At 68.8% G+C, this 448,085-nt stretch carries 415 protein-coding genes, 8 tRNA genes and 9 pseudogenes (2 of these 432 cut by a window edge); 208 read left to right on the top strand and 224 right to left on the bottom strand.

The annotated features are described in order from the left end of the window. Window positions 1-2,095, top strand: the 3' portion of a protein-coding gene (locus tag ASF45_RS02630) for an ATP-binding protein (RefSeq protein ID WP_082550795.1). The gene continues 1,253 nt to the left of window position 1, outside the view; the window shows 2,095 of its 3,348 coding nt (coding positions 1,254-3,348); the start codon falls outside the window, past its left edge; it ends in the stop codon at window positions 2,093-2,095. Continuing rightward, a complete protein-coding gene (locus ASF45_RS02625) occupies window positions 2,076-3,059 on the top strand; it encodes a response regulator transcription factor (protein ID WP_056656411.1) in 984 nt (327 codons plus the stop codon). Before ASF45_RS02630 ends, ASF45_RS02625 begins: the two co-directional genes overlap by 20 nt. A 1-nt stretch (window position 3,060) precedes the next feature. Here ASF45_RS02625 and ASF45_RS02620 read toward each other — a convergent pair whose 3' ends face one another. The 7 genes from ASF45_RS02620 to ASF45_RS02590 form a co-directional block, all read right to left on the bottom strand. Beyond that, entirely contained in the window at window positions 3,061-4,068 is a 1,008-nt protein-coding gene (locus ASF45_RS02620) for a two-component system response regulator (protein ID WP_056656408.1), read from the bottom strand. Beyond that, window positions 4,065-7,784: a PAS domain S-box protein gene (locus tag ASF45_RS02615; RefSeq protein WP_056656406.1), complete on the bottom strand. Its 3,720-nt coding sequence runs from the start codon at window positions 7,782-7,784 to the stop codon at window positions 4,065-4,067. Before ASF45_RS02615 ends, ASF45_RS02620 begins: the two co-directional genes overlap by 4 nt. Window positions 7,785-7,915: 131 nt before the next feature. Beyond that, window positions 7,916-10,087 carry a bifunctional diguanylate cyclase/phosphodiesterase gene (locus ASF45_RS02610; protein WP_156472790.1) on the bottom strand — a complete coding sequence of 724 codons (2,172 nt, stop codon included), beginning with the start codon at window positions 10,085-10,087 and terminating at the stop codon, window positions 7,916-7,918. Between the two features lie 88 nt (window positions 10,088-10,175). After that, window positions 10,176-10,664 carry a DUF6152 family protein gene (locus ASF45_RS02605; RefSeq protein ID WP_056656400.1) on the bottom strand — a complete coding sequence of 163 codons (489 nt, stop codon included), beginning with the start codon at window positions 10,662-10,664 and terminating at the stop codon, window positions 10,176-10,178. Window positions 10,665-10,686: 22 nt separating this feature from the next. After that, a complete protein-coding gene (locus ASF45_RS02600; RefSeq protein ID WP_056656397.1) occupies window positions 10,687-11,112 on the bottom strand; it encodes a hypothetical protein in 426 nt (141 codons plus the stop codon). A 45-nt stretch (window positions 11,113-11,157) separates the two neighbouring features. Then, the gene (locus ASF45_RS02595; protein WP_235580786.1) at window positions 11,158-12,075 is read right to left on the bottom strand and encodes a response regulator transcription factor; all 918 of its coding nucleotides are present in this window, start codon (window positions 12,073-12,075) and stop codon (window positions 11,158-11,160) included. Then, the gene (locus ASF45_RS02590; protein ID WP_056656390.1) at window positions 12,057-15,440 is read right to left on the bottom strand and encodes an ATP-binding protein; all 3,384 of its coding nucleotides are present in this window, start codon (window positions 15,438-15,440) and stop codon (window positions 12,057-12,059) included. The genes ASF45_RS02595 and ASF45_RS02590 overlap by 19 nt, the downstream gene beginning before the upstream one ends. A 134-nt stretch (window positions 15,441-15,574) precedes the next feature. On the opposite strand from ASF45_RS02590, the gene ASF45_RS02585 reads away from it, so the two are divergent. The 5 genes from ASF45_RS02585 to ASF45_RS02565 all read left to right on the top strand — a co-directional run bounded on the left by ASF45_RS02585 (window position 15,575) and on the right by ASF45_RS02565 (window position 21,003). Next, a complete protein-coding gene (locus ASF45_RS02585; protein WP_235580785.1) occupies window positions 15,575-17,719 on the top strand; it encodes a molybdopterin-dependent oxidoreductase in 2,145 nt (714 codons plus the stop codon). A gap of 27 nt (window positions 17,720-17,746) precedes the next feature. Beyond that, entirely contained in the window at window positions 17,747-18,052 is a 306-nt protein-coding gene (locus tag ASF45_RS02580) for a ferredoxin family protein (RefSeq protein ID WP_056656384.1), read from the top strand. Between the two features lie 16 nt (window positions 18,053-18,068). Further along, a complete protein-coding gene (locus ASF45_RS02575) occupies window positions 18,069-19,403 on the top strand; it encodes a hypothetical protein (RefSeq protein ID WP_056656381.1) in 1,335 nt (444 codons plus the stop codon). Then, window positions 19,400-19,999 carry a nitroreductase family protein gene (locus ASF45_RS02570; RefSeq protein WP_056656378.1) on the top strand — a complete coding sequence of 200 codons (600 nt, stop codon included), beginning with the start codon at window positions 19,400-19,402 and terminating at the stop codon, window positions 19,997-19,999. Before ASF45_RS02575 ends, ASF45_RS02570 begins: the two co-directional genes overlap by 4 nt. Before the next feature lie 107 nt (window positions 20,000-20,106). Next, complete coding sequence (locus tag ASF45_RS02565) at window positions 20,107-21,003, top strand: transporter (protein WP_056656374.1); 897 nt, start codon at window positions 20,107-20,109, stop codon at window positions 21,001-21,003. On the opposite strand, the gene ASF45_RS02560 is transcribed toward ASF45_RS02565, so the two are convergent. Continuing rightward, entirely contained in the window at window positions 20,975-21,958 is a 984-nt protein-coding gene (locus ASF45_RS02560) for a helix-turn-helix domain-containing protein (RefSeq protein ID WP_056656371.1), read from the bottom strand. The genes ASF45_RS02565 and ASF45_RS02560 overlap by 29 nt on opposite strands. Window positions 21,959-22,055: 97 nt before the next feature. Continuing rightward, window positions 22,056-22,985: a helix-turn-helix domain-containing protein gene (locus tag ASF45_RS02555; protein ID WP_056656368.1), complete on the bottom strand. Its 930-nt coding sequence runs from the start codon at window positions 22,983-22,985 to the stop codon at window positions 22,056-22,058. Window positions 22,986-23,309: 324 nt separating this feature from the next. Here ASF45_RS02555 and ASF45_RS02550 point away from each other — a divergent pair, with 324 nt between their 5' ends. Genes ASF45_RS02550 through ASF45_RS02530 form a run of 5 tightly spaced genes read left to right on the top strand, consistent with a single transcriptional unit; the run spans window position 23,310 to window position 29,201 of the window. Next, window positions 23,310-24,824, top strand: a complete 1,515-nt coding sequence (locus ASF45_RS02550) for an amidase (protein ID WP_056656365.1) — start codon at window positions 23,310-23,312, stop codon at window positions 24,822-24,824. Between the two features lie 49 nt (window positions 24,825-24,873). Then, on the top strand, window positions 24,874-25,473 hold the full coding sequence (nthA, locus tag ASF45_RS02545) for a nitrile hydratase subunit alpha (protein WP_056656362.1): 600 nt from the start codon (window positions 24,874-24,876) through the stop codon (window positions 25,471-25,473). A 52-nt stretch (window positions 25,474-25,525) separates the two neighbouring features. Beyond that, on the top strand, window positions 25,526-26,221 hold the full coding sequence (nthB, locus tag ASF45_RS02540; RefSeq protein WP_056656359.1) for a nitrile hydratase subunit beta: 696 nt from the start codon (window positions 25,526-25,528) through the stop codon (window positions 26,219-26,221). Next, a complete protein-coding gene (locus ASF45_RS02535) occupies window positions 26,218-27,483 on the top strand; it encodes a GTP-binding protein (RefSeq protein ID WP_056656356.1) in 1,266 nt (421 codons plus the stop codon). The genes nthB and ASF45_RS02535 overlap by 4 nt, the downstream gene beginning before the upstream one ends. A 41-nt stretch (window positions 27,484-27,524) precedes the next feature. Continuing rightward, window positions 27,525-29,201: an AMP-binding protein gene (locus tag ASF45_RS02530; RefSeq protein WP_056656352.1), complete on the top strand. Its 1,677-nt coding sequence runs from the start codon at window positions 27,525-27,527 to the stop codon at window positions 29,199-29,201. Between the two features lie 36 nt (window positions 29,202-29,237). Here ASF45_RS02530 and ASF45_RS02525 read toward each other — a convergent pair whose 3' ends face one another. Next, a complete protein-coding gene (locus tag ASF45_RS02525; protein ID WP_056656350.1) occupies window positions 29,238-30,815 on the bottom strand; it encodes an EAL domain-containing protein in 1,578 nt (525 codons plus the stop codon). A 445-nt stretch (window positions 30,816-31,260) separates the two neighbouring features. Here ASF45_RS02525 and ASF45_RS02520 point away from each other — a divergent pair, with 445 nt between their 5' ends. Beyond that, entirely contained in the window at window positions 31,261-32,178 is a 918-nt protein-coding gene (locus tag ASF45_RS02520; protein ID WP_056656347.1) for an MBL fold metallo-hydrolase, read from the top strand. 276 nt (window positions 32,179-32,454) lie between these two features. Here the strand turns inward: ASF45_RS02520 and ASF45_RS02515 are convergent, their stop codons facing one another. After that, entirely contained in the window at window positions 32,455-32,910 is a 456-nt protein-coding gene (locus ASF45_RS02515; RefSeq protein ID WP_056656344.1) for a cupin domain-containing protein, read from the bottom strand. A 330-nt stretch (window positions 32,911-33,240) separates the two neighbouring features. Between ASF45_RS02515 and ASF45_RS02510 the strand changes: the two genes are divergently transcribed. Next, window positions 33,241-33,762: an Ohr family peroxiredoxin gene (locus ASF45_RS02510; RefSeq protein WP_056656341.1), complete on the top strand. Its 522-nt coding sequence runs from the start codon at window positions 33,241-33,243 to the stop codon at window positions 33,760-33,762. A 436-nt stretch (window positions 33,763-34,198) separates the two neighbouring features. Here the strand turns inward: ASF45_RS02510 and ASF45_RS02505 are convergent, their stop codons facing one another. Continuing rightward, entirely contained in the window at window positions 34,199-35,188 is a 990-nt protein-coding gene (locus ASF45_RS02505) for a LysR family transcriptional regulator (protein ID WP_056656338.1), read from the bottom strand. A gap of 518 nt (window positions 35,189-35,706) precedes the next feature. Here ASF45_RS02505 and ASF45_RS36225 point away from each other — a divergent pair. Then, a pseudogene (locus ASF45_RS36225) lies at window positions 35,707-35,970 on the top strand (NmrA family transcriptional regulator); the annotation flags it as partial. Between the two features lie 95 nt (window positions 35,971-36,065). Here the strand turns inward: ASF45_RS36225 and ASF45_RS02495 are convergent. The 4 genes from ASF45_RS02495 to ASF45_RS02480 all read right to left on the bottom strand — a co-directional run bounded on the left by ASF45_RS02495 (window position 36,066) and on the right by ASF45_RS02480 (window position 39,176). Continuing rightward, entirely contained in the window at window positions 36,066-36,671 is a 606-nt protein-coding gene (locus tag ASF45_RS02495; protein ID WP_056656332.1) for a glutathione S-transferase family protein, read from the bottom strand. Between the two features lie 77 nt (window positions 36,672-36,748). Continuing rightward, window positions 36,749-37,384, bottom strand: a complete 636-nt coding sequence (gene wrbA / locus ASF45_RS02490; RefSeq protein ID WP_056656328.1) for an NAD(P)H:quinone oxidoreductase — start codon at window positions 37,382-37,384, stop codon at window positions 36,749-36,751. A 43-nt stretch (window positions 37,385-37,427) separates the two neighbouring features. Next, window positions 37,428-38,375: a ring-cleaving dioxygenase gene (locus ASF45_RS02485; protein ID WP_056656325.1), complete on the bottom strand. Its 948-nt coding sequence runs from the start codon at window positions 38,373-38,375 to the stop codon at window positions 37,428-37,430. A gap of 114 nt (window positions 38,376-38,489) precedes the next feature. Further along, complete coding sequence (locus ASF45_RS02480) at window positions 38,490-39,176, bottom strand: nitroreductase (RefSeq protein ID WP_056656319.1); 687 nt, start codon at window positions 39,174-39,176, stop codon at window positions 38,490-38,492. 176 nt (window positions 39,177-39,352) lie between these two features. Between ASF45_RS02480 and ASF45_RS02475 the strand changes: the two genes are divergently transcribed. From ASF45_RS02475 to ASF45_RS02455, 5 genes are all read left to right on the top strand, one after another. After that, window positions 39,353-40,264: a LysR substrate-binding domain-containing protein gene (locus ASF45_RS02475; RefSeq protein ID WP_056656315.1), complete on the top strand. Its 912-nt coding sequence runs from the start codon at window positions 39,353-39,355 to the stop codon at window positions 40,262-40,264. A 134-nt stretch (window positions 40,265-40,398) separates the two neighbouring features. After that, window positions 40,399-41,514 (top strand): iron-containing alcohol dehydrogenase, encoded by a 1,116-nt coding sequence (locus tag ASF45_RS02470; RefSeq protein WP_056656312.1) that lies wholly within the window; start codon window positions 40,399-40,401, stop codon window positions 41,512-41,514. After that, a complete protein-coding gene (locus tag ASF45_RS02465) occupies window positions 41,511-42,854 on the top strand; it encodes an amidase (RefSeq protein WP_235580784.1) in 1,344 nt (447 codons plus the stop codon). Before ASF45_RS02470 ends, ASF45_RS02465 begins: the two co-directional genes overlap by 4 nt. Before the next feature lie 35 nt (window positions 42,855-42,889). Then, on the top strand, window positions 42,890-43,930 hold the full coding sequence (locus tag ASF45_RS02460; protein ID WP_056656305.1) for a glutathione S-transferase family protein: 1,041 nt from the start codon (window positions 42,890-42,892) through the stop codon (window positions 43,928-43,930). A gap of 35 nt (window positions 43,931-43,965) precedes the next feature. Then, window positions 43,966-44,883: a tryptophan 2,3-dioxygenase gene (locus tag ASF45_RS02455; protein ID WP_056656302.1), complete on the top strand. Its 918-nt coding sequence runs from the start codon at window positions 43,966-43,968 to the stop codon at window positions 44,881-44,883. 89 nt (window positions 44,884-44,972) lie between these two features. On the opposite strand, the gene ASF45_RS02450 is transcribed toward ASF45_RS02455, so the two are convergent. From ASF45_RS02450 to ASF45_RS02440, 3 genes are all read right to left on the bottom strand, one after another. Beyond that, complete coding sequence (locus tag ASF45_RS02450) at window positions 44,973-46,460, bottom strand: VWA domain-containing protein (RefSeq protein ID WP_156472788.1); 1,488 nt, start codon at window positions 46,458-46,460, stop codon at window positions 44,973-44,975. Further along, window positions 46,457-47,272 (bottom strand): AAA family ATPase, encoded by an 816-nt coding sequence (locus ASF45_RS02445; RefSeq protein ID WP_056656296.1) that lies wholly within the window; start codon window positions 47,270-47,272, stop codon window positions 46,457-46,459. Before ASF45_RS02445 ends, ASF45_RS02450 begins: the two co-directional genes overlap by 4 nt. Window positions 47,273-47,426: 154 nt before the next feature. After that, complete coding sequence (locus ASF45_RS02440) at window positions 47,427-48,464, bottom strand: aliphatic amidase (RefSeq protein WP_056656293.1); 1,038 nt, start codon at window positions 48,462-48,464, stop codon at window positions 47,427-47,429. Between the two features lie 174 nt (window positions 48,465-48,638). Here ASF45_RS02440 and urtA (ASF45_RS02435) point away from each other — a divergent pair, with 174 nt between their 5' ends. The 8 genes from urtA (ASF45_RS02435) (at window position 48,639) to ASF45_RS02400 (ending at window position 55,570) form a co-directional block, all read left to right on the top strand. Further along, window positions 48,639-49,892, top strand: a complete 1,254-nt coding sequence (gene urtA, locus ASF45_RS02435) for an urea ABC transporter substrate-binding protein (protein WP_056656290.1) — start codon at window positions 48,639-48,641, stop codon at window positions 49,890-49,892. Between the two features lie 65 nt (window positions 49,893-49,957). Continuing rightward, window positions 49,958-50,872: an urea ABC transporter permease subunit UrtB gene (urtB, locus tag ASF45_RS02430; RefSeq protein ID WP_056656286.1), complete on the top strand. Its 915-nt coding sequence runs from the start codon at window positions 49,958-49,960 to the stop codon at window positions 50,870-50,872. An 8-nt stretch (window positions 50,873-50,880) separates the two neighbouring features. Continuing rightward, window positions 50,881-52,071, top strand: a complete 1,191-nt coding sequence (gene urtC, locus ASF45_RS02425; RefSeq protein WP_056656284.1) for an urea ABC transporter permease subunit UrtC — start codon at window positions 50,881-50,883, stop codon at window positions 52,069-52,071. Between the two features lie 17 nt (window positions 52,072-52,088). Then, on the top strand, window positions 52,089-52,832 hold the full coding sequence (gene urtD / locus ASF45_RS02420) for an urea ABC transporter ATP-binding protein UrtD (RefSeq protein WP_056656280.1): 744 nt from the start codon (window positions 52,089-52,091) through the stop codon (window positions 52,830-52,832). A gap of 1 nt (window position 52,833) precedes the next feature. Further along, on the top strand, window positions 52,834-53,535 hold the full coding sequence (urtE, locus tag ASF45_RS02415; protein ID WP_056656278.1) for an urea ABC transporter ATP-binding subunit UrtE: 702 nt from the start codon (window positions 52,834-52,836) through the stop codon (window positions 53,533-53,535). A 24-nt stretch (window positions 53,536-53,559) separates the two neighbouring features. After that, window positions 53,560-54,789 (top strand): formamidase, encoded by a 1,230-nt coding sequence (gene fmdA / locus ASF45_RS02410; RefSeq protein ID WP_056656274.1) that lies wholly within the window; start codon window positions 53,560-53,562, stop codon window positions 54,787-54,789. Window positions 54,790-54,817: 28 nt separating this feature from the next. Further along, window positions 54,818-55,141 carry a hypothetical protein gene (locus ASF45_RS02405; protein WP_056656272.1) on the top strand — a complete coding sequence of 108 codons (324 nt, stop codon included), beginning with the start codon at window positions 54,818-54,820 and terminating at the stop codon, window positions 55,139-55,141. 84 nt (window positions 55,142-55,225) lie between these two features. Further along, window positions 55,226-55,570, top strand: a complete 345-nt coding sequence (locus tag ASF45_RS02400) for a zinc ribbon domain-containing protein (RefSeq protein WP_056656268.1) — start codon at window positions 55,226-55,228, stop codon at window positions 55,568-55,570. 119 nt (window positions 55,571-55,689) lie between these two features. Here the strand turns inward: ASF45_RS02400 and ASF45_RS02395 are convergent. Further along, window positions 55,690-56,439, bottom strand: a pseudogene (locus tag ASF45_RS02395) (LysR family transcriptional regulator); the annotation flags it as partial. Between the two features lie 74 nt (window positions 56,440-56,513). Between ASF45_RS02395 and ASF45_RS02390 the strand changes: the two are divergent. From ASF45_RS02390 to urtE (ASF45_RS02365), 6 genes are all read left to right on the top strand, one after another. Then, entirely contained in the window at window positions 56,514-57,473 is a 960-nt protein-coding gene (locus tag ASF45_RS02390; protein WP_056657436.1) for a DMT family transporter, read from the top strand. 136 nt (window positions 57,474-57,609) lie between these two features. After that, entirely contained in the window at window positions 57,610-58,866 is a 1,257-nt protein-coding gene (gene urtA / locus ASF45_RS02385) for an urea ABC transporter substrate-binding protein (protein WP_056656265.1), read from the top strand. 175 nt (window positions 58,867-59,041) lie between these two features. Then, complete coding sequence (gene urtB / locus ASF45_RS02380) at window positions 59,042-60,544, top strand: urea ABC transporter permease subunit UrtB (protein ID WP_056657433.1); 1,503 nt, start codon at window positions 59,042-59,044, stop codon at window positions 60,542-60,544. A 20-nt stretch (window positions 60,545-60,564) separates the two neighbouring features. Beyond that, entirely contained in the window at window positions 60,565-61,761 is a 1,197-nt protein-coding gene (urtC, locus tag ASF45_RS02375; protein WP_082550760.1) for an urea ABC transporter permease subunit UrtC, read from the top strand. Further along, window positions 61,758-62,630: an urea ABC transporter ATP-binding protein UrtD gene (gene urtD, locus ASF45_RS02370; protein WP_056656261.1), complete on the top strand. Its 873-nt coding sequence runs from the start codon at window positions 61,758-61,760 to the stop codon at window positions 62,628-62,630. The genes urtC (ASF45_RS02375) and urtD (ASF45_RS02370) overlap by 4 nt, the downstream gene beginning before the upstream one ends. A gap of 7 nt (window positions 62,631-62,637) precedes the next feature. Beyond that, the gene (urtE, locus tag ASF45_RS02365) at window positions 62,638-63,330 is read left to right on the top strand and encodes an urea ABC transporter ATP-binding subunit UrtE (RefSeq protein ID WP_056657428.1); all 693 of its coding nucleotides are present in this window, start codon (window positions 62,638-62,640) and stop codon (window positions 63,328-63,330) included. Between the two features lie 72 nt (window positions 63,331-63,402). Here the strand turns inward: urtE (ASF45_RS02365) and ASF45_RS02360 are convergent, their stop codons facing one another. The 5 genes from ASF45_RS02360 to ASF45_RS02340 form a co-directional block, all read right to left on the bottom strand. After that, window positions 63,403-63,915: an HU family DNA-binding protein gene (locus ASF45_RS02360; protein ID WP_082550759.1), complete on the bottom strand. Its 513-nt coding sequence runs from the start codon at window positions 63,913-63,915 to the stop codon at window positions 63,403-63,405. A gap of 165 nt (window positions 63,916-64,080) precedes the next feature. Then, window positions 64,081-64,260 (bottom strand): hypothetical protein, encoded by a 180-nt coding sequence (locus ASF45_RS36220; protein ID WP_056656256.1) that lies wholly within the window; start codon window positions 64,258-64,260, stop codon window positions 64,081-64,083. Window positions 64,261-64,706: 446 nt separating this feature from the next. Beyond that, complete coding sequence (locus ASF45_RS02350) at window positions 64,707-65,771, bottom strand: 2,3-butanediol dehydrogenase (protein WP_056657425.1); 1,065 nt, start codon at window positions 65,769-65,771, stop codon at window positions 64,707-64,709. Window positions 65,772-65,880: 109 nt separating this feature from the next. Beyond that, complete coding sequence (locus ASF45_RS02345; protein WP_056656253.1) at window positions 65,881-66,669, bottom strand: SDR family NAD(P)-dependent oxidoreductase; 789 nt, start codon at window positions 66,667-66,669, stop codon at window positions 65,881-65,883. Between the two features lie 336 nt (window positions 66,670-67,005). Continuing rightward, window positions 67,006-69,036, bottom strand: a complete 2,031-nt coding sequence (locus ASF45_RS02340) for a sigma-54-dependent Fis family transcriptional regulator (RefSeq protein WP_056656250.1) — start codon at window positions 69,034-69,036, stop codon at window positions 67,006-67,008. A 281-nt stretch (window positions 69,037-69,317) separates the two neighbouring features. Between ASF45_RS02340 and alaC the strand changes: the two genes are divergently transcribed. From alaC to ASF45_RS02295, 9 genes are all read left to right on the top strand, one after another. Then, window positions 69,318-70,523 (top strand): alanine transaminase, encoded by a 1,206-nt coding sequence (alaC, locus tag ASF45_RS02335; RefSeq protein ID WP_056656248.1) that lies wholly within the window; start codon window positions 69,318-69,320, stop codon window positions 70,521-70,523. 84 nt (window positions 70,524-70,607) lie between these two features. Further along, window positions 70,608-71,528, top strand: a complete 921-nt coding sequence (locus ASF45_RS02330) for a ZIP family metal transporter (protein ID WP_056656245.1) — start codon at window positions 70,608-70,610, stop codon at window positions 71,526-71,528. Between the two features lie 53 nt (window positions 71,529-71,581). Next, entirely contained in the window at window positions 71,582-72,160 is a 579-nt protein-coding gene (locus ASF45_RS34965) for a DUF2796 domain-containing protein (protein ID WP_056656242.1), read from the top strand. Next, window positions 72,157-72,870: an ATP-binding cassette domain-containing protein gene (locus ASF45_RS02320; RefSeq protein ID WP_056656239.1), complete on the top strand. Its 714-nt coding sequence runs from the start codon at window positions 72,157-72,159 to the stop codon at window positions 72,868-72,870. The genes ASF45_RS34965 and ASF45_RS02320 overlap by 4 nt, the downstream gene beginning before the upstream one ends. Further along, complete coding sequence (locus ASF45_RS02315; protein WP_056656237.1) at window positions 72,867-74,123, top strand: ABC transporter permease; 1,257 nt, start codon at window positions 72,867-72,869, stop codon at window positions 74,121-74,123. Before ASF45_RS02320 ends, ASF45_RS02315 begins: the two co-directional genes overlap by 4 nt. Before the next feature lies 1 nt (window position 74,124). Beyond that, window positions 74,125-74,679 carry a DUF3299 domain-containing protein gene (locus ASF45_RS02310; RefSeq protein ID WP_056656234.1) on the top strand — a complete coding sequence of 185 codons (555 nt, stop codon included), beginning with the start codon at window positions 74,125-74,127 and terminating at the stop codon, window positions 74,677-74,679. A 3-nt stretch (window positions 74,680-74,682) separates the two neighbouring features. Next, window positions 74,683-75,093, top strand: a complete 411-nt coding sequence (locus tag ASF45_RS02305; RefSeq protein ID WP_056656231.1) for a Fur family transcriptional regulator — start codon at window positions 74,683-74,685, stop codon at window positions 75,091-75,093. A 99-nt stretch (window positions 75,094-75,192) separates the two neighbouring features. Next, window positions 75,193-75,807 carry a porin family protein gene (locus ASF45_RS02300; protein ID WP_056656228.1) on the top strand — a complete coding sequence of 205 codons (615 nt, stop codon included), beginning with the start codon at window positions 75,193-75,195 and terminating at the stop codon, window positions 75,805-75,807. A gap of 11 nt (window positions 75,808-75,818) precedes the next feature. After that, window positions 75,819-76,196, top strand: coding sequence for a response regulator (locus ASF45_RS02295; RefSeq protein ID WP_056656225.1), 378 nt, complete (start codon window positions 75,819-75,821; stop codon window positions 76,194-76,196). A 147-nt stretch (window positions 76,197-76,343) separates the two neighbouring features. Here the strand turns inward: ASF45_RS02295 and ASF45_RS02290 are convergent, their stop codons facing one another. Next, the gene (locus ASF45_RS02290) at window positions 76,344-76,634 is read right to left on the bottom strand and encodes a hypothetical protein (RefSeq protein ID WP_056656223.1); all 291 of its coding nucleotides are present in this window, start codon (window positions 76,632-76,634) and stop codon (window positions 76,344-76,346) included. A gap of 296 nt (window positions 76,635-76,930) precedes the next feature. On the opposite strand from ASF45_RS02290, the gene ASF45_RS02285 reads away from it, so the two are divergent. Then, window positions 76,931-77,179, top strand: coding sequence for a hypothetical protein (locus ASF45_RS02285; protein ID WP_056656220.1), 249 nt, complete (start codon window positions 76,931-76,933; stop codon window positions 77,177-77,179). A 22-nt stretch (window positions 77,180-77,201) separates the two neighbouring features. Here the strand turns inward: ASF45_RS02285 and ASF45_RS02280 are convergent, their stop codons facing one another. Both ASF45_RS02280 and ASF45_RS02275 read right to left on the bottom strand, forming a co-directional pair. Further along, a complete protein-coding gene (locus ASF45_RS02280) occupies window positions 77,202-78,461 on the bottom strand; it encodes an EAL and HDOD domain-containing protein (RefSeq protein ID WP_056656217.1) in 1,260 nt (419 codons plus the stop codon). Between the two features lie 70 nt (window positions 78,462-78,531). After that, entirely contained in the window at window positions 78,532-79,758 is a 1,227-nt protein-coding gene (locus tag ASF45_RS02275) for an EAL and HDOD domain-containing protein (protein ID WP_082550757.1), read from the bottom strand. A gap of 93 nt (window positions 79,759-79,851) precedes the next feature. Here ASF45_RS02275 and ASF45_RS02270 point away from each other — a divergent pair, with 93 nt between their 5' ends. The 3 genes from ASF45_RS02270 to ASF45_RS02260 all read left to right on the top strand — a co-directional run bounded on the left by ASF45_RS02270 (window position 79,852) and on the right by ASF45_RS02260 (window position 82,306). Beyond that, window positions 79,852-80,670 (top strand): ferritin-like domain-containing protein, encoded by an 819-nt coding sequence (locus ASF45_RS02270; protein ID WP_056656212.1) that lies wholly within the window; start codon window positions 79,852-79,854, stop codon window positions 80,668-80,670. 27 nt (window positions 80,671-80,697) lie between these two features. Then, entirely contained in the window at window positions 80,698-81,222 is a 525-nt protein-coding gene (locus tag ASF45_RS02265) for a gamma carbonic anhydrase family protein (RefSeq protein ID WP_056656208.1), read from the top strand. Window positions 81,223-81,298: 76 nt separating this feature from the next. Beyond that, on the top strand, window positions 81,299-82,306 hold the full coding sequence (locus tag ASF45_RS02260) for an Hsp33 family molecular chaperone HslO (protein WP_056656205.1): 1,008 nt from the start codon (window positions 81,299-81,301) through the stop codon (window positions 82,304-82,306). Between the two features lie 30 nt (window positions 82,307-82,336). Here ASF45_RS02260 and ASF45_RS02255 read toward each other — a convergent pair whose 3' ends face one another. The 9 genes from ASF45_RS02255 to ASF45_RS02215 form a co-directional block, all read right to left on the bottom strand. Next, window positions 82,337-84,766: a TonB-dependent siderophore receptor gene (locus ASF45_RS02255; RefSeq protein WP_056656203.1), complete on the bottom strand. Its 2,430-nt coding sequence runs from the start codon at window positions 84,764-84,766 to the stop codon at window positions 82,337-82,339. An 89-nt stretch (window positions 84,767-84,855) separates the two neighbouring features. Then, window positions 84,856-85,731: a FecR family protein gene (locus tag ASF45_RS02250; RefSeq protein WP_082550755.1), complete on the bottom strand. Its 876-nt coding sequence runs from the start codon at window positions 85,729-85,731 to the stop codon at window positions 84,856-84,858. Continuing rightward, a complete protein-coding gene (locus ASF45_RS02245; RefSeq protein WP_200932094.1) occupies window positions 85,719-86,270 on the bottom strand; it encodes an RNA polymerase sigma factor in 552 nt (183 codons plus the stop codon). Before ASF45_RS02245 ends, ASF45_RS02250 begins: the two co-directional genes overlap by 13 nt. Window positions 86,271-86,351: 81 nt before the next feature. Further along, on the bottom strand, window positions 86,352-86,999 hold the full coding sequence (locus ASF45_RS02240; protein WP_056656194.1) for an AAA family ATPase: 648 nt from the start codon (window positions 86,997-86,999) through the stop codon (window positions 86,352-86,354). Between the two features lie 7 nt (window positions 87,000-87,006). Next, window positions 87,007-87,654: a nicotinamide riboside transporter PnuC gene (gene pnuC / locus ASF45_RS02235; RefSeq protein ID WP_056656187.1), complete on the bottom strand. Its 648-nt coding sequence runs from the start codon at window positions 87,652-87,654 to the stop codon at window positions 87,007-87,009. Beyond that, window positions 87,655-87,930 (bottom strand): septum formation initiator family protein, encoded by a 276-nt coding sequence (locus ASF45_RS02230; protein WP_056656185.1) that lies wholly within the window; start codon window positions 87,928-87,930, stop codon window positions 87,655-87,657. A gap of 34 nt (window positions 87,931-87,964) precedes the next feature. Next, window positions 87,965-89,248 carry a phosphopyruvate hydratase gene (gene eno, locus ASF45_RS02225; RefSeq protein WP_056656184.1) on the bottom strand — a complete coding sequence of 428 codons (1,284 nt, stop codon included), beginning with the start codon at window positions 89,246-89,248 and terminating at the stop codon, window positions 87,965-87,967. Window positions 89,249-89,292: 44 nt separating this feature from the next. Then, window positions 89,293-89,583 (bottom strand): DUF1330 domain-containing protein, encoded by a 291-nt coding sequence (locus ASF45_RS02220; protein ID WP_056656183.1) that lies wholly within the window; start codon window positions 89,581-89,583, stop codon window positions 89,293-89,295. A 25-nt stretch (window positions 89,584-89,608) separates the two neighbouring features. After that, the gene (locus ASF45_RS02215; protein WP_056656181.1) at window positions 89,609-91,297 is read right to left on the bottom strand and encodes a CTP synthase; all 1,689 of its coding nucleotides are present in this window, start codon (window positions 91,295-91,297) and stop codon (window positions 89,609-89,611) included. A 136-nt stretch (window positions 91,298-91,433) separates the two neighbouring features. Between ASF45_RS02215 and coaBC the strand changes: the two genes are divergently transcribed. Genes coaBC through dut form a run of 3 tightly spaced genes read left to right on the top strand, consistent with a single transcriptional unit; the run spans window position 91,434 to window position 93,453 of the window. Then, complete coding sequence (coaBC, locus tag ASF45_RS02210; RefSeq protein WP_056656179.1) at window positions 91,434-92,675, top strand: bifunctional phosphopantothenoylcysteine decarboxylase/phosphopantothenate--cysteine ligase CoaBC; 1,242 nt, start codon at window positions 91,434-91,436, stop codon at window positions 92,673-92,675. A gap of 2 nt (window positions 92,676-92,677) precedes the next feature. Further along, a complete protein-coding gene (locus ASF45_RS02205; protein ID WP_056656177.1) occupies window positions 92,678-93,010 on the top strand; it encodes a hypothetical protein in 333 nt (110 codons plus the stop codon). After that, window positions 93,007-93,453, top strand: coding sequence for a dUTP diphosphatase (dut, locus tag ASF45_RS02200; protein WP_056656175.1), 447 nt, complete (start codon window positions 93,007-93,009; stop codon window positions 93,451-93,453). Before ASF45_RS02205 ends, dut begins: the two co-directional genes overlap by 4 nt. 6 nt (window positions 93,454-93,459) lie before the next feature. Here the strand turns inward: dut and ASF45_RS02195 are convergent, their stop codons facing one another. Continuing rightward, window positions 93,460-93,984: a peptidylprolyl isomerase gene (locus ASF45_RS02195; protein ID WP_056656168.1), complete on the bottom strand. Its 525-nt coding sequence runs from the start codon at window positions 93,982-93,984 to the stop codon at window positions 93,460-93,462. Window positions 93,985-94,052: 68 nt separating this feature from the next. Between ASF45_RS02195 and ASF45_RS02190 the strand changes: the two genes are divergently transcribed. From ASF45_RS02190 to ASF45_RS02180, 3 genes are all read left to right on the top strand, one after another. After that, entirely contained in the window at window positions 94,053-95,180 is a 1,128-nt protein-coding gene (locus ASF45_RS02190) for a cupin domain-containing protein (protein WP_056656165.1), read from the top strand. Continuing rightward, window positions 95,173-95,673, top strand: coding sequence for a hypothetical protein (locus tag ASF45_RS02185; RefSeq protein WP_056656162.1), 501 nt, complete (start codon window positions 95,173-95,175; stop codon window positions 95,671-95,673). The genes ASF45_RS02190 and ASF45_RS02185 overlap by 8 nt, the downstream gene beginning before the upstream one ends. 164 nt (window positions 95,674-95,837) lie before the next feature. After that, complete coding sequence (locus ASF45_RS02180; RefSeq protein ID WP_056656159.1) at window positions 95,838-96,188, top strand: hypothetical protein; 351 nt, start codon at window positions 95,838-95,840, stop codon at window positions 96,186-96,188. A 60-nt stretch (window positions 96,189-96,248) separates the two neighbouring features. Here the strand turns inward: ASF45_RS02180 and ASF45_RS02175 are convergent, their stop codons facing one another. Genes ASF45_RS02175 through ASF45_RS02155 form a run of 6 tightly spaced genes read right to left on the bottom strand, consistent with a single transcriptional unit; the run spans window position 96,249 to window position 101,032 of the window. Continuing rightward, entirely contained in the window at window positions 96,249-97,025 is a 777-nt protein-coding gene (locus ASF45_RS02175; RefSeq protein WP_056656156.1) for an MBL fold metallo-hydrolase, read from the bottom strand. 15 nt (window positions 97,026-97,040) lie between these two features. After that, window positions 97,041-98,132: an outer membrane protein assembly factor BamC gene (gene bamC, locus ASF45_RS02170; RefSeq protein WP_156472786.1), complete on the bottom strand. Its 1,092-nt coding sequence runs from the start codon at window positions 98,130-98,132 to the stop codon at window positions 97,041-97,043. 38 nt (window positions 98,133-98,170) lie between these two features. Continuing rightward, on the bottom strand, window positions 98,171-99,055 hold the full coding sequence (gene dapA / locus ASF45_RS02165) for a 4-hydroxy-tetrahydrodipicolinate synthase (protein WP_082550754.1): 885 nt from the start codon (window positions 99,053-99,055) through the stop codon (window positions 98,171-98,173). Between the two features lie 59 nt (window positions 99,056-99,114). Next, window positions 99,115-99,633 carry a bifunctional 2-polyprenyl-6-hydroxyphenol methylase/3-demethylubiquinol 3-O-methyltransferase UbiG gene (locus ASF45_RS02160; RefSeq protein ID WP_235580783.1) on the bottom strand — a complete coding sequence of 173 codons (519 nt, stop codon included), beginning with the start codon at window positions 99,631-99,633 and terminating at the stop codon, window positions 99,115-99,117. A 44-nt stretch (window positions 99,634-99,677) separates the two neighbouring features. Next, window positions 99,678-99,806 carry a hypothetical protein gene (locus ASF45_RS36800; RefSeq protein ID WP_255357755.1) on the bottom strand — a complete coding sequence of 43 codons (129 nt, stop codon included), beginning with the start codon at window positions 99,804-99,806 and terminating at the stop codon, window positions 99,678-99,680. 2 nt (window positions 99,807-99,808) lie between these two features. Further along, window positions 99,809-101,032 (bottom strand): MFS transporter, encoded by a 1,224-nt coding sequence (locus ASF45_RS02155; RefSeq protein ID WP_056656147.1) that lies wholly within the window; start codon window positions 101,030-101,032, stop codon window positions 99,809-99,811. Between the two features lie 102 nt (window positions 101,033-101,134). On the opposite strand from ASF45_RS02155, the gene ASF45_RS02150 reads away from it, so the two are divergent. The 3 genes from ASF45_RS02150 to parC all read left to right on the top strand — a co-directional run bounded on the left by ASF45_RS02150 (window position 101,135) and on the right by parC (window position 106,383). Further along, the gene (locus ASF45_RS02150) at window positions 101,135-103,114 is read left to right on the top strand and encodes a DNA topoisomerase IV subunit B (RefSeq protein ID WP_056656144.1); all 1,980 of its coding nucleotides are present in this window, start codon (window positions 101,135-101,137) and stop codon (window positions 103,112-103,114) included. Further along, entirely contained in the window at window positions 103,114-103,914 is an 801-nt protein-coding gene (locus ASF45_RS02145; protein WP_082550753.1) for a lytic transglycosylase domain-containing protein, read from the top strand. Before ASF45_RS02150 ends, ASF45_RS02145 begins: the two co-directional genes overlap by 1 nt. Window positions 103,915-103,983: 69 nt before the next feature. Continuing rightward, window positions 103,984-106,383, top strand: a complete 2,400-nt coding sequence (gene parC, locus ASF45_RS02140; protein WP_082550752.1) for a DNA topoisomerase IV subunit A — start codon at window positions 103,984-103,986, stop codon at window positions 106,381-106,383. Window positions 106,384-106,395: 12 nt separating this feature from the next. On the opposite strand, the gene ASF45_RS02135 is transcribed toward parC, so the two are convergent. The 6 genes from ASF45_RS02135 to ASF45_RS02110 all read right to left on the bottom strand — a co-directional run bounded on the left by ASF45_RS02135 (window position 106,396) and on the right by ASF45_RS02110 (window position 116,704). Next, the gene (locus ASF45_RS02135; protein ID WP_056656141.1) at window positions 106,396-108,303 is read right to left on the bottom strand and encodes a PhoX family phosphatase; all 1,908 of its coding nucleotides are present in this window, start codon (window positions 108,301-108,303) and stop codon (window positions 106,396-106,398) included. A gap of 65 nt (window positions 108,304-108,368) precedes the next feature. Next, complete coding sequence (locus tag ASF45_RS02130; protein ID WP_056656138.1) at window positions 108,369-109,070, bottom strand: SDR family oxidoreductase; 702 nt, start codon at window positions 109,068-109,070, stop codon at window positions 108,369-108,371. Beyond that, the gene (locus ASF45_RS02125; protein ID WP_056656134.1) at window positions 109,067-109,522 is read right to left on the bottom strand and encodes a RidA family protein; all 456 of its coding nucleotides are present in this window, start codon (window positions 109,520-109,522) and stop codon (window positions 109,067-109,069) included. The genes ASF45_RS02130 and ASF45_RS02125 overlap by 4 nt, the downstream gene beginning before the upstream one ends. Next, window positions 109,519-110,484 (bottom strand): transglutaminase family protein, encoded by a 966-nt coding sequence (locus ASF45_RS02120; RefSeq protein ID WP_056656131.1) that lies wholly within the window; start codon window positions 110,482-110,484, stop codon window positions 109,519-109,521. Before ASF45_RS02120 ends, ASF45_RS02125 begins: the two co-directional genes overlap by 4 nt. Window positions 110,485-110,496: 12 nt before the next feature. After that, on the bottom strand, window positions 110,497-113,118 hold the full coding sequence (locus ASF45_RS02115; RefSeq protein ID WP_056656129.1) for a circularly permuted type 2 ATP-grasp protein: 2,622 nt from the start codon (window positions 113,116-113,118) through the stop codon (window positions 110,497-110,499). Between the two features lie 73 nt (window positions 113,119-113,191). Continuing rightward, the gene (locus ASF45_RS02110) at window positions 113,192-116,704 is read right to left on the bottom strand and encodes a DUF2126 domain-containing protein (RefSeq protein ID WP_056656127.1); all 3,513 of its coding nucleotides are present in this window, start codon (window positions 116,702-116,704) and stop codon (window positions 113,192-113,194) included. A 121-nt stretch (window positions 116,705-116,825) separates the two neighbouring features. Between ASF45_RS02110 and ASF45_RS02105 the strand changes: the two genes are divergently transcribed. From ASF45_RS02105 to ASF45_RS02095, 3 genes are all read left to right on the top strand, one after another. Next, window positions 116,826-119,216, top strand: a complete 2,391-nt coding sequence (locus ASF45_RS02105; protein ID WP_056656125.1) for a DNA internalization-related competence protein ComEC/Rec2 — start codon at window positions 116,826-116,828, stop codon at window positions 119,214-119,216. A gap of 81 nt (window positions 119,217-119,297) precedes the next feature. Next, window positions 119,298-120,815: a circularly permuted type 2 ATP-grasp protein gene (locus ASF45_RS02100; RefSeq protein WP_056656122.1), complete on the top strand. Its 1,518-nt coding sequence runs from the start codon at window positions 119,298-119,300 to the stop codon at window positions 120,813-120,815. A 4-nt stretch (window positions 120,816-120,819) separates the two neighbouring features. Beyond that, on the top strand, window positions 120,820-121,779 hold the full coding sequence (locus tag ASF45_RS02095; RefSeq protein WP_056656118.1) for an alpha-E domain-containing protein: 960 nt from the start codon (window positions 120,820-120,822) through the stop codon (window positions 121,777-121,779). 72 nt (window positions 121,780-121,851) lie between these two features. On the opposite strand, the gene ASF45_RS02090 is transcribed toward ASF45_RS02095, so the two are convergent. The 3 genes from ASF45_RS02090 to ASF45_RS02080 are packed head-to-tail and all read right to left on the bottom strand — an operon-like array spanning window position 121,852 to window position 122,696. Beyond that, complete coding sequence (locus tag ASF45_RS02090; RefSeq protein WP_056656116.1) at window positions 121,852-122,094, bottom strand: hypothetical protein; 243 nt, start codon at window positions 122,092-122,094, stop codon at window positions 121,852-121,854. Between the two features lie 38 nt (window positions 122,095-122,132). Further along, window positions 122,133-122,501: a hypothetical protein gene (locus tag ASF45_RS02085; protein WP_056656113.1), complete on the bottom strand. Its 369-nt coding sequence runs from the start codon at window positions 122,499-122,501 to the stop codon at window positions 122,133-122,135. Between the two features lie 12 nt (window positions 122,502-122,513). Beyond that, window positions 122,514-122,696, bottom strand: coding sequence for a hypothetical protein (locus tag ASF45_RS02080; RefSeq protein WP_056656111.1), 183 nt, complete (start codon window positions 122,694-122,696; stop codon window positions 122,514-122,516). Between the two features lie 161 nt (window positions 122,697-122,857). Between ASF45_RS02080 and ASF45_RS02075 the strand changes: the two genes are divergently transcribed. After that, window positions 122,858-123,157: an I78 family peptidase inhibitor gene (locus ASF45_RS02075; protein ID WP_235580782.1), complete on the top strand. Its 300-nt coding sequence runs from the start codon at window positions 122,858-122,860 to the stop codon at window positions 123,155-123,157. Between the two features lie 2 nt (window positions 123,158-123,159). Here the strand turns inward: ASF45_RS02075 and ASF45_RS36795 are convergent, their stop codons facing one another. Both ASF45_RS36795 and ASF45_RS02070 read right to left on the bottom strand, forming a co-directional pair. After that, window positions 123,160-123,282: a hypothetical protein gene (locus ASF45_RS36795; protein ID WP_255357754.1), complete on the bottom strand. Its 123-nt coding sequence runs from the start codon at window positions 123,280-123,282 to the stop codon at window positions 123,160-123,162. Window positions 123,283-123,296: 14 nt separating this feature from the next. After that, on the bottom strand, window positions 123,297-123,710 hold the full coding sequence (locus tag ASF45_RS02070; protein WP_056656105.1) for an RNA-binding S4 domain-containing protein: 414 nt from the start codon (window positions 123,708-123,710) through the stop codon (window positions 123,297-123,299). Window positions 123,711-123,811: 101 nt separating this feature from the next. Here ASF45_RS02070 and ASF45_RS02065 point away from each other — a divergent pair, with 101 nt between their 5' ends. Continuing rightward, the gene (locus tag ASF45_RS02065) at window positions 123,812-125,308 is read left to right on the top strand and encodes a sigma-54-dependent Fis family transcriptional regulator (protein ID WP_056656101.1); all 1,497 of its coding nucleotides are present in this window, start codon (window positions 123,812-123,814) and stop codon (window positions 125,306-125,308) included. 106 nt (window positions 125,309-125,414) lie between these two features. Beyond that, on the top strand, window positions 125,415-128,945 hold the full coding sequence (locus tag ASF45_RS02060; protein ID WP_056656098.1) for a Dyp-type peroxidase domain-containing protein: 3,531 nt from the start codon (window positions 125,415-125,417) through the stop codon (window positions 128,943-128,945). Between the two features lie 45 nt (window positions 128,946-128,990). Here ASF45_RS02060 and ASF45_RS02055 read toward each other — a convergent pair whose 3' ends face one another. The 6 genes from ASF45_RS02055 to ASF45_RS02030 all read right to left on the bottom strand — a co-directional run bounded on the left by ASF45_RS02055 (window position 128,991) and on the right by ASF45_RS02030 (window position 139,610). Continuing rightward, window positions 128,991-131,927 carry an AAA family ATPase gene (locus ASF45_RS02055; RefSeq protein ID WP_056656095.1) on the bottom strand — a complete coding sequence of 979 codons (2,937 nt, stop codon included), beginning with the start codon at window positions 131,925-131,927 and terminating at the stop codon, window positions 128,991-128,993. A 130-nt stretch (window positions 131,928-132,057) separates the two neighbouring features. Next, window positions 132,058-133,608 carry a cryptochrome/photolyase family protein gene (locus ASF45_RS02050; RefSeq protein ID WP_056656092.1) on the bottom strand — a complete coding sequence of 517 codons (1,551 nt, stop codon included), beginning with the start codon at window positions 133,606-133,608 and terminating at the stop codon, window positions 132,058-132,060. 2 nt (window positions 133,609-133,610) lie between these two features. Beyond that, window positions 133,611-134,831, bottom strand: a complete 1,221-nt coding sequence (locus ASF45_RS02045) for a DUF2399 domain-containing protein (protein WP_056656089.1) — start codon at window positions 134,829-134,831, stop codon at window positions 133,611-133,613. Then, entirely contained in the window at window positions 134,831-137,644 is a 2,814-nt protein-coding gene (locus ASF45_RS02040; RefSeq protein ID WP_056656087.1) for an ATP-binding protein, read from the bottom strand. The genes ASF45_RS02045 and ASF45_RS02040 overlap by 1 nt, the downstream gene beginning before the upstream one ends. Beyond that, entirely contained in the window at window positions 137,644-138,324 is a 681-nt protein-coding gene (locus ASF45_RS02035) for a hypothetical protein (RefSeq protein ID WP_056656084.1), read from the bottom strand. The genes ASF45_RS02040 and ASF45_RS02035 overlap by 1 nt, the downstream gene beginning before the upstream one ends. Then, window positions 138,321-139,610, bottom strand: coding sequence for a hypothetical protein (locus tag ASF45_RS02030; protein ID WP_056656082.1), 1,290 nt, complete (start codon window positions 139,608-139,610; stop codon window positions 138,321-138,323). The genes ASF45_RS02035 and ASF45_RS02030 overlap by 4 nt, the downstream gene beginning before the upstream one ends. Before the next feature lie 85 nt (window positions 139,611-139,695). On the opposite strand from ASF45_RS02030, the gene ASF45_RS02025 reads away from it, so the two are divergent. The 4 genes from ASF45_RS02025 (at window position 139,696) to ASF45_RS02010 (ending at window position 143,868) form a co-directional block, all read left to right on the top strand. After that, a complete protein-coding gene (locus ASF45_RS02025; protein ID WP_056656076.1) occupies window positions 139,696-140,370 on the top strand; it encodes a response regulator transcription factor in 675 nt (224 codons plus the stop codon). Beyond that, entirely contained in the window at window positions 140,360-141,739 is a 1,380-nt protein-coding gene (locus tag ASF45_RS02020) for a sensor histidine kinase (RefSeq protein WP_056656073.1), read from the top strand. Before ASF45_RS02025 ends, ASF45_RS02020 begins: the two co-directional genes overlap by 11 nt. A gap of 181 nt (window positions 141,740-141,920) precedes the next feature. Next, entirely contained in the window at window positions 141,921-142,343 is a 423-nt protein-coding gene (locus ASF45_RS02015; protein WP_056657405.1) for a tripartite tricarboxylate transporter TctB family protein, read from the top strand. A 10-nt stretch (window positions 142,344-142,353) separates the two neighbouring features. Further along, a complete protein-coding gene (locus ASF45_RS02010) occupies window positions 142,354-143,868 on the top strand; it encodes a tripartite tricarboxylate transporter permease (RefSeq protein WP_056656069.1) in 1,515 nt (504 codons plus the stop codon). Window positions 143,869-143,930: 62 nt separating this feature from the next. On the opposite strand, the gene ASF45_RS02005 is transcribed toward ASF45_RS02010, so the two are convergent. From ASF45_RS02005 to ASF45_RS01985, 5 genes are all read right to left on the bottom strand, one after another. After that, window positions 143,931-145,661, bottom strand: a complete 1,731-nt coding sequence (locus tag ASF45_RS02005; RefSeq protein ID WP_056656066.1) for a bifunctional protein-serine/threonine kinase/phosphatase — start codon at window positions 145,659-145,661, stop codon at window positions 143,931-143,933. Beyond that, window positions 145,651-146,463: a formate/nitrite transporter family protein gene (locus ASF45_RS02000; protein ID WP_056656063.1), complete on the bottom strand. Its 813-nt coding sequence runs from the start codon at window positions 146,461-146,463 to the stop codon at window positions 145,651-145,653. The genes ASF45_RS02005 and ASF45_RS02000 overlap by 11 nt, the downstream gene beginning before the upstream one ends. 33 nt (window positions 146,464-146,496) lie before the next feature. Then, window positions 146,497-146,835, bottom strand: coding sequence for a nitrite reductase small subunit NirD (gene nirD / locus ASF45_RS01995; protein WP_056656061.1), 339 nt, complete (start codon window positions 146,833-146,835; stop codon window positions 146,497-146,499). A 14-nt stretch (window positions 146,836-146,849) separates the two neighbouring features. Further along, window positions 146,850-149,366 carry a nitrite reductase large subunit NirB gene (nirB, locus tag ASF45_RS01990; RefSeq protein WP_056656055.1) on the bottom strand — a complete coding sequence of 839 codons (2,517 nt, stop codon included), beginning with the start codon at window positions 149,364-149,366 and terminating at the stop codon, window positions 146,850-146,852. A gap of 365 nt (window positions 149,367-149,731) precedes the next feature. Next, window positions 149,732-150,325 carry a YSC84-related protein gene (locus tag ASF45_RS01985; protein WP_056656054.1) on the bottom strand — a complete coding sequence of 198 codons (594 nt, stop codon included), beginning with the start codon at window positions 150,323-150,325 and terminating at the stop codon, window positions 149,732-149,734. 289 nt (window positions 150,326-150,614) lie between these two features. Here ASF45_RS01985 and ASF45_RS01980 point away from each other — a divergent pair, with 289 nt between their 5' ends. The 7 genes from ASF45_RS01980 to ASF45_RS01950 are packed head-to-tail and all read left to right on the top strand — an operon-like array spanning window position 150,615 to window position 158,358. Next, entirely contained in the window at window positions 150,615-151,811 is a 1,197-nt protein-coding gene (locus tag ASF45_RS01980) for a substrate-binding domain-containing protein (RefSeq protein ID WP_056656053.1), read from the top strand. A gap of 8 nt (window positions 151,812-151,819) precedes the next feature. Further along, a complete protein-coding gene (locus ASF45_RS01975; RefSeq protein ID WP_056656051.1) occupies window positions 151,820-152,578 on the top strand; it encodes an ABC transporter ATP-binding protein in 759 nt (252 codons plus the stop codon). Next, window positions 152,575-153,294 carry an ABC transporter ATP-binding protein gene (locus ASF45_RS01970; RefSeq protein ID WP_056656048.1) on the top strand — a complete coding sequence of 240 codons (720 nt, stop codon included), beginning with the start codon at window positions 152,575-152,577 and terminating at the stop codon, window positions 153,292-153,294. The genes ASF45_RS01975 and ASF45_RS01970 overlap by 4 nt, the downstream gene beginning before the upstream one ends. Next, on the top strand, window positions 153,291-154,268 hold the full coding sequence (locus tag ASF45_RS01965) for a branched-chain amino acid ABC transporter permease (protein ID WP_056656045.1): 978 nt from the start codon (window positions 153,291-153,293) through the stop codon (window positions 154,266-154,268). Before ASF45_RS01970 ends, ASF45_RS01965 begins: the two co-directional genes overlap by 4 nt. Continuing rightward, entirely contained in the window at window positions 154,265-155,335 is a 1,071-nt protein-coding gene (locus ASF45_RS01960; RefSeq protein ID WP_056656042.1) for a branched-chain amino acid ABC transporter permease, read from the top strand. Before ASF45_RS01965 ends, ASF45_RS01960 begins: the two co-directional genes overlap by 4 nt. Window positions 155,336-155,362: 27 nt before the next feature. After that, on the top strand, window positions 155,363-157,474 hold the full coding sequence (locus tag ASF45_RS01955) for a D-(-)-3-hydroxybutyrate oligomer hydrolase (protein ID WP_200932093.1): 2,112 nt from the start codon (window positions 155,363-155,365) through the stop codon (window positions 157,472-157,474). An 8-nt stretch (window positions 157,475-157,482) separates the two neighbouring features. Then, window positions 157,483-158,358, top strand: coding sequence for an alpha/beta fold hydrolase (locus tag ASF45_RS01950; protein WP_056656037.1), 876 nt, complete (start codon window positions 157,483-157,485; stop codon window positions 158,356-158,358). Between the two features lie 15 nt (window positions 158,359-158,373). On the opposite strand, the gene ASF45_RS01945 is transcribed toward ASF45_RS01950, so the two are convergent. Next, window positions 158,374-158,559, bottom strand: coding sequence for a hypothetical protein (locus tag ASF45_RS01945; RefSeq protein ID WP_056656035.1), 186 nt, complete (start codon window positions 158,557-158,559; stop codon window positions 158,374-158,376). A gap of 822 nt (window positions 158,560-159,381) precedes the next feature. Between ASF45_RS01945 and ASF45_RS36790 the strand changes: the two genes are divergently transcribed. After that, window positions 159,382-159,513 carry a hypothetical protein gene (locus ASF45_RS36790; RefSeq protein WP_255357753.1) on the top strand — a complete coding sequence of 44 codons (132 nt, stop codon included), beginning with the start codon at window positions 159,382-159,384 and terminating at the stop codon, window positions 159,511-159,513. 358 nt (window positions 159,514-159,871) lie between these two features. On the opposite strand, the gene ASF45_RS01935 is transcribed toward ASF45_RS36790, so the two are convergent. The 8 genes from ASF45_RS01935 to ASF45_RS01900 all read right to left on the bottom strand — a co-directional run bounded on the left by ASF45_RS01935 (window position 159,872) and on the right by ASF45_RS01900 (window position 169,535). After that, entirely contained in the window at window positions 159,872-160,663 is a 792-nt protein-coding gene (locus ASF45_RS01935) for a THxN family PEP-CTERM protein (protein ID WP_162243949.1), read from the bottom strand. Window positions 160,664-161,200: 537 nt separating this feature from the next. After that, window positions 161,201-161,276: transfer RNA gene (locus tag ASF45_RS01930), tRNA-Thr, on the bottom strand. 19 nt (window positions 161,277-161,295) lie between these two features. After that, on the bottom strand, window positions 161,296-162,303 hold the full coding sequence (locus ASF45_RS01925) for a class 1 fructose-bisphosphatase (protein WP_056656026.1): 1,008 nt from the start codon (window positions 162,301-162,303) through the stop codon (window positions 161,296-161,298). A 121-nt stretch (window positions 162,304-162,424) separates the two neighbouring features. Then, the gene (gene pepN / locus ASF45_RS01920; protein ID WP_156472784.1) at window positions 162,425-165,115 is read right to left on the bottom strand and encodes an aminopeptidase N; all 2,691 of its coding nucleotides are present in this window, start codon (window positions 165,113-165,115) and stop codon (window positions 162,425-162,427) included. Then, complete coding sequence (locus ASF45_RS01915; RefSeq protein WP_056656020.1) at window positions 165,099-165,773, bottom strand: HAD family phosphatase; 675 nt, start codon at window positions 165,771-165,773, stop codon at window positions 165,099-165,101. The genes pepN and ASF45_RS01915 overlap by 17 nt, the downstream gene beginning before the upstream one ends. 2 nt (window positions 165,774-165,775) lie before the next feature. Beyond that, a protein-coding gene (gene prfB / locus ASF45_RS01910; protein ID WP_156472782.1) for a peptide chain release factor 2 occupies window positions 165,776-166,880 on the bottom strand; the annotation gives its coding sequence in 2 pieces (ribosomal slippage) (window positions 165,776-166,798 and window positions 166,800-166,880; 1,104 coding nt in all). Window positions 166,881-166,985: 105 nt separating this feature from the next. Next, window positions 166,986-168,545, bottom strand: coding sequence for a methyl-accepting chemotaxis protein (locus ASF45_RS01905; protein WP_056656017.1), 1,560 nt, complete (start codon window positions 168,543-168,545; stop codon window positions 166,986-166,988). A gap of 75 nt (window positions 168,546-168,620) precedes the next feature. After that, on the bottom strand, window positions 168,621-169,535 hold the full coding sequence (locus ASF45_RS01900) for an alpha/beta fold hydrolase (RefSeq protein ID WP_056656014.1): 915 nt from the start codon (window positions 169,533-169,535) through the stop codon (window positions 168,621-168,623). Between the two features lie 105 nt (window positions 169,536-169,640). Between ASF45_RS01900 and ASF45_RS01895 the strand changes: the two genes are divergently transcribed. Genes ASF45_RS01895 through plsY form a run of 3 tightly spaced genes read left to right on the top strand, consistent with a single transcriptional unit; the run spans window position 169,641 to window position 171,869 of the window. After that, complete coding sequence (locus ASF45_RS01895; protein WP_056656011.1) at window positions 169,641-170,705, top strand: aldo/keto reductase; 1,065 nt, start codon at window positions 169,641-169,643, stop codon at window positions 170,703-170,705. A 2-nt stretch (window positions 170,706-170,707) separates the two neighbouring features. Then, window positions 170,708-171,196, top strand: coding sequence for a Cys-tRNA(Pro) deacylase (ybaK, locus tag ASF45_RS01890; RefSeq protein WP_056656002.1), 489 nt, complete (start codon window positions 170,708-170,710; stop codon window positions 171,194-171,196). 52 nt (window positions 171,197-171,248) lie between these two features. Beyond that, a complete protein-coding gene (gene plsY / locus ASF45_RS01885; protein WP_056655999.1) occupies window positions 171,249-171,869 on the top strand; it encodes a glycerol-3-phosphate 1-O-acyltransferase PlsY in 621 nt (206 codons plus the stop codon). Window positions 171,870-171,872: 3 nt separating this feature from the next. On the opposite strand, the gene ASF45_RS01880 is transcribed toward plsY, so the two are convergent. The 3 genes from ASF45_RS01880 to ASF45_RS01870 are packed head-to-tail and all read right to left on the bottom strand — an operon-like array spanning window position 171,873 to window position 173,991. Then, a complete protein-coding gene (locus ASF45_RS01880) occupies window positions 171,873-172,862 on the bottom strand; it encodes an HD-GYP domain-containing protein (RefSeq protein WP_056655996.1) in 990 nt (329 codons plus the stop codon). Continuing rightward, window positions 172,862-173,506 (bottom strand): TIGR02281 family clan AA aspartic protease, encoded by a 645-nt coding sequence (locus tag ASF45_RS01875; RefSeq protein WP_056655993.1) that lies wholly within the window; start codon window positions 173,504-173,506, stop codon window positions 172,862-172,864. Before ASF45_RS01875 ends, ASF45_RS01880 begins: the two co-directional genes overlap by 1 nt. Continuing rightward, on the bottom strand, window positions 173,506-173,991 hold the full coding sequence (locus tag ASF45_RS01870; protein WP_056655991.1) for a YajQ family cyclic di-GMP-binding protein: 486 nt from the start codon (window positions 173,989-173,991) through the stop codon (window positions 173,506-173,508). The genes ASF45_RS01875 and ASF45_RS01870 overlap by 1 nt, the downstream gene beginning before the upstream one ends. A 75-nt stretch (window positions 173,992-174,066) precedes the next feature. Here ASF45_RS01870 and murB point away from each other — a divergent pair, with 75 nt between their 5' ends. Then, window positions 174,067-175,119: a UDP-N-acetylmuramate dehydrogenase gene (gene murB, locus ASF45_RS01865; protein ID WP_056655988.1), complete on the top strand. Its 1,053-nt coding sequence runs from the start codon at window positions 174,067-174,069 to the stop codon at window positions 175,117-175,119. A 13-nt stretch (window positions 175,120-175,132) separates the two neighbouring features. Here the strand turns inward: murB and ASF45_RS01860 are convergent, their stop codons facing one another. Next, window positions 175,133-175,459 carry a pyrimidine/purine nucleoside phosphorylase gene (locus ASF45_RS01860; protein ID WP_056655985.1) on the bottom strand — a complete coding sequence of 109 codons (327 nt, stop codon included), beginning with the start codon at window positions 175,457-175,459 and terminating at the stop codon, window positions 175,133-175,135. Between the two features lie 27 nt (window positions 175,460-175,486). After that, window positions 175,487-175,834, bottom strand: coding sequence for an ArsC family reductase (locus tag ASF45_RS01855; protein WP_056655982.1), 348 nt, complete (start codon window positions 175,832-175,834; stop codon window positions 175,487-175,489). Between the two features lie 43 nt (window positions 175,835-175,877). On the opposite strand from ASF45_RS01855, the gene folC reads away from it, so the two are divergent. The 11 genes from folC to ASF45_RS01800 all read left to right on the top strand — a co-directional run bounded on the left by folC (window position 175,878) and on the right by ASF45_RS01800 (window position 182,253). Next, window positions 175,878-177,179 (top strand): bifunctional tetrahydrofolate synthase/dihydrofolate synthase, encoded by a 1,302-nt coding sequence (gene folC, locus ASF45_RS01850; protein ID WP_056655978.1) that lies wholly within the window; start codon window positions 175,878-175,880, stop codon window positions 177,177-177,179. A gap of 9 nt (window positions 177,180-177,188) precedes the next feature. Continuing rightward, window positions 177,189-177,995: an SPOR domain-containing protein gene (locus ASF45_RS01845; protein ID WP_056655975.1), complete on the top strand. Its 807-nt coding sequence runs from the start codon at window positions 177,189-177,191 to the stop codon at window positions 177,993-177,995. A 9-nt stretch (window positions 177,996-178,004) separates the two neighbouring features. Next, the gene (locus ASF45_RS01840; protein ID WP_056655973.1) at window positions 178,005-178,490 is read left to right on the top strand and encodes a CvpA family protein; all 486 of its coding nucleotides are present in this window, start codon (window positions 178,005-178,007) and stop codon (window positions 178,488-178,490) included. Between the two features lie 48 nt (window positions 178,491-178,538). Continuing rightward, a complete protein-coding gene (gene purF / locus ASF45_RS01835) occupies window positions 178,539-180,041 on the top strand; it encodes an amidophosphoribosyltransferase (protein ID WP_056655970.1) in 1,503 nt (500 codons plus the stop codon). Between the two features lie 5 nt (window positions 180,042-180,046). Then, window positions 180,047-181,471, top strand: a complete 1,425-nt coding sequence (gene gltX / locus ASF45_RS01830) for a glutamate--tRNA ligase (protein ID WP_056655966.1) — start codon at window positions 180,047-180,049, stop codon at window positions 181,469-181,471. Window positions 181,472-181,556: 85 nt separating this feature from the next. Beyond that, window positions 181,557-181,632 (top strand) — tRNA-Ala (locus ASF45_RS01825). 44 nt (window positions 181,633-181,676) lie between these two features. Continuing rightward, window positions 181,677-181,752 (top strand) — tRNA-Glu (locus ASF45_RS01820). Between the two features lie 47 nt (window positions 181,753-181,799). Beyond that, a tRNA-Asp gene (locus tag ASF45_RS01815) sits at window positions 181,800-181,876 on the top strand. A 77-nt stretch (window positions 181,877-181,953) separates the two neighbouring features. Further along, window positions 181,954-182,029: transfer RNA gene (locus ASF45_RS01810), tRNA-Ala, on the top strand. A gap of 25 nt (window positions 182,030-182,054) precedes the next feature. Beyond that, a tRNA-Glu gene (locus ASF45_RS01805) sits at window positions 182,055-182,130 on the top strand. Between the two features lie 46 nt (window positions 182,131-182,176). Beyond that, window positions 182,177-182,253: transfer RNA gene (locus ASF45_RS01800), tRNA-Asp, on the top strand. A 73-nt stretch (window positions 182,254-182,326) separates the two neighbouring features. Here ASF45_RS01800 and ASF45_RS01795 read toward each other — a convergent pair. Continuing rightward, complete coding sequence (locus tag ASF45_RS01795) at window positions 182,327-182,941, bottom strand: RnfABCDGE type electron transport complex subunit B (RefSeq protein WP_056655964.1); 615 nt, start codon at window positions 182,939-182,941, stop codon at window positions 182,327-182,329. A 2-nt stretch (window positions 182,942-182,943) separates the two neighbouring features. Next, window positions 182,944-184,293, bottom strand: coding sequence for a polyhydroxyalkanoate depolymerase (locus ASF45_RS01790; RefSeq protein WP_056657399.1), 1,350 nt, complete (start codon window positions 184,291-184,293; stop codon window positions 182,944-182,946). Window positions 184,294-184,491: 198 nt separating this feature from the next. Here ASF45_RS01790 and ASF45_RS01785 point away from each other — a divergent pair, with 198 nt between their 5' ends. Further along, the gene (locus tag ASF45_RS01785; RefSeq protein ID WP_056657396.1) at window positions 184,492-185,721 is read left to right on the top strand and encodes a nucleoside recognition domain-containing protein; all 1,230 of its coding nucleotides are present in this window, start codon (window positions 184,492-184,494) and stop codon (window positions 185,719-185,721) included. Window positions 185,722-185,780: 59 nt separating this feature from the next. Here the strand turns inward: ASF45_RS01785 and ASF45_RS01780 are convergent, their stop codons facing one another. Further along, window positions 185,781-186,977: an amino acid aminotransferase gene (locus ASF45_RS01780; protein WP_056655961.1), complete on the bottom strand. Its 1,197-nt coding sequence runs from the start codon at window positions 186,975-186,977 to the stop codon at window positions 185,781-185,783. Window positions 186,978-187,120: 143 nt separating this feature from the next. Between ASF45_RS01780 and uvrB the strand changes: the two genes are divergently transcribed. From uvrB to ASF45_RS01730, 10 genes are all read left to right on the top strand, one after another. Next, window positions 187,121-189,205 carry an excinuclease ABC subunit UvrB gene (gene uvrB, locus ASF45_RS01775; protein WP_056655958.1) on the top strand — a complete coding sequence of 695 codons (2,085 nt, stop codon included), beginning with the start codon at window positions 187,121-187,123 and terminating at the stop codon, window positions 189,203-189,205. Between the two features lie 225 nt (window positions 189,206-189,430). Beyond that, window positions 189,431-189,967 (top strand): Fe-S cluster assembly transcriptional regulator IscR, encoded by a 537-nt coding sequence (gene iscR, locus ASF45_RS01770; RefSeq protein ID WP_056655955.1) that lies wholly within the window; start codon window positions 189,431-189,433, stop codon window positions 189,965-189,967. 50 nt (window positions 189,968-190,017) lie between these two features. Then, on the top strand, window positions 190,018-191,238 hold the full coding sequence (locus ASF45_RS01765; protein WP_056655952.1) for an IscS subfamily cysteine desulfurase: 1,221 nt from the start codon (window positions 190,018-190,020) through the stop codon (window positions 191,236-191,238). A 27-nt stretch (window positions 191,239-191,265) separates the two neighbouring features. Beyond that, the gene (gene iscU, locus ASF45_RS01760; RefSeq protein WP_056655948.1) at window positions 191,266-191,652 is read left to right on the top strand and encodes a Fe-S cluster assembly scaffold IscU; all 387 of its coding nucleotides are present in this window, start codon (window positions 191,266-191,268) and stop codon (window positions 191,650-191,652) included. Window positions 191,653-191,654: 2 nt separating this feature from the next. Continuing rightward, a complete protein-coding gene (gene iscA / locus ASF45_RS01755; RefSeq protein ID WP_056655945.1) occupies window positions 191,655-191,978 on the top strand; it encodes an iron-sulfur cluster assembly protein IscA in 324 nt (107 codons plus the stop codon). 84 nt (window positions 191,979-192,062) lie between these two features. Beyond that, window positions 192,063-192,608: a Fe-S protein assembly co-chaperone HscB gene (gene hscB / locus ASF45_RS01750; protein WP_056657393.1), complete on the top strand. Its 546-nt coding sequence runs from the start codon at window positions 192,063-192,065 to the stop codon at window positions 192,606-192,608. A gap of 4 nt (window positions 192,609-192,612) precedes the next feature. Then, window positions 192,613-194,484, top strand: coding sequence for a Fe-S protein assembly chaperone HscA (gene hscA / locus ASF45_RS01745; RefSeq protein ID WP_056655943.1), 1,872 nt, complete (start codon window positions 192,613-192,615; stop codon window positions 194,482-194,484). Window positions 194,485-194,488: 4 nt separating this feature from the next. Next, window positions 194,489-194,827 carry an ISC system 2Fe-2S type ferredoxin gene (gene fdx, locus ASF45_RS01740; protein ID WP_056655940.1) on the top strand — a complete coding sequence of 113 codons (339 nt, stop codon included), beginning with the start codon at window positions 194,489-194,491 and terminating at the stop codon, window positions 194,825-194,827. After that, window positions 194,824-195,546: a DNA polymerase III subunit epsilon gene (gene dnaQ, locus ASF45_RS01735; protein WP_056655938.1), complete on the top strand. Its 723-nt coding sequence runs from the start codon at window positions 194,824-194,826 to the stop codon at window positions 195,544-195,546. Before fdx ends, dnaQ begins: the two co-directional genes overlap by 4 nt. 26 nt (window positions 195,547-195,572) lie before the next feature. Beyond that, window positions 195,573-195,647, top strand: a tRNA-Val gene (locus ASF45_RS01730). Window positions 195,648-195,980: 333 nt separating this feature from the next. On the opposite strand, the gene ASF45_RS01725 is transcribed toward ASF45_RS01730, so the two are convergent. Further along, the gene (locus ASF45_RS01725; protein ID WP_056655934.1) at window positions 195,981-196,904 is read right to left on the bottom strand and encodes an inositol monophosphatase family protein; all 924 of its coding nucleotides are present in this window, start codon (window positions 196,902-196,904) and stop codon (window positions 195,981-195,983) included. Between the two features lie 86 nt (window positions 196,905-196,990). Here ASF45_RS01725 and ASF45_RS01720 point away from each other — a divergent pair, with 86 nt between their 5' ends. Both ASF45_RS01720 and cysE read left to right on the top strand, forming a co-directional pair. After that, on the top strand, window positions 196,991-197,728 hold the full coding sequence (locus ASF45_RS01720; RefSeq protein WP_056655930.1) for an RNA methyltransferase: 738 nt from the start codon (window positions 196,991-196,993) through the stop codon (window positions 197,726-197,728). Between the two features lie 9 nt (window positions 197,729-197,737). After that, window positions 197,738-198,514, top strand: a complete 777-nt coding sequence (gene cysE, locus ASF45_RS01715) for a serine O-acetyltransferase (RefSeq protein ID WP_056655927.1) — start codon at window positions 197,738-197,740, stop codon at window positions 198,512-198,514. Window positions 198,515-198,523: 9 nt separating this feature from the next. On the opposite strand, the gene mog is transcribed toward cysE, so the two are convergent. After that, the gene (gene mog / locus ASF45_RS01710; RefSeq protein ID WP_056655924.1) at window positions 198,524-199,114 is read right to left on the bottom strand and encodes a molybdopterin adenylyltransferase; all 591 of its coding nucleotides are present in this window, start codon (window positions 199,112-199,114) and stop codon (window positions 198,524-198,526) included. Next, complete coding sequence (gene yjgA / locus ASF45_RS01705) at window positions 199,104-199,742, bottom strand: ribosome biogenesis factor YjgA (RefSeq protein ID WP_056655922.1); 639 nt, start codon at window positions 199,740-199,742, stop codon at window positions 199,104-199,106. Before yjgA ends, mog begins: the two co-directional genes overlap by 11 nt. Window positions 199,743-199,827: 85 nt before the next feature. Here yjgA and pmbA point away from each other — a divergent pair, with 85 nt between their 5' ends. Beyond that, window positions 199,828-201,198: a metalloprotease PmbA gene (pmbA, locus tag ASF45_RS01700; protein WP_056657391.1), complete on the top strand. Its 1,371-nt coding sequence runs from the start codon at window positions 199,828-199,830 to the stop codon at window positions 201,196-201,198. Here pmbA and ASF45_RS01695 read toward each other — a convergent pair. The 4 genes from ASF45_RS01695 to ASF45_RS01680 form a co-directional block, all read right to left on the bottom strand. Next, window positions 201,195-202,796 carry a DUF6600 domain-containing protein gene (locus ASF45_RS01695; protein ID WP_056655917.1) on the bottom strand — a complete coding sequence of 534 codons (1,602 nt, stop codon included), beginning with the start codon at window positions 202,794-202,796 and terminating at the stop codon, window positions 201,195-201,197. The two genes, pmbA and ASF45_RS01695, sit on opposite strands and share 4 nt — an antisense overlap. A gap of 86 nt (window positions 202,797-202,882) precedes the next feature. Continuing rightward, the gene (locus ASF45_RS01690; RefSeq protein ID WP_056655915.1) at window positions 202,883-203,341 is read right to left on the bottom strand and encodes a GatB/YqeY domain-containing protein; all 459 of its coding nucleotides are present in this window, start codon (window positions 203,339-203,341) and stop codon (window positions 202,883-202,885) included. An 83-nt stretch (window positions 203,342-203,424) separates the two neighbouring features. Beyond that, window positions 203,425-203,637: a 30S ribosomal protein S21 gene (rpsU, locus tag ASF45_RS01685; protein WP_007833691.1), complete on the bottom strand. Its 213-nt coding sequence runs from the start codon at window positions 203,635-203,637 to the stop codon at window positions 203,425-203,427. A 119-nt stretch (window positions 203,638-203,756) separates the two neighbouring features. Beyond that, window positions 203,757-204,962, bottom strand: coding sequence for an NAD(P)/FAD-dependent oxidoreductase (locus ASF45_RS01680; protein ID WP_056655912.1), 1,206 nt, complete (start codon window positions 204,960-204,962; stop codon window positions 203,757-203,759). Between the two features lie 339 nt (window positions 204,963-205,301). Between ASF45_RS01680 and ASF45_RS34960 the strand changes: the two genes are divergently transcribed. Genes ASF45_RS34960 through ASF45_RS01660 form a run of 4 tightly spaced genes read left to right on the top strand, consistent with a single transcriptional unit; the run spans window position 205,302 to window position 208,272 of the window. Continuing rightward, on the top strand, window positions 205,302-205,925 hold the full coding sequence (locus ASF45_RS34960; RefSeq protein WP_156472779.1) for a hypothetical protein: 624 nt from the start codon (window positions 205,302-205,304) through the stop codon (window positions 205,923-205,925). A 48-nt stretch (window positions 205,926-205,973) separates the two neighbouring features. Next, complete coding sequence (locus tag ASF45_RS34955) at window positions 205,974-206,255, top strand: hypothetical protein (protein WP_056655906.1); 282 nt, start codon at window positions 205,974-205,976, stop codon at window positions 206,253-206,255. After that, window positions 206,252-207,181, top strand: coding sequence for an HprK-related kinase A (locus ASF45_RS01665; protein ID WP_056655903.1), 930 nt, complete (start codon window positions 206,252-206,254; stop codon window positions 207,179-207,181). Before ASF45_RS34955 ends, ASF45_RS01665 begins: the two co-directional genes overlap by 4 nt. Then, window positions 207,178-208,272, top strand: a complete 1,095-nt coding sequence (locus ASF45_RS01660; protein WP_063887558.1) for a nucleotidyltransferase family protein — start codon at window positions 207,178-207,180, stop codon at window positions 208,270-208,272. Before ASF45_RS01665 ends, ASF45_RS01660 begins: the two co-directional genes overlap by 4 nt. Before the next feature lie 58 nt (window positions 208,273-208,330). Here the strand turns inward: ASF45_RS01660 and cobA are convergent, their stop codons facing one another. The 8 genes and pseudogenes from cobA to ASF45_RS01620 all read right to left on the bottom strand — a co-directional run bounded on the left by cobA (window position 208,331) and on the right by ASF45_RS01620 (window position 218,674). Next, window positions 208,331-209,143, bottom strand: coding sequence for a uroporphyrinogen-III C-methyltransferase (gene cobA / locus ASF45_RS01655; RefSeq protein WP_056655897.1), 813 nt, complete (start codon window positions 209,141-209,143; stop codon window positions 208,331-208,333). Further along, the gene (gene ybiB / locus ASF45_RS01650; protein WP_056655894.1) at window positions 209,140-210,048 is read right to left on the bottom strand and encodes a DNA-binding protein YbiB; all 909 of its coding nucleotides are present in this window, start codon (window positions 210,046-210,048) and stop codon (window positions 209,140-209,142) included. The genes cobA and ybiB overlap by 4 nt, the downstream gene beginning before the upstream one ends. A gap of 74 nt (window positions 210,049-210,122) precedes the next feature. Continuing rightward, window positions 210,123-212,900, bottom strand: coding sequence for a nitrate reductase (locus tag ASF45_RS01645; RefSeq protein ID WP_056655890.1), 2,778 nt, complete (start codon window positions 212,898-212,900; stop codon window positions 210,123-210,125). Between the two features lie 14 nt (window positions 212,901-212,914). Then, window positions 212,915-214,117 (bottom strand): annotated as a pseudogene (locus tag ASF45_RS01640) (NAD(P)/FAD-dependent oxidoreductase); the annotation flags it as partial. A gap of 26 nt (window positions 214,118-214,143) precedes the next feature. Then, window positions 214,144-214,947, bottom strand: a complete 804-nt coding sequence (locus ASF45_RS01635) for an ABC transporter ATP-binding protein (RefSeq protein WP_056655885.1) — start codon at window positions 214,945-214,947, stop codon at window positions 214,144-214,146. Further along, window positions 214,944-215,867: a nitrate ABC transporter permease gene (ntrB, locus tag ASF45_RS01630; protein WP_056655882.1), complete on the bottom strand. Its 924-nt coding sequence runs from the start codon at window positions 215,865-215,867 to the stop codon at window positions 214,944-214,946. The genes ASF45_RS01635 and ntrB overlap by 4 nt, the downstream gene beginning before the upstream one ends. 11 nt (window positions 215,868-215,878) lie before the next feature. Then, window positions 215,879-217,135 carry a CmpA/NrtA family ABC transporter substrate-binding protein gene (locus ASF45_RS01625; protein ID WP_056655879.1) on the bottom strand — a complete coding sequence of 419 codons (1,257 nt, stop codon included), beginning with the start codon at window positions 217,133-217,135 and terminating at the stop codon, window positions 215,879-215,881. Between the two features lie 321 nt (window positions 217,136-217,456). Next, window positions 217,457-218,674: a nitrate regulatory protein gene (locus ASF45_RS01620; protein ID WP_056655875.1), complete on the bottom strand. Its 1,218-nt coding sequence runs from the start codon at window positions 218,672-218,674 to the stop codon at window positions 217,457-217,459. A 66-nt stretch (window positions 218,675-218,740) separates the two neighbouring features. On the opposite strand from ASF45_RS01620, the gene tsaD reads away from it, so the two are divergent. After that, a complete protein-coding gene (gene tsaD / locus ASF45_RS01615) occupies window positions 218,741-219,769 on the top strand; it encodes a tRNA (adenosine(37)-N6)-threonylcarbamoyltransferase complex transferase subunit TsaD (protein ID WP_056655872.1) in 1,029 nt (342 codons plus the stop codon). A gap of 39 nt (window positions 219,770-219,808) precedes the next feature. On the opposite strand, the gene ASF45_RS01610 is transcribed toward tsaD, so the two are convergent. Then, the gene (locus ASF45_RS01610) at window positions 219,809-220,195 is read right to left on the bottom strand and encodes an Hsp20/alpha crystallin family protein (RefSeq protein ID WP_056655870.1); all 387 of its coding nucleotides are present in this window, start codon (window positions 220,193-220,195) and stop codon (window positions 219,809-219,811) included. A gap of 99 nt (window positions 220,196-220,294) precedes the next feature. Here ASF45_RS01610 and ASF45_RS01605 point away from each other — a divergent pair, with 99 nt between their 5' ends. Further along, window positions 220,295-221,569, top strand: a complete 1,275-nt coding sequence (locus ASF45_RS01605; protein ID WP_056655867.1) for a branched-chain amino acid ABC transporter substrate-binding protein — start codon at window positions 220,295-220,297, stop codon at window positions 221,567-221,569. Between the two features lie 3 nt (window positions 221,570-221,572). Here the strand turns inward: ASF45_RS01605 and ASF45_RS01600 are convergent, their stop codons facing one another. Continuing rightward, a complete protein-coding gene (locus ASF45_RS01600; protein WP_056655864.1) occupies window positions 221,573-221,803 on the bottom strand; it encodes a hypothetical protein in 231 nt (76 codons plus the stop codon). 84 nt (window positions 221,804-221,887) lie between these two features. Here ASF45_RS01600 and ASF45_RS01595 point away from each other — a divergent pair, with 84 nt between their 5' ends. Together ASF45_RS01595 and ASF45_RS01590 are read left to right on the top strand one after the other, a co-directional pair. Continuing rightward, a complete protein-coding gene (locus tag ASF45_RS01595) occupies window positions 221,888-223,051 on the top strand; it encodes a pyridoxal phosphate-dependent aminotransferase (RefSeq protein ID WP_056655861.1) in 1,164 nt (387 codons plus the stop codon). A gap of 208 nt (window positions 223,052-223,259) precedes the next feature. Next, entirely contained in the window at window positions 223,260-224,159 is a 900-nt protein-coding gene (locus tag ASF45_RS01590; RefSeq protein ID WP_056655858.1) for a LysR family transcriptional regulator, read from the top strand. Here the strand turns inward: ASF45_RS01590 and ASF45_RS01585 are convergent, their stop codons facing one another. The 5 genes from ASF45_RS01585 to ASF45_RS01565 form a co-directional block, all read right to left on the bottom strand. Next, entirely contained in the window at window positions 224,160-224,993 is an 834-nt protein-coding gene (locus ASF45_RS01585; protein WP_056655855.1) for a zinc-dependent peptidase, read from the bottom strand. Next, on the bottom strand, window positions 224,990-225,802 hold the full coding sequence (locus ASF45_RS01580) for a UDP-2,3-diacylglucosamine diphosphatase (RefSeq protein WP_056655851.1): 813 nt from the start codon (window positions 225,800-225,802) through the stop codon (window positions 224,990-224,992). Before ASF45_RS01580 ends, ASF45_RS01585 begins: the two co-directional genes overlap by 4 nt. Further along, entirely contained in the window at window positions 225,802-226,308 is a 507-nt protein-coding gene (locus ASF45_RS01575) for a peptidylprolyl isomerase (protein WP_056655848.1), read from the bottom strand. Before ASF45_RS01575 ends, ASF45_RS01580 begins: the two co-directional genes overlap by 1 nt. Before the next feature lies 1 nt (window position 226,309). After that, window positions 226,310-226,900 (bottom strand): peptidylprolyl isomerase, encoded by a 591-nt coding sequence (locus tag ASF45_RS01570; protein WP_056655846.1) that lies wholly within the window; start codon window positions 226,898-226,900, stop codon window positions 226,310-226,312. 69 nt (window positions 226,901-226,969) lie between these two features. Next, window positions 226,970-227,542: a tetratricopeptide repeat protein gene (locus tag ASF45_RS01565; RefSeq protein ID WP_056655843.1), complete on the bottom strand. Its 573-nt coding sequence runs from the start codon at window positions 227,540-227,542 to the stop codon at window positions 226,970-226,972. 183 nt (window positions 227,543-227,725) lie between these two features. Here ASF45_RS01565 and cysS point away from each other — a divergent pair, with 183 nt between their 5' ends. Genes cysS through ASF45_RS01540 form a run of 5 tightly spaced genes read left to right on the top strand, consistent with a single transcriptional unit; the run spans window position 227,726 to window position 232,058 of the window. After that, entirely contained in the window at window positions 227,726-229,129 is a 1,404-nt protein-coding gene (cysS, locus tag ASF45_RS01560) for a cysteine--tRNA ligase (protein ID WP_056655839.1), read from the top strand. A 45-nt stretch (window positions 229,130-229,174) separates the two neighbouring features. After that, window positions 229,175-229,840 carry a DNA-3-methyladenine glycosylase gene (locus tag ASF45_RS01555; protein ID WP_235580781.1) on the top strand — a complete coding sequence of 222 codons (666 nt, stop codon included), beginning with the start codon at window positions 229,175-229,177 and terminating at the stop codon, window positions 229,838-229,840. Between the two features lie 24 nt (window positions 229,841-229,864). Beyond that, on the top strand, window positions 229,865-230,839 hold the full coding sequence (locus ASF45_RS01550) for an acetyl-CoA carboxylase carboxyltransferase subunit alpha (RefSeq protein ID WP_056655835.1): 975 nt from the start codon (window positions 229,865-229,867) through the stop codon (window positions 230,837-230,839). A 7-nt stretch (window positions 230,840-230,846) separates the two neighbouring features. Then, entirely contained in the window at window positions 230,847-231,509 is a 663-nt protein-coding gene (locus tag ASF45_RS01545; RefSeq protein ID WP_056655831.1) for a histidine phosphatase family protein, read from the top strand. A gap of 9 nt (window positions 231,510-231,518) precedes the next feature. Next, window positions 231,519-232,058: a methylated-DNA--[protein]-cysteine S-methyltransferase gene (locus ASF45_RS01540; protein WP_056655829.1), complete on the top strand. Its 540-nt coding sequence runs from the start codon at window positions 231,519-231,521 to the stop codon at window positions 232,056-232,058. Here the strand turns inward: ASF45_RS01540 and ASF45_RS01535 are convergent, their stop codons facing one another. Genes ASF45_RS01535 through ASF45_RS01515 form a run of 5 tightly spaced genes read right to left on the bottom strand, consistent with a single transcriptional unit; the run spans window position 232,059 to window position 237,229 of the window. Next, window positions 232,059-232,847 (bottom strand): crotonase/enoyl-CoA hydratase family protein, encoded by a 789-nt coding sequence (locus tag ASF45_RS01535; RefSeq protein ID WP_056655825.1) that lies wholly within the window; start codon window positions 232,845-232,847, stop codon window positions 232,059-232,061. Between the two features lie 15 nt (window positions 232,848-232,862). Further along, a complete protein-coding gene (locus ASF45_RS01530; RefSeq protein WP_056655821.1) occupies window positions 232,863-233,861 on the bottom strand; it encodes an acyl-CoA dehydrogenase family protein in 999 nt (332 codons plus the stop codon). 16 nt (window positions 233,862-233,877) lie between these two features. Next, window positions 233,878-235,032: an acyl-CoA dehydrogenase family protein gene (locus ASF45_RS01525; protein ID WP_056655818.1), complete on the bottom strand. Its 1,155-nt coding sequence runs from the start codon at window positions 235,030-235,032 to the stop codon at window positions 233,878-233,880. Beyond that, the gene (locus ASF45_RS01520; RefSeq protein WP_056655815.1) at window positions 235,029-236,264 is read right to left on the bottom strand and encodes a CaiB/BaiF CoA-transferase family protein; all 1,236 of its coding nucleotides are present in this window, start codon (window positions 236,262-236,264) and stop codon (window positions 235,029-235,031) included. The genes ASF45_RS01525 and ASF45_RS01520 overlap by 4 nt, the downstream gene beginning before the upstream one ends. Then, complete coding sequence (locus tag ASF45_RS01515) at window positions 236,261-237,229, bottom strand: tripartite tricarboxylate transporter substrate binding protein (RefSeq protein ID WP_056655812.1); 969 nt, start codon at window positions 237,227-237,229, stop codon at window positions 236,261-236,263. The genes ASF45_RS01520 and ASF45_RS01515 overlap by 4 nt, the downstream gene beginning before the upstream one ends. A 190-nt stretch (window positions 237,230-237,419) precedes the next feature. Between ASF45_RS01515 and ASF45_RS01510 the strand changes: the two genes are divergently transcribed. Together ASF45_RS01510 and ASF45_RS01505 are read left to right on the top strand one after the other, a co-directional pair. After that, window positions 237,420-237,734, top strand: a complete 315-nt coding sequence (locus tag ASF45_RS01510) for a helix-turn-helix domain-containing protein (protein WP_235580780.1) — start codon at window positions 237,420-237,422, stop codon at window positions 237,732-237,734. 3 nt (window positions 237,735-237,737) lie between these two features. After that, on the top strand, window positions 237,738-239,093 hold the full coding sequence (locus tag ASF45_RS01505) for a pitrilysin family protein (protein WP_056655810.1): 1,356 nt from the start codon (window positions 237,738-237,740) through the stop codon (window positions 239,091-239,093). Window positions 239,094-239,186: 93 nt separating this feature from the next. Here ASF45_RS01505 and ASF45_RS01500 read toward each other — a convergent pair whose 3' ends face one another. After that, entirely contained in the window at window positions 239,187-239,804 is a 618-nt protein-coding gene (locus tag ASF45_RS01500) for a C40 family peptidase (protein WP_056655807.1), read from the bottom strand. A 246-nt stretch (window positions 239,805-240,050) separates the two neighbouring features. Here ASF45_RS01500 and ASF45_RS01495 point away from each other — a divergent pair, with 246 nt between their 5' ends. From ASF45_RS01495 to ASF45_RS01480, 4 genes are all read left to right on the top strand, one after another. After that, window positions 240,051-241,205, top strand: a complete 1,155-nt coding sequence (locus ASF45_RS01495) for a PQQ-dependent sugar dehydrogenase (RefSeq protein WP_056655804.1) — start codon at window positions 240,051-240,053, stop codon at window positions 241,203-241,205. A gap of 187 nt (window positions 241,206-241,392) precedes the next feature. Then, window positions 241,393-242,310 carry a PEP-CTERM sorting domain-containing protein gene (locus tag ASF45_RS01490; RefSeq protein WP_056655801.1) on the top strand — a complete coding sequence of 306 codons (918 nt, stop codon included), beginning with the start codon at window positions 241,393-241,395 and terminating at the stop codon, window positions 242,308-242,310. Window positions 242,311-242,429: 119 nt separating this feature from the next. Continuing rightward, window positions 242,430-243,026 (top strand): isochorismatase family protein, encoded by a 597-nt coding sequence (locus ASF45_RS01485; RefSeq protein WP_056655799.1) that lies wholly within the window; start codon window positions 242,430-242,432, stop codon window positions 243,024-243,026. A gap of 2 nt (window positions 243,027-243,028) precedes the next feature. Continuing rightward, on the top strand, window positions 243,029-243,628 hold the full coding sequence (locus ASF45_RS01480; protein WP_056655795.1) for a nucleotidyltransferase family protein: 600 nt from the start codon (window positions 243,029-243,031) through the stop codon (window positions 243,626-243,628). Here ASF45_RS01480 and ASF45_RS01475 read toward each other — a convergent pair. Genes ASF45_RS01475 through ASF45_RS01445 form a run of 8 tightly spaced genes read right to left on the bottom strand, consistent with a single transcriptional unit; the run spans window position 243,618 to window position 248,923 of the window. Continuing rightward, on the bottom strand, window positions 243,618-244,205 hold the full coding sequence (locus ASF45_RS01475) for a YceI family protein (protein ID WP_056655793.1): 588 nt from the start codon (window positions 244,203-244,205) through the stop codon (window positions 243,618-243,620). The genes ASF45_RS01480 and ASF45_RS01475 overlap by 11 nt on opposite strands. Before the next feature lie 44 nt (window positions 244,206-244,249). After that, the gene (locus ASF45_RS01470) at window positions 244,250-244,804 is read right to left on the bottom strand and encodes a YceI family protein (protein WP_056655790.1); all 555 of its coding nucleotides are present in this window, start codon (window positions 244,802-244,804) and stop codon (window positions 244,250-244,252) included. A gap of 28 nt (window positions 244,805-244,832) precedes the next feature. Then, a complete protein-coding gene (locus ASF45_RS01465) occupies window positions 244,833-245,351 on the bottom strand; it encodes a cytochrome b (RefSeq protein WP_235580779.1) in 519 nt (172 codons plus the stop codon). After that, the gene (locus tag ASF45_RS36215; protein ID WP_082550747.1) at window positions 245,288-245,851 is read right to left on the bottom strand and encodes a 2-oxoglutarate and iron-dependent oxygenase domain-containing protein; all 564 of its coding nucleotides are present in this window, start codon (window positions 245,849-245,851) and stop codon (window positions 245,288-245,290) included. The genes ASF45_RS01465 and ASF45_RS36215 overlap by 64 nt, the downstream gene beginning before the upstream one ends. A 3-nt stretch (window positions 245,852-245,854) precedes the next feature. Continuing rightward, on the bottom strand, window positions 245,855-246,619 hold the full coding sequence (locus tag ASF45_RS01460) for an amino acid ABC transporter ATP-binding protein (RefSeq protein ID WP_056655784.1): 765 nt from the start codon (window positions 246,617-246,619) through the stop codon (window positions 245,855-245,857). Continuing rightward, complete coding sequence (locus tag ASF45_RS01455; protein ID WP_056655781.1) at window positions 246,616-247,347, bottom strand: amino acid ABC transporter permease; 732 nt, start codon at window positions 247,345-247,347, stop codon at window positions 246,616-246,618. Before ASF45_RS01455 ends, ASF45_RS01460 begins: the two co-directional genes overlap by 4 nt. 9 nt (window positions 247,348-247,356) lie before the next feature. Continuing rightward, complete coding sequence (locus tag ASF45_RS01450; protein ID WP_056655778.1) at window positions 247,357-248,052, bottom strand: amino acid ABC transporter permease; 696 nt, start codon at window positions 248,050-248,052, stop codon at window positions 247,357-247,359. Window positions 248,053-248,095: 43 nt separating this feature from the next. Continuing rightward, window positions 248,096-248,923 (bottom strand): ABC transporter substrate-binding protein, encoded by an 828-nt coding sequence (locus tag ASF45_RS01445; RefSeq protein WP_056655775.1) that lies wholly within the window; start codon window positions 248,921-248,923, stop codon window positions 248,096-248,098. 325 nt (window positions 248,924-249,248) lie between these two features. Between ASF45_RS01445 and ASF45_RS01440 the strand changes: the two genes are divergently transcribed. Together ASF45_RS01440 and ASF45_RS01435 are read left to right on the top strand one after the other, a co-directional pair. Beyond that, window positions 249,249-249,785, top strand: a complete 537-nt coding sequence (locus ASF45_RS01440) for an outer membrane beta-barrel protein (protein WP_056655772.1) — start codon at window positions 249,249-249,251, stop codon at window positions 249,783-249,785. Window positions 249,786-249,803: 18 nt separating this feature from the next. Then, on the top strand, window positions 249,804-251,051 hold the full coding sequence (locus ASF45_RS01435; RefSeq protein ID WP_056655769.1) for an NRAMP family divalent metal transporter: 1,248 nt from the start codon (window positions 249,804-249,806) through the stop codon (window positions 251,049-251,051). A 3-nt stretch (window positions 251,052-251,054) separates the two neighbouring features. Here ASF45_RS01435 and ASF45_RS01430 read toward each other — a convergent pair whose 3' ends face one another. Next, the gene (locus tag ASF45_RS01430; protein WP_056655767.1) at window positions 251,055-252,599 is read right to left on the bottom strand and encodes an acetolactate synthase large subunit; all 1,545 of its coding nucleotides are present in this window, start codon (window positions 252,597-252,599) and stop codon (window positions 251,055-251,057) included. Between the two features lie 63 nt (window positions 252,600-252,662). On the opposite strand from ASF45_RS01430, the gene ASF45_RS01425 reads away from it, so the two are divergent. After that, window positions 252,663-253,553 carry a LysR family transcriptional regulator gene (locus tag ASF45_RS01425; RefSeq protein ID WP_056655764.1) on the top strand — a complete coding sequence of 297 codons (891 nt, stop codon included), beginning with the start codon at window positions 252,663-252,665 and terminating at the stop codon, window positions 253,551-253,553. On the opposite strand, the gene ASF45_RS01420 is transcribed toward ASF45_RS01425, so the two are convergent. The 11 genes from ASF45_RS01420 to ASF45_RS01370 all read right to left on the bottom strand — a co-directional run bounded on the left by ASF45_RS01420 (window position 253,522) and on the right by ASF45_RS01370 (window position 265,175). Next, a complete protein-coding gene (locus ASF45_RS01420; protein ID WP_056655760.1) occupies window positions 253,522-254,691 on the bottom strand; it encodes a glycerate kinase in 1,170 nt (389 codons plus the stop codon). The genes ASF45_RS01425 and ASF45_RS01420 overlap by 32 nt on opposite strands. Before the next feature lie 2 nt (window positions 254,692-254,693). Next, window positions 254,694-255,986: a phosphopyruvate hydratase gene (gene eno / locus ASF45_RS01415; protein ID WP_056655757.1), complete on the bottom strand. Its 1,293-nt coding sequence runs from the start codon at window positions 255,984-255,986 to the stop codon at window positions 254,694-254,696. An 11-nt stretch (window positions 255,987-255,997) separates the two neighbouring features. Next, window positions 255,998-257,413, bottom strand: coding sequence for a pyruvate kinase (gene pyk / locus ASF45_RS01410; RefSeq protein WP_056655755.1), 1,416 nt, complete (start codon window positions 257,411-257,413; stop codon window positions 255,998-256,000). Between the two features lie 100 nt (window positions 257,414-257,513). Next, window positions 257,514-258,524 (bottom strand): Gfo/Idh/MocA family protein, encoded by a 1,011-nt coding sequence (locus tag ASF45_RS01405; protein ID WP_056655752.1) that lies wholly within the window; start codon window positions 258,522-258,524, stop codon window positions 257,514-257,516. Next, window positions 258,524-259,288, bottom strand: coding sequence for an SDR family NAD(P)-dependent oxidoreductase (locus ASF45_RS01400; RefSeq protein ID WP_056657381.1), 765 nt, complete (start codon window positions 259,286-259,288; stop codon window positions 258,524-258,526). The genes ASF45_RS01405 and ASF45_RS01400 overlap by 1 nt, the downstream gene beginning before the upstream one ends. 16 nt (window positions 259,289-259,304) lie before the next feature. Next, on the bottom strand, window positions 259,305-260,594 hold the full coding sequence (locus ASF45_RS01395; protein WP_056655750.1) for a TRAP transporter large permease: 1,290 nt from the start codon (window positions 260,592-260,594) through the stop codon (window positions 259,305-259,307). Window positions 260,595-260,598: 4 nt separating this feature from the next. Beyond that, window positions 260,599-261,192, bottom strand: coding sequence for a TRAP transporter small permease (locus ASF45_RS01390; protein ID WP_082550746.1), 594 nt, complete (start codon window positions 261,190-261,192; stop codon window positions 260,599-260,601). Between the two features lie 57 nt (window positions 261,193-261,249). Next, a complete protein-coding gene (locus ASF45_RS01385) occupies window positions 261,250-262,218 on the bottom strand; it encodes a TRAP transporter substrate-binding protein (protein ID WP_056655746.1) in 969 nt (322 codons plus the stop codon). A 32-nt stretch (window positions 262,219-262,250) separates the two neighbouring features. After that, window positions 262,251-263,138: an SMP-30/gluconolactonase/LRE family protein gene (locus tag ASF45_RS01380; RefSeq protein WP_056655742.1), complete on the bottom strand. Its 888-nt coding sequence runs from the start codon at window positions 263,136-263,138 to the stop codon at window positions 262,251-262,253. Between the two features lies 1 nt (window position 263,139). Then, window positions 263,140-263,967 carry an NAD(P)-dependent oxidoreductase gene (locus ASF45_RS01375; RefSeq protein WP_056655739.1) on the bottom strand — a complete coding sequence of 276 codons (828 nt, stop codon included), beginning with the start codon at window positions 263,965-263,967 and terminating at the stop codon, window positions 263,140-263,142. A gap of 185 nt (window positions 263,968-264,152) precedes the next feature. Beyond that, window positions 264,153-265,175, bottom strand: coding sequence for a LacI family DNA-binding transcriptional regulator (locus ASF45_RS01370; protein WP_056655736.1), 1,023 nt, complete (start codon window positions 265,173-265,175; stop codon window positions 264,153-264,155). Between the two features lie 121 nt (window positions 265,176-265,296). On the opposite strand from ASF45_RS01370, the gene ASF45_RS01365 reads away from it, so the two are divergent. From ASF45_RS01365 to ASF45_RS01335, 9 genes and pseudogenes are all read left to right on the top strand, one after another. After that, a complete protein-coding gene (locus ASF45_RS01365) occupies window positions 265,297-266,097 on the top strand; it encodes a FadR/GntR family transcriptional regulator (protein WP_056655733.1) in 801 nt (266 codons plus the stop codon). Between the two features lie 88 nt (window positions 266,098-266,185). Continuing rightward, window positions 266,186-267,157: a tripartite tricarboxylate transporter substrate binding protein gene (locus ASF45_RS01360; protein ID WP_056655731.1), complete on the top strand. Its 972-nt coding sequence runs from the start codon at window positions 266,186-266,188 to the stop codon at window positions 267,155-267,157. 33 nt (window positions 267,158-267,190) lie between these two features. Beyond that, the gene (gene kdgD, locus ASF45_RS01355; protein ID WP_056655728.1) at window positions 267,191-268,102 is read left to right on the top strand and encodes a 5-dehydro-4-deoxyglucarate dehydratase; all 912 of its coding nucleotides are present in this window, start codon (window positions 267,191-267,193) and stop codon (window positions 268,100-268,102) included. A gap of 23 nt (window positions 268,103-268,125) precedes the next feature. Then, a pseudogene (gudD, locus tag ASF45_RS37025) lies at window positions 268,126-268,641 on the top strand (glucarate dehydratase); the annotation flags it as partial. A gap of 56 nt (window positions 268,642-268,697) precedes the next feature. Beyond that, window positions 268,698-269,432 (top strand): annotated as a pseudogene (locus ASF45_RS01350) (enolase C-terminal domain-like protein); the annotation flags it as partial. Between the two features lies 1 nt (window position 269,433). Beyond that, a pseudogene (locus ASF45_RS36205) lies at window positions 269,434-269,741 on the top strand (enolase C-terminal domain-like protein); the annotation flags it as partial. Window positions 269,742-269,972: 231 nt separating this feature from the next. Beyond that, on the top strand, window positions 269,973-272,279 hold the full coding sequence (locus ASF45_RS01345; protein ID WP_056655726.1) for an MBL fold metallo-hydrolase: 2,307 nt from the start codon (window positions 269,973-269,975) through the stop codon (window positions 272,277-272,279). Between the two features lie 5 nt (window positions 272,280-272,284). Beyond that, on the top strand, window positions 272,285-273,010 hold the full coding sequence (locus ASF45_RS01340) for a tetratricopeptide repeat protein (protein ID WP_162243947.1): 726 nt from the start codon (window positions 272,285-272,287) through the stop codon (window positions 273,008-273,010). Continuing rightward, a complete protein-coding gene (locus tag ASF45_RS01335) occupies window positions 273,007-273,558 on the top strand; it encodes a DUF3299 domain-containing protein (RefSeq protein ID WP_056655720.1) in 552 nt (183 codons plus the stop codon). The genes ASF45_RS01340 and ASF45_RS01335 overlap by 4 nt, the downstream gene beginning before the upstream one ends. A 43-nt stretch (window positions 273,559-273,601) precedes the next feature. Here the strand turns inward: ASF45_RS01335 and ASF45_RS01330 are convergent, their stop codons facing one another. Genes ASF45_RS01330 through ASF45_RS34935 form a run of 3 tightly spaced genes read right to left on the bottom strand, consistent with a single transcriptional unit; the run spans window position 273,602 to window position 274,201 of the window. Next, window positions 273,602-273,946: a hypothetical protein gene (locus ASF45_RS01330; protein ID WP_056655717.1), complete on the bottom strand. Its 345-nt coding sequence runs from the start codon at window positions 273,944-273,946 to the stop codon at window positions 273,602-273,604. After that, window positions 273,943-274,074 (bottom strand): hypothetical protein, encoded by a 132-nt coding sequence (locus ASF45_RS36785; protein ID WP_255357751.1) that lies wholly within the window; start codon window positions 274,072-274,074, stop codon window positions 273,943-273,945. Before ASF45_RS36785 ends, ASF45_RS01330 begins: the two co-directional genes overlap by 4 nt. Beyond that, window positions 274,064-274,201 (bottom strand): hypothetical protein, encoded by a 138-nt coding sequence (locus tag ASF45_RS34935; RefSeq protein ID WP_156472776.1) that lies wholly within the window; start codon window positions 274,199-274,201, stop codon window positions 274,064-274,066. Before ASF45_RS34935 ends, ASF45_RS36785 begins: the two co-directional genes overlap by 11 nt. Before the next feature lie 224 nt (window positions 274,202-274,425). Here ASF45_RS34935 and ASF45_RS01325 point away from each other — a divergent pair, with 224 nt between their 5' ends. The 8 genes from ASF45_RS01325 (at window position 274,426) to ASF45_RS01290 (ending at window position 283,979) form a co-directional block, all read left to right on the top strand. Beyond that, complete coding sequence (locus tag ASF45_RS01325; protein ID WP_056655714.1) at window positions 274,426-275,133, top strand: TorF family putative porin; 708 nt, start codon at window positions 274,426-274,428, stop codon at window positions 275,131-275,133. Window positions 275,134-275,177: 44 nt separating this feature from the next. Then, window positions 275,178-276,908, top strand: coding sequence for a potassium-transporting ATPase subunit KdpA (gene kdpA / locus ASF45_RS01320; protein ID WP_056655711.1), 1,731 nt, complete (start codon window positions 275,178-275,180; stop codon window positions 276,906-276,908). A 12-nt stretch (window positions 276,909-276,920) separates the two neighbouring features. Then, window positions 276,921-278,942, top strand: a complete 2,022-nt coding sequence (kdpB, locus tag ASF45_RS01315) for a potassium-transporting ATPase subunit KdpB (RefSeq protein WP_056655708.1) — start codon at window positions 276,921-276,923, stop codon at window positions 278,940-278,942. An 8-nt stretch (window positions 278,943-278,950) separates the two neighbouring features. Continuing rightward, a complete protein-coding gene (kdpC, locus tag ASF45_RS01310) occupies window positions 278,951-279,598 on the top strand; it encodes a potassium-transporting ATPase subunit KdpC (RefSeq protein WP_235580778.1) in 648 nt (215 codons plus the stop codon). Between the two features lie 3 nt (window positions 279,599-279,601). Beyond that, window positions 279,602-280,057 carry a PTS sugar transporter subunit IIA gene (locus tag ASF45_RS01305; protein WP_056655705.1) on the top strand — a complete coding sequence of 152 codons (456 nt, stop codon included), beginning with the start codon at window positions 279,602-279,604 and terminating at the stop codon, window positions 280,055-280,057. Window positions 280,058-280,099: 42 nt separating this feature from the next. Beyond that, window positions 280,100-282,799, top strand: coding sequence for a sensor histidine kinase KdpD (locus ASF45_RS01300; protein ID WP_056655702.1), 2,700 nt, complete (start codon window positions 280,100-280,102; stop codon window positions 282,797-282,799). A gap of 3 nt (window positions 282,800-282,802) precedes the next feature. Next, on the top strand, window positions 282,803-283,519 hold the full coding sequence (locus tag ASF45_RS01295) for a response regulator (protein ID WP_056655699.1): 717 nt from the start codon (window positions 282,803-282,805) through the stop codon (window positions 283,517-283,519). A gap of 115 nt (window positions 283,520-283,634) precedes the next feature. After that, complete coding sequence (locus ASF45_RS01290; RefSeq protein ID WP_056655696.1) at window positions 283,635-283,979, top strand: hypothetical protein; 345 nt, start codon at window positions 283,635-283,637, stop codon at window positions 283,977-283,979. 2 nt (window positions 283,980-283,981) lie between these two features. Here the strand turns inward: ASF45_RS01290 and ASF45_RS01285 are convergent, their stop codons facing one another. Next, window positions 283,982-284,953, bottom strand: a complete 972-nt coding sequence (locus ASF45_RS01285; RefSeq protein ID WP_056655693.1) for a tripartite tricarboxylate transporter substrate binding protein — start codon at window positions 284,951-284,953, stop codon at window positions 283,982-283,984. 29 nt (window positions 284,954-284,982) lie between these two features. Continuing rightward, window positions 284,983-286,305 (bottom strand): sulfatase, encoded by a 1,323-nt coding sequence (locus ASF45_RS01280; RefSeq protein WP_056655689.1) that lies wholly within the window; start codon window positions 286,303-286,305, stop codon window positions 284,983-284,985. An 89-nt stretch (window positions 286,306-286,394) separates the two neighbouring features. Here ASF45_RS01280 and ASF45_RS01275 point away from each other — a divergent pair, with 89 nt between their 5' ends. Continuing rightward, window positions 286,395-287,291 carry a LysR family transcriptional regulator gene (locus ASF45_RS01275; protein ID WP_056655686.1) on the top strand — a complete coding sequence of 299 codons (897 nt, stop codon included), beginning with the start codon at window positions 286,395-286,397 and terminating at the stop codon, window positions 287,289-287,291. Window positions 287,292-287,294: 3 nt separating this feature from the next. On the opposite strand, the gene gshB is transcribed toward ASF45_RS01275, so the two are convergent. Together gshB and ASF45_RS01265 are read right to left on the bottom strand one after the other, a co-directional pair. Further along, the gene (gene gshB, locus ASF45_RS01270; protein ID WP_056655683.1) at window positions 287,295-288,242 is read right to left on the bottom strand and encodes a glutathione synthase; all 948 of its coding nucleotides are present in this window, start codon (window positions 288,240-288,242) and stop codon (window positions 287,295-287,297) included. Beyond that, complete coding sequence (locus tag ASF45_RS01265; RefSeq protein ID WP_056655680.1) at window positions 288,239-289,423, bottom strand: benzoate/H(+) symporter BenE family transporter; 1,185 nt, start codon at window positions 289,421-289,423, stop codon at window positions 288,239-288,241. Before ASF45_RS01265 ends, gshB begins: the two co-directional genes overlap by 4 nt. Before the next feature lie 110 nt (window positions 289,424-289,533). On the opposite strand from ASF45_RS01265, the gene ASF45_RS01260 reads away from it, so the two are divergent. From ASF45_RS01260 to ASF45_RS01225, 8 genes are all read left to right on the top strand, one after another. Continuing rightward, window positions 289,534-290,013 carry a carboxymuconolactone decarboxylase family protein gene (locus tag ASF45_RS01260; RefSeq protein WP_056655677.1) on the top strand — a complete coding sequence of 160 codons (480 nt, stop codon included), beginning with the start codon at window positions 289,534-289,536 and terminating at the stop codon, window positions 290,011-290,013. A 29-nt stretch (window positions 290,014-290,042) separates the two neighbouring features. Further along, a complete protein-coding gene (locus ASF45_RS01255; RefSeq protein WP_056655674.1) occupies window positions 290,043-290,783 on the top strand; it encodes an SDR family oxidoreductase in 741 nt (246 codons plus the stop codon). 58 nt (window positions 290,784-290,841) lie between these two features. Then, on the top strand, window positions 290,842-291,969 hold the full coding sequence (locus tag ASF45_RS01250) for a zinc-binding dehydrogenase (RefSeq protein ID WP_056655672.1): 1,128 nt from the start codon (window positions 290,842-290,844) through the stop codon (window positions 291,967-291,969). Continuing rightward, on the top strand, window positions 291,970-292,611 hold the full coding sequence (locus ASF45_RS01245; RefSeq protein ID WP_056655669.1) for a VOC family protein: 642 nt from the start codon (window positions 291,970-291,972) through the stop codon (window positions 292,609-292,611). It begins immediately after the preceding gene. Window positions 292,612-292,642: 31 nt separating this feature from the next. Beyond that, window positions 292,643-292,900, top strand: a complete 258-nt coding sequence (locus ASF45_RS01240) for a DUF3297 family protein (protein ID WP_056655667.1) — start codon at window positions 292,643-292,645, stop codon at window positions 292,898-292,900. 168 nt (window positions 292,901-293,068) lie between these two features. Further along, on the top strand, window positions 293,069-293,392 hold the full coding sequence (locus ASF45_RS01235) for a DUF4148 domain-containing protein (RefSeq protein WP_056655664.1): 324 nt from the start codon (window positions 293,069-293,071) through the stop codon (window positions 293,390-293,392). A 305-nt stretch (window positions 293,393-293,697) separates the two neighbouring features. After that, window positions 293,698-294,012, top strand: coding sequence for a DUF4148 domain-containing protein (locus ASF45_RS01230; RefSeq protein ID WP_056655660.1), 315 nt, complete (start codon window positions 293,698-293,700; stop codon window positions 294,010-294,012). 181 nt (window positions 294,013-294,193) lie between these two features. After that, window positions 294,194-294,628, top strand: coding sequence for a DUF4148 domain-containing protein (locus ASF45_RS01225; RefSeq protein WP_056655657.1), 435 nt, complete (start codon window positions 294,194-294,196; stop codon window positions 294,626-294,628). 66 nt (window positions 294,629-294,694) lie between these two features. Here ASF45_RS01225 and ASF45_RS01220 read toward each other — a convergent pair whose 3' ends face one another. Together ASF45_RS01220 and gshA are read right to left on the bottom strand one after the other, a co-directional pair. Then, on the bottom strand, window positions 294,695-296,563 hold the full coding sequence (locus ASF45_RS01220) for a potassium transporter Kup (RefSeq protein ID WP_056655653.1): 1,869 nt from the start codon (window positions 296,561-296,563) through the stop codon (window positions 294,695-294,697). Between the two features lie 130 nt (window positions 296,564-296,693). After that, window positions 296,694-297,986: a glutamate--cysteine ligase gene (gene gshA / locus ASF45_RS01215; RefSeq protein ID WP_056655650.1), complete on the bottom strand. Its 1,293-nt coding sequence runs from the start codon at window positions 297,984-297,986 to the stop codon at window positions 296,694-296,696. Between the two features lie 119 nt (window positions 297,987-298,105). On the opposite strand from gshA, the gene ASF45_RS01210 reads away from it, so the two are divergent. The 3 genes from ASF45_RS01210 to ASF45_RS01200 all read left to right on the top strand — a co-directional run bounded on the left by ASF45_RS01210 (window position 298,106) and on the right by ASF45_RS01200 (window position 300,865). Next, the gene (locus tag ASF45_RS01210; protein WP_056655647.1) at window positions 298,106-298,693 is read left to right on the top strand and encodes a TetR/AcrR family transcriptional regulator; all 588 of its coding nucleotides are present in this window, start codon (window positions 298,106-298,108) and stop codon (window positions 298,691-298,693) included. A gap of 76 nt (window positions 298,694-298,769) precedes the next feature. Then, window positions 298,770-299,477 (top strand): SDR family oxidoreductase, encoded by a 708-nt coding sequence (locus ASF45_RS01205; protein WP_056655644.1) that lies wholly within the window; start codon window positions 298,770-298,772, stop codon window positions 299,475-299,477. Window positions 299,478-299,479: 2 nt separating this feature from the next. Continuing rightward, entirely contained in the window at window positions 299,480-300,865 is a 1,386-nt protein-coding gene (locus ASF45_RS01200) for an MATE family efflux transporter (RefSeq protein ID WP_056655641.1), read from the top strand. Window positions 300,866-300,868: 3 nt separating this feature from the next. On the opposite strand, the gene ASF45_RS01195 is transcribed toward ASF45_RS01200, so the two are convergent. The 5 genes from ASF45_RS01195 to ASF45_RS01175 are packed head-to-tail and all read right to left on the bottom strand — an operon-like array spanning window position 300,869 to window position 307,270. After that, window positions 300,869-302,335: a TrkH family potassium uptake protein gene (locus tag ASF45_RS01195; RefSeq protein ID WP_056655638.1), complete on the bottom strand. Its 1,467-nt coding sequence runs from the start codon at window positions 302,333-302,335 to the stop codon at window positions 300,869-300,871. Between the two features lie 9 nt (window positions 302,336-302,344). Further along, window positions 302,345-303,826: a Trk system potassium transporter TrkA gene (trkA, locus tag ASF45_RS01190; RefSeq protein ID WP_056655635.1), complete on the bottom strand. Its 1,482-nt coding sequence runs from the start codon at window positions 303,824-303,826 to the stop codon at window positions 302,345-302,347. A gap of 30 nt (window positions 303,827-303,856) precedes the next feature. Then, entirely contained in the window at window positions 303,857-305,137 is a 1,281-nt protein-coding gene (locus ASF45_RS01185) for a glutamate-5-semialdehyde dehydrogenase (RefSeq protein WP_056655633.1), read from the bottom strand. Next, window positions 305,134-306,612, bottom strand: coding sequence for a sensor histidine kinase (locus ASF45_RS01180; RefSeq protein ID WP_056655630.1), 1,479 nt, complete (start codon window positions 306,610-306,612; stop codon window positions 305,134-305,136). Before ASF45_RS01180 ends, ASF45_RS01185 begins: the two co-directional genes overlap by 4 nt. Continuing rightward, a complete protein-coding gene (locus ASF45_RS01175; protein ID WP_082550742.1) occupies window positions 306,596-307,270 on the bottom strand; it encodes a response regulator transcription factor in 675 nt (224 codons plus the stop codon). Before ASF45_RS01175 ends, ASF45_RS01180 begins: the two co-directional genes overlap by 17 nt. Window positions 307,271-307,426: 156 nt before the next feature. On the opposite strand from ASF45_RS01175, the gene phnD reads away from it, so the two are divergent. The 4 genes from phnD to phnE (ASF45_RS01155) are packed head-to-tail and all read left to right on the top strand — an operon-like array spanning window position 307,427 to window position 310,793. Continuing rightward, entirely contained in the window at window positions 307,427-308,419 is a 993-nt protein-coding gene (gene phnD / locus ASF45_RS01170) for a phosphate/phosphite/phosphonate ABC transporter substrate-binding protein (protein WP_056655624.1), read from the top strand. A gap of 19 nt (window positions 308,420-308,438) precedes the next feature. Continuing rightward, window positions 308,439-309,224, top strand: a complete 786-nt coding sequence (gene phnC, locus ASF45_RS01165; RefSeq protein WP_056655621.1) for a phosphonate ABC transporter ATP-binding protein — start codon at window positions 308,439-308,441, stop codon at window positions 309,222-309,224. Next, on the top strand, window positions 309,212-309,994 hold the full coding sequence (gene phnE / locus ASF45_RS01160) for a phosphonate ABC transporter, permease protein PhnE (RefSeq protein WP_056655618.1): 783 nt from the start codon (window positions 309,212-309,214) through the stop codon (window positions 309,992-309,994). The genes phnC and phnE (ASF45_RS01160) overlap by 13 nt, the downstream gene beginning before the upstream one ends. After that, window positions 309,987-310,793: a phosphonate ABC transporter, permease protein PhnE gene (gene phnE / locus ASF45_RS01155; RefSeq protein ID WP_056655615.1), complete on the top strand. Its 807-nt coding sequence runs from the start codon at window positions 309,987-309,989 to the stop codon at window positions 310,791-310,793. Before phnE (ASF45_RS01160) ends, phnE (ASF45_RS01155) begins: the two co-directional genes overlap by 8 nt. Before the next feature lie 10 nt (window positions 310,794-310,803). Here the strand turns inward: phnE (ASF45_RS01155) and holA are convergent, their stop codons facing one another. The 3 genes and pseudogenes from holA to rocD form a co-directional block, all read right to left on the bottom strand. Further along, window positions 310,804-311,865: a DNA polymerase III subunit delta gene (gene holA / locus ASF45_RS01150; RefSeq protein ID WP_056655612.1), complete on the bottom strand. Its 1,062-nt coding sequence runs from the start codon at window positions 311,863-311,865 to the stop codon at window positions 310,804-310,806. Window positions 311,866-311,961: 96 nt separating this feature from the next. Beyond that, the gene (locus ASF45_RS37020; RefSeq protein ID WP_235580795.1) at window positions 311,962-312,732 is read right to left on the bottom strand and encodes an arginine deiminase-related protein; all 771 of its coding nucleotides are present in this window, start codon (window positions 312,730-312,732) and stop codon (window positions 311,962-311,964) included. 105 nt (window positions 312,733-312,837) lie between these two features. Then, window positions 312,838-314,082 (bottom strand): annotated as a pseudogene (gene rocD, locus ASF45_RS37015) (ornithine--oxo-acid transaminase); the annotation flags it as partial. Between the two features lie 225 nt (window positions 314,083-314,307). Here rocD and ASF45_RS35780 point away from each other — a divergent pair. After that, window positions 314,308-314,700: a YXWGXW repeat-containing protein gene (locus ASF45_RS35780; protein WP_162243945.1), complete on the top strand. Its 393-nt coding sequence runs from the start codon at window positions 314,308-314,310 to the stop codon at window positions 314,698-314,700. A 3-nt stretch (window positions 314,701-314,703) separates the two neighbouring features. Here ASF45_RS35780 and ASF45_RS01135 read toward each other — a convergent pair whose 3' ends face one another. The 7 genes from ASF45_RS01135 to ASF45_RS01105 form a co-directional block, all read right to left on the bottom strand. Further along, window positions 314,704-315,168 carry an Lrp/AsnC family transcriptional regulator gene (locus tag ASF45_RS01135; RefSeq protein WP_056655607.1) on the bottom strand — a complete coding sequence of 155 codons (465 nt, stop codon included), beginning with the start codon at window positions 315,166-315,168 and terminating at the stop codon, window positions 314,704-314,706. A 15-nt stretch (window positions 315,169-315,183) separates the two neighbouring features. Then, a complete protein-coding gene (gene lptE / locus ASF45_RS01130) occupies window positions 315,184-315,696 on the bottom strand; it encodes an LPS assembly lipoprotein LptE (RefSeq protein WP_056655604.1) in 513 nt (170 codons plus the stop codon). Then, window positions 315,696-318,404: a leucine--tRNA ligase gene (gene leuS, locus ASF45_RS01125; protein WP_056655601.1), complete on the bottom strand. Its 2,709-nt coding sequence runs from the start codon at window positions 318,402-318,404 to the stop codon at window positions 315,696-315,698. Before leuS ends, lptE begins: the two co-directional genes overlap by 1 nt. Window positions 318,405-318,494: 90 nt before the next feature. Beyond that, complete coding sequence (locus ASF45_RS01120; protein WP_056655598.1) at window positions 318,495-318,917, bottom strand: biopolymer transporter ExbD; 423 nt, start codon at window positions 318,915-318,917, stop codon at window positions 318,495-318,497. Between the two features lie 5 nt (window positions 318,918-318,922). Next, window positions 318,923-319,564 (bottom strand): MotA/TolQ/ExbB proton channel family protein, encoded by a 642-nt coding sequence (locus ASF45_RS01115; RefSeq protein ID WP_056655595.1) that lies wholly within the window; start codon window positions 319,562-319,564, stop codon window positions 318,923-318,925. A 13-nt stretch (window positions 319,565-319,577) separates the two neighbouring features. Then, on the bottom strand, window positions 319,578-320,411 hold the full coding sequence (dapB, locus tag ASF45_RS01110; RefSeq protein ID WP_056655591.1) for a 4-hydroxy-tetrahydrodipicolinate reductase: 834 nt from the start codon (window positions 320,409-320,411) through the stop codon (window positions 319,578-319,580). A 46-nt stretch (window positions 320,412-320,457) separates the two neighbouring features. Further along, complete coding sequence (locus ASF45_RS01105; protein ID WP_056655587.1) at window positions 320,458-321,006, bottom strand: outer membrane protein assembly factor BamE; 549 nt, start codon at window positions 321,004-321,006, stop codon at window positions 320,458-320,460. A gap of 108 nt (window positions 321,007-321,114) precedes the next feature. On the opposite strand from ASF45_RS01105, the gene fur reads away from it, so the two are divergent. After that, window positions 321,115-321,543 carry a ferric iron uptake transcriptional regulator gene (fur, locus tag ASF45_RS01100; RefSeq protein WP_056655584.1) on the top strand — a complete coding sequence of 143 codons (429 nt, stop codon included), beginning with the start codon at window positions 321,115-321,117 and terminating at the stop codon, window positions 321,541-321,543. Between the two features lie 10 nt (window positions 321,544-321,553). Here the strand turns inward: fur and hprK are convergent, their stop codons facing one another. From hprK to hpf, 3 genes are all read right to left on the bottom strand, one after another. Beyond that, a complete protein-coding gene (hprK, locus tag ASF45_RS01095) occupies window positions 321,554-322,501 on the bottom strand; it encodes an HPr(Ser) kinase/phosphatase (RefSeq protein ID WP_056655581.1) in 948 nt (315 codons plus the stop codon). Window positions 322,502-322,529: 28 nt separating this feature from the next. Then, window positions 322,530-322,997, bottom strand: a complete 468-nt coding sequence (locus tag ASF45_RS01090) for a PTS sugar transporter subunit IIA (protein ID WP_056655577.1) — start codon at window positions 322,995-322,997, stop codon at window positions 322,530-322,532. Between the two features lie 118 nt (window positions 322,998-323,115). Next, a complete protein-coding gene (hpf, locus tag ASF45_RS01085) occupies window positions 323,116-323,445 on the bottom strand; it encodes a ribosome hibernation-promoting factor, HPF/YfiA family (RefSeq protein WP_056655574.1) in 330 nt (109 codons plus the stop codon). Between the two features lie 240 nt (window positions 323,446-323,685). On the opposite strand from hpf, the gene corA reads away from it, so the two are divergent. Beyond that, window positions 323,686-324,672 (top strand): magnesium/cobalt transporter CorA, encoded by a 987-nt coding sequence (gene corA, locus ASF45_RS01080; protein ID WP_056655571.1) that lies wholly within the window; start codon window positions 323,686-323,688, stop codon window positions 324,670-324,672. On the opposite strand, the gene ASF45_RS01075 is transcribed toward corA, so the two are convergent. From ASF45_RS01075 to ASF45_RS01060, 4 genes are read right to left on the bottom strand one after another with little or no spacing between them, the layout of a single operon-like run. Next, window positions 324,665-325,363 (bottom strand): 5'-methylthioadenosine/adenosylhomocysteine nucleosidase, encoded by a 699-nt coding sequence (locus tag ASF45_RS01075; RefSeq protein WP_056655568.1) that lies wholly within the window; start codon window positions 325,361-325,363, stop codon window positions 324,665-324,667. The genes corA and ASF45_RS01075 overlap by 8 nt on opposite strands. Beyond that, window positions 325,360-327,039 carry a long-chain-fatty-acid--CoA ligase gene (locus tag ASF45_RS01070; protein ID WP_056655565.1) on the bottom strand — a complete coding sequence of 560 codons (1,680 nt, stop codon included), beginning with the start codon at window positions 327,037-327,039 and terminating at the stop codon, window positions 325,360-325,362. The genes ASF45_RS01075 and ASF45_RS01070 overlap by 4 nt, the downstream gene beginning before the upstream one ends. A 21-nt stretch (window positions 327,040-327,060) precedes the next feature. Next, window positions 327,061-328,476 carry a Re/Si-specific NAD(P)(+) transhydrogenase subunit beta gene (gene pntB, locus ASF45_RS01065; RefSeq protein WP_056655562.1) on the bottom strand — a complete coding sequence of 472 codons (1,416 nt, stop codon included), beginning with the start codon at window positions 328,474-328,476 and terminating at the stop codon, window positions 327,061-327,063. Between the two features lie 26 nt (window positions 328,477-328,502). Then, window positions 328,503-330,113 carry a Re/Si-specific NAD(P)(+) transhydrogenase subunit alpha gene (locus tag ASF45_RS01060; RefSeq protein ID WP_056655559.1) on the bottom strand — a complete coding sequence of 537 codons (1,611 nt, stop codon included), beginning with the start codon at window positions 330,111-330,113 and terminating at the stop codon, window positions 328,503-328,505. A gap of 382 nt (window positions 330,114-330,495) precedes the next feature. On the opposite strand from ASF45_RS01060, the gene ASF45_RS01055 reads away from it, so the two are divergent. The 3 genes from ASF45_RS01055 to ASF45_RS34185 all read left to right on the top strand — a co-directional run bounded on the left by ASF45_RS01055 (window position 330,496) and on the right by ASF45_RS34185 (window position 333,604). Next, the gene (locus tag ASF45_RS01055; protein ID WP_056655556.1) at window positions 330,496-330,972 is read left to right on the top strand and encodes an NUDIX domain-containing protein; all 477 of its coding nucleotides are present in this window, start codon (window positions 330,496-330,498) and stop codon (window positions 330,970-330,972) included. A gap of 46 nt (window positions 330,973-331,018) precedes the next feature. Next, window positions 331,019-332,125 carry a tRNA 2-thiouridine(34) synthase MnmA gene (mnmA, locus tag ASF45_RS01050; RefSeq protein WP_056655553.1) on the top strand — a complete coding sequence of 369 codons (1,107 nt, stop codon included), beginning with the start codon at window positions 331,019-331,021 and terminating at the stop codon, window positions 332,123-332,125. A 270-nt stretch (window positions 332,126-332,395) separates the two neighbouring features. Then, entirely contained in the window at window positions 332,396-333,604 is a 1,209-nt protein-coding gene (locus tag ASF45_RS34185) for an RES family NAD+ phosphorylase (protein WP_156472769.1), read from the top strand. Between the two features lie 22 nt (window positions 333,605-333,626). Here the strand turns inward: ASF45_RS34185 and ASF45_RS01045 are convergent, their stop codons facing one another. Continuing rightward, entirely contained in the window at window positions 333,627-334,541 is a 915-nt protein-coding gene (locus ASF45_RS01045; RefSeq protein ID WP_056655550.1) for a bacteriophage abortive infection AbiH family protein, read from the bottom strand. A gap of 55 nt (window positions 334,542-334,596) precedes the next feature. Here ASF45_RS01045 and ASF45_RS01040 point away from each other — a divergent pair, with 55 nt between their 5' ends. Then, window positions 334,597-335,661 carry a DUF3800 domain-containing protein gene (locus ASF45_RS01040; protein WP_056655547.1) on the top strand — a complete coding sequence of 355 codons (1,065 nt, stop codon included), beginning with the start codon at window positions 334,597-334,599 and terminating at the stop codon, window positions 335,659-335,661. Between the two features lie 392 nt (window positions 335,662-336,053). Here ASF45_RS01040 and ASF45_RS01035 read toward each other — a convergent pair whose 3' ends face one another. Further along, window positions 336,054-336,407, bottom strand: coding sequence for a hypothetical protein (locus ASF45_RS01035; protein ID WP_056655544.1), 354 nt, complete (start codon window positions 336,405-336,407; stop codon window positions 336,054-336,056). A gap of 221 nt (window positions 336,408-336,628) precedes the next feature. On the opposite strand from ASF45_RS01035, the gene ASF45_RS34180 reads away from it, so the two are divergent. The 5 genes from ASF45_RS34180 to qatD all read left to right on the top strand — a co-directional run bounded on the left by ASF45_RS34180 (window position 336,629) and on the right by qatD (window position 341,919). After that, complete coding sequence (locus tag ASF45_RS34180; RefSeq protein ID WP_082550740.1) at window positions 336,629-336,874, top strand: helix-turn-helix domain-containing protein; 246 nt, start codon at window positions 336,629-336,631, stop codon at window positions 336,872-336,874. Window positions 336,875-336,965: 91 nt separating this feature from the next. Then, window positions 336,966-338,909 carry a Qat anti-phage system ATPase QatA gene (qatA, locus tag ASF45_RS01030; protein WP_056655541.1) on the top strand — a complete coding sequence of 648 codons (1,944 nt, stop codon included), beginning with the start codon at window positions 336,966-336,968 and terminating at the stop codon, window positions 338,907-338,909. A gap of 12 nt (window positions 338,910-338,921) precedes the next feature. After that, on the top strand, window positions 338,922-339,791 hold the full coding sequence (gene qatB, locus ASF45_RS36880; RefSeq protein ID WP_304440559.1) for a Qat anti-phage system associated protein QatB: 870 nt from the start codon (window positions 338,922-338,924) through the stop codon (window positions 339,789-339,791). Next, window positions 339,788-341,161, top strand: coding sequence for a Qat anti-phage system QueC-like protein QatC (gene qatC, locus ASF45_RS01020; RefSeq protein WP_056655535.1), 1,374 nt, complete (start codon window positions 339,788-339,790; stop codon window positions 341,159-341,161). Before qatB ends, qatC begins: the two co-directional genes overlap by 4 nt. Continuing rightward, window positions 341,158-341,919 carry a Qat anti-phage system TatD family nuclease QatD gene (gene qatD, locus ASF45_RS01015; RefSeq protein ID WP_056655532.1) on the top strand — a complete coding sequence of 254 codons (762 nt, stop codon included), beginning with the start codon at window positions 341,158-341,160 and terminating at the stop codon, window positions 341,917-341,919. Before qatC ends, qatD begins: the two co-directional genes overlap by 4 nt. Before the next feature lie 19 nt (window positions 341,920-341,938). Here the strand turns inward: qatD and ASF45_RS36185 are convergent, their stop codons facing one another. From ASF45_RS36185 to ssb, 9 genes are all read right to left on the bottom strand, one after another. Continuing rightward, a complete protein-coding gene (locus ASF45_RS36185) occupies window positions 341,939-343,216 on the bottom strand; it encodes an ATP-dependent helicase (RefSeq protein ID WP_255357749.1) in 1,278 nt (425 codons plus the stop codon). Then, window positions 343,198-344,988 (bottom strand): ATP-dependent endonuclease, encoded by a 1,791-nt coding sequence (locus tag ASF45_RS01005; protein WP_056655526.1) that lies wholly within the window; start codon window positions 344,986-344,988, stop codon window positions 343,198-343,200. Before ASF45_RS01005 ends, ASF45_RS36185 begins: the two co-directional genes overlap by 19 nt. A 44-nt stretch (window positions 344,989-345,032) precedes the next feature. Beyond that, a complete protein-coding gene (locus ASF45_RS34175) occupies window positions 345,033-347,315 on the bottom strand; it encodes an ATP-dependent RecD-like DNA helicase (RefSeq protein ID WP_056655523.1) in 2,283 nt (760 codons plus the stop codon). Continuing rightward, complete coding sequence (locus ASF45_RS00995; protein WP_056655521.1) at window positions 347,312-347,755, bottom strand: VPA1267 family protein; 444 nt, start codon at window positions 347,753-347,755, stop codon at window positions 347,312-347,314. The genes ASF45_RS34175 and ASF45_RS00995 overlap by 4 nt, the downstream gene beginning before the upstream one ends. A 4-nt stretch (window positions 347,756-347,759) precedes the next feature. Beyond that, window positions 347,760-348,230 (bottom strand): hypothetical protein, encoded by a 471-nt coding sequence (locus ASF45_RS34170; RefSeq protein WP_082550738.1) that lies wholly within the window; start codon window positions 348,228-348,230, stop codon window positions 347,760-347,762. Then, window positions 348,227-350,287 carry a hypothetical protein gene (locus ASF45_RS00990; protein ID WP_056655518.1) on the bottom strand — a complete coding sequence of 687 codons (2,061 nt, stop codon included), beginning with the start codon at window positions 350,285-350,287 and terminating at the stop codon, window positions 348,227-348,229. The genes ASF45_RS34170 and ASF45_RS00990 overlap by 4 nt, the downstream gene beginning before the upstream one ends. Then, a complete protein-coding gene (locus ASF45_RS34165) occupies window positions 350,280-351,839 on the bottom strand; it encodes a site-specific integrase (protein WP_200932091.1) in 1,560 nt (519 codons plus the stop codon). Before ASF45_RS34165 ends, ASF45_RS00990 begins: the two co-directional genes overlap by 8 nt. Continuing rightward, window positions 351,820-353,121 carry a site-specific integrase gene (locus tag ASF45_RS34160; RefSeq protein ID WP_082550736.1) on the bottom strand — a complete coding sequence of 434 codons (1,302 nt, stop codon included), beginning with the start codon at window positions 353,119-353,121 and terminating at the stop codon, window positions 351,820-351,822. Before ASF45_RS34160 ends, ASF45_RS34165 begins: the two co-directional genes overlap by 20 nt. A gap of 128 nt (window positions 353,122-353,249) precedes the next feature. Further along, complete coding sequence (gene ssb, locus ASF45_RS00985; protein ID WP_056655515.1) at window positions 353,250-353,756, bottom strand: single-stranded DNA-binding protein; 507 nt, start codon at window positions 353,754-353,756, stop codon at window positions 353,250-353,252. Window positions 353,757-353,887: 131 nt separating this feature from the next. Between ssb and uvrA the strand changes: the two genes are divergently transcribed. Beyond that, window positions 353,888-356,854: an excinuclease ABC subunit UvrA gene (uvrA, locus tag ASF45_RS00980; protein WP_369802092.1), complete on the top strand. Its 2,967-nt coding sequence runs from the start codon at window positions 353,888-353,890 to the stop codon at window positions 356,852-356,854. Between the two features lies 1 nt (window position 356,855). Here uvrA and ASF45_RS00975 read toward each other — a convergent pair whose 3' ends face one another. The 9 genes from ASF45_RS00975 to sucC all read right to left on the bottom strand — a co-directional run bounded on the left by ASF45_RS00975 (window position 356,856) and on the right by sucC (window position 363,954). Beyond that, complete coding sequence (locus tag ASF45_RS00975; protein ID WP_056655512.1) at window positions 356,856-357,191, bottom strand: YqjK family protein; 336 nt, start codon at window positions 357,189-357,191, stop codon at window positions 356,856-356,858. Then, the gene (locus tag ASF45_RS00970; RefSeq protein WP_056655510.1) at window positions 357,166-357,537 is read right to left on the bottom strand and encodes a phage holin family protein; all 372 of its coding nucleotides are present in this window, start codon (window positions 357,535-357,537) and stop codon (window positions 357,166-357,168) included. Before ASF45_RS00970 ends, ASF45_RS00975 begins: the two co-directional genes overlap by 26 nt. A gap of 81 nt (window positions 357,538-357,618) precedes the next feature. Continuing rightward, a complete protein-coding gene (locus tag ASF45_RS00965; RefSeq protein WP_056655507.1) occupies window positions 357,619-357,939 on the bottom strand; it encodes a YqjD family protein in 321 nt (106 codons plus the stop codon). Window positions 357,940-358,286: 347 nt separating this feature from the next. After that, window positions 358,287-359,081, bottom strand: coding sequence for a 3',5'-cyclic-nucleotide phosphodiesterase (locus ASF45_RS00960; protein WP_056655504.1), 795 nt, complete (start codon window positions 359,079-359,081; stop codon window positions 358,287-358,289). Between the two features lie 163 nt (window positions 359,082-359,244). Next, complete coding sequence (locus ASF45_RS00955) at window positions 359,245-359,919, bottom strand: FHA domain-containing protein (protein WP_056655502.1); 675 nt, start codon at window positions 359,917-359,919, stop codon at window positions 359,245-359,247. A 40-nt stretch (window positions 359,920-359,959) separates the two neighbouring features. Continuing rightward, the gene (locus tag ASF45_RS00950; RefSeq protein ID WP_056655498.1) at window positions 359,960-360,748 is read right to left on the bottom strand and encodes a Stp1/IreP family PP2C-type Ser/Thr phosphatase; all 789 of its coding nucleotides are present in this window, start codon (window positions 360,746-360,748) and stop codon (window positions 359,960-359,962) included. 310 nt (window positions 360,749-361,058) lie between these two features. After that, entirely contained in the window at window positions 361,059-361,745 is a 687-nt protein-coding gene (locus ASF45_RS00945) for a TerC family protein (RefSeq protein ID WP_056655495.1), read from the bottom strand. Between the two features lie 142 nt (window positions 361,746-361,887). After that, window positions 361,888-362,781 carry a succinate--CoA ligase subunit alpha gene (sucD, locus tag ASF45_RS00940; RefSeq protein ID WP_056655491.1) on the bottom strand — a complete coding sequence of 298 codons (894 nt, stop codon included), beginning with the start codon at window positions 362,779-362,781 and terminating at the stop codon, window positions 361,888-361,890. 9 nt (window positions 362,782-362,790) lie between these two features. After that, the gene (sucC, locus tag ASF45_RS00935; protein ID WP_056655486.1) at window positions 362,791-363,954 is read right to left on the bottom strand and encodes an ADP-forming succinate--CoA ligase subunit beta; all 1,164 of its coding nucleotides are present in this window, start codon (window positions 363,952-363,954) and stop codon (window positions 362,791-362,793) included. 187 nt (window positions 363,955-364,141) lie between these two features. Between sucC and argC the strand changes: the two genes are divergently transcribed. Further along, entirely contained in the window at window positions 364,142-365,065 is a 924-nt protein-coding gene (gene argC / locus ASF45_RS00930) for an N-acetyl-gamma-glutamyl-phosphate reductase (RefSeq protein WP_056657369.1), read from the top strand. Window positions 365,066-365,079: 14 nt separating this feature from the next. Then, window positions 365,080-365,526 (top strand): hypothetical protein, encoded by a 447-nt coding sequence (locus tag ASF45_RS00925; protein ID WP_056655483.1) that lies wholly within the window; start codon window positions 365,080-365,082, stop codon window positions 365,524-365,526. Here the strand turns inward: ASF45_RS00925 and ASF45_RS00920 are convergent. The 3 genes from ASF45_RS00920 to recA are packed head-to-tail and all read right to left on the bottom strand — an operon-like array spanning window position 365,492 to window position 368,217. Beyond that, window positions 365,492-366,706 (bottom strand): MFS transporter, encoded by a 1,215-nt coding sequence (locus ASF45_RS00920; protein WP_056655480.1) that lies wholly within the window; start codon window positions 366,704-366,706, stop codon window positions 365,492-365,494. The two genes, ASF45_RS00925 and ASF45_RS00920, sit on opposite strands and share 35 nt — an antisense overlap. Beyond that, window positions 366,707-367,165, bottom strand: a complete 459-nt coding sequence (recX, locus tag ASF45_RS00915; RefSeq protein WP_056655476.1) for a recombination regulator RecX — start codon at window positions 367,163-367,165, stop codon at window positions 366,707-366,709. After that, the gene (gene recA / locus ASF45_RS00910) at window positions 367,162-368,217 is read right to left on the bottom strand and encodes a recombinase RecA (RefSeq protein WP_056655473.1); all 1,056 of its coding nucleotides are present in this window, start codon (window positions 368,215-368,217) and stop codon (window positions 367,162-367,164) included. Before recA ends, recX begins: the two co-directional genes overlap by 4 nt. Before the next feature lie 141 nt (window positions 368,218-368,358). Here recA and ASF45_RS00905 point away from each other — a divergent pair, with 141 nt between their 5' ends. From ASF45_RS00905 to ASF45_RS00895, 3 genes are read left to right on the top strand one after another with little or no spacing between them, the layout of a single operon-like run. After that, window positions 368,359-368,835 carry a MarR family winged helix-turn-helix transcriptional regulator gene (locus tag ASF45_RS00905; RefSeq protein ID WP_056655469.1) on the top strand — a complete coding sequence of 159 codons (477 nt, stop codon included), beginning with the start codon at window positions 368,359-368,361 and terminating at the stop codon, window positions 368,833-368,835. Between the two features lie 29 nt (window positions 368,836-368,864). Further along, a complete protein-coding gene (locus tag ASF45_RS00900; protein WP_056655466.1) occupies window positions 368,865-369,539 on the top strand; it encodes a response regulator transcription factor in 675 nt (224 codons plus the stop codon). Then, a complete protein-coding gene (locus ASF45_RS00895; RefSeq protein WP_056655463.1) occupies window positions 369,536-370,981 on the top strand; it encodes a sensor histidine kinase in 1,446 nt (481 codons plus the stop codon). The genes ASF45_RS00900 and ASF45_RS00895 overlap by 4 nt, the downstream gene beginning before the upstream one ends. A gap of 4 nt (window positions 370,982-370,985) precedes the next feature. Here ASF45_RS00895 and ASF45_RS00890 read toward each other — a convergent pair whose 3' ends face one another. From ASF45_RS00890 to ASF45_RS00880, 3 genes and pseudogenes are all read right to left on the bottom strand, one after another. Further along, on the bottom strand, window positions 370,986-371,675 hold the full coding sequence (locus ASF45_RS00890) for an SPOR domain-containing protein (protein ID WP_369802091.1): 690 nt from the start codon (window positions 371,673-371,675) through the stop codon (window positions 370,986-370,988). A gap of 2 nt (window positions 371,676-371,677) precedes the next feature. Then, a complete protein-coding gene (locus tag ASF45_RS00885) occupies window positions 371,678-372,439 on the bottom strand; it encodes a biotin--[acetyl-CoA-carboxylase] ligase (protein ID WP_056655459.1) in 762 nt (253 codons plus the stop codon). Between the two features lie 77 nt (window positions 372,440-372,516). After that, window positions 372,517-372,987 (bottom strand): annotated as a pseudogene (locus tag ASF45_RS00880) (SET domain-containing protein); the annotation flags it as partial. Window positions 372,988-373,186: 199 nt separating this feature from the next. Between ASF45_RS00880 and ASF45_RS00875 the strand changes: the two are divergent. Continuing rightward, window positions 373,187-376,132 (top strand): DNA topoisomerase III, encoded by a 2,946-nt coding sequence (locus ASF45_RS00875; protein ID WP_056655454.1) that lies wholly within the window; start codon window positions 373,187-373,189, stop codon window positions 376,130-376,132. Window positions 376,133-376,201: 69 nt separating this feature from the next. Then, window positions 376,202-377,182 carry a tripartite tricarboxylate transporter substrate binding protein gene (locus ASF45_RS00870; RefSeq protein ID WP_082550733.1) on the top strand — a complete coding sequence of 327 codons (981 nt, stop codon included), beginning with the start codon at window positions 376,202-376,204 and terminating at the stop codon, window positions 377,180-377,182. 6 nt (window positions 377,183-377,188) lie between these two features. On the opposite strand, the gene ASF45_RS00865 is transcribed toward ASF45_RS00870, so the two are convergent. From ASF45_RS00865 to ASF45_RS00850, 4 genes are read right to left on the bottom strand one after another with little or no spacing between them, the layout of a single operon-like run. Beyond that, on the bottom strand, window positions 377,189-380,284 hold the full coding sequence (locus ASF45_RS00865; protein WP_156472765.1) for a response regulator: 3,096 nt from the start codon (window positions 380,282-380,284) through the stop codon (window positions 377,189-377,191). After that, on the bottom strand, window positions 380,281-381,357 hold the full coding sequence (locus tag ASF45_RS00860; protein WP_056655448.1) for an ATP-binding protein: 1,077 nt from the start codon (window positions 381,355-381,357) through the stop codon (window positions 380,281-380,283). Before ASF45_RS00860 ends, ASF45_RS00865 begins: the two co-directional genes overlap by 4 nt. A 2-nt stretch (window positions 381,358-381,359) precedes the next feature. Then, window positions 381,360-381,725, bottom strand: coding sequence for an STAS domain-containing protein (locus ASF45_RS00855; protein ID WP_056655445.1), 366 nt, complete (start codon window positions 381,723-381,725; stop codon window positions 381,360-381,362). Window positions 381,726-381,735: 10 nt separating this feature from the next. Beyond that, window positions 381,736-382,638, bottom strand: coding sequence for a protoglobin domain-containing protein (locus tag ASF45_RS00850; protein ID WP_200932090.1), 903 nt, complete (start codon window positions 382,636-382,638; stop codon window positions 381,736-381,738). A 135-nt stretch (window positions 382,639-382,773) separates the two neighbouring features. Between ASF45_RS00850 and ASF45_RS00845 the strand changes: the two genes are divergently transcribed. Further along, window positions 382,774-383,694 carry a LysR family transcriptional regulator gene (locus ASF45_RS00845; RefSeq protein WP_056655439.1) on the top strand — a complete coding sequence of 307 codons (921 nt, stop codon included), beginning with the start codon at window positions 382,774-382,776 and terminating at the stop codon, window positions 383,692-383,694. Between the two features lie 13 nt (window positions 383,695-383,707). Here the strand turns inward: ASF45_RS00845 and ASF45_RS00840 are convergent, their stop codons facing one another. The 9 genes from ASF45_RS00840 to ASF45_RS00800 form a co-directional block, all read right to left on the bottom strand. Then, the gene (locus tag ASF45_RS00840; protein ID WP_056655436.1) at window positions 383,708-385,066 is read right to left on the bottom strand and encodes an NADPH cytochrome P450 oxidoreductase family protein; all 1,359 of its coding nucleotides are present in this window, start codon (window positions 385,064-385,066) and stop codon (window positions 383,708-383,710) included. 73 nt (window positions 385,067-385,139) lie between these two features. Then, a complete protein-coding gene (locus ASF45_RS00835; RefSeq protein WP_056655433.1) occupies window positions 385,140-386,144 on the bottom strand; it encodes an FAD:protein FMN transferase in 1,005 nt (334 codons plus the stop codon). Beyond that, window positions 386,137-386,742 carry a PepSY-associated TM helix domain-containing protein gene (locus ASF45_RS00830; protein ID WP_056655430.1) on the bottom strand — a complete coding sequence of 202 codons (606 nt, stop codon included), beginning with the start codon at window positions 386,740-386,742 and terminating at the stop codon, window positions 386,137-386,139. Before ASF45_RS00830 ends, ASF45_RS00835 begins: the two co-directional genes overlap by 8 nt. After that, on the bottom strand, window positions 386,742-387,881 hold the full coding sequence (locus ASF45_RS00825) for a YncE family protein (protein WP_056655426.1): 1,140 nt from the start codon (window positions 387,879-387,881) through the stop codon (window positions 386,742-386,744). The genes ASF45_RS00830 and ASF45_RS00825 overlap by 1 nt, the downstream gene beginning before the upstream one ends. 23 nt (window positions 387,882-387,904) lie before the next feature. Beyond that, entirely contained in the window at window positions 387,905-388,438 is a 534-nt protein-coding gene (locus tag ASF45_RS00820; protein WP_056655423.1) for a DUF2271 domain-containing protein, read from the bottom strand. 10 nt (window positions 388,439-388,448) lie between these two features. Beyond that, entirely contained in the window at window positions 388,449-388,973 is a 525-nt protein-coding gene (locus tag ASF45_RS00815) for a hypothetical protein (RefSeq protein ID WP_056655420.1), read from the bottom strand. A gap of 24 nt (window positions 388,974-388,997) precedes the next feature. Then, window positions 388,998-391,637 (bottom strand): TonB-dependent receptor, encoded by a 2,640-nt coding sequence (locus ASF45_RS00810; RefSeq protein ID WP_056655417.1) that lies wholly within the window; start codon window positions 391,635-391,637, stop codon window positions 388,998-389,000. Window positions 391,638-391,750: 113 nt separating this feature from the next. Then, window positions 391,751-392,737, bottom strand: coding sequence for a FecR domain-containing protein (locus ASF45_RS00805; protein WP_235580776.1), 987 nt, complete (start codon window positions 392,735-392,737; stop codon window positions 391,751-391,753). A gap of 19 nt (window positions 392,738-392,756) precedes the next feature. Continuing rightward, window positions 392,757-393,281, bottom strand: a complete 525-nt coding sequence (locus ASF45_RS00800) for a sigma-70 family RNA polymerase sigma factor (RefSeq protein WP_056655415.1) — start codon at window positions 393,279-393,281, stop codon at window positions 392,757-392,759. A gap of 170 nt (window positions 393,282-393,451) precedes the next feature. Here ASF45_RS00800 and ASF45_RS00795 point away from each other — a divergent pair, with 170 nt between their 5' ends. Beyond that, window positions 393,452-393,904 (top strand): DUF2214 family protein, encoded by a 453-nt coding sequence (locus ASF45_RS00795; protein WP_056655412.1) that lies wholly within the window; start codon window positions 393,452-393,454, stop codon window positions 393,902-393,904. 46 nt (window positions 393,905-393,950) lie between these two features. Here ASF45_RS00795 and ASF45_RS00790 read toward each other — a convergent pair whose 3' ends face one another. Together ASF45_RS00790 and ASF45_RS00785 are read right to left on the bottom strand one after the other, a co-directional pair. Next, on the bottom strand, window positions 393,951-394,379 hold the full coding sequence (locus ASF45_RS00790; RefSeq protein WP_056655409.1) for a PsiF family protein: 429 nt from the start codon (window positions 394,377-394,379) through the stop codon (window positions 393,951-393,953). Between the two features lie 94 nt (window positions 394,380-394,473). Continuing rightward, the gene (locus ASF45_RS00785) at window positions 394,474-395,379 is read right to left on the bottom strand and encodes a LysR family transcriptional regulator (RefSeq protein WP_056655407.1); all 906 of its coding nucleotides are present in this window, start codon (window positions 395,377-395,379) and stop codon (window positions 394,474-394,476) included. A gap of 110 nt (window positions 395,380-395,489) precedes the next feature. On the opposite strand from ASF45_RS00785, the gene ASF45_RS00780 reads away from it, so the two are divergent. From ASF45_RS00780 to ASF45_RS00705, 16 genes are all read left to right on the top strand, one after another. After that, window positions 395,490-396,446 carry a tripartite tricarboxylate transporter substrate binding protein gene (locus tag ASF45_RS00780; RefSeq protein WP_056655404.1) on the top strand — a complete coding sequence of 319 codons (957 nt, stop codon included), beginning with the start codon at window positions 395,490-395,492 and terminating at the stop codon, window positions 396,444-396,446. Between the two features lie 5 nt (window positions 396,447-396,451). Then, window positions 396,452-397,480 (top strand): zinc-binding dehydrogenase, encoded by a 1,029-nt coding sequence (locus ASF45_RS00775; protein WP_056655401.1) that lies wholly within the window; start codon window positions 396,452-396,454, stop codon window positions 397,478-397,480. Continuing rightward, window positions 397,473-398,030, top strand: coding sequence for a DUF4286 family protein (locus ASF45_RS00770; RefSeq protein ID WP_156472763.1), 558 nt, complete (start codon window positions 397,473-397,475; stop codon window positions 398,028-398,030). Before ASF45_RS00775 ends, ASF45_RS00770 begins: the two co-directional genes overlap by 8 nt. 49 nt (window positions 398,031-398,079) lie before the next feature. After that, the gene (argS, locus tag ASF45_RS00765) at window positions 398,080-399,753 is read left to right on the top strand and encodes an arginine--tRNA ligase (RefSeq protein WP_056655393.1); all 1,674 of its coding nucleotides are present in this window, start codon (window positions 398,080-398,082) and stop codon (window positions 399,751-399,753) included. Between the two features lie 7 nt (window positions 399,754-399,760). After that, complete coding sequence (locus tag ASF45_RS00760; protein WP_056655389.1) at window positions 399,761-400,483, top strand: SPOR domain-containing protein; 723 nt, start codon at window positions 399,761-399,763, stop codon at window positions 400,481-400,483. A 65-nt stretch (window positions 400,484-400,548) separates the two neighbouring features. Next, on the top strand, window positions 400,549-401,196 hold the full coding sequence (locus ASF45_RS00755; protein ID WP_056655386.1) for a thiol:disulfide interchange protein DsbA/DsbL: 648 nt from the start codon (window positions 400,549-400,551) through the stop codon (window positions 401,194-401,196). A 103-nt stretch (window positions 401,197-401,299) separates the two neighbouring features. Then, the gene (gene lptA, locus ASF45_RS00750; RefSeq protein WP_056655383.1) at window positions 401,300-401,914 is read left to right on the top strand and encodes a lipopolysaccharide transport periplasmic protein LptA; all 615 of its coding nucleotides are present in this window, start codon (window positions 401,300-401,302) and stop codon (window positions 401,912-401,914) included. A gap of 1 nt (window position 401,915) precedes the next feature. Further along, the gene (gene lptB / locus ASF45_RS00745) at window positions 401,916-402,692 is read left to right on the top strand and encodes an LPS export ABC transporter ATP-binding protein (protein WP_056655380.1); all 777 of its coding nucleotides are present in this window, start codon (window positions 401,916-401,918) and stop codon (window positions 402,690-402,692) included. A gap of 14 nt (window positions 402,693-402,706) precedes the next feature. Next, a complete protein-coding gene (locus ASF45_RS00740; RefSeq protein ID WP_056655377.1) occupies window positions 402,707-404,290 on the top strand; it encodes an RNA polymerase factor sigma-54 in 1,584 nt (527 codons plus the stop codon). 3 nt (window positions 404,291-404,293) lie between these two features. Further along, window positions 404,294-405,544, top strand: a complete 1,251-nt coding sequence (locus ASF45_RS00735) for a class I SAM-dependent RNA methyltransferase (RefSeq protein ID WP_056655370.1) — start codon at window positions 404,294-404,296, stop codon at window positions 405,542-405,544. Continuing rightward, window positions 405,531-406,028: a putative toxin-antitoxin system toxin component, PIN family gene (locus ASF45_RS00730; RefSeq protein WP_056657359.1), complete on the top strand. Its 498-nt coding sequence runs from the start codon at window positions 405,531-405,533 to the stop codon at window positions 406,026-406,028. The genes ASF45_RS00735 and ASF45_RS00730 overlap by 14 nt, the downstream gene beginning before the upstream one ends. 105 nt (window positions 406,029-406,133) lie before the next feature. Then, a complete protein-coding gene (locus tag ASF45_RS00725) occupies window positions 406,134-406,991 on the top strand; it encodes a YecA family protein (RefSeq protein ID WP_056655366.1) in 858 nt (285 codons plus the stop codon). A gap of 69 nt (window positions 406,992-407,060) precedes the next feature. Then, window positions 407,061-408,452: a class I SAM-dependent methyltransferase gene (locus tag ASF45_RS00720; RefSeq protein ID WP_056655363.1), complete on the top strand. Its 1,392-nt coding sequence runs from the start codon at window positions 407,061-407,063 to the stop codon at window positions 408,450-408,452. Between the two features lie 6 nt (window positions 408,453-408,458). After that, the gene (locus ASF45_RS00715) at window positions 408,459-409,886 is read left to right on the top strand and encodes a sensor histidine kinase (protein ID WP_063887554.1); all 1,428 of its coding nucleotides are present in this window, start codon (window positions 408,459-408,461) and stop codon (window positions 409,884-409,886) included. 13 nt (window positions 409,887-409,899) lie between these two features. Next, window positions 409,900-411,066: a hybrid sensor histidine kinase/response regulator gene (locus ASF45_RS00710; protein WP_056657356.1), complete on the top strand. Its 1,167-nt coding sequence runs from the start codon at window positions 409,900-409,902 to the stop codon at window positions 411,064-411,066. Then, window positions 411,063-412,040, top strand: coding sequence for a response regulator (locus ASF45_RS00705; protein WP_056655360.1), 978 nt, complete (start codon window positions 411,063-411,065; stop codon window positions 412,038-412,040). Before ASF45_RS00710 ends, ASF45_RS00705 begins: the two co-directional genes overlap by 4 nt. Window positions 412,041-412,042: 2 nt before the next feature. Here ASF45_RS00705 and ASF45_RS00700 read toward each other — a convergent pair whose 3' ends face one another. Continuing rightward, window positions 412,043-412,612, bottom strand: coding sequence for a flavin reductase family protein (locus ASF45_RS00700; RefSeq protein ID WP_056655358.1), 570 nt, complete (start codon window positions 412,610-412,612; stop codon window positions 412,043-412,045). Next, window positions 412,609-413,397, bottom strand: coding sequence for a transporter substrate-binding domain-containing protein (locus ASF45_RS00695; RefSeq protein ID WP_369802090.1), 789 nt, complete (start codon window positions 413,395-413,397; stop codon window positions 412,609-412,611). The genes ASF45_RS00700 and ASF45_RS00695 overlap by 4 nt, the downstream gene beginning before the upstream one ends. A 94-nt stretch (window positions 413,398-413,491) precedes the next feature. On the opposite strand from ASF45_RS00695, the gene ASF45_RS00690 reads away from it, so the two are divergent. Beyond that, entirely contained in the window at window positions 413,492-413,866 is a 375-nt protein-coding gene (locus tag ASF45_RS00690) for a lysozyme inhibitor LprI family protein (protein ID WP_056655355.1), read from the top strand. On the opposite strand, the gene ASF45_RS00685 is transcribed toward ASF45_RS00690, so the two are convergent. Next, window positions 413,863-414,687: an oxaloacetate decarboxylase gene (locus tag ASF45_RS00685; RefSeq protein WP_056655352.1), complete on the bottom strand. Its 825-nt coding sequence runs from the start codon at window positions 414,685-414,687 to the stop codon at window positions 413,863-413,865. The two genes, ASF45_RS00690 and ASF45_RS00685, sit on opposite strands and share 4 nt — an antisense overlap. A gap of 114 nt (window positions 414,688-414,801) precedes the next feature. Between ASF45_RS00685 and ASF45_RS00680 the strand changes: the two genes are divergently transcribed. Beyond that, window positions 414,802-415,356, top strand: a complete 555-nt coding sequence (locus tag ASF45_RS00680; protein WP_056655348.1) for a histidine phosphatase family protein — start codon at window positions 414,802-414,804, stop codon at window positions 415,354-415,356. Window positions 415,357-415,364: 8 nt separating this feature from the next. Here the strand turns inward: ASF45_RS00680 and ASF45_RS00675 are convergent, their stop codons facing one another. Together ASF45_RS00675 and ASF45_RS00670 are read right to left on the bottom strand one after the other, a co-directional pair. Continuing rightward, complete coding sequence (locus ASF45_RS00675; protein WP_056655345.1) at window positions 415,365-416,174, bottom strand: crotonase/enoyl-CoA hydratase family protein; 810 nt, start codon at window positions 416,172-416,174, stop codon at window positions 415,365-415,367. Between the two features lie 176 nt (window positions 416,175-416,350). After that, window positions 416,351-417,205 carry a 3-hydroxybutyryl-CoA dehydrogenase gene (locus ASF45_RS00670; protein WP_056655342.1) on the bottom strand — a complete coding sequence of 285 codons (855 nt, stop codon included), beginning with the start codon at window positions 417,203-417,205 and terminating at the stop codon, window positions 416,351-416,353. A 91-nt stretch (window positions 417,206-417,296) separates the two neighbouring features. Between ASF45_RS00670 and ASF45_RS00665 the strand changes: the two genes are divergently transcribed. Further along, entirely contained in the window at window positions 417,297-418,295 is a 999-nt protein-coding gene (locus tag ASF45_RS00665; protein ID WP_056655339.1) for a GMC oxidoreductase, read from the top strand. Here ASF45_RS00665 and cueR read toward each other — a convergent pair. Both cueR and ASF45_RS00655 read right to left on the bottom strand, forming a co-directional pair. Beyond that, window positions 418,281-418,697: a Cu(I)-responsive transcriptional regulator gene (gene cueR, locus ASF45_RS00660; protein ID WP_056655336.1), complete on the bottom strand. Its 417-nt coding sequence runs from the start codon at window positions 418,695-418,697 to the stop codon at window positions 418,281-418,283. The two genes, ASF45_RS00665 and cueR, sit on opposite strands and share 15 nt — an antisense overlap. Beyond that, window positions 418,697-421,141, bottom strand: a complete 2,445-nt coding sequence (locus ASF45_RS00655) for a heavy metal translocating P-type ATPase (protein WP_056655332.1) — start codon at window positions 421,139-421,141, stop codon at window positions 418,697-418,699. Before ASF45_RS00655 ends, cueR begins: the two co-directional genes overlap by 1 nt. Before the next feature lie 148 nt (window positions 421,142-421,289). On the opposite strand from ASF45_RS00655, the gene ASF45_RS00650 reads away from it, so the two are divergent. Then, entirely contained in the window at window positions 421,290-421,496 is a 207-nt protein-coding gene (locus tag ASF45_RS00650) for a heavy-metal-associated domain-containing protein (protein WP_056657349.1), read from the top strand. Between the two features lie 6 nt (window positions 421,497-421,502). Here ASF45_RS00650 and ASF45_RS00645 read toward each other — a convergent pair whose 3' ends face one another. The 11 genes from ASF45_RS00645 to ASF45_RS00595 form a co-directional block, all read right to left on the bottom strand. Next, a complete protein-coding gene (locus ASF45_RS00645; protein WP_082550730.1) occupies window positions 421,503-422,192 on the bottom strand; it encodes an NADPH-dependent FMN reductase in 690 nt (229 codons plus the stop codon). Continuing rightward, complete coding sequence (locus tag ASF45_RS00640) at window positions 422,192-423,358, bottom strand: LLM class flavin-dependent oxidoreductase (RefSeq protein WP_056655329.1); 1,167 nt, start codon at window positions 423,356-423,358, stop codon at window positions 422,192-422,194. Before ASF45_RS00640 ends, ASF45_RS00645 begins: the two co-directional genes overlap by 1 nt. A 121-nt stretch (window positions 423,359-423,479) precedes the next feature. Beyond that, the gene (locus tag ASF45_RS00635; RefSeq protein WP_056655326.1) at window positions 423,480-426,086 is read right to left on the bottom strand and encodes a LuxR C-terminal-related transcriptional regulator; all 2,607 of its coding nucleotides are present in this window, start codon (window positions 426,084-426,086) and stop codon (window positions 423,480-423,482) included. Then, on the bottom strand, window positions 426,083-426,883 hold the full coding sequence (locus ASF45_RS00630; RefSeq protein WP_056655323.1) for an ABC transporter permease: 801 nt from the start codon (window positions 426,881-426,883) through the stop codon (window positions 426,083-426,085). Before ASF45_RS00630 ends, ASF45_RS00635 begins: the two co-directional genes overlap by 4 nt. Beyond that, on the bottom strand, window positions 426,880-427,830 hold the full coding sequence (locus ASF45_RS00625) for an ATP-binding cassette domain-containing protein (RefSeq protein WP_056655320.1): 951 nt from the start codon (window positions 427,828-427,830) through the stop codon (window positions 426,880-426,882). The genes ASF45_RS00630 and ASF45_RS00625 overlap by 4 nt, the downstream gene beginning before the upstream one ends. A gap of 75 nt (window positions 427,831-427,905) precedes the next feature. Beyond that, window positions 427,906-430,662: a glycoside hydrolase family 2 gene (locus ASF45_RS00620; protein ID WP_056655317.1), complete on the bottom strand. Its 2,757-nt coding sequence runs from the start codon at window positions 430,660-430,662 to the stop codon at window positions 427,906-427,908. A gap of 120 nt (window positions 430,663-430,782) precedes the next feature. After that, on the bottom strand, window positions 430,783-433,044 hold the full coding sequence (locus ASF45_RS00615) for a glycoside hydrolase family 3 N-terminal domain-containing protein (protein ID WP_063887553.1): 2,262 nt from the start codon (window positions 433,042-433,044) through the stop codon (window positions 430,783-430,785). A 45-nt stretch (window positions 433,045-433,089) separates the two neighbouring features. Further along, window positions 433,090-434,094, bottom strand: coding sequence for a LacI family DNA-binding transcriptional regulator (locus tag ASF45_RS00610; RefSeq protein ID WP_056655314.1), 1,005 nt, complete (start codon window positions 434,092-434,094; stop codon window positions 433,090-433,092). 168 nt (window positions 434,095-434,262) lie between these two features. Next, window positions 434,263-435,282 (bottom strand): LacI family DNA-binding transcriptional regulator, encoded by a 1,020-nt coding sequence (locus ASF45_RS00605; RefSeq protein ID WP_056655311.1) that lies wholly within the window; start codon window positions 435,280-435,282, stop codon window positions 434,263-434,265. 5 nt (window positions 435,283-435,287) lie between these two features. Then, window positions 435,288-436,073: a DUF72 domain-containing protein gene (locus ASF45_RS00600; protein ID WP_056655309.1), complete on the bottom strand. Its 786-nt coding sequence runs from the start codon at window positions 436,071-436,073 to the stop codon at window positions 435,288-435,290. Window positions 436,074-436,118: 45 nt separating this feature from the next. Further along, window positions 436,119-437,528, bottom strand: a complete 1,410-nt coding sequence (locus ASF45_RS00595) for an 8-oxoguanine deaminase (protein WP_056655306.1) — start codon at window positions 437,526-437,528, stop codon at window positions 436,119-436,121. 89 nt (window positions 437,529-437,617) lie between these two features. Between ASF45_RS00595 and ASF45_RS00590 the strand changes: the two genes are divergently transcribed. After that, entirely contained in the window at window positions 437,618-438,877 is a 1,260-nt protein-coding gene (locus tag ASF45_RS00590) for a M20 aminoacylase family protein (RefSeq protein WP_056655303.1), read from the top strand. Between the two features lie 179 nt (window positions 438,878-439,056). On the opposite strand, the gene ASF45_RS00585 is transcribed toward ASF45_RS00590, so the two are convergent. Further along, complete coding sequence (locus ASF45_RS00585) at window positions 439,057-439,659, bottom strand: porin family protein (RefSeq protein WP_056655299.1); 603 nt, start codon at window positions 439,657-439,659, stop codon at window positions 439,057-439,059. Window positions 439,660-439,846: 187 nt separating this feature from the next. Between ASF45_RS00585 and ASF45_RS00580 the strand changes: the two genes are divergently transcribed. From ASF45_RS00580 to purT, 4 genes are all read left to right on the top strand, one after another. Beyond that, complete coding sequence (locus tag ASF45_RS00580; RefSeq protein WP_056655297.1) at window positions 439,847-440,530, top strand: response regulator; 684 nt, start codon at window positions 439,847-439,849, stop codon at window positions 440,528-440,530. Then, the gene (locus tag ASF45_RS00575; RefSeq protein WP_056655293.1) at window positions 440,527-441,999 is read left to right on the top strand and encodes a HAMP domain-containing sensor histidine kinase; all 1,473 of its coding nucleotides are present in this window, start codon (window positions 440,527-440,529) and stop codon (window positions 441,997-441,999) included. Before ASF45_RS00580 ends, ASF45_RS00575 begins: the two co-directional genes overlap by 4 nt. An 83-nt stretch (window positions 442,000-442,082) precedes the next feature. Beyond that, window positions 442,083-443,045, top strand: coding sequence for a tripartite tricarboxylate transporter substrate binding protein (locus ASF45_RS00570; protein WP_056655290.1), 963 nt, complete (start codon window positions 442,083-442,085; stop codon window positions 443,043-443,045). A gap of 37 nt (window positions 443,046-443,082) precedes the next feature. Continuing rightward, on the top strand, window positions 443,083-444,309 hold the full coding sequence (gene purT / locus ASF45_RS00565; protein WP_056655287.1) for a formate-dependent phosphoribosylglycinamide formyltransferase: 1,227 nt from the start codon (window positions 443,083-443,085) through the stop codon (window positions 444,307-444,309). A 17-nt stretch (window positions 444,310-444,326) separates the two neighbouring features. Here the strand turns inward: purT and ASF45_RS00560 are convergent, their stop codons facing one another. Together ASF45_RS00560 and ASF45_RS00555 are read right to left on the bottom strand one after the other, a co-directional pair. Continuing rightward, window positions 444,327-445,430, bottom strand: a complete 1,104-nt coding sequence (locus ASF45_RS00560; protein ID WP_056655284.1) for a BMP family ABC transporter substrate-binding protein — start codon at window positions 445,428-445,430, stop codon at window positions 444,327-444,329. A 30-nt stretch (window positions 445,431-445,460) separates the two neighbouring features. After that, entirely contained in the window at window positions 445,461-446,489 is a 1,029-nt protein-coding gene (locus ASF45_RS00555; protein WP_056655280.1) for an aromatic ring-hydroxylating dioxygenase subunit alpha, read from the bottom strand. Window positions 446,490-446,568: 79 nt separating this feature from the next. On the opposite strand from ASF45_RS00555, the gene ASF45_RS00550 reads away from it, so the two are divergent. From ASF45_RS00550 to ASF45_RS00545, 3 genes and pseudogenes are all read left to right on the top strand, one after another. Beyond that, the gene (locus tag ASF45_RS00550) at window positions 446,569-447,543 is read left to right on the top strand and encodes a LysR family transcriptional regulator (RefSeq protein ID WP_056655277.1); all 975 of its coding nucleotides are present in this window, start codon (window positions 446,569-446,571) and stop codon (window positions 447,541-447,543) included. Continuing rightward, window positions 447,516-447,735, top strand: a pseudogene (locus ASF45_RS34925) (ATP-grasp domain-containing protein); the annotation flags it as partial. The gene ASF45_RS00550 and the pseudogene ASF45_RS34925, both read left to right, overlap by 28 nt. 63 nt (window positions 447,736-447,798) lie before the next feature. Then, on the top strand, window positions 447,799-448,085 hold the start of the coding sequence (locus ASF45_RS00545) for a mechanosensitive ion channel domain-containing protein (protein WP_082550728.1). It continues 883 nt past the right edge of the window; 287 of the gene's 1,170 nt are visible here — the first part of the coding sequence; its start codon is at window positions 447,799-447,801; the stop codon falls past the right edge of the window.

The following is a 448,085-nucleotide window of genomic DNA, read 5'->3' as shown; positions in this document are numbered from 1 at the left end:
GTCCATCAGTGCCTACATCGGACTGTTCGGGCCGCTGGCGCAGGCCTTTTCGGCGCTGATCGCGCTGGGCACGGCCTTCGTGGCCTCGCCGCTGCTGGCCTGGCTGACCAAGGGGCGCTACTACATCGCCCGGCAATCCACGCCACAGACAAACCGCTGCGTGATCTGCGAGCGCGAGTACGAAGGCCCGGACATGGCGCATTGCCCTGCCTACCAGGGGCCGATCTGCTCGCTGTGCTGCACGCTGGACGCGCGCTGCGGCGACCTCTGCAAGCCGCGCGCCTCGCTGTCCTGGCAATGGTCGTCCGCGCTGCGCTGGCTGCTGCCGCGGCGCATCTGGCCCTACCTGGAGACCGGGCTAGCGCACTACCTGCTGCTCATGCTGGTCCTGGTGCCGCTGCTGGCGGCCGTGTTCGGCCTGCTCTACAGCCAGGAGACCGCGGTCACCGAAGGCATGGCCGGCGCGCGGCTGGCCGAGGAGGCCCTGCGCTCGGGCTTCACCAAAGCCTACATGGCGCTGCTGCTGGCGGCCGGCATCGTGGCCTGGTGGCTGGTGCTGGCGCACAAGAGCCGGCAGGTGGCGCAGGAAGAGTCCAACCGCCAGACCCACCTGCTGGTGCGCGAGATCGCGCTGCACCGCCAGACCGATGCCGAGCTGCAGCGTGCACGTCAGGTCGCCGAGGAGGCGCGGCGCCAGGCCGACCAGGCCAACCAGGCCAAGAGCCGTTACATCAGCGCCATCAGCCACGAGCTGCGCACGCCGCTCAACAGCATCCTGGGCTATGCGCAGCTGATGGGCGAGGACGCGGCCGTGCCGCCGCACCGGCGCCATGCCGTGCAGGTCATCAAGCGCGGCGGCGAGCATCTGCTGCAGCTCGTCGACGGCACGCTGGACATCGCGCGCATCGAGTCGGGCAAGCTCACGCTCAACATCCGGCCCATGGCCTTCGCCGACACCGTGCACGAGGTCGCGTCCATGTTCGAGCTGCAGGCGGCGGGCAAGGGCCTGGCGTTCCACTTCGAGCCCGAGGGCCAGCTGCCCGAGCTGGTGCGCGCCGACGAGCAGCGGCTGCGCCAGATCCTCATCAACCTGCTGGGCAACGCCATCAAGTTCACGGCCGTGGGCCATGTGCGTTTTCGTGTGCGCTACCAGCGCGAGATGGCGACCCTGGAGATCGCCGACAGCGGCCCCGGCATCGCGGCCGATGCGCTGGCGCAGATCTTCGAACCCTTCGCACGCGCGCCTGCGCCGGGCCAGGGCGCGCCGGGCGGCGCCGGCCTGGGGCTCACGATCGCCAAGATGCTGACCGACCTCATGGGCGGCGAGCTCACGGCCACGAGCGAACCCGGCGTGGGCTCGCAGTTCCGGGTACGGCTGTTCCTGCCCGCGCAGCATGGCAGCGCCGGGCGGCAGGTGGCGCGGACCACCACGCCGCGCCATGGCTATGCCGGCCAGCGCCGCAGCATCCTTGTGGTCGACAACGAGGAGGTCGATCGCCAGTTGCTCGTGCACCTCCTGGAGCCGCTGGGCTTCCTGCTGCGCACGGCCGCCAGCGGCCATGACTGCCTGGATCTGCTGGTCGCGGGTTACCGGCCCGACGCCATCCTGATGGACCTGGCCATGCCGGGCATCGACGGCTGGGAAACCATCCGCCGCGTGCGCGCGTTGCTGCCGCGGCCGCCGCGCATCGCCATCGTCTCGGCCAACGCCTTCGACAAGGGCCTGGAGAACGATGTCGGGATCCGGCCCGAGGACTTTCTCGTCAAACCCGTGCGCCTGTCCGAACTGCTGGACTGGCTGGGTCGCCAGCTCGCGCTGGAGTGGCTGGAGAAGGCACCGGCTGCCGACGCCGCGGCAGCGCAGCCGGCCCCGGCCGCACCGCTGGCCTATCCCGACGCGGCCAGCCGCACAGCGCTGCAGCAGGCGGTCGACCTGGGCTTCCACCGCGGCATCATGAATGCGCTGGACGCCATCGAGCGCGGCCAGCCGGCCTGCGCCGGCTTCGTGCAGCAGATGCGCGCGCTGGCCCGACAATTCCAGTTCGAGGCCATGAGCCGATTGCTGCAACAAGCCGATGCCGCACCCACCCCTTGACCAGACCCTGGACCGTGCCAACAGCGATGTGGTGCTGATCGTCGACGACGTGCCCGACAACCTCGCCGTGCTGCACGACGCGCTCGACGAGTCGGGCTTCACTGTGCTGGTGGCGACGGGCGGCGAGATGGCCTTGCAGCGCGCGGCCCAGGCGCTGCCCGACGTGGTGTTGCTGGACGCCATGATGCCGGGCATGGACGGCTTCGAGGTCGCGCGCCGGCTCAAGGCCTCGCCGGCCACTGCCCACATCCCCATCATCTTCATGACCGGCCTGACCGAGACCGAGCACCTGGTCGCGGCACTGGAGTCCGGCGGCGTGGACTACGTGACCAAGCCGATCAAGCCCAAGGAGGTGCTCGCCCGCATGGGTGTCCACCTGGCCAGTGCGCGCGAGCGGCGCCAGGCGCGCAACGCGCTCGACGCCTTCGGCTACGCCAGCATCACCGTGCGCCTGAGCGACGGCCGGCTGATGTGGCAAACCGTGCTGGCGCGCGAGTTGCTGCAGCGCTACTGCGGCGGCCCGCACGTGGGCAGCGTGGCACCCGAGGCCGTACTGGACTGGCTGCGGCGCCATGCGGCCGATGCCGAACAGCGCCAGATCGAGCCGCCGCCGCTGCGCGTGGCGCAGGGCGCGCGCGCGCTGAGCTTCCGGCTGCACCGCCAGACCGGCGACGGCGAGGGCGGCGGCGACTGGCTCATCGTCATGCGCGAGGAGTCCGATGCCGCCGTGATCGAAGCGCTGGGCCTGTCGTTGGCGCTGACCGCGCGCGAGGCCGAGGTCCTGTACTGGCTGGTCAAGGGCAAGACCAACCGCGACATCGGCGAGATCCTGGGCGCGAGCCCCGCCACCATCAAGAAGCACCTGGAGCGTGTCTACGTCAAGCTCGGCGTGGAGACGCGCACGGCCGCGGCCACGGTGGCGCTGCAGCGCGTGCGGCAACTGCAGCCGCAGTTCCAGGGCTGATTCAGGCCGGTGTGGGCGCGTCCGAGAAGCGCTCGCGGATCCCCAGCACCTGCGGCAGGATGCCGACGAAGACCGGTACCAGCGCGGGGTCGAACTGCTTGCCAGCCTCGCGCTCGAGCAGCGCCACCGCGTCTTCCACGCTCCAGGCCGCTTTGTAGGGCCGCACGCTGGTCAGCGCGTCGAACACGTCGGCAATGGCGACGATGCGCGCCTCCAGCGGGATGGCTTCACCGGCCAGGCCACCCGGGTAGCCACTGCCATCCCATTTCTCGTGGTGGCTCAGTGCGATCTTCGCCGCGATGTGCAGCACGCCGCTGTCGTGCTGGCCGATGATGTCGGCGCCGATGGTGGCGTGCGAGCGCATCACGGCCCATTCGTCGGGCGTCAACTGGCCCGGCTTGCGCAGGATGTGGTCGGGAATGCCGATCTTGCCCACGTCGTGCATGGGCGCGGCGTGCAGCAGGTCCTCGGCATCGCGCGGATCGAAGCCCAGCGCCAGCGCCAGTGCCTGGGCGTAGTGGCTCATGCGCAGCACATGCTGGCCGGTCTCGTTGTCCTTGTACTCGGCGGCGCGGCCCAGGCGCTGCACGATCTCCAGCCGCGAGGCCTTGAGTTCGTCCATGCGCACCAGCGACAGATGGGTGCGCACGCGCGCGCGCACCACGGGCGGGCTCACGGGCTTGATGATGTAGTCGACCGCACCGGCGTCGAAGCCCTGCGCCTCGTCGCCGGCGTCCGACAGCGCGGTGACGAACACCACCGGGATGGACTGCGTGATCGCGTCGGCCTTGAGCGTGCGGCAGACCTCGTGGCCGCTCATGCCCGGCATCATCACGTCCAGCAGCAACAGGTCGGGCTTCTCCTCGCGCGCCAGCTTGAGCGCGGTGGCGCCGTCGCGCGCATACAGCAGCCGGTAGTCGGCCTGCAGGATGCCGCGCAGCACCTGCAGGTTGGTGGGTTCGTCGTCCACCAGCAGCACACGCGGGCGGCGGTCGGTTTCGGTTGTCATGGCAAGGTTCCCAGCTCGGTCTGCAGGCTGCTGCGCAGCCGGTCCACGCAGCGTACTGCCGCATCGAAGTCGAAGTTGTCGATGGCATCCATCAACTGGCGCATGTCCGCAGGCGAGAGCACGTCGGCCAGCTGGTTCAGTGCGTCTTCGTCGAGTTCGTTGCGCTTGAGGGCCCGCCGCAGCCCCTCCAGGTCGGACAGCACGCTGCGCTGCTCCAGCGGGGCCAGCGCGGTGGGCGGGCGCGGCGCCGGCTCGGACGCCGGTGACGGCAGGATCGCCACCACGGCCTGCAGCTGGGCCAACAGGGCCGGCACTCCGGCCTGCATGGCGGGCAGCTGCCCGGCGCGCGCCGCACGCTCCAGCACCTGCGCGGCCAGGCGCAGGGCCGGCAGCGCCAGGTTGCCGGCGGCGCCGCCGACGCGGTGGGCCAGCGCGGCCAGCGCGGCAGTGTCCTGGCGGTCCAGTGCGTCGGCCAGGTCCAGCGGGGTGGTGGCACACGATCGCACGAAGTTGGCGATCGCGTTCTGCAGCCGCTCGCGGGTTTTCCACAGGGCCAGGCCCTGGTTCCAGTCGACCACATCGGAGGCGCTTTCGCGCAGTTCCAGTGGCCGTGTGGCCGGCATCTGCGTCTGCAGACCCAGCACGCGCGCCATCTCGCCGAACAGCTGGCCAGTCACCACCGGCTTGGTGGCGAAGCCGTCCATGCCGGCCTGCTGTGCGGCAAGCCGGTCGGCCGCCTGCACGCTGGCTGTCAGTGCGATGACGGGCGTGGGCACCAGGCCCTGGTCGCGCTCGTGCGCGCGCCATGCGCGCGTGGCGCTCAGGCCATCGAGCTCGGGCATGTGCATGTCCATCAGCACCAGGTCGAACCTGTGCTCGGCCAGCAGCGCCAGCGCTTCGCGCCCGTTGCGCGCGCTGCGCACGCTGTGGCCATCGGCCTGCAGCAGCAGGTCCAGCAGTTCCACGTTCTGCGGCACGTCGTCGGCCACCAGCACCGACAGCGGCGGCAGCCGGCTGGTGCTGGCGGCGGCGTCCACCACCGGCTCCTGGCCGCCCGGCAACGGCAGCTGTACCTCGAAGCGGCTGCCCACACCAAGCTGGCTGCTGACCACGATGCGCCCACCCATGAGCTCGGTCAGCTGGCGTGCGATGGTGGTGCCCAGGCCCGTGCCGCCGAACTGGCGCGTGATGGTGGCATCGGCCTGCGCGAACGCGTCGAAGATGCGCTCCACGCGTTCTGGCGCGATGCCGATGCCGGTGTCGACGATGGCGATCACGGTGGTCTCGGCACGCTGCGCGATCTGGATGCGGACCTGGCCGCGGTGCGTGAACTTGATCGCGTTGCCGACCAGGTTGACCAGCACCTGCTGGATGCGCAGCGCATCGCCCCGGCGGTAGTCCGAGAGCAGGGCCGGGTAGTCCAGCGCCAGTGCCAGGCCCTTTTTCTCGGCCGACAGGCGCATGGAGTTCACCACCTGCTCGCAGAGCTGGCGCAGCGAGAAGTCGGCGACCTCCAGTTCGACTGCGCCCTTCTCGAGCTTGGCAGTGTCCAGGATGTCGTTGAGCAGGCCCAGCAGCGACTGGCCAGCCTGGCGCACGGTCTCCAGGTGGCGGCGCTGCGTGGGCGCCAGCGCGGTGCTGAGCAGCACGTCGGTGAAGCCGAGGATGGCGTTCATGGGCGTGCGGATCTCGTGGCTCATGTTGGCCAGGAAGCTGCTGCGCGCCTGGGCCGCCTGCTCGGCGGCGGCCTTGGCCCGGCGCAGTTCGCGCTCCATGGTCTTGCGCAGCGTGATGTCGGTCTTGAAGGCCATCATCTTGACGACGCGGCCGGCGCCGTCGAACACGGGGTTGTAGGTGGCCTGCACCCACAGTTCGCGGCCGTTCTTGCCCACCCGCTCGAATTCGCCAGCCAGCACGTCGCCGCGCTTGAGCGCCGCCAGCATGCGCAGCTGTTCTGGCGCGGCACGCTGGTGCTGGGGCAGCATGTCCTGGTAGGGCCGGCCGATCAGTTCGTCGGCGCGGTCGTAGCCCAGCATGGCCACATAGTTGTCGTTGCAGGCCAGGATGCGGCCATTGGGGTCGATCTCCAGCACGGCCATGGCGCGGTTGAGCACCGAGCCGGTGGTCTCGAAGGCCCTGGCCCGCTCGCGTTCGTCGGTCACGTCCAGCATCACGCCGTCGATCCACTGCAGCACGCCATCGGCATCGCGCACGGCGCCGGCCGACTCGGCGACCCAGCGCTCGGCGCCATCGGCGCGGCGCAGGCGGTACTCCACCGCATAGGGCTCGTCCTGCGCCAGTGCCTGGGCGATGGCGGTGCTGCGCGCCTGCCGGTCGGCCGGCGGAATCAGGGCTTCCAGGCTGCGCTTGTTGCCGGTGAACTCATCGGCGCGCCAGCCGGTCAGCGTCTCGATGCGCTCGGAGACGAACAGCATCTGCGCGTGCAGCCTGGCCTCGCTGCGGAACGCCACGCCGGGCATGTTGGCGATCAGCGTGCGGTACTGGGCTTCGCGGTTGCGCAGCGTGCTCTCGATGGCCTTGTGCTCGGAGATGTCGGTCACGATGCCCAGGTACATCGGCTCGCCCGTGTCTTCGGTGCGGCTGATCGCCAGCCGCAGTGCGACGGGATGGCCGTCGCGGTGCCGGCCGACGACCTCGCGGCTGGCGCCCAGCAGCGGGCCGAAACGGTCCTGCAGCTGCGCGGCATGGGCCGCCGAGCGCGGGTCTGCCGGCATGTTGTTCATGAGCAGGGCGATGTTGCGGCCCACGATCTCCTGCGCCGGCCAGCCGAAGATGCGCTCGGCGGAGGCGTTGAACGACAGGATGCGGCCGTGGCGGTCGGTCGAGACGATGCCGTCCACCGCCGTGTCCAGCACCGCGCGCAGCCGGCCGTCGCTGTCGCGCAGGCGCTGGTTGAGGTACTGCGAGCGCAGCAGCGCCTGCACCGTGACGGCCAACGCGCCGATGGTCACGGCCACGAAGGCGATGCCCAGCGCCAGCACGGTCTGGGCGTCCTGTGCGGGGTCGAACGCCGGATCGGTCGCGCCGATGAAGCGCGCGGCAGCCATGCCCAGGTAGTGCATGCCGGCGATGGCCAGGCCCATCACCACGCCGGCCAGCAGGTTCAGCGCGTGGCCGCCCAGACGCAGGCGGTGCGCCAGGCCGAAGCGGATCCACAGTGCGAGCACGGCCAGCACCACCGCCAGCACGATGGAGGCGGCAAAACCGAGCGGGTCGAACGCCAGCCGCGCATCCATGCGCATGGCCAGCATGCCGCCGTAGTGCATGGTGCCGATGCCGGCGCCCACCAGCAGGCCGCCCAGCAGCAGTTGCCCGGCGCGCACGCGCGGGCGTGCCAGCAGGTGCAGGGCGGCGGCGGCGGCCAGCAGGCTGGGCAGCATGGACAGCAGCGTGATGCCCGGGCTGTACTCGACGTCGGTGCACAGCTGGAAGGCCAGCATGCCGATGAAGTGCATGGCCCAGACGCCAGCGCCCAGCGCCAACGAACCGGCGCCCAGCGCGGACCAGCATGCCGCCGGGTGCGTGGTGCGGCGCACGCCTGCGGCCAGCTGCATCGCGGCCCACGAAGCGGCCACCGCCACCACCACCGACAGCGCCACCAGCCAAGGGTTGTAACCGCCCGCAATCTGCTGCGCCGGTGGCACCGGCTCCAGCAGGAACCAGCGGGACCAATCGAACGGGGGCTGCGGCTGCATCTGAACTTGTTACAAAATCTGACGAAATCGTGCGGCCCGTATGTTCGCCAATAGAGCGGATGCAGGCGTGCAAGCTTTCCACATGCACGCTGTTTTCCCGCGGCGTTGTGGCGCGGACGCCGCAATTTGGCTCAGTTCTGCAGGCGCAGCGCCGCCGCTTCGGCCGGTTCGGGCGGGCTGTAGAGGTAGCCCTGGGCGCCGTCGCAGCCGCAGGCCGCCAGGAATTCGGCCTGGGCCTGCGTTTCCACGCCTTCGGCCAGCACGCGCAGGCCCAGGCCACGCCCCAGCGCCACCGTGGCGTGCACGATGGCGGCATCCTGCTGGTCCTGCGGCAGCGCCGTGACGAAACTGCGGTCGATCTTGAGTTCGTCCAGCGGGAAGCGCTTGAGGTAGGCCATCGACGAGTAGCCGGTGCCGAAGTCGTCCAGCGAGAGCCGGATGCCCAGCGCGTGGATGTCGTGCAGCAGGCCGATGGTCTGGTCGCCTTCGCCCATGGCGACCGTCTCCGTGATCTCCAGCCGCAACAGCGCCGGCGGAATGGCGCTCTCGCGCAGCGCCAGCCGCACCACCTGCACGATCTCGCCGTGGGTCCACTGGCGTGCCGACACGTTGACGGCCACGGGCACCGGCCGCAGCCCGGCTGCGAGCCAGACGGCGATTTGCCGGGTCACCTGGCGCACGGCCCAGGCGCCCATGTCGACGATCAGGCCGGATTCCTCGGCCAGCTGGATGAACTCGGACGGCGGCACGGACTGCCCGGGCGCCGGCTGCCAGCGCATCAGGGCTTCCATGCCGATCATGCGGCCGCTGTCGAAGGCGAACTGCGGCTGGTAGTGCAGTTGCAGGCGCTCGTGCAGCAGGGCCTGGCGCAGGTCGACCTCGCGCGCCAGGCGGTCGTGCATGCGGGCGTTGATGTCGGCGGCCCAGATGTGGAAGCTGGCCTTGGGCTGGCCCTTGGCGCGGTACATGGCCATGTCGGCCTTGGACAGCAGGTCCTCGATTTGCGTGCCGTCGCGCGGCACCAGCACCACGCCCACACTGGCCGAACTGGGCAGTAGGCGGTGGCTGAACTCCGGGCCCAGCGCCACGTCGCGCGACAGCGCGTCGACGATCTTTGTGGCGCCCAGCGCGGCGCCCTCCGGCCCGCCCACGTCTTCGAGGATCAGCACGAACTCGTCGCCGCCCCAGCGCGCCACCGTGTCGGTGTTGCGGCACAGGGCCTGCAGCCGCTGGGCCAGCACGCGCAGCATGGCATCGCCGGTGCGGTGGCCCAGCGTGTCGTTGATGTGCTTGAAGCGGTCCAGGTCGACGAACAGGATGGCCGCCACGCTGTGCTGGCGCTTCACGCGCGAGAGCGTCAGCTGCAACTGCTCCTGCAGCAGCACACGGTTGGGCAGGCCGGTCAGCGCGTCGTGGGTCGCGGCATGCTCGCGCTCGCGGGCGGCTTCCAGTGCTCCGGTCATGTCGGTGAACACCAGCACGGCGCCGTCGATCCCCCCGTCCGTGGCGCGCAGCGGACTGGCTGTCGCGCGCAGGCTGCGCAGGCCCTCGGCCGAGCGCAGGCGCAGCAATTCGCGCACACGCACGCTGACACCCTGGGCGACACAGGCCGTGATGGCAGCATGCAGCGCTTCGTGGCTGTGCGCCTCCAATGGATAGGCGATGGCCAGCGGGCGCCCGTCCAGCACCCTCGGCGCGGCCTGCAGGACCGCGCTGGGATTGGCGAAGCGCACGGTGTGGTCGGCGCCATCGACGGTGAGCACTGCATCGTCGATGGCGCGCAGTGCGGCCTGGGCCTGGGCGCGCGTGCGCTGCTGCTGGCGCTGCTCCGCGCGTGCCCGCGCTGCTTCACGGAAGCCCAGCGCCACCGCCAGGCCGGCGACCGGCAACGCCGGGGGCAACCAGCGCTGCTGGGTCAGCAAGGCCGAGCTGGCGGCCAGCGGCAGGCACAGCAGTGCCAGGGCCAGCAGCAGGCGTGCCGGTGCCTTGCGTGGCCGCAGCGCCACCGCGCTCACCAGCAGCAGCGTGAACAGCGCGGCCAGTGGCGTCGGCACTTGTTCGACGGCCACGGGTGCAAGGGGGAGCGCTGCAGGCGCTGCGGCATCCGGCTGCAGCAGGTGGTAGGCCAGCAGATCCAGATGCTGCAGGCCTGCCGGCTGCCACCAGGCGAGCAACAGCGTGACGGCGGCACCGGCAAACCACCAGGTGGCGCGCGCAGCTGCCGCGGCGGCGAGGTTGCGCCGCCGAGGCCGCGCGCTCCCGCGACCGGTCGGGTCGACGGTGCGGGGGAGCGGGGCGGACATGGTGGCTGTGTCGGTGCTATAGAACAGCCCTGATTGTATGGATTGTTGTCAAGCAACAGTTTTGTATTCACATGGAATACTGTCCTGTTCATGCGGGGCTGGAGCGCAACCCGTAGGTCTTGTCGCCCACGAACAGGTATTCCACCCGCATGACGGCATCGCCCTGCTCGCCCTTGAACGTGAAGCCCACGGCTGCGACGCGGTCGCCTGTGCGGATCTCCGCGGCCTGCCAGGCGCGCATGCGCGTGAGCGGTGCCAGTTCCAGCTCCCAGCGCCGGTCCTTGCGCGTGGGCAGCACGGTGTTGGCCAGCAAGGCGGCACCGTCGATGCCAGCGCTCTGGGGGGGCAGCGTGCGCTGCTTCAAATCGGCCGGCAGGGCCAGTGCGGCCGGCGTCTCGACCACGAGTTCGGCGTGCGGGTTGCGCCAGCGGCTCTCGACGACCTGGCCTTCCAGGTAGATCGGCCGGTCCTGGTCGAAGCTGCTCCAGCCGTGGTGGGCGTAGGCGCGCTGCAGCGCCAGCGGGGTGGCCAGGCTGGCCAGCGCGAACAGCCGGCGGCGCGTGAGGTGCAGGGTCATGGCATCGCTCCTTGGTGGTGGTTCATTCGTAGGCAATCCAGCGGCCGCAGGCAATGGCCGCCAGCCACAGCAGGGTGGACGCCAGCATCTGCAGCCTGGCCAGCCGGTCAAGCCGCGCCAGCGCGCCGCGGCCGTGGAACCAGGCTGCGTTGCAGCCGGCCAGCGCCAGCAGCCCCATCTTGAGCAGGAAGCTGCGGTTGGCCAGCAGTTCGCCGGGGTGGCTGGCGAACATCAGCAGGCCGCTGCCGGCGGCCAGCGCGAAGCCGGCCAGCGCCAGCGTGAGCGACAGCCGCGCCAGCGCCGGCACCGGCAGCGCGGCGGCGCCGCCGAACACGCGCACCTCCAGCGCCACGAGGTTGCCCAGCAGCAGTGCGATGCCGACGATGTGCACCACTTCGAGGGCAGGGTAGGCCCAGGGGTGGGACTGCAGGGCGGCGAAGGCGTCCATGCGGCCATCTTCGCACCGGTGCGCGACGCGGCGCGAATGCCCGCGTCAGTTGTCAGGCAGAGCGCCTTCGCGCGTCATGAGCGCGGCGGCCGAGGCGCGTGTTTCCACCCCCAGCTTGGCGTAGGCATGTTCGAGGTGCTTGTTCACGGTGCGTGGCGACAGGCCCAGGATGTCGCCGATGTCCCGGTTGGTCTTGCCCTTGGCCAGCCAGGACAGCACCTCGACCTCGCGCGGCGTGAGTTCGGCCTCGCGCAGCCGTGATGCCGCCTGCGGCCGCACCTGCAGGAGCGCCATGGCCTCGGCCATGCCGCTGGCGCCGATCCATTGCAGCCGCAGCTCCTCGCCCCCCGTGGTGGCCAGCAAGGCCGAGCCGCCGCCGGCCGCGCGCAGCGGCGCGAGCTGCGGCGCCAGCCAGGCCTGCCATTGCTCGGCCGGCCGGGCCGAGAAGCGCTGCAGCCATTCGGCCGCACGTGGCGAGCGCCAGGCCAGCCGGTCCTGGTGGTCCAGCAGCAGCACGCCCAGGCCGCCGAGGTCGACCGCCTCGCGGGCCAGCCGCGAGACCCGTGCGTTGCGCACATGGGTGCCCAGGCGCGCCAGCACCTCGTCGATCTTGACGGGCTTGACCACGTAGTCCACGCCACCGGCTTCGAAGCCCGCAACGATGTGCGCCGTTTCCGACAACGCGGTCATGAAGATCACGGGCACGTGGGCGCGCTCGGGCAGGGCCTTGATGCGCCGGCAGGTCTCGAAGCCGTCCAGGCCCGGCATCAGCGCATCGAGCAGGATGGCGTCCGGGATCACCCACTCCAGGCCCTGCAGCGCGGCCTCGCCGCTGCGCGCCACCAGCACGCCGTAGCCGGCCGCCTCCAGGGCGTCCACGAGGAAGCCCAGCGTGTCCGGCGCATCGTCCACGACCTGCACGACCAGTTTTTGCGGTGCGGCCGTCATTCCCGTTGCAACCATCTCAGAAGACTCTCCAGATCGACCCGCTCGACCAGCTGGCGCAGGTAGTCGCACTCGCGCTGCGTGGCGGGATCGGCCATGCGGGCGATGCCGCGTTTCAACGAGCCCAGATCGCCGATGCGTGCGAGCCAGATCAGCTCGGCCGTGGCCTCGTTGGACAGGGTGTGGGCCAGCGCCTGCGCGGGCTCGGGCACCAGCCGCTCGGGTGGCACCTCGTGGACCCACTCGAGCTGCAGATGCCGCTCCAGCTGGCCCATCAGTTCGGACTCGGCCACCGGCTTGGTGACGAAGCCGTTGCAGCCGCTGCCGTCCAGCTGCCCCGGTGCGTGGAACACGTTGGCCGACACCATCACCACCGGCAGCGCCGCGTGGCCGGCCTGGCGCAGGGCGCGGCAGGTGGCCCAGCCGTCCATCTCGCCCATGTTCACGTCGAGCAGCACCATGTCGGGCGGATGCGAGGCCACGGCCTGCAGGCATTCGGGGCCGCTGGCGGCCTCCTGCGTGACGAAGCCCAGCGGGATCAGGATCGCGGCCAGCAGCTGGCGCTGCTCGGGCTGGTCGTCCACCAGCAGCAGACGGCGCCGCTCGCCGCGGTAGCCGATCACCCGGCGGTGGTTCTCCACCTGGTGCTGGTCGATGGCCGTCAGTTCGCGCATGTACAGCCTGAGCCTGAAGCAGCTGCCCTGGCCGATGCTGCTGGTGACCGACAGTTCGCCGCCCATGAGGTCGGTCAGCAGCCGCGTGATCGCCAGGCCCAGGCCCGTGCCGGGCTCGTGCGCGACGCGGCCCGAGCCGCTGCGCTCGAACGGCAGGAAGATGCGCTCCAGGTCGTGCGCGGCAATGCCCACGCCACTGTCCTCGACCTCGAAACGCGCCACCTCCATGCGGTGCGACACGCGCAGCACCACCTGGCCCGTGGCCGTGAACTTGATCGCGTTGCTGAGCAGGTTCAGCAGGATCTGGCGCAGCCGCCTGGCATCGGCCTGCACGTAGGCCGGCAAGGCCCGCGCCGACAGTTCGAGCCGGAACGCCAGGCCCTTGGCATGCGCCTGCGGCTCCACCATGCGCACCAGATCGTCCAGGAAGTCGCGCAGCGAGACCGCGGCCGGCTCGATGCGCATGCGGCCGGCCTCGATGCGGGCCAGGTCCAGCATGCCGTCGATCAGGCTGGACAGGTGCTGGCCGCTGCGCTGGATGGTGGCCACCGGCCCGCGCACGGCCTCGTTGTCGGCACTGCGCAGCAGCACCTGCGAATAGCCCAGGATGCTGTTGAGCGGCGTGCGGAACTCGTGGCTCATGCCGGTCACGAAGCGGGTCTTGGCCAGGTTGGCGGCCTCGGCCACCTCCTTGGCCTTCTGCAAGGCGGCGTCGGTGCGCTTGTGGGCGTCGATCTCGCGCAGCAGCAACTGGTTCTGGTGGTTGGATTCGTCCTGTGCCACCTCGCGGCTTTCCACACCCAGCACGATCCACCAGGCCCCCACGGCCAGCAGCAGCAGCGCCAGTGTGTAGACCTTCTGGAAGCCCGTGCGCATGCTGGCGCGCGCATGGGCGTCCAGGTTGGCGGCTACCACGTCCTGGTAGTACACCAGCCCCATCACGGTGGACAGCAGCAGCACCAGCGACACCAGCACCACCAGGTAGTGCGTGAGCCGGAAGTTCACGCGCTGCGCCACCGCGCCGGGCAGCAGCTTGCGCAGCAGGTCGTGGGTCTGCTCGGACGCGCTGGAGCGGCTCTTGCAGCGGTCGTGGCAGCGCGATTCCAGCGTGCAGCACAGCGAGCAGATCGCCGCGCCGTAGGCCGGGCAGAAGGACATGTCCTCGGACTCGAAGCGGTTCTCGCAGACCGAGCAGGCCACGCTTTCGCCAGGCTGCCACAAGGGCGTGCGCGGGCGCGCGATGTACCAGCGCCCGCGCGTGCCCCAGGCGATCAGCGGCGCGGCCAACAGGGCCGTGCCCAGCGCCAGCAAGGGCGAGAACGCGCGCGCCCCCGGCCCCAGCGCACCGGCGTAGCTGGCCACCCCCACGGCTCCGGCCAGCAGCATGGCGCCCACGCCCACCGGGTTGATGTCGTACAGGTGCCCGCGCTGGAATTCGATGCCCTGGGGCGACAGGCCCAGCGGTTTGTTGATGACCAGGTCGGCCACCAGCGCGCCGACCCAGGCGATGGCGATGTTGGCGTACAGGCCCAGCACCTCCTCCAGCGCGCGGAACACCCCGAGCGTGAGCAGCAGGATGGCGATCAGCACGTTGAACACCAGCCACACCACGCGGCCCGGATGGCTGTGCGTGAGCCGCGCGAAGAAATTCGACCAGGCCAGCGAGCCCGCATAGGCATTGGTGACGTTGATCTTGATCTGCGAGATGACCACGAACACCACCGTGATCGCTACCGCCCAGGCCGGGTCGGCGAACAGCAGGCCGAAGGCGGCGAGGTACATCTGCGTCGGGTCCAGCGCCTTGTCCAGCGGCAGCTGGATCTGCAGCACCAGGTAGGCCAGCAGCATGCCGCCCAGCATCTTGAGCATTCCGGGCACGATCCAGCCTGGCCCGGCGGCCAGCACGGCAGCCCACCAGCGCAGCCGGTTGGCCGCGGTCTTCTCGGGCAGGAAGCGCAGGAAGTCCACCTGCTCGCCGACCTGCACCACGAGCGCGAAGGCCATGGTGGCGGCCGCGCCGAACATCAGCCAGGAGAAGTCTCTCTCGCCGGAGGTGAAGCCCGACAGGCCGGGCAGCTGCGCGAACACGCCGGGGTTCTTGACCGCGATGGCGATGAAGGGCAGCACCAGCAGCGCCAGCCACAGCGGCTGCGTCCACGACTGCAGCCGGCTGATGAAGGTGATGCCGTAGGTCACCAGCGGAATCACCACCAGCGAAGACAGCAGGTAGCAGGCCGTGATCGACCAGCCGGTGAAGTACAGCTGCAGCGCCGAGGCCATGATGGCCGCCTCCAGCGCGAAGAAGATGAAGGTGAAGCTGGCGTAGATCAGCGAGGTGATGGTCGAGCCCAGGTAGCCGAAGCCCGCGCCGCGCGTGAGCAGGTCCATGTCGACCGCGTAGCGCGCCGCGTAGTAGCTGATCGGCAGCGCGGTGAGGAAGGTGATGGCGCCGACCAGCAGGATCGCCCACAGCGCGTTGGCAAAGCCGTAGTTCAGCGCCATGGCCGCGCCGATGGCCTCCAGCGCCAGGAACGAGACCGCGCCCAGCGCGGTGTTGGCCACGCGAAATTCCGACCAGTGGCGGCGCGCCCGCGGCGTGAAGCGCAGCGAGAAATCCTCCATGGTCTCGTTGGCGACCCAGGTGTTGTACTCCCGGCGGATGCGGAAGATCTTCTGGGCGGGGGCTGCGGCGGCGGAGGTGTCGTCCATGGAACCCCTGGCCCATGCAATAAACGTACCCTCGCCGGACCGGGGAGGGCCGGAAAACTTGCCGAAACTGGATAACCGCGGCCAGCGCCCTGGTGCTTCAATGGACTTCCCAACGATGACGACCGGAACACCACGTGAGCACTCAACCATCGGCCGGCGGTGAGACCACCGTCCTCGGCGCCTGTCCCCACGATTGCCCCGACACCTGCTCCATGCTGGTCAAGGTCAAGGACGGCAAGGTCACGGGCGTGCAGGGCAATCCCGACCATCCGTTCACCCAGGGGCGCCTGTGCGCCAAGACCAACCACTACCAGGAGCGCGTCTACCATCCCGAGCGCGTGCTCTACCCGATGCGCCGCAAGGGCCCCAAGGGTGCGGGCCAGTTCGAACGCATCGGCTGGGACGAGGCCTTGGAGACGGTCAGCGCGCGCCTGCGCGCCACCATCGCCCGCTCGGGCCCGCACGCGATCCTGCCGTACAGCTACCTGGGCACCCAGGGCCTGGTGAATGGCCTGACCGTCGGCGACCCGTTCTTCAACAAGCTGGGCGCCACGGTGTCCGAGCGCACGTTCTGCGATTCGGGCGCCTGCACCGGCTACATCATGACCGTGGGGCCCACGCCCGGCATGGACCCGGAGAGCTTCCAGCACTCCAGGCTGATCATCCTGTGGGCCTGCAACATGCTGAGCACCAACGCCCACATGTGGCCGTTCGTGGAGAAGGCGCAGCGCAACGGCGCCAAGCTGATCGTCATCGACCCGGTGCGCACCCGTGGCGCGCAGCAGGCCGACCAGCACATCCGCATCCGCCCGGGCACCGACGCCGCGCTGGCCCTGGCGATGATGCACGTCATCGTCAACGAGGGACTCACCGATGCCGACTACGTGGAGAAGTACACCACCGGCTTCGACGAACTGCAGGCGCACGTCCAGCAGTACACCCCGGAGTTCGCCGCCGAAGTGACGGGCGTGGACGCCGAGGTCATCCGCGTGCTGGCGCGCGAGTACGCCACGGTGCAGCCGTCCGCGATCCGCATCGGCGTGGGCATCGAGCGCTCGGCCGGCGGTGGGCAGCTGGTGCGCGCCGTCACGAGCCTGCCGGCCCTGGTCGGCGCCTGGCGCAAGCCGGGTGGCGGCATCCTGCAGCTGCCGCTGTGGGCATTCCCGATCAACTGGGACGGCCTGCACCGCGCGGACTTCATCCCCGAGGGCACGCCGGTCGTCAACCAGTGGCAACTGGGCCGCGCGCTCACGCACGATCTGGGACTGCAGACGCCGATCGAGACGCTGTTCGTCTACAACAGCAACCCGCTGGTGGTGGCGCCCGACCAGGCGCGGCTGGTCGAGGGGCTGTCGCGCGAGGACCTGTTCACGGTGGTGAGCGAGCATTTCGTGACCGACACCGCGCGCTACGCCGACATCCTGCTGCCCGCCACCACGCAGGTCGAGCAGGCCGACCTGATGTTCTCCTGGGGGCACTTCTACCTGACGCTGAACCAGCCGTCCGTCGCGCCCATCGGCGAGGCCGTGAGCAACGCCGAGCTGTTCCGGCGGCTGGCGCGCGCCATGGGGTTCGACGATCCGTTCTTCTACCGCGACGACGAACAGATCATGCGCGAGTCCATGGTGTGGGACCACCCCGCCCTGCAGGGCATCAGCATGGAGGGCCTGCGCGCCACCGGTTATGCACGGCTGAACCTGCCTGCGCCCGACAGCTATGCGCCGCATGCCGAAGGCGGCTTTCCCACGCCTTCGGGCAAGGTCGAGCTGAAGGCCTCGATGGCGGCCGGCGGCAACTTCGTGCTGCCGGTGTTCCGCCAGGGCTACGCCGGCCTGCAGGACGGTGGGCCGGTCGATGCGCTGCCCACGTTCCGGCCACGCCACGAGACCGGGGCGACGGACGCGGCATTGGCCGCCTCCTACCCGCTCTCGATGATGTCGCCCAAGGGCCACGCCTTCCTCAATTCCAACTACGGCAACATGCGTCGCCAGCTGGCCCACCAGGGGCCGCAGTACGTGATGATCCACCCCGCCGACGCCGCGGTGCGCGGCATCGCGCACGAGGATGTCGTCACGGTGCGCAACGGCCGCGGCAGCTTCAAGGCGCAGGCGCGCGTCACCGAGGATGCGATGGCGGGCGTGGTCGTCGCGCCGCTGGGCTTCTGGGTCGCGGGCAGCATCGCCGGCGCCACCCCGGCGGCGCTCAATCCCACGGCGTTCGCCGACCTGGGCCGCGCGCCGACCTTCTCCGACAACCTGGTCGAGGTCGTGCCGGGCTGACCTTTCCAGAGCAACACACCACCCACCATGACCCACGTCGTCACCGACAACTGCACGCAGTGCCGCTACACCGAATGCGTGACCGTCTGTCCCGTCGCCTGCTTCCGCGGCGACGGCACGCGGCTGTACATCGACCCCGACCTGTGCGTGGACTGCGGCGCCTGCGTGCCCCAATGCCCGGTGCATGCCATCGTCGACAGCTTCGACCTGGAGGACGACCAGCAGATCTGGATCGGCGTGAACGCCGAGCGCGCCAAGGCCTTGCCCACGGTGCGCGAGCGCGCCGTGCCGCTGCCGACCGCGGCCGAGCGGCGCGCCGCACTCGGCCACTGACCGTGCAGGCCGCAGCATGACGCCCGCCCCGGTCATCTCCATCGTCGGCGCCGGCCCGGCCGGCTTCTACGTCGCCGAGGCCCTGCTGCAGGCCCTGCCCGGTGGCCGGCTGCACCTGTTCGAGCGTGCCGCCGCGCCGCACGGGCTGGTGCGCTACGGCGTGGCGCCGGACCACCAGAAGCTCAAGCAGGTCGCCGCCGTGTTCGATGGCATCGCCGGCCACGCGCGGCTGCAGCTGCATGCCGGCGTCGAGATCGGCCGCGACCTCGCACTGGACGCGCTGCGCGCCGGCAGCCACGCCGTCGTGCTCACGCATGGCGCCGCCCTGGGCCGCCGCTTGGGCATCGCAGGCGAGTCGCTGCCGCAGGTCTTCAGCGCGGCTGCCTTCGTGGGCTGGTACAACGGCCACGCCGAGCATGCCGGCCTGGCGCCGGACCTCGCCGTGGACAGCGCGGCCATCGTCGGCCACGGCAACGTGGCGCTGGACGTGTGCCGGCTGCTGGTCCGCAGCTTCGACGACCTGGCCGTCTCCGACATCCCCCAGCCGATGCTGCAGGCGTTTCGCCAGCGCGGCATCCGCGAGGTGCACCTGCTGGGCCGCGGCGGCCCGGGCAGCATGAAGTTCACCTTCAAGGAGTTCCGCCAGCTGGCCGACCTGCCCAATGTGCGCATCCGGCTGCCGCAGGCCGACAGCTTCACCGAGGCCATGTGGGAGCAGGCCGACAGCCCGGACGCCCGGCGCGTGCTGCAGTGGCTGCGCGCCCAGCGCGACGTGCCGGTGGACGCGACGGACGGCAGGCTGACGGTGAACCTGTGGTTCCACGCCACGCCGACGGCCTTCGTCGGTGCCGGCACGCTGCGTGGCGTGCGGCTGCGTTCGGGCCTGGGCGCTGGTCAGGACGTCGAGATTGCCTGCGGAATCGCCGTCACCTGCGTCGGCTTCGCCAGCCGTGCGATCCCGGGCGCACCCGGCTGCACCGCGGCAGGCCACCTGCACCACCGCGCGGGCCAGGTGCTGGACGAGGCGGGGCAAGCGGTGCCCGGCCTGTTCGTGGCGGGTTGGGCCAAGCGCGGCCCGTCCGGCATCATCGGTACGAACCGGGCCTGCGGCGACGAGACCGCCGCGACGCTGCTCGCGACCCTGCCCGCGCTGCTGCAGGGCCCGCCGCCGCAGGCCACCGACTTCGGCGCGCTGCTGCAGTCGCGCGGCATCGCCACGTTCGGCCATGCCGGCTGGTGCCTGCTCGATGCGCACGAGCGCGCGCAGGGCGCTGCGCTGGGCAAGCCGCGCGAGAAGCTGCTGTCGCTCGACGACGCGCTGCGCACGCTGGCCACCCTGGCCCCTGCATGAGCATCGCCGGGCCGGGCGAGGGCGCACCGGCGCACCGGACCGCCTGCGTGGCCGCACCCGGGTGCGACGCCACCAGCGCCCTGCTGGCCCCCTGGCTCACGCGCCGCTCCACCGGCCCGCGCAAGCTGGTGGCGCCGGGCCCGGGGCCGGGCGAATGTGCGCTGCTGCTGCAGGCCGCGGCGAATGTCTCCGACCATGGCCGGCTGCGCCCCTGCCGCATCGTGCCGGCCGACACCGACCAGCGTGAGCGCTATGCCCAGGCCTTCCTGGCCTACGCCGCGGCGGCGCGCGGCCTGGCGTGTGCGGCGCTGCTCGATGCGCAGGTGCGCGACGAGGAGTGCGCCAAGGCCTTCGGCGCGCCGTGCCTGCTCAGCGTGGTGGCGCGCATCGCCACCGACGTGCCGCAGGTGCCACCGCACGAGCAATGGATGAGCGTGGGGGCCTCGCTGGGCGCGGTGCTGGGCGCCGCGACGGCCCTGGGCTATGCCGGCAAGGCCCTCAGCGGCCCGCGCGTGGCGCATCCGGCGGTGCGCGCGGTGGCCTGCGGCGCAGGCGAGGTGCTGGCGTGTTTCGTGTATCTCGGCAGCCGGCCATGAACTTGCTGAATCTGGATAACGCGGGCCCGTCCACGCCCAACAGAATTTCTTCCGCGCCTGCTGTCGGGCGTGGGAGAAACCAATTGACCAGCCAACCAAGCCGCTCCGTGCCCCTGTCCCGCCTCGGTGCCTGCGCGCTCGCCGCGGGCATCCTGCTCGGCCCCTGCACGGCCCGCGCCATCGACGTCGAAGCCGGCGACTACACCGCCTTGCCCGATGGCACCCGTGCCTTCATCGTCTATGGCCAGTACGCCCGGCGCGACGCGGCCTATGCCGCCGGTGAACGCCAGCCGGGCACGCCGCGGCTGGCCAGCACGGTGGGCATCGCGCGCTACCTGCAGGTGCTGCGCATCGACGACCGCTGGACGGTCGACCCGCAGCTGCTGCTGCCTTTCGGGCACCTGCGCGCCTCCGGCGACCTGGCGCCGCTGGGCAGCCGCTCGGGCGTGGGCGACCTCATCCTGGCCACGGCCTTCAAGTACAAGATCGACGCGGCATCCGGCGAGGTCTTCGGCTTCACGCCCTACCTGTACGTGCCCACCGGCAGCTACGACGCGGACCAGCCCCTGAACCTCGGCGAGCACCGCTGGAAGTTGGCGCTGCAGACGGCCTATACCCGCGCCATTGCGCCGCGTTGGCGCGTCGATGCGGTGGGCGACGTCACCTTCTTCGGCAAGAACGACGCCTGCCGTGCCGCCTGCGGTGCGGCGGCCGATGCGACCTTGCGGCAAAAACCCTTGTACGCCGGCCAGCTGTACCTGCGCTACGACCCCGCTGCAGGCGTCTCCACGGCGCTGGGGATCACGCACGCCCTGGGCGGCGAAAGCCGCGTCGACGGTGTCTCGCTGAACGACACCGTGGGCACCACCGCCGTCAAGCTCACGGCCAGCACCTTCGTGGCCCCGAACCTGCAGTTGATGGCCACCGTTGCACGCGACGTGCACGTGCGCAACGGCCTGCGCGAGCAGGCGCGCCTCAACCTGCGGGCCTTCTACCTGTTCTAGGCGCGCTGGCGGCCAGCGACTCCGACGGCCGCTCGCCGTACATCTGTGCATAGGCCTGGGCGAAGCGCGGCAGATGGCTGAAGCCCACGGCAGCCGCGACGTCCTGGACCAGCACGCCGGGCGCACCACTGGTCAGCTGCCGGCGCGCAGCCGCCAGCCGCAGCGTGCGCAGGTAGGCCATCGGGTTCTGGCCGTAGATGCTCTCGAAGGCGTACTGCAGGGAGCGGCGCGAGCAGCCCAGCTGCAGGCACAGGTCGGAGACCGACAGCGGCTCGTGCAGCCGCTCGAGCATGGCCGTGCGGGCGCGCCTGGCGATGCGCGGATAGCTGTCGGCGCGCAGCTTGTGCGCGGCGCCGCCGCCGCTCTCGATCACGCTGCCCAGGTAGTCGATGGTCAGTTCGCGCAGGCCGAGCAGCCGGGCCGGCCAGTCGGCGGCTGCGGTGTCGTCGTCGGCCTGCTGGAGTTCGGCGATCCGGCGCTGCAACGCCGTCTTCAATCCTCCGGCCCGCGACCAGCAGTCGTGGTCGGCGAAGACCTTGTGCCATTGCTCGGGCGTGCGTTCGGGTGCCAGCGAATGCAGGGCGGAGGGCGCCAGCGTGATGCCCACGCACACCGCGTGCGTGGGGGTGCGCAGCTCGAACTCACGCCCGGGCGTGAAGGCCACGACCGCGTCCTGGTCGATGTGGCGGCCGTTCCAGTACGCCCGTTCCGACAGTTCGCAGGCCATGGCGATGGTGAAGTGGCCCGGGTCGGACACGCCCGTCTGGAACACGCTCTGGTCCAGCGTTTCCTGGAAGACGGTGATGTCGTTGGCGCTGAACGCGAAGAGGCTGCCCGAGAACCGGCCCGGCGAGAGCTGCTCGTAGGACTGCTCCAGCAAGCCGAAGCTGGAGGCCTGCTCGTGCGGATCGCGCGCGTGCACCAGGAGGCGGGCGGTGTCGTGGAGGGAGGCCATCGGCTGTCGTGGGTCGGGTGTCTGCGCCGGTGCGGAGCTGGTGTGGGTCGGCATGGGTCAGCAGGAACCGTGCCAGTCGTCCGGCTCCCGCCTGTGCTCAGCGCCGCGGCAGCAGCGTGCTGGGCGCGGTGCCGAAGGCCTTGCGAAAGGCGTGGCTGAAGTGGGAGAAGTCGGTGAAGCCGCTGTCCAGCGCGGCCTGCGAGACGCTGCGCGCGCGTCCCTGCTCGATGGCCAGGCGGCTCGACAGCAGGCGCTCGTGCCAGATCGTGGCCATCGGCGTCTTCTGGTGGCGGGCGAAGGCGCGGACCAGCGTGCGTGGCGACACATGGATGGCCTGCGCCACGCCCTCCGGCGACAGGTCGGGATCGGCCAGGTGCGCGCGGATGTGGCGCATGGCGGCCGCGTACAGGTCGCGCTCTGCCGCGCGCCCGGGCGCGTCCTGCAGTTCCAGGCTCAGAACCAGCAGTTCCAGCAGCGTCTCGCCGAACCGCGCGGCCATGGCCGCGTCGGCCTGCACGCTGGGGTGCACGACGGCCTGCAGCAGCATCTCGCGCAGCGGCACCAGCCCGGGCCGCCGTTCGTCCAGCACCACGGCGGTCAGCCGCTCCACGCCGCGCACCCGCTGCGCGAGCAGGCGCCGGGGGATGCGCATCAGGTGCGCGGCCTGGCCGCCGAAGTCGAAGCGGAAGGGCTGGTCGGCGTCGTAGAGCACGATGTCGCGCGCACCCAGAGATGCCTGCCGGCCGCCTTGCTCCAGGGTGCCGGCACTGCGGTCCATGAAGCCGAGCCAGAGATCGTCGTCGGGCTCGCCGCGCACCTGCCCGGACGTGCGCTCCCAGTGGTGGACGGGCGCGCGCACCGTGCACAGGTCCATGGCCCCCAGGGGCCGGACCCACAGGCTGCCGTCGAAGTCGCTGGTGTCCAGCGGGTCGCTGTGCGCGGCGATGCAGTGGCGGCAGACGACCTCCTTCCAGTACTCGAAGCGCTGGCCCGGTGCGATCTCGGTGGTGGTGTATTCGATGGTCATCGCGGTTGGTCTGGATGGTGGCGGCTGCGGGGGCCGCCATGCGTGCAAGACACGTACCAGCGAGGCGGCGCGGCACCACCCGCAAGCATGCGGCGGCCACCTGCGGGAGGCGATCCGGATTCACCCGGAGTCCGCGGGGCCGGCGTTGCGCTGCCGCGCGCCTGCGGCAACGCATGTCCATGCCAGCCAAGAAGATGGCGGGCACAGCCAAGTCGGAACCGCACGCCCTTCCTACGATGGCGCCATGCCCTGCACGCCGTGCGTCGGCCCCCGTGGCCCGCAGGCGTCGCCGGTCCACCACCGCTTGTGCAAGGAACTTCCCGCATGGCCATCGCCCGTCCCAACGCCGAACAGCTCGCCGACATCGCCCGGCGGCTGCACATCCACCTGACGCCCGAGCGCGTCGACACCTACCTGGCGCTCATGCAACCCAGCCTGGACGCCTACGACCTGATCGACGGCATGCCGGACCACGTGCCGCCGGTCGACCATCCACGCGGACCGGGCCGCCGCCCGTCGGCGGCGGAGAACCCCGACAACGCCTGGTACGTCAGGACCGAGGTGAAGGGCGCGGCACAGGGGCGGCTCGCGGGCCGCACGGTGGCGCTCAAGGACAACATCGCGCTGGCCGGCGTGCCGATGATGAACGGCTCGGCCACGCTGGAGGGCTTCGTGCCCGCCTTCGACGCCACCCTCGTCACGCGCATGCTGGAGGAGGGCGCCACCATCGCGGGCAAGGCCACCTGCGAGCACTTCTGCCTGTCCGGCGGCAGCCACACCTCCGACCCCGCGCCGGTGCACAACCCGCGGCGCCACGGCTACAGCGCCGGCGGGTCGTCCTCGGGCAGCGCGGCGCTGGTCGCCGCCGGCGCGGTTGACATGGCCATCGGCGGCGACCAGGGGGGCTCGATCCGCATTCCCTCGGCCTTCTGCGGCACCTACGGCATGAAGCCCACGCACGGGCTGGTACCTTACACGGGCGTGATGCCCATCGAGTCGACGCTGGACCACGTCGGCCCCATCACCGCCAACGTGCGCGACAACGCGCTGCTGCTGCAGGTGCTGGCCGGTGCCGACGGGCTGGATCCACGGCAGGGCGGCGTGCGCGTGCACGACTACGCGGCGGGGCTCTCGGAAGGTGCCGGCGGCCTGCGGATCGGCGTGCTGGCCGAAGGCTTCGCGCTGGCCAACCTCGACCCGGCCGTGGCCGCGAAGGTGCGCGCCGCGCTGGAGCGGCTGCGCCGGCTGGGCGCCACCGTTGCCGACGTCTCCGTGCCCGAGCACGCGATCGGCCCCGCGCTGTGGCAGCCCCTGGGCTGCGAGGGGCTGACCGCGCAGATGATGCATGGCAACGGCATGGGCTTCAACTGGAAGGGCCTGTACGACGTGGGCCTGGTCGACCGCCATGCCCAGTGGCGCGAGCAGGCCGACCGGCTCTCGCCCACGCTGCAGATCTGCATGCTGGTGGGCCAGTACGGCATCGAGCGCTACCACGGCCGCTATTACGCCAAGGCGCGCAACCTCGCGCGGCTGCTGAGCTCGGCCTACGACCGAGCGCTGGGCGACTGGGACCTGCTGGCCATGCCCACGGTGCCCATCACGGCCACGCCGCTGCCACCAGCCGACGCGCCCGTGGCCGAGTACGTGGCCCGCGCCTTCGAGATGCTGGGCAACACCGCGCCGTTCAACATCACCGGCCACCCGGCCATGTCCATTCCCTGCGGCATGGTCGACGGACTGCCGGTGGGGCTGATGCTGGTCGGCCGGCCCTGGGCCGAGGCCACCGTCTACCAGGCCGCGGCCGCGTTCGAGGCCGGTGGCGACTGGAGGGCACTGTGAACCCGGCACGCCGCACGTTTTTCTTCCACCACGCGACAAGGAGCACACGATGAGCACGCACGCCGCCGCAACGGCCACCCCCACGCCGGGCCAGAGAGCCTGGGCGCTGTTCCAGGTCCTCAAGGACAAGGACCTGATTCCCGACGGCTACCTGGAGGGTCTGACCGACATGATGGCCCACCAGTTCGACCCGGCCAATGGCGCCCGCGTGGTGGCCAAGGCCTGGGTGGACCCGGCGTACCGCGCGCTGCTGCTGCGCGACGGCACCGCCGCCTGCGCGCAGTTCGGCTACACCGGCCCGCAGGGCGAGTACATCGTCGCGCTGGAGGACACGCCCACCCTCAAGAACGTCATCGTGTGCAGCCTGTGCTCGTGCACCAACTGGCCGGTGCTGGGCCTGCCGCCCGAGTGGTACAAGAGCTTCGAGTTCCGCGCCCGCCTGGTGCGCGAGGGCCGCACGGTGCTGCGCGAACTGGGCACCGCGCTGCCCGACGACGTGGCTGTGCGGGTGTGGGACACCAGCGCCGAGACCCGCTACCTGGTACTGCCGCTGCGCCCGGCCGGCACCGAAGGCATGGCCGAGGAGCAGCTGCGCGCGCTCGTCACCAAGGACGTGCTCATCGGCGTGGCCCTGCCGCGCGTGGCCTGAGCCGCCCGGCCCCGGTCCTTCCTTTCATCCAACCATTTACGGAGATCCAGCCATGGACGGCTTTCACGACCTCGGCGGTGTCCAAGGCTTCGGCAAGGTGGCGCACGCCATCGACACCGACAGCTACAAGCCCGTCTTCCACGAAGACTGGGAACACCTGGCCTACGGCCTGATGTTTCTGGGGGCGGCCCACCTGGGCAAGTTCAGCATCGACGAGGTGCGGCACGCGGTCGAGCGCATCGAGTTCCGCCAGCATGCGGGCACGCGCTACTACGAGCGCTACGTCATCGCCTCGGCCACGCTGCTGGTGGAGTGCGGCGTCATCACGCAGGAAGAACTCGACGCCGCGCTGGGTGCGCACTTCCAGCTGGCCAGCCCGGCCCGCTCCGGCGGCCGTCCGGCCATCACCGGCCGCGCGCCGTTCGAGGTGGGCGACCGCGTGGTGGTCCGCGACGAGCACGTCGCCGGGCACATCCGCGCGCCGGGCTATGTGCGCGGCCGGCAGGGCGTCGTCCTGCACCGCACCACCGAGAAGTGGCCCTTCCCCGACGCGATCGGCCATGGCGACACCAGCGCCGTCCACCAGCCCACGTACCACGTGCAGTTCGACGTGAAAGACCTGTGGGGCGACGCCGCCGACGACGGCTTCGTGGTCGTGGACCTGTTCGAGAGCTACCTGGACAAGGCGCCCGCCGGGCAGGCCGCAGGCGCGCCGGCCCGGCCCAGCCGGCAGCCCGTCGCGGCATGAGCGAGGCTGCGGCTGCGGCCAGCGCGGCTGCGCCAGGCGCGGGGTTCCGGCGCCTGCCGGTGACCGTGCTGTCCGGCTTCCTCGGCGCCGGCAAGACCACGCTGCTGCAGCACATCCTGCGCAACCGGCAGGGCCTGCGCGTGGCGGTCATCGTCAACGACATGAGCGAGGTCAACATCGACGCCGAGGACTTGCAGCGCGGCGTGGCGCTGCACCGCGGCCAGGACGAGCTGGTGGAGATGCACAACGGCTGCATCTGCTGCACGCTGCGGGCCGACCTGCTGGCGCAGGTCAGCCAGCTGGCGCGCCAGCAGCGCTTCGACCACCTGCTCATCGAGTCCACCGGCATCTCCGAGCCGCTGCCCGTGGCCGAGACCTTCGCCTTCCTCGATGCCGATGGCTTCAGCCTGAGCGAACTGGCGCGGCTGGACACGCTGGTCACCGTGGTGGACGGCAGCCGCTTCACCGAGCTGCTGGCCAGCGGCGAGCGCGTGGGTGGCGGCGCACCAGATGCCACAGCCGGCTCCACGCCCGTGCGCGACCTCTCGGCGCTGCTGACCGAGCAGGTGGAATTCGCCAACGTCATCCTGGTGAGCCGCGCCGACCGGATCGGCGACGAGGGCTTCGCCCAGGTGCGCGGCCTGCTGCGCGCCCTCAATCCGCAGGCCGACATCGAACCCATGGCCCACGGCCGGGTGGACCTGTCCAGGGTGCTAGCCACTGGCAAGTTCGACCTGCCGCGGCTGATGCAGGCACCCGGCTGGATGCGCCACCTGGGCCCGCAGGATGCGCGCGCTGCGGAGTCCGAGGAGTTCGGCATCGGCAGCTGGGTCTACCGTGCGCGCGCACCGTTGCACCCCGGCCGGCTGCTCGCCTGGCTGCGGCAGCCCTGGGGCCAGGGCCGTCTGCTGCGCAGCAAGGGCTACTTCTGGGTCGCCAGCCGCTGGCGCGAGACGGGCATGCTCGTGCAGGCCGGCGGGCCCTTCCGCTGGGACTGGGTCGGGCGCTGGTGGCGCTTCGTGCTCCCGCGTGACTGGCCGCAGGACACGCCGCGGCGCGACGCCATCCTCTCCCGTTGGGAGGAGCCGGCAGGCGACTGCCGCCAGGAGATCGTCTTCATCGGCCAGGACCTGGACCGCGCAGGTCTGCAGCGCGAACTCGACGCCTGCCTGCTGACGCCCGAGGAGATCGCGCAGGGCCCCGCGCGGTGGACGCAGCTGGACGGCGCCGCCGACTTCGACGCCGGGGCCGCCATGCACTGAGCCCGGCCCCGCCACGACCCAACCCCCACAAGGAGACCTGCATGCAAGACACTGCCGGCGGCGCCCACGCCGCCTTCCTCGAAGCCCGCGACTTCCTGCTCGCCCATCGCACCGACTACGAACGCGCCGTGCGCGACTTCGCATGGCCCCGCCTCACGCACTTCAACTGGGCGCTGGACCACTTCGACACCATGGCCGAGGGCAACGACGCGCCGGCCCTGTGGATCGTGGAGGAGGACGGCCGCGAGGAGCAGTGCAGCTTCGCCCAGATGAGCCGGCGCTCCTCCAGCGTGGCCAACTGGCTGCGCGGCCACGGCGTGCAGCGCGGCGACCGCATCCTGCTGATGCTGGGCAACGAGCGCTGCCTGTGGGAAGCCATGCTCGCGGCCATCAAGCTCGGCGCGGTGGTGATTCCCGCCACCACGCTGCTGTCGCGCGACGACCTGCTCGACCGCTTCGCGCGCGGGCAGGTCAAGCACGTGATCGCCAACGCGGACCATGTCCCGAAGTTCGCCGACGTGCCCGGCGGCTACACGCGCATCGTGGCGGGCGGCGATGCCCCGGGCTGGCTGCGGCTGGAGCACGGCTACGACGCGCCCGCGCCATTCGCGCCCGAGGCGCCCACCCACGTCGACGACCCGCTGCTGCTGTACTTCACCTCCGGCACCACCTCCAAGCCCAAGCTGGTGTTGCACAGCCACCAGAGCTATCCGGTGGGCCACCTCTCCACCATGTACTGGCTGGGCCTGCAGCCCGGCGACGTGCACCTGAACATCTCCTCGCCCGGCTGGGCCAAGCACGCCTGGAGCTGCTTCTTCGCGCCGTGGAATGCGCATGCCTGCGTGATGGTCTACAACTACGAACGCTTCCAGGCCCGCGGCCTGCTGGACGTGCTGCAGTCGCGCGGCGTGACCTCGCTGTGCGCCCCGCCCACGGTCTACCGGCTGCTGATGCAGGAGGACCTGGCCGCCTGGCGCGTGCAGCTGCGCGAGCTGATCGGTGCCGGCGAACCCATGAACCCCGAGGTGATCGCGCGTTTCCGCGAGGCCTGGGGCCTGCAGCTGCGCGACGGCTTCGGCCAGACCGAGACCACCGCGCAGATCGGCAACACGCCGGGCCAGCCGCTCAAGCCCGGCAGCATGGGCCGGCCGCTGCCGGGCTACCGCGTGCAGTTGCTCGATGCGGACGACCAGCCTGCCAGCGAAGGCGAGATCGGCCTGGACCTCGCTGCCGGCCCGCTGGGGCTGATGCTGGGCTATGCCGACGATGCCGGGCGCACCGCCGAGGTGACGCGAGCCGGTCACTACCACACGGGCGACATCGCCAGCCGCGACGCCGATGGCTACATCACCTACGTGGGCCGCACCGACGACGTGTTCAAGGCCTCGGACTACCGCATCAGCCCGTTCGAGCTGGAGTCGGTGCTGATCGAGCACCCGGCGGTGGCCGAGGGCGCGGTGATCCCCAGCTTCGACCCGGTGCGCCTGGCCGTCCCCAAGGCCGTCGTCACCCTCACGGCAGGGCACACGCCCTCGGAGGAACTGGCGCGCGACATCCTGGCCTTCTGCCGCGCGCGGCTGGGGCCCTACAAGCGCATCCGCAAGATCGAGTTCGCGCCGCTGCCCAAGACCATCTCCGGCAAGATCCGGCGCGCCGAGCTGAGACGGCTGGACGAGGCCGGCGCATCGGACGCGGGCCGGCTGGTGTTCGGCGAGTGAGCGACGGTTGCTGGCGTCGCGCCAGCGGCGCCCGCCTCAACCCCGCTGCCGGAGTTGGGCCTCCAGCGCCTGCACGCGCTGGCGCAGTTCATGTTCGACCGTGATGTCGGTGATCAGTCCATACCAGCGCGTGACCTCCCCCTGCGCGTCGAACTGCGGGCGCGCCCGGCTGCGCACCCACTTGTGCGTGCCATCGGGCCACAGGATGCCGAACACGGTCTCGAACGGCTGTTTGCTCGGCAAATGGGCCAGCCACTCGGCGCGCACGCGCAACTGGTCTGCCGGGTCCATGCGCTCGCGCCAGCGGGCGTGGCGTTCGGCGCTGGTGCTCATGGGTGACCATTCCCAGGTCTGGCCCATGTAGTCGATGCTGCCGTCGGGGCCGGCAGCCCAGGCCACGTTGGGGGCCAGCGCGATCACCTGGCGGTAGTGTTCGATGGTGTCCTGCAGCGTGCGCTCGGCAGCCACCCGCCCCGAGATGTCGATGGCGAACACCGAGACCCCCAGGATCTGCCCGGACACGCTGCGCACCTGCTGCAGCGCGATGAGGCTGGTGGTGCCGGCGTCGCGGCGGCGGTACTCGATGGGCGCGAGCGGTTCGCCCTTCAGCACGCGCTGCAGCACCTGGATGAAATCCGCCAGGCGCCGGCCGTCCAGCAACTGCTCGACCGCGCGCCCCGTCGCCTGCGCCACGTCCAGCCCCAGCATCTCGCCGATGCGCGCGTTGGCGCTGACCACGCGCAGCTGCGCGTCGAGGAAGCCCAGGCCCACGGGCGCGGCCTGGTACAGCGATTCGAGCTGGTGGAAGCGCTGGAACGGCGAGGTGTCCAGCGGACGGTCCCGTCTGGAGAAGCTGCCTTGCCGCGCCAGCACCTGCTGCGCCTGCGGTGCGGCCTGCGGCGCGCCCCACAGATAGCCCTGGCCGAGCTCGCAGCCCATGCGGGCCAGGATGGCGGCCTGCCGTTCGTTCTCGATGCCTTCGGCCACCACGTGCACGCCCAGGCTCTGGCCCAGGCCCAGCACGGCGGTCACGATCTTCAGGCTGTTGGGGTCGGTCTCCAGGGCGCGCACGAAGCTGGCATCGATCTTGATCTCGTCGAAGGGCAGGGCCTGCAGCCGCGTCAGGCTGGAATGGCCGGTGCCGAAATCGTCCAGTGCCAGCCGCATGCCGGCCTGCTTGAACAGCGCGATGGCGCGCTGCGCCGTGGTGTTGCTGTGGAACAGCGAGCTCTCGGTGATCTCGATGCACAAGCGCTCCAGCGCGAGGCCGCCGGCATGGGCGGCAGCGCTGACATGGCCGACGATGTCCAGGTCCAGGAACTGTGTCGGCGCCAGGTTGAACGCCAGCTGGAAGTCACCCGGCCAGGCGCTGACCTGCGCGCAGGCCTGGCGGATCAGGTGCAGGATCAACCCGTCCAGCAGCCCTGCCTGCTCGGCGACCGGGATGAAGCACGCCGGGGGCACCGGCCCCAGCGCGGGCGAGTTCCAGCGCGCCAGTACCTCGAAGCCCATGATCCGGCGCGTGCGCAGGTCGACCTGCGGCTGCAGGGCCGGCCAGACTTCGCCTGCGGCGACTGCGTTGTGCAGGTGCTCCAGCAACAGCTGCTCGTCCATGCCTGCCTCCTTGATCCTGCGTTTTGACCCAGCGCGGTGTGCTGGATGGCGACCCGGGGACGCGTTGCGGCTATGTCGCCCCGCCTGGTGCGGGGCGACATAGCCAGTGGTCCATTCTCAACTGTCCCGCGGTTGGCGCGATACCCATCGACGCCTGCCTCAGTGCTTTCTCTGGCCTCGGCGACGGGCCGGTTCACACCGGGGACACGGCGCATCGTGGATGTGGCGGCGCCGGGCGTCCGCCGATTGGTGCGTGGCAGGCACCACCGTGCGGCCTGCTGCGGGCCTACCGCCTCGCCATGCCGATTCCTACGATGGACCCACACGGCCACCCTGCCGTGCACCGTTGCCACCACACCAACCCGCGGTTGTGTGGTGTGCGTCGCCAGTCGTACGACTGGCCCGGCCCGGCCCCCTCGGGCCACCCTTTGACTGGAGATTCACGATGTTTTCCGTAGAAGCCCCCACCCGCCCCGCAGGCGCCACCCCCTCCGAACTCGTCCCCTCGCGTTATGCGCTGCAGGTCGGCGACATCGACGTGCTGGTGGTCAGCGACGGCGTGCTGCCGCTGCCCACCGCCACCATGGCCACCAACGTCGACCCGGCCGAACTGGCGAACTGGCTGCAGCGCAACTTCCTGCCGCCGGACATGTTCGACTGGCCGCTCAACGTCATGGTGGCGCGCAGCGGCCAGCAGACCATCCTGGTCGACGCCGGGCTCGGCTCGCAGTTCCCGGGCTTCCCGCGCGCGGGCCAGTTCCCCCGCCGCCTGGAAGACGCCGGCATCCCGCTGGAGACGGTCACCGACGTGGTCGTCACCCACATGCACATGGACCATGTGGGCGGGCTGCTGGCCGCCGGCGTGAAGGAGCGCCTGCGCCCGGACGTGCGCATCCACGTGGCCCGGGCCGAGGTCGACTTCTGGACGCAGCCCGACTTCACCCACACCGATATGCCCAAGCCCGTGCCCAACGTGCTGCGCTCCACCGCGAAGAGCTTTGCGGACACCTACCGCGACAACCTGTGCATCTTCGAGGAGCGGCACGAGGTGGCGCCGGGCGTGGTCGTGCGCCTCACCGGCGGCCACACCGAAGGGCACAGCGTGGTGGACCTGTCATCCAAAGGCGAATGGCTGACCTTCGCGGGCGACGCGATGTTCCCGGTCGGCTTCGAGAATCCCGGCTGGCACAACGGCTTCGAGCACGATCCGGTGGCGTCGGCCAGCGTGCGGCGCGGCCTGTTCGAACAGCTGGCGGACAACGGCGGTCTGCTGGTGGCCGCGCACCTGCCGTTCCCCTCGGTCGGCCGGGTGGCGCGGGAGGGTGATGCGTTCCGCTATGTGCCGGTGATCTGGGATTTCTGAGCCAGCGGTCGCGACGTTCCGCCAGCCCAGCGGGGGCGGAGCGTTCCGCGTACACACCACGGGCACCGGCACCGACCCCGAGCAGCGGTTCGCTGCCGGCTGGTGACCGGACCGAGGCGCCGGCACAGCGCAGCCCGCTCGAGCGCGTTGGCAAGCCGCAGGAGATCGGGGTCTTGATCGCCTGCCGCGCGGGCAAGGAAGCAGGCTACATGACGGGGGCCAGCCTGACGATCGACGGCCGCCTGACCCTGCAGGGACCGCTGGCCGGCAGCGCCATTACTGCGCCGGCAACACCGGCTCTACGCCCTGCTGCTTGAGCAGCATCACCACGAAGGTGGCCGGCTTCGTCTTGCTGGCATTGCGGCCCACGGTGTGCACGTCGTGAGGCCCTTCGTAGAAGGTCTGGCCAGGCTTCAGGCGCACCTCCTTGCCGCCGCGCACGCCCATCACGATCTCGCCCTCCAGCACGTAGATGAAGCCGTGCGCATCGTGGCGATGCACCGGGTCGGCGCCGCCGGGCGGGTAGGTCACCTTCAGCATCAGCACCTCCTTGCCCGGCACGTCGGGCAAGGGCTGGGTGGACAGCGGGGTGACGATGGGGTCGGGCGGCGCGGTCTGCGCACGCCCCGGCTGCGCGAGCAGCAGGGCGGGCAGGGCGATGGCCAGTGCAAGACGGCGGGTGTTCAGGCCGGCTGCCTGGCTGGCGGTGCGGGTTCGGAGGAGATGGCGCATGGGGACCCTTGTGTGGTGGGGGATGGATGCGGTCATCGTAGAAAAGGAATGTGCGGCGCGGTAGGTGGGCACGGGGCGACGGGGTGGTGACCGCCAGTCACCAATACGCCGCCACCGGGACCCGTGGCCGCTGGCCGGATCGCCACCTCGGCCCAGGCCCGTGCGTGCACCCTGCGTCCGCACCGCCCCACCCATTGCTCCTTCCACATCAACACCATCGTCCCCCGCCTGCACCTGGTCCGCGCGCGCAGCCCTGCCTACCATCCCGCCTGCACGCCCGCCGCGTCCCGCCTCCGGCCGCGCAGCCGGTGCCGACACTGGAGACCCTCGATGCCCCGGCTGCAACCGCCTCCGCTCAGCCTGCTGGACCGCCACACCGGCCCCGTCTTCGCGCCGCTGTACGCCACGCGCGTCACGGTCTGTGGGGGCGAAGCGGGGCATGGCCGTGCATCCGGCGTCGCGCGCTCCGACGACGGGGCGCTGGCGCTGGACCTGCGCCTGCCGCCCGCACTGGGCGGGCCCGGCGGCGGCACCAACCCCGAGCAGTTGTTCGCCGCGGCGTATGGCGCCTGCTTCCATGGCGCGCTGCACCTGCTGGCCACGAAGAACGGCATCGCGCTCGGCCGCAGTGCGGTGGAGGTGGCCGTGCGGCTCGGCCGCGACCCGGTGGACGGGCACCACGCGCTGCAGGCCGATGTCACGGTGCGCCTGCCCGGCATGGCGCGGCGCGTGGCCGAGGAACTGGTGTGCGCCACCGAGCGCGTGTGTCCCTACGCCAAGATGGCGCGCCAGGGGATCGAGGGCACCGTGCGCGTGGTGGTGGCGGACGAGCCTGGCAAGACGGTGGGCTGACCAAGCGCTGCAGTGCGGCAGGCCGAGGGTGGTTGGCGGTGCAGTGTGGACGGTTGGGAACAGGTATCGGAGCCGGCCATGCGCACGACGCTGAAATTCAACGGCCCGGCAGCAGCCGCATCTATCGCGCCGTCGGAAGGAGGGGCAGATCCAATCTCTCGGCAATCGAGCACGCAGCGCCGGCAGGGTCGAAAGCCGAGGGGTCCAAGGCGCCCTCGTGTGGGTGCGCGGGCAGGACTGGACCACGCCGATGGGCGATTACCGGTCGCGCATGACGGGGTGGATGCTGCCCTGAGCTGCACGCGTCGAACAGGAAGGGGTGCGGCTTGTGGCGAAGGGATGCTGGGTTTGGCCCCGTGGCGGCGGTAGGCCGGCGCACGGCGGCACGGTGTTGCCCGGTCTGCACCAGTGCGACATCGCGCTCAGGCCCCCGAGCTCAAGCCCGCACGCTCAGGTCGGCGAAGCACTGCAGGTCGGCCGCGCGGATGCGCGTGGTCATGAAGTCGATGAACACGCGCATGCGCGTGGGCAGGTGCTGGCGGCTCAGGTAGCAGATGTAGTGGCCGCGGTCGTCCGGGGCGTGCTGGGCGAGGCAGGGCACCAGCGCGCCGCTGCGTAGCGCCTCGCAGATCAGGTAGCCCGACATCTGCGCGATGCCCTGGCCGTCGAGCACGGCCTGCAGAACCAGGTCGGCATCGTTGTAGGTCAGGCGGGCGGGCGGCTGGAATTTGCGCAGCTGGCCGTCCACCTTGAATTCCCACTCGAACAGCCGGCCCGACGCGAAGCGGAAGTTGATGCACTGGTGGCGGGCCAGGTCGTCCAGCGTCTCGGGCAGGCCGTGCGCCTGCGCGTAGGCGGGCGAGGCGCAGACCAGCATCTGCATGGGAATGAGCTGTTTGGCGATGATCTGCGCGTCTTCCATGCGGCCGTTGCGGAAGGCGATGTCCACCCGGTCGGAGAGGAAGTCGGTGGCCTTGTCGTCCAGTACCAGGTCGAGCGAGACCTCGGGGTAGGCGGTGCGGAAGGCGTGCAGCAGCGGCGCCACCACGCGCCGGCCGAAGCCCACCGCCGCGCTGATGCGCAGGTGCCCACGCGGCGGACCTTCGCGCAGGTCGCGCATCTCCTCCATGGCCTGCACGATGCGGTCCACGCTGGTGTGGCAGTTGGCGTAGAAGAGCTCGCCCTCGCGCGTGAGCGTGGTGCTGCGCGTGGTGCGCACGAACAGCCGCACGTTGAGCTGGTCCTCCAGCCGCTGCACGCTGCGGCTCACGGCCGAGCGGCCGATGCCCAGCCGGTCGGCGGCGCGCGCGAAGCTGCCTTCGGTCGCCACGGCGATGAAGGCGACCACGCCGGCGTAGGTGGTGGCGAAGCTGGAGGCCAGTGCGTCGGGGCGCGGCGCGGGCTGGGCTCGCGGTGGGCTCGGCATGGGCGGGGCAGGTGGTGCGGGAGGGGCTGGTGGCGCGGGCATCCGGGCCGGCTCGGCGAAGGCGAAGACAGAGTTGTGCATGACGGGTTTCTCCCGGTGCGGCGGTCGCGGCGGCGCCCGCTGGAATGGAGCAGCAGCCACCGTGCGCGCCGCGTTGCGCGCGGCCGATGCCGGCGCCGCCGCCGGTGATGAGGACGATCCTGTCCTGGAGCTGTGGCATGTGACGATCCTGCGTGGGGAAGACAGGGGCAGCGGCCCGCCGCGGTCCACCGGGTGGGTCGCGCGTGGACCGCTCCTGACCCAAGACGCAGGTGCCGGCCCGTTTGTGACAGGCGCGCCAGCACCCTGAGGTGCGCAAGACGGCGCGCAGGCATCGGTGCATCCGCGACAGCACCGCGTGCCCTGTTGCAGGCCTACCGGGCGCGCGGGGGCGAAACCCGGAGTCCAACCGCTTTCGCGGCGCCGCCTGAACGCTTCAAGAAGTTCGCGGACACCGTCCCCGCCCCGGCCGTGCTGGCGTCGCCAACGCGCCCTCGTTCGAAGACCGGGCCGTGCTGTAGTTCTTCCAGACCGCGGGGCGCAAGCTGCTGGCCACGGAGACCCGGGCCGGCGTGCAGCACCACGTGGCGCTGTCGGTGGTCGGCGCCGACCGGCTGGTCGAGAGTGCTCGCTTGCGCGGCAAGATCGCGCAGGAGGCGCTGGTCCACGGCGCAGGCATTCCCTGCAGCATCGCGCACTCCACGCAGTTCTTCGAGTTCCTGGGCGCCATCGCCCAGTCGGGTGCCGCGCGAGGGCGCGCGCCTCGGCGCGCTCGGCTTCGAAGCCTGGTTCGCGTTGCCCAGGCCTCCGCGTTGAGCGTGGCGCTGCGGCGGGCGGGTCAGCCTGCGGGCAGCAACGGCACCCAGCCCGGCTGCGCCGCGACGCGCGCCGTCCAGCGTCGGATCGCCCCGAAGCGGGCCATGTCGTAGCCGCCCTGGTCGGCCAGCGAGACGTAGACGGAGACCGCCAGGTCGGCCAGCGTGTAGCGTTCGCCGACGAGCCAGTCGTGGTCCTCCACCCAGGCCTCGAGCGGCGCCAGGGCGGTGTAGCCGTCGCGGTGCAGCCTGGCGATCTCGTCGGCCTCGGCTGCTGCCTGGCCGTGCAGGTGGTACACCCTCGGCAGGGCCAGTGGCTTTTGCAGGTCGGCCTGCTCGAAGAACATCCAGCCCAGCACCTCGGCGCGCAGCCAGGGCTCGGTGGGCAGGAGGGGCGAGCCTTCCGCCAGGTAGGCCAGGATGGCGCCGGACTCGGCGATGCAGCGCCCATCCTCCAGTTCCAGCACCGGCACACGCGCGAAGCGGCTGATGCGCCGGAACGCAGGCGTCCTGGTCTCTCCTTGCGCGATGTCCAGCGTCACGCGCTCGTAGGGCAGCCCGAGCTGGCTCAGCAGGATGCGGATCTTCCAGGAGTTGCCGGACATCCGGCTGTCGTACAGGCGCAGCATGGGCGGGCGTGGCGGGTGGGTGCCGGCCCATGCTAGCAAGATCCTTGCGCGCCGCGCCGCGCAGGGATCTCTCGCGTTCAGGCTGCAGCGGGCTCCGTGGCCGGTTCCGCGCAGCGCAGCGCACGGGCGACGGTGGTGACCCGGCGTCCCTGGAACTGCGCCACCGCCAGGTGGTCGGCATCGGGCTTGAGCGAGTCCATGGCCGAGACGTGGGTGGCGCCGTATGGCGTGCCGGCCTTGAACATCGCCGGATCGGCGTAGCCCAGCGGCACGATGATGAGGCCCAGGTGCGCCATCGGCGTGTAGATCGAGAGCAGCGTCGACTCGTTGCCGCCGTGCCTGGACGAGGTGGAGCCGAACACCGAGCCGACCTTGCCGTTGAGCTTGCCCTGCATCCACAGGCCGCCCAGGCCGTCGATGAAGCTCTTGAGCTCCGACGAGATGGCGCCGAAGCGCGTCGGCGTGCCGAAGACGATGGCGTCGGCCCATTCGGCGTCGGCCTCCGTGGGCGCGGGGTGGCGTGTGTTCATGGCGGTGGCGTTCTCCTGCCAGCCGGGCATCTGGCGCATGAGCTCGGGGCCGACGAGCTCGCGCACGCGGCGCAGCCGCACCTCGGCGCCTGCGGCCGTGGCACCTTCGGCGACGGCCTGGGCCAGCAGCTCCGTGGAGCTGTTGCGGGAGTAGAAGACGATGAGGACCTTGGGTCGTGACATGGCGTGTGACTTCGTGTGTGAGGGGAATGAAAAGGGAAAGGGGTCAGACCACGATGGGTTCCAGGCGCGCGAGGAGCTCGTCCTTGCGGTCCTTCAGCCACGGCGGCAGCTGGAACTCCTGGCCGAAGTGGCCGGGCTCCTCGTCGATGGCGAAGCCGATGTCCGTGGTGGCGGCCTCGAAGATCACGCCGCCGGGCATCTTGAAGTACATCGAGCGGAAGTAGTTGCGGTTCACCGACTCCGAGGTGTCGATGTAGCCCATGCCCATGAACCGCTCCTTGAGCACCATCTGCTGCGCGACGTTGTCCACCGCGAAGGCCACGTGGTGGATCGTGCCCTCGCCGTAGATCGACGAGCCCTGCAGGCGGTCCGGCTCGTGCATGAACTCCACCACAGTGCCGGGCGCGCCGTCGCCGGTCTCGAAGCGGTGGTACGGGCCCGACGCGCCGGCGTAGCGGAACTCCAGCGCCTCCTGCATGAAGCGGATGGACTCGTCCACCTCGCGCAGCGACAGCGTGATGCTGTGCACGCCGCGGATGGCGAAGGCCTCGGGAATGTCCGTGGCCGTGCAGGCCGGCCGCGTGTCGCGGTCGGACGCCACCAGGTCGAACTCGATGCCGCAGGGGTGTTGGAAGCGCAGCCGCTGCTCGCCAAAGCGCTGCACCACTGCCTCGTGCGGCACGCCGTGGGCAGCGAAGCGCTGGCGCCAGAACTCCAGCGCGCCGGCCGGCACCGAGTAGTTGATCACGCGGATCTGGCCCGAGCCGCGCCGGCCGTGCACGCCCTTGTGCCTGAACGGGAAGGACGTGACCAGCGTGCCGGGCGCTCCCTCGGCGTTGCCGTAGTACAGGTGGTAGATCGGCGTGTCGCCGTCGAGCAGCACGGTCTTCTTGACCAGGCTCTGGCCCAGCAGCTTGACGTAGAAGTCCACGTCCTCCTGCGCGCCGCTGACGCAGGCCGTCAGGTGATGGAAACCCTTGATGAGGGACATGTGCCGTTCTCCTTGTGTGGTGGCAATGGGCGTGCGAGTCCGATCGCGCGCGCCGTGTGGCACGCGCGCCGGTCGCGGTGAAGGGGAAAGAGGTGGAAGAGAGGCCGGCGCCGTTCAGGCGTCGACGAAGGTGGCGAACTCGTCGAGGGCGAGCTTGCGCAGCTGCATGTTGTTCTCGGGCCTGCTGTTGTCGGCATAGCCCAGCGACATGCCGGCGACCACCATCTGGTCGTCCGGGATGCCCAGCGCGGGCCGCAGCACGGCCGACTGCAGCGACCAGATCTGCTGCGGGCAGGTGTCCAGCCCGCGGGCCCGCGCGGCCAGCATGACGTTCTGCAGGAAGCAGCCATAGCAGATGAAGCTGGCCCACTCCAGGCGCTTGCACATCGTGAAGATCAGTCCGACCGGCGCGTCGAAGAACAGGAACTGGCGCTCCACGTCGCGCATGCGGCCGGCCTTGTCGCTGCGGTGCACGCCCTGCGCGTCGCCGAGCTGTCCACGGAAGGCCGTGAAGCGCTCGGCATACGGCGCGTGCAGCGGGTCCGGGAAGAACGGGTACTCGTGGGCCAGCCTGTCGGGGCCCGCGCGGAACGCGTCGACCGCCGCCGTCGTGATGCGCTCGCGCGCCGCACCGCTCACCACGTAGGTGCGCCAGGGCTGCGTGTTGCTCGAACTCGGTGCGAAGCGGGCCACGGAGAGGATCTGCTGCACCGTGTCTTGCGGCACGGGCCGGTCGAGGAAGAAGGCGCGCTTGGTGCGGCGCTCGCGGATGAGCGCATCGGTGAAGGCGGTGGAATCCATGGTCGAAATCTCCGTGTCCGGGGTCGGTGGGTGGGGCAGGGAAATCATAGGAAGCGCATCCGCAAATGGAAGCCGGTGGCGCTTGTACGCTCGGTCCGAGAAACCCGAACGATGGCCCGGCGGCGCCTGCGGCCCGTACCATCCGGCGCCACGATGACTGGCGCAAAGGCGACGCGATGCTGGACCTGAAGGATGTCTTCTACTTCGTGCAGGTGGTGGAGCGCGGCGGCTTCACCGCTGCGGCGCAGGCCCTGCGCCTGCCCAAGTCCACCGTCAGCCACCGCATCCAGGAGCTGGAGAACCACCTGGGCGTGCGCCTGATCAACCGCACCTCGCGCCAGTTCTCGATGACCGAGATTGGCGTGGAGTTCCACCAGTACGCGGTGACGCTGCTGCAGAACGCCACCGTCGCCGAAGAGGCCGTGCGCCAGCGGCTGACCGAACCCAGCGGCGTGATCCGCCTGACCACCGCGGTGGAGATCGCGCAGTTCGCGCTGCGCGACCTGCTTCCCGCCTTCCTCAGCATGCACCCCAAGGTCAGCGTGGTGGAGATCGCCACCGACCGCTACGTGGACATCGTGGGCGAGGGCTTCGACATCGCGATCCGTGGCCACACCTCCACGCTGCAGAGCTCCAACCTGGTGCAGCGCACGATCGCCAGCGTGCCGTGGTGCCTGTATGCGGGCCGCGGCTACCTGGCGCAGCGGCGGCTGCCTGCCGCGCCGCAGGACCTGGCCGAGCACGCCACCATCTCCATGGTCTGGCCCGGGCCTTTGCAGTGGCAGCTCAAGGGACCGGGGCAGCAGCAGGTCGCGGTGCCCATCGCGCCGCGCTTCCAGAGCAACAGCCTGGTCACGCTCAAGGAAGCGGCCACCGCCAACCTGGGCATCGCCGCGCTGCCGGCCTACATCTGCAAGGACGAGCTCAAGGACGGCACGCTGCAGCAGATCCTGCCCGGCTGGATCGCGTCGGAGGCGTGGATCTCCGCGCTGATCCCGTACCGCACCGGGCTGCTGCCTGCGGTGCGCGCGCTGGTCGATTTCCTGGCGGCGGAGATCCCCAAGGTGACGGTGCTCGCGCCCGACTGAGGTCTCCCGACCCGTCGTCCAAACCCATGGACGCAGCGTCCGCCCGCGGCATGGCCCACGGCGTGCTTGCCACGACTATCTTCACGCCGCGGAGCGAGGCCATCGGGCGAACGCTCGCACCACGGAGTTGACCCATGCAGAAATTGAGTTGCCTGCCGCAGGACGCCGTCGTCTGGGGCCAGGGCGTGCTGTCTGCCGCCGCCGCGGCGTTGCCCACGTACGGACTGGCCCGGCCGATCACCTTCACCGTCGAGCCGCTGCGCCCGCTGTACGCAGCGCAGCTCGCGCCGCACATCCAGGACAGCGCCGGTGTGTTCACCGACTTTCCGCCGCATGTGCCGGACACGGCCGTGCGCGCCGCGCTGCAGGCTGCGCGCGCCGGTGGCGCGGCGGCTATCGTCGCGCTGGGTGGCGGCTCGGTGCTGGACGCGGCCAAGGCCGTCTCGCACCTGCACCAGCAGGAAACCGGGCGCCACCTGCCCATTGCCGCCTTCGCCACCATGCTGTCGGGCTCGGAGTATTCGCACTACTTCGGCATCACCGAGACCGGTGGCGCGCAGAAGCTCAAGCGCAGCTACGCCGTGCGCGAGACGGTGCCCCGCCTCGTGGTGACCGACCCGCTGCTGGTGCAGGGCACGCCACGCGCTCTGCTGCTGGCCTCGGCCATCAAGGGCATCGACCATGCGGTCGAAGGCATGCGCCAGGTAGGGCGCGACCACCCGCACGCCATCCTCGCGGCCAGCGGCGCGCAGCGCCTGCTCGGTGTGCTCGAGCGCTGGCCGCGCACGGGGGAGACGCAGCAGGCGCTGGACGCCGGCCTCGTGACGCTGGACGACCTGCTGCAGCTGCAGCTGGGCGCCTGGCAGTGCTACTTCTTCCCGGCCTCGGTGGTGTATGGGCTCAGCCACCGCATCGGCCACATCCTGGGGGGCACCTTCGGCCTGCCGCACAGCGCCACCTCGTGCATCACGCTGGCGCCCGTCATCCAGGCCTGCGCGGCACGCTACGGCGACCGGTTCGAAGGCTTCGCACCAGGCCGCGGCGCGGCCGCGGCCACGCAGTTGGCCGAGCGCATCGCCGGCACGGTGGCGCACCTGGGCCTGCCCACCCGCCTGCGCGACTTCGGCCTGGACGCGGTCCTCCTGCCCGAGATCGCCCGCCTGTTGCTGGCGAACTACCCCGCCGAGGTCGCCGACCTGGGCGACGGCGCCGAGACGAAGCTGCATGCGCTGCTGGAGGCCTTGTGGTGAGCACGCACTGCCTGCGCGCGGCGCGCGCGGCACTGGCCGCAGGCCGGCTCACGGCCACCGCGCTGGTGCGGCAGGCCCTGGACCGGGCCGAGGCGAGCAAGCAGTCGCTGAACGCCTTCGCCGCCATCGACTGGGACCGGGCATTGCGCGCCGCGGCCGACAGCGACCAACGCTATGCCCAGGGCCGCCCGCGTGCGCTGGAGGGCCTGCCCATCGGCGTGAAGGACCTGATCGACACGCGGGGCCTGGAGACACGCTACGGCTCGCGCGCGTACCTGGGCCATGTGCCGGCGTGCGATGCGGACGTGGTGCGCACGCTGGCCGAATGCGGCGCCATCGTGGTGGGCAAGACCACCACGCACGAGTTCGCCTGGGGCGTGAGCACCGCGCACCCGGAGTTCGGCGACACGCGCAACCCGCTGGACCGCACGCGCATGCCCGGCGGCTCCAGCGGTGGCATGGCCGCCGCCATCGGCGACGGTGCCGTGGCCGCCGGGCTGGGCACGGACACCGGTGGCTCGGTGCGCATCCCCGCAGCGCTGTGCGGCGTGGCGGGCTTCAAGCCCACGCTGGGCGCGTTGTCCACGCACGGCGTGTTCCCGCTGGCGCCGACGCTGGACCACCCCGGCCTGCTGGGGCGCTGCGTGGACGACATCGTGCTGCTGGCCGCGCCCTTCGGCATCGAGGTGCCCGACAGCGACGCCTGGGTCTCCGCGCGGCTGGGCATCGTGCCGGCCATCGCGCCCATCGCACCGAGCCACGCGGTGGACGCCAGCTTTCGCCGTGCCGTCGCCACGCTGGGCGCGACGTTCGCCTGCAGCGCCGTGGACGACACCACGCTGTTCGACGGCGTGTTCGGCGCGTTCGCACGCATCGTGCTGGCCGAAGGCGCGGTCGAGCACTGGCGCCGCCACACGCCCGAGCGCATCGCCGCCGGCTACATGCCCGAGACGGCCGAACGCCTGCAGGCCGCACGCGCCCTGGTGCTCGGCGACTACGCCGATGCGCAACAACTGCGGCTGCGCTTCACGGCGCGCCTGCAGGCACTGATGGCGCGGCACGACTACCTGCTGCTGCCCACCTGCCCCTGCCATGCGCCGGCGCTGCAGGCGGCCAGCGTGCAGGTGGGCGACTGGCGCGGCAGCGTGCGCGAGGCCTTGATGACCTACACGGCCCCCTTCAACGTGGCGGGCTTTCCGGCCATCTCCATCCCGCTGCCCGCGACCGACGGCGGCCTGCCGGCGGCGCTGCAGATCGTCGCGCGTCCGGGCGACGACGGCGCGCTGCTGCAGATCGCCCAGCAGATCGAGGGCCTGCTGGCCCCGGCGCTGCCGGGCTGACATCCCTTCCTTTTCCACCCACCACGAGGAACACCATGGACCACCCCAACCCCTGGGCGGCACGGGCCGCCGCTGCGCGCGCGGCGATCGCCGACCCCGCCCGCATCACCACCGTCGGCACGGCCGGTGCCGGGGGCGAGCCCCGCTTCGAGCTGTTCCACGCGGCCAGCTCGCTGTGCTCGCAGAAGGTGCGCACGGTGCTGGCGGAAAAGCGGCTGCCGTACCGCTCCAGCGAGATGGCGATCCTGGGCCACATGGGGCCGGACGACCTGGTCATGGCCGAGCACTACGACCCCGCCTACGTGCGCATGCGCCTGGCGGCCGGCCGCGCGCTGGGCCGGGCGTTCGTGAGCGGCTACAGCGGCCGGACCGCGGTCGAGACCGAGGGCTTCGACCCCTGCGTGGTGCCGCTGCTGATCGACCACCAGGCCGGGCGCGCCGTCGTCGACTCGCGCGCCATCTGCATCTACCTCGACGCGGTCTCGCCGCACCCGGTGCAGCTGCTGCCCGAGGCGCCGGCAGAGCGTGCGGCCGTGCTGCACCAAGTCGGCATCGTGGACCGGGTCCCGAACGGCGCGCTGCTGTACGGCTTTCATCCCGATGCCGACGACCGGCCCGCCGCGCTGAAGGAGGCGATGTCCACCGTCTACGAACTCAAGATCCTGGCGCTGAAGCGCCTCGTCGCCGCCCATGCCGGCGACGCCGAGCTCGTCGCGGCCTACCGCGCCAAGATCGCCAAGGAGCGCGGCGGCCTGCAGGTGCGGCGCGATGCGGCCTTCCAGCGCGCCGCGCGGCAGCACGTGCAGGCCGTGCTGGGCCAGCTCGAGCAGGACCTGGTCACCGAGCCGTTCTCGCAACTGGACCGCGGTGGCTTCACGCTGGCCGACGCGCTGTGGGGCGTGAACCTCGTGCGCATGCGCTATCTGGGCATGGCGCCGCTGTGGGCCGCTCTGCCGCGCGTGGGCGCCTATGCCGACGCATTGGTGCACCGCCCCTCGCTGTGCCGCGAGGCGGTGCAGGCCTCGTTGCAGTCCATGCCACCCTCCGACCACATGCAGTCCATCGCCGGCTGCTGATCCACCGCCACCCCCCTTTTGCACAGGAGAACACCATGAACGCCCCCCAAGCCCTGCCGGACCCGCTCGCAGCGACGCATGCGCGTGGCCAGACACCCTACAGCGCCTGGATCCAGACCGACGTGCTGCACCAACTGCAGCAGACCGTGAGCGAGCACCCGGGCGAGCGCTCGTGGATCGTCCACGTGCAGGTCTCCGAGCTGTACTGGATGCTGATCGTCCAGGAGCTGCAGGCCGCCCAGGCCTGCCTGCGCGCAGGCGACCTGGCGCAGGCCCAGGCCACGCTGGAGCGCGTGGTCGCCCACCATGCGCCGCTGGACGCCATCTGGCGCTCCATTGCCTGGATGACGCCCAACGACCTGCTGGCCATCCTGCCGCGCGCCGCCGCCACGCACGGCCAGGACACGGCGCTGCAGGGCTGGACGTACCGGCACATGGTCTACCTGCTGGGCATCAAGCAGGCCGAGCACCTGCAGCACTTCGCACCGCAGCCGCAGCGCCTGCAGCAGCTGCAGCAGGCGCTGGCGTCGCCCAGCCTGTACGACGACGTGCTGGCCTACCTGCACCGCGCGGGCCACGCGGTACCGGCCGACGTGCTCGCGCACGATCCTGCCCAGCCCTATGTGCCGAGCGCGCAGGTGGAACAGGCCTGGCGCGCCATCTACGCCGAACCCGGCCACCACGGCCCGCACGCGGCGCTGCAGCGTCTGGGCGAAACGCTGGCCGACATCGCCGAAGGCTTCATGCAGTGGAAGTTCCGCCACCTGATGGCCACGCGGCGCACCTTCGGCAGACGGCCCGCCTACTTCGGGACCGAAGGCGTGGCCTGGCTGGCGCCGACGATGCAAGAGATTCCATTCCCCGAGCTGTGGTCGGCACGGACCAGCATCGGCAACCCGGTGGCGGCGGCCGGGGCATCCCCCTGTCCGCATCTGGCGCGGCAGGCCGGCTGAAGACCAGCCTGCGCCGCGCGCCATCGCGCCGCGGGGGCCGGGAGACATGAACCGATGGGTCGCTCCGGGCCGCCAGGCATGCCCTGTGCTCAGCGCGCCAGGATGGCGCGACCCGCATCGGCCAGGCCGCGTGCCATCGTGGCCGGCGCATCGAGCAGGAACAAGCCGGTGGCGCCGAAGACCGGCTGCAGCTGCGCCACTGCCCTGGCATCGCAAGCAATGCACTGCGCGCGCATGCCAGCGGCGCGCAGCCCGTCCATCGCCTGCCGCGCGTCCTGCAGCAGATGCCCAGCGTCGAACACATCGATGTCCCAGGGCTGCCCGTCCGTGACCAGCACGACGGTGCGGCGCCCGCCGGGCTCCTCGTCCAGGATGGTCTGCGCATGGCGCAGCGCCGCGCCCAGCCGGGTGGAGTGGCGTACCGGCAGCGCGGCCAGCGCGGCCGCATCGCAGGGTGCCCCGAACGCCACTGCCCGCCAGTAGGCGACCTCAAAGCGGCCGTTGGACGCGAAGCCATGCACGGCCACGCGCGCGCCGTGCTCCGCCAGGCGGCGGGCCAGCCACAGCGCGGCCTGCTGCTGGGCGGCCTGCACGGTCAGCGGACCGGCGCCCCAGGGGGCCAGCGTGGACTGCGACAGGTCGAGCAGCACGAGCACGCTGGCGCGCACCGGCGGCACCGTGCGGCGGAACAGGCGCGCATCCCAGCTGCGGCCGCGCCGCCGGTCTGCCAGCGCAGCGACGGTGGCCTGCAGGTCCAGCGCCTCGCCCTCGGCCTCGGGTGGCAGGCTGCGGGGGCGGGGCGGTGGGGCCACGCCGTGGTGGGCCACCGAGCGTTCCTGCACGCGGCACCAGGCCGGGCGCCACAGCCCCAGCTTGTCGTGCCATTCGCCGTAGTGCCGCTCGCGCAGCACAGGAACGGCATGCGCACGGGTGTGGCCCGCGGCGGACGGCGCGGGCGCGCCGCCGTCGGCGGGCAGCGGCTCCGCATCGCTGGTGCGGCCGTGGTCCCACAGGTAGCTGTGGTCGTCGCGGTAGGCCGCGCCTGGCCGGTACTGGGTGTCGAAGGGCACGCGCATCTGGCCCAGCATGTTGGCCAGGCGCATCGCGAGGTCGGCGAAGGCCTGGGGCGCGGCGCCGGCCGGCAAGGCCCAGAAGCCTTGTTGCGCGCGCTGCACCCAGTGGTGGCCGTCGCGCGCGGCGGGGTCGGCCAGCGCCCGGTCCAGCCGGTCCATCAGCGCGGCGAAGCCGAGCCCCTGTGCAGACCTTGCGGGCAAGGCCGCGGCGAACCAGCGCCGCACGCCCGGGAAGTCGTGCGCCAGCAGCCGCTCGACGCGCGCGTCCTCGACGGCCGACAGCACGGCCAGCGCCATCGGCTTGCGGCCGCGCGCATCGCGCGCCGGCAGGGAATGGCGCAGGTGCGCGGCGGCGTGCGCGATGGCGGCAGCGCCAGTGGCAAGGCCCGGCGGCAGCAGCAGCGCCGGGCCGAGCACCGGCTGGGACAGTCCTGGCACTTCCCGGACGGCGCACCCGTGCCTGCACAAGCCCTGCAGCAGCAACTGCAGCGCGGAAGTGTTCACGGATACAGCGCGTCCGCCAGCGCGCGCAGCGCCTGCACGCGCTCGGGCTGGTCGGACCAGGCCTGCACCAGGGCCAGTTCGCAGGCCAGCCGCGCCGGCATGCCGCCGGCCATCAGCTGGCCGGCACGCACCAGCATGCGCATCGACAGGGCCGGTTCCGCGTCCTCATCCAGTGCACGCGCGCGCTCGGCCAGTCCGACCAGCCGCATCGCCCGCTCCGGCTCCAGGCCCGACTCGTGCGCCACGATGGCGACCTGGGCTGCCACAGGCGGCGGGTCGAAGGCCATGGCCACGAAGCGCTGCCGCGTGGCGGGCCGCAGCTCCCGCCCCGGCTGCGGGTTGTACGAGACCACCAGCTGGAAGCGCGGGTGCGCCTGCAGCAGCTCGCCGTTGCGCTCCAGCGGCAGCACGCGGCGCGTGTCGGCCAGCGGGTGCAACACCGTGAGCGCATCGGGCCGTGCCTCGATCAGCTCGTCCAGGTAGCACAGCGCGCCGTGGCGCGCGGCCAGCGTGAGCGGCCCGTCCTGCCAGCGCGTGCCGTCGGCGTCGATCAGCCAGCGGCCCAGCAGGTCGCCGGCCGCCATGTCCTCATGGCAGGCCACGGTGACCAGCGGCAGGCCCAGCGTCCAGGCCATGTGCTCGACGAAGCGTGTCTTGCCGCAGCCGGGCGGGCCCTTCAGCAGCAATGGCAGGCGCAGTGCGTGGGCGTCCTGGAACTGCGCGACCTCGTCGCCGACCGGGCGGTAGTAGGGCTCCTGCGCGACTCGCCATTCCGCCAGCGGATCGACTGGTGCCTGCAGAACGGCGCTCATTGAAGCACCCTTCGGCCTGCGGCCTGTCCCGCCAAGCGGGCCGAGCCCGGACACGAAAGGTCCGGTGGACCTTTCGTGCCTGGCGAGGGGCCGAGGCGCGAGCCTCGGCGCGGCCTGCAAGGCCGAGCTTGCCTGGGGCGGCCCTGCGCGGCGCTCATCGGTGCTCGGGCAGCTGGTTCGGGATGCCGTCGATCGGGCATTCCGGCGTGCCTGGCGTGCCGCGGGTGAAGGCCTCGACCTTCTTGCGCGTGCCCTCCGGATCCTTGATCCAGTCGGCATAGAAGCCGTACGGGCAGGCCGCCACGCCATGCATGTCCTCGCCCGAGTTGATCTTGCCCGTGTAGCCGCGGTGCAGCAGCTTGTAGAGGTGGTTCTGCGACTGGCCGTTCTTGCGCGCGTCGCGGATCAGGTGCATCGACAGCTCGGCGTAGTTGATGCCCATCTCCTCCTCGCCGCACTCGCCCAGCGTACGGCCGTCGAAGCCGATCAGCGCCGAGTGGCCGAAGTACGAGTACACGCCATCGAAGCCGGTGGCATTGGCCACCGCCACGTACACGTTGTTCATGAAGGCCATGGCCTTGGCCACCAGCACCTGCTGCTCCTTGGCCGGGTACATGTAGCCCTGGCAGCGCACGATGAGTTCGGCGCCCTTCATCGCGCAGTCGCGCCAGATCTCGGGGTAGTTGCCGTCGTCGCAGATGATCAGGCTGATCTTCAGACCCTTGGGGCCTTCGCTCAGGTAGGTGCAGTCGCCCGGGTACCAGCCCTCCACGGGCACCCAGGGCATGATCTTGCGGTACTTCTGCACGATCTCGCCCTGGTCGTTCATGAGGATCAGCGTGTTGTAGGGCGCCTTGTGCGGATGCTCCTCGTGGCGCTCGCCGGTCAGCGAGAACACGCCCCAGACCTTGGCCCTGCGGCAGGCGTCCGCGAAGATCGCCGTCTCCTCGCCGGGCACGGTGGCGGCCGTCTCGTACATCTCCTTGGCGTCGTACATGATCCCGTGCGTGGAGTACTCCGGGAAGACCACCAGGTCCATGCCCGGCAGCCCCTGCTTCATGCCCACCACCATCTCGGCGATCTGGCGCGCATTGGCCAGCACCTCGGCCTTGGTGTGCAGGCGCGGCATCTTGTAGTTGACGACGGCCACGCCGACGCTGTCCTTGCTGCTCGATATGTCGCCGTGGCGCATGCGTTGACTCCTGTCTGAAATCGGATCGGGCCACCAGTGTTCTCGCCTGTGGTGTGCCACGCACTACGTTGAATGACGTATTCGTCCTGCGCAGGGTCGCGGATACCTTCTGTTGCACCGCAGCACACCAACCCAACAGGGCTGCCGGATTCCCAACGTCACAGGAGCTTGTCCATGTCCGCTGATTCCCGTCCCGAGTCCGTTCTGCGCCGGCGCATGCTGCAGATGGCCGCCATGTCGCCGTTTGCCGGCCTGTCGGCCGCCGCGCTGGCCCAGCAGTTCCCCACCGCCAAGGTCAACACCACGGGCCTGGCCATCACCGACACCGAGGTGACGGTCGGCCAGCTGCACTCGGCCACCGGCACCATGGCCATTTCCGAAACCGGCTCGATCCAGGCCGAGCAGCTCGCCATCGACCAGATCAACGCCATGGGCGGCATCCTGGGTCGCAAGATCAAGGTCATCAAGGAAGACGGCGCCTCCGACTGGCCGACCTTCGCCGAGAAGAGCCGCAAGCTGCTCGTCAACGACAAGACCGCCTGCGTGTTCGGCTGCTGGACCAGCGCCTCGCGCAAGGCCGTGCTGCCGGTGTTCGAGAAGGAGAACGGCCTCTTGTACTACCCCACCTTCTACGAAGGCCTGGAGCAGAGCAAGAACGTGATCTACACCGGCCAGGAAGCCACGCAGCAGATCATCTGGGGCCTGGACTGGGGTGCCAAGGAGAAGAAGGCCAAGACCTTCTTCCTGGTCGGCTCGGACTACATCTGGCCGCGCACCTCGATGAAGATCGCGCGCAAGCACATCGAGACGGTCGGCAAGCTGGGCTCGGTCAAGGGCGAGGAGTACTACCCGCTGGGCCACACCAACTTCAACTCGCTGATCAACAAGATCAAGGTGGCCAAGCCCGACTGCATCTTCGCGGCCGTGGTCGGTGGCTCCAACGTGGCCTTCTACAAGCAGCTCAAGGCCGCCGGCATCACGGGCGACAAGCAGTTCCTGCTGACCCTGTCGGTCACCGAGGACGAGATGACCGGCGTGGGCGGCGACAACTTCGCCGGCTTCTACTCGTCGATGAAGTACTTCCAGTCGCTGGACAACGAGAACAACAAGAAGTTCGTCGAGGCCTTCAAGGCCAAGTACGGCAAGGACGCCGTGATCGGCGACGTGACGCAGGCCGGCTACCTGGGCCCCTGGCTCTGGAAGGCCGCCGTGGAGAAGGCCGGCAGCTTCGACGTGGCCAAGGTCACGGCCGCATCGCCCGGCATCGAACTCAAGACCGCGCCGGAGGGCTACGTCAAGCTCGACGCCAACCACCATCTGTGGAGCAAGGCGCGCATCGGCCAGGGCCAGAAGGACGGCACGTTCAAGGTGGTCGCCGAGTCATCGGCCCTGATCGCTCCGGACCCGTTCCCCAAGGGCTACCAGTAAGCCAACCCAGCCCTCTCCCGGCGGTCGGGGGAGGGCCTTGTCGAACCTTGGAGAGCGAGCGCGCCATGACCTTTTCCGACATGCTCAACATCGGCCTCATGCAGGGCTTCGCGGGCCTGTCCCTGTTCGCGGTGCTGCTGCTGATGGGGCTGGGCCTGGCCATCATCTTCGGCCAGATGGGCGTCATCAACATGGCGCATGGCGAGTTCATGGCCATCGGCGCCTACACCGTCTACATGGCCGCCACCTTCACCGAGCACAACGCGCCCGGCGCCATGGCGGCGTACTTTCCCATCGCCATCGTGCTGGCCTTCGTGGTCGCCTTCTTCTTCGGCTGGATCATGGAATGGGCATTGATCCGCCACCTGTACAGCCGGCCGCTGGACACGCTGCTGGCCACCTGGGGCGTGAGCCTGGCGCTGCAGCAGTGCTTCCGCACCTTCATCGGTCCCAAGGAAGTCAGCCCCACGCTGCCCGATTGGCTGATGGGCTCCTGGGCCCCCATGGAGGGCCTGGACATCCCGATCAACGGCCTGTTCGTGCTGGCGCTCACGCTGGTCGTGACGGCCGGCGTGCTGATCGCGCTCAACAAGAGCCGCTGGGGCCTGCGCGTGCGTGCCACGGTCAGCAACCGCACCATGGCCAACGCCACCGGCATCGACACCAAGAAGACCGACCGCCTGACCTTCGCCATCGGCTGCGGCATCGCCGGCGTGGCCGGCGCGGCCTTCACCACCATCGGCTCCACCGGGCCGACCTCGGGCTCGCTCTACATCGTCGACGCCTTCCTGGTCGTCACCTTCGGCGGCGCCGCCAGCCTGCTGGGCACCGTGGTGTCGGCCTTCGGCATCGCGCAGACGCAGTCGATCACCGAGTTCTTCATGAGCGGCTCGATGGCCAAGGTGCTGACGCTCTCCTTGATCGTGCTGATCCTGATGGTGCGGCCGCAGGGCCTGTTCGCTTCCAAAGTCCGTCGCTAGAGGCCCGTATGAAACAACTGATCCAACGCTACCAGCTGGCCAGCGTGCTGCTGCTGACCCTGTTGCTGGTCGTCGTGCTGCCGCTCACGCTCGACATCTTCCGCCTGAACCTGGTCGGCAAGTACCTCAGCTATGCCTTCGTCGCCGTGGGCCTGGTCATGGTCTGGGGCTATGGCGGCGTGCTGAGCCTGGGGCAGGGCGTGTTCTTCGGCCTCGGTGGCTACGCCATGGCCATGTTCCTCAAGCTCGAAGCCTCGGACCCCGAGACCACCAAGATCCAGTCCACGCCCGGCATCCCGGACTTCATGGACTGGAACCAGCTGACCGAGCTGCCGCTGATGTGGCTGCCGTTCAAGAGCCTGCCGCTGGCGCTGATCCTGGTGGTGGCCGTGCCGATGGCGCTGGCCTGGTTGATCAGCTTCGCGATGTTCAAGCGCCGCGTGGGCGGCGTGTACTTCGCCATCATCACGCAGGCCGTGGCGCTGATCCTCACGGTGCTCATCATCGGCCAGCAGGGCTACACGGGCGGCGTGAACGGCATGACCGACCTCAAGACCATGCTGGGCTGGGACATCCGCACCGACAGCGCCAAGACCATCCTGTACTTCGTCTGCGTGGCGCTGCTGATCGGCGCCATCCTGCTGTGCCGCTGGATCCAGACCAGCAAGCTCGGCACGCTGCTGCTGGCCATGCGCGACAAGGAAGACCGCGTGCGCTTCTCGGGCTACGACGTGTCCAACTTCAAGGTGTTCACGTTCTGCCTGGCGGCCGGCCTGTCGGGCATCGGCGGCGCGCTGTTCACACTGCAGGTGGGCTTCATGTCGCCCACGCTGGTCGGCATCGTGCCTTCCATCGAGATGGTGATCTTCGCGGCCGTGGGCGGGCGCATGAGCCTGGTCGGCGCGGTGTACGGCGCGCTGCTGGTCAACGCCGGCAAGACGCTGTTCTCCGAGAGCTTCCCGGACCTGTGGCTGTTCCTGATGGCGGCCCTGTTCATCGGCGTGACCATGGCCTTCCCGATGGGCCTGGCCGGGCTGTGGGAAGACAAGATCAAGCCCTGGTGGCAGGCGCGCGGCGCCGCCCGCAAGGCCTACGACGACAAGCTCGTGGCCGCCAAGACGGCGCCGCATGCCGCATCGGCGATCAACAGCACCGAGCCTGCCACGCCCGACGCGAGCCTGCACGGCCAGCGCGCCTGAGCCCCGAGGAACCCACCATGAGCAACACCGACTTCGCCCTGGCCGTGGAAGACCTCACGGTCGCGTTCGACGGCTTCAAGGCCATCGACACGCTGACGCTGTACGTGGACAAGAACGAGCTGCGCGTGATCATCGGCCCCAACGGCGCGGGCAAGACCACGCTCCTGGACCTGATCTGCGGCAAGACCAAGGCCAGCGCCGGCTCCATCAAGTTCAAGAACACCGAACTGACCGGCATGGCCGAGCACAAGCGTGTGCGCCTGGGCATCGGCCGCAAGTTCCAGACGCCATCGATCTACGAGAACCTCTCGGTGTTCCAGAACCTGGAGGTGTCCTACCCGTCCGGCCGCTCGGTGCTGGGTGCGCTGGCCTTCAAGTGCACCGACAAGATCAAGGCGGCGGTGCAGGCCGTGGCCGAGGACATCTTCCTGGCCGACAAGCTGCACACCGAGGCCGGTCTGCTGTCGCATGGCCAGAAGCAGTGGCTGGAGATCGGCATGCTGCTCATGCAGGAACCCGAGCTGCTGATGCTGGACGAGCCCATCGCCGGCATGAGTTCGCGCGAACGCGAGCTGACGGCCGAGCTGCTCCAGCGCATCAGCAACAACCGCGCCGTCATCGTGATCGAGCACGACATGGACTTCGTCGCGCAGATCGCGCACAAGGTCACCGTCATGCACCAGGGAAAGATCCTGGCCGAAGGGCCGATGGACAAGGTGCAGGCCGACCCGAAGGTCATCGACGTCTACCTGGGCCACTGACATGAGCGACATCCTTCTGAACGTCAACGACATCCACACCGCCTACGGCCAGAGCGAGGCGCTGCACGGCATCAGCTTTGCCGCCCACGCCAACGAGACCGTGGCCATCATGGGCCGCAACGGCATGGGCAAGACCACGCTGTTCAAGAGCCTCATGGGCATCCTGCCGCTCAAGAGCGGCAGCATCCAGGTGGCGGGGCAGGATGTGTCGAAGGACGAGAGCTTTCGCCGCGTGGCCAAGGGCATCGCCTACGTGCCGCAGGGCCGCATGATCTTCCCCACGCTGACGGTGGAAGAGAACATCCAGACCGGCCTGCAGGGCGGCCCCAGCCTGCGTGTGCCCGAGGAGATCTACGCGCTGTTCCCGGTGCTGTTCGAGATGAAGCGGCGCAAGGGCGGCAACCTGTCGGGCGGCCAGCAGCAGCAGCTGGCGATCGCGCGTGCGCTGGTCACCAACCCCAAGGTGCTGCTGCTCGACGAGCCCACCGAGGGCATCCAGCCTTCCATCATCAAGGACATCGCCAAGGCGCTGAACGAGATCCGGCGCATGAAGGGCATCGCCATCGTGGTGTCCGAGCAGGTCCTCTCGTTCGCGATGGACGTGGCCGACCGGCTGTTCGTGATCGAAGGCGGCCGCCTCGTGCACGAGACCGCGCGCGACAAGACCGACATCGCGCACATCAAGCGCTACCTCTCTGTCTGATTTTTCACAACCAGGAGCAACCAGATGCCCGAAACCCTGATCAAGGTCGACCTTTCGCAGCCCGCACCGAGCAACGAGCTCGTGCACAACCGCTGGCACCCCGACATCCCCATGGCCTGCTGGGTCAACCCGGGCGACGACTTCGTGCTGGAGACCTACGACTGGACGGGTGGCTTCATCAAGAACAACGACAGCGCCGACGACGTGCGCGACATCGACCTGACGACAGTGCACTACCTGAGCGGCCCGGTCGGCGTGAAGGGCGCCAAGCCCGGCGACCTGCTGGTCGTGGAGCTGCTGGACATCGGCGCCAAGCAGGACAGCCTGTGGGGCTTCAACGGCTTCTTCAGCAAGAAGAACGGCGGCGGTTTCCTGACCGAGCACTTCCCGCAGGCGCAGAAGTCGATCTGGGACTTCCACGGCATGTTCACGACCTCGCGCCATGTACCGGGCGTGAAGTACGCCGGCCTGATCCACCCGGGCCTGATCGGCTGCCTGCCCGACCCCAAGATGCTGGAGACCTGGAACACGCGCGAGCAGGCGCTGATCGACTCCGACCCCGCCACCAGCGGCCTGGCGAACCCGCCGTTCGCCGGCACGGCCCACATGGGCCAGCTCAAGGGCGATGCCGCTGCCAAGGCCGCGGCCACCGGCGCGCGCACCGTGCCCCCGCGCGAGCACGGCGGCAACTGCGACATCAAGGACCTGTCGCGCGGCTCCAAGATCTTCTTCCCGGTCTACGTGGACGGCGCCGGCCTGTCGGTTGGCGACCTGCACTTCAGCCAGGGCGACGGCGAGATCACCTTCTGCGGCGCCATCGAGATGGCGGGCTGGGTGCACATGAAGGTCACCATCATCAAGGACGGCATGGCCAAGTACGGGATCAAGAACCCGATCTTCAAGCCCAGCCCCATCGTGCCGACCTACAACGACTACGTGATCTTCGAAGGCATCAGCGTGGACGAGAGCGGCAAGCAGTACTACCTGGACGTGAACGTGGCCTACCGCCAGGCCTGTTTGAACGCCATCGAGTACCTGAAGAAATTCGGCTACTCGGGCGCCCAGGCCTATTCCATCCTGGGGACGGCCCCCGTGCAGGGCCACATCAGCGGCGTGGTGGACGTGCCCAACGCCTGCGCCACGCTGTGGTTGCCGACGCAGATCTTCGACTTCGACATCAACCCGAGCGCGGCCGGGCCGACGAAGTTCCTGGACGGCTCCGTGCAGATGCCGCTGTCGCCGGACCTGGTCTGAGCTTGCGGCGCCGCGGCATGATGTGCGCATGCCGCGGCCGCACCACCATGTCTACGTCGTCCAGCTCGCCGACCAGGTGTGGAACAGCGCGCGCTTTCGCAGTGCCAATCCCGACTACCTGCTCGGCAAGCCCTTCGTCTACGTGGGCATGACCGGGCTGGACCCGGACATCCGCTTCGACAAGCACAAGGCCGGCATCCAGGCCAACCGCTTCGTGATGCTCTACGGCGAGCGGCTGCTGCCGGCGCTGTACGCGCGCTACAACCCCATGCCCTACCAGGCCGCGCGCGAGATGGAGGTGGAGCTCGGCATCCGCCTGCGCGCGCTGGGCTTCGGCGTCTGGCAGGGCTGAGGCCTCTACGTCATTCGACGTAGTGCCCATGGCGGCTGCCATGCGCAGAATGGCTTGAACCTTCTTCCATACGGGACCTTGCAGATGCCCACCTACGATTACGACTGTCCCGGCTGCGGCGGCTTCGATGCCTTTCGCACGCTGGCCCAGCGCAACGAGCCCGCCGCCTGCCCGGATTGCGGCACGTCTTCGCCGCGCGTGTTCGTGAGCTCGCCACGCCTGGCGCTGATGGACGGCGGCACGCGCGCCGCCATCGGCATCAACGAACGCGCCCGGCACGAGCCCAAGAGTTCGCGCGACTACCAGCGCATGCGGCATCCGGCCGGCTGCGGCTGCTGCAGCACCAGCGGCAAGCGCTCGGCCACCGTCACCGCGCCCAGCGGCGCCAAGGCGTTTCCGTCCAAGCGGCCCTGGATGATCAGCCACTGAGCCGCGCGTTCAGCGCCCGGCTGGCCGCAGCGTCTGCACCAGCATGCGGTACAGGCTGTCGACGGCCTTGGAGCCCTGCGAGGCCTTGCTGCGGTACACGGCCACCTGCATGGGTTCCATGGGCCCCAGGCCGTGTTCCAGGCCCAGCACCTGCAGGTGTTCCGGCGCGCTGCACTGCGTGAGCGCGCCACAGCCAGGCCGCTCTCCACGGCAGCGATCTGGCCGGCCAGGCTGGAGCTGTGGTACACGACTTTGTAGGGCCTGCCCTGCAGCGCCAGCGCGTTGATGGCGCTGCGCCGGCCCAGGCTCTCGGCCTCGTACACGGCGATCGGCAGCGGGTTGCGCATCCAGACCTCGAACTGCGGCGAGCCGACCCAGACCATGGGCTCGTGGAACAGCAGCATGCCGCGCCGCGCATGGTCGCGCGAGACCAGGGCCAGGTCGAGCTCGCCGCTGGCCACGCGCGGGATCAGCGCGGTGGACTGCTCGCAGTCGAGCTGGATCTCCACGCCGCCATGGCGCGGCCCGAAGCGCTTGAGCACGGGCGTGAGGTATTGGCTCGCGTAGTCGTCGGGCACGCCCAGGCGCACCTGACCCGAGACGGTCTCACCCTGCAGCGCGGCCTGGGCCTCGGCCTGCAGGTCCAGCATGCGCCGCGCATAGCCCAGCAGCTGCTGGCCGTCGGGCGTGAGCTGCAGATGCCGCCGCCCGCGCGCGAGCAAGGGTCGGCCCACGGCGGCCTCGAGTTTCTTGAGCTGCATGCTGACGGCGGATTGCGAGCGGTGCACCTCCAGCGCGGCGCTGGACAGCGAACCCGCGTCCACGCAGGCGACGAAGGCCCTCAACCAGTCGATCTGCAGGTCGTGCATGGATTCGATTTCCGCATGGCAGAGCGGCGAATTATCCGCTTTCCAAAAAGATGGCCGGGCAGCACAGTGCGGGCATGCGTTCCTCCCATGCCTTCTCGCCGGCCCTGCAGCACGGCGCGCTCGACGGCCGTGCCACCGGCGTCATGACGCTTCTGTGTCTGCTCTGGAGCCTGCAGCAGATCTCGCTCAAGGCCGTGGCCGATGCGGCGAGCCCCATGCTCATGGTCGCGCTGCGCTCCGGCATCGCGCTGGTGCTGCTGGCCTTGCTGATGGCCCGCCGCGGCGAGGCGCCGCAGCGGGTGCGCCACGGCGCCGGCCTGCTCGTGGGCGCGCTGTTCGGCATCGAGTACCTGCTTGTGAGCACCGCGCTGGAACTGACCCAGGCCTCGCACGTGGTCGTGTTCCTCTACACCTCGCCGATCTTCGCGGCGCTGGGCCTGCAGTGGCGGCTGCCGGCCGAGCGGCTGGGCGCTTTGCAGTGGCTGGGCATCGCGCTGGCCTTCGGCGGCATCGCCGTGGCCTTCCTGGGCGGGCAGGGTGGGGCGGCCAGCGGCCACCCGCAGGCCTGGCTCGGCGACCTGCTGGCGCTGGCGGCCGGCGCCGCCTGGGGCGCAACCACGGTGGCGATCCGCTGTTCGTCCCTGGCCAGCGCGCCGGCCACCGAGACCCTGCTATACCAGCTGCTGGGTGCCTTCGTGCTGCTGCTGCCGGCGGCCTGGCTGCTCGGCGACTGGCGCTTCACGGCCACGCCGGCGGTGTGGGCCCACCTGGGCTTCCAGGGCGTGGTGGTCTCGTTCGCGAGCTTTTTGACCTGGTGCTGGCTGCTGCGGCGCTACCTGGCCTCGCAGCTCGGGGTGTTCTCCTTCCTCACGCCGCTGTTCGGTGTGCTGCTGGGCGTCTGGCTGCTCGGCGAGGCGCTGGCGCCGCGCTTCGTGGCCGGCGGCGGCCTGGTGCTGGCCGGCATCGCGCTGGTCGGCGGCCATGCGGCGCTGGCGCGCCGGCTGGCGGCCGTGCGCGGGCTCGCGCCACGCTGATCTGTCCCAAGCACCACATACGCCACCTGGCGTACAGACCCCTTTCGGGGTTCTCCCTAGGATCGCTCCCAAGGTCAGACAAGGCCCACAGGCTTGTCGGACCGGACCGAACCAACCACCAACGGGAGCACTCCGAATGCAACGCAGCTTCACCCTCCAGGCCGTCACCGCGGCCCTCGCGCTGGCCGGCTTCTCCGCCGCCCACGCCCAGGACACCATCAAGGTCGGCGTGCTGCACGCGCTGTCCGGCACCATGGCCATCTCGGAAACGGCGCTCAAGGACATGGCGCTGATGACCATCGAAGACATCAACGCCAAGGGCGGCGTGATGGGCAAGAAACTCGAGCCCGTGGTGATCGACACCGCCTCCAACTGGCCGCTGGCCGCCGAGAAGGCCAAGCAGCTGATCGGCCAGGACAAGGTCGCCGTGACCTTCGGCTGCTGGACCTCGGTCTGCCGCAAGTCGGTGCTGCCGGTCTATGAAGAGAACAACGCGCTGCTGTACTACCCCGTGCAGTACGAGGGCGAGGAACTGTCCAAGAACGTGTTCTACACGGGCGCCGCGCCGAACCAGCAGGCCATCCCCGCCGTGGAATACCTGATGGGCAAGGAAGGTGGCGCCGCCAAGCGCTGGGTGCTGCTGGGCACCGACTACGTGTACCCGCGCACCGCCAACAAGATCGTGCGCGCGTTCCTGAAGTCCAAGGGTGTGGCGGACGCCGACATCATGGAGACCTACACGCCGTTCGGCCACAGCGACTACCAGACCATCGTCGCCGACATCAAGAAGTTCAGCACCGGCGGCAAGACGGCCGTGGTCTCCACCATCAACGGCGACTCCAACATCCCGTTCTACAAGGAACTGGGCAACGCCGGCCTGAACGCCAAGACCGTGCCCGTGGTGGCCTTCAGCGTGGGCGAGGAAGAACTGCGCGGCCTCGATCCCAAGCCGCTGGCCGGCCACCTGGCCTCGTGGAACTACTTCATGAGCGTCAAGAACCCGACCAACACGGCCTGGATCAAGCAGTGGAGCGACTACGCCAAGGCCAAGAAGCTGCCCGGCCAGTCCACCAAGCCGCTGACCAACGACCCGATGGAAGCCACCTACGTCGGCATCCACATGTGGAAGCAGGCCGTGGAGAAGGCCAAGTCCACCGACTCCGACAAGGTCATCGCCGCCATGGCCGGCCAGACCTTCAATGCGCCCAGCGGCTTCACGCTGACCATGGACGCGAAGAACCACCACCTGCACAAGCCCGTGCTGATCGGCGAGATCCGCCCGGACGGTCAGTTCAACGTGGTCTGGCGCACCAAGGCCCCGGTCAAGGCCCAGCCCTGGAGCCCGTTCATCGAAGGCAACGACAAGAAGAAGGACGAGCCCGAGAAGAAGTGAGCGGCTCCACCTGGCGCCACACATGAGAAGGGGCCGCGCGCCCCTTCTTTCACATCCAGAACACCAACATCAGGGGGTTGCCTTGCGAACATGGATCCGCACGCTAGCCACGGCGCTGGCGCTGTTCGGCGCTGTCGCCTCGGCGCACGCGCTGACCAACGAGGCCGCACTGGCCATGGCCTCGGGCACGTCGTCCGAGCGCATCGAGGCCATCACGGCCGCCGTCATCGAGGCCGTGGAGAAAGGCGACGCGAAGACCGTGGCCTTCCTGCAGGCGCTGTCGGACGACACCGTGCGCTTCACGGCCGACAAGGTCTTCGTCATGCAGGGCGACAAGGGCCATGACCCGGTGACCGGCGCGGAAGTGGCAGTGCCAGCCGACGCCGAGGACGTGGTCAACAACAACCTGATGCGGGGCGAGCTCGACGTGGCGCTGGCCGCGCTGCAGCTGCGCAGCGAGGACACCAGCGTGCGCGCCGATGCGGCCCGCGCACTGGCCGGCGCGCCGTCCGAAGCGCGGCTGCCGCTGCTCGACAAGGCCCTGGCCATCGAGAAGGACGCCGGCATCCGCGAACAGCTGGAACTGGCGCGTGCCGGCGGCCTGCTGTCCAGCGAGGACCCGGCCAAGCGCCTCGCCGCCGCGGCCACGCTTTCGGAGAACAAGCGCCCGGCCACCAAGCTGCTGCTCAACGAGCGGCTGGCCGAAGAGCAGGATCCGGCCGTCAAGAAGGCCATCGTCGCCGCCATCGCCAGCATCGACGCCGGCCTGGTCTGGGGCGAACGCCTGGGCCAGGCCTTCACGGGCGTGAGCCTGGGCTCCATCCTGCTGCTGGTGGCGCTGGGCCTGGCCATCACCTACGGCCTGATGGGCGTGATCAACATGGCCCACGGCGAGCTCATGATGATCGGCGCCTACGCCACCTACGTGGTGCAGGGCCTGTTCCAGAAGTACCTGCCGGGCGCCTTCGACGCCTACCTGATCGCCGCGATCCCGGCCGCCTTCCTGGCCTCGGCGCTGGTCGGCGCGATCCTCGAGCGCGGCGTGATCCGCTTCCTGTACGGCCGGCCGCTGGAGACGCTGCTGGCCACCTGGGGCATCAGCCTGGTGCTGATGCAGCTCGTGCGCACGACCTTCGGCGCGCAGAACGTGGCCGTGGAAAGTCCGTCCTGGATGAGCGGCGGCGTGCAGCTGCTGCCCAACCTGGCGCTGCCCTGGAACCGCGTGCTCATCATCGTGTTCGCGCTGCTGGTGCTGGGCGCCGTGGCCTGGTTGATCGGCCGCACGCGGCTGGGCCTGTTCGTGCGGGGCGTGACGCAGAACCGTCCCATCGCCTCCTGCATGGGCGTGAACACCGCGCGCATCGACACCTATGCCTTCGCGCTGGGCTCAGGCATCGCGGGCCTGGCCGGCTGCGCGCTGAGCCAGGTCGGCAACGTGGGGCCGGACCTGGGCCAGAGCTACATCGTCGACTCCTTCATGGTCGTGGTGGTGGGCGGCGTGGGCCAACTGGCCGGCACGGTCTACGCCGCGCTGGGCCTGGGCATCCTGAACAAGCTGTTCGAGGGCTGGGCCGGCGCGGTGCTGGCCAAGATCGCCGTGCTGGTCCTCATCATCGTCTTCATCCAGAAGCGGCCGCAGGGCATCTTCGCGATGAAGGGCCGCAGCGCGGAGGCTTGAATCCCATGAGCAGTACACCCATGTCTTCGATCGAACGCGCGCTGGCGGCAGAGGCCGGCACCGAGGTGCCGCCGCCACCGCCGCCACCGCCTCCCATCGTGCGCCCGGCTGTCACGCTGCCGGGCCGCGCGCCGCTGCTGACCCGGCCCGGCTGGGCCGCCTTCTTCGCCGCGCTGCTGGCCGTCTGCGCGCTGGCGCCGGTGCTCAACCTCTGGGTGCCCGAGGGCAGCGCGCTGCACCTGTCGGACTACACCGTGGCCGTGCTCGGCCGCATCATGTGCTACGCCATCGCGGCGCTGGCGATGGACCTGATCTGGGGCTACACCGGCATCCTGTCACTGGGCCACGGCCTGTTCTTCGCGCTGGGTGGCTACATGATGGGCATGTACCTCATGCGCCAGATCGGCCTGGAAGGCAACTACAAGAGCGAGTTGCCCGACTTCATGGTCTTCCTGGACTGGAAGGAACTGCCCTGGCACTGGACCTTCAGCGGCTCCTTCGTGCTGCAGATGATCCTGGTGGTGGCGGTGCCGGGGCTGCTGGCCTTCGTGTTCGGCTACTTCGCGTTCCGCTCGCGCATCAAGGGCGTGTACTTCTCCATCATCACGCAGGCGCTGACCTTCGCGGCCATGCTGCTGTTCTTCCGCAACGAGACGGGCTTCGGTGGCAACAACGGCTTCACGGATTTCAAGCGCATCGTGGACATCCCGATCGCCACGCAGCAGATGCGCATGACGCTGTTCGTGGTCACGGGGCTGACCTTGCTGGGCTTCTTCCTGTTCGCGCGCTGGCTGGTGCAGAGCAAGTTCGGACGCGTGCTGCAAGCCATCCGCGACGCCGAGAGCCGCGTGATGTTCTCGGGCTACAACCCGCTGCGCTACAAGCTGACCATCTGGACACTGTCGGCCATGATGTGCGGCGTGGCCGGCGCGCTGTACGTGCCGCAGGTCGGCATCATCAACCCGACCGAGATGTCGCCGGCCAACTCCATCGAGATCGCGATCTGGGCCGCGGTGGGCGGCCGGGCCACGCTGATCGGCCCCATCGTCGGCGCCTTCCTCGTGAGCGGCGCCAAGAGCTGGTTCACCACGGTGTTCCCCGAGTACTGGCTGTACTTCCTGGGCGCCATGTTCATTCTCGTGACGCTGTACCTGCCGCACGGCGTGGTGGGTCTGGCGCGCAATCTGCTCGCACGCGGCAAGGAGGAGCGCGCATGACGCCGGATCTGATGGAAGAGGGCGCGCAGCGCCTGGAGCGCACCGCGGTGGCCGAGCTCGGCAAGACCGAGTCGGGTGGCCGCGAGGCCGGTTTCTCGCGCATCGCCACGCCGGGCGAGGTGGACGTCACGCACGGCCGCATCCTGTACCTGGAGGACGTGCACCGCTCGTTCGACGGCTTCAAGGCCATCAACGGCTTGAGCCTGGACATCGCACCCGGCGAGCTGCGCTGCATCATCGGCCCCAACGGGGCCGGCAAGACCACGATGATGGACATCATCACGGGCAAGACGCGGCCGGACAAGGGCACGGTGTTCTTCGGCAGCACCATCGACCTGCTGCGCCACACCGAGCCCGAGATCGCGCAGCTGGGCATCGGCCGCAAGTTCCAGAAGCCCACGGTGTTCGAGCAGCTCACGGTGTTCGAGAACCTGGAGCTGGCGCTCAAGACCGACAAGAACGTGCTGCCCTCGATGCTGCACCGGCTGGACTCGCGCCAGAGCGACCGGCTGGCCGAGATCCTGCACACCATCCATCTGGCCGACAGCGTGAACCGGCTCTCGGGCAACCTCTCCCACGGCCAGAAGCAGTGGCTGGAGATCGGCATGCTGCTGATGCAGGACCCCAAGCTGCTGCTGCTGGACGAGCCCGTGGCCGGCATGACCGATGAGGAAACGGCGCGCACGGCCGAGCTGTTCCTCACGCTCAAGGGCAAGCATTCGCTGATGGTGGTGGAGCACGACATGAGCTTCATCCGCACGATCTCGGAGATCGTCACGGTGCTGTGCGACGGCTCGGTGCTGGCGCAGGGCACGCTCGACGAGGTGCAGGCCGACGAGCGTGTGATCGAGGTTTACCTGGGACGATGAAATGAGCATCCTGAGCGTCAAAGGCGTCAACCAGTACTACGGCGGCTCGCACATCCTGCGCGATGTGAGCCTGGATGCGCAGCTGGGCAAGGTCACCGTGCTGCTGGGCCGCAACGGCGTGGGCAAGACCACGCTGCTCAAATCGCTGATGGGCCTGGTGCCGATCAAGACCGGCACCATGGAGTTCGACGGCAAGCCGATCCAGGGCCGCACGCCCTATGAGCGCGCACGCGCCGGCATGGGCTTCGTGCCCCAGGGCCGCGAGATCTTCGCGCGGCTCACGGTGGAGGAGAACCTGCGCATGGGCCTGGCCTACAAGAGCGGCAGCACGCCGATCCCGGCCGAGCTGTTCGAACTGTTCCCGGTGTTGAAGCAGATGATCCACCGCCGCGGCGGCGACCTCTCGGGCGGGCAGCAGCAGCAGCTGGCGATCGCGCGGGCGCTGGCGCCCAAGCCCAAACTGCTGATCCTGGACGAGCCGACCGAGGGCATCCAGCCCAGCATCATCAAGGACATCGGCCGCGTGATCCGCATGCTGGCCGACCGCGGCGACATGGCCATCCTGCTGGTCGAGCAGTACTACGACTTCGCCGAGGAACTCGCGGACGAGTACCTGGTCATGGAGCGCGGTGTGTTCATCGCGCGCGGGCCGGGCAGCGAGATGCAGGAGAAGGGGATTCGCCAGCTGGTGGCGATCTGAGTGCAGCCGGGGCGGCGCCGGCCCGGCTGCACAGAGTGGGTGCTGCCGTGGCTGGCGGCACCCGGACACGCTTTACAGCGCTGCGTCCTTCAGCTTCTTCAGCGAGCGCACCTTCACGCGCACGGTGGCGGGCTTGGCGGCGAACTCGCGCTCGACCTTGGTGAAGGGGTCGATGCCACGGCGCTTCTTCTTGGCGGGAATCGCGACGGACGTGACCTTGATCAGGCCGGGCAGCGTGAACTCTCCGAGGCCCTTCTTGTTCAGCGAGGCGACCATCGTGGCTTCCAGCGCGGTCAGCACGGCCTTGACCGTCTTCGGCTCGGCGCCGGACAACTCGGCCAGGTGCGCTTGCAGGCTGGTCTTGTTGAACGCGGTCTTGATGGGCTTCAGCGGGCCGGCTGCGGCCTTGGCGGGTGCGGCCGTCTTGGCCACCACGGGCTTCTTCGCAGGAGCGGCCGTCTTCGCGGGAGCGGCTGCCTTCTTGGCAGGAGCGGCTGCCTTGGCAGGAGCCGCCTTCTTGGCGGGCACAACCGCCTTGGCGGTGGCAGTCTTCTTCAGGGGAGCGGTTTTCTTAGCAGTTGCCATGTCGAGATACTTCTTTGGAATCGGAAATGCGCAATGTCGCGCCGGGCGATTTTAGGAAAGTTCCGGCGGCCCCTTTGAAACCAGCGTTGCCGAGGGGCTGCTGCCTTGCGCAACAACCCTGCGCAAGCGCATCGCGCGGCTACGGTGGCCACGCCGCGCGCTGGCTCACGCCGCGCGCGTGGCGGCCACGCTGCGCCTGGCCAGGCCGTAGAACTGGAAGTACACGGCGTAGATCAGCATCACGAAGTTCAGCAGGTCGACCCAGGTCAGCGGATCGCCACCGAAGCCGGGGACGATGTCCGCCTCGTGCAGCACCGCATGCGCGAACCAGCGCGTGTAGACCACGAACGCAACAGGTCCACGGCCAGTTGTCGAAGATGAGGAAGGTGGCAAGCCACGCCACGATGACCGAGTAGAACCAGCCGATGGTCACGGGCAGGGGCAGCAGCACCGCGTGCGGCTGCGGCGCGCCCGACACACCAGGGTAGACCAGCAGCAGGTAGCCCAGCGCGGTGAGGCAGCCCCCGCAAGCCAGCTGGGCCAGCCCGCTGTGGGTGGGCGCCAGGCCGTGGTCGGTCCACGGCCATCCGCCCATGCCGGTCGCGAGTACGCCGAAGCCGGGGCGGCATCGACGGCGGACATGGCGGATGGCGAAGATGGCATGGCATGGATCCTGGTGCGCACCCGGCCCACCGCGTGGCCGGCCAGGCGCAGGCCGGCCCGCGCCGGCAGATGCGGCGCGGGACAGGCTGGGACGAGGGGAGCGAGAGGGGAAGGGTCTGGCTGCCGGATCAGCCAGCGACCGGCTGGACGATGATCTTGACGTTGCCGTCCTTGTTGTTGACCAGTTCCTCGAAGCCGCGTGTGACGATGTCGGCCAGCGTGATGCGGCCGGTGATCAGGGGCTGGACGTCGATGCGGCCATCGGCGATGAAGCGGATCACGTCGGCGAACTCGCCGTTGTAGGCCAGCGAACCGATGACCTCCTTCTCGGTCGCCACCAGCTCGAAGAAATTGAAGTGGCTGGGCTCTTCGAAGATGCCCACCATGACGCAACGCCCCGCCTTGCGGATCACGTCGATCGCCAGCTTGGCGGTGTTCTTGTTGCCGATGCATTCGAACGACACGTCGGCGCCGTAGCCGCCGGTCAGTGCCTTGGTCTCGGCGATGGCATCGCATTCCTTGGGGTCGATGACGATGCTGGCGCCGACCTCCAGTGCCTTCGCCTTGCGCGCCGACGACATCTCCAGCGCGATGATGCGGCCGGCGCCGGCCGCCTTGGCGCACATGATGGTGCACAGGCCGATGGTGCCAGCGCCCACCACCACGACGGTCTTGCCGACGATGCTGCCGGCCTTCTTGACGGCATGCAGGCCGACCGCGAGCGGCTCGATCAGCGCACCGGCTTCGGTGGGGAAGTTCTCGGGCAGCTTGTAGAGCAGCTCGGCCGGAACGTTCACGTACTCGGCGAATGCGCCGTTGTTCATGAGGCCGGTGAACGCGAGGTTCTCGCAGATGTTGTACAGGCCGTGCGTGCAGTAGTAGCACTTGCCGCAATGCTGGCAGGCGTCGGCCGTCACGCGCTCGCCGACGGTGTAGTCGGTGACGCCGTCGCCGAGCTCGGCGATCTCGCCGCTGAACTCGTGTCCCAGCGTGCACTGCCCCTTGAGGCCGGTGAGCGGGTGGGGATGGTCGACGGGGATGAAGACCGGGCCGGCCAGGTACTCGTGCAGGTCCGATCCGCAGATGCCGCACCAGTGCACGCGGATCTTGACCCAGCCGGCGGGCGGTGCCTGCGGCACCGGCACCTCCTGGACACGGATGTCGTGGCGTCCGTGCCAGACGGCGGCTTGCATGCTGCGTTGGTGTTCGATGGTCGTGCTGTTCATGCTTGTCTCCAGTGGGATGGAAATGCCTGCACGCATGGCGGACGTTCGCCATGGCAGTGCAGAGGGGGGGGACGTGTCAGACCAGGACCATGCCGCCGTCGACCACCAGCGACTGGCCGGTCATGTAGTCCGAATCCGGCGAGGCGAGGAAGCACGAGACGCCGACCAGGTCGTCGGCCGTGGACGGCCTGCCGAGCAGGATGTCGGCGGAGAACTTGTCGAAGGCCTCGTTCTCGTGTGTCGTCATGCCTTCGCTGCGGAAGCCCTGGTCGATCAGCTTCCACATGTCGGTGGCGACCACGCCGGGGCAGATCGCGTTGACCTTGATCTGGTGTTCGCCGAAGGCGCGCGCGCCGGCCTGCGTCAGCGCCACCACGCTGAACTTGCTGGCGCAGTAGTGGGCCAGCGGCGCGTAGCCTTGCTTGCCGGCGATCGATGCGGTGTTGACGATCTTGCCGCCGCCGCCTTGCGCGATCATCTGCTTGGCCGCCTCCTGCATGCCGATCAGCACGCCGAGGGCGTTGATGTCCATCACGCGGTGCCAGTCGTCTTCGGTGATCGAGAGGAAGGCGCGCGTCTGCGCGATGCCGGCGTTGTTGAAGATGCCGTCGAGCCGACCGAACTTCGCCACCGTGGCTTCGACCATGGCCTTGACGCTGGCGCGCTGGCTCACGTCCACCGGCACGGCAATGGCCTCTCCGCCCTGCTCGCGGAGCGCGCGGGCCACGGCTTGGGCACTGTCGGCGTCGATGTCGGCGATGGTCAGGCGGGCGCCTTGCGCGGCCAGGCCCCGGGCGATCGATGCGCCGATGCCGCGGCCTGCGCCGGTGACGATGATGGATTGCTGTGCGAGTCGGCTGGACATGCTGGTCTCCTGTCTGTTGGTGTGGAAGGCCAGCCCTCTTTGCACGCCCCATGCCAGCCGATTTCGACCCGATGTCGATCCGATTGCGGCGATTTCCGTGCCGGATGCGGCGCCTGCGGCGACACCTGTCGCAGCGGCCTGCAACAGGCGTCGCGCGGCGGTGGCGACAGGTGGCGCGCGCAAGGCCCTGGGGCGGCTGTCGTGCAGAGAACTTCCGGGGCGAGCAGCACCATGCCAGGCGGCATGCCGGCCCCGAGGCCGGCGCCGACACGCAATCCGTGGGGCGGGTTCCAGCCACTCTGCGCGCAACACCTGCGCCGCGCCGAGGGCCCGGCGCTACTGCAGGTGCGGCTGCGTGATGCCGTAGCGCTTCATCTGCCGGTAAATGGTCGCGCGGCAGCGTTGCAGCGTGCGCGCCGTCGACGCGATGTTCCAGCGGTGCGCCTTCAGCGCGTCCAGCAGGCGCGCTGCGCCGATGTCCTGCGCAGCCTCCTCGGCCTCGGCGGCCGGCCACGCCTCGCGCGCTGTCGGTGCCGGGGCCGCGCTGGCCGCCTGCCGCCGGGCTGGCGCGCTGGACACCTCCGGTGGCAGGTCTGCGACCCCCACGGGCCGGTCTCCCGCCTGGGCCAGTGCAAAGCGCAGCGCATTGCGCAGCTCGCGGACGTTGCCGGGCCAGTCGTGCGCCAGCAGGCTGCGCAGCGCATCGGCATGCAGGGTCGGGTGGAGCCCCAGGGTCTGGGCCTCCTCGGCGAACAGCTTCTCGATGAGGAACTGCCGGTCTGCCCGTGCGCGCAGCGGCGGCAGTGCGAGGGTCGCCCCCGCGAGCCGGTAGTAGAGGTCTTCGCGGAAGCTGCCCGCCGCGATCGCCTCGCGCAGGTCGCGGTGCGTCGCCGCGATCACGTTCAGGCGCACGGCGATGGGCCGCTCTGCGCCGAGCGGCAAGACCTCGGACTCGGCGAGCACGCGCAGCAAGCGCGTCTGCAGTGCCAGCGGCATGTCGCCGATCTCGTCCAGGAACAGGGTGCCCCCATCGGATTGCGCGATCAATCCCTTCATGCCCTTGCTCTTGCCGCCGGTGAAGCTGCCCGGCGTGTAGCCGAACAGTTCGCTTTCGATCAGGCTCTCCGGAATCGATGCGCAGTTGACGGCCACGAAGGGCTGCGCGGCGCGCGCGCTGTAGGCGTGCAGAGCGCGCGCCAGGACCTCCTTGCCGGCCCCGGTCTCGCCGCGGATCAGCAGGTGCACGTGGCTGTCGACCAGCCGCTTCGATTGGTCGACCAGCCCGCGCATCACCGCGTCGTCGCCGAGCAGCCGGTCGAGTGCATCCTGCCGTGCGTGGCCTGCAGAGCAGCGCCGGTCGCGCGCCCGGGCCGGCGGCTCGCGGCAGTCGGCGTCTGTCGCCACGGGGCCGGGTGCGGCCGTGCCCCCGCCCCGTGGCGGGATCATGACGCCCTGGAACTGCTCGCGGCGGTGCGGCCCGCCGAGCGCCACCGGCTCCGGCGCGCCGCTGCGCGCCATGTTGCGCAGCGCGTCCATGCCGATGTCCAGCAGCTGCGTGAGCGGCTGCCCCACGAGATCGGCCGCACGCCCGCCGAAGCGTCGCCTGGCGCCGGTGTTGGCGCCGCACACGACACCGTCGTCGTCGAGCGCGAACATCACGTCACCCGACACCTCGACCAGCCCGGGCACGGTGCCCAGCCGCAGCACGGCGTGCCGGGCGAAGCAGCGCAGGAAATTGGCGTCCTCGATCATCTGCGCGTACATCGCCGTCAGGTGCTGGACCAGGTGCTGGCTCTCGCGCGCTTCGGGCGAGTGCAGGGCCGACACATCCAGCACGCCGAGCAGTTGCCCGTTGGGTGCGCGCAATGGCGCCGAGGTGCAGGTCAGCGCGATGTGCGTGGCATCGAAATGCTCGGCCTGGTGGCAGGTGATCGTGGCCTGCTCGACCAGGCAGGTGCCCACGCCGCAGGTGCCGGCGTGGGCCTCGTTCCAGTCGGCGCCGATGGTCAGGCCGGCCGCCTTGAGCTGCGGCTCGGAAGCCGGGTTGCCGATGTAGTCGACGGTGATGCCGTCGGCATCGGTCAGCAGCAGCATGTAGCCCAGGTCGGCGACGCGGCCGTACAAGTCCTGCATGCCGGCGCGCGCGACGCGCATGAAGCCGTCCATGCGCTGCTGGTGGTCGCGCACCAGGCCGGAGGGCAGGATGCGGGCAGGCGTCGGGCGCGTCGGGTCCAGTCCGTGCTGCTGCATGCAGCGTGTCCAGGACTTGTGGAAGATTGCCTGCGGTCCCGCGCCGGAGATGCCGGCTGCTGCGGACGAGCCGATCCGGACCACGTTGTCGATGTGACTTGACCTGACGCTGGGCATCGCTGCGGCTCCTGGTGTGGTGTTCGATGCGGTGGGGGCTGACGATTCCATGGCTTCGCCGCTGCGGCCAGGCTGCTCGCACGCTGGGCGGGGGATCGGCTGCGCATGATGGTGGGGCGCATCCGGTGGCTCAATTGCCGCTTTCCCTAGGCGACAGGTGTCGCATCGGGGGCGTTTGTCGCAGCTTGCGACTGCGTTAGCATCGCCACGGGCCGGCCTCCCATTCCATCTCGCCGGCCACGTCGCTCGGACGGTTCCGGGCGCTTACGTGAGAGTCTTCCATGTCCGCATCTTCTGCAGGCAAGCGCCGTTTCGCGCGCATCGACCGCCTGCCCCCCTACGTGTTCAACATCACGGCCGAGCGCAAGCTGGCCGCACGCCGCGCCGGCGTGGACGTGATCGACATGAGCATGGGCAACCCCGACGGGGCCACGCCGCCGCACATCGTGGCCAAGCTCGTCGAGGCCGCGCAGCGGCCCGACACGCACGGCTACTCGGCCAGCAAGGGCATCCCGCGGCTGCGCCGCGCGATCTGCCACTGGTACGAAGACCGCTACGGCGTCGCGTTCGACGCCGACACCGAGGCCATCGTGACCATCGGCTCCAAGGAAGGCCTGGCCCACCTGATGCTGGCCACGCTGGACCGCGGCGACACCGTGCTGGTGCCCGACCCAAGCTACCCCATCCACATCTACGGCGCCGTGATCGCGGGCGCCGACATCCGCTCGGTGCCGATGGCCCCAGGCGTGGACTTCTTCGGCGAACTCGAGAAGGCCATCCGCGGCAGCTACCCCAAGCCCAAGATGATCGTGCTGGGCTTCCCGTCCAACCCGACGGCGCAGTGCGTGGAGCTGGACTTCTTCGAGCGCGTGGTGGCGCTCGCGAAGAAGCACGACATCTTCGTCGTGCACGACCTGGCCTATGCCGACATCGTGTTCGACGGCTGGAAGGCACCGTCCATCATGCAGGTCAAGGGCGCGCGCGACATCGCGGTGGAGTTCTTCACGCTGTCCAAGAGCTACAACATGGCGGGCTGGCGCGTGGGCTTCATGGTCGGCAACGCCGACCTCGTGGCGGCGCTGGCCCGCATCAAGAGCTACCACGACTACGGCACCTTCACGCCGCTGCAGGTGGCGGCCATCGCCGCGCTGGAGGGCGACCAGCAGTGCGTGAAGGACATCGCGCTGCAGTACCAGCGCCGGCGCGACGTGCTCTACAAGGGCCTGACCGAGGCGGGCTGGGCGGTGGAGTGCCCCAAGGCCTCGATGTACATCTGGGCGCGCATTCCCGAGGCCTACCGCGCCATGGGCTCGCTGGAGTTCAGCAAGCAGCTGCTGGACAAGGCCAGGGTCAGCGTCTCGCCCGGCATCGGCTTCGGCGACCACGGCGACGAGCATGTGCGCTTCGCGCTGATCGAGAACGAAGCGCGCATCCGCCAGGCCGTGCGCGGCATCAAGACCATGTTCAAGGCCGACGGCCTGGTGTGAGCCGATAGTGAGCATGCGTTATCATTAGAGCCTCGCGAGGGCAGCCGCCCTCGCTTTGCTTTTTCTGAAGAATCGCGCATCGCCATGGATCTGCTCGGCATCCTGATCGCCACCCTGGTCGCCGGCGTCGGCAGTGTCTGGCTCGCGGCGCTGCTGCTGCGGCTGGCCGCACGCCAGCGCCGGCTCATCGCCGACCGCCGCTACCTGCTGAGCTTCGCGGCCGGCGCGCTGCTGGCCACGGCCTTCGTGCACCTGCTGCCCGAGGCCTTCGAGAGTGGCATGAATCCCGCGCTGCTGTTCGGCGTTCTGCTGGCCGGCCTGGTGGTGTTCTTCCTGCTCGACAAGGTGGAACTGTGGCACCACGGCCATGAGCATGCCGACCACGGCCACGCGCATGGCCACGATCACCACCATGGGCACCACCACCACGGCGGCAAGGGTGGCGGCTGGGCCGTGCTGGCCGGCGACAGCGTGCACTGCTTCGGCGATGGGATCGTGATCGCCTCGGCCTTCACGGTCAGCCCGGCCCTGGGCGCGGTGGCGGCGCTGGCCGTGCTCGCGCACGAGGTGCCGCACCACATCGGGGATCTCGTGGTGCTGGACGGCGGCACCGGCACGCCGCGCGTGGCCGTGCTCAAGCTCACGCTGGCCGGCATGGTCACGGCCCTGGGCGGCCTGGTCGGCTGGTGGCTGCTGGAGCGGCTGCAGGCCTGGTTGCCGTACTTCCTCGTGGTGGCCAGCAGCAGCTTCATCTACGTGGCGCTGGCCGATCTGATCCCGCAGCTGCAGACACGGCTGACCAAGCGCCAGACGGTGGCTCAGGTCAGCTGGCTGGTGGCCGGCATCGCGCTCGTGGCGGTGGTGGGCACCCTGGCCCACCACGGTCACGACCATGGGCATGGAGACCACGACGGCCACGGCCATGAGGATGTCACGCATTCGCGCGACCATGATGGCGAGCACGCGCACGACCACGCGCCTGCGGCGCCGTCGGCCTTCAAGTAGGGAACTTCCAGGCCGCCGCGGCGGTCCGCACGGTGACAACAGCACAACGCAGCATGCCCATCACTTCTTCTCCTCCGATCTGCCGCCTGCTCGCGGCCTGCGGCCTGGCGTTGGCGCTGGCCGCACCGGCGTTCGCGCAGCACGACCACAAGGCGCACGCCCATGGCCGCATCGAGCTTGACGTGGCGGTGGACGCCCAGCGCATCAGCCTGCGCATGGAGTCGCCACTGCACGACCTGCTGGGCTTCGAGCGCGCACCGCGTTCGGTGGCCGAGCGCGGCCGCGTGACGGCGCTGGCCGAACGGCTGCGCGCGGCCGACAAGCTGTTCATGGTCGACGCCGCGGGCGAATGCCAGCTCGCCGACGCCACCGTCGAAGCGCCGGTGCTGGGCCTGGGCGGCGCCGCGACGGCGGCTTCCGCCGCGGCACCCGATGCCGAAGCCCATGCCGACCTGGTGCTGACGGCCAACTTCGACTGCCGCAAGGCCACGGCCGCGCAACACGTCGACGTGCGCCTGTTCGATGCCTTCCCGGGCGTGCGCACCGTGGCCGCGCAGGTCGCCGGCCCCAAGGGCCAGGGCCTGACGCTGCTGCGCAAGGCCGCGGCCCGCTTGCCGCTCGCAGGCAGGTGAGCACACCCGTCCTGCAGGTCCTGGACCTGCGCTTCGCCTGGCCCGGCAGCCGCGAGGACTGTCTGGACATTGCCGCCTTCACCGTGGCGGCCGGCGACACCGTGTTCGTGCACGGCCCCAGCGGCTGCGGCAAGAGCAGCCTGCTGGCGCTGGCCGCCGGCGTGCTGCTGCCCCAGCACGGCCGCGTGGCGCTGGCCGGGCGCGACTGGCAGGGCCTGTCCCGCGCCGCGCGCGACCGCTGGCGCGTGGACCATGTGGGCATCGTGTTCCAGCAGTTCAACCTGCTGCCTTACCTGAGCGTGCTCGACAACGTGCTGCTGCCCTGCCGCTTTTCGGCACAGCGCCAGCGCGCGGCCGCGCAGCAGGGCGGCTCGGCCCGTGCGCAGGCCGGCCACTGGCTCGCGGCCATGGGCCTGGACGAGGCGCTGTGGTCGCGCCAGCCCGGCCAGCTGTCCGTGGGCCAGCAACAGCGCGTGGCGGCGGCGCGTGCGCTGGTCGGCATGCCGGCCCTGGTGATCGCCGACGAGCCGACCTCGGCCCTGGACGAAGACCGGCGCGACGCCTTCGTCGACCTGCTGCTGGCGGCCTGCGCAGACGCCGGCAGCGCGCTGCTGTTCGTGAGCCACGACCGGCGGCTCGCACCGCGCTTCAGCCGCCAGGTGGCCTTGCCTGAACTCAACCGCGCAGCAGCGGGGAGGGCGCTGGCATGAAGCCTTTCCTCGCCGTGCTGGCGCTGCGCAGCGCCTGGAACCGGCGCTTCACGCTGGCGCTGACGATCGCCTCGATCGCGCTGTCGACCTTCATGCTCCTGGGCGTGGAGCGCATCCGCAGCGACCTGCGCGACAGCTTCGCCTCGGCCGTGTCGGGCACCGACCTCATCGTCGGCCCGCGCACGGGCTCGGTGCAGCTGCTGCTGTATTCGGTGTTCCATGTGGGCGGCGCGCGCAACAACATCGGCTGGAACACGGTGCAGGCGCTCAAGGCGCAGCCGGCCGTGGCCTGGGTCGTGCCGCTGTCGCTGGGCGACGCGCACCGCGGTTTCCCGGTCATGGGCACAAGCACGGACATCTTCGAGCGCTTTCGCCATGGCGAAAGCCAGCCGCTGCGCCTGGCGCAGGGCCAGCCCTTCGCGCAGCTGTTCGACGCGGTGATCGGCGCCGAGGTGGCAGAGCGCCTGGGCTATGGCCTGGGCCAGCGCATCACGCTGGCACACGGCGGTGGCGAGCTGGAGCAGGACAGCCACGCCGACAAGCCCTTCGGCGTGGTCGGCGTGCTGGCGCGCACGGGCACGCCGATCGACCGCAGCGTGCTGATCAGCCTTCAGGCCATGGAGGCGCTGCACGCCGACTGGATCGGCGGCATGCGGCTGCCTGGCCGTGCGCCCGCGGCGCTGCCGGCCGACCTCACGCCCAAGTCCGTGACGGCAGCCTTGGTCGGCCTCAAGAGCCGGGCGCAGGTCTTCTCGGTGCAGCGCTGGGTCAACAACTACGGCGGCGAGCCTGTCATGGGCATCCTGCCCGGCGTGGCCATGGACGAGCTCTGGGACGTGATCGGCCCCGGCGAGCAGGCCCTTCTGGCGATGTCGGGCCTGGTCGCGCTGGTCAGCATGGCGGGCCTGGTGGCCGTGGTGCTGGCCGGACTCAACGAACGCCGGCGCGAGCTGGCCGTGCTGCGCGCCGTGGGCGCGGGCCCGGTGCAGGTCATGGGTTTGCTGGCGCTCGAGGGCCTGTGGGTCACGCTGGCCGGCCTGCTGCTGGGCCTGGTGACGCAGTGGGCGGTGATCGCGGCGACCGGCTCCTGGCTGCAGTCGCAGTTCGGCCTCAGCCTGCAGCTGGCCTTGCCGAGCGCAGCACAATGGAGCCTGTTGGCCGCCCTGCTCGCGGCCGGATTGCTGGCCAGCCTGGTGCCAGGCTGGCGCGCCTACCGTTTGTCCCTGGCCGATGGCCTGACCCCGAGGATTTGACATGTTCCAAGACCGTGACCGCATGCCGACGCGCCGGGCCGCCCTGGCGGCCTGCGCCGCTGCCGCCCTGGCGCCGCTGGCCGCCCGGGCCGCGCAATTCCGCGAGATCACCTGGACCGAGCTGGTGCCGGCCGGCTGGGACCCGGCGAAAGACCTGCAGGGCCTGAGCTCCGGTGCCGGCGGCCTGCAGGACACCGACCCGCGCGCCAAGGAGCTCATGGACAAGCTGCGCGAGATCTGGGACAACGCACCCACCGTGGCCGCCATGAATGGCATCGACGCCAAGCTACCGGGTTATCTGGTGCCGCTCGAGGAGGGCAAGCAAGGCATCCGCGAATTCCTGTTGGTGCCGTACTTCGGCGCCTGCATCCACACGCCGCCGCCGCCGTCCAACCAGATCCTGCTGGGCCGGGCCGAGAAGCCGTTCACGGGCCTGCGCACGATGGAGGCGGTCTGGGTGTACGGCCGGCTGGAGATCGAGCGCGCGCCGTCGTCCATGGGCGTGGCCGGCTACACCATGCGCGTGGCCAAGGTCGAGAAGTACCGGGAAAAATAAGGCGTGGAGCGCAGTACCCGCCAGCGCGACGCGATCCGCCAGGCCCTGGTGCAGGCTGGCCGCCCGCTGCTGCCCACCGAGATCCTGGCCGCGGCGCAGGCCGAGGTCCCGGCGCTGGGCATCGCCACCGTCTACCGCAACCTCAAGCAGCTGGCCGAGGCCGGCGAGGTGCAGAGCGTGGAGCTTCCCGGCGATGCGCCACGCTTCGAGCCGGGCGGGCACCATCACCACCACCACTTCAGCTGCACCGTCTGCCACCGCGTGTTCGACGTGCACGCCTGTCCGGGCGACATGCAGAAACTGGCGCCGCCCGGCTTCGCGGTTGAGCGCCACGAACTCACGCTCTATGGCCGCTGCGACGAGTGCGCTGCACCCAAGGCCGGCCGCCGCGGCGCGGCCGCACGGCGAAGCTGAGAAAAGCGCCCGCCGACGGGCTTTTGTCCCACAATGGTCCGGCAGGCCGGTGGCGACAATGCGCTCGTCGGGCGCGCTGGCCCGCCCACAGGAGGACGTATGGACAGCTTGCGAACGCGCACGTTCTTGGCCGTCGGTCTGCTGGCTTGCGCCTGCGCTTTCGCGCAGGGCAGCAGCAGCCCTTCGTCCCCTCCATCCGGCGCGAACTACGAATTGCGCCGCGGCAGCTGGCTGCCGGGCGGCTATGCGGGGCTGAACCTGGGCCGGCCGAGCTACCGTCTCGATTGCGGCCTGGGCGGCTGCGACCAGCCCAGCCTGTCGGGCAATGTCTATGTGGGCAGCATGTTCACTCCCCACTTCGGTGCCGAACTCGGCCTGCTGAGCATGGGCGACCTTGAGCGCGCGGGTGGCGACACCCGGGCCGAGGGCGTCAACTTCAGCCTGGTCGGCCGGGCCCAGGTGGGCGCCGGCTTCGGGGTGTTCGGCCGCGTCGGCACCACCTGGGGGCGCACGCGCGTCGACGCAGCGCCCGGCGCCGGCATTGCCACCGGCCGTGCGAGCGGCTGGGGGCCGGCCTACGGCCTCGGTGTGGACTGGGCCTTCAGCAGCCAATGGTCGGCGGTACTGGATTGGCAGCGCCACCGTTTCGATTTCGTTGGCGACGACAATGGCTGGGTCCGGTCCACCAGCATCGGGCTCAAGTACCGCTTCTAGACACTGCCTCCATGCCCCAGACCCGCATCCTGTACGTCGAAGACAACGAAGACCTGCGCGATTCCATTGCCATGCTGCTGGAAGAGGAGCCCGGCTACGCCGTGACGGTCTGTGCCAGCGGCGAGGAAGGCCTGGCGCTGCTGGCGCAGGACGATTGCGACATCCTGATCACCGATGTCGGCCTGCCCGGACTGTCCGGCGTGGAACTGGCGCAGCAGGTGCTGGCGCGCAAGCCGGCGCAGCACGTGCTGCTGTGCTCGGGTTACGACATGGGGGGCGAACTGGCGGCGCTGGGGCCGCATGTGCAGGCGCTGACCAAGCCGTTCGAAGTCGACGACCTGGAGCAACTGCTTTGCAAGATGGTGGCGTCGTTGCGCAGCCACGCCTGAGAGCTTGTGTAGAAATGGCTTGAACTCACGCAAGACCCTGCACGTCGCTTCCCCATCCAAGCTGCGCTGGCGGGGTCTTGCCCTGCGGGCACCCCGTCGTGAGTCCAATCCATTCCTTCACAAGCTCTGAGGCCGCACACGGGCGCTTCAGTCGCGTCGCTCTATCCAGCCGACCGCCTGGTCGCGCAGCTGCACGATGCGAGACCAGCTCATGCACATGCGCGCATAGGCGCGCAAGACGTCGGTGCTGACGGGGGCGTCCAAACCCTCGATGGCAGCCGGCTCCAGCCGGTTGCGCGCCACTGTCTCGAATTCATTGCTCGCCTGCAGCCATTGCTCGGCCAGGTCGCCGTAGCCGGTGTCGTGCAATGCCATGCATGCATCGTCGCGCCGGTGCTCCTCGATCAGTGCCAAGGCCTGGGCCTGGTGCAAATCCATGTCGTTCTCCCCTCTTGCTGCGCCCTGGCGCAGCTGTTGCATCTGGTTTCGATGGGGATCGTGCGTGGCCGCAGGCGTGCCGTTTGTAGGCGGCGAGCGCATCCGCATGTGCGCCTTGTCCGTGCCCGGCCTACATGCCTGAGCAAGTCGTGGGGCAACGGGCACGTGGCGGTCGCGCCGGGCCGATGCCGTGCCGATGTCGCGCACGCTTCGGTGGCAACCGCCTACAGGCCATGCTCTGACGTTGCCCGAGCATCGCTGGGCACGCATGTGCGTGCGTCCGGATGGAGGATCCGATGAAGAAGTTTCTGTTGGCAACCGTTGCGGCTCTGAGCCTGGCCACCGCTTCCGCCCAGGTCGGCAAGGCCGCCTCGGAGGCGACCGATGCCGCCAAGCACAAGATCGATCAGAAGCGGGCCGACAACGAGGCCGAGAAGAGCGGCCCGGTCGGCAAGGTGGTCAACAACGTGAAATCGGACTACCACAAGAAGCAGTCCCAGCGGTCCGCCGGCAAGGCCAAGAAGGCGCTCAAGGACGCTGGCTGAGCCGGCGCAGCGGGCCAGACCCTCAGGTGGGTTCGGCCCAGGCCAGCGCCTGCAGGTGCGCCATGTTCACCTGCCGGCTCGACAGGGCCAGTGCGTTGGCGACACGCGCGAACACCGCATCGTCGCCGCGCTCGCAGGCCTCGGTCAATTCGAGGAAGGGCGCGTACAGGCCGCGGCGGTGCAGCAGCGCGTCGACCACCGGCCCTGGCAGGGCCACCGACTCCAGTGCCTTGGCCATGGGTACGCCCAGCATGCTGTCCAGCAGCGAGAACACGCCGACCGTGAAGGCGTTGTCGCATTCCTCCGGCGAGAGCAGTTCGGCCGTCAGCAGTTCCATGAGGCGGCCGCGCACCACCGCGGTCTGGCCGATGGCGGGTGGCGGGCCGCCGCTGTGCGAGGTGCTCACCAGCAGCGCGGCCCAGCGGAACAGCTTGTGCATGCCGAGGATCATGAGCGCGTGGCGGAACGAGGTGATCTCGCAGTTCAGGCCGAAGCCCGAGGCATTGATGAAGCGCAGCAGGTTGAACGACAGCGTGGGATCGCGCTTGAGCAGCTCTTCCAGCTCGGTGGTGTCGGCCTGGCTGCGCACCAGGTTGATGAGCCGGATGATGGTCGCCTGCGACGGCCGGATCGTCAGGGCCTTGACCATGGTCGGCTTGGCGAACCAGTAGCCCTGGAACAGCTTGACGCCGTAGCTGGCCAGCAGCTTGTGCTGCTCGCCCGTTTCCACCTTCTCAGCCACCAGCTGGGCGCTGGTGTTGCTGCGTGCGAACTGCACGAAGGCTTCGACCTTGTCGCTGGACAGCACCATGAGGTCCAGCTTGACGTAGGCCGCCAGCGCGCGCCAGGGTGCGTAGCCGCGCGTCAACACGGTGTGGTTGAAGGCGAAGCGAAAGCCCTCCTTGTGCAGCTTCTGCATCACCTCGGCCATCTTGGCGATGAGGGCGGGGTCGTGCCCGGCGATCGGCGGCACCTCCAGCACCACCTTGTCCGGGTGGATCAACTCCAGGTGGCCGCCGGCCAGGCTTTCGTGCGTGCAGTTGATGAACACGAGCTTGTTGCCGACCAGGGTCTCGGTGTCGGCGAACGACAGCGCGTTGAACAGCAGGGCGGCGTCGCTGTCGGCCGTGTGCTGGCTGGGCGAGGTCGAACGGTCGAACAGCTCGTAGCCGAGCACCGTCCGGGTGTCGTCCACGATGGCCTGCCGCGCGATCACGACCTGGTTGTCGGCATCGCCGGGAGGCGGCTTCATGGGGGTCAGCGCGTCGGAGATGATGGACATGGTGCAGGCTCCGTGCGGGCAGGCGGTTCTGGACAGCGGGCAGGCGTCGGCCGGTGCGGGTGGGCGTGGCTCACTCGACGAGGGTGTCGGCCCAGGCCAGCGCGTCGAGGTGCGCCAGGCTGACCTGGCGCTCGGTGAGGTGCAGGGCCGCCGTGGCATGGCGGAATGCCTCGGCATCGCCGGTTTCGCAGGCCCGCGCCAATGCCAGCAGGTCGGCATACGGGCCATTGCCGTGCAGCAGCGCGTCGACGATCGGCGGCTGCAGCGTCAGCAGACCCACGGCCTGCTCCATGGGCATGCCCAGCATGGTGTCCAGCAGCGAGAACACGCCCACCACGAAGGAGGCGTCGCATTCCTCGGGCGACATGGATTCGGCCGCCAGCAGCTCCATGAGCCGGCCGCGCACCACCGCCGTGCTGCCCACCACCGGCGACGCACCGCCGGCGCCGGCCGTCGTCAGCAGCAGCGCGGCCCAGCGGAACAGCTTCTTCAGGCCCAGCAGCATGACGGCCTGGCGGAACGAGGTGATCTCGCGCGTGAGCCCGAAGCCCGAGGAGTTGATCAGGCGCATCAGGTTGAAGCCCAGCATCGCGTCCTTCTTGAGCACCTGCTCGATCTCGTCGGTGCTGGCCTGGTTGCGCACCAGGTTGATGAGCTGGATCACGTTGGCCTGGGAAGGTGGCAGCAGGCGCGTCTTGATCAGGTCGGGCTTGGCGAACCAGTAGCCCTGGAACAGCTCCACGCCGTAGCCGGCCAACTGCTCGTACTGGGCGGCGGTCTCGGTCTTCTCGGCGATCAGCCGCGCGCCGGTCCGAGTCTGCGCGGCCTGGATCAGCTTGGGCAACTGCATGGTGTCGATGGCCGCAAGGTCCAGCTTGATGAAGTCGGCCAGCGGTTGCCAGCTGGCATAGGCCGGATCGAGCACCTGCTGGCTGAAGGCCAGGCGGAAGCCGCGTTTGCGCAGCCCCATCAAGGCATGCGAATGCGCTTCGATCTCGGCTGGCTCGTCGCCCGCGATGCCTTCGATCTCCAGCACCAGCCGTTCGGGCTGGACCAGGTCCAGGTGGCCGCCAGCCAGGCTGTTGTGGGTGCTGTTCACGAAGATCGCGAACTGTCCGACCAGGGCTTCGCTGCCGGTGTGGGCCAGCGCGCTGAACACCAGTGCCACATCGTGCGCCGGCGCGTGTGCGTCCGTGGGGTGGGAGCGGTCGAACAGCTCGTAGCCGAACACCGCCCGGCGCTTGTCCACGATGGGCTGGCGGGCGATCAGCATGGACGCGGTGTCGGCAACGGTCATGGAGGGGGGCGGTTCAACCAGAATGGAGTCTTGCCGAATTCTAGGGCGCTACGTTTCATTCGTACGCCATCTCATTCCAATGGGCTTCCATACTTGACCCGATCTCCGAACATCGAAGCCGGCTTGCGCCCGGCCGCGCTGGCAGCACTGTGCGAAAGCACGCCCGCCCGCAAGGCCGCGCTGGCCCGTGCGCTGGACGCTGGCCTGCCGCTGGACGTGCAGCCGCGGTTGCAGGCGCAGGCCCCCGTGCCGGGCCGGCCGGCGCAGCCCGTGCTGGTGCCGCACCAGCAGCTCAAGCCGCGGCCGGTGCACACGCCCGCGGGCCGTGCCGTGCTGCTGCACGCGCTGGCGCACATCGAGTTCAACGCCATCAACCTGGCCTGCGACATCCTGTGGCGTTTTCCCGGCCTGCCCGAGCCCTTCTACCGCGACTGGGCCCGCGTGGCGCGGGAGGAGGCCTTGCACTTCCAGATGCTGGCGGCGCACCTGGCGGCGCTGGGCCATGCCTATGGCGACTTCCCGGCCCACAACGGCCTGTGGGACATGGCCGAGAAGACACAGGACGACCTGCTGGCCCGCCTGGCCCTGGTGCCGCGCACGCTGGAGGCGCGTGGCCTGGACGCCGCACCCCCGATCCGCGCCAAGCTGGTGGCCGCGGGCGACCTGCGGGCCGGCGAGATCCTGGACGTGATCCTGGCCGACGAGGTCGGCCACGTGGCCATCGGCAACCACTGGTACGGGTGGCTTTGCAAGGTGCGCGGGCTGGAGCCGGTGGCCACCTACGCCGAACTGGCCCGGCGCTACGGTGCACCGCGGCTCAGGGGGCCGTTCAACCTGGACGCCCGGCGCGCGGCCGGCTTCAGCGAGGCCGAACTCCTGGCCCTGCAGCAGCCGGACGCCTCCCTACAATGACCGCAGACACCACCACGAGGACGCAAGATGGCTTTGTACGCATTGGATGAACGCACGCCCCAGGTGGCCGACACGGCCTGGGTGGCCGAGAGCGCTCAGGTCATCGGTGGCGTGGCCCTGGGCCCAGACGCCAGCGTCTGGCCCGGCGTGGTGATCCGCGGCGACAGCGGGCCGATTTCCGTGGGCGAGGGCAGCAACATCCAGGACAACAGCGTGCTGCACGCCGACGAAGGCGTGCCGCTCACCATCGGCAAGCACGTCACCGTGGGCCACCAGGTCATGCTGCACGGCTGCACCGTCGGCGACGAGTCGCTGATCGGCATCGGCGCCATCGTGCTCAACCATGCCAAGATCGGTCGCAACTGCCTGGTCGGCGCGGGTGCGCTCGTGACCGAGGGCAAGGAGTTCCCGGACGGCTCGATGATCGTCGGCAGCCCCGCCAAGGTGGTGCGCCAGCTGACGCCCGAGCAGATCGAGGGCCTGCGCCGCAGCGCACGGCATTACATGGACAACGCCCTGCGCTTTCGCACGGGCCTGAGGAAGATCGGCTGATGAGCGCCGCGCTGGGCCGCCCCAAGCAAGCTCGCTGCCGCTTGGCGGGACAGGCCGCAGGCCGAGGGGTGCATCAATGAGCGAACTGCGCAAATTCCTGTTCGACGGCCTGCCCGTGCGGGGCGCCATCGTGCGGCTGACCGACGCCTGGCAGGAGGTGCTGCGCCGGCGCGCCTCCAACACCACGGCGGGTGCCTATCCCGCGCCCGTGCAGTCGCTGCTGGGCGAGATGACGGCCGCGGCCGTGCTGATGCAGGCCGGCATCCAGTTCGACGGCGCGCTCGTGCTGCAGGTCTTCGGCGACGGTCCGCTCAAGCTGGCGGTGGTCGAGGTGCAATCCGACCTGCGTGTGCGGGCCACCGCTTCGCTGACCGGCCCGGTGGAAAGTGGTGCCACGCTGGACGAACTCATCAACCAGACCGGCCAGGGCCGTTGCGCCATCACGCTCGATCCGGCGCGCAAGCAGCCGGGCCAGCAGCCCTACCAGGGCGTGGTGGCCTTGAGCGATGGCGAGGAGCAGAGCTTCGGCCGCATGGCCGAGGTGCTGCAGCACTACATGCGGCACAGCGAGCAGCTGGACACCGTGCTGGTGCTGGCGGCCGACGCCCAGATGGCGGCCGGCCTGCTGATTCAGCGTCTGCCGGTCAAGGGCGAGGCCAACCTGGCCGGCCAGGCCGGTCAGTCCAGCGAGGGCGAGGCCACCGAGCAGGCCGACACCCAGGGCCAGAACGAGGACTTCAACCGCATCGCGCACCTGGCGAGCACGCTCAAGCGCGAGGAGTTGCTGACCTTGGACATCGACACCGTGCTGCGCCGCCTGTTCTGGGAAGAGGGCGTGCTGACCTTCGCGCCGCTGACGGGTGAAGCCGGCCCGCGCTTCGCCTGCACCTGCAGCCGCGAGCGCGTGGCGCAGATGATCCGCGGCCTGGGCGTGGCCGAGGCCGAGTCCATCCTGTCCGAGCGCGAGAACATCGAGGTGGGCTGCGAGTTCTGCGGCCAGCAGTACCGCTTCGACGCCGTGGACGCGGCGCAGATCTTCGCGCCGCCGGGCTCGCTTCCGCCGGGCAGCCAGTCGGTCCAGTGAGCCGGGCCGGCGCCTGCCGGCCCGCAGGGCTCAGAACTGGTAGCGGGCCGTGAGCTTGGCCTTGCGCGGCTCGCCGTAGACGTCGGTGCCCCACTGCGTGGAGTAGGCGATGCCGCGGTAGTAGACCTTGTCGAACAGGTTGCTGATGTTGAGCTGGATGTCCAGCTTGGGCATGGGCCTGTAGCCGACGATGAGGTCGGCCACCGCGTAGGCGCCCTGGGTGTTGGTCCAGGCCAGGCCGGCCGTCGTGCCTTCGGTGTACAGCCGGCTTTGCCAGTAGACGCTGGCGCCGGCGCGCCACTGCTGCCAGGCGCCACCGAACTGGAACATCGTCGAGAGCTTGAGCATGTTCTGCGGGTTGGTGCCGGTGGTGAAGCGCTTGCCGATGTTGGCTGCGTTGGCATCGCGCACGTAGCGCGTGTCGGCATAGGTGTAGCCCGCGCCGATCTGCCATTGCGGTGTCAGCGCGCCCTGGATCTCCAGGTCCACGCCCCTGGTGCGCACCAGGCCCGAGGCCTCCGAGCAGGCGGTCTCGGGATAGCTCGGGCAGGCGCTCTGGTCGTCCAGCGTGCGGGCGCGGTTGGTCTGGTTGATCTCGAAGTAGGCCAGGCTCGCATTGAGCGCGCCGCCGAAGTACTCGCCCTTGAGGCCGATCTCGTAGTTCTCGCCGACCACGGGCTGGAGGATCTGGCCGTCGATGCCCTTGGCCGTCTGCGGGTTGAAGATGTCGGTGTAGCTGGCGTAGACCGTGTGCGCGCTGTCGATGTCGTAGGTCAGGCCGGCATAGCGCGTCACGTTGCGGTTGACCTTGTAGTCGCCGGGGCCGCTGCGGTTGTCGTAGTCGTACCAGTCCAGCCGGCCGCCGAGCAGCAGCTTCCAGCGTTCGGCCAGCTGCAGGTGGGCGGCGGCGTAGACGCTGTCCTGCGTGGTCACGGTGGTCGCGTCGGTGGTGAAGGTGCCGAGCGGTGCGGGCGTGGCGGAGGGGTCGTGCTGGAAGATGTCCACGCCGTCGATGCGGCCCGGCGACCAGGTCCGGTTGTGGGTCGTGGCCTGCAGCCGCTGGTGCGTGGCGCCGGCCACGGCCTGGTGGCGGCGGCCGAGCAGCGCGAACGGGCCGCTGGCCGAGACGTCGACGTTGCGGTTGACGTATTCGTAGGCGCCGCCCCAGATCGACTGGTAGAAGACGTTGCTGGTGTCGTTGGCCGCGTTGCGGTAGGTGGCCGTGCCCAGCAGGTCCAGGTCGCGCCAGCTCTGCAGCGTGGCCAGCCGCAGCTTCCAGTCGTGCTGCAGGCAGTGCTCCAGCGTCGCGAAGGCGGTGGTCACGCGGTTGTTGGCGTGTTCCCAGTCGTTGCCGGAGAAGGTCGAGCGCGGCAGGTTCAGGTGCTGGCCGGTGCCCGAGATGGGCAGGTCGTACCAGAAGTGGTTGCTGAAGTCGGTCTGGCGGTAGGCGCCGGCCGTGAGCAGGGTGCGCTCGCCGAGATCGGCCTCGGCCACGCCGTAGAGCAGGCCGTGTTCGTGGCGCTCGGTGTCGCGGAAGGTGTGGGCGTCCTGGCCCGAGGCGACGAAGCGCGCGCGCAGTGTGCCGGCTGCATTCACGGGCCCGCCCGCATCCAGCGTCAGGCCGTAGTCGTCCCAACTGCCGGCACTGACGGTGGCCGAGGCCTGGAATGCGCGTGTCGGCCGCTTGTGCACCATGTTGATGGCGGCAGACGGGTTGCCAGCGCCCTGGGCCAGGCCGGTGGCGCCGCGCACCACCTCGACGCGGTCGAACAGCGCCAGGTTGGCCTGCGAACTGGGCAGGAAGGAGCTCCAGGCGCTCGTGAAGCCCTCGTACATCACGTTGGCGTTGAAGCCGCGCGCGGTGAAGTTGGGCCGGCCGACGCCGTCGGAGCTGCTGACGAACAGGCCGGGCGTGTTGCTGACCACGTCCACGATGCTGGTCATGGCCTGGTCGTCCATGCGCTGGCGCGTGATGACGGTGGCCGACTGCGGCGTCTCGCGCAGCGTGAGGACCATCTTGGTGGCGGTGCTGGTCGCCGGCGCGGTGTAGCTGCCGCTGCCTTCGGTGGCGCCGCTGCTGTCGGCCTGGCCCACGACCTGGACCTCGGCCAGCGGCGTCGCGCTGCTGGCCGGTGGTGCGGGCTCGACCGTGAAGGTGGCCGCGTCGCGCGCGCGCACCACCAGGCCGCTGCCGGCCAGCAGGCGCTGCAGCGCCTCCTGGGCCGTGAACTCGCCGCGCAAGGCCGTGGCTTCGTGCCGCTGCGCGAGCGCGGAGGAAAACAGGATCTGCACGCCGGCCTGGCGTGCCAGCTGGCCCAGCGCGCGGTCCAGGGGGGCCGGGGCGATGTCGATGGCGACGCGTGTCTGGGCCTGCGCGGCGCAGGCCAGCAGCAGCGCCGCGGCGATGGCCGCAGGGCGCAGGCGGCGCGGGAGTGGACGGGGCCGGGGACGGAATGGCATGCAGAGACCTCCTGAATTCTTGGAAAGGAATGGCGTTCAGGAGGTCTGTCGTTCGGCAGGGCGGCCAACCCTACCTGCGGGGCCGGACTTCAGCGCGAAATCTGGACGCTGCCGTCGGGTTGCCGCTGGACCTTGGCGTTCAGGATCTCGGGCAGCAGGTCCAGCAGCCGGTCGGTCTGCGCGGTGTCGAACACGCCCGAGAGGGTCTGCCGGCCCAGGCGGCCGTCGTCGTAGAGGCGGATCGGTGCGCTGCGGTAGCGCTGCACCTCGGCCAGCGCATCGCGCAGCGGTGTCCGGTCGAACACCAGCCGGCCTTGGACCCAGGCACCTTCGGCGTCGCCGGGCGCGACGGGTTCGGGCTGCGCCGGCGTGGCACCGACGATGCGCAGCCGCTCGCCGGGATGCAGCAGCCATGGCTGTGCCGGCTGGCCGCTGCCCTGCACCTGCACCAGGCCGCGCAGCACGCTGACGCGCACCTCGCCCTGGCGGCGCTGCACGTCGAACACGGTGCCCAGCACGCGCACCCGCGCCGGGCCTGCATCCACCGTGAAGGCGCGCAGGCGGTCGTGCGCGACGTCGAAGCGCGCGCGGCCCTGCAGCAGCGCGGCCTCGCGGCTGCGCAGATGCCAGGCCACGCGCACGGCGCTGGCCGTGTCCAGCGTGATCTGGCTGCCGTCGGCCAAGGCGATGCTGCGGTGTTCGCCAATGGCGGTGGCATGGCGCTCCACACGCCAGGCCGGGTTCCACCAGAGCAGCAGCGCGGTGGACAGGGCCAGCACCAGGCCCGTGAGGCCGGCCGTGCGCAGCCGCTGCGCGGGGGCCGGGCGGCTGCGCGCGGGCGGCAGCGGGAACAGCACGCGCAGTGCATCGCGCTCGGCCAGCAGTGCGGTGTCGAAGGACTGGGCCGCAGCAGCGGCCGGCGCGGCCGGCGGCGGCGCGGGCGGGGCCGCGTTCAGATCGTCCATCCGAGTGCGTCCAGCTGCTGTGCCATGCTTGCGCGGCAACTGTCGGTGCCCAGGCGCAGGTGCTTCTCCACCGTCTTGACCGAGATGCCCAGGTGGCAGGCGATGTCCTGCTGCGCCACGCCATGGAGGCGGTGCATCACGAACACATCGCGGCAGCGCGGCGGCAGCGCCTGGATGCTGTCGGCCAGCAAGGCCAGGCGTTGGCGCTCCCAGAGCAGGGTGCCCGGCTCGGTGCTGGCGGGTGCGGCGATCTCGGGCAGCGTCTCCACACATTGCACCCACTGCGCATGCCGGTCTTCCTGGCGGCAGCGGTCGATCGCGCGGCGTGTGCAGACGGTGCGCAGGAAGGCCAGCGGAACCCGCGGCGGCTGGCTGGGCGGGCCGGCGATCAGCTCGGTGCAGACCTCGTGCACCACCTCGCGCGCCATGCTGCGGTCGCTCCAGCGCGCGACGGGGCCGCGCCAGACGTGGGCGACGAGTTCTTCATAGTGGCGCACGAGGGCGGCCACCAGGGTGGATTGGAAAAAGACGGAGGACACGCTGCCGCCAGGCATGGCCAAGTTACGAATAAGAATAATTCTCGCATGGTGTGGCCATGCGGCCTGGGCGGGCGGGCCGGCTCAGCGGCTGCTCAGGCGGCGGAACAGCCGGTGTTCGCAGGCGGCGTCGCTGTCGCAGGCGCAGGCCCAGCGCGCCGTGGCCGTTGGCTCCGGCAGCGGCGCCAGCCTGGCGGCCAGTGCGGGCAGCTGGTGCAAGGCGCGTTCCGCGCGGGCCAGCCGCGCCGGGCCACGGCCGTAGACCACCTGGTAGGGCAGGCCGGCGCGTTCCAGCGCGGCGCGCACCAGTGCGTCCACGGGCGCCTGCACCTGCGGGCCATCGCGCAGGATGCCGTCGGCCACCCAGGGCAGGTCCAGGCCCATGACCAGGGTCAGCGCGTAGCTGCGCTGGTGTTCGAGTGCGAAGGGGTAGAGCGCGCGGTCGCCGAACAGCAGGTCGCTGTAGACGGCGACCATGAGCGGCGTGGTGTCGGCGAGGAGCAGGTCCGGCGCTCGGGCGCCAGCGGCCGCGATCGCGTCGGCGTGTGCGCGTGCAATGCCGTCCTGCTCGTCCGGGCGTGGTGTGCGGCCGGCGTCCAGGCACCACTGGCGCAGCAGCTCGGGCACCAGTTCCACGGTGATGCCGCGCCCGGCGAGCGCCTTGGCCAGCGCCTGGGACAGCGCGGTCTTGCCGCTGCTCTCGGCGCCGAGCAGCGCGATGCGGGTGCTCACTGAATACTCAAGGAGTGCTCGGAACGACCGTCGGAAGCCGGCGCTTCCAGGCCTGCCAACCCAGCCAGCTCAGGCCGATGAAGAGCGCATAGAGCAGTGTGGTGAGCCACAGTCCCTTGTAGGCGAACAGGCCCACGCTGACGGTGTTGACGACCAGCCAGACCAGCCAGTTCTCGATGTACTTGCGGCCCAGCAGATACTGGCCGACCAGGCTCACGGCCGTCGGGAAGGCGTCCCACCAGGGCACGTCGCTGTCGGTGAAGCGCATGAGGAACAGCGCCACCAGGGGCCACAGCACGGCGCAGGCCGCCACCACGGCCCAGCAACCCAGCGCCGACAGGCGTGCCACGTGCAGCGCCGAGCCGTCGGCGCGGTGGCCGCGCAGCCAGTTGAACCAGCCCCACAGGGCCACGCTGGCGAAGAAGATCTGCAGCGCAGCGTCGCCGTAGAGCTTGCTGCGCGAAAAGAGTCCGAAATAGAGCAGCGAACTCGCGGCGGCCAATGGCCATCCCCAGTGCCGCTCACGGATGTTGAAGCCGACCATGGCCAGCGCCAGCAGCACGGCCAGGATCTCGAGCCAGCTGCTGGCCACGCCCCACAGCGTGAAGGCGGGCTGCAGCAGCCACAGCCAGGTGGCAAGCAGCGGCTCGGACATTCAGCGCGTGAGTTGGACGAACAACTCGTTGGGCTTGACCATGCCGAGTTCGCCACGGGCCTTCTCTTCCACCATCTCCAGCCCGTCCTTGAGGTCGGCGACCTCTGCCGTGAGCCGGTCGTTGACGGCCTGGGCTTTGGCGTTGGCGGCCTGCTGGTCGATCAGCCGCTCCTGCAGCTCGGCCACGTTGGAGATGCTGCCGCGGCCGAACCACAGCTGGGCGTGCACGACGGCCAGCAGCACCAGCAGCACGGCCGGAACGAAGCGCGAGCCCATGGGAACGGTCGACGGAGCAGGTGGGAGCTGACGCTCAACGCAGCACGTTGAACGCGCGGCGGCCCGGGTAGCGTGCGACGTCGCCGAGGTCTTCCTCGATGCGCAGCAGCTGGTTGTACTTGGCCATGCGGTCCGAGCGCGACAGCGAGCCGGTCTTGATCTGGCCGGCGTTGGTGCCCACCGCGATGTCGGCGATGGTGGAGTCTTCGGTCTCGCCCGAACGGTGGCTGATGACCGAGGTGTAGCCCGAGGTCTTGGCCAGCTCGATGGCGGCGAAGGTCTCGGTCAGCGTGCCGATCTGGTTGATCTTGATCAGGATGGAGTTGGCCACGCCACGCTCGATGCCCTGCTGCAGGATCTTGGTGTTGGTGACGAACAGGTCGTCGCCGACCAGCTGCACGCGCTTGCCCAGCACGTCGGTCTGGTGCTTCCAGCCATCCCAGTCGCCTTCGGCCATGCCGTCCTCGATGCTGATGATGGGGTACTTGTCGCACCAGCCCGAGAGCATGGCGGTCCACTCTTCGCTGGACAGCGACAGGCCTTCGCCTTCCAGCACGTACTTGCCGTCCTTGTAGAACTCGGAGGCAGCGCAGTCCAGACCCAGGGCGATCTGCTCGCCGGGCTTGTAGCCGGCCTGCTCGATGGCCTGCAGGATCATCTGGATGGCGGCCTCGTGGCTGGCCACGCTGGGGGCGAAGCCGCCTTCGTCGCCGACGGCCGTGCTGATGCCCTGGTCGTGCAGGATCTTCTTGAGCGCGTGGAAGGTCTCGGTGCCGTAGCGCAGGGCTTCGCGGAAGCTCGGTGCGCCGACCGGGATGATCATGAACTCCTGCAGGTCCAGCGAGTTGTTGGCGTGGGCGCCGCCGTTGATGACGTTCATCATCGGCACCGGCAGCGAGATGCCGCCCATGCCGCCGAAGTAGCGGTACAGCGGCAGGCCCGATTCTTCGGCGGCGGCGCGGGCCACGGCCATGGACACGGCCAGCATGGCGTTGGCGCCCAGGCGCGACTTGTTCTCGGTGCCGTCCAGGTCGATCAGGGTCTTGTCCAGGAAGGCCTGCTCGGAGGCGTCCAGGCCCAGCACGGCTTCGCTGATCTCGGTGTTGACATGCTCGACGGCCTTGAGCACGCCCTTGCCCAGGTAGCGGCTCTTGTCGCCGTCACGCAGCTCGATGGCCTCGCGCGAGCCGGTGGAAGCGCCCGAAGGCACGGCCGCACGGCCCATGGTGCCGGATTCCAGCAACACGTCGCACTCGACGGTGGGGTTGCCGCGGCTGTCCAGGATCTCGCGACCCACGATGTCTACGATGGCACTCATTGATGCTTCTTTCTAGGAGCTAAGGAATTGTGGGGGCAGGCGGCTCAAACGCCCTCGACCACGACCATGCGCATGATGGCCGCGCCCTGGCGCGCTGCACGGGCCTTGCCGTACTCGGGCGAATCGTTGAAGGCCTTGGCCGCCTCGACGTTGGGGAACTTCAGCATCACCAGGCGCGACGGGCTCCAGTCACCTTCAAGCACCTCGACTTTGCCGCCGCGCACGCAGACCTCGGCACCATGCGTCTGCATCGCCGCCGAGGACCACTTCTTGTAGTCCTCGTACTGCGCGGGGTTGGTGACGGTCACGTCGGCAAGGATGTAGGCGCTGGGCATGCGGTCGGGTCTCCGGTGGTGGCGATCAGGCCGTGGCGGCCGGTTCGGTCGGTTCTTGCGTCAGGGCCAGTTGCGCCTGCTGCTGGTCGAGCGCGGCCTTGACGAAGGCGTTGAACAGCGGGTGTCCGTTCCAGGGGGTGGACTTGAACTCGGGGTGGAACTGCACGCCCATGAACCAGGGGTGCTGGCTCTGCGGCAGCTCGACGATCTCTGTCAGTTGCTCGCGCTGCGTGAGTGCAGAGATCACGAGGCCGGCTGCGCGCAACTTGTCCAGGTACTTGACGTTGGCCTCGTAGCGGTGGCGGTGGCGCTCGGTCACCACGTCGCCATAGATCTGGTGTGCCAGCGTGCCCTTGGCCACGTCCGAGCTCTGCGCGCCCAGGCGCATGGTGCCGCCCAGGTCGGACTTCTCGTCGCGCGTCTTGATGCTGCCGTCGGCGTCCTTCCACTCGGTGATCAGGGCGATCACGGGGTGCGGCGCGGTCGGCTCGAACTCGGTGCTGTTGGCATGGGCCAGGCCGGCCACATGGCGCGCAAACTCGATGGTGGCGACCTGCATTCCCAGGCAGATGCCCAGGTAGGGCACGCGCTGCTCGCGCGCATAGCGGGCCGCGCAGATCTTGCCCTCGACGCCGCGCTTGCCGAAGCCGCCCGGCACCAGGATCGCGTCGTACTGCGCCAGCTGCGCGACATTGCCCGGCGTGATGGTCTCGGAATCGAGGTAGCTGATCTTCACGCGCGCATGGTTGCGCATGCCGGCGTGGCGCAGCGCCTCGTTGAGCGACTTGTAGCTGTCCGACAGGTCGACGTACTTGCCGACCATGGCGATGTTGACCTCGTGCTGCGGGTGCTCGGTCTCGTAGACCAGGTCGTCCCAGCGCTTGAGCTTGGCCGGCGGCGTGTTCAGGCGCAGCTTGTCGCAGATCAGGCCGTCCAGGCCCTGCTCGTGCAGCATGCGCGGCACCTTGTAGATGGTGTCCACGTCCCACATCGAGATCACGCCCCAGCGCGCCACGTTGGTGAAGAGGGAGATCTTCTCGGCTTCCTCGTCGGGGATGCGGCGGTCGGCGCGGCACAGCAGCGCGTCGGCCTGGATGCCGATCTCGCGCAGCTTCTGCACCGTGTGCTGCGTGGGCTTGGTCTTGAGCTCGCCGGCCGCGGCGATCCAGGGCAGGTAGGTCAGGTGCACGAAGGCGGCCTGGTTCGGGCCCATGCGCAGGCTCATCTGGCGCACCGCTTCGAGGAAGGGCAGCGATTCGATGTCGCCCACGGTGCCGCCGATCTCGACGATGGCCACGTCCACGGCATCCGGCGTGCCGACGCCGGCACCGCGCTTGATGTACTCCTGGATCTCGTTGGTCACGTGCGGGATCACCTGGACGGTCTTGCCCAGGTAGTCGCCACGGCGTTCCTTCTCCAGCACGGACTGGTAGATCCGGCCTGTGGTGAAGTTGTTGGTGCGCCGCATGCGCGTCTCGATGAAGCGTTCGTAGTGGCCCAGGTCCAGGTCGGTCTCGGCGCCGTCGTCGGTGACGAACACTTCGCCATGCTGGAACGGCGACATCGTGCCGGGATCGACGTTGATGTACGGATCGAGCTTGATGAGGGTGACCTTCAGGCCACGCGATTCCAGGATCGCAGCAAGGGAGGCTGAGGCGATTCCCTTGCCGAGGGAGGACACCACACCGCCGGTGACGAAGACGAATTTGGTCATGTCAGGGTCGGGAAAACGTTCCCGGGGAGGTGGTAAAGCGAGATTATAGGAGGGCGCCCGGCCCCATTGCGGTGCGTCCGCGGGTGGCCTTGCCTTGTCTGCTAAATTGCGCCCCCACGTTCAACGAGGGAACCCCATGGACAACTCTGCCCAGCCAGGGCCGGGCGCGGCCGGCGATCTGGCCGGCCGCCACATCGTGCTGGGCCTGACCGGCGGCATCGCCTGCTTCAAGTCGGCCGAGCTGTGCCGGCTGCTGGTCAAGCAGGGCGCGACGGTGCAGGTGGTCATGACCGAAGCGGCCGAACAGTTCATCACGCCCGTGACCATGCAGGCGCTGTCGAACCGCCCGGTCTATGGTTCGCAGTGGGATGCGCGCGAGCCCAACAACATGCCGCACATCAACCTCTCGCGCGAGGCCGATGCCATCGTGCTGGCGCCGTGCAGCGCCGACTTCATCGCGCGGCTGGTGCAGGGGCGTTCGGACGAACTGCTGAGTCTCTTGTGCCTGGCGCGTCCGATGCAGCGCGTGCCCTTGCTGGTGGCGCCGGCCATGAACCGCGAGATGTGGTTGCACCCCGCGACCCAGCGCAACATGGCGCAGCTGGCTCTTGATGGCGCTGTGCTGCTGGGTGTGGGCAACGGCCCGCAGGCCTGTGGCGAGACCGGCGACGGCCGCATGCTGGAGCCGGCCGAGATCGTCGAGGACCTGATCGCCCACCTGGCGCCCAAGCCGCTCGCGGGCCAGCATGTGCTGGTCACGGCCGGGCCGACCTTCGAGGCCATCGACCCGGTGCGCGGCATCACCAACCTGTCCAGCGGCAAGATGGGCTTTGCCATCGCGCGTGCCGCGCGCGAGGCCGGTGCGCGCGTCACGCTGGTGGCCGGGCCTGTGCACCTGGCCACGCCACGCGGCGTCGCGCGCGTGGACGTGCGCTCGGCGCAGGACCTGCTGCTGGCGGTGGAGCAGCATGTGGACGCGGCCTCGGTGTTTGTCGCCACCGCCGCCGTGGCCGACTGGCGGCCAGCCGTTGCGGCCGAGCAGAAGATCAAGAAGGACGGCTCGGGCCAGGTGCCGGTGCTGCGCTTCGTCGAGAACGTCGACGTGCTGGCGCGCGTGGCGCAGTCGCCGCGCGCCAGGAGTGGCCAGCTGTACTGCGTGGGCTTCGCCGCCGAGAGCGAGGCCCTGCTGCAGAACGCGCAGGCCAAGCGCGCGCGCAAGGGCGTGCCGCTGCTGGTGGGCAACATCGGCCCCGCGACCTTCGGCCGGGACCACAACGCCTTGCTGCTGGTCGACGAGGCCGGTGCGCGCGAACTGCCGCATGCGCCCAAGCTGGTCCTGGCGCGCCAGCTGGTGGCCGAGATCGCCACGCGCTTGTGACGATGCCCTCGCCCTACGACACGCCGCCCGATGGCGACTTCGCACGCTACATCGAGCAACTGACCCGGCCGCCGCCGCCGGTCGGCGCGCCTGCGACCAAGCGCCCACCGCGCACGCCTTTGCCCAAGGCCATCCCCGCGGCCGCCAAGGCCTTCGCGCCGCTGCGCCAGGTGGTGCAAGGCGCGCTGTTCCTGTACGTGGCCTGGCTCATGCTGTCCGCGGCCGTGCCACTGTTGGCGCCCTGGGGCGCTCTGGTGGCGCTGGCCTACCTCGTCTTCGCCTTCCTGCGCCTGCGCAAGCTGCCGTGGCGCAACCTGCTCCAGTCAAAACAATGAACATCGACGTCAAGATCCTCGACCCCCGCATGGCCGAACAGCTGCCGGCCTATGCCACGCCGGGCAGTGCCGGCCTGGATCTGCGCGCCTGCCTGGAGGTCCCGCTGCTGCTGGCGCCTGGCGCCTGGGAATTGGTGCCCACCGGCATCGCCATCCACCTGGCAGACCCTGGCTACGCCGCCATGATCCTGCCGCGCTCGGGCCTGGGCCACAAGCACGGCATCGTGTTGGGCAACCTCGTGGGACTCATCGACAGCGACTACCAGGGACAACTGATGGTCAGCGCCTGGAACCGCAGCAGCACGGCCTACACCGTGCAGCCCATGGAGCGCATTGCGCAGCTCGTGGTGGTGCCCGTGGTGCAGGCGCGGTTCAACATCGTGCAGGACTTCGAAGCCTCCGCCCGCGGCGCGGGCGGCTACGGCTCGACCGGGACCGCCTGAAGCCTCTCAGTGCAGGGTGTCGTTGCCGGCCACCGGCACCTGCACCTTGAAGAAGCCCGTGCCGGCCGTGCCGCGGCCGATCTCGTCCTCGGTCGCTTCGCGCACGGCGTCGACCGTCAGCGACAGGCGCAGCGCGATGCCGGCCAGCGGGTGGTTGCCGTCCAGCACCACGTGCTCGGGATAGATCTCGGTCACGGTGTACATGCGGTTGCGGGGGATGCCGGCCGACAGGCCCTCGGGCAGGTTCGTGCCCTCGAAGCTCATGCCTTCTTCGAGCGCATCGGGGAACCGCGCGCGCGGCTCCAGGAAGATCAGCTCTTCGTTGAAGTCGCCGAAAGCGTCCTCGGGCTCCAGGTGCAGGTGCAGCGTGTCGCCGGCCACGTGGCCTTGCAAAGCCTCTTCGACCTTGGCCAGCAGATCGTCGCCACCGACCAGGAATTCCACGGGGTCGCTCAGCACGTCCAGGTCTTCGCCCAGCGTGTCCTTGAGGGTCCAGGTCAGCGCCACGACGCATTGGGGGATGATTTCCATGGAAGAATTGTCGCAGCTTCGCCCCGCCGACTTCCGTGCGGGGCGATGGCGTTTTTGCACAGGACCCGATGGACACCACCCAACCCTTGCCGCTGCTGGGCGGCCTCACGCCAGAACGCTTCATGCACAAGCATTGGCAGAAGAAGCCCCTGCTGGTGCGCGGCGCCATGCCCGGCTTCACGGCCCCGCTCGAGCGCAATGCGCTGTTCGCGCTGGCCGAGCAGGAAGGCGTGGAGTCGCGCCTGGTGCAGCAGGGCGCCAAGGGCTGGACGCTCAAGCACGGCCCGTTCGCGCGGCGTGCGCTGCCGCCGCTGAGCCGGCGCCAATGGTCGTTGCTGGTGCAGGGCGTGGACCTGCACAGCGACGCCATCCATGCGCTGCTGCAGGCCTTCCGTTTCGTGCCCGACGCGCGGCTGGACGACCTCATGGTCAGCTACGCCACGGACGGCGGTGGCGTCGGCCCGCATTTCGACAGCTACGACGTGTTCCTGTTGCAGGCCCATGGCCAGCGCCGTTGGCGCATCGGCCGCCAGCGCGATTTCCAGCTGCAGGATGGCGTGCCGCTCAAGATCCTGGCCGCGTTCGAACCCGAGGAGGAGTACGTGCTGGAGCCGGGCGACATGCTCTACCTGCCGCCGCGCTACGCACACGACGGCGTGGCCGTCGGCGAGTGCATGACCTATTCCATCGGCTTTCGGGCGCCCAGCCGCGGCGGCATCGCGCGCGAACTGCTGCAGCGCCTGGCCGACACCGCCGAAGAGGGCCTGGGCGCGACGCTGTACCGCGACCCCAAGCAGCCGGCCACGGCGCAGCCGGCCGCCGTGCCGGCCGATGTGCGCGCCTTCGCTGCCGATGCCCTGCGCGCACTGCTCGACGATCCGGCGGCGCTGGATTGCGCGCTCGGCGAGATCTTGAGCGAGCCCAAGGCACAGGTCTGGTTCGGCGAAGGAGCGGACCTGCCCGACGGCTGTGGCGTCGCACTGGACCGGCGCAGCCGCATGCTCTACGACGCCGGCCATGTCTTCCTGAACGGCGAGAGCTGGCGTGCCGCTGGCCGCGATGCGCGCCTGATGCAGCGCCTGGCGGACCTGCGCCGCCTGTCGGCGCGCGAGGTCGCCAGTGCCAGCGATGGCGCACGCGAACTGCTGGCGCAGTGGTGCGAGGACGGCTGGCTGCAGCCACAGCCCCATGGCTGACGCAGCGGCGCCGGCGCTGCCGCACGGCCGCTTCGAGGGCCGCGCGCAGTTCCACCAATGGCTGTGCGCAGGCCTGCAGGCGGCCGCGCGCGACGGCTGGGCCGAACTGACGGTGGCCGATGCCGACTTTGCCGACTGGCCGCTCGGCGAGCGCGCCGTCATCGCCGAACTGCAGGCCTGGGCGCGGCCGGGCCGCCGCTTCGTGATGCTGGCGGCGGGCTACGAGGAGGTGCAGCGACGTCATGCCCGCTTCGTGCAGTGGCGCACGCAATGGGACCACCTGGTCAGCTGCCGCGCTTGCAAGGGCGTGGACCGGCAGGACTTCCCGAGCGCGCTGTGGAGCCCACACTGGAGCCTGCGCCGGCTCGACGCCGTGCATTGCGCCGGCTGGGCCGGCCCCGAGGCCGCGCGCCGCGTGCAGACGCAGGAACTGCTGGCCGAGTCTCTGCGGCGCAGCACGCCGGCTTTCGCGGCCTCCGTGCTGGGCTTGTAAGGCTCTAGGGTTTACACCTGATTTACAAAGGCCCTTGCCTATAATCAGGGGCTGAGCTGAAGGCGACCTTGTGCTTTCAACTCGGTTTGCTGCAGGCCCTCATTCTTCTGGCGGGACTGCATCTCTTCAGGACTGTTTTCCAGAGAACACAAAGGATTCATGCAATGAACAAGAAACTCGTTCTGGCCGCTCTGATGGCCGCTGCTGCCCTGGCCGCCTGCGGCAAGAAGGAAGAGCCGGCGCCCGCGCCCGCTCCGGCCGTCGAAGCACCGGCACCCGCACCCGCTGCCGCTCCGGCCGAAGCTGCTGCTTCCGCCGCTGCCGACGCAGCCAGCGCCGCCTCCGCGGCTGCCGACTCCGCCGCTTCGGCCGTGGGCTCTGCCACCGAAGCTGCGAAGGACGCCGCTGCCGCTGCCGTCGGCAACGCCACCGAAGCCGCCAAGGACGCTGCCGCTGCCGCTTCCGACGCCGCCAAGGCCGCTGCCGAAGCCGCCAAGGGCGCTGTCAAGCAATAAGCTGCCCCGCAGCCTGCAGGAAAGCCACCGCAAGGTGGCTTTTTTGTTGCTGGGTGGCGCTCAGACCTGGATCCAGTCCGTGCCCGTGACCGGATCGGCCACACCCAGCGCCAGGCCGCCGCAGCCTTCGGCGCCTGCCAGCGCAGCCAGCGCCAGATCGGGCCGGTTGTTCTGCCGGCTCAGGTGGGCCGCCACGATCTGCTGCAGGCCCTGTGCGGCCAGCGCCGTGGCGATGCCGGCGGCCAGCGGATTGGCCAGGTGGCCATGCGTGCCACCCACGCGCCGCTTGAGGAAATAGGGGTAGGACGAGGCCGCCAGCAACTCCGGGTCGTGGTTGCACTCCAGCAGCATGGCGCGGCAGCCGGCCAACTGCGCCAGCACGTGCTCCGTGGCATGTCCCAGGTCGGTCAGCACGCCCAGGCAGTTGGCGCCGTCGGACAGGCGCAGCTGCAAGGGCTCGCGCGCATCGTGCGGCACCGTGAAAGGCCGGAACTGTAGCGCTCCCAGGCCGACCGCATCGCCATCGCGCGCGATGTGCAGCAACTCGCCCAGGTCGGGCGCGCCGATGGCCTGGTGCGTGCCATGGCTCATCCACAGCGGGATGCGGTGGCGCAGCGCGATCTTGCAGGCGCTGCCGATGTGGTCGCTGTGCTCGTGCGTGACGAAGATCGCATCGATGTCGGCCATGTCCAGGCCGGCGAGGCCGAGCCGCGTGGCCAGCGTGCGCGGGCCCAGGCCGCAGTCGATCAGCAGGCGGTTGGGCCGGCCGCCGTCATGGGCTTCCACCACGGTGGCGTTGCCCGTGCTGCCACTGCCCAGGTTCCTGAAGCGCAGCATCTGTGCGCCGGCCCCTCAGCGCAGGTCGTCGGCGATGACCTTGACGATGTTCTGCGCATCGGCCTGCTTGGCCGGGCCGCCGTCGGCGCTCAGCACGGCCACGGTGCTGGTCTCGCCCTGGCTGCGCACCGTGATGCGGTACTTGAGCGGCGCCTCGGCCTTGGAGCCGCCACCGAACAGCTTGCCGAAGAAGCCGGGCTCGGCCTTGTTCGGGTCCGGCGCGACGTAGCGCACGAAGTAGGTGCCCTGGCTGCGGTCGCGGTCTTCCACGGTGAAGCCGGTGCGGTCCAGGGCCAGGCCGACACGGCGCCAGGCGCGGTCGAAGCCATCGTCCATCTGCACCACGGGCTGGTTGTTGACGCTGGCCACGCGCGTGGTCGAGCGCACCGTGGTCTCCGACACGGCGGCGGCCTTGACCTGCTCGTCGCGCGAGCCCAGCTTGACCAGCAGGCGGCGCAGGAACTCGGCCTCGAGCTCGGGGTCGACGGCGCGCGGCTGCCAGACGGTGCGGTCGCGCGCATTGGTATCGGGGTAGACCTCGATCATGCCGCGGTGGCTGATGAAGATTTCAGAGCCCTTGGCCGTGCGCTCGATGCGCGTGCGGAAGCGGTCGCGCTCGCCGGTGGAGTAGACCGAGTCCAGCACCTTGCCCAGCGTGCTGCGGATGAAGTCCTGCGGCAGCTTGGCGCGGTTCTCGGCCCAGTCGGTTTCCATGATGCCCAGGTTGCGCTGGTCGACCGTCAGCAGGAACCCGTTCTCCTGCCAGAAGTCGCGCACCTGCTCCCAGAGCTTCTCGTCAGGGGCGCGGTCCAGCACCAGCCAGCGCGTGTTGCCGTCGCGCTCGATGCGCACGTCGCCGATCTGGCTGGCTGCAATGGGCACGCCGGCCTGCTGCTGCGGCTGCATGGTCTGGTAGGCATTGGCGGACACGGTGCTGCCGGGCACGACATAGCGGCTGTCGCGGCTCAGCTGCGTGAGGTCCGGCGGCACCTCCAGCGTGGGCGCCTTGCCGGCGCTCTTGTAATCGATCTTGCTGCCTTCGAGCACCGAGCAGGCGCCAAGCGCCAGGGACAGCGCGAGCAGCGCCAGTCGAGCGGGAAATTTCACGGACGGGATTCCTGTAGAAAGACCGGGGCGCGGGCGGCTCAGAGCAGGCCGCTGGCGCGCAATGCCGCTTCGACGACGGCTTCGTTGTTCTGGGCCAGTGGGGTCATGGGCAACCGCATGGTGCCGCCGCACAGGCCCATGCGGGCCATGGCCCACTTGAGCGGGATGGGGTTGGCTTCGACGAACAGGTGCTTGTGCACGGGCAGCAGCTTGCGCTGGATCTCCATGGCGCCGCGCGCGTCGCCGGCGATGGCGGCCACGCAGAGTTCGTGCATGAGGCGCGGTGCGATGTTGGCTGTCACGCTCACGTTGCCCTGACCACCGCACAGCATCAGCGCCACGGCGGTCGGGTCGTCGCCCGAGTACACGGCGAAGCCCTTGGGCACGTCGCGGATCAGCCACTGCGCGCGCTCGATGTTGCCCGTGGCTTCCTTGATGCCCACGATGCCGGATACCTGGGCCAGGCGCAGCACGGTGTCGTGCGCCATGTCGGCCACGGTGCGGCCGGGCACGTTGTACAGCACGGTCGGCAGGTCGCCGACGGCTTCGGCGATGGCCTTGAAGTGTTGGTACTGGCCTTCCTGCGTGGGCTTGTTGTAGTAGGGCACGACCTGCAGCTGGCAGTCGGCGCCGACCTTCTTGGCGAAGCGGGCCAGCTCGATGGCCTCGGCCGTGGAGTTGGCACCGCAGCCGGCCATGATGGGCACCCGGCCCTTGGCCTGCTCGACCGAGACGCGGATGATCTCGCAGTGCTCCTCGACGTTCACGGTGGGCGATTCGCCCGTCGTGCCGACCACGCCGATGCAGTCCGTGCCTTCGGCGATGTGCCAGTCGATCAGCTTGCGCAGCGTCGGGTAGTCCACACTGCCGTCTTCCAGCATGGGAGTGACAAGGGCGACGATGCTGCCGGTAATGGGGGTCATGTCCGCAGTCTGAATCGGAAAAACGCGCATTCTACCCAGCCGGTCTGGCTGGGAAGGGGTCAGAGCCGGTGCCGTGCCGGGAGTTCCGCCGGCTGCTCGCGCACCGCTGCGATGCGTTGGACGAAGCGCGGATGGTCATGCAGGAAGCCGTCTTCGTAGGCCACCACGCGCAGGCCGGCGGCGGCCTGCAGCAGCTCACCCGGGCGTAGCAGGAACTCGGGCCGTGCTGGCCGGCGGACGCTCTCGTTGCCCAGCGCAAAGGTCTCGTAGACCAGCACGCCGCCGGGGCCGACTGCGGCCACCACCTCGGCCAGGCGCGGGCGCCAGAGGTAGTTGGTGACGACCACGGCCTCGAACTGGCGGTCCGCCAGCGGCCAGGGGCCGTCCTCGAGTTCGACCTGCAGCACCTCGGCCCCGGCAGCGGCCAGCGGCGCCAGGCTGGCCAGGGCCTCGGGCGAGCGGTCCACCGCCGTGACGGCGAATCCTTGCGCGTGCAGCCAATAGGCATGGCGGCCAGGGCCGCAGGCCAGGTCCAGCACCCGGCCGCCGGGCCGGATGAGGTGCGCCCAGCGTTGCACCCAGGCCGACGGCGGGTGGAGCGGGGCGGGTGGCGTGACGGCGCTCAAAAGCAGGCCCAGACCTGGTTGGCGAGCCCGACCATGAATTCGGGCTGCAGGTACATCATGAACACGCCGGCCAGAGCGGCCAGCGCGATGGACCAGGCCGCGGTCCGGGCAAGGAGATGCGCCATGCTCATGTCGCCTTCAGCGCCGCACCGCGCCGGATCGCCGCTTCCTTGACCGGCAGGTTCACGAGCCCGGCGAACACCCCGAGCGCGATCGTGATCATCCAGACCACGTCGTAGCTGCCCGTGCGGTCGTACAGGTAGCCGCCCAGCCAGACGCCCAGGAAGGAGCCGATCTGGTGCGAGAAGAACACGAACCCGCCCAGCATCGACAAATGCTGGATGCCGAAGATCGACGCCACGGCGGCCGTGGTCGGCGGCACCGTGGACAGCCACAGCAGGCCCATGGTGGCGGCGAACAGGTAGACGCTCGTGGGCGAGAGCGGCACCATCACGAAGACCGTGATGACCACGGCGCGCGCGAAATAGATGAAGGACAGGATGTTCTTCTTGGGCATGCGCTGGCCCAGCGTGCCCGCGATGTAGGTGCCGAACACGTTGAACAGGCCGACCAGTGCCAGCGCGTAGCTGGCCACCTGCGGCGACAGGCCGTGGTCCTTGAGGTAGCTCGGCAGGTGCACGCCGATGAAGACGACCTGGAAGCCGCAGACGAAGTAGCCGGCCATGAGCAACTGGAAGCTTGGGTACTTGAAGGCCTCGGCCAGCGCCTGGCCGATGGTCTGGTCGCGCTTGACGGTGGTGGTGCCGGCGAAGCCCGGCTCGCGCAGCGCGAAGGCCAGCGGCACGATCAGCAGCGCGGCCGCGCCCAGGATCACGAGCGCCTCCTGCCAGCCGAAGCGCGCGATCAGGAAGCCCTCGACCGGCACCATCAGGAATTGGCCGAACGACCCCGCCGCGGCCGCGATGCCCATGGCCCAGGAGCGCCGCTCGGCAGACACGTTGCGCCCGATCACGCCGAAGATCACGGCATAGGTGGTGCCGGCCTGGGCCATGCCCAGCAGCACGCCGGTGGACAGCGAGAACATCAGCGGCGTGGTGGCGTGCGCCATGCCGACCAGGCCCAGCGCGTAGAGCAGGGCGCAGACCAGCAGCACGCGGAAGGCGCCGAAGCGGTCGGCCGCCATGCCGGCGAAGATGCCGGCGATGCCCCAGGAGATGTTCTGGACGGCAATGGCCAGCGCGAAGGCCTCGCGCGTCCAGCCATTGGCCTGCGTGATGGGCTGCAGCCACAGGCCGAAGCCGTGGCGGATGCCCATGGACAGCGTCACGATCAGGCCGCCGCAGATCAGGATGCGGGCCAGCGGAAGGCTTGTCTTCGTTGTATTTGTCATGGGCGCGAACTGTAGTGAATTTGGGTGACCCTTGCCGTCGCACTGGCGCCGGTCTGTATTTGCATCCAGTTGGGCCTGGGGACGACCCTACAATCCCGCGCCATGGCAACCCAACCCTCTTCGAAGGCCGAGCCGCAGTACGGCGAAGCCTCCATCCGAGTTCTCAAAGGCCTGGAGCCCGTCAAGCAGCGGCCCGGCATGTACACGCGCACGGACAACCCGTTGCACATCGTCCAGGAAGTGCTGGACAACGCCGCCGACGAGGCCCTGGCCGGCCAGGGCAAGAAGATCCGCGTGACGCTGTTCGCAGACGGCTCCGTCGGCATCGACGACGAGGGCCGCGGCATCCCGTTCGGCATGCACCCCGAGGAAAAGGCCCCGGTCATCGAGCTCGTCTTCACGCGGCTGCACGCCGGCGGCAAGTTCGACAAGGGCAAGGGCGGCGCCTACAGCTTCTCGGGCGGCCTGCACGGTGTCGGCGTGTCCGTCACCAATGCCCTGGCCAAGCGGCTGGAGGTCACGAGCCACCGCGAAGGCCAGGTCGCACGTCTGGTGTTCGCGGGCGGCGACGTGGTCGAGCCGCTGGTGGTGCGCAAGGCCGAGGCGGGCGAGCGCCGCAGCGGCACCTCGGTGCGCGTGTGGCCCGACGCCAAGTACTTCGACAGCGATGCGCTGCCGATGAACGAGCTGTCCCACCTGCTGCGCAGCAAGGCGGTGCTGATGCCCGGCGTCACGGTCTCTCTGACGGTCGAGAAGACCAAGGAGGTCCAGACCTGGCAGTACAAGGGCGGCCTCACCGACTACCTCTCGCAGACGCTCAACGCCGACCCCGTGATCCCGCTGTTCGAGGGCGAGGGCTATGCCGACAGCAACGAGACCTTTGCCGAGGGCGAGGGCGCGCAGTGGTCGGTGGCCTTCACCGAAGAAGGCCAGGTGGTGCGCGAGAGCTACGTCAACCTGATCCCGACCAGCGCGGGCGGCACGCACGAAGCCGGCCTGCGCGAAGGCCTGTTCACGGCCGTCAAGAGCTTCATCGAACTGCACTCGCTGCTGCCCAAGGGCGTCAAGCTGCTGCCCGAGGACGTGTTCGCGCGCGCCAGCTACGTGCTGTCGGCCAAGGTGCTGGATCCCCAGTTCCAGGGCCAGATCAAGGAGCGGCTGAACTCGCGCGACGCCGTGCGCCTGGTGGCCAGCTTCGTGCGCCCGGCGCTCGAACTGTGGCTGAACCAGCATGTGGACTACGGCAAGAAGCTGGCCGAACTGGCCATCCGCGCCGCGCAGACGCGCCAGCGCGCCGGCCAGAAGGTCGAGAAGCGCAAGGGCTCGGGCGTGGCCGTGCTGCCCGGCAAGCTGACCGACTGCGAAAGCCGCGACACCTCGCACAACGAGGTCTTCCTGGTCGAGGGCGACTCGGCCGGCGGCAGTGCCAAGATGGGCCGCGACAAGGAATGCCAGGCCGTGCTGCCGCTGCGCGGCAAGGTGCTCAACACCTGGGAAGTCGAGCGCGACCGGCTGTTCGCCAACACCGAGATCCACGACATCTCGGTCGCGGTCGGCGTCGATCCGCACGGCCCCAACGACAGCCCCGATATGTCGGGCCTGCGCTACGGCAAGATCTGCATCCTGGCCGACGCCGACGTGGATGGCTCGCACATCCAGGTGCTGCTGCTCACGCTGTTCTTCCGCCACTTCCCCAAGCTCATCGAGGCCGGCCATGTGTATGTGGCACGCCCGCCGCTGTTCCGCGTCGATGCGCCGGCGCGCGGCAAGAAGCCGGCCTCCAAGACCTACGCGCTGGACGCTGGCGAACTGACCGCCATCCTCGATAAACTGCGCAAGGAAGGCGTACGCGAGGGCAGCTGGACCATCAGCCGGTTCAAGGGCCTGGGCGAAATGAGTGCGGAGCAGCTGTGGGACACCACGCTCAACCCCGACACGCGGCGCCTGCTGCCGGTGCAGCTCGGGGCCGTGGACTTCACGGGCACCGAACGGCTGATCACCAAGCTCATGGGCAAGGGCGAAGCCGCATCCCGTCGCGAACTGATGGAATTGCATGGCGACGCAGTCGAGGTGGACATCTGATGGCACGCGCACGACGGAACTGGAGGGCACTGCTGGCGACCCTGGCCCTGGCGACCACGCTGTGGCCAGCCCTGTCGCATGCGGATGTCTGGGGTTTCATCGATGCGCGTGGCGTCGCCCATTTCGCGAGCAACCAGGTCGACGAGCGCTACACGCTGTTCTACAAGGGTGACGACAGTTTCGACACCACGAGCGGCATCGGCGCCTTCAACCCGCCGGTCGAGGAACGGCCCGCGCTGCCGCTCAAGCTGCAGAACTTCTTCGAGGTTTCGCCGACCTACAAACAGGTCTTGCCGCATCTGCGCGCGGCCGCGGCCAAGCATGGCATCGAGATCGAACTGCTGCAGGCGCTGATCGTGGCCGAGTCGGGCTTCGACCGCGGGGCCGTCTCCCCCAAGGGGGCCGTCGGCCTCATGCAGATCATGCCGGCCACGGCCGAGCGCTACGGCCTGGTGGGCGATGCCAAGGCGCCCATCGAAGCCAAGCTCACCGACCCCAAGACCAACATCGGCATCGGCACGCGCTACCTGCGCTTCCTGCTCGACCTGTTCCCGGGCCAGCTCGACCTGGCGCTGGCCTCCTACAACGCCGGCGAAGGCGCCGTGCAGAAGGCCGGCAACCGGATCCCGAACTACAAGGAAACGCAGGACTATGTGCGCACCGTCACCCGGCTCTACCAGGGGCTCAAGCCCCCTGCGGAAAGTCGCCGGCTGCAGGTGCCGCAACACCGCGTGCGCATGGAACTGCGCGGCCGCGCCCCCGTGGGCGACGCCGCCACGCAGTTCGCGCAACAGCCTTGATGTCCTGAGCCGGCCCGCGCCGGCGACTTCGGCGGCAGCCGGTCTGCCGCACGCCTTTCTCTTCGCAACATGACAGATTCTTCGATCCTGGACGATTCCAACCCACCCCCGCAGGGCCCCGGCACGGGCGGCCCTGCCGATGGCGAGGGCGACGACGCGCTCGACCTGGGCCGCTACGCCCAGCGTGCCTACCTCGAATACGCGATGAGCGTGGTCAAGGGCCGTGCGCTGCCCGATGTCTGCGACGGCCAGAAGCCCGTGCAGCGCCGCATCCTGTACTCCATGTCGCGCATGGGCCTGGGCTTCGGCGGTGCCAACGGCACCGTCGGTGCCAAGCCCGTCAAGAGCGCGCGCGTGGTCGGCGACGTGCTGGGCCGCTTCCACCCGCACGGCGACCAGGCCGCCTACGACGCACTCGTGCGCATGGCGCAGGACTTCAGCCAGCGCTACCCACTCATCGACGGCCAGGGCAACTTCGGCAGCCGCGACGGCGACGGCGCGGCGGCCATGCGCTACACCGAGGCACGGCTGGCACGCATCACGCGGCTGCTGCTCGACGAGATCGACGAAGGCACGGTCGACTTCATCCCCAACTACGACGGCTCCACCGAAGAGCCGCGCCAGCTGCCCGCGCGGCTGCCCTTCACGCTGCTCAACGGCGCGAGCGGCATCGCGGTCGGCCTGGCCACCGAGATCCCGAGCCACAACCTGCGCGAGGTGGCCGACGCCTGCGTGGCGCTGATCAAGACCCCGAAGATCAGCGACGAGGAGCTGCTGCAGATCCTGCCCGGCCCCGACTACGCGGGCGGCGGCCAGATCATCAGCACGGCTGGCGAGATTGCCGACGCCTACCGCACCGGCCGCGGCTCGCTCAAGGTGCGTGCGCGCTGGAAGATCGAGGACCTCGCGCGCGGCCAGTGGCAGCTCGTGGTGACCGAGCTGCCGCCCGGCGTCAGCAGCCAGCGTGTACTCGAGGAGATCGAGGCGCTGACCAACCCGCAGGTCAAGGCCGGCAAGAAGACGCTGAGCCAGGAACAGCAGCAGCTCAAGGCCAGCATGCTGGCCGTGCTGGACGTGGTGCGCGACGAATCCAGCAAGGACGCCGCCGTGCGCCTGGTGTTCGAGCCCAAGACCAGCCGCATCGCCCAGCCCGAACTCATCGGCGCGCTGCTGGCCCACACCAGCCTGGAGACCAGCGTCCCGATCAACCTGACCGGCGTGGGCCTGGACGGCCGGCCCGTGCAGAAGTCGCTGCGCCAGCTGCTGGAAGAGTGGATCGCGTTCCGCCAGACCACGGTGCAGCGCCGCTCCCAGTACCGGCTCGACAAGGTGCTGGACCGCATCCACATCCTCGAAGGCCGGCAGCTGGTGCTGCTCAACATCGACGAGGTCATCGCCATCATCCGCCAGTCGGACGATCCGAAGGCGGCGCTGATCGCGCGCTTCAAGCTCTCGGACCGGCAGGCCGAGGACATCCTGGAGATCCGGCTGCGCCAACTGGCGCGTCTCGAAGCCATCAAGATCGAGCAGGAGCTCAAGGAATTGCGCGAGGAGCAGGGCCGGCTGGAAGACATCCTGGCCAACCCGGCCTCGCTGCGCCGCCTCATGGTCAAGGAGATCGAGGCCGACGCCAAGACCTTCGCCGATGCGCGCCGCACGCTGATCCAGGCCGAGAAGCGCGCCGTGGCCGAGGTGCGCGTGGTCGACGAGCCCGTCACCGTGGTCGTTTCGCAAAAGGGCTGGGTGCGCGCGCAAAAGGGTTGGGCCAAGGACCGCGCCACGCCGGCCGAATACAGCTTCAAGTCCGGCGACACCCTGTACGGCGCCTTCGAGTGCCGCAGCGTGGACCACCTGCTGGTGTTCGGCAGCAACGGCCGCATCTACACCGTGGCGGTGTCGGCGCTGCCGGGCGCGCGCGGCGACGGTACGCCGTGCAGCTCGCTGATCGAACTGGAAAGCGGCACGCAGCTCGCGCATTTCTTCGCCGGCCCGGCCAGCGCCCAGCTGCTGCTGTCGAGTTCGGGCGGCTACGGCTTCCTGGCGAGCGTGGAGAGCATGCTGTCGCGCCAGCGCGGCGGCAAGAGCTTCGTCAGCGTGGGCGAGGGCGAGACGCTGTGCCGGCCTTCGCACGCCGCGGGCGTGGCCCAGGGCCTCACGCTCGCACCGGCCACGCACGTGGCCTGCGCCTCCACGGGCGGCCGCATCCTGACCTTCGAGATCGCCGAACTCAAGGCCATGGAGAAGGGCGGCCGTGGCCTCATGCTGATGGACCTGGAGCCCAAGGACGCATTGGCCGGCGCGGTCGCCTACACGCGCAGCATCCGCATCGAGGGCATCGGCCGCGGCGGCAAGGCGCGCGAAGAGCAACTGGAGATCCGCTCGCTCAACAACGCGCGTGCATTGCGCGGGCGCAAGGGCAAGAGCACGGACCTGGGCTTCAAGCCGACCACGGTCCTGCGCGTCGAGTAAGCCCTCGCGGGGTCAGGCCCCGATCAGCCCGCCGTCCACACGGCGGATCACGACGGTGGCCGAGCGCGGCCGGTTGGCGCCCTTGTCGGGCCAGTTGGAAAAGCGGGTGGGCGTGGCCGGGTCGCTGCGCTCGCTCGGGCTCTCGCCCGGGTGCTGGATGTTGATGAACATGGTGCGGCCGTCCGGCGTGCCGGTGGCGCCCGTGATCTCGCAGCCGGCGGGCCCTGTCAGGAAGCGGCGGATCTCGCCCGTGGCCGGGTCGGCTGCCAGCATCATGTTGTGCGCCAGGCCCGCGAGTTCGCCCTTGCCCATGGCCGAGGTCGACATGTCGGTCTGGATCCACAGCACGCCGCGCGCGTCCACCCACAGCCCATCGGGGCAGGCGAAGGCGTCGCCCTTCACATTGCCCTTGGCCTCGGCGCGCTCGTTGAGCGGGTCGCCGGCCAGCACGAAGTGGTTCCACTGGAACGCCAGGCCGTCGTGGTCGCCGTCTTCCTTCCAGCGGATGATGTGGCCCATGCCGTTGTTGGCGCGCGGGTTGGCGGCGTCCACGCCGGGCTGGTCCTTGCCACCCCGGTTGCTGTTGTTGGTCAGCGTGCAGTAGACCCAGCCCTGCTGGTCCACCGCGATCCATTCGGGCCGGTCCATCCTGGTCGCGCCCAGGCGGTCGCTGGCCTGGCGGCTCTTGATGAGCACCTCGCCCTGGTCGGCGAAGCCGTTGGCCGCGGTCAGTGCGCCTTCGCCATGGGTCAGCGCGATCCAGCGGCCGCGGCCGTCGGCATCGAAGCGCGCCACGTACAGCGTGCCGATGTCCAGCAGCGCGGCGTTGGCGGCCGCGCCGCCGGCCTGGATGCGGCCGGCACTCACGAACTTGTAGATGTACTCGAAGCGCGCATCCTCGCCCATGTAGACCACGGCGCGGCCGTCGCGCGTGACGGCCACGGTCGCGCCCTCGTGCGCGGCGCGGCCCAGGGCCGTGCGCTTCACCGGTGTGCTGCTCGGGTTGTTGGGGTCGATCTCCACCACCCAGCCGTGGCGGTTGAGTTCGTTCGGGTGCTTGCCGGCGTCGAAGCGCTCGTCGTGCTCGTGCCAGCGGTAGCCGGCGGGGTCGCCCTTGCGCAGGCCCCAGCGCGCGTGGTGGGCGTCGGGCTGGTCCGGGCCCTTGAAGTAGTTGACGAAGTTTTCTTCGCAGGTCAGGTAGGTGCCCCAGGGCGTGATGCCGCTACCGCAGTTGTTGAAGGTGCCCAGCACGCGCCGGCCGCTGGGGTCGGCAGCCGTCTTGAGCAGCGCATGGCCGGCGGCGGGGCCGGCCACTGTCATCGGCGTGCGCGCCGTGATGCGGCGGGCCCAGGGCGAGGGGCGCACCACGTCCCAGCGGCCGTCCTTGAGCGCCACTTCGCAGACGCTGACGCCGTGCGCGGCCTGGGCCTTGCGCACCTTCTCGGCCGTCCAGCCGGCCATGCCGCCGGCGTGCAGCAGGCCGTCGTCGGTGTACTCGTGGTTCATCACCAGCAGGCCCGAGGTCGCACTCTGCGCGTAGAAGTGGATGCCGTCGTGGTGCATGCCGAACTGGGTCTCCTGCTCGGCGGCACTGTTCGTGGCGTCGGCTTTGTAGGCCGGCATCTCACCCGACAGGCCGACCGGATCGCCCCAGGGCGCGATCACCTGGGCGGTGTAGCCCTCGGGCACGGTGATGGTGTCGGCGTTGGAGATCGGCACGCTCTTGAAGCCGAGCGTGGTGCCCGTGGCATTGCCGCCGGTCGTCGCGCAGCCCGACAGGCCGAGCCCGGCCAGCGGTGCGAGAAAGGCCGAGGCCGCCGCGCCGCGCAGCAAGGTGCGGCGCGAGGGCTGGCTGACATCGTGGATGCTGGGGTTGGGACAGCGGTTGCTGTCCTCCATCGCGGAGAAATCCTTGGGCATGGTGTTCTGGGGTTGTCGTGGGAACCCCGGAACACTGCCCGGTCACGGTGACGTGTTGGTGACAGTCACACGGCGCGCGTGATGCCGCCGTCGATGCGGATGTTCTGGCCGGTGATGTAGCCCGACTTGTCTCCGGCCAGGAAGGCGATCAGCTCGCCCACTTCCTCGGAGGTGCCATAGCGGCCCATGGGAATGCGCGCGCGCCGTTCTTCCTTCTCGGGCAGGCTGTCGATGTAGCCCGGCAGCACATTGTTCATGCGGATGCCGTCGGCCGCGTAGCGGTCGGCATAGAGCTTGGCGAAGCTGGCCAGGCCGGCACGGAACACGCCCGAGGTCGGGAAGGCGGCCTCGGGCTCGAAGGTGGCGTAGGTCGAGATGTTGACGATGGAGCCGCTGCGCTGCTGCTGCATCTGCGGCGTGACCAGCCGCGCGATGCGCACCACGTTGAGCAGGTAGAACTCCATGCCCAGGTGCCAGTCGGCATCCGGGATGGCCAGCAGATCGCCCTTGGGGCCGTGGCCGGCGCTGTTGACCACCGCGTCGATGCGGCCCCAGCGGGCCAGCGTCGCGTCGACCAGACGGCCGAGGTCGGCATCGGACTGGTTGCTGCCCGTCACGCCGATGCCGCCGAGCTCGGCGGCCAGCGCTTCGCCCTTGCCGGACGAGGACAGGATGGCGACGCCGTAGCCGGCCGCAGCCAGGGCCCGTGCCGCGGCCGCGCCCATGCCGCTGCCACCGGCGGTGATGATGGCGGCGCGAACCGTCATTCGAGTTCTGCGATCAGCTCGATCTCGACACAGGCGCCCATCGGGATCTGCGCCACGCCGAAGGCGCTGCGCGCATGCGCGCCGGCCGGGCCGAACAGCTGGCCGATGAGTTCGCTGGCGCCGTTGGTGACCAGATGCTGCTCGGTGAAATCGGGCGTGGAGTTCACCAGGCTCATGAGCTTGACGATGCGCTTGACCTTGGACAGGTCGCCAGCGGCGGCCTGCAGGGTGCCCAGCAGGTCGATGGCGACGTTGCGTGCTGCCGCCTTGCCCTCTTCGGTGCTGACGTTCTTGCCGAGCTGGCCGACCCAGACCTTGCCGTCCTTCTTGGCCAGGTGGCCCGACAGGAACACCAGCTTGCCGCTCTGCACGAAGGGCACATAGGCGGCGGCCGGCGCGGCCACGGGAGGCAGTTCGATGCCCAGTTGTTTCAGCTTGTCGTGGATGCTCATGGGTTCACTCCTGATTGTTGGCTCTGGCTCTGGCTCTGGCTCTGGCTCTGGGTCTCGCTTCCGCCTTCGGCCTCGTCCGGTTCCGCCAGGGGCGCCACCGTCACGCCGACGTGCAGGTTGTGGCGGGCGCCGCCGTGGATGACGCCGCGCATGGGCGAAACGTCGGAAAAATCGCGCCCGACGGCCAGCGTCACGTAGTCCTCGCCGGGCGTGCGGTCGTTGGTCGGGTCGAAGTCGTACCAGCCGTCGTGCCCGGGCACGTCCGGCACGTAGACCGACGTCCAGGCGTGCGAGGCATCGGCGCCCACCAGGCGTGGCTGGCCCGGCGGCGGCTGCGTCAGCAGATAGCCCGACACATAACGGGCCGGCAGGCCCAGCATGCGCAAGCAGGCCACCATGATGTGGGCGAAGTCCTGGCACACGCCCTTGCGCTGGGCCAGGGCATCGACCGCGGGGGTGTTGACCTCGGTGCTGTCGGAGACGTAGTCGAAATCGCGGTAGATGCGCCGCATCAGGTCGTCGACCGCCGCCAGCAGCGGCGCGCCCGGCGTGAAGCTGGGCCGCGCATAGTCCAGGAAGTCGGCATGGCGCGGAATGTAGGGCGAGGGGAACAGGTACTCGGACGCTGCGTCGTAGCCACCACCGGCGCGGTAGCGGAAGCGGTCGCGCACCTGCTCCCAGCCGAGCGGGCTGGCCGGGCGCCTGGGCACCTGGGTCTCGACCACGCTGTCGGCCACCACGCGCAGTTCCTCGTGGCCGGTCTGCAGCGCGAAGAAGCTGCGGGTGTTGCCGAACACGTCGCGGCCCGTGCGCAGTTCGTCCGGCTCGGGCGTGACCACCAGCCGGTGCTGCAGCAGCCGCTGGCTGGGCGTGTCGCGCGGCTGCAGGTGGGCCACATGCTGGGCCGTCTCGACAGCCGGCGTGTAGTCGTAGCGCGTTTCGTGGGTGACTTGCAGGCGCATGCGGTCTCCCTCTCAGGCGCCGACGCTGGTCTTGGCGTCGCGCGAATGCGTGAAGTAGACGGCGCCGACCGCGTCGGAGATGTCGTAGGCCGACTGCACGCAGCTTTCCAGCCGCTGCAGCAGTTCGGCATGGTCGCCTTCGGCGTCGAGGGCGCAGATCTCCTCGAGCGACCAGCGCGCCGGCTGCAGCACCTCGCGCGCCAGCGGCGTGTCCTGGACCTTGGCCTCGCCCGCCAGCTTGGCCAGCCGGCCCGCCAGCGTGTGGGCGACCCAGCCCAGCGAACGCGGGTTGTCGCGGTCGAGCACCAGCAGGTCGAGCAGCGCGGGCAGCTCACGACCCTGCTGGTACTGCGAATGGAAAGTGATGCTGCTGTCGAACAGCGACAGCACGGCCTCGAAGCCGCCCGTGGTGGCCACCGCGCCGCTGGACAGCGCGCGCGCCAGCGCCGAGGAGAGGAAGCCCAGGCGTTCCACGTGCCGGCCGATGGAGAGCAGCCGCCAGCCGTCGTCACGCGTCATGCGGTCGGTCTGCGCGCCGGTCATCGCGGCGGTGGCGGTGCTGGTGGTCTCCAGCAGGCGCATCGCCTCCAGCGCCGAGAAGTCGCCGCTGCGCGTGGCTTCGGTGCAGCGCGCCAGCAGGTCTTCCTCGGCCTGCACGATCACGTTCCAGTGCTCCTGGGAGAGCCGCTCGCGCACGGCGGAGGCCGCAAAGCGCGTGGCGCGCAGGTTGTAGCCCACGCTTTGCACCTTCTCGGTGTCGCCCAGGCCGGCGATCAGCGAGCGCTCGAACACGCGGCGCGCCTGTGCGGGCGAGGGCACGGCCGGCAGCACCAGTGCGAAGCTCTTGCACATGTCGTACAGCCAGGCCAGCAGCGGCGCCAGCGACTGGTCTTCGCCATTGAGCGCTGCCAGCGTCACGCGCGCCAGCCGCAGGGTGTTCTCCGAGCGTTCGGCATAGCGGCCCAGCCAGAACAGGTTCTCCGCGGCCCGGCTGGTCACCAGGCGCCGGCGGCGTACCACGGTCGCAGGCGACTGCTGCTGGGGCAGCAGCGTGGTGCGGTCGACCTCGCCTTCGGTGCGCACCCAGACATCGGCGCTGCTGCCGCCGCGCTGCATGGAGGCGATGCTGTGGTGCGCGCTGACCATGCGCGCCAGGCCGCCCGGCAGTACGCGCCACGAACGCGGACCGTCGGACACGGCGAACACGCGCAGCATCACCGAGCGCGGTGAGATGCGCGGCGGGTAGCCGTTGCCGCTGGTCCAGGTCGGCATCTGCGACAGCGGCATGTAGGTCTGCACGGTGTGCTCGTCGCCCTGGCGCACGATGCGTCCGGCCCATTCGTCGAGCTGGCGGCGCGACAGCGCGTTGCCGAGCACCGCCTCGAACGGGGCCTGGCCGCCGCTGTCGCCATAGGTGGGCTTGATCACGCAGCGCGACAGCTCGGGCAAGGCCGCCTCCATGGCAGCGCGTTCGCCGCACCACCAGGTCGGCACGGCCGGCAGCTGCAGTTCCTCACCGAGCAGGTGGCGCGCCAGCGCCGGCAGGAAGCCCAGCAGCGCGGGCGATTCGAGGAAGGCCGAGCCGGGCGCATTGGCCACCAGCACGTTGCCGGCACGGATCGCCTGCAACAGGCCCGGCACGCCCAGGCGCGAATCGGGCCGCAGCTCCAGCGGATCGAGGTACTGGTCGTCGAGCCGCTTGATCAGGCCGTGCACGGGCTCCAGGCCCTTGAGCGTCTTCAGGTACAGGCGCTGGTCGCGCACCGTCAGGTCGCTGCCTTCGACCAGCGTGATGCCGAGGTAGCGTGCCAGGTAGGCCTGCTCGAAGTAGGTCTCGTTGTAGGGGCCGGGTGTCAGCAGCGCGATGTGGGCGTCGGCACCGGCCGGGCTCATGCGTTGGATGCCTTCGACCATGGCGCTGTAGGTGGCGGCCAGGCGCTGCACGTGCAGCGACTCGAAGGCCTCTGGAAACAGGCGCGAGATGGCCAGCCGGTTCTCCAGCAGGTAACCCAGGCCCGAGGGCGCCTGCGTGCGCTGCGAGACGACCCACCAGTTGCCGTCGGCACCGTGGGCCAGGTCGTAGGCGGTGATGTGCAGGTGCGTGCCAGCCAGTGGCTCGCAGCCGTGCATGGCGCGCAGGTAGCCGGGATGGCCCTGCACCAGCCCCGGTGGCAGCAGGCCTTTGGCCAGCAGCCGCTGCGGGCCGTAGACATCGGCCATCACGCTGTCGAGCACGCGCACGCGCTGCAGCACGCCGGCTTCGATCTGGCGCCAGCTGTCGGGCGAGACGATCAGCGGGAACAGGTCCAGCGACCAGGGCCGCTGCGGGTTGGCGGCATCGGCGTAGACGTTGTAGGTGACGCCGTTGTCGCGCAGCTGGCGGCGCATCAGCGCGGTGCGGCGTTCCAGGTCGCTGAAACCATCGCGGCCCAGCAGTTCGAAGAAGTTGGTCCAGTCCGCGGTGAGCGGCGCCCGTGCGGCGTTGCTGCGCGCGGGCGCATCGCCGGCGGGCCGGGCCATGCCGCTCAGCTCATCGTAGTGGCCGGGCAGGGCGGGCCTGGCCAGCGCTGCGGCCAGCCCGGCCGCGCTTTCCTGGCCTTGCCCGTCGAAGAGGTTGTTGTTTGCTTGATCCACGTCAGAGGCATTGTCACATCCCGGTCACCGCCGGGATGCTGCATACACGCCACAGGCGTCGATTTCGCTGCGCTCAGCGCCGCAGGTCCAGCGTGAACGGGAACTCGCGGCTGCCGGGCACGTTGATGGTGGCCGGGGGCACCACCATCGTGCCCGGCGTGTGGCCAATGCGGAAGAAGCGCGCCAGGCGCCGGCTTTCGGCCTCGTACGAGTTGACCGGGAAGGTGTCGTAGTTGCGGCCGCCCGGGTGCGCCACGTGGTACTGGCAACCGCCCAGCGAGCGCTTCATCCAGGTGTCGACGACGTCGAACACCAGCGGCGTGTGCACGCCGATGGTGGGGTGCAGCGCCGACGGCGGGCTCCAGGCCCGGTAGCGCACGCCGGCCACGTACTCGCCCTTCACGCCCGTGGGCTGCATGGCCAGCGCACGGCCGTTGCAGGTGACCACGTAGCGGCTCTCGTTGAGGCCGGTCACGCGCACTTCGATGCGTTCCAGCGAGGAATCCACATAGCGCGCCGTGCCGCCGGGCGCGCCTTCCTCGCCCATCACGTGCCAGGGCTCCAGCGCATTGCGCAGCGTGAGCTCGATGCTGTTGACCTGCATCTGACCGACGATGGGGAAGCGGAACTCCAGATGCGGCGCGAACCAGGACGTGTCGAAAGCGTAGCCGGCCTCGCGCATCTCGCGGACCACGTCGTCGAAGTCCATCTTGACGAAGGTCGGCAGCAGGAAGCGGTCGTGCAGCTCGGTGCCCCAGCGGGTGGCGGGGGCCTGGTAGGGCGCGTTCCAGAAGCGTGCGACCAGCGCGCGCAGCAGCAGCTGCTGGGCGATGCTCATGCGCGCATGCGGCGGCATCTCGAAGGCGCGCAGCTCCAGCAGGCCCAGCCGGCCGGTGCTGCTGTCGGGCGAGTACATCTTGTCGATGCAGAACTCGCTGCGGTGGGTGTTGCCGGTGACGTCGATCAGCACGTTGCGCAGCGTGCGGTCCACCAGCCAGGGCGGCATGTCCTGGCCATAGACCTCGCGGTTGCGGGTGATCTCGCGCAGCGCGATCTCCAGTTCGTACAGCTGGTCGTTGCGGGCCTCGTCCACGCGCGGCGCCTGGCTGGTCGGGCCGATGAACATGCCGCTGAACAGGTAGGACAGCGAGGGGTGGTTGTGCCAGTACAGCAGCAGGCTGGCCAGCAGCTCGGGTTTGCGCAGGAAAGGGCTGTCGGCCGGCGTGGCGCCCCCCAGCACGAAGTGGTTGCCACCGCCGGTGCCGGTGTGGCGGCCGTCGGTCATGAACTTCTCGGCCGACAGGCGCGTCTCGAACGCGGCCTGGTAGAGGAATTCGGTGTGCTGCACCAGGTCGCCCCAGTTGTGCGCCGGGTGGATGTTGACCTCGATCACGCCCGGGTCGGGCGTGACCTGCAGCATCTTCAGGCGCGCATCGCGCGGCGGCGGGTAGCCTTCCAGCACGATCTTGACGCCGAGTTCCTCGGCCGTGGCCTCGACTGCAGCCAAGAGGTCCAGGTAGTCCTCCAGCCGCGCCAGCGGCGGCATGAACACGTAGAGGTGACCCGACTTGGTGCCCACGCGTTCGGCCTTGGGACCGTTGGCGCGGCGTGGGTCGCGCGCTTCCACGCACAGCGCGGTGCGTGTGATCCAGTGGGCCGACTCGAAGCGGTCCGGGCTGCGCAGCAGGCTGGCGGGCTCGGTCTGCAGCGGGTCCGTGGCCGCGGTCTCGCCCAGTCGGCGGTCCTGCAGCTTGCGGGCGGCCTCGGCCGGGCGGTCGGCGGTCTGGACAAAGCGGGCCGGGTCGTGGCTGGCCGCGGCTGTTGCGCCGCTGCCATGGGCTTGCGCACCCAGGGCCGCGGCATAGCTGGCACGCAGGGCGTCGCCGGTCGGCAGCGGGCCGCGCGGGTCCATCGGGTCGCGCTCGTGGAAGTAGGGGTACTCGGCCTTGCTGACCCAGGGCAGCGAATCGAGCGGCAGGCGGTAGCCCATGGGCGAATCGCCGGGCATCAGGTACATGCGCTCGTCGCGGAAGAACCAGGGGCCGGTGGTCCAGCGGTTGCCGGCCACGCTGGGGCCTTCGCCCACCTGCAGCGGCAGCACGTAGCCGATCACGGCATCGAGCTTTTGCTCGAACACGCGGCGCAGCCGGGCGCGTTCGAGCTCATCGTCCAGCCGCGTGTCGAACGGATCGACGTTGACGGGCAGGCGGCGTTCGCGCCAGAGGTAGTAGAAGACGTCCTCGTAGCCCGGCTCGATGAAGCTGTCGGACAGGTTCAGCTTGGAGGCCAAGAGCGACGTGAAGCGGCGCGCATCCTCGCTGCTGTAGCTGGCGGCATCGCGCTCGTCGGCGAACAGCGCCGGGTTGCGCCAGCTGGGCTGGCCGTCGGCGCGCCAGAAGATCGACAGCGCCCAGCGCGGCAACTGCTCGCCCGGGTACCACTTGCCCTGGCCAAAGTGCAGGAAGCCGCCCTGGCCGTATTCGTCGCGCAGCTTGTGCACGAGTTCGGTGGCGTAGCCGCGCTTGGTCGGGCCCAGCGCGTCGGTGTTCCATTCGGCGGCGTCGCGGTCGCTGGTGGCCACGAAGGTCGGCTCGCCGCCCATGGTCAGGCGCACGTCGCCGGCCACGAGCTCGGCATCGACCTGCTCGCCCAGGGCCAGCACCTGCGCCCATTGCTCCTCGGTGTAGGGCTTGGTCACGCGCGGCGATTCGTAGATGCGCGAGACCGCCATGTGGTGCTCGAACGTCACCTCGGCCTCGTCGACCAGGCCCTCGATCGGTGCGGCGCCCGAGGGCTGCGGCGTGCAGGCCAGCGGGATGTGGCCTTCGCCGGCCAACAGGCCCGAGGTCGCGTCCAGGCCGACCCAGCCCGCGCCGGGCAGATAGACCTCGCACCAGGCGTGCAGGTCGGTGAAGTCGTGGTCCGTGCCGCTGGGGCCGTCGAGGGCCTTCACGTCGGGCGTGAGCTGGATCAGGTAGCCCGAGACGAAGCGCGCCGCCAGGCCGCAGCGGCGCAGCAATTGCACCAGCAGCCAGCCCGAATCGCGGCAGGAGCCAGCGGCCAGCTTGAGGGTCTCCTCCGGCGTCTGCACGCCGGGTTCCATGCGGATCAGGTAGCGGATGTCGCTGGCGACCTGCTGGTTGATCGCCACCAGGAAGTCGATCGTGCGACGTTCCTGCATGTCGATGGTGGCGAGGTACTTCTCGACCAGCGGCGTCATCGGCTCGACCGCGAGGTAGGGCGCGAGTTCTTCCTTGACCTCGGGGCTGTAGGCGAACGGGAAGTTCTCGGCGGCCGGTTCCAGGAAGAAGTCGAACGGGTTGTAGACCGCCATCTCGACGACCAGGTCCACCGTGACCTTGAACTCCTGCGTCTTCTCGGGGAAGACCAGGCGTGCCTGGTAGTTGGCGAAGGGGTCCTGCTGCCAGTTGACGAAGTGCTGCGCCGGCTCGACCTTCAGCGAATACGAAATGATGTTGCTGCGGCAATGCGGCGCGGGCCGCAGACGGATCACCTGGGGGCCCAACTGCACGGGGCGGTCATAGCGGTAGTGGGAAACGTGGTTCAGCGCTGCGTGTGTGGACATCTGTGTCTCTAGGTCTGGATGTAACAACCCCTGGCGCTCGCCAACGGTGCCGGATACTAGCAAGAGGCGAGCCAAAGGCGGGGTGCGCTGCAGTGTAGTGGGGGCCTATGACCCAGCGAGCATGACGGAGGAGACGGTGCTGTCGTCGCGTGCCGGGCCCTGGCTGGCCTGCTGCATCGGCTTCGTGCTGGGCACGGCCGTGCAGCTGCAGCAGGTCGCGCTGTGGCCCGCCTGGCCCTACGCCGTGTCATGTGTGGCCGGCATGGCGTTCGCGTGGCGCGGCTGGCGCCGCGGGCGGCCTGCATGGCATGGACTTGCCGCGCTGGGCGTGGCTGCATTGGCTTTCGGTTCGGTCGGCCTGCGTGCGCGGGCCTTCGATGCGCAGGCCCTGGCGCCGGCCCTGGAGGGCCGCGATCTCGTGTTGAGTGGCCGCGTGGCGGCGATGCCGCAGCCCGGCGACCTGGCCGTGCGCCTGCTGCTGGACGTGGACGCCGCGCAGCTGGACGGCGCGGCGGTGCGCGTGCCGCCACGCGTCGAACTGTCCTGGTACCGCGGCAGCCTGGACGGCGTGCCGCAGCGGCCCGCCGATGTGCTGGCCGGCGACCGCTGGACGCTGCAGGTGCGGCTGCGCGCGCCGCATGGCCAGCGCAATCCGCACGGCTTCGACTACGAACTCTGGCTCTGGGAACGTGGCGTGCAAGCCACCGGCTACGTGCGCGCAGGACCCAAGGACGCGGCGCCGCGGCTGCTGGAGCGCGGCTGGCGGCACCCGGTGGAGCGCGCGCGCCAGGCCGTGCGTGGCGCCATCTTCGCGCGCATCGCCGAGCCGGCGCGTGCCGGCGTGGTGGCCGCGCTGGCCATGGGCGACCAGGGGGCGGTGGAGCGGGCCGACTGGGACCTGTTCCGCGCCACTGGCGTGAGCCATCTCTTGAGCGTGTCGGGCCTGCACGTGACCATGTTCGCCTGGCTCGCGACTGGCTTGATCGGCTGGGCCTGGCGGCGCCTGGACCGGCTGGGCTGGGCCGCCTGCCTGTGGTGGCCGGCGCCGCATGCCGGGCTGGTCGGTGGCGTGGCGCTGGCCGCAGCCTATACCCTGTTCAGCGGCTGGGGCGTGCCGGCGCAGCGCACGCTGGTGATGCTGGCCGTGGTCGCGCTGCTGCGCCTGGCCGGGCGGCGGTGGCCCTGGCCATTGGTGTGGGCGCTGGCCGGCCTGGCGGTGCTCGCGCTCGATCCGTGGGCGTTGCTGCAGGCGGGCTTCTGGCTCAGCTTCGTCGCGGTGGGCGTGCTGTTCGCCAGCGATGCGGGGCGTGTGGCGCAGGGTGCAGTGGCGCACGTGCAGCGCCTGTTGCGCGAGCAGGCCATCGTCACGGTGGCGCTGGCGCCGCTGTCGCTGATGCTGTTCCAGCAGGTCTCTCTCGTGGGCCTGGTGGCGAACCTGCTGGCGATCCCCTGGGTCACGCTGGTGCTGACGCCGCTGGCCTTGCTGGGGGTGGCGATCGCGCCGCTGTGGGACCTGGCCGCCATGGCCACCAGCGCGATGCTGGCCGTGCTGGGCTGGCTCGCGCAATGGCCGCTGGCCAGCCTCTCGCACGCGGCCGTGCCCTTGCCTCTGGGGGCCGCGGCCTTGCTGGGCGCGGTGCTGCTGGTGCTGCGGCTGCCGCTCGGCGTGCGGCTGCTGGGCCTGCCGCTGCTGCTGCCGGCCTTGTTGTGGCAGCCGGCGCGGCCGGCACCAGGCCAGTTCGACCTGCTGGCCGCCGACATCGGCCAGGGCAATGCGGTGTTGCTGCGCACGGCCCATCACAGCCTGCTGTACGACACCGGCCCGCGCCATGGGCAGGACAGCGATGCCGGCCACCGCGTGCTGGTGCCGCTGCTGCGCGCGCTGGGCGAGCGGCTGGACCGCGTGGTCGTGAGCCATGCCGACAGCGACCACAGCGGCGGTGCCGCCACCGTGCTGGCGGCCCAGCCACAGGCTGCGCTGCTGGCGTCGCTGCCCGACGGCCATGTGCTGGCGGCGCGGTATCCCCTCACGCGCTGCGCGGCCGGCCAGCGCTGGGATTGGGACGGCGTGCGCTTCGAGGTGCTGCATCCGCCCGCGGGTGCCGCCCACGATGCCAGGCCCAACACGCTGAGTTGCGTGCTGCGTGTACAGGCGCGCGACGCGGCCGTGCTGCTGGCCGGCGACATCGAACAGGCGCAGGAACAGCAACTCGTGGCCGGTGGCGCTGAGCTGCAGGCCGACCTGTTGCTGGTGCCGCACCACGGCAGCAAGACCTCGTCGAGCACCGCCCTGTTGCAGGCGGTGGCGCCGCGCTTCGCTTTGGTGCAGGCGGGCTACCGCAATCGCTTCGGCCACCCTGCGCCCGAGGTCGTGCAGCGCTTGCAGGGGCAGGGCGCCACCGTCGTGGGGTCGCCCGCGTGCGGGGCGGCGCATTGGCGCAGCGATGTGCCGAAGCGCGTGGACTGTGCACGGGCACAGCAGCCGCGCTATTGGCAGCACCACCCGCCTTGAGCGTCTTTTTTTCGCACGCTGCACGCACGGTCGTCCGTCTCTGGCTTGCAACTTGCTATTCTCCGTACAGGAGATGGGTCCATGCTGAAATTTGACGAGATGTATACCAAGCTCCCCTACGAGTTCTTCTCGAAGGGCGAGCAGATCCGGGATCACTACAAGATCTACGACGCCTGGCTGGCGCGCCAACCCGGCGACATGATGGCCAAGCGCCGGGCCGAGGCGGAGATGATCTTCCGCCGCGTCGGCATCACCTTCGCGGTGTACGGCGCCAAGGACGAGGACGGCTCGGGCACCGAACGCCTGATCCCGTTCGACCTGATCCCGCGCATCATTCCTGCGGCCGAGTGGGCGGCGATGGAAAAGGGGCTGGTGCAGCGCGTGACCGCGTTGAACCGCTTCATCCACGACGTCTACCACGACCAGGAGATCATCAAGGCGGGCCTGATTCCCAAGGAGCAGATCGTCCAGAACGCGCAGTTCCGCCCCGAGATGGTGGGGGTGGACGTGCCCAACAACGTCTACTCGCACATCGCCGGCGTGGACATCGTGCGGGCCCCCGATGCCCAGGGCAAGGGCGAGTACTACGTGCTCGAGGACAACCTGCGCGTGCCCAGCGGTGTCAGCTACATGCTGGAAAACCGCAAGATGATGATGCGGCTGTTCCCCGATCTGTTCAGCCACCACCATGTGGCGCCGGTCGCGCACTATCCCGACCTGCTGCTCGAGACCCTGCGTGCCTCGGCACCGCCGGCCACGGCCGAGCCCACCGTCGTGGTGCTCACGCCCGGCATGTACAACAGCGCCTACTTCGAACACGCCTTCCTGGCGCAGCAGATGGGCGTCGAACTCGTCGAGGGCCAGGACCTGCTGGTCAAGGACAACTTCGTCTACATGCGCACCACGCGCGGCCCCAAGCGCGTGGACGTGATCTACCGCCGCGTGGACGACGATTTCCTGGATCCCAACGTGTTCCGCGCCAGCTCCACGCTGGGTTGCGCCGGCCTGATGGAGGCCTACAAGGCCGGCAACGTGGTGATCTGCAACGCCGTGGGCACGGGTGTGGCCGACGACAAGTCGATCTACCCCTACGTGCCCAAGATGGTCGAGTTCTACCTGGGCGAAAAGCCCATCCTGAACAACGTGCCGACCTACATGTGTCGCCAGGCCGATGACCTGAAGTACGTGCTGGACAACCTCAAGGACCTGGTCGTCAAGGAGGTGCATGGCGCCGGCGGCTACGGCATGCTGGTCGGCCCGGCCGCCACCAAGGCCGAGATCGAGGATTTCCGCAAGGCTGTCGTGGCCAACCCCGGCGGCTACATCGCCCAGCCCACGTTGTCGCTGTCGAGCTGCCCGACCTTCGTGGAAAGCGGCATCGCGCCGCGCCACATCGACCTGCGGCCCTTCGTGCTGTCGGGCAAGGAGGTGCAGATGGTGCCGGGCGGGTTGACCCGCGTGGCACTCAAGGAAGGCTCGCTGGTCGTCAATTCCTCGCAGGGCGGTGGCACCAAGGACACCTGGATCCTGGAGGACGCGAACATCCCGTTCGCCACCCCGGCGCCCACCCAACAACAAGCACAGACCTCGGGGGAATGATCCAATGCTGAGCCGCACCGCCGACCATCTCTTCTGGATGTCGCGCTACACCGAGCGCGCGGAGAACACTGCCCGGATGCTGGACGTGAACTACCAGTCCTCGCTGTTGCCGCAATCGGCCGCCGTGGCCCAACTGGGCTGGCAGGGCCTGTTGTCGATCAGCGAACTCGGCGGGCTGTACAGCAGCAAGCACGACAAGGTCAGCTCCCACGATGTCATGGAGTTCATGGTCAAGGACGAGAGCAACCCCTCGTCCATCGTCTCCTGCCTGCGTGCTGCGCGCGAGAACGCACGCGCCGTGCGCGGCAGCCTGACCACCGAGGTCTGGGAAACGGCCAACTCCACCTGGCTGGACCTCAACCGCATGCTCAAGTCCGGCGAGTTCGAGGCCGACCCGGCGCAGTTCTTCGAGTGGGTCAAGTTCCGCTCGCACCTGTCGCGCGGCGTCACGCTGGGGACCATGCTGCAGGACGATGCTTTCTACTTTCTGCGCCTGGGCACCTTCCTCGAACGCGCCGACAACACGGCGCGGCTGGTCGACGTGAAGTTCCACGCCGTGGAGAGCGACTTCTACGGCGCCGCCAGCGAGAAGGACCAGGAGTACGACTTCTACCACTGGAGCGCGATCCTGCGTTCGGTCTCGGCCTTCGAGGTCTACCGCAAGGTCTACCGCGACGTGATCACGCCCGAGCGCGTGGCCGAACTGCTGATCCTGCGCGCCGACATGCCGCGCTCGCTGCACGCCAGCTTGAACGAGGTGCTGTCCAACCTCGAGATGGTGGCGGGCAACCCCGCCAGCGAGACGCTGCGCCGTGCCGGCAAGCTGCGCGCCGACCTCAAGTTCGGCCGCATCGACGAGATCCTGGCAACCGGCCTGCACGCCTTCCTCACGCAGTTCCTGGACCGCGTGAACGAGCTGGGCAGCCACGTCAGCCGCGAGTTCCTGGTGCCCGTGCAGAACTGAGCGCCACGCTGGCGCGACCAGGCCCCGCACCCGGTCGGCCGGGGCGGGGCCTTGTGTTTGTGGGGTGCCAGCTCAGTCGGGGTCGATCACGGCACCGGCGGCATCGCCGTACTTCTCGACGAACCAGGCGTGGCTGGCCTGCGTGCCGGGCTCGTAGGGGCAGGCGTCCCGCAGGATCTTGCGCACTTCCTGCGCGGCACGCCATCGTGCCAGCGCCTGCGCATTGCCCGCGTCGGCACCGGCAGGGCGGCTGGCCAGGATGAACTGTGCCAGGCGACGATCGACTTCGAGGATGACGGTGGGCTCGGCGCGCATACAGCTGCAATAGCAAGTCCCGGGCCGCGCAGGCGGTATCAGGACTCCGGATGATCCCGGTGTTCGTCCCCAGGCGGGTGCTGCAGGAAGGCCTGGATCACCTGCTTGGCCTCGTCCAGCCTGGCCGGTTGCGGCTCGGTCAGCGTCTGGTGAAGCAGATTGGTGAATGCCTCCAGCACCATCTGTGTGCGCTCGCTCATGCCATGCTGCTGCGTGGCCTGGCGCACGCCGGGCGCTGCGCGTGCCAGGGCCTCGTGCAGCACGGTGCGCTGCGGGTGGGTCGCGGCCAGCGCGGTGGTCACCGCGGTCAGTGCCGTGACCAGGCCCAGCAGATCCTCGTTGCTGCGTTCGAGTTGTTCCAGGCGTTCTTCGATGTAGCGGTGCCCAGGTCGGCCGGTGTCAGACATGCAGTGAGGAATTCAGGGCGCAGCGCGCTCGATCAACGCCGTGATGGCGGTGAGGACAGTGACCATGGCCAGCGCGTGCAGCACGAACGCCACGCGGGCGCTGCGCCACGGCGAGCGCTCGCTCGGCGGGGAGGCTGGGAAGATCGTGGTTTTCACCAGCGGCTTTTCATGTGGGAACTCGGAGGCGCTGCGCATGGCTCGCGTTCTTGTGGGAGCGGGCAAGCATCAAGGATGCCAGAACCGCTTGTCATCCACCGAACAGAGGACGTAACAGCCGGCAAGAGTGTACTTGCCTGTGGTAAGGGGTTTCCAGCGCCGCGTGATCGTGGCATAGCATGCGGCGCATGAAAACAGGCATGAAGCAATGCGGGGCCGCGATGGCCGTGCTGGTATTGGCAGGATGCGCGGGCCTGGGCGGGCCGTCCGGTGCGCCCGGTGCGCCGGCCCCGCCGGCGAACTGCGATGCCGCTGCCGCGCAGTTCGCTGTCGGCCAGTCCTTCGGCCCGGCGCTGGAACGCGACGTGCGGGCGCGCTCGGGCGCCAGCATCGTGCGCTGGCTCAGCCCCGGCCAGGCCGTGACCATGGAGTTCAACCCGGCGCGGCTCAACCTGACGCTGGACAGCCGCAGCCGCATCACCAAGGTCGCCTGCGGCTGAACTCAACCGGCGTGCTCCAGCGCCTTGGGCGTGGGCAGCTTGGTGGGATCCTTTGGCACCTTGGTGTCGGGGCAGGCCGTCAACAGCGCCAGGGCGGCGCAGGCGGCGATGAGGACGCGGCACATGGGGTCTCCTTGGGTCAGCCATCCACCGAAGCGCTCCAGCGCTCGCCCCAGCCGCCGGTGGCGGCATCGAGATCGCGGCGTTCACGCTTGGTGGGCCGGCCGTTCTCCTGGGCCAGGGCCGGCTCGGGCGCCAACCGGCGCTGCTCGGCCTGCTGTGTGCGTGCCTGCAGGCTCTCGGGTGTTTCCTGGTAGAGCGCCTGTGCCACCGGCGCGGGGCCACGCTGGCCGCTGACGCCGAGCACAAGCACGGAGCGCAGAACCGGCCCCTGGCGCACGGAAACGGTATCGCCGGCCTTGACCTCGCGTGCGGGCTTCACGTCGTGGCCGTTGACCTGCACGCGGCCGCGCTCCACCTCGTCCGCCGAGAGCGTGCGCGTCTTGTAGAAGCGCGCTGCCCACAGCCACTTGTCGATGCGAATTCTGTCCATCGCAGCCGATTGTGCTCCCGCCGAGGGGGCTCGGCTTGTAGGCGGACAGCGCACCGTCGCAGCGCGCCGGGCCGCCCGCCGTGCACCGTTACCATGCCCCGATGCCCGCCACCGAATCCGCGTTGCCGCCCGACGCCAGCAGCATGCTGGCGCTGGCGGCGCGCTCCATGTTCCACCTGTTCTCCAGCATGAGCCAGGGCATGTTCCTGGTCGACAAGGCCGGCACCATCGTCTGGGTCAACGAGGGGTACCGGCGCTTCCTGCCGGCGCTGGGCTTTTCCAGCATCGACGAGTTCCAGGGCCATCCGGTCGAGGAGGTGATTCCCAACACCCAGATGCGCCGCGTGCTGGAGACCGGCGAGCCCATCCTGGTGGACCTGCTGACCAACAAGGCCGGCACCTTCGTGGTCAGCCGCATCCCGCTGCGGGAGGAGGACGGCCGGACCATCGGCGCCATCGGCATCGTGCTGTTCGACCAGCCCGAGACCACGCTCAAGCCGCTGATCGAGAAGTTCGCGCTGCTGCAGCGCGACCTGGACGACGCGCGCCGCGAACTGGCCAGCCAGCGCAGCCGTGCCCTGCTGCACGCCGATGGCAGCGGCCAGCGCCGCGCCAAGTACACCTTTGCCAGCTTCATCGGCGCCAGCCCGGCGGCGCTGGAGGTCAAGCGCCACGCGCGCCGTGCGGCCCAGTCGTCCAGCCCGGTGCTGCTGCTGGGCGAGACCGGCACCGGCAAGGAGCTGCTGGCCCATGCCATCCACCTGGCCTCGGCGCGCGCGCGCGGGCCCTTCGTGAGCCTGAACATCGCCGCCGTGCCCGACACCTTGCTGGAGGCGGAGTTCTTCGGCGTGTCGCCCGGCGCCTTCACCGGCGCCGACCGGCGTGGGCGCGACGGCAAGTTCAAGCTGGCCGACGGCGGCACCTTGTTCCTGGACGAGATCGGCGACATGCCGGCCGCGCTGCAGGCCAAGCTGCTGCGCGCGCTGCAGGAAGGCGAGATCGAGCCGCTGGGCTCGAACCGGCTGGTGCCCTTCGACGCGCGCGTGATCGCCGCCACCTCGCGCGACCTGCCTGCGCTGGTGCGCCAGGGGCGCTTCCGCGAAGACCTGTACTACCGGCTCAACGTGCTGCCGCTCAAGCTGCCGCCGTTGCGTGAACGCCGCGGCGACATCCCCGCGCTGGTGGAAGCGCTCAGCGAAGACCTGGCCCACCGCAGCGGTGAGGCCCCGCCCGAACTGATGCCCGATGCGCTGGCGCTGCTGGCCGGCCAGTACTGGCGCGGCAACATCCGCGAGCTGCGCAATGTGCTCGAACAGCTGGCCATGCGCAGCGACAGCCAGCGCGTGGACGCGGCCGAGGTGCGCCGCGTGCTGGCCGAGACCGGCGTGGAAGCCATCGCCGCCGCGGCGCCGCCGCCCGCACCCGAGGGCCAGGGCCACGCCGCACTGCTGCGGCCCCTGGCCACCCAGGTGGCCGAGCTGGAGGGGCTGGCCATCGCGGCGGCCATGGCCGAAACCGGTGGCAACAAGCTGGCGGCAGCCCGGCTGCTGGGCATCTCGCGCGCCACCCTGTACGGCCGGCTGCAGAGCGACACGTAAGTCCTCCTTTCATCACATCTGCGGACCGGCAATCGCTTGCAGCGTCCAGGCCCTGATAAGTTCGGCGCTCCGGCCTGACAGGCCCCGAATTTCAGGGATAGAACTTATGCGCAATCACGTGCGCGGCAGCGGACTTGCTGGCATCACCAACCTTGCCTTGCAGGCCCGTGTCCGCGAGGGCCTGGCCCCGGGCTTCGAACCCATCAGCTACCTGGAGCGGCTGCGCCGCCTGCTGGACGCGATGCACTCCTCGCGCCGCAATGCGCGCGAGTCCGAGCTGCGGGACTCGGCCTTCCCCGACCCGATCGGGCGCTTCAACATGATCAGCGGTTTCCGCTATGCGCTGGTGCCGCCGTCGCTGGTCGGCTCCAAGTCCTGGCATCTGTCGCTGAACGTGAGCTTCGACGGCGGCTGGGAGCCCTACATGCGGGTCATCTACCGCGACATCGGCCCGCTGCTGGACGCGCTGCTGTGCCACTGCGAGGGCTACCCCGGCTCGCGCACCAGCGATTTCGACACCTATTGCCGTTGGGTGCGCAGCGCCGAGCAGGACGCCGGCATCTTCTACACCGACGGCCCGGCCACGCTGGCCGACCAGCGTTACCTGGCCAGCGTGGAGCGCCTGCAGCGCGAGAGCGGCGATCCGGCGCAGGCCGACCGGGCGATTGCCGCCCACGCCGAGCCCGACGCGCTGAGCGCCACGCGCCAGGGCCTGGAGCGCATGCTCGGCGACCTGGAAGGGCTGCTGCCGCTGCACCTGCGCACGCTCAAAGGCCTGTACCGCCTGACCGGCTGGTGGGCCGGTGCCGACGGCGACATCCTGCTGCGCTTTGCGCACCTGGCGCTCAAGGGCCTGCAATCCACGCTGACCACGGACGCCTTCAACCAGCACCCCCAGGCGCCGCTCGTCAAGAAGCTGTTCGCCGACGAGCTGGCCTGGCTGGCCCGCCCGCTGCCCGAGCCGGCGCCCACCGACCGGCTGGCCTGGAACCCGGACGCGCTGCAGGCCGCCGTGCTGGGCCAGGGCCTGCGTGCCACGCACGGCGCGCTGGTCCTGCTGCGCGTGACCGATCCGCAGCGTGCCGCCGAACACCTGGCCACGCTGGCACCGCGTTGCGCCGCGCCGGCGGCGGCCGAGGGCGAGGTGCGGCTGCACATCGGCTTCACGATGGCCGGCCTGCGCGCGCTGCGCATCGACCCGGAGCGGCTGGACCGCCTGCCGGCGGAGTTCGCCGAAGGCATGGAGCCGCGCGCCGGCCTGCTGGGCGACCTGCGCGCCAACCACCCCGACCACTGGCACCGCCCGCTGCGCCATGGCGTGGACCCGGTGCGCGAGGACCGCATCGAACTCGGCGTGGTGCATGTGGCCGTCATGATGCGCACCATCGACACCGCGGACGAGGGCCATGGCCTGCACCCCCTGATCCAGGGCGCGGTGCGCGTGCTGGGGCAGGGCACGGGCCTGGCGGTGCTGGCCGTGGAGCCCACGCGCAGCCGCACCACCGCCCCCGACGGCCGCGAGCATTTCGGCTTCGTCGACGGCATCAGCCAGCCCGAGGTCGCGGCCGAACTCACGCCCGATCCGGCGCCCGACAGTTCGCCCCATCCGCGCCAGCACCAGGTGCGTCCCGGCGAACTGGTGCTGGGCTTCGCCAACGACCGTGGCGATGGCCCGTACCCGGCCGAGGCCGACGGCCTGCTGGACCGCGGCAGCTTCCTCGTCGTGCGCAAGCTGCGCCAGCGGCTGGATCACCTCCACGAGGCGCTGGAGCGCTACGCCGAAGGCGACCCCCAGCGCCGCACCGACCTGCTCGAGCGCATGATGGGCCGGCGCCAGGACGGCAAGCCGCTGGTGGCCAGCGGCCCGGGCGGCAACAACGACTTCCGCTACCGCGGTGCCGACCAGGCGCAATGCCCGTTCTCCTCGCACGTGCGGCGCGCCAACCCGCGCGACGGCCAGCCCGGCCTGCCGCGCATCCTGCGCCGTGGCATGGGCTACGGCCCGGCGTCGCTGGAAGCACCGCCCGAGGCCGACCGCGGCATCCTCTTCATGGCCTACTGCGCCAGCATCGCCGAGCAGTACGAGACCGTGCAGCGCTGGCTGGCCGGCGGCAACAGCACCGGCGTGGGCTCCACCCAGTCCGACCCGCTGTTGGGCGTACCGCGCGCAGGCCAGCCGCGCGTGTTCCGCTGGGTCGACGCCTGCGGCACGCCGCAGCGCGCCGAGCTGGGCGACAAGGCCTTCGTCGAACTGCAATGGGGCCTGTACCTGTTCGTGCCCGCACTGGCGGCACTGGAGCGGCTGTCGGACTTTCGCAGCGCGCCCGAGCCCGTGCTGGCGCCGGCGCCCGTGCCGCCCAGCGCGCTCGACGCATGGCGCACCCGGCTCGAAGACCGCGACAACGGCCGCGCCACCTGGCGTGCCGTGCGCGAGCAGCATGGTGGCGATCTGAACGCCGCGCCCTACGGCCGCCTGCTCGGCACGGCTGGCAAGGTGTTCCCGGCGCTGGCGGACGCGCGGTGCAAGCACTTTTCGGTGCAGGGCTTTGGCGAACGCATGCAGGCCTCGCTGGGCGTGAACCACCTGGGCATGGACCCGGCCGACGGCCACAAGGAAGTCGGCCCGGTGGTCAACGCGGCAGTGGCCAGCATCGGCGAAGCGCAGGCCTTCGCCGCCGCCAGCGCCGTGGCGCAGGCCGTGCTCGCCGAAACGGTGCGCGCCTCCAGCGGGGCCTTCGCACTGCGCCACCCTGACGGCCGCGTGCGCGTGGCGATCGACCTGATGGGCTTTTCCGAGCAGGTGGTCGGCGCGCTGTCCAAGCTCTGGTTCGGCCTGCCCGATGGCCAGAACATGGTCATCGGCGGGCGCAGCCCCACGCCCGATCCGCAGGGCAAGCCACGCTGCCCGGGCCACATCATCGGTCCCTCGCGCATGGTGTTCGGCGCCCACCCGCAGGTGAACGTGACGGCCGAAGGCGAGCTGCACGGGCCCATGGTGCTGCAGGCCGTGAAGGACCAGTTGGCCGGCGGCGCCTCGCCCGGCCTGGTGGCGGCCTTGCGGCCTGGGCTGGCCGCGCTGGGCGATGCCCATGGCCCGGACCTGCTGGAGCGCGAGATCACCGGGCTGCTGCTGGGCTTCGCGCCCACAGTCCATGGCAACTTCCTGACGGTCATGAAGAACTGGATCGAGGACGGCCGGCTGTGGTCGCTGCAGCAGGACCTGGCCGAGCGCGCGCTGGCCGGGGAGGGGCTGCTGGACACGGCGCGCGCGGCGCTGTGGCGGCCCATGCTGGACACCATGCAGGCCGAGCCCGTACCGCCCATGGTCTGGCGCCGCCCCGTGGTGGGCAACCGGCCCGACCCCGACGCCACCGTGGTGCTGGGCCTGGCCTCGGCGATCGAGAGCCTGCCGCCCGAGGAGCAGGCGCGGCGCGATGCGCTGCTGTTCGGCGGCGACTACTTCGCGCCCGGCAGCGACCGCTGGGGCCTGCACGCCTGCCCGGGCTCGCGCATGGGCGTGGGCGTGATGCTGGCCATGGCTTGCGCGCTGCTGCAGGCCGGCACGCTGCGGCCGACGGGCTCGCCGGTGCTGCTGATCCTCACGCCCAAGGCGGCGGTGCCGGTCGCCGCGGCCTGAAGACGCCTGCAGCGCGGCCTGTCGCTGCGGCGGTCCGCGTGCAGTTCAGAGCTGCGCGCGCAGCCGCTGCGCCTGTTCCAGATACCAGCCCATCTCCATGGTGTCGAACGCCGCCTCGGCCTGGTCCAGCAGCGCGCGCGCGCGGCTACCGTGCCCGCTGGCGGCGGCCAGCTCGGCCTCGGCCAACTGCGTCACCGCGCGCTCGTGCGCCGAGCCGCGCGCCTGGGCCACGCGGTAGGCGAAGGCCAGCTGGCGCTGCGCGGCGGCGTGCTGGCCGTTCGCATGGGCCGCGCGCGCCATCGCGCGCGCCGCCATGGCCAGGCCGATGCGGTCTTCGCGGCGGCCGCGCTGCAGGGCCAGCAGCGCGTGCCGGCGCGCCTCGTCCGGGCGGCCCAGTTGCTGCAGGCCCTCGGCCAGCCAGCCGTGGTTGAGCGAGCGGAACAGGCCGCTGTCGCGCGGCAGCACCCAGTCGGTCACGGCCACCAGGCCGTCGATGGCGGCCGGGTCGCGCCGCAGCATCCAGTCGGCATAGCCGCCGATGGCGCGCGCCACCGACAGCTGCCACAGCGAGCGCGTGAGCTCGGCGATGCGGGCGGAGGCGGCGGCGGCCTGGTGCGCGGCCTCCCAGCGGCCCTGCCACAGCAGCACGGCCGCGCGCCAGCCTTCGATGCTGGTGCCGATCTGGTGCGTGAGCCCCACGATGCACTCCTGCGCCTGGTCGAAGCATTCGGCCGCAGCGCCGAAGCGCCCCTGATCGCCCAGCACCACGCCGCGGCAGACCAGCGAGTAGGCCAGGCCCACGTTGGTGCGCCGGCCGCTGCGGTGGCTGCGCTTGACCTCGATGGCGCGGTCCAGCAGCCGGGCGGCGCGCTGGTAGCGCCCGGCCGCGGTGTGGGCCTCGCCCAGCGAGGCCACGACCTGGGTGGCCAGCGGCGCGTCGCCAGCGGCCTCGGCCTCGCGCAGGGCCTGTTCGCCGTGGCGGATGGCCAGGCGCGGCTCGCCCAGCGCGTAGTGCACGCAGCCCAGCCAATGGCGGGCGCGCGCCACGCGCCCGAGGTCGCCATGGCGCTGGGCCAGCAGCACGGCGCGCTCGGCCAGCGCGATCTGGCCGCGCTCGGGTTCGAACATGCAGACCATGGCGAGCCGCTCGACGATGTCGACCCAGCGCAGCGCGCGCTCGCCCGCCAGCTCGCCGCGCTCCAGCGCGGCCAGCGCGGCGTGGAAGTGGGCGCGCGCGCGGTCCAGCGCCGAGACGGCCAGCGCGCGGTCGCCGGCCAGCTCGGCATAGTGCGCCTCCAGCGCCGGATCGCCACCGGCGCCGAAGTGCAGGGCCAGGGCCTCGGCGTCCTCGTCGCCGCCGCCCTGGGCCTGCCGCATGAGCGCCACGGCGATGCGCAGGTGCAGCCACTGGCGCTGCAGCAGGCCGACCGAGGCGTACACCACGTCGCGCGTGACGCCATGCTTGAAGCGCAGCGTGCCGGCGTGCTCGCCCGGGAACAGGAAGTCCTGCTCGGCCAGCTCGCGCAGCAGCGGGCTGTCGGGCGCATGGCCGGTGATGCGCGCGAGGAGCCAGGCCGGCACGGTGTTGCCGATCACGGCCGCGGTGCGCAGCATGTCCACCAGCGGCGCGGCCAGGCCGTGCACGCGCGATTCGATGAGCTGGTTGATCCAGCCGGCCGGGCTGGGCGGCGGCGCCAGCCGGCCGCTGTCGCCATGGGCGGCGGAATGGCACAGCTCCTCGATGAACAGCGGGTTGCCGCCGGCACGGGCACAGATCTGCGCCACCACGAAGGGGTCGGCGCCGGGCAGGTAGGCGGCCACGGCCTCGGCGGCCGTGGCCTGGCCGAGCGGCGCCAGCGTGAAGGCGTCGAAGCCCGGCGTGGCCGGCGCGGCCGCGCTGCCGACCACGCGCCGCGTCAGCACCACCAGCAGGCGCAGTCCGGCCTGGCGCTGGATGCCGGCCAGCACCTGGTGCGAGGCGTCGTCGGCCCACTGCCAGTCGTCGATGAACAGCACCAGCGGCTGCTCGGCCGCCAGCCGCACGAAGGCGGCCGCGAAGGCATGCGGCCGCGCCGGCAGCTCGGCCGTGCCGAGCGATTGCATCATCTGGCGGAACGGCTGCAGCGGCGCGGCGCCCAGGCCGCTGTCGCAGCTGCCGCGCAGCACGCGGCAGTCCCGCTGGTGGGCGTGGTGCAGGAACTCCTCGACCAGCCGCGTCTTGCCGATGCCGGGCGGGCCAGCCACCTCGACACCGGCCGGGGCACCGGCGCAGGCCGCGTCCAGCGCGCGGGCCAAGCGTTCGAACTCGGCCTGCCGGCCCACCAGCGGCGCCTGCTTGCGGCTGCGCGCCTGCACGCCGGCCAGGGTCTCGGACTGGGTGCCAATGCGGTAGACCAGGATCGGCGCGTCGCGGCCCTTGACCATCAGCATGCTGGGCGCGCCGGCACCGAAGAAGCGGCGCGCCGGGCCCAGCGTCTCGTCGCTGACCACGATCTCGTGCGGGCCGGCGGCGTCCGACAGGCGGGCCGCGATGTTGGGCACCGTGCCCATGAGTTCGAAGCGGCCGCGCTCGATGTCGCCATCGCCGATCAGCACCAGGCCGGCGTGGATGCCGGTGTGCAGCTGCAGCGCGAAACCCGCCGGCAGCCGCGGTGCCAGCCGGCCGACGGCGCGGTGCAGCGCCAGCGCGGCCTCGACCGCGCGGCGTCCGGCTTCCTCGTGCGGCACCGGGTGGCCGAACATGGCCAGCAGGCCGTCGCCCTGCACGCGCACGATGCTGCCGCCCCAGCGCGGCACGGTCTCCTGGTAGGCGATGCGCAGCATGGACAGCAGCGCGGCATACTGCTCGGCCTCCATGGCACCGGCCAGTTCGGTCGAGCGCGACAGGTCGGAGAACAGCAGCGTGACGTAGTGACGGCGCTGCACCACGGCCGGGTCCGTAGCGGGGGCGGAGGCAGGGGCGGGCGGCAGCGTTTCGATCATGGGGCGGCGCTGCGGCGTTGCAGCGCATCAGACATGTCGGCAAGGTGTTGTCGTTGGGCCACGTGGGATGTTACAGGGCGATGCAGCCATGTGGCGCCCCATTTGGCCGGGGCGCACAGGTGCAACCGGTTCATGCCTGGCCACGCCGGATGGCGTCGGCCCGCAACGCGATCGCCGCGCGTTCGGCGTCGGGCAGCCGTGCCTGGTCCTGCACCTGGGCGTGCAGGCGCGGGTGCGTGGCGAAGCGCTCCGCGTGGCGTGCCAGGAAATCCCAGTACAGCGTGGTGAACGGGCAGGCGGTCTCGCCGGTGCGTTCGGCGGGCCGGAAGCGGCAGTGCCGGCAGTGGTCGCTCATGCGCGCGATGTACTGACCGCTGGCCACATAGGGCTTGCTGCCCAGGAGGCCGTCATCGGCGAACTGGCTCATGCCCAGCGTGTTGGGCAGTTCCACCCATTCCACCGCATCCACATAGACCGCCAGGTACCAGGCGTGGACCTGCCGGGGCTCCACACCCAGCAGCAGCGCGTACAGGCCGGTGACCATCAGCCGCTGGATGTGGTGGGCATAGCCCAGGTCCAGCGTCTGGGTAATGGTGTCGCGCAGGCAGGCGCGGTCGGTCTCGCCAGTCCAGTACCAGGGCGGCAGGTCCGCATGCGCGCCCAGTGCGTTGCGCTCCAAATACGTGGGCATCTCGCGCCAGTAGATGCCGCGCACGTACTCGCGCCAGCCCAGGATCTGGCGGATGAAGCCCTCGGCGCAGGCGATCGGCACGTCGCCGGCGCGGTACGCCGCTTCGGCACGCGCGATCACCTCCCGTGGGTCGAGCAGCTTGAGGTTCAGCGCCGCACTCAGCTGCGCGTGGTAGAGCCAGGGCTCGCCGCCCCACATGGCGTCCTGCCAGTGGCCGAACAAGGGCAGCCGCTCGGCGACGAAGGCGTCGAGCGCCTGCAGGGCCTGCGTGCGCGTGACGGGCCATGCGAAAGCGTCGAGCCGGCCCGGGTGGCCGGCGAAGCGCGTGCGCACGAGCGCGATGACCTCCTGCGTGGTGGCGTCTGGCGGAAAGTTCGCAGGTGGCGGCAGGAAGCCAGGGCCGTTGCGGCCGAACGCGGCGCGGTTGTCGGCGTCGAAGTTCCAGGCGCCGCCGGCCGGTGCGTCGCCGTCCATGAGCACGCGGTGGCGCCGGCGCATGGCGCGGTAGAAGTGCTCCATCACCAGCCCGCTGCGGCCCTGGGCGTAGCGCTGGAAGGCGGCCAGTGAGCACAGGAAGTGCCGGTCCTCACGCTCGTCCAGCGGCACGCCGGCACCGGTGGCCACGGCGCGCAGCGCCTCACGCACGCGCCACTCGCCGGGCTGCACCAGCACCACGGCGGCGGGGCGCAGCCGCGCCAGCGTTGCGCCCAGTTCGTTGGCCAGCGTGCCGCGGTTGCCGGGGTCGTCCAGCCGGCGGTAGTCCACGGGAAAGCCCTCGCCGCGCAGCGCGTCGGCGAAGTGGCGCATGGCGGCCAGGAACATGGCGATGCGTGGCTGGCCGCTCCAGACCTGGGTGGACTCTTCGGCCACCTCGGCCATCCAGACCCGGTCCTGCGTGGGGTCGAAGGCGTCGAAGGCGGGCGAGTGGCGGTCGAGCTGGTCGCCCAGAACCACCACCAGATGGCGCAGCGGCGGGGGCAGCGCAGCCATGCTCAGAGCCAGGCTTCCTGCTCGGCCTTGCGGCCGGCCTGCCGCATGCTGTCGCACAGCGCACGCAGCGCCGCGGGCATGGCAGCACGTTGTGCCAGGCGGTCCAGCAGCTGGTGGTCGTGCGCGTTCAGCGGCCAGTGCTGGACTGTGGCCAGCAGCTGGCTGGGATCCATCTCGTGCGGCGCCCAGTCCAGTCCACGGGCGTCCCACAGTGCGCCGGCGGTGCAGGCGATGTCCACGCCGGCGGGGTCGATGTCGGCGCTGATCCAGGCCGGTGCGGGCGCCAGCGCGAGCAGCCGGTCCATGGCCTGCAGCCAGGCCGCGGAGGGCCGCCCGGGCAGCCAGGCCAGGGCCAGGCCGGGCCGGCGCAGCTGGGCCTGGCGTTCGAAGCTGGCGCGGTTCTCGATCAGCCACCAGCGCACCGGTGCGCTGGTGGCGTCGGTGCGCAGCACGTCGGCCAGCGGCAGGCCCAGGCAGCGCAGCGGGGCCAGGTCCACCGCATGCGCCTGCCACTGCAGCCGCAGCGCGCCGGCCAGCCAGAGCATGGGCGCGAAGCGCGCGATGCGCCGGCGCTCCAGGTCGAACTGGCCCTCCAACCAGCGCCAGTCGGCGTGCGTCAGGGCCTTGGTGCCACCGCCCGCGCGCAGTGCGAAGTCGCGGCGCGTGCCCTGGGCTGCGTCGTCGTGCCAGGCGGCGATGGCCTGCAGCAAGGCCAGCCGTGTGGCCAGCAGATCCGGGCGCAGGGCGGTGTCCTGCACCAGTTGGGCCAGCGCGGCCGCCAGTTCGTCCAGCAGGTCCGGGTCCAGCGCGTCGGCATTGGCAGCGTCGCTGCGGGCCTGCAGCCAGTCCTGGGCCTGGGCCAACTGCAGCGCGCGCTGGTCCTTGCGCTGGCGCGGGCTGGAGACGTCCAGCAAGGCCTGCAGCCGCGGCAGGTCGCGCCAGACCAGGGTCTCCCATTGCCAGCGCCCGCCGACCAGCTGTTCGCGCCGCGCGATCCAGCCCTCGCGCAGCAGCAGTTCGCACAGGGCTTCGGCATCTTCGATGCGCTCGCCGCGGATGGCCGCGAGCAGCGTGGTGCGTCGGCGTTCGGGGCTGTCCTTGGCGGCCCAGCGGCGCAGCAACGCGCGCTGCTCAGGCGCCAGCAGTGGCAGCCGATCCGGCACCGCCAGCTGGGCCTGGCGTTCGCGCCGTTCGCGGCCGCGGGCGGTGTCGGTCCAGTCCATCAGGCCGTGGCCGGCGCACGCCGCTGCAGCACGCCGATGGGCGGCGCCCAGCGCGCCTCGCGCGGCTTCTTGGACGTGACCAGCGTGATGTCGGCCGGTTCGAACACCTCCACGTTGTGCGTGATCGGCGTGGTCAGCACGTACTGCGCACGCGTGGACTTGAGGAAATGGCCGACCAGCTGGATGTTGCGCACGTCCAGGTGCGCGAAGGGCTCGTCGATGAACACGAAGCCGCCTGGCATCTCCTCGTCCTTGAGCAGGCCGACCAGCAGGATCAGCGACTTGATGACCTGCTGGCCGCCCGAGGCCTCGCCGTCGTTCAGGCCGATCTGGCCCTTGCCGTCGAAGTTGAAGCCGACCTTGAGTTCGGCCTGGCGCAGCACGGTGTCGTCGTTGTCCAGGTGCGGCAGCTCGGCGTTGACCTCCACGCCGGCCAGGAGGCCCAGTTCGACGATGTTCTTGCGGTAGCGGCGCACGGTGGTGCGCAGCACATCGATGTAGCGCGCGCGGGCGTTGTCCACGGCCACGCCGGCCATGGCATTGCTGGCCTTGCGCTCGGCCAGTTGCTGCTGCTGGGTGCCGACCGTGGCCTGCATGAGTTGCTGGCGCTCCTCGACGCTGGCATCGAGCTCCCACTGGCCTTCGGCGAGTTCCTTCTCGATGGCGCTGGTGCGCAGCCTGGCCTGGGTGGCGTTGCCATAGCGCTCGCGCAACGCGGCCAGGGTGGCGGGCGCGATCCAGCGCGCCGGAAAGCGCTGCTTGTCCGCGCGCGAGCGGTCGGCGCGCTCGCGCTGGGCCGTGAAGCGCTCGCCCCATTCGCGCGCGTGGCGCTGGGCCTCGCCCTCGCTCGCCGCCAGCTGGCGCTGCAGGCTCTGGTACTGGGTCTGGGCCTGCTGCTGGCCCAGCACCGCCTGCGTATGCGCAAGGTCGGCCTGCTGCCAGCGCGTGCCGGCTTCGATGCGGGCCTGCTTGAGTGCCGGCAGCTGCTGGCGGGCCTGGGCGAAGGCCTCGCCGCGGCGGACCAGTTCCTCGGCCGCGCGGTGGCCGCGGCTGGCCTGCAGCGCGGCGTCGAGCTGGCGCTGCACCTCGGTCTGCTCCCTGGCGACGGGCAGCATGCCGGTGTCGATCTGCGCCAGCCGGCGTTCGATGGAGTCGCGCTGGGAGGCCAGCGCTGCGGCGCCGAACTGGTGTTCGCCGGGGTCGACCCAGACGCTGCGGCCGCCGCGGCCGTCGCGCCAGTAGGCCTGCGGCGTGATCCACTCACCGCCCTGCTGCAGGCCGGCCTGCGTGTCGTCCACACGGCGGATCTGCGCCAGCTGCTTGAGCAGCCACACCGGCGCAGGTGCCGAGAAGCGCAGCACGGCCAGCAGGCTGTGCGACGGTGCATCCCGGGGTGCCGCGGCGGACTCGGCCACCAGGTAGTGGCGGTAGCGCTCGCGCTCGGCCAGCGCCATGGCGCGTGGCGCGTCGCCGGCCTGTGCCAGCACCACGACCCAGCGCGCGCTGCGCAGCACGCCTTCGGCGGCGGCGCGCCAGCGCTCGTCGCTGATCTCGACCACGTCGGCCATCACGTGGTGGCCGATGTTCTCCTGCCGCAGCACCCGCAGGAAGCGCTGCACCTCGGCCGGCGGCGGCGCCTGGTGCTGGCCTTGCAGCCGCTCCAGCGCCGCCTGCGCAGCGCGGCGCTGGCCGCTCAGTTCGTGCCATTGGTCGGCGAGGGCGGCCTTGCGTTCCTCCAGCGCGCGCACGCGCTCGGCCAGCTGCGCGGCGTCGCTCTCCACGGCCGCCAGGGCCTGCAGTTCGTCGGCCTGCTGCACCAGGGCTTCCACCGGCCGCTCGGCATCGCGGGCCTGCTGCTGCGCGGCCTGGGCGGCGGTCTTGGCGGCCTCGCGCAGGCGCACCTGCTCGGTGGCTTCGCGCTGCTTTTCCACCAACTGCAGCAGCTGGCGCTGGATCTCGCCGCGCCGGCGCGTCTCGGCCGCGTGGTGCACGCGCTGGCGGTGCAGTTCCCGCAGCCTGGTGGCGGTCTCCAGCCGCTCCTCGTGCCAGGCCAGCACCGGCATGACCTCGGTGGCCAGCAGTTCGCGCTCGCGCAGCTTGGCCTGGTGCTGGCGGTACAGGTTCACGCGCGCGTCCAGCTGGGCCAGCTGGGCCTGGCCATGCGCAAGCTCGCGTTCGGCCGTCTCGACCTCGGCCGTCAGCTCGCGCTGGTGCTGGCGTGCCTCCTCGTAGCGGTCCAGCACCTCCTGGTCGCCGAACACGTCGAACACCAGGCGCAGCAACTCCTTGGGCGAGTACTCGCATAGCCGGTCGGTCTGGCCCTGCTCCAGCGCCAGCACACGCGCAATGGCGCGCGACAGGCCCGCGCCTTCGAGCCGGCGGCGCCAGTGTTCCAGGCCGAGCCAGTCCTTGGCCGGTGCGTCGACCAGCGTCTCGATGGGCACATCGCCATCGGTCATCAGGTAGCGGCGTTGCCAGTCGCCGCCGTTGCGTTCGATGCGGCAGGCCAGCGTGACCTGGTCGGCGTAGAGCAGGTTGCGCGCGAACGGCCGGCTCCCGGCCTGGCGGCCGCGCGGCCGGTTCTCCACCGTGGCGCGCAGCCAGGTGGTGTCGGCGTTCGCATGGCGCGCATAGGTCTTGTAGCTGCGGCCGCCCGAGCAGTCCAGGCCCAGCAGCGTGCGCATGGCGTCCAGCAGCGTGGTCTTGCCCGAGCCGTTGGGGCCGGCCACGGTGATGATGGCGCCGTCCAGCGGCAGCGTGAGCCGCTGGCAGTAGTCCCACTGCAGCAGTTCCAGGCTTTGCAAGTGGAACATCAGGCGGCCTCCCCGGCAGATGGCGCGGCCTCGGCCTGGGCCCGTGTGCGCGCCAGCACGTCGCCGAGCGCGCCATCCAGGATGCGCTGGGCCAGCTGGTCGTAGTCCAGCAGCAGGTCCAGCAGCGGGCCTTCGGCGATGTCGTCGCCACGCCGATGGATGAAGCCGTGCGTCTCCAGCCGCTTGAGGTTGGCGTCCAGCCGGGTCTTCTTGCCGAGCTGGTTGCCGAAGTCGGCCAGCAGGGTCTTGTAGGCCACCAGCGGGCTGGCGACCGCAGCGCTGGGCAGCGGGCGTTCGGTGCGGAACATCTCGGCCTGCTCGTCGCCCGCTGCGCTGGCGGCGCGGGCGGCCTGGCGCTCGCGCTTGGGCAGCACGATCAAGGCCCACAGCACCACCAGCAGCGACTGCGCGTCGCGCGGCAGCTCCAGGTTGTTGTTGGCCGCCAGGCCGGCCTCGCCGAACACCGCGGTCTCTGCACTGCGCAGCAGCGCCACGGCCACGTGGTCGGCATGGATGTTGTCCACCAGGCGCAGGCCGACCTCGGCCAGGCGCTGCTGCGTGGCTTGCCAGAGTTCGGCATCGATCAGCGCGCGGCGCACGCGCGGGTGTTGGCGCGGCAACCAGCGGCGGGCCAGCAATTCGGCCGCGAGCAGGGCAGCGTCGTCCAGGGGGGTGCTCATGGAGTGGGGGCGTCGGGAATGAGTTGGCCAGCGCTGATGGCGGCGACATGGGCATCGTCGACCGGTTGCACCTGCGGCTGCAGTTCGGCATGCCAGGCGGTGCGGGCGAGGTCGCCGGTCTGGCCGTTCAGCGTGCGGGCCTGGGCATCGCCCAGCAAGGGCAGCAGCTGCATGCGGTAGGCGGCCTGGGCGAAGCGGCCGCCCAGCACGGCGGCGGTCAGGGGTTGCGGCGCGGGTTCGGTGCTCCATGCCGTGAGCTGCGCGATCAGCGCGCCGAGTTCTTCGGGCATGCGCAGTGTCTCCAGCAGACCGGCCGCGGCCTCGGCCGGCGGCGGCAGACGCTGGGCGCGCAGCGGGTCGGGCCGGTCGCGTTCGAACTCGCCCTCGGCCACGTCCACGAGTTCCTGGGCGCTGACGAACACCGGCCGCACGCCGGTGGCGAGGGCGCCGTCCGCCAGGCTGTGCAGCGCAGCCTGCGACTGCAGCCAGTGCCGCACGTCCGAACTCGTGATGCCGGTGCTGCCCAGCGTCACGCGCTGGCGGTCGGCCTGCTGCAGCGCACGTGTGAACTGGCTGGCCATGGACAGCAGCCTGGCCTGGCTGTGGCCTAGCGCACGCGCCTCGCGTTCCAGCCGTGGGTCGCCGTGCTCGCTGCGGATCAGTGCCGTGAGCGCCTCGCCAGCGCGGTCGACCAGTTTCAGCGCGCGCTCGAAGCGGGGCTGGGCTGCGCGCAGCTGCACCTCGGAGCCGCTGGCGATGGCGTCGGCGAACTGGTCGTGCAGCCGCGCCAGTTGCGCGTGCAGGTGCTTGATCTGGCCCGCGTCGGACAGGCCCAGCGCCTGGGCGCCGGCGACCTGGGCCAGCAGGGCGGCCATCTCGTCGTCGTCGCTCGCCGTGCGTGCGAGGGGGGCGAGCACGGCCTGGACCTGCTGGGCCAGGGCCGGCAGTTCGTAGTCCTGCGTCGTGGCGTTCCAGGCCAGCAGGCCGACGTCGCGCAGGCGCTTGAGCACCAGCTCCAGCGCTTCGGGCCGCAGCGCGTGGAACAGCTGCTGGAGTTCGTCGCGCTGCAGCCGGCCCCGGGGGAGGCTGGCGATTTCGAGGAAGGCCCACACGCGCAGCCGTGCCGCGGCGGCGCTGCCCGAGAACAGGCCACGCAGGGCGTCCAGCACCGGCAGCCGCTGTTCCAGGGCGAAGCCCAGGGCCGATTCGGCGGCAAGTGCCGGGTCGCGGAAGTAGCCTTCGAAGCTGCCGGACTCGGGTTCGTCCGACGGGGGAGGCAGTTGCATGGCGGGGGATTCTGCATGAGGCCAGCGGCGCCCTGGCCAGTGGCCGCGGGCACAATGCGGCGCCTGCGCACCCCCCCTTAGCCCCATGCACATCCTGCTCGTTGAAGACGACGAAGCCCTGGCCACCTCGGTCGCCGGTGCGCTGCAGGCACAGGGCTGGCGCGTGGATGTGAGCGCGCGTGGCGAGCCCGTGCCGCGCTCGCTGGCGCAGGATGCCTACGACCTGCTGGTGCTCGACCTGGGCCTGCCCGGCATCGATGGCCTGGAGACGCTGCGCCGCGTGCGCGAGAGCGGCTGGCTGCAGCCGGTGCTGGTGCTGACCGCGCGGGACAGCGTGGACGACCGCGTGGCCGGCCTGGAGGCTGGCGCCGACGACTACATGTGCAAGCCTTTCGCGCCGGCCGAACTCGTGGCCCGGCTGCGCGCGCTGGTACGCCGGCACGAGAACCGGCGCGAAGGCCGGCTCGCGCTGGCGGCGCTGCGCTTCGACCCGCAGGGCATGCGCGCGGCCATCGGCGAGCAGCCGCTGCCACTCAGTGCCCGCGAGTCCACGTTGCTGCAGTACCTGATGACGCGGGCCGGCCAGATCGTTGCGCGCGAGCAGCTCATGGCCCTGGTGCCAGGCTGGGCCGCGGGAACGTCCGACAACGCGCTGGAACTGCAGGTGTCGCGGCTGCGCGCCAAGATCGAACCGGGCGGCGTGCGACTGCGCACGGTGCGCGGCCTGGGCTATCTGCTCGAAGCCGCCGATGGCGACTGAGCCACGCGCTGCCAGCCTGCGGCGCACGCTGCTGGTCTGGCTGCTGGCGCCGCTCGTGGTGCTGGTGCCGCTGGCCACGGCCGTGCTGTACCTGCTGGCGGTGCAGCCGGCCATGGACAGCCTGGACCGCGCGCTGACCGACACCACGGTGGCGCTGGCGCAGATCCTCGAAGAGCGCGAAGGCCAGGCCGTCTTGCCGCTCAGCGCGCAGACCGCGCATGCGCTGCGCGCCGACCTCGTCGACGAGGTGGTGTTCGCGGTGGGCGATGCGCAGGGTCGCCCGCTGGGCGGCGAGCGCGCGCTGCTGGCGCTGGACCCGCGCCTGGCGCGCGGCGACTGGCGCTTCTTCGACGGCGCGCTGCGCGGCCAGGCCATGCGCATCGTCGCCCATGGCGCGGCCTGCGGCGCCCAGACCTGCCCCATCCTCGTGGCCGAGTCGCTGGGCAAGCGCGATGCCGCGGCGCGCGCCGTGGGGCTGGCCGCGGCCGGCGTGAGCCTGCTGCTGGCCCTGTGCCTGGCGCTGCTGGCCCGTGTCGCGGTAGGGCGTGGCCTGCGGCCGTTGCAGCAGGCACCGCAGGAGCTGGAGCGGCGCTCGCTGCAGCAGCTGGACCCGCTGCCGCTGCAGCAGCTGCCGCGCGAGGTGGGCTTTCTCGTCGCGGCCATCAACGAGTTGTTTGGACGGCTGCGCCAGGCGGTCGGTGCGCAGCGCAGCTTCCTGGACGATGCCTCGCACCAGCTGCGCACGCCGCTGGCGGTGCTGCTGTCCGAATCGGCCCAGGCGCTGGCGCAGCCGCACCCGCCGGAACTGCATGCGCGGCTGCAACGCCTGCATGCGGCGGCCGAGCGCAGCGCACACCTGTCGCACCAGTTGCTGACGCTGGCGCGTGCCGAGGGCGCGGTGCTGCAGCGCCGCGATGCCGCGCGCATCGACCTGGCCCAGCTCGTAACCGAGGCCGCCGCCGACTGGGTGCGGCCGGCCCTGGCCGCAGGACAGGACCTGGGCTTCGACCTGCAGCCGGCCGCAGTGCAGGGCGAGGCTTGGCTGCTGCGCGAATTGCTGGCCAACCTCGTGCACAACGCACAGCAGCATGCCGGGCGCGGCGCGCAGGTGACGGTGCGCACGCGCACCGAGGGCGGCCACGTGCTGCTGGACGTGGAGGATGACGGCCCCGGCATGGACGCCGCCGACCAGGCCCGCGCCTGGGACCGCTTCCACCGCGGCCGCTCGGCCAGCGGGCCCGGCACCGGCCTGGGCCTGCCCATCGTGCAGCACATCGCGCAGCTGCACGCTGGCGATGCCGCACTGCTGGCCGGGCCGTCCGGCCGCGGCCTGTGCGTGCGCGTGCGGCTGCCGCGCGCGGACCACTGAGGCGCCACGCGCGCCAAGCTGTCACGAAGCTGTCGTACGTGGTAGCCGATGGGGCGGCCTGCCGGTGCGCGGCCAAAAATTCGGCCACGGCCAGCAGGTTCCCGCCTGCGCGGCCCACAGGCGCCAGCGCAGCCGTTTTCCGGCCGCGCGGGCGTGGAGACAAACCCATCGGAAGTTCATGATGATCGACCGCAATCTCGCGAGAGGGCTGTTCCTGGCCTTGATCGCCCTGGTGTTCGGCGGCTTTTCGCTGCAATACCAGACCGGCTCCCTCGGGCGGGCCGGCCCCGGCCTCTTCCCGCTGATCGTCAGCGGCATCCTGCTGACCATCGCCTTGATGATCATCGTGCGCTCGCGCTTCACGGCGCGTGAGCCGCTGGACCTGAACATCAAGAACATCGGCCTGCTGCTGGTCTCGCTGTGCGTGTTCGCGTTGCTCTCGCTGTACGTGAACATGCTGGCCGGCATCGTCGCCATGGTGTTCATCTCGGGCAAGGCCGCGACCACCTACTCGGTGTCGCGCAACATCAAGATCAGCATCGGCCTGATCATCGTGGCCTTCGCGTTCCAGAAGCTGCTCGGCCTCTCGTTGCCGCTGATCTGAGGTCATTGCCATGGACGTCATCCACAACCTCATGTTCGGTTTCGGCCACGCGCTGACGCTGGACAACCTCATGTACTGTGCCCTCGGCTGCACCGTGGGCACCATGGTCGGCCTGCTGCCGGGCCTGGGCCCGCTGGCCACCATCAGCCTCTTGCTGCCGCTGACCTACTCGATGCCGCTGGACGGCTCGCTGATCATGCTGGCCGGCATCTACTACGGGGCGCAGTACGGCGACAGCGTGAGCGCGATCACGATGAAGATCCCGCATGCGAGCTCCATCGTGGCCTGCATCGACGGCTACGCGATGACGCTCAAGGGCAAGACCGGGCTGGCGCTGTTCACGGCGGGCTTCTCCAGCTTCATCGGCGGCACCATCTCCATCGTGGTGCTGGCCTTCCTGGCGCCCACGCTGAGCCAGGTGGCCTTCCTGTTCGGCCCGGCCGACTACTGCGCATTGATGATGGTGGGCTTCGTGTGCGTGAGCTTCGTGACCACGGGCAGCCTGCTCAACGGCCTGGCCATGTGCATGGTCGGCGTGCTGCTGGGCCAGATCGGCACCGACGTGAACAGCGGCGTGGCCCGCTTCACGATGGACATGCCCTTCCTGGCCGACGGCATCGGCCTGGTCAGCATCGCGCTGGGCTGTTTCGGCATCGCCGAGATCACCAAGAACCTGGATGCCAAGGAAGAGCGCACGCCCTTCAACGGCGCCATCAAGCTGATCCCGACCTGGCCCGAGTTCAAGCGCATCATCCCGAGCGCGCTGCGCGGCAGCGTGCTGGGCTCCTTCCTGGGCATCCTGCCCGGCGGCGGCCCGGTGATCGCCCAGTTCGCGGCCTATGCCGTGGACAAGAAGGTCAGCAAGTACAAGCACGAGATCGGCGAGGGCGCCATCGAGGGCGTGGCCGGCCAGGCCGCTGCCGACGAATCGGCCGCGCGCACCAGCTTCATCCCGCTCATGAGCATCGGCATTCCCGAGAACGCGGTGATGGCGCTGATGATGGGCGCCTTCATGATCAAGGGCGTGACGCCCGGCCCCAACCTCATCCCCGAGCACCCGGACCTGTTCTGGGGCCTGGTGGCCAGCATGTGGGTGGGCAACTGCTTCCTGCTGATCCTGAACGTGCCGCTGGTGCGCTGGTGGCTTACGCTGTTCAAGATCCCGTACAGCGTGCTGTTCCCGGCCATCCTGTTCTTCTGCTGCATCGGCTCGTTCAGCGTGAACAACAACGTCGACGACATCTTCGTCACGGCCGCCTTCGGCGCCATGGGCTACATGTTCATGCGCCTGGGCCTGGACGCCGCGCCGCTGATGCTGGGCTTCATCCTGGGCCCGATGCTGGAAGAGAACTTCCGCCGCGCCATGCTGCTCACGCGCGGCAGCTTCGTGGAGATGGCGCACCGGCCGATCGCCGGCACGCTGTTCAGCCTGGTGGCGGCCTTCATCGTGTGGCAGATGGGGCTGGCGGTGTGGAAGCTGCGCAAGGGCGGTGGGCGGATGGCGCCTGCCGTGGCGACGCACTGAGCGTCGGCCGATGCAAACAGGGCCCGCACGCGCAAGCGTGTGGGCCTTGCTGTTCTTGGCGCTCAGCGCCCCAGCACGCGCAGTCCCGCCAGCGCCACCGTCGCCAGACCCAACCCCACTGTGCAGACCTGCCAGAACAGTACGGGGTTGCGCTCCACCAGCGGGATCGCGCGCGTGCGCAGCAGCCCGGGGCCAGGCCGGTGCAGGTCGTGCACGAACTCGGAAACGGCCTCTTGCCGGCGCGCCGGGTCGGGCTGCAAGGCCTTGTGCAGCACCGCGTCCAGCCAGGTCGGCAGCTCGGGCCGGTGGTGCCGCAGCGGCACGTAGCGCAGTCGCTTCAGGTCTGCGGGCGCGCGCAGCTGCGTGACCTGCAGACCATAGGGCAACTGGCCGCTGAGCATCTGGTAGCTCAGCACGGCCAGCGCGAACAGGTCGGCGGCGGCCGTGGGCTGGCCGCCGACGAAGTACTCGGGCGCGGTGTACTGCAGGGAGCCCGCGATGCGCGTGGCCTGCAGCGCCGGCACAGCCTCGGCCAGGCCGGCCACATGGGCTGAGGCGAGATCGATGATCTTCACGGTGCCGCTGCGGTCGACCATCACGTTCTCGGGCCGCAGGTCCTGGTGCAGCATCTCCTTGCCGTGCAGGGCCTGCAAGCCCTTGGCCAGTTGCGTGACCAGGCCGCGCACGCTGTCCAGGTCGGGCCGCGGGTGGTCGGTCATCCATTGCGCGAGCGTCTGGCCCTCGACATATTCCATCGCGACGTACAGGTGCTCGCGCGCGTGCTCGCTCGCCCAGGCCTGCAGCACGTGCGGACTGTGCACGCGCCGGGCGATCCATTCCTCGAGCAGGAAGCGGTCCAGCGCCTCGGCATCCTCACGCAACGCGACGGCCGGCACCTTGATGGCGAGCTGCCGGCCGGTCTGCGGGTCCAGCGCCAGGAACACCTGGCTGCGCGCACTCGCATGCAGTTCGCGCACCAACGTGCAGCCTTCGAAGACCATGCGCGGTGCGAGCGGCGGCGGCAGCCGCAGCTGCGCGCGCTGCGCCTGCCAGGGCTCAGCCTCGTGCGGCGGCAGCGCGTCGATGCGCAGCAGCTGCACGGTGGCGTCGTCGGTACTGCCGCGCTCGTGCGCCAGCTGCGCGAGCACGCGCGCCGCCGCGTCGAAGTCATGCGGCCAGCAGGCCAGCGCGGTGTGCACGCTGGCCGCATCCAGCCGTTCGTAGGCCCCGTCGCTGGCCAGCAGGTAGAGCGCCCCCACCTCGGCCTCCAGGCAGCGGTGGTCGATCTCCACATGCAGCGTGGCGCCCAGGGCCCGGCCCAGGTAGGACTGCCCGGCGCCCAGGTGCACGCGATGGTCTTCGGTCAGCTGCTCCAGCGCCTGCGCGTGCACGCGGTAGATGCGCGTGTCGCCCACGTGCAGCAGGTGGACTTCGCGGCCCTTGAGCACGAGCGCGCTGAAGGTGCAGCAGTGGCCGCGGTCCCTGTCGAAGCGGGCGTCGCCGCGCTGGTTCTGCGCATGCAGCCAGGCGTTGGTGGCCCCCAGCACGCGCTGCGCGGCGCGGCGCACGGACCAGGCCTCGGAGGTGGCGTAGTAGTCGTCGAGGAAGCCACGCACGGCCGCGGCGCTGGCGACCTGGCTCACGGGACTGGAGCCGATGCCGTCGGCCAGCGCGACGGCGATGCCCTTGATGTCCAGCGCCGAGCCCGTGGGAATGACGGCGCCGTGGAAGTCCTGGTTCAGCCCCTTGCGACCTGCCAGCGCATGCTGGCCGAGAGTGACTTCAAGCCGCACGGCGCTTGGCGCCCGTCTTGTAGTGCGTGGAGTAGAGCGTCGCGCCCACGAAGGTCAGGCCGCCCACGAGGTTGCCCAGCACGGTGGGGATCTCGTTCCAGACGATGTAGTCCATCAGCGTGAAGTTGCCGCCCAGCATCAGGCCGGTGGGGAACAGGAACATGTTGACGATGCTGTGCTCGAAGCCCATGTAGAAGAACACCATGATGGGCATCCACATGCCGATGGCCTTGCCCGAGACGCTGGTGGACATCATGGCCGCCACGACGCCGGTGGACACCATCCAGTTGCACATCACTGCGCGCACGAACAGCGTGAGCATGCCGGAGGCGCCGTGCGCCGAGTAGCCAACCGTGCGGCCTTCGCCGATGTGGCCCAGCTTCTCGCCGATGGCGTTGGGCGCTTCGCTGAAGCCGAAGGTGAAGATGATGGCCATGAACACGGCCACCGTCAGCGCGCCGGCGAAGTTGCCGCAGAACACCAGGCCCCAGTTGCGCAGCACGCCGCGCCAGGTGGCGCCAGGGCGCTTGTCGAACACCGCCAGCGGCGTCAGCGTGAACACGCCGGTCAGCAGGTCGAAACCCATCAGGTACAGCATGATGAAACCGACCGGGAACAGCATGGCGCCAATCAGCGGGTTGCCGGTGTTGACCGTGACGCTGACCGCGAAGGCGGCCGCCAGCGACAGGATGGCGCCGGCCATGTAGGAGCGGATCAGCGTGTCGCGCGTGGACATCAGCAGCTTGGATTCACCGGCATCGACCATCTTGGTCACGAATTCGGTGGGGGCGAGGTAGGCCATGGTGTGTCTCGGGAATGGAGGAGTGGGATGGGTTCAGTTCAGGGCGACGAGCACGTGGCCGTCTTCGACACGCACGGCGTGCACGGCCACCGAATGCTCGGGCGCTTCCAGGCACTCGCCCGTGGCCAGGTCGAAGTGGTTCTTGTAGAGCGGCGAGGCGACGACGGTGCGCTCGCCCAGGCTGCCGATGAGTCCGCGCGAGAGCACGCTGGCGCCGGACTTGGGGTCGATGTTGTCGATGGCATGGATGCGGTCGTCGCCGAGCCGGAACACGGCGACATGGTGGCCTTCGACGAGGGCGCAGACGCCGGTGTGGGGAACGATGGCCTCCAGCGCGCAGACGGGGGTCCAGGTGTGGGTTTTGGCAAGCATGGTGGGGCTCCGGGTCAGGCTGCGGCGGTGTCGCGTTCATCCAGGCGGGCGGGGCGGATCTGGCCGCGCTCCTTCACGAACACGATGCGCTGGTCGGGTTGCTCGCTGTTGACGAAGCTCTTGAAGCGTGCGCGCACGGCCGGGTCGGTCACGGCGCTCTTCCACTCGCACTGGTAGGTGTCGACCACGTGCTGCATCTGGGCCTCGAGTTCGGCGGCGATTCCCAGCGAATCGTCGATCAGCACCTGCTTGAGGTAGTCCAGCCCGCCCTCCAGGCCCTCGCGCCAGGTGCTGGTGCGCTGCAGCCGGTCGGCCGTGCGCACGTAGAACATCAGGAAGCGGTCGATCAGCGCGATCAGCGCTGCTTTGCTCAGGTCGCTCGCGATCAGTTCGGCATGGCGCGGCTTCATGCCGCCGTTGCCGCAGACGTACAGGTTCCAGCCCTTGTCGGTGGCGATCACGCCCACGTCCTTGCCCTGGGCCTCGGCGCATTCGCGCGTGCAGCCCGAGACGCCGAACTTGATCTTGTGCGGCGCGCGCAGGCCCTTGTAGCGGTTCTCCAGCAGCACCGCCAGGCCCACGGAGTCGTCCACGCCGTAGCGGCACCAGGTGCTGCCCACGCAGCTCTTCACGGTGCGCAGCGACTTGCCGTAGGCGTGGCCGCTTTCGAAGCCGGCGGCGATCAGTTCTTCCCAGATCAGCGGCAGCTGCTCCAGCCGCGCGCCGAACATGTCGACCCGCGCGCCGCCCGTGACCTTGGTGTAGAGCCCGTACTTCTTGGCCACCTGGCCCACGGCGATCAGGCCGTCGGGCGTGACCTCGCCGCCCGGCATGCGCGGCACCACCGAGTAGGTGCCGTCCTTCTGGATGTTGCCCAGGAAGTAGTCGTTGCTGTCCTGCAGCTTGGCCAGTTGCGGCTTGAGCACGAACTCGTTCCAGATGGAGGCCAGCACGCTGGCCGCCACGGGCTTGCAGATGTCGCAGCCCAGGCCCTTGCCATGCTTGGCCAACAGCTCGTCGAAGGTCTTGATGTTGCCCACGCGCACGAGGTGGTAGATCTCCTGGCGCGAGTAGGCGAAGTGCTCGCAGACGTGGTTGTTGACCGCCATGCCGCGGCGCGCCATCTCGAACTTCATGACCTGGGTGACCAGCGGCACGCAGCCACCGCAGGTGGCGCCTGCCTTGGTGCAGGTTTTCAGGTCGGCGACGGTGCAGGCGCCTTCACCAACCGCCGCGCAGATCTGGCCCTTGCTGACGCTGTTGCACGAGCAGATCTGCGCCGCATCGGGCAGGGCTTCCACGCCCAGGCCGGGCTTGGCCTTGCCATCGCTGGAAGGCAGGATCATGAACTCGGGGTCTTCCGGCAAGGCCAGTCCGTTGAGCGCGGTCTGCAGCAGCGTGCCGTATTCGTCGGCGTTGCCGACGAGCACCGCGCCGAGCAGCTTCTTGCCGTCTTCGCTGACCACGATCTTCTTGTAGATCTGCTTGCGCTCGTCCACGAAGTGGTAGGAGCAAGCACCGGGCGTCTTGCCTTGTGCGTCGCCGATGCTGGCCACGTCCACACCCATGAGCTTGAGCTTGGTGCTCATGTCGGCGCCCGTGAAGGCCGCCTCCGCGTCGCCCGCGATGTGGCGCGCCACCACGCGTGCCATGTCGTAGCCGGGCGCAACGAGGCCGAACACCTGCTCGTTCCACGACGCGCACTCGCCGATGGCGTAGACATCGTGGTCGCTGGTGCGGCAGTGGTTGTCGATGACCACGCCGCCGCGCGGGCCGATGGCCAGCACGCACTGGCGGGCGAGGTCGTCGCGCGGGCGGATGCCGGCGGAGAACACGATCATGTCGGTCTCCAGGTGCGTGCCGTCGGCGAACACCATGCGGTGGCGCGCGGTGGCGCCATCGGTGATCTCGGTGGTGTTGCGGCCCGTGTGCACCTGCACGCCCAGCGCCTCGATCTTGGTGCGCAGCGTGCGGCCGCCGCCTTCGTCCACCTGCACGGTCATGAGCCGCGGGGCGAACTCGACCACGTGCGTCGTGAGGCCCATGTCGCGCAAGGCCTTGGCGCACTCCAGGCCCAGCAGGCCGCCACCGATCACGACGCCGCTGGTCGACCTGGCGCCGGAGGCCTGCATGGCCTGCAGGTCCTCGATGGTGCGGTAGACGTGGCAGTGGGCGCGGTCGCGGCCCGGCACGCCTGGCACGAAGGGGTTGGAGCCGGTGGCCAGCACCAGCTTGTCGTAGGCGATGACCTCGCCGTCGGCCGTGGTCACGGTCTTGGCGCGGCGTTCCACGGCAGCCGCGCGGGCGGCCAGACGCAGCTTGAAGCCGGTCTTCTCAAAGAAGCCGGGCGCCACCAGCGAGAGTTCGTCGGCGCTCTTGCCGCTGAAGAACTCCGAGAGGTGCACGCGGTCGTACGCGGCGCGCGGCTCTTCGCAGAGCACGGTGACGTCCAGGCCGGACAGGCTGCTCTCGGCCAGGCTCTCGAGGAATTTGTGGCCCACCATTCCGTGGCCGACGACGACGATCTTCATTTGGCTTGCGCTCCTGCTGGGTGCGGGCAGGCCGCAGCGCAGGGAGCGCCTCGGCCGGCCCTGGCGGGTGGCGCTTGCGCGCTCCGCCGGTCGGTTGGAACACCGCCTGCGCACAGCCGAGTGGGGCCAGCACAGACAGAGGTTCCGCCACCGTTGGCGGAGAGTCGGGCGGATGTGAAACCGCCCTGTCCCCCGGCTACGGCGCCGAGGGACAGGGCAGCTGTTGCAATTGACGTGCCAGTCGCTGTCTCAATGGAATCAACGACTTGCGCAGGAGCGCTGGCAGCGCGTCAGCGCGCGTGGTGCACGCTGGGCCCCAAGTTGGGGCATCCCCGGGCGGGCATGGGCCAGCCTGGGGCAATGCCTCACGGCGTGACAGGACTGATCTTGGCGCCCTGCAGTGCCACGCCGGCTTCCAGGCCGGCATTGGTCAGCACGTAGCCGACCACGGGCTGGCGGATGGTGTTGCTGTCGACCTGGCCGTTGGCACCCACGGTGGCCAGGGCCACGGTGGCGTCGGCGCCCACGGTCCAGCCGTTGCTGGCGCGGAACTTCTCGAGCGCGTCGCGCGTGCTGAACACATAGATCACGGCGCGCGACTGGGCGCCGGCCTGCCAGCCGACCGAGCCGGCCGTGGTGCTGTAGTAGCCCACCGTGCGGTTGCCCTCGCGCAAGGCGCCGCGGCCGTACTCGGCGCCCAGCCCCAAGCTGGCGCTGATCACGGACGGGAACACCAGCGTAGCGGCCGAGCGTGCCACGAGTTCGCGCGAGCCCGGTACGGTGTTGTAGAGCTTGGACAGGGCCGCATCGACGTCGGCATCGATGGCGTGGCGCGCCGACGCGGGCGCGCTGGCCGTGCCCGGCTTGGTGGTCGTGCAGCCGACGAAGGCGAGGCTGCAGGCGGTCAGCAGGGCGGTGCCGGCGAGGGTGCGAAAGCGGTTGTTGTGCGTGTTGTGCATGGCGGTTCCTTGGTAGCTCCATCTGGCCCGAAAGGGCGGGACGAATGCTAGTGCCGCCGCAGCGGCAAAGGCCCTGGGACGGGGTGCCGGCCTACAGGGCGGTGGCACCGCATTCTTCAGGAAAACCCTGTAGAAATGGCGTGCAGTTGTCTAAAATTCAGGCATATGTGTTGTCTGAAATGTCGGTCCATGCCACGATGGAAACATCGTAAACCATTGAAAAACAACGATTGTTCTGGGTGGCATGGACTGTGCAATTTCCAGTCACCACACATTTGGAGACTACGCCATGAACCGTCGCCGTCTGGCACGCCTGTCAGCCATTGCCGCACTCGCACTGTGCGCCACCGCGAGCTTCGCCCAGTCCAAGGAAATCCGCATCGCCCACGTCTACGGCAAGACCGGCGCGCTGGAGGCCTATGGCAAGCAGACGCAGACCGGCTTCATGATGGGCCTGGACTACGCCACCGGCGGGACCATGGCCGTCAACGGCAAGAAGCTGGTCGTCCTGGAGAAGGACGACCAGGGCAAGCCCGACCTGGGCAAGTCGCTGCTGGCCACGGCCTACGCCGACGACAAGGCCGACCTGGCGGTGGGCACCACGGGCTCGGGCGTGGCGCTGGCCATGCTGCCGGTGGCCGAGGAGTACAAGAAGGTGCTCATCGTCGAGCCGGCCGTGGCCGATTCGATCACGGGCGACAAGTGGAACAAGTACATCTTCCGCACCGGCCGCAACTCCAGCCAGGACGCCATCAGCAACGCCGTGGCGCTGGACAAGGATGGCACCACCATCGTCACGCTGGCGCAGGACTGGGCGTTCGGCCGCGACGGCGTGAAGGCCTTCAAGGACGCGGTCAAGAAAGCCAAGATCGGCCACGAGGAATACCTGCCGCCGACCACGACCGACTTCACGGCCGGCATCCAGCGCATCGTCGACCAGCTCAAGGACAAGCCGGGCCGCAAGGTGGTCTGGGTGGTCTGGGCCGGTGCCACCACGCCGTTCAACGCGCTGGCCGACGCCGACCTGCAAAAGCGCTTCGGCATCGAGGTGGCCACGGGCGGCAACATCCTGCCGGCCATGACGGCCTACAAGCGCTTCCCGGGCATGGAGGGCGCCACCTACTACTACTTCGGCCTGCCCAAGAACCCGGTCAACGAGGCCATGGTCGCGGCCCACTACAAGGCGTTCAAGACGCCGCCCGACTTCTTCACGGCCGGCGGCTTCTCGGCCGCGATGGCGGTGGTCACGGCGCTCAAGAAGACCGGCGGCGAGACCAACACCAACAAGCTCATCGCGGCCATGGAGGGCATGAGCTTCGACACGCCCAAGGGCACCATGACCTTCCGCAAGGAAGACCACCAGGCCATGCAGAGCATGTACCACTTCCGCATCAAGCAGGATCCGGCCTTCGCCTGGGGTGTGCCGGAACTGGTGCGCGAGATCAAGCCTGAGGAAATGCAGGTCCCCATCCGCAACAAGCGCTGACCGCCAGCATGCTGGAAACCCGAGACTTGACGGTCCGCTTCGGCGGACACGTCGCGGTGAACGCTGTCAGCTGCCGCTTCGCGCCGGGCACGCTGACTGCCATCGTCGGCCCCAACGGCGCAGGCAAGACCACCTACTTCAACCTGGTCTCGGGCCAGCTCAAGGCCACGGCCGGCACGGTGTCGCTGAACGGCCACGACCTCTCGGGCCTGCCGCCCTCGGCGCGCACGCGGGCGGGCCTGGGCCGGGCGTTCCAGCTCACCAACCTGTTTCCCAACCTCACGGTGCTGGAGAACGTGCGCCTGGCGGTGCAGGCCACGCAGGAAGGGCCGCACCGGCGCGGCCTGAACCTGTGGAGCATCTGGAGCGACCACCGGGGCCTGACGGCGCGGGCCGACGCGATCCTGGCCGAGGTGGCGCTGAAGGCGCGCGAGCACAACACCGTGGCCAGCCTGCCGCACGGCGACCAGCGCAAGCTGGAAGTGGCGCTGCTGATGGCGCTGGAGCCGCAGGTCTTCATGTTCGACGAGCCCACGGCCGGCATGAACGCGGCCGAGGCACCCGTGATCCTGGACCTGATCCGCAAGCTCAAGCGCGACAAGACCAAGACCATCCTGCTCGTGGAGCACAAGATGGACGTGGTGCGCGAGCTGGCCGACCGCATCATCGTGCTGCACAACGGCCAGCTCGTGGCCGACGGCGACCCGGCCGAAGTGATCGCCTCGCCCATCGTTCAAGAAGCCTATCTGGGAGTGTCCAAGGCATGAACCTGCTGGAGCTTCAAGGCGTGCACACGCACATCGGCGCGTACCACATCCTGCATGGCGTGGACCTCGTGGTGCCCAAGAGCCAGGTCACCATGCTGCTGGGCCGCAACGGGGCCGGCAAGTCGACCACGCTGCGCACCGTCATGGGCCTGTGGCATGCGTCGCAGGGCAGGGTGCATCTCGCAGGGCAGGACATCACGGCCGCTGCAACGCCGCAGATCGCCGCGCTGGGCGTGGCCTATGTGCCCGAGAACATGGGCATCTTCGCCGACCTCACGGTCAAGGAAAACATGCTGCTGGCCGCGCGCGCCGCCAAGCGTGCCGAGCAGATGGACGGCGGCCGCCTGCAGTGGATCTTCAAGATGTTCCCGGCCGTCGAGAAGTTCTGGAACCACCCGGCCGGCAAGCTCTCGGGCGGGCAGAAGCAGATGCTGGCGGTGGCCCGTGCCATCGTCGAGCCACGCCAGCTCTTGATCGTGGACGAGCCCAGCAAGGGCCTGGCGCCGGCCATCGTCGACAACATGATCGATGCCTTTGCCGAGCTCAAGGCGCAGGGCGTGACCATCCTGCTCGTCGAGCAGAACCTGAACTTCGCCAGGCGGCTGGGCGACACCGTGGCTGTGATGGACAACGGCCGCGTGGCGCATGCCGGCGGCATGGCGGACTTCGCGGCCGACGCGGCGTTGCAGCATTCCTTGCTGGGGCTTGCGATATGAACAACTTTGACTGGAAGCCGCTGGCGCTCGTGCCGGTGCTCGCATTGCTGGCCTTGCCGCTGGTGGGTTCGCCTTCGACCTGGCTCACGCTCACGGTCGCAGGTCTGGCCATGGGCATGATCGTCTTCATCATCGCGTCGGGCCTCACGCTGGTGTTCGGCCTCATGGACGTGCTGAACTTCGGCCACGGCCTGTTCATCGCCATCGGCGCCTTCGTGGCCAGCAGCGTGCTGGGCCTGATGGGCGACTGGACCGGCTCGCAGGAACTGTGGCGCAACCTCGTGGCCGTGTTCCCGGCCATGCTGGTGGCCATGGCGGTGGCGGCAGCCGTCGGCCTGGCCTTCGAGCGCTTCATCGTGCGGCCGGTCTACGGCCAGCACTTGAAGCAGATCCTGATCACCATGGGCGGCATGATCATCGGCGAGGAGTTCATCAAGATGGTCTGGGGCCCGGCGCAGATCCCGCTGCCCTTGCCCGAGGCCTTGCGCGGCTCCCTGTTCATCGGCGAAGCCGCCATCAGCCGCTACCGCTTGCTGGCCGTGGCCGTGGGTCTGGTGGTGTTCGTGGCGCTGGCCTGGCTGCTTTCGCGCACCAAGATCGGCCTCTTGATCCGCGCCGGCGTGCAGGACCGCGAGATGGTCGAGTCGCTGGGCTACCGCATCGGCCGGCTGTTCGTCGGCGTGTTCGTGGCCGGCAGCGCGCTGGCGGGCCTGGGCGGCGTGATGTGGGGCCTGTTCCAGCAGAACCTCATCCCGCAGATGGGCGCGCAGGTCAACGTGCTGATCTTCATCGTCATCATCATTGGTGGCCTGGGCTCCACGCTGGGCGCGCTGATCGGTGCGCTGCTGGTGGGGCTGATGGTCAACTACGTGGGCTTCGTGCTGCCGGTGGCGACGCAGTTCGCCTCCATAGCCTTGATGGTCGCCGTGCTGATGTGGCGGCCGCAGGGCGTGTATCCGGTGGTGAAGGTATGAGCAGCCGTATTCTTTCGCACGACCTGCCGCGCAGCCGCTGGCTGGCCGCAATTCTCGTGGCGCTGCTGCTGGGCCTGGCCTTCGCGCCCTTTCTGTTCCCGGGCGTCAAGGCGCTCAACGTCGCGGCCAAGGTGCTGGTGTTCGTGGTGCTGGTCGCCAGCTTCGACCTGCTGCTGGGCTACACCGGCATCGTGAGCTTCGCCCACACCATGTTCTTCGGCATCGGTGCCTACGGCGTGGCGATCGCGTCCTCGCGCATGGGCGCGGGCTGGGACGCGCTCGCGCTGGGCGTGGGCGCTGCGCTGGCGCTGTCCTTCGTGCTGTCGCTGGCCATCGGCCTGTTCTCGCTGCGCGTGCGCGCGATCTTCTTCGCGATGATCACGCTGGCCGTGGCCTCGGCGTTCCAGACGCTGGCCTCGCAGCTCTCGTCCTTCACGGGCGGCGAGGACGGGCTGACTTTCAAGATGCCCGAGTTGATCTCGCCGAGCTTCGAATTCGCCGAGGAACCCTTCCTGGGCGCCTCTCTGGATGGGCGGCTGCTCTGCTACTACGGGCTGTTCGTGCTGGCCGTGGGGCTCGTGCTGGCGCTGCTGCGCATCGTCAACTCGCCGTTCGGCCGGGTGCTGCAGGCCATCCGCGAGAACGAGTTCCGCGCCGAGGCCATCGGCTACCGCGTGGTGGTCTACCGCACGACCGCGGCCGTGCTGTCCGCGCTGTTCGCCACGCTCGCCGGCGCCATGCTGGCCATCTGGCTGCGCTACAACGGGCCGGACACCTCGCTGTCGTTCGAGATCATGGTCGACATCCTGCTGATCGTCGTGATCGGTGGCATGGGCACCGTCTACGGCGCGGCCATCGGCGCCACCTTGTTCGTGGTGGCGCAAAGCTACCTGCAGGACCTGCTGCGGCTGGCGAACGAGGCTGTCTCCGGGGTGCCCTGGCTTGCGGCCGTGTTCACGCCCGATCGCTGGCTGCTCTGGCTGGGCCTGTTGTTCGTGCTCTCGGTCTACCACTTTCCCACCGGCATCGTCGGGCGCCTGCGGGCGCGCGCGTTGGCACGGCGCTGAGTTCTTTCAACGACGAGGAGACAGACCATGCGATGCAAGACCCCGCGGCGGATGCCGCTCTGTGCAGTGGCCCTGGCGGCGGCCATGCAGGCGGCCGGCTGCGGCGACGACGGTTCCAAGGCCAACGCCAAGCCTGGTTTCGTCGGCACGGTGACCATGCTGGAGTACGACGGCGACAAAAACGACCTGCTGACTGCCGGCCTGGGCAAGACGGGCCTGGCCGGTGCCGCGCCCGGCTACACCGACGCCGCCGCGCCGACCGCGGTGGAGTTGCGCCGCAATGCCATCTACCACAACTACCGCGCGCTGCTGGACATGACGGCCGCGGGCGGCTACGGCGTGCTCTACGGTCCCAACGTGGCGCTGGACGGCACGGCCTCGCTGGGCGAAGGCAAGGTGGCCGGCGGCGAGTACATCGCCTACAGCGACGACGGCACGGGCCGGCGCAACGTGACGCTGATGGTGCAGGTGCCGAACAGTTTCGACGCCAGGCAGCCCTGCATCGTGACTGCCACCTCGTCGGGCTCGCGCGGTGTCTACGGTGCCATCTCGGCGGGCGAGTGGGCCCTCAAACGCGGCTGTGCCGTGGCCTACACCGACAAGGGCACGGGCGCGGCGCCGCACGACATCTCGAACGACACGGTGCCGATGATCGACGGCACGCGCGCATCCGCGGCTGCGGCCGGAACAGCCGCGGCCTTCCGCGCCGCGCTGAGCGACAGCGAGCGTGCGGCCTTCAATGCCGCCACGCCCAACCGTTTCGCGTTCAAGCATGCGCACTCCCAGCAGAACCCCGAGAAGGACTGGGGTCGCTTCACGCTGCAGGCCGTTCAGTTCGCGTTCTACGTGCTCAACGAACGGCTGGGCGAGCGCGCGGGCGACGGCACGCGGCTGCAGACCTTCGCGCGGGACAACACGTGGGTGATCGCGTCCAGCATCTCCAACGGCGGTGGCGCGGCGCTGGCGGCGGCCGAACTCGACGACGAGGGCTGGATCGATGCGGTGGCGGTGTCGGAACCGGCCGTCGAGTTGCCGGCAGACCCCGGTGTGAGCATCCGGCGTGGCGCCACGGCCGTGCCCGTCAGCGCGAAGACGCTGGTGGACTTCACGACCTATGCGCAGGTGTTCCAGTCGTGCGCGGCGTTGGCACCCAGCCTGGCCGGTGCGCCGTTCCTGGCGACGTTCGTTGCGTTGCGGTCGGCACCGGCTTCGGCCCGTTGCGCCTCGCTCCGGACGAAGGGCCTGCTGACGGCGTCGGACACGGCGGCCCAAGCCGAGGAGGCGCTGGCAAAGCTGCGATCCTATGGATGGGAGGCCGAGGCCCATGTGCTGCATCCGTCCTTGGCATTCTTTGAGGTAGCGCCTGCTGTGGCCGTGGCCTTTGCCAATGGGCTCTCGCGCGCTGGCGTCCAGGATCGCCTGTGCGGGTACAGCTACGGTGCCGCGAGCGCGACAGGTGTCCCCGAGGCGCTGGCTGTCAGCGCCTTGGCGACCATGTTTGCCACCGGCAACGGCGTGCCGCCGTCCGGTGGCGTCCAGCTCATCAACGAGAACAATCCTGGCGGCGCGGCGCAGGACCTGTTTTCGCGCTCACCATCCACCGGCGCCCTGGACATGAACCTGGACGGCGCCCTGTGCCTGCGCAACTTGGTCGAAGGCAACGACACCTGGGCTCAACGCCTGAAGACTGGTGTGGACGAAACCCGCCGCAACGGCAACCTGCGCGGCAAGCCTGCCGTGATCGTGCACGGCCGCGCCGATGCGCTGCTGCCGGTTTCACACACATCCCGGCCTTACACCGCGCTGAACAAGCGGGTCGAGGGCACAGCCAGCAAGCTCAGCTACATCGAGGTCACCAATGCGCAGCACTTCGACTTCTTCAACCAGGCATTTCCCGGTTACGACAGCCGCTACATCCCGCTGCACGTGTACCTGAACCGCGCGCTGGATGCCGTCTGGGCGAACCTCAAGAACGGCACGGCGCTGCCGCCCAGCCAGGTGGTGCGCACCGTGCCGCGCGGCGGCACGCCGGGCGCCGCGCCGGCCATCACGGCGGCCAACGTGCCTGCCATCGCCGCCACACCGGGCGCCGCCGACCGCATCGACTACGCCGCCGGCGTGCTGACCATTCCCGACTGAGTTCCGTCATGACCCCCAGCTCGCACTACATGGTCTGCGCCGGCCGCGAGATCCACTACACCGCCTGGGGCGCTGCCGATGCCCCGGTCGTGATCGCCTGGCATGGCCTGGCGCGCACAGGCCGCGACATGGACGAGCTGGCTGCGCACCTGGCCGATCGCTACCGCGTGATCTGCCCCGACACCATCGGCCGTGGCCTGAGCCAGTGGAGCCCGGCGCCGCGCGAGGAATACTGCATCGCGTTCTACGCGCGGCTGGCCGAGGCACTGTTCGACGCACTGGGCATCGCGCAGGCGCACTGGGTCGGCACTTCGATGGGCGGCGCCATCGGCATGGCCTGTGCCGGCGGGCTGGTGGTACCGGGCATGCGCGCGCGCGTCCGGAGCCTGGTGCTCAACGACAACGCGCCGCAGCTGGCCGAAGCCGCCATCGCGCGCATCCGCGCGTACGCGGGCCAGCCGCCGGCGTTCGCGCGCGTGACGGAACTCGAGGCCTTCTTCCGCCAGGCCTACGCGCCCTATGGCTGGCTCAGCGACGCGCAATGGCGCCGGCTGACAGAAACGTCCACCAGGCGCTTGCCCGACGGCCGCGTCACGCCGCACTACGACCCGGCCATGGTCGGGCAGTTCGTGGACCACCCCGACGACTACCTGCTGTGGGATGCCTACGACGCCATCGTGGCGCCAGTGCTGTGCCTGCGGGGCGCGCAGTCGGACCTGGTGCTGCCCGAGACGGTGGCGGCGATGCGCGGGCGTGGCCCCGGGGCGGCAGGGTGCCTGCAGGTGATCGAGGTGCCGGATTGCGGGCATGCGCCAGCGCTCAACGTGGCGTCGCAACTGGAGCCCGTGCGTGCCTTCATCGATGCGGCGCAGGCCGACGCCTGAGCGGCACCGGGCATTTCATTCGGCCACCAGGACGAGCTCTTCCGGCGGCGGCAGCAGCCACTCCGGCCCACGGCTGGGGGGCTCCTCATGGCCCATCGCAACGTCTTGCGCGTAGAGCGCTTCGTCCTCCTCCCCGCCGCCACAACCGGGCAGCAGGGCGAGGGCGAGCAGAAGGGCGGCGGAGGTCTTGAGCAGATGCATGGCAGTGTGAACCTCGGGATGGAGATGGGTATTGGGTTCATCGCGCGTCCGCTGGTTCTCGGTCCGTCACCGTCCCGCCACCATTGCACAGCGTCACCAACGCGGCGCGGCACCGGCGGCAGGTGCCAATCTGCAGTGTGCATGCGGCGATGGCGCGGTTGATTGCCGTGGCCAACCGCTTACGAACCGACACACATCCGCTGGACGGACAGGGCGGCCGACTGCCTGGGTGATGCCTGAGCGCCTTTGCGTCCTGCGATGAACCGCCCTTGGGCGGCTGTGTCGTTCTGGGGCGACGCAGTTTTGGAGGGCATGACCGACAGACCACCTCTCGGGAGCCGATCCGTGCGGAAAGTCGCCAACGCTGTGCACGAACTGGTGCACTATCCAGGAAGCCCCCGCGCGCCGCGCCGGTCGATCCTCTCCTGCCTTCGCAGTATGTGAGCTGGCGCTCCATGCCCATCTGCGCAGCGCACCATCGTGCAAGCCAATGAAGCGTGTCCTGATCGCTCTCGCGTCTGTTCTATCCGTGTCGGCCGTCGTGGCCTTCGGACCTCTTTCCGACATGCCCCCTCCCGCGCAGGAGTCCATGGTGTCCACTGCCGGTTGGTTGGCCGACGACGGCTGGGCTCTGATTGCAACGGTCATTGCCATGGCCTTGATCGCCAAGAGAAGACGCCCCTGATGCGCACCGGGGCCCGCCTCCGGTTGATCGCCAAAAAAGCCACTCGAAACAGGGTTTGCACTCGTTCAAAAAAGCGGCGAATGCAACGACCATATTGGTATCAAGTCGTTTCACAGAACACGGTTCGAGATACTGTCATGACCCTCTCCGTACTTGCCGCTATCGCTCTCATCGCATATTTGGCCCGTGGCGCACTGGCTGCCGGCACCCGGCTCGAGCAGATCAGCCAGGAACGCCAGCAGAACGCCGCGGCTCGTCAGGTGCACTGACGCCGCCAATCGCCCCGTGGTCACGGCGGCAGTTCCGGGTCTGGTCGACGGGATCGGCACTGCGTGTTGACTTGTCCCTGCTCCACGTGGGCAACGCTGTGGACAACAGGGCTGGCATCTTCGGAGATCGTTGTCTGGCGCGGGCTGCGACGCAGTGCACATCGATTGAGCACAGACAACTGAAGACCGCGTTGGCGGTTGACGAGGGCCGCAGACCGGTCCGGATCGCGGGGTCTCGGGCGTCTTGCACGGAGCATGGTCTCGACGCGGCGTCGTGGCCGACGAGCCGGCTCCGCCAGAATGGACAAAGGGTCAAAACCCGGCTGGAGCCGGGTCTAGGTGCTGTAGGTAGCGTCGATCAGGCTTGCTTACGGCGCCGCACCGCTGCCAACCCGACCAAGCCCAAGCCGAGCAACGCCAGCGAAGCAGGCTCCGGCACATACTGGGCTTCGATGCGCAAGTTGAAGTTCACGTCAGTGACCTTGCCTTCTTGGGTGATGAATCCAACGCAACCAGCTGCGGCGCCGGTCAGTGCGCAGGTCGAAGGCTTCAGCTCCATCAGATCCGGATTGGAGGCGAAAGTGACGGTGTACAGATAGTCTTTGTATTCGAACTGAGCGGTCAGCGGACCATCCAGAACGAAGATGTCGGAGCACTTGGTGACGCTGTACTCCGGGCAAACGCCGCTGTTCGGCGTCTCGTAGAAGTTGATTGCGTACTTCGCTACCTGCGCAGGCAGATCGAAGCCGTCGGCCGTCAGCTTCAGCGTTGCCAGGATCGTCGTCGCGTGCAACGACACGCTGCCCGTGCCGATGTTGTTGTTGTTGACGTGCGTGTAGGTGTTCGCAACATTGCTGGCACCGTTAGTCACCAGCTTGCCGTCGCCTAGGTTTGGGCTGTTCTTGATCTGCAGTGCGCTGCGGTCCACCCCAACTTTGCCGTTCTTGCGCCCCCAGCTGATCTCCGAGGTGCTCACAGCTTTGGTGCTGTTACTGACGCCCTGGCCCGTTGCCGCGTTGAACGTGGTCTCAGCGGGAACAAACACGCTGGTGACCGAGTAGTTCCAAGTGGTGATGGGCGCGGCCATCGCGGAGGACAGCGTGAGGGCAGCTGCAGATACGAGGCCAAGTCGAGCAAGCAGGGAAAGCATGTGAGTCCAGGTTCTGGGCTTGTCGCAAAGCCCTCTGTTGTAACTGAAAGAAACAAAGCAAACGATAGGCCACATTTAAAAACCCGGGCAAGATCAAGCACATACACCGCCGAAAGCCACATGAGGCAGAGAGGTGTGACAGATTGTTCGACGTGAACAATCTCACATGCGGAGGCCCTTCAAAGTCCGAGCGTCTGTCGGTCCGGTTCGGTCCGCTCGCTCAAGCGGGGGGTGTGACTTCCGTTCGTTGCGAAAGCGTGTTGTCCTCATCAGACAGGGACAACACTGTGGACAACAGGCGGGGGAACTTCTGGGATCGTTGCCTGGTGCGGGCTGCGACGCGGTGCCTTCCGATTGAGCACCGCGGTGAAATCGCGGCGTTACGTGCACGCGGGGAGGGACGGAGGGTCATCCCCGAACGCGTTTTATGAGCAAACGATGGGGTTCGGTGTCGGTACAGCGTCGGTACGGACTAAAAACGCGACCCAGAAAGCACAAAGGGCTAGGCCCTTGTGAGGCCTAACCCTTTGATTTTGTTGGTGCCGGAGAAAGGAATCGAACCCTCGACCTTCTCATTACGAATGAGCTGCTCTACCGACTGAGCTACACCGGCGTAGCCCGCGATTATAGCGTCATTTTTCGGTGTGGTAGCCGGTCGCGCGCTCGACTTCGTTCTTCGAACCCAGGATCACGCTCACACGCTGGTGCAGTTTGGTCGGTTCGATGTCCAGGATGCGCTCCTTGCCGTTGGTGGCGGCGCCGCCGGCCTGCTCGACCAGCCATCCCATGGGATTGGCTTCGTACATCAGACGCAGCTTGCCCGGCTTCTCGGGTTCGCGCTTGTCCCAGGGGTACATGAAGATGCCGCCACGCATCAGGATGCGGTGTACGTCGGCCACCATGCTGGCGATCCAGCGCATGTTGAAGTCCTTGCCGCGCGGGCCGTCCTTGCCGGCCAGGCATTCGTCGATGTAGCGCTTCACGGGTGCGTCCCAGTGGCGCATGTTGCTCATGTTGATCGCGAATTCCTTGGTGTCCTCGGGGATGCGCAGGTTTTCCTGCGTCAGCACGAAGGAGCCTTGCTCGCGGTCCAGCGTGAACATGGCCACGCCGTCGCCGACCGTCAGCACCAGCGTGGTCTGCGGGCCATAGATGCAGTAACCGGCCGCCACCTGCTTGGCACCGGCCTGCAGGAAGTCGGCTTCCTGCACGCCGGGGTGGTCGTCGGGCTTTTTGAGCACGCTGAAGATGGTGCCGATGCTGACGTTCACGTCGATGTTGGACGAGCCGTCCAGGGGATCGAACAGCAGCAGGTATTCGCCCTGCGGGTAGCGGTTGGGCACCACGTAGATGCCTTCCATTTCCTCGGAGGCCATGGCCGCCAGGTGGCCGCCCCATTCGTTGGCCTCGATCAGCACCTCGTTGGCGATGATGTCGAGCTTCTTCTGCACCTCGCCCTGCACGTTCTGGGTTTCGGCTGCACCCATCACGTCGCCGAGTTCGCCCTTGTTGACGGCGAAGCTGATGCGCTTGCAGGCACGTGCCACCACTTCCAGCAGCAGGCGCAGCTGGGCCGGGATCAGGCCGTCGACGCGCTGCTGTTCGACCAGGTAGCGGGTCAGTGAGACTTTCTGGGTCATGGGATTCCTTTGAAGTGGGTGATTAGAAGCGGCCGAGCGCCGGGCCGCCCCAAGCCGGCCGCGCCTCCCCCTCGGGGGGTGGAGTTACACGACCGCAGGGAGTGAAAAGCCGGGCGGCCATTTAGTCCAGTGCGCGGGTCACGACCTCGCGCACGTCGTTGGACAGGTCGGCCTTGGCCGCCACGCGGGCCAGCGCCTCGCGCGCAGCCGTGCGGTAGGGTTCGGCCAGCTTTTTCCAGCGGTCCAGTGCGCGCGCCAGGCGGGCGGCGACCTGTGGGTTGATGCCGTCGAGCTCGACCACGCGGTCGGCCCAGAACACGTAGCCGGCAGCGTCCAGGCGGTGGAAGCCGCCCGGGTTGGCGCTGCAGTAGCTGAAGATCACGCTGCGCGCGCGGTTGGGGTTGCGCAGGTTGAAGTCGGCGTGCCTCATGAGCTGCTTGACGGCCGGCAGCACGTTGCCGTTGCGGTCGGGGCTACCGGCCTGTAGCGCGAACCATTTGTCCAGCACCAGGGCCTCGTCCTTGAACAGCGCATGGAAGCGCTGCAGGGCAGGGGCCGCGAGCTCGTGGGCGCTGGCCACCAAGGCCGACAGCGCGTTGAAGCGGTCGGTCATGTTGCCGGCGTCCTTGAAGCGCTGGTAGGCCTTGCCGGGCCAGACGGTATCGCCGCTCGTGCGTGCGGCCAGGCACAACTGGGCCAGCGCCAGGCCGGCCAGCGCGCGGCGGCCAGAGGAGCGCGGGTCGGGCTGGTAGGCGCCGTTGTCGCGGTGCTCTTCAAAGGCCCATTGCCAGTCCTCGAAGAGCGCCTCGGCCAGCTGCGCGCGCATGGCTTCGCGCACAGCGTGGATGCGCTGCGGATCGACCACGTCCAACTGCTCGGCCAGGTAGGTCTCGGACGGCAGCGTCAGCACCAGCTCCTTGAAGGCCGCGTCCAGCACGGGGTGGCGCAGCACCTCGCGCATGGCATCGATGAAGGGGGCGTCCAGCACTGGCTGGCTTGCCGCGGTGCCGTCGTCGGCGATGGCTTTCAACGCACGGCGCAGGGCCAGGCGCTGGCCCGCTTCCCAGCGGTTGAACGGGTCACTGTCGTGCGCGAGCAGGGCCAGCAGTTGGGCGTCGCTGTACTCGATGTCCAGGATCACCGGGGCCGAGAAGCCGCGCAGCAGCGAAGGCACGGGCTCGGCGGTGAGGCCTTCGAACACGATCTGGTGCTGCGCTTCGGTCATGACGAACAGCGCGGGCTGCTGCGTGCTCAGTTCCTGGCCGCTTTCGCCCAGCAGGCCCAGCGCGACCGGGATCACGAAGGGCTCCTTGAGCACCTGGCCGGGCGTGGGCGCGCAGCTTTGCGTGAGCGTCAGCGTGTAGCGGCCTGCGGCGGCGTCGTACGCGCCCGCGGCATGCACGCGCGGCGTGCCGGCCTGGCTGTACCAGCGCTTGAACTGCGGCAGCAAGCGCGCAAGTTCGGAGCCCGGGTTGGCGTCGGCGATGGCCTGGGCGAAGTCGTCGCAGGTGACGGCCTGGCCATCGTGGCGTTCGAAGTACAGCTTCATGCCGGCGGCAAAGCCGTCCCGGCCCACCAGGGTCTGCATCATGCGCACGACCTCGGCGCCTTTTTCGTAGACCGTGACGGTGTAGAAGTTGTTGATCTCCACATAGCTGTCGGGCCGCACCGGGTGCGCCATCGGGCCGGCGTCCTCGGGGAACTGGGCCGTGCGCAGCACGCGCACGTCCTCGATGCGCTTGACGGCGCGGGCCGAAGGCTCGGCACACAGGTCCTGGCTGAACTCCTGGTCGCGGAAGACCGTCAGGCCCTCCTTCAGGCTCAGCTGGAACCAGTCGCGGCAGGTCACGCGGTTGCCGGTCCAGTTGTGGAAGTACTCGTGGCCCACCACCGACTCGATGTTGGCGAAGTCCACGTCCGTCGCCGTGGCCTGGTTGGCCAGCACGTACTTGGTGTTGAAGATGTTGAGGCCCTTGTTCTCCATGGCCCCCATGTTGAAGTCGCTGGTCGCCACGATCATGAAGCGTTCCAGGTCCAGCGGCAGGCTGAAGCGGGCCTCGTCCCAGGCCACCGAGGCCATCAGCGACTGCATGGCGTGCTCGGTCTTGTCCAGGTCGCCCGGACGCACGTAGACCTGCAACAGATGGTCGCCGCCCAGGCGCGAGCGGATGCGCTGCTCGCGCGCCACCAGCTTGCCGGCCACGAGTGCGAACAGGTAACTGGGCTTCTTGTGCGGGTCCACCCACTTGGCGAAATGGCGATTCTCGTTGCCTTCACCGCTCAAGGGACCATGCTCGACCAGGTTGCCGTTGGACAGCAGCACGGGGTAGAGCGTCTTGTCGGCGCGCAGCGTCACGGTGTAGCTGGCCATCACGTCGGGACGGTCCAGGAAGTAGGTGATGCGCCGAAAGCCTTCGGCCTCGCACTGCGTGAAGAACGAGCCGTTGCTGACGTACAGCCCCATCAGCTTGGTGTTCTTGGCCGGCGCGCAGGTGGTGAAGATTTCCAGCGCGAACGCGCCTTCCTCGGCCGCCGGCAGGTTCTCCAGCACCAACTGGCCGTCTTCGATGCGGAACGAGGCGCCCTGGCCGTTGACCAACACGCGGGCCAGGTTCAGTTCCTCGCCGTCCAGCCGCAGCGCCTGGGCCGGCACTTCGGGGTTGCGGCGCAAGACCATCTTGTTGAGCACCCGGGTCTTGGCCGGATCCAGATCGAAGCAGAGGTCGACCGTGTCGATCCAGAAGGCGGGTGCCTGGTAGTCGCCACGGTGGATGGCCACGGGCTGGCTCTGCGCGTCACGCAATTGCAACATCAAGCATCTCCAGAAATTTCGATTGGACGAGTTCGTCGTAGTGGCGCACGGCCGCGATCACATGCGGGCCGGCGAGTTCTTCTGCGCTGTGGGTGCTGCACACGGCCACGGCGCGCATGCCGCCGCGGCGGGCGGCCTCGATGCCGAAGGGCGCATCTTCGAACACGATGCAGCGTTCGGGCGCCACACCGATGCGGCGCGCGGCTTCCAGGAAGATGGCGGGCGTGGGCTTGCCCGACAGGCCCTCGTCACCACCGACGATGGCCAGCGGCGGCGGGGTCATGCCCAGGCGCGACATCACGAATGCGATGTTGTGCTTGTCACCCGCCGTGCCCACGGCCAGTTTGAGCCCGCGTGCCGCCGCCTGGCGCGCGAACGCCGTGAAGCCCGCGATCTCGCGGAACGTGTCCGCGAACAGATCGCGGTAGATCTGTTCTTTCTCGTGCACCAAGGCCAGCGCCTCGGCTTCGTCCAGCGGGCGGCCAAACACCTCGGCCATGCATTCCACGCCGGTGCGGCCCGTGGTGCGCGCGAGGATCTCGGTCGCTTCCATCTGGATGCCATGCTGGCGGCAGAAGGCCACCCAGGATTGGGCATGCCAGGGCATGGAGTCGACCATGGTGCCGTCCATGTCGAAGATCAGGGCCTCGGTCTTCATCCTCAGATGCCCTGCTTGAGCGAGGCTTCGATGAAGGCGTCCAGATCGCCGTCCAGCACCTTCTGCGTGGCCGAGATCTCCACGTTGGTGCGCAGGTCCTTGATGCGGCTGTTGTCCAGCACGTAAGAGCGGATCTGGTGGCCCCAGCCCACGTCGGTCTTGCTGTCCTCGAGCTTTTGCTGCTCTTCCTGGCGCTTGCGCATCTCATGGTCGTACAGACGAGAGCGCAGGCGCTTCCAGGCCACGTCGCGGTTGCTGTGCTGGCTGCGGCCGTCCTGGCACTGCACCACGATGCCGGTCGGGATGTGCGTGAGCCGCACGGCCGAGTCGGTCTTGTTGATGTGCTGGCCGCCGGCGCCGGAGGCGCGGAAGGTGTCGGTGCGCACGTCGGCCGGGTTGATCTCGATCTCGATGGAATCGTCGATCTCCGGGTAGACGAAGATGCTGGCGAAGCTGGTGTGGCGCCCGCCCGAGCTGTCGAACGGCGACTTGCGCACCAGGCGGTGCACGCCAGTCTCGGTGCGCAGCAGGCCGAATGCGTACTCGCCCTCGACCTTGATCGTGGCGCCCTTGATGCCGGCCGTGTCGCCAGGCGACTCGTCTTCCACCGTAGTCTTGAAGCCCTTGCGCTCGGCGTACTTGAGGTACTGGCGCAGCAGCATGCTGGCCCAGTCGCAGGCCTCCGTGCCGCCGGCGCCGGCCTGGATGTCGACGAAACAATTCAGCGGATCGGCCGGGTTGCTGAACATGCGTCGGAATTCCAGCGCCTCGACCTCGGCGGCCAGCTTGGCGCCCTCGGCCTCGATGGTGGCCAAGCCCGCCTCGTCGCCGTCGTCCTTGCTCATCTCGTAGAGCTCGCTGTTGTCGGCGAGCTCACGCGCGAGCCGCTCCAGCGTCAAGACGACGTCTTCGAGCGCCTTCTTCTCCTTGGCGAGTTCCTGGGCCTTCTTGGGTTCGTTCCAGACCGCGGGGTCTTCCAGCGCGGCGTTGACGGTCCTCAGGCGTTCGGCTTTGGCATCGGCGTCAAAGATACCCCCGTAGTTCCTGGGTCCTTGCGGCCAGGTCCGTCAGTTGGGTGCCGATCTGGTTGATGTGCTCTGCGTCCATGGTGTTCTCGCTTGTCAGGTGGTGCCGTGCGGCAAAACGTGCGATTTTCTCATGCGCACCCAGGCACCCGCCGTGTCCCTGCGGCGGGCGGGGGGAGGGGGCGGCTCAGGCGGCCGCGTGGGTGAGGCGCGGCTGGCCGGCGCCGAGCCGGAACACGGCCACGGCCTGGACCAGGTCGTGGGCCTGGGATTTGAGGCTGCTGGCCGCGGCGGCGCTCTCCTCCACCAGCGCGGCGTTCTGCTGGGTTGCGTGGTCCATCTGCGTCACGGCCTCGCCGATCTGGGCCACGCCCGAGCTCTGCTCCTGGCTGGCGGCACTGATCTCGCCCATGAGGTCGGTCACGCGCTGGATCGCGGCCACCACCTGCTGCATGGTGGCGCCGGCCGCGTCGACCTGGGCCGAGCCTTCCTCCACGCGCGCGGTGCTGGTGCCGATCAGCGCCTTGATCTCGCGCGCGGCCTCGGCGCTGCGCTGGGCCAGGTGGCGCACCTCGCTCGCCACCACGGCGAAACCGCGGCCCTGCTCGCCGGCGCGGGCGGCCTCCACGGCCGCGTTGAGCGCCAGGATGTTGGTCTGGAAGGCGATCCCATCGATGGTGCCGATGATGTCGGCGATGCGGCGCGAGGCGTCGGCGATGCCCTGCATGGTCCGCACCACGCGGCCCACGGCGGCGCCGCCCTCGGCCGCGATGCGCGAGGCCTCCTGCGACAGGCCGTTGGCGCTGCGCGCGTTGTCGGCGTTCTGGCGCACGGTGGCGCTGAGCTGCTCCATGGATGCCGCGGTCTGCTGCAGGGCCGAGGCCTGCCGTTCGGTGCGTGCCGACAGGTCGTTGTTGCCCAGCGCGATCTCGGCGCTGGCCGTGGCCACGCCCTCGGCGTTCTCGCGCACGTTGCTGACGACGGAGGACAGCGCGCCCTGCATCGCGTGCAAGGCGTTGAGCAATTCGGCCACCTCGTCCTTGCCCAGCACCTGGGCGGCAGCGGTCAGATCGCCCGAAGCCACGGCGCGCGACACGGCCACGGCCCGGTCCAGCGGCCGCACGACCGAGCGGCTGAACGCGATGGCGCCGCCGATGGCCAGCACGCAGACCACGGCCATGGTGGCCAGGCTGATGGACAGCGCGCGGCGCGACTGCGCAGCCGCCACCTCGGCGATGCCGCGGCTTTCTGCCGCGATCTTCTCGCCGGCCTGGTCCAGCAGCTGGGCCGGCTCGCGGTCCATGCCCTGCACGGCCTTGTCGCCGACGCCCGATTCGAAGGCCGCGGCCTCGAAGGCCGCATAGCCCTTGCGGTAGCCCGCGCCCATGGTGGTGTGCGCTTCGCGGAAGCGCGCGATCAGCCGGCCCGCCTCGCTATCGCCCAGGACGGCGGCAAGCTGCTGGGCGCCGCGGGCCACCTCGGCTTCCTTCTTATGGAAGGCGGCCCAGTAGCGGTCGCGTTGCGCCGGGTCCCTGCCGCGCAGCAGCACGTTCTTCCACTCCTGCACCTGGGTCTTGAAGTCGTTGAGCAGCGCGGCCACGTCGCGCTCCTGCGCGGTGTGCGCACGCACGGTGGTCTCGTAGGTCAAAAGGCCCCGGTTGAGCTGGAACATGCCGAACAGCGCCGCACAGAGCAGGGCAGCCAGCGCAGCGACGAAGGCCAGAGGGAGCTTGAGGCTGAGTTTCATGCAGATCTCCGGGGGTCCCGGAGGGCATTGGACGGCAATTGCCCGATAACTGCAACGCCTTGTAACCGAATTCGTTCAGGCGATGAATCGCTCGATGGCCTGGGCCACCGCCTGGGGCTGGTCGTGCTGCAGCATGTGGCCGGCGTCGGCGATGCGCAACACTTCGCAGCTGGCAATCTGCTCCAGCCGGCGGTGGTAGTCGTCCAGCGTGTAGCGGCCCTTCCACCATTGCGAGAGGCTGTCGTCGGAGGCTTCCACGGCCAGCACGGGCGCGGTGATCGCGCGGTACAGCGCCAGCACTTCGTCCACGCGCATGGCCTGGGCGAAGATGGTTTTGTGTGCAGCGTCGCCGCGGATGCGCCACTCGTTGCCGCCCTCGGCGCGCGGCGTCTCGCGCGCCCACTCGCGCGCCAGCCAGTCGGCCTTGTCCTGCGGCAGCCGGCGGTTGGTCCGCATGAGGCGGCGCGCGACGCCGTCGGCACTGTCGTAGGGGGCCAGTTCCATCTCGCCGCGGTGGAACTGTTTCAGCTCGTCCATCCAGCGCGCATAGCGGCCGGGCGCCTCCTCGGGCCGGTGCTCGGGCGAGCCGAAGCCCTCCAGGTTCACGAGCCGGCGGATGCGGGCCGGCCGCACGCCCGCATACATCATGGCCACGTTGCCGCCCATGCTGTGGCCGACCAGGTTGACGGGCTGGTCGCCGGCGTAGTGGTCGAGCAGGAAGTCCAGGTCGCCCAGGTAGTCGGCGAAGCAGTAGCTGTCCACCGGCGCGGCCTCCGTCAGGCCGTAGCCGCGCCAGTCGGGCGCGACGATGAAGTGGTCCTGCGCGAGCGCGTCCACCACGAACTGCCAGGAGGCCGAGACGTCCATCCAGCCGTGCACCAGCACCAGCGGCACGCGGCCCGGCGCCGGCTCGCCCCACAGGCGGACATGGGCGCGCAGCGTGCGCAGGGGGATCATGTCGCTGCGCGAGGGGCGAAGGGGCTGGTACATGGGCGGCGATGGTAGGGCAGGGACGGGGCCGGGCGCCGTCAGCCGCGCGACAGGAAAGCTGCGACACTCGCGCGCTTCTTTTGGCCGTACCGACAAGCATCCTCCATGCACACTGTTCCCCTGGGCCGCAGTGGCCTGCACGTGACGCCGCTCTGCCTGGGCACCATGACCTTCGGCGAGCAGGTCGACAGCGCCACCGCGCACACCATCCTGGACCGCTCGCTCGCGCTGGGCATCACCTTCATCGACACGGCCGAGATGTATGCCGTGCCGGCGCGTGCCGAGACCTATGGCGCCACCGAGACCATCATCGGGGACTGGTTCGCGGCGCGCCCCGGTGTGCGCCAGCGCGTGCTGCTGGCGACCAAGGCCGCCGGCCCGCCGCGCGGCATGCCATGGATCCGCCATGGCCGGGCCGAGTTCAAGGCCAGCGACATCGTCGAGTCCTGCGAGGCGAGCCTGAAACGCCTGCGCACCGACGTGATCGATCTCTACCAGCTGCACTGGCCGGCGCGCAACCTGCCGGCCTTCGGCGCGCGCTACTTCGACCCGACCCAGGACAAGCCTGCGCCAGCGATCGAGGAGCAGCTGCGCGCGCTCGACAGCCTGGTGCGCGCGGGCAAGGTGCGGGCCATCGGCCTGTCCAACGAGACGCCCTATGGCGTGCACGAGTTCGTGCGCCTGGCCGAGGCCCATGGCCTGGCGCGTGTGGCCTCGGTGCAGAACGCCTACTGCCTGATCAACCGCAGCGTGGAGCACGCGCTGGACGAAACCCTGCACCGGCTGGATGTGGGGCTGCTGGCCTACTCGCCGCTGGGCTTCGGCTTGCTGACCGGCAAGTACGACACGGGCGGCACCAGCGGCCCGGCGGCCCCCGGCGAGGCGCGCATCGCGCGCTACGCCTCGGTGCGTTCGGGGCGCTGGGGGCGCGAGGCGGCGCTGGCGGCCGCGCGTCGTTACAACGCGCTGGCGCGCGAACTGGGGCTCACGCCCACGCAGCTGGCGCTGGCCTTTTGCGCAGCCAAGTGGCAGGTGAGCAGCACCATCCTGGGCGTGACCAGCGTGGCGCAGCTGGAGGAGGACGTGGCGGCCTTCGCCACCGAACTCTCGCCCGACGTCCTGGCGGCGCTGGACGCGCTGCACCTGGAATTGGGCGATCCGGCGCTCTGAGCATGGCCAAGCAGCACGTCTCGGAAACGCCGGCCACCCAGCTGCTGCGCGCGCACAAGGTCGCGTTCACCGAGCACCCGTACGAGTACCTGGAGCACGGCGGTGCCCAGCACAGCGCCGAGGTGCTGGGGCTGGACCCGTTCACGGTGGTCAAGACACTGGTCATGCAGGACCAGGACGCCAAGCCGCTGCTGGTGCTGATGCACGGCAACCGCAAGGTTTCGACCAAGAATCTGGCGCGCCAGATCGGCGCCAAGTCGGTCGAGGCCTGCGCGCCCGAGGTGGCGAACCGGCACAGCGGCTACCTGGTGGGCGGCACCTCGCCGTTCGGCACGAAGAAACGCATGCCGGTCTACATCGAGGAGACCATTCTGGCGTTGCCGCGCATCGCCATCAACGGCGGGCGGCGCGGCTTTCTGGTCGGCATCGATCCGCAGGTCTGCGTGCAGCTGCTGGACGCAAAACCGGTGCAGTGCGGCCTGCCGCTGTGAGGGGCGGCGCTGGCACAATGCGCGCGCCTTTCGCCGGAGACATTTGCACCCCATGAATTCTTTCCTCGCCACGCTGGCCGCCTACCTGCTGGGCTCGTTGTCCTTCGCCGTGATCGTCAGCCGCGTGATGGGCCTGTCGGACCCGCGCAGCTACGGCAGCAAGAACCCGGGCGCGACCAATGTGCTGCGCTCGGGCAGCAAGCCCGCGGCGATCGCCACGCTGCTGCTCGACGCGCTCAAGGGCTGGCTGCCGGTAGCGCTGGTGGTCTGGCACGGCGAGCGCGTCGGGCTGCAGGAGGGCACGGTGGCGCTGGTGGGCCTGGCGGCGTTCCTGGGCCACCTGTACCCGGTGTTCTTCCGCTTCCAGGGAGGCAAGGGCGTGGCCACGGCGCTCGGCGTGCTGTTCGGCGTGGACTGGGTTCTCGGCCTGGCTGTAGCGCTGACCTGGCTCATCATCGCCTTCTTCTTTCGCTATTCCTCGCTGGCCTCGCTGGTGGCGGCCGTCTTCGCGCCGGTCTACTACCTGTTCGGCAACGGCCTGGCCTGGTATGCCGACAAACGCATCGCGCTGGCGCTGGGCGTGATGGCCCTGCTGCTGTTCTGGCGCCACCGTGAGAACATCGGCCGGCTGGCCCAAGGCAAGGAATCGCGCCTGGGCAGCAAGAAGAAGTAGCGCTCAGGCGCCGTGCGCGCGTTCGGCCTGCAGGGCCTGGCGCAGCAGGGCCTGGTGGTTGATGCGCACGCGGTTGCGCAGCAGCTCGGGCGTCAGCGCCGACTGGATGGCCGGACCGCCCAGTACGATGCGCAGCAGGCGCGGGGCGGCCAGCTTCTCGCCGCTCTTGCCCAGCACGGTCGCCACGAGCGGATGGTTGGCCTGGCGGCCGCGGCGCAGCACCAGGGCCACCTCGCCCGAATCCAGCCGCACGAAGCTGCCCGGCGGGCACAGGCCCACGGCGCGCACCAGCGCCATGCCGGCGGCCTCGCGCGCGACATCGCCACGGCCCAGCATGGCGCGCACGGTCTCGATCACGCTGCGCGCGGCGCGCGACTTGCGCGGGCTGATCATCGCGGCGTAGCGGTCCACCACCTGCAGGATGCGGGCCAGGCGTTGCACCGGCGCCAGCGTATCCAGCGCGGCGGGGGGCAGACTCTCGTGGTGCAGGGCGACGACCTGCAACCAGTCCGCGTCGGCCACCCCCAGGCGGCCCAGCAGCATGCTGCCGGTCGCGGCATGCGCGTCGATCTGCTCTTTCTGCTCGGTGTTGGGGGCTTCGGCCTGTTCGGCCAGGCGGTTCTGCAGCGCCGTCATCGAGAGGTTCATGGTCAGGGCCGCACCGACCAGACTGTCGCGCTCGGACTGTGGCAGCGCCAATTCCGCCGCCAGCACATGGCACAGCACGCCACACACCAGCGCATGGGCGCTGCTGTAGCCCAGCGTGCGGTTGGCCGCGAGCTGATACAGCAGGTACAGGCCGGTGTCCATGTCGTGCTGGAGCAGATCCTGCATCCAGCGGTCGTACTGCTGCACTTTGCGCGGGAACTCGGCCACCTGGCGCGGCCGCAGCAGCAGCGTGGACAGCCCGGCCTCCAGTTCGGCCCACAGGCCCAGCAGGTCTTCGTATTCGGCGTCCTGCGGATGCGGGACGGCGGTGGGCTGCATGGCCATCAGTAGCGCTGCTCCAGCACCATCTGCTGCGGGCCGCGACTCATCTGGAAGCGCGCCAGCACGTTGTTGCCGAGCAGCACATAGGGCATGGGCTGGGGCACGACGGCGGCCTCGATGTCCCTGAGTTCGGTCTCGCCAATGCGCAGCGAAGCGAGCCGGACGACCCAGACCTGGATGGCACCGTTGGCCGTGCCCATGTTGGCCTGACGGCCCTTGCGGAAATCCAGTTTCAGTCGTTCCGCCTCGGCGGTGTCCAGTGCCACGGTGCTGGCGCCCGTGTCCACCATGAACTGCACGAGCTGGCCGTTGATGCGGCCCTGACCCATGAAGTGGCCGCGGCCGTCGGCCTGCAGCACGATGCGCCGGTCGGCCGCCGGCACGCCCATGGCGACCGGCGAGCCGCCCAGGCGCACGCTGGTGCGGCGCCCGCCGATTTCGAGTTCGGCCTGCTCGCCCTGCAACGCTAGCAGCTTGACGCCGCGCCAGCTCTCGCCGATGGCCACGCTGCGCGGCCCGGCTCCATCCACCACCAACAGCGCGCGCTGGCCCAGCACGCCCGTCAGCGCCACGGACTGCGCTTGCGCCTGGCCCAGCCATGCCGCCAGCAGCAGGGCCGCCAGCGCGAGAGCCCGGCGCATGCGCATCAGTCGCGGAAGTTGTTGAACGACAGCGGGATGTCGGTGATGTCCTTGCGGATCAGCGCCATCGCGGCCTGCAGGTCGTCGCGCTTGGTGCCCGTCACGCGCACGGTCTCGCCCTGGATGGCGGCCTGCACCTTGAGCTTGCTGTCCTTGATCAGGCGCTGCAGCTTTTTGGCCAGTTCGGCCTCGATGCCATTGCGCACCTTGACCACGCGCTTGACCTTGTCGCCGCCCATCTTCTGCACGTCGCCCATGTCCAGGAAGCGCACGTCGACCTCCTGCTTGGTCAGCTTGTTGCGCAGCACGTCGGCGATCTGGTCGAGCTGGAACTCGGCATCGCCGATGAGGGTGATCTCCTTGTCCTTGAGCTCGATGGCGGCCGAGGTGCCCTTGAAATCGAAGCGGGTGCCGATTTCCTTGGCGCTGTTGTCCACGGCGTTGCGGACCTTGACGAGGTCGGCTTCACAAACGGTGTCGAAAGAAGGCATGGGTGTGGTTCCTGGAGGTTGCGCCGGGCCGTGAGCGCGGGCGTCAGGGCCGGCATGCGATGCGACAATTCCAAGATGTTAGTCGAGATGAATGTCCCGCTGCGGGCCTACAACGCCTTCGGCATCGTGGCGCGCGCGCACACGCTGGTGCGCGTGGGGTCCGAAGCCGATCTGGCGGCTGTGCTGGCCGATCCGGAGCTCGCGGCCGCACCCAAGTTCGTGCTCGGCGGCGGCAGCAACATCGTGCTGACCGGCGACGTGCGCGCCCTGGTGCTCAAGGTGGAGATCATGGGCCGGCGCGTGGTCGAGGAGGCCGAGCGCGCCTGGGTCGTCGAGGCCGGCGCCGGCGAGAACTGGCACGACTTCGTGGCCTGGACGCTCGCGCAGGGCTTGCCGGGCCTGGAGAACCTCGCGCTGATCCCCGGCACCGTGGGCGCCTCCCCGGTACAGAACATCGGTGCGTACGGGGTGGAGCTGCAGGATCGCTTTGAATCGCTCGACGCGGTCGATCTGGCGACGGGCAAGCCCTTCACGTTGTCCGCCGCGCAATGCGCCTTCGGGTACCGCGATTCGGTGTTCAAGCATGCGGCGGCCGAGCTGTCGGACTTCGGCCTGGCGGGCCGCGCCCTCATCACGCGTGTGCGGCTGCGACTGCCCAAGCCGTGGAGGCCCGTGCTGGGCTACTTGGACCTGGAGCGCAAGCAGGCCGAGACCGGCATTGCCGCGCCCACGGCCCGGCAGATCTTCGAATGGATCTGCGAGATCCGCCGCCACAAGCTGCCCGATCCGCAGGTGATCGGCAACGCCGGCAGCTTCTTCAAGAACCCGACCGTGACGCCCGAGCAGTGTGCCGACATCATCGGCCGCGACCCGCGCGTGGTGCATTACCCGATGGCCGACGGCAGCATCAAGCTGGCCGCTGGCTGGCTCATCGATGCCTGCGGCTGGAAGGGCAAGAGCGTGGGCAATGCCGGCGTCTACGAAAAGCAGGCGCTGGTGCTCGTGAACCGCGGCGGAAAGGACAATCCCGCCACGGGCGGCGAGGTCATGACGCTGGCCCGGGCGATCCAGACCAGCGTCTACGAACGCTTCGGCATCCGGCTGGAGCCGGAGCCGGTGGTCGTCTGATCAGCCGCCAACCTTATCCGTAATGGCAGATGTAGTGGTACGGCCCGGTTTCGGCCGTCACGCGGATGTCGAACTTCGTGTTGCCCGGCACGCTGAACTGTTCACCGGCGCTGGACTTGACCCAGGCATCGGTGCCGGCCAGGCGGTACTCACAGGCGCCGCCCACGCATTCCATGATCTCGGGGGCGGCCGTGCCGAAGGTCAGCTCGGCCGGCAGGACCACGCCCACGCTCTTCTTGGTGCCGTCGGGGAAGGTGATGGCGTGGCTCACGCACTTGCCGTCGAAGTAGACATTGGCCTGGGTCGTGACGGTCACGCCCGCGATGCTGCTGGTGGTCATGGTCTCAAAAAGACAGAGTGAAAAAAATCAGTGGCGGCGGGTGGCCCAGGCCTCGGGCGCGAAGCCCGCGGTCACGGTGCCGTCGTCCCATTCGACGACGGGGCGTTTGATCGCGCTGGGTTGCGCGCGCAGCAATGCGGCGGCGCTGGCCGCGTCCTGGACAGCGGCTTGCTGCGCGGCGTCGAGCTTGCGCCAGGTCGTGCCCTTGCGGTTCAGCACGACTTCCCAGCCCAATTGAGCGATCCAGGCATCCAGCTGCGCCGGCACGCCGGCCTTCTTGAAATCGTGGAAGGCGTAGGCGATGCCCTGCGCGTCGAGCCAGGTGCGCGCCTTCTTGACGGTGTCGCAGTTGGGAATGCCGTACAGGGTGGTCATGGCGCGCGATTATGGCGAACGTGTTTGCGACAATCCGGGCCCTATGCAAACCCTGGCCCGAACTCTCGCCGAATGGCTCGCACACTGCGAGCAACTGCACGCCCGACCGATCGACCTGGGGCTGGAGCGCGTGCGCCGGGTGGCCGAGCGCATGCAGCTGCGCTTCGACTGCACCGTCATCACGGTGGCGGGCACCAATGGCAAGGGCTCGACCTGCGCCATGCTGGAATCCATCGCCGGCCAGGCCGGCTGGCGCACCGGCGTCTACACCTCGCCGCACCTCGTGCGTTTCGAGGAGCGTTGCCGCATCGCAGGCGAAGCGGTCGCCGAGGCCGATCTGCTGCCGCAGTTCGCGCGTGTCGAGGCGGCGCGCGGCGACACCACGCTGAGCTACTTCGAGTTCACCACGCTGGCCATCCTGGGCTGCCTGGCCGATGCCAGGCTGGACCTCGCCGTGCTCGAGGTGGGGCTGGGCGGCCGGCTGGACGCCGTCAACGTGATCGATGCCGACTGCGCCGTGATCACGAGCATCGACCTGGACCACATGGAATTCCTGGGCCCGGACCGCGAATCTATCGGCTTCGAGAAGGCCGGCATCCTGCGCCCGGGCCGTCCGGCCGTGGTCAGCGACCCGGTGCCGCCGGCCAGCATCGCGCGCCATGCGCATGCCATCGGCGCCGACCTGTGGCAGTCTGGCGTGGACTTCAACTTCTCGGGCGACCAACAGCAATGGGCCTGGGCCGGCCGCGGCAAGCGCTACAGCGGCCTGGCCTATCCGGCGCTGCGCGGTGCCAACCAACTGCTCAACGCGGCCGGCGTGCTGGCCGCGCTGACGGCCGTGCGCGAGCGCCTGCCGATCCCGGCCCAGGCCGTGCGCGCGGGGCTGGCCCTGGTCGAACTGCCCGGGCGCTTCCAGATCGTGCCGGGCCAGCCCACGCTGGTACTGGACGTGGCGCACAACCCACACGCGGCCTCCGCGCTGGCGGCCAACCTGGACGCCATGGGTTTTTTCCCCAACACGCATGCGGTCTTTGGCGCCATGGCCGACAAGGACCTGGACGGCATCCTGCGCCGCATGGCCCCGGTCGTGGACCGTTGGTACTTCTGCGACCTGCCGGGTACGCGCGCGGCGCGGGCCGACGAACTGCTGCAACGCTGGCAGGCGCTCAACACGCGCAAGGACGCATCCGCCAGCGCGCATGCCGGACCCACGCAAGCCCTGGCGGCGGCCGTGGGTGCGGCAGACCCCGCTGATAGAATCCTTGTCTTTGGGTCATTCCTGACCGTAGGTGGCGTGCTGGAGCAAGGCCTCCCCAAATTGCACGCCAAGCACCTCGGTCGCTGAACTCACTCCATGGCCTTTTTCAAGTTTCGCGCGCGCGGCCCCATGGGCGACGAGCACCCGGCCAGCCCTGCGGAAACCATCGACGACATGCGCCGCCGTGCGCGCCATCGGCTGATCGGCGCCACCGTGCTGGTGTTGGTCGGCGTGCTGGGTTTTCCGCTGCTGTTCGACTCGCAGCCGCGGCCGATCCAGGTCGACATTCCCTTCGACATTCCTGACCGCGACAAGGCCCAGCCGCCGGGCGCCGGCGCTGGTGGCAAGCTGGCCCAGGCCGCGCCGGAAGCTGCGCACACCCCTGGCAGCGTGGCAGCCGATGCCAGCCTGAACGCCAAGGAAGAGGTGCTGCCTCCCGCTGCGCCACCGCCTGCCCGCAGCGAAGCCAAGGCCGAACCGAAAGCCGAAGCCAGGAGCGAGCCGAAGAGCGAACCCCGCCACGAACCCAAGGTGGAGGCCAAGGCGCCAGCGCCCAGTCCAGCACCTGTGCCGGCCACCGACAGCGGTGCCCGTGCGCGTGCGTTGCTGGACGGCAAGACTGCGGCCTCTGCCGCGGCGCCTGCAGCGGCCCCCGCCAGTGCGGCGGAGCAGTCCGGCCGCTTCGTGGTGCAGGTCGGTGCGTTCGCCGACGTCGACAAGGCGCGCGAGGCGCGCCAGCGCCTGGAGCGGGCCGGCCTCAAGACCTACACCCAGGAAGTGCAGACCAAGGACGGTGCGCGCATCCGCGTGCGCGTCGGCCCCTACGGCGTGCGCGCCGAAGCCGACAAGGTGGCCGAGCGCATCAAGGCGCTGAGCCTGCCGGCCTCCGTGCTCACGCTCTGACATCCGTGCATGCCCGTCTTCGACTGGATCCTGTTGGCCGTGCTGGCCTGCTCGCTGCTGCTGGGGGCCTGGCGCGGCCTGGTGTTCGAGGTGCTATCGGTGCTGGGCTGGATCGCGGCGTTCGTGCTGGCGCAATGGCTGGCGCCCGACGTGGCGCCGCACCTGCCCATGGGCGGGACGGCCGAGACGGTGCGCTACGTGGCCGCCTTTGCGCTGGTGTTCGTGCTGGGCGCGTTCGCCTGCGGGCTGCTGGCGGCCTTGTTCAAGCGGCTGGTGCAGGCTGTGGGCCTGCGGCCGGTGGACCGCGTGCTGGGCATGGTGTTCGGCCTGTTGCGCGGCGCCATCTTGATTCTGGCGGCCGGCGTCATCATCTCCAATACACCGCTGCAGCGCGAGCCCTGGTGGCGCCAGTCCCATGGGGCGGGCATCACGGTGTCGGTGCTGCATGCGTTCAAGCAGGCGCTGCCGAGCGGGCTTGCCGAGTATCTACCCTGAGTTTCGCGGCCTGAGCCTGGCCGCCACCTTTCACCTGCGGGAACAACCATGTGCGGAATCGTCGGCGTCGTCAGCAATGCCCCTGTCAACCAGCTGATCTATGACGCGCTGCTGCTGTTGCAGCACCGTGGCCAGGATGCGGCCGGCATCGTGACCCAGCAGGAGCGCAAGTTCTTCATGCACAAGGCCAAGGGCATGGTGCGCGACGTGTTCCGCACGCGCAACATGCGTGCGCTGCCTGGCAACTGTGGCCTGGGCCAGGCGCGCTACCCCACGGCTGGCAATGCTTACAGCGAGGAAGAGGCCCAGCCCTTCTACGTGAACGCGCCCTTCGGCATCGTGCTGGTGCACAACGGCAACCTCACGAATGCCCATGCGCTCAAGGCCGAGCTGTTCAGCACCGACCACCGGCACACCAACACGGAGAGCGATTCCGAGGTGCTGCTCAACGTGCTGGCGCACGAATTGGAGCGCTCCACGCGTGGTGTGCCACTCAACGCTTCCGAGGTGTTCGCCGCCGTGCGGGCCGTGCACAAGCGCGTGCGCGGTTCTTATGCCGTGGTCGCATTGATCGCGGGCTACGGCTTGCTGGCTTTCCGCGATCCCTATGGCATCCGCCCGCTCGTGATGGGCCGCAGCGGCGACACCGTCATGGTGGCCAGCGAGTCGGTCACGCTGGAAGGAACGGGCCACGATTTCGAGCGCAACGTGGAGCCAGGCGAGGCCGTGTTCATCGACCTGCAGGGCAAGGTGCACGCTGAGCAGTGCGCGGAGTCGCCGCGGCTGAATCCCTGCATCTTCGAGTACGTCTACCTCGCACGGCCCGATTCGGTCATGGACGGCATCTCGGTCTACCAGGCCCGGCTGAACCTCGGCGAAGCGCTGGCCAAGCGCCTGGTGTCAACGCTGCCGCCGAGCGGTGTCGACGTGGTGATCCCGATCCCGGAATCCAGCCGTCCGAGCGCGATGCAGCTGGCGCAGCTGCTGGGCATCCCGTACCGCGAGGGCTTCGTCAAGAACCGCTACGTGGGCCGCACCTTCATCATGCCGGGGCAGGGCGTGCGCAAGAAGTCCGTGCGCCAGAAGCTCAACGCGATCGCCAGCGAGTTCAAGGACCGCAACGTGCTGCTGGTCGACGACTCCATCGTGCGCGGCACCACCAGCCGTGAGATCGTGCAGATGGCGCGCGATGCCGGCGCCCGCAAGGTTTACCTGGCCAGCGCCGCGCCGCCCGTACGCTACCCCAACGTCTACGGCATCGACATGCCGACCAAGGACGAGCTGGTCGCGCACGGCCGCACGGTCGAGGAGATCCGCGCCATCATCGGCTGCGACGCGCTGATCTACCAGGACGTCGACGGCATGAAAAAGGCCGTGGGCTCGCTGAACCCGGCCATCGCCGGCTTCGATGCCTCGTGCTTCGACGGTGTCTACGTGACCGGCGACATCTCCGAAGGCGACATCGCCCGCCTCAACGAACGCCGCGTGGGCGGCAACGAGGACGATGCCGACAGCTCGCGCCTGGCCCTGCCGAACGCCGAAGCCGCCTGATTTCCATGCCCGACATGCCGACTCCTCCTGTCCGTACCCGATTCGCGCCGTCGCCGACCGGCTTCATCCACCTGGGCAACATCCGCTCGGCCCTGTACCCGTGGGCGTTCGCGCGCGCCAGCGGCGGCGTCTTCGTGTTGCGCATCGAAGATACCGACCTGGAGCGTTCCTCACAGGCCGCCGTCGATGTGATCATCGAAAGCATGCGCTGGCTGGGCCTGGACCACGACGAAGGGCCGTTCTACCAGATGCAGCGCATCGCGCGCTACAAGGAAGTGCTGGCCCAGATGCAGGCGCAGGACCTGGTCTACCCCTGCTACATGGGCGTGGCCGAGCTCGATGCGTTGCGCGAGCGCCAGATGGCCAACAAGGAAAAGCCGCGGTACGACGGCACCTGGCGGCCCGAGCCGGGCAAGGTGTTGCCGGTCGTCCCCGAAGGCGTGCAGCCCGTGCTGCGCTTCAAAAACCCGCAGGGCGGTTCGGTGGTCTGGGAGGACAAGGTCAAGGGCCGCATCGAGATCCGCAACGACGAACTCGACGACCTCGTGATCGCGCGGCCCGATGGCACGCCGACCTACAACTTCTGCGTGGTCGTCGACGACATCGACATGGCGATCACGCATGTGATCCGTGGCGACGACCATGTCAACAACACGCCGCGCCAGATCAACATCTTCCGCGCGCTCGGCAAGGAGCCGCCGGTCTACGCCCACCTGCCCACCGTGCTGAACGAGGTGGTGGACGAGCATGGCGAGAAGCGCGTCGAGAAGATGTCCAAGCGCTACGGTGCCAAGCCCGTCACGCAGTACCGCGACGAAGGCTACCTGCCCGATGCCATGGTCAACTACCTTGCGCGCCTGGGCTGGAGCCACGGCGACGACGAGATCTTCAGCCGTGCGCAGTTCCTGGAGTGGTTCGACCTGGACCACCTGGGCCGCAGTGCCGCGCAGTTCGACGAGGCCAAGCTGCGCTGGGTCAATGCCCAGCACCTGAAGGCCGCGGCCGACGATGTGCTCGCGCCGCTGGTGGCCGAGCAACTGCGCAAGCAGGGCATCACCGCTGACGAACGCCTGCCCGCGATCTGCGGCCTGTTCAAAGACCGTTGCGACACCACGGTGGCGCTGGCCAATTGGGCTGCGGCCTTCTACCGCGGCGTGCAGCCCAAGCCGGATGAACTGGCGCAGCATGTGACCGACGCCGTGCGTCCTGCGATCACTGCGCTGGCCGACAAGCTGGAAAACGTGGCCTGGGAGAAGCCGGCCATCGCCGCTGCACTCATGGAGGTGCTGGGTGCGCACGGTCTCAAGATGCCGCAACTGGCCATGCCTGTGCGCGTGTTGGTCATGGGCACAGCGCAGACGCCATCGCTCGATGCGGTGCTCGCTTTGTCCACGAAAAAAAATGTGGTCGAGCGATTGCGAGCAGCCTAAAAAGCGTTCTATAATTTGAGGCTCGATAGATGACGAGGATGCGGCTAAAAAGCTTGCAAAACGTCAAAAATTGACAACTACCCAAGGGGGTATAGCTCAGCTGGGAGAGCGCTTGCATGGCATGCAAGAGGTCAGCGGTTCGATCCCGCTTACCTCCACCAAGTAAGTTGTCATCACTGTCGAACGGATTCAGTCCAAAGGTTTTGACCCTATCGTCTAGAGGCCTAGGACATCACCCTTTCACGGTGAGTACCGGGGTTCGAATCCCCGTAGGGTCGCCAAGTTTTGCAGTGCTTGGGTTGCCGCAAGGTGCCGAAGCCACCTACCAGGAGTGGTAGTTCAGTTGGTTAGAATACCGGCCTGTCACGCCGGGGGTCGCGGGTTCGAGTCCCGTCCACTCCGCCAAATTTCCTTCGGGAGATCAACGGGCTTGCAGCAGAGATGTTGAGGCCCGTTTTATTTTGAAGATTGACGGTTCACCCGGGGGTATAGCTCAGCTGGGAGAGCGCTTGCATGGCATGCAAGAGGTCAGCGGTTCGATCCCGCTTACCTCCACCACGTGAACCGTCGTCGATTGGTCCTTGACCCTATCGTCTAGAGGCCTAGGACATCACCCTTTCACGGTGAGTACCGGGGTTCGAATCCCCGTAGGGTCGCCAAGTTCGTAGCGCTTGGGTCGCCGCAAGGTGCCGAAGCTACCTACCAGGAGTGGTAGTTCAGTTGGTTAGAATACCGGCCTGTCACGCCGGGGGTCGCGGGTTCGAGTCCCGTCCACTCCGCCACAACCGCAACGGGTTACGCAAGCAATTGCGTGACCCGTTTGTCTTTTTGGGGCGCGATGAGAACGCCAGGGCCTCAGCTTTGCGTGCGGCGGGCCCGGGCGCGCGCCAGGGCGGCCTCGACGATGGCGCGCCGGGGATCGGCCTGGGCAGCGGCCGGCGCCTCTTCGGGGAGCGGCGCAGGTGAGGGCGCATCGGCTGGTGGCCGCGCCGCGTGCTGCGCATACCGCGTCCTTGCTGCCATCGCTTGGCTCTGCGACCAAGCGGCCCAGCCGGTCAGGCTACCGCTGGTGGGTTCGAGGTGGATGCAGTCGACCGGGCAGACCGGGATGCAGAGTTCACAGCCCGTGCAATGCGCTTCCAGCACCGTGTGCATGGCCTTGCTGGCGCCGATGATCGCGTCGACGGGGCATGCTTTGAGACACAGCGTGCAGCCGATGCACCAGTCCTCGTCGATGAAGGCCATCTGGCGCGGCCCCTCGGTTCCGTAGGTCGGATCAAGGGGCAGGGCGGCCCGGCCGGTCAGCCGGGCCAGGCGCTCCACGCCCTCGGCGCCGCCTGGCGGGCAGCGGTTGATCGGCGCCTGTTCGTCGGTGATCGCCTGCGCGTAGGCCGCGCAATCGGGGTAGCCGCAGCGCGTGCACTGCGTCTGCGGCAGTTCGGCCAGTACGCGCTGGGCCAGGGTGGACACCTTCAGGCGGCGCTCGTCTTTTTGGTCGCAACGCGTACAGCGGCAGTGCGTGCCAAGGTGCCGCCACGTGGCGTACTGGACTTGGCGCCCTGGTTGTGCGCGAGGATGAAGTCACGCACTTTGGGATAGACGCCCTCGCGCCAGCGCCGGCCACTGAAGATGCCGTAGTGGCCTGCGCCCTTGACCTCGAAATGCTCGCGCTGGTCTGCGGCGATGCCGCTGCACAGCCCGTGCGCGGCGGCGGTCTGGCCCGAGCCGGAGATGTCGTCGAGCTCGCCTTCGACGGTCAGCAATGCGCAGCCCCGGATGTCCTGCGGCTGCACCAGCTCGGACACGCCCTTGGGGTTGCGGACTTGCCACGTGCCGTTGACGAGCTTGAAGTCCTGGAACACCGTGGCGATGGTCTCCAGGTAGTAGTCGGCGTCCATGTCCAGCACCGCGTTGTACTCGTCGTAGAACTTGCGGTGGCTCTCGGCGCCGACGTCATCGCCCTGCAGCAGATGCTCGAAGTAGTCGTAGTGGCTCTTGGCGTGATGGTCGGGGTTCATGGCCACGAAGCCCGCATGCTGCAGGAAGCCAGGGTACACGCGCCGGCCCGCGCCTGCGAAAGTCTGCGGCACGCGGTAGATCACGTTGTTTTCGAACCATTCGAAGCTCTTGTTCATGGCCAGGTTGTTCACGGCAGTCGGCGACTTGCGCGCGTCGATGGGGCCGCCCATCATGGTCATGGACAGCGGCAGCCGCTCGCCGCGCGAAGCCATCAGCGAGACGGCAGCCAGCACCGGCACAGTGGGCTGGCACACGCTCATCACGTGGCAGTCGCCGTAGACGGACTGCAGGTGCCGGATGAATTCCTGCACGTAGTTGACGTAGTCGTCCAGATGGAACTCGCCCTCGGACAGCGGCACGGTACGGGCGTTCTTCCAGTCGGTGATGTAGACCTTGTGGCCGCCCAGCATGGACTTGACGGTGTCACGCAGCAAGGTGGCGTAGTGGCCCGACAGCGGGGCGACGATCAGAACCGCAGGCTGGCCCTTGAGAGTGGCCAGGGTGCCTCCGTCATCGGTGAAGCGCTTGAAGCGGCGCAGTTCGCAAAAGGGCTTGTTGACCTCCACGCGTTCATGGATGGCGACGTCCACGCCGCCCACGGTCACGGTCTGCAGGCCGAACACCGGCTTCTCGTAGTCCTTGCCCAGCCGGTACAGGAGGTCGTAGCCCGCGGCTACGCGCTGGGCGAAGGGGTTCTGGCCCAGCGGCGACGCCGGGTTGCCGAACAGCTTGGAGGCGGCATTTGCAAATTCGGCAAATGGCTCCATCAGGGAGCGCTGGGCTTCGTAGATCTGGTACAGCATCGCGGGAAGGAGAGAGAGGAGAAGGATGTACAGCGCGGTCTTGCTGCACTGCAGCAATATAGCAGTTGTCAGGCTGCCGTGCATGACGGGAAACACCAATGCAGTGCGCAATGCGCCATTTGCGCACGCTGTTGGATTCTGTTTATGCACGCCATCGGTGCGCCGAAGGCGGTGACGGGCGCCACTACACTGCCCGCCATGCTGAATGGGTTGTGGCTGGGCTTCTTTCTGACCGCGGCCGCCAGCGCCGGTTGGCGCTGGTTGGTAGGAGGAGAGGCAGAGGTCTTCGCCGCGATGGTGCAGGCGCTGTTCGCCATGGCCAAGCTGGCGGTGGAGGTCATGGTGTTGCTGTTCGGCACCCTGACGCTGTGGCTGGGCTTCCTGCGCGTCGCCGAACAGGCGGGGCTGGTCAACTGGCTGGCGCGGCTGCTGTCGCCGCTGCTGTGCCGGCTGATGCCGCAGGTGCCGCCGGGCCACCCGTCACTGGGCCTGATCACGCTGAACTTCGCCGCCAATGCGCTGGGTTTGGACAATGCGGCCACCCCGATCGGACTCAAGGCCATGCGTTCACTGCAGGAACTCAACCCGAACGCCACGGTGGCCAGCAACGCCCAAATCCTGTTCCTCGTCCTGAACGCGTCGGCGCTGACGTTGTTGCCGGTCAGCATCTTCATGTACCGCGCCCAGCAGGGGGCGGCCGACCCGACGCTGGTGTTCCTCCCCATCCTGCTGGCCAACGCCGTCGGCACGCTGGTCGCGCTGCTGGCCGTGGCCGCCGTGCAGCGCCTGCGGTTGTGGGACCCGGTGGTGCTGGCCTACCTGGTGCCTGGTGCCGTGCTGATGGGCGGTTGCATGGCGCTGCTGGCGGGCCTGTCGGCCACGGCATTGGCGGGGCTTTCCTCCCTGCTGGGCAACCTGACGATGTTCGCCATCGTGCTGCTGTTCCTGCTGGCGGGCGCGGTGCGCCGCGTGCCGGTCTACGAGGCCTTCGTCGATGGCGCCAAGGAAGGCTTCGACGTGGCGAAGAATCTGCTGCCCTACCTGGTCGCGATGCTGTGCGCGGTGGGCGTGCTGCGCGCCTCGGGCGCGCTCGACCTGGTGCTGGACGGCTTGCGCGGTCTGGTGGCGCTGGCGGGCTGGGACACGCGCTTCGTCGACGCCATGCCGACCGCGCTGGTCAAGCCCTTCTCGGGCAGCGCCGCGCGTGCGCTGCTGCTGGAGACCATGCAGAACCGGGGTGTGGACAGCTTCGCCGCGCTGCTGGCCGCCACGGTGCAGGGCAGCACCGAGACCACTTTCTACGTGCTGGCCGTGTACTTCGGCGCCGTCGGCATCCAGCGCGCCCGCCATGCTGTGGCCTGCGCCGTGTTAGCCGATGCGGCCGGCATCCTGGCGTCGATCGGCGTTTGCTACTGGTTCTTCGGCTGAAGCGACCCCAAGAAAAACGCCGCGCGGCGCGCGGCGTCTTCAAGGGCATCGGCGGTAGGTCAGACGACCTTGGCGATGCTGGCGCAGACGTAGTCGATGTTCTTGCTGTTCAGTGCGGCCACGCACATGCGGCCTGTGTCCGTACCGTAGACGCCGAACTCGTTGCGCAGGCGCACCATCTGGTCCTTGGACAGGCCCGAGTAGCTGAACATGCCGACCTGGGTCGTGATGAAGCCCATGTCCTGCTGCACGCCGGCGGCCTTGAGCTTCTCCACCAGGGCCACGCGCATCTGCTTGATGCGGGTGCGCATGCCGGCCAGCTCCTCTTCCCACAGCGCGCGCAGTTCGGGCGTGTTCAACACCGAGGCCACCACGCTGCCGCCGTGCGTGGGCGGATTGCTGTAGTTGGTGCGGATCATGATCTTGAGCTGGCTCAGCACGCGGTCGGCCTCGGCCTTGTCCTGGCACAGCACGGACAGGGCGCCGACGCGCTCGCCGTACAGGCTGAAGCTCTTGCTGAACGAGGTCGAGACGAAGAACGACAGGCCGGCGGCCAGGGCCTTGGCTACCGCCACGCCGTCTTCGGCGATGCCCTGGCCGAAGCCCTGGTAGGCCATGTCCAGGAAGGGCACGAGGTTGCCGGCCTTGACCGTGGCGATGACCTGGTCCCACTGCGCGGGCGTGAGGTCGTAGCCGGTCGGGTTGTGGCAGCAGGCGTGCAGCACGACCACGGTGCCGGGCGCGGCGGCCTTCAGGTCGGCCAGCATGCCGTCGAAGTCGACACCGCGCTTGGCTGCGTCGTAGTAGCGGTGGCTCTGCACTTCGAAGCCGGCCTGCGTGAACAGCGCGCGGTGGTTCTCCCAGCTCGGGTCGCTGATCAGCACCTTGGCGTTCGGGTTCAGGCGCTTGAGGAAGTCGGCGCCGATCTTCAGGCCGCCGGTACCGCCCAGGCCCTGCACGGTGGCGACGCGGCCGCTCTTGACAGGTTCGCTGTCGGCCCCAAATACCAGGTTCTTGACGGCGCTGTCATAGGCCGCGATGCCGTCGATGGGCAGATAGCCGCGTGCCTTGGGCGCCTGCATCATGGCTTGTTCGGCCTTTTGCACGCAGGCCAGCAGCGGCAGCTTGCCGTTGTCGTCGTAGTAGACACCGACGCCCAGGTTGACCTTGTTGGGGTTGGTGTCGGCGGCAAACTGCTCGTTCAGACCCAGGATCGGGTCGCGCGGTGCCATCTCGACGGCGGAGAACAAAGACATTGAAGTTCCTGCAGAGGGTTGTCGCTAGCGGGGAGGGCCGTGCTGCGCTAGCCTATCGGGTTGCCCCTCGCTTGAGCTGCGCGAGGAAGCCGGCGACGGCCGTGCACCAATTTTAAGCATTCCTGTCACGATCGGATTCCCTGATGTCAGAAGTTCTGGATACCACCGCAGAAGAGAAGAAGGGCGAGTTCGTCCATTTCCCTGGTTCCCCGTTCGAGTTGTTCCAGCCCTATCCCCCGGCCGGCGACCAGCCCGAGGCGATCGACCAATTGGTCGAAGGCGTGCGCGACGGCGAGGTGTTCCAGACTTTGCTGGGCGTGACGGGCTCGGGCAAGACCTACACCATGGCCAACGTGGTCGCACGGCTGGGCCGGCCGGCCATCGTGTTCGCGCCGAACAAGACGCTGGCCGCGCAGCTGTACAGCGAATTCCGCGAGTTCTTCCCGAAGAACGCAGTGGAGTACTTCGTCAGCTACTACGACTATTACCAGCCCGAGGCCTATGTGCCGCAGCGCGACCTGTTCATCGAGAAGGACTCGGCGATCAACGAGCACATCGAGCAGATGCGGCTGTCGTGCACCAAGAGCATCCTGGAGCGGCGCGACGTGCTGATCGTGGCCACGGTGTCGGCCATCTATGGCATCGGCGAGCCTGAGAGCTACCACCGCATGATCATGACGCTGCGCGCGGGCGACAAGATGGGCCAGCGCGACGTGATTGCGCAACTGATCCGCATGCAATACCAGCGCAACGACCAGGACTTTTCGCGCGGAAAGTTCCGCGTGCGCGGCGACACCATCGACGTGTTTCCGGCCGAGCATTCCGAGTTGGCCATCCGCATCGAGCTGTTCGACGACGAGATCGAGACGTTGCAGCTGTTCGATCCGCTGACCGGCCGCATCAAGCAGAAGATCCCGCGCTTCACGGTCTACCCGAGCAGCCACTACGTGACGCCGCGCGACAAGGTGCTCACGGCCGTGGAGACCATCAAACTCGAACTGAGCGAGCGGCTCCAGCAACTGGTCGATGCCGGCAAGCTGGTCGAGGCCCAGCGCCTGGAGCAGCGCACCCGCTTCGATCTGGAAATGCTCAGCGAGGTCGGCCACTGCAAGGGCATCGAGAACTATACGCGGCACCTGTCGGGTTCGGCGCCGGGCGATCCGCCGTCCACGCTGACCGACTACCTGCCCAAGGACGCCGTGATGTTCCTGGACGAAAGCCATGTGCTGATCGGCCAGCTCGGCGCCATGTACAACGGCGACCGCTCGCGCAAGACCACGCTGGTGGAGTACGGGTTCCGCCTGCCCAGTGCGCTGGACAACCGGCCACTCAAGTTCGAGGAGTTCGAGCAGCGCATGCGCCAGGCCATCTTCGTCTCCGCCACGCCGGCCGACTACGAGAAGACCCATGCCGGCCAGGTGGTCGAGCAGGTGGTGCGGCCGACCGGCCTGATCGACCCCGAGGTGGAGGTGCGCCCGGCCGCGACCCAGGTCGACGACGTGCTGCAGGAGATCCGGCTGCGCGTGGAGCGCGACGAGCGCGTGTTGATCACCACGCTGACCAAGCGCATGGCCGAGCAACTGACCGACTACCTCGCCGACAACGGCGTCAAGGTGCGCTACCTGCACTCGGACATCGACACGGTGGAGCGCGTGGAGATTCTGCGCGACCTGCGCCTCGGAAGCTTTGACGTGCTGGTCGGCATCAACCTGCTGCGCGAAGGCCTGGACATTCCCGAGGTGTCGCTGGTCGCCATCCTCGATGCCGACAAGGAGGGCTTCCTGCGCTCGGAGCGCTCGCTGATCCAGACCATCGGCCGCGCCGCGCGCAATCTGCAGGGCAAGGCCATCCTCTACGCGGACCGCATCACCGACTCCATGCGCCGCGCCATCGACGAGACCGAGCGCCGGCGCGCCAAGCAGATGGCGCACAACGAAGCCCAGGGCATCACGCCACGCGCCATCGTCAAGAAGGTGCGCGACCTCATCGATGGCGTCTACAGCGAAAAGAGCGGCAAGGAGGCCGAACGCATCGAGCAGGCCGCGCTGCAGCGCGCCAAGGTCGAGGACATGAGCGAGAAAGACATCGCGCGCGAGATCAAGCGGCTGGAAAAGCAGATGCTGGAGCATGCCCGCAACCTGGAGTTCGAGAAGGCCGCGCGCGTGCGCGACCAACTGGCCCAGCTCAAGGCCCAGGCTTTCGGCGCCGCGGGAGAGGATCACCTCTAGGCAAAAGCCGGAAAGACCTGTTTACCCGACAGATTCAATAGGGATTTCTGCTATACTTGAGTTAATTGATCGGGAACAAAAGCGCATCGAAGAAGTCCATCGCTGAGGGCTCCAAACCGCTTCCACATCGTCAACGGATGAAGAGCTGGTGCAAAGCGCGTCGGGCCGGGTGGGACCCCCGCTCCGGCTTCAACGGTAGGTCAAGCAATTGAGAAGGAGCTTGCGATGCGTCTGACAACCAAAGGCCGTTTTGCGGTCACAGCCATGATCGATCTGGCCTTGCGCCAGAACAACGGTCCGGTCACGCTGGCGGCCATCAGCCAGCGCCAGCAGATCTCCCTGTCGTACCTGGAGCAGTTGTTCGGCAAGCTGCGGCGCCACGACCTCGTGGAATCGACGCGCGGCCCGGGCGGCGGTTACACGCTGGGCCGCAAGGCCACCGACATCACCGTGGCCGACATCATCGTTTCGGTCGACGAGCCCATCGACGCCACCCATTGCGGCGGCAAGGAAAACTGTCTGGGCGAGGCTGGCCGCTGCATGACGCACGAGCTGTGGGCCGCGCTGAACCAGCGCATGGTCGAGTTCCTGGACTCCGTGACCCTGCAGAAACTTGTCGACGACCAGATCGCCAAGGGCGTGCAGGTCGAGAGCAAGCCCATGCTCAAGCGCGCCATCTCGCCGCAGCCTGTGGTCAAGCCGATCCGCGTGAACGCGCCCAACTCCGTGTTCGCGCTGGGCAATGCGTTCGCCAAGTCCTGAACTCCTCGCGCCCGCCATTTCTCCAGCCAGCCGCGATTGAAAGCTAGCCAATGTCAAGCACGCCCCATTTCCCGATCTACATGGACTACAGCGCCACCAACCCCTGCGACGAGCGGGTGGTGGATGCCATGATTCCGTGGCTGCGGGAGCACTTCGGCAACCCCGCATCGCGCAGCCACGCCTGGGGCTGGGAAGCTGAGGCCGCGGTCGAGAAGGCGCGCGAGCAAGTGGCGGCACTGATCGGTGCAGACCCTCGCGAGATCATCTGGACCTCGGGCGCGACCGAGTCCGACAACCTTGCCATCAAGGGCGCCGCCCAGTTCTACAAGGGCAAGGGCAAGCACATCATCACGGTCAAGACCGAGCACAAGGCCGTGCTGGACACCTGCCGCGAACTGGAGCGCCAGGGCTTCGAAGTCACCTACATGGATGTGCAGCCCGACGGGCTGCTGGACCTGGCGGCGTTCGAGGCCGCGATCCGCCCCGACACCATCCTGGCCAGTGTGATGTTCGTGAACAACGAGATCGGCGTGATCCAGGACATCGCCGCCATCGGCGAGATCTGCCGCGCCAAGGGTGTGGTGTTCCACGTCGATGCCGCGCAGGCCACGGGCCGCGTCGCGATCGACCTGGCCACGCTCAAGGTCGATCTCATGAGCCTGACCTCGCACAAGACCTACGGCCCCAAGGGCATCGGTGCCCTCTACGTGCGCCGCAAGCCCCGCATCCGCATCGAGGCGCAGATGCACGGTGGAGGCCACGAGCGCGGCATGCGTTCGGGCACGCTGCCCACGCACCAGATCGTCGGCATGGGCGAGGCCTACCGCATCGCCAGGGAAGAGATGGCAACGGAGAACGAGCGCATCCAGGCGCTGCACGACCGCATGCTCAAGGGCTTGCAGGACATCGAACAGGTGTTCATCAACGGCCACGCCACCCGGCGCGTGCCGCACAACCTGAACATGAGCTTCAACTTCGTCGAAGGCGAGTCGCTGATCATGGGCATCAAGGGCCTGGCGGTGTCCAGCGGCTCGGCCTGCACCTCGGCCAGCCTGGAGCCCAGCTACGTGCTGCGCGCGCTGGGCCGCAGCGACGAGCTGGCCCACAGCAGCCTGCGCATGACCATCGGCCGCTGGACCACCGAGGCCGACATCGACTATGCCGTGCAGACCATCCGCCAGAACGTGGACAAGCTGCGCGAGCTGAGCCCGCTGTGGGAGATGTACCAGGACGGCGTCGACATCTCGTCGATCCAGTGGACTGCACATTGAACACGCAACACACAGAGTGAGAGAACCATGGCTTATTCGGACAAGGTCGTAGACCACTACGAGAACCCGCGCAACGTCGGCTCCTTCGACAAGGGCGACGATTCCATCGGTACTGGCATGGTCGGCGCACCGGCTTGCGGCGACGTGATGAAGCTGCAGATCAAGGTGAACCCGCAGACCGGCGTGATCGAGGATGCGCGCTTCAAGACCTACGGTTGTGGCTCTGCCATCGCGTCGTCTTCGCTCGTGACCGAGTGGGTCAAGGGCAAGACGCTGGACGAGGCCGCTGCGCTCAAGAACAGCCAGATCGCCGAAGAACTGGCGCTGCCGCCGGTCAAGATCCACTGTTCCATCCTGGCCGAGGACGCGATCAAAGCCGCCGTGGACGACTACCGCAAGAAGCGCACCCACTGACCATGGCCGTGACCTTGACCGAGGCGGCAGCCCGCCATGTCAACCGCTACCTGAGCAAGCGCGGCAAGGGCGTCGGGGTGCGCCTGGGCGTCAAGACCACGGGCTGCTCGGGTCTCGCCTACAAACTTGAGTATGTGGACGAAGCCGCGCCCGAAGACTTGGTGTTCGAAGAGCACGGCATCAAGGTGCTGGTCGATCCCAAGAGCCTGGCCTACTTGGACGGCACCAAGCTCGACTTCGTGCGCGAAGGCTTGAACGAGGGCTTTCGCTTCGAGAACCCCAACGAGCGCGACAAGTGCGGTTGCGGCGAGAGCTTCCGCGTCTGAACCACGTTCCATCCCGGCAACCGCCATGGCGCACTGCGTGATGGCGGTTTTTTCTTGGGTGCGCCGCCTGCGCGCACCGTGACCATGAACCTGCAGTCCACCGATTTCGAACTGTTCGATGTACCGGCCCGCTTCGCGCAGGACCTGGATGCCTTGCAGCAGCGCTGGAAGGCCTTGCAGCGCGAGGCCCATCCCGACCGCTTCAGCGCCCAGGGCGCCGCCGCGCAGCGCGTGGCCATGCAGTGGTCGGTGCGCATCAACGAAGCCTGGCAGCGCCTGCGCGACCCGCTGCGGCGTGCGGCGTATCTGTGCGAGCTGAACGGTGCGCCTGTCGACGTGCACGGCAACACCAAGATGCCGCCGGCCTTCCTGATGCAGCAGATGGCGTGGCACGAGCAGCTCGACGAGGCGCGCAGCGCGCAGGACTTCGACGCGCTGGACCGCGAACTGGCGGTCACCCATGCCCAGGGCTTGGCGCGCTGCGCGCAACTTCTGGACGAAGCGGGCAACTTCGCGGCGGCCGCGGCCGAAGTGCGCGCGCTGATGTTCATCGAGCGTCTGCAGGCCAGCGTGGACGACAAGCGCGATGCCAGTGCGGCCGAAGGGGGCGCTGCTTCCGGGGGACAATGAAACCATGGCGCTCCTACAGATTTCCGAACCCGGCTTCTCCCCCGATCCCCACCAGCGCCGCATCGCCGTCGGCATCGACCTGGGCACCACGCATTCGCTCGTGGCTGCCGTGCGCAATGGCGTGGCCGAGTGCCTGCCCGACGAGCAAGGCCGCGTGATCCTGCCCTCGGTGGTGCGCTACCTCGCGCCGTCCGCCGATGGTCCTGGCCGCCAGATCGGTCATGAGGCGCTGGCCGCGCAGACGAGCGACCCCGCGAACACCATTGCATCCGTCAAGCGGCTTATGGGCCGTGGCTCGGCCGATGCTGCCGCTGCAGGCTTGCCCTACAGCCTTGCCGCCGGTGACGGTGCCGGCATGCTACGCATCGAGACCGCGGCCGGCCCCAAGACGCCCGTGGAGGTCAGTGCCGAGATCCTGGCCACGCTGCGGTTCCGTGCCGAAGACAGCTTCAACGATGACCTGCACGGCGCCGTGATCACGGTGCCCGCCTACTTCGACGATGCCCAGCGCCAAGCCACCAAGGACGCGGCCCAGTTGGCCGGCATCCATGTGCTGCGCCTGATCAACGAGCCCACGGCTGCCGCGATCGCCTACGGCCTGGACAACGCGGCCGAGGGCGTCTATGCCGTCTACGACCTGGGCGGCGGCACCTTCGACATCTCCATCCTGCGCCTGTCGCGCGGCGTGTTCGAGGTCATCGCGGCCGGCGGCGATTCCGCGCTGGGCGGCGATGATTACGACCACGCGCTGGCCGACTGGGCCCAGCACGCCGGAGGCGTGCAGGCCGAGGGCGCGCGGCAGCAGGTGGCGTTGCGCCGGGCTGCGCGTGCGGCCAAGGAGCACCTCACGGACCAGGACAGCACCACGCTGCGCGTGCAGCTGGGCGAACGCGAGCTGGCCGTGGACGTGACCCGCGCCGACTTCGAGGCCAGCACGGCGGCCCTGACGGCCCGCACCATGGCGGCTGTGCGCAAGGCCCTGCGCGACGCCAAGCTAAGTCCGGCCGACGTGCAGGGCACGGTGCTGGTTGGTGGCGCCACGCGCATGCCGCAGGTGCGCCGCGCGGTCGAGGCCTTCTTCGGCAAGCCGCCGCTGACCAACCTGAACCCCGACGAGGTCGTCGCGCTGGGTGCGGCGATCCAGGCCGACCAGCTCGCTGGCAACAGCGGCGCGGCCGACCTGCTGCTGCTGGACGTGATCCCGCTGTCGCTGGGCATCGAGACGATGGGCGGCCTGGTCGAGCGCATCGTGCCGCGCAACCAGACCATCCCGACCGCGATGGCGCAGGACTTCACGACCTACCAGGACGGCCAGACTGCGCTGGCACTGCATGTCGTGCAGGGTGAGCGCGACCTCGTGGCCGATTGCCGCAGCCTGGCGCGCTTCGTGTTGCGCGGCATCCCGCCGATGGCGGCCGGCGCCGCGCGCATCCGCGTCACCTTCACGGTCGATGCCGATGGCCTCTTGACCGTCAGCGCGCGCGAGCAGGGCAGTGGCGTGGAGGCCAGTGTGGACGTGAAGCCCTCCTACGGCCTCAGCGACGACGAGATCGCGCGCATGCTGCAGGACAGCTTCAGCACCGCTGGCCAGGACATGCAGGCCCGCGCACTGGTCGAAGCCCGCGTCGAGCTTGACCGCATGCTGCTGGCCACGCATAGCGCGCTGGAGGCCGATGGCGATCTGCTGCCGGCACCGGAGCGCGCCGCCATCGACGCTTTGATCGTCGTCGCGCAAACAGCGCGTGCGGCTGACCAGGCGCAGGCGATGACCGCCGCCACCGAAGGCCTTGCCAAGGGCACGGAGGCTTTCGCCGCCCTGCGCATGAACGCCGGCATCCGCAATGCCCTGTCCGGCAAGAACATCGAATCCGTCTGATCCCATGCCCGTCATCAAGATACTCCCCCATCCAGAGTTCTGTCCGGCCGGCGCCGAGGTGCGCGCGGCACCCGGAACCAGCGTCTGCGAAGCGCTGCTGGACAACGGCATTGCCATCGAGCACGCCTGCGACATGAGCTGCGCCTGTACAACCTGCCACGTGATCGTGCGTCAGGGCTACAGCACCCTCGAAGAGCCCGAGGAAGAGGAAGAGGACCTGCTCGACAAGGCCTGGGGCCTGGAGCCGCAGTCGCGCCTGTCCTGCCAGGTCATGTTGGGCAAGGACGACCTCACGGTCGAGATCCCCAAGTACACGATCAACCACGCACGCGAGAACCACTGATGCGCCAGATCGTCCTCGACACCGAAACCACGGGCCTGTCGGCCGCCACCGGCGACCGCATCATCGAGATCGGCTGCGTGGAGCTGCTCAACCGCAAGCTCACAGGCAACAACAAGCACTTCTACCTGAACCCCGAGCGTGACAGCCACGAGGATGCGCTCAAGGTGCACGGCATCAGCAACGAGTTCCTGCGCGACAAGCCCAAGTTCGCCGAGGTCGCCGACGAGCTGCTGCACTACCTGCAGGGCGCCGAGATCATCATCCACAACGCGCCGTTCGACGTGGGCTTCCTGAACAAGGAGCTCGAGTTGCTGGGCCGCGGCCCCATCACGGGCATCGTCGACAACGTGGTCGACTCGCTGGTGATGGCCAAGGAGATGTTCCCGGGCAAGCGCAACTCGCTCGACGCGCTGTGCGGCCGCCTGGAGGTCGACAACTCGGGCCGCACCTTGCACGGCGCCTTGCTCGATGCCGAGTTGCTGGCCGACGTCTACATCAACATGACGCGCGGGCAGGATGCGTTGTTGATCGAGGTCGAGCCTACCGACGAGGCCGTCACCACCAATGAAGTGCCGCGCATCGACTTGTCCAGCATCGTGCTGCCGGTGTTGGTCGCGAGCGAGGAAGAGGTTGTTGCGCACGAGGCCGTGCTCGCCCAGCTCGACAAATCGACCGGTGGAAAAACAATTTGGCGGACGGCCGAAAAATCTATGGCATAATCACAGGCTTTCCTGAACAAGATTCAGGGCGGTTAGCTCAGGGGTAGAGCACTGCCTTCACACGGCAGGGGTCGCAGGTTCGAAGCCTGCACCGCCCACCAATTGAAAGCCTCGTAAATCGATGATTTACGAGGCTTTTTGATTTTCTGTCGATCCAGATTCTTCGCGGTTGCGCCTGATTGGCTGACCAGTCCGCGGTGTTGCGTCAATTCCGCATCAATGGCAGCCGTACTGGCAATCGCCCAAGGCACTTCAGCGGGAAAAATGGCGCCACATCAACAAGCGCGCCGCACAGTCGTTCAAGGTCTGTGTCGATGCCAAGGAAGCGAGACGGCTCGCATCTCTTGCGGCCAGTGGATCTCCTGCCCTTCGGCAACTTCCTTGGCATGCTGCGTCATCTGTTTGCGGGCTCCTGAGCCGTTCTGTCGTCGCTCTTAGGCTTCGCGCTTGTCGTCAGCGGCTTCGCCGTCCGTCGTGCCCGCCTTGTCGTCGGCCGGCGCACTGTCTGACAGCGTGAGCTTCTGGCGCACGCCGGCCTTCTCGCCAGCACTGGCGAACTTGCTGTACTTGCCGACTAGGCCGATCAGCAGGCCGTAAATCTTCGGGTTGGCGGCCAGGCATTCCTTCTGGTCCAGGAAATCGGCCTCGCCCGACAGGTTGCCGATCAGGCCGCCGGCCTCGGTCACGAGCAGCGAGCCCGCGGCGGCGTCCCAGGGCGACAGGCCCTTCTCGAAGAAGCCGTCGGTGTAGCCGGCCGCCACATAGGCCAGGTCCAGCGCGGCGGCGCCAGGACGGCGGATGCCGGCGGTGCGCTGCATCACGTCGCCCATCATGGACATGTATTCCTTGAAGTTGTCGCCTGGACGGAACGGGAAGCCCGTGGAGATCAGGCACTCGCCCAAACGGGTGCGGCGCGAGACGCGGATGCGGCGGTCATTCAGGTAGGCGCCGCGGCCGCGCGTGGCCGTGAACAGGTCGTTGCGCGTGGGGTCGTAGACCACGGCCTGTTCGATGCGGCCCTTGACGGCCAGCGCGATGCTCACGCAGTAGAACGGGAAGCCGTGGATGAAGTTGGTGGTGCCGTCCAGCGGATCGATGATCCAGACGAACTCGGAATCCTTGGCGCCATGCTCGGAGCCAGATTCCTCGGCCAGGATGCCGTGGCCTGGATAGGCCTCCAGCAGCGTCTGGATGATGATGGCCTCGCTGGCCTGGTCGATCTCCGTCACGAAGTCGTTCACCTGCTTTTGCGAGATCCGCACGGCCTCGACGTCGAGCGCGGCGCGGTTGATGATGGCGCCGGCGGCGCGAGCGGCCTTGACGGCCACATTGAGCATGGGGTGCTGGTTGAACGACATGGTTTGTGAAGAGGAGCGAACGGGGCGGTCTGCGATCAGGCCGGCGAGAATTGCGGGATTTTACCGATGCTTCAGCCATTGACGCCATGCGCACCCGTTTTGTCCTGATCCGCACCAGCCATGCCGGCAATGTGGGCGCCGCCGCGCGCGCCATGAAGGTCATGGGTTTCGATGACCTGGTGCTGGTCGCGCCGCGCTGGCCCAACGTGCTGCGGCGCCAGGAAACCATCCAGCGCGCGAGCGGCGCGCTCGACGTGCTGGAGAAGGCGCGCATCGTCGAGACGCTGGACGAAGCGCTGGACGGCATGGACCATCTATGCGCCACGGCCATGACGCCGCGCGACTTCGGCCCGCCCACGCGCGCGCCGCGGCCGCACTTCGAGGCCCTGCTGGCCCCGGACGCCCCCCGGCCCGGCGGCGTGGCCTTCCTGTTCGGCTCCGAGCGCTTCGGCATGGCCAATGAGGACGTCTACCGCTGCCACGTGGCCATGAGCATCCCGACCAACCCGCAGTTCGGCTCGCTGAACCTGGGCGCGGCGATCCAGGTTGTGGCCTATGAATGGCGCCAGGCGCTGGGCGGCTACGCGGTGGAGTCCAGCACGGCCGAGCACCAGCCGGCCGATGCGCGCCAGCTGAACGGCATGCTGGAGCACTGGCGCGAGGCCCTGGTCGCGCTCGACTACCTGGATCCGGCCGCACCCAAGAAGCTCATGCCGCGGCTGAACCAGCTGTTCAACCGCGCCCAGCCCAGCCCCGAGGAGATCCACATCCTGCGCGGCGTCGCCAAGGCCATGCTCAAAGCAGCGGAACAGGCAAATCGCTAGACTCGCCCGATGTTTTTCGCCCGCCTGCGCACCGACATCCGTTGCATCCTCGAGCGCGACCCTGCCGCGCGCAGTGGCTGGGAGGTGTTGACCTGTTATCCGGGCATCCACGCGCTGATCCTGCACCGGCGTGCGCACTGGTTCTGGAACCATGGCTTCAAGTGGCTGGGGCGGGCAACCTCGCAGCTGTCGCGCTGGCTCACGGGCATCGAGATCCATCCGGGCGCCAAGATCGGTGAGCGCGTGTTCTTCGACCATGCCATGGGCGTGGTGGTCGGCGAGACGGCCGAGATCGGCGATGGCTGCACGATCTACCAAGGCGTCACGTTGGGTGGCACCTCGCTCTACAAGGGCACCAAGCGCCACCCGACGCTGGGCCGCGACGTGGTGGTCAGCGCCGGGGCCAAGGTGCTGGGTGGCTTCGTCGTGGGCGACGGCGCCAAGATTGGTTCGAACGCGGTGGTCATCAAGCCCGTGCCGGCCGGTGCCACGGCGGTGGGCATTCCGGCGCGCATCATCATGCCCAAGGGTGAGAACACGGGTGATGCGGCGATGTCCACGCCGCGCTTCTCGGCCTACGGCGTCACGCCCGAGGACGATCCGCTGAGCCAGGCCATGCGCGGGCTGATCGACAGCACGGCCGCGCAGGACCACCAGATCGCACTGCTCTGGAAGGCCGTCGAGCAGCTGTCGCGGCAGCACAAGCAGGGCGATTGCGTGCCGCGCGATGCGGCGCGCTCCGAGTGCTTCGAGGCCGAGAAGCTTGCGCAGCTGATCGGCAAGTAGGCCGCTGCGTCAGGCGGCCGGCGGGCGCCGCGCCGACTTGGGGCGGAACGCGGCGCAGACCGTGTCGTCGGTTTCCAGGTAGGGGCCGCCGATCAGGTCGATGCAGTAGGGCACGGCCGCGAAGATGCCGGGCACGAGTTGCGCCCCCTGCGCGTCCTTGAGGCCTTCCAGCGTTTCCTGGATCGCCTTGGGCTGGCCCGGCAGGTTGACGATCAGGCAGCGCCCGCGCACCACGGCGACCTGGCGCGACAGGATGGACGTGGGCACGAAGCGCAGGCCGATCTGGCGCATCTGCTCGCCGAAGCCCGGCAACTCCTTCTCGGCCACGGCCAGTGTGGCCTCGGGCGTGACGTCGCGTGGCGCAGGGCCGGTGCCGCCCGTGGTCAGCACGAGGCTGCAGCCGGCGTCGACCAGTTCGATGAGCGTGGCGCTGATGCCCGCCTGCTCGTCGGGGATCAGGCGTTCCTCGAAAGTGAGCGGGTTTCGCAGCGCACGGACCAGCCAGTCGCGCAGCGCGGGCAGGCCCTTGTCTTCGTAGACGCCGGCCGAGGCGCGGTCGCTGATGGAGACCAGGCCGATGCGTGCAGCTTCATTCGCCATCGTCTTCTCCTTCGGGCATCGCGCCGTCTGGCTCGTTCAGCTGCTCGCGCAGCAACTGGAAGATCTCACGGTAGGCGCGGCCGTGGCGCGGTGCCAGGCCGGGCTTCTCTGGCACGGCGTCCTTGCGGGCCTGGCGCACGAGCGAGCGCAGCTGTTGGGCGTCGGTATCGGGGTACTGGGCCATCCAGCGCGCCAGGGCCTCGTCGCCTTCCAGCAGCAGCGTGCGCCATTGCTCGGTGTGGTGCAGCAGGGCGGCCTCGCGCGCCGGGCCGCGGCGCTGCTCGGCCAGCGCCGCGCGGGCCTGGTCCACTGTGTCTTCGTCGAGCTTGCGCATGAGCTTGCCGACGAACTGCGCCTGGCGGCGCCGGCCTTCGAAGTTGGTGATGCGGCGCAGCTCGGCCAGGGCCTCGGTCAGCTTGTCGGGCAGGCCCAGCTGCGCGAGCCGGTCGGCGCGCAGGGTCAGCAATTCCTCGCCCAGATCCTGCAGTGCGTCGCTCTCGCGCTTCATGTCGGTGCGGCTGGCGCCGTCCGTGCCTTTGAGTTCGGCCTTGAGTTCCAGGTCCAGTGCGCTGCCTTCGGCGACGAACTGGCCCCGCACGAAATAGCCTTTTTTGGGTTTGCGCGACATGGAGAAACGGTGGGGAAGGGTGGGGGCAGGGATGCTGCCCGGGCGGCCGGGCCAAGCCGGTGCGGCCGGTATCATAGCCGGCAACATGAATGCATCTTCCCAAGCTGCCGCGGCCGGCTTCAGCTACAGCCGTCCGTTTTTCCAGGAACTCGTGGAGCAGGCCCTGGCCCATGCCAGGAAGATCGGCGCCACCGATGCCGGTGCCGAGGCCTCGGAAGGCTGTGGCCTGTCGGTGTCGGTGCGCAAGGGTGAGCTCGAGAACGTAGAGCGCAACCGCGACAAGTCGCTGGGCGTGACGGTCTATGCCGGCAAGCGCCGTGGCAATGCCAGCACGTCGGACTTCTCACCCGCGGCGATCCGCCAGACCGTGCAGGCCGCGTTCGACATCGCGCGCTTCACGGCCGAGGATCCGGCAGCCGGCCTGCCGGATCCGCAGGACATGGCGACCGAACAGCCCGACCTCGACCTGTTCCATCCCTGGGACATCGACTCCGAGGGCGCGGCCGCGCTGGCGCTGCGCTGCGAGGCCGCGGCCTTCGCGACCGACAAGCGCATCACCAACAGCGAGGGCGCGGGTGTCTCGGCTCAGCAGTCGCACTTTTTCACGGGCCACAGCTCGGGCTTTCGCGGCGGCTACGCGAGTTCGCGGCATTCGATCTCGGTCGCTCCGATCGCGGGCCGTGGCGCGCAAATGCAGCGCGATGCCTGGTACAGCTCGATGCGCAATGCCGAGGAACTGGCCTCGCCGGAGGCCGTGGGGCGCTACGCCGCCGAGCGTGCGTTGTCGCGCCTGAAAGCGCGCAAGATCAAGACGGTCGAATGCCCCGTGCTGTTCGAGTCGCCGCTGGCGGCTGGGCTGGTGGGCGGCTTCGTGCAGGCCGTCAGTGGCGGCGCGCTGTACCGGCGCAGCAGTTTCCTGCTCGATGCGCTGGGCAAAGCCGTGTTCCCCGAGCACATCGATCTGCTCGAAGACCCCTTTGTGCTACGCGGCAAGGGCAGCTCGCCATTCGACGAAGAAGGCGTGCGCGTGGCGCCACGCAAGGTCGTGGACGCGGGTCGCGTGCAGGGCTACTTCCTGTCCACCTACTCGGCGCGCAAACTGGGCATGCGCACCACCGGCAATGCCGGCGGTTCGCACAACCTGGTGCTGCAGTCGCGCCTGACCCAGCCCGGCGACGACCTCGACGCCATGCTGCGCAAGCTCGGACGCGGCCTGTTCGTGACCGAGCTCATGGGCCAGGGCGTGAACTACGTGACGGGCGACTACTCGCGCGGCGCCAGCGGCTTCTGGGTCGAGAACGGCCAGATCGTCCATCCGGTCGAGGAAATCACCATCGCCGGCAACCTCAAGGACATGTTCCAGGGCATCATCGCCGTGGGTGCCGATGCCTACAACTACGGTGCGAAGACGGTGGGCTCGGTGTTGGTCGAGCGCATGAAGGTGGCCGGCAGCTAGTCGCGGTTGCCGAAGCGGCCGCCGCGTTCACCGGACGGCTGGCGCAGGTCTTGTGGCGGGGCGGCGCGCGGCGGCTGTGGCCGATCCTGGCGCTGCTCGCGCTGTTCGCGGCGCTCCGAATGGTCACGTTGGTCGCGTTGATCACGCATGAAGCGCTCCTGCTGGCGTTGGGGCTCCTGCAGCTGACGCTGTTGCGGGTCTTGCTGCTGGCGCAATTGGCGCATCTGGCGCATCTGCTGCTCCTGCAAGGCGCGTTGCTGCTGTTGCATCTGGTCCTGGCGTTGCGCCTGCTCCTGGCGGATCTGCTCATGGGCCTGGCGCATCTCGTTGCGGTTCTGGTCCTGCTGCTGCTGGCGCCGTTGCTGCTGCCACTCTTGATGGTCGCGCTGCCAGCGGTCGCGGCGCTCTTGGTCGGCGCGTCCGCCTTGGAAGCCGGGCGCTGGTGTGGCGATGGTCGATCCTGGCGGGCGCTCGCGCAGGGTGTTGCGCAGGGGCGCTGGTGGCGGCAGGCCCAGGTTGCCGTGGCCCGGGTCGCGCGGGCCGCCGCCGAAACCGGGGCGCCAAGGCTGGCCGGGGGCCAGCGGGAACCAGTCCGTGCCCGGTGTGCGGTGGCGGTTGAAGTTCGGCGGCCGCGGTGCCGGCGTGCCGGCAAAGCCGACCAGTGCAGGCGCATAGAGCTGCCGCGGTCCGCGCGGCCCGGGCACCCAGGCCCAGCGCGGGCCGATCTGCACCCAGCGGCCATAGTGGAAGGGCGCAAAACCCCAGCGCGCGTCGTCGAACCAGGTCCAGCCCCAGGGGTCGACCCAGCGCCACTGGCCGTGGCGGTAGGGTTCCCAGTTCGCGATCGTGGTGCGCGGATACCAGACGGTGCCGTACTCCACGGTGCTGCTCCATTCGCCGTGCGTGTCCAGTTCCTGGTAACCCAGCACTTCGCGTGACAGGTACTGGGCGCTGGGCGAGCGGTCCTCGGCCAGACTGCGGTCCGCCGCCCACTGGTCCAGCGCGTCGCGCGGGCCGGCGCCCTGGACGGCGATGGCACTGAGGTTGCGGCCCACGTAGCGGGCCTGCTGGGCGGGGGCGAGCGTGGCGGATTCTCCGTTCTCGCCAAACAGCGTGGCGGTGCCGGCGCGTGCCAGCACGCGCGTGCTGCCGGGTTCCAGATCGACACGGAATTCGCCCGGCCGGTCCACCAGCATGGCCAGGTTCTGGGTGTTGACCTCCATGCGCTCGTCTGGCGCCATGTCGCGCACGCGCAGGTTGAGGCTGCCCTGGCGCAGCGTCAGGCGCAAGTCATTGTCGTCGAGCGCGTCGATGCCCAGTTCGGCCGGGCCTTGCAGGCGCAGGGCATGGGCGCCGGCGTGGAGTTCTGCGCGGCTGCCCGCGGCCACGCGGATGCTGTCGCCAGCCGTGAACGGCCAGTTGGGGTCGGCGGGCTGCCAGTTGCCGCCGGCACCGGACCATTGCACGCCACCATCGGGTTGCGAGAGCCGGGCCGCGCGGCCCGGCGGTTCCTGCTGGGCGCCGGCCGGAAGGCTGACGGCGGCGGCGCATGCCAGTATGGCGGCCGTGGCCCAAATTCTCCAGATCCTTGCGGCCATGGCGGGCCTCCTTTCCAGCTTAGAACGCGCGAGGGCGCGTTTTGGTTCGCCTGCGGGTGTGCAAAGACCTGTAAACCTTGGCAAGTTCAGCTGGCCAGGGCCTGCTTGACGGCGGCAGACACCTGGGCCATCTCGGCCTTGCCGGCCAGTTCAGCCTTGGCGGCGGCCATCACGCGGCCCATGTCGCCGGGGCCCTTGGCCTCAAGCCGGGCCACCAACGCGCGCACGGCGGCCAGCACGGCCTCGGCGTCCATGCGCTCGGGCAAGTAGGCCTGCAGCACGCGCTGCTCGGCGGCTTCCTTGTCGGCCAGGTCCTGGCGGCCGGCCTGCTCGAAAGCGGTGATGGAGTCCTTGCGCTGCTTGATCAGCTTGTCCACGATGGCCACGACGGCGACGTCGTCCAGCGTCACGCGCTCGTCCACTTCCTTTTGCTTCATCGCGGCCAGCAGTAGGCGGATGGTGGCCAAGCGCTCGGCGTCCTTGGCCCGCATGGCGTCCTTCATGTCTTGGATGACGCGGTCCTTGAGGGTCGGGGTGTGGTCCATGGTGCAGTCCTGTGAATGAAAAAAGCCCGCGCTGGATGCACCAGGGCGGGCCTTCAACCGTGAGCCGGTCGGGTGCTGCTGGATCAGTACAGCTTCTTGGGCAGTTGCATGCTGCGCACGCGCTTGTAGTGGCGCTTCACGGCAGCTGCCTTCTTGCGCTTGCGTTCGGCCGTCGGCTTCTCGTAGAACTCGCGGGCGCGCAGATCGGTCAGCAGGCCCAGTTTTTCGATGGTGCGCTTGAAGCGGCGCAGTGCCACGTCGAACGGCTCGTTTTCTTTAACGCGGATGGTGGTCATGTATCTCGTTGGCTGATTGGCCGGGGCAAGATCGGGAGCCGTGGCCGGGGTTTCCTCAACTCAAAAGCATATGGCCCGCTGAGGGTAGGCCGGAGTTAGCCAGGCATTATAGCGTGGATTCACGGCGCTGCGAGGGCGTGTGCGCAACTGTAGGCGCTGGACCAGGCCCATTGGAAGTTGTAGCCCCCGAGCCAGCCGGTTACATCGACCACTTCGCCGATGAAGTACAGGCCTGGCTGGCGCGACTCCAGGGTCTGGGACGACAGGTCGCGCGTGTCCACCCCGCCAGCAGTGACCTCGGCCTTGCGGTAGCCCTCGGTGCCGGTAGGCGTCAACTGCCATGCGTGCAGGCTGCTGGCGAGGGCGTTGAGCGCCTTGTCGGTCGTCTCGTTGACCGGCCGCTGCCAGGCTGCGTCGGCGCCGGTCCAGGCCGCGGCCAGGCGTGCGGGCAGATGCTCGCCCAGCACGTTGGCAAGCAGGCGGCGGGTGCTGAGCTTGGCCTCTTGCAGGGTGGGCTGCAACACAGTCTGGGGCGACAGGTCGATGCCGATCGGCGTTCCGGGCTTCCAGTAGCTGGAAATCTGCAGCACGGCGGGGCCGCTGAGGCCGCGGTGCGTGAACAGCAGGTCTTCCGAGAAACCGGTGCGGGCCTTCTTCTCGCCGGTCGCGATGTCCACCGGCAGGGACAACCCGGCCAGTTGTGCAAAAGGCTGCCACGCCTGCTCGTCGAAGGTCAGCGGCACCAGTGCCGGCCGCGGTTCGACCAGACGCAGGCCGAACTGGCGTGCGATGCGGTAGCCGTAGTCGCTGGCGCCGATCTTGGGAATCGACAGGCCGCCCGTCGCGACCACCACGGAATGGGACTGGACCTCGCCGCGGTCGGTCGCCAGCAGGTAGCGCGCGCAAGCATCGCCAGTGCTGCGCACCTCGTGCACCGCGCAGGGCTGCCAGCGCGTGACGTTGCCGGCTGCGCATTCGCGCAGCAGCAGGTCGATCAGGTCCTCGGCCGAGCGGTCGCAGAACAATTGGCCTCGGTGCTTCTCGTGGAAGCCGATGCCGTCGCGCTCCAGCAGGGCGATGAACTGCCTGGGCGTGAAGCGCGCCAGCGCTCCGCGGCAGAAGTGGGGGTTGTCGGACAGGAAGTTGCGCGGGCCGACGTCCAGGTTTGTGAAGTTGGCCCGGCCGCCGCCGGAGATGCGGATCTTTTCCGCGACTTTGGCGCTGTGGTCCAGCAGCAGGACACGCAGGCCGCGTTGGCCCGCGATGCCGGCGCAAAAGAGGCCAGCGGCACCGGCGCCGATGATGGTGACGTCGAAAAAGTTCATGGATGGGGTGCAAGCCGTCAGTGCTGCCGGATGACTGGAAGAGCCAAGCCTGAGCCACTTTCGCTCGTGCGCGGCGCCTCGGTGCAAGGCAATGGAGGTGTCGTGATGGGCTCCGCTCGAAGCCCACTGGCTTAGTCGGTGAAGCTTACACTTGTAAACAGAATGTCTGGTTTTTTCTGTGATCGATTTTTTAAGCCATTGATTAGAAAAGAAAAAGATGGGTATGGGGCGGTGGGGCCCGGATTTTGCTTTGCGGTTGTCTCAGCGATGGAAGACCGATCTTCAGATGTGAGGCGACGTCTGATGCGCCACGGCCGTCGCTTCTGTTGAGGTTCAAATATGGATAAATTGTCACCAGATCAGGATGATTCGCAGCAGGGCGACGGACGGTTGTCTGGCACTCGCCGGATGTCGAGCGAAGCCTTGGCGCGTCGCCGACTTCTACTTCGGGGTACTACTGCCGGTGCGACTGCTTTGGCGGCGTTGACGCCGATTGGCGCATTGGCGACGTCACAGTCCACCATCTACACGTGCGTTGGAACAAGCGGTAAGGAAGGCATTTGCACATTGTCCGGTGTGCAATCGGCTGCCCATTCGTTTGGTCCCGACACCGAGACGGCTCCCGCAGGTGGCAAGAGTCCCGGGTGGTGGGGGCAGTCCAACAAAAACGGTACACCTAAGCGTCCGTGGCCGGTGGACTCCACGCAGAAGGTATCAAGCGTGTTGTCTTTGGCTTCGCCCAATTTGCAGTCACTGACGCTGTTCGCGTTGATGAGCCAGTCGAGCTACGCGAACACCGCTGAGCGCCACTGGCTTTGTGCTTATCTCAACGCCAAGGCGGGGGAGCAGGGCGCACTGGCGCCCTATGGATTCCCCTACACGTCGTCAGAGGTGCTCGCCTTCTATCAGGACGGCAATCACAACGCCTACAGCTTCTTCACGACTTACCTGGAAAACCTTTGAGGGCATGCGGCAGGCCCGACCTTTGCGCCACGAGGCCATAGCCGTTCGATGGCGCATTGGCAGCTGAACGAATTGGCAGTGCTGCATTGGCGGCAGTGGCAGGATGAATGGGTGATCTTTGATGAGAGCTCAGGTCAGACCTTGGTCGCTGACGCCTTGATGGCCGCCAGCCTGATGGCTCTGGAAGAGGGGGCGCTGAGTCTGACCGAACTCGAAGCGCAGGTGCGGGATGATCTGCAATGGCCCGCCTCCGAAATGCTGGCTCCGCGCATCGTGACAGGTCTGGAATTTCTGAGCGGTCTCGGTCTCGTGCGCGCGGAGAACCCGTGATCCTGGCGAGTTTGACGGATGCTTCGCTTCGGCAACGGCTCGCAGAGGGTGACCTCGTGGTTCGCGCGGGGCCGTTCGGGTACAGGATCAAATCGACACTGCCGCCGATTGCCGATGGTCTGCGCGTTCTCTATGCCGACTACCCACTCGCCGACCCAGCCAGCTTCGCCGATTTCTCCCTGGTGATGGAGCCGGGCGCAGGGATCCATCGATGGTGGCGCCCACAAGTCCGCTTCAGCACAGACGGTTTTTATCCGTTCGAGCCGTTGCCGCAGTCGCATGCCTATCCGCAACTCGAATGGGCAATGAACTGGTGTGTCTCGACCCGGGCCCATCAGTACCTGATGCTCCACGCTGCGGTCGTTGAGCGCAACGGTTTTGCCGCCGTCTTGGCGGCCCCGCCGGGATCGGGCAAGAGCACGCTATGTGCTGGCCTTGTGCACCGCGGTTGGCGGTTGCTGTCCGACGAGATTGCCCTCGTGAGCCTGGACGGCGCGTCCATCACACCGGCCGTGCGGCCGATCAGCTTGAAAAACAAGTCCATCGAGGTGATTGGTGCGTTTGTGCCTGGTGCGGTTTTCAGCCGCACCACACATGGCACCTCGAAAGGCTCGGTCACCCACATGAAGATTCCGGTGTCGGCATTGGACCGCATGGGTGAGACGGCCGTGCCGCGCTGGGTCATTTTTCCGAAATACGTGGCCGATGCGCCGGCCGAACTCGTGCAGCGCCCGCGCGGCCACAGCGTGCTCGAACTCGGCAGCAATTCGTTCAACTACACGTTGCTCGGGCTCACGGGCTTCGAAGCGTTGACGGCGCTGGTCGGGGCGAGCGACTGCTACCAGTTCAGCTACGGCCGGCTCGACGACGCGGTGGCCTTGTTCGACCGGCTCGCCGACGCTGCGCTCACGGAAGCCCCGCGATGACTGATCTGTTGAGCGGCGTCTGGGGGGCACAGGTCAGACCGTCCGAGTTCTCGCCGGCAGACTGGGAGCTACTGCTCGGCCAGGCGCGACGTGCCCGGCTGCTGCCTCGACTGGCCCGCCATTTCGACGACCGGGACGGTGGCCTCGCCTTGCTGCCTTCCCCGCAGCAGCACTATCTTCGGGGCGCTCTGCACATCGTCGAGCGGCAGCGCCATGAAGTGCTGGCCGAACTGGCCCACATGCGACGCGCGTTGCGTGGTCTGGCAACGCCGGTGGTTCTGCTCAAGGGTGCGGCTTATCTTTTCGCGGGACTTCCTCCAGCACGGGCGCGCATGTTTTCCGACCTCGACATCATGGTTGAGCGTGGCCAGATCGCTGCGGTGGAGGATGCGTTGCTGGCAGGCGGCTGGATCAGCGAAGAGCGCGATGCCTACAACCAGCGCTATTACCGCGAATGGATGCACGAGGTGCCGCCATTGCGGCATGTGCAACGCGGCAGCGTCATCGATCTGCACCACACGATTGCGCCGCCAACGTCGCGATTCAAGGTCGATGCGGAGCGCTTGTTCGAGCGTGTCCGGCCAGTCGGCGCGAGCGGCCTTTTTGTCCTTGGTCCCGAGGACATGGTGCTGCACAGCGCCGTTCACCTGTACCAGGAGAGCGAGTTCGACCATGGACTGCGTGACCTGCTCGACCTGCACGACCTGCTCTTGCATTTCGGCCGCGAACCTGCATTCTGGTCCGAGTTGCTGGCCCGTGCCCGGGAACTGGGCTTGGAGGAGCCGCTGTTCCACTTGCTTCACCAGGCGCAGCGCCTGTTCGGCTTACCGCTGCCCGCCGAGGCTGCTGCCGCATTGGCTGCGCGCCCGATCGGCGGGCCGGCCATGTCGCTCGTTGCGGCACTGCTTGCGCAGGCGTTGCGGCCCAACCATCCAAGTTGCGACAGCCCGACGGCGCGTTTGGCCCGTTGGCTGCTTTATGTGCGCTCGCACTGGATGCGCATGCCCTTGCACCTGCTGCTTCCGCACCTGATGCGCAAGGCCTACATGGCGCGCTTTCCGGCACCGACCGGCACGCAACGGGCGGGCTGACAGCACGACCGGGTCTGATCTGGTGTCTTGCCGGCTCGCTTGGCACCGCGAATGGATCTCAGCCCAGGCGGCGTTCTTCATGGCTGTCGGCCAACGCCGCGGTCTGGGCCGAGAAGTTCGCCGAGGCCATGGCGCGCAGCACGTCGCCCACGACGATGACCGCCGGGCTGCCGAGCTCACCGTCGACCAGGGTGCGGACGAACTGGTCCAGCCTGGTCGTGGCGTGACGTTGTCCGGGGCGGCTCGCGTTCTCGATGATGGCGACGAGGGTGTCCGCCGGCATGGCTTGCAGCAGGCCGTCGGCGATCTGTTCGGCGGCGCCGACCCCCATGTAGACGACCAGTGTCAGGCCCAAGCCATGGGCACTGGCACCGACCTGGCGCCAATCCATGGCCGCATGGCCTGGTTTCGCATGGCCCGTCATGAACACCACCCCATGTGCATGGTCGCGGTGCGTGAGCGGCACGCCCAGCGAGGTCACCGCCGCCAGACCGGCCGTGATGCCGTTGATCACCTGGCAGGCAATGCCTTCGGCGCGCAGGTGCTCCACCTCTTCGCCGCCGCGGCCGAAGATGAAGGGGTCGCCGCCCTTGAGGCGCACCACGTGCTCGCCTTCGCGCACGGCCGTGACCATGAGCTTCTCGATAAAGGCCTGCGGCGTGCTCTTGCAGCCGCCGCGCTTGCCCACGTGGACGATGCGGGCATCCGGCCTGGCCCAGGCCAGCACTTCGTCGTTGACCAGGTCGTCGACCAGCAGCACGGTCGCGACCTGGATGGCCTTGACGGCCTTGAGCGTGAGCAGTTCGGGGTCGCCGGGGCCAGCGCCGACCAGCGTGCAGGTGCCCAGCGGTGGGGTGGTGGTCTTGTTCATGCGTGGGACGTCAATTGGAGGATGTGATCGACTTGGGCGGCGATGGCCGGCGGCACGGGAAGGTGGCCGGCCAGCACGCTGCGCGTGTACTCGGCCGTATCGGCTGCGGCGATCGAAGCCGGCAGGCCAGGCACCTCGGCCTGTGTGCCGGGCTGCTGGGCCTGCAAGGGGACGGGCCGGCCCTGCACGAAGCCGTCGAGTTGCGGTGTGCGGCGCGGGTCGCTGACGACCTCGCCTTCCAGGCCGCGCGAGAGCAGGGCCGTCATGCCAAGCAGTTCGAACAGCTCGGTCATGACCGTGGCGAACGCCGGATGGGTGTAGCTGCCGACCACCACGGCCGGGCCGTCGACCGGCTGCATGAGCTTGACAACGCTGTGCCCAGCGTTGCGCAGGCCGACCACGCGGCGCACATCGAGCAGGCGCTTGAGGCCGGGGTGCAGCAGTTCGGTGTCGACCACCGCCACCTCGCCATTGCCGATCTGGCGGATGCTGGCCCAGGCCGGCCGGTCGAGCAGCGCCAGAACCTCGCTGGCCAGCACCCGGCTCGATTCGGTGGCGCTGCCGTGCACCAGCACCGGCAGGCCCTCGCGCGCGAGCAGCAGCGCCAGCAGCGGTGTCAGCACCGGCAGCTTGCGCGCGCCGTTGTAGCTGGGCAGCACGACGACCGGACGGTCGCTGGCCGGCAGCCTGGCGACACGGGCGTGCGTTGCGTCCAGGAAGCCGGCCATCTCGGAGGTGGTCTCCCCCTTGACGCGCATGGCCAGGCAGAAGGCGCCGATCTCCAGATCGGTGACCGCGCCGTCCAGGACCTGACCGAACAGATCCGCCGCCTGCTCGCGCGCGAGCGGCTTCGCGCCGCGTGCGCCGCGGCCGATTTCCTTGATGTAGTGCGCAATGCTTCCCATGGGTAGGGCGATTGTCCCGCAGGGCTTATGCCGGATCGTGAGTCGGCTTATGCCATCGGCGCCAGGTAGGGCGTTCATGCCGCCACTTCGGTTGCACGCACCATGCGCTTGAGCTCGGGCACGCAGGAGCCGCAGTTGGTGCCGCACTGCAGCGCGTCCTGCAGCGCCGCCAGGCGTTGCTCGCCGCTGCCGCTGCATTGCGCGAGCTGGTCGCGGATGGCCGACTCGCTGACGCCGAAGCAGCTGCACACGAGCTTGCCACGCGACTGGACCCCGGCTGGCGCCTTGGCCTGGAATGACAGCAGCTGGCGGCCGAAGTCCTGCGCCGGCAACTGGTCCTGCAGCAGCGCACGGATCCAGGCCTCGGCGCGCGTGTCGCCGGCCAGCAGCACGCCCACCACGTGGGCGGCTGCGCCGTCGCGCTGCAGCCGCACGGCACGGCGCTGACCGCGCCGTGGATCGGTGTAGCGCAGGGTGTCCAGGCCCGACAGGCCCAGCAGCTGCTCGATCTGCGCCAGCATGCTGCTGTCCGGCGCTTCATGGGCAGCGGCGCGCAGCAGCACGCCGGTGCGTCCCGTGCCGGTGCCTGCGGCGCCGAACGGCACGCAGCTCACAAAGGGCAGGGCCTCGACCAGTGTGCGCAGCTGCGCGCGCACGCGCAATGCCTCGCCGTCGGGCAGCCAGGCCATGGCCAGCAGCGACCAGGGCAGCTCGGCCTTGAGAATCTTGACTGGCGTGTGCTTGAGCTCGGGCTGCTTGGAGATGGGGCAGTGCTGGGGCGTGGTCAGCGCGTTCACGCCGGCCAGGGCCGTGCCGGTGCTGCTGCGCCCGCCCAGGTACTCCGGCCCCCAGTGCATGGCGATGAAGGCCTGCGCGGCACCCAGGTCGGCGCTGGCTGCCACCGGTACCACAATGCTGCCGCGCCGCGAGGTCACGTAGACCAGGTCGCCATCGGCCAACTGGTGGTGCACCATGTCCTGCGCGTGCATCTGCACCACGGGTTCGGGCACATGGCCGAACAGCCGGCCCAGCGTGCCCGTGCGGCTCATGCCATGCCATTGGTCGCGCAGGCGGCCGGTGTTCAGTGAAAAGGGGTAGCGCCCGTCGCGCGGCTCGGCCACGGGCCGGTAAGGCGCGGCGGCAAAGCGCGCGCGGCCGTCGGCCGTGGCGAAGCGGCCGTCCTCGTACAGGCGCGGCCTGCCCTGCGTGGTCCCTGCTGGCAGCGGCCACTGCTGTGGCGCGGCCTCCAGCATCGCGTAGTCCATGCCGGTGATGTCCAGGTCGCGGCCGCGCGTGGTCTCGCGGTGCTCGTTCCAGACCGACTCGGGCGTCTGGTAGGGGAACAGCGCGACGCCGCGCCCGAGCCGGCCGGCCAGCCGGCGCGCGAAATCGGCCGCGATGTGCCAGTCATGCCGCGCCTTGCCCGATGGCGGCACGGCCGCCCGCACGCGCGAGATGCGCCGCTCGCTGTTGGTGACCGTGCCTTCCTTCTCGCCCCAGGTGGTGGCTGGCAGCAGCAGGTCGGCGAAGGCGCAGGTGGCGGTGCCAGCAAAGGCCTCCTGCACCACGACGAACTCGGCGCGCTCCAGCGCGCGGCGCACCATGGCCTGGTCGGGCATGGACTGGGCCGGGTTGGTGCAGGCGATCCACAGCGCGCGGATCTCGCCGTCGGCCGCGGCCTGGAACATCTCGATGGCGCTCTTGCCCGGCAGGGCCGGGATGCTGTCCACGCCCCAGAACGCCGCCACCTCGGCGCGGTGCGCGGCATTGGCCATGTCGCGGTGCGCCGGCAGCAGGTTGGACAGGCCGCCGACTTCGCGCCCGCCCATGGCGTTCGGCTGGCCGGTCAGCGAGAACGGGCCCGCGCCGGGGCGGCCGATCTGGGCCGTGGCCAGGTGCAGGTTGATCAGCGCCGCGTTCTTGGCCGTGCCGCTGGACGACTGGTTCATGCCCATGCAGTACAGGCTCAGCGTGGCCGGCGAGGTCGCAAACAGGCGCGTGGCCTGCGCCAGCGCGCCCTGCGTGATGCCGCAGACCTGGGCCACAGCCTCGGGCGTGCAGTCGCGCACCAGGGCGGCGAGTTCGTCGAAGCCGCTGGTGTGGGCCGCGATGTAGCCGGGCTGGGTCCAGCCCTCGCGCAGCATCAGGTGCAGCATGCCGTGGAACAGCATCACGTCGGTGCCGGGCTGCAGCGCCACATGCAGGTCGGCGATCTCGCAGGTGTCGGTGCGGCGCGGGTCCACCACCACGATCTGCAGGGCCGGGTTCGCGCGCTTCGCGTCCTCGATGCGGCGGAACAGGATGGGGTGGGCCCAGGCCGTGTTGCTGCCTACGATGAACAGGCAGTCGGCGTGCTTCAGGTCGTCGTAGCAGGCCGGCGGCGCGTCCGCGCCCAAGGTCTGTTTGTAGCCGGCGACCGCGCTGCTCATACACAGGCGCGAGTTGGTGTCCAGGTTGTTGGTGCCGATCAGGCCCTTGGCCAGCTTGTTGAAGACGTAGTAGTCCTCGGTCAGCAACTGGCCCGAAAGGTAGAAGCCCACGGCATCCGGCCCGTCTTCGGCGATCACATGGGCGAAGCGTGCGGCCGCGCTGTCCAGGGCGGCGTCCCAGGCGAGGGGCTGCGGCGCCGCGCCGCGCGCTGCGCGCTGCATGGGCTGCAGCAGACGGGTCTGGCGCGTGACCTCGGCGCTGGCCGTCAGGTGCAGCGTGGAGCCCTTGGTGCACAGGCGGCCGAAGTTGGCCGGGTGCTGTGGATCCCCGCGCACACCGACGATCTGGCCCGCGTCCGAGGCGATCAGCACGCCGCAGCCGACGCCGCAGTAGGGGCAGGTGGAGCGCGTCTCGGTGGTCATGGTGTCGCGGCGGGCTCGCCGAACATCAGCTGGTCGCGGATCGCCGCGACGCTGCGGCCTTCGCGCAGTAGCCGGACATACCAGTTGCCATCCACCGTGTCGCCGTACAGGCAGGCGCCGACCAGCTTGTCGCCCTGGATCACGAGCTTCTTGTAGACGCCGCCCAGGGCGTCGCTCATGACGATCTCCTCCGTGCCCTCGCCGCCTTGGAAGTTACCGGCAGAGAACAGGTCGATGCCCGTGACCTTGAGCTTGGTCGAGGTCAGCGAGCCTTGGTAGCGGCCGATGCCGTGGTGGGCCAGGTGGTTGGCCGCCACCTTGCCCTGCTCGAACAGCGGCGCTACCAGTCCGTAGGCGATGCCGCGGTGCTGCGCGCACTCGCCCACCGCATAGATGCGCGCATCGGTCACGGTCTGCAGGGTGTCGTTGACGACGATGGCACGCTCGCAGTGCAGCCGCATGCGCTGCGCCAGCGCGATGTTGGGGCGGATGCCCACGGCCATGACGACCAGGTCGGCCGGCACCTCGTGGCCGTCCTTGAAACGCACCGCGCGCACGCGGCCGGCCGCGTTGCCCAGCAGCGCGGCCGTGTGGGCGTTGAGCAGGAACTGCAGCCCACGCTGCTCCAGCGCGCTGCGCAGCAGTTCGCCGGCCACCTTGTCGAGCTGGCGCTCCATGAGCCAGTCGCCATGGTGCACCACGCTGACCTGCATGCCGCGCAAGGCCAGGCCGTTGGCCGCCTCCAGGCCCAGCAGGCCACCGCCGATCACCACCGCATGCCGGTGCGTCGTGGTGGCCTCGATCATGGTCTGCGTGTCGGCGATGTCGCGGTAGGCGATCACGCCTTCCAGATCCTTGCCCGGCAACGGCAACATGAAGGGGTTGGAGCCCGTCGCCAGCAGCAGTCGGTCGTAGGCGGCCTCGGTGCCGTCCTCGGCGCGCACGGTGCGCCGTCGTCGGTCGACCTCCACCACCTTTTTGCCCGCGTGCAGCGTGATGCCGTTGGCGCTGTACCACTCCCAGGGGTTCAACACGATCTGCGCGATGGTCTGCTCGCCGGCCAGCACCGGCGACAGCATGATGCGGTTGTAGTTGGGGTACGGCTCGGCACCGAAGACCGTGATGTCGTACAGGCCCGGTGCCATCCTGAGCAACTCCTCCAGCGTGCGCACGCCGGCCATGCCGTTGCCCACCATCACGAGTTTCATCTTCTGCATGGCTTCACTTCGCGGCGCTGCCTTGCTCAGGCGGCCTTCTCCACGTGACCCTGGCGCGTGTAGAGGAAGTCGATCACCGCCTTGCGGTACATCACGTAGTCGCGGTCTTCCGCCAGCTCCACGCGGTTGCGTGGGCGCGGCAAGGCCACGGCGAGCACCTCGCCGATGGTGGCGGCAGGGCCGTTGGTCAGCATCACGATCTTGTCCGAGAGCAACACGGCCTCGTCCACGTCGTGGGTGACCATCACCACCGTACTCTGCGTCTTCTGCACGATGGTCAGCAGTTCGTCCTGCAGCTTGGCGCGCGTGAGCGCGTCCAGTGCACCGAAGGGCTCGTCCATGAGCAGCACCTTGGGCTCCATGGCCAGCGCGCGCGCGATGCCCACGCGCTGCTTCATGCCGCCGGAGATCTCGCCCGGGCGCTTGTGCGTGGCGGGGGTGAGGCCGACCAGGGCCAGCGCCGCCTCGGTGCGCTCCTTGAGCTGCGCCTTGGTCTCCTTGGCGCCGAACACGCGCTCCACGCCCAGGTGGATGTTCTCGAAGCAGGTGAGCCAGGGTAGCAGCGAATGGTTCTGGAACACCACGGCGCGCTCGGGGCCCGGGCCTGCGACCTCCTTGTTGGCGCACAGCAGCGTGCCCTGCGTCGGCCGCGTGAGGCCGGCGATCAGGTTCAGCAGCGTGGACTTGCCACAGCCCGAGTGGCCGATCAGCGCGACGAACTCGCCCTTGGCCACCGTGAGGTTGATGCCCTGCAGTGCGAGGAATCGCCCGCGCGGTGTGCTGAAGGCCTGCTCGACGCCCTGGATCTCGATGAACTTGTCGTCGCTCATGACCGCACCTCTTCGAAAGTGAATGCCGAAGCCAGCTTGACGAGCGCAAGCTCGAGCAGCAGGCCGACGATGCCGATCACGAAGATGGCGATGATGATGTTCTTGACGTTCAGGTTGTTCCACTCGTCCCAGACCCAGAAGCCGATGCCCACGCCCCCGGTCAGCATCTCGGCCGCCACGATCACGAGCCAGGCCGTGCCCACCGCGAGGCGCACACCGGTCAGCATGTAGGGCAGCACGGCGGGGAACAGGATCTTGGTGACGATCTTCCATTCGGAGAGGTTCAGCACGCGGGCCACGTTCATGTAGTCCTGCGGCACGCGCTGCACGCCCACCGCGGTGTTGATGACCATGGGCCAGATCGAGCAGATGAAGATGGTCCAGATCGCGGCCGGGTTCGCGCCCTTGAACACCAGCAGGCCGATCGGCAGCCAGGCCAGTGGCGACACTGGGCGCAGCAGGCTGATCAGCGGGTTGAACATGCGCGACAGGAAAGTGAAGCGCCCGATCGCAAAGCCCGCCGGGATGCCGACCAGCGCCGCCAGGCCGAAGCCCAGCGCCACGCGCTGCAGCGAGGACAGTACGTTCCAGCCCACGCCCTGGTCGTTCGGGCCCTTGCTGTAGAACGGGTCGCTGAACACGTCCACGGCCTGCGCCCAGGTGTCGCGCGGCGTCGGGATGCTGCCGGCCGTGGCGACCGACACGATCTCCCACAGCACGACCAGCAGACCCAGTCCGGCCAGCGGCGGCAGCACGCGCAGCCACAGGCCGCGCCAGTCGAAGGGCGGCTTGCGCAGGGGGGCGGGGGCGACAGCCGGGGGCGCGTCGTTGGCGGCGGCCCTGGGCACGGCCTTGAGGTCGCGTGCCGGGGTGTCGGGCAGCGCGGCCTCGACCGGGGAATGGAAGACTGCGGAAACCATGGGTGTGCTCCTCAGGCCTTGACCTTGAAACCGTCGGCGTACTTGGCGGGATCCTTGCCGTCCCAGACCACGCCATCCAGCAGCTTGCTGGTGCGCATCACGTCCTTGGGAATGCTGGCCTTGGCGGCCGTGGCGGCGTCCTTGTACAGATCGATCTTGTTGATCTGCTTGGCCACGGCCAGGTAGTCCGGGTGCTCCTTGAGCAGGCCCCAGCGCTTGTGCTGGGTCAGGAACCACATGCCGTCGGACAGGTAGGGCATGCCGACCAGGCCGTCGTTGTAGAACTTCATGTAGTTCGGGTCGTCCCAGGTCTTGCCCAGGCCGTTCTGGTAGCGGCCCAGGATGCGCTGGTTGATCACGTCCACGCTGGTGTTGACGTAGGCCTTGTCGGCCACGGTCTCGGCCATCTTCATCTTGTTGGACAGGCTGGCGTCGATCCACTTGCTGGCCTCCAGGATGGCGGCGACCACGGCGCGGCAGGTGTTGGGGTTCTTCTGCGCGAACTCGCCGGTGGTGCCGAGGGCTTTTTCGGGGTGGTCCTTCCAGATGTCCTGCGTGGTCACGGCCGTGATGCCGATGCCGTCGGCCACGGCGCGGTGGCCCCAGGGCTCGCCCACGCAGTAGCCATCCATGTTGCCGATGCGCATGTTGGCCACCATCTGTGGCGGTGGCACGGTGGTGATCTTGCTGTCCTTCATCGGGTTGATGCCCGCGGAGGCCAGCCAGTAGTACAGCCACATCGCATGCGTGCCGGTCGGGAAGGTCTGGGCGAAGGTGTACTCGCGCTTCTCCTTGGCCATCAGCTGGGCCAGCGTGCCTGCGTCCACCGCGCCCTTGTCGGCCAGCTTTTTGGACAGCGTGATGGCCTGGCCGTTGTGGTTCAGGTTCATGAGCACGGCCATATCCTTCTTGGGGCCCGAGACCCCCAGGTGCACGCCGTAGACCAGGCCCCACAGCACATGGGCCATGTCGAGCTCGCCGTTGACCAGCTTGTCGCGCACGCCGGGCCAGCTGGCTTCCTTGCTCGGGATGATCTTGACGCCGTACTTCTGGTCGATGCCCAGCACCGAGGCCATGACCACGCTGGCGCAGTCGGTCAGCGGGATGAAGCCGATCTTCACTTCCTTCTTCTCCGGCGCATCGGAGCCGGCGGCCCAGGCACCGCGCGTGACCAGGTCGCCCAGCAGGGCGGTGGTCGCGACGGCGCCGGCTTTGCGGATGAAGTCGCGCCGTGCCGGTGCCGGGCGGGAGGGAGCGTGTGGGGTCATGCGAACTCCTGGGATCGAAGAGAAGGGAAGCTGAAAAACAAAACGGCGCCCATTTCCTGACCGCGAACGATCGCGGTAAAGAAATGGACGCCGTTGTCCTTTGGCCCTGAAGCCTGGAACCCTGGCCGCCTTTGGCCGGGGTTTGCTGGTGCTATGCAGGTCGCGTGCCAGCCTGGCCTGCGTTGCTGCTCAGCACATGTCTTCCATACGAATCAACAACTTGTGCAAATTGGACCGACGCCAGGCCGGCCCGGCGCCATGCGCAAAGATGGTGCGCGGCGCGCACGGGGCACAAGACTTGTGCGCCGCAGCACGCGATGCTCAGAGGTAGTCGGACAGCGCCAGCACCGACTGCGCCACGTCCAGCAGCTTGCGGTTCTGGTTCATCGCGGTCTGGCGCAGCATCTTGTGCGCGTCGGCCTCGCTGAGCTTGCGTGTGGCCATCAGGAGGCCCTTGGCGCGTTCGATGATCTTGCGCTCGTTGAGCGAGGCGCGTACGGTGTCCAGTTCGTCGGCCATCTGCTGCAGCCGGCGTGCCTGGTCCTGCACCAGGTCGAGGATGGAGCGTTCCAGGTGCGGGCCGTAGTTGGGTGCCGGCTCGCCCGCATCGGCGCTCCCGGCCGCGTGCACCAGCGCGTCGCGGATCGCCTCGTGGTTGCGCAGTTCGTCGCGCGCCTTGGCGATGCGCGAGGCGCACAGCTGCGGCAACTGGGCCGCCAACAGTTCCTCGACGCCCCGCATCGCGTCGATGCGCAGGGTGCAGCAGTCGTACCAGCCTTGGGCCAGCTCCGGGTCGAGCAGGCCGTCGGCGCGTGGCGTGCAGCCGATGCGACGCAGCCGTTCGAGTTCGGCCTGGGTGCGCGTGTCCACGGCCGTGCGCCAAGCGGCCTGCACGGCCGTGTCGGAGAAGTCGAGCGCGATGCGAAAGCACCGCTCCTGCGATTCGATGAGCTCCAGCCATTGCTGGGCGCGGCCGCTCTCCATCTGGCCTTCGGCGAAGCAGGCGCCGCCGAAGGCACGTTCCTGGCCGGCGAATTCCTTGCCCTGCATGAAGTTGAACAAGGCCACGAGCGCGCGCGAGATCTGCGGGTCGGTGGCGCTGTCGGCAGCCTCGAACACCACCTGCAGCAAGCCGGCCACGAGCCGCACGAAGGCGGCCGTGGCCGCTTGCGGCGTGACCGCCAGTGCCGCGATGTCCTCGCGCAGTGCGGGCAATCCGTCCAGCGCCTGCAGCACCGTGGCGATGCGGCCGAACAGCCGTGCACCATTGCGCGCCGCCGTGCCCTGCGTGTCCATCGCGTCGAAATGCCGGCGCAGTTGTCCGGCGGCGGCATCGCATTGGCGCAGCTGGTCTTCGCGCGCCTGTGCGAAGCGGGTGCCGCGGGAAGCGAGGAGAAGGTTGGACAGCCCGCGCTCGCGCTGCAGCGCGTGCACCAGCTGGCCGATCACACCCACCAGCGCGCCGGTGAGGGCGAGCTGTTCGAGGTCGCCGATCTCGCATTCGCGCGCGGCGATCAAAAAATGCAGTCCAGATTTCATCGTAGGGGCCATGGAATTCCGAGCAACAACCGTGCCGTGCCTGCGGGCTCACTACACTCGCGCCCCATGCTGGTATTGGGATTCGAGTCTTCCTGCGACGAAACGGGTGTGGCGCTGGTGCAGTCTGGCGGCACGCAACTGCCCCGGCTGCTGGCGCATGCGCTGCACAGCCAGGTGCGCATGCACGCCGACTATGGCGGTGTGGTGCCCGAACTGGCCAGCCGCGACCACATCCGCCGTGCGCTGCCGCTGGCCGAGACCGTGTTGCGCGAGGCGGGCCGCAGTGTCGCAGAGGTCGATGTCGTGGCCTACACGCGCGGCCCGGGCCTGGCCGGGGCGCTGCTGGTGGGCGCGGGCGTGGCCTGCGCGTTGGGTGCGGCGCTGGACAAGCCCGTGCTGGGGGTGCACCACCTGGAGGGACATCTGCTGTCGCCCTTCATGAGCGCCGATCCGCCGGAGTTTCCGTTCGTGGTGCTCCTGGTGTCCGGCGGGCACACGCAGCTCATGCGCGTGGACGGCGTGGGCCGCTACGCCATGCTGGGCGAGACCATCGACGACGCGGCCGGCGAAGCCTTCGACAAGTCGGCCAAGCTGTTGGGCCTGGGCTATCCGGGCGGGCCGGCACTGGCGCGCCTGGCCGAGCAGGGCGATGCCAAGGCCTTCGTGCTGCCGCGGCCGCTGCTGCACAGCGGCGACCTGGATTTTTCGTTCGCGGGTTTGAAGACGGCTGTGCTAACCCAGGCCAAGAAGCTGGGTGACACGCTTCCTGCGCGCAGCGCCGACCTGGCGGCCTCCACCCAGGCGGCCATCGTCGACGTGCTGGTGCGCAAGTCGATGGCCGCGCTCAAGGAGAGCGGGCTACAGCGCCTGGTCGTGGCGGGCGGGGTGGGCGCGAACCGGGAACTGCGTGCGCAGCTCAATGCCGCATGCGCGAAGAGGAGGGTGCGGGTGCATTACCCGGAGCTGGCGCTGTGCACCGACAACGGCGCCATGATCGCCATGGCCGCTGCCATGCGGATGCAGGCGGGCGTGCAACAGGCCGACAGGCGCTATGCCTTCGACGTGAAGCCGCGCTGGCCGCTCGACGCCATCTGAAAAGCAGACGGCGCCGGGCGGTGCGGAGCGCGGAGCGGTTTACTGGATGGACAGCGGGGTCACGTTGCTCTGCGGCAGCTTCTTGGCCAGCTTGAGCGTCAGCACACCGTTTTCCAGCGTGGCCGTGCTCGCGGTGGCATCGATCTCCAGCGGCAGCTCGTAGGCGGCCTTGACCTTGCGGCTGGCTGCCTCGGTGCTCTCGATGCGCACCACGGCGCCTTCGATGCCGATGTTGAGCTGGTCCTTGGCCACGCCGGGCAGGTCGACCGACAGCGTCCAGCTGGTGTCGTCCTGGCTCAGGCTGTGGCCCTTGGTGCCGCTCTGGCGCACGTAGGCGACGTCGTTGAAGAAGCGCTCGAAGCTGCGGTCCAGCGAGCGCAGGGCGGGGCTGTAGTTGGCCTGACGGATGACGGGGGCGAAGAACATGGGGAACTCCTGGTCTCTTTACACTCCGCGGCTCTCACCGTGAGCGCCGCATGCATCCAATCTGCGTCCAGCGCTTTGATTTTCAAGAGGATTTTTTGAATGCACGTACCGCGTAGACGGGTCTTGAAAAGCGCTGCGGCAGCGCTATCTGTGACGGCCTTTCCGTTCGTGGCCGCACAGCCGGCGCCGGTCCGCCTGGCCATGATCGAGACTTTGAGCGGCCCCTTCGCCAACACCGGCGAGGCGGTGTTCCGTAACCTCGTGTGGGCGGCCGAGCGCGTGAACGCGCGCGGTGGCCTCCGGCTGTCCGGCGGCGCGCGTCCGCTGGCCATCACGCGCTACGACAGCAAGGGCCAGACCGAGGAGGCACTGAGCGCACTGCGCTCGGCCATCGATGACGGCGTGGGTTTCGTGGCCCAGGGCAACTCGTCCGCAACGGCAGCGGCCCTGCTCGATGCACTGAACAAGCACAACGAGCGCGAGCCCAAGCGCCGCGCGCTGTACCTGAACTACTCGGCCGTCGACCCCATCCTGACCAACGAGCGCTGCAGCTTCTGGCACTTCCGCTTCGATGCCCATGCCGACATGCGCATGGCCGCGCTCATGGAGGTGTTGCGCGAGGACGAGGCGGTCAAGAGCGCCTACCTGATCGGTCAGGACTACAGCTTCGGTCAGGCCGTGCTGCGCGAGGCGCGGCGGCAGCTGCAGGCGCAGCGGCCCGACTTGGCCATCGTCGGCGACGAACTGCATCCCATGGGCCGCGTGAAGGACTTCCTGCCTTACGCCGCCAAGATCAAGGCCAGCGGCGCTGGCGCTGTCATCACGGGCAACTGGGGCAACGACCTGACGCTCCTTGTCAAGGCCGCGCGCGAATCCGGTTTCGACGGCAAGTTCTACACCTTCTACGGCAATGCGCTGGGCGCGCCGGCGGCGCTCGGCGATGCGGGCATCGGCAAGGTCATCGCGGTGGCTGACTGGCTGCCGAACCTGCCAGGCGCCCAGAGTGAGGCCTTCTACCAGGCCTTCCGCCAGCGCTATCCCAAGCCGGCGGACGACTATGTCCACATGCGCATGCAGCTCATGGTCGAGGCCCTGGCCCAGGCCATCGAAAAGGCGGACAGCCTGGATGCTGCGAAGGTGGGCGTGGCGCTGGAGCTGGCCAACGTGACTCTGCACGGGCAGACCGGCCGCATGCGGGCATCCGACCACCAGTTCCAGCAGACCCTGGTCGTGGGTGTGATGGACCGCCAGGGGGTGCCGGGCGTCAAGTTCGACGTGGAGGGCTCGGGCTACGGCTTCCGCGTGATCAAGCAGGTGGCGGCGGGTCGCGCCGAGATGCCGACCAGCTGCCAGATGGCGCGGCCGGCGGCTTGAAGCTCAGCTGGTGTAGCCGGCGCAGGCGCCGGCGTTGGGCCGGCCCTTGCATTCGCGCAGCAGCCGGCGTTCGCGTTCGCGGGCACTCTCTTGCGTGCTGTTGGGGATGAACTTGGGCGCTGCCGCCTTCCTCTTCGATGTCGCGCCGTTCTCGGCCTTGGCGGCCGCGGTCGGCAGGGTGGTCAACAGGCCCAGCGCCAGGCAGGCCGCGGACAGCGGGATGGACATGTGCATGATGGTTTCTCCCAGGGCCTGCGCAGTGTCTTCCAGCCCTGCGCTCGCTACCATGGCCCGCTGCGTGAACCATTGCCCAATCCGATGAGAAAAGCCATCCAAGACCTCGCCGAATCGCAGATCCGCGAGGTGGCCAATGCCGGCATCGGCCGCGACGACGTGCTGCCGTTCTGGTTCGGCGAGAGCGACGAGGTCACGCCCGCGTTCATCCGCGAAGCCGCCATCGCATCGCTGCAGCGGGGCGAGACCTTCTACGCCCACAACCTGGGCCTGCCCGAGTTGCGCGAGGCCATCGCCGGCTACATGTCGGAGCTGCACGGACCGGTGGCGGCGGACCGCATCGCCGTCACTTCGGGCGGCGTCAATGCCTTGATGCTGGCCGTCCAATGCCTGGTCGATCCAGGCGACGAGGTGGTCGCCGTGACGCCCGTGTGGCCCAATCTGACGGCTCAGCCCGTCATCCTGGGCGCGCGCCTGCGCTGCGTGCCGTTGCGGCCCGTGGATGGCCGATGGACGCTGGATCTGGACGCGCTGCTGGCTGCCATCACGCCGACCACCCGGCTGCTGATCGTCAATGCCCCGAACAACCCCACGGGCTGGACGCTGAGCGCCCAAGAGCAGGCTGCATTGCTCACGCATTGCCGCCGCACCGGCACCTGGATCCTGGCCGACGAGGTCTACGAGCGCCTTTACTACGCGCCGTCACCGCAGGGCTGCGCGCCGAGCTTCCTCGACCAGGCGCAGCCGCAAGACCGGCTGGTGGTGGTGCACAGCTTCTCCAAGAGCTTCTTGATGACGGGCTGGCGGCTGGGCTGGCTGGTCATGCCCGCCACGCTGACGCAGGCGATGGGCAAGCTGATCGAGTTCAACACGTCCTGTGCCAGTGTGTTCACGCAGCGCGCGGCCCTGGCGGCGCTGGCAGGCCGCAACGAGGTCACGCCGCGCGTGGTGGCGCACCTGCGCCAGTGCCGCGACACGCTGGTGCCGCTGCTGGCCGCCATGCCGCAAGTGCGTGTATCGGCAGCGCAGGGTGGGATGTACGCCTTCTTCAGCCTGGCAGGTGCCGACGACTCCCTGGCCGTGGCCAAGCGCCTGGTGCGGGAGGCCGGCCTGGGCCTGGCGCCAGGTTCCGCCTTTGCGCCGCAGGCCCAGGGTTGGCTGCGCTGGTGCTTTGCATCCCGCGACCGCCATCGATTGGTGCAAGGGGCTGAGCGACTGGATCGCTGGCTCCGCAATCAGCCAAGTTGACTAGCCCTGCATACCTAGTGATTTGCATATAATTGCATACATAAAAAGTCTGATATCTTTTTGTTTAGCCACAAAACCAGGTGTATTCACCGAGAAACGTGATTTTTTTGTGTACTGCGTTGCAGCTTGCCCTTTAAGATTTGCTCATTCTGGTGCCGAATCGGGTCTTCCGAGCTGAGCCGAGCAAGTTGTTTCCTACAGGTGTGCGATGGACCGAATTTCCGCGATGCGTGTGTTCAGTGAAGTGGTGACGCGCGGCAGCTTCACGGCGGCCGCCAACACCTTGGGCATGTCCCGGGCCATGGTGACCCGGCACATCGGCGAGTTGGAGCGTTGGCTGGGCGCGCGCCTGTTGCAGCGTTCCACGCGCCGCCTGTCGCTCACCGAGGCGGGCGAGGCCTGCGTGGTGCGCAGCCGCCAGTTGCTCGAACTCGTCAACGATGTGGAGCAGGTGGTCGGCCAGCGCGACACCGAGCCGCACGGCCAGATCCGCGTGCAGTGCAGCCCGGCATTCGGGCAGGCCTACCTGTCCGCCATCCTGGTCGACTATCTGGCCAGGTACCCGCGCACCAAGGTCGATCTGGTGCTCAGCGATCAGCCGCTCAATCTTGTCGATGAGCGCATCGACCTGGCGATCCGCATGACCAACGAGCTGGATCCCGCGCTGATCGCCAAGAAGTTGAGCACCTGCCGCGCCGTGCTCTGCTGCACGCCGGCCTACCTGGACAAGAACGACGCGCCCAAGACGCCAGACGATCTCACCCAGCACAACTGCCTGTCCCATTCGCGCGTGGAGAAGAGCCAATGGAGCTTTTCGCGCCAGGGCGAGGAATGCCTGGTGCAGGTCTCGGGCAGCTTCAGTGCCAACGACACCATGAGTTTGGTGGAGGCGGTGCGCGCCGGTGGTGGCCTGGCGGTGCTGCCGAACTACGTGGTGGCGCCGATGCTGCGCGATGGTGAGCTGGTCAGCGTGCTGCCGGACTGGCATGCCGACGAACTCGGCATCTATGCCTTCTACATCTCGCGCCGCCACCAGCCCGCGAGCCTGCGTACGCTGCTCGATGTTCTGACCCAGCGCCTGGGCAACACGCCTCTGTGGGAACGCTGATCAACCCGGGCGGAAGAACGCGTCCAGCACGGGCAGCAAATTGGCGAAGTCCGCACTGAAGCGCGGCCGGTTCACGAAGTAAGCCTCGCAGGCCACCGCGAAAAATTCATCCAGGCTCTGGCTGCCATAGCTGTCCAGCCAGGGCATCTCCCCACCGAAGCGCTCGGCGACCACCACCTGGTCGCAGAACTGGGCGTAGGCTTCCTCCCAGACCTTGAGCCACTGCCGACGTGCCTGCGCGGCGCTGTGCGCACCCATGAAGCCGGGCGGCAGAGGAGGGCAGCCGTCGGGTGCGCCGTCGGCCATGTCCAGCTTGTGCGCGAACTCGTGAATGACCACGTTGTAGCCCGCGTCCGCGCTGTCGCTGGCTTCGCGCACGGCTTGCCAGCTCAGCATCACCGGCCCTTGGTCCATGGCCTCGCCAGCAAGCACCTCGTCGTAGGCATGGACAACGCCAGTCTCGTCGACGGATTCGCGGCGCGCGACGACCTCACCGGGCTGCACCACGATGCCGACGAAGTCGGCATACCAGCGCAGCACCGAGCCGCGGCCCGGTGCGCCGCCATCCGGGCGGGCTGTGAGGTGCAGCAAGGGAAGGCAGGCCTGCGCCGCGATGGCGATGGCCATGGGGTCGGTGACCTGCAGGCCGCTGGCACCGTGGAATTCCTTCTGGGCGAGGAACTCGGCGCTCAGCGCACGCAGGCTCTGTTGCTCGTTGAGAGAGAGGGCCTGAAGGAAACCGTGGTCGGCCAGCACGGCCTGCCAGAGCGGATCGGGGATGGTCAGCGGCGCGCGCTGCCACCAGCGTAGCAGCCGACGCCAGCCGCCGCTCATGCGGCGGGCGTGACGGCGATGCGCCGGGGTGCGGCGTCGATGGCCAGGCGCAGCAGCTCCAGCCGCGGCGGCAGGGCGGTGGCTTCCCAGTCGCTCATGACGATGCGCGTGAGGCCTTCACCCAGGTCATGGTCGGCCGGCAAGTGGGTGTGGCCGTGGATGAGCGTGTCGCTCTGCGCGGCGCGCAGCCAGGCGCGGACCGCTTCGGCATCGACGTCGGCATAGCCCAGTCCCTGGTCCTTGCGCTGCTCGCTGGCCTGGCGGATCTGCCGAGCCATCTGCCGGCGCATGGCCAGTGGGTGCTGCAGCGAGGCCTTTTGCCAAGCCGGGTTCTGCACCTGCAGGCGGAACTGCTGGTAGGCCACATCGTCCAGGCACAGTGCGTCACCGTGGCTCAGCAACCAGCGGCGGCCGCCGAACACCAGCACCGTGGGATCGTGCAGCAACTGCATGCCGGTGGCGGCCAGCCCCGCGGCGCCGAACAGGAAATCCCGGTTGCCGTGCATGAAGTACACGGGGCGCTGCGCCGACACGGAACGAATCACCTCGGCGCACTGACGCTCGAACTGCCCGAGCGGGCTGTCGTCGCCCGCCGCCGGGTCCAGCGCGTCGTCGCCGACCCAGACCTCGAACAGGTCGCCCAGCATGAACAGCGCATCGGCGCGGCTTTGCGTGACAGCCTGCTGCCAGGCCGCGAACGTGGCCGGCTCTTGCGGACGCAGGTGCACATCGGACAGCAGTTCGATGCTGCGCCAGTCGCCGGGCGCGACGAGCTCGGCGAATGTCGGCAGGGCCGGCTGCGACTGCATCAGAGTGCGATGGCCTTCTCGATGACCAGGTCTTCGACCGGCACGTCGTCGTGGAAGCCCTTGCGGCCGGTCTTCACGGCCTTGAGCTTGTCGACGATGTCGGTGCCGCCCACGACCTTGCCGAACACGGCATAGCCCCAGCCCTGCGCCGAGGGCGCGGTGTGGTTCAGGAAGGCGTTGTCGACCACGTTGATGAAGAACTGGGCCGTGGCCGAGTGCGGGTCGTTGGTCCGCGCCATGGCCAAGGTGTACTTGTCGTTCTTCAGGCCGTTGTTGGCCTCGTTGTTGATCGGTGCGTCCGTGCCCTTTTGCTTCATGCCGGGCTCGAAGCCACCGCCCTGGACCATGAAGCCCGGGATCACGCGGTGGAAGATGGTGTTGTCGTAGTGGCCCTTCTTGACGTAGGCCAGGAAGTTCTCGGCGGACTTGGGTGCCTTCTCGGCGTCCAGTTCGATCGTGATGACGCCGTAGTTGGCAATGTGCAGTTCGACTTGGGGTTGGCTCATGTCATTTCACCAGGGTTGCGGATTGGATGAGGATGGGCGTCTGTGGCGCATCCGTCGGGAAGGGGCCGCCCGGGCCGGTCGGGACGGCCTTGATCTTTTGTACCACGTCCATGCCGGCAACCACCTTGCCGAATACCGTGTAGCCCCAACCCCGGGGCGTGGGCGCGGTGTGGTTGAGGAAGGCGTTGTCGTTGACGTTGATGAAGAATTGCGAGGTGGCCGAATGCGGCTCGCCCGTGCGGGCCATCGCGATGGTGTAGGTGTCGTTCTTCAGACCATTGCTGGCTTCATTGGGGATGGGCGCGCGCGTCGGCTTTTCCTTGTAGTTCTGGTCGTAGCCACCGCCCTGGGCCATGAAGTTCGGGATCACGCGGTGGAAGATGGTGCCGTCATAGTGCTTGTCGCGCACGTACTGCAGGAAGTTCTCCACCGTCTTGGGCGCCTTGTCGGGGTAGACCTCGACCGTGAAGCTGCCCAGGCTGGTTTTGAACAGCACGTGCGGCGCATCGGCGGCCTGGGTCAGCGGAGCAAGAGCGAGGCCGGCGCACAGCACGAGGGCGCGGCGCGACAACGGAAACAGGCGAGCGGTCATGGGGCGACTGGGTGGTTGGAGAAAGAAAGCACGCCGAAGGCCGGCGGCCCGGCGCGGTGGAGCGCGAACTTACTTGCCGGGCGCGCGCGGCTTGGCGGCCTGGGGTGCCAGCATGGTCGTCAGCGCAGCGGCCTTCTGCGTGGCTTGCGGGTTGTTGGCCTGCAGTTGCAGCGAGCGGCCATAGGACTGGCTGGCCAGCTTGGCGTACACATCGCCCAGGTTCTCGTGTGCGGTGGCGTAGTTTGGGTTCAGGCGGATGGCCATCTCCAGCGCCGTGCGCGCCTTGTCGTACTGGTTCTGGCCCGCGTACAGCACGGCCAGGTTGTTGTACGGCTCGGGCAGTTCTGGGAATTCCTGGGTGATCTGTGTGAGCGTCTCGACCGCTTCGTCGGGCTTGCCCTGTTCGGTCTGCACCACGCTCTTCAGGAAGCGCATCTGCGGGTCGCGCGGCTTGCCGGCCAGGTACTGCTCGACCTTGGTGCTGGCCTCGGCCAGCTTGCCGGTGCGCACCAGTTGGCCCACTTCGGCATACGGGTCGGCTTGCGCGGTGGCCGCCTGGCCGGCCCATGCCGCGCTAGCGATGGCGAGAGCGCGCGCCAAATGCAGAGCGGAAGGCAGGATGCGGGACAGCGCTTGCTTCATAGAACCTCTTGCTCAATACGTAAAGACAGCCTGCGCACGCGGCTATAGAATGCCGGCGATTCTAGCCGAGGGGGGTGTGCGGCCCGGCGCAGCGCCAGTGCAGCCACCCTCGTGAAAGCGGGCCTTGACGGCCCTGTCGACCCCCAGGACGTCATCGAACGGTCCTGTGTTTTCCCGGATTCCATGAGTTTGCGCATCTACAACACGCTGACGCGTGCGTTGGACGTTTTTTCGCCGATCGAGCCCGGCCATGTCCGCATGTACGTCTGCGGCATGACCATCTACGACCTGTGCCATGTGGGCCACGCCCGCATGATGATGGCCTTCGACGTGGTGCAACGCTGGCTCAAGTGCAGCGGCCTGCGCGTGACCTATGTGCGCAACATCACCGACATCGACGACAAGATCATCCGCCGTGCGGTGGAGCGCGGCATCACCATCCGTGCGTTGACCGACGAGATGACCGCGGCCATGCATGCCGACATCGGCGCGCTGGGCATCGAGCCGCCCACGCACGAGCCGCGCGCCACCGACTACGTGCCGCAGATGCTGGGCCTGATCGAAACCCTGAAAGGCAAGGCCCTGGCCTACCGAGCGAACAGCGGTGACGTGAACTTCGCGGTGCGCAAGTTCCCGGGCTACGGCAAGCTGTCCGGCAAGTCGCTGGACGAACTGCGTGCCGGCGAGCGCGTGGCCGTGCTCGACGGCAAGGACGATCCGCTCGACTTCGTGCTCTGGAAGGCCGCCAAGCCCGAGGAGCCTGCCGATGCGCAATGGGACAGCCCGTTCGGCCGCGGCCGGCCCGGCTGGCACATCGAGTGCTCGGCGATGAGCTGCGCGCTGCTCGGCGAGAGCTTCGACCTGCACGGCGGCGGTGCCGACCTGCAGTTCCCACACCACGAGAACGAGATCGCGCAGAGCGAAGGCGCGAGCGGCAAGCCGCTGGCGCGCTTCTGGGTCCACAACGGCTTCGTGCGCGTGGACAACGAGAAGATGTCCAAGAGCCTCGGCAACTTCTTCACCATCCGCGAGGTGCTCAAGAAGTACGACGCCGAGACGCTGCGTTTCTTCATGGTGCGCACGCACTACCGCAGCCCGCTGAACTACAGCGATGCGCATCTGGACGACGCCCGCAGCGCATTGCGCCGCCTGTACACGGCACTGGAATCCGTGGCGCCGCAAGACGTGGCGATCGACTGGACCCAGCCGCAGGCCGCGCGCTTCAAGGCCGCGATGGACGAAGACTTCGGCACGCCCGAGGCTGTCGCCGTACTGTTCGATCTGGCAGCCGAAGTCAACCGCACGCGCTCGGCCGAGACTGCGGGCCTGCTGAAGGCGCTGGCCGGCACGCTGGGACTGCTGCAGGGCGACCCGGTCGCGTTCAAGCGTTGGCGCGCAGCCGATGGCGGTGACGCTGCTGCCGCGGGCCTGTCGCCCGAAGCCATCGCCGAGCAGATCGCTGCCCGCGCCGCCGCCAAGGCTGCCAAGAATTTCGCCGAAGCCGACCGCATCCGCAAGAGCCTGCTGGAGCAGGGCATCGTGCTCAAGGACAGTCCGACCGGCACCACCTGGGAGGCCGCGCAGTGATGCATGCTTCCCTGGCGCCGCGCGCTGGCGCGGCGAGGATGGCCCATGGCAGCTAGGGCACGCAAGATGGCCGACATGCCCGTGGTGCAGGTCTACACGCCGGAATACTGGCAGGACGCCTGCCGCCACCTGGTGCGCAAGGACCGCGTCATGAAGCGGCTGATCCCGCAGTTCGGCGACGCCTGCCTGGAGACGCGGGGCGACGCCTTCATCACGCTGGCGCGCAGCATCATCGGCCAGCAGATCTCGGTGAAGGCAGCGCAGACCGTGTGGGACCGCTTCGCGCTTCTGCCGCGCGAGCTGACACCGGCCGGCGTGCTCAAGCTCAAGGTCGACGACATGCGTGCGGCCGGCCTGTCGGCGCGCAAGGTCGAGTACCTGGTCGACCTGGCCCTGCATTTCGAATCCGGCGCGCTGCACGTGCGCGACTGGCATGCGATGGAGGACGAAGCCATCATCGCCGAGCTCGTCGCCATCCGCGGCATCGGTCGCTGGACCGCCGAGATGTTCCTGATCTTCCACCTGATGCGGCCCAACGTGCTGCCGCTGGACGACATCGGACTCATCAACGGCGTGAGCCAGAACTACTTTTCCGGAGACCCGGTGAGTCGCAGCGACCTGCGCGAAGTGGCGGCCGCCTGGGCCCCCTTTGCCAGCGTGGCCACTTGGTATATTTGGCGATCGCTCGACCCGCTGCCGGTCGGGTATTGAACACAGAACAGAAGGAGAGTGGCTTTGCCCAAAAGAACCTTCCTCGATTTCGAACAGCCCATTGCGGACCTCGAATCCAAGATCGAAGAGCTGCGCTACGTGCAGACCGAGTCCGCCGTCGACATCTCGGCCGAGATCGACCAGCTCGGCAAGAAGAGCCTGCAGCTGACCCGAGACATCTACGGCGTGCTGACGCCGTGGCAGATCACCAAGATCGCGCGCCATGCCGAGCGGCCCTACACGCTCGACTACGTGAACGAGATCTTCACCGACTTCGTCGAGATGCACGGCGACCGGCACTTCGCCGACGACCTGTCCATCGTCGGCGGTCTGGCGCGCTTCAACGGCCATGCCTGCATGGTGCTGGGCCACCAGAAGGGCCGCGACACCAAGGAGCGTGCGCTGCGCAACTTCGGCATGACCAAGCCCGAGGGCTACCGCAAGGCGCTGCGGCTCATGAAGACGGCCGAGAAGTTCAAGCTGCCGGTGTTCACCTTCGTCGACACGCCGGGCGCCTATCCGGGCATCGACGCCGAGGAGCGTGGCCAGTCCGAGGCCATCGGCCGCAACATCTTCGAGATGGCGCAGCTCGAGGTGCCCATCATCACCACCATCATCGGCGAGGGCGGCTCCGGCGGTGCGCTGGCCATCGCGGTCGCCGACCAGGTGTTGATGCTGCAGTACTCCATCTACTCGGTGATCAGCCCCGAAGGCTGTGCGTCCATCCTCTGGAAGACCTCCGACCGCGCGCAGGATGCCGCCGATGCGCTGGGCATCACGGCGCACCGGCTCAAGGCCCTGGGCCTCATCGACAAGATCGTCAACGAGCCCGTGGGCGGTGCGCACCGCGACCACAAGCAGATGGCCGCCTTCCTGAAGCGCGGCCTCAACGACGCGTTCCGCCAGGTCAGCGACCTCAAGGTCAAGGAACTGGTGGACCGGCGCTACGAGCGGCTGCAGAGCTATGGCCGCTTCAACGACACCAAGGCCGACAAGTAGCCGCGCGATGGTGGGCACTGCACCCCTGCATGTGAGCCGAGGCCTGGAACGCCTGCCCGTGCTGTGCGCTGCCGCGGGCTGCCAGCTGCCCGAAGGGCTGCAACGCTTCTATTTCCTGCGCCACGGGCAGACTGCGCGCAACGCCTTGCGCATCTTCCAGAGCATCGACGAGCCGCTCAACGAGACGGGCCTGGCCCAGGCCGAGCAGGCTGCGGCATTGCTGGCCGAGGAACTGGCTGGCAACGAAGGCGTTCACATCGTCTGCAGCGATGCGCCACGTGCGCTGACCACGGCACGCACGGTCGCGCGCTTGCTCGCGCGCGAAGAGCGCCTGCACGCGGGCCTGCGCGAGCGCCATTTCGGCGCGCTGATCGGCAGCTCGTCGGCCAACATCGATTGGGACTGCGCACCCGAGGGCGGCGAGACGCTGGACCAGTTCGTGGCGCGTAGCCTGGCCGCGCTGGCCGAGGCCGTGGCCCATCCTGCGCCCGTGGTCGTCGTCGCCCATGGCGGCACGCTGCACGTGCTGGCCTGCGCGCTGGGCGTGGTGCTGGATGCGGCGCTGCTGGCCAACGCCACGCCGCTGCGCTTCGACCGCGCAGGTGCGGGCTGGACCGTGACGCGGCTCGGCACTGCGGCCGTGGCAGACGCCGCACCCAATCTCGCCTGAGCCCTGGCGATGGCCACCACTGGCCTGTACCTGTTCGACACGGCCATCGGCCGCTGCGGCATCGGCTGGGGCGCGCGTGGCATCGCCTCCGTGCAGTTGCCCGACCGCAGCGAGTCGCGCCTGCTGGCCCGGCTGCGCCAGCGCCTGCCCGACGCCGAGATCGCACCGCCGCCCGAAGCCGTGCGCATCGCTGCCGAGCGCACCACCGCGCTGCTGGCCGGCGCACCGGACGACCTGCTGGACATCGCGCTCGACATGGACGGCATCGCGCCCTTCCACCAGCGCGTCTATGCGCGCGCCCGCGCGATTCCGCCGGGCCGCACCATCACCTACGGCGAACTCGCGGCCGACATCGGCGAGCCGGGCGCCGCGCGCGCGGTCGGCCAGGCGCTGGGCCTCAACCCGTTCGCGCCCATCGTGCCCTGCCACCGCATCCTCGCGGCGGGCACGCGCTCGGGCGGCTTCTCCGCGCCCGGCGGCGTGGACACCAAGCTGCGCATGCTGCTGGCCGAGCACGCCGCGTTCGGCGCGCCCGGCCTGTTCGACTGATCAGCTGAACCTGGGCGCGCGCTTCTCGATGAAGGCGCGCACGGCTTCCTCGTGGTCGGCCGTCTTGTGCGCGATGGCCTGGTAGCCGGCCGACATTTCCAGCAGCGATTCCAGCGTGCTGTTCTGGCCTTCGCGCAGCAGCCGCTTGGTCATGCGCAGCACGCCGCCCGGATTGGCCGCGATCTTGGCTGCCAGCGCGCGCGCCTCGGCCATCAGCGCATCGGCCGGCACCACGCGCGAGACCAGGCCGCAGGCCAGCGCCTGCTGCGCGTTGAGCGCCTCGCCCGTGAACGCCATCTCGGCCGCCTTGGACATGCCGACAGCACGCGGCAGCAGCCAGGCGCCGCCATCGCCGGCCACGATGCCGACCTTCACGAAGCTCTCGGCGAAGGTGGCGTTCTCCGAGGCGATGCGGATGTCGCACATGCAGGTCAGGTCCAGGCCGGCGCCGATGGCCGGGCCGTTGACGGCGCAGATGGTCGGCACGTCCAGGTTGTAAAGCGCTTTGGGGATGCGCTGGATGCCATTGCGGTATTCCTCGCGGATCACCTCGGGCGACAGGCTGTCGCCGAAGAAGCGCTGCATGTCCTTGACGTTGCCGCCCGAGCTGAAGACGGGACCGGTGCCTGTGATGATCACGGCGCGCACCGAGGTGTCGCGGCGGATCGCGTCGCAGGCCTGCACGAACTCGTCGACGGCCGTGTTGCCGGTCAGCGCGTTGCGCGTCTCCGGCTGGTTCATGGTCAAGGTCAGGATGGCGCCGTCGCGCGCGGTGGTCAGGAAGCTCATTGGGGGTCTCGCGGTTCAGTGGACGGTGGTGGCGGCGCGGATCGTATCGAGGACCAAGGTCTCGCCGCTGTCCAGGTGGTGACGGCCGGCCACGCCATGCCAGTAGGACTCGCTGCCGGCGGCCTGGCGCCAGGCGTGCAGGCGGCGCGTGAAGAGCTGCAGGTCGAACTCGGCCGTGAAGCCGATCGCGCCGTGGATGGCATGGGCCATGCCTGCCACTTCGAGCGCTGCTTCGCTGGTACGGGCTTTGGCGATGGCCACGTGCAGCCGCTCGGGCACGAGATCCTCGGCGCGGCAGCCGAGCTGCGCAGCCGTGCGCGCAGCGAACACATGCTCGGCCATGACCGCGAGCTGGTGCTGGATCGCCTGGAACTTGCCGATGGGCCGGCCGAACTGCTGGCGCTCGTTGGCGTAGGCCAGCGTGCGGTCGAAGGCCGCGCGCATGGCGCCAGCCAGCTGGGTGGCGTACAGCGCGGCCTGCAGCAGGCGCAGATCCCCGGGGTCGCCCCGAACGGGCATGCCGGCCTCCCAGGCCTGCGCAGGCCAGCGCAGCGCAACGTCGAGCACGAAGCCAGCCGGCATGGCCTGGGCCGTGGCCACGGGCAGCAGGCGCAGCGCAGCGCCGCGCGCGACCAGCACCTGGTCGGCCACGCGGCCGGTGCGCACGAGCGGGCAGACCACCTCGTCGCCCGGGGTGTCGGCCTCGGCGAACACGGTGCTGCCGCGCGGCACGGCCACACCGGCGCGCGCCAGCCAGCCGCGCGCGAGCACGGTCTCGCCCAGCGGCACGGGCACGGCATGCGTGCCGCACAAACTCAGCACGCCGAAGACCTCGTGCAGCGCCAGGCCCGCGCCACCCTGGGCCTCGGGCACGAGCGCATCGGCGAAACCGGCCTCCTCGATGGCCTGCCAGAGCGCGCAGTGGTCGCCGCCGGTCTCGATGGCGCGCACGACGTCGGGGGTGGAGAGGTCGCGCAGCAGTTGCGCGACCGCCTCGGAAAACAAATCGTCCATGGTCTCGTCGTCCTTCTCAGCGCAGGCCCAGGCCGCGCGCGATCATGCCGCGCAGGATCTCGCGCGTGCCGCCACGCAGCGAGAACGAGGGGGCGACCTGGGTCACGTAGTCCAGCGTGTGCAGCAGGCCCAGCGGCACGCTGCCCTCGGGCCGCGAAAACAGGTCGTCGGCGATGGCGGCGGGGATCAGCTGCTCCACGCCCGTGCCCAGGTCTTTGACCAGGGCGGCCTCGACCAGCGGGCTCTCGCCACGCGTGAGCTTCTCGGTCACGGCCACCGACATCGCGCGCAGCGGTGCCAGCGCGCAGACGATGCGGCCGGCCAGGCGCTCGGCCTCGGGCGTGCGGCCGGCCTCGCGCACCCAGGCCGCCCACTGGTCGAACAGCACGATGCTGGAGAACAGCCGCTCGGGCCCGCTGCGCTCGAAGGCGAGCTCGGCGTTGACCTGTTCCCAGCCCTTGCCCTCAGCACCGACCAGCGCGTCATGACCCAGTTGCACGTCGTCGAAGAACACCTCGCAGAAGTGCGCGTCGCCCGACTGGTCGGTGATGGGCCGCACGCGCACGCCCGGCGCCTTCAGGTCCACGATCAGCTGCGACAGCCCCTTCTGCCGGTCCTCGGTGGTGCCCGAAGTGCGCACCAGCGCGATCATGTGGCTGCAGTGGTGGGCGTTGGTGGTCCAGATCTTCTGGCCGTTGAGCAGCCAGCCACCATCGTGGGGCGTGGCCCGCGAACGGACGCTGGCCAGGTCCGAGCCGGCGCCGGGCTCGCTCATGCCGATGCAGAAGTAGGACTCACCGCGGCAGATCGGCGGCACGTAGCGCAGCTTCTGTGCCTCGGTGCCGTAGCGCAGGATCAGCGGCGCGCTCTGGCGGTCGGCGATCCAGTGCGAGCCCACGGGCGCGCCCCAGTTCAGGAACTCCTCGACCAGCACGTAGCGCGCGAACGCGCTGCGGCCGCCACCACCATAGGCCGGCGGCAGCGTGATGCCGAGCCAGCCCTGTTGGCCCAGCTTGCGGCTGAAGGCCGGGTCGTAGCCGCTCCAGGATTTGGCGCGCACGTGGGCAGGGACGTCCTTCAGGGCTTCGGCCAGGAAGGCGCGCACGGGCGCGCGCAGGGCTTCGTCCTCGGGCGGGATCGCGGTCAGGGTCAGGGAATCAAGTGCGCTCATCCCAGGGCACCTTTCTGTTGCAGTTCATCGATGTCCTTCTCGCTCATGTGCAAAACGTCGTGCAGCACCGCGCGCGTGTGCTGACCCAGTTGTGGCGGGGCCTCGCGGTACTGCACGGGGGTGTCCGACAGGCGGATCGGGTTGGCCACCAGTGCCACATCGGCGCCGGCCGCATGCGGCATCGCCATCTGCAGGCCGCGCGCGCGCACCTGCGGATCGGCGAACACGTCGGCGATGCTGTTGATCGGCCCGCAGGGCACGCCGGCTTTTTCCAGCAGCGCGATCCAGTCGGCCGTGGTGCGCTGCACGGTCGCGGAGCGCAGCAGCGGGATCAGCACGTCGCGGTGCTGCAGCCGGTCCGTGTTGCGCACGAAGCGCGGGTCGCTCGCCCATTCGGGGTGGCCGGCCGCCGCGCAGAAGCGCGCGTACTGGCCGTCGTTGCCCGTGGCCAGGATCATGTGGCCGTCGGCCGTCGGAAAGTCCTGGTAGGGCACGGTGTTGGGGTGCGCGTTGCCCATGCGCTGCGGCGCCTGGCCGCTGTGCAGGTAGTTCATGGCCTGGTTGCCCAGGCAGGCCACGCCCACGTCGAGCAGCGCGAGATCAATGTGTTGCCCGCGGCCCGTGCGTGCCCGCGCATGCAACGCGGCCTGGATGGCGTTGGCCGCGTACAGGCCGGTCAGGATGTCGGTCAGCGCCACGCCCACCTTCATGGGGCCGGCGCCGGGCGCGCCGTCGGGCTGGCCCGTGATGCTCATGAGCCCGCCCATGCCCTGGATCAGGAAGTCGTAGCCCGCGCGCTGCGCGTAGGGGCCGGTCTGGCCGAAGCCCGTGATCGAGCAATAGACCAGGCGCGGGTTCAGTGCCGACAGCGTGGCCCAGTCCAGGCCGTACTGGGCCAGGCTGCCGGTCTTGAAGTTCTCGACCACCACGTCGCTCTGCTGCGCCAACTCCTGCAGCAGTCGCTGGCCCGCGGGCGTCTGCATGTCCACCGTGATCGAGCGCTTGTTGCGGTTGGTGCAGAGGTAGTAGGCCGCGTCCGTGGTGGGCGCGCCCTGGCCGTCGCGCACGAAGGGCGGGCCCCAGGTGCGTGTGTCGTCGCCGGCGCCGGGGCGCTCGACCTTGACGACCTCGGCGCCCAGGTCGCCGAGCAGCTGCGCGGCCCAGGGGCCGGCCAGCACGCGCGAGAGGTCCAGCACGCGGATGCCTGCAAGGGCGCCATGCTGCTGCGTCATTGCAGTTCGACCTTGGCCTGGGCCGCGATGCGCTTCCACAGCCGGATCTCCTCGGCCTGGAAGGCGCGCATCTCCTGCGGACCGCCCTGCATGACCTCGGCGCCGATGCGTTCGTAGAAGGCGCGCGTCTCGGGCAGGCGCTCGATCTGCGTCAGCAGCGCGGCCAACTTGTCGGCCTCGGCCTTGGGCGTCTTGGCCGACACCATGGCGCCGACCCAGGTGTAGGCCGTGAAGCCCGCAAGGCCGGCCTCGGTCGCGGTCGTGACCTCGGGCAACGCGACCGTGCGCTTGTCGGAGGCCACGGCCAGCGCGCGGATGCGGCCGCTCTTGACCATCTCCTGTGCGCTCGTCATCTCGGCGAAAGCCAGGTCCACGGTGCCGCCGGCCACCGCCGCCACGGCTTCGTTGGCGCCCTTGAAGGGCACGTGCGTGGTCTGCACCCTGGCCGCGTCGTTGAACAGCTCGGCCATGAGCTGGTAGCCGGCCGAGCCGGCGCCGTAGTTCAGCGCGGTCGGCCTGGCCTTGGCCGCGGCGATCAGGTCCGCCAGGCTCTTGTGCGGCGAGCTGCCCGGCACGATCAGCAGCGCGGGCGAGCGCATCATCATGCTGAGCGGCGCAAAGTCCGTGACCGGGTCGTAGGGCAGGGCCTTGAACAGCGCCGCGTTGACGGCCAGCGTGGAGTTGCTGCCGACGAAGACGGTGTAGCCGTCCGCAGGCGCAGCCAGCACGGCCTGCACCGCGAGGAAGCCGTTGGCGCCGGCCTTGTTCTCCACCACCACGGGCTGGCCCGTCAGGTCCGAGAGCTTCTTGCCGAAGTAGCGGGCCGAGGTGTCGGTGCCGCTGCCGGGCGGGAAGGGCACGACGAACCGGATCGGCTTGTGCGGGAAGTCCTGGGCCTGAACCGGCAGGCCGGCGGCCAGGCCGGACGCGGCGAGCAGTGCCAGCAGGGTGCGGCGGTGCAGCATGCGCTTGTCTCCATGTTGTCGATGGCGCGGACCATAGCGCCGCTCCGATAGGGCGTCCAATACCGATTTGGGCCGGTCTGATACGGGGATCGAATCAGGCCGGCGGGCCGCTCAGATGTCCCTGAGCAACTGGTCCGCGATGCCGCGCGCCCGTGATGGAGGGCGGCCGGCTGCCGGAGGCCGCGCCCGCATGAGCGCCGGTCCGATCGCGCAAGCTGCCGCGCTGCTGCGCGGCGACAATGCCGCGATGACCCAAGGCAAGCGCATTTCCACAGACATCGGCGACGACGCCTTGCAGACCATCCGGGCGCTGGGCGCGGCAGCCAAGGCCGCGCGGCTGGCGGCGGGAGAAGGCCAGGCCGCTGCGGCCGCGCGCCTGGGTGTGCATGTGCAGACCATCGGCCGCGTGGAGGCGGGCGAGCCCGGCGTGTCCATCGGCCACATGGTCGGCCTGCTGGCGCTCTACGGCGTCGCGGTCCAGCCGCAGCCGCTGCAGGACCGCTGAGCCATGGCACCCCATCCGGAGGCGGGAGGCGCCACGGCGCTCCGCACGCTCGCGAACGGCGTGCGCCTGCTCGCCGTCCCGATGCCGCATGTGCAGAGCGTGAGCGTGGGCGTCTTCCTGCGGGTCGGATCCCGCGACGAGACGCCGGCCACCAACGGCATCAGCCATGTCCTGGAGCACATGGCGTTCAAGGGCACCGCCACGCGTTCCGTGCAGGCGATCAACCTGGACGCCGAGCGGCTGGGCGCCGATGTCAACGCGTTCACGGGCAAGGACGCCACGGGCTACTTCATGACGGGTCTGGGCCGGCATGCCGACCAACTGCTGCGCATGACGGCCGACATCGTGCTGAACAGCAGCTTTCCCGCCCACGAGCTGCAGCGTGAGCTGGAGGTGATCCGGCAGGAGGCCATCGAGTACGACGAGGATCCGCAGGACAGCGCCGACGAACTGCTCGACCGTGCCATCTGGGGCGATGCCGCCATGGGCATGCCCGTGATCGGCACCATCGCCAACATCGAAGGCTTTGCGCGCGGCGACCTGGTGCGCCATGTGCAGTCGCACTACGTGGCGGAGAAGACCGTCGTCGCAGCGGCGGGCAACTTCGACGTCGCGGCCTGGATGGCGCTCGCCGCAGAGCTGTTCGATGCGATGCCGCCAGCGCACGATCCATCGGTGGCCAGGCCCCCGGCGCCCACGGCCTACGTCGGGCAGGCCGTGGCACGGCGCTTCACGCAGGTCTCGCAGGTGTTCCTGAACATCGCCTACCCCGTGGCGCCGACGCGGCCGGATGCGGTGTCCGGGCAGCGCTGGCGCCTCGTGGCGGCGGTGGCCGCCAACCTGTTCGGCGGCGGGATGTCCTCGCCCCTGGCCGACACGGTGCGGGAGAAGCTCGGCCTGGCCTACACCGCCGATGCCACGATCGACAAGGGCGACGTCTGGGCCAACTTCGTCGTGCACGCGGTGACGACCCCGGACAAACTGGACGCGCTGGTCACTGCCACCGGCGAGCTGCTGCGTGCGCAGGCGGCGGCGGTCGATCCCGTGCATCTGGAGCGGGCCAAGAACCAGCTGGCCGTGGCGCGCGTGCGCGCCGCGGAACGCACCTACGCCACGATGGAGCAGGCCGTGGAAGAACTGCAGGCCAGCGGCAGTGTGCTGTCGCTGGCCGACGCGCTGGCCATGGTCGAGGGCATCAGCGCGGACGAAGTGCGCGCCGTCTTCGTGCGCATGCTGGCCCATGCGCCGGCGCTGGCGATCACGGGCAAGGGCGCCAGTGCCCGGAGCGCGCGGCAGCTGGCCGCGCGCCTATTGGTACCAGGCCACGGCCCTGGGCAGGCCGGGCTGGCGCTTCCATGATGGCCGGGCTTCCAAACAAGCAACTGGTGTTTCGGCTGCTGCGCAATCTGGCAGCGCAGGAATTCGGGGGCTGAGGTCGGGCAGGGGAGCGGCTCAGTTGCCGCCGGCGCCCAGCTTGGTCAGCGCACTGGCGTCCAGCGGCGTGTCGGTCTCGACACGGCGGGCGCCGTCGAAACGGCGCTTCCAGTAGCTGCTGTCCATGTCTTCCACGCGCACCTTGGCGCCGCTGCGCGGGGCGTGCACGAACTTGCCGTCGCCCACGTAGATGCCCACATGGCTGAAGGCGCGGCGCATGGTGTTGAAGAACACCAGGTCGCCGGGTTGCAGGTCGCGCTTCTCGATGGTGTCGGTGGCGGCGGCCTGCTCGTTGGCGCGGCGCGGCAGCACCAGGCCCACGGTCTGCGAATACACGGCACGCACGAAACCACTGCAGTCGAAGCCCGATTCCGCCGAATTGCCGCCACGCCGGTAGGGCACGCCCAGGAAACCCATGGCCGTGCCGACCAGGTCGGAGGTGGTGTCGCGCACGGTCTGGCCGACCTGCTCAATGTGTCCCAGGGTCTGCCGGACCAGGCCACGCTCGGCCAGCACGCGCTGCATGTCGGCCGGCATCTCGGGCGATGCGGCCGGCAGCGATGGCTCCGGGGGGGCGGCTTGGGCGGCGCTGGCGACGCAGCAGGCGAGGAGGAGAACGGCGGTCCAGCGAGGCATGGGGCGGGAGAGTAAGGCCTGCGCTATTCAGGCGTCAAGCGAGGATATCATTGTAAGTAGTTGATTCATAATGATTTACAAATTAAATTTGTAACACCACCCGACTTTGTCGGACAAAAACAAGGGCTGGACTCCTACAAACGGATGAAATTGGTGTCGAACGAATCGCGAGGCGCATTGCTCCAAGCGGCGTGCAAATGCTGGCACGGTGCCCGGCATGCACCCCCTATTTCCAGGATGTGACGCATGCCCCTGTTCCCGTTCTCGCGCCGGATCGGCCTCCTGCTGGTGGGCCTGGGCCTTGTTCTCGCCGGGCCCGCGAGCGCCCAGACGCCAGCGCGTGTGCAGCCCGTGGCCGCCGGATTGCAGAACCCCTGGGGCCTGGCCTTCCTGCCCGACGGTCGCTTCCTCGTGACCGAGCGGCCCGGCCGCATGCGCGTGGTCGAGGCCGACGGCCAGCTCGGCGCGCCGCTGGCCGGCCTGCCCGAGATCGCGGCCGGCGGCCAGGGCGGCCTGCTCGACGTGGTGCTGGACAGCGGCTTCGCCGACAACCGCACGCTCTACTTCTGCTACAGCGAGCCGGCCGAGGGCGGACGCGGCAACAGCACGGCCTTGGCCCGCGCCAGGCTGTCGGACGACCGCAGCCGCCTGGAAGACCTGCGCGTGGTTTTCAGCCAGAAGCCCAAGGTGTCCAGCAGCGCGCATTTCGGCTGCCGCATCGTCGAGCGCCGGGTCGGCGGCAAGCCCGACGGCACGCTGTTCCTCACGCTGGGCGACCGCTACAGCCGCATGGCCGATGCGCAGACCCTGGACAACCACCTCGGCAAGATCGTGCGCGTGGGCAAAGACGGCAGCGTACCCCGGGACAACCCCTTCGCCGGCCGCGCTGGCGCGCTGCCCGAGATCTGGAGCTACGGCCACCGCAACCTGCAGGGTGCCGCGCTGGCGCCCGATGGCCGGCTCTGGACGCACGAGCACGGCGCCCAGGGGGGTGACGAGATCAATGTGTCCCAGGCTGGCCGCAACCACGGCTGGCCGGTCATCACACACGGCGTGAACTACGGCGGCGCGCCCATCGGCGAGGGCCTGACCGAGAAGGCCGGCATGGAGCAGCCGCTGCACCATTGGGTCCCTTCGATCGCGCCCTCGGGCATGGCCTTCCTGACGAGCGAGCGCTATGGCAAGGCCTGGCAGGGCAGCCTGTTCGTGGGCTCGCTCAAGTTCGGCCGGCTCCACCGGCTGGAACTGGGCGCCGACGGCCGGGTGGTGCGCGAGCAATCCTTGCTGGCGGAAGTGGGCCAGCGCATCCGCGACGTGCGCCAGGGGCCCGACGGCCTGCTCTATGTGCTGACCGATGCCAGCAACGGCCAGCTGCTGCGGCTGCTGCCGGACGCACCCTGATTCGCTGAAAAACCGCGCACTTACCCGCTGGAGGTGTGTCGATAAACCTGTCAAAAGAAACGGGTTGTGTGTGACTTATGACCTGGCTTGCATAGCTTGTTCAGAGGAAAAGTTGGCACATCGCATGCGCATGGCCCGTTTTATGCAGATTGTGGTGTCCCCACATCCAACAAAGAACGGAGGCAACATGTCCCGCACCATTCGCTCAGGTTTCATCGCAGCTGCACTGGCGATCGGCGCTGTGCACTCGGCCCACGCCGTGGCCACCATCACCTTGCCGACCTCGCCGATCGATGGCATCGGCCCGCAGCAGTTCGACCAGGCCCTGGTCTATTCCTCGTCCTTGCTGGCCCAGCAGCAGGCGGCTGGCCTTATGCCTGGCAACAACAGCGTGTTCGACTTCGCGGTCGGCTCCGGCACCTTGGGTGTCATCGTGTATTCGAACAACGGCGTGGCGAATCCTTCACCGTTCGCGGCGCCGATGGACGCAGGCCAGACGGGCAGTTTCGACGGCACATGGGGCATCGGCGCGGCAGGCACCATCGATGCGCTGCGCACGCTGTTGACCATCGGCGGCACGGCCTACCAGCCCTTGTTCGTGTTCGACCACAACGAGAACCAGCAGAGCCCCAACCTGCTGATCTCCGGACGGGTGGCGGTCTACCGTGGCGGCAACCTGCTGCAGGAGTTCGCGCTGGACACGGTGGCCAACGGGACCTACGACGTCAATGCCCGCGTGACCTCCTGCGGTCACCCCACGGTGGGCGCGAACCCGGACCTGCCGCTGGGTGATTGCAACATCCTCACGCCCAGTGCCAACACCTATACCTGGACCACCAACGGCAGCGGCAAGCCCGACTACTTCGCGGTCTTCCCGACTTTCGACCTGTACAGCGGTGGCTTCCTGCCGAGCGACTCCATCGTGATCCAGATGTCGCTGCGCGACATGAATCCTGGCTTCGATGAACTGGCCATCGCCGGCTACCTGTTCCAGTCGCGCAACGACGTGCCGGAACCGGGTACGCTGGCCTTGGCCGGCCTGGCGCTGGTCGCCCTGGGTGCCGCGCGGCGCCGTGGGCGTGCAGCCCAGCGCCGCGGCCGCTGAAGTCCCGTCTTCCGCTCGCCCCGGAGCCCCGCCCAGGCGGGGCTTTTTTACGTCCGGGCGGCGCAACGGCCGCAGCGGCCCGCCTATCATGGGCGGCTTTCCCAAGACCGACAGATCCCATGCTGCTGCAAGCCTCCACCTCCCAACTCGTGCTGGTCGACTACCAGCAAAAGCTCATGCCGGCCATCGCCGGCCATGCCGAGGTGGCGGCCAATGCGTTGCGGCTGGCCCAGGCCGCGCAGCTGCTGCAGGTGCCGGTCTGGGGCACGGAGCAGAACCCCTCCAGGCTCGGGCCCAACCTGCCCGAGCTGCGCGCGCTGTGCCAGCGCACGCTGGCCAAGATGCACTTCAGCGCCGTGGCCGAAGGCCTGGGCGAATGGCTGCAGCCGCCCGCCAAGCCGGCCGCCGGCAACGCGCGCAGCCTGCCCAAACACCTGCAAAAGCCGGCCGAGGCCGAGCGCGGCAGCATCGTGATCGCCGGCTGCGAGGCCCATGTCTGCCTGCTGCAAACCGCGCTCGAACTGCTCGAGGACGAGATGGAGGTCTGGGTCGTCACCGACGCCTGCGGCTCGCGCACCGAGCGCAACCGCGATGCCGCCTTCGACCGCCTGGCCGGTGCCGGCGCCGAACTGGTGACCACCGAGATGGTGCTGTTCGAGTGGCTGGAGACAGCCGAACATCCCGAGTTCAAGGCCGTGCATGCGCTGATCAAGTGAGCATGCCGCTCACGCCGCAAGGCCTGGTCGCTGGCGCGCTGGCCAATCCGGTCAACGCCGCGCTGGTCGAGCGCCTCGCACCGATGGACCTGCCACAAGGCTTCCTGGTCGCCGGCTGCCTGTACCAGTCGGTCTGGAACCGTCAGGACGGCCGCGCGCCCGGCTGGGGTGTCAAGGATTACGACATCTTCTACTTCGACGCGCGCGACCTGTCCTGGGAGGCCGAGGATGCGGTCATCCGCGCGGTGCAAGCGGCCACGGCCGACCTGGGCGTGGAGGTGGAGGTCAAGAACCAGGCGCGCGTGCACCTGTGGTACCGCCAGCGCTTCGGCATGGACTATCCGCAGCTCGGGAGCACGCGCGATGGCATCGACCGCTACCTGGTCGCCTGCACCTGCGTGGGACTGGAACTGGCCGGCGGTGCGCTGTATGCGCCGCACGGGCTGGAAGAACTCGAGGCCGGGGTCCTGCGCATGAACCCCTGGCATCCGGCGCCTGCGCTGTTCCTGCGCAAGGCCGAGAGCTACCGGGCGCGCTGGCCTTGGTTGACGGTGCTGCCACCGGACCAGGCCGATGGCGGTGCGCCCGCTGTTACTGCTTGATGGCCTCGATCTGCGCCACGATGCGCACTTCCTTGGGCATGCCGAACTTGATGCCGTAGTCCACGCCGAAGGCCGTGCGGTCGATGGTGGTCTCGAAGTCGCCGCCGCAGACCTCGCGCTTGAGCATGGGGCTCTCGTAGCAGTTGAACTGCTTGGCCTTGAAGGTCACGGGCTGGCTCTTGCCCTTGAGGGTCAGGGTGCCGGCCACTTCGCTGACCTTGTCACCATTGAAGGTGAACTTGTCGCCCACGAAGGTGGCGGTCGGGAACTGGGCGGCGTCGAAGATGTCGGCGCTTTGCAGGTGCTTGTCGAACGGCGGCGTGCCGGTGCTGATGGAGGCGATCTGGAACGTGATCTCGACCTTGCCGGTCTTGGCCGCCTTGTCCAGCGTGATCTGGCCTTCCTTCTTCTCGAAGCGGCCACGGTTCACGGCGGCGCCGAAGTGGCTGATCTCGAAGGTCGCGAAGGTGTGTGTCGGCTCGACCACGTAGGTGGCGCTCTGCGCATGGGCAGAGCCTGCGGCGAGCAGGATCGAAGCGGCGGCGGTGGCCAGGGCGGTCAGGGCAATGCGTTGCATCCAGGAATCTCCAGTTGAGGTGAGAAGGGTCGGGGTTGGGGGAATCAGAGCTTGGGCACGCCGGTCAGCGCGAGCTTGAGCTTGATCTGCACGTCGTCGGCGACCATGGACGTGTCGGTCCATTCGTTCTCGCCGATCTTGAAGGCCAGGCGCTTGATGGTGAACGCGCCTGTGGCCACGGTGTTGGCACCGCTCTGCGTGAGCGTGACGGGCACGACCACATCCTGGGCATTGCCCTTGATGTCCAGCTTGCCGGCCACTTCGTACTTGCCGCCGCCCAGGGCCTTGATGGCGGTGGACTGGAACTTGGCCTGCGGAAACTTGGGCGTGTTGAACCAGACCGGCTTGACCAGTTCGGCGTCGGCTTCCTTGCTCAGCGAGGCGCTGCCCATGTCCACCGTGAAGGCGACCTTGCTGGTGGCCAGCTTGGCCGGGTCGAACGCGACCTGGGCGTCGAACTTCTTGAAGCGGCCCTCGACGGGCACACCCATCTGCTTGCTCACGAAGGCGATCTCGCTCTGCGCGGGCACCAGGGCCTGTTGCGCCAGCGCGGCGGTGGCGGCCAGCATCAGGCCGGCGAAAGTGGTGGCGAACTTCATGACAACTCCGAACAAAAGGAAAGGTGGCTCAGCCGCGGCCGGGCAGCATGCGCGCCAGCAGCCCGTCGCGGTCGATGAAATGGTGCTTGAGCGCGGCTGCCACGTGCAGCACGACCAGCGCGGCCAGCGCGTAGGCGCTGATCTCGTGCCAGGGCTTGATCAGCTTGGCCAGGTCCGGATCCACGGGCACGAAATCGGGCAGCGGCACCAGGCCCAGGAACACGATGGGGAAGCCCGCCGCCGAGCTGTAGGCCCAGCCGATCAGCGGCACGGCGAAGAACAGCAGGTACAGCAGGTGGTGGGTGCCGTGGTGGGCGATCTGCTGCCAGCGCGGCATGGCGGCCTGCACGGCGGCCGGCAGCGCGGGCGCGCGGTGCGTGATGCGCCACAGCAGCCGCAACGCAGACAGCGCCAGGATGGTCACCCCGGCCCACTTGTGCCAGTTGTAGAGCTTGAGCCGCGCGGGTGAGAACGGCAGGCTGGTCATGTACAGGCCCACGGCGAAGATGCCGACCAGGGCGAGGGCCAGCAGCCAGTGCAGGGCCATGGCCGTGGCGGTGTAGCGTGTCGAGGCGTCGGTGGGATGCGGCATGCGGCAGTGTTTTCTTGTGGGACGTCGGTTTCCATCGGGCACGGCCAACCGCGCTGACCCGAATCTAGAGCGTCGACCGTGCGTAAAGTTTCAATGATTTTGTCTTGACGGTTCAAATTCGGTGAAGCGCCTGGCGGAGCGGCGCCGCCGCTCGGCGCTTGGAGCACTTCCCGCACCAGCTGCGGGACCACCTTGGACACCTTGTCGAGCAGGTAGTCGCCGTAGCGGCCGTGGAAGGCGTGCACATGGGCCTGGTCCCAGCGTGTGGCGCCGTCGTCCACCACGGCCGGCCCGAGCCGCTGCGTCAGCACCGGCGCGATGCCGTGCCCGGTGGCGTAGAAGACGCCGTGCGCGCTGCAGGCCTGGCCGATGGCGGCGGCGGTCTCGCCGCGCCGCGCCGTGCCGTCCACCAGGGCCGACACGTCGATGGTGGGAAGCATGTGCGGGTGGGTCATGGTTCAGCTCCGGGCCGCGGGCCGGTCGGTGGTGGGCGCGAACGGCGTGCGGATGTCGGACAGGAACTGCTGCGCGCGCGGATGCTGCGGCCGGTTGAAGAAGTCCTGCGGCGTGGCGCGCTCCAGCACGCGGCCTTCGTCCATGAACAGCACGCGGTCGGCCACCTCGCGCGCAAAGCCCATCTCGTGCGTCACGCAGACCATGGTCATGCCTTCGCGCGCGAGGTCGCGCATGACCAGCAGTACCTCGCCCACCATCTCCGGGTCCAGCGCGCTCGTGGGTTCGTCGAACAGCATCAGCGGCGGCTGCATGGCCAGCGCCCGCGCGATCGCCACGCGCTGCTGCTGACCGCCGGACAGATCGGCCGGGTACGCGGCCGCCTTGTGCGCGAGGCCGACGCGCGCAAGCAGCGTGTTCGCGCGGTCCTCTGCCTGCGCGCGCGGCAGGCGGCGCAGCTGCATGGGAGCCAGCGTGCAGTTCTGCAGCACCGTCAGGTGCGGGAACAGGTTGAACTGCTGGAACACGAAGCCGATGCGCGAGCGGAAGTCGTTGAGGTCGACGCCGCGCGCGTGGATGTCCTGCCCGGCCACGGTGATGGTGCCCGACTGGATCGGCTCGAGCCGGTTCACGGTGCGGATCAGCGTCGACTTGCCCGAGCCGGACGGACCGCAGACCACCACCACCTCGCCCTTGGCGATGGTCTCGGTGATGTCGGTCAGCGCCTGGTAGGCGCCGTACCACTTGTTGACCTTGTCGAACTGGATCATGGCGCGCTCGCTTGGGGCTGGGCCGGGCGGTGCCGGGCGGGGTCGGCCTGCGGGCTGCGGGCCAGCCGGCGTTCCAGCCAGTAGGCCAGGCGCGACAGGCCGAAACACAGGATGAAGTAGGTCAGGCCCAGCACGGCATAAAGTTCGACCGGACGCGTGAACACCTGGGTGTTGATCTGCGTGGTGATGAACGACACCTCGTTCAGGCCGATGATGTAGCCCAGCGAGGTTTCCTTGATGGTGGAGACGAACTGGTTCACCAACGAGGGCAGCATGGCGCGCGTGGCCTGCGGCAGCACCACCGTGCGCATGGTGCGCCACCAGCTAAGGCCCAGCGAGCGCGCCGCCTCCACCTGGCCGCGCGGCACGCCCTGGATGCCGGCGCGCACGATCTCGGCCAGGTAGACGGCGTCGAACACCACCAGCGCGATCAGCATGGTGGCGAACTGGTCGGTCTTGACGCCCGTGACGCTGGGCAGGAAGAAGTAGGCCCAGAACACCACCATCAGCAGCGGGACGCCGCGCACCACGAACACCAGCGCCGTGACCGGCAGGCGCAGCCAGGCGAAGGGGCTGACGCGGGCCAGGCCCAGCACGATGCCCAGCGGCAGGCCCAGCAGCAAGCCCAGCGAGGCCAGCAGCAGCGTGAGCGCCAGGCCGCCCAGCGGCCCGTTCGGGTACTGGCCGATCAGGAAGTAGACCCAGTAGGTGTCGATGAGCTCCAGCATCGGGCGTCCCTAGGCCGTGCGCGACGGGTAGCGCGACTGGTACCAGGCCGCCAGGCCGGTAATGGCCAGCGACACCGTGAGGTAGGCCGCGGTGGCGAAGGCAAAGGATTCGAAGCTGCGGAAGGTGGCGCTTTCCACCTGACCGGCCTGGTACATCAGCTCGGCCGCGCCGATCACGGTGGCGATGCTGGTGTTCTTCCACAGGTTCAGCGTCTGCGAGATCAGCGGCGGCACGGTGATGCGCAGTGCCTGCGGCAGGATCACGCGGCGCATGGTGGCCAGAAAGCCGAAGCCCAGCGCGCGCCCGGCCTCGAACTGCACCGCCGGAATCGCCCGGATGCCGCTGCGGATGTCTTCGGACATGTAGGCCGCCGTGTACAGCGTGAGCGCGACCACGGCGCTGGCCGCCTCGATGTTGCCGCTGTACAGCCAGGCCTTGAGCCCCGCGGGCAGCAGTTCGGGCGCGGCGAAGTACCAGAACAGCATGTGGGCCAGCAGCGGGATGTTGCGGACCGATTCGACATAGGCGAAGCCGAGCCAGCGCAGCGCGGCGGCCGGTGCCAGCCGCAGCAGCGCCACCAGCAGCGCCAGCGGCAGCGCGCACACCAGCGTGGCTGCCGCCAGCTGCAGCGACAGCACCAGGCCGGCCACGAGCATGTCGTGGTACTGGCCCTTGAGCAGCAGGGAGTAGTCGAAGACCGGCATGCGGAGCAGGCCCGTGGGGGCGCTGCGGCGGGGCGCCGCGCCGTCAGCCGGCGATCTTGTCCGTCTCGAACTTGAAGCTGCGCGTGTTCGAGTTGGTCTTGGTGCCCGGGCCGAACCACTTCATGTAGAGCTTCTCGGCATCGCCGGACTTCTCCAGCGCGCGCAAGGTCTCGTCGACCACGGCCTTGAGGCCCGCCTCGCCCTTCCTGAGACCCAGGGCCAGCGGTTCGATGCTGAGGTTGGTGGGCAGCATCGTGTACTCCTGCCCCTTGGGGCCGAGCTTGGCGATGTCCACCAGCAGGCTCAGCTCGTCGTTCACGTAGGCCACGCCCTTGCCCTGCTGCAGCGCCAGGAAGGCCTGCTGCGAGTTCTCGTAGGTGACGACCTCGGCCGTCGGCACGGCCTTGCGGATGTTGGGCTCCTGGGTGCCGCCCTTGGCCGTCAGCACGCGCTTGCCGGCCAGCTCGGGCACGTCCTTCACGCCGCTGGACTTCTTGACCATCGCCTTCTGGCCGGTCACGAAGATGGTCAGCGAGAAGTCGATCTGGGCCTCGCGCTCCTTGTTGTGCGTGAGCGAGGCGGCCAGGAGATCGACATGGCCCTGCTGCAGCTCGGGGATGCGCGCCGCGATGGCGATCTGCTTGAACTGGGCCTTCACGCCCAGCGCCTTGGCCACGGCGTTGCCCAGGTCGACCTCGTAGCCGACCAGCTCGCGGGTCTTGGGATCGAGGAAGCTGTTGGGCTCGTCGGTGCCCAGCACGCCGACGACGAGCCGGCCCTTTTGCTTGATGTCGGCCAGCTGGTCGGCCTGGGCGGCACCGGCGAAGGCCAGGCCGGCTGCGAGGAGGGCGGTGAAAAGGCGGCGTTGCATGGTTGTTGGGCTCCGGGACAGGATGGCGCAGTTTGGGTGGCGCCGGTCTCCACGGCAGCGTGCCCCGGCGGCAGCTTACCCGCGAACGGGGCCGCCGGTCCCGGCCGCCGCGCAGGCGCGTGGAGCGGATGCAACAGATGCTGGGCCGGTGGCGGGCTTCATGGGCAACTCGTTCATGTTGCACGGTGTATTGCAGCAGTAACACGCGCGGCCGCCGCGCGAACCGTATGGCAACACGCCGCCGCAACACTGGCGCCATTCGCACCGCAAGGGTGGTGCGGAACCCACCGGCCGCAAGCCTGGCTTGCGGCACAAGGAGTGCACCATGCGCAAGATTCTTTCTCCCATCGCCGCCGTCGGCCTTGTCGCCCTGCTGGGCCTGGCCACCGGCGCGCAGGCGGCCGACACCTATGTCGGTGGCGCCATCTCCGCGCCCGACTACAGCAACCGGATCAACGGCATGGGCGGTGACGGCGGTGGTCACGATGCCGGCGTCAAGCTCTACGGCGGCTACAAGTTCACGCCCAACTTCGCGGTCGAAGGCGGCTACGTGAACCTGGCCCGCAGCAAGGACATCGACGGCACCGTGAAGGGCCAGGGCGTCTACGTGGACGGCGTGGGCAGCGTGGCGGTGGCGCCGCAACTGTCGGTCTACGGCAGCGCCGGTGTGGCCGACGTGCGTTTCCGCACGCCCGAGGGCAACGACTCCAGCCCCGCGCTCAAGCTGGGCGCGGGCGTGCAATACGACGTGAACCAGACCGTTGCACTGCGCGTGGGCTACGACCGCTACCACTTCACCGACGCCTTCGACGGCAAGGCCAACGTGGGCCAGGCCACGGCTGGCGTCCAGGTCGCGTTCTGACCCTGACGGAGGCCGCCAATGCACGCCAAGGCATGGCGCGGCCTGCGCCAGCTCGGCCCGGGCCTGATCACGGGGGCGGCCGACGACGATCCGAGCGGCATCGCCACCTATTCGCAGGCCGGTGCCCAGTTCGGCTACGGCATGCTGTGGACGGCCGTGGTCACGCTGCCGCTGATGGCGGCCGTGCAGGTGGTCAGCGCGCGCATCGGCTATGTCACCCGGCGCGGGCTGGCGGCCAACATCCGCGATGCCTTCCCGCGCTGGGTGCTGCTGCTGGTGGTCGGCCTGCTGGTGGCAGCCAACACGCTCAACATCGCGGCCGACATCGCGGCCATGGGCGAGGCGCTGCGCGTGCTGCTGGGCGGCTCGGCCCATGTCTATGCCGTGACCTTTGGCCTGGCCAGCCTGGTGCTGCAGGTGTTCCTGCCCTACCAGACCTATGTGCGCTGGCTCAAGTGGCTCACGCTGGCGCTGCTGGCCTATGTGGCCGTGGCCTTCTCGCTGCACCTCAACTGGTGGGAGGTGCTGCGCCGCGCGGCCTTGCCGCAGCTGGCGCTGGACCATGACCTCTTGCTGATGGTGGTTGCGCTGCTGGGCACGACCATCAGTCCCTACCTGTTCTTCTGGCAGGCCGCGCAGGAGATGGAAGACCGGCGCGATGGCCCGCCCCATGGCGCGGCCGACGTGCGCCGGCACCTGCGCCGCATCAAGCTCGACACGCTGGTGGGCATGGGCTTTTCCAACCTCATCGCCTTCTTCATCATCCTGAGCACGGCGGCCACTTTGCACGCGGCCGGCGTGACCGACATCCAGACCTCGGCCCAGGCGGCCGAGGCGCTGAGGCCGCTGGCGGGCGACTTCACGTTCGGGCTGTTCAGCCTGGGCATCATCGGCACCGGCATGCTGGCCGTGCCGGTGCTGGCCGGCTCGGCCGGCTATGCCGTGGCCGAGGCCGCGGGCTGGCAGGGAACGCTGAGCGCCCGGCTGGACCGCGGCGAGGGCCGTGGGTTCTATGGCGTGATCGCCGCGGCCACACTGGGCGGCGTGCTGCTGTGCTTCACGCCCATGGACCCGGTGCGCGAGCTGTTCTGGTCGGCCGTGCTCAACGGCGTGATCTCGGTGCCCATCATGGCCGTCATGATGGTGCTGGCTGCGCGCCCGGCCGTGATGGGCCCGCACGTGATCGGGCCGCGCCTGCGCGCGACCGGCTGGCTGGCCACCGCGGTCATGGGCGCGACGGTGGTGGCGATGTTCGCCACCTGGTGAGCATCACACCATCAGTTCGATCAGGAACGGCCCCTGGCGCGCGAAGCTCGCGCGCAGCAGGTCCGCGCACTGCTCCAGCGTCTCGGCGCGCGCGGCTTCCACGCCCATGCCGCCGGCCAGGCGCACCCAGTCCAGGTTGGGGTTGCCCAGGTCCAGCATGCGCATGGCGGTGTCGCCGGGCTTGGCGCCCACGCCCGCGTACTCGCCGATCAGGATGTTGTACTTGCGGTTGGACAGGATGATGGTGGTGCAGGGCAGCTGCTCGCGCGCCTGCGTCCACAGCGATTGCAGCGAGTACATGGCCGAACCGTCGGCCTGCAGGCTGATGACGCGGCGCGCGCGTTTGGCACCGATGGCCGCGCCCGTGGCCACGGGCAGCCCGTCGCCGATCGCGCCGCCGGCCAGATGCAGCCAGTCGTGCGCGGGTGCGGCATGGGTGTGCTGGTAGAAGCCGCGGCCGAAGGACACGCTCTCATCGGAGACGATGGCCTGCTCGGGCATCAGCGCGGCCACGGTCTGGGCCAGGCCTTCGGGCGTGGGCTTGCCCTGTGCGGGCGCTGGGCGTGGACCGGCCTCGGGCAGCGCGATCTCGGGCGCGTTCAGCGCCTCCGCGAGTGCGCGCAGCGCAGCCGTGGGATCCTGGTCCAGGCGCGAGAGGCGGTGCAGCTGCGCCTCGGGCGCGTACTGCGTGGACGGCTTGCCCGGGTAGGCGAAGAAGCCCACGGGCGGCTTGGCACCGACCAGCACGATGTGCTTGAAGCGTGCCAGCGTCTTGATGGCCAGGTCGGTCACGTAGGGTACGCGCTCCAGCGGCAGGCGGCCGCGGCCGCGCTCCACATGCGCGTTCATGAAGTCGGCCAGCAGCGTGGCGCCCGTGGCCTGGGCCACGCGCCAGGCCAGGGCCTGGGCCGGACCGCGCACGGCGCTGTCGGCCAGCAGGATCAGCGTGTCGCGGCCGGCCGCGCGCAGCACGCGCGCGGCGTTGTCGACGGCCAGCGGGTCCAGCGGGCCGGGCGCCGGCACGGGCAGCGGCTCGGCCACGGCCCCGCCTTCGTTCCACGAGGCATCGGAGGGCAGGATCAGCGTGGCCACCTGGCCAGGCGCACCGCGCGCGGCCTGCACGGCGGCCGCCGCGTCGCGGCCCACGTCCTCGGCACGGGTGCTGGTGCGCACCCATGCCGAGACAGTGCGCGCCATGGCCTCGGTGTCGGCCGTCAGCGGTGCGTCGTGCGGGCGGTGGTAGGTGGCCTGGTCGCCCACGATGTTGACGATGCCGGCGTGGGCGCGGCGTGCGTTGTGCAGGTTGGCCAGGCCGTTGGCCAGCCCCGGGCCGCAGTGCAGCAGCGTGCAGGCCGGTTTGCGCGCGATGCGCCAGTAGCCGTCGGCCATGCCGGTGACCACGTTCTCCTGCAGGCCCAGCACGCAGTCCATGCCGGGGATCTGGTCCAGTGCGGCGACGAAGTGCATCTCGCTCGTGCCGGGGTTGGCGAAGCAGGTGTCGATGCCTGACTTCAGAAGCGTGTGGACCAGACTGTGGGCGCCGTTCATCAGCGAACTCCTTGGGTGGATAGGGGTGAATGCGCGGGAGCCGTGTGCCAAACTTCCCGGACCATGGAAATCTACCAACTGCGCGCCTTCGTCGCTGTCGCCCGTGTCGGCCATGTGACCCGGGCGGCAGAGCAGCTGCATCTGACGCAATCGGCAGTCTCCAAGCAGCTCAAGGCGCTCGAGGAAGAACTGGGCGGCCCGCTGTTCGACCGTACCACGGCCGGCATGACCCCCAGCGCCATCGGCCGGCGGCTGCTGCCCTTGGCCCAGCGCACGCTGGACGCCGCGGGCGAACTGGCCAGCGCCGCGCGGCAGCTGCAGGGCCAGCTGACGGGCACGCTGCGCCTGGGCACCATCGTCGATCCGGCCTCGATCCGGCTGGGCGAGCTGCTCAGCGAGATGCAGCAGCACTGCCCGCAGGTGGACGTGCGGCTGGCGCACGGCATCTCGGGCACGGTGCTGCAGCAGCTCCAGGATGGCGAGCTCGACGCCTGCTTCTTTCTGGGCGAGGTGGACGATGCCGACGTCTCGGCCATCACGCTGGGCCTGGAATCCTACGCCGTGGTACTGCCGCCGGCCTGGGCACCGCGCGTGATGGGCCAGGACTGGGCGGCGCTCGCGGCGCTTCCCTGGATCGGCACGGTGCGCGGCAGCTCGCAGACCCTCATCATGGAGAAGCTGTTGCGCCAGCGCGGGCTGTCGCGCCAGACCGTGGCCGAGGCCGACCAGGAGTCCTCCATGCTCGACCTCGTGCAGGCCGGCGTGGGCCTGTGCCTGGCGCGCGAGCGGCGCGTGCAGGAGCTGCTGGCGGCCGGCCGCCTCGTGGCCTGGGACGGCGAGCGCATCGCCTGCCCGCTGTCGCTGCTGATGCGGGCTGAAAACCAGGCGCGGCCCTTGCAAGCCGCGTTGCGCGAGCGCGTCTTCAGCGTGTGGCCGGCCGCTGTGCAGGCGTAGCCAGGCGCTGGCCCAGCCGCAATGCCATGCCGATGTTGCGGGCCGTGGCGCGCACATTGGACGCGGCATCGCGTAGCGCTTCTTCCACGGTGCAGACGCTGCGTACGGCGCTGAACACGGCTGCGATGCCGTGTTCGTGCACGGCGCTGGAATCCGGCGTCAGCGCACCCGACAGACCGATCACGGGCACGCCAAGGCGCGCTGCCAAGCGGGCCACGCCGATGGGCGCCTTGCCGTGGATGGTCTGGCCGTCGGTACGGCCTTCGCCCGTGATGACGAGGTCGGCCTCGCGCACTGCGGCGTCCAGCCCCAGCGCGTCGGCCACCACCTCGCTGCCCGGCCGCAGCTGCGCGCCCAGCACCGCGAGCAGGGCCGCGCCCATGCCGCCGGCGGCGCCCGTGCCGGGCACCTCGGCCACGTCCTGGCCCAGGTCGTCGCGCAGCGCCTCGGCCAGGCGTTGCAGGCAGCCATCGAGTTCGGCCACCATGGCCGGCGTGGCGCCCTTCTGCGGGCCGAACACGGCCGAAGCGCCGCGTGGCCCGAGCAACGGGTTGGTCACGTCGCAGGCCACGTCGATGCGGCATTGCGCGATGCGCGCGTCCAGGCCGCTGGCGTCGATGCGCTGCAGCCGCGCGAGCGCAGCCCCGCCGCGGGAGAGGTCCCGGCCGTCGGCATCGAGCAGGCGCACGCCCAGGGCCTGCAGCATGCCGGCGCCGCCGTCGTTGGTGGCGCTGCCGCCCAGGCCGATGACGAAACGCCGCGCGCCGGCATCGAGCGCGTCGGCGATCAGCTCGCCCGTGCCGTAGCTTGTGGCGCTGCGCGGGTCGCGCTCGGCCGGCGGCACGGCTTCGAGCCCGCTCGCGGCAGCCATCTCGATGACAGCAAGATGCTGGTCCGCGACCAGGCCGTAGTGCGCCGCGATGCGCCGGCCGGTCGCACCTGTGACCATGACCTCACGCAGTTGGCCGCCCGTGGCATCCACGAGCGCCTGCACCGTGCCCTCGCCGCCGTCGGCCATGGGCAGCAGCCGGTAGCGCGCTGCGGGGAAAACCTCGCGCAGGCCCGCCTCGATGGCCTGCGCCACTTCGAGCGCGCTGAGGCTTTCTTTGAAGGAATCGGGGGCGATCAGGATCTGCATGCTCAGCGACCCTGGCGCAGCAAGGGGAAGGCATCGCGGCCCGCGTAGACCGCGTCGCGGCCGAGTTCGGCCTCGATCCACAGCAGCCGGTTGTACTTGGCCATGCGGTCCGAGCGGCACAGCGAGCCGGTCTTGATCTGCGTGGCGCGCGTGGCGGCGGCCAGGTCGGCGATGCAGCAGTCTTCGGTCTCGCCGGAGCGGTGCGAGACCACGGCGCTGTAGCCCGCCGCGGCCGCCATGTCGATCGCGGCCAGCGTCTCGGTCAGCGTGCCGATCTGGTTGGGCTTGACGAGGATGGCGTTGGCGATGCCGCCGTCGATGCCGCGGCGCAAGATCTCTGTGTTGGTCACGAACAGGTCGTCGCCGACCAGTTGCACGCGCCGGCCCAGGCGCTCGGTCAAGAGTTTCCAACCCGCCCAGTCGCTCTCGTCCAGCCCGTCCTCGATGGAGACGATGGGGTAGGTGTCGACCCAGCGCGCGAGGTAGTCGACGAAGCCGGCGGAGTCGAAGGCGCGGTTCTCGGACGCCAACTGGTAGCGGCCGCCCTCGTGGAACTCCGAGCTGGCGGCGTCGATGCCCAGGAAGATCTCGCGGCCCGGCCCGAAGCCAGCCAGTTCGATGGCGCGCACGATGGTGTCCAGCGCGGCCTCGTTGGAGGGCAGGTCGGGCGCGAAGCCGCCCTCGTCACCGACCGCGGTGGCCAGCCCGCGCGTCTTGAGCAGGGCCTTGAGCGCGTGGAAGATCTCCACGCCGTAGCGCAGTGCCTCGCCGAAGCTCGGTGCGCCGATGGGCAGCACCATGAACTCCTGGATGTCGACGTTGTTGTCGGCATGCGCGCCGCCGTTGATGATGTTCATCATGGGCACGGGCAGCGTGAGCGGGCCCGTGGGCGCGAGCTGGCGGTACAGCGCCCGGCCCTGCGATGCGGCCGCGGCCTGGGCGGTGGCCAGCGACACGGCCAGCAGCGCGTTGGCGCCCAGGCGCGACTTGTCGGGCGTGCCGTCGAGAGCGCAGAGCCTGTGGTCGAGCGCGGCCTGGTCCAGCGCATCCTGGCCGGCCAGCGCCTGGGCGATCTCGCCGTTCACATGGGCGACGGCGCGGCGCACGCCCTTGCCCTTGTAGCGCGCGGTGTCGCCGTCGCGCAGTTCCACGGCCTCGCGCGAGCCGGTCGAGGCGCCCGAGGGCGCGGCGGCGCTGCCGCAGCTGCCGTCGGCCAGCCGCACGCGGGCGGCCACGGTCGGGTTCCCGCGCGAGTCGATGATCTCCAGGGCCTGGACTTGGGTGATGGTGGACATGGCGTGGTTTCTCAGGCCTGGGCGATGTGCAGAAGATTCGTGGTGCCGGCTTTGCCGAATGGCATGCCGGCCGCGATCGCGATGGTGTCGCCAGGCTGTGCGAAGCCCTGGTCGCGGGCCAGCGTGCAGGCGGCCTGCACCATGCCGGGCACGTCGTCCACGTCGTGCGGCACATGGACCGAATGCACGCCCCAGGCCAGCGCCAGGCGCCGGGCCGTGGCCAGGTCGGGCGTCACGCTGACGATGGACGCCTGCGGCCGTTCGCGCGCCGCGCGTAGGCTCGTGAAGCCCGAGCGCGTGAAGGTCACGATGGCGGCCGCGCCCAGCAGCTCGGCCGACTGTTGCAGCGCGGCGCAGATCGCGTCGCCCACGGTGGGCTGGGGCGCGAAGCCCGAGGCCTCGACCACGGTGCGGCAGTGCGGGTCGGCCTCGGCCGCGCGGACGATGGCGTCCATGACGGCCACGGCCTCGCGCGGGTAGCGGCCCGAGGCCGATTCGGCCGACAGCATCACGGCGTCGGCACCGTCGTAGACGGCGGTCGCCACGTCCGAGGCCTCGGCCCGCGTGGGCACGGGGGCGCTGACCATGGACTCCAGCATCTGCGTGGCCACGACCACGGGCTTGCCGGCCTGGCGGCAGCTGCGCACGATGCGCTTCTGGATCGGCGGCACCTGCTCGGCCGGCATCTCCACGCCGAGGTCGCCGCGCGCAACCATCACGGCATCCGACAGTGCCACGATGGCGTCCAGATCGGCGATGGCTGCGGGCTTCTCCAGCTTGGACAGGATGGCGGCGCGGCCCTGCACCAGCGTGCGCAGTTCCTGCACGTCCTCGGGACGCTGCACGAAGGACAGCGCGACCCAGTCCACTCCGAGTTCCAGGCCGAAGGCCAGGTCGGCGCGGTCCTTGGGCGTCAGCGCCGAGATCGGCAGCAGCACCGAGGGCACGTTCACGCCCTTGCGCTCGGACAGCACACCGCCTGCGATGACCTCGGTCTCGGCGAAGTCGGCGCCGCAGGCCAGCACGCGCAGGCGCAGCTTGCCGTCGTCCAGCAGCAGGTCGTGGCCGCTTTGCAGCGCGGCGAAGATCTCGGGGTGGGGCAGCGGGGCGCGCGTGGCGTCGCCGGGTGTGGGGTCCAGGTCGAGCCGAAAGCGTGCGCCTTCGGCCAACGTGACCGGGCCGTCGGCGAAGCGGCCGACGCGCAGCTTGGGGCCTTGCAGGTCCAGCAGCACGGCGATGGGCCGGCCGGCTTCGCGCTCCACGGCGCGGATCAGGTCGTAGCGGGCCTGGTGGTCGGTGTGGCTGCCGTGGCTGAAGTTCAGGCGGAACACGTCCGCCCCGGCCTCGAACAGGGCGGCGATGGTGGCGCGGTCCGAGCTGGCGGGACCGAGCGTGGCAATGATTTTTCCGTGGCGTTGGCGTCGCATGAGGGCAGGTCGGTTGGTGGTGCCGCGACTCTAGGCACTGCCTTCCCCTTTGACCAATGGCATTGCGTCAACACCGCCATGCCCCGCAGGAATGACGCCGCTACAAGCCGACGGCGCCGCCCTCGCGCGAGGAGCGCAGCACGGCCTCGATGAGCCGCTGCACGACCAGGGCCGAGGCACCGTCGGTGAGCGGTGCGCGCCCCTCGCCGATGGCGGCCAGGAAGTCCGCGATCACGGCGCGGTGGCCGGCGTGGTCGAAGCCCATGAGGTTGGCGCCCGCGCCCGAGGCCTGGGGCTGGCCCACGCGCAGCGTGTCCTGGCCCGGGCGCTCGACGACCAGCGCACCGGCTTCCAGCGTGGCCGTGCCCTGCGTGAAGTTCAGCGCGATGCGCTCGGGGTAGCCCGGGTAGGCGGCAGTGGTCGCGTCGAGCACACCGATGGCGCCGTTCTCCCAGTGCAGCAAAGCCGCCGCCTGGTCCTCGGTCTCCATCCGGTGCACGGGCGAGGTGGCGGCCAGGCCCATCACGCGCTGCGGCGCGCCGACCAGGTGCAGCAGCAGGTCCAGCGTGTGGATGGCCTGCGTCATGAGCACGCCGCCACCGTCGCGCGCCAGCGTGCCGCGGCCGGGCTGGTCGTAGTAGCTCTGCGGGCGCCACCAGCGCACGGTGGCGCTGGCACTTGTGAGCCGGCCGAGACTGCCGCTGCGGACCAGTTCCGCCAGTTGCAGTGCGGCAGGACTCGCGCGGTGCTGCAGCATCACGGCCAGGCGCACGCCATGGCGCGCACAGGCGGCCACGAGGGCCTCGGCGCGTGCCAGCGTGAGTTCCACGGGCTTCTCGACCAGCACGTGCTTGCCGGCCGCGGCCAGGCGCTCGACGATGTCCAGGTGCGACTGTGGGGGCGTCAGCACCAGCGCGGCGGTGACGCTCCTGTCCTCCAGCACATCGTCGAGCCGCGTCGTCGTGCGCGCACCGGCCGGCAGTTCGACAGTTGCCAGCCGCTGCAGGTCGCGGCCCCAGACCCATGCCACTTCGGCCTGGCCGCGCAGGTCGTGCAGGCTGCGCAGATGCGGTGGCGCGGCCACGCCCGCGCCGATGACGGCGATGCGCATCACGGCATGTACTGGCCGCCGTTGACTTCCAGGATCTGGCCGGTCACGTAGCCCGAGAGTTGCTCGGAGGCGAGGTACAGGAAGGCGCCCACGCATTCTTCTGCCGTGCCGAGCCGGCCCATGGGGATGCTGGCGCGGAAGTTCTCGAGCATCTGCGCGGTGGAGAAGCGGTCCTGGAACGGTGTGGCGATCACACCCGGCGCCACCGCGTTGACGCGGATGCGGTCGGGCACCAGTTCCTTGGCCAGGCCGCGCGTGGCCGTGCTGATGAAGCCCTTGGACCCTGCATAGAGGTAGGCGCCCGGCCCGCCGCCGTTGCGCGCGGCCACCGAGGTCACGTTGATGATGCTGCCGCCGCGGCCCTGCTGGCGCATGAGCGGCACCACCTCGCGGCAGAACACCAGCGCCGACAGCGCGTTGACGTGCAGCACTTCGTCGAACAGTGCGTCGGTGAACTCGGCGATGGGCGCGCGCTGCACCAGGCTGCCGGCGTTGTTGACGAGGATGTCGACGCCGCCGAAGGCCTGCACGGTGGCGGCCACGCAGGACTTGATGGCCGCGCTGTCGCGCACGTCGGCGCGCAGCGCCACGGCTTGGCCGCCGCCTTGCACGATCTGCGCGACCACGGCCTGCGCCGGGCCTTCGCTCTGGTTGTAGTGCACCACCACCTTGCAGCCCTGTGCGCCGAGCGCAGCCGCCACGGCGGCGCCGATGCCGGTGCTGGCGCCTGTCACGAGCGCGGTCTTGCCTTTCAGATCCTGCATGTGCATCTCTCCTGGTTTACTTGAACAGTCCCGGCAGCCACAGCGAGAACGCCGGCACGTAGGTCACGAGCATCAGGCAGGCTGTCAGCGCGCCGTAGAAGGGCAGGATGGACTTCATCACCTGCCCTACCGAGACCCCGCCGATGGCGCACCCCACGAACTGCGTGACCCCCACGGGCGGCGTGTTCAGGCCCAGCGCGCAGTTGATCAGCATGACGATGCCGAACTGCACCGGGTCCATGCCGAACTGGGCGGCGATGGGCAGGAAGATCGGCGTGCAGATCAGGATGGTGGCTGCCATGTCCAGGAAGGTGCCCAGCACGAACAGCAGCACGTTGATCATCAGGAAGATCATCCACGGGCTGGTGGTCACCGACTGCATCAGCTCGCCGGTCTTCTGCGGCACCTCGTACAGCGCCATGAAGTAACCGAAGGCCGAGCTGATGCCGATCAGCAGCAGCACCACGCCGGTGGTCTTGCAGGCCTTGGCACAGGCCTTGAGGAAGTCCTTCCACGACAGCGAGCGGTAGACCAGCACCGTGACCAGCAGCGCCCACAGCACGGCGGTGGCCGCCGATTCGGTGGCCGTGAAGATGCCCGACAGGATGCCGGCCAGGATGATCACGACGATGAGCAGGCCTGGCAGCGCGCCCAGGAAGGACTTGATGACCTCGCCCCAGCCCGGGAACTTGCCGCGCGTGGGGTAGCCGCGCTTGACCGCCACGTAGTAGGCGGCGATCAGGTTGCAGATGGTCAGCAGCAGCGCCGGGATCACGCCCGCCAGGATCAGGCTGAACACGCTGACCGAGGCGATGCCCGTGGTCGCCAGCGTGAAGATGATCAGGTTGTGCGAGGTGGGCATCAGCGCACCGACCAGGGCCGCGTGCGTGGTCACGTTCACGGCGTAGTCGGCGTCGTAGCCTTCCTTCTTCATGAGCGGGATCATCACCGAGCCCATGGCCGAGACGTCCGCCAGCGGCGAGCCCGCGACGCCGCCGAACAGCGTGCAGCCCAGCACGTTGCTCATGCCCAGGCCGCCGCGCACGTGGCCCACCAGGCTGTTGGCGAAGCGCACGATGCGGTCGGCGATGCCGCCGTACAGCATGAGTTCACCGGCGAACACGAAGAACGGGATCGCCAGGAACGAGAAGATCTGCATGCCGCCCACCATCTTCTGGAAGACGATGGCAATGGGCATGCCCGAGTACAGCACGGTGGCCACCGAGGCCAGGCCGATGGAGAAGGCCACGGGCACGCCCAGCACGAGCAGCACCGCGAAGACGATGGAGAGAACGGTCAGTTCCATGGGGTCAGTACCAGGAGGGGACGACGTCTTCGTGGCGGATGAGCGCGACGATGTGTTCGATGCTGAACAGGACGATCAGGATGCCGGCGATGACCAGCGAGAGGTAGTCGATGCCCACGGGCATCTGCAGCATGGGATCGAGTTCGTCCCACTTCAGGCGCGTCCAGAGCCAGCCGCTTTGCACCATGATGCCGCCGAACAGCGCCACCAGCGCGTGGATCAGGATCTCGATCTTCAGCCGCAAGCCTTCGGGCAGCAGCGAGACCAGCGACTCCAGGCCGATGTGGCCGGCGTCGCGCACGCCCACGGCCACGCCCAGCGCGGTGACGTACAGCACCAGCTGCAGCGCCAGGGCCTCGGCCCAGGTCGGGGTGTCGTTGAAGACGTAGCGGCCGACCACCTGGACCTGCACGCTGACGATGATGCCGACCAGGCCGAAGATGGCCAGGATCAGGCTGGCCTTGCTCAGCGCGCCGCACAGGCGCGAATACCAGTGCGTCGCGGGCTGGCGGTCAGGGGTCGGGTCGAGTGAGGGCGCGACCGGCGCGGCAATCGCGCTCGTCGCAGCGGCGTGGGCCGAGGGCAGGGGAGAATTCATGGCGTGTCCGGCGGGAAGGCCGGTCCCGCGGCGTGCGGGCCCGGCCGGTTCAACGGCTTACTTCGTGTCCTGCACGGCCTTGACCAGGCGCTGCAGGTCCGGCGTGTTGATGAACTTGGCGTAGACCGGCTGCATGGCGGCCTTGAACGAGGCCTTGTCCACGTCCTTGACGATGGTGGAGCCGGCCTTGACGACGATGTCCAGCGCCTTGGCTTCCTGCTCGTCCCACTTCTGGCGCTGGAAGGTCACCGATTCCTTGGCGGCCTTGCGGAACAGGGCCTGGTCGGCCGGGCTCATCTTGTCGAAGATGGCCTTGGAAATGACCAGCATCTCGGGCGCCATCGAGTGCTCGGTGTGCGAGTAGAACTTCACCGCCTCGTAGTGCTTGAAGCCTTCGTAGGAAGGGATGTTGTTCTCGGCCGCATCGATCAGGCCGGTCTTCAGCGCGGTGTAGACCTCGCCGGTGGGCATGGGCGTGGCGTTGGCGCCCATGGCGCCGACCAGCGCGACCCACAGGTCGGACTGCTGCACGCGGATCTTCAGGCCCTTGGCGTCGGCCAGGGTCTTGACCGGCTTCTTGGCGTAGATGGAGCGCGCGCCCGAGTCGTAGAAGGCCAGGCCCACGAGGCCCTGGCTCTCGCAGCCCTTCAGGATCTCCTCGCCGACCGGGCCGTCCAGCACCTTGCGCATGTGCGGGATGGAGTCGAACAGGAAGGGCATGGTGGGCACCAGCGTCTTCGGGCAGATCGAGTTCAGCGAGCTGATGTTGACGCGGTTCATCTCCAGCGCGCCGATCTTGACCTGGTCCAGCGTTTCCTTCTCCGAGCCCAGTGCGCTCTTGTTGAAGACCTTGATCGTGTACTTGCCGCCGCTTTCCTTGGCCAGCACCTGGCTCATGTGCTTGACGGCCGCCACGGTGGGGTAGTCGTCGCTGTTGTGCACGTCGGCCGAGCGGAACTCGACGGCCTGGGCCGACAGGGCAAAAGCGCTGGCGGCCAGCGCGAGAAGGGTTTTGGTGCGGGTCATTTGTCGTCCTCTGTGGTGGTGGTGAAAGGGGATCAGGGTTGGAAGGCCGGTTCCGCGATGCCCTGGGTGCCAGGGTCCAGCGCGAACACGCCGCCGGCCAGCGGCTGGTCCGACAGGTCGCCGCCGGGCCGGATGGAGGTCACGTACAAAGTGTCCAGGCGCGGGCCGCCGAAGGCGCACATCGCAGGCTTCTTGACCGGCACGGCCAGCGACTTGTCGAGCCGGCCGTCGGGCGTGAAACGGTGCACGAGGCCGGCGTCGTTGCCGCAGATCCAGTAGCAGCCGTCCACATCGATGGCGGCGCCGTCGGGGCGGCCGGGCAGCGGGTTCATGTCGACGAACAGGCGGCGGTTGGACGGCGTGCCACTGGCGGTGTCGTAGTCGAACGCCCAGATGCGTTGCTCCTGGGGATGCGAATCCGACAGGTACATGGTCGTGCCATCGGGGCTGAACGCCAGGCCGTTGGGCACGATGAAGTCGCTGAGCTGCGCGGGCAGGGCGGTGTCGCCTGCGCCGTAGCGGTACCAGGCGCCGGCGCGGATGGCTGCACCCATGTCCAGGCACATGGTGCCGGCCCAGAAGCGGCCCTGGCGGTCGCAGCGGCCGTCGTTGAAGCGCATGGCGGAGGAGCCATGCTGCACGGCGGCCAGGCGCTCGGCCTGCACCTGGCCGTCGTCCTGCAGTTGCAGCGCGAACAGGCCGGTCTCCATGCCCGCGATCCAGCGGCCCGGCTGGGCGGTGGCCGCGATGCAGGCCGGCATCTCTGCGGTGGCCCACAGGCGGTGGCCCTGCACGGGCGACCAGCGGTGGATGGCCTTGCCCGGGATGTCGACCCAGTACAGCGCCTGCTCGCCCGCATGCCAGACCGGGCTTTCGCCGGTGCCGTTGCGGGCGTCGAGGACGAGTTCTGCGGTGCTCAACTCAATCTCCAAAGGGGCCTTGGGCCGTGAAGGCGCCGCCCTGGTAGATGGCGTTGGGGTCGTTCGCGGCCACGGGCGGCTGGGCCTCGACCTTGGCGCGGAACGGTTCCGAACTGTCCTGGGGCGTCCAGCCCAGCTTGGCGGCGGCGTGGTTGTCCCACCAGACGTTCTTGTTGGCCGAGGCGCCGTAGACCACGGTATGGCCCACGCCCGGCGTGAACAAGGCCTTCTCGACCAGGGCTGTGAGGTCGTCGTAGCTGAGCCAGGTGCTCATCATCCGGCGGTTCAGCGGCTCGGGGAACGAGGAGCCGATGCGGATGCTGACGGTCTCGATGCCGTAGCGGTCGAAGTAGAACTGCGCCATGTCCTCGCCGAAGGACTTGGACAGGCCGTAGTAGCCGTCGGGCCGGCGCAGCACACCAGCGTCGAGCTTCTCGGTCTGCTTGTAGAAGCCGATCACGTGGTTGGAACTGGCGAACACCACGCGCCTGACGCCATGGCGGCGCGCGGCTTCGTAGACGTTGAAGATGCCCTTGATGTTGGCCTCGAGGATCTCCTCGAAGGGGCGCTCCACCGACACACCGCCCAGGTGCACGATGGCGTCACAGCCGGCCAGCAGCGCGGCGACGGCCTGCTTGTCGGCCAGGTCGCAGGGCACGACCTCTTCGTGCGCGCCGCGGGCTTCGCCGAGGGCGGCGATGTCGGACACGCGCAGCACCCGGGCATAGCGCACCAGGCGCTCGCGCAGCACCTTGCCCAGGCCGCCGGCGGCCCCGGTCAGGAGCAGGCGCGGCAGGCGGGGCACATCGGAAGAGGTCGAAGTGGACATGACAGCAAAGGATGGAACGTGGATTCAGCGGGTGACCAGAGCGGGTTTTCCAGAAGTTTCGTGTTGCACCAGGGCAGGGAAACAAGATAAGAAAGGTAAACGTTTAACTGGTCTTGAAAAAAATACGCCAACAGGCGAATGGAGTGATCGTCCTGCAGCGATGTGATGCCGTCAATCCCTGAAGGCTAATCGTTTACCCTAGTCCGCCGTGGCCCGGTGGACTCGCGCGCGACGATGCGGCTCTGCAGCACGTCGTCCTCGTGCATGGAGGGCTGCCCCTTGATCACGCCGACCAGCTTGCGCATGGCCAGCTCGCCCGTGGCCTCGCCCATCATGTCCACGCTGGTCAGCGCCGGGCTCACGAGCCGGCCGTAGGCCAGATTGTCGAAGCCGGCCACCGAGACCTGCTCGGGCACGCGGATGCCCAGCGACTTGGCCTCCACCAGGAGGCCCATGGCCAGCAGGTCGTTGTAGGTGACGATGGCGTCGTCCAGCTCCTGCGAGAGCAGCACGGTGGAGGCCAGGCGCTCGCCTTCCTCGGCCGATGGCGCCGTGGCGTCGAAGGTGCGGAAGTGCGCGTCCACGCCCTTGAAGGCGTCCTTGAGCCCGCGCTCGCGCTCGAAGCTCCAGCGCGCGCCCGAGAAGCCCAGGTAGCTGATGCGGCGATGGCCCAGCTCGCGCAGGTGGCGGCCCAGCATCAGCGCGGCGGCGTAGTTGTCACAGCCCACGTTGTGGTTCTTCTCGTAGGGCGAGGGCCGGCCGTAGAACACCACGGGCGTGCCGCTGTCGAACAGCGACTCGATGGCCGGCGCCGGCAGGCGCGCGCTGACGATGAGGCCGTCCACGCGCCGGCGCAGCGACTGCAGCACACCGAGTTCGGGCGAGGTGCTTTCTTCCGCGTCCGCGATGATCAGGTTGAGCCCGGCGCTGGCGGCCTGGCGCGCGGCGCCCTTCACGAGGCTCGTGAAGTAGGGGTTGCGGATGTCCAGGATCACGATGCCGACGTTGCCGGTCTGGCCTGTGATCATGCCGCGCGCCATCGGGTTCAGCGAATAGCCCAGGTGGCGCACGGCCTGGGCGATGCGGGCCTCCACCTCGGCCGTGAAGCGCTGGTTGCCGTTGACGAACTTGGAGACCGTGGCGGTGGAGACCTGGGCGGCCTCGGCCACGTCGCGGATGGTGGCGGCGCGCTTGCGCGGGACTGTCATGGATGGATCGACCGGAAAGTGACGCAGGGCGCGAACCATGCCACAGAAGGGCGGTCGCGGGAAATGCGGGTCCGCCCATGGTCTGTTGTCGTACAACATGCAAACGAACTATGATGAGCCCATGTCCACGCTGTCAACCGGGCCGGCCGCTGCGCCCGACACTGCCACCGCAGCGCCGTTCGCGGCGCCGGTTCCGCGCCGCCGCGGCCGCGGCCTGGCCCATGGCCTGGTGGACGATCTCTCGGAGAAGATCCGCAGCCAGCAGTTGCGCACCGGTGACAAGCTGCCGACCGAGTCGGCCATCATGCAGGCCTATGGCGTGAGCCGCACCGTGGTGCGCGAGGCGCTGTCCAAGCTGCAGGCCTCCGGCCTCGTGGAGACGCACCATGGCGTGGGTACCTTCGTGCTGCCGCCGCGCGCGGCCGGCATGTTCCGGCTGGAGGGCTCGGACATCGCCACCACGGTCGATGTGCTGGCCGTGCTGGAGCTGCGCATCAGCCTGGAAACCGAGTCGGCGGGGCTGGCCGCGCTGCGCCGCACGGAGGAGCAGTTGCGCGGGCTGCGCGAGGCGCTCGACGCGTTCGAGGCCAATGTGGTGGCCGGCGGCGACACCGTCCAGCACGACTTCAGCTTCCACCTGCAGATCGCCCAGGCGACGGGCAATCCGTACTTCGCCGACATCATGGGGCACCTGGGCACCACGCTGATCCCGCGCACCCGTGTGAGCGCGATCCGCAACCACGACCGGCGCGGCGAGTACCTGGTGCGCGTGAACCGCGAGCACGAGGAGATCTACGCCGCCATCGCCCGCCGCGATCCCGATTCCGCACGCGCCGCCATGCGCATCCACCTGACCAACAGCCGCGAACGGCTGCGCCTGGCGCAGGAAGCCGCCCAGCGCTCGGCCGGCGCATCGGCCTGAACCCGTTGCATAAAAAACTTGGCAGCGGCTCGTCTTTGGTTGTACGATGACTGACTTCATCGCACCGCACCGACCCGAGGAGACCTTGATGCAACTGAAACGCCGTGAACTGCTGGCCGCCGCTGCCGCCTCCGTCGCCCTGCCGAGCTTCGGCCAGGGCAAGGACAACTGGCCGAGCAAGCCGATCCGCATCGTCGTGCCCTACCCGCCGGGTGGGTCGTCGGACATCATCGCGCGCGCCATCAGCGTGCCGCTGGCCGATGCGCTCAAGCAGACGGTGATCGTGGAAAACAAGGCCGGCGCCAACGGCAACCTGGGCGCCGACTTCGTCGCCAAGTCCCAACCCGACGGCTACACGCTGCTGCTGTGCGACGTGGGCGCGCTGGCGATCAGCCCCTCGGTCTACACCAAGCTCGCGTTCGACCCGTCCAAGGACCTGCGTGGCGTGACCATGCTGGCCTACTCGCCGCACCTGCTGGTGGTGCACCCGTCCGTGAAGGCCAACAACCTCAAGGAGCTCGTGGCGCTGTCCAAGACCACGGACCTGAACTTCGCCGTCACCGCCACTGGCAGTGCACCGCACCTGGCCGGCGTGGCGCTGGAGCGTGCCACCAACGCCAAGTGGGTCTACGTGCCCTACAAGGGCGGCGTGCAGGCGATCCAGGACACCGTGGGCGGCCAGACCCAGGTGCTCATGAACGGCATGCTGGCCACGTTGCCGCATGTGCAGAGCGGCAAGCTCAAGCTGCTGGCGGTGTCCAAGGGCACGCGCATGCCGCTGGTGGGCGACACGCCGACGATTGCCGAGCAGGGCGTGCCGGGCTACGAGTCGGGCACCTGGCAGGGCGTGCGCGTGGCGCGCGGCACGCCGGACGCCATCGTGCAGCGCCTGAACAAGGAGCTGATCACGGTGATCCGCTCGGCCGACATCCGCTCGCGCCTGGCCGGGCAGGGCGCCGAGGTGGTGACCATGGCACCGGCCGAGGAAGAGCAGTTCTTCGCCAAGGAACGCGCCCGCTGGGCCACCGTGGTGCAGGCCGCCGGCATCAAGCTCGACTGATTTTTTGACCCACTCGACAACGAGGACACCAACATGAATCCGCAAGAACTCAAATCCATCATGGGCTCCGGCCTGCTGTCGTTCCCGATCACGGACTTCGACGAGCAAGGCAACTTCCGCCCCAAGACCTACATCGAGCGCCTGGAATGGCTGGCCCCCTACGGCGCCAGCGCGCTGTTCGCCGCCGGCGGCACGGGCGAGTACTTCTCGCTGGCCGGCGAGGAATACAGCCAGGTCATCAAGACCGCGGTGGACACCTGCCGCGGCAAGGTGCCGATCATCGCCGGGGCCGGCGGCCCGACGCGCACCGCCATCGCCCATGCCCAGGAAGCCGAGCGCCTGGGCGCCCACGGCATCCTGCTGCTGCCGCACTACCTGACCGAAGCCGGCCAGGAAGGCCTGATCGAGCACGTGGCCCAGGTCTGCAACAGCGTGAAGTTCGGCGTCATCGTCTACAACCGCGACCGCACCAAGCTCACGCCGCAATCGCTGCGCATCCTGGCCGACCGCTGCCCGAACCTGATCGGCTTCAAGGACGGCGTGGGCAACATCGAGACCATGTCCTCCATCTTCATGGCCATGGGCGACCGCTTCTCCTACCTGGGTGGCCTGCCGACGGCCGAGGTCTATGCCGCGGCCTACAAGGCGCTGGGCACGCCGGTGTACTCGTCGGCGGTGTTCAACTTCATCCCGAAGACGGCGATGGAGTTCTACAAGGCCGTGGCCGCCGACGACATGGCGACCCAGCACAAGCTGCTCAAGGAGTTCTTCATGCCCTACCTGGCCATCCGCAACCGCGTGGAAGGCTACGGCGTCTCCATCATCAAGGCCGGCGCCAGGATCGTCGGCCACGACGGCGGCCCGGTGCGCGCACCGCTGTCCGACCTCAAGCCGAACGAGATGGAAGAACTCGCGGCGCTGATCCAAAAGCTCGGCCCGCAGTAAGCTTCGCTCCCTCGGGGCCCGCCATGCCGGCGGGCCCCGCGCCCCTTCAGGAGACTCTCGTGTCCACCCCCATCGTCAAAGACCTGCGTGTCGTGCCCGTGGCGGGCCACGACGACATGCTCATGAACCTGTCGGGCGCGCACGGCCCGTACTTCACGCGCAACCTGCTGATCCTCACGGACAACGCCGGCCACACCGGCGTGGGCGAGGTGCCCGGCGGCGAGAAGATCCGCCAGACGCTGGAAGACGCGCGCGCGCTCATCGTCGGCCAGCCCGTGGGCAACTACCAGGCCGTGCTGAACGCCATGCGCACGCAGTTCGCCGAACGCGACAGCGGCGGCCGCGGCCTGCAGACCTTCGACCTGCGCGTGGCCATCCACGCCGTCACGGCTGCCGAGTCCGCCTTGCTCGACCTGCTGGGCCAACACCTGGAGGTGCCGGTCGCGGCCCTGCTCGGCGAAGGCCAGCAGCGCGATGCCGTGCAGATGCTGGGCTACCTGTTCTACGTGGGCGACCGGGACAAGACGGACCTGGCCTACCGGCGCGAGCCCGAGGCCGACAACGCCTGGTTCCGCCTGCGCCATGAGAAGGCCATGTCGCGGCCCTGCTCGGCGAAGGCCAGCAGCGCGAGGCCGTGCAGATGCTGGGCTATCTGTTCTACGTGGGCGACCGGGACAAGACGGACCTGGCCTACCGGCGCGAGCCCGAGGCCGACAACGCCTGGTTCCGCCTGCGCCATGAGAAGGCCATGACGCCCGAGGCCATCGTGCGCCTGGCCGAGGCGGCGCAGGAACGCTATGGCTTCCAGGACTTCAAGCTCAAGGGCGGCGTGCTGCGCGGCGACGAGGAGGTCGACGCCGTCACCGCCCTGCACGAACGCTTCCCCGAAGCCCGCGTCACGCTGGACCCCAACGGCGGCTGGCTGCTCAAGGACGCCATCCGCCTGGGCCAGCGCATGCGCGGCGTCGTCGCGTATGCGGAAGACCCCTGCGGCGCCGAAGGCGTGTTCAGCGGCCGCGAAGTCATGGCCGAGTTCCGCCGCGCCACCGGCCTGCCCACCGCCACCAACATGGTCGCCACCGACTGGCGCGAGATGGCGCACAGCCTGTCGCTSCAGTCCGTGGACATCCCGCTGGCSGACCCGCACTTCTGGACCATGGCCGGCTCSGTGCGCGTGGCCCAGCTGTGCCAGGCCTTCGGCCTGACCTGGGGCTCRCACAGCAACAACCACTTCGACGTCTCGCTGGCCATGTTCACGCACGTGGGCGCGGCCGCACCGGGCAAGGTCACGGCCATCGACACGCACTGGATCTGGCAGGACGGCCAGCGGNTTCGACGTCTCGCTGGCCATGTTCACGCACGTGGGCGCGGCCGCACCGGGCAAGGTCACGGCCATCGACACGCACTGGATCTGGCAGGACGGCCAGCGGCTGACCAAGGAGCCGTTCCAGATCGAAGGCGGCTACGTGCAGGTTCCCAAGAAGCCCGGCCTGGGCGTGGAGCTGGACATGGCCGAGGTCGAGAAGGCGCACCGGCTGTACCTGCAGCATGGCCTGGGTTCTCGCGACGACGGCGTGGCCATGCAGTACCTCATCCCGAACTGGGCTATTTGCGGGCACCTGCCCGGCGCTATTGAGGANGGCCTGGGCGTGGAGCTGGACATGGCCGAGGTCGAGAAGGCGCACCGGCTGTACCTGCAGCATGGCCTGGGTTCTCGCGACGACGGCGTGGCCATGCAGTACCTCATCCCGAACTGGAAGTTCGACAACAAGCGGCCCTGCATGGTCCGCTGAACCCTGCCCGCGGCCTGCGCCGCGGGCGCCACGGGCCGGCGGCCCCGGCCCGCCCATTTCAACAAGAGGAGACCTGAGTGAACACAGCACCCCGACACTGGCGCCTGCTGCCCGCCGCCATCGCCGCCGCCACCCTCGTCGCCTGCGGTGGCAGCGACGACAAGGGCGTGGACCGCAGCGCCTTCCGTGCCGCCGGCATGGTCTACGCCGCGCCGCAACTCACCACCGACGCCAGCGGCAACCAGACCGTCAGCGTGGCGGTGCTGGCCAAGGACGGCGTGAAGACGCTGAGCACCACGGCGGTCTCCGCGGCAGCCGCCACGGCCATCAGCGCCAAGCTGGTGCCGGGCAACCTGGTCGACTGGGTGCCCTCCACCCAGGCCAACCAGGCCAACCAGGTCACCGTGGCCACGGACGCCGCCCAGACCTTCAACGTGGTGCTGGCCAAGGGCAGCTCCGCCGCAGCGCAGTTCGACCTGGCCAAGTTCGGCCCCGAGGTCACGCGCAGCAAGGACATCCCCGGCCCCATGGTCGCGGCCGGCTGGGTCTATGCCAAATCGGGAAACACCATCACCGTGGGCGACGGCCGCGCCGTGCTGGCCGACATGGCCGGCCGGGCCTACGCCACGCCGATCAAGCGCTACGAGGAGACCTACACCCTCGCGTCCGATGTGAAGGTCTTCAACGTCGACACCAGCGACTACGGCAAGAGCACGGCCTCCACCGTCGCGGCCATCCCGGTCACGGCCGACTACGCCTACAGCACCACCGCGCGCCAGGCCGCCTACCTGCTGTTCGACACCAACCACACGGAGCTGGAAAAAGCCAAGGTGGTGGCGATCTGGTACTTCACGCCGCAGTCCACCAGCGACGGCAAGCCGGTCTGGGACGTGCCCTCGCAAAGCCCGCTGCTGGCCGACAAGGGCACGGACCCGGTCTCGGGCCAGGCCTACATGGCCATCAACGCCACGGGCGTCACGCAAGCGCCCTACACGCGCAGCACCGAGCCCTTCGAGATGGTCAAGGACACGATGTACTTCGTGGGCGACAACGAAGTCGCCTCCTACATCCTGCGTGCCGACATGGGCACGCCCAACGACAAGTCGGACGACAAGCTCATCAAGATCGATGCCGGCTGGCCCAACAGCGGCTACCAGTACTGGAAGAACATGGAGCTGCTGGGCCTGGACCCGCGCGCCGTCACCGACATCTGGCTCACGCACGGCCACAGCGACCACTACGGCACCGTCGTCGAGCAGCTGCGCATGATGGACAACGCCGGCAAGCCCATCAAGCTGTGGGCCTCGCGCGAGGACGTCACCGGCATCACGCAGGACCAGCGCGGCAACACCTGGAACATCGCCGGCGCGCTGCCCACCTCGGAGACCGAGATCCGCGCCCGCACGACGGACTTCTACCAGTACGACCAGTGGTACGACTACGGCAACGTGCAGATCATGGTGATCTGGTCGCCGGGCCACACGCCAGGCACCACCAACATGCTGTTCCGCGTGAAGAACCCGACCGACGGCAAGTTCGTCACCTTCGGCTACCACGGCGGCTACGGCGTGAACGGGCTGACCACGCCGACCGCGAACAACGGCTTCCTGCGGCTGTCGTTCCAGGCCGGCTTCAGCTACCTGCAGCAAAACCTGGACGTGGACTTCGTCTCGCCGCAGCACACCAACCAGTTCCCCATCGTCGAGGTCTACCAGGCACTCAAGGCCTACAACCGCGACCCGGCGAACGCCGGCAAGCAGCTGACCATGCTGGACGCGATGCGCTCCAAGGTGTTCGACTCGCCGGCCGTGGGCGGCACCAACATCACGAGCGAGTTCGCCAACCAGCTGGAGAAGCGCCGCTCTGTGATCTCCTACGCGGCCAGCGATGCGGCCAACACCTCGTACAAGAGCATCGAGACCTCGGGCCCGTTCAAGCCCGGACGCGAGGCCGGCGCCACGGTCACGGCGACGCTGCTGGACGGCGGCAAGATCGTGCAGGGCTTCGTCGGTTCGCAGAACAAGAACCCGGCGATTCCGTTGCTGGCCAGCGGCATCGTGACGGCCACCGACCAGTACGTGAACGACCCCACGGGTTTCTACGTGCAGGTCGCGGTGCAGGTCAACGACGGCTACCAGGGTTACCTGCCGAACAACTTCGTGCAGTTCAGCCCGGGTACCAACCAGACCATCACCTACCGTGGCGGCCCGGTCGAGTCGGTGCATGCCGCGCCGGGTGAGGTGCTGCGCACCAAGCGCCTGAACTCGCTGGCCGAGGCCCAGGCCGTGCTGGCCACGATCGCGAAGGGACGCCAGGTCACGATGGCGCTGACGCCCGCCAGCGAGATCGTGGTGCCGGCGGATGTGACGCAGACCTTCCGCTGATGCGCATGCGGCAGGCCCTGCTCGCCGCCTGCATGGCGCTGGCCTGTGCGGTCCAGGCCGAGCCTGCGCCATCCGCGCAGGTGCTCTATGCCCAGGCCCGTCACTATGCCGGCCTGACCGGCCAGGTGGTGGACCTGGCGCAAGCCCATGCGTTCTTGCGGCAGGCGGCCGAGCGCGGCCACGTGCCGGCCCAGGTCGACCTGGGCTACCTGTACCTGGATGGCAATGCCCAGGTGCCCAAGGATGCGACGGCCGCGTTCCACTGGTTCCGCACGGCGGCAGGCCAGGGCGCCGTGTCGGCCCAGTGCATGCTGGGCGACTTCTACGCCAACGGCTGGGGCGGCGCACGCAAGGACCCGGCCGAGGCCATGCGCTGGTACCGCCGCACCGCCGCCACCGATGCCCCTTGCGCCTCGCGCTCGCAGTACGCGCTGTACCGCGCCTACGCAGACGGCGCGGGTGTGCGCCGCGACATGGCCGCCGCCATCGCCTGGCTGCAACAGGCGGCAGAGGCTGGCAACCCGCGCGCCCAGCGCGCGCTGGGCCGCGCCTACGACCGCGGCGAGGGCGTGGCGCGCGACCCGGCGCTGGCCCGCGTGTGGCTGCGCAAGTCGCGCGAAGGCGTGGCCCCGCACGACGACCACGAGCACGACATGCCCAGCTTCGCAGGCCCGCTGCTGTTCAAGAAGCTGGCGCCGTTCTCGCCGCCTGCCAGGGAGCCCTCGCCATGAACATGTTGCGCCGCCGCGCCTGCGCGGCCCTGGCCTGCGCCGTGCTGGCGCCGGCTTTCGCCAAGGACACCAAGGAGGCCGCTTTCCGCACCATCGGCTGGGATGCGCTGCTGCCCAAGGACTGGGACCCCTGGGCCGACTTCCAGGGCGCGGGCGTGGACCTGCGCAGCCTGTCCGACGACGACCCGCGCGCGGCCGCAGCGCTGCAGCGCCTGCGCAAGGTCTGGGACGAGGCGCCGCTGGTCGCCGCGCTGGATGGCGCCGCCATCCGCATCCCGGGCTACGTGGTGCCGCTGGAGACCACCGCCCAGGGCCTGCGCGAGCTGCTGCTGGTGCCGCATTTCGGCGCCTGCATCCACACGCCGCCGCCGCCGGCCAACCAGATCGTCCATGTGCGGTTGGACAAGCCCCACAAGTCGCTGGGCACCATGGACACGGTCTGGATCAGCGGCCGGCTGCAGCTGGTGCGTGCCAGCACCGTGCACGGTGTCAGCGGCTACGCGCTGGTGGGCCAGCGCGTGGAGCGCTACGCCGCGCCGGCGCGCTGACATCCTCCAGGCGGCGACCGGCCCCGGCGGCTGGGCGCCGTGCTCAGCGATGGCTCGGCGTGCCGAGCCGCCGCAGGCTGCGCTGCACCAGCCAGGCCAGCGTGACCGTTCCCACCAGGTAGACCCAGCCGGCCAGGTTCGGGGTCTGACCCGACGGCTGGCCCATGGCCTCGCGGATCTGCAGGTAGGCCCAACCCGTGAGCGGATAGCTGTCCGAGAGCAGGGCCAGCACCATGACGACCATGGCCAGCCAGTCGTCCTTGCGCTGGCCGCGTGCCTCGCGCAGGCGTTCGGGGGTGCGCGCCTGTGCGGCGCGGATCTGGATGGGCGCGGACAGCAACACCTTCGCCGCGGCGACGCACCAGAACAGCAGGGCCGCCGCGCTCATTTCGGGCGCGGCGCCTTCGATCCGCCGCGCTGGCGCTGCGCGGACAGCGCCACCAGCACCCAACCCAGCAGCAAGGGCAGCACGATGGCCAGCATGGCCAGCGCGAACTGCAGCAATTCATTCGCCATGACCGGTGGCCGAGGTGTTGCGCCTGCCGCCGCGGTGCGCCAGAACGGCGCGTGTGCAGCGCAGGAAGCCGACGAAGCACAGGCTGACGATCAGGATGAAGACGAGGTCTTGCAGGAGTTGGAGCATGCGTCTCGGCGCCCGGAAACCAAGGTGCCGAAACCATAGTCCGGGCCCGCCGACCGCGCCGTCAATTCGGCATCAAATCTTCATGCACAGGGCGCCGCGCGAGGCCCCCGCCGGCAGATTTGACGGAGATTTGACGCGCGCGCCAGCTTTGCGAATGGAGACTTTACGGGGCTCCACCGAATACTGACGACTGGCACTTTCGCCATTCGATCGCGAACAAGAACATGCGCTCCAAGCATCTGATTTCCCTGGGGGGAACTGCCGCACTGTGCGGTGCATTGATGGCCGCGGCCCTGCCTGCGACGGCGTCCGCGCAACTGACGGGGACGGCAAGCCTCACCTCGGACTACGTCTGGCGCGGCTCCTCGCAGACGCGCGAAGACCCCGCCGTGCAGGTCGGCCTCAAGTACGCCCATGCGTCGGGCCTGTACGCCTCGGTGTGGGGCTCCAACGTCAAGTTCCGGCCCGACAACGGCGCCAGCACCGAGTTCGACCTGGCCGTGGGCTGGGCCGGCAAGATCGCCGACGACTGGGCCCTGGACGCCTACCTGCTGCGCTACCAATACCCCTCGGCCGACGTCCAGCTGAACTGGAACGAGCTGAACCTGGCCGTCACCTGGCGCGAGAACTACTGGGTGGCCGTGGGCCACTCCACCAACACCATGGCCAGCGACACCACCGGCACCTACGTGCTGCTGGGTGCGCGCCATGCACTGAACGACCAGTGGCGCATCGAGGGCACCGTGGCCCGCTACGTGCTGGACAGCGACTACGCCGACAGCTACACGCACGGCGCGCTGAGCGTGGTCTGGGCCTTCCGCGCCCCGTTCGAGCTGCGCGCCACGCTGCACGCCACCGATTCCGCCGCCAGGCGCCTGTTCCCCGGCATGGCCGGCACGCGCGGCGAGTTCGCGCTGCAGGCCGCGTTCTGAGACGGATGGCTTCCATTTCCCCGATGCCTTGAAAGGCCTGCACCATGCTTGAGACCCTGCTCATCTTCGCCGCGGCCATTGCGCTGGCCTGGCCGCTGGGCCACTACCTGGCCGCCGTGCTGCGCGGCGCGCCCCTGCGTTCGGACCCGCTGTTCGCGTGGATCGAACGTCCCATCTACGCCCTGCTGGGCACGCGCCCGCAAGTCGGCATGGGCTGGCGCGGCTATGCCGCCGCCTTCCTGCTCAGCAACCTGGTACTGCTGCTCATCGTCTGGGCCATCTTCATGACCCAGGCCTGGCTGCCGCTCAATCCCAACGGCGCCCCCAACATGAGCTGGGACCTGGCGCTGCACACTGCCGTCTCGTTCCTGACCAACACCAACCAGCAGCACTACTCGGGCCAGGCCCAGCTGTCCTACCTGGCGCAGATGACCGGCATCGTCGGCCTGCAGGTGGTCACGCCGGTGATGGCGCTGGGCGTGGTCGCTGCCACGCTGCGCGGCCTGTTCGGCGGGCGCCAGGCCATGGAAGGCCACGCCGCTGCCACGGCCTCCACCGGCGATGCCGACACGGTCGACGTGGGCAACTACTGGGCCGACGTCGTGCGTGGCTGCGTGCGCGTGATGCTGCCGCTGTCGCTGGTGCTGTCGGCGTTGCTGACCACCCAGGGCGTGCCCGCCACGCTGCAGGGCGGCCCCACGGCCACGCCGGTCGAAGCCTCGGCCGAGTTCAAGGAGCAGAAGATCCCTCTCGGCCCGGTCGCGCCCATGGTGGCCATCAAGCAGCTGGGCAGCAACGGCGGCGGCTGGTACGGCCCCAACAGCGCGGTGCCGCTGGAGAACCCGACGCCGCTGTCCAACTTCCTGGAGACGCTGGCCATCGTGCTGGTGCCCGTGTCGGTCGTCTTCATGGTCGGCCCGTTCACCGGCCGCCGCAAGTTCGGCGCCATGGTGTTCGGCACCATGCTGGTCATGTCCATCGCCTCGACCAGCCTGTCGCTGTGGTCCGAGAGCGCCTCGGGCACCTCGGCCGACCTGGCCCTCATGGAAGGCAAGGAAGTGCGCCTGGGTGTCGAGGACTCGGCGCTGTGGTCGTCGGTGACGACCCAGGTCAACAACGGCTCGGTCAACAGCATGCACGACTCGCTCGCGCCGCTGACCGGCATGGTCTCCATGGTCAACATGCTGATCAACGGCATCTGGGGCGGCATCGGCTGCGGCCTGCAGCAGTTCCTGGTCTACCTGCTGCTGGCGGTGTTCCTGGCCGGCCTCATGACGGGCCGCACGCCCGAGCTGTTCGGCCGCAAGATCGAAGGGCCGGAGGTGAAGCTGCTGGCCGTGATCGTGCTGCTGCAGCCCATCGTGCTGCTGGGGCTCACCGCCATCGCGCTGGCCGTGCCCGGCATCACCGGCAACTCCAACCCGGGCTTCCATGGCATCAGCCAGGTGTTCTACGAGTACACCTCGGCCTTCGCCAACAACGGCTCGGGCTTCGAGGGCCTGGGTGACGCCACGCCGTGGTGGAACCTGTCCTGCGTGCTCGCGCTGGCGCTGGGCCGCTTCCCCGGTCTGGTGCTGCCGCTGGCCATCGCCGCCATGATGGCCGCCAAGCGCCGCGCGCCCGAGGGCGCGGGTTCGCTGCAGATCGAAACGCCGACCTTCGCGCTCACGCTGATCGGCATCGTCATCATCCTCACGCTGTTGCAGTTCATGCCCGTGCTGGTGCTGGGCCCCGTGGCCGACCACCTGCAGCTGAACGCACTGCTGGCTCGCTGAGAGGACCACGCCATGAACGACAAGGTGCGTACCGCCAACACCCCCGCCGGCTTCGACTTCAAGCCGGCCATCATCGACTCCTTCGTCAAGCTCGCGCCCCAGCACGTGGTCAAGAACCCCGTGATGGCCGTGGTCTGGCTCGGCACCGTGCTGACGTTGGTCGCCACGCTGGCGGGCTGGACCACGGCCGGCTTCGGCTGGGCCGTGACGCTGATCCTGTTCGCCACCGTGCTGTTCGCCAACTTCGCCGAGGCCGTGGCCGAGGCGCGTGGCCGCGGCCAGGCGGCCTCGCTGCGCAGCGCGCGCAAGGACCTCGTGGCACGCCGCCTCGAGGACGGCAAGGAGAGTACCGTGCCGGCCGCCGCGCTGCGTCCGGGCGACACGGTCGTGGTCGAGGAAGGGCAGCTGATCCCGGCCGACGGCGAGATCGTAGAAGGCCTGGCCACGATCAACGAGGCGGCCGTCACGGGCGAATCCGCGCCCGTGCTGCGCGAAGCCGGCACCGACCGTTCCGGCGTGATCGGCGGCACCAAGGTGCTGTCCGACCGCATCGTCGTGCGCGTCACGGCCGAGCCCGGCCACAGCTTCCTGGACCGCATGATCGCGCTGGTCGAAGGCTCCAACCGCCAGAAGACGCCCAACGAGATCGCGCTCGGCATCCTGCTGGTCGTGATGACCGTCACCTTCCTGGCCGTGGTCGTCAGCCTGCCCTTCATCGCCGGCTTCGTCGACGTGCAGATCAACGTGGTGCTGCTGGTGGCCCTGCTGGTCTGCCTGATTCCCACCACCATCGGCGGGCTGCTGCCGGCCATCGGCATCGCCGGCATGAACCGCGCGCTCAAGGCCAATGTGCTGGCCAAGTCCGGCAAGGCCGTCGAGGTGGCCGGCGACGTGGACGTGCTGCTGCTGGACAAGACCGGCACCATCACCTACGGCGACCGCCAGGCCACGGCCTTCCATCCGATGGCCGGCGTCGACGCCGCCCAGCTGCGCGAGGCCGCGCTGTTGAGCTCGCTGGCCGACCCCACGCCCGAGGGCAAGTCCATCGTGAAGCTGGCGCGCGAGAAGGGCGAGAAGCTGGCCGACCCCGAAGGCGCGCACTTCGTGGCGTTCACGGCCCAGACCCGCATGTCCGGTGTCGACCTGTCGGGTGGTCGCCAGATCCGCAAGGGCGCACTGGACGCCATCGCCAAGCATGTGAAGGCGCAGGACGGCCGCGTGCCGGCCGAGTTGCAGGCCCGCGTGGACGACGTGGCGCGCAAGGGCGCCACGCCGCTGGTCGTCAGCGACGGCCGCCACGTGCTGGGCGTGATCGAGCTGTCCGACGTGATCAAGCGCGGCATCAAGGAGCGCTTCGCACGCCTGCGCGAGATGGGCGTGAAGACCGTGATGATCACCGGCGACAACAAGCTCACGGCCGCCAGCATTGCCGCCGATGCCGGCGTGGACGACTACATCGCCGAAGCCACGCCCGAGGACAAGCTTGCGCGCATCCGCGCCGAGCAGGCCGGCGGCCGCCTGGTGGCGATGGTGGGCGACGGCACCAACGACGCCCCGGCGCTGGCCCAGGCCGACGTGGGCCTGGCCATGAACTCGGGCACGCAGGCCGCCAAGGAGGCCGGCAACATGGTCGACCTGGACTCCGACCCTGCCAAGCTGCTGGCCGTGGTGGAGATCGGCAAGCAGCAGCTCATCACGCGCGGCGCGCTGACCACCTTCTCGCTGGCCAACGACGTGTCCAAGTACTTCGCCATCCTGCCAGCGCTGTTCGCGGCCGCCATCCCGCAGATGGCCGTGCTGAACGTGATGCAGCTGCACAGCCCCAACAGCGCGGTGCTGTCGGCGCTGATCTTCAACGCCATCATCATCCCGGCGCTGATCCCGCTGGCGCTGCGTGGCGTGCGCTTCAAGCCGGCCAGCGCCACCGAGCTGCTGCGCAACAACATGCTGGTCTACGGCCTGGGCGGCGTGCTGCTGCCCTTCGTGGGCATCAAGCTGATCGACCTGATTCTGGCCACGTTCTTCAACATCTGAGGTTCACCATGGGCACTGCCATGCACACCATGCGGCACAAGACGGGTGCCGCCGTCCCTCCCGCGGCCACCGGGCCGTCCCTGCACAACCAGGGCGCCCTGCGCGGCGCGATCGGCCTGGCCATCGTCACGCTGGCCGGCTGCGGCTTCCTGTATTCGATGGCCGGCGTGGGCATCGGCCAGGCGGTGGCGCCGACCGGCGCCAACGGCAGCCTGATCGAGCGCAACGGCCAGGTCATCGGTTCCACGCTGGTGGCCCAGCCCTTCACGGGCGACGGCTACTTCCAGCCGCGTCCGTCCGCAGGCAGCTACAGCGTGATGGCGCTGTCGGGCAGCAACCAGGCCCGCACCAACCCCGACCTGCGCAAGCGCATCGAGGAGGCGCGTGCCGCCGTGGCCCAGCGCGAAGGTGTGGCGCGCGAGGCTGTGCCGAGCGACCTGGTCACGCAGTCGGGCGGCGGTGCCGACCCGCACATCAGCCCCGAGGCCGCAGCCATCCAGGTCGCGCGCGTGGCGCGCGCGCGCGGGCTGACCCCGGATGCCGTGCGGCAGCTGGTGGCCCGGCACACGCTGGGCAAGCAGTTCGGCGTGCTGGGCGCGCCACGCGTGAACGTGCTGGAACTCAACCTCGCGCTGGACGCGGTGAAAGGCCGCTGAACCATGGCTCGGCTGCTCGACCACTTCGACGAACGCGACATCCTGCTGCACGTGCGGGCGCGCGACAAGCGCCAGCTGTTCGAGGCCATCGGCTTGCACATGGAATGGGCGCACGGCATCCCGCCCGACTCGGTGGCGACGGCCCTGCAGCGCCGCGAGGCGGCCGGGACCACGGCACTGGGCCATGGCGTGGCGATTCCGCATGCGCGGGTCAAGGCGCTGGAGCAGGTCCTCGTGCTCTACGCGCGCCTGTCGCCGCCCATCGCCTTCGACACGCCCGACGGCCAGCCCGTCAGCGATGTGGTGTGCCTCATGGTGCCCGCGCCGGCCACGCAGGAGCACCTGGACATGCTGTCCCAGGTGGCCGCGCTGTTCTCGGAGGAAGGTTTCCGCGCGGCGCTGCACCGCCGCACGGACGCCGCGCAAATCCGCGAGACCTTCGGGGCCTGGACGCGGTGAGCCAGCCGCTTATGCTGCGCGCCACGATGCGCAGGAAGTTCGATGCCAGCTGACAAGACCGAACAGGCCGATGCCCTGATGGGCGAACTGCGCCGCCAGGCGGCCGGGCGGCTCACGGTGTTCCTGGGTGCGGCGCCCGGCGTGGGCAAGACCTACGCCATGCTGTCGCGCGCCCGCGAACTGCACCGACAGGGCATCGACGTGGTGATCGGCATCGTCGAGACCCACGGCCGCGCCGAGACGCTGGCCCTGGTCGAGGGCCTGCCCAACCTGGCGCGCAAGCGCGTGCACTACCAGGGCCGCGAGCTCGAGGAGATGGACCTGGACGGCCTGCTGGCGCGCAAGCCCGCCATCGCGCTGGTGGACGAACTAGCCCACCGCAATGCGCCGGGCAGCCGCCACGAACGCCGCTGGCAGGACGTGGAGGAACTGCTGGACGCCGGCATCGACGTCTACACCACGGTCAACATCCAGCACCTGGAGAGCCTGAACGACGTGGTGCACCAGATCACGGGCATCCGCGTCAGCGAGACCGTGCCCGATGCGGTGTTCGAGCGGCTGCGCGACATCCGCCTGGTCGACCTGCCCGCGCGTGAGCTCATCGAGCGCCTGAACCAGGGCAAGGTCTACCTGCCCGAGCAGGCGGCCCAGGCGCTGCAGGCCTTCTTCTCGCCCTCGAACCTCACGGCGCTGCGCGAGCTGGCCATGCAGACCGTGTCCGAGCATGTGGACGCCGACCTGCGCGAGACGCGCACCGCGCGCGGCCTCGCCAGCATTGCGCTGCAGCGCCATGTGCTGATCGCCATCGACGGCCAGGGCCAGTCCGAGTACCTGGTGCGCGCCGGCTCGCGCATCGCCGAGCGCCGCGGCGCGCCCTGGACCGTGGTGACGGTGGACACCGGCGATTCGGCCGACGCCACCGTCCACGCCGCCGACCTGGCCGGCGAAGCCACGCCGCGCAACGCCACCGCGCGGGCCGAGCAGCAACGCCAGATGGAACTGGACAAGGCCTTCGCTCTGGCGCGCAACCTGGGCGGCGAGACCGAGGTGCTGCACAACACCGACGTGGTGCAGGCCCTGCTCGACGCCGCCGCCGCGCGCGGTGCCCGGGCCATCGTGATCGGGCGCACGCGCGAGCGGCCGGTGGCGCGCATCTTCAACCGCACGCTTACGCAGCAGCTGCTGCAGCGCGGCGCGCGCTACGAGCTGACCATCGTGAGCACGCCGCGCGCACGCCAGCGCGGGCGCCGCTTCCAGGACCTGGCCGGCGAGCGGCTGGCCCCGCGCGAACCCGCGCTCATCCTCACCGCCACGCTGGTGTCCGTCGCCGTGGCGGCGTTGGCCGAACGCTTCCTCGGCCTGCAGGAGCTCTCGCCGGTGTTCCTGGTGGCGGTGTTGCTGGTGGCTTCGCGCACGCGCATGGTGGCCGCCTTCATCACGGCCGTGCTGTGCTTCGGTGCCTTCGACTTCTTCTTCATCGAGCCGCGCCTGACCTTCATCATCAGCGCGCCGCGCGGCGTGGCCACGGTGCTGCTGTTCCTGGCGGCCGCGCTGATCGCGGGCCGGCTGGCCTCGCGGCTGCGCATGCAGGTGACCGCGCTGCGTGCCGCCAACACCCATGCCACGGCCATGCAGAACCTGGCACGCCAGCTGTCCAAGGCGGCCGACCTGGGCCAGGTGATCGCGGCCAGCGCTTCGGTGCTGCGGTCCACGCTGAACGCCGAGGTCTGGATGCGCATCGGCGATGCCTCCGGGCCGGAAGCCGCTGGCCGCGCGCTCACCGAGAAGGACGATGGCGCTGCGGCCTGGACCCAACGCCAGGGCCAGCCCAGCGGCCGCTACACCGACACGCTGTCCGAGTCCAACTGGTGGTTCCTGCCGATCCAGGCCGACGCGCAGACGCTGGGCGTGGTCGCGCTGCGTTTTCCCGACGCCATGGGCCGGCTCTCGTTCGAGCAGCGGCGCCTGGCCGAAAGCATGACCGAAGACATCGCCCAGGCCGCCTTGCGCACGCGGCTGGTGGCCGAGCTGGAGGCCGCGCGCGTCTCCGGCGAGACCGAGCGGCTGCGCTCGGCGCTGCTGTCCTCGGTCTCGCACGACCTGCGCTCGCCACTGGCCTCGATGATCGGCTCGGCCGACAGCCTGGCCCAGTTCGGCAAGGACATGGGCGAGGAGGACCGTGCCTCCCTGCTGGACACCATCCGCGTGGAGGGCCAGCGGCTGGACCGCTACATCCAGAACCTGCTGGACATGACGCGGCTGGGCCAGCAGGGCCTGACCCTGGCGCGCGACTGGATCGGCGTGGACGAACTGATCGGCTCGGCCTCGCTTCGGCTGCAGCGCTACCTGCCCGACACGCGCGTGGAAACGCAGATCGCACCGGACCTGGGGCCGCTGCACGTGCATCCGGCGCTGATCGAGCAGGCGCTGTTCAACGTGATGGAGAACGCCGCCAAGTTCTCTCCGTCCGGCCAGGCCATCCGCGTGCTGGCCCGGCGCCTGGACGACAGCACGCTGGGCATCGATATCATCGACCAGGGCCCCGGCATCCCCGAAGACGAGCGGCGCCGCATCTTCGACATGTTCTACAGCGTGGAGCGTGGCGACCGCGGCAAGCACGGCACGGGGCTGGGCCTGACCATCGTGCAGGGCATCGTCGGCGCCCACATGGGGCGGGTCGAGGCGCTGCCGGGTCCGGATGGCGTGGGCACCACGATCCGGATCGCGCTGCCACAGGATTGAGCCATGACCACTTCTGCTGAAGCGACACCGCCGCCGCGCGTGCTGGTGATCGACGACGAGCCGCAGATCCGCAAGTTCGTCGACATCAGCCTGCGCTCGCAGGGCTACGCCACGCTGCTGGCCGAAACCGGCCAGCAGGGACTGAGCCTGCTGGCGAGCAAGGGCGCCGACATCGTGGTGCTGGACCTGGGCCTGCCCGACCTCGACGGCCGCGAGGTGCTGCAGGAGCTGCGCCAGTGGTCACGCGTTCCGGTCATCGTGCTGACGGTGCGCTCCGGCGAGGAAGAGAAGGTGGCCTTGCTGGATGCCGGCGCCAACGACTACGTGACCAAGCCGTTCGGCATCGGCGAGCTCATGGCGCGGCTGCGCGCGCTGCTGCGCAATGCAGTGCCGGCCGACCCGGTGGCGCCCACCTACGACGACGGCAACCTGCGCATCGACATCGCGCGGCGCGAGGTGCACCTGCAGGGCGAGCCGGTGGCGCTCACGCGCAAGGAGTTCGCGCTGCTGTCCATCCTGGCCAGCCACCCCGACCGGCTGATCACGCAGCCCCAACTGCTGCGCGAGATGTGGGGCCCCACGCACACCGAGGATGCGCACTACCTGCGCGTGCTGGTGGCCAAGCTGCGCCAGAAGCTGGGCGACGCGGCCGCCGCACCGCGCTACATCATCACGGAGCCCGGCGTCGGCCTGAAGTTCGTGACGGAGCGCACGGGCTGAGGGGCGCGGATGGCACGGCCTTGACGCATTCTTTGCGCACGGTCCCCGCAATTTGACAGCGGCTTGACGGGCGTGTCGCGACACTGAACGCCTCTCGACTTTCCGCTGAAAACCCATGGCCTATGCCGCGTACAAGGAGTTTGTCCCCGCTGCCGCCGCAGCGCGCCGGCCGGTGTTCCAGGTGCTCGATGTCACCGTGCCGCTGGCCGATGCGCACGCCGTGCGCCGCGCCCTGCTGGCCTGCGACGGCGTGGACATCCTGCGCTGCGAACCCCTGCCGCGTTCGGGTGCCGCCTGCGCCAGCGCGGCACCGCGGGCGCGGCTGACGCTGCACCTGGCCGACTGCAGCTTCGACGCCGTGGCGCACCGGGTGCTGGCCTGTACGCCCGACGGCGAGTTCGGCCGGCTCGCCAGCTGGCGCGAGCATCTGCGCCATCTGGGCCTGCCCAGCGGCTTCTAGGTTCAATCGGCGACGAAGCCTGTCGCCTTGACGATGCGCGCCCAGCGTGCCGATTCCGCGTTCATCTGCTGCAGGAAGGCTTCGCCACACAGCGGAGCGGCCGGTGCCAGGCCCGAGGTGGCCATGCGCTGGCGGAAGTCCGGCGAGGCCAGCACCTTCTGGTGCGCCGCGGTCAGCCGCTGCGCGATGGGCGCTGGCAGGCCCTTGGGGGCCGACAGGCCGAACCAGACCGTGGTCTGCAGCTGCGGCAGGCCGATCTCGGCCACCGTGGGCACGTCGGGCAGCTCGGCCGAACGCTGGCCCGCCGTCGTCGCATAGGCCACGAGCTTGCCGGCCTTGATCTGCGGGCCGGCCGTGGCGGTCTGCACGAAGCCCAGCGGCGCCGTGCCACCCACCATGTCGGTGATCTGGTTCGGGCTGCTGCGGTAAGGCACGTGCGTCATCTCGACCTTGAGCGCCTCGGCCAGCTGGTAGCCCAGGAAGTGCGCGGGCGAGCCCGGCGCGAACGACGAGTAGGTCGGCGGCGTCTTCTGCGCCTTGATCCACTGCGCGAGATCGGCGAAGTTGCGCGTGCCCAGACTCGGGTGGCTGGCCAGCACCAGGCCGGCCTCCACGCCCTGGCAGATCGGCGTGAAGTCGGCTGGCACGTAGCGCGCCCGCGGGTTGGCATTGGGCGTGATGGTCATCATGCCGGCGGTGCTGACCAGCAGCGTGTAGCCGTCCGCCGGTGTGCGCGTCATCACCTGGGCCGCCACCATGCCGCCCACGGCCGGTGAGTTCTCCACCACCACGGGCTGGCCCAGTTCCTTGAGCAGCAGGTCGGCCAGCGCGCGCGCATAGGCGTCGGGCGGGCCGCCCGGCGTAGAGGGCGTGATGAGCTTGATCGGGCGCTCGGGCCAGGTCTGGGCCTGGAGCGGTGCCGCAGCGATGGCGAGCAGGGCGGCGGCGCAGAGCGCGCGGCGGGGGATGTGCATGTTGTGTCTCCGGAGCGGAAAGAAAAGGGTCAGCGCTGCGGCATGTCCTTGGCCGAGTAGCCCAGGCTCACGGCAGCGTCGTCCGGGATGGCGGGCACCGTGGCCTCCCAGGCCAGCCAGTCCGTGCGCAGGCGTTCGAGCATCTCGGGATGCTTGTGCGCAAGGTTGGCGCGCTCGCGCGCATCCTGCCGCACGTTGAAGAGGTACTCGTGGTCGTCGACCTTCAGGTACTTCCAGTCGCCGCGCCGCAGCGCGCGTTGGTGGCGGTGGTGCATGCGCCAGTACAGCGGGCGCTCGAAGGTCTGGCCCGGGTCGCGCAGCACGGCGGCCAGCGAGACGCCATCGATCGGCACCTCGGGGTGCGGCCGGCCGCCGCCCAGCTCCAGCAGCGTGGCCGACCAGTCCATGCTCATGCAGTGCTGCGCGCTTGTGGTTCCGGCCGGAATGGCGGCCGGCCAGTGTGCGATCCAGGGCACGCGGATACCGCCTTCGGTCAGGTCCATCTTGCCACCCACGAGCGGCCAGTTGTCCGAGAAGCGTTCGCCGCCGTTGTCGCTCGTGAAGACGATCAGCGTGTTCTCCAGCAGGCCTTCCTCGCGCAGCGCGGCGACCAGCCAGCCGATGCCCTCGTCCATGTGGTGGACCATGCGGCGGTAGGTCTCCACGTCGCCGCCGTCCAGGTGGAACAGGTTGCCGGCCACCTCGGCCGCCAGGTGCGCGTCGTCGCGCGTCTCCCAGGGCCAGTGCGGCGCCGTGTAGTGCAGGCTCAGGAAGAAGGGCCGGCCGGCGCGGGCCGCGGCGGCGCGCGCCTTCACATGGTCCACCGCGCGGCGCGAGAGCAGGTCGGTCAAATAGCCCACGTCGTGGCGCTCGGACCCGTTCTCGTAGAGGTCGTGGTCGCCCTTGCCCGAGCAGTGGCTGAAGTAGTCCACGCCGCCGGCCATGATGCCGTAGAAGTCGTCGTAGCCCGAGCGCTGCGGGCCGAAGGCCGGCGGGTAGCCCAGGTGCCACTTGCCGATCAGCGCGGTGGCGTAGCCGGCTTCGCGCAGCAGCGAGGGCAGGGTCGGCATAGAAGGCGGCAGGCCCAGCGTGGGGCTGCCCTTGCTGCGGCTGTTGATGGGCTCCTCCATGCCGCCGCGCAGCCGGTACTGGTAGCGCATGGTCATGAGCGCGAAGCGCGTGGGCGAGCAGACCGGCCCGTTGCTGTAGCCCTCGGTGAAGCGCAGGCCGCCTGCGGCCAGCGCGTCGATGTGCGGCGACACGGGGCCGAAGCCGGCCGGCCGGCCGCCGTAGCAGCCCAGGTCGGCGTAGCCGAGGTCGTCGGCGACGATGAAGATGAGGTTGGGTGTCATGCGGATGGATGCGGTGGCCGGACGCGCACTGTAGGTCGGCGTTGGTCATCCGTAAAATTGAAAATTGCAGCCCAAACAAAAGTATTTCTATGGACCCTCGCCACCTCGTGCAACTCGCCACCATCCTTGAGAAGGGGTCCATCACGCAGGCCAGCCGGCACCTGCACCTGACCCAGCCCACGCTCACGCACAACATGCAGACGCTGGAGATGCAGGCCGGCGGCGCGCTGTTCGAGCGCAGCCGCTACGGCGTGCGCAGCACACCGCTGGGCGAGATGCTGGCGCGCGAGGGCCGGGCCATCGGCAGGCGGCTCAAGGACGCGGCCGAGGTCACGGCGCGCCACCGCAGCGGCATCCGCAAGCAGGTGCGCATCGGCGCCGGGCCGCTGGTCGGCGCGGCGGTGGCAGGCGAGCTGGTGCGCGTGCTGCTCGAGCGCTTTCCGGACCTCGCGCTGTCGGTGCAGAGCGACCGGCCGCACCTGCTGCTGGAGCAGCTCATCGACGGCCGCCACGAATTCGTGGTCGCGCCGGCCTGGCTGGAGCGCCCGCCGCCCGGCATCGAGCGCCGGCTGCTGGTGGCCGACGCGCTCGGCGTGTTCTGCGCCCGCACCCATGCCCTGGCCCAGGGCGGTGGCGCGCTCGACGCGCAGCGCTGGATCGGCCTGGGCTCGGCCTCGCCTTTCGCCCAGGAGGTGCGCGAGATGCTGGCCGCCGCGGGCGTGCAGGCCATGCGCGTGGAACTCACGGTGCTGGGCGAGGCCTTCGTGCTGCTCGACACGCTGGGCCTGGGCCAGCACCTCGCCGTGCTGCCGCGCTTTCCGTTGCGCCGGCTGGCCGAACGCTTCGGCCTCGTCGAGCTGGCGCTGCCCGCACCGTCGCGGCCGCGGCCGATCTACCTCTGGTGCCGCGCGACCACGCTGGAGGACGCGGGCATGGCGGCCGTGGCCGAGGTGTTGCAGCAGACCGTGGCGGCGCTGGCCGCCTGAGCTTCAGACCGCCAGCGCGGCCTCCAGCGCGTCGATGAACATGGCCGGCACGTCGAAGCCAGTCTGCTCGGTGATCTCCTGGAAGCAGGTCGGGCTGGTCACGTTGACTTCGGTGAGGCAGTCGCCGATGGCGTCCAGGCCCACGAGCAGCAGGCCGCGCGCGGCCAGCACCGGGCCCAGCGCCTCGGCGATCTCGCGGTCGCGTTCGGTCAGCGGCTGGGCCACGCCCTTGCCGCCGGCCGCGAGGTTGCCGCGCACCTCGTTGCCCTGCGGGATGCGTGCGAGCGAGAACGGCACGGGCTTGCCGCCGATCACGAGGATGCGCTTGTCGCCGAGGGCGATCTCGGGCACGAAGCGCTGGACCATGATGGTCTCGGCGCCGTCCTTGTTGAGCGTCTCGACGATGGAGCCCAGGTTCAGCCCGTCGGCCTTGACGCGGAAGATGCCCATGCCGCCCATGCCGTCCAGCGGCTTCAAGATCACGTCCTGGTGCTCGGCGTGGAAGGCGCGCACCTCGGCCGCGCTGCGCGTGACCAGCGTGGGGCTGGTGTACTGCGCGAACTCCATGATGGCCAGCTTCTCGGGGTGGTCGCGCAGCGCGGCCGGCTTGTTGAAGACTTTGGCGCCTTCGCGCTCGGCCTGCTCCAGCAGGTGCGTGGCGTAGAAGAACTCGCTGTCGAAGGGCGGGTCCTTGCGCATGAGCACGGCGTCGAACCCGGCCAGCGCGCGCACGGGCGTGGAATCGATGCGGTACCAGGCGTCGGGCGCGCCCGTCAGCGTCAGTTCGCTGACCAGGGCCTGCACCTTGCCACCCGTGCGCCAGCCGATGTGGCGCGGCTCGCAGGACCAGATGCGGTGGCCGCGGCGCTGGGCCTCGCGCATCATCGAGAAGGTGGTGTCCTTGTAGATCTTGAAGCTGTCGAGCGGGTCGACGACGAAAAGGATGTTCATGCCTGGCTCTTTCGGGAAGGCGCGTACTGTTGCACAAACAGCGCCAGGGCGCCGGCCACCACTCCCCAGAAGGCCGAGCCGACGCCGGCGATTGCCACGCCGGACAGCGTGACGAGGAAGGTGATCAGGGCCGGCTCGCGGTGCCGCTCGTCGGCCAGCGCGGCGGCCAGGCCGTTGCCGATGGTGCCCAGCAGCGCGAGGCCGGCGATGGCGGCCACCAGCTCCTTGGGGAAGGCCGTCAGCAGCCCCGTGACGGTGGCGCCGAAGACGCCGATCAGCACGTAGATCAGGCCGCAGCTGACGGCCGCGGTGTAGCGCTTGTCGGGGTCTTCGTGCGCCTCGCGGCCCATGCAGATCGCGGCCGTGATGGCCGAGAGGTTCAGCGCGAACGCGCCGAACGGCGCCAACACCAGCGTGGCCAGGCCGGTGATGCTGAGCAGTTTGGAGATCGGCATGCGGCCGTAGCCGGCCGCGCGGATGGCGGCCACGCCGGGCAGGTTCTGCGAGGCCATGGTCACCACGAACAGCGGCACGGCCAGGCTGATGGCGGCCTGCCAGCTGAAGACCGGCATGGTGAACTGGGGCACCGCCAATGCCAGGTGGACCGACGACCAGCCCAGCTCGCCGCGCACGCCACAGTAGACGATGGCCGCCAGCAGCGTCAGCGGCACGGCGTAGCGCGGTAGCAGGCGTCGGCCCAGCAGGTAGACCACGAGCATCAGCAGCACCAGACCCAGCGCGGTCTTCGCGGCCAGAAACGCGTCCAGCCCGAAGCGCGCCAGCACGCCGGCCAGCAGCGCCGAGGCGATGGCCACGGGGATGCGGTTCATCACGCGCTCGAACCAGCCGGTGGCGCCCGCCAGCCAGATCGCCAGGGCGCTCAGCATGAACGCGCCCACGGCCTCGCCCATGCCGTACCCGGCACCCGCCACGGCCAGCACGGCAGCGCCCGGCGTGCTCCAGGCCACCATGACCGGCATGCGCCACAGCAGCGAGGGGATGGCGGTGGCCAGGCCCATGCCCAGGCCCAAGGCCCACATCCAGGAACTGATCTGCGCCGGCGTGGCGCCGAAGGCCAGCGCGGCCTGGAACACGATGGCCACGGAACTGGTGAAGCCGACCAGCACGGCCACGAAGCCGGCCGTGAACGCGGGCAGGCTCAGGTCTTTCAGGAAACGCATAGGCGGCGGATTGTGCCCATGCCGGATTTTTTCGGCTGGCCTGTCACAAACCGCGGGGCCGGCCCGTCTTGAAGGGAAGAGAACGATTTTTCAACCCGAAAGGAAACACCATGACCCCCCGCCTCAACGCCCTGCAGCAAGCCCCCGAGCTCTACAAGAAGCTGTCCGACTACAGCATCGCCGGCAAGAAGGGCAGCCTGGACGCCAAGCTGCTCGCGCTGATCGAGATCCGTGCCTCGCAGATGAACGGCTGCGCCTTCTGCCTGGACATGCACGTCAAGCAGGCCAAGCAGCACGGCGAGGGCGAGCTGCGCCTGCACCATGTGGCGATCTGGCACGAATCCCCGTTGTTCAGCGCGCGCGAGCGCGCCGCCTTCGCCTGGACCGAGGTGCTCACGCAGCTGCCCGCCCATGGCGTGTCCGATGCCGTCTACGAGCAGGTGCGCGCCGAGTTCTCCGAGCAGGAGATCGTGGAACTCACGCACAACGTGATGGGCATCAACGCCTGGAACCGCCTGAGCATCGCCTTCCGCAACGTCCCGGGCGCGGCCGACAAGGCCTTCGGCCTGGACAAGGTGCAGTTCTCCTGATCCCGCTTCCTGCACCCGAGGGACACCCCATGAAGATCGTCGTCATCGGCGGCACGGGCCTGATCGGCTCCAAGCTCGTCGTCTTGTTGAAGAACCTGGGCCACGACGTGCTGGCCGCCTCGCCCAACACCGGCGTCAACACGCTCACGGGCGAGGGCCTGGATGCGGCGCTGGCCGGTGCCCAGGTGGTGGTGGATGTGGCGAATTCGCCCTCGTTCGCCGACCAGGCCGTGCTGGACTTCTTCCAGACCTCGGGCCGCAACCTGCTGGCGGCCGAGGCGAGAGCCGGCGTGCAGCACCATGTGGCGCTGTCCGTGGTCGGCACGCACAAGCTGCAGCGGAGCGGCTACTTCCGCGCCAAGCAGGCGCAGGAAGACCTGGTCGTGGCCGGCGGCATCCCCTGGACCATCGTGCAGGCCACGCAGTTCCTCGAGTTCCTGGGCGGCATCGCGCAGTCGGCCGGTGCGAACGGCGAGATCCGGCTGTCGCCGGCCGCCATCCAGCCCATCAGCTCCGACGACGTGGCCGCCGTGCTGGCCGACGTGGCACTGGCCGCGCCCCTGCACGGCCGCATCGAGATCGCCGGCCCCGAGCGGCTGCCGCTGGCCGAACTCGTGCAACGCTACCTCGACCTGAAGCAGGACGGCCGCCAGGTCGTGGCGGACCCGCAGGCGCTGTACTTCGGCGCGCCGCTGGACGACGGCACGCTGGTGCCCGTGGGCAGGGCGCGGCTGGGGACGGTCACCTTCGCGGCCTGGATGGCGCGCTGAACACGGGGCGCTTCCTATACTGGGTGGCTCCACCGAACCACCCACCCGAGGACCACCCATGCCCTTGCAACTGCGCTCGCTGATTCGCCCCGACGCGACCCTGGAACTCTCGCTGGCCGAGGTCGCCATGCCCCAGCCTGCGCACGACGACGAGGTCGTGGTGCGCGTGGAGGCGGCGCCGCTGAACCCCTCGGACCTGGGCCTGCTGTTCGGCGGTGCCGACATGGCCACGGCCAAGGTCTCGGGCACGGCCGAGCGCCCCGTGGTCACGGCCAGCCTGTCGCCCACGGCCCTGGCCGCGGCCGGCGCGCGGGTCGGCGATTCCATGGTCGTGGGCAACGAGGGCGCCGGTACCGTGGTCGCCGCCGGTGCCTCGGCCGCGGCCCAGGCCCTGCTGGGCAGGAAGGTCGCGCTGCTGGGCGGCGGCATGTACGCAGAGTTCCGCGCCATTTCGGCCGCGCAATGCCTGCCGCTGCCCGAGGGCGCCACGGCGGCGCAGGGCGCCTCGTGCTTCGTCAACCCGCTGACCTCGCTGGGCATGGTGGAGACCATGCGGCGCGAGGGCCACACCGCGCTGGTGCACACGGCTGCGGCGTCCAACCTGGGCCAGATGCTGAACCGCATCTGCCTGAAGGACGGCGTGCCGCTGGTCAACGTGGTGCGCAAGCCCGAGCAGGCCGCGCTGCTGCGCGGGCAAGGCGCGCAGCATGTGGTCGACAGCAGCCAGAGCGACTTCCAGGCCGCATTGACCGAGGCGATTGCCGCCACCGGCGCCACGCTGGCCTTCGATGCCATCGGCGGCGGCAAGCTGGCCGGCCAGATTCTGGTGGCCATGGAGGCCGCCATCGCGCGCAAGGAGCAGGCCGCCTACAGCCGCTACGGCAGCAATGTGCACAAGCAGGTCTACGTCTACGGCAGCCTGGACCGCGGCCCCATCGAGATCGCGCGCGGCTTCGGCATGACCTGGGGGGTGGGCGGCTGGCTGCTGTTCCCGTTCCTGCAGAAGACCGGTCCGCATCAGGTGCAGCAGCTCAAGGCGCGCGTGGCGGCCGAGCTCACGACCACCTTCGCGAGCCACTACACGCGCGAGGTCGGCCTGGCCGAGGCGCTGTCGCTGGAGGCCATCGCCATCTACGGCAAGCAGGCCACGGGCGAGAAGGTGCTGCTGCGCCCCTCGGGCACCTGAATGTCGACCTGCCGCATCGACCACCTCGCCATCGTGGCGCCAACGCTGCAGGCCGGCAGCGACGCCCTGCACGCGCAACTGGGCGTGCGCCCGCAGCCGGGCGGCCAGCATGCCCGCATGGGCACGCACAACCTGTTGCTGCGCCTGGGCGAGGCGTTGTACCTGGAGGTGATCGCCGTGGACCCTGGCGTGCCGGCCCCACCGCGTGCGCGATGGTTCGAACTCGACCGACTGGCAGCCGATGCGCCACCGCGCCTGGCGTGCTGGGTGGCGCGCACCGACGACATCGCGGCAGCGGTCGCCGCGACGGCCGCCGTGCCGGTCGGCGAGGTGCTGCCCATGTCGCGCGGCGGGTTCGGCTGGCGCATCACGGTGCCAGCCGACGGCAGCCTGCCGCTCGGTGGTGCTGCCCCGACGCTGATCCAGTGGGACACCCCCGCCCATCCGGCATCCACGCTCGAAGACCTCGGCTGCACACTGGTCGCGCTCGAACTGCAGCACCCTGAGCCGGCGCGCGTGCAGGCGCTGCTCGACCGGCTGGGGCTGGCCGAGCCCGCGGTCACGCTGACGGTGCGCGAGGCGCCCGTGCCCGGACTGCTGGCGTGGGTGCGCACCGCCGCAGGGCTGCGCTCGCTGGGTTAGCGTGGCCGCGGGCTGCGGTCTAATTGCGCCCATGAACCAAGAAGCCACCACCCGTCCGCCGCTGCCCGACCACCTGTCCGTCGACCCGCGCAGCCCGCACCATGTCGCGGCCGTGTTCCAGCACGACATCGGCATCCGCTTCAACGGCACCGAACGCCACGATGTCGAGGAGTACTGCCTGTCCGAAGGCTGGATCAAGGTGGCCGCCGGCAAGACCGTGGACCGCCGTGGCCGGCCGCTTCTGATCAAGCTCAAGGGCCAGGTCGAAGCCTTCTACCGCGAAACCTGAAACCGGTTACTGTTTCGATCCGGGAAACGATCCATTGCTCGGAGGCCTGTTTTTCTTTCAAAGCACAACTTCTACAGTTCATCCCATCGATGAGCCAACCGCAAACGGTTCATCGAAGCGGTCGCCGGGAAGGCTTGGTGACCGGATCGAGCCAACCGATTTGCAAGGATGAACACCATGAACACGAAGTTTTTCGCCTCCGCCCTGATCGCTGCTGCCGCTTTCGCCGCCGCCCCCGCCTTTGCCGGCGACAACATCAGCGGTGAAGTCGGCTATGTGCCGCAAGTGAGCAGCGCCAAGAGCAGCCTGACGCGCGAAGCCGTGCGTGCCGAGTACCTGCAGGCCGAGCGCAACGGCACGTTGCCCGAACTGGGCGAAGGCGCCGACACCGGTGCTGTGGCTTCTGCCAAGAGCACGCTGTCGCGTGACGCCGTGCGCGCAGAAGCGGTGTACGCCGTGCGCCACGGTCAGCTGGTTGGCGGCGAAGTCTGAGCCTGCCCCCCGCATCGCGCCACGATGAACCAAAGCCCGCGCCGCAAGGCGCGGGCTTTTTGCTTTGCAGCCCGGGCGGATGGCCAAGCACTCTCAAGACTGCGGCATCAGGGAAAGTACTGAGTCTCTCCACTGTTGTCATTTCAGAAACGATGCATTGCCCTTTGCACGGTTTTTCTTTGGCGCCATGGCTTCGACAATGGAGCCATCGATGAGACGCAGACACGACTCGTCGAGACGGAGCAGGACAAAAGGTCCGGCTCCGCTGAACGGGAAATTGTCCTCATCACCGAAAGGAATCCATCATGAACACGAAGTTTCTTGCCTCCGCCCTGGTCGCGGCCATCGGTTTCGCTGCCGCTCCCAGCTTCGCTGGCGACAACATCAGCGGTGAAGTCGGCTATGTGCCGCAAGTGAGCTCGGTCAAGAGCGGCCTGACCCGCGAAGCCGTGCGTGCCGAGTACCTGCAGGCCGAACGCAATGGCACGCTGCCGGAAGTCGGCGAAGGTGCCGATATCGGCGCCGTGGCCACCGCCAAGAGCACCTTGACCCGCGACGCCGTGCGCTCTGAAGCCGTGTACGCCGTGCGCCATGGCCTGCTGGGTGGTGGCGAAGTCTGATCGTTCCAGAACGCTTGCAGATCCAGGCCCGCGCCGCAAGGCGCGGGCTTTTTGCTTTGGCGAGAAGTTCCACGACACTGTTGCCTCAGCGGAAACGATGCTTTGCTTTGAGCGGGCTTTTTCTTTCGCTTCTGCGTTTTTAAACTTCATTCCATCGTCAATGTCAATGAAGGAAAGCACCATGAACACCAAGATCCTCGCCTCCGCCCTGCTCGCCGCAGCCGGCTTGGTCGCAGCGCCTGCATTCGCTGGCGGCGGTGTGAACGCCAGTGGTGAAGTCGGCTACATCCCGCCGGTGGCAGCCGCTTCGTCCGGCGGCCTGAGCCGTGAAGCCGTACGCAACGAACTCCTGCAAGCCCAGCGCAACCACCAGCTCGTCGCCACCGGTGAAGTCGGTGAAGCGGGCGTTGTGGCCTCTGCCAAGCCCAGCACGGTGACGCGCGAGCAAGTCCAGGGCGAATACCTGGCTGCAGCCCGGAACCACCAATTGGCCCCGGCTGGCGAAGGTGCAGACATCGGCTACCGCCCCTCCAAGAGCCTGCTGACCCGCGAAGCCGTGCACGCCGAGGCCGTGCGTGCCCTGCGTGCCGGTGACCTGCCTGGCGGCGAAGTCTGATCCTCGCGCTTCGCGCAGAACGCAAAAGGCCCGCGCCGCAAGGCGCGGGCCTTTTGCATTGCCGGCTCAGATCTCGACCTTGGAGCCCAGCTCGACGACGGCGTTGCTGGGCAGCTTGAGGAAGTCGGCCGCAGCGCTTGCGTTCAGGTGCATCTGCGCGAACAGTTTCTCGCGCCAGGGCGCCATGCCGGTGCCAAGGGTGGGCACCACCATGTCGCGCGAGAGGAAGTAGCTCGTCGTCATGGTCTCCATTTCGCAGCCGCGTCCGCGCATCTGCTCCAGTGCGCGCGGCAGGTCCGGGTCGTTCTTGAAGCCGTAGTGCAGCACCACCTGCCAGCAGTCGTGGCCCAGGGCCTCGATCTGCAGGCGCTTGTCCATGCCGATCCAGGGCCGTTCGTGGCTGCGTACGGTCACGAACAGGTTGGTCTCGTGCAGCACCTTGTTGTGCTTGAGGTTGTGCAGCAGTGCATTGGGCACGCTGCCCGGTTCGGCCGTCAGGAACACGGCTGTGCCTTCCACGCGGGCGGGGGGGCTCACGAACACCGACTCGAGGAAGCTCTTGAGGTCGATGGCGTTGGCGCGCAGCGCCTCGTTGAGCAGGCGCCGACCTTCGTGCCAGGTCATCATGAGCATGAACATCATGGCGCCGATGAACAGCGGGAACCAGCCACCGTCGAACAGCTTCATGAGATTGGAAGCCCAGAACGCGAAGTCGACGATGAAGAAGAAGCCCGTGGCCAGGATGCACAGCCACAGCGGGTACTTCCAGCCGTAGCGCACGACGAAGAAGGTCAGCACGGTGGTGATCAGCATGTCGGTGCACACGGCGATGCCGTAGGCCGCCGCCAGGTTGCTGGAGGACTTGAACATCACCACGGCCAGCACGATCGCCAGGAACAGGCCCCAGTTGATGAAGGGGATGTAGATCTGTCCGGCCGCCTTGACGCTGGTGTGCTGGATCTGCAGCCGCGGCAGGTAGCCCAGCTGGATCACCTGCTTGGTGACCGAGAACGCACCCGTGATGAGTGCCTGGGAGGCGATCACCGCGGCGGCCGTGGCCATGCCCACCAGCGGCAACAGCGCCCATTCGGGCGCCATCATGAAGAACGGGTTCTTGACGGCCTCGGGCTCGCGCAGCAATAGCGCGCCCTGGCCGAAGTAGTTCAGCGTGAGCGCCGGCATGACCACGCTGAACCAGGCCAGCCGGATCGGCCGTTTGCCGAAGTGGCCGAGGTCGGCATAGAGCGCCTCGGCGCCCGTCACAGCCAGCACCACGGCGCCCAGAATGACGAAGCTCGTGCCCGGGTTGTTCCACAGGAAGCGCAGCGCATGGTGCGGGCTCAGCGCGTGGAGGATCTCCGGGTTGTGCCAGATGTGCGAGACGCCCAGCAGCGCGATGGCGATGAACCAGGCCAGCGTGATCGGCCCGAAGAACTTGCCGATGCCGGCCGTGCCGCGTTTCTGCAGGGCGAACAGCGCGAACAGGATCACGAGCGTGAGCGGGATCACGGCCTTGCGGAAGGCCGGCGACACCACCTCCAGGCCTTCCACGGCCGACAGCACCGAGATGGCCGGCGTGATCACGCCGTCGCCGTAGAACAAACAGGTGCCGAAGATGCCGACCAGCAGCAGTACCTGGCGCAGTTGCGGCTTGTCCTTCACCGACTGCGAGGCCAGCGCCAGCATGGCGACCAGGCCGCCTTCGCCGGCGTTGTCGGCGCGCAGTACCAGCACCACGTACTTGAGCGAGACGATGACGGTCAGCGTCCAGAACAGGATGGACAGCACGCCGTAGACGTTGTCCGCCGTGAACGGGACATGGCCGGATCCGAAGATCTCTTTGACCGCGTACAGGACGCTGGTGCCGATGTCACCGTAGACGACACCGATGGCGCCCAGGGTGAGCGCCGCGAGCGGGGTTTTTGCGTGTTGCAAAGGAAAGCCGCCCGGCCGTTGGGGCCAGCGGCTGGTGTTTCGCGGGACGGCTATTGTGCGCTTCGCCCTGAAGCCGGCAAGCCACCGCGGTGCCTATGTTGCACTGCAGCAACTCCCCTTGTTCACGGTGTCAGTAGACCTCGGCCTCCGGGTCTGTGGCTTCGAGTTCGTAGCTGGCCGCGACCATGGCCAGACGGCCGATCACCCCATACATGTAGAAGCGGTTCGGCGCGCTGGCCCCTGGCTTCATGCCGTGCTGCGGTAAGTGCGTACTCTCGGCGAAAGCCAGTGGTACAAAGCGCGAGCCCGGCGCGTTGAGGTTCTCGTCGGGGCCGCGGTCGGCATGCACGCGGTAGAAGCCGCCGACCACGTAGCGGTCCATCATGTAGACCACGGGCTCGGCCATGGCGTCGTGCATGCGCTCGGCGGTCAACACGCCTTCCTGGATGATCACGTCGTGCACGGGCTGGCCGTCCTTGACCACGGCCATCTTGTTGCGCGACTTGCGGTTCAGATTGTCGAGTTCGGCCGCGTCGTGCACGGTCATGATGCCCATGCCGTAAGTGCCGTTGTCGGCCTTCACGACCACGAAGGGCTTCTCGTTGATGCCGTATTCCTTGTACTTGCGGCGCACCTTGGTCAGCAGCGCATCCACGTTGGTCTGCAGGCAATCCATGCCGGCGCCTTCGGCGAAGTCGACCTCGCCGCATTTGGCGAACATCGGGTTGATGAGCCAGGGGTCGATGCCCAGCAGCTTGCCGAAGCGCTTGGAGACCTCCTCGTAGCTCTGGAAATGCCGGCTCTTGCGCCGCACCGACCAGCCCGCGTGCAGCGGCGGCAGCAGGTACTGCTCGTGCAGGTCTTCCAGGATGCCGGGCGCGCCGGCCGACAGGTCGTTGTTGAGCAGGATGGTGCAGGGGTCGAAGTTCTTCAGCCCCAGGCGGCGCTTGCTGCGCACCACGGGCTCCAGCGTGAGCTCCTCGCCAGTGGGCAGCTGGATGGTCTTGGTTTCCTTGATCTCCGGATCGATCGAGCCCACGCGCACGTTCAGGCCGGCCATGTGGAAGATGCGCTGCAGCTGCGCCACGTTGGCCAGGTAGAAGGTGTTGCGGCTGTGGTTCTCGGGGATCAGCAGCAGGTTCTTGGCCTCGGGGCAGATCTTCTCGATGGCGGCCATGGCCGACTGCACGGCCAGCGGCAGCATGGGCTGCGTGAGGTTGTTCCAGCCCCCCGGGAACAAGTTGGTGTCCACCGGCGCGAGCTTGAAACCGGCGTTGCGGATGTCCACGGAACAGTAGAACGGCGGCGTGTGTTCCATCCACTCCAGCCGGAACCAGCGTTCGATGGCCGGCGTGGAATCGAGGATGCGCTGCTCGAGCTCGTTGATCGGCCCGGTCAGTGCGGTGATGAGGTGGGGAACCATGAAAGAGGATCCTTGCGGATGGAGTATTCGGGCGAATTCTAGGGATATGGGGGGACGCAGCCAGGATGCAAGCATCGCAAATATGACGACCATCATATTTCGTGCTATCTTGCGGCCCCATGGACACCGCACCGAGCCGCAAGCAGCTGACGCACGACCGCATCGTCGAGACGGCGGCCAGCGTCATGCGCGAGGCCGGTTTCTGGGGTGTGGGCGTGGCCGACGTGATGAAGCGCGCCGGCCTCACGCACGGCGGCTTCTACGCCCACTTCGCCTCGCGCGACGCGCTGCTGTGCGAGGCCATCGAACATGCCGGGCGAGACAGTGCGGCGCGCCTGGCCAAGAGCACGGCGCAGCGCCAGGCGCGTGGCGCCAGCCCCTTGCGTGCTCTGGTCGATGCCTACCTGGCAGACGGCCACCTCGTCGGCACCACGCAGGGTTGCCCGGTGGCGGCCCTGGCCTCCGAGATGCCGCGCCAGTCGGCCGAAGTGGCGCAGGCTGCGGCCGAGCGCGTGCGCCGACTGGTGGCCACCGTGCGGCGCGCCCTGCCGGACGAGGTGGCAGAACAGGCCGGCGTGGTGGCCGGCCAGTTGGTCGGCGCGCTGCAGCTGGCACGCGCGTTGGGCGACAACGCCGAAGGCCGCGCCCTGCTGGCCGCCACGCGCCGCAGCCTGCTGGCGCAGTTCGACACGGCGCCCGCGCGCTGACGCGCCACCAGATCCGCCGATCCCCGCACCCAGAAATATGACGCGCGTCATATCAACCAGCCCGAAGGAGCTTTCCATGCAACTTGAGAACGCCACCGTCCTCATCACCGGTGCCAACCGCGGCATCGGCCAGGCCTTCGCCCGCGAGGCGCTGGCGCGCGGCGCGCGCAAGGTCTACGCCGCTGCGCGCGATCCGGCCAGCATCACGCTCGCGGGGGTGGAGTCCGTTGCGTTGGACGTCACCAAGCCCGAGCAGGTGGCGGCCGCGGCAGCGCGATGCAGCGACGTGACGCTGCTGGTGAACAACGCCGGCATTGCGCTGATGGGCGACTTCCTGGCCGATGGCGCCGTGGAAGCCGCTCGCGCGCAGCTGGAGACCAACTACTTCGGCCCGCTGCTGCTGGCGCGCGCCTTCGCGCCGGTGCTCAAGGCCAACGGCGGCGGCGCCATCCTGAACGTGCTGTCCGTCGCCAGCTGGATCAGCACGCCCGTGCTGGCGGTCTACGGCTCCAGCAAGTCCGCGGCCTGGTCATTGACCAACGGCCTGCGCCACGCGTTGCGCGCCCAGGGCACGCAGGTGCTGGGCCTGCACATGGGCTTCGTCGACACCGACCTGACGCGCGGCATCGAGATGCCCAAGTCCACGCCCGAAGAGATCGTGCGCGCTGCGTTCGATGGCCTGGCCGCGGGCGCCGAGGAGGTGCTGGGCGATGCGATCACGCGGCAGGTCAAGCAGGGCCTGTCGGCCGAGCCGGGCGTGTACCTCGGCGAGATCAAACGTTGAGCATGGCTGCCGCCGCCACGTTGCCCGCCTCGCCTTCGGCGCGGGCCGCCGACCGCACGCAGCAGTTGCTGCATGCACCGCTGTTGCCCACGCTGCTGCGCCTGGCCACGCCGAACGTCATCGGCCTGTTCGCCATGACCATCCAGATCGGCTACGACGGCTTCATCCTCGGCCGCCTGGGGCACGAGGCGCTGGCCGGTGTGGCGCTGGTGCTGCCGCTGTCGATGCTGATGGTGCAGATGTCGGCCGGCGGCATCGGCGGCGCCACCACGGCCGCCGTGGCGCGCGCGCTGGGTGCGGGCCGCGCGGCGGATGCCGGGCAGCTGGCACGGCACGCGCTGCTGGTGGGGGTGGTCATGGCGGCGCTGTTCATGCTGGCGCTGCTGGGCTTCGGCCGCACGGTCTACACCGCGATGGGCGGGCGTGGGGGCGCGCTCGACGCGGCGCTTGCGTACTCGAACGCCATGTTCGGCGGCGCGCTGGCCATCTGGGCGGTCAACGTGTTGGGCGGCATCGTGCGCGGTGCCGGCAACATGGTGCTGCCGTCTGCGGCCATGTTGGGCGCCACGCTGGCGCACCTGCTGTTGTGTCCGGCGCTGGTGTTCGGCTGGGGGCCGATCCCGGGCCTCGGCGTGGCCGGCGCGGCGCTCAGCCTGCTGGCGGTCAACGGCGTGTCGGCGCTGGTACTGGCCGGAGCGCTGCTGCGACCAGGCAGCGCGGTGCCGCTGCGGGCCAGGGGCTGGCGCATCGAGCGGGCCGCCTTCGCCGGCATCCTGCGCGTAGGGCTGCCGGCCTCGCTGAGCCCGGTCATCAGCAACAGTTCGATCGCTGTGGCCACGGCGGTCGTGGGCAGTTACGGCACGGTGGCATTGGCCGGCTACGGCGTGGCGGCGCGGCTCGAATACATCCTGGTGCCGATTGCCTTCGGCTTCGGCACCGCGCTGACCACGCTGGTGGCCACCAACATGGGCGCGGGCCAGACCGGCCGGGCCTTGCGCGCGGCCTGGCTGGGCGGCGGCCTGGTGGCGGCGATCACTGGCGCCATCGGCCTGGCCGTGGCGCTGGCGCCCGGCCTGTGGATGGACGCCTTCACGGCCGATCCGCAGGTGCGCGCGCAGGGCGCCGTGTACCTGCGCATCGTCGGCGCCAGCTACGGGCTGTTCGGCCTGGGCCTGGCGCTGTTCTTCGCCTCGCAGGGGGCCGGCCGCATGCTGTGGCCGCTGGTGGGCAGCCTGGCGCGGCTGGCCGTGGTGGCGCTGGGCGGCTGGATCTGCGTGGGCTGGCTGCAGGCGCCGGCCCCAGCGTTCTATGCGGTCGTGGCGGCCAGCCTGGCGCTGTACGCGGCCATCCTCGCAGGGGCGATCCGCTTCGGGGGGTGGACGCGTTGAGCCTCAGTTCTTCCAGAACGAGGGCATCAGCAGCGCCATGAAGCTCAGCATCTCCAGCCGGCCCATCAGCATGGCCAGCGTGCAGACCCAGACCTGGAAGTCGTTCAGCACCGCGAACGACGAGGCCGGGCCGACCGCGCCCAGGCCCGGGCCCATGCAGTTGACGCTGGCGATGATGGCGCTGAAGGCCGTCACCGGATCCAGGTCGGTCAGCATCAGCACCATGGACAACACGATCACGGTGGCGCCGTAGACCAGCATGAAGGCCAGCACGGCGAAGATCACCGGCGTGTCGACCACCGCATGCCCCAGGCGCACGGGCTGCACCGCGCGCGGGTGGGCGAGCCGGCGGATCTCGCGGCGTGCCTGCTGCAGCAGGATCAGCATGCGCACCATCTTGATGCCGCCGCCCGTGGAGCCGGCGCTGGTGGCGATGCCCGACAGCAGCAGCATGAACACCGGCAGGAACACCGGCCACAGCAGGTAGTCCTGCGTGGCATAGCCGGTGGTGGTGGCCACCGACACCACATGGAACAGGCCGTGGCGCAGCGCATCCAGCGGCGGATAGATTCCCTTGGACCACAGCAGCAGCGCAGCCAGCAGCCCGCCGCCGACCAGCAGCGACAAGGTGGCGCGCAGTTCGGGGTCGGACAGCGCCACGTCCAGCCGGCCCTTGCGCACGGCGGTGAAGTACAGCGCGAAGTTGCAGCTGGCGAACAGCATGAACAACACCGCCGTCATTTCCAGCCGAGGCGAGTTGAAGTAGCCGAAGCTGGCGTCGTGCGGCGACAGCCCGCCCAAGCTCACGGTGGTGAACATGTGCATCACCGCTTCGATGGGCGGCATGCCGCCGGCCCAGTACGCCAGCGCGCAGGCGGTCGACAGCGTGGCGTACACGCCCCACAGGCCCTTGGCGGTCTGCGCCATGCGCGGCGTGAGCTTGTTGTCCTTGAGCGGGCCGGCGGCCTCGGCCTTGAACAGCTGGCTGCCGCCCACGCCGAGCAGCGGCAGCACGGCCACGGCCAGGATCAGGATGCCCATGCCGCCCACCCACTGCAGGAAGCAGCGCCAGAAGTTGACCGACAGGGGCAGCGTATCGAGCTTGTTCAGCACCGTGCCCCCCGTCGTGGTGAGCCCGGACACGGCCTCGAAGTAGGCGTGCGTGAAGCTCAGCGGCCGGTCCATCTCCATGAAGGCCAGCTCCAGCGGCAAGGCGGCGAACAGCGGCAGCAGCACCCAGGCCAGCGAGACCAGCATCACGCCATGGCGCGGCTGCAGTTCGCGCCGGTGGCGCTGCATGCTGCGCCACAGCAGCACGCCCACCACCATGGTCACGAGGAAGGAGGCGATGTACGCATCGCTCACGCCATCCTGCCAGTGCCATGAGACCGCCAGCGGCAGGGCCATGCTCCAGGCCATGAATGTGAGCATCACGCCCAGCACGCGCAGGACCGGAAAGATGTCGCGCATGGACGAAGATCAGAAGAACGCCGCGCTGACGCGGAAGGCCTTTTCCACGTCGCGGATCAGGCGCTTGTGCGGCACGAAGATCACGATGTGGTCGTTGCTCTCGATCACCGTGTCGGCGCTCGGGATGATGACCTGCGGCTCCGGGGGCGCGGCCGTCGGCTCGGCGTCGTCCGCCACCGCCAGTGGATCGGGCAGGCCGCGCACGATCAGGCCGAAGTGCGCCTGCTCTGGCAGCTTCAGGTCGCGCACTGCACGGCCCACCACGCGCGAGGTCTTGCGGTCGCCGCGTGCGACGATCTCCAGCCCTTCGGCCACGCCGCGGCGCAGGCTGTGCACGGCCTGCACGTCGCCCTGGCGCACGTGGGCGAGCAGCTCGCCGATCATGGCCTGCGCGGGCGACAGCGCGATGTCGATCTGCGTGCCGTGCATGAGTTCGGCATAGCTGCGCCGGTTGATCAAGGCCAGCACGCGCCTGGCGCCCATCTGCTTGGCCAGCAGGCTGGACATGATGTTGTTCTCGTCGTCGTTGGTCAGCGCGAGGAACAGGTCGATGGTCTCGATGCCCTCGTCTTCGAGCAGGTTCTCGTCGGTGGCGTCGCCGTGCAGCACCAGCACCTCGTGCGGCAGCTTGCTGGCCAGCTCGATGCAGCGCTCGGCACCGTGGTCGATGACCTTGACGTGGAAGCCCGCGTCGGCGGCGGCCAGTTCCAGCGCCAGCCGCTCGCCCACCCGGCCGCCGCCGGCGATCATGATGCGTTGCACACTGCGCCGTGGCCGGCCCTGGCCGCGGTGCTCGTCGCGGTGCAATGCGCTCAGCACGCGCGGGATGTCCCCACGCGCAGCCAGCACGAAGACCTCGTCGCCAGGCTCCACGCGGGTGCGGCCGCCGCAGGCGATGAAGCGGTCGGGCTCGTCCTCGAAGCGGCGGTAGATGGCGACGATGCGCATCGGCACGTCGGGCACGCAGTCGCGCAGCTCGGCGATGTTGTGCGCCACCAGCGGTGCGCCGGCCACCGCGCGCACCGAGACCAGGCAGGCCAGCCCACCGGCGAACTCGCGCACCTGCAGCGCCTCGGGGTACTCGATCAGCTTGAAGATGTAGCGCGTCAGCGATTCCTCGGGGCAGATCACGCGGTCGACGGCGAAGCCTTCCTTGTCGACCAGGTCGCTGCCGTGGCGGAAGGCCTGCGAACGCACGCGCGCGATGCGGGTCGGGATGTTGAAGCGCCGGTGCGCCACCTTGCAGCAGACCAGGTTGGTTTCGTCCAGCGCAGCGCAGGCGATCAGCATGTCGGCGTCGGGTGCACCCGCCTCTTCGAGCACGGCGGGATCGACGCCGCTGCCGACCACGCCACGCAGGTCATAGCGCTCGCCCAGCGCGCGCAGGCGGCGCGCGTCGGTGTCGATGACGGTGATGTCGTTCTTCTCGGACACCAGGCTGTCCACGACGCTCTCGCCGACACGGCCGGCGCCCAGGATGATGATGCGCATGTTGGACGGGGCAGACGGGCCGGCGGCGGATCAGCCGCGCACTTCGCCGTTGCCCAGCACCACGTACTTGAGCGAGGTCAGGCCCAAGAGGCCGACCGGGCCGCGCGCGTGGAACTTGTCGGTGCTGATGCCGATTTCCGCGCCCAGGCCGTACTCGAAACCGTCGGCGAAGCGTGTGCTGGTGTTGACCATCACGCTGGCCGAATCCACCTCGCGCAGGAAGCGCTGCGCATGCACGTGGTCGCGCGTGAGGATGGCGTCGGTGTGGTGGCTGCCGTAGCGGTTGATGTGGGCGATGGCCTCGTCCAGGCCTGCCACCACCTTCACGGCGATGACGGGCGCGAGGTACTCCTCGGACCAGTCCTGCTCGGTGGCGGGCACGACCTGGGCACCGCCGACGCTGGCCAGGATGGCGGCCGCCTCGGCATCGCAGCGCATCTCCACGCCCTTGGCGGCGTAGACGGCACCGATCTTCGGCAGGAACTCGGCCGCCACGCCGCGCGCCACCAGCAGGCCTTCGGCCGCGTTGCAGGGGCTGTACTTCTGCGTCTTGGCGTTGTCGGCCACGGTCACGGCCATGGCGATGTCGCAGGGGTCGTCCACGTACACATGGCAGTTGCCGTCCAGGTGCTTGATGACGGGGACCTTGGCCTCGCGGCTGATGCGCTCGATCAGGCCCTTGCCGCCGCGCGGGATCACCACGTCCACATGCTCGGGCATGGCAATCAGGTGGCCCACGGCCTCGCGGTCGGTGGTCTGCACCAGTTGCACGGCCTCGGCCGGCAGGCCGGCTTCTGCGAGTGCCTGCTGCACCAGCCGGGCCAGCGCCTTGTTCGATTCGATGGCCTCGGAGCCGCCGCGCAGGATGCAGGCGTTGCCGCTCTTGATCGACAGGCTGGCAGCCTCGATGGTCACGTTGGGCCGGCTTTCGAAGATCATCGCGAACACGCCGAGCGGCACGCGCATCTGGCCCACGCGGATGCCGCTGGGCTGCTGCTGCATGCCGCTGATCTCGCCGATCAAATCGGGCATGGCGGCCAGTTGCTCGCAGCCCTGGGCCACGGTGTCGAGCACCTTGGGCGTGAGCTTCAAGCGGTCCACCATGGGGGCGGCTAGGCCGGCGGCCTCGGCACGTGCGATGTCCTTGGCGTTGTCGGCCTGCAGCGGCCCGGTCTGCTCGCGCAGCAGTCGGGCGAGGGCGCGCAAGGCCTGGTTCTTGGTGGCGGCGCTGGCGCGCGCCATGGCGGCGGAGGCCTGGCGGGCCTGCACGCCCAGCGTCTGGGCGTATTCGGCGATGTTCAACGCGTTCATGGTGGCGATTGTCGCGCAGATGCCGCCGGGTCGCCGGCTTCGGCGCCCGGTCGGCGCGGCAGCGTCAGGCGGGCCTCGACGCCACCGGCCGGGCGGTTGGAAACCGTCAGCGTGCCACCGCAGCCGTGCGCCAGATCCTGGCAGATCGCCAGGCCCAGACCGGCGCCGGCGCCGCTGCTGCGCACGAAGGGCTGGAACGGCGCGGACTGCAAGGGCGCGGGCAGGCCGGGCCCGTCGTCCAACACGCGCAGGACGATGTGCGCAGGTGCCAGCGCCAGCTCGACGACGATGGTGCCGCCATCGGGCGTGTAGGTGAGCGCGTTGTGCAGGAGGTTGACCACGATCTCCTGGACCATCCACACCGGGCCCTGCCAGCGGCAGGAAGGCGCGTCCAGCTGGAAGTCCTGGTGCCGCCGCGCCAGCAGCGGCGACAGCTCGATGGCCACTTCCTCCAGCAGTTCGCGCAGGTCGGCCTGGTCCTGCTCGGCTTCGGCGTTCGGCGCGCGGGCGCGGCTCCAGGCGAGCAGCTGGTGCACCATGCGGCCGGTGCGTTGGGTCGTGGCCGCGATGCGTTCGAGCGCCTCGCGCGCTGGCATGGCGCCGTCCAGGCCGGCGTGGGCGTGCAACTGCAGCGTCGCCAGCGGCGTGCGCAGCTGGTGCGAGGCGTCTGCGATCAGCCGCTGTTGCTGGGCCTGGGCTTCGCCCACGCGCTGCAGCAGGCCGTTGAACGCATGCACCACGGGGGCCAGCTCCTGCAACGCGTGCGGGCTGTGCAGGGGTGTGGATTCGCTGGCGCTGCGGCGGTCCAGCCGGCGCGCGAACGCGCGCAGCGGCTGCAGCGCGACGGTGGCGACGATCCAGACCAGGCCCAGCAGCAGCCCCAGCAGCACGAGCTGGCGCTGCAGCGTCTGCCACAGGATGCTGCGCGCCAGGCTGTCGCGGTAGGCCGAGGGCTCGCCGACCTGGATCAGCACGTAGCGCAGGCCTTCGTGCGCTTCCACCGGCTGCCACAGCGCAGCCATGCGCAGCTGCTGCGTGTGCAGCTGCGTGTCGTAGAGGGCCAGCCGGGCGCCGTAGCGCGGATGCACGGGCGCGATGCCGGCGGCATAGGGGGGAACGTCGGGCTCGCCAGCGAGGTAGTCGCCATTGAGGAAGCCGACGCGGTAGACCATGCGGCTGCGCGTAGCGCCAGCCTCGCCATCCAGCGCCACGGCGCCGTCGTACAGCTCCAACGCGGCATGCGGCAGGCTGACCTGCAGCTCGCCGCGCTCCAGGCGGATCAGGTCGCCCAGTGCGTGGGCCGAGGTCACCAGCAGCCGGTCGAAGGCGAGTTCGGCGGTCGCCAGCGCGGCGCGGTAGGAGGCGTAGGCGTCGATGGCGATGAACAACGCGATCGGCAGGGACAGCCACAGCAGCAGGCGGCGCCGCAGCGATGGCGCGCGTGCGGTGTGTACCGGCTCAGTCTGCGTCGCCACGGGCTTGCTGCAGCAGGTAGCCCAGGCCACGCAGCGTGGTGATCTGTACGCCGGTCGGCGCCAGCTTCTTGCGCAGCCGGTGCACCACCACTTCCAGTGCCTCGGGCTGGGCCGGCGCTTCGGTGCCGAAGGCCAGCCCGATCAGGCGCGCGCGCGTGACGGCGCGCCCGGGCCGCTCCATGAGTCCGGCCAGCAGCGCGCCCTCGCGCGGCGTGAGTTCCAGCGCCTGGCTCTTCCAATAGAAGGCGCCGGCGCCGCGGTCCAGCCGTAGCTCGCCGCACTGCGGTTCGTCGCGCAGGCCGGCGCGGCGTGCCAGCGCCCGCAGCCGGGCCTCCAGTTCGTCCGGGTCGAACGGCTTGGCCAGGTAGTCGTCGGCACCGGCGTTCAGGCCCGCCACGCGGTCGCCGACACCGCCGCGCGCGGTCAGCACCAGCACCGGCAGCGTGCTGCCACGCCCGCGCAGGCGTTGCAGCAGCTGCAGGCCGTCCATGCCCGGCAGGCCCAGGTCCAACACCACCAGGTCGAACAGCTCGTGCTCCAGGCTGGCCAGGGCTTCGGCGGCACTCAGGCGGTGCGCGACCTGGAAGCCGCGGCGCTCCAGCACGCGCGCCAGCGTGGCGCCGAGTTCCGGCTCGTCTTCGACCAATAGCAGCCTCATGGACCGGGCGACTGGCATGCCCGAGGGTAAGCCCGGGTCGTGTTGAAAGGCATCTGAAAGCTCTTTGAAGGGGGGGCGAAAGCATAGCGCTCGCTGCTGCGCGGGCGCTGCCTATAGTGCCCCGGTCCTGCACACAACGACCCGAGGAGAGCCCGCATGACGACACCCCTTCCCCTGCTGCGCCATGCTGTGGCCGGCGCCATCGTGCTGGCCGCCGGCACGGCCTTCGCGCAGGACAACTGCCCGAACCGCGGCGACCTGGACGCCCAGTTCTGCGATGCCGACCGCGACCTCGTGGCCGATACGCCGACCGACCCCAAGCGCCTGCGCAACCCGAGCACGCTGGTGTTCGCGTTTACGCCGGTCGAGGACCCGGCGATCTACGAAAAGCTGTTCCGCCCGTTCATGGGGCACCTGTCGAGCTGCGTGGACCGCAAGGTGGTGTTCTTCCCCGTGCAGTCCAATGCGGCGCAGATCGAGGCCATGCGCTCGGGACGCCTGCACATCGCCGCGTTCTCGCCCGGCCCGGTGAACTTCGCCGTGAACCTGGCCGGGGCCGTGCCGTTCGCGATCCGCGGCAACGAGCAGGGATCCGTCGGCATGAACCTCAAGATGATCGTGCGCAGCGAGAGCGCCTACCAGAAGCTGGACGATCTCAAGGGCAAGCGCATCGCCCACACCTCGCCGTCGTCGAACTCGGGCAACCTGGCGCCGCGCGCGCTGTTCCCCGCGCTCGGCCTGACGCCCGACAAGGACTACAAGGTCGTCTACTCGGGCAAGCACGACCAGTCCATCCTGGGCGTGAAGGCCGGCGACTACGACGCCGCGCCCGTGGCCAGCGACGTGCTGCAGCACATGACCGACCGCGGCGTGGTCAAGCCCGACGAGTTCCGCGTGCTCTACACCAGCGGCAAGTTCCCCACCGACGCCTACGCCTACGCCTACAACCTGGAGCCGGCGCTGCAGGCCAAGATCAAGCAGTGCTTCTACGACTACAAGATCCCGGCCGAGATGGCCAAGGGCCTAGGCGGCGACCGCTTCCTGCCCATCACCTACAAGAAGGACTGGGAGCTCGTGCGCACCGTGGCGGCCTCGGCCGGCGAACTGTTCACGCGCGAGGCCTTCGACAAGGCCGCGGCCAAGAAGTAAGCCGGGAGCACACCTGTCCATGCACGCCAACGCCACGGCCGGCACGCTGCGCATCGAGCAGCTCGTCAAGGAATACCGGCCGGGCCAGCCGGTGCTCAAGGGCATCGACCTGGCCGTTTCCGGCACCGGACTGACCAGCATCATCGGCCCCTCGGGCACCGGCAAGAGCACGCTGATCCGCTGCATCAACCGGCTGGTCGACCCGACCGCGGGCCGCATCCTGCTGGAGTTGCAGGGGCAGCGGGTGGACATGGCGCAGCTGCGCGGCAGCGCGCTGCGCGCGGCGCGCCGCCACATCGGCATGGTGTTCCAGGAGTACAACCTGGTCGAACGCCTGACCGTGCTGGAGAACCTGCTGACCGGGCGGCTGGGCTACCTGTCGGCCTGGCGCGCCTGGCGCCGCCGCTTCGAGGCCGAGGATGTGGCCTACGCCCTGGAATTGCTGCAGACCGTGGGCCTGGCCGATTTCGCGACACGTCGCGTCGATGCGCTGAGTGGCGGGCAGCGCCAGCGCGTGGGCATCGCGCGGGCGTTGATGCAGCGCCCGGCCGTGCTGCTGGCGGACGAGCCGACCTCCTCGCTGGACCCCAAGACTTCGGTCGAGATCATGGAGATGCTGCGCGAGCAGGGGCGCGCGCGGGGCATTCCGGTGCTGGTGAACATCCATGACGTGGAGCTGGCGCGGCGCTATTCGGACCGCATCGTCGGCATGACCGGTGGCCGCGTGGTCTACGACGGACCGCCGCCAGGCCTGCAGGACGCGCACCTGCGCCAGATCTACGGAGGCGAGGCATGGCTGGCGTGAAACCCGTGGCATTCGCCTGGACGCGCGGCCAGCTGCTGGCCGTGTTCGCGGGCCTGGCCTACCTGGCCTGGTCGCTGGCCAGCATGGAGGTGTCGGCCGAACGCCTGGCCACGGGCTGGGAGCAGGGCGCGCGCTTTCTCGGCCGCCTGTTTCCGCCCGAGCTGGGCAAGATGGACGAGCTCTGGCAGGGCATCAAGGAGACGCTGCAGATCGCCGTGCTGGCCACGGCGGCCGGGCTGGTGCTGAGCCTGCCCATCGGCCTGATGGCGGCGGCCAACCTGTCGCCCATGCCGCTGCGCGTGGCCGGGCGCGCACTGATCGCGGCCTGCCGCGCGCTGCATCCCGTGATCAGCGCCATCCTGTTCGTCAAGGCCGCGGGCTTCGGGCCGCTGGCCGGCATCCTGGCCCTGGTGGTGGCCACGGTGGGCTTCGTCGGCAAGCTGTTCGCCGACGCGATCGAGGAGATCTCGCCCAAGCCGATCGAGGCGATGCGTGCCACCGGCGCCTCGTTCGCCGGCGTGGTGCTGTTCGGCGTGCTGCCGCAGGTGATGCCGCGCTTCGTCGGCTTCGCCACCTACCAGCTCGACTCCAACCTGCGCAACTCCACCATGGTCGGCATCGTCGGCGCCGGTGGCATCGGCGGGGCGCTGTTCGCCGCCTTCCTGCGCTACGAATACGGCTTCGTCGCCACCATCCTGGCCACGGTGATCGCCATCATCGTGCTGGGCGAACTGGTGGTGGGCGGCTTGCGCAAGGTGCTCGATGTCTGAGGCCGCCGCACTGCATCCGGCGCTGCAGCGCCACACGCCAGCGCAGCGCCTGGTGCGCCACGCGGTCTGGCTGGCCATCGTCGTCGCACTGGTCCAGTCGGTGCGCTACCTGGAGGTCATCCCGGAGTTCCTGCTCGATGCGCCGGAGCAGATGGCCGACCTGCTCGGCCGCATGTGGCCGGTGGACTGGGCGCACTACCCGGACGGCGTGCACGGTGCCTTGCTCGAAACGCTGCACATGGCCACGCTGGGCACCCTGCTCTCGCTGCTGCTGGCCTTGCCGCTGGGCGTGCTGGTGGCGCCCAACGTGGTGCACAGCCGCGTGCTGAACCTGCTGGCACGGGTGCTGCTAGTGGCCAGCCGCTCGGTCAACTCGCTGGTCTGGGCACTGCTGTTCGTGGCGATCTTCGGTCCCGGCCCGCTGGCCGGCATGCTGGCGATCGCGATGCGCTCGGTCGGCTTCGTCGGCAAGCTGGTCGGCGAGGCGCTGGAGCAGATGCCGCGCGGCCCGATCGAGGCCCTGCAGGCGGCCGGTGCCTCGCGCATGGCGCAGCTGCTGTACGGCTACTGGCCGCAGATCAAGCCGGCGTTCTGGTCGGTGGCGCTGCTGCGCTGGGACATCAACGTGCGCGAGTCGGGTGTGCTGGGGCTCGTCGGGGCCGGCGGCATCGGCGTGGTGCTGAACACCGCCATCGACCTGTTCCACTGGGACCGCGTGGCGCTGGTGCTGGCGGTCATCTTCGCCGTCGTGCTGCTGGCCGAGGTGGTGGTGCTGCAGCTGCGCAAGCGGCTGCTCTGAGCGGGCGTGTTCAGCGGGCCGGCGCCTGCGCGCACACCCGTGCCAGCGCCAGCGCCAGGCGCTGCAGCGCCTGCCAGCCGTCGGTCGGCCAGTCCGGCACCTTGAGGCCCTTGACGATGCCGTCCACCGCATGGGCGCCGTGCAGCAGCCGGGCCAGTGCGGCGGGCGACAGGCGTGGCAGCACGCGCTCGAACAGGCGCTCCTTGATGCCCCAGACGCGTTGCTCGCGCAAGGCCATCGGCAAGGGACGGCCGGCGGCCATGGCGTCCTTCACGCGCTTGAGCGCGCGGATGTCTTCGGCCAGTGTGTAGTGCACGAGCACGGCGGCCTCGCCCTCGGCCTGCAGGCCATCGAGCATGCGCTGCACGCGCAGCACCTGGCCGCCCAGCACGGCCTCGGACAGCTTGAACACGTCGTAGCGGGCCACGTTGAGCACCGCGCTCTCGACCTGCTCGAAGCTGAGCTCGCCCGGTGGGTGCAGCAGCGCAAGCTTGCTGATCTCCTGGTGCGCGGCCAGCAGGTTGCCTTCCACGCGGTCGGCGAAGAACTGCAGCGTGCGCTGGCCTTCCTCGCCGCCCGTCACCTGCTGGCCCTGGGCCTTGAGGCGCTGGGCGATCCAGGCCGGCAGCGTGGCGCGCTCGATCGGGTCGATCTGCACCGTCACGCCGTGGGCGTCCAGCGCGGCGAACCAGGCGCCGGTCTTGGTGGTGCGGTCCAGCCGCGGCAGGCTGACCAGCACCAGCGTGCTGTCGTTGCCCTGGGACTGTTCGGCCAGCTGCTGCAATGCCGCGCTGCCGTCCTTGCCGGGCTTGCCCGAGGGGATGCGGATGTCCAGCAGCTGCTTGTCGGCGAACAGGCTCATGGCGCCGCCCGCGGCCAGCACGCCGGCCCAGTCGAAATGCGCGCCCTGGACCGTGAAGACGCTGCGCTCGGTGTGGCCCTGGGCGCGCGCGGCCGCGCGGATGGTGTCGGCCGCCTCCTGCTGCAGCAGCGGCTCGTCGCCGTGCAGGGTGTAGAGCGAGCGCAGCCCGCGCTGCAGTTGTTGCGGGAGTTGGGCCGGGGCCAGTTGCATATTTCAGCGCCGCCCGGCCGCCCGAAGGCGCTGAAGCGCCCCCTCGGGGGGCAGCGATACGCGAAGCGATGAGCGTGGGGGCAGCATGACTGCAGTTTACGTGCCCAGTTCCAGGGTAAGGCAGCGCGCCGAACCGCCCGAACGCCGGAACGCATCCAGCGGCACCACGCGGGCGCGGTAGCCGCATTCTTCCAGCAACTGGCGCAGCGTGGCGCTGCAGTGGCCCATGACGAGGTCGCGGCCGATGCAGACCGCGTTGGCGGCCAGCTGCAGCGCGTCCTCTTCGGGCATGGCGATCAGCTGCGTGCCGGCGATGTCCTGCAGCTGCTGCCAGCCCTGCGGCGAGAAGGCCCGCCGCACGGCCAGCAACTCGCCGCCCGTCAGCAGACTCAGGCAGGTGTCCAGGTGGTAGAAGCGCGGGTCGACCAGTTCCAGGGCCAGCACCGGGCGGCGCGCCACGGCCTGCAGCGTCTCGCTGGCGCGCAGGTCGGACCGCGGGCCGTGCCCCATCCAGCAGATGCCGCGGGTGTTGTCGACCACCACGTCGCCATTGCCCTCGAAACAGACGCCTTCGGGCAGCACATGCAGGCGGTCGACCAGGCCGCGTGCACGCAGTTGCTCGAACAGCGCACGGCCATGGGCCTCCTCGCCCCGGCGCTCCGGGTGGCGAAAGCGCGCCAGCAACACCTGGCGGTCCACCACCACCGCCGCGTTGGCGGTGAACACCATGTCGGGCAGGCCGGCCACGGGCGGCATGGTCTCGACCACGGCGCCCAGGCCCTCGTAGGTGGCGCGCAGCGCTTCCCAGCCGGCGCGCGCCTGCTGGCGCAGCGTGGCATCGTCGGGCCGCCAGCGGTCCGGCTCCATCCAGGGGTTGATGGCGTAGGACACGTCGAAATGCGTGGGCGCGCTCATGAGCAGGCGCGGGTGCAAGGGCGCCGCGTCGGGCGTGGCCTGCGTGGCGGCGGCGCTGCGCGGCGCGCCAGCGCCCGGCAGGGCGGCCAGCACCTCGGCGAAGCGGTCCACGCCCTCGTCGATGAGCGCGCGCGTGATGGTCAATGGCGGCGCGAAGCGGATCACGGTTTCGTGCGTCTCCTTGGACAGCACGCCGGCCTGGGCCATGCGCTCCACCACCTCGCGCGCGCTGGCGTGGGCCGGGTCCAGGTCCACGCCCACCCACAGGCCGCGCCCCCGCACGCTGCGCACCAGCGTGGGCCACTGCGCCTGCACGCCACGCAGGCGCGCCAGCAGGTGCGTGCCCAGTGCGGCCGAGCGCGCGACGAGCTGCTCGTCCTCCATCACCCGCAGCGCCTCGTGCGCCACCGCCGCGGCCAACGCATTGCCGCCGAAGGTGGAGCCGTGGCTGCCGGGCGAGAACACCTGCATCAGCCACCGGTCCGCGAGGAAGGCGCTGACCGGCAGCAGGCCACCGCCCAGCGCCTTGCCCAGGATCAGCGCGTCGGGTCGGATGCCCTCGTGCTCGAACGCGAACCAGCGGCCCGTGCGGCCCAGGCCGGACTGCACCTCGTCCATGATCAACAGGATGCGGTTGGCGTCGCACCAGGCGCGCAGCGCTGCGAAGAAGCCGGGCGGCGGCAGCACGACACCGGCCTCGCCCTGGATGGGCTCGACCAGCACCGCGCAGGTGCTGGCCGTGGTGGCGGCGCGCAGGCTGGCCATGTCGCCGAAGTCGAACCAGCGGAAACCCGGCGTGAACGGGCCGAAGCCGGCGCGGTAGGACGGTTCGCTGGATGCGCTGATGACGGTGGTGGTGCGGCCGTGGAAGTTCTGCCGCGCCACGAGGATCTCGGCCGTGCCGTCCGGCAGGCCGCGCACCTGGTGGCCCCAGCGCCGGGCCGCCTTGATGGCGGTTTCCACGGCCTCGGCGCCGGTGTTCATGGGCAGCGCCTGGTCGAAGCCGGCCAGCGCGCAGAGTTTTTCCAGGAAGGGCCCCAGCGTATCGCCGTGGTAGGCCCGCGAGGTCACGGCCACGCGGCCGAGCTGGCGCTGGGCGGCCGCGACGATGCGCGGGTGCAGGTGGCCGTGGCTGACGGCGGAGTACGCACCCATCATGTCCAGGTAGCGTTTGCCGTCCACGTCCCAAACATGGCAGTCGAGCGCGCGCTCGATGACCACGGGGATGGGCTGGTAGTTCGGCGCGCAGTGCTGGCGCTCGGCCTCGATCAGCATTTCGGAACGGATGGGATGGCGGTCCATGGCGATTCTCCTTTCGTCTTCGGAACTGTAGGAAAACCGGGCTGCTGCCGTGGTGAAAGCGGGGCAGTCGCACTGCCGTGCGCGGCAGCGGTGGCTGGGCACCACTTCCGATTCGGAAGTGAGCGGATCTGCGCTACAGCTGCAACACGCGCGAGCGCCCCCGTCACGCGACGGTGCATGCCGCTGCCGAGGATGGCGCCATCGCCACACACAGGAGCCCATGCCATGCAACCCCTTGTCTCGCAGCGTTGTTCCCGCCGATGGGCCTTGGCCGCGCTCGTCGCGGGCAGTGCCTTGGTGGGCGCCTGCACCACCGTCGTCCAGCAGCCTGCGCACCAGCGCGCGGTGATCCGCGAGGTGCCGGCGCCGCTGGTGGAAGTCATTCCGGCCTTGCCCGGACCTGGCCTGCACTGGGTGCCGGGCCATTGGGCATGGCGCGAGGGCAACTGGCGTTGGATCGCCGGCCATTACGTGGCGTCGGCCGTGCCGCCGATGCCGGCGCCCTATGTGGAGATGCTGCCGCCAGCGCCGTCACCGATGCACGTCTGGGTGCGCGGCCACTGGTACTGGGGCGAGCACGGCTGGGTCTGGGCGCGCGGCACCTGGGTGCTGCGCTGAGCGTCAACCGAGCGGAAAGCCGCTGAACTCCTTGACCGTCTGGAGTTCGGTGTTGGTCACGATCTTCTCGATACCCAGCGCGGCGTCTTCCAGCCAGCCGTTGGTCAGGCGCTGGTACTGAGCGAGGTCGCCGCAGGCGATGCGCACGAGGTAGTCGTAGCGGCCACTGAGCAAATAGCACGCGACCACCTGTGGCGTGGCGAGCATGCGCGCCTCGAAGCGGCGCGAGGCGGCCTGGCGCTGGTCCTTGAGCGCGATCTCCGCGAAGAAGGCAATGGCCGGGCCGATGGCCTGGCGGTTCAGCACGGCGCGGTAGCCGGCGATGAGGCCCTGTTGCTCGAGCTTGCGCACACGGTTCAGCGTGGCGCGGGCCGACAGGTGCACCTCTTCGGACAGCGATTGCACGCTGGCGCGGCCGTCACGCTGCAGCAGCTCCAGCAGGCGCAGGTCGGTGCGGTCGCGTTCCATCGGCCGCCTGCGCCGTCAGATCGCCTTGACCGCGGCCAGGCGCCGCACGATCTGCTGCACGGTGTCCGACTGCATGCTGCGGTAGAGCAGGGCTTCTTCGGCGTCCTTGGCCAGGATCACGGATTCGTTGAAGCTCAGTTCGCGCTGCTGCAGGATCTCGGTGTCGGGGATCAGCTCCGCGCCCTGCACGTTGCGCAGCCGGAAGCGAAAGCGCAGGCGCAGCTGCAGCTCGCGCACTTCGCCCGAGGAGGTGCGGCCCACCACCACGCGCTCGCGCTGGTCCATGGTCGGCTCCAGCCGCACGTCGGCCTTCTGGCCTGCCACAGGGTCGGTGATGACCTCCACGCGGCCGGTGCCGAGCAGGTTGCGGCGCAGCTCCAGGGCCATGGGCGAGCTCGGCGGCATGGCCACGTAGATGGTCTTGAACGCAAACTCCGGCGGCTGGCGCAGCTGGAAGCCGCAGCCGGCCAGGGGCAGCGCGGCTGCGCTGGCGAGCGTGCTGGCGAGGAAGTGGCGGCGGCTGGCCATCACAGCACCAGGTTGACGAGGCGGCCCGGCACCACGATCACCTTCTTGGGTGTCGCGCCTTCGGCGAACTTGGCGACCATTTCGTGCGCCAGCGCGGCGGCCTCGATGGTGGCCTTGTCGGCGCCGGCGGGCACGCGGACCGCGCCGCGCAGCTTGCCGTTGATCTGCAGCATGAGCTCGACCTCGTCCTGCTCCAGCGCCCCCGTGTCGACCTGCGGCCAGGGTGCGTCCAGCAGCTCGCCGAAGCGCTGGTCGTAGCCCAGTTCGGCCCACAGCGCGTGCGTGACGTGCGGTGTGGCCGGGTAGAGGCAGCGCAACAGGATGCCGAAGCCCTCGGCCAGCGCGATGGGCGCGCCCGCGGCGCCGACGGCCTTGAAGTTCTCCAGCGCGTTGAGCAGCTTCATGGCGCCGGACACCACGGTGTTGTACTGCATGCGCTGGTAGTCGTAGTCGATCTGCTTGAGCACGCTGTGCACCTCCAGCCGCAACGCCTTGGCTTCCTTGCCGAAGGCCACGTCCTGCAGGCTGGTGGCACCGTGCGCGGCTGCTAGCGCCGCGGAGAAGTCGCTGGCGGCCAGCTTGACGCCGAAGTTCCAGACGCGGCGCAGGAAGCGGTAGCTGCCTTCCACGGCCGCGTCGTTCCACTCCAGCGTGGCCTCGGGCGGCGCCGTGAACATGGTGTACAGGCGGGCCGTGTCGGCGCCATACTTCTCGATCAGCTCCTGCGGATCGACGCCGTTGTTCTTGGACTTGGACATGGTGCCCACGCCCTCGTAGTCGATCACCGTGCCCGCGGGCAGATCGCCGACCGCATTCTTGAGCTTGGCGCCGACGATCTTGCCGCCCTCGTCGAGCACATGCTCCACGTCGTGCGGCCAGAAGTACTCCTTGCCACCCCTGTCCGTGCGCCGGCTGTAGATGTGGTTGAGCACCATGCCCTGCGTCAGCAGCTTGGTGAAGGGCTCGTCGATCTTCACGAGGCCCAGGTCGCGCATGACCTTGGTCCAGAAGCGCGCGTACAGCAGGTGCAGGATGGCGTGCTCGATGCCGCCGATGTACTGGTCCATGCCGCTGCCGCCGGTGGGCAGGTGTTGGTCGCGCATCCAGTAGGCCGTGCCGTCGCCGACCATGGCCTGGTCCAGCGCCGGATCGCAGTAGCGCATGAAGTACCAGGACGAGTCCACGAAGGTGTCCATGGTGTCGGTCTCGCGGCGCGCGGGTTGGCCGCAGACCGGGCAGGTCACGCCGGCATGGAAGCCGGCATGCTTGTGCAGCGGGTTGCCGGAGCCGTCGGGCACGCAGTCCTGCGGCAATACCACGGGCAGGTCCTTCTCGGGCACCGGCACTGCGCCGTGCTCGGCGCAGTGGATGATGGGGATGGGCGTACCCCAGTAGCGCTGGCGGCTCACGCCCCAGTCCCGCAGGCGCCAGGTGGTCTTCTTCTCGCCCAGGCCCTTCTCGGCCAGTGCGCGGGCCACGGCGTCCACCGCGTCGCGGTATTCCAGGCCGCTGAAGATGTCGGAGTTGATGGTCACGCCGCGCTGCTTGTCGCCGTACCAGTCGTGCCATTGGTGGTAGTCGTAGTGCTCGCCGTCCACGTGCACGACCTGCGTGATCGCAAGGCCGTACTTGAGCGCGAACGCGAAGTCGCGCTCGTCGTGCGCGGGCACGCCCATCACGGCGCCATCGCCATAGCCCATCAGCACGTAGTTGCCGACCCACAGCGGTACATCCTTGCCGCTGATGGGGTGCACGACCGACAGGCCGGTGGCCATGCCTTCCTTCTCGCGCAGCGCCAGTTCGGCCTCGGTCGTGCCGCCCTGCTTGCAGCGCTCGATGAAATCGGCCAGCGCCGGGTTGCTGGCGGCGGCGTGCGCGGCCAGCGGGTGCTCGGGCGCCACGGCGCAGAAGGTCACGCCCATGATCGTGTCGGCGCGCGTGGTGAACACGTACATGCGGCCATCACCGATCAACTGGCCGTCGGCGCCATGGATGCCGTGCGTGAAGGCGAAGCGCACGCCCTCGCTCTTGCCGATCCAGTTCTCCTGCATGAGCTTGACGCGCTCGGGCCAGCCGGGCAGCTTGTTCTGCACGTGGTCGAGCAGCTCTTCGGCGTAGTCGGTGATCTTGAGGTAGTAGCCCGGGATCTCGCGCTTCTCGACCACGGCGCCCGTGCGCCAGCCCTTGCCGTCGATGACCTGCTCGTTGGCCAGCACGGTCTGGTCCACCGGATCCCAGTTGACGACCTGTGTCTTGCGGTAGGCGATGCCCTTCTCGAGCATCTTGAGGAACAGCCACTGGTTCCAGCGGTAGTAGCTCGGATCGCAGGTGGCGACCTCGCGTGACCAGTCGATGGCCAGCCCCATCGCCTGCATCTGCTTCTTCATGTAGGCGATGTTGTCGTAGGTCCACTGCGCCGGTGGCACGCCGTTCTTGAGCGCCGCGTTCTCGGCCGGCAGGCCGAAGGCGTCCCAGCCCATGGGCATCAGCACGTTGTGGCCGTTCATGCGCAGCTGGCGCGTGAGCATGTCGTTGATCGTGTAGTTGCGCACATGGCCCATGTGCAGCTTGCCGCTGGGGTAGGGCAGCATGGAGCAGGCGTAGAACTTGGGCTTGCCGGCGTCCTCGCCCACGCGGTAGGCGTCGCGCGCGCGCCAGTGCGCCTGGGCGGCGGGTTCGACTTCGAGATGGTTGTACTTGTCTTGCATGGAAAGCTGCGTTGGGCGTGTCGCACGACGCGATCACACGAGAACAGGGCAGGAAACGGCGGCGCGGAGCCGGGCGCCAGGATTTTAGGTTCAGCGCGCGGGCTTGCGTTCGGCCACGAAGCCGATGCGCGACAGGCCGGCCGCCTGGGCCATGTCCATGAGTTCGACCACCTTGCCGTACGGCACCTGGGCGTCGGCGCGCAGCTGGACCTCGGTGTCCGGGTCTTGCGTGGCGCGGCGCTCCAGTGTCTGGCGCAACTGCTCGGGTGTGACCGGGCGCTCGTCCAGGTGGATCTGGCCGTCCGGTGTCAGCGCCAGGTTGATGGATTCGGCCGGCAGCCCGGGCTCGGCGGATTCGCTGTGCGGCAGGTCCATGCGCAGGCTGCCGGCCATCAGCGGCGCGGTGATGATGAAGATCACCAGCAGCACCAGCATCACGTCCACCAGCGGCGTGACGTTGATGTCGGCCATGGGCTTGGCGCCTTCCTTGCGTTCCAGGCGGCCGAAGGGCATGGCGGTCAGTCCTGGGGCGCCAGCAGGTCGCGCAGGTCGAAGGCGAAGCCCTCGAGCTCGGCCTCGATGCGCGCGATGCTGCGGCCGAACCAGTTGTAGGCCAGCACGGCCGGAATGGCGACGGCCAAGCCGGCGGCGGTCATGACCAGGGCCTCGCCGACCGGGCCGGCGACCTGCGAAATCGTGATCTGGCCAGTCGAGGAAATGCTGGTCAGTGCGTGGTAGATGCCCCAGACCGTGCCGAGCAGGCCGACGAAGGGTGCGATGGAACCCACCGTGGCCAGCAGCACCTGGCCGAACTGCAGGCGCAGCGTGCCCTTGTGCAAGGCGCCACGCAGCAGCCGCGTGAGCTGTTGGCCGCGCGGGCCGCTACTGGCCAGCGTGCCGGCGGCCGGCGCCTGGGTGGCGGCCAGCAGCGGCCGCAGCAGGCCGCCGCGGTCGAAGGCGGCCACGCGCTCGGCCGCGCCTTCGAGGGCCGGCGCCTGCCAGAACGCGGCCGTGCCGCGCAGCACATCGCGCCCGGCGCGGCGCAGCACCCACAGCTTGTAGAGGATCACGACCCAGCTGGAGACCGACATCGCCAGCAGCAGCCAGGCGACGAGCCTGTGGATGGCGTCGCCCGCGGTCAGCAGATCCAGCGCGTTCACGGCAGCGCGCGGGTCAGTCGTTCAGGCCCAGCACGTCGAACATGCTGTACAGCCCGTTCTGGCGGTCGGCCAGGAAGCGCACCGCGCGCAGGCTGCCGATGGCGTAGTTCATGCGGCTGGTGGCCTTGTGCGTGATCTCGATGCGCTCGCCAGTGCCGGCGAACAGCACGGTGTGGTCACCCACCACGTCGCCCCCGCGCAGCGACTGGAAACCGATGGTGGACGGGTCGCGCTCGCCGGTCACGCCTTCACGGGCGTAGACGGCGCATTCCTGCAGATTGCGGCCCATGGCTTCGGCGATGACCTCGCCCATCTTGAGTGCCGTGCCCGAGGGGGCATCGATCTTGTGGCGGTGGTGGGTCTCGACGATCTCGATGTCGTAGCCCACGGGCATGGCCTTGGCGGCCAGCTGCAGCAGCTTGAAGGTGACGTTGACGCCCACGCTCATGTTGGGGGCCATGACGATGGCGATGTCGCGCGCCGCGTCGGCGATCTCGGCCTTCTGGGCCTCGGTGAAGCCGGTGGTGCCGATCACCAGGGCCGTGCCCTGGGCGCGGCAGGCTCGCAGATGGGCCAGCGTGCCCTCGGGCCGCGTGAAGTCGATCAGCGCCTGGGCTCCTTGCAGGCCCTGGGCCAGGTTGGCCGTGATCGCCACGCCGACCGGTTTGCCAAGGAAGGCCGCAGCGTCCTGGCCCAGGGCCGGACTGGCGGCGACATCGAGCGCGCCGCTCAGGCGGCAGTCACCCGAGGCCAGCACGGCCTCGATCAGGGTGCGGCCCATGCGGCCGGAAGCGCCCGCGATGGCCACGGCGTGCGTGATCGGGACAGAAGTCGAAGTTGGCGTCATGGCAATGGCAGGGCAGGGATGCGGATGCCGCCGCAGGCCGGCGCGGTCAGCGCGCCGGGGCTTCCAGCGGCGGGTAGGACGAGGGCAGCGGTGCGACCGGCTGCGGCGTGGCCTGGGCGGCCGGCTCGCGCGGTGCGAAGGGCTTGAGCTTGTCTTCGCTGGCTTCGAGCACCGGAACGGCCTTGACCTTGCGCTCGGCACCGAGCAGGGCCACGAACTCGGTCTCGCTGGGCATCGGGTCGCCCTCGGTGCGCGCGAGCAGGTCGTCCTTGAAGAACACCGTGAGCTGGCGCGCCTGCGGCTCGGTGCCCTGGCGCTTCATCGTGAACACGTAGTCCCAGCGGTCGGCGTGGAACACGCTTTGCAGCAGTGGCGTGCCCAGCACGTCGCGCACCTGGGCGCGCGACATGCCCGGCTTGAGCGCCTCGACCTGCTCTTTGGAGACGAAGTTGCCCTGCACGATCTCGATCTTGTAGGGCACGATGGCATTGGCCGCGCGGCGGGTGGCGTCGGTCACCGTGCTGCACCCCGCGAGCGCGGCGCAGCAGAGCATCAGCAGGCCGAAGGGCAGGGGCATCGTACGGGAAGCGGGCATGGAGACTCGGCGGCGCTATGATCGCGCGATTGTAGCGGCGGCCCTTTTTGCCCCTGTTGCCCGTCCGGGCGCGGCGGGGGCGCTGCCACCAAGACACCCATAGCGCGCATGGCCAACATCGACGAACTCAAGAGCACCGGTCTGAAGGCCACCCTGCCCCGGCTGAAGATCATGGAGATCTTCCAGAAGGGTGAGTTGCGCCACATGACGGCCGAAGATGTGTTCCGCGTGCTGCTGATGGAGCGCTCGGACATCGGCCTGGCCACGGTCTACCGCGTGCTGACACAGTTCGAACAGGCCGGCATCCTGTCGCGCAGCCATTTCGAATCCGGCAAGGCCGTCTACGAACTCAACGAAGGCCGGCACCACGACCATTTCGTCTGCACCTCCTGCGGCAAGGTCGAGGAGTTCTTCGACGCCGAGATCGAGAAGCGCCAGTCCATCGTGGCCAAGGCCAAGGGCTGGACGGTGCAAGACCATGCCATGTCGCTGTACGGCCTGTGCGCCGAGTGCGGCGGCAAGCAGCCCAAGGCCTGAAGCGCCAGCCTCAGTCGCCCTCCATGGCGCGGCGGTGCCGCTCCACGAATTCCTGGTAGGTGTCGATGCCGCGCAGTTGCAGGATGGTGTTGCGCACGGCGGCTTCCACGAGCACGGCGATGTTGCGTCCGGCCACCACCTGGATGATGACCTTGCGCACGGCCACGCCCAGTACGTCCTGCGTGAGCGGCTCGTAGGGCAGGCGCTCGTGCTCGCGCTCCATGGTCTCGCGGCGGACCAGGTGCACGATGAGCTTGAGCCGCATCTTGCGGCGCACGGCGGTCTCGCCAAAGATGCCGCGGATGTCCAAGAGGCCGATGCCGCGCACTTCCAGCAGGTTTTGCAGCAGTTCGGGGCAGCGCCCTTCGATGGTGGTCTGGTTGATGCGGAACAGATCGACCGCGTCATCCGCCACCAGGCCGTTGCCGCGTGAGATCAATTCCAGCCCGAGCTCGCTCTTGCCCAGGCCCGACTCGCCCGTGATCATCACGCCCAGGCCCAAAATGTCCATGAACACGCCGTGCATGGTGGTGCGGTCGGCGAAGTGCTTGGACAGGTAGGCGCGCAGCACGTCGATGACGAAGGCCGAGGACTCCTCGGTCGCGAACATCGGGATCTGCGCGCGCTCGCACATGGACAGCAGTGCCTGCGGGGCCTGCTGGCCGTCGGCCAGCACCAGCACCGGCGGTTCCAGCGTGACGATGCGGGCGATGCGCCGCGCGCAATCCTCGGGCGTGGCGTTGACCAGGTAGGCGATCTCGCGCTCGCCCAGGATCTGCACGCGGTAGGGGTGGATGTAGTTCAGGTAGCCGACGAGGTCCGCGCCTGAACGCGCAGCGCGCACGGCGACTTCGTCGAAGCGGCGTTCGGATGCGCCCAGCCCCGCGACCCATTCCCAGCGCAGCAGTGCGCGGAACTCCTCGAACAGGACATCGGCGCTGACGACATTGGGCTTCATGGCCGCGCAGCGTCGCCGGGCAGGCGGATCAGGCCAGCTGGGACGATTGCCAGCCGTCGATCAGCGCGTGCAGCGCTGCGGCATCGGCCGTGCTCTTCAAGCTCTCGCGCAGCGGCGCGTCGCTCAGCAGCTCGGCGATTTCCGACAGGATTTCCAGGTGTTTCTGGGTGGCCGCCTCGGGCACCAGCAGGAAGATCAGCAGCTTGACCGGCTGTTCATCCGGTGCGTCGAAACCGATGGGCTGGGCCAGCTGCAGAACCGCCGCCATCGGCGACTTGAGGCCTTTGATGCGGCCGTGCGGAATCGCCACACCGTGGCCCAGACCGGTAGAGCCCAGGCGCTCGCGCGCGAACAGACTGTCGGTCACCAGCGCGCGCGACAGCGCGTGCAGGTTCTCGAACAGCAGGCCGGCTTCTTCGAACGCGCGCTTCTTGCTGGTGGCATCGACGCTGACGAGGACCTGCGCGGCAGGCAGGATGGACGCTAGGCGGTTCATACGAAGGGCGGATTATGCACGCCGTCACATTGCGGTGCAGCAACAAAAAGGCCGCCCATTTCGGCGGCCTCGGTTTCTGTCTGTTGCGGGCGACACGCTGCGCGCACCGCCTGGGGCGTCACATCAGACGCTTGGGAGCCTCGTGGTGGTGTTGCTGGATACGGTCCTTGTGTCGCACCACCTGGCGGTCCAGCTTGTCCACCAGTTCGTCGACGGCCGCATAGAGATCAGCGTGTGCACTCTCCGCAAACATGTCATTGCCCTTCACGTGGATGTTGCATTCGGCGCGTTGCCGATTCTGCTTTTCCTTCTGCTTTTCCACGGTCAACAGGACCTTGACATCGACCACTTGGTCGAAGTGCCGCGTGATGCGATCGAGCTTGTTGATGACATAGCTGCGCAGTGCGGGAGTCACTTCGAGGTGGTGACCGCTGATCGTCAAATTCATGGAGCCTCCTTTGCAGTTCATGGTTGACGGGCGATTCACTATGCGCGCGACAGACCTGAAATGCAAGGCGGGTTGGACAAGGTTACATGGGTTTGGTGGTGCCATAATTTCGGGCTTCCCGTACGGAGCCCACCGCGTGAAAGCCTGGCGTCGGCGCTGCCTCCAGTACCTGGCGCAAAGGCCGAAAAGCACCCCCCATCCGCCTTGGCGTGGGCCCGAGAACACCACAGGGGATTCCCCATGCTCAACATCTTCACCCTGGCCAACGGGCGGCTGGTCCAGGAAGAAATCGATTCGCTCGAAGAACTCTCGCAGTTTCAGCCGATCTGGGTCGACCTGGAGTCGCCCACACTGGAGGAGAAGCGCTGGGTCAAGCAGTACTACGGCCTGTCGATCCCCGAAGACGTGACGGACGAGGACATCGAGGAATCGGCGCGCTTCTACGAGGAAGACAACGGCGACCTGCATGTGCGCAGCGACTTCCTGATCGCCGATCCGGACGACCCGCGCCACGTGCGCGTGGCCTTCATCCTGAACCAGCACAACGCCGAGCTCAAGAGCCGCGGCGTGCTGTTCTCGATCCACGACGAAGACGTGCCGGTGTTCCGCCTGCTGCGCATGCGCGCCCGCCGCGCGCCTGGCCTGATCGAAGACGCCAAGGAGGTGCTGCTCAAGCTGTTCGATGCCGATGCGGAGTACTCGGCCGACACGCTGGAAGGCGTCTACGACGAACTGGAAAAGGCCGGCACGCTGGTGCTCAAGGGCGATGTCAGCGACGAGATCGCCGGCGAGGTGTTGGGCCTGATCGCACGCCAGGAAGACTTGAATGGCCGCATCCGCCGCAATGCCATGGACACGCGACGCGCGGTCAGCTTCATGATGCGCAGCCGCATGCTCAATGCCGAGCAGTTCGAGGAGGCGCGCCAGATCCTGCGCGACATCGAATCGCTGGACAGCCACACGGCCTTCCTGTTCGACAAAATCAACTTCCTGATGGACGCGACGGTCGGCTTCATCAACATCAACCAGAACAAAATCATCAAGATCTTCTCGGTGGCCAGCGTGGCCCTGCTGCCGCCCACGCTGATCGCCAGCATCTACGGCATGAACTTCAAGTTCATGCCCGAGCTGGACTGGTCCATGGGCTATCCCTATGCGCTGGGGCTGATGGCGGCCAGCGCGCTGGTGCCCATGCTGTACTTCCGCCGCCGCGGCTGGCTCAAGTAGACGCGAGCAAGGCCTGCACGATGGCCGCCGAGGCGGGGCTGGCCACCGTGCGCACGAACTGCAGGAAGTCGCCGTGCGCGGCCTCGTCGGCACGGTCCGAGATGGTTCGCACGGCTGCGAACGGCAGGTCGAAGTCGTGGCAGACCTGCGCGAAGGCGGCGCCTTCCATCTCCACGGCCAGCACATCGGGCAGGGCGGCGCGCAAGGCGCGCACTTCGGCCGTGCTGCTGACGAAGCGGTCGCCGCTGACGATCAGCCCCTCGTGCACCCGGGCCTGCGGCAGGGCCTGGCGGGTCGCCTGCAACAGCGCCGCGCGCAGCGCGGGATCGGCTTCGAAGCGGCTCATGCCGTAGAGCGGCACCTCGTGCCGCGGGAACAGCGGGGAGGCATCCATGTCATGCTGCAGGAAGGCATCGGCGACGACCGCGTCGCCTACGTTCACGCCCGCGCCGATGCCGCCGGCCACGCCCGTGAACACCACGCGGTCGACGCGGAAGCGCTCGGCCAGCAGCGTGGCAGTGGTGGCCGCCGCCACCTTGCCGATGCGCGCCAGCACCGCCACCACCTCCTGCCCGTGCAGGTGGCCGACCCAGAACTCGCGCCCGGCCACGCGCTCGCACTGCTCGTCTGGCAGCAGGGCCAGCACGGCGGCCAGCTCCTCGCGCATGGCGCTGACGATGGCCGTCTTCATGCTGGCTGGTCGCGCAACTGGCGGCGCAGGATCTTGCCCACCGGCGTTTTGGGCAGTTCGGTCCGAAACTCGATCACGCGCGGCTGCTTGTAGCCGGTCAGGTTGGCGCGGCAATAGGTCCGCACGGCCTCCTCGCTGAGCGCGGGATCCTTGCGCACCAGCACCAGCTTGACGGCCTCGCCGGTTTTGTCGTCGGGTACACCCACGCAGGCCACCTCGAGCACGCCGTCGAGCTGGGCCACCACGTCCTCGATCTCGTTCGGGTAGACGTTGAAGCCGCTGATCAGGATCATGTCCTTCTTGCGGTCGATGATGCGGAAGAAGCCGCGTTCGTCCACGGTGCCGACGTCGCCGGTCTTGAAGTAGCCGTCGGCGGTCATGACCTTGGCGGTCTCGTCCGGGCGCTGCCAGTAGCCGGCCATGACCTGCGGGCCCTTGATCGCGATCTCGCCGGGCTGGCCTGCGGCCACCTCGCGGTCTTCGTCGTCGACCAGCTTGAACCAGGTGCTGGGCAGCGGCACGCCGATGGTGCCGGAGAACTCCTTGCTGGTGGTCGGGTTGCAGCTGGCCGAAGGCGAGGTTTCCGACAGGCCGTAGCCCTCGCAGATCGGGCAGCCGGTCTTGTCGAGCCAGAGCTTGGCCACGGCGCTCTGCACGGCCATGCCGCCGCCCACGGAGACCTTCAGGTGGCTCCAGTCCACGGTGCCGAAGTCGGGGTGGTTGGCCAGGCCGTTGAACAGCGTGTTGACGGCGGGAAAGCTGTGGATGCGGTGCTTGGACAATTCCTTGAGCACGGCCGGCAGGTCGCGCGGGTTGGGGATCAGCACCAGCTTGCCGCCCGTGCGCATGGTGAGCATCATGCCCACGGTGAACGCGAAGATGTGGTACAGCGGCAGCGCGCAGACCGAGGTGGACTGCTCGCCTTTGGGCACGCGGTCCATGACGGGCTGGTTCCAGGCCTCGGACTGCAGCACGTTGGCGATGACGTTGCGGTGCAGCAGCATGGCGCCCTTGCTCACGCCGGTGGTGCCGCCCGTGTACTGCAGCGCGGCCACGTCGTCGGGGCCGATCTGCGGCTTGGTGAACTGCGCGCGCGCGCCGCGCGCGATCGCGTCGTTGAAGCGCACCGCGCCCGGCAGCGTGAACGGTGGCACCATCTTCTTGACCTTGCGCACCACGTAGTTCACGAGCGCGCCCTTGAGCAGGCCCAACTGGTCGCCCATGGCGCACAGCACCACATGGCGCACGGGCGTGGCCTGGATGCACTGCGCCAGCGTGGCAGCGAAGTTCTCGATGATGACGATGGCCTTGGCGCCGGAGTCCTTGAGCTGATGCTCGAGCTCGCGCGGGGTGTACAGCGGGTTGACGTTCACGAGCACGTAGCCGGCGCGCAGGATGGCTGCCACGGTCACCGGGTACTGCGGCACGTTGGGCATCATCACGGCGACGCGGTCGCCGCGCGCCAGGCCCAGGCTTTGCAGGTGGGCGGCGAGCCGGCCGCTGAGCCGGTCGGTTTCGGCGTAGCTGACATCGCGGCCCATGAAGCTGTAGGCCGTGCGGTCGGCGAACTTGGAGAAGCTCTCCTCCATCAGGGCGACCAGCGAGTTGTACTCGCCCGGGTCGATGTCGCTGGGCACGCCCGCTGGATAGCTCTGCAGCCAGATGCGCTCGGTCATGGGATCTCCTTCGTTCTCGGCTCAGGCTTTCAACGCGCCCAGCACCTCGTCCAGCATCTTCTTCGCATCGCCGAACAGCATGCGGTTGTTGTCCTTGTAGAACAAGGGGTTGTCCACGCCGGCATAGCCCGAGGCCATGGAGCGTTTCATCACGATGGAATGCCTGGCCTTCCACACTTCCAGCACCGGCATGCCGGCGATCGGGCTGGCCGGATCGTCCTGCGCGGCCGGGTTCACGATGTCGTTGGCGCCAATGACCATGGCGACATCCGTGTCCGGGAAGTCTTCGTTGATCTCGTCCATCTCCATCACGATGTCGTAGGGCACCTTGGCCTCGGCCAGCAGCACGTTCATGTGGCCTGGCATGCGGCCGGCCACGGGATGGATGGCGAAGCGCACGTTCACACCCTTGTCGCGCAGCGTGCGGGTGATCTCGTTGACCGTGTGCTGGGCCTGGGCCACGGCCATGCCGTAGCCGGGCACGATGACCACGTTCTTGGCATCGCGCAGCAGTTCGGCGGTTTCCGCTGCCGTGATGGGCATCGCCTCGCCCTGCGGCTCGGCCGCAGCGGCATCACCGCTCTTCTTGGCCGGGGCGCCGGAGCCGAAACCACCCGCGATCACGCTGATGAAATTGCGGTTCATGGCCTGGCACATGATGTAGGACAGGATGGCACCCGAGGAGCCCACCAGCGCACCCGTGACGATCAGCAGGTCGTTGGATAGCATGAAGCCGGTGGCCGCGGCGGCCCAGCCCGAGTAGCTGTTGAGCATGGAGACCACCACGGGCATGTCGGCACCGCCGATGGCCATCACCATGTGCACGCCGAAGAGCAGGGCGATGGCGGTCATCACGAGCAGAGGCAGCATGCCGCCGCCCACGCTGTCGGCATGGATGAACACGCGGCCGAGCCAGACCACGATCAGCAGCGCGGCCAGGTTGAGCCAATGCCGCGCAGGCAGCAGCAGCGGCTTGCCGCCGATCTTGCCGTTGAGCTTGCCAAAGGCGATCAGCGAGCCGGAGAAGGTCACGGCGCCGATCAGGATGCCGATGTAGATCTCCACCTCGTGGATGACCTTCTCGGCGCCCTGGTAGGGGGTGGAGGTGTCGACGTAGCTGGCAAAGCCCACCAGGCAGGCCGCCAGGCCCACCAGGCTGTGCATGAGCGCGACCAGCTCGGGCATCTGCGTCATCTTGACGACCTTGGCCGCGTACAGGCCGACGCCGCCGCCGATCACGAGCGCGATCACGATCCAGGCGATGCCGCTGGAACTCACGCGCGGCCCGAACACCGTGGCCAGCACGGCCAACGCCATGCCGATGATGCCGAACAGGTTGCCGCGGCGCGAGGTCTCGGGGTTGGACAGACCCCCCAGGCTCAGGATGAACAGGATGGCGGCGCCCAGGTAGGCCACCGTGGCGAGACTTTGGGACATGGTGTCGTTCTCTCTTGTCGTTCTTCTTATTTCTGGAACATGGCCAGCATGCGGCGCGTCACGGCGAAGCCACCGAACATGTTCACCGCCGTGAGCACGGTGGCCGCGAAGGCCAGCCAGCGGATCAACTCGTCGGTGCGGCCGCCAGCGGTCGCATCGGGCGGCGCGATCTGCACCAGCGCCCCGATGGCGATGATGCTGGAGATGGCGTTGGTCACGCTCATGAGAGGCGTGTGCAGCGCCGGCGTCACGTTCCAGACCACCATGTAGCCGATGAAGCAGGCCAGCACGAAGACCGTGAAGTGGCCCAGGAAGGCGGCTGGGGCGAAGCTGCCGATGAACCAGAACGCCAGCGCGGCGATGGCGAAGACGGTGGCCAGCGTCCTGGCGGGCAGCGGGCCGCTGCTGCCATGGCCGTGGCCGCTCTTCTTGGCGGCGGGTGCAGCGGCCGGCTTGGCGGCGGCCGGCGGCTTGGCCACCTGGGCAAGCGGTGGCGCGGGCCAGGTGATGGCACCCTCCTTGACCACGGTGAGGCCACGGATCGCGTCGTCCTCCATGTTCACCACGGCCACGCCGTCCTTGGCCTTGCACAGCTCCTCGGTCAGGCGCAGCAGGTTGGTGGCATACAGCGTGGACGACTGCTTGGCCAGGCGCGAGGCCAGGTCGGTGTAACCCACGATGGTCACGCCGTGGCGCACCACGGCCTCGCCGGGCACCGTGAGTTCGCAGTTGCCGCCCTGTTCGGCCGCCATGTCCACGATCACGCTGCCCGGCTTCATGCTCTGCACCATCTCGGCCGTGATCAGCTTGGGCGCCGGCTTTCCGGGGATCAGCGCGGTGGTGATGACGATGTCGACTTCCTTGGCCTGTTTGGCGTACATGGCGCGCTGCGCGGCCTGGAAGCCCTCGCTCATGACCTTGGCGTAGCCGCCGCCACCCGAGCCTTCTTCCTCGTAGTCCACCTTCACGAACTCGCCGCCCAGCGAGGTGACCTGGTCGGCCACCTCGGCGCGCGTGTCGTTGGCGCGCACGATGGCACCCAGGCTGGCCGCCGTGCCGATGGCCGACAGGCCGGCCACGCCCGCGCCGGCGATGAAGACCTTGGCCGGCGGCACCTTGCCGGCCGCCGTGATCTGGCCGGCGAAGTAGCGGCCGAAGGCGTTGGCCGCCTCGATCACCGCGCGGTACCCGGACACGCCGGCCATCGAGGTCAGTGCATCCATCTTCTGCGCGCGCGAGAGCGTGCGCGGCAGGCAGTCGATGGCCAGCACGGTCGCGCCCTTGGCGGCGAGCTGCTGCATCAGATCGGGGTTCTGCGCGGGCCAGATGAAGTCGATGAGCGTGCCGCCCTCGCGCATCAGTTCCACTTCTTCGGGTGTGGGCGGGCGCACCTTGAACACGATGTCCGCCGTGCGCCAGAGGACGGCCGCGTCGGCCACGATCTCGGCGCCAGCGGCGCGGTAGGCCTCGTCGCTGCAGTTGGCGGCCTCGCCCGCGCCGGACTGCACCGACACCGCGAAGCCGAGCTTGATCAGCTTCTCGACGACCTCGGGCACGGTGGCCACGCGTTTCTCGCCCGGGAACACCTCGCGGGGGACGCCGATGCGCTGCGGCGGTTGGGTGGAAGGGGTTTGCATGGAAGACCTCCTGACGTTGTTCTGGTGGTGCGGGCACGGCGCATGCGTGGCCGGTGGGCGCGCCCGGTTGGCGGTGGTGCCGGGATGGCTAGGTGGGCCGGTTGCGCGGCGTCCTTGCCGCGCAGGCTGGACTCAGCTGGGATGCCATGCTGCGCCTGGGGCGGAGGCTGCGGCGCTGGCCGCCATGCCAGGGCCACGTCGCGCGACATGCCGCAGTACGGCCCCCGGGGTGGCTGCTGCGCCTGTTTTGCCGGCCGGTCTGTCGGCGGGCACTCCGATCTGCATGGGTGCTCCTTCCCTCGCGTTGTCGTTGTCTCTGGTGCGGGCGGAGCTTACCCGAGTTCGCCGGGCTTACGGGCGTGCCGCGGCCTACACTGGCGCCATGTCCGAACGCTTCAAACCCAGTGTCACCGTGGCCGCCGTGATCGAACGCGAGGGACGCTACCTGCTGGTGGAAGAGCACACGCCGGAGGGCTTGCGCCTGAACAATCCAGCCGGCCATCTGGAGCCGGGCGAGGCCCTGGCCGCGGCCTGCGCGCGCGAGGCGCTGGAAGAGACCACGCACACCTTCACGCCGACCGCACTGGTGGGCATCTACCTGTCGCGCTTCGTGCGCCCCGCCATCGGCGAAGAGATCAGCTACCTGCGCTTTGCCTTCTGTGGTGAACTGGGACCGCAGGTCGTCGGGCGGAATCTGGACGCCGGCATTGTGCGCACGCTCTGGCTGACGCCCGAGGAGGTGCGGGCCAGCCGGGAGCGACACCGCAGCCCCTTGCTGCTGCGCTGCATCGAGGACCACCTGGCAGGCCAACGCCATCCGCTGGCGCTGCTGCACACCGATCCGTCCGTGTTCGACTGAACCCGTCCGCGCACGCGGGTTGGGAGGCGCTTCCTAAAATCGCCGCATGGGCAAGCAACGTGTGGTCGTCGGATTGAGCGGTGGGGTGGATTCCTCGGTCACTGCCTGGCTGCTCAAGCAGCAAGGGTACGAGGTGGTGGGCATCTTCATGAAGAACTGGGAGGACGACGACGACTCCGAGTATTGCTCGTCCAATGTCGACTTCGTCGATGCCGCGGCCGTGGCCGACGTGGTCGGCATCGAGATCGAGCATGTGAACTTTGCGGCCGAGTACAAGGACCGCGTGTTCGCCGAGTTCCTGCGCGAGTACCAGGCCGGCCGCACGCCCAATCCGGACGTGCTGTGCAATGCCGAGATCAAGTTCAAGGCCTTCCTGGACCACGCGATGCGCTTGGGCGCCGAGAAGATCGCGACCGGCCACTATGCGCGCGTGCGTGAACGCGACGGGCGCTTCGAACTGCTCAAGGGCCTGGACCCGTCCAAGGACCAGAGTTACTTCCTGCACCGCCTGACGCAGGCGCAGCTGGCCAGGACGCTGTTCCCGGTCGGCGAACTGCACAAGACCGAGGTGCGCCGGCTGGCCGCCGAGATCGGCCTGCCGAATGCGAAGAAGAAGGACTCCACCGGCATCTGCTTCATCGGCGAGCGGCCGTTCCGCGATTTCCTGAACCGCTACATCGCCAAGGAGCCTGGCCCGATCAAGGATGCGCGCGGCCGCGTGCTCGGTCAGCACCAGGGCCTGTCGTTCTACACGCTGGGCCAGCGCCAGGGGCTGGGCATCGGCGGCTTGAAGGAGAAGGGGGCGCCGCGCGGCGGCGGCGAGCATGCGCCCTGGTTCGTCGCGCGCAAGGACATGGCGAGCAACACGCTGTGGGTGGTGCAGGGGCACGAGCATCCCTGGCTGCTGTCGCACATGCTGGAGGCCGACGACGCCAGCTGGACGGCGGGCCAGGCGCCAGCGCCGGGCTCTTATGCCAGCAAGACGCGCTACCGCCAGGCAGACGCGCCCTGCGCGCTGGCGGCGGGCGCCAATGGCGCATTCACGCTGGAATTCGGCGCGCCGCAGTGGGCGGTCACGCCGGGGCAATCGGCCGTGCTGTACGACGGCGACATCTGCCTGGGCGGTGGCGTGATCGCCAGCGCCCGGGACTGAGCGCGATCAGAAGGGTTATGACGACCTTTTTTTGTAAACAACCCACCGAGTGAGTGAGTGAATGCGGTTTGTACACATGGCTGATTCGCGCACTGTCAACAAGTAGACCAATTCTAGCCAAGTTGTTGACACTTCTTGCCGCGTCTCGGCATCTTCACGTTGAGCAGGGTGATCACCAAAGACGGCCCATCCACTGCTCACCGGCCTGGGGCTGGCACAGACTCTGGCTATGCTCGTAAGACCTACAAAGCCAAAGGGAGAGGAGTCGTAGTGATCAAACAGGCCGCACCAATTGAGAACCACCACTACGTCTGCTACGACTGTTGTGTTGCTCCGCTTCTGAAGGATCTTGTGGTTCGCCAGGGAGAGATCGCGACGTGCAGCCTGTGTGGGGCAACCAAGGTGAAGTGCGCCGGAACAGGTACTGATGATTTCCTGCTCGCGATAAAGGCTCTCATTCGCTATCACTTTGGCGAATGGCAATACCACTCCAAACTTGGAGACGGGAGTCTGGAAGGACTGTTCTCCATTGACCCCAATCCCCTTCTACGAATAAACCCAGCCCAGTCGGACGTCGATAGAGAAGACGTGATCTTGTCATTTTTGGATGACGTCAATGATCGCCAGATGCAGGTTGAGGTTTTCACGGCGTATGGGCGAGACATCTACGGCCATTATCCTCACACTCCAGTTGCGGCGGGGGAGAGTCATATCCTTCAGTCTGCGAAAAGAAAGCTTGCAGACACAAACTATTTTCTGGTGGAGGATGAATATGAAGCGATCATTCGACCAATCGTTGCCTATATGTCCGGATCGGTCAGTGCCGGCTCTCAATGGCATAGAGCAAGGATGGGAGCCAAGCGCAGGGCAGCCGATTTTCACGAAATAGGTGCACCTCCGCAGTATTTCTTCGAGCCGCACAAAGATAAAGCCATCGGTGCTCCGCCTGTGGGGGTGGCCACTGCTGGTCGCGTAAATCGCCCCGGTGTTTCATACCTCTATCTCGCTTCAAATTCAGAGACAGCTGCAGCGGAGATACGCCCTCACCCAGGCGAGCTCGTGTCTGTTGGCATGTTTGAGGTGAACAAGGATCTACGCGTAGTAGATCTGCGCACACACGATCTCACAAAGCTTTGGCGCAGCGACTCTCAGCTTGAAATGCTGGAATTCATTATTGCGATGGAGAAAATCTTTGCCACAGCTGCACCGCCTAGCAATCGAAGTGCTTACACGCTCACGCAATTCCTCGCCGAGATCTTCAGACGCTTAGGTTTTGACGGCGTGCTGTTTCGGAGCACCGTCGGCGACGGCGACAACTTAGTTGCATTCAATCCTGCTCACGCTGACTGGGTCGCCGGGTCCAGTCGAGCTATTGGCGTAGCTCGAGTGCGATATGAGTGGAGTGATGTATCGATGTTTGATGAATCTGCAACCTACGATATGGATTATGAGAAGCAATCCAAATTGTTAGAGCAATAGGCATGCGACCTTGATACCCGCATTAGAGGCTGTCCCATATGACAGCAGTCGTTCTCTGCGTTGGGATTCCGAGACGCTGCAGGTCAATCAGCTTATCGGGCCATGCCGAGAGACTTCGGCACGCAACTATCCAGCCGGCGGCCGTTAGTGATGGGACTTTTAACAAGGCTGCGAAGTATTCTGAATCGACTTCAGATAGAGAGTGCCCAAGGACGACCACCTGTTCAACATCAGAAAGCTGATCGAAGAAGTGGGCATGCTTCTGAATGAGTTCAGCAGAGCGCTTAAAGGTGCTCGAGAAATATCCGTCAATGATCTCATTGGCCTCATACATCCGCACATCCATTTCCTCAACGTCTTCACGATTGTTGAGCGAAGGGCGGACGGTTGGGCTCCATGCGTGACCGAGAATCAGCTCTTCATCTTTAACGGCGGCGTTGCCGTGAATGAAGCACACCCTACGAGAGTCGATGCCATAAACCGATTGCAAGGTCGGGGTGTAGTTGAAGGTCAGGTAGTACGCTTCGGGATCAAGCGTCTTTAGCCGTCGCTCCACCTCAAGATGGTTGGGTATGGGTATCCCCCTGATCCAGTTTGCAAACTGATGCTTTAGACCTGTAGACAGACGCTCTACACAATTGTCCACCTCATATTGAAAATCATGGTGTCCCGAATCACTCCAGTCGTCGGCACCATATGAGGCCATGAAATGGCCAAGATTGTCGATCAGCGCCTCAACATCCATCTCTGCAAGCGCTTGCTCAAGTTGATTCCATTCGTCGCCCGCGGGTAGGTAGGTCTCAACCTCTTCAAATACCTCAGGCGCGTTTTCCGAGACGTAACTCTTGAAGTCGCTAAATTTGGAAGGGATGTCGTGCCACAGATCAAATCCGTTTCCGATCACGTAGAGGCACTTGGGCTTGGCGAATTGCTTCATACTGAGTGAGAAATTTGAAGTTCCGGACCATCGACCATACCGTCTAGAGGCCAACATGGAATGCTTCCGCATTGACGAAAGCGGTTATACGGGATTCGATCTGCTGAACGCCGATCAGGCCTTCCAGGGGGCTACCGCGATCGCCATCAGCGACGACGACGCGGCCAGACTCATCAAGGAGCACTTCCCCCGGCTGCAAGCGGATGAGCTCAAGTACAGTTCCCTGACACGCCGCTCGAGCAATCACCCGCGGATCCTCGCGCTCCAACGTGATGTGCTTGATGGGTTCAAGTGTGTCTCGTATGTCTGTGACAAGCGCTATCTGCTGCTTCTCATGCTGCTGGACTACGGGGTCGAGCCGTTCTACTACGAGCGCGGTCTGAACTTTTACGAGGATGGGCAGAACTACGGTCTTGCCTCTCTTCTGTACTACGTCGGTCCGAAGGTGCTGGGGCGAGATGCTTTTGAAGACCTGCTAGCCTCTTTCCAGCGGGCCATGAAGGAGAAGACACCAGCAAGCCTCCAAGACCTGGTCAATGCAGCACGCAAGACAAACTGGCAGGAGCTTCCCGAGGCTCTTGGACCCTTGGCGCAATATGCGGACCCGGACTGCTTGAGTGCAATTGCAACGCCCGGAGTCACTACGGATGCAGCGCTTGTTGTCCTCCAGTCCCTCATTTCTCGCATGGAAGAGTTGGCAAGTGGTCCGTATCGCGTCGAGCATGACCGCTCGAAGAACCTGCTGACGTATCACGACCTCCTTCAGCGCTACATCGACCACGACCAAGCGGCAGAGTTTCAGCAGTCGGAAATCGCCCGAATCAAGTTCCCGCTCAAGCTGCAGTCCGTGACGCAGGTCGACTCAGTGTCTAGTCCAGCGGTGCAGATCGCTGATGTCATGATTGGCGCGACCATCGAGGCAGCCAAGATGATCACGGGGCGACGTGAGGCTGGGATCGATGGCAATGCTGTGCTGGAAGCCTATGGGGCCGATCAGTTCATTCATCTGGTCCCATCGGTCGACTTCGAGGCTCAACGGAAATTTCGCGCTGGAACGCAGGCAGATCAGGTGATCGACTACTTCGCCAGGCACTTTCATAGCCCAGACCGGAACGGGTAGGGCCGACGGAGTGCAAGCGTTGCTCGATTGCGGGTGAACTCCGCAATTGCGGAAATCGGCCGCAATTTCCCGCAAAGTTGTGGCCGCGAGATCGAACTCGATGCGGGGATCAGCGCCGCAGTCTGCGAGCGTCGGGAAACGGCACTGAGCGCTCGGGACGCGTTGTAGCGTCCTCGTCCCCCTGCTTCGGTGTTCGCAGGCGCTGGAGTGCTGCGAAAGCCGATTCAAGCGTAGACGGCCGAATCGCGCCTGTACGCATCAGTCGCTCGTGAAGCTTGACGTTCAGCACAGGCGCCTCGCCTCCGGGCAGAGCCAAAACTACCGGTGCGTTGCTTCTTGGATCTGAACTCATTGTTGGCTACCCTCTGCGTTCAACTGCGTAGCTGAGCCCATCAGTTCTTCAACGACTCTGGTTCTTCCTTTTCGAAGATGCACTTCGCGCCCGAGGACCAATAGATCCTTTCATCGACCTCCTCTGGTTCCGACTCTCCAACGAGGAAGATCCGTCCGGAGACGCAGTGCATTGCGATTCGCTCGGAGCCGGGCAAATGGGCATCCCTCCAGCTTGCCACACGGCGAACGATTTCGAGCTGAGGAACGCTGCTTGGACTATCTGGCGGGAAGACCAATGACATCGAATCGATCTTCGCATCGATCTCTCCCAGCAACTCCAAGCCTCTGAGACTGGGCGCCACTAGCAGCACTCGATCTTCGTCGTTAGTCCTGCGCTCGGAGAAGCTCACCATCAGGACGCATGCCCAACTCCATGGGGCTGCCAACCAACCGGCATATGAGCTTGCCGGCACTGTTTGATCTAACGTTGCTTTCGGAGGAATAGCTGCGATTGCCGCGGTCTCTGACATTTGACTTTGAACCCTATGAAGTCTTGTCCTCCGACGTCCGTCTTGGCTCGTGGATGTGGAAGATCGTCCGTGGTGTAATTGCCATCATAAGACAACCATGGCGGATGCCTGCAGCTTCGCCACGTCACGCCCTCGATCCAACTTTGATTGCCTTGGGCGCAGCCATTCGCGCAGCTCGACTCAAACGCGGCATCTCCCAAGAGGAGTTGGCCCATCTATCGGCGATTGATCGCTCTTATCTGAGCAGCATTGAGCGTGGTTTCCAGAACCCAGGTGTCGTTTCCATACTCCGCATGACGTCAGCTATGAAAATGACGGCCGCTGAATTGTTCGAAGCTGCTCGCTTATGAAGTACCTGATGCACGTGTTTCGTCGGAGCTAGAACACATCTATAAAGTGGACTCAGTGTGCGATGCCTAAAAAATCAAATTGGAGGATGTCATGTTTCTGAACGACCAGGAAACCGCCACTGACCTGCTGCATTACGAAGCCATCGCCCGCACAGTAGTGCGTTTCATCAATGAAACGCCAAATGCTCCAGTGACGATTGGGGTCCATGGAGACTGGGGTGCCGGGAAGTCCAGTGTTCTCAAGATGACTGAGTCTGCCTTCAAAGGGAAGGACAGAGTTCTTTGCCTGTGGTTCAACGGCTGGACCTTTGAGGGCTTCGAAGACGCAAAGACTGTCGTGATCGAGACGATCGTCGACGAGCTGCGGCGTTCGCGACCAACCTCGACCAAGGTCGCGGAAGCTGCGAAGAAGGTCTTGCGGCGGGTCGACTGGTTGAAGCTGGCGAGGAAGGCGGGAGGAATGGCGTTCACCGCTGCGACAGGCATACCAACAGCTGGTCAGTTGCAAGACGTCGTGGCGGCGGTCAAGGCGTTTGTCGCGAAGCCTCAGGATCATGTGTCTGTCGAGGACTTGAAAAGCTTCGCTTCGGAAGCCCAGCAGTTCCTGAAGGCGGCACCGGAAGACACGGAACGTTTACCGGAGCACATCCACGAATTTCGGAAGGAGTTCAGCGAACTGCTCGAGGCCGCCGATCTGGACCGGCTTGTAGTGATCATTGATGATCTTGACCGCTGCCTGCCGAAGACTGCCATCGCAACGCTGGAAGCGATCAGGCTGTTCTTGATGGTGGAGCGCACAGCGTTTGTCATCGGCGCTGACGAAGTCATGATCGAGTACGCAGTCAGGGAACACTTCCCTGATCTGCCGCCAAGCAGCGGGCCCCTGAGTTACGCAAGGAACTACCTTGAGAAACTCATCCAGGTTCCCTTCCGCGTGCCAGCCCTGGGGCTCGCAGAGACACGGACGTACATCACCCTTTTGCTGGCAGAGTTGGCTCTCCCACGGGGCGACGAACGCTTCACGAAGCTTTTGACTGCTGCACGCGAAGACATGAAAAGGCCTTGGCAGAGTAGAGGACTGGACATGCGGCAGCTTCAAGACGCTGTCGGCACCCCGCTTCCAGAAGAGATCCGACAAGCCCACGCCATCAGTTCCGTGCTGACAAGGATTTTGACGGAGGGGACACACGGGAATCCGCGGCAAATAAAGCGCTTTCTGAACACGATGATGTTGCGGCAAGCGATCGCGCACGAGCGTGGATTCGGGGCGGACATCAAGTTGCCGGTACTTGGCAAGATCATGCTGGCGGAGCGGTTCTATCCCGACTTCTACAAGCAGCTGGCGCAGCTTGCCGCAGGGGAATCAGGTAAGCCCGCGGTACTTGCACAGCTCGAAAGCAGCTTAAAGAAGCCCGTTGCAGGGGAGGCAGCAGTAGACGCTGGAGGCAAGAAGGGGAGCGCCAAGACCGAGGCCGCCGAGGTGTTGGCACAAGAGGTTGCCGACTGGCAGAAGAATGAATGGATCCGCGGCTGGGCTTCCATGGATCCAGCGCTCACCGAAGTAGATCTGCGACCCTACGTTTTCGTGACACGCGACAAGCGCGGCACCATTGGCGGGTTCACAAACTCCGCCCACCTTGAGAACGTCGTTGAGCGGCTTATGGGCGGAAAGCTCGTAGCAAGAGGGGCCACGGCAGAAGTAGCCAAGCTCCTGCCTCAGGAGCTCGACGAAGTCTTTGGTGCAGTCAGCGATCAAGTGCTGGAGACGGAAGACCTGAAGACCGAACCTAAGGGTGTACAGGGGCTCATGGTGCTCGCGGAGCACAGTCCGGAGATGGGGCGCAGGTTGTTGGATTTCGCGAAGGCGCTCGACATCAGCAAGGTGGGAGTTTGGCCTATAGCAATGATTTCGACGCTGAAAGAGCAAGCCTTGCAGAGCGAGGCAAAAAATGTTGTCGCCGGGTGGTCCGAGCAAGATGACAACGCAATCCTGAAAAGAGGCGCGAAGGCTATGGGGTCAATCGCCAAGAAATAGAGGGAGGGAGCAGTGGGAACATCAAAAGGATATGGCGGGCCTCCGAACGGCCTCGTACCTACTTGGCTCGACGCAGGCGGCGGTGGACCTGCTGATGGCGGGGACGGCGACCACGACGGTTCTGGCGATGGCGCGTCGCCAACGCCCCCCGATGGCGGGCCGGCGCCGGCAGGGGGGTTTGCTGCCGCTCGAAACGCGTTCACGCGCTTCTCAAAAAACGGCAGTTCGAGCGCGCTTGGTACAGCCCTTTCAGCCTACGTTGGGGGCGGCAGTGGAGGCGGAGGCGGCTCGCGCGGGGGCGGGGGCGCTGGAGGTCCGAGACGTGCTGCGCAACGCATGGGGGCATCTCGTGCTTCGGGAGCGAGACTGCTCGGAGTGGTCAGGGATTTCCAGTCGGTTGGACCAGCCGAAACGCTGCGCCAACTTGATCTCGAGAGCATGGCCAATCAACCAGCATCAGAGGTTTTCCTCGCGATGCTTGAGTTCCTCTGCCCGCCCGGCGGAGCCATCGACGAAGCCATCTCTCGGCAGGCGATGCTGGAAGCGATCGGAAATTTGGATCGTGATGCACCGACAGCCTTCGCACAACTGGCCCCGGAGCAACTTCGTGAGTTCTTCCTGGACTTCATCGCTCTGTCGATTGAGGGCCGGGTGATTGCCGACATAGGAGCACGCGGCATCACGCTACCAGCCGACATCGCCACGGTCGAGCAAGCTCATGAGCAGCTCCATGACTTCATCGAAGGATGCTGTCGGGTTCATCTGTCAGGGCTGCTAACTGGACTGGAGGCGTTGAATAGCCACGACGTGGAGCAGCGTTCGAACGAAATTTACGAGGCTGCCTTTTCATTGATCGCCGATGCCGGAGAGGATGCGACATGAGCTCAAATTCCATCGTGGCGAGACTCGGGGTGTCCGATACGGAAACTGTCGAACCAGGACGCGCTGACGCTCATGTCACCGAGATCAACTTCATCGACTCGTACGAGCGTTTGGATTTCGGCCTCGGCCAAGCACTAGAGCAGCTCAATGTCTTAGGCCTCGTACCTGGTGAACGGGCGATCGACTTAGCTCTTGTTGCGGCCACCGTGTTGGCTGCGGACACTCGCATTTCCCGCGAAGCCCTCGCTCAGGACGGGTGGACGCGCGAAATCGAGATCTGCGTACCAGTTGCCGATCCTACGTTGTGGCAGTCGCAATCGTCGCTTCTTCAGAAAACGCTGAACTTCCTCACCGGTGACAAGTGGGCCATGCAGTTCCGGTCGCGCCCTCCTTCCAGGGACGTTCTTGTTCCGGCGACGGAAAACCTGCGAACCGCGAACCCCGACAGTGTCTGCCTCTTCTCTGGAGGACTCGACAGCTTCATCGGAGCGCTCGATCTTTTCGCTAGCGGTTCCACGCCTCTTCTGATCAGCCACTATTGGGACGGGATCACGAGCCAGCACCAGAGGATGTGCGCCGAGAGGATGAAGGCCAGGTTCCCCGGATCCGAGTTCAACCACATCCGAGCGCGCGTCGGCTTTCCCAAAGACACGGTCGATGAATCTCCCGTCGAGGATACGTTGCGCGGCCGCTCCTTCATGTTCTTCGCGCTTGCGGCGCTTGCCGCGGACGCGATTGGCGGGGACGTCACGATCCATGTGCCGGAGAACGGATGGATCTCATTGAACGTTCCCCTTGACCCGTTGCGTCTTGGATCTCTGAGCACACGGACGACACACCCTTTCTATATGGCTCGCATGAACGATTTGCTCGGGGCACTCGGGGTTCGCGCAAGCCTGCTGAATCGGTACGCGTTCCAAACCAAAGGGCAGATGGCACAAGGTTGCCGAGACCACGACTTCCTTGTCGCCTATGCGAAGGAGACGATGTCCTGCTCATCTCCTGGCAAGACGCGATTTGCAAAGGACGAGACACAGCGCCAGCCCAAGCACTGCGGCTACTGCGTCCCATGCCTCATTCGTCGTGCGTCACTGCTTGCCGGCGAAGTTCCGGACACGACGCCGTATCAACTTCCGGACCTGCACGCCCATGTGATTGACACCGAGAAGGCTGAGGGAAGTCATATCCGATCGTTTCAGCTAGCGATCTCTCGGCTGCGTCAGAAGCCCGAGCGAGCCCGATACGACATCCATCGCCCGGGTCCGTTGACCGATCACCCACAAAGCTTGCAGGCCTATGAAGGCGTCTATGTGGCAGGACTCGAGGAGGTCGCTCGCCTGTTGGATGGTGTTCGGGCAGAACCACTGTGACGGCTCCGCCGGTGAAGAGAGCGAGGTGGGTTGATTTCCACTGTCACCTGGACCTTTACCCGGATCACGCGCACTTGATCGCCGAGTGTGATCGGGAGGGTGTCGCTACCTTGGCAGTTACGACAACACCGAGGGCTTGGTCCCGAAACAGAGAGATGGCCGCTGGAGCGAATCACGTAAGAGTGGCGCTCGGCCTGCATCCACAACTCGTCAGCGAGCGGGAGCAGGAGCTCGGTCTGTTCGAGAAGCTGTTGCCAGAGGCTCGGTACGTGGGGGAAATTGGCCTGGATGCCGGACCGCGGTTCTACAAAAGCTTCGAGGCGCAGGAGCGAGTGTTCGAACGAATTCTTCGGATGTGTGCCGAGCAAGGGAACAAGGTCTTGACCATTCACAGCGTCCGTACCGTGGCGAAGGTTCTGCAGCACTTGGAGAAGGCGTTCCCGGCTGATCGCGGGCAAGTGGTTCTTCATTGGTTCACCGGCTCTGCGGCCGAGGCACGCCGTGCTGTTGAACGTGGGTGCTACTTCTCGATCAACTCTGAAATGCTCAAGTCGGCGAAGAGTCGCGAACTGGTTGAACAGCTCCCCGTTGATCGGTTGCTGACTGAGACCGATGGCCCTTTCGTCCTGGTTGCGGGGACGGCGGTCCGCCCAGTCGCGGTGTCGAACACTGTGGCCCAGCTAGCAGAACTTAGACACGTTGACCCAGAGGAAATGAGACATCAGATTCTGCGCAATCTGACAATGGTTGTCAGCTAACGCGAAGAAAGGATCAGGCTCATGCGAACGGTGGTCGGCTCATTTGCGCAGTTGCTTGCACGAGGACAACACATCGCTCCTTGGCCCGCGTCACAGCGTTGTAGAGCAGACGTCTCTTCTGGTCATCACTTCCTCCGATGGCGGCAGGCCAAAGAACAATGACGTTGTCGAACTCTCGGTTCTTGGCGCCATGAACTGTCATCCCCTTCCACCCACGTACCTCGCTTCTTCGAGATTGGCGACGCTGGGAGAAGGACTGCTCAATCGATTTGACGATCTCATCCTTTGAGAACTGCAGCTTCGCTCTGGTCCGACGTTGAATCTCTAGCCATTCGGCCACGTCCCTGGCGATCCTCGCGTTGCCCGCGGCAGTGAGGACGGCAATGATCGAGGGACCATCGCTCTGGTCCGCAAGATTGATCGTGGCCAGGTACTCTGCAGCAGCCCTGGCTTCTGACTGCTCCCATGCGACGTCGTAGGGGCCCGCCCCCTTCTTTGTCTTGTTCGCAGCGGCCCAGGCCAAGGCACCCTTGGCGAACGCGCCGAGGGTCGGTGTGATGATCGCGACGCTCTTGCCTCCGCCGTACCAGCTCAGATTGGAATTGACCCACGCACCAGCCAATGGCGCATTAGAGGTCTGCGCAACGACGAAAAGCTTCTTCGATTTGGGCGGTTCACCGGCGCGAATAGCGCTCGCTGCATTGAGTAGCTCATCAACGTTCGTGCGACGAGGCTTTACGAGCTCTTCCGGGTCACAGATCTGCGCCAGCCAACCGCATGCAGGGTTGGGGCGCAGTTCCTCGCTCAGACACTGAAACTCGTCCGCGGCGACGAAGACCTCCAGCTTGTTGGCTAGGCCTGCCACTATGCCGAGGCGGTTCGCAGTCATATCCTGAGCCTCGTCAACGACAAGGATAGGAAACGTGGATGCCACCCAACCTTGCACCTCTTTGACCTGGGAAAGCGCACTGGCCGCTTCGCATACCCGCTCGTACTCAGTCGGCTGGATGTTCACAAAGCCGAGGAATGAGGCGAGAGAGCGCCATCGCCGAAACAGGCGCCAGGCGAAGCTATCGAGGGTCGTACACTCTGTCTTCCCCTTCAGGCTCGGAAGCGCCGCAAGGCGCTCTTCCAGGCGTCGACGAGATCCATGCATGAAGGTGAGAGCCAGAACTCTCTGGCCGCTTTGAAGAGGCGTGGCTTCCAGATGCGCTGACAGCGATTCCATGAGCATGTGGGTCTTTCCACAACCCGCACCGCCGGTGAAAGCTCGGACCGTCACGGCTGAAACACCCATACTCCATGGGCTCCCCGAACAAAGCGCTGCGTAGCTTCATCGCCGGCACAGGCACAAGCCAGGCCGCTCAAAAGATCTGCGGCCCGCGCCCTGCATGCCGGCGTCGTAGAGATGGCTTCCGCAAGACTTTCATAGGCGATGATGTCCATCTTCTTGGCCTTCAAATAGACCACGACATCAGCGCTCGAAGTTGGCGGCTGAGGGAATATCTCCGCAAGCTTGGCCACCACTGCGGCTTCGTCCGCATTGAGAATCCAACCAACGGCGTCCTCGATCATTGCGCCATCGTTCCAACGGATGATCGAGCTCGGCGGCTCTGCCTCCTGCCGCAGCTGGTCTACGTACTCCAGCCCTGCAGCGTCACCGTCGACGAGACAGCAGACACGCTTGTGTAGGCGCCTCATCAGCCTATGGGTCTCGACGACATTAGCGTCTTCGGTGGGCACTACGCCGACCTCGATGCCGAAGGGGCGAGTCATTGTTTCGACCCAGCCTTCGGTCATCATCAACGGCCGGAGGATGCAACGCATCAGCTGGAAGTCGGCACGCCCTTCTGGAACGAGGAGGGCTGGCTGCATCAGCGCGCTCAACACGTCAATTCTGCTGTGCTGGAAGAACTTGCGCTTCCAGTTTGGCGCCGCGGCAGTAAGTGGGCTAGCAAGGAACGGTTCGGCAGAAAGTACCCCTTCATGCTTCTTCAAGATCAGCACAGAGGTCGGATCGGCCATGCTGGCAACCAGCGGCGAATGGGTCGTGACGAATGTCTGTGTGCTGAGCGCCTGAACCCGCTGAACCAGCCGCTGCTGCGCAGACGGCGGTAGATGGACTTCGGGCTCCTCCAATGCCATCAGGAACTCGCCACCGCTTGCAGCACGAGCACGGCCTAGCTCGAGAAGCAGCAACAACCCCTGCATGGAAACCAGCCCGCTACCCTGTCGCGCTGCAGGAATACTGAAGCCGTCCGTCCCCGCAAAGTGGGCTGCGACAGCCTCCATCACAGCTCGGCTGTCCGTGCTAGTGAGCCTCAGCTGGACTTTGGGAGCATTTGGGAATGCGAGCGCAAGCTCGGTGTTCAGGTTCTGGATCAGCGGTTGAATGCCCGGATCGGCATCGATGGGTTGCTCCGGTGCTCGCAGCCGATCTCGCTCAGCTAGCAAAGCGGCCGCAGGCTGAGCCGCAGCGGCCAGAACTGTGCGCTTAAATAGCTCGTTTCCCCACGAGAAAACTTTGTCCCATGTCCGACTCGCGCGCACGAGATAGAAGCTCAGCTCTTGTATGAGCTTGCTTGGAACGGGGGCCGGAGCCTCATCAGCGAACGGATCGATGGGCTCATCGTGATCGTAGAAGTAGCGTACGGTTTCCACGGCCAAGCTGTCTTGGTCGAAGCGCGCTTGAACGCCAAGCTGGCAGCACAGCTTCCAGGCGGGGTTGGTGCGTGCTGGATGAACCTCGCCTGTGCCCTCATCTAGCCATTTGACGACTGCTCGCTCATCGCGAAACCAGTGACTACTCTGCTCAGGGTCGTCTGCGGGAAAGTCGGTGATCGTGGCCACGACCTTGACGCGGTCCACCGCCTGAGGGTTGGAGCCGTAGAAGTCGTGTTCGGTTAACTCGCGAACCAAGCGATCTCTGCCGAGTACGAGCGTCAACGCCTCGATTAGCGTCGTCTTGCCAGCGTTGTTGTCGCCAACAAGGACAGGGTGCTTGCCGAACCGTACGAAGCCAGTTCGCACACCACGAAAGTTATCGATCCTCAAGTTGGCTATTCGCATTCTGCTCCCCTGTTTTACGATGTTCTAACGATGGTCTGTGTCGTTCAAGCTTCCACGGCTTCAGCGGGCTCCGGCGCCTCAACCAGAGACAAGCATCGCGTGAGGTGCAGATCAAGGGCGATATTTCTCTCTTGGCTTTTCGGTTCTGCTTCGACCGCAGTCTTCGCGGCAAGGAGATCTCCGGCGAGCAACACCTGGATCTGGGCGCGCGTGACGGCCGTGTACAGCAACGTACGATCGACCAGGCGATTCTGTGCAACCGGAACGATTACCCGGGCCCATTGGGAGCCTTGTGCTTTGTGAGTCGTGATGGCGAATCCCAGCTCAAAGTAGTCCAGAATTTCTTCCGTGACAGGCCGACGTATGCCATCGTCCCAATCTACCCAGGCAAGCGCAACGGAGTGCTGGCCCGCCCCTTCATCGGCAGACACTACGAAGTCAGGATGGGTCACCTCGACAATCTCTCCGATGGATCCATTCTGAAGTCCGTGGTCCCACAAATTCTTAATGCACAAGACGCGATCGCCGAGATGGAACCCCGTGTGCACAAGGCTCTTGTGCTGATCACTCCAACTCAGGACTGGCGGATTCTTTGAGGTGAAATGCGCCTGGCAGAGCGCGTTGATTCCCTTGGTTCCCTCTACACCACCGCGTCGGCTGCAGAGAATCTGCGAGTTCTCGGGATCGATCTTGAAGAGGTCAAGCACGGTGTCCGATAGTTCAGAACGACCATCGCTTGCAGAGACGTCGCATTCGATGAACGCGATGTCCGATTCGGCGTCGCTTGGCAAGATGGGCCATTGCCCCAGCCGAATCTCCATCGCTGCCTTCGCAATCTGCCCCCCGTACCGTTTGATCACGGTCAGTTGAGCCAGCGGAACTGCCGGCACATTCGTGAGTGCGTGCAACACAAGACCCGGGCCCACAGGCATGAGTTGAGCGGGGTCTCCAACCAGCACGATGCGAGGCGCATTGCCGAGCACATTGAACAGTCTGCTCATGGAGATGATGTCCACGAGACTTGCCTCATCAATTACGAACACATGCTGTTCGTTGAAGGCGCCTTCCTTGGCGCCTCTCAGGAAGGCTGCAATGGTCGAAGCTGGTCGATTCGTCGCTTCAAGCATTCGCTTGGCGGCCCTACCCGCAAGCGCAAGCTGAGTTATGGCGATGCCTGCTCGGTCGAAGATGGAGTACAGGGCTTTGAGAACCGTCGTCTTGCCGACACCGGCCCCCCCTGTTATCAGGGTAAACCTCTGAGCAGAGGCAAGAAGCACGGCCTTTCGCTGGTCCGCGTTCAGGTCGATGCCCTCGACTTTTTCGTGCTCGGTCAGGATCGATTCGATTTCATCTTCCGGGAGCAGATGCTTCGAAGATGCACTCAACCGGGAAGCGACGGCAAGAGCGACTTGTCGCTCCATCGCATAGGCCCCCAGCGGTTGCACACCATGCGGACCAATGACGAAGGCACCATTGGTGAGGCCCTCAGATAGCGACTTCTCGACAAGATGACGCCATCGGAAGCTCTTGGTCTGAGGACCCAACACGCCCTGCAAGATGCTCGTCATACGATGACTCAGCGCAGACGTGTGGCCTTGGCCAAAAAGCCGGTAGCACGCCTCCTCGATGGCGCCCTGAAGTCGGCGCGGATCGTCAGGTTCAATGGAGAAATGCTGCTGCGCCAGTTGATCTACCTGGCGCCAGGTGGCGCAGAAGGACAGGAGACGATAGGGATCTTCCTCCAGCTTTTGTGCCGTCTCGCGCCCAAAGAATTGAATGACTTTGCGTCCGATCGCTACGTCGAATTTCTTGGTCTGAAGCCACTGCAGAGTTCTCCCATCACCGCACGTGGCCCAGGCCTGAGCGATTTGGATGGCACTGTCCTGCGAGAGCACGGTAGCGAGTGCAGAGGTGTCGCCCTCATCAAGAATTCGATAGAGATCCTCCCCGAACGTCTCCCACAACCGGCGGGCCTTGACCGGTCCGATACCGACGAACGCATCGTTGTCTGACATGAACGCCACGATGTGCTCGCCAGACGGAAGCAACGGAACCAGTGTCTCGGCCTTGATCTGGACCTCTGTAATGAGGAAGCCATGAACCTCGCGCTTCATCTGCGACGATTCCCCGGACACCTGCCACCATTGCCCGACCTCGACCTTTGCGCCGGCAAGCACCTTGTGGCTGGCTTCGACTACCAGGTGCTGGCGAGCATCGAGCACCTTGCCCTGGAGATCGATGGGCCTTCCAGAAAAAATGCAGCCACCGAACCCACGTGGGTTGTCACTGCGAATCGAGATGACCCTGATGATTGCGTCGTCCGTCATCGTGGAATCCGGCCCGTCTGAGCCAAGGCCTCACGCAGCACCGCGTACTTTTCGAAGGCTTGCTTGAGTTCGGCGACCTCTGCCTTGAGTGCAGCGTTCTCCTGCTCCAAGCGGCGCAGGCGCTCAGATTCCTGAGCCGCCTTGAGCCGGCTAGGCTCTCGCATGGCGATCGCTGGTGAGCCCTTTTCTTCTGCGCTCTCATCAATCTTCGGCGGCAGCACGCCACGATGACGTAGATCGTCTTCCAGCTCGTTCAGCGCCTGCTTCACCCGCGGGTTCTGCCTGAAAGTGGAGGTGCCGAAGCCGCACTCTTTGGCCATGTTGGTGCGGTTGAGGATGCCCTTTGACTCCATGGCCCGGAAGTCGTCATCGGACTTCCCGAGTATCCAAACTTGAAATGTCTGCAGACTCTCTTCTGCAACTTGTCTCCCGCTGGCCATCAATCTAATCCTTTCTAGGCTTCGGAACTCTCGCCAGTCTCTTCTTGTCTTCCTTCGTCTTCTCGCGGTCCACTGGCAGCAGCGGCCGATTCAAGAAGTCTTCGTCGAGACCGCGACCGCTCGCGTTGTGGGCCCAACGCACAAACTGCTCAAGCAGCGAGTTGTTCTCATGAGTCAGCCGTCTCACGGTTGCTTCTAATCGTTCGATCGTCTGTTCAGCAGCCTTGAGCTCAGGAGTAAAAGAAGCAGCCTTTGCAGACGCTGGCTTGATCTCCTTGTTCTCATAGGCCGCCTGAATCTTGGCGTGCTTCGCCAATGTCTGTCGTGTGTAGGTCTGTGAGGTCCGATCCGCGATGGCTTCAATGAGCAGCTTCCACGTGAGCTTTCCAGACCAACCATCGATCAGCAGTGCAATGCGATCAATGTCGTCGTTCGTTAGATTTCTCGCGCGAGGTTTCTGCGCCGACTTCTTCACAGCTGGGCCTCGTCTTCAACAACCTGCCAAGCAAGCAGAGACGGCGTCACTTCCAAAGAGTCGCGCATACCCAAGGACTTCCGGTTCTCGAGTGCCTGACGCATGCGCGAAGGCTGCTCGATGGGGAGCAAGCGGATGAGCGCTCCTGGTCGCACGCTCGGGTCGTCGAGAAACTGGACGAGTTGCTTGAGCCTGTCGAAGATCATGCGTTGGTGTTGTACCCAGGGCGTTGCGCCGTAGAGCTGCTCCGATTCGGCGTCCTCTGCCGCCTTCAGCAAGATTTCTGTCTCGGCGTATCGAAGCCTCGCATTCCGCTCACCAGCTTCGTCGCCCTTGATGCAGACCTGCTCGTTGCATGCATCACAGTCACCGTGGATTGGGCATGGAGACTGCGCGAAGTCGTGGATGCAAAAGCCTAAGTCTGTGGTGTGTGCTGCACCGATGTTCATCAAAGCAGCGAATTCTTTGCGTGGAACTAGAGTCACGCGCGCCTGCGTAACCAGCTCGCCAAAGGACTTTTCCTGTTCCGCAGTCAAGTCCTTGATCTGCTGAATCGTGTCCCGATCAGATATGTGGTTATAGGCCGCGTTTTGGCGAATATCGGACCGGCCTGACCACTTGGCGATCTCGAATTCGTTCAGCCCTCCGCGGGCCGCAAGCGTATTGAGATAGTGGCGGAACTGGTGGGTTCGGATGGCGATGAACGATCCATCTTCTTCGAAAAATCCAAGCCGATCGAAGATCGACCCTTTTCCATGCTCGGAGTTGTTTCCCAAGCCCGTTGCTATCTTTCCATCATCAATGCGTTCGATGGCGCATCGATACGTTCCTCTGACTGCATGAAATTCATTCCTTCGGCATACGCACAGGGCCTCGCTATACAGCAGGCCCGTGATGGGCTCCATGATGGGGAATCCATCCGGCAACAGACCAATCACTGCAGCCTCAAAGGTGTCGAAATCAATCATGGCGTCTTGGCCGACGCCTTCGCACTTCACCTTCTTGCGTTCGCAAAAATTTAATGCGTTGCCTTTCCCCGTGGCGAACAAAGCATCTTCCGCCTCCTCCACGGTGATGAACTGCCTGGTTCGCAGGTGTTGCAGGTGATCAGGTAGGTACATCTGAGTGGGATGAACCTCGTACCAGCGCGCTACCTGGCGCGCTTCTTCTGTAGCCTTACGCACCCTCTGGAACGCCTCCTGGGCCACAGATGCCATAGTCGACGTGATCCACTTGATCATGGGCGCTGCGCCCTTGCCTGGCAGCCAGCGCAAGCCGTAGGCCAACGAGCCATCTGGCTTCTTGTCGGTGACTTCGGCATCGGTCTTCAGGATGAGGACCTCATGGATTCGGTCAGGGGCTGAGCAAAGTAGTGCTGCCACAGATGACACGATCACATCTACTGGCTCTACTGCTGCACGATAGGCTTTCGCAAGTGCTTCGAGGGCAAAAGGCGAAGGAAGCATCGCTTCGCGATGCGCGTCAAATTCCTCACCCACTCGTGCTGTTTTGGAAGATGGACGTGGAATTGGATTCTTCCAAGTCAAAGGCGCCGCGACAAGGCGATTTGTGTCCAAAAAATCCGCGATCATCGCCAGCTGGATCCCATTTCGGTAAGCGGTCTCCCCGGCGAAGTTTTCTCTTAGCAGTTGGCTGGCATGATTGAAGTGGCTTGCGTCTGCACACCATACCTCCGGTGACCCGCCACGGGCCAGACTTGCGCCGAGCGCTCTTAAAGCCGCTATTCGCCCGCCAATCGATGACGTCTTCTTGAGCGTATGCTGGTAGCGGAAGTAGGCCTTGGCGAAGTCTTGATAAGGCTGCGCCATCGATTCTGGCTGCGAGGCATCTGCAGTTTCCCAAGAGGAAAATACTGCTCTTACTTTCTTGCCGCTCGACTTGAGGGTGATTTCTTTCGACAGATCCCACAAGTCGCTATCGAAATCCAAGTCCTTGCCAAAGGCAGTCAATTGATCGCGGCATAGGGCAATAAGGTTGTGCACATTGGTCTTGGCATCGACCTCTCTGCGAGGGGAAAAAAGGACAACATCAGCCATGAATCAAGCCCTGTACTTCGCTCTTGATGTCCGCGCATTTTTGAACCACTGCGGCCACGGCAAGGATTGTTCGGTCATTCACTGAAGCCATACGCTGATCGGACTGGACCAAGAGCTTTTCTCTACGTTCAATAAGGTGATTCAGTACCGCCTCGTGGGGGCCATCCAGCCATGCTTCAAAGCTGTTGCACGTGTAGCAGGCGATCGGTGCGTTGAACCCGCAGAAGCTGTGCTGGCCACACTCCCCCATCGCGCGCCCACTTCGATCGATACGAAGGTCAATAATCTTCTTTGCAGGGTTCTTTGGGCCCTCAATGCCATCGACGAGCTTGCCCGCAAATGCTTGGGCCAACGGCGCAAGCTCCATTGCCACAGCCCGATCAATTCGCTCCAGAACAGCGGGTGAACTAGCGGCATACACGCCCACGTTCTGCGTGTCACTCTGGTCGAGCAATTCTGCGATCACTAACGGGGGATGGCCTTCCTCCGCGGCTCGAGTGCCGATCGTGCGGCGAAAACGAACCGGCATGATGTAGAGGGGCTGACCAGTGCGTTCAGAAACGACATTCAGGTCTTCGAGAACTGAGACGAGCGAGATCCTGAGCTGAGCTGGTGTTCTGTGAAATTCATAACCAGGAGCACCACGGTCTTCTCCAAGATTCAATGCTGGGAACAACGGGGCTTGGCTTGGATCATCCAAAATTCTCTCAAAATCTTTTTTCACGCGTCCCGCGTAAGCCAGCAGGACCTCGCCAAACTGCTCAATGATTGGTCTCTTCTTAAAAGCATGCCTTGGATCGGAGTACCCCTGTTTACACCTGGGGATCATGATGAAGAAAACGCGCTTCCCCTTCTCTATTTCATCTCCCACATCACGAACCTTGAGCGCTGCATACTGCTTATTTCTCTGACCAAGCAAGATATATAGCCAACTCAGCACATAGTCACTAGACGTGATTTCTCCAGATGTATACGCATTGTTTATTTCGCTTTGGATAGCTTCTACTTCAAGGTGAGTGAAGGGCCCTTTGTCGACGTCCATAGTTAAAACGGCCGCCCCTTTGGTGTTTCCTTTCAGGCGCTGTTGCTTGAAAAGAAGCACCACGTCGGGAGAGACACCATGGAAATTCAGGCGGGACCATTTCTTGAATAACCCAGCAAGAGCCGACAAATACCACCTGTTTGGCGCGGTCAGCGACGATCCATAGTTAAGGATGTCGATGACCTCTATTACGTCAAGCAATGCATTCGCCCCGCGATAGGCGCGAACGAAGTGAAGTAGGCGGTTGAACATGTTTTGAGCATGATCAGGCGATCTATGCTGGATGTACCACAACAAAACATGCTTCGCGGAATTAATAAAGCTTGATGAAGCATTGCCGAATTCGCGCCAGTTCATTCGGGGTTCGTTGACGCCATCGCGATAGAACCATACTTCTCCGTCACATTTGAATTGGTTGCCGCTTAGCGTTCGGATGGACAGAGGCAACGGTAGTCGGAGTTCATGCTGTGCATTGTCGGACTTGAACGTCTCAGTGATCGAAATTTTCATTCTTATCTTTTTTTGCAAAACTCTTAGCTTGCATTTCGAGCGATGCTTTATTAGCCTCTTCCCGCGTGAATCTCTGTAAATAAGTTGCTGCGGCCTTGGAGTTGTCCGACCAACCCATCTGTTGAATTCTCATTCTTAGCTCGTCTGCGGCGGGGACCTTCTTTTCTTGCATAAGCTTTGAAAAGTCGTCATTCCACGTATGTCGCATGATGTGCGGGTGCAACTCCTCCGGCAAATCAGGCACTCGGGTGCGTAGCTCAACAAATATCTTGTTCATGGCTGACTTGGTCAGGGGCGACCCAGTCCCTGTTGCCACAAGAAGCTTTCCATGCTTCTTTGCGCCAGGTATTTGGCTGCGAACTTTAGTTATGTAATTCCGAACCATGTTCGCCAACTCATTGCTTAGAGTGAGAAGACGGTCCCGGGTTTTGGCGTTCGGCGCGTCTAGCCGCGTCTCGGTCGGATCATCTGGCCGACGTGCGATCAGTACCTCGTTCAATCGGAAATTAAAGTCAGCGACCTCGAGGATTAGCGCTTCACTCCTCCGAATTCCGAGGTTGTGAAGCAACCTGAAGATCAGCTCATTTCTCGCGCGAGCGTGCTTGTTTTTCCAGGGATTTTCTGGAGACGATTGATCAATGACCTCGAGTGCCCGCTGCACCACTTCCTCGGACAAACCTTCACGCGCATTTTGCGTACTCCGCCCTCTGTCTTTTGGAATTCTCTCGCAAATAGTGTCCCGGAAGTTCTCTTGGATTAAGAGCAGCCTCTCTGTCAAGGAGCTATTTATGGTCAGAGAAAGGATGTATCGCTTGGTCAACCATGAGAGATAGTCACGGAAGTAGATCATCCGTATACCTGCAGTTCCTCTATGGACCAACTTCGAATTTGGAGTCTTCGCGGACCGCTTCTGCGAGCGCTTGATGGAAATGACCTTGGAGTCGTCGCGTACGGTTGAAGTAGCGGGCGTAAGAGCGTCAATCTGCTCCTGTGGCAGATACATCTTTTCAGTGAGCTCAGTTATCTCGCCCAACTCGAGCATGCGGCCTTCCCGAAGCCGACTTGTCAAGTCGATGCCTTGGTATTCAAGGATCTGGAGCCCAGCCATGATTGCCCTGGCCGCTTGCGTCATCGTTGCCGTGGCCAGGCCCGCAGACCGCATCTGGGACGAGAGGAAGACCGTGGGGTCGAAGAGTGGCTTGCCGGACGCGCGCTCAATCAGGAGCGGGAAGCGCTCACCAGACGTGAACTTGATTGTCCTGAGCTGGTAGCGACCAGACATGTTGACGTTTTCGATAAGTGATCGATAACCAACATGTTACACAGATCAGAAAAAAGGGTAAACAATGAAAAAAGCCCCGAGTGACAAGCACTTGGGGCTCTTTGTTTACATCCTAAAAAAATTCCGGCCTAGAACGGGATATCGTCGTCCATGTCGTCGAAACCGCTCGACGCCTTGGGCGCGGGAGCGGGCGCCGCACGTGGAGCGGCAGCTGGACGGGCCGGCGGCGCGGCCGGGCGGCGCGGCGCCTCGTAGCCACCGTCCTCGTCTCCGGAAGAGGGGCCGCCCATGCCTTGACCTTGGCGGGCACCCAGCATCTGCATCTGGTCGGCGCGGATCTCTGTGGTGTAGCGCTCGTTGCCGTCCTTGTCGGTCCACTTGCGCGTGCGCAGCGAGCCTTCGACATAGACTTGCGAGCCCTTGCGCAGGTACTGGCTGGCGATCTCGGCCAGGCGGTCGTTGAAGACCACGTTGTGCCACTCGGTGATCTCGCGCATCTCGCCGCTCTGCTTGTCCTTCCAGCGGTCGGTGGTGGCGATCCGCACGTTGCAGACCTGACCGCCGCTCGGGAAGGTGCGCGTTTCGGGGTCACGGCCCAGGTTGCCGACGATGATGACTTTGTTGACGGATGCCATGGTGTGCTGCCTGTGTGCTGCCGATGCGAGGGAAAAGGGCATCGATTGTGCCGCATCGGTGTCGGGCGAGGCGTGTCCCGCAGCGTGCAGCGCGCGCCGCTTATCATGGCGGGTTTTCCCGGACGCGCATCTTGAACGACCCCAAGGACGGCTCCTACCTCGCGACCGCGCTGCAGCTGCAGCGCATCAGCGTCCGCGGCGCGCGCACGCACAACCTCAAGAACATCGACCTGGACATCCCGCGCAACCAACTGGTGGTGATCACGGGGCTGTCGGGTTCGGGCAAGTCCTCGCTGGCCTTCGACACGCTGTACGCCGAGGGGCAGCGCCGCTACGTGGAAAGCCTGTCGACCTATGCGCGGCAGTTCCTGCAGCTGATGGACAAGCCCGATGTGGACCTGATCGAGGGGCTGTCGCCCGCGATCTCCATCGAGCAGAAGGCCACCAGCCACAACCCGCGCTCCACCGTGGGCACGGTGACCGAGATCCACGACTACCTGCGCCTGCTGTTCGCGCGTGCGGGCACGCCCTACTGTCCGGACCACGACCTGCCGCTGTCGGCCCAGACCGTGGCGCAGATGGTCGACGCAGTGTTGGCGCTGCCCGAGGGCACGCGGCTGATGGTGCTGGCGCCGATCGCGCGCGAGCGCAAGGGCGAGTTCACCGATGTCTTCGCCGAACTGCAGGCGCAGGGCTATGTGCGCTTTCGCATCGACGGGCAGGCCTACGATTTCGACAACCTGCCCAAGCTCAAGAAGACCGAAAAACACGACATCGACGTGGTGATCGACCGCATCAAGGTGCGGGTCGAGCAGGACGGCGCGGGCGGTGGCCTGCGCCAGCGCCTGGCGGAAAGCTTCGAAGCGGCGCTGCGGCTGGCCGATGGCCGCGCGATCGCACTGGAGATGGACGCCGCGCCGAACGCCGATGGCTCGCCGGGGCAGCCGCGCGAGCACCTGTTCAACGCCAAGTTCTCCTGCCCCGTCTGCGGCTATTCGATCAGCGAACTGGAGCCGCGGCTGTTCTCGTTCAATTCGCCGGTCGGCGCCTGTCCCAGCTGCGACGGGCTGGGCGCCCAGGAGTTCTTCGACCCCACGCGTGTGGTCGGCTTTCCGACCTTGAGTCTGGCCAGTGGTGCCATCAAGGGCTGGGACCGGCGCAATGGCTACTACTTCGCGTTGGTCGAAAGCCTGGCCAAACATTACCGCTTCAATGCCGAGCTGCCGTGGGACGAGCTGCCCGCGGAGGTGCGCCAGGTGGTGCTGCACGGCTCGGGCGAGGAAGAGATCAAGTTCAGCTACGTCATGGAGTCGGGCAACTTCCAGGGCAAGAAGCTGACCAAGAAGCACCCCTTCGAAGGTGTGATCCCCAACATGCAGCGCCGTTACCGCGAGACAGATTCGTCGGTGGTGCGCGAAGACCTGGCCCGCTACCGCAGCGTGCAGCCCTGCCCCGAATGCCATGGCTCGCGGCTGCGCCGGGAGGCGCGCCATGTGAAGGTGGGCGAGGGAGCGCAGGCGCGGGCGATCTACGAGATCAGCGGCGCCACGCTGCGCGAAAGCCAGGCCTACTTCGACGGTCTGCAGTTGCACGGGGCCAAGGCGGACATCGCGGCCAAGGTGGTGCGCGAGATCGGCCTGCGCCTGAAGTTTCTGAACGATGTCGGTCTGAACTACCTGAGCCTGGACCGCAGCGCCGAGACGCTGTCGGGCGGGGAGTCGCAACGCATCCGGCTGGCCTCTCAGATTGGCTCGGGCTTGACCGGCGTGATGTACGTCCTGGACGAGCCCAGCATCGGCCTGCACCAGCGCGACAACGACCGTCTGATCGGCACGCTGCAGCATCTGCGCGACCTGGGCAACAGCGTGCTCGTGGTCGAACACGACGAAGACATGATGGCCGCCGCCGACCATGTCATCGACATGGGGCCGGGTGCCGGTGTGCATGGCGGGCGTGTGGTGGCCCAGGGCGACATTGCCGCCATCAAGGCCAATGCCGATTCGCTCACGGGCCGCTACCTGTCCGGGACCCTGCGCATCGACGTGCCCGCGCGGCGCACGCCCTGGCTGCCGGCCACGGGCGATGCCGCCAACGGTGCGCTGCAGACCATCGGCGTGCGTGGCGCGCGCGGCCACAACCTCAAGGGCGTGGACGTGGATTTTCCGGTCGGGCTGTTCACCTGCGTGACCGGTGTGTCGGGCTCGGGCAAGTCCACGCTGGTCAACGACACCTTGTACGCGGCGGCGGCGCGCCAGATCTACCGGGCACACGAGGAACCGGCGGCGCACGACGAGATCGCCGGGCTGGAACAGTTCGACAAGGTCATCAACGTCGACCAGTCGCCGATCGGCCGCACGCCGCGCAGCAACCCGGCCACCTACACGGGCCTGTTCACGCCGATCCGCGAGTTGATGGCCGAAGTGCCGATGGCGCGCGAGCGCGGCTACGGCCCCGGGCGCTTCTCCTTCAATGTGGCCGGCGGGCGGTGCGAGGCTTGCCAGGGCGACGGCGTCGTGAAGGTCGAGATGCACTTCCTGCCGGACGTCTACGTACCTTGCGATGTCTGCCACGGCGAGCGCTACAACCGCGAGACGCTGGAAGTCGTCTACAAGGGCAAGAACATCGCCCAGATCCTGGACTTGACAGTCGAGGCGGCCTACGACTTCCTGCAGGCGGTGCCCGCGCTGGCCCGCAAGCTCAAGACGCTGCTGGATGTGGGGCTTTCGTACATCAAGCTGGGCCAGGCGGCGACCACGCTGTCGGGCGGCGAGGCGCAGCGGGTCAAGCTGGCGCTGGAGCTGTCCAAGCGCGACACCGGCCGCACGCTGTACATCCTGGACGAACCGACCACTGGCCTGCATTTCGCAGACATTGATCTCTTGTTGCGCGTGCTGCACCAGCTGCGCGATGCGGGCAATACCATCGTCGTGATCGAACACAACCTGGATGTGATCAAAACAGCCGATTGGCTGATCGACATGGGACCGGAGGGCGGCGCCGGTGGCGGCCAGGTGCTGGCCGTCGGCACGCCCGAGCAGATCGCCGCGCACGCGGCCAGCCACACGGGCCGCTACCTGCGCCGCTATCTGGCGGCTTGATTCAACCGGGAGGGCGGTTCAGCTGACGCTGGATCACTTGGGCGAAATTGCGGGCGGTGCGCCAGGTGCGCCAGACCAAGAGGCCGCGCTTCATCCAGCGACCCAGGGAGCGCGGCCGGCGCAGCACCAGCACGGCGCCGATGGCGCCCATGGCCCACGGATGTCGCTGTACGAACGTGCGCGCAGCCTGCACGGTGTGTGCAACGCGTTCGCCGAACTGCAGCAGGTGCGCCACAGGGGCGAACTGGGCTGGCAACTGGCTGCGCTGCGCGCCGATGCGTTCCAGCAAGCGGCCGCGCTCGCGCTCCAGCTCAGCGAGGCTCTTGCGGCGGCGCATGCTGGGCCGTCTCCTTCAGCTGCCGCAGATCCTCCTGCAACTCCGCCAGACTGGCGGCGAAGGGATGGTCCTGCATGGCGCGCCGGCTGCGGACCAGGTGTTGCAGCCAGAACGCGGCCGCAGCGAACAGGACCAGCAGGACGCACAACACCGCGACGCGCTGTTCCCACCACAGCGCCAGGACGAGCCCGACCGCCATCAGCAGGGCCATGCACAGGAAGAACACGGCGAGCAGCGCCTGCGCCAGCATCTGCAGCGCGCGGTGCTTCTCGATCTGGATCTCGTTGCCGATCAGCTGCAGCCGTGTCTGGGCGAGATCCAGCAGGGTCGACAGCATGCGGCGCATCGCACCGACCGGGCCGACACCCGAGGCCGCGCCGCGGGGGCCGCTAGCCATGCCAGGTTCCGAGGATGGGGTGCGGGGCAATCAACGCCGGCCGAGGGCCAGGCCCAGCAGCACGCCGGCCGCGGCGGCGACGCCAATGGCGGTCCAGGGCGACTCGTGCACGTATTCATCAGTGGCACGTGCCGCTGCCTTGGTCTTGGCCAGCAGGGCTTCTTCTGCATCGACGAGGCGCAGCTTGGCGTCGTGCAGGCGGACCTGGATGCGCGCACGCAGGTTGTTGACCTTCTCTCCAGCCTGGTCTGCGGTGGCGCTCAACATTTCTTCGGCATCGGAGATCACGGACTTGATGTCGCTGACCAGTTGCTCTTGGGATTCGACGCTGGATGCACTCGCTTTGGACATGGGATCCCCCTTCTGTGATGATGGAAAACGGAATGTATGCAGAGTAGCAGATCCCGGCGGCGCTTCGGCCTTCCGGCCGTGCCGCAAGGGTTTTTGCTGAAGCGAAGACTACACTGAGACAGGCATACCTTCGCAAGCCATCAGAGAGGTTTTGATGAAGGACAAGGCGTACTTTTGGAACGTCGGCCTTGCAGCACGCTGCTGCGGCAGTGGCGGCGGGACATGCGTCCTTCGCAACGGCGCTGCTGCTCTCCGCTGCACTGTCCTGCCCGTCGTGATCCCGACGCTGATGCCGTGGTGCCTGCTGGCGATCGACTTCTCTATGGCGCCCCGGCCACGACCCGGTCTTAGATCTCGAATTCCTGGCCAGCTTCCAGCCAGCGGATGTCATGCGCGCCGGGCTGGCTGTGGTGCGTGGCGTTGCGGTCGAACTGGTCGATCTCGGCCATGATCAGGACGGTCTCCGACGGCTTGGTGTGCGTGATGTAGACCGGCACGTTGCGGGCGTGGTCCATGTGGGCCAGTTCTTCCGCCAGCGCGATGGGCGACAGGTGCAGGCTGCGCCGGGCGAGTTCCTGCTCGCGGTTGCTGAACGCGGTTTCGATCACCAGCATCGACACATCCAGCTGCTCCAGGCGTTGCCAGAACGCCGGGTTGCGTTCCGTGTCGCCGGTGAACACCCAATACGCCCCCCCAGCCGAGACGGCATAGCCGCAGGCCGGCACCGTGTGCACCGCCGGCAAAGGTTCGATGGTCTTGCCGCAGACCTGGACTGCCGTACCGATCTCGATCTCGTGGAAACGCACGAAGGGAGCGGTTTCCGATGGGATCCGGCTGAAGTCGGGCCAGATCACGTTGTTGAAGACATGCGCCTTGAGCGCTGCGATGGTGCCCGGCAGCGCGTGCACGCTGATGGGCTTGGTCCGTTGCGACGCGATGGCATCGACCATGAGTGGAAGCGCGGCGATGTGGTCCAGGTGCGAATGGGTCAGGAACACATGGTCGATCAGGCGCATCTCATCCAGGCTCAGGTCTCCCACGCCAGTGCCGGCGTCGACCAGCACGTCGGCATCGAGCAGGAAGGACGTCGTGCGACAGTCCTTTGCAATGGCGCCGGAACAGCCGAGCACGCGCAGTTTCATCCGGTTCCTTCGGTGAAATAAGGGAGTGGGCGCCCGACACTCCAAGCCAGGACGCGATGCCGAAGGCTACAGGCAGTGGTGACCCGCTGTCGAGAAATTTTGCTGATTCCGTCGCGAACAATGTCCTGCACTTGCACGATCTGCCGAGCGCTGCGCTGCCCGCTCAAAGGCTGTGGAGGAACTCCATCTGCGTGCCGGCCAGTTGGAGCACGTCGCCGTGCTTGAGGTCCACTGGCGTCGTGCCGACGGTGGTGCCGTTCACGATCGGAGCGTGTGCTCCCTCCACATGCACGACCACATAGCCGTGGGGGCGGCGCGTGATGGCGGCAACCGCCACACCCGGCTTGCCGATGGTGGTGACGACCTTGACCAGCGCAACTTCGCGGCCGGCGGCCGAGCCGGAGGTCACGCGGATCGATGCAGGGCCGGTCGCTGCTTCCAGGTCGGCACCCAGAACGGTGTCGAAGGCCCGACGCTGTGGTGTCGGGGCTTCGGCGCGCGCGGCAGTGGGCGCTGGCGCCACTGGTGCCCGTGCTTCGTTGCCGTCCTGCGCATCGTGCAGGAACTTGATCTTGTACTTGCCGATCTCGACCATGTCGTTGTGGCGCAGCACCTGCTTGCGGATGGGGCGGCTGTTGACGTAAGTGCCATTGGTGCTGTTGAGGTCTTCCAGCTGCACTTCGTTGCCGGCGATCAGCACGGCAGCATGCTCGCCGCTGACGGCGAGATGGTCGATCACGACGTCGTTGTACGGGCGCCTGCCGAGCGTCGTGCGGTCCTTGGTGAGCTGGACTTCCTTGATGACTACACCGTCGATCGAGACGATCAACTTTGGCATGGCCGGCTCCTGGGTCTGATCATTTGGATGTCAATGGATTTCAAGTGCGCAGGAGCCTGGAAACCAGGCCGGGCCGGTTGGCTGGGGTGGACATCGCCTGTGCGAGCAGGACGGTGATGTTATCCCGGCCGCCATTGGCGTTCGCGCGGTCGATGAGGCGGCGGGCCTTGTGCTCGAGCGAGCCGGTGGCGCGCAGGATGTCCTCGATCTCGCTGTCGTTCGCCATGTCCGACAGCCCGTCCGAGCACAGCAGGTAGAGATCGCCGGCTTCCACTGCAAACTCGTTGAGGTCGAGCTCGGCCCCGGACTCGATGCCCAGGGCCCGCGTGACGAGATTGCGCTGCGACGATACGGCGGCCTGCGCGGGCGTGATCAGCCCGGCATCGAGTTGCTCCTGCAGCAAGGAATGGTCGCGCGTGATCTGCTGCAGCTGCCCTTCGCGCAGCCGGTAGGCGCGCGAATCGCCGACGTGGCCAAGTACCAAGCGTTGCTCATGGAACGTGGCGATGACCAGCGTGGTGCCCATTCCGGCGCAGTCCGGGTCGGCACGCGCCGTGCTCAGGATGGCCTGGTTCGCATGCTGCACGCAACGCTCCATGGCCTTGCGGACTTCGCGCACGGAAGCGCCGGGCCCCGCTGTGGCGTACCAGGCAGCGAGTTCGGCGAGGATGACGTTGACGGCCATGTTGCTGGCCACCTCCCCGGCGTTGTAGCCGCCCATGCCGTCGGCCAGCACGCTGCAACCGCAGACCGGGTCAAAAGCCGCGGCGTCCTCGTTGTTGTGGCGCAGTCGGCCGGGATGGGTCAACGTCTGGAACTGGTAGTTCATGGCGCGCCCGGCCGATCACCATCCCGGCCGATGGATAGGCCCGGACCACGTGTATGGAGGTTGGTGTGCTGTACCTGCACTCGTGCCCTTTGCCTGGCTTGCGTCTGCATGGAAATGCCACGCATGCAGGCAAAGGGCGCTCAGCGGCTAGGGCCAGCAGCAGTGCACCGAACAAGGCCAGGGCGTGGACTCCACATTCTGTTACATGGCGAGGCGATTTGCCGCAGCGCAAGAAAAAATTTCGCCCCAACGGGGCGAAATGGTGCGCTGTCTGCGCTGTTCCTGCAACAGCGCGGCGTCGGAGGGCTGCTCAAGCGTTGCCGCGGCGCTGCAGCCAGTTGCCCAGCGCCACGACGAGCACGGCGCCGGCCAGACCGGCGGCCTTGACCGTGGTTTCGCTGACGGCACCGATGTACTGGCCCACTGCCGGATCGGTCAGCAGCATCTCGCCGGCCAGGAAGCCCAGCAAGGCTGCGCCGATGGTGATGATGATAGGGAAGCGCTCCATCACCTTGGTCAGCATCGAGGCACCGAACACGATCAGTGGCACGCTGACCAACAGGCCCAGCACCAGCAGCGGCATGTTGCCCTGCGCTGCGGCCGCGACGGCCAGCACGTTGTCCAGGCTCATGACCAGATCGGCCACCAGGATGGTGCGGATGGCATTGAACATGCCGGAGACTTCGGCGCTTTCGCCGTCACCATCGCCTTCGCCCATCAGCAGATCCACCCCGATGTAGGCCAGCAGGCCGGCACCGGCGATCTTCAGGAACGGCAGGGTCAGCAGGCGGATCGCCACGATGGTCAACACGATCCGCATCACGATGGCGGCGGCGCTGCCGAAGAAGATGGCCTTGCCGCGCTGCTCGGGCTTGAGCGTGCGCGCGGCCATGGCGATGACCACGGCGTTGTCGCCCGACAGCACCACATTGGCGAGCAGGATGGAGCCGAAGGCGCTCCAGAAGGCGGCGGAAGACAGGTCAAGACCCAGGAACATGGACAATTTCTCCGGCTGTTATGAATGCGAAAGCGCCCGGGAAGGGCGCTTTCTTGTATGCCGGGTCAGTTTACCCAGCAATCCGGAGCGGCGCAGTTCGTGGAACTGCGTAGCCTGACCAGAACCTGACCGGTTCCGGTTTTTACAGCTTGGACTTGAGCAGCTTGCCCAGTTCCGAGAAGTTGCGCGTGATCGTGAAGCCGCACTCTTCCATGATGGCCAGCTTGGCGTCGGCCGTGTCGGCGCCGCCGGAGATCAGCGCACCGGCATGGCCCATGCGCTTGCCCGGGGGCGCGGTCACGCCAGCGATGAAACCGACCACCGGCTTCTTCATGTTTTCCTTGCACCAGCGGGCTGCGTCCGCCTCGTCCGGGCCGCCGATCTCGCCGATCATGATCACGGCGTCCGTTTCCGGATCGTCGTTGAAGGCCTGCATCACGTCGATATGCTTCAGGCCATTGATCGGGTCGCCACCGATGCCGACGGCGCTGGACTGGCCCAGGCCGATTTCGGTCAGCATGGCCACGGCTTCATAGGTCAGCGTGCCGGAGCGCGAGACCACGCCCACGCGGCCCTTGCGGTGGATGTGGCCGGGCATGATGCCGATCTTGATCTCGTCGGGCGTGATCAGGCCAGGGCAGTTCGGGCCCAGCAGCAGCGTCTTCTTGCCACCGGCGGCTTCCTTGGCCTTCATCTTGTTGCGCACTTCCAGCATGTCCCGGACCGGGATGCCTTCGGTGATGCAAATCGCCATGTCCAGGTCGGCCTCGACGGCTTCCCAGATCGCGGCAGCGGCGCCCGGAGGCGGCACGTAGATCACCGACACGGTGGCGCCGGTTTGCTGGGCGGCTTCCTTGACGGAGGCGTAGATCGGGATGTTGAAGATCGACTCGCCGGCCTTCTTCGGGTTCACACCGGCGACGAAGGCGTTCTTGCCGTTCGCGTATTCCTGGCACTTTTCCGTGTGGAATTGGCCGGTCTTGCCGGTGATGCCCTGGGTGATGACCTTGGTGTCTTTGTTGATGTAGATCGACATGACGCTTCCTTACTTCTTGACCGAGGCCACGACCTTCTGGGCCGCGTCCGCCATGGTGTCTGCGGCGATGATGGGCAGGCCGGATTCGGCCAGCATCTTCTTGCCCAGTTCTTCGTTCGTGCCCTTCATGCGCACGACCAGCGGCACGGACAGGTTCACGGCCTTGCAGGCTGCGATCACGCCGGTGGCAATGGTGTCGCACTTCATGATGCCGCCGAAGATGTTGACCAGGATGGCCTGGACGTTCTTGTTCTTCAGCATGATCTTGAAGGCTTCGGTCACCTTCTCGGGCGTGGCGCCACCGCCGACGTCCAGGAAGTTGGCCGGCTCGCCGCCGAACAGCTTGATGGTGTCCATGGTCGCCATGGCCAGGCCGGCGCCGTTCACCAGGCAGCCGATGTTGCCGTCCAGGCTGATGTAGGCCAGGTCGAACTTGGAGGCTTCCACTTCGGCCGGGTCTTCCTCGTCCAGATCGCGCAGGGCGACGATCTCGGGGTGGCGGAACAGCGCGTTGCTGTCGAAGTTGAACTTGGCGTCCAGGGCGATCACGTTGCCCTTGCTGTCACGGTTCAGCGGATTGATCTCGACCAGCGAGGCGTCCGTTTCCATGTAGCAGGTGTAGAGCTTCTTCAGGATGTCGACGGTCTGCGCGGTCGACTCGGCCGGCATGCCGATGCCGTCGGCGATTTCCTTGGCTTGCGCGTCGGTCAGGCCTTCCTTGGGGTCGGCGAACACCGTGATGATCTTCTCGGGCGTGGAGTGCGCCACTTCCTCGATGTCCATGCCGCCTTCGCTCGATGCGATGAAGGCCACCTTCTGCGTGGCGCGGTCGGTCACGGCGGAGATGTAGTACTCCTTCTGGATGTCGGCACCGTCTTCGATATACAGGCGACGGACCTTCTGGCCTTCCGGGCCGGTCTGGTGCGTCTTGAGCTGCATGCCCAGGATCTGGCCAGCCAATTCCTTGACCTGCTCGATGCTCTTGGCCACCTTCACGCCGCCACCCTTGCCGCGGCCACCCGCGTGGATCTGGGCCTTGACCACCCACACCGGGCCGCCGAGTTTCTGGGCGGCCTCAACCGCCTCCTGCACCGTGTAAGCCGGAATGCCGCGGGGCACCGGTACGCCGAACTTGGCAAGGATTTCCTTGCCTTGGTACTCGTGAATCTTCATGAGGAGGTCTCTCGGAAGAGGGTTGGGGACGGAGAGGCGAAACGGGCTTCGCTGTTGTCCACCAGCGACGGATGCTTGACAACCAGACGGCGGACAGCCGGCGACTGTATCATGGTGCGTTGCACCAATTTTGTGCGGTCAACACGTACGAACCCGCATAAAGCGTACCTTCAAGCGAGTGAACACCATGGCCAAAGTCTTCATCGATGGCGAAGCCGGCACCACCGGCCTGCAGATCCGCGAGCGGCTGCAGGCCATGCCGCAGATCGAACTCGTCAGCATCGCGCCCGAGCTGCGCAAGGACGTCGCCGCCAAGCGCGACCTCATGGCAGGCGTGGATCTCGTCGTGCTGTGCCTGCACGACGACGCGGCCATCGAGTCGGTCGCGCTGATCGACCAGCTGCAGGGCAAGAAGCCCAAGATCGTCGACGCCTCCACAGCCCACCGCGTGAACCCGGCCTGGGTCTTCGGCTTCCCCGAACTCGTGGCCGGCCAGGCTGCGCGGGTCGCGCAGGCCGACCGCGTGGCCAACCCGGGCTGCTACGCCACGGGTGCCATCGCCATCGTGCGGCCGCTGGTCGATGCCGGGCTGCTGCCCGCCGATTTTCCGATCGCGCTGCCTTCCGTCAGCGGCTACTCGGGTGGTGGCCGCACCATGATCGAGGCCTACGAGAAGAACGAGGCACCGCTGTTCGAGACCTACGCGCTGGGCCTCAAGCACAAGCACATCCCCGAGATCATGGCCTACACGGGGCTCACGCGCCGGCCGGTCTTCATCCCCTCGGTCGGCAACTTCCGCCAGGGCATGCTGGTGCAGCTGCCGCTGCACCTGGACGACCTGCCGGGCAAGCCGCGCGCGGCCGACCTGCAAGCGGCGCTCGCCAGCCACTACGCCAAGAGCAACACGCCCGAGCAGTTCGTGCAGGTGCTGCCGCCCACCGACAGCGGCAAGCTCGACGCGCTGGCGCTGAACGACACCAACCAGCTCGAGATCCGCGTGTTCCCGAACGAAGACGCGCGCCATGCCGTCGTCATCGCGCGGCTGGACAACCTGGGCAAGGGCGCCAGCGGCGCCGCGGTGCAGAACCTGAAGCTGATGCTGGGCCTCTGAGCCTGGCGCCGGCCATGCCGCCCGGCGTGCTGTGCACCGGTCTGCCGCAGCAGACCGTGCTGGCGTGGCAGTTGGCGGGCGAAGCACCATCCAGTCTGGCCATCGGCGTCGGCATCACGCAGCTGGCCGACCAGGCCCTGCACCATGTGCCGCCCCGGCCTTCGGAGCTGGAACACGCGATCGATCTGGTCGAAGAGGCGCTCACGGGACTGCCCCAGTCCTGGCCTGCCGGTGCACTGTTGCAGCCGGCCGGCCTGTTCGACGTGGTGCTGCCGCACCTGGAAGGCCATGAGCGGTCAGCGGTCGAAGACCTGTTCCAGCGCCTGGCGTCCTGGTCGCTCGGCCATCCCGGTGCCGCGCAGGGCCTGCCGCAGGACCGCGTGTTCATCGCCGCCGCCCTGCTGCTGCGCGAACTGACGCACCACCTCAGCTTCGAGACGCTGGCACCAAACGCGGGCTGAAGGCATAGGGCAGCGCGCCCAGCAGCACCAGCACGCCGGCGCAGCCGAAGATGGCCGACCAGGTCCACTCCAGCGACCAGCCGGCGCGCTGGCCGGTGTCGGCGATCTGGCCGAAGGCCCAGGCCGTCAGCGCCGAGCCCAGGAACACGAAGCTGTTCAGCACGCCCAGGCCGCGCCCGCGCAGGGCCGGCGGCAGCAACTCGCGGCCGTGCGTCATGACGAGGGGGTGCAGCATGCCGATGGTCACCAGCAACGTCATCGACGCCAGGTGCGCCAGCATGGCGCCGCCGCCCGGCCAGAGCACCAGCACCAGCGCACCGGCCAGCGACAGCAGCGTCCAGCCCAGCACGGTTGCGCGCAGCCCGTTGCGGCGCACCAGCCGCGGCAGCAGCAGCGCGGTGCCGAAGCAGGCGATGGTCACGGCCGACAGCGCCAGGCCGCGGCCCTGCGTCTGCAGCCCGAACAGGTCTGCCAGGTACGGGCCACCCCAGGCGTTGCGAAAGCTGGTGCCGGCCGCCATGGCCACGCACAGCGGAATCAGCGTCCAGAGTGCCGGTCGCAGCAGCAGTGCGGTGCTGGAACCCAGCATGGCCATTGGCGTCTCGCGGCGCGCGTCGGCATCGCCCTCGTCGTGCAGCGAGCGCCACACGGCCACACAGGCCAGCAGCATGCACAGCCCGGCGAGCGCCATCCCAGTGCGCCAACCCAGGTGCTGTGCGACCCAGCCCAATGGCAGCGTGGCGCACAGCGCGCCCAGCATGCCGGTGGCGTTGGCACGGCCGACGAAGGCGACGTACTGCGCATTGGGCAGCTGCGCCCCGGCGTAGTGCATGAGGCCCATGAACACGGGCGCGCAGGCCAGGCCCAGTCCAGCCTGGGCCAGCATGGCCGTCGGCCCGTTCGGCGCGAACACGAACAGCAGCGAGGACGCCACGCCGACGGACATCAGCCAGCGCGTGGGCCGGCCTACGCCGTAGCGGTCGAAGGCGATGCCGACCGGGATCTGCGCGACCGCAAACGAGAGGAAGAAGCAGGAGGACAGCAGACCGAAACCGGCGGCCGACAGGCCGAGGTCGCGTTGCAGTTCGGGTGCGATCACGGCCAGGCAGCTGCGGAAGAACTGGCTCAGGCCGAAGGCGAAGGTCAGCGCCGAGAGGGCGCGTGCAGGAGAGGCGGGCATTCAGTCCGCATTGTCGGGCCGGTGCCGCAGCACGCGCGTCACCACCGCGCCCGAGAAACCACGCGCCAGCAGGAAGCGGCTTTGCCTGGCGTGTTCGCGCGCATCGGCTGCCGGCGCGAAGCGGCGCTGCCACAGCGCCAGTGCGCGTTCGAACTCGCTGTCGGCCAGGCCGGCCACGGCCTCGGTGATGGCGGCCGATGCCACCCCCTTGCGTTGCAGTTCCTGGCGCAGCCGCAGTGCGCCGTACTGGGCCGCGCGCTGGTGCAGCACGGACTCGACCACGCGCGCCTCGCTGATGAAGCCCTTGGCCTGCAGCTCGTCGAGTGCGCGCGCGAGTTCCTCGGGGTCTTCGGTGTGGCGCGCCAGCTTGCGCTCGAGCTCGGGGCGCGAATGCTCGCGCTGGGACAGGTAGCGCAGCGCCCTGCCTTTCAGCGAGAGCGCAGGCCGGGCGCCGGTCACTCGCCCTTGGCGGGCGCAGCAGCGGGCGGCAGCAGCGCGATGCCCAGGTTCTCGCGCACCTTGTTCTCGATCTCGCGCGCCAGGTCGGCGTTCTCGCGCAGGAACTCGCGCGCGTTGTCGCGGCCCTGGCCGATCTTCTCGCCGTTGTAGGCGTACCAGGCGCCGGACTTGTCGACGATGCGCGCCTCCACGCCCATGTCGATGATCTCGCCTTCGCGCGAGATGCCCTCGCCGAACAGGATGTCGAACTCGGCCGTCTTGAACGGTGGCGCCACCTTGTTCTTGACCACCTTGACCTTGGTCTCGTTGCCGATGGCCTCGTCGCCCTTCTTGATCGTGCCGGTGCGGCGGATGTCGATGCGCACCGAGGCGTAAAACTTCAGCGCGTTGCCGCCGGTGGTGGTCTCGGGGCTGCCGAACATCACGCCGATCTTCATGCGGATCTGGTTGATGAAGATGACCATGCAGTTGGTCTTCTTGATCGTGGCCGTGAGCTTGCGCAGCGCCTGGCTCATGAGGCGGGCCTGCAGGCCGGGCAGGGAGTCGCCCATTTCGCCTTCGAGTTCGGCCTTGGGTGTCAGCGCGGCGACCGAGTCGACCACGATCAGGTCCACGGCGCCCGAGCGCACCAGGCTGTCGACGATTTCCAGGGCCTGCTCGCCAGTGTCGGGCTGGCTGATCAGCAGCTCCTGCAGGTTCACGCCGAGCTTCTGCGCGTACTGGATGTCCAGCGCGTGCTCGGCATCGACGAAGGCGCAGGTGCCGGCCTGCTTTTGCATCTCGGCGATGACCTGCAGCGTCAGCGTGGTCTTGCCGGAGGATTCCGGGCCGTAGATCTCGACCACGCGGCCGCGCGGCAGGCCGCCCACGCCCAGCGCGATGTCCAGGCCCAGCGAGCCGGTGGAGACGACCTGGATGTCTTCGATCACCTCGCCTTCGCCCAGGCGCATGATGGTGCCCTTGCCGAATTGCTTTTCGATTTGGGCCAGGGCGGCCTGCAAGGCCTTGGTGCGTTCTGCTTGGGCGGGATTGGTCTTCACTGCGGCGTCCATGAAAAATCTCCTTGAGATCAATGACTTGCAAACTGCACCCGGACTGTGACTACATACTGTCTGGATGCTTGACCAGTAGTGTATTGCAGGCATTGATCTTGAGAATCATGTTTTTTAGTCAGTTTGCCTTACGATTTACGGATGCAGACCACCGACCCCAAAGAGGCCTGGCGCACCACCCATCTGGGCCGCCTGATGGGTGAGGCGCTGCGCCGCTTCGACGCCCGCGTGCTGGCACTCATGGCCCACGATGTGCAGGTGCCTCTGGCCCTGTCGAACCTCGCGGCGCGGGCCCAGGTCAGTGCCGCCCACGTGCACATCACGCGCCACCTGGACGTGGCCGGCACGCGGCCCGGCGTGCTGGCCGAGCGTGCCGGCATGAGCAAGCAGGCGATGGGCGATCTCATTGCGCAGTGCGAGGCCTGGGGCCTGGTCACGCGGGCGGCCGACCCGCATGATGCGCGTGCCCGTGTCGTGCGCTTTACCCCGGATGGCCTGGCCTGGCAGCAGGCCTTCCGCAGCGCGCTGGCGCAGGCCGAGGCCGAATTCCGCGAGGCCGTGGGGCCTGAAGTCGCCACCGTGGTCGCATTGGGCCTGGAAGCCTATGCCGGCTCCTAAAATTTCCGTTTCGCCAACCGGAGAACCGCATGCGCATTCTGATCGCCGAGGATGACCAGGTGCTGGCCGACGGCCTGCTGCGCGCGCTGCGCAGCTCCGGCGCGGCCGTGGACCATGTGGCCAGCGGCAGCGAGGCCGATGCCGCACTGCGCACCAGCAGCCAGTTCGACCTGCTGATCCTGGACCTGGGCCTGCCGCGCATGCACGGCCTGGAGGTGCTGCGCGCGCTGCGCGGCCGCGGCTCGGCGCTGCCGGTGCTCATCCTGACGGCAGCCGACAGCGTGGAGGAACGCGTCAAGGGCCTGGACTACGGCGCCGACGACTACATGGCCAAGCCCTTCTCGCTGCAGGAACTCGAAGCCCGCGTGCGCGCACTCACGCGGCGCGGCAGCGGCGCCACCAGCAGCTCGATCCGCCATGGCCCGTTGGAGTACGACCAGGCTGGCCGCGTGGCCACCATCGACGGCCGCATGGTCGAACTCTCGGCGCGCGAACTGGGCCTGCTGGAGGTGCTGCTGCAGCGTGCCGGCCGCCTGGTCAGCAAGGACCAGCTGGTCGAGCGCCTGTGCGAGTGGGGCGAGGAGGTCTCGACCAACGCCATCGAGGTCTACATCCACCGTTTGCGCAAGAAGATCGAGAAGGGCCCGATCCGCATCGCCACCGTGCGTGGCCTCGGCTACTGCCTCGAGAAAATCAACGCGTGAAGATCTTCCAGCGCGAACAGCGTTCGCTGTTCGGCGAGATCCTGGACTGGATGCTGACGCCGCTGCTGCTGCTGTGGCCGGTCAGCCTGGTGCTGACCTGGCTCGTGGCCCAGGGCATCGCCGGCAACCCGTTCGACCGCGCGCTGGAGCACAACGCGCGTGCACTGGCCCAGCAGGTGGCGCTGCCCAAGAGCGGGCGGCTGCAGTTCAGCCTGCCGCCACCGGCGCACGAGTTGCTGCGCGCCGACGAGTCCGACCAGGTCTTCTACCAGGTGCTGGGGCCGCGCGGCGAACTGCTGGCCGGCGAGCGCGAGCTGGCCCTGCCGCGCGACGCCGAACGCCCCCAGCCCGGCGAGGTGCGGCTGCGCGACGACGAACTGCGCGGCCTGGGCCTGCGCGTGGCCTACACCTGGGTGGCGCTGGACGGCAGCGGGCAGACTGCCCTCGTGCAGGTGGCCGAAACGCGCGAGAAGCGCTCGGTGCTGGCCGCCGAAATCATCAAGGGCGTGATGCTGCCGCAGTTCGTGATCCTGCCGCTCGCGGTGCTGCTGGTCTGGCTGGCGCTGGTGCGTGGCATCAAGCCGCTCTCCGAACTCGAGGAGCGCATCCGCGCCCGCAAGCCCGACGACCTCTCGCCATTGGACGACCGCACCGTGCCGCTGGAGGTGGCGCCGCTGGTGTCCTCGGTCAACGACCTGCTGCGGCGGCTGAAGGACTCCATCGCCACGCAGAAGCGATTCCTGGCCGATGCCGCGCACCAGCTCAAGACGCCACTGGCGGGACTGCGCATGCAGGCCGACCTGGCGCAGCGCGACGGCGCCAACGCCGACGAACTCAAGCAGTCGCTGCTGCAGATCCGCCGCTCCAGCATCCGCGCCACGCACACCGTGAACCAGCTGCTGGCGCTGGCGCGCGCCGAGAACGCCGGCGCGCCCATCGCGCGCCAGCCCTGCGACCTCGCGCGGCTGGTCATGGACGTGGTGCAGGAGGCCCTGCCGCGCGCCATGGACAAGTCGCTGGACCTGGGCTACGACGGCGCCCTGCCCGGCGCGGCGGGTGTGCAGCTCGAAGGCAATGCCACGCTGCTCAAGGAGCTGGTGCGCAACCTGGTCGACAACGCCATCGCCTACACGCCCTCGCGCCCGGACCGGCCCGGCGTGGTGACGGCCCACGTGCTGGCGGCCGATGGCAACGGCCCGCTGCGCCTGCAGGTGGAGGACTCGGGCCCCGGCATTCCGGCGGCCGAACGCGAGCTCGTGTTCCAGCCCTTCTACCGTGCCCTCGGCACGGATGCCGATGGCTCCGGGCTGGGCTTGTCCATCGTGCGCGAGATCGCTGGCCAGCATGGCGCGGCGGTGGCCTTGCGCGACGCCCATCCAGGCCAGCAGCCGCCGGGCACCTGCGTGGAAGTGCGCTTCGGTCCGGAGCCCGCGCGCAGCTGAGCGTTCAGCAGGGCGCCAGCGGGCGGCCGGCCAGCAGGCCCTGCACCTGCTCGCGCAGGGCCGCGTCGGCGGCAGGCAGCCGCAGCCGCGCCGAACTCGGCTCGCGGTGCTCGGTCACCACGCGGGCTGTGCGCACGCCGCGCCGTGTCAGCTGCGCCAGGTGTTCGTTGGCCGACTCCTGCGTCGAGAACACGCCCAGCGACAGGCCGGGTGCGAGCGCGGCCTGCGTGACCGGCGCCGTGTCCACGCGCAGGGCGCGCAACTCGGCGCGCTTCTTCTCCAGCGCGTCGGCGTCGGTGTAGCGGCCCATGTAGACGATCCAGCGGTCGGGCGGTGCGATCGGCTCCAGCGTCCAGTCCGTCGCCGGCACGCCGCCGGCGGTCAGTGCGCGGCGCACGTTCTCGGCCTGGGCGTTGTCCAGCGGGCCGGCCTGCAGGCAGGCCGCGGCAGGGGCGGACGCCTCGGGCTGCGAAGCCGGTGCCGCGGAGGGCTGGGGCGGCACAGGGGCCGTCGGGGCCGGTTCCGACGCCGCTGGCGCCACCCGCAGCGCCTCGGGCCGGATCTGCTGCTCTAGCCGCTGCGGCTCGCGCGCCGATTCCGGCGCCAGCCCCACCGGCGCCAGCAGGCCCTGCGACCACGCAAAGTAGGCGCAGTTGGCGAACAGCAGGGCCAGTGCCGTGGTCCGCAGCAGCATGCTCAGCTTTTCACCGGCCGCACGCTGACTTCGGAGCTGCTGATGCGTTGCAGCCCCTGCGCCGTCTGCACGCGCAGCGCGCCATCCGGGTCGACGCCGTCGCCCATGCCTTCGGTGCCGTCGGACAGGCGCAGCGGCCGGCCCTTGAGCAGATCACGCGCCTCGAAGGCGGCACGGAACGGCGCGAAGCCCTCGGCCTCGAATCGCTGGATGGCCTGCACCAGCGGCAGCGCGATGGCGCGCAGGGCCTGGCCGGCGTCCCAGCCGGGTTGCAGTTCGGCCAGCGCCGCAGGCGGCGTCGACAGGCCATCGCCGTCGCGCGGCGCGATGTTGACGCCGATGCCGACGATGGCATGGCGTTCGCTACCGGCCGCCACGGTCTCGATCAGGATGCCGGCCAGCTTGCGGTCCTCGAACCAGACATCGTTGGGCCACTTGAGCTGCAGCGCCGGATGCAAGGCGCCGACCACGGCCACGCCCACGGCCAGCGACAGGCCCGACCAGTCCTGGGGCGCCAGTGGCAGCGCCAGCGACATGGCCAGCGAACTGCCCACCTCGCCCTGCCAGGGCCGGCCCATGCGGCCGCGGCCGGCGGTCTGGCGCTCGGCCACGAGCAGGGTCGGCTCGGGCCGCCCGGCGCGGATGCGGCGCATCAGTTCGCTGCTGGTCGAGTCGATCTCGGGCAGCACCTCGACCGTGAAGCCCGGCAGCACCGGCGCCACCGCTTCCCAGATGTCCTCGGCAGGCCAGCGCAGCATGCTCATGGGAGGACCTTCGCGCTGCGCGCTGCGGTGCTGAGCACCTTGGGGCGGCCCGGCGGTGCTCATGCGCGCTTGCGCGGCTTGGGCGACAGCAGCGTGCCGCGGCAGCTCTTGGCACCGCACCAGCAGGGGTACTCGGCCTTGAGCTTCTTGGTGTAGGGCTCGTCGATGATGAGCCCGTAGTCGTAGTTCAGCTCCTCGCCGGCATGGATGTCGCGCAGCGCCTTGATGAAGATGCGGCCGTCCACTTCGTCGGCGATGCAGTTGGGCTCGCAGGCGTGGTTGATCCAGCGCGAGGAGTTGCCGCCGTAGGTGGCGTCGATCACGTGGTCTTCGTCGACGTGGAAGTAGAAGGTGTGGTTGGGGTCGCTCGGATCGTGCGGGTGGCGGTCCTGCGCCTCCTGCCAGCTGATGATCTCGCCCACGTACTCGATGACGGTCTCGCCCTCGGCGATGTCCTGCACGGCGAACACCCCTTTGCCATGGACGCCCGAACGGCGGGCCTGGATGCGGCGTGCGGGAGCAGGGGGGCGCTGGGTTTTGGAAGCCACGGCGAAACTCTGTTAATTTAGAAAAAGCACCTGCGCGCATGCGCGCGAGGGCCGGATTGTAGGAGCCGCGTTTGGATGCCGGTCTCGTGTTGCAGGGCGCGGGCCCGCGGCGCACTGAATTACATTCGGCAAAATTTTGAAGGCGCTTGGCCGGCACGCCGTCGGTCAGCGCCATACCAGGACATCGCAGAGTTTCTATATGACCAAGACCTTGGTGATCGCCGAAAAGCCGTCGGTGGCGCAGGACATCGTGCGCGCACTCACCCCGGTGGCCGGCAAGTTCGACAAGCACGACGACCATTTCGAGAGCGATGGCTACGTCGTGACCAGCGCCGTAGGCCATTTGGTGGAAATCCAGGCGCCCGAGCAGTACGACGTCAAGCGCGGCAAGTGGAGCTTCGCGCACCTGCCCGTCATTCCGCCGCACTTCGACCTCAAGCCCGTGGACAAGACCAAGTCGCGTTTGAACGCGGTCGTCAAGCAGGCCAAGCGCAAGGACGTCACTGCGCTCGTGAACGCCTGTGACGCGGGCCGCGAGGGCGAGCTGATCTTCCGCCTGATCGAGCAGTACGCCGGCGGTGCCAAGCCGCTGGGCAAGCCGATCAAGCGCCTGTGGCTGCAGTCCATGACGCCGCAGGCCATCCGCGACGGCTTCGACCGCCTGCGCAGCGAGGCGCAGATGCAGGGCCTGGCCGACGCCGCGCGTTCGCGCTCCGAGGCCGACTGGCTGGTCGGCATCAATGGCACACGGGCCATGACGGCCTTCAACTCGCGCGACGGCGGCTTCTTCCTGACCACGGTCGGCCGCGTGCAGACGCCCACGCTGTCGGTGGTGGTCGAGCGCGAGGAGCAGATCCGCAAGTTCGTGAGCCGCGACTACTGGGAAATCCATGGCCTGTTCGACGCCCAGGCAGGCCAGTACCCCGGCAAGTACTTCGACCCGGCCTTCAAGAAGGCCAGCGCGCCGCTGCTGCCCAATGGCGAGCCCGACCCCGAGCAGCGGGCCGACCGCCTCTGGAACGCACGCGACGCCCAGGCCATCGCCGAGGCCGTGCGCGGCCAGCCCGCCACGGTGACGGAGGAGAGCAAGCCCACGACCCAGGCCAGCGGCCTGCTGTTCGACCTGACCTCGCTGCAGCGCGAGGCCAACAGCCGCTTCGGCTTCTCGGCCAAGACCACGCTGGCGCTGGCGCAGAGCCTGTACGAGCGCCACAAGGCCCTGACCTACCCGCGGACCGACTCGCGCGCGCTGCCCGAGGACTACCTGCCGGTGGTCAAGGACACCATGAAGATGCTGGCCACGAGCGGCATGAAGCACCTGGCGCCGTTCGCCAAGCAGGCCATCGACGGCGGCTACGTGAAGCCCAGCAAGCGCGTGTTCGACAACGCCAAGGTGTCGGACCACTTCGCCATCATCCCCACGCTGCAGGCACCCAGCGGCCTGTCGGACGCCGAGCAGAAGCTCTACGACTTCGTCGTGCGGCGCTTCCTGTCGGTGTTCTTCCCGAGCGCGGAGTTCCAGGTCACCACGCGCATCTCCACCGTCGAGACGCAGGGCAAAAAATACGCCTTCCGTTCCGACGGCAAGGTGCTGGTCAAGCCGGGCTGGATGGCCATCTACGGCAAGGAAGCCGAGGGCGAGGACGACGAGAAGGAAGGCGGCAAGCGCCTGGTGCCCGTGCAGCCGGGCGAGACCGTGCAGGTGGCCTCGGCCGAGGCCAAGGGTCTGCGCACCCGCCCCCCGGCACGCTACAGCGAAGCCACGCTGCTGGGCGCCATGGAAGGCGCGGGCAAGCTCATCGACGACGAGGAGCTGCGCGAGGCCATGCAGGAGAAGGGCCTGGGCACACCGGCCACGCGCGCGGCCATCATCGAAGGCCTGCTCAACGAGAAGTACATGCTGCGCGAGGGCCGCGAGCTGATCCCCACGGCCAAGGCCTTCCAGCTCATGACCTTGCTGCGCGGCCTGGGCGTGGAGGAACTGTCCAAGGCCGAGCTCACGGGCGAGTGGGAATACAAGCTGGCCCAGATGGAGAAGGGCGCGCTCTCACGCGACGCCTTCATGCGCGAGATCGCGCAGATGACCGAGCACATCGTCAAGAAGGCCAAGGAGTACGACCGCGACACCGTGCCGGGCGACTACGCGACGCTGGCTGCGCCCTGCCCGAATTGCGGCGGCGTGGTCAAGGAAAACTACCGCCGCTACACCTGCACCGGCCCCAAGGGCAGCGGCGACGGCGCCTGCGGCTTCTCGTTCACCAAGTCGCCGGCTGGCCGCACCTTCGAGATCGCCGAGGCCGAGGCCCTGGTGCGCGACAAGCACATCGGCCCGCTGGAGGGCTTCCGTTCCAAGGCCGGCTGGCCCTTCGTGGCCGAGATCCGCCTGGCCTTCAGCGAGGACGACAAGAACTGGAAGCTGGAGTTCGACTTTGGCGACGACGCCAAGGATCCGGCCGAGACCGGCGAGATCGTCGACTTCAGCGGCCAGGCCAAACTGGGGAACTGCCCCAAGTGCGGCGCTGGCGTGTTCGAGTTCGGCAGCAACTACATTTGCGCGCACTCCGTGCCCACGGCCGAGCAGCCCCAGCCGACCTGCGACTTCAAGACCGGCAAGGTCATCCTGCAGCAACCGGTGGACGAGGCCCAGGTGAAGAAGCTCCTGGCCGAAGGCAAGACCGACCTGCTCGACAAGTTCGTGAGCATGCGCACGCGGCGCAGCTTCAAGGCCTTCCTGGCCTGGAACAAGGACGAGGGCAAGGTGACCTTCGAGTTCGAGCCGCGCGACTCCAAGTTCCCGCCGCGCAAGGGTGGGGCGTTCGCCGCCAAGAAGGCGGCGCCGGCCAAGAAGGCCGCAGCCGCGAAGAAGGCGCCGGCGACCAAGACGGCCGCGGCCAAGACCCCGCGCAAGGCCGCCGCCGGCACGGGCCTCAAGCCCAGCGCGGCGCTGGCCGCCGTGATCGGCGACACCCCCGTGCTGCGCACCGAGGCCACCAAGAAGCTGTGGGACTACATCAAGGCCAAGGGCCTGCAGGACCCCAAGGACAAGCGCAGCATCAAAGCCGACCCCGCGTTGCAGGCGGTGTTCGGCAAGCCTAGCGCGACCATGTTCGAGATCGCCGGCATCCTCGGCAAGCACCTCGCCTGAGCCACCACCCAAGGCGCAGGAGCGGCGACGCTCCTGCGCTTTTTCTTTGAGATTCTGGAGACACACACCATGCGCGTTCCCTTTCTGCGCCGCAGCCTCTTGGCCGGCCTGGCCCTGTCCGTGCTCGCGCCGCTGGCCCACGCGGCCTGGCCCGACAAGCCGATCCGCCTGGTCGTGCCGTTCCCGCCGGGCCAGGCCTCCGACATCTTTGCGCGCGCGCTGGCCGAGCAGCTCGGCAAACGCCTGGGTCAGCCCATCGTGGTGGACAACAAGGCGGGCGCGGGCAGCAACATCGGCACGGAGATGGTGGCGCGCGCCACGCCCGACGGCTACACGCTGCTGATCGCGGGCAGCGCCATGGCCGTGAACCAGACGCTGTACAAGAAGCTCGGCTACGACCCAGCCAAGGACCTGGTCGGCATCTCGCTGATCGCCAAGGTTCCGCTGGTGTTCCTGGCCACGCCGGCCTCGGGCATCAAGACGCTGCGCCAGATGGTGGATCAGGCCAAGGCCGCGCCGGGCCGGCTCAACTACGCCAGCGCCGGCATCGGCGGCTCGCAGCACCTGTCGGGCGAAATGCTCAAGGCCCAGGCCGGCGTGTTCATCACCCACATCCCCTACCGCGGCAGCGGCCCGGCCCAGGCCGACTTCCTGGGCAACCAGGTGCCGCTGATGGTCGATTCGGTCACCGCCGCGCTGGCCAACATCCAGGCCGGCCGCGCCGTGCCGCTGGCCGTGACCTCGGCCACGCGCTCCAGCCAGCTGCCCGAGGTGCCGGCCGTGCGCGAGGCCGGTGTGGCCGGGCTCAAGGACTTCGAGGCCGTGGGTTGGCTGGGCCTGATGGCACCGCACGGCACGCCGGCCGATATCCTGGCGCGGCTGAACCAGGAGGTGGTGGATATCCTGCGCAGCGAGACGATGGTGAAGTTCATGCGCGACCGGGGCTCCGAGGCCGCGCCCAGCACGGGCCCGGAATTCGACCGCTTCATCGCCAGCGAGATCACCAAGTGGGGCGTGGCCGTGAAGGCCTCGGGCGCGACGGCCGACTGATCCGGCTCAGGCGGCCAGCGCGCCGTCCAGCAGCTCCAGCGCCTGGCTGAAATCGAAGTCGGCCGCGGCCCGGGCCATGGTGTCGAAGTCGGGGCCCAGCACCTGCTGCAGCAGGCCGCGGTGCTGCTCCAGCAGGTCCAGCGCCGCGGCGTCGTCGCTGGCCAGCAGCGCGCGCAGCTCGCCGCCGATGCGTTTGAACTGCTGCGTGTCGACCGGGGTCTCGGCCGCCGTCGGGCCGGCCGCCACGGCCGGGCGCAGCACCGTCGCCAGCACCTGCAGCAGGGCGCGCAGCGGCAGTTCTGCCGCCGCCAGCAGGCCGGCGATCTCGGTGCGCGGATGCTGTGCACGGATCGCGTGCTCGAGTTCGGCGGCTGCCGCCTGCAGCGTCTCGGCGCCGATGTTGCCCGCCACGCCCTTGAGCGTGTGCGCGAGCCGCTGCGCCAGCGCCATGTCGCCAGCGTCGATCGCGCTGCGGATCTGTGCCGGCACGTCCTGCTGGCCCTGTTCGAACTTGCGCAGCAGGTTCAGGTACAGGTCGGTCTTGCCCAGCGTGCGGCGCAGGCCGGCCGCCGTGTTCAGGCCCTCGATCTGCAGCGGTGCGGCCGGTGCGGGCGCCGGTGCCGGCTCTGCGCGCGGCGCCGCAGCGGCCCGGGCGGCGCGCCCGGCATCCGGCGCGATCCAGCGCAGCAGCGCGCGCGCGAGGTCGTCGGGTTCGATCGGCTTGCTCACGAAGTCGACCATGCCGGCGGCCGCGCAGCGGTCGCGGTCGACCTGCATGGCGTTGGCCGTCATGGCCACGATGGGTGGCGGTACGAAGTCCGCCAGGGCGCGGATCGCCAGCGTGGCCGTGATGCCGTCCATGACCGGCATCTGCATGTCCATGAGCACCAGGTCGTAGGGCCGGCGTTGCACCATGTCGAGCGCGGTGGCGCCGTTGTCGGCCACGTCGGCGCGGATGCCCATGTCCTCGAGCAGGCCCAGCGCCACCTCCTGGTTGAGGTCGTTGTCCTCCACCAGCAGCACATGGGCGCCGCGCAGGCTGTCGAGCTGCTGCGAGGCGGACGCTGCAACCGGCCGTGCGGCGTTGGTCGGCATCGGCTCGCTGCCGTCGGCCAGCACGCGCATGGTGCAGTCCAGCAGGCCCGAGGCGTTGACGGGCTTCATGAGCACGTCCGCGATGCCGCAGGACGCGGCCTTGGCCAACAGCTCCTCGCGGCCGTAGGCCGTGACCATGACCATGTGCAGCGTGCCGGGCAGCTGCAGCGCGCGGATGCGCCGGGCCGTCTCGAAGCCGTCCATCTCGGGCATCTGCCAGTCCAGGTAGGCCAGCTCGTAGGGCCGCCCGCCCTCCACGCCCTGGCGCAGCATGGCCAGGGCCTCGTTGCCGCTGGCTGCATCGTCGACCTCGAACATCATGGCTTCCAGCAGCGTGCGCAGCACGGTGCGGGCGCTGTCGTTGTCGTCGACCACCAGCACGCGCAGGCCGCGCAGCTTGGCCGACAGCGACAGCGCCCGCGGCTTGCTGCTGGACAGGCCCAGCCATGCCGTGAACCAGAAGGTGCTGCCCTGGCCGGGCTTGCTGGTCACGCCGACTTCGCCGCCCATCAGCACGGCCAGCTTCTTGCAGATCGCCAGCCCCAGGCCGGTGCCGCCGTACTTGCGCGTGGTCGAGGTGTCGGCCTGCTGGAACGACTGGAACAGGCGCTGCTGCTGGTCTTGCGTCAGGCCGATGCCGGTGTCGCGCACCGCCAGGTGCAGCAGCACCTGGCCCGCACTGTGCTGGCGCACGCGCACCACCACGTCGATGCTGCCCTTCTCGGTGAATTTGATGGCGTTGCTGGCGTAGTTCACAAGCACCTGGCCCAGCCGCAGCGGGTCGCCGATCAGCGAGGTGGGCACGTCGCGGCCCACGTCGAACACCAGCTCCAGCCCCTTGGCGGCGGCCTTGTCGGCCACCAGCGTGGCCACGTTGTCCAGCAGGTGGTCGAGTTCGAAGTCGACCGACTCGACGACCATCTTGTCGGCCTCGACCTTCGAGAAGTCCAGGATGTCGTTGATGATGGCCAGCAGGTGCTGGCCGGACTGCTGGATCTTGCTCACGTACTCGCGCTGGCGCGGCGCCAGGTCGGCCTTGAGCACCAGGTGCGACATGCCCAGGATGGCGTTCATGGGCGTGCGGATCTCGTGGCTCATGTTGGCCAGGAAGTCCGATTTCATCTGGGCCGCGCTCTCGGCTGCCTGCTTGGCGGCCTGCATGGCGGTCTCGGCCTGCTTGCGCTCGCTGCTGTCGCGCGCGAACAGCGTGCCATGCCAGACCTCGTCGATCGGGAACACCGTCATGCCGGCTTCCACCGGGATGCGGCTGCCGTCCTCGCGCAGCGCCGTCAGGTCCCAGAAGCGCGCGGCCGTCAGGCGCCGGGCGTCCGCGTCCAGCCCGCGCGCCAGGATGTCGGGCAGCGTGGGCTCGCCCTCCAACTGCACCAGGGCCTGCAGGCGCCGGCCCACGGCGCGCGCCGCGCTGTGGCCGAAGGTCTGTTCGGCCACGGCGTTCCACTCCTTGACCACGCCCTCCTGGTCGATCAGCACCACGGCCAGCGGTGCGCCGTCGATGACCGTGCGCGAGCGCAGTTCGCTGGCCGACAGCGCGCGCGTGCGGCGTTCGATCTCGCGCTCCAGGCTGGCGCGGTGGGCCTGCAGGTCGTCGATCAGCTGGGTGCGGCTGCGCCGCGCCACGATCGCGCGCAGCGCGCTCCAGTCGGGCTGGCCGATGCCTGGCAGGCGGGCCTCGAAGCGCCAGCCCGCGGGCGTGCGCACGGCACCCAGCAGACCGCCGATCTGCGGAGCCTCGTCCAGGAGGCGGGTCTGCAGCCACAGCGTGTCGCCCGCCAAGCCGATGTCGACCTGCTCCACGCGCAAGGCTGCCAGCCGGCGCAGCAGGCTGGACAGGCCGGGCAGCAGCAGGTCCACCGTGATGGCGGGCACGCGCAGCGCCTGCAGCACGAGGCGCAGCTTGGCGCGCACGGCATTCACGTCGGCCGTGCTGAATTGCAGGCTGCCCAATGGACCAGCGACGGGAGCCTCGGCGGGACTGTCAGGCTTCATGGCGGGCATCGCAGCACCATGCAGGTCGCATCGTCGTGGTCCTTGCCGTGGTCGCGCAGCACCTGCTGCGCGACGTGCTGCACGCCGTGGCGGCGCAGCGGCAGCAATTGCTCGACGGTGAGCCGCTCCTCGATGCCGTCCGTGGCCAGCAGCAATGTGTCCTGCGGCGTGATCTGGACGCGCGTGGGCCGCAGGCGCGGCATGTTGTTGCCGCCAACGATGCCGGGCTGCGCATCGATGCGCAGCCCGGGCACGCGCAGGCAGAACAGCCGCGTGTTGCCGACACCGGTCACCGTCGCCTGGTGGCTCTGCGCATCCACGAAGACCAGGGTCAGCGCCAGGCCGATGCTGCCGCGCACTTCGGCGTGCAGGCCCTCGGCCAGGCCGACCACGTCGGCGTGGGCATTGGCAGTCAGCCAGTGCTCGCAATGGCGCGCCAGCCGGGCGGCCTCGGCGCCGTGGCCCAGCACGTCCAGGATGCCGGCCACGGTGCCGTGCTGCACGGCCTGGAGCATGCAGCCATCACCGCTGACGACCTCGCCGTAGCAGGGGCGGCGGGCCTGGCCGTACTGCCAGCCCGGCGGCGTGCCGGCGGGTTGCAGGGGCGCGTCTGCGCTGCGCGGCGCGGCGTCGATGCGGTCGAATGCGCGCGCCGGGGCGTCCTGCAGCCAACGCAACGCGCGCACACGGGTGCCGGCACCGGGGTCCGAGCGGATGTCGAACTGGTCGGACATGCGCCGCACGCCGGGCAGGCCCAGGCCCAGCGTGCCGCGGCTGCTGTAGCTCTCGGTCAGCGCCAGCGCCAGGTCGGCGATGCCGGGGCCGCGGTCTTCCGCCTGCACCTCCACGTAGGCGCGCGGGCTGGCTTGCAGGCTCACGGTCACGCTGCCGCGGCCGGCGTACTTGACGATGTTCATGCCCAGTTCGGACACCACCGTGGCCGCCTCGGTGGCCAGCAGCGTGCGCGCGCCGGCCTGCTGCACCAGCGCGTAGGCCAGCATGGCCGCGTTGTAGACGTCGGCCTCGCCCCCGATGTGGATGCGCTGGCGCTGCACGCCCTGGTCCGCGTGCATGCTCAGTCCCCGGTCTTCAGGGCCAGGCCCTGCGCCACGTCGCAGGCGCCGGGCACGGCCGAGAGGTCGGCGTCCAGCGCCGCCAGCGCGGCCACGGTCCCCGGACGCATGCCCACCAGCACGGTGCTGGCGCCCAGCAGCTTGAGCATGCTGGCCGTGGTGACGAGGTGGGCGTACTCGTGCTCGTCCAGCGTGACCAGGCCCGACAGGTCCAGCAGCACGCGCGTGGCCCGGCTGTGCACCACGCGGCGCGCCAGGTCTTCGCGCAGCCATTCCAGCAGCTGCGGGTGCGGGTCGATCTGCAGCGAGGCGAACACGACCTTGCCGATCATCGAGACCGGGACGCGCGTCTCCTCGACCGGATCCATGGCGGGGCGCTCAGGTGCGCGAGATTTCGGTCACGGTGCGGCCGATGACCCGGAACGCGCGCTCCAGCGCATCGTGCAGCGTGGCCGAGGTGGAGATCTCGCTCACGTCGAAGCCCAGGTTCACCATGGTCTGGGCGATCTCGGGCGAGATGCCCGAGACCAGCGAGGTGCAGCCCATGAGGCCGGTGGACTTGGTGATCTTGATCAGGTGGTTGGCCACGCCCGAATCGACCACGGCCACGCCCGAGATGTCCATGATGAAGACCTTGGCGCGGGTCTGGCTGATGCGCTTGAGCACGGTCAGCATCAGGTCCTGCGCGCGGCGCGAATCGATGATGCCGACCACGGGCAGCATCAGGATGTCTTCCCAGATCTGCGTGACCGGCGTGGACATCTCCAGCAGCGCCTGGCTCTGCTTGGCGATGCGCTCGTTGATCAGGCGCGAATAGGTGTCGGCCACGATCGTGATGTCGAAGTGCATCAGCTTGGTGAACGCCTGCAGCGCCACCAGGTAGTCGGCGTTGCTGAGCTGGCCGTCGTACAGCGTCTTGGTCAGCAGCACGAACGAGTAGTTCATGGCCGCGAAGTAGCTTGGCAGCGACAGCCCGATGCGCGCGTGCGTGGCGCCCACGTGGCGGCGCTCGGCCACGTAGCGGTCGTCCACCTCGGCGGCGAAGGTGCGGCGCCAGTACTGCAGCTGTTCAGCACGCGCGTGGGCCGTGATCTCCGGGCTCGTGAAGACGATCTGGTACTCGGGCAGGTCGGCGATCCAGCGGTAGAAGAGCTCGCCGTACTCGTTGAGCCGGGGCAGCACGCAGGCACCCAGCTTGCGCACCGCCGCGAGGTCTTCGGACACCAGATCGTGCATCTGGAGCAAGCCGTCCACCGTCATGTCGCGAATGTCTGTCTGCACGTTCGACCTCTGCAGGAATGGAATCGTTGTTGCAGATTAACACATAATTTCAATGGAAATATGTTCGATTTAAGGTGCAAATGATGCGCCAGACGCACGGATTCGGTCGCGCGCAGCGCCTTCGATAATCCGGCGATGGACAGACTGAAACAGCTGGAGTCCTTCGTCTCCGTGGCCACGCGCGGCAGCCTGACGGCGGCGGCCAAGGCCGAGGGCGTGGCACCGGCCGTCATGGGACGCCGGCTCGATGCGCTGGAAGGGCGGCTGGGCGTGCGCCTGCTGGTGCGCACCACGCGGCGCATCACGCTGACCTACGAGGGCACGGCCTTCCTGGAGGATTGCCAGCGCCTGCTGGTCGAACTGGCCAATGCCGAGGCCAGCGTGGGCGCCGGCGGTGTCAAGGCCAGCGGCCACCTGCGCGTGACGGCGCCGGCCGGCTTCGGCCGCCGCCATGTGGCGCCCCTGGTGCCGCGCTTCCACGAGTTGCACCCTGAGGTGACGATCTCGCTGAACCTCAGCGACCGCCTGGTCGACCTGACCGGCGAGAGCTTCGACTGCGCCGTGCGCGTGGGCGACCTGCCCGACTCCTCGCTGGTGAGCCTGCGGCTGGCCGACAACCGGCGCCGCTGCGTGGCGACCAAGGAGTTCCTGCGCCGCCACGGCACGCCGCGCCATCCTTCGGACCTGCCGCGCTTCGCCTGCCTGACCCTGTCCAGCGACGCCTCGCAGACGCGCGGCTGGGCCTTCGCGATGCCAGGGGCGGGCGGCACGCACGAGGTGGTGCACCTCAAGCCCGGCGGCCCGCTGGATTGCTCGGACGGCCAGGTGCTGCACGACTGGTGCCTGGCCGGCTACGGCATCGCCTGGCGCAGCACCTGGGAGGTGGAGGCCGAGATCGCCGCCGGCCTGCTGGTGCCCGTGCTCGACGAATTCGCCGCGCCGCCCAACGGCATCTACGCCGTGTTCCCGCAGCGCAAGCACCTGCCGCTGCGGGTGCGGTTGTGGCTGGACTTCCTGAAGGCGCAGTACGGGCGGCCCGGGTTCTGGGGCATGTGACGGGGGCGAGGCTTCAGTACACGTCACGCCGGTAGCGCCCGTCCGCTGCCAGCTGCGCCAGCGCGGCATCGCCCAGCAGCGCGCGCAGGGCTGCGTCCACGCCCTGCGCCATGCCGTCGCGCTGGCCGCAGACGTAGATGGCCGCGCCGCGCGCCACCCAGTCGCGCAGCAGGGCGCCGTGCAGGCCCAGCAGGTCCTGCACGTAGCGCGCCGGCGCATCGGCGTCGCGCGAGAAGGCGCGGTCCAGCCGCTGCAGCACGCCGCTGGCCAGCCAGGCCTGCAGCGCCCCATCGCACAGCGCGTCGCAGCGGCGCGTGCGCTCGCCGAACAGCAGCCAGGCCGGGCCGATGGCCCGGCTGGCCTGCTGCGCGCGTTCGCGTTCCTTGAGGTGCACGGCCAGGCCGGCCAGGCCCGTGCCGCTGCCGACCAGCACCAGCGGCGTGGCCGCGTCGGGGCCATGGAAGCCGCTGTTGCGGCGGATCTGCACGCGGACCGCGCCGCCGATGGCCAGGCCATGGCCCAGCCAGCCCGAGCCCAGGCCGCGCTGGCCGTCGGCCCGCCGGGCTTCGCGCACGAGCAGCTGGATCTGTTCTTCGTGCGGCAGCGAGGCCAGCGTGTAGTCGCGCCAGGCGGCGGTCTGGCCGGGCACGTGGATGCGGGCGATGTCGCCGGCCTGCCAGTGCGGGGCCGGGTCCAGCGGCTGCAGCACGATGCGGTGGATCGGCGCGCCAGGGCTGCCGGGGTTGAGCACGCTGCGCTGCGCAAGCGCCCAGCGCTGGGTGGCCGACGCGGTGGCTGCGATGCCCAGGCTGCAGCCCGTGAACCGCGCGACGGCCTGCCCCCAGCTGGTCAGCGCGGCAGCGTTGCCGCCATCGGCCTCGACGCGCGCGAAGGCCGGCGTGGCGCCCGCGGCGCGCAGCCAGGCGTCGAGCTCGCGGCCGAAGCGGCAAAAGTCGGCGTAGCTGCTGTCGCCCAGCGCCAGCAGACCGTACTGCAACCGCTGCAGCCGGCGCGTGCCTTGCATCACGCGCGTGACGAAGGCGCCCGCGTTGTCGGGTGCGTCGCCCGCGCCCGTGGTGCTGGCGATGAACAGCATGCGTTCGGCCGCGGCGAGGTCTTCGGCGCGGATGCGCTGCAGCGGCCGGGCCTGGGCCGGGCAGCCGTGCGCAGCCAGCGTGCGGGCGAGGTCTTCGGCCAGCTGCGCGCCGAAGCCGCTCTGGCTGGCGTGGGCGATCAGCAGTGGCGCCTCGTCCGGCAGGACCCGCGTGCTGCGCCAGGCCCGCCACTGCCGGCGCAGCGGCCGGAGCAGCAGGCACAGCCAGGCGCTGCAGGCCAGGAAGGCCCAGGCCCAGCGTGCCGGGTCGGCCGTCACTGGAACCCCCTTCGGCCTGCGGCCTGTCCCCCCGAGGGGGAGCGAGCCTGCTTTGGGCGGCCCGGCGCTGCGCTCATGCGCCGCTCTCCAGCATGGCGGCCATGGCGCTGCTCATGCGCTGCTGCAGCCCGTCGTCGCTGCGCTGCGTGACCAGTACAGCCAGGCCTTGCCGCTCGGCCCGGGCCAACGCCTCGGCTGGCGCCAGCACGGTCAGTGCCGTGGCCTGCGCGTCGGCCTGCGCCGCATCGGCATGCAGCACGGTGACGGCCGCGGTGCCATGCGCCACAGGCCAACCGGTGCGGCCATCGATGGTGTGGGCATAGCGCCGGCCGCCGTGCACGAAGTGGCGCTGGGCGTCGCCCGAGGTGGCCACGGCCATGTCGACCAGCGCGAGCAGGCTGCGCGGGCCGTCTTCCAGTGCCACCCACCAGGGCTGCAGGTCGGGCTTGAGGCCGCGCGCCTTGAGCTCGCCACCGATCTCCACGAGGTGGGCGCGCGCGCCCTCGCGCTCGAGTCGGGCCGAGACCCGGTCCACGGCCCAGCCCTTGGCGATGCCGCTGAAATCCAGCCGCAGGCCGGCCGGCTTGTGCAGCGTGCGCTGCGCGGCATCGGCCCGCACGCGCTGCCAGCCGCTGGCCTGCAGCGCGGTGGCGATCTCGTTCTGGGTGGGCAGCGGGGCGTGCGCGGGGCGTGGCCCACCGGGGCCGAAGCCCCACAGGTCCACCAGCGCACCGAGCGTGGGATCGACCGCGCCGCCGCTGGCCTCGGCCCAGGCCAGGCTGTCGGCCACCAGCGCCCAGCACGCGGGCGAGAAGCGCCAGCGGCCGGCCGGTGCGGCGTTGCAGCGGGCCACCTCGCTGTGCGCGTGCCAGGTGCTGAACAGCGCGATCGCGTGGTCGAGCTCGCGCACGGTGGCGGCGTGCAGGTGCGCGGCGCCCACACCCGGGGGCGCATAGGCCTGTACCGACCAGTGCGTGCCCATGCTGGTGCCGGCCAGGCGGTGCAAGGGCCAGCCCGGTGCGGGAACGGCTGGCAGGCCTGCATCGGTCTCGGCCGGCAAGAAGACGGTCTCAGCCATGCACGAACAGCAGCGCAATCAGCACCGGGGCCAGCAGGCTCAGCCCGGCCAGCGGCCAGGTGAACGGGCGGGCACGCCCATGCATCCAGAGCAGCGCGAAGCCCGTCAGCGTGAACACGATGCAGCTGGCCGCCATGCCATCGATGAACCAGGACCAGACCCGGCCCGCGTGGCGGCCCTTGTGCAGGTCGTTGAAGTAGGCCACCCAGCCGCGGCTGGTGACGGTGTAGCTGGCGCTGGCCGTGGCGCGGTCCAGGCGCAGCGCGCCTTCGCCGCCGGGGCGGGGCACGGTGACGAAGACCTCGTCGGCATCGACCTCGGCCGCGAGCTCGGCGATATCGATGGCGAAGGCCTCGGCGGCCCAGCGCGCCAGGGCCGGCGGCACCGGCTGGTCGCCGCCATCGGGCAGCGTCTGCAGCGCGGCCTGCAGCCGCGCTGGCACTGCGGCCTGGCGCTCCTCCTGGCTGGGCCTGGCCGACAGACTGCCCGCGTGGTTGAGCGTGAGGCCCGTCACGGCGAACAGCAGCATGCCGGCCAGGCTCAGCGCGGCGGAGATCCAGTGCCAGCTGTGCAGCTGGCGCAGCCAGAACGCGCGCATCAGAGCCCTATGCGCACCACGCTCTCATGGCTGCCCTTGGCGTCGTTGCGGCCGTTCTTGACGGTCACGTAGAGCACGTTGTTGCGGCCGTCCAGCGCCAGGCTGTTCGGGTGCGAGGGCAGAGCGATGGTCTGCAGCAGCTTCTGGCTGGCGGTGTCGAACACGCTGATGCTGCCGCCGCCGCGGTTGGTCACGTACAGGCGCTGGCGGGGGGCGTCCAGCAGCGGCGCGATCGGGCCCTCGCCGGTGGGCAGGCTGGCCGTGATGCGCGCCGTGGCCGCATCGAGCACGACGACGCGGTTGCCCGGCGTGGGCACGAAGCCGGGCTCGGCCTTCTGGCGGCGTTCGCTGATGCTGGCCAGGCCCTGGTCGGTGCCGTACAGGCGCTTGGCCTGCGCGTCATAGGCCAGGTTCAGGACCTGGTCGGCGCCCGGAGTGTGGCGCTTGGCGATGGCCAGGGTGCGCGTGTCGATCTCGACCAGGCCGCCGCGCAGGTTGGAGACGAACAGGCGGTTGTCGGCGGCGTCCAGCGCGATGCCGGTGGCCACGGCGCCCAGGCCCGGAACGACCTTCTCCAGCGCCAGCGTGCGCGTGTTCATCACGTACAGCGCGCTGCCGTCAGAGGAGAGGCCCGGCGCGTACAGGCGGCCGTTGGCCGGGTCGAGCACGAGCTCGCGCAAGTGGTGCGGGAACTTCTGCTTGCCGTCCGCGCCCTGGACCTTGTCCATCAGCGCCACGGTCTTGACGACCTGGTTGCTGGCGGTGTCGACCACGGTGACCGAGCCCTCGGTGGTGTTGCCCACGTAGAGCCGGTGGGCCGTGTCGTCCAGCACCACGCCGAAGCCGCGCAGCGGCAGCGCGATCTCGGCCTGCACGGCCAGCGTCCTGGGGTCCAGGCGCAGCACCTTGCTCGGGCCGGCGCCATCGCCGAAGCCGCCCGAGGAGGCCACGAACACGGCGTTCTGGCGGGCCGAGTAGGCCAGTTCGTAGAGCGAGGGCGCAACGGCCGCGCGCCGGATCTGCGCGGCCTGCACGGCCTGGTAGGGCGCGTTCTGCGTGGCGACCGGTGCCTGGGTGCCACAGGCCGTGATGGTGGCGGCGGCCAGCACGGCCAGCGAGAAGGAGAGGATGGATTTCATGGCGGATGTTCCTGGTGTGGTGTTCAAGGCGCGACGCTCAGATGGACGGCGCCGAGTTCCTTGTTGCCTCGGGCATCGGCGCTCTGCACGCCACCGCCCCATGCGAAGGGCAGGCGCAGCAGTTCGCGACCACCCTTTTCGCGTGCAACCTCGATGGCCAGCTGGTAGTTGCCGGCCGGCAGGCCGGCCAGCGCGCCGCCGGTGTCGCGGAACTGCAGGGTGTGGGTGCCGGCCGGGCGCGTCGCGCCGCTGACGCCGTCGGCCGGCAGCGCGAGCTGCTCGCCCGTCACGCGCCACCAGCTGCGCAGGTGGCGCAGCCAGCCGCGGCCGCCGTTGTCGCGCAGCCGCGTGTCGTACCAGACGGCCAGTGTGCCGACCACGGCCTTGTCCTCGCCGGCCTTCTCCACCCAGGCGGCCAGGTAGGGGCGGTAGTAGGCGGCGGTGTCGATCGCCGGCAGCGTGAGCTGCAGCGTCAGCGAGGCCGCGGCCGCGGGGCCTGCGGCCAGTGCCAGGCTGGCGCCGGCGAGCCAGGCGTTGCGCGGAGTTGCGGGTGCCATGGCTTGGGGCTCAGTCGTTGTCGGCACGTGGCCCGCGCGCGCGCTGCGGGTCGGCCTTGGAGACGACGCCGTCGCCGTTGGTGTCCAGGCCCGTGAAGGTCTTGTCGGCAATCGCCTGGTCTTCGGCCCAGGTGAACTTGCCGTCGCGCGCGCGGTTGACGATGCCGAAGCGCGTGTGCGCCTGCTTGATGTTGTTCACGTAGGCGGTATCGGGCTGGCGGCCGGTGTCGAAGTACTGGCGCTTGAGGCGGCCTTCGAACTCGGCCACGTACTCGGCCTCGCTGAGCCAGCCGTCGCCGTTGGTGTCGGCGGCCTGGAAGCGCTGCAGGCGGATGGCGTCGAACTCGGCGCGCGTGACCTGGCCGTCGCGGTTGGCGTCGTAGCTGCCCAGGAAGGCGTCCAGGCCATGGCCGCCCGCGGGCCGTGCCGGCTGGTTCTGGGCCGTGGCAGCTGCCTTGGGTGCGCCGCCGGCGCAGGCCGACAGCAGGACGGCGGCGGCCAGGGCCGCGAGCAGGGAGGTGGTGTGCTGGTGCATGGGGGTTCTCGGGTGGGGGGGAAATCAGAAATCCACGTTCAGGCTGACCGCGTAGGTGCGGCCCGGCGCGCTGGACACTTCGATCTGCTGGCGGTCGCGCGGGTTGGCCGGTTGCAGGCTGCGGGTGTTCGCGTACGACCAGTAGCGCTTGTCGGTCAGGTTGAAGATGCCGGCGTGCAGGCGCACGTTCTTGTTGACGCGCCAGTAGCCGGCGATATCGAAGCGTGCGAAGCCGGGCACCCGGAACAGCGTGACTGTCGAATCCGTCAGCTCGGCACCGGGGTCGTTGCTGAAGGACTGGCGGTTGGTGGCGATGGCCTGCTTGCCGCGCACGAAGGTGCCCGTGAGGTTCAGGCCCCAGGCTTTCTGGGCCGCGTCGTAGCCCACGCCCACGATGGCCTTGCCTGGCTGCACGGTGTCCAGGTCCACATCCTCGTCACCCGCGTAGTTGGACTTGGAACTGCCCTTGCTGTAGCCCAGCGCCCAGGTGCTGTACAGGCCGCGCGCGGCCGGCGTCCAGGTGCCGTGGTCCAGCCGCACGCTGATCTCGGTGCCGTAGATGTGGGCTTCGTCGCGGTTGGCCGCCTGGTACAGGATGGACAGGCTGTCCTGGATGTTGACGAACTTCTCGGGGTTGTTGGCGCGCGTGTAGCGCGTGTAGGAAATGAAGTTCTTGTACTGGGTGTAGAAGACCGAGCCGGCGAAGGTCACGCCCGGCACCGGCGCGCCCTTCAGGCCGATGTCGAAGGCGTTGCTGGTCTCTTCCTTGAGGTTGCGGTCGCCCAGCAGCGCGTAGCTGCCGCCGCCGCTGTTCCAGTAGCCGAAGATCTCGCTGTTGGTGGGCGCGCGGCCGCTGCGCTTCCATTGCACATAGGCGGTCAGGTCGGGCCGTACGTCGTAGAGCAGCGCCAGGCTGGGGCTGACGATGGTGGTCGCCGGGGCCTTGCCGTACATCTCTTCCAGCTCTTCCTGCGTGACGCGGTCGTTGTTGAAGCGGCCCGTGTTGCGGATGCTGGGGTCGATGCGGTCCACGCGCAGGCCCGGCACCAGGGCCAGGCGGCGGCCGCCGACCTGGAAGTCGATGGTGTCCTGGACGAAGGCGCCCATGCGCACGGTGCGCGTGTCGGGAAAGGGCTGGCCGGCCGCGCCGGCGGACGCTGGCTCGGTGGTGAACGGGTGCTCGTTCTCGTTGACCGCGTAGTTCACCCCGAACTTGAGCGCGTGGTTGGCGATGCGCTTGTCGGCCACGCTGGAGAAACCGATCTGGTGCGTGGTGTTCTGCGAGGTCTCGCGGACCAGCGCGCCGGTGGCCAGCGCCACCGTGTCGGTCACGTCGTCCATGTCGGTGTCCTGCACGTACAGCCGGGTGTCGAGCCGGTCGACCAGGCCGCCCGCGCCAGGGGTCCAGAGGTGGGAGGCGGACACGGTGTCGCGCTTGGTACGGGCATCCTGCGCCGACCTGCCGGTGATGGCGGTGCCATTGGTGTCCCAGCTGTCGAAGCGGGAGTCGTTCTGCCGGCGGTACAGGTCGGCCGACAGCTCCAGCCGGTGCGCGGGGTTCAGGCGCAACTGGCCCTTGAGCAGCAGCGCGTCGGAATGCCAGTCCTCCGGCGCCACGCGGACCATGTCCGTGGTGGGATGGTTCTCGGACTGCCGGCCGTCGCGCCGCGAGTAGGCCAGCAGCACGCCCAGCTCGCCGCGCTGGCCGGCCAGGGTCACACCCTCGGCCCAGGAACGGTCGACCTCGCCGTAGCCGATGCGCGCGCCGGCGTAGAACGGCTTCTCGGCGTTGACGTAGTCCTCGGGCGACTTGCTGCGAAAGCTCACGGCGCCGCCGATGCCGCCGGCCGAGCGTTGCGAGTTGGTGGTGCCGGACTGGATGTCGATCGACGAGTAGAGGTAGGGGTCGATGAAGTCGCGCCCCATGCCGAAGGTGCCGTCCTCGGAGCGGGCGGTCAGCGGTGCGCGGCTGATGGCGTCGGGCATCTCGATGCCGTCCACGTCCAGGCCGACGCGGTTGCCCTCGACGCCGCGGATGTTGTAGTTGGTGGTGCCGCTGCGGTCGTAGCGGCTGGCGCCGCGCGTGGCGCCTTGCACGGTGCTGGGCACGTCCACGAGCGGTTGGTAGCGCACCACGTCGGCGATGCTGGCCGCGCCCGTGCGTTCCACGTCCTCCTCGCTCAGGATGGTGCGCGTGCCGGCCTCCTGGCGCACGGCCTCGGCCGTGACCTTGACCTCGGGCAGCGCGGTACCGGTGGTGGACGTGCTGGCGGCCGACGTGGCCGCTGCGGGCGCGGCGGCGGCGCCGGCCTGGCGCAGCACCCAGATGCCGCGGCTGCTCTCCTGCGCTTGCAGGCCGCTGCCGGCCAGCAGGCGCGCGAAACCCTCGCGCACCCCGAAGCGGCCGTCCAGGCCGGGGGTCCGGCGGCCGGCCACCAAGGTGGCGTCCAGCTGCACCGACACGCCCGCGCTCGCGGCGAACTGGGTCAGTGCGTCGCCGAGCGGGCCGGCGGGCACGCTGTGGGCGGCAACCGCAGTGGCGTCCTGGGCGTGGACGGTGGGCAGGCCGGCCGTGGCCAGGGCCATGGCCAGCAGGGCCTGGCGGGCGGCCTGCGCGAGCGGGGAGGCCAGGGGGCGCGCGGGCGCGCGGAGTTGTCGGTGCATGCGGGCTTTCCTTTGAACGGCGTGCGTGGCTGGCTCCGCACGGCGCGGGAAAGCTGGCTTTGGAGGTCATGACACGCGAGACGGAAAAAGGGGCCACCGCGTGCAAAAGGGATTCAGCCGCTCGGCGGCGCCGATCGGGCAGAGATCGCGACCCACCAGCGCGTGCGCCAGACCACCCGCACGGGCAGCGTGTGCGGCAGCGCGGCGAGGATGGCGTCGGTGTCGTCGAGGCGGAACACGCCGCTGATGCGCAGCGTGGCCACCTCGGGCGCGCAGCGCAGCAGGCCGGGCCGGTGGCGGCCGAGTTCGGCCGCGAAGTCCGCCAGCGGCTGGTCGCGGGCGAACAGCAGGCCACGCGTCCAGGCGGCCTGCTGCGGGTCGGTCGGCGCGGCGGGTTGCACGCCGGTCGCGTCGAAGCGCAGCTGCTGGCCGGCCTGGACCCGCGTGGGCTGCTGGCCATGGGCCTGGGCAGCCTGCACCTCGACGGCGCTCTGCTGCACGGCCACCAGCGTGCCGGCTTCGTCATCACGCTGGCGCACGACGAAGCACGTGCCCAGTGCGCGGATGCGGCCGTGGCGCGTGTCGACGACGAAGGGGCGCTGCTGCGCGTCCGGCACGGTCTCGATCTGCACCTCGCCCTGGCGCAGCAGCACGCGGCGCAGGCCGCCCTGGAAGTCGAGCGCGATGGCGCTGGCCGTGTTCAGGTGCAGGCGCGTGCCGTCGGGCAGCACGGTGCTGCGGCGCTCGCCGGTGGCGGTGCGTTGCGCCGTCGTCCAGCCCGCGGTCTCGGGGCTGGCGCTGCGCCAGGCCAGGTAGCCGGCGGGCACGGCGGGTGCCAGTGCGGCCAGGCTGCGCAGCGCGGTGCGGCGCCCGCCCCGAGATCGCGGGCGGTCCAGCACCTGCAGGCCCACGGCGGGCGGCAGCGTGCCGAGCGCGGCCTGCAGCCGCTCGGCGCGCTGCCAGGCGAGCTCGTGCAGCGGATCGGCACGGCGCCACTGCGCGCAGGCCTCGCGCTGGGCGGCCGTGGCCTCGCCCGCATGCAGGCAGGCCAGCCACTGCGCCGCCATGCGCAGCACGGCGCGCGGCAATGGCGTGTTCACGGGGGCGGCCCGGCGGTGCTCAGGCCACCTGCATCAGGCATTCTTCGAAGGCCTGCGCCATGTGGCGCTTGACGGTGCGCAGCGCGATGCCCATGCGCTCGGCGATCTGCGCGTAGCCGAGGCCTTCGAGTTGCGCCAGCAGGAACACCGTGCGCGTCCTGGGCGGCAAGGCATCGAGCAGCGCATCGACTTCGTTCAGCGTCTGCAGGATGCTCAGCCGCTCCTCGGGCGAGGCGGCGAACACCGCGGGCTGCGTGGCCAGCGCCGCCAGCCAGGCCTGCTCCAGCGACAGGCGGCGGTAGTGGTTGAGCAGCACCCGGCCCGCCACCGTGGTCAGGTAGGCGCGCGGCTCGCGCAGCGCGTGGAGGGCCAGTTCCTGGGCGCGGTTGGCCGTGAGGATGCGCACGAAGGTGTCCTGCGCAAGATCGGCCGCATGGTGGGCATCGCCCAGCTTGCGCCGCAGCCAACCGTGCAGCCAGCCGTGGTGCTCGCTGTACAGCGTGTGGATCGATTGCTGGTGGAGGCTGGGCTGGGCCGCGGACACGAAAGCTCCGTTCGGCGAGGCACGGCGTGCCCCGCATCTAAACAAGAATTGTTCGCATCTTGCATCGGTAACAACGGCGCCGGATGGGCGGCGTGGGGTTGTGCGGGGTGCATCTGCCGGGCGGCTGCGACAATGTTGTCGCCGTCGTACAACGAATCCGGGCCGCGCCGATGATCCTCGAAACCGTTCTCGCCTATGTGCACTGGGTCGCCATCTTCACGATGGTGGTGTTTTTGTCCAGCGAGGCCGCACTGTGCCGCGTGGAGTGGATGAACGCGCGCGTGGTGGAGCGGCTGGCGCGGGTGGACATGCTCTACGGCATCGCCTCGGTGGCGGTGCTGCTGACGGGCCTGGCGCGCACGCTGTGGGGGGCGAAGGGCATGGGCTGGTACTGGTCCAACCCGCTGCTGCATGCCAAGGTGACGCTGTTCGTGGTGATCGGACTGATGTCGATCAAGCCCACGCTGACCTACCTGCGCTGGCGGCGCCAGCTGCGCGCCACGGGCGCCCTGCCGTCCGACGAGGAGGTGCGCCGCACGCGCAAGACGGTGATGGTGCAGGCCCACCTGATCCCGCTGGTGGCGCTGCTGGCGGTGTTCTTCGCGCGCGGCTTCGGCAAGTAGACGCGAAAACGGCCCCGTGAGGGGCCGCTGTGGTGCGGGGCCGGAATCAGGCCTTGTTGCAGTCCGACAGGTACTTGTTGCGCTCCTCGCCCTTGAGGCCCTTGGCCGCCGCTTCCTTGCTGCAGGCACCGAGCTTGGAGCCGGGCTTGTCCGGTGCGGCGGCGGCCGTCAGGCCCTTGTTGCAGTCCGACAGGTACTTGTTGCGCTCGTCGCCCTTGAGGCCCTTGGCCGCCGCTTCCTTGCTGCAGGCGCCCAGCTTGGAGCCGCTCTTGGCCTCGGCGGCCGGCGCGGCCGTCAGGCCCTTGTTGCAGTCCGACAGGAACTTGTTGCGCTCATCGCCCTTGAGGCCCTTGGCGGCGGCCTCCTTGCTGCAGGCGCCGAGCTTGGAGCCGGGCTTGGCGTCGTCGGCGGCATGGGCGCTGCCCAGCGACAGGGCGAACGCCGCGGCCAGGATGAAAGAGGCGGTTTTCAACATGGAATGTCCTTCGAATGCGTTGAACAGAGGCTGGCCCGGCACAGGAGCCGGCCAGACTCTAACGCCGCCATGCGCATGCGGATGACCCGGTTTTTCACAGTTCTGTTGCCATACGTTGCGCCATCTGCGCAAAGATGGCCCGCACCGCCTGGTCCAGCCACTGCGGCACGGTGCGCGCATCGCCCTTGCGCCGCAGCAGCGCCAGCACCTGGTCCTGCGCCGGGCTGCGGACCCGCCGGAACGCCACGCCCGTGCGCCCCAGCAGCACGGCCGATTGCGGTACCAGCGCATGGCCCAGGCCGGCCGCCACAAGGTCGAGCACGCCGTGCACGGTGCTGGCCTCGTAGCGGATGCGCGGGCTGAAGCCGGCCCGCGCGCACAGGTGGATGGACTGGTCGAAATAGGCCGGGCCGCGGTGCCGCGTGAAGGCGACGAAGTCCTGCTCGGCCAGCACGCGCAGGTCGATGGCGCTGCGCGGCGCAGGCGGCTCGGCCGCCGGTGAGGCCAGGCAGAACGGATCGTCCATCTGCGCCGGCGCCACCACGCGCGGATGCCGGGCCGGGCTGCGCGCGATGCCGGCGTCCAGGTGGCCGGCAACCAGCGCCTCGGTCTGCGCAGCGCTGATCATCTCGCGCAGTTCGATGCGCAGGCCCGGGTGGGCGGCGCGCAGCTGGCGCACGAGCGCGGGCAGCACGGTGCTGCTGGCCGACGGCACGTAGCCCAGCGCCAGCACGCCGCTGGCGCCATCGCCCTGCAACCGGTCTTTCAGGTGGCCGGCGCGGTCGAGCAGCGCGCGGGCTTCGGGCACCAGCGCCTCGCCCGCTGCCGTCAGCCGCACGCCCTTGGGATGGCGCACGAACAGCGGCGTGCCCATCGCGTCTTCGAGCTGGCGGATCTGCACCGACAGCGGCGGTTGCGCGATGAACAGCTTCTCCGCGGCACGGCTCAGGCTGCCGGTCTCGGCCACGGCGATGAAGTAGCGCAGATGCCGCAGTTCCATGGATGCACCTATACCTCGTGGATATGGCAACCATACCCGAACGGTGTTTGGACTATTGCGGCCGCCTGCCGAGAATCCGGCCCGCAACCCTTTCTTTCGGAGACAAACCCATGAAGAAGCTACTCGCCCTCGTGATCGGCAGCCTGGCCCTGGCCGCCACGGCGCAGGACTGGCCCGGCAAACCCGTCAAGCTGGTGGTGCCGGCGCCTGCCGGCAGTTCGCTGGACTTCATCGCCCGCACGCTGGGCGAGAAGCTGCGCGAGCGCTGGAAGCAGCCGGTGGTGGTGGACAACAAGGCCGGTGCCGGCGGCATGCTGGGCATGGCGGTGGTCGCCAAGGCGCCGGCCGACGGCCTGCTGCTGGGCATCGGCTTCAACGGGCCGATCGCGTTCGGGCCCTACATGGTCAAGAAGATGAGCTACGACCCAGCCAAGGATCTGCTGCCCATCGTGCTGACCTCCTCGCAGCCCAATGTGCTGGCGGTGCCGGCGAACAACCCCGCCAAGACCCTGCCCGAGTACGTCGCCTGGGCCAAACAGCAGAACGGCAAGGTCAGCTACGCCTCGGTCGGCGCCGGCAGCTCCTCGCACCTGACCATGGAGCTGTTCCGCAGCACGGCCGGCTTCGAGGCCACGCACGTGCCGTTCGCGGGCTCGCCGCCGGCCGGCCTGTCGCTGGCCTCGGGCGAGACGCATGGGCTGTTCACGGTGGCGCCGGCCCTGCTGCCGCTGATCCAGAGCGGGCGCATCCGGCTGCTGGCCGCCACCAGCCTGCAGCGCATGGAGGGCATGGCCGAGGTGCCGACGGTGGCCGAGCAGGGCTACCCGGGCTTCGAGGCGCTGGCCTGGAACGGGCTGTTCGCGCCCGTCGGCACGCCGCCCGAGGTCGTGGCCCGCATCAACGCCGATGTGAATGCCGTGATGCAGGATGCTGGCGTGCGCGAGGCCTTCGCCAAGCAGGGCCTGGTCATCGGCGGCGGCACGGCCGACAGCTTCAAGACCTTCATCGCGGCCGAGGGCAGGAAATGGGGCGCGATCATCCAGAAGGTCGGCATCACCGTCGATTGACCGCCATGCTTGCACTGCAGAAAACCAGCCCGGCGGCCGGGCTTGAACTGGTCGAGGTTCCCGTGCCCGAGGCCGGCGCCGGCGAGGTGCTGGTGCGCGTGCGCGCCACCGGCATCTGCGGCAGCGACCTGCACGTGGACGACTGGACGCCGAGCTACGCCTTCATCGCGCCCAGCATCCCGGTCACCATCGGGCACGAGTTCGTGGGCGTGGCGCAGAACGGCCCGCTGGCCGGCCGCCGCGTGGTGGTGCGGCCCTCGGTCACCTGCGGCGTCTGCGCGGCCTGCACGGACGGCCGCCACGACGCCTGCGAGCGCCGCCGCGGCATCGGCATGACGCGCGACGGCGCCTTCGCGCCCTGGGTGCGCGTGCCGCAGCGCAACTGCGTGCCCGTGCCCGACAGCCTCAGCGATGACATGGCCGCGCTGACCGAGCCGCTCACCATCTCCATGCAGGCGCTGCGCACCGCGGGCGACGTGGCCGGCCTGCGCGTGCTGGTCATGGGCCCCGGCACCATCGGCCAGGGCATCGCGGCGCTGGCCCGGCGCGCGGGCGCCGCCCAGGTCGTGGTCAGCGGTTGCGACGACGCGGCCCGCTTCGACGCGCTGCGCGCCATGGGCTTCGAGGCGTTGGTCGATGTGAAGACCCAGTCGCTGGCCGACGGCACGCGGCTCCATACGGGCGGCGCGCCCTTCGACCTCGTGTTCGAGGCCACCGGCGTGCCCGAGACCATCACCGAGGCGCTGGCGCTGCTGCGCCGCAATGGCACGGTGGTCGTGACCGGCATCCACGCCCGGCCGCTCGCGCTGGATCTCACGCCGCTGGTGCGCAACCAGCAGCAGCTGCGCGGCTCCTTCCGCCCGCCCGAGTCCGATTGGCCGCTGGCGCTTGCGCTGATGGGCGAGATGGACGCGGTGCTGCGCCCCATGGTCAGCCATGTGCTGCCGCTGGCCCGGGCCCATGAGGGCTTCGCACTCGCCCATGGCAGGCAGGCCAGCAAGGTGCTGCTGTGCCCGGAGGTGGGCGATGCCTGAAGCCAGGGCATTGCTCGCGTTGTGGAACGGCGTGGACCCTGCGCACGCGACCGAATACGAGCGCTGGCATGCCGAGGAACATGTGCCCGAGCGCCTGACCGTGCCCGGCATGCAGTGGGCGCGCCGCTATGCCGCGCTGTGGCCGCAGCGCGGCCCACGCTATCTCACGCTGTACGGCCTGCGCGACGCCCGGGTGCTGGAAGAAGACGCCTACCTGCGCCTGCTGCGCGAACCCACGCCCTGGAGCGCGCGCATGCGCCCCTTCCTGTGTGACATCTCGCGCTGGGTCTGCACGCTGGCGTCGCCGCACGCCGGTCCGCTGGGCGGGTGGTTGCAGGTGCATACCGCAAGCGCTGCCGAACCGGCCAGCCAGCATACCGACTTGGTGGCCGAGCGCCTGCCAGATGCTGCACCGCTGCCCTGGCTGCAAGGCGGCCAGACGCTGGTGGTGAAGGGCCGCTGGCTGGTCGCCCGTGGCCTGGTGCAGCCGCCGGCCAGCCCCGTGCCTGACACCCTGGCCTACGCCGCACTGCCGGTGGGCGCGCCCTGAGCCCGATGTGTAACCGGGTGGCGCGATGGCGCCACCTAAAATCCCGCGGATGTTCTCCGTCAAACAAGAATTGCTGGCCGCACTGGGCACTGCGCTGGAGCAGGTTTCCCCCGGCGCTGGCGCCCGTGCAGCCTTCGAAACGCCCAAGGTCGCCGCCCACGGCGACCTGGCCTGCACAGCGGCCATGCAACTGGCCAAGCCGCTCAAGCTCAACCCGCGCCAGCTCGGCGAGCAGTTGCGCACCGCGCTGCTGGCGCAGCCGGCCGTGGCGCAATGGGTCGCCGCCATCGACATCGCCGGCCCCGGCTTCCTGAACCTGAAGCTCAAGCCCGAGGCCAGGCAGCAGGTCGTGCGCGAGGTGCTGGCCCAGGGCGAACGCTTCGGTGTGCAGCCGGCCAACGGCCGCAAGGTGCTCGTGGAATTTGTCTCGGCCAACCCCACCGGCCCGCTGCACGTGGGCCATGGCCGCCAGGCGGCCCTGGGCGACGCGATCTGCAACCTGTACCAGTCGCAGGGCTGGGACGTGTACCGCGAGTTCTATTACAACGACGCCGGTGTGCAGATCGCCACCTTGGCCAACTCCACGCAGCTGCGCGCCAGGGGCGTCAAGCCCGGCGACGCCGGCTGGCCCGAGGCCGCCTACAACGGCGACTACATCGGCGACATCGCGGCCGACTTCCTGGCCAAGAAGACGGTCAAGGCCGACGACCGCGAGGTCACGGCCAGCGGCGATGTGGACGACCTGGATTCGGTGCGCGAGTTCGCCGTGGCCTACCTGCGCCGCGAGCAAGACCTGGACCTGAAGGCTTTCCAGGTGCGCTTCGACAATTTCTACCTGGAGTCCAGCCTGTACACCTCGGGCCGCGTGGACGATGCCGTGGCGCGCATGCAGGCCTCGGGCAAGACTTACGAGCAGGACGGGGCGCTGTGGCTCAAGTCGACCGACTACGGCGACGACAAAGACCGCGTGATGCGCAAGTCCGAAGGCGGCTACACCTACTTCGTGCCCGACGTGGCCTACCACATCGCCAAGTGGGAACGCGGCTTCACCAAGGTCGTCAACATCCAGGGCACCGATCACCACGGCACCATCGCGCGCGTGCGCGCCGGCCTGCAGGCCGCCAATGTCGGCATTCCCGAGGGCTACCCCGACTACGTGCTGCACACCATGGTGCGCGTCATGCGCGGTGGCCAGGAGGTCAAGATCTCCAAGCGCGCCGGCAGCTACGTCACGCTGCGCGACCTGATCGAATGGACCAGCAAGGACGCCGTGCGCTTCTTTCTGCTGAGCCGCAAGCCGGACACCGAGTACGTGTTCGACGTCGACCTGGCCATCGCCCAGAGCAACGACAACCCGGTCTATTACGTGCAGTACGCCCATGCGCGCATCTGCTCGGTGCTGGCGGCCTGGGGCGGCGACCGCGCCAGCCTGGCCGGTGCCGACCTGTCTGCGCTGCAGAGCCCGCAGGCCGATGCGCTGATGCAGCTGCTGGCCAAGTACCCTGACATGCTGACCAACGCGGCGGCCGATTTCGCGCCGCACGACGTGAGCTTTTACCTGCGCGAGCTGGCGTCCAGCTACCACAGCTACTACGACGCCGAGCGCATCCTGGTCGACGAGCCGGCCGTGCGCACCGCGCGCGTGGCGCTGGTCGCGGCCACGGCGCAGGTGCTGCGCAACGGCCTGGCGCAACTGGGCGTGAGCGCGCCCGAGAAGATGTGACACCCCGATGACGCAAGCACAACAACGCAAGCGGCCGGCGGCCAAGTCCGGCGCCAAGGCGGGGCGGGGACAGACCGGCGGCACCATCGTCGGTTTCATTGCCGGTGTGGTCGTGGGCCTGGTGGCGGCGCTGGCCATGGCGGTCTACGTGACCAAGGTGCCGGTGCCCTTCATGAGCGGCAAGACCCCGTCGGGCCGGCCGGTCGACGACGACGCCGAGACGCGCAAGAACCAGAACTGGGATCCGAACGCGCCGCTGCACGGTCGCAACCCGGCCCGCCCTGCTGCGACCGCCCCCGCCTCCGCCTCCGCCCCCGCGGCCACGCCCGTGCCGCCGCCCGCGGTGGCCGTGCCGGCCCCGGCCCCCGCCCCCCGCGTGGACAGCGCACCGGCCACGGCGCGGCCCACCACGCCTTCGGCCGATCCGCTCGGCGACCTGGCGCGTGCCCGCGCGGGTGGCACGCCCGCGCCCGCCGCTGCGCCGGCGGCAGACCCGTTCGACTACTTCGTGCAGGCCGGTGCCTTCCGCACCGCCGACGATGCCGAAGCCCAGCGCGCGCGCCTGGCCATGATGGGCCTGGAAGCCCGGGTGACCGAGCGCGAGCAGGCCGGGCGCACCGTCTACCGCGTGCGCATGGGCCCCTACCGTTCGCGCGAGGATGCCGAACGCACCAAGGCGCGGCTGGACGGCACGGGTGCCGATTCGGCCCTGGTGCGCGTGCAGCGCTGAAGCCCCTTGCGGATTGAAACTTTTTGCGACCGATGCCGGTCACACCGGCCCTAGGAGTGAAACCAATGAAACGTCGTGAGTTCTCGAAAGCCGGCCTGGCCGTGTCCGCACTGGGCCTGACCCAGGCCCCCGCCGCATGGGCGCAAGCCAAGGCCGGTACCGATTACCTGGTGCTGGACAAGCCAGCCGGCACCGAAGCCCCGGCGGGCAAGATCGAGGTGGTCGAGTTCTTCTGGTACGCCTGTCCGCACTGCAACGCCTTCGAGCCGGCGCTGGAGTCCTGGGTCAAGCAACTGCCCAAGGACGTGGCCTTCCGCCGCGCGCCCGTGGCCTTCCGCAACGACTTCGTGCCGCTGCAAAAGCTCTACTACGCGCTGGAGGCGCTGGGCAAGGTCGATGAACTGCACCGCAAGGCCTTCTACGCCATCCACGTGGACAAGCAGCGCCTGAACACCGACGACACCGTGATCGCCTGGGCCGCCAGCCAGGGCCTGGACAAGGCCAAGTTCACCGAGACCTACAACTCGTTCAACGTGGCCACCAAGGTGCGCAAGGCCACGCAGCTGCAGGACGCTTACAAGCTGGCCGGCGTGCCCGCCATCGGCGTCAACGGCCGCTACTACACCGATGGCACGCTGGCGCAGAACATGAACCGCGCGCTGACCGTCACCGACCAGTTGATCGCCGAGCAGCGCGGCAAGGCCAAGTCGTAGACTGCGGCGATATTGCACTGCACAATGGCCCGCATCAGCGGGCCATGTCGTTTTTGCATTCGCTCACGCCCGCTACAATGGCCGAGCAAGATTCGTGCCTTTCATGAAACCCACCACCGCCTCCTTCCTCGTCAGCCTGACCCTTGCCCTGTCTTCCGGACTGGCGCTGGCCGAACGTGCCGACCGCGACAAGCCCATGAACGTCGAGGCCGATGCCATGCGCTACGACGACCTCAAGCAGGTCAATGTGTTCACGGGCCGCGTGGTCGTGACCAAGGGCACGATCCTGGCGCGTGGGGCACGCGTGGAGGTGCGCAAGGACGCCCAGGGCTACCAGTTCGCCACCATCACCGCGGCGCCGGGCGAGCTGGCCTACTACCGCGAGAAGCGCGAGGGCGTGGACGAGTATGTCGAGGGCCAGGGCGAGGTGATCGACTACGACGGCAAGGCCGACAAGGTCATCTTCACCCGCCGCGCGGTGATGCGCCGCTTCGTCGGCAGCACCATGAACGACGAGGTGACGGGCAACGTCATCGTCTACAACAACGTGACCGAGGTCTTCACCGTCGATGCGGCCAAGCCCGGCAGCACCAGTCCCGACACGCGCGTGCGCGCCATGCTGTCGCCAGCGCCGGCCGCCAGTGCGCCCAAGGCCCCGGTACAGCCGAGCGCGCCGCTCAAGCCCAGCACCCGGCTCGGCAGCACGGAGAAGAACTGAGGTGGGGGCCGCGGACAGTGCCTTCGGCGAGGTGGGCGGCAGCCGCCTGGTGGCGCGCCAGCTGGAGAAATCGTACGGCAGCCGCAAGGTGGTGCACGACGTCTCGCTGACCGTCAACAAGGGTGAGGTCGTGGGCCTGCTGGGTCCCAATGGCGCCGGCAAGACCACCTCCTTCTACATGATCGTGGGCCTGGTGCGGGCCGATGGCGGCCACATCGCCATCGACGGCCAGTCGGTCGAGCACATGCCGATCCACCGGCGTTCCAGCCTGGGCCTGTCCTACCTGCCGCAGGAGGCCTCGATCTTCCGCAAGCTGACGGTCGAGGAGAACGTGCGCGCCGTGCTGGAGCTGCAGCGCACGCCCGAGGGCAAGACGCTCACCCGCAGTGAGATCGAAGCGCGCCTGACAGGTCTCCTGCAGGACCTGCGCGTGGACCACCTGCGCGACTCCTCGGCGCTGGCGCTGTCCGGCGGCGAGCGCCGGCGCGTGGAGATCGCGCGCGCGCTGGCCACGCAGCCGCGCTTCATCCTGCTGGACGAGCCCTTCGCCGGCATCGACCCGATCGCCGTGATCGAGATCCAGCGCATCGTGAGCTTCCTGAAGGGCCGTGGGATCGGCGTGCTGATCACCGACCACAACGTGCGCGAGACGCTGGGCATCTGCGACCACGCCTACATCATCAGCGAGGGCCGGGTGCTGGCCAAGGGCACGCCCGCGGAGATCGTCGACAACGCCGAAGTGCGCCGGGTCTACCTCGGCGAGCACTTCCGGATGTAAGGCCCCCTTCCCCGATGAAGCAAGGCCTCTCGCTCCGCGTCTCCCAGCACCTGGCACTGACCCCCCAGCTGCAGCAGTCGATCCGGCTGCTGCAGCTGTCCACGCTGGAGCTGTCGCAGGAGGTCGAGCAGATGCTCGACGAGAACCCGTTCCTGGAGCAGTCCATGGACGAGGCGCCGGGCGAGGATTTCGGCCTGGCCCAGGCCGACACCCCGGTGCGCGACGAAGACCGCGACACCGAGGCCGTGATGTCCAGCGGGCTGGACTACGCCACCGAGGCGCCGGCCGAGAGCCGCAGCGAATCCGAATCGCCGCTGACCGGCCAGGCCGACGAGCACGACTGGGGTGGCGACGGCACCCACGACGTGGCGCCCGACGATGGCGAGTGGGGCGGCGATGCGCTGCCGCGCAACGGCGCCACACAGGGCGAGGACGGCGAGGCCGATGCCACCGAACTGGCGCGCAGCCAGGAGTCGCTCGCCAGCTTCCTGCATCGCCAGGCGCTGGCGCTGCGCCTGTCCGAGGAGGACACGGCGGCGCTGCGCTTCCTGATCGAATCGCTCAACGACGACGGCTACCTCGAAGACAGCCTGGAGGAGCTCGCCGCCGGTTTCGCCGGCGACGACCCCGAGGCGCACGAGGAGCTTGTGCACCGCTTCACCGTGGCCCTGCGCCTGCTGCAGAACCTGGAGCCTCCCGGCGTGGGCGCGCGCAACCTGGGCGAATGCCTGGCGCTGCAGATCCGGGCCCTGCCCGAGGACGAGATTCCGCCCCCGCTGCGGCGCACCGCGCTGCGCATGTGCCGCCAGTCCATGGACCTGCTGGCGCGGCGCGACCTGCGCCGCCTGGCCAACCTGTGCGGCGACAACGAAGCCGGCATCAAGGCCGCGCTGGCGCTGATCACGCGGCTCGAGCCCAAGCCGGGCCGCAAGTTCGTCGACGTGGAGCGCAACGTCATCGTGCCCGACGTCATCGTCGTCAAGAGCGGGCGTGGCGCCAACGTGCGCTTCCGTGCCCAGCTCAATGCCGACGTGATGCCGCGCCTGCGCGTGCACGACATCTACGCCAACGCGCTCAAGCAGCACCGCGGCGGCGGCCGCGAGGCCTCCGACACCGCGGCGCTGCAGCAGCGGCTGCAGGAGGCGCGCTGGTTCATCAAGAACATCCAGCAGCGCTTCGACACCATCCTGCGCGTGTCCAACGCCATCGTCGAGCGGCAGAAGAACTTCTTCACGCACGGTGCGCTGGCCATGCGCCCGCTGGTGCTGCGCGAGATCGCCGACGAGCTCGGCCTGCACGAATCCACGATCAGCCGCGTGACCACGGCCAAGTACATGGCCACGCCCTTCGGCACCTTCGAGCTCAAGTACTTCTTCGGCTCCTCGCTGGGCACCGAGACCGGCGGCAACGCGTCCAGCACGGCCGTGCGCGCGCTGATCAAGCAGTTCGTGACCGCCGAGGACCCGAAGAAGCCGCTGTCGGACAGCCAGCTGTCCGAGATGCTCAAGGAGCAGGGCATCGAGTGCGCCCGCCGCACGGTCGCCAAGTACCGCGAAGCCCTGCGCATTGCGCCAACAAACCTGCGCAAAGCGCTGTAAGTCATGCAAAACCTGCGCTTGTTCCTGCCCTGCGCGGCGGGTGTCGAAGCCATGCTGGCCGACGAGGCCGCGCGCATCGCCGCCGCCCCGGTCCAGGCCCGCCGTGCCGGCGTGCGCCTCAGTGCCTCCTGGCGCGATGCCATGCGGCTGAACCTGCACAGCCGGCTGTGCCAGCGCGTGCTGATCGAGCTGGCCCATGGCGACTACCGCCAGGAACAGGACCTTTACGCGATCGCCGCCAACGTGGCCTGGGAGGCCTGGTTCACACCGCGCCAGAGCTTCAAGATCGAACTCACGGCCCAGCACAGCCCGCTCAAGAGCCTGAACTTCGCGGCGCTGCGCATCAAGGACGCCATCGCCGACCGCTTCCGCGACAAGACCGGCAGCCGGCCCGACGTGGACACCCGCTTCCCGCAGGTGCGCATCTACGCCCACCTGACCACCGACCGGCTGCAGCTGTACATCGACAGCTCGGGCGAGCCGCTGTTCAAGCGCGGCTGGCGAGAGGACAAGGGCGACGCGCCGCTCAAGGAGACGCTGGCCGCCGCCATGCTCGCGGCCAGCGGCTGGGACGCCCAGACCCCCTTGTACGACCCGTGCTGCGGCAGCGGCACGATTGCCATCGAGGCCGCGCAGATCGCCTGCGGCATCGCGCCGGGCCTGCACCGGCGCTTCGGCTTCGAGCGGCTGGCGCCGTTCCAGGCCCATGTCTGGGCCGCGCTGCGCGAGGAAGCCCAGGCCGCCCAGCATGCCCCGACGACCACCGTGTTCGGCAGCGACGTGGCCCACCGCATGGTCGACTTCGCGCAGCGCAACGCCCAGCGTGCCGGTGTCGCCGCGGCCGTGCAACTGCGCGGTGGCGATGCGCTGCAGCGCATGCCGCCGGCCGAGGCCGGCACCATGCTGCTGAACCCGCCCTACGGCGAGCGCATCGCCGTGGCCGGCGTGGCCGGCAACCGGCTCGGACAACCGCAGCGTGGCGGCCGCGAAACCGCGCAGACCGACGACGGCGGTGACTTCTTCCCGCAGCTGGCCACCCACTGGAAGCGCAACTACGCCGGCTGGACGGCCTGGGTGCTGACGCCGGACGCCAAGCTGCCCAGCCGCATGCGCCTGAAGGAATCGCGCCGCGTGCCGATGTGGAACGGGCCCATCGAATGCCGGCTGTTCCGCTTCGAGCTGGTCGCCGGCTCGGCACGTGGTGCGCCCGCCGCAGCCGCCCCGCCTGCGGCCGAGGGCCATGACGCCAGCTGAAGCCGGCCGCGCCGTGGTGCTGGACACCAACGTCGCGCTGGACCTGCTGCTGTTCCAGGACCCGCGCACCGCGGAGCTGCAACAGGCGCTGGCGCAGGGCCGCCTGCACTGGCTGGTGCTGCCCGGCATGCGCGCAGAGTTCGCGCGCGTGCTCGACTATCCCCACCTGCAGGCCTGGCGCCAGTCCCATGGCCGCTCGGCCGACGCCGCACTCGCGGCCTTCGATGCGGCCAGCCGCACCGTGCAGGCCGTGCCGTCGGTGGCCGTGCGCTGCAGCGATCCGGACGACCAGCCCTTCATCGATCTCGCCGTCGCCCACCGCGCCCTGCTGCTGAGCAAGGACCGTGCGGTGCTCGCCACGCGGACCCGGCTTGCGGCCCTGGGTGTCGACGTTCTGCAACAGTTGCTTACCAAGCGTCATGCAGGCGCGGCACTGCACGGTGTCGAGGACCATGTGAAGCTGGCACACTGCTCCTACATGTAAGCATGCGCAACGCGCATACGGCATGCGTCGGGTTCATGAGACCCGGCGCTTTGATTTCGCCCACTGCCAGGCTGTCGTTGCCTGGGCGGTGCGGCCTGGACCAAGATGACCCTACCCGCCCCTGCCGCTCCTTCTCCTGCATCCGCGCTCCAGCCCGAGGACTTCGACCAGCTCGACGCCTGGCTCGACACCCTGCGTGAGCAGGGCGTCGAGGCCCCGCAGTGGGAGCTGTGCGAGGGCTTCATGGCCGCGCTGGTGTGCTGCCGCAGCCCGGTGGCACCGGCGGCCTACTGGCCGGTGCTGTTCGAATCGGACAAGCCGCTGGAAGAACTGTTCCCGGACGCCGCCGTGCGTGCGCAGTTCGAGGCCCTGTGGGCGCAGCGCTGGCAGGAGATCGCCACCGCGCTGGACGCCGAGGTCCAGAATCTGGACGACGAACGCGCCTACTGCCCGCAGGTGCTGGACGTGCGCAGCGCCATGGCCCAGCTGGAGCCGAAGGAGCGTGCGGAGGCCCTGGGCCTGCCCGACGCCGACGAGGCCGCGCTGGCCGAGGCACTGACACAGTTGCCCTCCTTCGCCCAGCTGTGGGCACTGGGCTTCATGCTGGTGGTGGAAAGCTGGCCGGACGAATGGCTGGCGCCCAGCCGCGAGAAGGACATCGCCAGCACCATCGACGACGCCCTGGGCAACGTGGCCGCACTGTGCGAGGACGACGAGGGACCCCTGGAGGTGTCGGCCTACGTCGGCGACGATGGCGAGGAGGGTCCGCCCAGCATGTCGGCCGACCGCCTGGAGTCCTTCGGCGAAGCCGTCTGGGCGGTCTATGACTTGCGTGCCGCCGGCCTGGCGCTGGGCCCCCGCGTGGCGCAGGTGCGCCACGACCAGCCCCAACCGGGCCGCAACGATGCCTGCCCCTGCGGCAGTGGCAAGAAGTTCAAGAAGTGCCATGGCGTTGCCAGCTGAGCGCCCCTGCCAGCTGCCAGTGCGCTGAAGCGCCCCCGTTTCGTCTGTTCGCCTGCCGAGGTCTGCACCGTGCTGTCTCCCCGTGCCATCGATGCCGTCATCACCTTCCGCAACAGCCAGGGCGAGGTCGTCCGCGGGGTGTTGACCAACCACCAGCGGCGTTCGCTGGTGATGGAGGTCTACAACCCTTATTCCATCGTCCAGGTCAGCGAGGTGCTCAGCGAGCTGACCGTGCGTGCGGGCGAGCGGCCGGTCTACCGCGGCAAGGCCGTGGTGGTCAGCCTGCTCAACACCGGGCTGATGGCGGTGGTCTCGGTCACGCTGATCGACGAGTGGGACGAGCTGGCCGTGCTGGGCCACGACCCGGCCTCGTTCTCGCAGCAGGCCAGAGCCTTCGTCGATGAGTGGAACCAGCGCTTCCACATCGGCGAGTCCTACCAGGTCGCCGTGAGCGAGTTGCGTGCCTACCTGTCCGATGTGTCGCGCTGGGTCGACCAGGCCGACATGTCCGCCACGCTGCCCAAGGACGCCGAGGGCCGGCTGCGCAAGGACGTGTTCTTCGAGATCGCCGAGCCGCTGATGCTGCGCGCACGCAACTACTTCGACCGGCTCGAAGAGGTGTCGCGCCAGGTGCCCGAGCCCTTGCAACCCATGCACCGCACCTTCGCGCAGACGGCGATCCACCCGCTGATCCTGCGCGCGCCCTTCGTCTACCGCACCTTCGCCAAGCCGCTGGGCTATGCGGGCGACTACCAGATGGTCAACCAGATGCTGCAAGACCCGCGTGACGGCGCCAGCACCTATTTCCAGATCATCAACGCCCTGTTCCTGAATGCGGCCGTGGCGCGTGCGCACCGCAACCGCATCGACATCCTGGTCGATACGCTGGCGCCCCTGTCCCAGGCGACGACGGGCGAGGGACCGGTGCGTGTGCTGAACGTGGGCTGCGGCCCCGCTGTCGAGATCCAGCGGCTGATCGCCAGCCACCCGGACCCAGGTCGCCTGGCCTTCACGCTGATGGACTTCAGCGAGGAGACGCTGGCCTACACGCGCGATCGGATCGAGGAGGCCTGCCGCCGCCGCGGCGTGCAGGTATCGATCACGCTCGTGCACGAGTCGGTGCACAACCTGCTCAAGCGCGCCTCCAGCGACCGTTACGCCGAGCAAGCGTCGTTCGACTTCGTCTACTGCGCCGGCCTGTTCGACTACCTGTCCGACAAGGTCTGCCACCGCCTGCTGCAGTACTTCTGCAGCCGCACGCGCAGCGGCGGCAGCATGCTGGTGACCAACGTGCACAGCAGCAATCCGGAAAGAGGCGTCATGGAACACCTGCTGGAGTGGCATCTGATCTACCGCGACGAGGCGGGCATGCGTGCGTTGGCCCCCGAGCCGGCCCAGGTTGAACGCATCTGGACCGACCCCACCGGCGTCAACGTATTCATGCAGCTGGCCCTGCCCTGAACGGCCATGGCGCAGGACCTGCACAGCGACTACGAGGCCGAGCTGGCGGAATTCCGCCTGGCCTACAGCCGCACGGGTTGTGCCGTGGCCACGGCACTGGTGGCGTGCGGAGTCGGGCTGGACCTGATCTTCTACCCGTCCCAGGCGTGGCAGCTTGGCGTGGTGCGCGGCCTGTGCACGCTGGCCCTGTTGTTCGCGCTGGTGCTTCTGCACCGTCCCGGGGCCGTACAGCAAGCACGCGAACTCACGCTCGCCTGGCTGGTGTTGCCGCAGGTCATGATCACCTGGATGATCTACGCCACGCAGGGCGCCGAATCGCCCTACGTGTTCGGACTCAGCCTGGCGCTGTACGCGGCCGGCATCATCATGCCGATCGGCTTCCTGCAATCGGTGGGCCTGGGGGTGTTCACCTGTGCGGCCTACATCCTGGCCGGCTTGGCCCACGACCAAACGCTCGTGGCGCCGCCGGCGCTGATCGGCAACACGCTGTTCCTGCTGTTCTCGGTCGCCATTTCGGCTGGCTGCACCTTCTACAACGAGCGGGCGCGCATGCGCCTGTTCGCGCTGCAGCACGAGGTTTCGGAGAAGAACGCCTCTTTGCAGAGCACCAACCAGGCCCTGGCCCAGATCAAGGGCATGATGATGCAGCAGGAGAAGATGGCGGCCCTGGGCACGCTGTCGGCCGGGCTGCTGCACGAGGTCAACAACCCCGTCAACTACAGCATGATGGCGCTCAACATGGCGCTGATGGACCCGGCCGTGGCCGCCAGCGCCGACCTCAAGGAAAGCCTGACCGATGCCAAGGACGGCATGTTGCGCGTGCAGAACATCGTGACCGATCTCAAGACCTTCGCCTACCAGAAGCCAGGCGGCGACGGCGAGCGCATCTTCCTGTTCGAGAAGGCGCTGCGTTCGGCGCTGCGGCTCACCGGCTTCGAGCTCAAGGGCGTGGCCATCGACACCCAGCTGCCGCTGGACACCCATGTGCGCGGCGACGAGCCGGCCGTCATCGGGGTGCTCGTGAACCTGCTCGGCAATGCGGCGCTGGCATTGCACAAGGCCGCACAGCGGCGGCCTGGCCTGGTGCCGCAGATCGGGGTGCGGGCCGAGCGCCAAGGCGCTCGCCTGTTCGTGCACGTGCGCGACAACGGCACCGGCATCGCGCCGGAGAACCTGGAGCGCGTGTTCGAGCCCTTCTTCACCACGCGCGAAGTGGGCCAGGGCCTGGGCCTGGGACTGGCTGTCTGCTATGCCATCGTGCAGCGCCACGGCGGGCTGCTGACCGTGGCCAGCGAAGAGGGCGCCTGGACCGAATTCAGCTTCGACCTGGCGCTGGCCACGGCCGATGCCGCCACCGAGCCGGGCGCCGTACCCGCCGCCACACCGCCGCCACCCACGCCGCTGGGCGCGCCGGCTGGCGCCGTCCCGGCCTGAGGCACTGCCCGCCATGCACGCCGCGCCCCTGGAACCGGATGCCGACACCGTCCTCGTGGTCGATGACGAGGCGCTCGCGCGCAAGTGGTTCAGCCGCACCTACGAGAACGAGTTCCGCATCGAGACCGTGGCCAGCGTCGACGAGGCGCTGCAGCTGCTGGAGCGCAGCGGCCACCGCATCGCCGTGGTCGTCACCGACTACCGCATGCCGCAGCGCACCGGCCTGGAGCTGCTGCAGGAGCTGCAGCGCCAGCACCGGCACCTGGTTCCACTGCTGTGCACGGCCTACGCCGACACCGACCTGGCGATCGCTGCCGTCAACGAAGGCCGGGTGTTCCGCATCCTGCAGAAGCCGCTGGAGGAGGCGGCCGCGCGCCAGGCGTTGCGCGACGCGCTGGCCTGGCACCGCCACCGCACGCGCGAGAGTGCGCTGCACGAGAGCCGCGTCATGGCCATGCGCGAGACGCTGGGCTTCCTCGCACACGAGCTCAACACCCCGCTGGGCACCGTGCGCGGCTACATGGCGGCGCTGCGCGACCGCTACCAGGCCCAGGCGTCGGGCGAAGGCCGCGCGGTCTTCAACGAGCACCGCGCGGGCGAGGTGATCGCCGCGATCGACTCGGCCGAGCGGCGCGCGCTGTACTGCCAGTCGCTGGTTGCCAGCTTCGTGCAGTCCGCGCGCGATGCCCTGCCGGGCGCTGTGGAGCCGCCGCTGTACGCCGGCGCGCTGACCCGCGCGCTGCTGGCCGAGTACCCGTTCGAGGGCGAGGAGCGCGACTGCGTGGCGCTGGACCCGCAGCAGGACTTCCGCCTGCCCGGCCGCCGCGACCTGCTGTACCTGGTGCTGTGCACGCTGACCAAGAACGCGCTGCTCGCGCTGCGCGGCGTCGCCAGGCCGCAGCTGCGCATCGAATTCGGCCAGACCCCGCAGGCAGAGCGGCCGCGCCATGCCTGGATCCGTTTCATCGACAACGGCTGCGGCATCGCACCCGACATCCTCGCGCGGCTGACGCTGGAGCCGCTGACCACGCGCGCCGCCAGCGGTGGCAACGGCATGGGCCTGGTGTTCTGCCGGCGCGTCGTCCAGGCCGCCGGCGGCGGCATCGCCATCCACTCCGAACCCGGACAGGGCTGCACCGTCACCCTGACCTTCCCGAGCACCGAGGACGCCAGAACATGAGCAAGCAACCCCAGAAAATCCTGTACGTGGACGACGAGACCATGGCGCTGAAGTACTTCGAGCGCCTCGTGTCCCCCCTGGCCCCGGTCCTCACGGCCGCCTCGGTCGAGGCTGGCAAGGCCATGCTGGCCCAGCATGCCGACGAGATCGCTGTGCTGGTGTCCGACCAGCGCATGCCCGGCGCCTACGGCAACGAGCTGCTGCGTTACGCGCACGACAACCATCCCAACATCGTGCGCATGCTGACCACGGCGTACTCCGAGCTCGGCGAGGCCATCGAGGCCATCAACTCCGGTCACATCTACCGCTACATCACCAAGCCCTGGGACCTGGAGAGCCTGCGCGCCGACCTCAAGAATGCGCTGGAACTGGCTGCGCTGCGCAGCGAACGCGACATGCTGCTGCGCGAGAAGCTCATGGTGCAGCAGCAGCAGTTGCTGGCCGAGCGCGTGACCCAGCTGGTGGTGGCCTGCGCCGGCTTCGTCCGGCCTGACCATGCGCAGCGCGTCGAGGCCTTCCTGCAGTCTGCCAGCGTGTTGGGTTGCCGGCCGCCCGCGATCGACTGGCACAGCACCGACCACGCCGACCTGATGCAGGCCGAGACCGCGCGCAGCATCGCCATCGGCACCGAACTGGCGGCCTGGGGCCGCTGGTTCGCCGACCAGGGCAGCGCGCGCCCGCCGCTGGCGGTGCTCGACGAAGCGCTGGCCGGTGCCTCGGAGATCCACGAGGGCAAGCTGATCGTGCGTGACCGCGCCGCACTGGTCTGGCCGCTCGAAGCACCGACGGCGGCGCCTGTCACCGCGGCCGGCACGGCCTGGCTGGCCTGGCTGCTGTGGACCGAGGGCAGCGCCCTGCTGCAGCCGCAGGGCGAAGGCCGCTGGCTGGTGGTGCCGCAGGCGCTGGCGGCACCCGAGAGCCTGCGCCGCGACTGGATGGCCGCGGCCATCGAGCGCATCGAGCGGGCCGACTGAACTCAGCTTGGCGCGCGCGCCTGCACCGTGCCTGCGGTGCGCGCGAACAGTCCGGCGCCCAAATGGTGCAGCGTCTGCAGGTCGGCGTTGTCGTCGCGGAACGACCAGTGCCCGTCGGCGAACACGCGCGGGTCGGCCGCCGCTGCCACCACCTCGCCGAAGCAGGTGTCGTAGGCCTCTTCGGTGTGGCGCTCGGGGATCAGGCGGCATTCGAGCCAGCCCACGCAGCCCTGCTCCAGCACCGGCATGCCCAGCACCGGGCCGCTGCCGGCCACGATGCCGTGGCGGGCGAACTTGTCGCCCTCGCGCCCGCTGGTGCTGCCCACGGCATAGGCCAGGTCGGCCAGTGCCGCGCCCGGGATGCACAGCGCGAACGCGCCGCTGGCCATGACCAGTTCGCGCGTGAAGGTGCTCTTGTCGATCACCACCGCGATGCGCGGCGGCGTGAACTCCACCGGCATGGACCAGGCCGCGGCCATCACGTTGCGGCGCCCGCCGTGCGCGCTGGTCACCAGCACGGTGGGCCCGTGGTTGATCAAGCGGCTCGCGTGGTGCAGCGCGACCGGCTTCATTTGAGCCACTTGGCGGCCGCTTCGCGCACGGCGCCGCGGCTGTCCACGAGTTCCCAGGTGAAGCGCAGCACGCGCAGGTAATCCGCGTCGTCGGTCGGCGCCATGAAGCCCAGGGTGTTGACGGGCGTCAGCGGCGCGTCGATGAAGGCCGCGTGCAGGCGCGGGTCCGTGCGAGCGTAGTGCAGCGCCTCGTAGGTCTCGGTGATCATCACGTCGCCCTTGCCCTCGGCGATCAGACCCGGGATCTCGGCGTTCTTGTCGTGCGTGCCGACCTGGGCGGCCGTGAGGTTCTGCAGCACGTAGGCCTCGTTGGTGCCACCCGGGTTCTTGATCACGCGCACGCCGGCCTGGTTCAGGCTCTCGCGCGTGCGGAACCTGTCCTTGTCGGCCGCGCGCACCAGCGCCACCTTGCCGAAGGGCGCGTAGCCCGGCAGCATGTCGATCTGGCGCAGGCGCGCCACGTTGCGCGTGATGCCGCCCACGGCCACGTCGAACTTGTCGGCCTGGATGTCCTTCATCAGGTTGGGCCAACTGGTCGGCACGTACTCGACCTTGGCGCCGAGTTCCTTGGCCATGGCCTCGATGAGGTCGATGTCGTGGCCGCTGTAGCCGCTGTCGGTCTTGATCGCGAAAGGCCGGTAGTCGCCCGGCGTGCCCACGCGCAGGGTCTTGCTCTCCATGATCTTGTCCAGCCGCGGGCCGGCCTGGGCCGTGGCGAGAAGGGCGGAAGCGGCCAGCACGGCGGCACCGACGAGGGCCTGCATCAGGGGCTTGCGTTGCATCATGTCTGTTCCTGGTGGATCGAGCGGCGCATCGTACCGGCTCCGGACCCGGTGCGATGCGAGACTCGGGGCCGCCGTCCCCCACCACGCTCCAACCATGAAGACACTGCTTTTTGCCATCTCCCTCGTGCTGGCCGCGCTGCCGGCTTTCGCGCAACAGAACTGCGACAAGCCGCGCGACGACTTCGACGGGCTGTACTGCCTGAACAAGGTCTACATCGAGACCGATGCCGAGCTCAACCAGGCCTACAAGGACCTCGCGCCGCGCCTGCAGGCCGAGGGCCGCGCCAGGCTCAAGGAGACGCAGCTGGCCTGGATCGAGGAGCGCAATGCCGCCTGCTCCAGGCGCATCGACTCCGGCTTCTACGTGAACCTGTCCTGCGCCACGCGCAGCACGCGCAAGCGCCTGGAGTTCCTGCAGGAGCGCGCGCGCGAATGCCGCAGCGCCGGCTGCCAGCCGAGCAAGCTCTAACGGGCGCCAAACAGCCCGTTCAGCTCGGCGCCCGTGGCGGCGCCTGCGAAGCCGTCGAAGCGGCCCTGCTGCGCCAGGTCCTTGGCGGCGCGCATGAAGCCGCCCCAGGCCGCGCGTGCCAGGCCGCCGCCGACGCTGACGCGGCGCACGCCCAGCGCGGCGATCTCGGCCATGGTGAGTTCGAAGGTGCCGCCGACGAGCAGGTTGACCGGCTTGGGCGCGACGGCCGCCACGACGGCCGCGATCTGCTCGCGCGTGCGGATGCCGGGCGCGTACAGGCAGTCGGCGCCGGCCGCGGCGTAGGCGCGCAGCCGGGCCAGCGTGTCGTCCAGGTCGGGCCGGCCGACGATGAAGTTCTCGGCGCGGCCGACCAGCAAGGTGTCGCCGCCCGCCGCATCGATGGCGGCGCGCGCGGCGGCGAGCCGTGCCACGGCCACGTCCAACGGGTACTGCGGGTCCGCCGGGTTGCCCGTGCCATCCTCGATCGACAGGCCGGCCACGCCGGTGGCCACGGCCAGGCGCACGCTCGCGGCCACCTGCTCGGGCGTGTCGCCGTAGCCGTCCTCGAAGTCGGCGTTCACGGGCAGGTCGGTGGCCGCCACGATCTCGCGCAGGTGGGCCAGCACAGCGTCGCGCGGCATCGCGCCATCGGCCTGCGCCTGGGACCAGGCGTGGCCCGAGCTCGTGGAGGCCAGGGCCTGGAAGCCCAGGCTTTCCAGGTAGCGCGCGCTGCCGCGGTCCCAGGGGTTGGGGATCGCGAAACAGCCCTGGCGGTGCAAGGTGTGGAAGGCGGCGCGTTTCTCGGCGGTGCTGCGTGGCATGGGTGTCTCCAGGTGTGGGCCGGCGTGGACAGGGGCTTTGCGGGCCGGCGGGCGTGGCGCGGCTATGGTCGCAGAACGCGGTCCGGCACGGGCCGGCTTTTGGGAAGGGCTGCCATGTACCGACGACATCTCACCGCGGCTGGCGCCGTGCTGGCCATCGCAGGCCTGCCGGCGCTGGCGCAACCCTGGCCAGCGCTGGGCCCGGACGGCATCGTGCTGTTCCGCCACGCCGAGGCGCCGGGCGTTGGCGATCCGCCGGATTTCCGGCTGGGCGACTGCGGCACGCAGCGCAACCTCAGCGAGCGCGGCCGCGTGCAGGCGCAGGAACTCGGCGCGCGCTTTCGCGCCCGGAACATCGCCGTGGGCCAGGTGCTGAGCAGCCAGTGGTGCCGCACGCGCGACACGGCCGAACTCGCGGTCCCCGGCCGCGTGCAGGTGGCACCGGCCTTCAACTCCTTCTTCAACGAGGACGCGGCGCAGTCCGCGCGCCAGACGGCGGCGGCGCGCGCCGTGCTGGTGGCCTGGCGCGGGCCCGGCGTGCTGGTGGTGGTCACGCACCAGGTCAACATCACGGCGCTGACCGGGATCTTTCCGGCCTCGGGCGAGGGCATCGTGGTGCGCGCCGTGGCCGGGGGCGGGCTGGAAGTCGTGGGGCGCTTGCCGCCTTGAAGGCGCTGCTACCTGCCGCTGAACCGCGCCGTGCGCCGCTCCACGAACGCGCGCACACCCTCTGCCGCGTCTTCGCTGTTCGCAAGTCCCTTCTGCACCGTGATGAACTCGCCCACGGCCGCCGCCACGCCTTCTTCCACTGTCTTGCGCACCGACAGACGCGTGGCGACCACGGCCAGCGGCGCCTGCGCCGCGATGGCCTCGGCAATGCGCAGCGCCTCGTCCAGCTGCTGGCCTGCCGGCACCACCTTCTGCACGAAGTTCAGTCGCAGGGCCTCGGCCGCGTCGAACACGTCGGCCGTCAGCAGGTGCAGCAGCGCGTTGCCGCTGCCGGCGCGCTCGGCCATGCGCAGCGTGGCGCCGCCCGTGGCCATGATGCCGCGCTGCACCTCCAGCTGCGAGAAACGGCAGTCGTCGGCCGCCACCACGATGTCGGCCGCCAGCATGAGCTCGATGCCCAGCGTGTAGGTGATGCCCTGCACCGCCACCACCACGGGCTTGGTGCGGCGGCGGTACTGCGGCATGCCGAGGTCCAGCGGGTCGACCAGGCCATCGGGGAAGGCCTTCTCGCCGCGCTGCATCAGCGGGGCGAAGCTGGGCAGGTCCAGCCCGGCCGTGAAGTGGTCGCCCAGCGCGTGCAGCACGCCCACGCGCAGCGCGGGATCGTCGTCCAGCCGCGTGTAGGCCAGCGCCAGCTGGTGCTGCATGGCCGGGGTGAAGCCGTTGCGCTTGGCCGGCCGGTCGATGCCGATCAGCAGGATGTGGCCGCGCTGCTCGGTCACGATGCGGCCTTCGGCCGGGGTGCTTGTCTCCGTCATTCTTGCGTTCTCCAGGTGAAGGGAATGCTCTACAGCCCAAGCTCGCGCGTCACGGTGCCGGTGGCCGCGGAGCAGGCCATGCCAGTGCACCCGCGGGGCCGGCTCTGCCGGACCGCTGGGTGCGCCCCTTGAGGGGTATCGGCCGGCTACACGCAGTGAGCCGGCCAAACGGGTGGTCAATAGACATACACCCCGCGACCCGTCTTGCGGCCCAGGCGGCCGGCGGCCACCATTTCCTTGAGCAGCGGGCAAGGGCGGTACTTGCTGTCGCCGTACTCTTCCAGGTAGACATTCATGACGGCCAGGCACACGTCCAGGCCGATCATGTCGGCCAGCGCCAGCGGGCCGATGGGCTGGTTGCAGCCCAGCTTCATGCCGGCGTCGATGTCCTCGGGCGTGGCCAGGCCCTCGGCCAGCACGAAGAAGGCCTCGTTGATCATGGGCACCAGGATGCGGTTGACGACGAAGCCCGGCGCGTTCTTGACGGTGATGGGCGACTTGCCCAGCGCCAGTGCCAGCGCGTGCACGGCGGCATGGGTCTCGTCGCTGGTCTGCAGGCCGCGGATGATCTCCACCAGCGCCATCATCGGCACGGGGTTGAAGAAGTGCATGCCGATGAACTTCTCGGGCCGGCCGGTGGCGGCGGCCATCTTGGTGATGCTGATCGAGGAGGTGTTGGACGCGATCAGCGTCTCGGGCGGCAGCACGGCTTCGGCTTGCTTGAGGATCTTGAGCTTGAGCTCGTAGTTTTCCGTCGCGGCCTCGATCACGAGCTGCGCCGTGGCCAGGTCGGCGTAGTCGGTGCTGGTCTTGATGCGGGCCAGTGCGGCGTCCTTGTCCGACGCGGTGATCTTGTCCTTCTTGATGAGCCGGTCCAGGCTGCCGGCCACGGTAGCCAGGCCCTTGGCAACGGCGGCGTCGGAGATGTCGACCATGACGACGGCAATGCCGCTCGTGGCGCAGGCCTGGGCGATGCCGTTGCCCATGGTGCCGGCGCCGATGATGCCGACGGTGCGGATGGGGGTGCTCATTGGGAACTCCTGGAGGTGGGGAAAGAGGGCGGGCTGCGGTATCGTGGCCGCGTCGAAGGCAGGCGGGGCCTGCTGCGTCGCAGCATCATAAATGTTCGATTTCGCGGTTGTGGGGGGTGGCGCCACGGGCTACGGCCTGGCCTTGCGGCTGGCCGCGCAAGCGGCCGCGCAGGTCGCGCTCATCGAGGCCGGCCCGTTCTGGTCGCGGCGCCGGCCGCGCCCGGCCTGGCGCTGGACGACGGTGGCGCAGCCGGGGCTCAATGGCCGCGCCGTCGTGCTGGTGGCCGGCAAGGGCCTGGGCGGCGCGGCCGCCTGGGGCGGGGGCGCCGAGCCGCCGCCCGCGCCCGGCAACCTCTCGGTGTTCACCGATGCGCTGGCCGTGCGCGTGCTGTTGCAGGGCCGGCGCGCCACGGGCGTGGAGTTCCACCGTGCCGGCCTCGTGCAGCAGCTGCAGGTCAGCCGCGCCGTCGTGCTGTGCGCCGGCGCGCTGCAGTCGCCACCGCTGCTCATGCGCTCGGGCATCGGACCGCATGCCGAACTGGTGGCCGGCAATGTGGCGACGCGGCACCACCTGCCCGGCGTCGGCCAGGGCTTGCAGGTGCCCGTCCACGTCGCCGTGCCGCTGCGGCGCGCGGCGCTGGCTCTGCACCGCCCGGCCGAATCCGTGCACCTCGTGCTGGAGCAGCCCGCCAGCCGCGGCCGGCTGCGCCTGGAGGGCAAGGACCCTGAGCTGCCGCCCCGGCTGGACCCGGACCTGCTCAGTGAGCGCGAGGATCTGGAGGTGCTCATGCAGCAGGCACGCCAGGTGCTGGAGGGGCTGGGCCGGCGTGCCGCGCGCCCCTGGGCCAGCCCGCTGTCCGAGCTGGCGCTGGAGCGCCTGCTGCGCGAACGGGCCGAAGCCGGGCCCGGCATGGCCGGCGGCTGCCGCCAGGGCGATGGTCCGCTGGACGTGGTCGACGCGCAGCTGGCCGTGCACGGCATCGCGGGCCTGCACGTGGCCGACGCCTCGGTGCTTGCGCAGCTGCCGGCCGACGGCCAGGCCGTGGCCGCGCTCGGCGCGCAACTGGCGCAGCGGCTATTGCGCGGCTGATGGACGACCGACCTCGTGGCCGGCCAGCGAATCGATGATGGGGCAGTCCGGCCGGTCATCGCCATGGCAGCAGTGCACCAGGTGCTGCAGCGTGGACTTCATGGCCTGCAACTCGGCGAGCTTGGCGTCGAGCTCGGCCAGGTGCGCCTGGGCCAGGGCCTTGACCTGGCGGCTCGGGCGCTTGCGGTCCCACCACAGGCCCAGCAGTTCGCGGATCTGCTCGAGCGAGAATCCCAGGTCGCGCGACTGGCGGATGAAGCGCAGCGTGCTGACCTCCTTGTCGCCGTAAAGCCGGTAGCCGCCCTCGCTGCGCGCGGCCTCGGGGAACAGGCCCACGCTCTCGTAGTGGCGGATCATCTTGGCCGACACGCCCGTGGCCTTGGCGGCCTCGCCGATGTTCATCATGGGGCACTCCGGTGGACCAGGGCCGGCGCGGGCGGCGCGTCCTGGCGTTGTTCGATGCTGCGCCAGCGGCGCAGCAGCAGTGCGTTGCCGACCACGCTCACGCTGGACAGCGCCATCGCGCCGCCGGCGATCACGGGATTCAGCAGGCCCAGTGCGGCCAGCGGGATGCCCAGCGCGTTGTAGCCGAAGGCCCACCACAGGTTCTGGCGGATCTTGGCGCTGGTGCGGCGCGACAGGTCCAGCGCATCGGCCACCAGGCGCAGGTCGCCGCGCATGAGCGTGATGTCGGCCGTCTCGGTCGCCACGTCGGCGCCGCCGGCCATCGCGAAGCCGCAGGAGGCCGCCGCCAGCGCGGGCCCGTCGTTGAGCCCGTCGCCGACGAAGGCCACGACCTGGCCGGCGGCGCGCTCGCGCTGCACCACCTGCGCCTTGTGCTCGGGCAGCATCTCGGCCTGCACGCGCGTGATGCCCAGCGCCTGGCCCACGGCCTCGGCCGCGCCGCGGTTGTCGCCGGTCAGCATCAGGGTCTGGATGCCCAGCGCGCGCAGCCGCGCGATGGCCGCCGCCGCCGAGGGCTTGACGCTGTCGCCGAAGGCCAGCAGGCCCAGCACGCGGTCGGTGTCGAGCAGCCAGGAGACGGTGCGGCCGGACTGCTCCAACTGCTGCGCCTCGGCCGCCAGCGCGCCGGCATCCAGGCCGCGTTCGCGCAGCAGCCGGGTGCTGCCCAGCGCCAGCAGCCGGCCCTCCACCGTGCCCTGCACGCCGCGGCCGGGCAGGGCCTGTGCGTCCTGCACGGCGGGCACGGCCAGGCCCTGGGCGCGTTCGCGCACCGCCAGTGCGAGCGGGTGGCTGCTGCTGGCCTGCAAGGCCGCGGCCTGGCGCAGCACGGCCTCAAGCTCCAGGCCGGCGGCGGGCCGCACGGCGGCCAGCGCGGGCTTGCCCTCGGTCAGCGTGCCGGTCTTGTCGAAGGCCACGAGCGTGACGGCGTGCGCGGTCTCCAGCGCCTGCGCGTCCTTGATCAGGATGCCATGGCGCGCCGCCACACCCGTGCCGGCCATGATGGCGGTGGGCGTGGCCAGGCCCAGTGCGCACGGGCAGGCGATCACGAGCACGGCCACGGCGTTGACGAGGGCCTGTTCCCAGTCGCCGCTGACCACCACCCAGCCGGCCAGCGTGGCCAGCGCAATGAGCAGCACGACAGGCACGAACACGGCGCTCACGCGGTCCACGAGGCGCTGGATCGGCGCCTTGGCGGCCTGGGCCGACTCGACCATGCGGATGATGCGCGACAGCTGGGTCTCGGCGCCCACGGCCAGCGTGCGCACCTCCAGCGCGCCTTCGGCGTTGATGGCGCCGCCCGTCACGCGCTCGCCGGGGCCCTTGGCCACGGGCAGGCTCTCGCCGGTCAGCAGCGATTCGTCCACATGGGTCTGGCCCAGCACGATCTCGCCGTCCACGGCGATGCGGTCGCCCGGACGCACCAGCACGAGGTCGCCGACCACGAGCTGCTCGACCGCGATCTCCTGCTCCACGCCGTCGCGGCGCACGCGCGCCTGGGTCGGCCGCAGCGCGTTGAGCGCGCGGATCGCGTCCAGCGTCTGGCGCTTGGCGCGCTGCTCCAGCCACTTGCCCAGCAGCACCAGCGTGATGACGGCGGCCGAGGCCTCGAAGTACAGATGCGGCTCGCTGCCGTGCCCGGCGTGGCCGGCGGACTGCCAGAGCAGGTACAGCGACAGCCCGTAGGCGGCCGAAGTGCCCAGCGCGACCAGCAGGTCCATGTTGCCGCTGCGCGCACGCAGGGCGGCCCAGCCGGCGCGGTAGAAGCGCGCGCCGAGCCAGAACTGCACGGGCGTGGCCAGCAGCAGCTGCACCCAGCCCGGCGGCATCCAGTGCCAGCCGAAGGGCTGGCCCAGCATGGGCGCGAGCATGGGCAGCGTGAGCACCGCCGCCACGGCCACGGGCCACCAGGGCGCGCCGGCCGGTTCCGCGGCTGCGGCACGCGCATCGGTCAGCGCATGTGCGGGATAACCGGCCGCGGCCGTGGCGGCGAGCAGGGCCTGCAGCTCCACGGTGGACAGGGCCCGCACCGTGGCCTGCTCGCTGGCCAGGTTGACGGATGCATCGAGCACGCCGGGCACGCGGCGCAGCGCCTTCTCGACCCGGCCCACGCAGGAGGCGCAGGTCATGCCTTCGATCTGCAGGCGGTGTTCGGCGGTGGCCACGCCGTAGCCGGCCTCGCGCACGGCAACGACAAGTGCTTCGGGCGGCTGCGCATCCGCGCCGGCCTGCACCGTGGCCTGCTCGGTCGCGAGGTTGACCTCGGCCCGGGCCACGCCCGGCAGGGCGCGCAGCGCCTTCTCGACTCGGCCGACGCAGGAAGCGCAGCTCATGCCCTCGATCTGCAGACGCAGCGTGGAATCGGTGGTGGTGGTGGAAGCCATGGCCGCATTGTCTGGCTTGCCATCATGGGAAGGTCAAGCGGCCATGGCGCTGATTCCATCCCGGCATCATGGGCATGGCATCCGCGGTGTTGACCTTGCCATGATGGCAAGGATGACACTGTGCCCCATCGTTTTCAAGGAGCATCCCATGCTGACATTCGACGTGCAAGACATGAGCTGCGGCCACTGCGTGGCCAGCATCACCAAGGCCGTGCAGGCGGCCGACCCGCAGGCCCGGGTGGAGGTCGACCTCGCGCGCCACCGCGTGCAGGTGCAGCCGGCGCAGGCCGACGCCGCGGCGGTGCAGCAGGCCATCGCCGCGGCCGGCTTCACGCCGCAGCCCGTGGCCGGCTGAGGCTTTTCAGGCCAATGCGGCGGCGGGCGACTTTGCCGCCTGCGCCGACGTGGCGTTCCCGCCTTCGCGCCATTGCGCGATCTGCAGGATCTGCCGCGCCATGATGCCCAGCTGGTGCGCGATGTCCGGGTTCAGCTCCCCGGCCGCATCGACCAGCGACTGCGTGGAGTTGACGGCCACGCCCAGCGGCGTCGGCCAGCCGCGCAGCGCGTGCACCACAGAACGCAGCGCCGCCAGCGTGCTGTTGGCGCCCTGCCAGCCGGCGGCCGTCACGATGCAGCCCACGGCGCGGCCGTGCAGGTAGGGCCGGGCGTCGGTGCGCAGCTCCTCGATGTAGTCCAGCGCGTTCTTGAGCAGGCCAGAGATGCCGCCGTGGTAGCCCGGCGAGGCGATCACCATGCCGTCGCAGCGCTGCGTCTCGCGGATGAACTCCTGCGCGACGGGGTGCAGCGTGGCGCGCTCGGGCGCGTACATCGGCAGCTCCAGCGCGGTGGCCGGAAACACCACGGTGGAGGCGCCCAGCCCCTGCAGCAGCTGGCCGCAGTGCCGGGCCAGCCGCTCGCTGGTGGAGCCGGGCCGCATGGTGCCGCCGACGATGACGATGTGCGGACGGTCTGCGGGTGCAGCCGGGCGGGCGCCGGCGTCCTGGCCGGGACGCGGCGCCACGCGGTTGGCGGTTCTGACTGCACCCGTCATCACTTTTTTCCCCGCAGCTCCGCTTCGTACTTCTTCGTCATGTGCTCGACGGCCTGCATCTGCGCGGCGGCGTGGCCTTCGCGCGTCCTGCGCGCGCGCTCGGCCGCGTCCAGCGTCGGCTGCGCGTGGCCCTGGAAATGCGGCATCACGTCGCGTGCCATGATCTCCAGCGACTGGTAGGTGTCGGCCGGGCTGGCCCAGTTGTGCATCATCATCAGCATGGAACCGAAGCCGCCGGACTGGTCCACCAGGCGCTGGATGTGCGCGCGGGCCTGCGCGGCCGTGCCGATCACGCCGACCTTGGCCTCGGTCACGAAGTCGATCATCTGGTCGATGGTGTTGCCCGACACCGCCATCTGCGGGAAGGCCGCCACCTCCTGGAAGTAGCGGAACCAGAACTCGATGCCGTAGCGCACCTCTTCGCGGGCCTGCTTCTCGGTCTCGGCCAGGTGGAACATGCTGACCAGGCGCCACTTGCTGCGGTCGATGGTCTGGCCGAAGTGGTCGGCGCGCTCGCTGGCCACCTTCCAGTGGTGGGCCAGCGCGTCGAAGCCGTCGGCGTTCAGCGTGGCACCGATCGAGAGCAGGCCCAGGCCGTAGGTGCCGGCCAGGCGCGGGCCGGTCGGCGAGGCCACGGCCGCCACGGCGATCTCCAGCTGCTCGGAGTAGGGCCGCAGCTGCAGCTTGGCGTCGATGAGCTTGTGCGTCTTGGTCTGCGCGTTGACGGTCTCGCCGCGCAGCAGCCGCACGATGATCTCCAGGTTCTCACTGAGCAGCTCGCGCGTGTCGGTCGGGTTCAGACCAATCATGGCCGAGTCGGTCGGCAGCGAGCCCGGGCCCACGCCCAGCATCACGCGGCCACGCGTCATGTGGTCCAGCTGCACCATGCGGTCGGCCACCCACAGCGGGTTGTGGTACGCGATGGAGGTCACGCCGGTGCCGAGGCGGATGTGTTTGGTGCGCTCGGCCGCGGCGGCGATGAAGATCTCGGGCGAAGCGATGATCTCGGTGCCGGCACTGTGGTGCTCGCCGATCCAGGCCTCGTCGTAGCCCAGCTGGTCCATTTGCTCCATGAGTTGCAGGTCCTGGCGCATGGCCAGCGTCGGGTTGATGCCCGGCTTGTGCATGGGGGCGACGAAAGCGCCGAATTTGAGGCGTTGCGGCATGGAGTCTCCTGGTGTTGGGATGGTCGGCCGGGCGTCCGTTCGCCCGGTCTGTGGCGCATGTTCCGGGGGCGTGGGGTGTGCTTGCCCACCCATTTGCGGGTGGCTGGGGTTTGCGATAGGTCTACGACGCCAGCACGGCCGGCTGGATGCCCATGCTGCGTGCGGCCACGATGGCGTCCTGGCGGCGCAGCACCGCGAGCTTGGCGAAGATGTTCTTGAGGTGCCAGCGCACGGTTTCGGTCGACACGCCCAAGGCCTGGGCGATGCGCCGGTTGGGCAGGTCGTGCACCAGCAGCTGCAGGATCTGCTGCTCGCGCGCGCTGAGCATGGCCGGCGCACGCGCGGCTTCGGTCGTGGGCGGCAGATCGGTGCCCTGCAGCAGGCGCTCGGCGTAGAGATCGAGCAGCGGGTCGCCGCCGCCCTGCAACTGGCGCACCAGTTGCATGCAGTCCGCTCCCAGGTCGCGCAGGCTCCAGAGCAGGCCCATGGCCTGCGCCTGCTGCAGCACCTGCAGCGCCCCGCGCAGTGCCGCATGGGGCTGGCCGCTGCGCCGGCTGGCCATGGCGGCGAGCGCGCCGGCCTGCAAGCCCAGCCAGCCGTCCGGCTGCGCGCTGGCCTGCAAGGCGTGCAGCTGCGCCAGCGCGGCCTCGTCCTGCAACTGGTGCAGATGCCAGCGGGCCTGGGCCAGCTGTGCCCATTGCGCGATGCGTTGCGCGGCCAGGCTGTGTGCGGCGTCGGCGTGCCCGGCCAGCGCGTCGAGTTCTTGCAGATGGGCGCGGGCCGCGTCGATGGCGTTGCCGCGCAGGCACAGGCACAGGCGCAGGCGCTCGTGCAGCAGCACGGCCGCGATGCGCGGCATGTGGCGTGCGCGGGCCGCTTCCTCGAGCCGGTCCAGCGCCGCCTGGGCCTGGCCCAGCGCGCCGGTGCTGGCGTGCAGGCGGCTCGCCGCCAGCGCGGCACTCAACTGGGCATCCGGCAGCGCGAGCCGTTCGATGGCCGCCGCGTGGCCTGCCAGCAGCGCGTGCAGGCCGGCATGGTCGCCGACCTCGTAGAGCACCTCGCAGAGCAGGCCGGCGGCGTTGCTCGCGGCCTCGCTGTGCGGCCCGAGCGCGGCCTGCGCCTGCGCCAGCGCGCCGCGCAGGCAGGACTCGGCGGCCCGGTACCGGCCCTCGTGCAGCAAGCTCATGCCGTGCATCACGGGCGCCATGCCGGCGCCGAAGCACGAGTCCATGAGCAGGCGGCCATCGTCCAGGTAGTGGGCCGGACCTTGCAGGCGCTCGCGAGCCTCGTCGGCCAGGCCCAGGTGCGAGAAGTACCAGGCCAGCAGATGCCGCCGGCCACCGTGCAGCACGGCATCGCTGCCCTGCGGCAGCTCCAGCAGTTCCGGCAACAGCATCTGCGCGGCATCGAGATCGTCGTGCTGCAGGGCCAGCGAAAAGCGCAGCAGGCACAGGTGGGCGCGCTGCGACGCGTCGGCGGCGCTCTGCGCGATGCGGGCGATGGTCTCGCGGCAGGCGGCAAAGCGCCGATAGCACAGCTGCGACCAGGCCTGCCACAGCGCGAGCGCAGGCCGCCCGCGCAGGCTGGCCTCGGGCAATGCGGCCAGCGCACGGGCCAGGCGCTGCAGATCGCCCTGCAGGAACAGCGTGCGTGCCTGCTGCTCGACGGCGTCGGCCGCCAACGCGCCATCGCCAGCCGCCACCAGTTGCTCCACGGCCTCGCGCAGCATGCCGCGCGCGCCGAACCACTGGCCCAGCTGGCGCCGCGTGCGCTGCTGCAACTCCTGCGGCATCTGGCCGAAGCGCGCGAGCAGCAGCGCGCGGAACATCGGGTGGATGCGCCACCAGCCCGCGTCGCCCGCCCCGGTGTCCACGGGCACGACGAACAGGCGCTCGCGCCGCAGCAAGGCGGCCAGCGACTGGGCGACCCCGCCGTCGCTGAGTTCACGCACCAGGGCCTCGTGGAAGCTCAAAGCAGGTGCCAGGCGCACGAGCACGCGCAGGCTCTCGGCGTCCAGCCGCGGCAGCACCTCCTGGTTGAAGTAGGGCGCCGCGTCTGTGGCCGGACGGTCCAGCACCATCCGCACGCCCATGGCCCAGCCGCCGGTGGCCGCGTGCAGGCGGCGGACCTGGTCGGGCGGCATGCCGGGCACCTCGCGCTGCGCCAGCGCCCAGGTCTCGGCGAAGCCCAGGCGCAGGTCGTCGGCGTCCAGGCGGTGCAGTTGCTCCGCAGCGGCCAGCGATTCGAGCGCAAGCGGCGGCAGCATGCGCGAAACGAACAGCAGGTGCAGGTTGGCCGGTGCGTAGTCCAGCAGCGTCTGGAACAGCGCGTGCACGGCGTGGTGGCCCACATGCTGGTAGCCGTCGACCACGAGCAGCACCTCGCGCCGGTGCCGCGCGACGGCCTGGACCAGCGCGGCCGCGAATGCGCCATGCGCGGGCGGGCGGTCCAGGCCCTGCAGGCGCTCGGCGAGTTCGGGCGCAAGGGTGATGCAGGCCGCGCGCAGCGCGTCCAGCAGCTGGTCGGCCTCGGCGTGCGGCGCCACGGGGAGCCAGGCCACGTCGAAGCCCAGGCCGACCAGCCGAGCGCGCCATTGCAGCGCCAGGTTGGTCTTGCCGCTGCCGGCCGGGCCCAGCAGCAGATGGCAGGTGCGCGCACGCTGCGGCAGCCAGCGCGCGAGCAGCGCGCTGCGCTCGACGAGGTCTTGCGGCAGTCGGGTGGAGCTCAAGCCTTGAAGCGCTTGCGCGTGAGCGCCAATGCCACCCAGAACGCCGCCACCGCGTAGACCACGACCACCAGGCCATGGCGCAGCGCATGCTCCGGCCAGCGGTCCATGAACAGCGGGCGCACGAGTTCCACGGCGTTCGTCAGCGGCAACCAGTCGGACACCAGGCGCACCAGCTCGGGCAGCTGCTCGCGCGGGAAGAACACGCCCGACAGGAACATCATGGGCGTGAGCACCAGCGTGAAGTAGTAGGTGAAGAAGTCGTAGCCCTTGGCCAGTGCGTTGAAGATCAGCGCGATGGCGCTGAACATGATGCCGGCCACGAGCAGCACGGGCAGGGCCACGAGCAGCTTGGGGCTGTGGCTGATGCCCAGGGCCAGCATCACGCACAGGATGGCCGTGACCGTGAAGATGGACTTGAACGCGGCCCAGAGCAGCTCGGCCAGCACCAGGTTGTCCAGGTTCACGGGCGCGTTCATGATGCCCTCCCAGGTCTTTTGCACATGCATGCGCGAGAAGGCCGAGTACAGCGCCTCGAACGAGGCCGCGTTCATCGCGCTCATGCAGATCGAGCCCGAGGCCAGGAACAGGATGTAGGGCACCTTCTCGCCGCCCACCTGCACCTGGCCGACCAGTGCGCCCATGCCGTAGCCGAAGGCCACCAGCCACATCAGCGGCTCGGCGATGTTGCCGACCAGGCTCGGAATGGCCAGCTTGCGCCAGACCAGCAGGTTGCGCAGGAACACGGGCCACCAGCGGCCGGAGATCTGTGGCGTGCGCCAGATGCTCTGTGTCGTCATGCGTCGTCCCTGATTTGTCGCCCAGTGAGTTTGAGGAACAGGTCTTCCAGATTGGCCGGCCGGTGCAGCGTGCGCAGCTGGCCGTGGCCGCCCAGCGCGTCGAGCAGCGGCTTGGCCTCGCGCGTGTAGAAGAACACGGTCTCGCCGCTGACCTCCACGCGCGCGGCCAGTGCGCGCAGCGGCGCGTGCTCCTCGGCCTGCGCGAGCGCCAGTGCACCATTGCCATAGACCTCGACCACGTCGGGCTCCAGGTGTTCGGCGATCAGCGCGCGCGGCTGGCCTTCGGCGATCTTCCTGCCGTGGTCGAGCACGAGCAGGCGCGAGCACAGGCGCTCGGCCTCGTCCATGAAGTGCGTGGTCAAGAGGATGGACTTGCCCTGCTGCAACAGCAGCTGCAGCCGCTCCCACATCAGGTGGCGCGCCTGCGGGTCCAGGCCCGTCGTGGGTTCGTCGAGCAGCAGCAGGCGCGGGTCGTTGACCAGCGCGCGCGCCAGGCTCAGCCGGCGCCGCATGCCGCCCGAGAGCTCGGTCGGCTTGGCGTGCGCCTTGCTCGTCAGCGCGGCGAACTCGAGCAGCTTGGGCACGCGTGCGGCGATCTGGTCGCGGCGCATGCCGAAGTAGCGGCCGTAGACGATCAGGTTCTCGCTGCAGTCGAAGTCCGGGTCCAGCGTGTCGAACTGCGCCACCACGCCGAGTTCGGCCTTGATGGCCAGCGCATCGGCCGGCATGGCCAGCACCTGGCCGCTGGCAGCGCGGTAGGCGATGGCCCCGGCATCGGGCGCGGTCTTGCCCAGGCACATGCGGATGGTGGTGGTCTTGCCGGCGCCGTTCGGGCCGATCACGCCCAGGCATTCGCCCGGCGCGATGGCGAACGACAGGTCGTCGACCACGGTGTTGTCTCCATAGCGCTTGGTCAGCGCCTGGGCCTCGAACAGGGGGGAGGTCATCCGGCCATTGTCGGCGAGCGGCCGCACGACCGGGCTGGTCCGCGCGCGCCGGGGATCCCGGCGCGCGCCTGCACGCTACTGCCGTTCCACCGCGATGTTGGAGACGATGGCCCGGCCCTGCACGCCGGCGAAGTTCAGCGTGAGCTTGCCGTCGGTGACGGTGGCCGTGAAGCTGCGCGCCGTCGCGGTCCGGATCGCGCCTGTGCTCTGGAAGATGTCCATGTTGGCGATGGCCGTGGCACCTTCGGCGTTGACGTTGAACACGCGCGCACCCGCGGCGGTGACCGTGGGCTCCAGGAAGCCGAGGGTCACCTTGTAGCTGCCGTTGGCCACCGGAATCTCGTAGGTGAAGTCGGTCCCTTCGCGCCACATGTCCCAGACGCGGCCCTTCTCGGGGATGGTCGTGGTGCCCAGGCCGTTGATCGCGATGGCGGCCGACAGGCCCACGTTGCTGCGGCCCGACAGCGGCGGCAGGTCGCCGTTCAGGAAGTAGTTGTCCGAGCCGTAGACGTTGTTGCCCAGCAGCGGGTCGCTGGACACGAGGCCGCTCGTCAGCTGCCCGGCGGCGATGTAGACATTGGTCGCGTTCTTGGCCGGCAGATTCCAGTTGACGAAGTCCGAAACCGTCTCGCTGCCGTGCGTGCCGACCGCCGTGATGGTGTTGACCCCCGCGGCCAGCGCGACCTCGCCGAAGTTGCAGACCTTGACGGGGCACTCGGCCGCCGTCTTGCGCGCCACCTCAACGCCGTTGACGCGCAGCGCGACGGAGGCCGCGTTGCTGTACACCTTGACCTGGGCGGTCTTGTAGACGCGGTCCGTGTGGCGCCGCTCGGCGATGTAGGTGACGGGCGCCTGCGACCAGTTGGCCTTGTAGAAGAAGAAGACGTCCTTCTTCACGTCGCGGCCGAAGGTCACGATGCCCTTGGTGTTGGTCTGGCCGATGTCGCCCTCGTGCCGGTTGCCCGAGCCGAAGTCGAACATGTTCCAGATCCAGGTGCCCATCAGGTAGGGGCGCTGCACCATCTGCTCGTACGCCTTCTCGTGCACGTAGTTGGCATAGCCCTCGGGCTGGTAGCAGATGCGCGTGGCGCCGCTGGTGTCGCTGGAGCAGACGCGGCCGCCGCGCACGTTGTCGGTGTGGTGGGTCAGGCCGCTGCCGGCGCCGTACTCGGTGACCCCGATCGGCTGCGTGGGGCTGGCGGCGTGGATCTGGTCGAGGTTCTCGCCCAGCTGCGTCTCCGACTGGCCGTAGTACCACTGGAAGTAGCGGTTGACGCTGAAGCTGTCGGTCACGCCCGTCAGCGTGATGGCGTCCGGGCGGATCACGTCGCCGCTGCGGTTGATCTGGTTGGCCAGCGTGGTGAGGCGGCCCGGGTCTTCGGCCTTGGCCGTGTCGTGCAGGCTCTTGAACATGGCCCGCACGTTGTTCTGGCTGTCGTCGCCGCCCTGCACTTCGTTGCCGACAGACCAGATGCCCAGCGAGGCGTTGTTGTACTTCTGCCGGATCAGTTCACGCAGTTGCTCGCGCGCGTTCTCGGCGAAGCCGGTGGTCTCCGGGTCCACCGTGCGGCCGCCGATGGCGGAGGAGTTCACGTACGGCAGTTCGGCCATCACCACCAGGCCGAGCTTGTCGGCCTGCGCCACCGCGTAGTCCGAATGCGGGTAGTGGGCCATGCGCAGCGTGTTGGCGCCCACCTCCTTGATGAGTTCGAAGGACCGGTCGATGTCCTCATGCGACACGGCCCAGGCCTTGCCGAGCGTGTCCTGGTGCATGTTCACGCCATGCAGCGGCACGCTGCGGCCGTTCAGGAAGAAGCCGTTGTTCGGATCGAAGCGCATCTCGCGCACGCCGAAGTCGCGCACCACCTTGTCGATGGAAGTGCCAGCGCCATCCTTGAGCTCGACGACCAGCTTGTGCAGGTAGGGATCCGCCAGGCCCTGCCACAGGCGCACATCGGCGACGTTGAGATCCTGGCTCACGGTGGCCTTCTCGCCAGGCCGCAGCGCCACGGCGCTGGAGACCGATTGCTTGACCGTCTTGCCTTCCGCGTCGAGCAGCGAGGCCGTCACCGTGTAGCTGCCCGCCGCCGCGAGGGCGTTCTCCAGCTTGGTCGCCACGTTCACCACGGCGCTGGTGCCGGAGACGGACGCGGTCCGCGCGTAGATGCCCGGCCCGCCTAGGTCGCCCAGCGCGATGTGGGCCTTGTTCGGCGTGGAGACCAGCGAGACGCCACGGTACAGGCCGCCGGACATGTTGAAGTCGCCGCTCAGCGGGGCGATGGCGTTGGCTTCGCCGTCGCGCGTGGCGCGCCGGTTGTCGGTCTTGACGACCAGCACGTTGCGTCCGGGCTTCAACAGGTTGGTGACGTCGAAGCGGAAGGCCGTGAACGCGCCGCGGTGCTGGCCCAGCTTGACGCCGTTGAGCCAGACGTCGGCCGTGATGCTGGCCGCATCGAACTGCAACCAACGGGTACCGCCGGTCTGTGGACCGGCGTCGAAGTCCAACTGGTACCAGCCCACGCTGCGCAGGTACTCCGGTGTGGACGGCGTGGATTGGGCCGTGGTCGCCGCATCGCCCGCGTTCCAGGTGTGCGGCAGGCTGACCGACGACCAGTTGGAGGTGTTGGCGCCCAGGGCCTGGTCGTCGGTGAGGCTGTCGTCGAGGACGAAGCGCCAGTTCCTGGTCAGGTCGGTCACGGTGCGGACCTGGTCGATGGTGGCCGCCGGTGCGGCCGGGTCGTCTCCGCCGCCGCCGCACCCGACCGCGAGTGCGGCGGTCAGCGATGCGACGAGGATGGCTTTGGCGATGGGGTGCAGCGCGTGCTGGTGCATGGGGGTCTCCTCTCGTTGTCTCGGAAGCTGGAAAAAGTGGCGCAGGGCTGCGCGGCGCGCCGGCCGCGCACGGGGATGCCCTGCGCGCCGTCGGGCGCGCCATGGGGGGCGCGCGGTGGGTCAGTACGTCAGACCGAACCCGTAGGGGAACAGCGTGTCCGCCGCCGGGTAGCCCGGCACGTCAGGCTGGTTGTTCACGATGGCCTGGGAGTTGTTCGCCAGCGCGAACGGCAGCTTGCCCTGCGGCTTGACCGCCGCCCCGGTGGCCAGCACCTTGCCGCCCAGCACGTCCAGCAGCGCGGTGTTGCTGATGCCGAAGCCGGCCACGATGGCACCGGCGCCCTTCAGGCCGCTGGCGTCGTCCAGCACGTAGGGCTGGCGGAAGTAGATCGCCAGCACCGTCTTTTTCGCGCCCACCTCGTTCATGACCGCCTGGATCTGGTCCAGCGAAGGCGAGATCTGCCAGGACTCGGCGGCCGCCATCTCGGTGAACGACATCTTGCCGTTCTCCCACGGGAACGAGCCGCCGAAGGTCAGGCCGTTGTCCAGGCAAGCCTTGGCGGCGTCCTCGGCCGAGTAGGCGGCCTTGTTCACGCAACGGTCGTCGTAGCCCCAGCTGCGGCCGGTGGCGGGGTTGATGCGGCCGCCGGTGGCCGGATCGTCGCTCTTGTAGGTGCTGGTGGCGCGCGTGTTGCTGCCGGGCACCAGCTTGTTGTTGTTCACCTCCACGCGGATCACGGCGTAGTCGTGGCCGGCGGCGCTCGGGCGCACGCCGCCCACCAGCGCTTCGCCATCGGTCACGGCGTAGCCGTACTTGTCGGTGTCGGTCTTGGCCAGGCCCATGGTGTAGACCTTGGCACCGGCCTTGAGCGGCAGCGTCTTGCTGCCATCGGCCTGCGCCTGGTTCTGCAGCAGCACGACCGACTTGCGCTGGATGTCCATGCCGGTGGCGCGGTGCGCGTCCTTGCCGATGATGGCGTTGGCCAGCGCCGGGTCGACATACGGGTTCTCGAACAGGCCGAGCTGGAACTGCTCCTTGAGCAGGCGGCGGGCGGCTTCCGTCACGCGGGCTTCGCTCACGAGGCCGGCGGCCACCAGGTCGGTGATGGTCTTGTTCTCGCTGAATCCCGACAGGGTCTCGGTACCGCCGTTGATGGCCGCCGCCACGCGCTCGGGCACGGTCTTCATCTCCAGGCCCCAGGCGCGGTCGTTGATGATGCCGGTGTCCGAGTTCACATAGCCCTTGAAGCCCAGCTTGCCGCGCAGCAGGTCGGTGACGATCTGCTTGGAGAACGCCATGCCGGTCTGCTCGTAGGTCACGCCTTCGTAGGTCACGTTGATCGGCACGCCGTAGTAGGGCATGACGGCGGAGACGCCAGCCTCCATGGCGGCCAGGAAGGGCTTGAGGTGGTAGCCGAAGTTGCCGCCCGGGTAGATCTGGTTCTTGCCGTGCGCGTAGTGCGGATCGAGGCCCATCTCCTGCGGTCCGCCGCCCGGGAAATGCTTGAGCGTGAGCGCCACGGCCGAGCTGGGCGAGACCGAGGTGCCGTCCTTGATCTTGCTGCCCTGCAGCGTCTGCACCAGCGTGCGCATGATGTTGGCGTTCAGGTCGGCGTCTTCGGTGAAGGTCTCGTGCACGCGGTACCAGCGCGGCTCGGTGGACAGGTCGGCCATGTAGCCGTACATGCCGCGCAGGCCGATGGACTTCCATTCGTCGCCCATGACGGTGGCGAAGTCCTTGACCAGCGACATGTCGCCCGCGCCGAGCGAGGCGGCGGCGATGCCGGCTTCCTTGGGAAACTCCGTGAACGCGCCCGAGGCCTCGTTGATGCCGACGCGTGGGTCCTTCTCGTAGTGGTTGCGGGCGTTGGACTTGAACACCGCCGGGATGCCCAGGCGCGTGGCCTCGCTCATCTCCTGCACCGCGTTCAGCGACATCGCCGCCTGCTCGGGCGTGACCTGCGACCCGCTCGCCGGGATCTGCACCACGCTGCGGAACACGAAGCGGCTCATCTTCTGCGTCTGCACCATGTTGGCGGCGGCAGATGGCAGCGCGCCGCCGGCGCCTGCATTCAAGGTGTTGATCAGCATGAGGCCGGCCTTTTCCTCCAGCGTCATCTGCGCCACCAGGTCGTCGATGCGGCGCTCGACGGGCAGGCGCCAGTCTTCGTACGGATCCAGCTTGCCGTTGGCATTGGAATCCTTGAACTGCTTGCCGTCGGCGGTGATCACCGCCTTGGCGCGTGCGCCGATCACCGGTTGCGCGATCTCCTCGTCGTCGCTGCCGCCGCAGCCGGCCAGCACGATCAGCCCGGCCGTGCCGCACACGGCCAGCTTGGTGGCCAGCGGGATGGCGCGCAGGCGCTGGATGGCATGTTTCATCAGGGTCTCCTTTGTTGAAAAGTCAGGTGGCGGCACGGCCGGGTTTCAGGCCGAGCACCGCGGAACGATGGAAAAGCCCACATCGAGCGCGGCCAGCTCCGGTGCGGGCGAGCCGGCGATGCGTCCGATCGCGCGCAGGGCGGCCTCGCGGCCGATGCGGGCACCGTCCACGCGCACGGTGGTCAGGGCCGGCTCCGCGTCGGCGGCGAGCGGCTGGTCGCCGAAGCCGACCACGCCGATGCGGCCGGGCACGGCGATGCGCTGGTGTGCGGCCTCGGTCAGCACGCCAAGCGCGAGCATGTCGGAGCTGCAGAAGATGCCTTCCACGCCCGCGTGCTGCGCCAGCAGTTGGCGCAGAGCCTGCCGGCCGTGGCCCAGCGTCGTCGGCGCCTCGACTTCGACCCGCGCGGGCGGGGGCAGGCCGAGGAGGTCGGCCGTGGCCGTGAACGCCTGCGCACGGCGGGCGGCGCGCCCGTCCGCGCCGCTGACGATGGCCAGCCGGCGTCGGCCCTGGCCGGCCAGGAAGCGGCAGACCGCCGCGCCCACGTCGGCGTGCGAGAAGCCGACCAGCATGTCGATGGGCGTGGACGTCAGATCCCAGGTCTCGACCACGGGCACGCCGCAGCGGGCCAGCGTCTGGCGGGCCCGCTGCGAGTGGTCCACGCCCACCAGCACGATGCCGTCGGGCCGGCGGCCGATGACGGCCTGCAGCAGCGCGTCTTCGCCGACCGGACCGTAGCCGCTTTGGCCCAGCATCAGGTGGTAGCCGGCCGCGCCCAGCGTGGCCGTCAGCGCCTGCACGGTCTCGGCGAACACCGGGCTGCCCAGGGCCGGCACGATGGCCGCCACCAGCCGGCTGCGGCGCGAGCGCAGTCCGCAGGCCAGCAGGTTGGGCACGTAGCGCGTGGCCTCCACGGCGGCCTGCACGCGCTGGCGCGTGGCGGCCGGCACCCGCTGCGGCTGGTTCAGCGCGCGCGAGACCGTCATGGCCGAGACGCCGGCCAGGCGGGCCACGTCCAGCACCGTGGTGGCGCGCTGGGGCGTCGGCATGCCGTCTGTCAACCGGTTAACTTCCTGTTTCAACGGCATGCCGTCAATGGCGAAATGGAGTTGGGAAAGTTGTGCTTGGTGAAAACCGGTCCAACAAAGTTAACCGGTTAACTTGCGGCCAATAGTGATCGATAACATTTGCAGGGTCAAGCCAGCCGACCCTGGGAGTTACCCGGGGGACAGGCGTGTCGTGGATTCGCGCACCATGAGCCGGCAGTCCAGCACATGGGCGTGCTGCTGCGGCGCAGGCGGTGCGCCCTGGATCAGTTCGGCCAGGCGCTGCATGGCGGTCTCGCCGACGGCCTCGCTGGCCATGTCCACGCTGGTGAGCGTCGGGCTGCCCAGGCGGCCGTAGTCGATGTTGTCGAAGCCGGCCAGGGCCACCTGTTCGGGCACGCGCACGCCCAGCGCCCGGGCCTCGGCGAGCAGGCCCAGGGCCAGCAGGTCGTTGAAGGCCACCACGGCGTCGGGGCGCTCGCCCGCCAGCAGCACCAGCGAGGCCAGGCGCTCGCCTTCTGCCGCGACCGGTGCCGTGGCCTCGTGCGCGGTGAAGTGCGCGTCCTCGCCCGCGAACGCGTCCTGCACGCCCTGCCAGCGCTCGGCGCTCCAGGGCGCCGTGGGAAAGCCGAGGTAGCCGATGCGCCGGTGGCCGCGGTCGCGCAGGTGCCGGCCCAGCATGCGGCCGGCCAGCCGGTTGTCGCAACACACGCTGTGGTAGGCCGGGTTGGGCGGCGGCCCGCCGTAGAACACCACGGGCGTGCCGCTGTCGTACAGCGCCTGCAGCACGGGCTCCGGCAGGCGCGCGCTGACGATCAGGCCGTCGACGCGGCGCGCCAGGGCGCGCAGCACCGCGAGTTCGGGCGCCTTGCTTTCGGCTGCGTCGGCCACGATCAGGTTCAGGCCAGCGGCGGCCGCGCCGCGCGCCGCGCCCTTGACCATGCTCGTGAAGTGCGGGTTGCGGATGTCCAGGATGACGATGCCGATGTTGCCGCTCTGCCCCGTGGTGATGCCGCGCGCCATCGGGTTGAGCGACCAGCCCAGTTCCTGCACGGCGCGGGTGACGCGCGCCTCCACGTCGGCCGAGAAACGCTGACTGCCGTTGACGAACTTGGAAACCGTGGCGGTCGAGACCGCGGCGGCCTTGGCCACGTCGCGGATGGTGGCGGAGCGCTTGCGTGCAACCGGCATGCGCTTCAGAGCCGCGCGATCAGCGCCTGCGCCGCAGCGGGCGCGCGCTCCTTGGCGCCGTTGATGAAGAACACGAAGACATCGCGGGCCTGGCCGCTGTCCTGGGCTGGCTCCACGAGCGGAGCACCGGCGGGCGTCGCGCCCCGCGCCCAGTCGCGCGCCACGTCGGCCCAGCGGTCCAGCGTTTCGGCGGTGTAGCCGGTCGCGCACTCGGCCTGGCTGCGCATGAGCCGTGCGTAAACGAAGTCGCCCGTCACGTCGGCGAAGCTGGGGTACTTGTCGGAGTCCGCGAACACGGTCGCGCAGCCGTAGCGCCGCGCCAGCGCGAGGTAGGCGGGCACCATGAAGCTGGGATGCCGCACGTCCAGCACATGGCGCAGCGCGCGGCCGTCCACGGCCTTGGGCAGCAGCGCCAGGAAGGCCTCGAAGTCCTGCGCATCGAACTGCTTGGTCGGCGCGAACTGCCAGACGATGGGGCCGAGCTTCTTGCCGAGTTCGGAGAGCCCGCTCTCGACGAAGCGCGTGATGGACTCGCCCGCGTCGGCCAGCACGCGCCGGTTGGTCGCGAAGCGGTTGGCCTTGAGCGAGAACACGAAGTCATCCGGCGTCTCGTCGTGCCAGCGCGCGAAGCTCTTGGGCGTCATCGTGCTGTAGTAGGTGCCGTTGATCTCGATGGCCGTCACGGCGCGGCTCGCGAAGTGCAGCTCCTGGCTGTGCGGCAAGCCGGCCGGGAAGAAGTTGTTGCGCCAGGGCTCGAAGGTCCAGCCACCGATGCCGACACGGATGCTCATGGGGGTCTCCTGCTGCGAAGCCCCGCAGCATAGCCGCGTGGGCGGCTACGCGGTGTGCGGATGCCGCGCCGCCTCGACCAACTGCTGCGCGAGCGCGCGGTGCCGTTCCAGCAGCGGGGCCAGTTCGCGGTCCACCAGCTGCCCATCGCGCACGCGCACGCGGCCGTGGATGACCGACAGCGCGGCGTTGGCCGGCTGGCAGAACACCAGCGCCGCGACCGGGTCGTGGCCGGCACCCGCATGGCCCACGCCGCGCAGGTCGAAGGCCACGAGGTCGGCCGACATGCCGGGCGCCAGCGCGCCGATGTCGTCGCGGCCCAGCACCTGGGCGCCGCCGCGCGTGGCGATCTCCAGTGCCTCGCGCGCCGTCATCGCGGCCGGCCCGAAGCCCACGCGCGCGAGCAGCAGCGCCTGGCGTGCCTCGCCCAGCATGTGGGCGCCGTCGTTGCTCGCGCTGCCGTCCACGCCCAGGCCCACGGGCACGCCGGCCCGGCGCATCGCGCCCACGGATGCGATGCCCGAGGCCAGACGCATGTTGCTGCAGGGGCAGTGCGCCACGCCCGTGCCGGTGCGGCCGAACAAGCGGATGCCGGCCTCGTCCAGCTTGACGCAGTGCGCATGCCAGACATCGCGGCCGACCCAGCCCAGGTCCTCTGCGTACTCGGCCGGCGTCATGCCGAACTTCTCGCGCGAGTAGGCGATGTCGTTGTCGTTCTCCGCCAGGTGGGTGTGCAGCGAGACGCCGGTGGCGCGCGCCAGCGCGGCCGAGGCGCGCATGAGGTCGCGCGAGACCGAGAACGGCGAGCAGGGCGCCAGCACGATGCGCAGCATGGCGTGGCGCGCCGGGTCGTGCCAGCGCTCGATCAGGCGCTGGCTGTCGGCCAGGATCGCGTCCTCGCGCTCGACCACCTCGTCGGGCGGCAGACCGCCGGCGCTGCGGCCCACGCTCATGCTGCCGCGCGCGGCGTGGAAGCGCATGCCCATGGCGGCCGCGGCCTCGATCGCGTCCTCGAGCCGGCTGCCGTTCGGATACAGGTACAGGTGGTCGCTGGTGGTGGTGCAGCCCGACAGCAGCAGCTCGGCCATCGCCGTCTTGGTCGACACCTGGACCATCTCCGGCGTGAGCCGCGCCCACAGTGGGTACAGGCTGCCGAGCCAGCCGAACAGCTCGGCGTCCTGCGCCTCGGGCACCGCGCGCGTGAGGCTCTGGACCATGTGGTGGTGCGTGTTGACCAGGCCCGGCATCAGCACATGGCCGTGCAGGTCGATGGCCTCGGCGCGGCCCGCGGCCAGCGCCTCGGCGTACGGCGCCGGCAGCGCGTCGCTGGGGCCGACCCAGGCCACGGCCGGGCCCTGCACCACGACGGCGCCGTCCCTGATCTCGCGGCGCTGGTCGTCCATGGTCACCAGCACATCGGCGTGGCGCAGGATCAGGAGGGGCGTGCAGGAGGTCATGGACGCAGCATAGCCGGCGCGGCCTATGGCAGACTCCCCGGCGGCCCCCGCTGGCTGGGGCCGTGGCGCACCGCGCCGTGGAAAACGACATGCAATTGATCGACACCATCGTCGCCGAGCACGAGACCCTGCAGGCCGTGCGCCGCGACATCCATGCCCACCCCGAACTGGCGTTCGAGGAGACGCGCACGGCCGACCGCGTGGCCGAGCTGCTCACGCGCTGGAACATCCCCATCCACCGCGGCCTCGGCAAGACCGGCGTGGTCGGCACCGTGCGCTGCGGCACCTCGCCGCGCAGCATCGGCCTGCGCGCCGACATGGACGCGCTGCCCATGGCCGAGCACAACCGCTTCGCGCATGCCAGCCGCCACGCCGGCAAGATGCACGCCTGCGGCCACGACGGCCACACCACCATGCTGCTGGGCGCGGCGCAGGAGCTTGCGCGGCTGCGCGACGCGGGCGGCTTCGACGGCACCGTGCACCTGATCTTCCAGCCGGCCGAGGAGCATGGCGGCGGTGCGCGCGAGATGCTGCGCGAAGGGCTGTTCGACCGGTTCCCGTGCGAGGCCGTGTTCGGCATGCACAACATGCCGGGCATCCCGGTCGGCCAGTTCGCGGTCTCGGCCGGCCCGGTGCTGGCCTCCAACAACGAGTTCAAGGTGACCATCCGCGGCAAGGGCGGCCATGCCGCGATGCCGCACCTGGCGATCGACCCCATCCCCGTGGCCGGCGCGATGATGCAGGCCTTCCAGACCATCATCAGCCGCAACAAGAAGCCGCTGGAGACGGCCGTGATCTCGGTCACCATGGTCCACGCTGGCGAGGTTGCCAACGTGATCCCCGACCAGTGCGTGATGCAGGGCTCGGTGCGCGCCTACACGGCCGAGACGCTGGACCTCATCGAGCGCCGCATGCGCGAGGTGGCCGACCACCAGGCCGCGGTGTTCGGTGCCACGGCACAGTTCGAGTTCAGGCGCAACTACCCGTCCACCGTGAACCACGCGGCCGAGAGCGCGTTCGCGCGCCGCGTGGCCGAGGCCGTGTTCGGCGCGCCGAACGTGGTCACGCAGGTGCCCATCATGGCGGCCGAGGACTTCTCGTTCATGCTCGAGCAGGTGCCAGGCTGCTACGCCTTCATCGGCAACGGCGACGGCGAACACCGCCTGCCCGGCCACGGCGACGGGCCCTGCCTCGTGCACAACCCCAGCTACGACTTCAACGACGCCTTGCTGCCCATGGGCGCCAGCTTCTTCGTGCGGCTGGTGGAGCGCTGGTTCGCAGCGCCGGCCCCGGCCGGTGGCGCTGGCGGCACGGCAGGTGCGGCCGGCGAGGCCGCTGCGCCGGGCTGAAGCGCCAGCGTGCTGGCCGGGGGCACGGGCGTGTCGTGGGGCGGCTGTTCCCCGGCGCGGGGCGGCTTGTGCGATGGCAGGCCGCCGACCAGCCGGTGGACCGCCACTGCGCGCAGGATCAGCGGGAACCGGGGCCTGCCGGTCCAGACGATGGGCATCATGGGCGCGCGCCGGGTCGTTCAGAAGTTCGCACGCAGGCCCACCGTCAGCATGCCGCCCTTGGCCTGGCGTGACAGCTTGATGAAGTGGTCGTAGTCGCCGGTGAGCGACATGGTGGGCGTCAGCTTGTACTCGGCGCCGATGCCCACGATCGCGCCCGTGGCGCTGCCCGCCAGGCCCTGCGTCGCGGGGACCTGCGTGCCGCCACCCGTCACCTTGCCGCGCGCCACGCCCAGGCGGCCGTGCAGCACGAAGGCATCGCCGAGCGGCAGCTGCGCGGTGGCTGCGGCGTAGAACGCGCGGCCCTTGCCTTCGTCGCGCAACGCTGTGCCGTTGACCATGGTCCATTGCTTGGCGCGGCCCAGGTGCGCATAGCCCAGTTCGGCGCCGAAATGCTCGGTCAGGCGGTAGCCGCCGTAGAGCTTGAAGGCCGTGCCGTGGGTGTCGCGCTGGAGGCCACCCGGCGGCGTCGGCGTGCTGGCCGAATGCAGGCTGTAGCGCGAGGCGCCCATCGTGGCGCCGGCGTAGAACGCGCTGTCGCGCATGGGTTCGGCCGCATGCAGGGCAGTCGCACCAGTGGCCAGCAGCAGGGCGGACAGGGCGATGCAGGAACGAGGTGGCATGGGAATGGTTCTCCAGGTTGGTGGTGTGGTGGTCCGACAGGAGGGCCGTGGCGGCGCAGCTCCTGCGGTCCGGGCAGTCTCGAAGCGCAAGCTGAACGCCGCCTCAGCGTTGCCTGAAGATTGGATGAAGCTCAGCCGGCGCCGCGCCTTCAGGTGTTCTTCACCCGGTCCGGATAGATTGCGCGCCATGAACATCCTGCTCGTGGAAGACGACCTCGATCTGGGCAACGGCGTGCGCATCGCCTTGCAGGACCAGGGCATGGCGGTGGTCTGGGTCCGGCGCGCCAGCGACGCGGCGCGCGAGCTGGAGGCCGGGCTGTGCGACCTCGTGCTGCTGGACCTGGGCCTGCCCGATGGCGACGGCCTCCTGCTGCTGGCCCGCCTGCGCCGCGAGCGCCAGGGCCTGCCGGTGCTGATCCTGAGCGCGCGCGACACGCTGGACGACCGCTTGCGCGGCCTGGACGGCGGCGCCGACGACTACCTGGTCAAGCCCTTCATGCTCGCGGAGCTGCTGTCGCGCGTGCGCGCGCTCGTGCGGCGCAGTTACGGTGTCGCCGACGGCCTGGTCGAGGTGCGCGGCCTCTCGCTGCACCTGCCGACGCGGCGCGTGCGCGTGCAGGACCGGCCCGTGGAGCTGTCGCGCTCGGAGTTCGAGCTGCTGTGCCTGTTGCTCAAGCGCGTGGACCGCGTGGTCACGCGCCGCTTCCTGCAGGAGCAGGTGCTGCCGGGCGCACAGACCAACGAGAGCAATGTGCTGGACGTCCACATGTCCAACCTGCGGCGCAAGATCGGCGAGGGCTACATCCGCACGGTGCGCGGGGTCGGCTACGTGATCGACCAGGCCGCGCCGCCTGCGGGAGGGCGCGCGTGAACGCGGCGGGCGGCCGCTGGCGCGCCGCCTGGGCGCGCTGGACGCAGCCCACGCTGGTGCGCCGGCTGCTGCTCGCGCAGATGGCCATGCTGGGCCTGCTCTGGAGCATTGCGGTGGGCCTGCTGCTCGCGGAGGCCTTGAACAGCGACGGCCTGCACGACGCGCGTGCCACCTTCCAGGCCATCGCCTCGGTGGCCGAGAGCCTCGCCGACCAGCCGGAGCGCCAGCAGGCCAGCCTGGCGGCGATGGAACGCGCGCTGCGCGAGGCTTACAACGACGAGCACGAAGCCGGCGACACCAGCGACTCCCCCATCCTGCCACGCCTGCTGGTCTGGCAGGCGGGGCGCCTGATCTACCGCGCCGACGATGTGCCCGCCGAGTTGCGCAACAGCCGGCTCAACACGGTCGAGACCCTGCTCGCGCAGGACAAGCGCTGGCGCGCGAGCACGCGGCAATCCGAGCACTCGGACACGCGCGTGATGCTCGCCATGCCGGCCGATGCCAAGCAGCTGCTCATGACCTTCAACTCCCGCGGCTACTACCTGATGCCTTTGGTCATCTGCACGCCCCTGCTGCTGCTGCCGGCCTGGCTGTCGATCCGCCTGGCACTGCGCCCATGGCGCGACGTGGGCCGCGAGATCGCCGCGCGCGGCCCGCAGGACCTCGCGCCGCTGGCCTTCGTGCCGCGCCACCGGGAGTTGCGCCCGCTCGTGGACAACGTCAACGGTCTCATGCACCGCCTGCGCGACAGCGCCACGCGCGAGCGCAACTTCATCGCCGATGCGGCGCACGAGCTGCGCACACCGATCGCGGCCATGCGCGTGAATGTGGAAGCCGTGCTCGCGCAGCCCGAGCTCACGCCGCGCCAGAGCGAGCTGCTGCAGGGCGTCTCGCGCAGCAACGACCGTGCGACGCGGCTCGTGGGCCAGTTGCTGCGGCTCATGCGCAGCAGCGCCGATGCGCATGCCATGGTGCACGAGCGCCTGGCGCTCGACGCGCTGCTGCAGGACCGGCTCGCGGCGCTGTCGGTCCTGGCCCAGGCCCGCGCAGTGGAGTTCGCGCTGGACGTGTGCGATGCCGATCTGTGCGTGCACGGCGAGCGCGAAGGCCTGACCTCCATGGTCGACAACCTGGTCGAGAACGCCGCCAAGTACAGCCCCGCGGCAGGTGTGGTGCTGGTCTCGCTCGCACGCGACCAGGGGCAGGCCATGCTGTGCGTGCAGGATCAGGGGCCCGGCATCGCGCCGGCCTTGCGCGCGCGCGTGTTCGACCGCTTTTACCGCGACCCGGACCAACTGCAGACCGGCAGCGGGCTGGGCCTGTCGATCGTGCGCGCGGTGGTCGAGCGGCACGGCGGGCGCATCGCGCTGGACAGCGCCACGGCCGATGGCCGGGGCTTGCGCGTCACGGTGTGGCTGCCGCTGGCCGGGGTGGATCCTGTGCAGGGCGGGCGGGCGCCGCAGGCCTGACCGCCGTGCGGCAGACCGGGCGCGGACCGGCCGCGAAAGCCTGCGATGATGCCGGCAGAACCCGTTCCCCCAGGAGACATTCCATGCGATTTCGCCATCTGGCCGTGACGGCCTTCGCCCTGCTGGCGGCGGCCACGGCCCAGGCCGCCTTCCCCGACAAGCCCATCCGCATCGTCATCGGTTTTCCGGCCGGCGGCCCGCTGGACCAGCATGCGCGCCTGCTGGCCGACAAGCTGCAGGCCGTGCTGGGCCAGCCCATCGTGGTCGACTACAAGTCCGGCGCGGGCGGTACCGTGGGTGCGCAGGACGTGATGAAGGCCGCGCCCGACGGCTACACGCTGATGCTGGCCAACACCGGTGTGATGGTCATCAACCCAGCGCTGTACAGCCGCCTGCCCTACGCCACGCTCAAGGACTTCACGCCGATCGCGCGAACGGCCATGCAACCGCTGGCGCTGCTGGTCACGCCGCAGCTGCCCGTCAAGACGCTCAAGGAGTTCGCCGACTACGCGAAAGCCAAGCCCGGCCAGGTCAACTACGGCTCGGCCGGCAACGGCGGCATCAGCCACCTGGTGCCCGAGATGTTCAAGAACGCGGCCGGGCTGTTCATGGTCCACATCCCCTACCGTGGCAGCGCGCCGGCCTTCACCGACCTCATGGCCGGGCAGGTGCAGTTCATGGCCGAGTCCATTCCGCAGGCCGCCGCCTATGCCAAGCAGGGCAAGGTGCGTGCGCTGGCCGTCACGAGCCGCGAGCGCAACCCGGCACTGCCCGAGGTGCCCACCGTGATCGAGTCGGGCTTCAAGGGTTTCGAGGTCGTGGGCTTCTACGGTTTCCTGGCGCCGGCCGGGCTGCCGGCCGATGTGACCGCCAAGCTCAGCGAGGCCTTCGGCCAGGTGCTGAACAACCCCGAGGTGCGCAGCCGCATGGTGGCGCAGGGCGCGGATCCGGCCTACCTGGGCAGCGCGGACTTCGGCAAGTTCCTGGCCGCCGAGATGCCGCGCTGGGCTGCCGCGGTCAAGGCCTCGGGCGCCAAGCTGGATTGATAATCGCGCGCTTCCTCCAGTCCTGCGCGCACACACCATGACCACCTTCGGCACCCCCCTGTCCCCCCACGCCACGCGCGTCATGCTGCTGGGCTCCGGCGAACTCGGCAAGGAGGTGCTGATCGCGCTGCAGCGCCTGGGCGTGGAGACCATCGCGGTGGACCGCTACGACAACGCGCCCGGCCAGCAGGTCGCGCACCGCGCCCACACCATCGCGATGAGCGATCCGGCCGCGCTCAAGGCGCTGATCGAAAAGGAAAAGCCCGACTGGGTCGTGCCCGAGATCGAAGCCATCGCCACGCCCGCGCTGGCCGAACTGGAAGCGGCAGGCACCGTGCGCGTGGTGCCCACGGCACGCGCCGCGCGGCTGACCATGGACCGCGAAGGCATCCGCCGCCTGGCCGCCGAAACGCTGGGCCTGGCGACCAGCCCCTACAAGTTCTGTGATTCCTTCGAGGAACTGCAAGCTGCCATCGATGCGGGCATCGGCTACCCCTGCGTGGTCAAGCCCGTCATGAGCAGCTCGGGCAAGGGCCAGAGCAAGATCGACGGACCGGCCGATGTGCGCAAGGCCTGGGAGGTCGCCATGGCCGGTGGCCGCGTGAGCCATGGCCGCGTGATCGTCGAAGGCTTCATCGATTTCGACTACGAGATCACCTTGCTGACCGTGCGCGCGCGCGCCGCCGACGGCAGCGTGCAGACGCAGTTCTGCGACCCCATCGGCCATGTGCAGGTCAGCGGCGACTACGTGGAGAGCTGGCAGCCGCACCCCATGCACCCGGCCGCGCTGGAGAAGGCCCGCGCCATCGCCAAGGCCGTCACCGACGACCTGGGCCGCGGCCTGGACGGGCAGCCCGCAGGCCTGGGCCTGTTCGGCGTGGAGTTGTTCGTCAAGGGCGAGCAGGTCTGGTTCAGCGAAGTCAGCCCGCGCCCGCACGATACCGGCATGGTGACCATGGTCACCCAGTGGCAGAACGAGTTCGAGCTGCACGCGCGCGCCATCCTGGGCCTGCCCGTGGACACCAGCCTCAAGAGCCCGGGCGCGAGCGCCGTGGTCTATGGCGGCGTGGATGCCCAGGGCATCGTGTTCGACGGCGTGGCCGAGGCGCTGCAGGTGCCGGGCACCGAGATCCGCCTGTTCGGCAAGCCCGAAAGTTTCGTCAAGCGCCGCATGGGCGTGCTGCTGGCGCGCGATGCCGACGTCGAGCAGGCCCGCGTGAATGCCAAGCGCGCCGCCGCGCTGGTGCGGCCCCGCACCGCCTGAGCAGCCAAGGGGCCGCGTCAGCCCAGCGAGCCCACCATGCCGTAGACCAGCCAGTCGATGCCGCGGATCTGCGCCTCGGCCAGTGTCTCGCCGGCGGCGACCCGCACTTTGCCGGCCGTGTCCCGCAACGGCCCCGCGAATGGGTGCAGGCGGCCCTGCGCGATGGCGCGTTCACGCTCGGCGACCTGGGCCAGCGTGGCGGCCGGCACCGCGGGGTTGTAGGGCGCCATCTTCACCACGCCGGACTGCAGGCCCAGCCAGCGCTCGGACGGCTTCCAGCGGCCCTCGAGCACGCGCCGCGCCGCATCGATGTAGACCGGCGCCCAGTCCAGCGTGAACGCGGTGAGCTGGCGCGTCGGCCCGACGGAGCGCATGTCGCTGGCATAGCCGATGGTCCAGGCGCCGCGCTCCTCGCCCACCTTGACCGTGGTGGCGGTGTCGGTCATGGAGACCAGCACATCGGCGCCGGCGTTCAGCAGCGTGGTGGCCGCGCTCTGCTCCTTCGGCGGGTCGTACCAGGAATTGAGCCACAGGGTGCGGCAGCGCATGGCGGGGTTCACGCTGCGCGCGCCGATCAGCAGGGCGTTGGCCGGCCCCACGATGTCGGGCACCGGAAAGCCGCCGATGAAGCCGATGGTGCCGCTCTTGCTCATGGCACCGGCCAGCACACCGGCCAGGTAGGTGCCCTCGAAGTAGCGGGCCTCGAAGGTGCCCAGGTTGGCCAGCGTCTTCAGGCCGGAGCAATGCTCGAAGGCGACGTCCGGGAAATCGGCCGCCGCCTGCAGCATGGGCTGCATGTGCGAGAAGCTGGTGCCGATCACCAGCTTGTGGCCGCTGGCGGCCAGTTCGCGGAACACGCGCGCCGCATCGACCGGGTTGGACATGCCCTCCACGGCACTGACCTGCAGGCGGCCTGGGAACGCCTGCTCCATGGCACGCCGCGCCAGGTCGTGCTGCCGGGTCCAGCCGACCGCGCCCAGCGTCGACACGTAGACGATGCCGACCTTCAGCGGCGCCGCCTGGGCCAGTGCCGGCAGGCCGGCGCCAGCCAGCGCCAGGGCGCCACTGTTGCGCAGCAGCTGCCGGCGGGTCGAGGGGAAAGGAAAGGTATCGGGTGCCATGCTGTCTTCGTGGTCGTCGGTGGAAAGGGATCAGGCAGCCGCCTGGCGGGCCGCGCGGCCCAGGGATGTGCCGTAGGACCAGCCGCCCTGGACCAGCCAGCGCCGGTAGGCGATGGACATCCGGTCGGCCGCCTGCGGCAGTTCGGCGCCAGGCTCCAGCGGCAGCCAGCGCGGCGACTGCGACTCGACGATCGGCACGTCCTGCTGGAAGATCTCCGCGTTGAAGTCGTGCAGAGCCTGGTCCGATGCGCTGGTGTTGCCATCGAATACGCTGACCAGCCAGGCGCGCGTGCGGCACTCGTCCACGGGCGCCAGCGCCAGCAGCAGGTGCAGCACCTCGGGCACGGCGCCAGGCCGCGGCGCCGTGCGCTTGGTCAGCATGGCGACGATCGGCCGGCGCACCTCGTAGACGTACTCGACCTCGTCGCCCTCCTGGCCCGGAAAGCCGGCCGGTTGCCAGGCGAAGCAGTCGCGCGCGATGACGCCCTGCGGCGAACTCTCGACCGCGTAGCCGCGCACTTCGGTGTGCGCGAGGTCGCCCAGGATGCCGCCATGCACGAATGCGAAGTGGGCCATGTCCAGGAAGTTCTCCACCAGGCGCGGCGCCGAGGTCCGCACCTCCAGCGGCGCGAGATGGATGCAGCGGGCATCCGGCAGGTCGTATTCTGGGAACAGCGCCAGTTCGCGCGCCGGATCGTCCAGGCAGGCCCACACGATGCCGTAGCGCTCGCGCACCGCCAGCGCACGGGCGGCGGCCTTGGCGGGCGGTTCGAAACCGGGATGGGCCGGCATGCGCTGGCAGCGGCCATCGCCGCCGAAGACCCAGCCGTGGTACGGGCAGACCAGCGTGTCGCCCACCACCTGGCCCAGCGACAGCGCTGCGCCGCGGTGCGGGCAGCGGTCGCGCCAGACATGGGCCTGGCCGGCGGTGTCGCGCCAGGCCACCAGTTTCTCGCCCGCCAGCGTGAACGCCAGCGGCTGCTGCACGCAGATGTCAGAGGCATTGGCGACCGGCAGCCATTCGTGGCGCAGGGGATCGTGGTCGGGTGTCGTGCTCATGGCGGTCAGCGTACTGGCGCGCCGCTTGCACGCATAGGCCACTGACCGGGAACAATCGTCCCAAAAATGGAACAGCCCCATGGACATCAAACTGGTGGAAGCCTTCGTGCTGCTGATGCGCAGCGGCAGCCTGACCCGGGCCGCGGTCGACAGCGGCGTGCCCAAGGCCACGCTGAGCCGGCAGGTCGCACGGCTGGAGGAACTGCTCGGCGTGCAGTTGGTCGTGCGCTCGGCGCGGCGCCTGTCGCCCACCGAGGCCGGCCGCGCCTTCCATGCCCATGGCGAGCAATTGTTGGTGCAGCTGCAGGACGGCCTGGCCTCGGCACAGGCCCAGGTGCGCGACATGGCCAGTGGCGACGCGGGCAGCCTGACGGTGCTGACCGACACCCACTTCAGCACCACCTTCCTGTGCGGCATGGTGCGCCGCTATATCGACCAGCACCCGAACGTGCGCTGCACGCTGGCGATTGCGGACCGGCCGGCCTCGCCGGCCATCGACACGGTGGATTGCTACCTCTGCTCGGAGCCGCCAGACCTGCCCCACCTCGTGGCCAAGCCGCTCGGCCGCCTGGCCTACAGCCTGTACGCGAGCCCGCGCTACCTGGCGGGCCACGCGCCGCCGCAACGCCCCGCCGACCTGGCGGACCATGTGGCGGTGGTGCTGCGCGAACGCTTGGCGGGCCGGGCCGGGCTGCAACTGAATGGGCGCGACGCGTCTTTCACCTGGACCCCGCGCGTCGCCGCGGACACCAACGACTACTGGGTGCTGAAGACCTTCTGCCTCGACGGCCTGGGCATCGCCGCGCTACCGGACTTCTTCTGTGCGCCGGAGGTGCAGGCCGGTGGCCTGCGCGTGGTGCTGCCGGGGTGGCACACCGAGCCGCTGCGGGTCTATGCGGTCTACCAGAAGCAGCGCTTCATGGCGCGCAAGCTGCGCGGCTTCATCGACATGATCGCAGGCTGCATCGACGAGATCGCGGAACTGCACCAGTACGTGGGCAGCCCGGGGCGCGCGCCACGCGGCGGAGGGCCTGCGCCATCGCCAAGGCGGTGACCGACGACCTGGGCCGCGGCCTGGACGGCCAGCCCGCCGGCCTGGGCCGGTTCGGCGTGGAGTTGTTCGTCAAGGGCGAACAGGTCTGGTTCAGCGAGGTGAGCCCGCGCCTGCAAGACACCGGCATGGTGGCCATGGCCACGCAGCGGCAGAACGCGTTCGGGCTGCACGCGCGTCATCCTGGGCCTGCCGGGGATACCAGCCATTTCTCGGCTTCCGAAAGCCCTTTGCCGCCGCGGCTAGCATGCCGCGGCTATGCAGACGCAATGGAATGCTTTGTTGGCCTGGACCGATTCGTCGGCGCTGGGCTTGTTGGCGGCTGCGGCGGTCGCCGTGGTGCTCGCCTGGATCGTCCACCGAGCCGGCGCGCTGGTGCTCGCGCGCGTCACGCGCGGCATGCCGGTGGCCTCGACCGTGGTGCGTTTCGTGCGGCCGGCCGCGCGCTGGTGGCTCATGTTCCTGGCCTTGCAGGTGGTGTGGCAGGGCGCGCCCGACGACATCCCCCTGATCGGCTCCATCCGCCAGCTCAACAGCCTGCTGTT

The organism is Pseudorhodoferax sp. Leaf265, from assembly GCF_001422365.1.
Taxonomy (GTDB): Bacteria; Pseudomonadota; Gammaproteobacteria; order Burkholderiales; family Burkholderiaceae_C; genus Pseudorhodoferax.
Note: the sequence above shows the minus strand (reverse complement) of the source record. Positions and strands in the feature narration are given on the sequence as shown.

Bases quoted from the DNA above. Each gene is read 5' to 3' on its own strand.
- urtC (WP_082550760.1), top strand. From the start codon at position 60,565: ATGTCTTCGATCGAACGCGCGCTGGCGGCAGAGGCCGGCACCGAGGTG.
- nthA (WP_056656362.1), top strand. From the start codon at position 24,874: ATGAGCACGCACGCCGCCGCAACGGCCACCCCCACGCCGGGCCAGAGA.
- ASF45_RS02145 (WP_082550753.1), top strand. From the start codon at position 103,114: ATGGCACGCGCACGACGGAACTGGAGGGCACTGCTGGCGACCCTGGCC.
- ASF45_RS01625 (WP_056655879.1), bottom strand. From the start codon at position 217,135: ATGACCCCACACGCTCCCTCCCGCCCGGCACCGGCACGGCGCGACTTC.
- ASF45_RS02065 (WP_056656101.1), top strand. From the start codon at position 123,812: ATGCCCGCCACCGAATCCGCGTTGCCGCCCGACGCCAGCAGCATGCTG.
- ASF45_RS36185 (WP_255357749.1), bottom strand. From the start codon at position 343,216: ATGGGTGTTTCAGCCGTGACGGTCCGAGCTTTCACCGGCGGTGCGGGT.
- dapB (WP_056655591.1), bottom strand. From the start codon at position 320,411: ATGACGCCAACTTCGACTTCTGTCCCGATCACGCACGCCGTGGCCATC.
- ASF45_RS01305 (WP_056655705.1), top strand. From the start codon at position 279,602: ATGGCTCGGCTGCTCGACCACTTCGACGAACGCGACATCCTGCTGCAC.
- ASF45_RS01425 (WP_056655764.1), top strand. From the start codon at position 252,663: ATGGAAATCTACCAACTGCGCGCCTTCGTCGCTGTCGCCCGTGTCGGC.
- ASF45_RS02620 (WP_056656408.1), bottom strand. From the start codon at position 4,068: ATGACAACCGAAACCGACCGCCGCCCGCGTGTGCTGCTGGTGGACGAC.
- ASF45_RS02250 (WP_082550755.1), bottom strand. From the start codon at position 85,731: ATGGACGATCTGAACGCGGCCCCGCCCGCGCCGCCGCCGGCCGCGCCG.
- ASF45_RS02520 (WP_056656347.1), top strand. From the start codon at position 31,261: ATGTTTTCCGTAGAAGCCCCCACCCGCCCCGCAGGCGCCACCCCCTCC.
- ASF45_RS00585 (WP_056655299.1), bottom strand. From the start codon at position 439,659: ATGCCACCTCGTTCCTGCATCGCCCTGTCCGCCCTGCTGCTGGCCACT.
- hscB (WP_056657393.1), top strand. From the start codon at position 192,063: ATGAACCTGCAGTCCACCGATTTCGAACTGTTCGATGTACCGGCCCGC.
- ASF45_RS00595 (WP_056655306.1), bottom strand. From the start codon at position 437,528: ATGACCTCCTGCACGCCCCTCCTGATCCTGCGCCACGCCGATGTGCTG.
- ASF45_RS01395 (WP_056655750.1), bottom strand. From the start codon at position 260,594: ATGGAACTGACCGTTCTCTCCATCGTCTTCGCGGTGCTGCTCGTGCTG.
- ASF45_RS01045 (WP_056655550.1), bottom strand. From the start codon at position 334,541: ATGAAGCAATTCGCCAAGCCCAAGTGCCTCTACGTGATCGGAAACGGA.
- ASF45_RS00855 (WP_056655445.1), bottom strand. From the start codon at position 381,725: ATGGATCCGGTCGAGGAGACGCGCGTCCCGGTCTCGATGATCGGCAAG.
- ASF45_RS00690 (WP_056655355.1), top strand. From the start codon at position 413,492: ATGAAGACACTGCTTTTTGCCATCTCCCTCGTGCTGGCCGCGCTGCCG.
- ASF45_RS00755 (WP_056655386.1), top strand. From the start codon at position 400,549: ATGAAACGTCGTGAGTTCTCGAAAGCCGGCCTGGCCGTGTCCGCACTG.
- ASF45_RS00970 (WP_056655510.1), bottom strand. From the start codon at position 357,537: ATGCGCCGCATGCTGTCGACCCTGCTGGATCTCGCCCAGACACGGCTG.
- cysE (WP_056655927.1), top strand. From the start codon at position 197,738: ATGTTTTTCGCCCGCCTGCGCACCGACATCCGTTGCATCCTCGAGCGC.
- ASF45_RS02360 (WP_082550759.1), bottom strand. From the start codon at position 63,915: ATGGCAACTGCTAAGAAAACCGCTCCCCTGAAGAAGACTGCCACCGCC.
- ASF45_RS01055 (WP_056655556.1), top strand. From the start codon at position 330,496: ATGTCCGAACGCTTCAAACCCAGTGTCACCGTGGCCGCCGTGATCGAA.
- ASF45_RS00920 (WP_056655480.1), bottom strand. From the start codon at position 366,706: ATGCCCGCCTCTCCTGCACGCGCCCTCTCGGCGCTGACCTTCGCCTTC.
- ASF45_RS00875 (WP_056655454.1), top strand. From the start codon at position 373,187: ATGACCAAGACCTTGGTGATCGCCGAAAAGCCGTCGGTGGCGCAGGAC.
- hpf (WP_056655574.1), bottom strand. From the start codon at position 323,445: ATGAATTTGACGATCAGCGGTCACCACCTCGAAGTGACTCCCGCACTG.
- ASF45_RS00665 (WP_056655339.1), top strand. From the start codon at position 417,297: ATGTTCGATTTCGCGGTTGTGGGGGGTGGCGCCACGGGCTACGGCCTG.
- nirD (WP_056656061.1), bottom strand. From the start codon at position 146,835: ATGCTTGCCAAAACCCACACCTGGACCCCCGTCTGCGCGCTGGAGGCC.
- hscA (WP_056655943.1), top strand. From the start codon at position 192,613: ATGGCGCTCCTACAGATTTCCGAACCCGGCTTCTCCCCCGATCCCCAC.
- ASF45_RS01555 (WP_235580781.1), top strand. From the start codon at position 229,175: ATGGCAGCTAGGGCACGCAAGATGGCCGACATGCCCGTGGTGCAGGTC.
- ASF45_RS02350 (WP_056657425.1), bottom strand. From the start codon at position 65,771: ATGCAAGCCGCCGTCTGGCACGGACGCCACGACATCCGTGTCCAGGAG.
- ASF45_RS01950 (WP_056656037.1), top strand. From the start codon at position 157,483: ATGACCCCCAGCTCGCACTACATGGTCTGCGCCGGCCGCGAGATCCAC.
- ASF45_RS02315 (WP_056656237.1), top strand. From the start codon at position 72,867: ATGAAGCCTTTCCTCGCCGTGCTGGCGCTGCGCAGCGCCTGGAACCGG.
- ASF45_RS00965 (WP_056655507.1), bottom strand. From the start codon at position 357,939: ATGTCCAAAGCGAGTGCATCCAGCGTCGAATCCCAAGAGCAACTGGTC.
- ASF45_RS02060 (WP_056656098.1), top strand. From the start codon at position 125,415: ATGCGCAATCACGTGCGCGGCAGCGGACTTGCTGGCATCACCAACCTT.
- ASF45_RS01365 (WP_056655733.1), top strand. From the start codon at position 265,297: ATGTCCACGCTGTCAACCGGGCCGGCCGCTGCGCCCGACACTGCCACC.
- yjgA (WP_056655922.1), bottom strand. From the start codon at position 199,742: ATGTCGCGCAAACCCAAAAAAGGCTATTTCGTGCGGGGCCAGTTCGTC.
- ASF45_RS01765 (WP_056655952.1), top strand. From the start codon at position 190,018: ATGTCAAGCACGCCCCATTTCCCGATCTACATGGACTACAGCGCCACC.
- ASF45_RS01040 (WP_056655547.1), top strand. From the start codon at position 334,597: ATGGAATGCTTCCGCATTGACGAAAGCGGTTATACGGGATTCGATCTG.
- mog (WP_056655924.1), bottom strand. From the start codon at position 199,114: ATGGCGAATGAAGCTGCACGCATCGGCCTGGTCTCCATCAGCGACCGC.
- ASF45_RS01240 (WP_056655667.1), top strand. From the start codon at position 292,643: ATGAACCAAGAAGCCACCACCCGTCCGCCGCTGCCCGACCACCTGTCC.
- ASF45_RS36215 (WP_082550747.1), bottom strand. From the start codon at position 245,851: ATGACCCACCCGCACATGCTTCCCACCATCGACGTGTCGGCCCTGGTG.
- ASF45_RS02445 (WP_056656296.1), bottom strand. From the start codon at position 47,272: ATGAGCGCCGTTCTGCAGGCACCAGTCGATCCGCTGGCGGAATGGCGA.
- ASF45_RS02075 (WP_235580782.1), top strand. From the start codon at position 122,858: ATGAAGCAATGCGGGGCCGCGATGGCCGTGCTGGTATTGGCAGGATGC.
- ASF45_RS01120 (WP_056655598.1), bottom strand. From the start codon at position 318,917: ATGCCCTTCGGCCGCCTGGAACGCAAGGAAGGCGCCAAGCCCATGGCC.
- eno (WP_056655757.1), bottom strand. From the start codon at position 255,986: ATGTCCACCATCACCCAAGTCCAGGCCCTGGAGATCATCGACTCGCGC.
- cueR (WP_056655336.1), bottom strand. From the start codon at position 418,697: ATGAACATCGGCGAGGCCGCCAAGGCCACGGGCGTGTCGGCCAAGATG.
- ASF45_RS01575 (WP_056655848.1), bottom strand. From the start codon at position 226,308: ATGAGCCAACCCCAAGTCGAACTGCACATTGCCAACTACGGCGTCATC.
- ASF45_RS00705 (WP_056655360.1), top strand. From the start codon at position 411,063: ATGAGCAAGCAACCCCAGAAAATCCTGTACGTGGACGACGAGACCATG.
- ASF45_RS02030 (WP_056656082.1), bottom strand. From the start codon at position 139,610: ATGCAACTGCCTCCCCCGTCGGACGAACCCGAGTCCGGCAGCTTCGAA.
- ASF45_RS01510 (WP_235580780.1), top strand. From the start codon at position 237,420: ATGAGCGCCGGTCCGATCGCGCAAGCTGCCGCGCTGCTGCGCGGCGAC.
- ASF45_RS00760 (WP_056655389.1), top strand. From the start codon at position 399,761: ATGACGCAAGCACAACAACGCAAGCGGCCGGCGGCCAAGTCCGGCGCC.
- fur (WP_056655584.1), top strand. From the start codon at position 321,115: ATGGCCAACATCGACGAACTCAAGAGCACCGGTCTGAAGGCCACCCTG.
- urtA (WP_056656265.1), top strand. From the start codon at position 57,610: ATGCAACGCAGCTTCACCCTCCAGGCCGTCACCGCGGCCCTCGCGCTG.
- ASF45_RS00615 (WP_063887553.1), bottom strand. From the start codon at position 433,044: ATGAAACATGCCATCCAGCGCCTGCGCGCCATCCCGCTGGCCACCAAG.
- iscA (WP_056655945.1), top strand. From the start codon at position 191,655: ATGGCCGTGACCTTGACCGAGGCGGCAGCCCGCCATGTCAACCGCTAC.
- ASF45_RS00925 (WP_056655483.1), top strand. From the start codon at position 365,080: ATGCCGCCCGGCGTGCTGTGCACCGGTCTGCCGCAGCAGACCGTGCTG.
- ASF45_RS01680 (WP_056655912.1), bottom strand. From the start codon at position 204,962: ATGAACTTTTTCGACGTCACCATCATCGGCGCCGGTGCCGCTGGCCTC.
- ASF45_RS01535 (WP_056655825.1), bottom strand. From the start codon at position 232,847: ATGAGCTTCCTGACCACCGCGCGCGACGGCGCCATCCTGACCTTGACC.
- ASF45_RS02265 (WP_056656208.1), top strand. From the start codon at position 80,698: ATGGCTTTGTACGCATTGGATGAACGCACGCCCCAGGTGGCCGACACG.
- ASF45_RS02475 (WP_056656315.1), top strand. From the start codon at position 39,353: ATGCTGGACCTGAAGGATGTCTTCTACTTCGTGCAGGTGGTGGAGCGC.
- ASF45_RS01590 (WP_056655858.1), top strand. From the start codon at position 223,260: ATGGACCGAATTTCCGCGATGCGTGTGTTCAGTGAAGTGGTGACGCGC.
- ASF45_RS01485 (WP_056655799.1), top strand. From the start codon at position 242,430: ATGCTGCTGCAAGCCTCCACCTCCCAACTCGTGCTGGTCGACTACCAG.
- ASF45_RS02220 (WP_056656183.1), bottom strand. From the start codon at position 89,583: ATGCCCAGCGCCTACATCCTTGCCGACGTGACCGTCACCAACCCCGCG.
- ASF45_RS00825 (WP_056655426.1), bottom strand. From the start codon at position 387,881: ATGAAATCCATCCTCTCCTTCTCGCTGGCCGTGCTGGCCGCCGCCACC.
- ASF45_RS01400 (WP_056657381.1), bottom strand. From the start codon at position 259,288: ATGCAGGATCTGAAAGGCAAGACCGCGCTCGTGACAGGCGCCAGCACC.
- sucD (WP_056655491.1), bottom strand. From the start codon at position 362,781: ATGTCGATCTACATCAACAAAGACACCAAGGTCATCACCCAGGGCATC.
- ASF45_RS02600 (WP_056656397.1), bottom strand. From the start codon at position 11,112: ATGGACGCCTTCGCCGCCCTGCAGTCCCACCCCTGGGCCTACCCTGCC.
- ASF45_RS34180 (WP_082550740.1), top strand. From the start codon at position 336,629: ATGCCTGCAGCTTCGCCACGTCACGCCCTCGATCCAACTTTGATTGCC.
- ASF45_RS00975 (WP_056655512.1), bottom strand. From the start codon at position 357,191: ATGCGCCGCCGCAAGAGCCTCGCTGAGCTGGAGCGCGAGCGCGGCCGC.
- ASF45_RS01585 (WP_056655855.1), bottom strand. From the start codon at position 224,993: ATGAGCGGCGGCTGGCGTCGGCTGCTACGCTGGTGGCAGCGCGCGCCG.
- ASF45_RS01340 (WP_162243947.1), top strand. From the start codon at position 272,285: ATGCGGCAGGCCCTGCTCGCCGCCTGCATGGCGCTGGCCTGTGCGGTC.
- ASF45_RS00610 (WP_056655314.1), bottom strand. From the start codon at position 434,094: ATGCCGACGCCCCAGCGCGCCACCACGGTGCTGGACGTGGCCCGCCTG.
- tsaD (WP_056655872.1), top strand. From the start codon at position 218,741: ATGCTGGTATTGGGATTCGAGTCTTCCTGCGACGAAACGGGTGTGGCG.
- ASF45_RS02125 (WP_056656134.1), bottom strand. From the start codon at position 109,522: ATGAGCATCCACGACAAGCTGAAACAACTGGGCATCGAACTGCCTCCC.
- ASF45_RS00715 (WP_063887554.1), top strand. From the start codon at position 408,459: ATGGCGCAGGACCTGCACAGCGACTACGAGGCCGAGCTGGCGGAATTC.
- ASF45_RS02485 (WP_056656325.1), bottom strand. From the start codon at position 38,375: ATGTCCCTCATCAAGGGTTTCCATCACCTGACGGCCTGCGTCAGCGGC.
- ASF45_RS00555 (WP_056655280.1), bottom strand. From the start codon at position 446,489: ATGAGCACGACACCCGACCACGATCCCCTGCGCCACGAATGGCTGCCG.
- ASF45_RS02345 (WP_056656253.1), bottom strand. From the start codon at position 66,669: ATGTCCAGCCGACTCGCACAGCAATCCATCATCGTCACCGGCGCAGGC.
- argS (WP_056655393.1), top strand. From the start codon at position 398,080: ATGTTCTCCGTCAAACAAGAATTGCTGGCCGCACTGGGCACTGCGCTG.
- ASF45_RS00640 (WP_056655329.1), bottom strand. From the start codon at position 423,358: ATGCCGCAACGCCTCAAATTCGGCGCTTTCGTCGCCCCCATGCACAAG.
- ASF45_RS01545 (WP_056655831.1), top strand. From the start codon at position 230,847: ATGGTGGGCACTGCACCCCTGCATGTGAGCCGAGGCCTGGAACGCCTG.
- iscR (WP_056655955.1), top strand. From the start codon at position 189,431: ATGCGTCTGACAACCAAAGGCCGTTTTGCGGTCACAGCCATGATCGAT.
- ASF45_RS02510 (WP_056656341.1), top strand. From the start codon at position 33,241: ATGCCCCGGCTGCAACCGCCTCCGCTCAGCCTGCTGGACCGCCACACC.
- ASF45_RS02175 (WP_056656156.1), bottom strand. From the start codon at position 97,025: ATGCTGCGCTTCAGGAACCTGGGCAGTGGCAGCACGGGCAACGCCACC.
- ASF45_RS02560 (WP_056656371.1), bottom strand. From the start codon at position 21,958: ATGGCCTCCCTCCACGACACCGCCCGCCTCCTGGTGCACGCGCGCGAT.
- ASF45_RS01645 (WP_056655890.1), bottom strand. From the start codon at position 212,900: ATGACCACCGAGACGCGCTCCACCTGCCCCTACTGCGGCGTCGGCTGC.
- ASF45_RS01185 (WP_056655633.1), bottom strand. From the start codon at position 305,137: ATGAACGCGTTGAACATCGCCGAATACGCCCAGACGCTGGGCGTGCAG.
- ASF45_RS02215 (WP_056656181.1), bottom strand. From the start codon at position 91,297: ATGACCAAATTCGTCTTCGTCACCGGCGGTGTGGTGTCCTCCCTCGGC.
- kdgD (WP_056655728.1), top strand. From the start codon at position 267,191: ATGAATCCGCAAGAACTCAAATCCATCATGGGCTCCGGCCTGCTGTCG.
- ASF45_RS01230 (WP_056655660.1), top strand. From the start codon at position 293,698: ATGAACACGAAGTTTCTTGCCTCCGCCCTGGTCGCGGCCATCGGTTTC.
- ASF45_RS01895 (WP_056656011.1), top strand. From the start codon at position 169,641: ATGCACACTGTTCCCCTGGGCCGCAGTGGCCTGCACGTGACGCCGCTC.
- ASF45_RS00670 (WP_056655342.1), bottom strand. From the start codon at position 417,205: ATGAGCACCCCCATCCGCACCGTCGGCATCATCGGCGCCGGCACCATG.
- ASF45_RS02275 (WP_082550757.1), bottom strand. From the start codon at position 79,758: ATGACCGTTGCCGACACCGCGTCCATGCTGATCGCCCGCCAGCCCATC.
- ASF45_RS00630 (WP_056655323.1), bottom strand. From the start codon at position 426,883: ATGACGACACAGAGCATCTGGCGCACGCCACAGATCTCCGGCCGCTGG.
- nirB (WP_056656055.1), bottom strand. From the start codon at position 149,366: ATGAAGATCGTCGTCGTCGGCCACGGAATGGTGGGCCACAAATTCCTC.
- ASF45_RS01245 (WP_056655669.1), top strand. From the start codon at position 291,970: ATGTCGACCTGCCGCATCGACCACCTCGCCATCGTGGCGCCAACGCTG.
- ASF45_RS02285 (WP_056656220.1), top strand. From the start codon at position 76,931: ATGAAGAAGTTTCTGTTGGCAACCGTTGCGGCTCTGAGCCTGGCCACC.
- ASF45_RS00775 (WP_056655401.1), top strand. From the start codon at position 396,452: ATGCTTGCACTGCAGAAAACCAGCCCGGCGGCCGGGCTTGAACTGGTC.
- ASF45_RS02190 (WP_056656165.1), top strand. From the start codon at position 94,053: ATGGACACCACCCAACCCTTGCCGCTGCTGGGCGGCCTCACGCCAGAA.
- ASF45_RS00990 (WP_056655518.1), bottom strand. From the start codon at position 350,287: ATGGCTGATGTTGTCCTTTTTTCCCCTCGCAGAGAGGTCGATGCCAAG.
- ASF45_RS02625 (WP_056656411.1), top strand. From the start codon at position 2,076: ATGCCGCACCCACCCCTTGACCAGACCCTGGACCGTGCCAACAGCGAT.
- ASF45_RS01375 (WP_056655739.1), bottom strand. From the start codon at position 263,967: ATGTCCACTTCGACCTCTTCCGATGTGCCCCGCCTGCCGCGCCTGCTC.
- nthB (WP_056656359.1), top strand. From the start codon at position 25,526: ATGGACGGCTTTCACGACCTCGGCGGTGTCCAAGGCTTCGGCAAGGTG.
- trkA (WP_056655635.1), bottom strand. From the start codon at position 303,826: ATGCGCATCATCATCCTGGGCGCCGGCCGTGTCGGCGAGAGCGTCGTG.
- eno (WP_056656184.1), bottom strand. From the start codon at position 89,248: ATGAGTGCCATCGTAGACATCGTGGGTCGCGAGATCCTGGACAGCCGC.
- ASF45_RS36790 (WP_255357753.1), top strand. From the start codon at position 159,382: ATGACCCTCTCCGTACTTGCCGCTATCGCTCTCATCGCATATTTGGCC.
- gltX (WP_056655966.1), top strand. From the start codon at position 180,047: ATGCCCGACATGCCGACTCCTCCTGTCCGTACCCGATTCGCGCCGTCG.
- ASF45_RS00560 (WP_056655284.1), bottom strand. From the start codon at position 445,430: ATGGCACCCGATACCTTTCCTTTCCCCTCGACCCGCCGGCAGCTGCTG.
- ssb (WP_056655515.1), bottom strand. From the start codon at position 353,756: ATGGCATCCGTCAACAAAGTCATCATCGTCGGCAACCTGGGCCGTGAC.
- ASF45_RS01880 (WP_056655996.1), bottom strand. From the start codon at position 172,862: ATGGCCATGCAGCCCACCGCCGTCCCGCATCCGCAGGACGCCGAATAC.
- ASF45_RS01530 (WP_056655821.1), bottom strand. From the start codon at position 233,861: ATGGACGATTTGTTTTCCGAGGCGGTCGCGCAACTGCTGCGCGACCTC.
- ASF45_RS01325 (WP_056655714.1), top strand. From the start codon at position 274,426: ATGCGCTCCAAGCATCTGATTTCCCTGGGGGGAACTGCCGCACTGTGC.
- ASF45_RS01385 (WP_056655746.1), bottom strand. From the start codon at position 262,218: ATGACCCGCACCAAAACCCTTCTCGCGCTGGCCGCCAGCGCTTTTGCC.
- ASF45_RS00810 (WP_056655417.1), bottom strand. From the start codon at position 391,637: ATGCACCGACAACTCCGCGCGCCCGCGCGCCCCCTGGCCTCCCCGCTC.
- ASF45_RS01635 (WP_056655885.1), bottom strand. From the start codon at position 214,947: ATGAGCGACGACAAGTTCATCGAGATCCAGGGCGTCGAGCAGGCCTTC.
- ASF45_RS02480 (WP_056656319.1), bottom strand. From the start codon at position 39,176: ATGGATTCCACCGCCTTCACCGATGCGCTCATCCGCGAGCGCCGCACC.
- ASF45_RS35780 (WP_162243945.1), top strand. From the start codon at position 314,308: ATGCAACCCCTTGTCTCGCAGCGTTGTTCCCGCCGATGGGCCTTGGCC.
- ASF45_RS00710 (WP_056657356.1), top strand. From the start codon at position 409,900: ATGCACGCCGCGCCCCTGGAACCGGATGCCGACACCGTCCTCGTGGTC.
- ASF45_RS00865 (WP_156472765.1), bottom strand. From the start codon at position 380,284: ATGAAGCCTGACAGTCCCGCCGAGGCTCCCGTCGCTGGTCCATTGGGC.
- pmbA (WP_056657391.1), top strand. From the start codon at position 199,828: ATGAATGCATCTTCCCAAGCTGCCGCGGCCGGCTTCAGCTACAGCCGT.
- ASF45_RS02185 (WP_056656162.1), top strand. From the start codon at position 95,173: ATGGCTGACGCAGCGGCGCCGGCGCTGCCGCACGGCCGCTTCGAGGGC.
- ASF45_RS01935 (WP_162243949.1), bottom strand. From the start codon at position 160,663: ATGCTTTCCCTGCTTGCTCGACTTGGCCTCGTATCTGCAGCTGCCCTC.
- ASF45_RS02095 (WP_056656118.1), top strand. From the start codon at position 120,820: ATGCTGAGCCGCACCGCCGACCATCTCTTCTGGATGTCGCGCTACACC.
- ASF45_RS00860 (WP_056655448.1), bottom strand. From the start codon at position 381,357: ATGCACGCGGACCAGGGCGTGCAGCGCCAGCGCATCCACATCGGGGGC.
- ASF45_RS02340 (WP_056656250.1), bottom strand. From the start codon at position 69,036: ATGCCCAGCGTCAGGTCAAGTCACATCGACAACGTGGTCCGGATCGGC.
- ASF45_RS01980 (WP_056656053.1), top strand. From the start codon at position 150,615: ATGAACCGTCGCCGTCTGGCACGCCTGTCAGCCATTGCCGCACTCGCA.
- kdpB (WP_056655708.1), top strand. From the start codon at position 276,921: ATGAACGACAAGGTGCGTACCGCCAACACCCCCGCCGGCTTCGACTTC.
- fmdA (WP_056656274.1), top strand. From the start codon at position 53,560: ATGCCCGAAACCCTGATCAAGGTCGACCTTTCGCAGCCCGCACCGAGC.
- ASF45_RS01970 (WP_056656048.1), top strand. From the start codon at position 152,575: ATGAACCTGCTGGAGCTTCAAGGCGTGCACACGCACATCGGCGCGTAC.
- ASF45_RS02155 (WP_056656147.1), bottom strand. From the start codon at position 101,032: ATGACAAATACAACGAAGACAAGCCTTCCGCTGGCCCGCATCCTGATC.
- ASF45_RS01200 (WP_056655641.1), top strand. From the start codon at position 299,480: ATGGCTGCCGCCGCCACGTTGCCCGCCTCGCCTTCGGCGCGGGCCGCC.
- ASF45_RS01280 (WP_056655689.1), bottom strand. From the start codon at position 286,305: ATGACACCCAACCTCATCTTCATCGTCGCCGACGACCTCGGCTACGCC.
- ASF45_RS00680 (WP_056655348.1), top strand. From the start codon at position 414,802: ATGTACCGACGACATCTCACCGCGGCTGGCGCCGTGCTGGCCATCGCA.
- ASF45_RS02290 (WP_056656223.1), bottom strand. From the start codon at position 76,634: ATGGATTTGCACCAGGCCCAGGCCTTGGCACTGATCGAGGAGCACCGG.
- ASF45_RS00770 (WP_156472763.1), top strand. From the start codon at position 397,473: ATGCCTGAAGCCAGGGCATTGCTCGCGTTGTGGAACGGCGTGGACCCT.
- ASF45_RS01330 (WP_056655717.1), bottom strand. From the start codon at position 273,946: ATGAGCGCGGCGGCCCTGCTGTTCTGGTGCGTCGCCGCGGCGAAGGTG.
- ASF45_RS01255 (WP_056655674.1), top strand. From the start codon at position 290,043: ATGAAGATCGTCGTCATCGGCGGCACGGGCCTGATCGGCTCCAAGCTC.
- leuS (WP_056655601.1), bottom strand. From the start codon at position 318,404: ATGCAAGACAAGTACAACCATCTCGAAGTCGAACCCGCCGCCCAGGCG.
- ASF45_RS00885 (WP_056655459.1), bottom strand. From the start codon at position 372,439: ATGAGCATGCTGCGCTGGCCTGCCGAGGACATCTGGGAAGCGGTGGCG.
- ASF45_RS01905 (WP_056656017.1), bottom strand. From the start codon at position 168,545: ATGAAACTCAGCCTCAAGCTCCCTCTGGCCTTCGTCGCTGCGCTGGCT.
- ASF45_RS00815 (WP_056655420.1), bottom strand. From the start codon at position 388,973: ATGCACCAGCACACCACCTCCCTGCTCGCGGCCCTGGCCGCCGCCGTC.
- ASF45_RS01430 (WP_056655767.1), bottom strand. From the start codon at position 252,599: ATGAACGGCGCCCACAGTCTGGTCCACACGCTTCTGAAGTCAGGCATC.
- phnD (WP_056655624.1), top strand. From the start codon at position 307,427: ATGACGACACCCCTTCCCCTGCTGCGCCATGCTGTGGCCGGCGCCATC.
- ASF45_RS01915 (WP_056656020.1), bottom strand. From the start codon at position 165,773: ATGAAGACCGAGGCCCTGATCTTCGACATGGACGGCACCATGGTCGAC.
- ASF45_RS36785 (WP_255357751.1), bottom strand. From the start codon at position 274,074: ATGGCGAATGAATTGCTGCAGTTCGCGCTGGCCATGCTGGCCATCGTG.
- ASF45_RS01480 (WP_056655795.1), top strand. From the start codon at position 243,029: ATGCCGCTCACGCCGCAAGGCCTGGTCGCTGGCGCGCTGGCCAATCCG.
- ASF45_RS01955 (WP_200932093.1), top strand. From the start codon at position 155,363: ATGCGATGCAAGACCCCGCGGCGGATGCCGCTCTGTGCAGTGGCCCTG.
- ASF45_RS02505 (WP_056656338.1), bottom strand. From the start codon at position 35,188: ATGCCGAGCCCACCGCGAGCCCAGCCCGCGCCGCGCCCCGACGCACTG.
- mnmA (WP_056655553.1), top strand. From the start codon at position 331,019: ATGGGCAAGCAACGTGTGGTCGTCGGATTGAGCGGTGGGGTGGATTCC.
- ASF45_RS01975 (WP_056656051.1), top strand. From the start codon at position 151,820: ATGCTGGAAACCCGAGACTTGACGGTCCGCTTCGGCGGACACGTCGCG.
- alaC (WP_056656248.1), top strand. From the start codon at position 69,318: ATGTCCGCATCTTCTGCAGGCAAGCGCCGTTTCGCGCGCATCGACCGC.
- ASF45_RS01475 (WP_056655793.1), bottom strand. From the start codon at position 244,205: ATGCAACGCATTGCCCTGACCGCCCTGGCCACCGCCGCCGCTTCGATC.
- ntrB (WP_056655882.1), bottom strand. From the start codon at position 215,867: ATGGTTTCCGCAGTCTTCCATTCCCCGGTCGAGGCCGCGCTGCCCGAC.
- ASF45_RS02015 (WP_056657405.1), top strand. From the start codon at position 141,921: ATGATCGACCGCAATCTCGCGAGAGGGCTGTTCCTGGCCTTGATCGCC.
- ASF45_RS01720 (WP_056655930.1), top strand. From the start codon at position 196,991: ATGCGCACCCGTTTTGTCCTGATCCGCACCAGCCATGCCGGCAATGTG.
- ASF45_RS01790 (WP_056657399.1), bottom strand. From the start codon at position 184,293: ATGCTGTACCAGATCTACGAAGCCCAGCGCTCCCTGATGGAGCCATTT.
- ASF45_RS01070 (WP_056655565.1), bottom strand. From the start codon at position 327,039: ATGACCGAGCGCATCTGGCTGCAGAGCTATCCAGCGGGCGTGCCCAGC.
- ASF45_RS02400 (WP_056656268.1), top strand. From the start codon at position 55,226: ATGCCCACCTACGATTACGACTGTCCCGGCTGCGGCGGCTTCGATGCC.
- ASF45_RS36795 (WP_255357754.1), bottom strand. From the start codon at position 123,282: ATGTGCCGCGTCCTCATCGCCGCCTGCGCCGCCCTGGCGCTGTTGACG.
- ASF45_RS01295 (WP_056655699.1), top strand. From the start codon at position 282,803: ATGACCACTTCTGCTGAAGCGACACCGCCGCCGCGCGTGCTGGTGATC.
- ASF45_RS01500 (WP_056655807.1), bottom strand. From the start codon at position 239,804: ATGCCTCGCTGGACCGCCGTTCTCCTCCTCGCCTGCTGCGTCGCCAGC.
- ASF45_RS00655 (WP_056655332.1), bottom strand. From the start codon at position 421,141: ATGGCTTCCACCACCACCACCGATTCCACGCTGCGTCTGCAGATCGAG.
- ASF45_RS01205 (WP_056655644.1), top strand. From the start codon at position 298,770: ATGCAACTTGAGAACGCCACCGTCCTCATCACCGGTGCCAACCGCGGC.
- ASF45_RS02260 (WP_056656205.1), top strand. From the start codon at position 81,299: ATGAGCGAACTGCGCAAATTCCTGTTCGACGGCCTGCCCGTGCGGGGC.
- ASF45_RS00785 (WP_056655407.1), bottom strand. From the start codon at position 395,379: ATGGAACTGCGGCATCTGCGCTACTTCATCGCCGTGGCCGAGACCGGC.
- kdpC (WP_235580778.1), top strand. From the start codon at position 278,951: ATGGGCACTGCCATGCACACCATGCGGCACAAGACGGGTGCCGCCGTC.
- qatA (WP_056655541.1), top strand. From the start codon at position 336,966: ATGTTTCTGAACGACCAGGAAACCGCCACTGACCTGCTGCATTACGAA.
- ASF45_RS00700 (WP_056655358.1), bottom strand. From the start codon at position 412,612: ATGAAGCCGGTCGCGCTGCACCACGCGAGCCGCTTGATCAACCACGGG.
- purT (WP_056655287.1), top strand. From the start codon at position 443,083: ATGACCACCTTCGGCACCCCCCTGTCCCCCCACGCCACGCGCGTCATG.
- ASF45_RS01565 (WP_056655843.1), bottom strand. From the start codon at position 227,542: ATGAAGCAAGCGCTGTCCCGCATCCTGCCTTCCGCTCTGCATTTGGCG.
- phnC (WP_056655621.1), top strand. From the start codon at position 308,439: ATGCACGCCAACGCCACGGCCGGCACGCTGCGCATCGAGCAGCTCGTC.
- ASF45_RS01785 (WP_056657396.1), top strand. From the start codon at position 184,492: ATGCTGAATGGGTTGTGGCTGGGCTTCTTTCTGACCGCGGCCGCCAGC.
- ASF45_RS01420 (WP_056655760.1), bottom strand. From the start codon at position 254,691: ATGCAGATCCTGATCGCCCCCGATTCCTTCAAAGAAAGCCTCAGCGCG.
- ASF45_RS01290 (WP_056655696.1), top strand. From the start codon at position 283,635: ATGGCCTATGCCGCGTACAAGGAGTTTGTCCCCGCTGCCGCCGCAGCG.
- ASF45_RS00845 (WP_056655439.1), top strand. From the start codon at position 382,774: ATGGACAGACTGAAACAGCTGGAGTCCTTCGTCTCCGTGGCCACGCGC.
- ASF45_RS01195 (WP_056655638.1), bottom strand. From the start codon at position 302,335: ATGCGCGACATCTTTCCGGTCCTGCGCGTGCTGGGCGTGATGCTCACA.
- ASF45_RS00740 (WP_056655377.1), top strand. From the start codon at position 402,707: ATGAAGCAAGGCCTCTCGCTCCGCGTCTCCCAGCACCTGGCACTGACC.
- ASF45_RS00675 (WP_056655345.1), bottom strand. From the start codon at position 416,174: ATGACGGAGACAAGCACCCCGGCCGAAGGCCGCATCGTGACCGAGCAG.
- ASF45_RS01285 (WP_056655693.1), bottom strand. From the start codon at position 284,953: ATGCACATCCCCCGCCGCGCGCTCTGCGCCGCCGCCCTGCTCGCCATC.
- gshA (WP_056655650.1), bottom strand. From the start codon at position 297,986: ATGGTTCCCCACCTCATCACCGCACTGACCGGGCCGATCAACGAGCTC.
- ASF45_RS02230 (WP_056656185.1), bottom strand. From the start codon at position 87,930: ATGGGCTCGCGCTTCGTTCCGGCCGTGCTGCTGGTGCTGCTGGCCGTC.
- ASF45_RS01620 (WP_056655875.1), bottom strand. From the start codon at position 218,674: ATGAAATCTGGACTGCATTTTTTGATCGCCGCGCGCGAATGCGAGATC.
- ASF45_RS01965 (WP_056656045.1), top strand. From the start codon at position 153,291: ATGAACAACTTTGACTGGAAGCCGCTGGCGCTCGTGCCGGTGCTCGCA.
- ASF45_RS02615 (WP_056656406.1), bottom strand. From the start codon at position 7,784: ATGCAGCCGCAGCCCCCGTTCGATTGGTCCCGCTGGTTCCTGCTGGAG.
- ASF45_RS01845 (WP_056655975.1), top strand. From the start codon at position 177,189: ATGGCCTTTTTCAAGTTTCGCGCGCGCGGCCCCATGGGCGACGAGCAC.
- pntB (WP_056655562.1), bottom strand. From the start codon at position 328,476: ATGTCCCAAAGTCTCGCCACGGTGGCCTACCTGGGCGCCGCCATCCTG.
- ASF45_RS00835 (WP_056655433.1), bottom strand. From the start codon at position 386,144: ATGGCTGAGACCGTCTTCTTGCCGGCCGAGACCGATGCAGGCCTGCCA.
- urtD (WP_056656261.1), top strand. From the start codon at position 61,758: ATGACGCCGGATCTGATGGAAGAGGGCGCGCAGCGCCTGGAGCGCACC.
- cysS (WP_056655839.1), top strand. From the start codon at position 227,726: ATGAGTTTGCGCATCTACAACACGCTGACGCGTGCGTTGGACGTTTTT.
- ASF45_RS01595 (WP_056655861.1), top strand. From the start codon at position 221,888: ATGAGAAAAGCCATCCAAGACCTCGCCGAATCGCAGATCCGCGAGGTG.
- ASF45_RS00625 (WP_056655320.1), bottom strand. From the start codon at position 427,830: ATGACCTCCCCCCTGTTCGAGGCCCAGGCGCTGACCAAGCGCTATGGA.
- ASF45_RS01925 (WP_056656026.1), bottom strand. From the start codon at position 162,303: ATGACCCAGAAAGTCTCACTGACCCGCTACCTGGTCGAACAGCAGCGC.
- ASF45_RS00725 (WP_056655366.1), top strand. From the start codon at position 406,134: ATGACCCTACCCGCCCCTGCCGCTCCTTCTCCTGCATCCGCGCTCCAG.
- ASF45_RS01035 (WP_056655544.1), bottom strand. From the start codon at position 336,407: ATGGTGAGCTTCTCCGAGCGCAGGACTAACGACGAAGATCGAGTGCTG.
- ASF45_RS02550 (WP_056656365.1), top strand. From the start codon at position 23,310: ATGGCCATCGCCCGTCCCAACGCCGAACAGCTCGCCGACATCGCCCGG.
- purF (WP_056655970.1), top strand. From the start codon at position 178,539: ATGTGCGGAATCGTCGGCGTCGTCAGCAATGCCCCTGTCAACCAGCTG.
- ASF45_RS02515 (WP_056656344.1), bottom strand. From the start codon at position 32,910: ATGCGCCATCTCCTCCGAACCCGCACCGCCAGCCAGGCAGCCGGCCTG.
- cobA (WP_056655897.1), bottom strand. From the start codon at position 209,143: ATGAACAAGACCACCACCCCACCGCTGGGCACCTGCACGCTGGTCGGC.
- fdx (WP_056655940.1), top strand. From the start codon at position 194,489: ATGCCCGTCATCAAGATACTCCCCCATCCAGAGTTCTGTCCGGCCGGC.
- ASF45_RS02135 (WP_056656141.1), bottom strand. From the start codon at position 108,303: ATGCCCAAGGATTTCTCCGCGATGGAGGACAGCAACCGCTGTCCCAAC.
- ASF45_RS02120 (WP_056656131.1), bottom strand. From the start codon at position 110,484: ATGCGCCTGCAAGTCACCCACGAAACGCGCTACGACTACACGCCGGCT.
- ASF45_RS01445 (WP_056655775.1), bottom strand. From the start codon at position 248,923: ATGCAACGCCGCCTTTTCACCGCCCTCCTCGCAGCCGGCCTGGCCTTC.
- ASF45_RS00620 (WP_056655317.1), bottom strand. From the start codon at position 430,662: ATGCACCAGCACGCGCTGCACCCCATCGCCAAAGCCATCCTCGTCGCA.
- ASF45_RS01505 (WP_056655810.1), top strand. From the start codon at position 237,738: ATGGCACCCCATCCGGAGGCGGGAGGCGCCACGGCGCTCCGCACGCTC.
- ASF45_RS00820 (WP_056655423.1), bottom strand. From the start codon at position 388,438: ATGGCACCCGCAACTCCGCGCAACGCCTGGCTCGCCGGCGCCAGCCTG.
- ASF45_RS00870 (WP_082550733.1), top strand. From the start codon at position 376,202: ATGCGCGTTCCCTTTCTGCGCCGCAGCCTCTTGGCCGGCCTGGCCCTG.
- ASF45_RS02330 (WP_056656245.1), top strand. From the start codon at position 70,608: ATGGATCTGCTCGGCATCCTGATCGCCACCCTGGTCGCCGGCGTCGGC.
- urtB (WP_056656286.1), top strand. From the start codon at position 49,958: ATGACCTTTTCCGACATGCTCAACATCGGCCTCATGCAGGGCTTCGCG.
- ASF45_RS02495 (WP_056656332.1), bottom strand. From the start codon at position 36,671: ATGCTGCGCCTGTACGACAGCCGGATGTCCGGCAACTCCTGGAAGATC.
- ASF45_RS01235 (WP_056655664.1), top strand. From the start codon at position 293,069: ATGAACACCATGAACACGAAGTTTTTCGCCTCCGCCCTGATCGCTGCT.
- ASF45_RS00900 (WP_056655466.1), top strand. From the start codon at position 368,865: ATGCGCATTCTGATCGCCGAGGATGACCAGGTGCTGGCCGACGGCCTG.
- ASF45_RS00890 (WP_369802091.1), bottom strand. From the start codon at position 371,675: ATGCTGCTGCGGACCACGGCACTGGCCCTGCTGTTCGCCAACTGCGCC.
- ASF45_RS00780 (WP_056655404.1), top strand. From the start codon at position 395,490: ATGAAGAAGCTACTCGCCCTCGTGATCGGCAGCCTGGCCCTGGCCGCC.
- ASF45_RS02020 (WP_056656073.1), top strand. From the start codon at position 140,360: ATGGCGACTGAGCCACGCGCTGCCAGCCTGCGGCGCACGCTGCTGGTC.
- pnuC (WP_056656187.1), bottom strand. From the start codon at position 87,654: ATGTCCGAGCCGCTGCTTGCCACCTGGCTGTGGCTGCTGCAGCCCGCC.
- ASF45_RS01440 (WP_056655772.1), top strand. From the start codon at position 249,249: ATGCGCAAGATTCTTTCTCCCATCGCCGCCGTCGGCCTTGTCGCCCTG.
- ASF45_RS01570 (WP_056655846.1), bottom strand. From the start codon at position 226,900: ATGACCGCTCGCCTGTTTCCGTTGTCGCGCCGCGCCCTCGTGCTGTGC.
- ASF45_RS02605 (WP_056656400.1), bottom strand. From the start codon at position 10,664: ATGACCCTGCACCTCACGCGCCGCCGGCTGTTCGCGCTGGCCAGCCTG.
- ASF45_RS01450 (WP_056655778.1), bottom strand. From the start codon at position 248,052: ATGCCGGTCTTCGACTACTCCCTGCTGCTCAAGGGCCAGTACCACGAC.
- ASF45_RS02080 (WP_056656111.1), bottom strand. From the start codon at position 122,696: ATGCGCAGCGCCTCCGAGTTCCCACATGAAAAGCCGCTGGTGAAAACC.
- ASF45_RS01660 (WP_063887558.1), top strand. From the start codon at position 207,178: ATGACTGATCTGTTGAGCGGCGTCTGGGGGGCACAGGTCAGACCGTCC.
- ASF45_RS02050 (WP_056656092.1), bottom strand. From the start codon at position 133,608: ATGGCTGCGCTGCCCCCGCCGCTGCGCCATCTGGTGGTGGTTCTGGGC.
- ASF45_RS00590 (WP_056655303.1), top strand. From the start codon at position 437,618: ATGCAATTGATCGACACCATCGTCGCCGAGCACGAGACCCTGCAGGCC.
- ASF45_RS02090 (WP_056656116.1), bottom strand. From the start codon at position 122,094: ATGCGCGCCGAGCCCACCGTCATCCTCGAAGTCGATCGTCGCCTGGCA.
- ASF45_RS01460 (WP_056655784.1), bottom strand. From the start codon at position 246,619: ATGATCCAGTTCGACAAGGTCAACAAGTGGTACGGCGCCTACCAGGCG.
- ASF45_RS01960 (WP_056656042.1), top strand. From the start codon at position 154,265: ATGAGCAGCCGTATTCTTTCGCACGACCTGCCGCGCAGCCGCTGGCTG.
- ASF45_RS01075 (WP_056655568.1), bottom strand. From the start codon at position 325,363: ATGAAGACGGCCATCGTCAGCGCCATGCGCGAGGAGCTGGCCGCCGTG.
- ASF45_RS02300 (WP_056656228.1), top strand. From the start codon at position 75,193: ATGGACAGCTTGCGAACGCGCACGTTCTTGGCCGTCGGTCTGCTGGCT.
- ASF45_RS02310 (WP_056656234.1), top strand. From the start codon at position 74,125: ATGTTCCAAGACCGTGACCGCATGCCGACGCGCCGGGCCGCCCTGGCG.
- pepN (WP_156472784.1), bottom strand. From the start codon at position 165,115: ATGTTGCAATTGCGTGACGCGCAGAGCCAGCCCGTGGCCATCCACCGT.
- ASF45_RS00795 (WP_056655412.1), top strand. From the start codon at position 393,452: ATGATCCTCGAAACCGTTCTCGCCTATGTGCACTGGGTCGCCATCTTC.
- ASF45_RS01265 (WP_056655680.1), bottom strand. From the start codon at position 289,423: ATGCGTTTCCTGAAAGACCTGAGCCTGCCCGCGTTCACGGCCGGCTTC.
- ASF45_RS02590 (WP_056656390.1), bottom strand. From the start codon at position 15,440: ATGGACGACACCTCCGCCGCCGCAGCCCCCGCCCAGAAGATCTTCCGC.
- ASF45_RS02575 (WP_056656381.1), top strand. From the start codon at position 18,069: ATGACGCCCGCCCCGGTCATCTCCATCGTCGGCGCCGGCCCGGCCGGC.
- ASF45_RS01135 (WP_056655607.1), bottom strand. From the start codon at position 315,168: ATGGAACGCGACCGCACCGACCTGCGCCTGCTGGAGCTGCTGCAGCGT.
- ASF45_RS34165 (WP_200932091.1), bottom strand. From the start codon at position 351,839: ATGAAAATTTCGATCACTGAGACGTTCAAGTCCGACAATGCACAGCAT.
- ASF45_RS01855 (WP_056655982.1), bottom strand. From the start codon at position 175,834: ATGACCACCCTGTACGGCATTCCCAACTGCGACACCGTCAAGAAGGCG.
- ASF45_RS02530 (WP_056656352.1), top strand. From the start codon at position 27,525: ATGCAAGACACTGCCGGCGGCGCCCACGCCGCCTTCCTCGAAGCCCGC.
- ASF45_RS01370 (WP_056655736.1), bottom strand. From the start codon at position 265,175: ATGACAGTCCCGCGCAAGCGCGCCGCCACCATCCGCGACGTGGCCGAG.
- ASF45_RS01495 (WP_056655804.1), top strand. From the start codon at position 240,051: ATGCCCCTGTTCCCGTTCTCGCGCCGGATCGGCCTCCTGCTGGTGGGC.
- ASF45_RS01985 (WP_056656054.1), bottom strand. From the start codon at position 150,325: ATGCACAACACGCACAACAACCGCTTTCGCACCCTCGCCGGCACCGCC.
- ASF45_RS01945 (WP_056656035.1), bottom strand. From the start codon at position 158,559: ATGCATCTGCTCAAGACCTCCGCCGCCCTTCTGCTCGCCCTCGCCCTG.
- ASF45_RS02040 (WP_056656087.1), bottom strand. From the start codon at position 137,644: ATGTTCCACTTGCAAAGCCTGGAACTGCTGCAGTGGGACTACTGCCAG.
- ASF45_RS01600 (WP_056655864.1), bottom strand. From the start codon at position 221,803: ATGCACATGTCCATCCCGCTGTCCGCGGCCTGCCTGGCGCTGGGCCTG.
- ASF45_RS01860 (WP_056655985.1), bottom strand. From the start codon at position 175,459: ATGACCACCAGCAGCATCGCGGGCGTGACCGTCACGACCCAGGCCAAT.
- ASF45_RS00600 (WP_056655309.1), bottom strand. From the start codon at position 436,073: ATGAGCATCCGTGTCGGCATCGGTGGCTGGACCTTCGAGCCCTGGCGC.
- recA (WP_056655473.1), bottom strand. From the start codon at position 368,217: ATGGACGCCGCAGTGAAGACCAATCCCGCCCAAGCAGAACGCACCAAG.
- argC (WP_056657369.1), top strand. From the start codon at position 364,142: ATGGCCAAAGTCTTCATCGATGGCGAAGCCGGCACCACCGGCCTGCAG.
- ASF45_RS00645 (WP_082550730.1), bottom strand. From the start codon at position 422,192: ATGACGGGTGCAGTCAGAACCGCCAACCGCGTGGCGCCGCGTCCCGGC.
- ASF45_RS02390 (WP_056657436.1), top strand. From the start codon at position 56,514: ATGCGTTCCTCCCATGCCTTCTCGCCGGCCCTGCAGCACGGCGCGCTC.
- ASF45_RS01540 (WP_056655829.1), top strand. From the start codon at position 231,519: ATGGCCACCACTGGCCTGTACCTGTTCGACACGGCCATCGGCCGCTGC.
- ASF45_RS02180 (WP_056656159.1), top strand. From the start codon at position 95,838: ATGAACAAGAAACTCGTTCTGGCCGCTCTGATGGCCGCTGCTGCCCTG.
- ASF45_RS00955 (WP_056655502.1), bottom strand. From the start codon at position 359,919: ATGCCAAAGTTGATCGTCTCGATCGACGGTGTAGTCATCAAGGAAGTC.
- ASF45_RS00550 (WP_056655277.1), top strand. From the start codon at position 446,569: ATGGACATCAAACTGGTGGAAGCCTTCGTGCTGCTGATGCGCAGCGGC.
- ASF45_RS01335 (WP_056655720.1), top strand. From the start codon at position 273,007: ATGAACATGTTGCGCCGCCGCGCCTGCGCGGCCCTGGCCTGCGCCGTG.
- ASF45_RS02205 (WP_056656177.1), top strand. From the start codon at position 92,678: ATGCCCTCGCCCTACGACACGCCGCCCGATGGCGACTTCGCACGCTAC.
- plsY (WP_056655999.1), top strand. From the start codon at position 171,249: ATGAATTCTTTCCTCGCCACGCTGGCCGCCTACCTGCTGGGCTCGTTG.
- ASF45_RS00830 (WP_056655430.1), bottom strand. From the start codon at position 386,742: ATGCGCGCGTTCTGGCTGCGCCAGCTGCACAGCTGGCACTGGATCTCC.
- ASF45_RS00570 (WP_056655290.1), top strand. From the start codon at position 442,083: ATGCGATTTCGCCATCTGGCCGTGACGGCCTTCGCCCTGCTGGCGGCG.
- ASF45_RS01580 (WP_056655851.1), bottom strand. From the start codon at position 225,802: ATGCAGTCGCAGCCGGCCCTGCCGACATTCGCCGAGCTCGTCGCGCCC.
- ASF45_RS02455 (WP_056656302.1), top strand. From the start codon at position 43,966: ATGAACGCCCCCCAAGCCCTGCCGGACCCGCTCGCAGCGACGCATGCG.
- ASF45_RS00605 (WP_056655311.1), bottom strand. From the start codon at position 435,282: ATGCCGGTTGCACGCAAGCGCTCCGCCACCATCCGCGACGTGGCCAAG.
- ybaK (WP_056656002.1), top strand. From the start codon at position 170,708: ATGGCCAAGCAGCACGTCTCGGAAACGCCGGCCACCCAGCTGCTGCGC.
- ASF45_RS01435 (WP_056655769.1), top strand. From the start codon at position 249,804: ATGCACGCCAAGGCATGGCGCGGCCTGCGCCAGCTCGGCCCGGGCCTG.
- hprK (WP_056655581.1), bottom strand. From the start codon at position 322,501: ATGAAGCCCAATGTCGTCAGCGCCGATGTCCTGTTCGAGGAGTTCCGC.
- lptE (WP_056655604.1), bottom strand. From the start codon at position 315,696: ATGGCCAGCCGCCGCCACTTCCTCGCCAGCACGCTCGCCAGCGCAGCC.
- ASF45_RS01260 (WP_056655677.1), top strand. From the start codon at position 289,534: ATGACCCCCCGCCTCAACGCCCTGCAGCAAGCCCCCGAGCTCTACAAG.
- ASF45_RS00995 (WP_056655521.1), bottom strand. From the start codon at position 347,755: ATGGCCAGCGGGAGACAAGTTGCAGAAGAGAGTCTGCAGACATTTCAA.
- ASF45_RS01250 (WP_056655672.1), top strand. From the start codon at position 290,842: ATGCCCTTGCAACTGCGCTCGCTGATTCGCCCCGACGCGACCCTGGAA.
- ASF45_RS01470 (WP_056655790.1), bottom strand. From the start codon at position 244,804: ATGAAGTTCGCCACCACTTTCGCCGGCCTGATGCTGGCCGCCACCGCC.
- ASF45_RS34965 (WP_056656242.1), top strand. From the start codon at position 71,582: ATGCCCATCACTTCTTCTCCTCCGATCTGCCGCCTGCTCGCGGCCTGC.
- holA (WP_056655612.1), bottom strand. From the start codon at position 311,865: ATGCAACTGGCCCCGGCCCAACTCCCGCAACAACTGCAGCGCGGGCTG.
- ASF45_RS02110 (WP_056656127.1), bottom strand. From the start codon at position 116,704: ATGTCCACACACGCAGCGCTGAACCACGTTTCCCACTACCGCTATGAC.
- ASF45_RS01605 (WP_056655867.1), top strand. From the start codon at position 220,295: ATGCACGTACCGCGTAGACGGGTCTTGAAAAGCGCTGCGGCAGCGCTA.
- ASF45_RS37020 (WP_235580795.1), bottom strand. From the start codon at position 312,732: ATGGAGCCGGACCGCTGGCGGCCCGACGATGCCACGCTGCGCCAGCAG.
- qatC (WP_056655535.1), top strand. From the start codon at position 339,788: ATGAGCTCAAATTCCATCGTGGCGAGACTCGGGGTGTCCGATACGGAA.
- ASF45_RS02610 (WP_156472790.1), bottom strand. From the start codon at position 10,087: ATGTCCGCCCCGCTCCCCCGCACCGTCGACCCGACCGGTCGCGGGAGC.
- ASF45_RS01300 (WP_056655702.1), top strand. From the start codon at position 280,100: ATGCCAGCTGACAAGACCGAACAGGCCGATGCCCTGATGGGCGAACTG.
- ASF45_RS01465 (WP_235580779.1), bottom strand. From the start codon at position 245,351: ATGGCCCTGCACTGGCTGCTGGCCCTCGCCCTGGTCGGCATCTTCGCC.
- ASF45_RS02405 (WP_056656272.1), top strand. From the start codon at position 54,818: ATGCCGCGGCCGCACCACCATGTCTACGTCGTCCAGCTCGCCGACCAG.
- folC (WP_056655978.1), top strand. From the start codon at position 175,878: ATGCAAACCCTGGCCCGAACTCTCGCCGAATGGCTCGCACACTGCGAG.
- ASF45_RS01175 (WP_082550742.1), bottom strand. From the start codon at position 307,270: ATGAGGCTGCTATTGGTCGAAGACGAGCCGGAACTCGGCGCCACGCTG.
- ASF45_RS00905 (WP_056655469.1), top strand. From the start codon at position 368,359: ATGCAGACCACCGACCCCAAAGAGGCCTGGCGCACCACCCATCTGGGC.
- ASF45_RS02100 (WP_056656122.1), top strand. From the start codon at position 119,298: ATGCTGAAATTTGACGAGATGTATACCAAGCTCCCCTACGAGTTCTTC.
- urtA (WP_056656290.1), top strand. From the start codon at position 48,639: ATGTCCGCTGATTCCCGTCCCGAGTCCGTTCTGCGCCGGCGCATGCTG.
- iscU (WP_056655948.1), top strand. From the start codon at position 191,266: ATGGCTTATTCGGACAAGGTCGTAGACCACTACGAGAACCCGCGCAAC.
- ASF45_RS02070 (WP_056656105.1), bottom strand. From the start codon at position 123,710: ATGGACAGAATTCGCATCGACAAGTGGCTGTGGGCAGCGCGCTTCTAC.
- ASF45_RS01105 (WP_056655587.1), bottom strand. From the start codon at position 321,006: ATGCCCGCTTCCCGTACGATGCCCCTGCCCTTCGGCCTGCTGATGCTC.
- pyk (WP_056655755.1), bottom strand. From the start codon at position 257,413: ATGCGACGCCAACGCCACGGAAAAATCATTGCCACGCTCGGTCCCGCC.
- ASF45_RS34935 (WP_156472776.1), bottom strand. From the start codon at position 274,201: ATGCTCCAACTCCTGCAAGACCTCGTCTTCATCCTGATCGTCAGCCTG.
- ASF45_RS02045 (WP_056656089.1), bottom strand. From the start codon at position 134,831: ATGGACTGGACCGACACCGCCCGCGGCCGCGAACGGCGCGAACGCCAG.
- ASF45_RS02535 (WP_056656356.1), top strand. From the start codon at position 26,218: ATGAGCGAGGCTGCGGCTGCGGCCAGCGCGGCTGCGCCAGGCGCGGGG.
- ASF45_RS01525 (WP_056655818.1), bottom strand. From the start codon at position 235,032: ATGAGCGCACTTGATTCCCTGACCCTGACCGCGATCCCGCCCGAGGAC.
- dut (WP_056656175.1), top strand. From the start codon at position 93,007: ATGAACATCGACGTCAAGATCCTCGACCCCCGCATGGCCGAACAGCTG.
- ASF45_RS02035 (WP_056656084.1), bottom strand. From the start codon at position 138,324: ATGAGCACCCCCCTGGACGACGCTGCCCTGCTCGCGGCCGAATTGCTG.
- ASF45_RS02000 (WP_056656063.1), bottom strand. From the start codon at position 146,463: ATGGCCTACCTCGCCCCCACCGAATTCGTGACCAAGATGGTCGATGCC.
- ASF45_RS00580 (WP_056655297.1), top strand. From the start codon at position 439,847: ATGAACATCCTGCTCGTGGAAGACGACCTCGATCTGGGCAACGGCGTG.
- murB (WP_056655988.1), top strand. From the start codon at position 174,067: ATGTTAGTCGAGATGAATGTCCCGCTGCGGGCCTACAACGCCTTCGGC.
- ASF45_RS02525 (WP_056656350.1), bottom strand. From the start codon at position 30,815: ATGGACGAGCAGCTGTTGCTGGAGCACCTGCACAACGCAGTCGCCGCA.
- ASF45_RS36800 (WP_255357755.1), bottom strand. From the start codon at position 99,806: ATGGCGCATCTCCTTGCCCGGACCGCGGCCTGGTCCATCGCGCTGGCC.
- ASF45_RS00960 (WP_056655504.1), bottom strand. From the start codon at position 359,081: ATGAAACTGCGCGTGCTCGGCTGTTCCGGCGCCATTGCAAAGGACTGT.
- ASF45_RS02580 (WP_056656384.1), top strand. From the start codon at position 17,747: ATGACCCACGTCGTCACCGACAACTGCACGCAGTGCCGCTACACCGAA.
- ASF45_RS01610 (WP_056655870.1), bottom strand. From the start codon at position 220,195: ATGTTCTTCGCCCCCGTCATCCGTCAGGCCAACTACAGCCCCGCCCTG.
- ASF45_RS02470 (WP_056656312.1), top strand. From the start codon at position 40,399: ATGCAGAAATTGAGTTGCCTGCCGCAGGACGCCGTCGTCTGGGGCCAG.
- kdpA (WP_056655711.1), top strand. From the start codon at position 275,178: ATGCTTGAGACCCTGCTCATCTTCGCCGCGGCCATTGCGCTGGCCTGG.
- ASF45_RS01870 (WP_056655991.1), bottom strand. From the start codon at position 173,991: ATGCCTTCTTTCGACACCGTTTGTGAAGCCGACCTCGTCAAGGTCCGC.
- ASF45_RS02440 (WP_056656293.1), bottom strand. From the start codon at position 48,464: ATGCGCCACGGCGACATATCGAGCAGCAAGGACAGCGTCGGCGTGGCC.
- gshB (WP_056655683.1), bottom strand. From the start codon at position 288,242: ATGAACATCCTTTTCGTCGTCGACCCGCTCGACAGCTTCAAGATCTAC.
- ASF45_RS02570 (WP_056656378.1), top strand. From the start codon at position 19,400: ATGAGCATCGCCGGGCCGGGCGAGGGCGCACCGGCGCACCGGACCGCC.
- ASF45_RS34160 (WP_082550736.1), bottom strand. From the start codon at position 353,121: ATGTCTGGTCGCTACCAGCTCAGGACAATCAAGTTCACGTCTGGTGAG.
- ASF45_RS01690 (WP_056655915.1), bottom strand. From the start codon at position 203,341: ATGGACCACACCCCGACCCTCAAGGACCGCGTCATCCAAGACATGAAG.
- corA (WP_056655571.1), top strand. From the start codon at position 323,686: ATGCTCAACATCTTCACCCTGGCCAACGGGCGGCTGGTCCAGGAAGAA.
- ASF45_RS01515 (WP_056655812.1), bottom strand. From the start codon at position 237,229: ATGCTGCACCGCCGCACCCTGCTGGCACTGCTCGCCGCGTCCGGCCTG.
- ybiB (WP_056655894.1), bottom strand. From the start codon at position 210,048: ATGGGAAGCATTGCGCACTACATCAAGGAAATCGGCCGCGGCGCACGC.
- lptA (WP_056655383.1), top strand. From the start codon at position 401,300: ATGAAACCCACCACCGCCTCCTTCCTCGTCAGCCTGACCCTTGCCCTG.
- ASF45_RS01275 (WP_056655686.1), top strand. From the start codon at position 286,395: ATGGACCCTCGCCACCTCGTGCAACTCGCCACCATCCTTGAGAAGGGG.
- coaBC (WP_056656179.1), top strand. From the start codon at position 91,434: ATGGACAACTCTGCCCAGCCAGGGCCGGGCGCGGCCGGCGATCTGGCC.
- ASF45_RS01405 (WP_056655752.1), bottom strand. From the start codon at position 258,524: ATGCGCATCGCCGTCATCGGCGCGGGCGTGGCCGCGCCACCGCATCTG.
- rpsU (WP_007833691.1), bottom strand. From the start codon at position 203,637: ATGACCACCATCCGCGTTAAAGAAAACGAGCCGTTCGACGTGGCACTG.
- dapA (WP_082550754.1), bottom strand. From the start codon at position 99,055: ATGACCCCCATTACCGGCAGCATCGTCGCCCTTGTCACTCCCATGCTG.
- ASF45_RS02295 (WP_056656225.1), top strand. From the start codon at position 75,819: ATGCCCCAGACCCGCATCCTGTACGTCGAAGACAACGAAGACCTGCGC.
- ASF45_RS02025 (WP_056656076.1), top strand. From the start codon at position 139,696: ATGCACATCCTGCTCGTTGAAGACGACGAAGCCCTGGCCACCTCGGTC.
- urtD (WP_056656280.1), top strand. From the start codon at position 52,089: ATGAGCAACACCGACTTCGCCCTGGCCGTGGAAGACCTCACGGTCGCG.
- ASF45_RS01225 (WP_056655657.1), top strand. From the start codon at position 294,194: ATGAACACCAAGATCCTCGCCTCCGCCCTGCTCGCCGCAGCCGGCTTG.
- ASF45_RS00945 (WP_056655495.1), bottom strand. From the start codon at position 361,745: ATGTTCCTGGGTCTTGACCTGTCTTCCGCCGCCTTCTGGAGCGCCTTC.
- uvrB (WP_056655958.1), top strand. From the start codon at position 187,121: ATGTCAGAAGTTCTGGATACCACCGCAGAAGAGAAGAAGGGCGAGTTC.
- ASF45_RS02595 (WP_235580786.1), bottom strand. From the start codon at position 12,075: ATGGTTGCAACGGGAATGACGGCCGCACCGCAAAAACTGGTCGTGCAG.
- ASF45_RS01390 (WP_082550746.1), bottom strand. From the start codon at position 261,192: ATGAATTCTCCCCTGCCCTCGGCCCACGCCGCTGCGACGAGCGCGATT.
- ASF45_RS01900 (WP_056656014.1), bottom strand. From the start codon at position 169,535: ATGTACCAGCCCCTTCGCCCCTCGCGCAGCGACATGATCCCCCTGCGC.
- ASF45_RS01490 (WP_056655801.1), top strand. From the start codon at position 241,393: ATGTCCCGCACCATTCGCTCAGGTTTCATCGCAGCTGCACTGGCGATC.
- ASF45_RS01455 (WP_056655781.1), bottom strand. From the start codon at position 247,347: ATGCTGGAGCTCATCGACACCTACTGGGTCTACTTCCTGATCGGCCAG.
- ASF45_RS01360 (WP_056655731.1), top strand. From the start codon at position 266,186: ATGCAACTGAAACGCCGTGAACTGCTGGCCGCCGCTGCCGCCTCCGTC.
- ASF45_RS02255 (WP_056656203.1), bottom strand. From the start codon at position 84,766: ATGCCATTCCGTCCCCGGCCCCGTCCACTCCCGCGCCGCCTGCGCCCT.
- ASF45_RS00790 (WP_056655409.1), bottom strand. From the start codon at position 394,379: ATGTTGAAAACCGCCTCTTTCATCCTGGCCGCGGCGTTCGCCCTGTCG.
- ASF45_RS02280 (WP_056656217.1), bottom strand. From the start codon at position 78,461: ATGTCCATCATCTCCGACGCGCTGACCCCCATGAAGCCGCCTCCCGGC.
- ASF45_RS02150 (WP_056656144.1), top strand. From the start codon at position 101,135: ATGGCAACCCAACCCTCTTCGAAGGCCGAGCCGCAGTACGGCGAAGCC.
- ASF45_RS01725 (WP_056655934.1), bottom strand. From the start codon at position 196,904: ATGTCGTTCAACCAGCACCCCATGCTCAATGTGGCCGTCAAGGCCGCT.
- ASF45_RS01695 (WP_056655917.1), bottom strand. From the start codon at position 202,796: ATGGCCGCAAGGATCTGGAGAATTTGGGCCACGGCCGCCATACTGGCA.
- ASF45_RS02130 (WP_056656138.1), bottom strand. From the start codon at position 109,070: ATGACGGTTCGCGCCGCCATCATCACCGCCGGTGGCAGCGGCATGGGC.
- ASF45_RS01840 (WP_056655973.1), top strand. From the start codon at position 178,005: ATGCCCGTCTTCGACTGGATCCTGTTGGCCGTGCTGGCCTGCTCGCTG.
- ASF45_RS01005 (WP_056655526.1), bottom strand. From the start codon at position 344,988: ATGCGAATAGCCAACTTGAGGATCGATAACTTTCGTGGTGTGCGAACT.
- sucC (WP_056655486.1), bottom strand. From the start codon at position 363,954: ATGAAGATTCACGAGTACCAAGGCAAGGAAATCCTTGCCAAGTTCGGC.
- ASF45_RS00695 (WP_369802090.1), bottom strand. From the start codon at position 413,397: ATGATGCAACGCAAGCCCCTGATGCAGGCCCTCGTCGGTGCCGCCGTG.
- ASF45_RS01060 (WP_056655559.1), bottom strand. From the start codon at position 330,113: ATGCAAACCCCTTCCACCCAACCGCCGCAGCGCATCGGCGTCCCCCGC.
- ASF45_RS34955 (WP_056655906.1), top strand. From the start codon at position 205,974: ATGGCGCATTGGCAGCTGAACGAATTGGCAGTGCTGCATTGGCGGCAG.
- ASF45_RS02105 (WP_056656125.1), top strand. From the start codon at position 116,826: ATGACGGAGGAGACGGTGCTGTCGTCGCGTGCCGGGCCCTGGCTGGCC.
- ASF45_RS00650 (WP_056657349.1), top strand. From the start codon at position 421,290: ATGCTGACATTCGACGTGCAAGACATGAGCTGCGGCCACTGCGTGGCC.
- ASF45_RS00950 (WP_056655498.1), bottom strand. From the start codon at position 360,748: ATGAACTACCAGTTCCAGACGTTGACCCATCCCGGCCGACTGCGCCAC.
- ASF45_RS00685 (WP_056655352.1), bottom strand. From the start codon at position 414,687: ATGCCACGCAGCACCGCCGAGAAACGCGCCGCCTTCCACACCTTGCAC.
- ASF45_RS01090 (WP_056655577.1), bottom strand. From the start codon at position 322,997: ATGAACCGCCTAGCGTCCATCCTGCCTGCCGCGCAGGTCCTCGTCAGC.
- ASF45_RS02010 (WP_056656069.1), top strand. From the start codon at position 142,354: ATGGACGTCATCCACAACCTCATGTTCGGTTTCGGCCACGCGCTGACG.
- urtE (WP_056656278.1), top strand. From the start codon at position 52,834: ATGAGCGACATCCTTCTGAACGTCAACGACATCCACACCGCCTACGGC.
- ASF45_RS01780 (WP_056655961.1), bottom strand. From the start codon at position 186,977: ATGTCTTTGTTCTCCGCCGTCGAGATGGCACCGCGCGACCCGATCCTG.
- ASF45_RS02195 (WP_056656168.1), bottom strand. From the start codon at position 93,984: ATGGAAATCATCCCCCAATGCGTCGTGGCGCTGACCTGGACCCTCAAG.
- ASF45_RS34960 (WP_156472779.1), top strand. From the start codon at position 205,302: ATGGATAAATTGTCACCAGATCAGGATGATTCGCAGCAGGGCGACGGA.
- ASF45_RS01210 (WP_056655647.1), top strand. From the start codon at position 298,106: ATGGACACCGCACCGAGCCGCAAGCAGCTGACGCACGACCGCATCGTC.
- ASF45_RS02555 (WP_056656368.1), bottom strand. From the start codon at position 22,985: ATGACCATCGAATACACCACCACCGAGATCGCACCGGGCCAGCGCTTC.
- urtB (WP_056657433.1), top strand. From the start codon at position 59,042: ATGGCCTCGGGCACGTCGTCCGAGCGCATCGAGGCCATCACGGCCGCC.
- ASF45_RS00735 (WP_056655370.1), top strand. From the start codon at position 404,294: ATGCAAAACCTGCGCTTGTTCCTGCCCTGCGCGGCGGGTGTCGAAGCC.
- parC (WP_082550752.1), top strand. From the start codon at position 103,984: ATGACAGATTCTTCGATCCTGGACGATTCCAACCCACCCCCGCAGGGC.
- ASF45_RS01875 (WP_056655993.1), bottom strand. From the start codon at position 173,506: ATGCGCATGCGCCGGGCTCTCGCGCTGGCGGCCCTGCTGCTGGCGGCA.
- ASF45_RS02085 (WP_056656113.1), bottom strand. From the start codon at position 122,501: ATGTCTGACACCGGCCGACCTGGGCACCGCTACATCGAAGAACGCCTG.
- ASF45_RS00730 (WP_056657359.1), top strand. From the start codon at position 405,531: ATGACGCCAGCTGAAGCCGGCCGCGCCGTGGTGCTGGACACCAACGTC.
- phnE (WP_056655615.1), top strand. From the start codon at position 309,987: ATGTCTGAGGCCGCCGCACTGCATCCGGCGCTGCAGCGCCACACGCCA.
- phnE (WP_056655618.1), top strand. From the start codon at position 309,212: ATGGCTGGCGTGAAACCCGTGGCATTCGCCTGGACGCGCGGCCAGCTG.
- wrbA (WP_056656328.1), bottom strand. From the start codon at position 37,384: ATGTCACGACCCAAGGTCCTCATCGTCTTCTACTCCCGCAACAGCTCC.
- urtC (WP_056656284.1), top strand. From the start codon at position 50,881: ATGAAACAACTGATCCAACGCTACCAGCTGGCCAGCGTGCTGCTGCTG.
- ASF45_RS02055 (WP_056656095.1), bottom strand. From the start codon at position 131,927: ATGATCGAAACGCTGCCGCCCGCCCCTGCCTCCGCCCCCGCTACGGAC.
- ASF45_RS34175 (WP_056655523.1), bottom strand. From the start codon at position 347,315: ATGACGGACGACGCAATCATCAGGGTCATCTCGATTCGCAGTGACAAC.
- ASF45_RS01520 (WP_056655815.1), bottom strand. From the start codon at position 236,264: ATGACGCAGCAGCATGGCGCCCTTGCAGGCATCCGCGTGCTGGACCTC.
- ASF45_RS02460 (WP_056656305.1), top strand. From the start codon at position 42,890: ATGGACCACCCCAACCCCTGGGCGGCACGGGCCGCCGCTGCGCGCGCG.